422 protein-coding genes, 15 tRNA genes, 3 pseudogenes, 1 CRISPR repeat array and 1 riboswitch (2 of these 442 running past the window's edge) are annotated in these 461,373 nt (G+C 29.7%); of the genes and pseudogenes, 269 read left to right on the top strand and 171 right to left on the bottom strand.

The genetic code is table 11. The features are described from left to right. A protein-coding gene (gene pncB / locus BQ5344_RS03755) for a nicotinate phosphoribosyltransferase (RefSeq protein WP_071124205.1) crosses the window boundary here: on the bottom strand, positions 1-621 show its 5' portion. 765 nt of this gene lie to the left of the window's left edge; the window shows 621 of its 1,386 coding nt (coding positions 1-621); the start codon lies at positions 619-621; its stop codon lies beyond the left edge, outside the window. A gap of 327 nt (positions 622-948) precedes the next feature. Then, positions 949-1,052, top strand: a riboswitch (adenosylcobalamin-variant (AdoCbl-variant) riboswitch). A gap of 282 nt (positions 1,053-1,334) precedes the next feature. Here pncB and nikA point away from each other — a divergent pair. The 5 genes from nikA (at position 1,335) to BQ5344_RS03730 (ending at position 6,390) form a co-directional block, all read left to right on the top strand. Further along, complete coding sequence (gene nikA / locus BQ5344_RS03750; protein WP_071124204.1) at positions 1,335-2,957, top strand: nickel ABC transporter substrate-binding protein; 1,623 nt, start codon at positions 1,335-1,337, stop codon at positions 2,955-2,957. A gap of 128 nt (positions 2,958-3,085) precedes the next feature. Then, a complete protein-coding gene (locus BQ5344_RS03745) occupies positions 3,086-4,030 on the top strand; it encodes an ABC transporter permease (RefSeq protein WP_071124203.1) in 945 nt (314 codons plus the stop codon). A 2-nt stretch (positions 4,031-4,032) separates the two neighbouring features. Beyond that, positions 4,033-4,845 carry an ABC transporter permease gene (locus BQ5344_RS03740; protein ID WP_071124202.1) on the top strand — a complete coding sequence of 271 codons (813 nt, stop codon included), beginning with the start codon at positions 4,033-4,035 and terminating at the stop codon, positions 4,843-4,845. After that, positions 4,833-5,618, top strand: a complete 786-nt coding sequence (locus BQ5344_RS03735; RefSeq protein WP_071124201.1) for an ATP-binding cassette domain-containing protein — start codon at positions 4,833-4,835, stop codon at positions 5,616-5,618. Before BQ5344_RS03740 ends, BQ5344_RS03735 begins: the two co-directional genes overlap by 13 nt. 1 nt (position 5,619) lies before the next feature. Then, positions 5,620-6,390, top strand: coding sequence for an ABC transporter ATP-binding protein (locus BQ5344_RS03730; RefSeq protein WP_071124200.1), 771 nt, complete (start codon positions 5,620-5,622; stop codon positions 6,388-6,390). Positions 6,391-6,492: 102 nt separating this feature from the next. Here the strand turns inward: BQ5344_RS03730 and BQ5344_RS03725 are convergent, their stop codons facing one another. The 37 genes from BQ5344_RS03725 to rpmH all read right to left on the bottom strand — a co-directional run bounded on the left by BQ5344_RS03725 (position 6,493) and on the right by rpmH (position 38,666). Next, on the bottom strand, positions 6,493-6,954 hold the full coding sequence (locus tag BQ5344_RS03725; RefSeq protein ID WP_071124199.1) for a cupin domain-containing protein: 462 nt from the start codon (positions 6,952-6,954) through the stop codon (positions 6,493-6,495). 24 nt (positions 6,955-6,978) lie between these two features. Beyond that, the gene (locus BQ5344_RS03720; RefSeq protein ID WP_071124273.1) at positions 6,979-8,076 is read right to left on the bottom strand and encodes a haloacid dehalogenase-like hydrolase; all 1,098 of its coding nucleotides are present in this window, start codon (positions 8,074-8,076) and stop codon (positions 6,979-6,981) included. A 79-nt stretch (positions 8,077-8,155) separates the two neighbouring features. Beyond that, complete coding sequence (gene eutH, locus BQ5344_RS03715) at positions 8,156-9,247, bottom strand: ethanolamine utilization protein EutH (RefSeq protein WP_071124198.1); 1,092 nt, start codon at positions 9,245-9,247, stop codon at positions 8,156-8,158. A gap of 106 nt (positions 9,248-9,353) precedes the next feature. Beyond that, positions 9,354-10,007, bottom strand: a complete 654-nt coding sequence (gene eutL, locus BQ5344_RS03710) for an ethanolamine utilization microcompartment protein EutL (protein WP_006805299.1) — start codon at positions 10,005-10,007, stop codon at positions 9,354-9,356. Positions 10,008-10,051: 44 nt separating this feature from the next. Then, positions 10,052-10,978, bottom strand: a complete 927-nt coding sequence (eutC, locus tag BQ5344_RS03705) for an ethanolamine ammonia-lyase subunit EutC (RefSeq protein ID WP_071124197.1) — start codon at positions 10,976-10,978, stop codon at positions 10,052-10,054. Positions 10,979-10,991: 13 nt separating this feature from the next. After that, positions 10,992-12,356 carry an ethanolamine ammonia-lyase subunit EutB gene (locus tag BQ5344_RS03700; protein ID WP_071124196.1) on the bottom strand — a complete coding sequence of 455 codons (1,365 nt, stop codon included), beginning with the start codon at positions 12,354-12,356 and terminating at the stop codon, positions 10,992-10,994. Between the two features lie 30 nt (positions 12,357-12,386). Beyond that, positions 12,387-13,817 carry an ethanolamine ammonia-lyase reactivating factor EutA gene (gene eutA, locus BQ5344_RS03695; protein ID WP_071124195.1) on the bottom strand — a complete coding sequence of 477 codons (1,431 nt, stop codon included), beginning with the start codon at positions 13,815-13,817 and terminating at the stop codon, positions 12,387-12,389. A gap of 46 nt (positions 13,818-13,863) precedes the next feature. Beyond that, entirely contained in the window at positions 13,864-15,267 is a 1,404-nt protein-coding gene (locus BQ5344_RS03690; RefSeq protein ID WP_071124194.1) for a sensor histidine kinase, read from the bottom strand. Next, positions 15,260-15,838 (bottom strand): ANTAR domain-containing response regulator, encoded by a 579-nt coding sequence (locus BQ5344_RS03685; protein ID WP_021768567.1) that lies wholly within the window; start codon positions 15,836-15,838, stop codon positions 15,260-15,262. Before BQ5344_RS03685 ends, BQ5344_RS03690 begins: the two co-directional genes overlap by 8 nt. A 21-nt stretch (positions 15,839-15,859) precedes the next feature. Further along, entirely contained in the window at positions 15,860-16,978 is a 1,119-nt protein-coding gene (locus BQ5344_RS03680) for a 1-propanol dehydrogenase PduQ (RefSeq protein ID WP_071124193.1), read from the bottom strand. Positions 16,979-16,995: 17 nt separating this feature from the next. Beyond that, positions 16,996-17,304: a hypothetical protein gene (locus tag BQ5344_RS03675; RefSeq protein ID WP_006805306.1), complete on the bottom strand. Its 309-nt coding sequence runs from the start codon at positions 17,302-17,304 to the stop codon at positions 16,996-16,998. Between the two features lie 4 nt (positions 17,305-17,308). After that, positions 17,309-17,578, bottom strand: coding sequence for a EutN/CcmL family microcompartment protein (locus BQ5344_RS03670; protein WP_026745886.1), 270 nt, complete (start codon positions 17,576-17,578; stop codon positions 17,309-17,311). 1 nt (position 17,579) lies between these two features. Beyond that, complete coding sequence (locus BQ5344_RS03665; protein WP_071124192.1) at positions 17,580-18,224, bottom strand: ethanolamine utilization protein; 645 nt, start codon at positions 18,222-18,224, stop codon at positions 17,580-17,582. Between the two features lie 27 nt (positions 18,225-18,251). Further along, positions 18,252-18,887: an ethanolamine utilization phosphate acetyltransferase EutD gene (gene eutD, locus BQ5344_RS03660; protein ID WP_071124191.1), complete on the bottom strand. Its 636-nt coding sequence runs from the start codon at positions 18,885-18,887 to the stop codon at positions 18,252-18,254. 20 nt (positions 18,888-18,907) lie between these two features. After that, complete coding sequence (locus BQ5344_RS03655) at positions 18,908-19,693, bottom strand: ATP--cob(I)alamin adenosyltransferase (RefSeq protein WP_021768572.1); 786 nt, start codon at positions 19,691-19,693, stop codon at positions 18,908-18,910. Positions 19,694-19,710: 17 nt separating this feature from the next. Next, positions 19,711-21,174 carry an acetaldehyde dehydrogenase (acetylating) gene (locus tag BQ5344_RS03650; RefSeq protein WP_071124190.1) on the bottom strand — a complete coding sequence of 488 codons (1,464 nt, stop codon included), beginning with the start codon at positions 21,172-21,174 and terminating at the stop codon, positions 19,711-19,713. Between the two features lie 51 nt (positions 21,175-21,225). Then, on the bottom strand, positions 21,226-21,522 hold the full coding sequence (locus tag BQ5344_RS03645) for a BMC domain-containing protein (RefSeq protein ID WP_006805312.1): 297 nt from the start codon (positions 21,520-21,522) through the stop codon (positions 21,226-21,228). Positions 21,523-21,524: 2 nt separating this feature from the next. Further along, a complete protein-coding gene (locus BQ5344_RS12550; RefSeq protein ID WP_071124189.1) occupies positions 21,525-22,292 on the bottom strand; it encodes a BMC domain-containing protein in 768 nt (255 codons plus the stop codon). Positions 22,293-22,311: 19 nt separating this feature from the next. Then, positions 22,312-22,743, bottom strand: coding sequence for a EutP/PduV family microcompartment system protein (locus BQ5344_RS03635; protein WP_026745881.1), 432 nt, complete (start codon positions 22,741-22,743; stop codon positions 22,312-22,314). Between the two features lie 2 nt (positions 22,744-22,745). Continuing rightward, entirely contained in the window at positions 22,746-23,072 is a 327-nt protein-coding gene (locus tag BQ5344_RS03630; RefSeq protein ID WP_304412253.1) for a BMC domain-containing protein, read from the bottom strand. A gap of 50 nt (positions 23,073-23,122) precedes the next feature. After that, positions 23,123-23,398 carry an ethanolamine utilization microcompartment protein EutM gene (gene eutM, locus BQ5344_RS03625; RefSeq protein WP_071124188.1) on the bottom strand — a complete coding sequence of 92 codons (276 nt, stop codon included), beginning with the start codon at positions 23,396-23,398 and terminating at the stop codon, positions 23,123-23,125. Between the two features lie 59 nt (positions 23,399-23,457). Next, complete coding sequence (locus BQ5344_RS03620) at positions 23,458-23,742, bottom strand: BMC domain-containing protein (RefSeq protein ID WP_021770241.1); 285 nt, start codon at positions 23,740-23,742, stop codon at positions 23,458-23,460. Between the two features lie 451 nt (positions 23,743-24,193). Further along, positions 24,194-24,583, bottom strand: coding sequence for a hypothetical protein (locus BQ5344_RS03615; RefSeq protein ID WP_071124187.1), 390 nt, complete (start codon positions 24,581-24,583; stop codon positions 24,194-24,196). Beyond that, entirely contained in the window at positions 24,584-25,420 is an 837-nt protein-coding gene (manZ, locus tag BQ5344_RS03610; RefSeq protein ID WP_071124186.1) for a PTS mannose transporter subunit IID, read from the bottom strand. A gap of 12 nt (positions 25,421-25,432) precedes the next feature. Then, positions 25,433-26,245 carry a PTS mannose/fructose/sorbose transporter subunit IIC gene (locus BQ5344_RS03605; RefSeq protein WP_071124185.1) on the bottom strand — a complete coding sequence of 271 codons (813 nt, stop codon included), beginning with the start codon at positions 26,243-26,245 and terminating at the stop codon, positions 25,433-25,435. A gap of 44 nt (positions 26,246-26,289) precedes the next feature. Next, on the bottom strand, positions 26,290-26,781 hold the full coding sequence (locus BQ5344_RS03600) for a PTS sugar transporter subunit IIB (protein WP_071124184.1): 492 nt from the start codon (positions 26,779-26,781) through the stop codon (positions 26,290-26,292). Between the two features lie 120 nt (positions 26,782-26,901). Further along, positions 26,902-27,345, bottom strand: coding sequence for a PTS sugar transporter subunit IIA (locus BQ5344_RS03595; RefSeq protein ID WP_071124183.1), 444 nt, complete (start codon positions 27,343-27,345; stop codon positions 26,902-26,904). A 203-nt stretch (positions 27,346-27,548) separates the two neighbouring features. After that, positions 27,549-28,001, bottom strand: a complete 453-nt coding sequence (locus BQ5344_RS03590; protein ID WP_036071994.1) for a YfcE family phosphodiesterase — start codon at positions 27,999-28,001, stop codon at positions 27,549-27,551. 847 nt (positions 28,002-28,848) lie between these two features. Continuing rightward, positions 28,849-29,610, bottom strand: a complete 762-nt coding sequence (locus BQ5344_RS03585) for a GntR family transcriptional regulator (RefSeq protein WP_071124182.1) — start codon at positions 29,608-29,610, stop codon at positions 28,849-28,851. A 41-nt stretch (positions 29,611-29,651) separates the two neighbouring features. Continuing rightward, on the bottom strand, positions 29,652-32,216 hold the full coding sequence (gyrA, locus tag BQ5344_RS03580) for a DNA gyrase subunit A (RefSeq protein ID WP_235846103.1): 2,565 nt from the start codon (positions 32,214-32,216) through the stop codon (positions 29,652-29,654). A gap of 602 nt (positions 32,217-32,818) precedes the next feature. After that, positions 32,819-34,801, bottom strand: a complete 1,983-nt coding sequence (gene gyrB, locus BQ5344_RS03575; RefSeq protein WP_021769809.1) for a DNA topoisomerase (ATP-hydrolyzing) subunit B — start codon at positions 34,799-34,801, stop codon at positions 32,819-32,821. A 59-nt stretch (positions 34,802-34,860) separates the two neighbouring features. After that, positions 34,861-36,228: a tRNA uridine-5-carboxymethylaminomethyl(34) synthesis GTPase MnmE gene (mnmE, locus tag BQ5344_RS03570; RefSeq protein WP_071124181.1), complete on the bottom strand. Its 1,368-nt coding sequence runs from the start codon at positions 36,226-36,228 to the stop codon at positions 34,861-34,863. 94 nt (positions 36,229-36,322) lie between these two features. Further along, positions 36,323-37,120 carry a Jag family protein gene (locus tag BQ5344_RS03565; RefSeq protein ID WP_235846102.1) on the bottom strand — a complete coding sequence of 266 codons (798 nt, stop codon included), beginning with the start codon at positions 37,118-37,120 and terminating at the stop codon, positions 36,323-36,325. Further along, positions 37,086-37,772: a YidC/Oxa1 family membrane protein insertase gene (locus BQ5344_RS03560; RefSeq protein ID WP_021769812.1), complete on the bottom strand. Its 687-nt coding sequence runs from the start codon at positions 37,770-37,772 to the stop codon at positions 37,086-37,088. Before BQ5344_RS03560 ends, BQ5344_RS03565 begins: the two co-directional genes overlap by 35 nt. A gap of 20 nt (positions 37,773-37,792) precedes the next feature. Then, positions 37,793-38,002 carry a membrane protein insertion efficiency factor YidD gene (gene yidD / locus BQ5344_RS03555; RefSeq protein ID WP_021769813.1) on the bottom strand — a complete coding sequence of 70 codons (210 nt, stop codon included), beginning with the start codon at positions 38,000-38,002 and terminating at the stop codon, positions 37,793-37,795. Further along, positions 38,002-38,328, bottom strand: a complete 327-nt coding sequence (gene rnpA, locus BQ5344_RS03550) for a ribonuclease P protein component (protein WP_071124179.1) — start codon at positions 38,326-38,328, stop codon at positions 38,002-38,004. The genes yidD and rnpA overlap by 1 nt, the downstream gene beginning before the upstream one ends. 200 nt (positions 38,329-38,528) lie before the next feature. Further along, on the bottom strand, positions 38,529-38,666 hold the full coding sequence (gene rpmH / locus BQ5344_RS03545; protein ID WP_006805377.1) for a 50S ribosomal protein L34: 138 nt from the start codon (positions 38,664-38,666) through the stop codon (positions 38,529-38,531). A 645-nt stretch (positions 38,667-39,311) separates the two neighbouring features. Between rpmH and dnaA the strand changes: the two genes are divergently transcribed. From dnaA to BQ5344_RS03480, 14 genes and pseudogenes are all read left to right on the top strand, one after another. Beyond that, the gene (gene dnaA, locus BQ5344_RS03540; RefSeq protein ID WP_071124178.1) at positions 39,312-40,667 is read left to right on the top strand and encodes a chromosomal replication initiator protein DnaA; all 1,356 of its coding nucleotides are present in this window, start codon (positions 39,312-39,314) and stop codon (positions 40,665-40,667) included. A gap of 50 nt (positions 40,668-40,717) precedes the next feature. Continuing rightward, positions 40,718-41,077 (top strand): hypothetical protein, encoded by a 360-nt coding sequence (locus BQ5344_RS03535; RefSeq protein WP_071124177.1) that lies wholly within the window; start codon positions 40,718-40,720, stop codon positions 41,075-41,077. A gap of 657 nt (positions 41,078-41,734) precedes the next feature. Next, the gene (locus BQ5344_RS03530) at positions 41,735-42,688 is read left to right on the top strand and encodes a hypothetical protein (protein ID WP_071124176.1); all 954 of its coding nucleotides are present in this window, start codon (positions 41,735-41,737) and stop codon (positions 42,686-42,688) included. A 24-nt stretch (positions 42,689-42,712) separates the two neighbouring features. Further along, positions 42,713-42,949 carry a S4 domain-containing protein YaaA gene (gene yaaA, locus BQ5344_RS03525; protein ID WP_205407989.1) on the top strand — a complete coding sequence of 79 codons (237 nt, stop codon included), beginning with the start codon at positions 42,713-42,715 and terminating at the stop codon, positions 42,947-42,949. Between the two features lie 7 nt (positions 42,950-42,956). After that, positions 42,957-43,139 (top strand): annotated as a pseudogene (locus tag BQ5344_RS11975) (AAA family ATPase); the annotation flags it as partial. A 49-nt stretch (positions 43,140-43,188) separates the two neighbouring features. Then, positions 43,189-44,277: a DNA replication/repair protein RecF gene (gene recF, locus BQ5344_RS03520; RefSeq protein WP_071124175.1), complete on the top strand. Its 1,089-nt coding sequence runs from the start codon at positions 43,189-43,191 to the stop codon at positions 44,275-44,277. A gap of 14 nt (positions 44,278-44,291) precedes the next feature. After that, positions 44,292-45,335, top strand: coding sequence for a DciA family protein (locus BQ5344_RS03515; RefSeq protein WP_071124174.1), 1,044 nt, complete (start codon positions 44,292-44,294; stop codon positions 45,333-45,335). 233 nt (positions 45,336-45,568) lie between these two features. Beyond that, on the top strand, positions 45,569-46,606 hold the full coding sequence (locus BQ5344_RS03510; RefSeq protein WP_071124173.1) for a tetratricopeptide repeat protein: 1,038 nt from the start codon (positions 45,569-45,571) through the stop codon (positions 46,604-46,606). Between the two features lie 27 nt (positions 46,607-46,633). After that, positions 46,634-47,548 (top strand): hypothetical protein, encoded by a 915-nt coding sequence (locus tag BQ5344_RS03505; RefSeq protein ID WP_071124172.1) that lies wholly within the window; start codon positions 46,634-46,636, stop codon positions 47,546-47,548. Between the two features lie 709 nt (positions 47,549-48,257). Beyond that, positions 48,258-50,150 (top strand): tRNA uridine-5-carboxymethylaminomethyl(34) synthesis enzyme MnmG, encoded by a 1,893-nt coding sequence (gene mnmG, locus BQ5344_RS03500; RefSeq protein ID WP_071124171.1) that lies wholly within the window; start codon positions 48,258-48,260, stop codon positions 50,148-50,150. 102 nt (positions 50,151-50,252) lie between these two features. Then, the gene (locus BQ5344_RS03495) at positions 50,253-51,656 is read left to right on the top strand and encodes an MATE family efflux transporter (protein WP_071124170.1); all 1,404 of its coding nucleotides are present in this window, start codon (positions 50,253-50,255) and stop codon (positions 51,654-51,656) included. A gap of 28 nt (positions 51,657-51,684) precedes the next feature. Next, the gene (gene pth / locus BQ5344_RS03490) at positions 51,685-52,251 is read left to right on the top strand and encodes an aminoacyl-tRNA hydrolase (protein WP_071124270.1); all 567 of its coding nucleotides are present in this window, start codon (positions 51,685-51,687) and stop codon (positions 52,249-52,251) included. 20 nt (positions 52,252-52,271) lie between these two features. Further along, complete coding sequence (locus BQ5344_RS03485; RefSeq protein ID WP_036071518.1) at positions 52,272-52,973, top strand: ABC transporter ATP-binding protein; 702 nt, start codon at positions 52,272-52,274, stop codon at positions 52,971-52,973. Then, positions 52,970-53,812: a hypothetical protein gene (locus tag BQ5344_RS03480; protein ID WP_071124169.1), complete on the top strand. Its 843-nt coding sequence runs from the start codon at positions 52,970-52,972 to the stop codon at positions 53,810-53,812. The genes BQ5344_RS03485 and BQ5344_RS03480 overlap by 4 nt, the downstream gene beginning before the upstream one ends. Positions 53,813-53,927: 115 nt before the next feature. On the opposite strand, the gene BQ5344_RS03475 is transcribed toward BQ5344_RS03480, so the two are convergent. After that, positions 53,928-54,599 (bottom strand): hypothetical protein, encoded by a 672-nt coding sequence (locus BQ5344_RS03475; protein ID WP_071124269.1) that lies wholly within the window; start codon positions 54,597-54,599, stop codon positions 53,928-53,930. A 178-nt stretch (positions 54,600-54,777) separates the two neighbouring features. On the opposite strand from BQ5344_RS03475, the gene BQ5344_RS03470 reads away from it, so the two are divergent. Continuing rightward, complete coding sequence (locus tag BQ5344_RS03470; RefSeq protein WP_083378180.1) at positions 54,778-55,527, top strand: biotin--[acetyl-CoA-carboxylase] ligase; 750 nt, start codon at positions 54,778-54,780, stop codon at positions 55,525-55,527. A 105-nt stretch (positions 55,528-55,632) separates the two neighbouring features. Here BQ5344_RS03470 and BQ5344_RS03465 read toward each other — a convergent pair whose 3' ends face one another. Beyond that, entirely contained in the window at positions 55,633-57,171 is a 1,539-nt protein-coding gene (locus BQ5344_RS03465) for a VWA domain-containing protein (RefSeq protein WP_071124168.1), read from the bottom strand. A gap of 142 nt (positions 57,172-57,313) precedes the next feature. Between BQ5344_RS03465 and BQ5344_RS03460 the strand changes: the two genes are divergently transcribed. From BQ5344_RS03460 to spoVG, 3 genes are all read left to right on the top strand, one after another. Further along, the gene (locus tag BQ5344_RS03460; protein WP_071124167.1) at positions 57,314-58,306 is read left to right on the top strand and encodes a phosphate/phosphite/phosphonate ABC transporter substrate-binding protein; all 993 of its coding nucleotides are present in this window, start codon (positions 57,314-57,316) and stop codon (positions 58,304-58,306) included. Between the two features lie 18 nt (positions 58,307-58,324). Further along, entirely contained in the window at positions 58,325-58,570 is a 246-nt protein-coding gene (locus BQ5344_RS03455; RefSeq protein ID WP_071124166.1) for an RNA-binding S4 domain-containing protein, read from the top strand. Positions 58,571-58,829: 259 nt separating this feature from the next. Next, positions 58,830-59,114: a septation regulator SpoVG gene (spoVG, locus tag BQ5344_RS03450; protein ID WP_071124165.1), complete on the top strand. Its 285-nt coding sequence runs from the start codon at positions 58,830-58,832 to the stop codon at positions 59,112-59,114. Positions 59,115-59,250: 136 nt separating this feature from the next. Here spoVG and BQ5344_RS03445 read toward each other — a convergent pair whose 3' ends face one another. The 32 genes from BQ5344_RS03445 to BQ5344_RS03290 form a co-directional block, all read right to left on the bottom strand. Next, complete coding sequence (locus BQ5344_RS03445) at positions 59,251-59,922, bottom strand: YwaF family protein (RefSeq protein WP_071124164.1); 672 nt, start codon at positions 59,920-59,922, stop codon at positions 59,251-59,253. A gap of 37 nt (positions 59,923-59,959) precedes the next feature. Further along, the gene (locus BQ5344_RS03440) at positions 59,960-60,706 is read right to left on the bottom strand and encodes a hypothetical protein (protein ID WP_071124163.1); all 747 of its coding nucleotides are present in this window, start codon (positions 60,704-60,706) and stop codon (positions 59,960-59,962) included. A gap of 168 nt (positions 60,707-60,874) precedes the next feature. Continuing rightward, a complete protein-coding gene (locus BQ5344_RS03435) occupies positions 60,875-62,173 on the bottom strand; it encodes an alpha/beta hydrolase-fold protein (RefSeq protein WP_071124162.1) in 1,299 nt (432 codons plus the stop codon). Positions 62,174-62,293: 120 nt separating this feature from the next. Further along, positions 62,294-65,503, bottom strand: a complete 3,210-nt coding sequence (gene mfd / locus BQ5344_RS03430) for a transcription-repair coupling factor (protein WP_071124161.1) — start codon at positions 65,501-65,503, stop codon at positions 62,294-62,296. An 18-nt stretch (positions 65,504-65,521) separates the two neighbouring features. Beyond that, positions 65,522-66,559: an RnfABCDGE type electron transport complex subunit D gene (locus tag BQ5344_RS03425; protein WP_021769840.1), complete on the bottom strand. Its 1,038-nt coding sequence runs from the start codon at positions 66,557-66,559 to the stop codon at positions 65,522-65,524. Between the two features lie 107 nt (positions 66,560-66,666). Further along, positions 66,667-67,263, bottom strand: a complete 597-nt coding sequence (locus tag BQ5344_RS03420; protein WP_071124160.1) for a hypothetical protein — start codon at positions 67,261-67,263, stop codon at positions 66,667-66,669. Positions 67,264-67,331: 68 nt separating this feature from the next. Continuing rightward, on the bottom strand, positions 67,332-69,089 hold the full coding sequence (locus BQ5344_RS03415; protein WP_071124159.1) for an ABC transporter ATP-binding protein: 1,758 nt from the start codon (positions 69,087-69,089) through the stop codon (positions 67,332-67,334). 153 nt (positions 69,090-69,242) lie between these two features. Next, positions 69,243-70,319: a polysaccharide deacetylase family protein gene (locus BQ5344_RS03410; protein ID WP_071124158.1), complete on the bottom strand. Its 1,077-nt coding sequence runs from the start codon at positions 70,317-70,319 to the stop codon at positions 69,243-69,245. Positions 70,320-70,571: 252 nt separating this feature from the next. Continuing rightward, positions 70,572-71,306: a glycosyltransferase gene (locus BQ5344_RS03405; RefSeq protein WP_071124157.1), complete on the bottom strand. Its 735-nt coding sequence runs from the start codon at positions 71,304-71,306 to the stop codon at positions 70,572-70,574. After that, complete coding sequence (locus tag BQ5344_RS03400; RefSeq protein WP_071124156.1) at positions 71,278-72,834, bottom strand: glycosyltransferase family 2 protein; 1,557 nt, start codon at positions 72,832-72,834, stop codon at positions 71,278-71,280. Before BQ5344_RS03400 ends, BQ5344_RS03405 begins: the two co-directional genes overlap by 29 nt. Positions 72,835-72,866: 32 nt before the next feature. Next, on the bottom strand, positions 72,867-73,961 hold the full coding sequence (locus BQ5344_RS03395; protein WP_071124155.1) for a glycosyltransferase family 9 protein: 1,095 nt from the start codon (positions 73,959-73,961) through the stop codon (positions 72,867-72,869). Between the two features lie 72 nt (positions 73,962-74,033). After that, positions 74,034-75,134: a glycosyltransferase family 9 protein gene (locus BQ5344_RS03390; protein ID WP_071124154.1), complete on the bottom strand. Its 1,101-nt coding sequence runs from the start codon at positions 75,132-75,134 to the stop codon at positions 74,034-74,036. Positions 75,135-75,228: 94 nt separating this feature from the next. Next, on the bottom strand, positions 75,229-76,365 hold the full coding sequence (locus BQ5344_RS03385; RefSeq protein ID WP_071124153.1) for a glycosyltransferase: 1,137 nt from the start codon (positions 76,363-76,365) through the stop codon (positions 75,229-75,231). A gap of 143 nt (positions 76,366-76,508) precedes the next feature. Next, positions 76,509-77,519: a capsular polysaccharide synthesis protein gene (locus BQ5344_RS03380; RefSeq protein WP_071124152.1), complete on the bottom strand. Its 1,011-nt coding sequence runs from the start codon at positions 77,517-77,519 to the stop codon at positions 76,509-76,511. A 16-nt stretch (positions 77,520-77,535) separates the two neighbouring features. Next, positions 77,536-78,825, bottom strand: coding sequence for an O-antigen ligase family protein (locus BQ5344_RS03375; protein WP_021769850.1), 1,290 nt, complete (start codon positions 78,823-78,825; stop codon positions 77,536-77,538). A gap of 30 nt (positions 78,826-78,855) precedes the next feature. After that, positions 78,856-79,872 carry a glycosyltransferase family 9 protein gene (locus BQ5344_RS03370; RefSeq protein WP_071124151.1) on the bottom strand — a complete coding sequence of 339 codons (1,017 nt, stop codon included), beginning with the start codon at positions 79,870-79,872 and terminating at the stop codon, positions 78,856-78,858. Between the two features lie 359 nt (positions 79,873-80,231). Continuing rightward, entirely contained in the window at positions 80,232-81,350 is a 1,119-nt protein-coding gene (locus BQ5344_RS03365; protein ID WP_083378179.1) for a sodium ion-translocating decarboxylase subunit beta, read from the bottom strand. Between the two features lie 134 nt (positions 81,351-81,484). After that, the gene (locus BQ5344_RS03360) at positions 81,485-81,871 is read right to left on the bottom strand and encodes a biotin/lipoyl-containing protein (protein ID WP_071124150.1); all 387 of its coding nucleotides are present in this window, start codon (positions 81,869-81,871) and stop codon (positions 81,485-81,487) included. A gap of 28 nt (positions 81,872-81,899) precedes the next feature. Continuing rightward, positions 81,900-82,265 carry an OadG family protein gene (locus tag BQ5344_RS03355; protein ID WP_071124149.1) on the bottom strand — a complete coding sequence of 122 codons (366 nt, stop codon included), beginning with the start codon at positions 82,263-82,265 and terminating at the stop codon, positions 81,900-81,902. A gap of 159 nt (positions 82,266-82,424) precedes the next feature. After that, positions 82,425-82,691 carry a hypothetical protein gene (locus BQ5344_RS03350; RefSeq protein WP_021769855.1) on the bottom strand — a complete coding sequence of 89 codons (267 nt, stop codon included), beginning with the start codon at positions 82,689-82,691 and terminating at the stop codon, positions 82,425-82,427. Between the two features lie 122 nt (positions 82,692-82,813). Next, positions 82,814-84,226 carry an oxaloacetate decarboxylase subunit alpha gene (locus BQ5344_RS03345; protein ID WP_036071537.1) on the bottom strand — a complete coding sequence of 471 codons (1,413 nt, stop codon included), beginning with the start codon at positions 84,224-84,226 and terminating at the stop codon, positions 82,814-82,816. Positions 84,227-84,262: 36 nt separating this feature from the next. Beyond that, positions 84,263-85,858: a phosphoenolpyruvate carboxykinase (ATP) gene (gene pckA, locus BQ5344_RS03340; protein WP_071124148.1), complete on the bottom strand. Its 1,596-nt coding sequence runs from the start codon at positions 85,856-85,858 to the stop codon at positions 84,263-84,265. Positions 85,859-86,407: 549 nt separating this feature from the next. After that, positions 86,408-86,971, bottom strand: coding sequence for a D-glycero-alpha-D-manno-heptose-1,7-bisphosphate 7-phosphatase (locus BQ5344_RS03335; protein ID WP_071124147.1), 564 nt, complete (start codon positions 86,969-86,971; stop codon positions 86,408-86,410). A 429-nt stretch (positions 86,972-87,400) separates the two neighbouring features. Continuing rightward, positions 87,401-88,987 carry a peptide ABC transporter substrate-binding protein gene (locus tag BQ5344_RS03330; protein WP_071124146.1) on the bottom strand — a complete coding sequence of 529 codons (1,587 nt, stop codon included), beginning with the start codon at positions 88,985-88,987 and terminating at the stop codon, positions 87,401-87,403. A gap of 77 nt (positions 88,988-89,064) precedes the next feature. Further along, positions 89,065-90,654: a peptide ABC transporter substrate-binding protein gene (locus BQ5344_RS03325; protein WP_071124145.1), complete on the bottom strand. Its 1,590-nt coding sequence runs from the start codon at positions 90,652-90,654 to the stop codon at positions 89,065-89,067. Between the two features lie 109 nt (positions 90,655-90,763). Beyond that, positions 90,764-92,353: a peptide ABC transporter substrate-binding protein gene (locus BQ5344_RS03320; RefSeq protein WP_071124144.1), complete on the bottom strand. Its 1,590-nt coding sequence runs from the start codon at positions 92,351-92,353 to the stop codon at positions 90,764-90,766. Positions 92,354-92,461: 108 nt separating this feature from the next. Beyond that, positions 92,462-94,063, bottom strand: a complete 1,602-nt coding sequence (locus tag BQ5344_RS03315; protein ID WP_071124143.1) for a peptide ABC transporter substrate-binding protein — start codon at positions 94,061-94,063, stop codon at positions 92,462-92,464. Positions 94,064-94,114: 51 nt separating this feature from the next. Then, positions 94,115-95,065 (bottom strand): ABC transporter ATP-binding protein, encoded by a 951-nt coding sequence (locus tag BQ5344_RS03310; protein ID WP_071124142.1) that lies wholly within the window; start codon positions 95,063-95,065, stop codon positions 94,115-94,117. Next, positions 95,065-96,114, bottom strand: a complete 1,050-nt coding sequence (locus BQ5344_RS03305; protein ID WP_071124141.1) for an ABC transporter ATP-binding protein — start codon at positions 96,112-96,114, stop codon at positions 95,065-95,067. Before BQ5344_RS03305 ends, BQ5344_RS03310 begins: the two co-directional genes overlap by 1 nt. A gap of 349 nt (positions 96,115-96,463) precedes the next feature. Next, on the bottom strand, positions 96,464-97,429 hold the full coding sequence (locus BQ5344_RS03300; RefSeq protein ID WP_071124140.1) for an ABC transporter permease: 966 nt from the start codon (positions 97,427-97,429) through the stop codon (positions 96,464-96,466). Continuing rightward, positions 97,429-98,406 (bottom strand): ABC transporter permease, encoded by a 978-nt coding sequence (locus BQ5344_RS03295; protein ID WP_071124139.1) that lies wholly within the window; start codon positions 98,404-98,406, stop codon positions 97,429-97,431. Before BQ5344_RS03295 ends, BQ5344_RS03300 begins: the two co-directional genes overlap by 1 nt. A 308-nt stretch (positions 98,407-98,714) precedes the next feature. Continuing rightward, on the bottom strand, positions 98,715-99,572 hold the full coding sequence (locus BQ5344_RS03290; protein WP_021768217.1) for a hypothetical protein: 858 nt from the start codon (positions 99,570-99,572) through the stop codon (positions 98,715-98,717). A gap of 172 nt (positions 99,573-99,744) precedes the next feature. Between BQ5344_RS03290 and BQ5344_RS03285 the strand changes: the two genes are divergently transcribed. Together BQ5344_RS03285 and tpx are read left to right on the top strand one after the other, a co-directional pair. After that, positions 99,745-100,119, top strand: a complete 375-nt coding sequence (locus BQ5344_RS03285) for an ArsR/SmtB family transcription factor (RefSeq protein ID WP_021768218.1) — start codon at positions 99,745-99,747, stop codon at positions 100,117-100,119. 79 nt (positions 100,120-100,198) lie between these two features. Then, complete coding sequence (tpx, locus tag BQ5344_RS03280; protein WP_071124138.1) at positions 100,199-100,717, top strand: thiol peroxidase; 519 nt, start codon at positions 100,199-100,201, stop codon at positions 100,715-100,717. Positions 100,718-100,811: 94 nt separating this feature from the next. Here the strand turns inward: tpx and BQ5344_RS03275 are convergent, their stop codons facing one another. The 20 genes from BQ5344_RS03275 to BQ5344_RS03180 all read right to left on the bottom strand — a co-directional run bounded on the left by BQ5344_RS03275 (position 100,812) and on the right by BQ5344_RS03180 (position 124,690). Next, positions 100,812-101,474 carry a tRNA1(Val) (adenine(37)-N6)-methyltransferase gene (locus BQ5344_RS03275; RefSeq protein WP_071124137.1) on the bottom strand — a complete coding sequence of 221 codons (663 nt, stop codon included), beginning with the start codon at positions 101,472-101,474 and terminating at the stop codon, positions 100,812-100,814. Positions 101,475-101,561: 87 nt separating this feature from the next. Continuing rightward, the gene (locus tag BQ5344_RS03270; RefSeq protein ID WP_021768221.1) at positions 101,562-103,388 is read right to left on the bottom strand and encodes a peptidylprolyl isomerase; all 1,827 of its coding nucleotides are present in this window, start codon (positions 103,386-103,388) and stop codon (positions 101,562-101,564) included. A 215-nt stretch (positions 103,389-103,603) separates the two neighbouring features. Then, a complete protein-coding gene (locus tag BQ5344_RS03265; RefSeq protein ID WP_021768222.1) occupies positions 103,604-104,152 on the bottom strand; it encodes a GerMN domain-containing protein in 549 nt (182 codons plus the stop codon). Between the two features lie 123 nt (positions 104,153-104,275). Continuing rightward, complete coding sequence (locus tag BQ5344_RS03260; RefSeq protein ID WP_071124136.1) at positions 104,276-105,403, bottom strand: N-acetylmuramoyl-L-alanine amidase family protein; 1,128 nt, start codon at positions 105,401-105,403, stop codon at positions 104,276-104,278. Between the two features lie 47 nt (positions 105,404-105,450). Next, a complete protein-coding gene (gene yajC, locus BQ5344_RS03255; RefSeq protein ID WP_071124135.1) occupies positions 105,451-105,717 on the bottom strand; it encodes a preprotein translocase subunit YajC in 267 nt (88 codons plus the stop codon). Between the two features lie 298 nt (positions 105,718-106,015). Then, positions 106,016-107,218 carry a phosphoglycerate kinase gene (locus BQ5344_RS03250; RefSeq protein ID WP_071124134.1) on the bottom strand — a complete coding sequence of 401 codons (1,203 nt, stop codon included), beginning with the start codon at positions 107,216-107,218 and terminating at the stop codon, positions 106,016-106,018. Positions 107,219-107,457: 239 nt separating this feature from the next. Continuing rightward, positions 107,458-108,045: a GNAT family N-acetyltransferase gene (locus BQ5344_RS03245; RefSeq protein WP_071124133.1), complete on the bottom strand. Its 588-nt coding sequence runs from the start codon at positions 108,043-108,045 to the stop codon at positions 107,458-107,460. Positions 108,046-108,375: 330 nt separating this feature from the next. After that, positions 108,376-108,452: transfer RNA gene (locus BQ5344_RS03240), tRNA-Arg, on the bottom strand. A gap of 24 nt (positions 108,453-108,476) precedes the next feature. Beyond that, entirely contained in the window at positions 108,477-108,734 is a 258-nt protein-coding gene (rpmB, locus tag BQ5344_RS03235) for a 50S ribosomal protein L28 (RefSeq protein WP_026745386.1), read from the bottom strand. Between the two features lie 295 nt (positions 108,735-109,029). Beyond that, the gene (locus BQ5344_RS03230) at positions 109,030-109,416 is read right to left on the bottom strand and encodes a pyrophosphohydrolase domain-containing protein (RefSeq protein ID WP_071124132.1); all 387 of its coding nucleotides are present in this window, start codon (positions 109,414-109,416) and stop codon (positions 109,030-109,032) included. Positions 109,417-109,932: 516 nt separating this feature from the next. Then, positions 109,933-110,532, bottom strand: a complete 600-nt coding sequence (locus BQ5344_RS03225) for a hypothetical protein (protein WP_071124131.1) — start codon at positions 110,530-110,532, stop codon at positions 109,933-109,935. Between the two features lie 107 nt (positions 110,533-110,639). Beyond that, entirely contained in the window at positions 110,640-111,407 is a 768-nt protein-coding gene (locus tag BQ5344_RS03220) for a Bax inhibitor-1/YccA family protein (RefSeq protein WP_083378178.1), read from the bottom strand. A gap of 187 nt (positions 111,408-111,594) precedes the next feature. Continuing rightward, complete coding sequence (gene thrS, locus BQ5344_RS03215) at positions 111,595-113,505, bottom strand: threonine--tRNA ligase (RefSeq protein WP_071124130.1); 1,911 nt, start codon at positions 113,503-113,505, stop codon at positions 111,595-111,597. A 787-nt stretch (positions 113,506-114,292) separates the two neighbouring features. Beyond that, positions 114,293-114,646, bottom strand: a complete 354-nt coding sequence (locus BQ5344_RS12120; RefSeq protein WP_158662989.1) for a hypothetical protein — start codon at positions 114,644-114,646, stop codon at positions 114,293-114,295. A gap of 600 nt (positions 114,647-115,246) precedes the next feature. Beyond that, a CRISPR array of direct repeats spans positions 115,247-115,688; the repeat unit is 37 nt; unit sequence AGTTTTAGTCCCCTTCGATATTGGGGTGGTCTATATC. A gap of 139 nt (positions 115,689-115,827) precedes the next feature. Beyond that, positions 115,828-116,145 (bottom strand): CRISPR-associated endonuclease Cas2, encoded by a 318-nt coding sequence (gene cas2 / locus BQ5344_RS03205; protein ID WP_071124128.1) that lies wholly within the window; start codon positions 116,143-116,145, stop codon positions 115,828-115,830. Next, complete coding sequence (gene cas1 / locus BQ5344_RS03200; RefSeq protein ID WP_071124127.1) at positions 116,135-117,049, bottom strand: type II CRISPR-associated endonuclease Cas1; 915 nt, start codon at positions 117,047-117,049, stop codon at positions 116,135-116,137. Before cas1 ends, cas2 begins: the two co-directional genes overlap by 11 nt. A gap of 15 nt (positions 117,050-117,064) precedes the next feature. Beyond that, positions 117,065-120,472 carry a type VI-A CRISPR-associated RNA-guided ribonuclease Cas13a gene (gene cas13a / locus BQ5344_RS03195; protein WP_071124126.1) on the bottom strand — a complete coding sequence of 1,136 codons (3,408 nt, stop codon included), beginning with the start codon at positions 120,470-120,472 and terminating at the stop codon, positions 117,065-117,067. 361 nt (positions 120,473-120,833) lie between these two features. Then, positions 120,834-121,538 (bottom strand): biotin--[acetyl-CoA-carboxylase] ligase, encoded by a 705-nt coding sequence (locus BQ5344_RS03190; protein ID WP_071124125.1) that lies wholly within the window; start codon positions 121,536-121,538, stop codon positions 120,834-120,836. Between the two features lie 51 nt (positions 121,539-121,589). Next, positions 121,590-124,094: a DegV family protein gene (locus BQ5344_RS03185; protein ID WP_071124124.1), complete on the bottom strand. Its 2,505-nt coding sequence runs from the start codon at positions 124,092-124,094 to the stop codon at positions 121,590-121,592. Between the two features lie 101 nt (positions 124,095-124,195). Continuing rightward, entirely contained in the window at positions 124,196-124,690 is a 495-nt protein-coding gene (locus tag BQ5344_RS03180) for a KdsC family phosphatase (protein ID WP_021768246.1), read from the bottom strand. 250 nt (positions 124,691-124,940) lie between these two features. Here BQ5344_RS03180 and BQ5344_RS03175 point away from each other — a divergent pair, with 250 nt between their 5' ends. From BQ5344_RS03175 to BQ5344_RS03140, 8 genes are all read left to right on the top strand, one after another. Further along, on the top strand, positions 124,941-126,149 hold the full coding sequence (locus BQ5344_RS03175; protein WP_071124123.1) for a S1C family serine protease: 1,209 nt from the start codon (positions 124,941-124,943) through the stop codon (positions 126,147-126,149). Positions 126,150-126,359: 210 nt separating this feature from the next. Then, positions 126,360-127,091, top strand: a complete 732-nt coding sequence (locus tag BQ5344_RS03170; protein WP_071124122.1) for a hypothetical protein — start codon at positions 126,360-126,362, stop codon at positions 127,089-127,091. Between the two features lie 147 nt (positions 127,092-127,238). Further along, positions 127,239-128,567, top strand: a complete 1,329-nt coding sequence (locus BQ5344_RS03165; protein WP_021768249.1) for a B12-binding domain-containing radical SAM protein — start codon at positions 127,239-127,241, stop codon at positions 128,565-128,567. After that, positions 128,551-130,467: a GH3 auxin-responsive promoter family protein gene (locus tag BQ5344_RS03160; RefSeq protein WP_021768250.1), complete on the top strand. Its 1,917-nt coding sequence runs from the start codon at positions 128,551-128,553 to the stop codon at positions 130,465-130,467. Before BQ5344_RS03165 ends, BQ5344_RS03160 begins: the two co-directional genes overlap by 17 nt. Then, entirely contained in the window at positions 130,464-131,783 is a 1,320-nt protein-coding gene (locus tag BQ5344_RS03155; RefSeq protein WP_071124121.1) for a B12-binding domain-containing radical SAM protein, read from the top strand. Before BQ5344_RS03160 ends, BQ5344_RS03155 begins: the two co-directional genes overlap by 4 nt. A gap of 354 nt (positions 131,784-132,137) precedes the next feature. Next, complete coding sequence (locus BQ5344_RS03150) at positions 132,138-133,442, top strand: B12-binding domain-containing radical SAM protein (protein WP_071124120.1); 1,305 nt, start codon at positions 132,138-132,140, stop codon at positions 133,440-133,442. Then, positions 133,439-134,761, top strand: a complete 1,323-nt coding sequence (locus BQ5344_RS03145; RefSeq protein WP_071124119.1) for a B12-binding domain-containing radical SAM protein — start codon at positions 133,439-133,441, stop codon at positions 134,759-134,761. The genes BQ5344_RS03150 and BQ5344_RS03145 overlap by 4 nt, the downstream gene beginning before the upstream one ends. A gap of 25 nt (positions 134,762-134,786) precedes the next feature. After that, complete coding sequence (locus BQ5344_RS03140) at positions 134,787-136,121, top strand: B12-binding domain-containing radical SAM protein (RefSeq protein ID WP_071124118.1); 1,335 nt, start codon at positions 134,787-134,789, stop codon at positions 136,119-136,121. 172 nt (positions 136,122-136,293) lie between these two features. On the opposite strand, the gene BQ5344_RS03135 is transcribed toward BQ5344_RS03140, so the two are convergent. Next, complete coding sequence (locus BQ5344_RS03135; protein WP_021768255.1) at positions 136,294-137,157, bottom strand: lysophospholipid acyltransferase family protein; 864 nt, start codon at positions 137,155-137,157, stop codon at positions 136,294-136,296. A gap of 409 nt (positions 137,158-137,566) precedes the next feature. On the opposite strand from BQ5344_RS03135, the gene BQ5344_RS03130 reads away from it, so the two are divergent. After that, the gene (locus tag BQ5344_RS03130) at positions 137,567-138,307 is read left to right on the top strand and encodes an MBL fold metallo-hydrolase (protein WP_021768256.1); all 741 of its coding nucleotides are present in this window, start codon (positions 137,567-137,569) and stop codon (positions 138,305-138,307) included. Next, on the top strand, positions 138,288-139,232 hold the full coding sequence (locus tag BQ5344_RS03125; RefSeq protein WP_021768257.1) for a GNAT family N-acetyltransferase: 945 nt from the start codon (positions 138,288-138,290) through the stop codon (positions 139,230-139,232). Before BQ5344_RS03130 ends, BQ5344_RS03125 begins: the two co-directional genes overlap by 20 nt. A 543-nt stretch (positions 139,233-139,775) precedes the next feature. On the opposite strand, the gene BQ5344_RS03120 is transcribed toward BQ5344_RS03125, so the two are convergent. Continuing rightward, positions 139,776-140,252, bottom strand: coding sequence for a thioredoxin family protein (locus BQ5344_RS03120; RefSeq protein WP_071124117.1), 477 nt, complete (start codon positions 140,250-140,252; stop codon positions 139,776-139,778). Positions 140,253-140,384: 132 nt separating this feature from the next. Between BQ5344_RS03120 and BQ5344_RS03115 the strand changes: the two genes are divergently transcribed. From BQ5344_RS03115 to BQ5344_RS11955, 39 genes and pseudogenes are all read left to right on the top strand, one after another. Further along, positions 140,385-141,191, top strand: coding sequence for a Cof-type HAD-IIB family hydrolase (locus BQ5344_RS03115; protein WP_071124116.1), 807 nt, complete (start codon positions 140,385-140,387; stop codon positions 141,189-141,191). A gap of 42 nt (positions 141,192-141,233) precedes the next feature. Further along, positions 141,234-141,596 carry a response regulator gene (locus BQ5344_RS03110; RefSeq protein ID WP_071124115.1) on the top strand — a complete coding sequence of 121 codons (363 nt, stop codon included), beginning with the start codon at positions 141,234-141,236 and terminating at the stop codon, positions 141,594-141,596. A gap of 67 nt (positions 141,597-141,663) precedes the next feature. Continuing rightward, entirely contained in the window at positions 141,664-142,476 is an 813-nt protein-coding gene (locus BQ5344_RS03105) for an HAD family hydrolase (protein ID WP_021768262.1), read from the top strand. Positions 142,477-142,504: 28 nt separating this feature from the next. Further along, entirely contained in the window at positions 142,505-143,329 is an 825-nt protein-coding gene (locus BQ5344_RS03100) for a Cof-type HAD-IIB family hydrolase (protein WP_036069848.1), read from the top strand. A gap of 437 nt (positions 143,330-143,766) precedes the next feature. Then, positions 143,767-145,596, top strand: coding sequence for a glutamine--fructose-6-phosphate transaminase (isomerizing) (gene glmS, locus BQ5344_RS03095; protein WP_071124114.1), 1,830 nt, complete (start codon positions 143,767-143,769; stop codon positions 145,594-145,596). A gap of 49 nt (positions 145,597-145,645) precedes the next feature. Further along, the gene (locus BQ5344_RS03090; RefSeq protein ID WP_036069836.1) at positions 145,646-145,957 is read left to right on the top strand and encodes a hypothetical protein; all 312 of its coding nucleotides are present in this window, start codon (positions 145,646-145,648) and stop codon (positions 145,955-145,957) included. A gap of 620 nt (positions 145,958-146,577) precedes the next feature. Continuing rightward, entirely contained in the window at positions 146,578-147,342 is a 765-nt protein-coding gene (locus BQ5344_RS03085) for a site-2 protease family protein (RefSeq protein WP_021768268.1), read from the top strand. Positions 147,343-147,471: 129 nt separating this feature from the next. Then, entirely contained in the window at positions 147,472-148,353 is an 882-nt protein-coding gene (locus tag BQ5344_RS03080) for a hypothetical protein (RefSeq protein WP_021768269.1), read from the top strand. Positions 148,354-148,370: 17 nt separating this feature from the next. Continuing rightward, complete coding sequence (locus tag BQ5344_RS03075; protein ID WP_071124113.1) at positions 148,371-149,525, top strand: hypothetical protein; 1,155 nt, start codon at positions 148,371-148,373, stop codon at positions 149,523-149,525. A gap of 16 nt (positions 149,526-149,541) precedes the next feature. Beyond that, entirely contained in the window at positions 149,542-149,706 is a 165-nt protein-coding gene (locus BQ5344_RS03070; RefSeq protein WP_205407988.1) for a hypothetical protein, read from the top strand. A gap of 105 nt (positions 149,707-149,811) precedes the next feature. Beyond that, the gene (locus BQ5344_RS03065) at positions 149,812-150,402 is read left to right on the top strand and encodes an IMPACT family protein (RefSeq protein ID WP_071124112.1); all 591 of its coding nucleotides are present in this window, start codon (positions 149,812-149,814) and stop codon (positions 150,400-150,402) included. A gap of 120 nt (positions 150,403-150,522) precedes the next feature. Further along, positions 150,523-150,597: transfer RNA gene (locus tag BQ5344_RS03060), tRNA-Glu, on the top strand. A gap of 43 nt (positions 150,598-150,640) precedes the next feature. Beyond that, a tRNA-Val gene (locus BQ5344_RS03055) sits at positions 150,641-150,716 on the top strand. A 7-nt stretch (positions 150,717-150,723) separates the two neighbouring features. Beyond that, a tRNA-Asp gene (locus BQ5344_RS03050) sits at positions 150,724-150,800 on the top strand. Positions 150,801-150,806: 6 nt separating this feature from the next. Next, positions 150,807-150,882 (top strand) — tRNA-Thr (locus tag BQ5344_RS03045). Between the two features lie 23 nt (positions 150,883-150,905). Beyond that, a tRNA-Tyr gene (locus tag BQ5344_RS03040) sits at positions 150,906-150,990 on the top strand. A gap of 66 nt (positions 150,991-151,056) precedes the next feature. Further along, positions 151,057-151,416, top strand: a complete 360-nt coding sequence (locus BQ5344_RS03035) for a YbaB/EbfC family nucleoid-associated protein (protein WP_015770281.1) — start codon at positions 151,057-151,059, stop codon at positions 151,414-151,416. Between the two features lie 256 nt (positions 151,417-151,672). Beyond that, positions 151,673-152,842 carry an MFS transporter gene (locus tag BQ5344_RS03030; protein ID WP_071124111.1) on the top strand — a complete coding sequence of 390 codons (1,170 nt, stop codon included), beginning with the start codon at positions 151,673-151,675 and terminating at the stop codon, positions 152,840-152,842. Positions 152,843-152,989: 147 nt separating this feature from the next. Continuing rightward, positions 152,990-154,708: a phospho-sugar mutase gene (locus BQ5344_RS03025; protein WP_071124110.1), complete on the top strand. Its 1,719-nt coding sequence runs from the start codon at positions 152,990-152,992 to the stop codon at positions 154,706-154,708. Positions 154,709-154,864: 156 nt separating this feature from the next. After that, the gene (hemW, locus tag BQ5344_RS03020; protein ID WP_071124109.1) at positions 154,865-156,256 is read left to right on the top strand and encodes a radical SAM family heme chaperone HemW; all 1,392 of its coding nucleotides are present in this window, start codon (positions 154,865-154,867) and stop codon (positions 156,254-156,256) included. Positions 156,257-156,365: 109 nt separating this feature from the next. Then, a complete protein-coding gene (locus BQ5344_RS03015) occupies positions 156,366-157,049 on the top strand; it encodes a YggS family pyridoxal phosphate-dependent enzyme (protein WP_071124108.1) in 684 nt (227 codons plus the stop codon). A gap of 11 nt (positions 157,050-157,060) precedes the next feature. Next, positions 157,061-157,600: a cell division protein SepF gene (locus BQ5344_RS03010; protein ID WP_235846100.1), complete on the top strand. Its 540-nt coding sequence runs from the start codon at positions 157,061-157,063 to the stop codon at positions 157,598-157,600. 342 nt (positions 157,601-157,942) lie between these two features. Next, the gene (locus BQ5344_RS03005; protein ID WP_071124107.1) at positions 157,943-159,139 is read left to right on the top strand and encodes a M50 family metallopeptidase; all 1,197 of its coding nucleotides are present in this window, start codon (positions 157,943-157,945) and stop codon (positions 159,137-159,139) included. A gap of 205 nt (positions 159,140-159,344) precedes the next feature. Continuing rightward, positions 159,345-161,096, top strand: a complete 1,752-nt coding sequence (locus BQ5344_RS03000; protein ID WP_235846099.1) for an ABC-ATPase domain-containing protein — start codon at positions 159,345-159,347, stop codon at positions 161,094-161,096. Positions 161,097-161,177: 81 nt separating this feature from the next. Further along, positions 161,178-162,443 carry a prolyl oligopeptidase family serine peptidase gene (locus BQ5344_RS02995; protein ID WP_235846098.1) on the top strand — a complete coding sequence of 422 codons (1,266 nt, stop codon included), beginning with the start codon at positions 161,178-161,180 and terminating at the stop codon, positions 162,441-162,443. Positions 162,444-162,667: 224 nt separating this feature from the next. Then, entirely contained in the window at positions 162,668-163,561 is an 894-nt protein-coding gene (locus BQ5344_RS02990; RefSeq protein ID WP_071124105.1) for a tetratricopeptide repeat protein, read from the top strand. Positions 163,562-163,642: 81 nt separating this feature from the next. Continuing rightward, positions 163,643-163,966 carry a YlxM family DNA-binding protein gene (gene ylxM / locus BQ5344_RS02985; RefSeq protein ID WP_036070251.1) on the top strand — a complete coding sequence of 108 codons (324 nt, stop codon included), beginning with the start codon at positions 163,643-163,645 and terminating at the stop codon, positions 163,964-163,966. Positions 163,967-164,174: 208 nt separating this feature from the next. Beyond that, positions 164,175-165,035: a MurR/RpiR family transcriptional regulator gene (locus BQ5344_RS02980; RefSeq protein WP_071124104.1), complete on the top strand. Its 861-nt coding sequence runs from the start codon at positions 164,175-164,177 to the stop codon at positions 165,033-165,035. Positions 165,036-165,173: 138 nt separating this feature from the next. After that, positions 165,174-166,595 (top strand): 6-phospho-beta-glucosidase, encoded by a 1,422-nt coding sequence (locus BQ5344_RS02975; protein WP_071124103.1) that lies wholly within the window; start codon positions 165,174-165,176, stop codon positions 166,593-166,595. A 159-nt stretch (positions 166,596-166,754) separates the two neighbouring features. Continuing rightward, entirely contained in the window at positions 166,755-167,495 is a 741-nt protein-coding gene (locus BQ5344_RS02970) for a TraX family protein (RefSeq protein WP_071124102.1), read from the top strand. 20 nt (positions 167,496-167,515) lie between these two features. Further along, positions 167,516-168,199: a YczE/YyaS/YitT family protein gene (locus BQ5344_RS02965; protein WP_071124101.1), complete on the top strand. Its 684-nt coding sequence runs from the start codon at positions 167,516-167,518 to the stop codon at positions 168,197-168,199. Between the two features lie 38 nt (positions 168,200-168,237). Continuing rightward, a complete protein-coding gene (locus tag BQ5344_RS02960; protein ID WP_071124100.1) occupies positions 168,238-168,624 on the top strand; it encodes a VOC family protein in 387 nt (128 codons plus the stop codon). 242 nt (positions 168,625-168,866) lie between these two features. Further along, complete coding sequence (gene radC, locus BQ5344_RS02955) at positions 168,867-169,589, top strand: RadC family protein (protein ID WP_071124099.1); 723 nt, start codon at positions 168,867-168,869, stop codon at positions 169,587-169,589. Next, the gene (gene ricT, locus BQ5344_RS02950) at positions 169,586-170,092 is read left to right on the top strand and encodes a PSP1 family protein (RefSeq protein ID WP_071124098.1); all 507 of its coding nucleotides are present in this window, start codon (positions 169,586-169,588) and stop codon (positions 170,090-170,092) included. The genes radC and ricT overlap by 4 nt, the downstream gene beginning before the upstream one ends. Positions 170,093-170,208: 116 nt before the next feature. Continuing rightward, positions 170,209-170,284, top strand: a tRNA-Val gene (locus BQ5344_RS02945). 7 nt (positions 170,285-170,291) lie between these two features. After that, positions 170,292-170,368, top strand: a tRNA-Asp gene (locus tag BQ5344_RS02940). A gap of 3 nt (positions 170,369-170,371) precedes the next feature. Continuing rightward, a tRNA-Phe gene (locus tag BQ5344_RS02935) sits at positions 170,372-170,447 on the top strand. Between the two features lie 448 nt (positions 170,448-170,895). Continuing rightward, the gene (locus BQ5344_RS11960) at positions 170,896-171,597 is read left to right on the top strand and encodes an IS3 family transposase (protein ID WP_106394723.1); all 702 of its coding nucleotides are present in this window, start codon (positions 170,896-170,898) and stop codon (positions 171,595-171,597) included. A 15-nt stretch (positions 171,598-171,612) separates the two neighbouring features. Continuing rightward, a pseudogene (locus BQ5344_RS11955) lies at positions 171,613-171,789 on the top strand (IS3 family transposase); the annotation flags it as partial. Positions 171,790-172,155: 366 nt separating this feature from the next. Here BQ5344_RS11955 and BQ5344_RS02925 read toward each other — a convergent pair. From BQ5344_RS02925 to BQ5344_RS02915, 3 genes are all read right to left on the bottom strand, one after another. Beyond that, on the bottom strand, positions 172,156-173,850 hold the full coding sequence (locus BQ5344_RS02925) for a peptide ABC transporter substrate-binding protein (RefSeq protein ID WP_071124097.1): 1,695 nt from the start codon (positions 173,848-173,850) through the stop codon (positions 172,156-172,158). 1 nt (position 173,851) lies between these two features. Beyond that, a complete protein-coding gene (locus BQ5344_RS02920; RefSeq protein ID WP_071124096.1) occupies positions 173,852-174,670 on the bottom strand; it encodes a hypothetical protein in 819 nt (272 codons plus the stop codon). A gap of 669 nt (positions 174,671-175,339) precedes the next feature. After that, positions 175,340-176,233, bottom strand: coding sequence for a Fic family protein (locus BQ5344_RS02915; protein WP_021769572.1), 894 nt, complete (start codon positions 176,231-176,233; stop codon positions 175,340-175,342). A 75-nt stretch (positions 176,234-176,308) separates the two neighbouring features. On the opposite strand from BQ5344_RS02915, the gene BQ5344_RS02910 reads away from it, so the two are divergent. The 21 genes from BQ5344_RS02910 (at position 176,309) to tsaD (ending at position 199,929) form a co-directional block, all read left to right on the top strand. Next, positions 176,309-176,563: a recombinase family protein gene (locus BQ5344_RS02910; RefSeq protein ID WP_021769573.1), complete on the top strand. Its 255-nt coding sequence runs from the start codon at positions 176,309-176,311 to the stop codon at positions 176,561-176,563. A gap of 422 nt (positions 176,564-176,985) precedes the next feature. Next, positions 176,986-177,108: a hypothetical protein gene (locus BQ5344_RS12505; protein WP_268872962.1), complete on the top strand. Its 123-nt coding sequence runs from the start codon at positions 176,986-176,988 to the stop codon at positions 177,106-177,108. Next, positions 177,098-178,015, top strand: coding sequence for a PIN domain-containing protein (locus BQ5344_RS12115; protein WP_071124095.1), 918 nt, complete (start codon positions 177,098-177,100; stop codon positions 178,013-178,015). The genes BQ5344_RS12505 and BQ5344_RS12115 overlap by 11 nt, the downstream gene beginning before the upstream one ends. 446 nt (positions 178,016-178,461) lie before the next feature. After that, a complete protein-coding gene (locus BQ5344_RS02900) occupies positions 178,462-181,077 on the top strand; it encodes a DNA translocase FtsK (protein ID WP_021768198.1) in 2,616 nt (871 codons plus the stop codon). A gap of 263 nt (positions 181,078-181,340) precedes the next feature. Next, a complete protein-coding gene (gene mreB / locus BQ5344_RS02895) occupies positions 181,341-182,387 on the top strand; it encodes a rod shape-determining protein (protein ID WP_021768197.1) in 1,047 nt (348 codons plus the stop codon). A 121-nt stretch (positions 182,388-182,508) separates the two neighbouring features. After that, positions 182,509-183,213: an SMC-Scp complex subunit ScpB gene (gene scpB, locus BQ5344_RS02890; protein WP_071124094.1), complete on the top strand. Its 705-nt coding sequence runs from the start codon at positions 182,509-182,511 to the stop codon at positions 183,211-183,213. 18 nt (positions 183,214-183,231) lie between these two features. After that, positions 183,232-183,918 (top strand): pseudouridine synthase, encoded by a 687-nt coding sequence (locus tag BQ5344_RS02885; protein WP_071124093.1) that lies wholly within the window; start codon positions 183,232-183,234, stop codon positions 183,916-183,918. Between the two features lie 23 nt (positions 183,919-183,941). Next, positions 183,942-184,607, top strand: a complete 666-nt coding sequence (locus BQ5344_RS02880; RefSeq protein WP_071124092.1) for an HAD-IB family phosphatase — start codon at positions 183,942-183,944, stop codon at positions 184,605-184,607. 152 nt (positions 184,608-184,759) lie between these two features. Continuing rightward, positions 184,760-185,059 (top strand): Asp-tRNA(Asn)/Glu-tRNA(Gln) amidotransferase subunit GatC, encoded by a 300-nt coding sequence (gatC, locus tag BQ5344_RS02875; RefSeq protein ID WP_071124091.1) that lies wholly within the window; start codon positions 184,760-184,762, stop codon positions 185,057-185,059. A gap of 20 nt (positions 185,060-185,079) precedes the next feature. Then, a complete protein-coding gene (locus BQ5344_RS02870) occupies positions 185,080-185,826 on the top strand; it encodes a DUF4253 domain-containing protein (protein ID WP_071124090.1) in 747 nt (248 codons plus the stop codon). A 22-nt stretch (positions 185,827-185,848) separates the two neighbouring features. Further along, the gene (gatA, locus tag BQ5344_RS02865) at positions 185,849-187,312 is read left to right on the top strand and encodes an Asp-tRNA(Asn)/Glu-tRNA(Gln) amidotransferase subunit GatA (RefSeq protein ID WP_071124089.1); all 1,464 of its coding nucleotides are present in this window, start codon (positions 185,849-185,851) and stop codon (positions 187,310-187,312) included. A 15-nt stretch (positions 187,313-187,327) separates the two neighbouring features. After that, a complete protein-coding gene (locus tag BQ5344_RS02860) occupies positions 187,328-188,422 on the top strand; it encodes a DUF3829 domain-containing protein (protein WP_071124088.1) in 1,095 nt (364 codons plus the stop codon). A gap of 27 nt (positions 188,423-188,449) precedes the next feature. Continuing rightward, positions 188,450-188,827, top strand: coding sequence for a hypothetical protein (locus BQ5344_RS02855; protein WP_071124087.1), 378 nt, complete (start codon positions 188,450-188,452; stop codon positions 188,825-188,827). Positions 188,828-188,897: 70 nt separating this feature from the next. Further along, complete coding sequence (locus BQ5344_RS02850; protein ID WP_071124086.1) at positions 188,898-189,476, top strand: DUF3829 domain-containing protein; 579 nt, start codon at positions 188,898-188,900, stop codon at positions 189,474-189,476. A gap of 81 nt (positions 189,477-189,557) precedes the next feature. Beyond that, positions 189,558-190,994 carry an Asp-tRNA(Asn)/Glu-tRNA(Gln) amidotransferase subunit GatB gene (gene gatB, locus BQ5344_RS02845; protein ID WP_071124085.1) on the top strand — a complete coding sequence of 479 codons (1,437 nt, stop codon included), beginning with the start codon at positions 189,558-189,560 and terminating at the stop codon, positions 190,992-190,994. Between the two features lie 22 nt (positions 190,995-191,016). Then, on the top strand, positions 191,017-193,125 hold the full coding sequence (locus tag BQ5344_RS02840; protein ID WP_071124084.1) for a penicillin-binding transpeptidase domain-containing protein: 2,109 nt from the start codon (positions 191,017-191,019) through the stop codon (positions 193,123-193,125). A 49-nt stretch (positions 193,126-193,174) separates the two neighbouring features. Then, on the top strand, positions 193,175-195,457 hold the full coding sequence (gene priA / locus BQ5344_RS02835; RefSeq protein ID WP_071124083.1) for a replication restart helicase PriA: 2,283 nt from the start codon (positions 193,175-193,177) through the stop codon (positions 195,455-195,457). A 216-nt stretch (positions 195,458-195,673) separates the two neighbouring features. Then, a complete protein-coding gene (ffh, locus tag BQ5344_RS02830; protein WP_071124082.1) occupies positions 195,674-197,011 on the top strand; it encodes a signal recognition particle protein in 1,338 nt (445 codons plus the stop codon). Positions 197,012-197,055: 44 nt separating this feature from the next. Beyond that, positions 197,056-197,547 carry a hypothetical protein gene (locus tag BQ5344_RS02825; protein WP_071124081.1) on the top strand — a complete coding sequence of 164 codons (492 nt, stop codon included), beginning with the start codon at positions 197,056-197,058 and terminating at the stop codon, positions 197,545-197,547. Positions 197,548-197,815: 268 nt separating this feature from the next. Continuing rightward, positions 197,816-198,859: a glycosyltransferase family 9 protein gene (locus tag BQ5344_RS02820; RefSeq protein WP_071124080.1), complete on the top strand. Its 1,044-nt coding sequence runs from the start codon at positions 197,816-197,818 to the stop codon at positions 198,857-198,859. Positions 198,860-198,906: 47 nt separating this feature from the next. Next, positions 198,907-199,929, top strand: coding sequence for a tRNA (adenosine(37)-N6)-threonylcarbamoyltransferase complex transferase subunit TsaD (gene tsaD / locus BQ5344_RS02815; protein ID WP_071124079.1), 1,023 nt, complete (start codon positions 198,907-198,909; stop codon positions 199,927-199,929). Between the two features lie 153 nt (positions 199,930-200,082). Here the strand turns inward: tsaD and BQ5344_RS02810 are convergent, their stop codons facing one another. The 15 genes from BQ5344_RS02810 to BQ5344_RS02740 all read right to left on the bottom strand — a co-directional run bounded on the left by BQ5344_RS02810 (position 200,083) and on the right by BQ5344_RS02740 (position 215,492). After that, on the bottom strand, positions 200,083-201,615 hold the full coding sequence (locus tag BQ5344_RS02810) for a UDP-N-acetylmuramoyl-L-alanyl-D-glutamate--2,6-diaminopimelate ligase (RefSeq protein WP_071124078.1): 1,533 nt from the start codon (positions 201,613-201,615) through the stop codon (positions 200,083-200,085). A gap of 320 nt (positions 201,616-201,935) precedes the next feature. Next, positions 201,936-203,420 (bottom strand): lysine--tRNA ligase, encoded by a 1,485-nt coding sequence (lysS, locus tag BQ5344_RS02805; RefSeq protein WP_071124077.1) that lies wholly within the window; start codon positions 203,418-203,420, stop codon positions 201,936-201,938. Between the two features lie 200 nt (positions 203,421-203,620). Beyond that, the gene (locus BQ5344_RS02800; RefSeq protein ID WP_071124076.1) at positions 203,621-203,992 is read right to left on the bottom strand and encodes a DUF1934 family protein; all 372 of its coding nucleotides are present in this window, start codon (positions 203,990-203,992) and stop codon (positions 203,621-203,623) included. 21 nt (positions 203,993-204,013) lie between these two features. After that, the gene (locus BQ5344_RS02795) at positions 204,014-204,442 is read right to left on the bottom strand and encodes a hypothetical protein (RefSeq protein WP_071124075.1); all 429 of its coding nucleotides are present in this window, start codon (positions 204,440-204,442) and stop codon (positions 204,014-204,016) included. A gap of 12 nt (positions 204,443-204,454) precedes the next feature. After that, entirely contained in the window at positions 204,455-204,925 is a 471-nt protein-coding gene (locus BQ5344_RS02790) for a 23S rRNA (pseudouridine(1915)-N(3))-methyltransferase RlmH (RefSeq protein ID WP_071124074.1), read from the bottom strand. A gap of 61 nt (positions 204,926-204,986) precedes the next feature. Next, a complete protein-coding gene (mutL, locus tag BQ5344_RS02785) occupies positions 204,987-207,062 on the bottom strand; it encodes a DNA mismatch repair endonuclease MutL (RefSeq protein ID WP_071124073.1) in 2,076 nt (691 codons plus the stop codon). A gap of 72 nt (positions 207,063-207,134) precedes the next feature. Further along, entirely contained in the window at positions 207,135-207,725 is a 591-nt protein-coding gene (locus BQ5344_RS02780; RefSeq protein WP_071124072.1) for a hypothetical protein, read from the bottom strand. Then, entirely contained in the window at positions 207,725-208,282 is a 558-nt protein-coding gene (locus BQ5344_RS02775) for a hypothetical protein (protein WP_071124071.1), read from the bottom strand. The genes BQ5344_RS02780 and BQ5344_RS02775 overlap by 1 nt, the downstream gene beginning before the upstream one ends. A 220-nt stretch (positions 208,283-208,502) precedes the next feature. Beyond that, positions 208,503-209,486, bottom strand: a complete 984-nt coding sequence (gene mvaD, locus BQ5344_RS02770) for a diphosphomevalonate decarboxylase (RefSeq protein ID WP_071124070.1) — start codon at positions 209,484-209,486, stop codon at positions 208,503-208,505. A 21-nt stretch (positions 209,487-209,507) separates the two neighbouring features. Beyond that, positions 209,508-210,398 carry a mevalonate kinase gene (gene mvk / locus BQ5344_RS02765; protein WP_071124069.1) on the bottom strand — a complete coding sequence of 297 codons (891 nt, stop codon included), beginning with the start codon at positions 210,396-210,398 and terminating at the stop codon, positions 209,508-209,510. A gap of 226 nt (positions 210,399-210,624) precedes the next feature. Further along, complete coding sequence (locus BQ5344_RS02760) at positions 210,625-210,876, bottom strand: hypothetical protein (RefSeq protein ID WP_036070439.1); 252 nt, start codon at positions 210,874-210,876, stop codon at positions 210,625-210,627. 426 nt (positions 210,877-211,302) lie between these two features. After that, positions 211,303-211,797, bottom strand: a complete 495-nt coding sequence (locus tag BQ5344_RS02755; protein WP_021768870.1) for a flavodoxin — start codon at positions 211,795-211,797, stop codon at positions 211,303-211,305. A gap of 249 nt (positions 211,798-212,046) precedes the next feature. Continuing rightward, positions 212,047-212,595: a serine O-acetyltransferase EpsC gene (gene epsC, locus BQ5344_RS02750; RefSeq protein WP_071124068.1), complete on the bottom strand. Its 549-nt coding sequence runs from the start codon at positions 212,593-212,595 to the stop codon at positions 212,047-212,049. A 151-nt stretch (positions 212,596-212,746) separates the two neighbouring features. After that, positions 212,747-213,664 carry a cysteine synthase A gene (cysK, locus tag BQ5344_RS02745; RefSeq protein WP_021768868.1) on the bottom strand — a complete coding sequence of 306 codons (918 nt, stop codon included), beginning with the start codon at positions 213,662-213,664 and terminating at the stop codon, positions 212,747-212,749. A gap of 133 nt (positions 213,665-213,797) precedes the next feature. Continuing rightward, complete coding sequence (locus tag BQ5344_RS02740; protein ID WP_071124067.1) at positions 213,798-215,492, bottom strand: M3 family oligoendopeptidase; 1,695 nt, start codon at positions 215,490-215,492, stop codon at positions 213,798-213,800. Between the two features lie 464 nt (positions 215,493-215,956). On the opposite strand from BQ5344_RS02740, the gene BQ5344_RS02735 reads away from it, so the two are divergent. The 26 genes from BQ5344_RS02735 (at position 215,957) to BQ5344_RS02610 (ending at position 243,204) form a co-directional block, all read left to right on the top strand. Next, positions 215,957-217,252, top strand: a complete 1,296-nt coding sequence (locus BQ5344_RS02735) for an exopolysaccharide biosynthesis polyprenyl glycosylphosphotransferase (protein WP_071124066.1) — start codon at positions 215,957-215,959, stop codon at positions 217,250-217,252. Between the two features lie 54 nt (positions 217,253-217,306). Continuing rightward, the gene (gene rfbA, locus BQ5344_RS02730) at positions 217,307-218,203 is read left to right on the top strand and encodes a glucose-1-phosphate thymidylyltransferase RfbA (protein ID WP_071124065.1); all 897 of its coding nucleotides are present in this window, start codon (positions 217,307-217,309) and stop codon (positions 218,201-218,203) included. A 77-nt stretch (positions 218,204-218,280) separates the two neighbouring features. Continuing rightward, entirely contained in the window at positions 218,281-219,357 is a 1,077-nt protein-coding gene (locus tag BQ5344_RS02725) for a mannose-1-phosphate guanylyltransferase (RefSeq protein WP_205407987.1), read from the top strand. Positions 219,358-219,390: 33 nt separating this feature from the next. Then, positions 219,391-220,302 carry an NAD-dependent epimerase/dehydratase family protein gene (locus BQ5344_RS02720; RefSeq protein ID WP_071124064.1) on the top strand — a complete coding sequence of 304 codons (912 nt, stop codon included), beginning with the start codon at positions 219,391-219,393 and terminating at the stop codon, positions 220,300-220,302. A 15-nt stretch (positions 220,303-220,317) separates the two neighbouring features. After that, positions 220,318-221,352 (top strand): GDP-mannose 4,6-dehydratase, encoded by a 1,035-nt coding sequence (gene gmd / locus BQ5344_RS02715; RefSeq protein ID WP_071124063.1) that lies wholly within the window; start codon positions 220,318-220,320, stop codon positions 221,350-221,352. Between the two features lie 36 nt (positions 221,353-221,388). Further along, positions 221,389-224,145, top strand: coding sequence for a glycosyltransferase (locus tag BQ5344_RS02710; RefSeq protein ID WP_071124062.1), 2,757 nt, complete (start codon positions 221,389-221,391; stop codon positions 224,143-224,145). A gap of 35 nt (positions 224,146-224,180) precedes the next feature. After that, positions 224,181-225,230, top strand: coding sequence for an acyltransferase family protein (locus tag BQ5344_RS02705; RefSeq protein WP_071124061.1), 1,050 nt, complete (start codon positions 224,181-224,183; stop codon positions 225,228-225,230). A gap of 16 nt (positions 225,231-225,246) precedes the next feature. Further along, complete coding sequence (locus tag BQ5344_RS02700; protein WP_071124060.1) at positions 225,247-226,020, top strand: ABC transporter permease; 774 nt, start codon at positions 225,247-225,249, stop codon at positions 226,018-226,020. Further along, positions 226,020-226,760: an ABC transporter ATP-binding protein gene (locus BQ5344_RS02695; protein WP_071124059.1), complete on the top strand. Its 741-nt coding sequence runs from the start codon at positions 226,020-226,022 to the stop codon at positions 226,758-226,760. The genes BQ5344_RS02700 and BQ5344_RS02695 overlap by 1 nt, the downstream gene beginning before the upstream one ends. A 33-nt stretch (positions 226,761-226,793) precedes the next feature. Further along, a complete protein-coding gene (locus BQ5344_RS02690) occupies positions 226,794-229,106 on the top strand; it encodes a hypothetical protein (RefSeq protein ID WP_071124058.1) in 2,313 nt (770 codons plus the stop codon). 40 nt (positions 229,107-229,146) lie between these two features. Then, positions 229,147-229,527 carry a GtrA family protein gene (locus BQ5344_RS02685; RefSeq protein ID WP_071124057.1) on the top strand — a complete coding sequence of 127 codons (381 nt, stop codon included), beginning with the start codon at positions 229,147-229,149 and terminating at the stop codon, positions 229,525-229,527. Between the two features lie 52 nt (positions 229,528-229,579). Then, positions 229,580-230,284 carry a glycosyltransferase family 2 protein gene (locus BQ5344_RS02680; protein WP_071124056.1) on the top strand — a complete coding sequence of 235 codons (705 nt, stop codon included), beginning with the start codon at positions 229,580-229,582 and terminating at the stop codon, positions 230,282-230,284. After that, the gene (locus tag BQ5344_RS12585; protein WP_071124055.1) at positions 230,281-231,153 is read left to right on the top strand and encodes a lysylphosphatidylglycerol synthase domain-containing protein; all 873 of its coding nucleotides are present in this window, start codon (positions 230,281-230,283) and stop codon (positions 231,151-231,153) included. The genes BQ5344_RS02680 and BQ5344_RS12585 overlap by 4 nt, the downstream gene beginning before the upstream one ends. Before the next feature lie 15 nt (positions 231,154-231,168). Further along, a complete protein-coding gene (locus tag BQ5344_RS02670; RefSeq protein ID WP_071124054.1) occupies positions 231,169-232,641 on the top strand; it encodes a hypothetical protein in 1,473 nt (490 codons plus the stop codon). Beyond that, positions 232,631-233,029, top strand: coding sequence for an HAD family hydrolase (locus BQ5344_RS02665; protein ID WP_071124053.1), 399 nt, complete (start codon positions 232,631-232,633; stop codon positions 233,027-233,029). Before BQ5344_RS02670 ends, BQ5344_RS02665 begins: the two co-directional genes overlap by 11 nt. Positions 233,030-233,054: 25 nt before the next feature. After that, positions 233,055-233,789 (top strand): glycosyltransferase family 2 protein, encoded by a 735-nt coding sequence (locus BQ5344_RS02660; protein WP_071124052.1) that lies wholly within the window; start codon positions 233,055-233,057, stop codon positions 233,787-233,789. A 150-nt stretch (positions 233,790-233,939) separates the two neighbouring features. Continuing rightward, positions 233,940-235,043 (top strand): glycosyltransferase, encoded by a 1,104-nt coding sequence (locus BQ5344_RS02655; RefSeq protein ID WP_071124051.1) that lies wholly within the window; start codon positions 233,940-233,942, stop codon positions 235,041-235,043. 110 nt (positions 235,044-235,153) lie between these two features. Then, a complete protein-coding gene (locus BQ5344_RS02650) occupies positions 235,154-236,125 on the top strand; it encodes a glycosyltransferase family 4 protein (protein ID WP_158662988.1) in 972 nt (323 codons plus the stop codon). A gap of 26 nt (positions 236,126-236,151) precedes the next feature. After that, positions 236,152-237,267, top strand: a complete 1,116-nt coding sequence (locus BQ5344_RS02645; RefSeq protein ID WP_071124263.1) for a glycosyltransferase family 4 protein — start codon at positions 236,152-236,154, stop codon at positions 237,265-237,267. A 25-nt stretch (positions 237,268-237,292) separates the two neighbouring features. Further along, positions 237,293-237,898 (top strand): DapH/DapD/GlmU-related protein, encoded by a 606-nt coding sequence (locus BQ5344_RS12545; RefSeq protein WP_071124049.1) that lies wholly within the window; start codon positions 237,293-237,295, stop codon positions 237,896-237,898. Positions 237,899-237,979: 81 nt separating this feature from the next. Next, entirely contained in the window at positions 237,980-238,819 is an 840-nt protein-coding gene (locus tag BQ5344_RS02635; RefSeq protein ID WP_071124048.1) for a glycosyltransferase family 2 protein, read from the top strand. Between the two features lie 33 nt (positions 238,820-238,852). Beyond that, complete coding sequence (locus tag BQ5344_RS02630; RefSeq protein ID WP_071124047.1) at positions 238,853-239,710, top strand: NAD-dependent epimerase/dehydratase family protein; 858 nt, start codon at positions 238,853-238,855, stop codon at positions 239,708-239,710. A gap of 364 nt (positions 239,711-240,074) precedes the next feature. Next, complete coding sequence (locus BQ5344_RS02625) at positions 240,075-240,857, top strand: transporter substrate-binding domain-containing protein (RefSeq protein WP_071124046.1); 783 nt, start codon at positions 240,075-240,077, stop codon at positions 240,855-240,857. 60 nt (positions 240,858-240,917) lie between these two features. Next, positions 240,918-241,709, top strand: a complete 792-nt coding sequence (locus BQ5344_RS02620) for a transporter substrate-binding domain-containing protein (protein ID WP_071124045.1) — start codon at positions 240,918-240,920, stop codon at positions 241,707-241,709. Between the two features lie 21 nt (positions 241,710-241,730). Further along, complete coding sequence (locus BQ5344_RS02615) at positions 241,731-242,444, top strand: amino acid ABC transporter permease (protein ID WP_071124044.1); 714 nt, start codon at positions 241,731-241,733, stop codon at positions 242,442-242,444. Position 242,445: 1 nt separating this feature from the next. Next, positions 242,446-243,204, top strand: coding sequence for an amino acid ABC transporter ATP-binding protein (locus BQ5344_RS02610; RefSeq protein WP_071124043.1), 759 nt, complete (start codon positions 242,446-242,448; stop codon positions 243,202-243,204). A gap of 127 nt (positions 243,205-243,331) precedes the next feature. Here the strand turns inward: BQ5344_RS02610 and BQ5344_RS02605 are convergent, their stop codons facing one another. Continuing rightward, the gene (locus tag BQ5344_RS02605; RefSeq protein ID WP_071124042.1) at positions 243,332-244,534 is read right to left on the bottom strand and encodes a MalY/PatB family protein; all 1,203 of its coding nucleotides are present in this window, start codon (positions 244,532-244,534) and stop codon (positions 243,332-243,334) included. Between the two features lie 101 nt (positions 244,535-244,635). On the opposite strand from BQ5344_RS02605, the gene BQ5344_RS02600 reads away from it, so the two are divergent. Next, positions 244,636-245,541: a TetR/AcrR family transcriptional regulator gene (locus tag BQ5344_RS02600; RefSeq protein WP_071124041.1), complete on the top strand. Its 906-nt coding sequence runs from the start codon at positions 244,636-244,638 to the stop codon at positions 245,539-245,541. Between the two features lie 38 nt (positions 245,542-245,579). Here the strand turns inward: BQ5344_RS02600 and BQ5344_RS02595 are convergent, their stop codons facing one another. The 7 genes from BQ5344_RS02595 to BQ5344_RS02565 form a co-directional block, all read right to left on the bottom strand. Then, complete coding sequence (locus tag BQ5344_RS02595) at positions 245,580-245,882, bottom strand: hypothetical protein (RefSeq protein ID WP_071124040.1); 303 nt, start codon at positions 245,880-245,882, stop codon at positions 245,580-245,582. Then, the gene (locus tag BQ5344_RS02590) at positions 245,882-246,103 is read right to left on the bottom strand and encodes a hypothetical protein (RefSeq protein ID WP_071124039.1); all 222 of its coding nucleotides are present in this window, start codon (positions 246,101-246,103) and stop codon (positions 245,882-245,884) included. Before BQ5344_RS02590 ends, BQ5344_RS02595 begins: the two co-directional genes overlap by 1 nt. A 55-nt stretch (positions 246,104-246,158) precedes the next feature. Beyond that, positions 246,159-247,175 carry a DHH family phosphoesterase gene (locus BQ5344_RS02585; protein ID WP_071124038.1) on the bottom strand — a complete coding sequence of 339 codons (1,017 nt, stop codon included), beginning with the start codon at positions 247,173-247,175 and terminating at the stop codon, positions 246,159-246,161. Between the two features lie 29 nt (positions 247,176-247,204). After that, positions 247,205-248,056: a cell envelope integrity TolA family protein gene (locus tag BQ5344_RS02580; RefSeq protein ID WP_071124037.1), complete on the bottom strand. Its 852-nt coding sequence runs from the start codon at positions 248,054-248,056 to the stop codon at positions 247,205-247,207. An 85-nt stretch (positions 248,057-248,141) separates the two neighbouring features. Beyond that, positions 248,142-248,816, bottom strand: coding sequence for a 5'-methylthioadenosine/adenosylhomocysteine nucleosidase (locus tag BQ5344_RS02575; RefSeq protein ID WP_083378174.1), 675 nt, complete (start codon positions 248,814-248,816; stop codon positions 248,142-248,144). A 15-nt stretch (positions 248,817-248,831) separates the two neighbouring features. Next, entirely contained in the window at positions 248,832-249,371 is a 540-nt protein-coding gene (locus tag BQ5344_RS02570) for an FxLYD domain-containing protein (protein WP_071124036.1), read from the bottom strand. Positions 249,372-249,614: 243 nt separating this feature from the next. Continuing rightward, positions 249,615-250,592: a type I phosphomannose isomerase catalytic subunit gene (locus tag BQ5344_RS02565; protein WP_071124035.1), complete on the bottom strand. Its 978-nt coding sequence runs from the start codon at positions 250,590-250,592 to the stop codon at positions 249,615-249,617. A gap of 524 nt (positions 250,593-251,116) precedes the next feature. On the opposite strand from BQ5344_RS02565, the gene BQ5344_RS02560 reads away from it, so the two are divergent. The 17 genes and pseudogenes from BQ5344_RS02560 (at position 251,117) to BQ5344_RS02480 (ending at position 270,378) form a co-directional block, all read left to right on the top strand. Further along, positions 251,117-251,827 (top strand): hypothetical protein, encoded by a 711-nt coding sequence (locus BQ5344_RS02560; protein ID WP_071124034.1) that lies wholly within the window; start codon positions 251,117-251,119, stop codon positions 251,825-251,827. A gap of 75 nt (positions 251,828-251,902) precedes the next feature. After that, positions 251,903-252,838 (top strand): acyltransferase, encoded by a 936-nt coding sequence (locus BQ5344_RS02555; protein WP_071124033.1) that lies wholly within the window; start codon positions 251,903-251,905, stop codon positions 252,836-252,838. 300 nt (positions 252,839-253,138) lie between these two features. Continuing rightward, positions 253,139-253,639, top strand: a complete 501-nt coding sequence (gene msrA / locus BQ5344_RS02550) for a peptide-methionine (S)-S-oxide reductase MsrA (protein WP_071124032.1) — start codon at positions 253,139-253,141, stop codon at positions 253,637-253,639. A 167-nt stretch (positions 253,640-253,806) separates the two neighbouring features. After that, the gene (locus BQ5344_RS02545) at positions 253,807-254,727 is read left to right on the top strand and encodes a DDE-type integrase/transposase/recombinase (RefSeq protein ID WP_071124031.1); all 921 of its coding nucleotides are present in this window, start codon (positions 253,807-253,809) and stop codon (positions 254,725-254,727) included. 63 nt (positions 254,728-254,790) lie between these two features. Then, positions 254,791-255,141: pseudogene (locus BQ5344_RS02540) on the top strand (transketolase); the annotation flags it as partial. A gap of 12 nt (positions 255,142-255,153) precedes the next feature. Beyond that, complete coding sequence (locus BQ5344_RS02535) at positions 255,154-256,083, top strand: transketolase family protein (protein ID WP_071124030.1); 930 nt, start codon at positions 255,154-255,156, stop codon at positions 256,081-256,083. A gap of 59 nt (positions 256,084-256,142) precedes the next feature. After that, positions 256,143-257,666 (top strand): phosphohexomutase domain-containing protein, encoded by a 1,524-nt coding sequence (locus BQ5344_RS02530; RefSeq protein WP_235846096.1) that lies wholly within the window; start codon positions 256,143-256,145, stop codon positions 257,664-257,666. A 273-nt stretch (positions 257,667-257,939) separates the two neighbouring features. Next, positions 257,940-258,569, top strand: coding sequence for an adenylate kinase (locus tag BQ5344_RS02525; RefSeq protein WP_071124029.1), 630 nt, complete (start codon positions 257,940-257,942; stop codon positions 258,567-258,569). A gap of 211 nt (positions 258,570-258,780) precedes the next feature. Continuing rightward, the gene (gene map / locus BQ5344_RS02520; RefSeq protein WP_071124028.1) at positions 258,781-259,554 is read left to right on the top strand and encodes a type I methionyl aminopeptidase; all 774 of its coding nucleotides are present in this window, start codon (positions 258,781-258,783) and stop codon (positions 259,552-259,554) included. A 46-nt stretch (positions 259,555-259,600) separates the two neighbouring features. After that, complete coding sequence (locus BQ5344_RS02515; protein ID WP_071124027.1) at positions 259,601-259,978, top strand: DUF1304 domain-containing protein; 378 nt, start codon at positions 259,601-259,603, stop codon at positions 259,976-259,978. 622 nt (positions 259,979-260,600) lie between these two features. After that, entirely contained in the window at positions 260,601-261,926 is a 1,326-nt protein-coding gene (gene der, locus BQ5344_RS02510) for a ribosome biogenesis GTPase Der (protein ID WP_071124026.1), read from the top strand. Between the two features lie 38 nt (positions 261,927-261,964). Next, positions 261,965-263,155: an AI-2E family transporter gene (locus tag BQ5344_RS02505; RefSeq protein ID WP_021769483.1), complete on the top strand. Its 1,191-nt coding sequence runs from the start codon at positions 261,965-261,967 to the stop codon at positions 263,153-263,155. A 28-nt stretch (positions 263,156-263,183) separates the two neighbouring features. After that, positions 263,184-263,666 carry a MarR family winged helix-turn-helix transcriptional regulator gene (locus BQ5344_RS02500; RefSeq protein ID WP_021769482.1) on the top strand — a complete coding sequence of 161 codons (483 nt, stop codon included), beginning with the start codon at positions 263,184-263,186 and terminating at the stop codon, positions 263,664-263,666. 44 nt (positions 263,667-263,710) lie between these two features. Further along, positions 263,711-265,048 (top strand): TrkH family potassium uptake protein, encoded by a 1,338-nt coding sequence (locus tag BQ5344_RS02495; protein WP_071124025.1) that lies wholly within the window; start codon positions 263,711-263,713, stop codon positions 265,046-265,048. Between the two features lie 14 nt (positions 265,049-265,062). Next, entirely contained in the window at positions 265,063-265,725 is a 663-nt protein-coding gene (locus tag BQ5344_RS02490; RefSeq protein WP_071124024.1) for a potassium channel family protein, read from the top strand. A gap of 101 nt (positions 265,726-265,826) precedes the next feature. Beyond that, complete coding sequence (locus BQ5344_RS02485; protein ID WP_071124023.1) at positions 265,827-269,513, top strand: LPS-assembly protein LptD; 3,687 nt, start codon at positions 265,827-265,829, stop codon at positions 269,511-269,513. 106 nt (positions 269,514-269,619) lie between these two features. After that, positions 269,620-270,378 (top strand): copper homeostasis protein CutC, encoded by a 759-nt coding sequence (locus tag BQ5344_RS02480; protein ID WP_071124022.1) that lies wholly within the window; start codon positions 269,620-269,622, stop codon positions 270,376-270,378. Between the two features lie 49 nt (positions 270,379-270,427). On the opposite strand, the gene BQ5344_RS02475 is transcribed toward BQ5344_RS02480, so the two are convergent. The 7 genes from BQ5344_RS02475 to BQ5344_RS02445 all read right to left on the bottom strand — a co-directional run bounded on the left by BQ5344_RS02475 (position 270,428) and on the right by BQ5344_RS02445 (position 276,525). Further along, positions 270,428-270,958, bottom strand: coding sequence for an OmpA family protein (locus BQ5344_RS02475; RefSeq protein WP_071124021.1), 531 nt, complete (start codon positions 270,956-270,958; stop codon positions 270,428-270,430). A gap of 249 nt (positions 270,959-271,207) precedes the next feature. After that, positions 271,208-272,056: a cysteine ABC transporter substrate-binding protein gene (locus BQ5344_RS02470; RefSeq protein ID WP_071124020.1), complete on the bottom strand. Its 849-nt coding sequence runs from the start codon at positions 272,054-272,056 to the stop codon at positions 271,208-271,210. A gap of 37 nt (positions 272,057-272,093) precedes the next feature. Next, complete coding sequence (locus tag BQ5344_RS02465) at positions 272,094-273,041, bottom strand: ATP-grasp domain-containing protein (protein WP_071124019.1); 948 nt, start codon at positions 273,039-273,041, stop codon at positions 272,094-272,096. A gap of 32 nt (positions 273,042-273,073) precedes the next feature. Then, positions 273,074-274,339, bottom strand: a complete 1,266-nt coding sequence (locus tag BQ5344_RS02460; RefSeq protein WP_071124018.1) for a dicarboxylate/amino acid:cation symporter — start codon at positions 274,337-274,339, stop codon at positions 273,074-273,076. 58 nt (positions 274,340-274,397) lie between these two features. Continuing rightward, positions 274,398-275,180 carry an amino acid ABC transporter ATP-binding protein gene (locus BQ5344_RS02455; protein ID WP_071124017.1) on the bottom strand — a complete coding sequence of 261 codons (783 nt, stop codon included), beginning with the start codon at positions 275,178-275,180 and terminating at the stop codon, positions 274,398-274,400. A 27-nt stretch (positions 275,181-275,207) separates the two neighbouring features. Then, complete coding sequence (locus tag BQ5344_RS02450) at positions 275,208-275,885, bottom strand: amino acid ABC transporter permease (protein WP_071124016.1); 678 nt, start codon at positions 275,883-275,885, stop codon at positions 275,208-275,210. Next, entirely contained in the window at positions 275,866-276,525 is a 660-nt protein-coding gene (locus BQ5344_RS02445) for an amino acid ABC transporter permease (RefSeq protein ID WP_071124015.1), read from the bottom strand. Before BQ5344_RS02445 ends, BQ5344_RS02450 begins: the two co-directional genes overlap by 20 nt. A gap of 519 nt (positions 276,526-277,044) precedes the next feature. On the opposite strand from BQ5344_RS02445, the gene BQ5344_RS02440 reads away from it, so the two are divergent. The 11 genes from BQ5344_RS02440 (at position 277,045) to BQ5344_RS02395 (ending at position 285,290) form a co-directional block, all read left to right on the top strand. Further along, a complete protein-coding gene (locus BQ5344_RS02440; RefSeq protein ID WP_071124014.1) occupies positions 277,045-277,629 on the top strand; it encodes an ECF transporter S component in 585 nt (194 codons plus the stop codon). 65 nt (positions 277,630-277,694) lie between these two features. Then, positions 277,695-278,447: an energy-coupling factor transporter transmembrane component T gene (locus tag BQ5344_RS02435; protein ID WP_071124013.1), complete on the top strand. Its 753-nt coding sequence runs from the start codon at positions 277,695-277,697 to the stop codon at positions 278,445-278,447. Beyond that, complete coding sequence (locus BQ5344_RS02430) at positions 278,429-279,268, top strand: energy-coupling factor ABC transporter ATP-binding protein (protein WP_071124012.1); 840 nt, start codon at positions 278,429-278,431, stop codon at positions 279,266-279,268. The genes BQ5344_RS02435 and BQ5344_RS02430 overlap by 19 nt, the downstream gene beginning before the upstream one ends. Positions 279,269-279,329: 61 nt before the next feature. Beyond that, positions 279,330-279,893, top strand: coding sequence for a macro domain-containing protein (locus tag BQ5344_RS02425; protein WP_021769467.1), 564 nt, complete (start codon positions 279,330-279,332; stop codon positions 279,891-279,893). Further along, positions 279,890-280,702 (top strand): hypothetical protein, encoded by an 813-nt coding sequence (locus tag BQ5344_RS02420; RefSeq protein WP_021769466.1) that lies wholly within the window; start codon positions 279,890-279,892, stop codon positions 280,700-280,702. The genes BQ5344_RS02425 and BQ5344_RS02420 overlap by 4 nt, the downstream gene beginning before the upstream one ends. Positions 280,703-280,741: 39 nt before the next feature. Next, the gene (locus BQ5344_RS02415) at positions 280,742-281,269 is read left to right on the top strand and encodes a hypothetical protein (RefSeq protein ID WP_071124011.1); all 528 of its coding nucleotides are present in this window, start codon (positions 280,742-280,744) and stop codon (positions 281,267-281,269) included. A gap of 40 nt (positions 281,270-281,309) precedes the next feature. Continuing rightward, positions 281,310-282,113 (top strand): energy-coupling factor ABC transporter ATP-binding protein, encoded by an 804-nt coding sequence (locus BQ5344_RS02410; RefSeq protein ID WP_071124010.1) that lies wholly within the window; start codon positions 281,310-281,312, stop codon positions 282,111-282,113. 229 nt (positions 282,114-282,342) lie between these two features. Beyond that, the gene (locus BQ5344_RS02405) at positions 282,343-283,761 is read left to right on the top strand and encodes an NADP-dependent glyceraldehyde-3-phosphate dehydrogenase (protein ID WP_071124009.1); all 1,419 of its coding nucleotides are present in this window, start codon (positions 282,343-282,345) and stop codon (positions 283,759-283,761) included. Positions 283,762-283,855: 94 nt separating this feature from the next. After that, positions 283,856-284,014: a hypothetical protein gene (locus BQ5344_RS12270; RefSeq protein WP_021769462.1), complete on the top strand. Its 159-nt coding sequence runs from the start codon at positions 283,856-283,858 to the stop codon at positions 284,012-284,014. 43 nt (positions 284,015-284,057) lie between these two features. Continuing rightward, positions 284,058-284,780: an acid phosphatase AphA gene (gene aphA, locus BQ5344_RS02400; RefSeq protein ID WP_021769461.1), complete on the top strand. Its 723-nt coding sequence runs from the start codon at positions 284,058-284,060 to the stop codon at positions 284,778-284,780. Positions 284,781-284,981: 201 nt separating this feature from the next. Then, positions 284,982-285,290 (top strand): DUF898 family protein, encoded by a 309-nt coding sequence (locus BQ5344_RS02395; RefSeq protein ID WP_071124008.1) that lies wholly within the window; start codon positions 284,982-284,984, stop codon positions 285,288-285,290. Between the two features lie 237 nt (positions 285,291-285,527). Here the strand turns inward: BQ5344_RS02395 and BQ5344_RS02390 are convergent, their stop codons facing one another. After that, positions 285,528-285,797: a hypothetical protein gene (locus tag BQ5344_RS02390; RefSeq protein ID WP_071124007.1), complete on the bottom strand. Its 270-nt coding sequence runs from the start codon at positions 285,795-285,797 to the stop codon at positions 285,528-285,530. A 217-nt stretch (positions 285,798-286,014) separates the two neighbouring features. Between BQ5344_RS02390 and nadN (BQ5344_RS02385) the strand changes: the two genes are divergently transcribed. The 9 genes from nadN (BQ5344_RS02385) to BQ5344_RS02345 all read left to right on the top strand — a co-directional run bounded on the left by nadN (BQ5344_RS02385) (position 286,015) and on the right by BQ5344_RS02345 (position 295,261). Beyond that, a complete protein-coding gene (gene nadN / locus BQ5344_RS02385; protein WP_071124006.1) occupies positions 286,015-287,805 on the top strand; it encodes an NAD nucleotidase in 1,791 nt (596 codons plus the stop codon). A 600-nt stretch (positions 287,806-288,405) separates the two neighbouring features. Continuing rightward, entirely contained in the window at positions 288,406-288,804 is a 399-nt protein-coding gene (locus BQ5344_RS02380; RefSeq protein ID WP_036071145.1) for a MazG nucleotide pyrophosphohydrolase domain-containing protein, read from the top strand. A gap of 135 nt (positions 288,805-288,939) precedes the next feature. Beyond that, positions 288,940-290,595, top strand: coding sequence for a bifunctional metallophosphatase/5'-nucleotidase (locus tag BQ5344_RS02375; RefSeq protein ID WP_071124005.1), 1,656 nt, complete (start codon positions 288,940-288,942; stop codon positions 290,593-290,595). A 53-nt stretch (positions 290,596-290,648) separates the two neighbouring features. Beyond that, a complete protein-coding gene (locus BQ5344_RS02370) occupies positions 290,649-291,527 on the top strand; it encodes a hypothetical protein (RefSeq protein ID WP_071124004.1) in 879 nt (292 codons plus the stop codon). A gap of 15 nt (positions 291,528-291,542) precedes the next feature. After that, positions 291,543-292,013 carry a hypothetical protein gene (locus BQ5344_RS02365; RefSeq protein WP_071124003.1) on the top strand — a complete coding sequence of 157 codons (471 nt, stop codon included), beginning with the start codon at positions 291,543-291,545 and terminating at the stop codon, positions 292,011-292,013. A gap of 27 nt (positions 292,014-292,040) precedes the next feature. Further along, positions 292,041-292,556 carry a hypothetical protein gene (locus tag BQ5344_RS02360; protein ID WP_071124002.1) on the top strand — a complete coding sequence of 172 codons (516 nt, stop codon included), beginning with the start codon at positions 292,041-292,043 and terminating at the stop codon, positions 292,554-292,556. A gap of 322 nt (positions 292,557-292,878) precedes the next feature. After that, positions 292,879-294,189 (top strand): phosphopyruvate hydratase, encoded by a 1,311-nt coding sequence (gene eno, locus BQ5344_RS02355; RefSeq protein WP_006805724.1) that lies wholly within the window; start codon positions 292,879-292,881, stop codon positions 294,187-294,189. Between the two features lie 164 nt (positions 294,190-294,353). After that, complete coding sequence (locus BQ5344_RS02350; protein ID WP_021769450.1) at positions 294,354-294,782, top strand: adhesion protein FadA; 429 nt, start codon at positions 294,354-294,356, stop codon at positions 294,780-294,782. A gap of 80 nt (positions 294,783-294,862) precedes the next feature. Continuing rightward, positions 294,863-295,261, top strand: a complete 399-nt coding sequence (locus tag BQ5344_RS02345; protein ID WP_021769449.1) for an adhesion protein FadA — start codon at positions 294,863-294,865, stop codon at positions 295,259-295,261. 98 nt (positions 295,262-295,359) lie between these two features. Here the strand turns inward: BQ5344_RS02345 and BQ5344_RS12580 are convergent, their stop codons facing one another. Further along, the gene (locus tag BQ5344_RS12580; protein WP_369750586.1) at positions 295,360-295,404 is read right to left on the bottom strand and encodes a hypothetical protein; all 45 of its coding nucleotides are present in this window, start codon (positions 295,402-295,404) and stop codon (positions 295,360-295,362) included. Here BQ5344_RS12580 and BQ5344_RS02340 point away from each other — a divergent pair. Then, the gene (locus tag BQ5344_RS02340) at positions 295,395-296,285 is read left to right on the top strand and encodes a DMT family transporter (RefSeq protein WP_071124001.1); all 891 of its coding nucleotides are present in this window, start codon (positions 295,395-295,397) and stop codon (positions 296,283-296,285) included. The genes BQ5344_RS12580 and BQ5344_RS02340 overlap by 10 nt on opposite strands. A gap of 160 nt (positions 296,286-296,445) precedes the next feature. On the opposite strand, the gene BQ5344_RS02335 is transcribed toward BQ5344_RS02340, so the two are convergent. Next, on the bottom strand, positions 296,446-297,267 hold the full coding sequence (locus BQ5344_RS02335) for a PhzF family phenazine biosynthesis protein (protein WP_071124000.1): 822 nt from the start codon (positions 297,265-297,267) through the stop codon (positions 296,446-296,448). Between the two features lie 142 nt (positions 297,268-297,409). Here BQ5344_RS02335 and BQ5344_RS02330 point away from each other — a divergent pair, with 142 nt between their 5' ends. From BQ5344_RS02330 to BQ5344_RS02320, 3 genes are all read left to right on the top strand, one after another. Beyond that, a complete protein-coding gene (locus BQ5344_RS02330; RefSeq protein ID WP_071123999.1) occupies positions 297,410-298,198 on the top strand; it encodes an META domain-containing protein in 789 nt (262 codons plus the stop codon). 139 nt (positions 298,199-298,337) lie between these two features. Then, positions 298,338-298,985: a C40 family peptidase gene (locus BQ5344_RS02325; RefSeq protein WP_021769445.1), complete on the top strand. Its 648-nt coding sequence runs from the start codon at positions 298,338-298,340 to the stop codon at positions 298,983-298,985. Positions 298,986-299,002: 17 nt separating this feature from the next. Further along, the gene (locus BQ5344_RS02320) at positions 299,003-299,368 is read left to right on the top strand and encodes an MliC family protein (RefSeq protein WP_021769444.1); all 366 of its coding nucleotides are present in this window, start codon (positions 299,003-299,005) and stop codon (positions 299,366-299,368) included. A gap of 60 nt (positions 299,369-299,428) precedes the next feature. Here the strand turns inward: BQ5344_RS02320 and BQ5344_RS02315 are convergent, their stop codons facing one another. From BQ5344_RS02315 to BQ5344_RS02300, 4 genes are all read right to left on the bottom strand, one after another. After that, positions 299,429-302,530, bottom strand: coding sequence for an autotransporter domain-containing protein (locus BQ5344_RS02315; protein WP_071123998.1), 3,102 nt, complete (start codon positions 302,528-302,530; stop codon positions 299,429-299,431). A gap of 222 nt (positions 302,531-302,752) precedes the next feature. Continuing rightward, positions 302,753-303,211, bottom strand: coding sequence for a putative hemolysin (locus tag BQ5344_RS02310; RefSeq protein ID WP_071123997.1), 459 nt, complete (start codon positions 303,209-303,211; stop codon positions 302,753-302,755). 119 nt (positions 303,212-303,330) lie between these two features. After that, positions 303,331-303,819: a pantothenate kinase gene (locus BQ5344_RS02305; protein WP_232218381.1), complete on the bottom strand. Its 489-nt coding sequence runs from the start codon at positions 303,817-303,819 to the stop codon at positions 303,331-303,333. A gap of 331 nt (positions 303,820-304,150) precedes the next feature. Next, positions 304,151-304,621 (bottom strand): pantothenate kinase, encoded by a 471-nt coding sequence (locus BQ5344_RS02300; protein ID WP_071123996.1) that lies wholly within the window; start codon positions 304,619-304,621, stop codon positions 304,151-304,153. 242 nt (positions 304,622-304,863) lie between these two features. Here BQ5344_RS02300 and BQ5344_RS02295 point away from each other — a divergent pair, with 242 nt between their 5' ends. The 10 genes from BQ5344_RS02295 to BQ5344_RS02250 all read left to right on the top strand — a co-directional run bounded on the left by BQ5344_RS02295 (position 304,864) and on the right by BQ5344_RS02250 (position 321,095). After that, positions 304,864-307,029 (top strand): Tex family protein, encoded by a 2,166-nt coding sequence (locus BQ5344_RS02295; protein ID WP_071123995.1) that lies wholly within the window; start codon positions 304,864-304,866, stop codon positions 307,027-307,029. A gap of 126 nt (positions 307,030-307,155) precedes the next feature. Beyond that, the gene (locus BQ5344_RS02290; RefSeq protein WP_071123994.1) at positions 307,156-308,745 is read left to right on the top strand and encodes an L-lactate permease; all 1,590 of its coding nucleotides are present in this window, start codon (positions 307,156-307,158) and stop codon (positions 308,743-308,745) included. A 239-nt stretch (positions 308,746-308,984) separates the two neighbouring features. Further along, positions 308,985-311,777, top strand: coding sequence for an isoleucine--tRNA ligase (ileS, locus tag BQ5344_RS02285; RefSeq protein WP_205407986.1), 2,793 nt, complete (start codon positions 308,985-308,987; stop codon positions 311,775-311,777). Positions 311,778-311,823: 46 nt separating this feature from the next. Continuing rightward, positions 311,824-312,351: a signal peptidase II gene (gene lspA, locus BQ5344_RS02280; RefSeq protein WP_268872963.1), complete on the top strand. Its 528-nt coding sequence runs from the start codon at positions 311,824-311,826 to the stop codon at positions 312,349-312,351. Positions 312,352-313,024: 673 nt separating this feature from the next. Further along, complete coding sequence (glyQ, locus tag BQ5344_RS02275; RefSeq protein ID WP_071123992.1) at positions 313,025-313,897, top strand: glycine--tRNA ligase subunit alpha; 873 nt, start codon at positions 313,025-313,027, stop codon at positions 313,895-313,897. Positions 313,898-314,032: 135 nt separating this feature from the next. Beyond that, entirely contained in the window at positions 314,033-316,069 is a 2,037-nt protein-coding gene (gene glyS / locus BQ5344_RS02270) for a glycine--tRNA ligase subunit beta (RefSeq protein WP_071123991.1), read from the top strand. A gap of 444 nt (positions 316,070-316,513) precedes the next feature. Continuing rightward, entirely contained in the window at positions 316,514-317,611 is a 1,098-nt protein-coding gene (locus BQ5344_RS02265; protein WP_021769409.1) for an OmpA family protein, read from the top strand. Positions 317,612-317,825: 214 nt separating this feature from the next. After that, complete coding sequence (locus tag BQ5344_RS02260) at positions 317,826-318,119, top strand: HPr family phosphocarrier protein (protein ID WP_021769408.1); 294 nt, start codon at positions 317,826-317,828, stop codon at positions 318,117-318,119. A gap of 65 nt (positions 318,120-318,184) precedes the next feature. Continuing rightward, the gene (locus tag BQ5344_RS02255; RefSeq protein ID WP_071123990.1) at positions 318,185-319,987 is read left to right on the top strand and encodes a S1 RNA-binding domain-containing protein; all 1,803 of its coding nucleotides are present in this window, start codon (positions 318,185-318,187) and stop codon (positions 319,985-319,987) included. A gap of 169 nt (positions 319,988-320,156) precedes the next feature. Then, on the top strand, positions 320,157-321,095 hold the full coding sequence (locus BQ5344_RS02250; RefSeq protein WP_071123989.1) for a branched-chain amino acid transaminase: 939 nt from the start codon (positions 320,157-320,159) through the stop codon (positions 321,093-321,095). A gap of 638 nt (positions 321,096-321,733) precedes the next feature. Here the strand turns inward: BQ5344_RS02250 and BQ5344_RS02245 are convergent. The 4 genes from BQ5344_RS02245 to BQ5344_RS02230 form a co-directional block, all read right to left on the bottom strand. Continuing rightward, a complete protein-coding gene (locus BQ5344_RS02245) occupies positions 321,734-322,198 on the bottom strand; it encodes a low molecular weight protein-tyrosine-phosphatase (RefSeq protein WP_071123988.1) in 465 nt (154 codons plus the stop codon). A 32-nt stretch (positions 322,199-322,230) separates the two neighbouring features. Then, positions 322,231-322,965 carry an NAD-dependent protein deacylase gene (locus BQ5344_RS02240; RefSeq protein WP_071123987.1) on the bottom strand — a complete coding sequence of 245 codons (735 nt, stop codon included), beginning with the start codon at positions 322,963-322,965 and terminating at the stop codon, positions 322,231-322,233. An 86-nt stretch (positions 322,966-323,051) separates the two neighbouring features. After that, the gene (locus tag BQ5344_RS02235) at positions 323,052-323,984 is read right to left on the bottom strand and encodes a dihydroorotate oxidase (protein ID WP_021770127.1); all 933 of its coding nucleotides are present in this window, start codon (positions 323,982-323,984) and stop codon (positions 323,052-323,054) included. A 36-nt stretch (positions 323,985-324,020) separates the two neighbouring features. Next, positions 324,021-325,061, bottom strand: a complete 1,041-nt coding sequence (locus tag BQ5344_RS02230) for a tetratricopeptide repeat protein (protein ID WP_021770126.1) — start codon at positions 325,059-325,061, stop codon at positions 324,021-324,023. Between the two features lie 351 nt (positions 325,062-325,412). On the opposite strand from BQ5344_RS02230, the gene BQ5344_RS12575 reads away from it, so the two are divergent. Beyond that, positions 325,413-326,387, top strand: coding sequence for an acyltransferase family protein (locus tag BQ5344_RS12575; RefSeq protein ID WP_071123986.1), 975 nt, complete (start codon positions 325,413-325,415; stop codon positions 326,385-326,387). Between the two features lie 94 nt (positions 326,388-326,481). Here the strand turns inward: BQ5344_RS12575 and trxB are convergent, their stop codons facing one another. Continuing rightward, positions 326,482-327,426, bottom strand: a complete 945-nt coding sequence (trxB, locus tag BQ5344_RS02220; protein ID WP_235846095.1) for a thioredoxin-disulfide reductase — start codon at positions 327,424-327,426, stop codon at positions 326,482-326,484. 152 nt (positions 327,427-327,578) lie between these two features. After that, positions 327,579-327,890, bottom strand: coding sequence for a thioredoxin (gene trxA / locus BQ5344_RS02215; RefSeq protein WP_021769860.1), 312 nt, complete (start codon positions 327,888-327,890; stop codon positions 327,579-327,581). Positions 327,891-328,185: 295 nt separating this feature from the next. On the opposite strand from trxA, the gene BQ5344_RS02210 reads away from it, so the two are divergent. Then, positions 328,186-328,842, top strand: coding sequence for a metalloregulator ArsR/SmtB family transcription factor (locus BQ5344_RS02210; RefSeq protein WP_006805735.1), 657 nt, complete (start codon positions 328,186-328,188; stop codon positions 328,840-328,842). 63 nt (positions 328,843-328,905) lie between these two features. Here BQ5344_RS02210 and nadN (BQ5344_RS02205) read toward each other — a convergent pair whose 3' ends face one another. Then, positions 328,906-330,699 (bottom strand): NAD nucleotidase, encoded by a 1,794-nt coding sequence (gene nadN / locus BQ5344_RS02205; protein WP_071123984.1) that lies wholly within the window; start codon positions 330,697-330,699, stop codon positions 328,906-328,908. A gap of 187 nt (positions 330,700-330,886) precedes the next feature. Next, positions 330,887-331,297 carry a hypothetical protein gene (locus BQ5344_RS02200; RefSeq protein ID WP_071123983.1) on the bottom strand — a complete coding sequence of 137 codons (411 nt, stop codon included), beginning with the start codon at positions 331,295-331,297 and terminating at the stop codon, positions 330,887-330,889. A gap of 530 nt (positions 331,298-331,827) precedes the next feature. Between BQ5344_RS02200 and BQ5344_RS02195 the strand changes: the two genes are divergently transcribed. Then, positions 331,828-334,035 carry a PTS sugar transporter subunit IIABC gene (locus BQ5344_RS02195; RefSeq protein ID WP_071123982.1) on the top strand — a complete coding sequence of 736 codons (2,208 nt, stop codon included), beginning with the start codon at positions 331,828-331,830 and terminating at the stop codon, positions 334,033-334,035. A 167-nt stretch (positions 334,036-334,202) separates the two neighbouring features. After that, on the top strand, positions 334,203-334,952 hold the full coding sequence (locus BQ5344_RS02190) for a DeoR/GlpR family DNA-binding transcription regulator (RefSeq protein WP_071123981.1): 750 nt from the start codon (positions 334,203-334,205) through the stop codon (positions 334,950-334,952). Between the two features lie 167 nt (positions 334,953-335,119). Here BQ5344_RS02190 and BQ5344_RS02185 read toward each other — a convergent pair whose 3' ends face one another. Both BQ5344_RS02185 and BQ5344_RS02180 read right to left on the bottom strand, forming a co-directional pair. Continuing rightward, the gene (locus BQ5344_RS02185; RefSeq protein WP_071123980.1) at positions 335,120-337,522 is read right to left on the bottom strand and encodes a glycyl radical protein; all 2,403 of its coding nucleotides are present in this window, start codon (positions 337,520-337,522) and stop codon (positions 335,120-335,122) included. Between the two features lie 38 nt (positions 337,523-337,560). Next, a complete protein-coding gene (locus BQ5344_RS02180; RefSeq protein ID WP_021769866.1) occupies positions 337,561-338,463 on the bottom strand; it encodes a glycyl-radical enzyme activating protein in 903 nt (300 codons plus the stop codon). A 537-nt stretch (positions 338,464-339,000) separates the two neighbouring features. On the opposite strand from BQ5344_RS02180, the gene BQ5344_RS02175 reads away from it, so the two are divergent. The 3 genes from BQ5344_RS02175 (at position 339,001) to BQ5344_RS02165 (ending at position 341,089) form a co-directional block, all read left to right on the top strand. Continuing rightward, complete coding sequence (locus BQ5344_RS02175; RefSeq protein ID WP_071123979.1) at positions 339,001-339,729, top strand: transaldolase family protein; 729 nt, start codon at positions 339,001-339,003, stop codon at positions 339,727-339,729. Between the two features lie 171 nt (positions 339,730-339,900). Then, complete coding sequence (locus tag BQ5344_RS02170) at positions 339,901-340,185, top strand: hypothetical protein (RefSeq protein ID WP_235846094.1); 285 nt, start codon at positions 339,901-339,903, stop codon at positions 340,183-340,185. Between the two features lie 133 nt (positions 340,186-340,318). Next, the gene (locus BQ5344_RS02165) at positions 340,319-341,089 is read left to right on the top strand and encodes a DeoR/GlpR family DNA-binding transcription regulator (protein ID WP_021769868.1); all 771 of its coding nucleotides are present in this window, start codon (positions 340,319-340,321) and stop codon (positions 341,087-341,089) included. Positions 341,090-341,254: 165 nt separating this feature from the next. Here the strand turns inward: BQ5344_RS02165 and BQ5344_RS02160 are convergent, their stop codons facing one another. The 3 genes from BQ5344_RS02160 to BQ5344_RS02150 form a co-directional block, all read right to left on the bottom strand. Further along, positions 341,255-341,506, bottom strand: a complete 252-nt coding sequence (locus BQ5344_RS02160; RefSeq protein ID WP_071123978.1) for a hypothetical protein — start codon at positions 341,504-341,506, stop codon at positions 341,255-341,257. Between the two features lie 18 nt (positions 341,507-341,524). Beyond that, positions 341,525-341,887 carry a hypothetical protein gene (locus tag BQ5344_RS02155; RefSeq protein ID WP_071123977.1) on the bottom strand — a complete coding sequence of 121 codons (363 nt, stop codon included), beginning with the start codon at positions 341,885-341,887 and terminating at the stop codon, positions 341,525-341,527. Between the two features lie 128 nt (positions 341,888-342,015). Beyond that, a complete protein-coding gene (locus tag BQ5344_RS02150) occupies positions 342,016-342,339 on the bottom strand; it encodes a hypothetical protein (protein ID WP_071123976.1) in 324 nt (107 codons plus the stop codon). A gap of 499 nt (positions 342,340-342,838) precedes the next feature. Between BQ5344_RS02150 and BQ5344_RS02145 the strand changes: the two genes are divergently transcribed. Then, complete coding sequence (locus tag BQ5344_RS02145; protein WP_162840180.1) at positions 342,839-345,100, top strand: RelA/SpoT family protein; 2,262 nt, start codon at positions 342,839-342,841, stop codon at positions 345,098-345,100. 313 nt (positions 345,101-345,413) lie between these two features. Here BQ5344_RS02145 and BQ5344_RS02140 read toward each other — a convergent pair whose 3' ends face one another. The 4 genes from BQ5344_RS02140 to BQ5344_RS02125 form a co-directional block, all read right to left on the bottom strand. Further along, the gene (locus BQ5344_RS02140) at positions 345,414-346,649 is read right to left on the bottom strand and encodes an aminopeptidase (RefSeq protein ID WP_071123975.1); all 1,236 of its coding nucleotides are present in this window, start codon (positions 346,647-346,649) and stop codon (positions 345,414-345,416) included. Positions 346,650-346,860: 211 nt separating this feature from the next. Next, a complete protein-coding gene (locus BQ5344_RS02135; RefSeq protein ID WP_071123974.1) occupies positions 346,861-347,889 on the bottom strand; it encodes a YiiG family protein in 1,029 nt (342 codons plus the stop codon). Positions 347,890-347,907: 18 nt separating this feature from the next. Continuing rightward, complete coding sequence (galE, locus tag BQ5344_RS02130) at positions 347,908-348,933, bottom strand: UDP-glucose 4-epimerase GalE (protein ID WP_071123973.1); 1,026 nt, start codon at positions 348,931-348,933, stop codon at positions 347,908-347,910. A gap of 63 nt (positions 348,934-348,996) precedes the next feature. Further along, on the bottom strand, positions 348,997-349,314 hold the full coding sequence (locus tag BQ5344_RS02125) for a thioredoxin family protein (protein WP_071123972.1): 318 nt from the start codon (positions 349,312-349,314) through the stop codon (positions 348,997-348,999). Positions 349,315-349,807: 493 nt separating this feature from the next. Between BQ5344_RS02125 and BQ5344_RS02120 the strand changes: the two genes are divergently transcribed. The 4 genes from BQ5344_RS02120 (at position 349,808) to BQ5344_RS02105 (ending at position 354,535) form a co-directional block, all read left to right on the top strand. Continuing rightward, positions 349,808-350,269 (top strand): hypothetical protein, encoded by a 462-nt coding sequence (locus tag BQ5344_RS02120; RefSeq protein WP_021768985.1) that lies wholly within the window; start codon positions 349,808-349,810, stop codon positions 350,267-350,269. A gap of 111 nt (positions 350,270-350,380) precedes the next feature. Then, the gene (locus tag BQ5344_RS02115; protein ID WP_083378188.1) at positions 350,381-351,469 is read left to right on the top strand and encodes a nitronate monooxygenase; all 1,089 of its coding nucleotides are present in this window, start codon (positions 350,381-350,383) and stop codon (positions 351,467-351,469) included. Between the two features lie 208 nt (positions 351,470-351,677). Further along, the gene (gene rsxC, locus BQ5344_RS02110; RefSeq protein WP_021768987.1) at positions 351,678-353,051 is read left to right on the top strand and encodes an electron transport complex subunit RsxC; all 1,374 of its coding nucleotides are present in this window, start codon (positions 351,678-351,680) and stop codon (positions 353,049-353,051) included. Continuing rightward, on the top strand, positions 353,051-354,535 hold the full coding sequence (locus BQ5344_RS02105) for an RnfABCDGE type electron transport complex subunit D (RefSeq protein WP_235846093.1): 1,485 nt from the start codon (positions 353,051-353,053) through the stop codon (positions 354,533-354,535). Before rsxC ends, BQ5344_RS02105 begins: the two co-directional genes overlap by 1 nt. 92 nt (positions 354,536-354,627) lie before the next feature. On the opposite strand, the gene BQ5344_RS02100 is transcribed toward BQ5344_RS02105, so the two are convergent. From BQ5344_RS02100 to BQ5344_RS02070, 7 genes are all read right to left on the bottom strand, one after another. After that, positions 354,628-355,833, bottom strand: coding sequence for a GspE/PulE family protein (locus BQ5344_RS02100; RefSeq protein WP_071123971.1), 1,206 nt, complete (start codon positions 355,831-355,833; stop codon positions 354,628-354,630). A 43-nt stretch (positions 355,834-355,876) separates the two neighbouring features. Next, the gene (locus tag BQ5344_RS02095; RefSeq protein WP_021768990.1) at positions 355,877-356,350 is read right to left on the bottom strand and encodes a hypothetical protein; all 474 of its coding nucleotides are present in this window, start codon (positions 356,348-356,350) and stop codon (positions 355,877-355,879) included. 105 nt (positions 356,351-356,455) lie between these two features. After that, positions 356,456-357,058 (bottom strand): L-threonylcarbamoyladenylate synthase, encoded by a 603-nt coding sequence (locus BQ5344_RS02090; protein WP_235846092.1) that lies wholly within the window; start codon positions 357,056-357,058, stop codon positions 356,456-356,458. After that, positions 357,051-358,043: a ribose-phosphate diphosphokinase gene (locus BQ5344_RS02085; RefSeq protein ID WP_021768992.1), complete on the bottom strand. Its 993-nt coding sequence runs from the start codon at positions 358,041-358,043 to the stop codon at positions 357,051-357,053. Before BQ5344_RS02085 ends, BQ5344_RS02090 begins: the two co-directional genes overlap by 8 nt. A gap of 122 nt (positions 358,044-358,165) precedes the next feature. Next, positions 358,166-359,500 (bottom strand): bifunctional UDP-N-acetylglucosamine diphosphorylase/glucosamine-1-phosphate N-acetyltransferase GlmU, encoded by a 1,335-nt coding sequence (glmU, locus tag BQ5344_RS02080; protein WP_071123969.1) that lies wholly within the window; start codon positions 359,498-359,500, stop codon positions 358,166-358,168. Positions 359,501-359,721: 221 nt separating this feature from the next. Continuing rightward, a complete protein-coding gene (locus tag BQ5344_RS02075) occupies positions 359,722-360,669 on the bottom strand; it encodes a hypothetical protein (protein ID WP_071123968.1) in 948 nt (315 codons plus the stop codon). A 45-nt stretch (positions 360,670-360,714) separates the two neighbouring features. Next, a complete protein-coding gene (locus BQ5344_RS02070; RefSeq protein WP_021768995.1) occupies positions 360,715-361,122 on the bottom strand; it encodes a DUF2721 domain-containing protein in 408 nt (135 codons plus the stop codon). Positions 361,123-361,429: 307 nt separating this feature from the next. On the opposite strand from BQ5344_RS02070, the gene nifJ reads away from it, so the two are divergent. The 32 genes from nifJ to BQ5344_RS01915 all read left to right on the top strand — a co-directional run bounded on the left by nifJ (position 361,430) and on the right by BQ5344_RS01915 (position 397,595). Beyond that, complete coding sequence (nifJ, locus tag BQ5344_RS02065; protein WP_071123967.1) at positions 361,430-364,993, top strand: pyruvate:ferredoxin (flavodoxin) oxidoreductase; 3,564 nt, start codon at positions 361,430-361,432, stop codon at positions 364,991-364,993. A gap of 174 nt (positions 364,994-365,167) precedes the next feature. Continuing rightward, positions 365,168-368,161, top strand: coding sequence for a single-stranded-DNA-specific exonuclease RecJ (gene recJ, locus BQ5344_RS02060; RefSeq protein WP_071123966.1), 2,994 nt, complete (start codon positions 365,168-365,170; stop codon positions 368,159-368,161). Between the two features lie 120 nt (positions 368,162-368,281). Next, complete coding sequence (locus BQ5344_RS02055) at positions 368,282-369,181, top strand: diacylglycerol/lipid kinase family protein (protein ID WP_071123965.1); 900 nt, start codon at positions 368,282-368,284, stop codon at positions 369,179-369,181. A 597-nt stretch (positions 369,182-369,778) separates the two neighbouring features. After that, a complete protein-coding gene (locus BQ5344_RS02050) occupies positions 369,779-371,368 on the top strand; it encodes a glycoside hydrolase family 57 protein (RefSeq protein ID WP_071123964.1) in 1,590 nt (529 codons plus the stop codon). 726 nt (positions 371,369-372,094) lie between these two features. After that, positions 372,095-372,793, top strand: a complete 699-nt coding sequence (rlmB, locus tag BQ5344_RS02045) for a 23S rRNA (guanosine(2251)-2'-O)-methyltransferase RlmB (RefSeq protein ID WP_071123963.1) — start codon at positions 372,095-372,097, stop codon at positions 372,791-372,793. A gap of 214 nt (positions 372,794-373,007) precedes the next feature. Then, positions 373,008-373,589: a hypothetical protein gene (locus tag BQ5344_RS02040; RefSeq protein WP_071123962.1), complete on the top strand. Its 582-nt coding sequence runs from the start codon at positions 373,008-373,010 to the stop codon at positions 373,587-373,589. Between the two features lie 2 nt (positions 373,590-373,591). Continuing rightward, positions 373,592-373,897 (top strand): DUF1871 family protein, encoded by a 306-nt coding sequence (locus tag BQ5344_RS02035; protein WP_021769003.1) that lies wholly within the window; start codon positions 373,592-373,594, stop codon positions 373,895-373,897. Positions 373,898-374,044: 147 nt separating this feature from the next. Beyond that, positions 374,045-374,284, top strand: coding sequence for a type B 50S ribosomal protein L31 (locus BQ5344_RS02030; RefSeq protein WP_006806019.1), 240 nt, complete (start codon positions 374,045-374,047; stop codon positions 374,282-374,284). Positions 374,285-374,813: 529 nt separating this feature from the next. Further along, the gene (locus tag BQ5344_RS02025; RefSeq protein WP_071123961.1) at positions 374,814-375,134 is read left to right on the top strand and encodes a putative heavy metal-binding protein; all 321 of its coding nucleotides are present in this window, start codon (positions 374,814-374,816) and stop codon (positions 375,132-375,134) included. 65 nt (positions 375,135-375,199) lie between these two features. Further along, positions 375,200-376,219 carry a 3-deoxy-7-phosphoheptulonate synthase gene (aroF, locus tag BQ5344_RS02020; protein ID WP_071123960.1) on the top strand — a complete coding sequence of 340 codons (1,020 nt, stop codon included), beginning with the start codon at positions 375,200-375,202 and terminating at the stop codon, positions 376,217-376,219. Between the two features lie 22 nt (positions 376,220-376,241). Further along, on the top strand, positions 376,242-377,072 hold the full coding sequence (locus BQ5344_RS02015; protein ID WP_071123959.1) for a tetratricopeptide repeat protein: 831 nt from the start codon (positions 376,242-376,244) through the stop codon (positions 377,070-377,072). Positions 377,073-377,111: 39 nt separating this feature from the next. Beyond that, the gene (locus tag BQ5344_RS12500; RefSeq protein ID WP_268872958.1) at positions 377,112-377,243 is read left to right on the top strand and encodes a hypothetical protein; all 132 of its coding nucleotides are present in this window, start codon (positions 377,112-377,114) and stop codon (positions 377,241-377,243) included. Positions 377,244-377,302: 59 nt separating this feature from the next. Beyond that, positions 377,303-378,178 (top strand): prephenate dehydrogenase, encoded by an 876-nt coding sequence (locus BQ5344_RS02010; RefSeq protein ID WP_083378171.1) that lies wholly within the window; start codon positions 377,303-377,305, stop codon positions 378,176-378,178. A 25-nt stretch (positions 378,179-378,203) separates the two neighbouring features. After that, positions 378,204-378,800, top strand: coding sequence for a GNAT family N-acetyltransferase (locus BQ5344_RS02005; protein WP_071123958.1), 597 nt, complete (start codon positions 378,204-378,206; stop codon positions 378,798-378,800). A 37-nt stretch (positions 378,801-378,837) separates the two neighbouring features. Further along, complete coding sequence (locus tag BQ5344_RS02000; RefSeq protein ID WP_018499706.1) at positions 378,838-379,389, top strand: DUF2262 domain-containing protein; 552 nt, start codon at positions 378,838-378,840, stop codon at positions 379,387-379,389. A 104-nt stretch (positions 379,390-379,493) separates the two neighbouring features. Then, positions 379,494-380,585, top strand: a complete 1,092-nt coding sequence (gene aroB / locus BQ5344_RS01995; protein WP_071123957.1) for a 3-dehydroquinate synthase — start codon at positions 379,494-379,496, stop codon at positions 380,583-380,585. 95 nt (positions 380,586-380,680) lie between these two features. Then, the gene (locus tag BQ5344_RS01990; protein ID WP_071123956.1) at positions 380,681-381,457 is read left to right on the top strand and encodes a hypothetical protein; all 777 of its coding nucleotides are present in this window, start codon (positions 380,681-380,683) and stop codon (positions 381,455-381,457) included. Positions 381,458-381,473: 16 nt separating this feature from the next. Continuing rightward, on the top strand, positions 381,474-382,010 hold the full coding sequence (locus BQ5344_RS01985) for a hypothetical protein (RefSeq protein ID WP_071123955.1): 537 nt from the start codon (positions 381,474-381,476) through the stop codon (positions 382,008-382,010). 92 nt (positions 382,011-382,102) lie between these two features. Next, positions 382,103-383,104, top strand: coding sequence for a PDDEXK nuclease domain-containing protein (locus BQ5344_RS01980; protein WP_071124254.1), 1,002 nt, complete (start codon positions 382,103-382,105; stop codon positions 383,102-383,104). A 236-nt stretch (positions 383,105-383,340) separates the two neighbouring features. Continuing rightward, positions 383,341-384,090, top strand: coding sequence for a hypothetical protein (locus BQ5344_RS01975; protein WP_071123954.1), 750 nt, complete (start codon positions 383,341-383,343; stop codon positions 384,088-384,090). A 24-nt stretch (positions 384,091-384,114) separates the two neighbouring features. Beyond that, complete coding sequence (aroA, locus tag BQ5344_RS01970; RefSeq protein WP_071124253.1) at positions 384,115-385,410, top strand: 3-phosphoshikimate 1-carboxyvinyltransferase; 1,296 nt, start codon at positions 384,115-384,117, stop codon at positions 385,408-385,410. 38 nt (positions 385,411-385,448) lie between these two features. Beyond that, a complete protein-coding gene (locus BQ5344_RS01965) occupies positions 385,449-387,401 on the top strand; it encodes a peptidase (RefSeq protein WP_071123953.1) in 1,953 nt (650 codons plus the stop codon). 49 nt (positions 387,402-387,450) lie between these two features. Further along, complete coding sequence (gene aroC, locus BQ5344_RS01960) at positions 387,451-388,548, top strand: chorismate synthase (protein ID WP_071123952.1); 1,098 nt, start codon at positions 387,451-387,453, stop codon at positions 388,546-388,548. Positions 388,549-388,843: 295 nt separating this feature from the next. Continuing rightward, positions 388,844-390,568, top strand: a complete 1,725-nt coding sequence (gene argS / locus BQ5344_RS01955) for an arginine--tRNA ligase (protein WP_071123951.1) — start codon at positions 388,844-388,846, stop codon at positions 390,566-390,568. A gap of 276 nt (positions 390,569-390,844) precedes the next feature. Continuing rightward, positions 390,845-391,135: a hypothetical protein gene (locus tag BQ5344_RS01950; protein ID WP_021769018.1), complete on the top strand. Its 291-nt coding sequence runs from the start codon at positions 390,845-390,847 to the stop codon at positions 391,133-391,135. Positions 391,136-391,154: 19 nt separating this feature from the next. After that, positions 391,155-392,009: a polysaccharide deacetylase family protein gene (locus tag BQ5344_RS01945; protein WP_071123950.1), complete on the top strand. Its 855-nt coding sequence runs from the start codon at positions 391,155-391,157 to the stop codon at positions 392,007-392,009. A 130-nt stretch (positions 392,010-392,139) separates the two neighbouring features. Next, complete coding sequence (locus BQ5344_RS01940; protein WP_071123949.1) at positions 392,140-392,616, top strand: septal ring lytic transglycosylase RlpA family protein; 477 nt, start codon at positions 392,140-392,142, stop codon at positions 392,614-392,616. A gap of 69 nt (positions 392,617-392,685) precedes the next feature. Then, a complete protein-coding gene (gene fabG, locus BQ5344_RS01935; protein WP_036070614.1) occupies positions 392,686-393,396 on the top strand; it encodes a 3-oxoacyl-ACP reductase FabG in 711 nt (236 codons plus the stop codon). 21 nt (positions 393,397-393,417) lie between these two features. Continuing rightward, the gene (locus tag BQ5344_RS01930; RefSeq protein ID WP_071123948.1) at positions 393,418-394,050 is read left to right on the top strand and encodes an RNase H1/viroplasmin domain-containing protein; all 633 of its coding nucleotides are present in this window, start codon (positions 393,418-393,420) and stop codon (positions 394,048-394,050) included. A 24-nt stretch (positions 394,051-394,074) separates the two neighbouring features. Next, positions 394,075-394,536, top strand: coding sequence for a hypothetical protein (locus BQ5344_RS01925; protein ID WP_071123947.1), 462 nt, complete (start codon positions 394,075-394,077; stop codon positions 394,534-394,536). Between the two features lie 251 nt (positions 394,537-394,787). Further along, complete coding sequence (gene tuf, locus BQ5344_RS01920; RefSeq protein ID WP_071123693.1) at positions 394,788-395,972, top strand: elongation factor Tu; 1,185 nt, start codon at positions 394,788-394,790, stop codon at positions 395,970-395,972. A gap of 519 nt (positions 395,973-396,491) precedes the next feature. After that, complete coding sequence (locus BQ5344_RS01915; RefSeq protein ID WP_071123946.1) at positions 396,492-397,595, top strand: hypothetical protein; 1,104 nt, start codon at positions 396,492-396,494, stop codon at positions 397,593-397,595. A 78-nt stretch (positions 397,596-397,673) separates the two neighbouring features. Here the strand turns inward: BQ5344_RS01915 and BQ5344_RS01910 are convergent, their stop codons facing one another. From BQ5344_RS01910 to ppc, 6 genes are all read right to left on the bottom strand, one after another. Then, positions 397,674-399,008 (bottom strand): HAMP domain-containing sensor histidine kinase, encoded by a 1,335-nt coding sequence (locus tag BQ5344_RS01910; protein ID WP_071123945.1) that lies wholly within the window; start codon positions 399,006-399,008, stop codon positions 397,674-397,676. A 53-nt stretch (positions 399,009-399,061) separates the two neighbouring features. Beyond that, positions 399,062-399,733: a response regulator transcription factor gene (locus tag BQ5344_RS01905; RefSeq protein ID WP_071123944.1), complete on the bottom strand. Its 672-nt coding sequence runs from the start codon at positions 399,731-399,733 to the stop codon at positions 399,062-399,064. Between the two features lie 184 nt (positions 399,734-399,917). Then, positions 399,918-400,235, bottom strand: a complete 318-nt coding sequence (locus BQ5344_RS01900; RefSeq protein WP_071123943.1) for a PepSY domain-containing protein — start codon at positions 400,233-400,235, stop codon at positions 399,918-399,920. Positions 400,236-400,311: 76 nt separating this feature from the next. Further along, on the bottom strand, positions 400,312-400,887 hold the full coding sequence (locus BQ5344_RS01895; protein ID WP_071123942.1) for a PepSY domain-containing protein: 576 nt from the start codon (positions 400,885-400,887) through the stop codon (positions 400,312-400,314). Positions 400,888-400,963: 76 nt separating this feature from the next. Further along, the gene (locus BQ5344_RS01890) at positions 400,964-401,329 is read right to left on the bottom strand and encodes a PepSY domain-containing protein (protein ID WP_071123941.1); all 366 of its coding nucleotides are present in this window, start codon (positions 401,327-401,329) and stop codon (positions 400,964-400,966) included. 159 nt (positions 401,330-401,488) lie between these two features. Continuing rightward, on the bottom strand, positions 401,489-404,290 hold the full coding sequence (ppc, locus tag BQ5344_RS01885; RefSeq protein ID WP_083378170.1) for a phosphoenolpyruvate carboxylase: 2,802 nt from the start codon (positions 404,288-404,290) through the stop codon (positions 401,489-401,491). 730 nt (positions 404,291-405,020) lie between these two features. Between ppc and BQ5344_RS01880 the strand changes: the two genes are divergently transcribed. The 47 genes from BQ5344_RS01880 (at position 405,021) to BQ5344_RS01655 (ending at position 444,952) form a co-directional block, all read left to right on the top strand. Beyond that, positions 405,021-407,360: an endonuclease MutS2 gene (locus BQ5344_RS01880; RefSeq protein ID WP_071123940.1), complete on the top strand. Its 2,340-nt coding sequence runs from the start codon at positions 405,021-405,023 to the stop codon at positions 407,358-407,360. Between the two features lie 30 nt (positions 407,361-407,390). Continuing rightward, entirely contained in the window at positions 407,391-408,611 is a 1,221-nt protein-coding gene (locus BQ5344_RS01875; RefSeq protein ID WP_071123939.1) for an AAA family ATPase, read from the top strand. Continuing rightward, on the top strand, positions 408,595-409,224 hold the full coding sequence (locus BQ5344_RS01870) for a retron system putative HNH endonuclease (RefSeq protein ID WP_071123938.1): 630 nt from the start codon (positions 408,595-408,597) through the stop codon (positions 409,222-409,224). The genes BQ5344_RS01875 and BQ5344_RS01870 overlap by 17 nt, the downstream gene beginning before the upstream one ends. A gap of 35 nt (positions 409,225-409,259) precedes the next feature. Next, entirely contained in the window at positions 409,260-409,754 is a 495-nt protein-coding gene (locus BQ5344_RS01865) for a hypothetical protein (protein ID WP_071123937.1), read from the top strand. A 57-nt stretch (positions 409,755-409,811) separates the two neighbouring features. Beyond that, positions 409,812-411,401, top strand: a complete 1,590-nt coding sequence (gene cysS / locus BQ5344_RS01860; RefSeq protein ID WP_071123936.1) for a cysteine--tRNA ligase — start codon at positions 409,812-409,814, stop codon at positions 411,399-411,401. A 24-nt stretch (positions 411,402-411,425) separates the two neighbouring features. Next, the gene (gene coaBC / locus BQ5344_RS01855) at positions 411,426-412,631 is read left to right on the top strand and encodes a bifunctional phosphopantothenoylcysteine decarboxylase/phosphopantothenate--cysteine ligase CoaBC (RefSeq protein ID WP_071123935.1); all 1,206 of its coding nucleotides are present in this window, start codon (positions 411,426-411,428) and stop codon (positions 412,629-412,631) included. A 68-nt stretch (positions 412,632-412,699) separates the two neighbouring features. Beyond that, positions 412,700-412,933, top strand: coding sequence for a DUF7336 domain-containing protein (locus tag BQ5344_RS01850; RefSeq protein ID WP_071123934.1), 234 nt, complete (start codon positions 412,700-412,702; stop codon positions 412,931-412,933). 12 nt (positions 412,934-412,945) lie between these two features. Beyond that, a complete protein-coding gene (locus BQ5344_RS01845) occupies positions 412,946-413,416 on the top strand; it encodes a DUF7336 domain-containing protein (RefSeq protein WP_071123933.1) in 471 nt (156 codons plus the stop codon). Positions 413,417-413,455: 39 nt separating this feature from the next. Beyond that, positions 413,456-414,418 carry a M23 family metallopeptidase gene (locus BQ5344_RS01840; RefSeq protein WP_071123932.1) on the top strand — a complete coding sequence of 321 codons (963 nt, stop codon included), beginning with the start codon at positions 413,456-413,458 and terminating at the stop codon, positions 414,416-414,418. A 297-nt stretch (positions 414,419-414,715) separates the two neighbouring features. Beyond that, positions 414,716-414,801, top strand: a tRNA-Leu gene (locus BQ5344_RS01835). Between the two features lie 372 nt (positions 414,802-415,173). Next, positions 415,174-416,502, top strand: a complete 1,329-nt coding sequence (miaB, locus tag BQ5344_RS01830; protein ID WP_021769940.1) for a tRNA (N6-isopentenyl adenosine(37)-C2)-methylthiotransferase MiaB — start codon at positions 415,174-415,176, stop codon at positions 416,500-416,502. A gap of 213 nt (positions 416,503-416,715) precedes the next feature. Further along, complete coding sequence (gene rho, locus BQ5344_RS01825) at positions 416,716-417,960, top strand: transcription termination factor Rho (protein ID WP_036071652.1); 1,245 nt, start codon at positions 416,716-416,718, stop codon at positions 417,958-417,960. Positions 417,961-417,984: 24 nt separating this feature from the next. Next, positions 417,985-418,266, top strand: a complete 282-nt coding sequence (locus BQ5344_RS01820; protein WP_071123931.1) for a cupin domain-containing protein — start codon at positions 417,985-417,987, stop codon at positions 418,264-418,266. A 199-nt stretch (positions 418,267-418,465) separates the two neighbouring features. Continuing rightward, positions 418,466-418,542 (top strand) — tRNA-Pro (locus BQ5344_RS01815). Between the two features lie 13 nt (positions 418,543-418,555). Beyond that, a tRNA-Gly gene (locus BQ5344_RS01810) sits at positions 418,556-418,631 on the top strand. A 36-nt stretch (positions 418,632-418,667) separates the two neighbouring features. Beyond that, positions 418,668-418,743 (top strand) — tRNA-His (locus tag BQ5344_RS01805). 8 nt (positions 418,744-418,751) lie between these two features. Further along, positions 418,752-418,827, top strand: a tRNA-Lys gene (locus BQ5344_RS01800). A gap of 23 nt (positions 418,828-418,850) precedes the next feature. Then, positions 418,851-418,934, top strand: a tRNA-Leu gene (locus BQ5344_RS01795). A gap of 121 nt (positions 418,935-419,055) precedes the next feature. After that, the gene (truA, locus tag BQ5344_RS01790; protein ID WP_071123930.1) at positions 419,056-419,808 is read left to right on the top strand and encodes a tRNA pseudouridine(38-40) synthase TruA; all 753 of its coding nucleotides are present in this window, start codon (positions 419,056-419,058) and stop codon (positions 419,806-419,808) included. Between the two features lie 219 nt (positions 419,809-420,027). Beyond that, entirely contained in the window at positions 420,028-420,498 is a 471-nt protein-coding gene (locus tag BQ5344_RS01785; RefSeq protein WP_071123929.1) for a GNAT family N-acetyltransferase, read from the top strand. Positions 420,499-420,789: 291 nt separating this feature from the next. After that, positions 420,790-421,026, top strand: coding sequence for a hypothetical protein (locus BQ5344_RS01780; RefSeq protein ID WP_021769897.1), 237 nt, complete (start codon positions 420,790-420,792; stop codon positions 421,024-421,026). A 139-nt stretch (positions 421,027-421,165) separates the two neighbouring features. Then, positions 421,166-421,852: an N-acetylmuramoyl-L-alanine amidase gene (locus BQ5344_RS01775; protein WP_036071586.1), complete on the top strand. Its 687-nt coding sequence runs from the start codon at positions 421,166-421,168 to the stop codon at positions 421,850-421,852. 613 nt (positions 421,853-422,465) lie between these two features. After that, positions 422,466-422,660 (top strand): hypothetical protein, encoded by a 195-nt coding sequence (locus BQ5344_RS01770; RefSeq protein WP_021769894.1) that lies wholly within the window; start codon positions 422,466-422,468, stop codon positions 422,658-422,660. 69 nt (positions 422,661-422,729) lie between these two features. Then, positions 422,730-423,062 (top strand): hypothetical protein, encoded by a 333-nt coding sequence (locus BQ5344_RS01765; protein WP_036071583.1) that lies wholly within the window; start codon positions 422,730-422,732, stop codon positions 423,060-423,062. Positions 423,063-423,093: 31 nt separating this feature from the next. Next, entirely contained in the window at positions 423,094-423,702 is a 609-nt protein-coding gene (locus BQ5344_RS01760) for a lysozyme inhibitor LprI family protein (protein WP_071124251.1), read from the top strand. Positions 423,703-423,735: 33 nt separating this feature from the next. Next, positions 423,736-424,236: a hypothetical protein gene (locus BQ5344_RS01755; protein ID WP_071123928.1), complete on the top strand. Its 501-nt coding sequence runs from the start codon at positions 423,736-423,738 to the stop codon at positions 424,234-424,236. 250 nt (positions 424,237-424,486) lie between these two features. Next, positions 424,487-425,497, top strand: a complete 1,011-nt coding sequence (gene hrcA, locus BQ5344_RS01750) for a heat-inducible transcriptional repressor HrcA (RefSeq protein WP_071123927.1) — start codon at positions 424,487-424,489, stop codon at positions 425,495-425,497. Between the two features lie 24 nt (positions 425,498-425,521). Then, on the top strand, positions 425,522-426,100 hold the full coding sequence (gene grpE / locus BQ5344_RS01745; protein WP_071123926.1) for a nucleotide exchange factor GrpE: 579 nt from the start codon (positions 425,522-425,524) through the stop codon (positions 426,098-426,100). 61 nt (positions 426,101-426,161) lie between these two features. Next, a complete protein-coding gene (gene dnaK, locus BQ5344_RS01740; RefSeq protein ID WP_071123925.1) occupies positions 426,162-427,988 on the top strand; it encodes a molecular chaperone DnaK in 1,827 nt (608 codons plus the stop codon). Positions 427,989-428,122: 134 nt separating this feature from the next. Continuing rightward, the gene (locus tag BQ5344_RS01735; protein ID WP_021769887.1) at positions 428,123-428,374 is read left to right on the top strand and encodes an AbrB/MazE/SpoVT family DNA-binding domain-containing protein; all 252 of its coding nucleotides are present in this window, start codon (positions 428,123-428,125) and stop codon (positions 428,372-428,374) included. Continuing rightward, complete coding sequence (locus BQ5344_RS01730) at positions 428,368-428,697, top strand: type II toxin-antitoxin system PemK/MazF family toxin (RefSeq protein WP_071123924.1); 330 nt, start codon at positions 428,368-428,370, stop codon at positions 428,695-428,697. Before BQ5344_RS01735 ends, BQ5344_RS01730 begins: the two co-directional genes overlap by 7 nt. A 107-nt stretch (positions 428,698-428,804) precedes the next feature. Continuing rightward, positions 428,805-429,686 (top strand): aldose 1-epimerase family protein, encoded by an 882-nt coding sequence (locus tag BQ5344_RS01725; protein WP_071123923.1) that lies wholly within the window; start codon positions 428,805-428,807, stop codon positions 429,684-429,686. A 196-nt stretch (positions 429,687-429,882) separates the two neighbouring features. Then, positions 429,883-430,371: a hypothetical protein gene (locus BQ5344_RS01720; protein WP_071123922.1), complete on the top strand. Its 489-nt coding sequence runs from the start codon at positions 429,883-429,885 to the stop codon at positions 430,369-430,371. Positions 430,372-430,454: 83 nt separating this feature from the next. Beyond that, the gene (dnaJ, locus tag BQ5344_RS01715; protein WP_071123921.1) at positions 430,455-431,624 is read left to right on the top strand and encodes a molecular chaperone DnaJ; all 1,170 of its coding nucleotides are present in this window, start codon (positions 430,455-430,457) and stop codon (positions 431,622-431,624) included. Positions 431,625-431,895: 271 nt separating this feature from the next. After that, positions 431,896-432,468 (top strand): biotin transporter BioY, encoded by a 573-nt coding sequence (locus tag BQ5344_RS01710; protein WP_021769882.1) that lies wholly within the window; start codon positions 431,896-431,898, stop codon positions 432,466-432,468. 468 nt (positions 432,469-432,936) lie between these two features. Then, entirely contained in the window at positions 432,937-433,611 is a 675-nt protein-coding gene (locus tag BQ5344_RS01705; RefSeq protein ID WP_071123920.1) for a metal-dependent transcriptional regulator, read from the top strand. Then, entirely contained in the window at positions 433,604-434,539 is a 936-nt protein-coding gene (locus BQ5344_RS01700) for a metal ABC transporter solute-binding protein, Zn/Mn family (RefSeq protein ID WP_071123919.1), read from the top strand. The genes BQ5344_RS01705 and BQ5344_RS01700 overlap by 8 nt, the downstream gene beginning before the upstream one ends. Before the next feature lie 157 nt (positions 434,540-434,696). Continuing rightward, a complete protein-coding gene (locus tag BQ5344_RS01695; protein ID WP_071123918.1) occupies positions 434,697-435,473 on the top strand; it encodes a metal ABC transporter ATP-binding protein in 777 nt (258 codons plus the stop codon). Position 435,474: 1 nt separating this feature from the next. Continuing rightward, positions 435,475-436,431: a metal ABC transporter permease gene (locus BQ5344_RS01690; RefSeq protein WP_071123917.1), complete on the top strand. Its 957-nt coding sequence runs from the start codon at positions 435,475-435,477 to the stop codon at positions 436,429-436,431. A gap of 3 nt (positions 436,432-436,434) precedes the next feature. After that, positions 436,435-437,535, top strand: a complete 1,101-nt coding sequence (locus BQ5344_RS01685; RefSeq protein ID WP_071123916.1) for a metal ABC transporter permease — start codon at positions 436,435-436,437, stop codon at positions 437,533-437,535. A 259-nt stretch (positions 437,536-437,794) separates the two neighbouring features. Continuing rightward, positions 437,795-438,004: a hypothetical protein gene (locus BQ5344_RS01680; RefSeq protein WP_071123915.1), complete on the top strand. Its 210-nt coding sequence runs from the start codon at positions 437,795-437,797 to the stop codon at positions 438,002-438,004. A gap of 50 nt (positions 438,005-438,054) precedes the next feature. Then, a complete protein-coding gene (locus BQ5344_RS12495; RefSeq protein ID WP_268872957.1) occupies positions 438,055-438,189 on the top strand; it encodes a hypothetical protein in 135 nt (44 codons plus the stop codon). Then, positions 438,149-438,364 (top strand): hypothetical protein, encoded by a 216-nt coding sequence (locus tag BQ5344_RS01675; protein ID WP_158662987.1) that lies wholly within the window; start codon positions 438,149-438,151, stop codon positions 438,362-438,364. Before BQ5344_RS12495 ends, BQ5344_RS01675 begins: the two co-directional genes overlap by 41 nt. Next, the gene (locus tag BQ5344_RS01670) at positions 438,357-438,695 is read left to right on the top strand and encodes a DUF5713 family protein (protein WP_021769874.1); all 339 of its coding nucleotides are present in this window, start codon (positions 438,357-438,359) and stop codon (positions 438,693-438,695) included. The genes BQ5344_RS01675 and BQ5344_RS01670 overlap by 8 nt, the downstream gene beginning before the upstream one ends. 40 nt (positions 438,696-438,735) lie before the next feature. Continuing rightward, on the top strand, positions 438,736-439,155 hold the full coding sequence (locus BQ5344_RS01665) for a hypothetical protein (RefSeq protein ID WP_021769873.1): 420 nt from the start codon (positions 438,736-438,738) through the stop codon (positions 439,153-439,155). Positions 439,156-439,300: 145 nt separating this feature from the next. Next, complete coding sequence (locus BQ5344_RS01660) at positions 439,301-444,310, top strand: DUF4132 domain-containing protein (RefSeq protein ID WP_071123913.1); 5,010 nt, start codon at positions 439,301-439,303, stop codon at positions 444,308-444,310. A gap of 147 nt (positions 444,311-444,457) precedes the next feature. Further along, positions 444,458-444,952 carry a DUF441 domain-containing protein gene (locus BQ5344_RS01655; RefSeq protein ID WP_021769871.1) on the top strand — a complete coding sequence of 165 codons (495 nt, stop codon included), beginning with the start codon at positions 444,458-444,460 and terminating at the stop codon, positions 444,950-444,952. A 132-nt stretch (positions 444,953-445,084) separates the two neighbouring features. On the opposite strand, the gene BQ5344_RS01650 is transcribed toward BQ5344_RS01655, so the two are convergent. The 6 genes from BQ5344_RS01650 to BQ5344_RS01625 all read right to left on the bottom strand — a co-directional run bounded on the left by BQ5344_RS01650 (position 445,085) and on the right by BQ5344_RS01625 (position 453,188). Next, on the bottom strand, positions 445,085-448,027 hold the full coding sequence (locus BQ5344_RS01650; protein WP_071123912.1) for an autotransporter domain-containing protein: 2,943 nt from the start codon (positions 448,025-448,027) through the stop codon (positions 445,085-445,087). Positions 448,028-448,171: 144 nt separating this feature from the next. Then, positions 448,172-448,873: an N-glycosylase/DNA lyase gene (locus BQ5344_RS01645; RefSeq protein WP_021769070.1), complete on the bottom strand. Its 702-nt coding sequence runs from the start codon at positions 448,871-448,873 to the stop codon at positions 448,172-448,174. 32 nt (positions 448,874-448,905) lie between these two features. Then, positions 448,906-449,781, bottom strand: coding sequence for an alpha/beta hydrolase fold domain-containing protein (locus tag BQ5344_RS01640; RefSeq protein ID WP_071123911.1), 876 nt, complete (start codon positions 449,779-449,781; stop codon positions 448,906-448,908). Between the two features lie 96 nt (positions 449,782-449,877). Beyond that, positions 449,878-450,648, bottom strand: coding sequence for a LamB/YcsF family protein (locus BQ5344_RS01635; RefSeq protein WP_071123910.1), 771 nt, complete (start codon positions 450,646-450,648; stop codon positions 449,878-449,880). Between the two features lie 32 nt (positions 450,649-450,680). Further along, positions 450,681-452,024, bottom strand: a complete 1,344-nt coding sequence (accC, locus tag BQ5344_RS01630) for an acetyl-CoA carboxylase biotin carboxylase subunit (RefSeq protein WP_071123909.1) — start codon at positions 452,022-452,024, stop codon at positions 450,681-450,683. 582 nt (positions 452,025-452,606) lie between these two features. Continuing rightward, a complete protein-coding gene (locus BQ5344_RS01625; RefSeq protein ID WP_071123908.1) occupies positions 452,607-453,188 on the bottom strand; it encodes a helix-hairpin-helix domain-containing protein in 582 nt (193 codons plus the stop codon). Between the two features lie 919 nt (positions 453,189-454,107). On the opposite strand from BQ5344_RS01625, the gene BQ5344_RS01620 reads away from it, so the two are divergent. Both BQ5344_RS01620 and BQ5344_RS01615 read left to right on the top strand, forming a co-directional pair. Further along, a complete protein-coding gene (locus BQ5344_RS01620; protein ID WP_071123907.1) occupies positions 454,108-455,934 on the top strand; it encodes a DUF4153 domain-containing protein in 1,827 nt (608 codons plus the stop codon). 102 nt (positions 455,935-456,036) lie between these two features. After that, positions 456,037-456,822, top strand: a complete 786-nt coding sequence (locus BQ5344_RS01615; protein ID WP_235846091.1) for a hypothetical protein — start codon at positions 456,037-456,039, stop codon at positions 456,820-456,822. A 102-nt stretch (positions 456,823-456,924) separates the two neighbouring features. Here the strand turns inward: BQ5344_RS01615 and sfsA are convergent, their stop codons facing one another. After that, positions 456,925-457,665 (bottom strand): DNA/RNA nuclease SfsA, encoded by a 741-nt coding sequence (sfsA, locus tag BQ5344_RS01610; RefSeq protein WP_071123906.1) that lies wholly within the window; start codon positions 457,663-457,665, stop codon positions 456,925-456,927. A 152-nt stretch (positions 457,666-457,817) separates the two neighbouring features. Here sfsA and BQ5344_RS01605 point away from each other — a divergent pair, with 152 nt between their 5' ends. From BQ5344_RS01605 to BQ5344_RS01595, 3 genes are all read left to right on the top strand, one after another. Continuing rightward, positions 457,818-458,642, top strand: coding sequence for an undecaprenyl-diphosphate phosphatase (locus BQ5344_RS01605; protein WP_071123905.1), 825 nt, complete (start codon positions 457,818-457,820; stop codon positions 458,640-458,642). Then, entirely contained in the window at positions 458,643-460,166 is a 1,524-nt protein-coding gene (locus BQ5344_RS01600) for a coproporphyrinogen III oxidase (RefSeq protein WP_071123904.1), read from the top strand. Between the two features lie 335 nt (positions 460,167-460,501). Beyond that, positions 460,502-461,373, top strand: partial view of a hypothetical protein gene (locus BQ5344_RS01595; protein WP_071123903.1) — the 5' portion only. 568 nt of this gene lie beyond the right edge of the window; the window shows 872 of its 1,440 coding nt (coding positions 1-872); its start codon is at positions 460,502-460,504; the stop codon falls past the right edge of the window.

Below are 461,373 nucleotides of genomic sequence, written 5' to 3'. Positions count from 1 at the left end.
AAAACTTTGAATAAACCCATGTGTCATAGTTCCTACACTTTTCAAATCATAAAGATATTCCCCCATTAAATTAGAATGAGCTACACACCCACCTAAATAAGCCGCTTTCGTTATTGACATTACTGCTTCAAAGCCTGCTGTTCTCCTGCTTCCAAAAAATAAGACATCCTTATCCTTTGCTGCCTGCACAATTTTAGAAGTGACAGTTGCTGCAAGTGTCTGATAATGCAAAATATTTAAAATAGGAGTTTCAAGAATTTTTCCTTGTATAAGTGGGGCTGTAATTGTAAGAACTGGTTCATTTGAAAAAACGATTTCTCCATCTCTTAATCCCTTTATTGAGCCTGTAAATTTCATATTGGCAATATATTCAATCAAATCTAAATTATCCAAAATTTTTGACAAATATTTTTTCTTTTTCTCATAAGAAGTATTAGAAAGAGCATCTATCAATTCCAGCACATCCGCTATCCCATATATAATCGCATAATCATTTTCCTTTTCTGTACGTAAAAATACATCAAAAGTCGCTATTTGATTTTCCATATTATTTTTTAAATACACTTCGCTTTCCGCATACTGATACCTGTCTGAATTTAAAAATTTAAAAAATTTCTCCATAATGAACCTCTTCTTTTCTATATATCAACTAATTTCTAATTTATTTTACAATAAAATCGCTTTAAAATCAAATTTATAATTATTCAAATCCTCATATTTAATTTTATTAGTTAAAATTTAAACATATTTGAGTATATTATTCAATTCAATAAACACAAATACATTATCTCATATTTTTAATTTATTTAAAAGAATTTATTATATAAATTTTTAAAAATAAAAATAAATATGTTGAAAAAATATATGAAATATGTTAAAATTACAATAAATTTATAATTATTATTTTTACAATAAAATATAAATATTAAAATTAATTTATTATGACTGATTTTAAAAATCGAAAGATAGGAAAGTTAGTGAAATTCTTACACTGTCCCGCAACCGTGAAAAAACTGTATTTTTATGTTTTAAGTCGGATAACTATCCATAATAATTATTCATTAATTAACTACGGCAGATGGTTAGATGAATTTTAAAACCCTGAAATTTTTTAAGTTAATCGTATTCTTTCAAAATTGAACTAAAAACTTTAAACATAATTAGAAGACTAACAAAGTAGTCTTGACTTTTAATTTCAGTTTAAAATACATTACTGTGATTAGAATTTTAACCGTTTGCTTTATAAATGGTTTTTTTTATGAGAAAAAGTTTAATTTGTTATTTTAAACATTTTGTAAAATAATAAAATTCAAATAAAATCAAGGAGAGAAAAAATGAGAAATTCATTCAAAACGATTATCATCATGTTGATGATGGGACTTATTTTTGCTTGCCAGCCAAAGCAAAAAGATGCAGCAAAAGGAAAAACAGAAAAATCTGGTAAAATTACATTGGCATTTAATCAGGATCCTACTGGGAACTTAAATCCTCACGAATACTTACCAAGCCAGTTTATTACACAGGATATGGTTTACGACGGACTTGTATCTTACGGGGAAAATGGAGAAATTAAACCAATGCTGGCAGAATCTTGGGATATTTCCAAAGATGGAAAAACTTACACTTTTAAATTGAGAAAAAATGTAAAATTTTCAGACGGTTCAGACTTTAATGCAAAAAATGTTGTAAAAAACTTTGACACTATCTTTTCTAAGCAAAACAAATCAAATCACTCATGGTTTGCATTTACTAATCATTTGAAATCATACAGAGCAGTTGACGACTATACATTTGAAATAGTTTTAGATACAGCTTATACTGCAACATTATATGACTTGGCAATGATCCGTCCTATACGTTTTCTTGGAGATGCTGGATTTCCTGAAAACGGAGATACTTCCAAAGGGATTAAAAAACCTATAGGAACAGGTGCCTGGGTATTAAAGGAGCATAAAAACAATGAATATGCAGTTTTTGTAAGAAATGAATATTACTGGGGAGAAAAACCTGCCGCTTCAGAAGTTGTAATTAAAAATATTCCAGATAGCGAAACACTTGCTCTTCAATTTGAAGCTGGAGATATTGATTTGATTTATGGAAACGGTTTAATTAGCCTAGACAGATTTGAAACATACAGACAAGATAAAAAATATACTACTGCCACTTCTGAACCAATGTCTACAAGAATGATACTTTTAAATACTACAAGCCCTATTTTAAAAGATCTTAAAGTAAGACATGCGTTAAGTCACGCTGTAGACAAGCAAAGTATCGCAAAAAATATATTTGGTGGTATCGAAAAACCTGCTGATACAATTTTTGCACCAAATGTACCTCACACAAATATAGAACTTACAAAATATAACTTTGACTTGGCAAAAGCAGAGGCATTGCTTGATGAAGCAGGATGGAAAAAAGGTGCTGACGGTATGAGAGAAAAAGATGGTAAAAAAATGATTCTATCTTTCCCTTACATCAGTTCTAAAGTTACAGATAAAAATGTAGGAGAATACATTCAAGGAGAATGGAAAAAAATTGGTATACAAGTTGACTTAAAGGCAATGGAAGAAAAAGCATACTGGGAAAATGCAACTGCAAAAAATTATGACTTAATGTCTGACTATTCATGGGGAGCTCCTTGGGATCCACATGCTTACCTGACTGCAATGGCTGATGATTCAGTTAAAGGAACAAACCCTGCCTACGCTGCACAACTAGGTTTACCAATGAAATCTGAACTAGATAAAACTATTAAAGCTTTATTAATTGAACCTGATGAAACTAAATTAAATGAAATGTATAAATATGTATTAACTACTTTGCAAGAGCAAGCTGTATATATTCCAATCAGCTATCAAGCTTTACTAAGTGTTTATAGAACTGGAGAACTGAAAGGCGTGAAATTTATGCCAGAAGAAAATAGAATTCCTGTATGGACAACTGTAAAAGTAAAGTAAATTAAAAATACCAAAATAGTGAAGCCTCTTTAAAATTGAATCTAAAAATTACGGATAATTTATTCAAATAATTTTTAGAAGTTTGGTTTTGGAGAGGTTTAAAATATTCAATTTTAAGGGATGATTTTGTGATAAAAAAATTAATATCATTATTTTCAATCTTTCTGGCAATATCAGTTATTACATTTTTCCTTGTAAAACTGTCGCCAGGAGATCCTGCCCAAAATTATTTAAGGGCATCTCATGTAAGCATAACTGCTGAAACATTAACAGCAGCTAGAAAAAATTTAGGATTAGACAAACCTTTATATATTCAATATTTTAACTGGCTCACAGATATATTTAAAGGCGATTTTGGAATATCATATACAAAAAAAGCTCCTGTTATAGAACTTGTAAACGAAGCTATTGTTCCGACTTTTCAGCTTGGGATTTTCTCATTTGTAATTTTGATTATATTATCTCCTTTATTGGGAATCCTAAGTGCAATCAAAAAAAATACAGTTTTTGACTATATAGTTCAAGTTTTATCATACACAGGAGTATCTCTTCCTACCTTCTGGCTAGGATACATACTAATTATTTTCTTTTCAGTTTCATTAAAAATCCTGCCTGTTTCGGGAAGAGGCGACTGGAAAAATTTTATACTTCCCTGCATAACACTTGTACTGCCCTTAATTGCACAGACAACTTTTTTTATAAGAAAAAATATACTTGAAGAAATGGATAAAGCTCATGTTGAAAATGCAATTATTCGAGGTGTTTCAAAAAAAAGAATAATTCTTAACCATTTACTGAGAAATACATCTATTCCAATTATTACAGTTCTAAGTTCAAATATTATGTATTTACTGACAGGAAGTGTGTTAATTGAAGAAATTTTTGCTTGGCCTGGTATTGGAAAATTATTTACTACAGCTGTAAAAACTGGAGATTTTCCATTAATTCAAATTTGTCTTTTGTTTTTTGGAATAATGTCTATTATTGTAAATGAATTTACTCAAGCACTTGTGAAATATATGGATCCAAGATTAAGAATAAAAGAAAAATCCAAAGCTGGAGGTGTATTATAATTATGAAAAAAAGAAAATTATTTTATTTTTCAGTATCATTACTTGGTATATTGATTTTCATTGCTATTTTTGCACCTTTACTTGCTCCCTATGATCCACAGTTTACTGATATTTCACAAAAACTTCAGCTTCCAAGTAAAATCCATAAACTGGGAACAGATCATATGGGAAGGGATGTTCTTTCAAGGTTAATCTACGGAACAAGGCTGTCACTTATGATTTCAAGTCTAATTACAGTTGTTACATTATGTATAAGCTTTCCTGTAGGAATTTTGGCAGGCTGGTTTGGAGGCAAACTGGATAAAATATTTTTATGGATTGTAAATGTCTTTATGGCTTTTCCGAGTTTTCTTTTATCAATGGCATTTGTCGGTATTTTAGGACAAGGAATAGGAAATATTGTAATTGCTGTAAGTGCTATTGAATGGATTTACTATGCAAGAATTTTAAGAAATACAGTTTCTAGTGTCAAACAGCAGGAGTATGTTCAGGCAGCACGGGCAATCGGAGCTTCACCTTTTTTTATAATAAGAAGACATATTCTTCCTTTTGTTTTCAAGCCTGTTCTAATAGCAGCCCTAATGAATATTGGAAATATAATTTTAATGATTTCAGGATTTTCCTTTTTAGGAATAGGAGTACAGCCAAACATATCCGAATGGGGAATGATGCTAAATGACGCAAAACCTTACTTTAGACGAATTCCAGGGCTGGTGCTGTATCCAGGACTTGCTATCTTCATAACAGTTTTAACATTTAACCTGTTAGGTGAAACTTTTGACAATAAAGGAATTAAAAAATTATGGAAAAATTAAATATAAATGCACTAAAAGTCAGTATTGATAACAAAACGATACTAAATGACATTTCATTTACATTACCAAAAGGGGAAACTCTCATTATCATTGGTGAAAGCGGTTCAGGAAAAACAATGCTTTCCAGATTATTAATAGGAATAAAGCCTGATAATGCCAATATAAACGGGAATATATTTTTTGATAAAAAAGATTTATTAAAAATATCAGAAAAGGAATGGAATAAATACAGAGGTAAAAAAATTTCATACATTTCCCAAAATCCTATGGCTGTCTTTAATCCTTTTCAAAATGTCGAATCTCACGCTGTGGAGCTGTTTCAAAGCAGGCTTGGTTTATCAAAAAAAGAATGTATAAATAAAATGATTGAAGAAATGAAAAAATTAAATCTTCCAAATCCAGAAGCACTAATGAAAAAATATCCATTCCAATTAAGTGGTGGAATGTTACAAAGAATAATGTTTTCCATGATGATTCAGCTGGAACCTGAACTGCTGATAGCCGATGAACCTACTTCAGCCCTTGATTACTATAATACCGAAAAAGTTACTGAATTACTGAAAAATCTGCAATCTCAAAATACTTCACTTATAGTAATTACTCATGATTACAATCTCGCAAAAGAACTTGACGGAAAAATAATTATTATGAAAAATGGAAATTTGATTGAAAAAGGTAATACTTTTGATATGTTAAAAAATCCTCAAAGCGACTACGGCAAATCATTAATATTAAGAAAACGCTACACAAGATACAAAAAAGAAGGAATTTAATATGAAAAAATTAGTAATTGAAAATGTAAGCAAATACTATGATAAAAAAGCCATTTTGTCCAAAATAAATTTATCTGTTTCACAAAATGAATGTCTTGGTATTATGGGAGAAAGCGGATCAGGAAAAAGTACATTAGCAAAACTGCTTGTAGGATTGGAATCTTTTGATGAAGGAAATATCATATTTAATGAAATATCATACAAAAATATCAATAAAAAGCAACTATCCTTAATTCATCGTAAAATTCAGTTAGTTTTTCAAAATGCTTTTGGTGCAGTAAATCCAAAATATACAGTCGAGGAAGTCTTGACTGAACCTCTAAAAATACACTATAAAAAAGAAATTTTATACGAGGAAATGAAAAAACGTGCAGAAAATTTTTTAGAAAAAGTAGGACTTAACCCTGAATTTATGTCACAAAAAGCCATTCAACTAAGCGGAGGACAGCTACAAAGGGTCTGTATTGCAAGAGCATTAATACTAGAACCTGAAATAATCATATTTGATGAATCTGTGAGCGGTCTTGATCCTATCATTCAGGAGCAAATACTTGAACTGCTCGGCTCACTAAAAGAAACTATGAATTTAACATACATTTTTATTTCTCATGATTTTGAAGCCTGCTATTACCTATGCGACAAAATAGCTATAATAGAAAATGGAGAGATAGCCGATATTATTGAAAATCTTGATTCTCCTATCATAGTAAAAAATGAACGAATAAAACGTATTTTGGGAAAGGCTGTAAATTTTATTGAAACTACTCAATAAACTTATCTTTATTTCCCTTTTAAATAACACAAAAGGCTGTTATCACTTTTGCACAATGTAGTTGATTAACAGCCTCTATTTTATTTAGGGGTATTTATTATCTTATTTACAAGTATCTTGCCAATTTGCAGGATAAATTACATATAAAAATCTTGCAAAGTTAGGAGCACTAAATTTTATTTTTGAACCTTTAGGGATTAAAATGGCATCTCCCCTGTTTCCTGTAACTTTACGTCCATCAACTATGATTTCTAATGTTCCATCTATTACATAATCTATCTCATCATAGTTCAGTTCCCAATCAAATGCAGATTCTTCCATTTCCATAACTCCGCAACTCAATCTTCCACTTTCTTCTATTGTAAATACATCAGTTAAGAACACTTTGTCGTTAGGATTTCCAGTATCAAATTTTTCAGGTTTTACTGAAGGAATTTTAACAACTCCTACTCCACTTTTATCAATATGTTTTTCAAATCCTCCGACTTTTCTCTTTAGTTCTTCTTGTACTACTTTTCTAAGTATTTTTTCTAATGTTTCTCTGTCTAAATTTTTTAAATCCATTGTTCTTCCTCCCAAATTACTATATTAATTTTCAGGAACGAATAATCCTGTTTGTTCGCTTCTTATTTGAATTAATGCTCTTGGATCTTTTGCTAAGTCGTCAAGTTTTCCTTTTCTTTTCATAAGAAGTAAAATTTTTGTACCTTTATATTCAGAAAGCATATTAGCATCTCCTATACTGTCACCTGCAACTAAAATAGGATCTTTTCCACCATGTTTTGCTTTTATGTATTTATTTATTACTTCAACTTTTCCTTTAGTTTGTGTTTGTGGATAACCATGTTTGTACTCAGCTCTATATTTATTTCCATTCATCTCAAGACGCATTCCGTAAACACTGTCAGCACTCAAATTATACCCATAAGATTTATCATTTGCGAAAACTTTTACTATATCTTCAAGAGACGCTGAAACTATATACACTTTTATACCATTTTTCTCAAATTCATGAAATAAGTTAGCTGTTTCAGGCTGAGTTCTTAATCCACTCTTATATTCATATCTAACTTTTCCAGCTTCACCTGTTAACTTATCACTTGATTCAAGAACATATTTTCCAAGTTTATTTCCTATTCCAAAATCATTAGCTTCTTTTGCCAATTTTTGCACTTCTTCTACAGTCATATTGTCAAACAGGTAAAGAACCCATGGATAAGCAATATCATGAGAGAAACTTCCACCTATTGCTTCGTAAAGAAATGCCAATTTCCCTCTAAAGTCTTTAAATTCTTCTGTCGCTTTTATTTTTTCCAAAGACATTTTTTTATCTTTTATATAATTATTATAAAGGAAAGTATATCTTTTATCTAAATCATTTGCTATTTTTGTAATATTAATAGCTTGCCCCTTCACATTTGAATATTCCTTGTCAAAATTATCTAATGGAATATCTTTTCTAATTGCCTTTGAAAAGGCAGCAGGTGTCATTTCAAATTTCAAATTATCTATTTGGTATCTAAACAGATTTTCTTGAGTATCTTGATAAATTGATGTATAATCCCAGTCAAAAACTACATAATTTCCTTGATTTTTATTTTCATCAATAAGTTTTGATAAGGCTGCCCTATTTTTGGGAACCCATCTTAATTCATCTAAATTGGCAGCTGATAACGCCAATGCCATAACTAAAAATGCCAATAATCCAATTAATTTTTTCACATTAAATTTCATCTTTCATCTCCTCGGGTATATTTTTTATTTTTTATTTTGCAGTTTCTTTTTTGCAGAATAATACTTTTGCTACAAATATCGCTGTTACTCCTGCTACTAATTTTCCAACTATCATTGGGAATACCATTGTTTTATTATATCCAGCAGTAAATCCTAAATGATCTCCAAATACAAATGCAGCACTTACTGCAAAGGCAACATTCATAACTTTTCCATTTGCATCCATATCTTTTAAAATTCCAAACATTGGAATATTATTAGCCAAAGTTGCAACGAAACCAGCTGCTCCAGCCTCATTCATTCCTAAACTTTTTCCTATAGCAGTCAATGGTTTTTTAAACACTTGTGTTATAAAATGTACCAGCGGGAATGCTCCTGCAAGAACTATTGCAATTCCACCTACTACTTTAAATCCTTCATCTATCGGATCCATTCCTGGAATTAGAATTACTTTTTTGTCTGTCAATTTTTCAATAATTGCCGCAATTAAACCTATTGTAATAACTGTCACTACAATTTGTCCAAAAATTGAAAATCCTTTTGTCATTTTTTCAGGTATTTTCCATAATCCTATACAAATTAATACTGCAAATATTATAATCGGAACTAAGTTTCTAAGTACCATTCCAATTGGAAATCCTGCTGCAAGCCCTCCAGCTAGACATCCCAAAGGAATAGTTGTTATTCCTGATAATATCCCTTTTGCAAGAAATGGCTTATCTTCTTTCTCAATAATTCCCAAAGCAACAGGAATTGTAAACACAATAGTTGGTCCCATCATTGAACCTAATATAAATGCTGCAAATAATCCTGATTGAGGATCTTTTGCCATACTTAATGCAAGCGGTGCTCCTCCCATATCATTTGCAAGCAATGTTGTTGCAAACATTGAAGGGTCTGCTCCTAATGCTGAATATATAGGTCCAACAATAGGTGTTAACAATTTCCCTAGAACAGGAGCTAATGAAATAATCCCAACCATTGCAACTGCAAGAGAACCCATTGCCATAATTCCTTCTTCAAATTTTTCACCATAACCAAATTTATTTCCAATACATTTATCTATTCCACCTATTACCATGAATAAAACCATAATATAGATGATAATTTCATTAATACTCATTTTGTCCTCCAAAATCTATTTTTTATGAAGTTTATTTTAATGTACTCAAACTTCATTAAAATATGACCAAAAAATCAAATTATTTTGAAGTTTGAGTAAAATTGAATTAATAATTTAATGGATTATCTGCCACAGATTTTACTGCTTCAGCGAAAGCATCGCACGCAGCTTTACATGCTGACTGACTTCCTGTTAAAAGTGCTCCACCAAAGTTTGTTTCTGAAGGTGGTCCAAAGAATGCAACTAAACTTACATCTGCTGCTTTTAATGCAACATCTAAAGCGTACATTGCTTCAAGCGGAGGTGCTATTAGGTATGCTAATGATTCCCCTTCTGCAATTCCTGCTGTTTTTGATAAATAACTTCCTGTTCTTGATACACAATGTGCATAATATGCAATGCTATCATCATCATTTGCACTTATGAATGCTCCTTCATTTTCAATAAAGTCAACTGCTGCAGCTAGTCCACTTTTTACTTCCGCAGGAGTAGGCCCTGACAATATTCCTATTACTTCTCCTGCAAGTTTTGTATTCGCATTTGCAGCTCCACCATAGAATGATTTTCCGTAAACTACATCAACTACAGCTTTTTTTGTAGCTTCATCAAGTGCAGTATATGTAACATCATCACAATCTGCTGTTATAATTCCTATACTTCTATGTCCTTCAGGTAATTCCAGCTCTTTAGCCATATCATTATCTACATTTGGAATTAATCTTACAGCTAGTACATTTGCTTTTAATCTATCGCCTTTCATTGTTCCTCCTAAAGTTTTTAATTTTTATTTTTTATTAAGTTAATTTATAATTTTAAATCTTGTCCACTTGCTTTTGCATCAATTACTTTCTTAATTAATGTAGCAACGTGAGCTCCTGCTTCTGAAGATGGAGTTCCATCCTTATGAATATTTGAAACAACTGTTCTTTTTGCTTCAGAAATTCCAGGACGAGCCTTGTAAGTAATGTAGGCACTCATACTTTCTGCAGTTGTAAGTCCAGGACGTTCTCCTATTAATATACAAACTACATCAGCATTTAAAATTTCTCCAACGTGATCTCCTGCTCCAACTCTTCCATATTTGATAAAAAATGGTGTTCCTGTCTCAATTCCATATCCTTTAAGCCCATTTAACAATGCAGGAATTATGTTTTTTGCATTTGCTTCAACTGCAGTTGAACTTAATCCATCTGACAATAATATTTGAACTGTTGGATTTTTTTTACATTTTTCTTCTATTGTCTTTATTCCTTCTTCAGAAATTCTTCTTCCTAAATCAGGACGTGTGATATATTGGTCTCTGCTTTCACATTCAGTAGTAACTTCAAACAATCCAAGCTCATCAAGAAATTCTGTAGGCACATCATTGAACACGGCATCTTGCGCTGCAGCGTGGTCTGCTCTTAATCTTAAAAGAACTTCTGTTCTCATTCTTGTTCCAGCTCTTCCAATTCCAAGTCTTGCAGATGTTTTTTGTTTTAATTTCATGTATTCTTCTCTGTCTTCAGGATTATCCACAAGCATTTGATCTTTGATATTTATTTGTCCAACATCTCTTACTTCTCCATTTACAATATGCGGATTTTCACGTGGCTCATCTCCACTTTCAATATAAGTTGAACTTGTACTCACAACTGGCGCTTTTTCTTCCACAGCTGTTACTGGTTCATTTACTTTTATTTCACCTATTATTTTTTCGATTACATCTTTTAGTTCTCTTTCTGATAACATTGATTTTTCCTCCCTATTTTAAGAAAATTGAAGCGTCTCCGGCTCTATCTGTAAGTTTTCCATCTTTCATTATTCCCATTTTTTCTAACCATTGTTCAAAAGGTTTTATAGGTCTTCTGTTACATAAATCTCTTAATGTAGCATCATCGTGATAAGAAGATGTTTGATAGTTAAGCATGATGTCGTCTCCCGCAGGAATAGCCATAAAGTAGTTACATCCAGCAACTGTTAATAATACTTTCAAGTTTTCAATATCGTTTTGATCCGCTTTCATGTGGTTAGTGTAGCAAGCGTCAACTCCCATTGAGATTCCAGTAAGTTTACCCATGAAATGATCTTCAAGTCCAGCTCTTATTACTTGTTTACTGTTATACAAATATTCTGGTCCGATAAATCCAACAACCGTATTTACAATAAATGGATCAAATTTTTTCGCAAATCCGTAACATCTTGCTTCCATTGTAACCTGATCGCAACCATGGTGAGCATCTGATGACAATTCTGAACCTTGTCCTGTTTCAAAGTACATTACGTTAGGTCCTGTCGCTGTTCCATGTTTTAATGCCAAATCTCTTGCTTCCTGAATCATATCTCCAGTTATACCAAATGCTTCATTTCCTTTTTCAGATCCTGCAATACTTTGAAAAATCAAGTCTGTAGGCGCTCCTCTTCTAACTGCTTCCATTTGTGTAGTTACGTGAGCCAATACGCATATTTGTGTAGGAATTTCCCATTTAGTTTTTATTTCATGGAATCTGTGCAATACTCTCATAACACTGTCAACACTGTCATCAACTGGGTTTAATCCTAGCAATGCATCTCCTTGCCCAAAGCTAAGCCCTTCATAAGTTGAAAGCATAATTCCATCTGGATCATCAGTAGTGTGGTTAGGCTGTAATCTTGTGGCAAGTATTCCTTCTCCACCTATTTCAGTATTACAGAATTTTTTAATTCTTATTTTGCTTGCTCCTTGAATAAGATCCATATTACTCATAAGTTTGGCAACTGCTGCTACCATTTCACTTGTAAGACCTTTACTGATTCTCTTTATGTCGTCACCACTTGTATGAGAATCTAAAATCCATTCTCTTAATTCACTTACAGTCCAGTTTTTTATTTCTCCATAAATTTTTTCATTTACAGCATCCTGTATGATTCTTGTAACTTCATCTTCTTCATAAGGTACTGCAGGATTGTTTCTTAAATCTGCCAATGTCAATTCAGCCAATACAGCTTTAGCAGCCACTCTTTCTTCTGCTGTGCTTGCACTTACTCCTGCAAGTTCGTCTCCTGATCTAAATTCGCTCGCTTTATTTTGTACATCTTTTACAGATTTAAATTCATAAGTATGTCCAAATAATTTAGTTTTTAATACCATTGTTACATGCCACCTCTCTAAATTTTTTATTTAATAACTGAATACCAATGTTTTTATTACAACAGGTAATACATTTCCATTTCCTAGTGGCGCTCCTATATCAATATAATCTCCATCTCTCACTTTTACACTGTCTATGCAAATTATATCGTAATCATCAAGCTCCAATTTCATACATTGTCCCAATACTTTTGCCATATCATTTTCAACTATAACGATTACAGGGTGAGTCTTGTCATGTTTCCTTTTTATAACATCTGAAATCACTGAAGATAGCTCCATTATGTCAGTATATGCCATATTGTGTTTACCTTTAAAGGCAAGTGCCACATTTTCAATTTCACTTTCAGAGTTAAACCAGTTTAGTTTACTTTCAATAATATTTCCTAGTTCATTAATTGGCAACTGCTCATCTGCCTCAGACATTTTCAGTACAGGAATATTTTTTATTGGAAAAATTCCTTCAGTATAAGTTATTGTACTTCCACTTATCTCTGTCGTATGGCTTCCTGCACCAACTACTGTCGCTCCAATTGTTTCACTTAATTTCAGAGGCTCTATATTTAACTCTTTCAGTACTTTTACCAGTTCCTCTCCAAGTACTACCCCTATATCATTATATTTGTACAAGTCCTTTTCAGTTTTTCCATAAACGAAATCTGCAACTCCTCCAGTAAATGAATAATGTTCAATGCTGCCATTACGTTTTCTGAAATCTTTATATGTTACTATTTTATGGTACAAATCTGTTTTTGGCAAAAGTTCAATACTTTCAAGAATAAGCTGTGCCATTCTTCTCGTTATTTTTCTCAAATCCTGTTCGTTTATTTTTCTGCCTAATTCCAATTTTACATTTACATCAGCAGCAATATCGTACATTTTTTTGAAAATATAACGTGTATTCCCATTTTCATCAAATTTTACAAGCCGTCCCCCAATGTCAAGACAGGTTGTATCTTCCACTTCTCCTCTGTTGAAAACTACAATGTTTGTAGTTCCTCCTCCAATATCAAAGTTTACGATACTTGTATTTTTCTCATCAGAATATCCGTAAGCTCCCGAACCTTTTCCAGCAATAATGCTCTCCAAATCAGGTCCTGCTGTCGCAACAACGAAATCTCCTGCCATTCCACTAAGAATTTGCAGTACTTCCTTGGCATTTTCCTTTCTTGCCGTATCTCCTGTTATTATTACAGCCCCTGTCGAAACATCTTTGTATTGAATATTGGCTTTTTTGTATTCAGATTCTATTATTTCCTTAACCTTTTTTGCATCTATTTTTGTTTCAGTTTCCAGCGGAGTAATATAAATGTCACTTCTATATATAACTTCTTTTCCTATTATTTTAAGCTGAGGCGCTGTAAATGCAGTTCCTCTGTTTTCTATATAAATTTTTGAGAAAATAAGCTGAGTAGTAGAAGTTCCAATGTCTATTCCTACACTTAATATTTCTTCTATCATTATACAAGACTCCTTTGTCTTCATTAATATTTAATATAAAGATAAATCAATTTTCAAACCCAAAACTGATTTCAGTTCCCTTATTACCAGTCTTTATATCCAGATTCCCATAAAGTTTTTCCTTTACAAGACTTTTCACTATCTGCAATCCGATACTCCCTTTTTCAAAGTTCTTTTCGTCCATTCCAATCCCATCATCACTTATGAAAATACGGGATTTCATCTCTCCACTTTTTACTTTAATTGTTATATGTCCTCTGCTACGCCCCTTAAAAGCGTGCTTTATACAATTTTCCACAAGTTCATTTACTATAAGTGCAATTGTTGTTGCCTTGTCTGAATTGATTTCAAAATTATCTCCGATTACATCTATTTTTAGTTTTAAATGTCCTTCCAAATTTTCTCTTACCGAATTTTTCAGAATTTTATTTATAACTTCCTTTATTTCCAATTCATCTAGTCCATTCTGAGCAAGTAATTCATGAGTAACTGATATGCTTAATATTCTGTTTATACTATCACTAAATGCCGCTTTTACAGCTTTATCATCTGTTTTTCTTGCCTGTATCCGAAGCAAACTTGCAATGGTTTGTAAATTATTTTTTACTCTGTGATGAATTTCTTTAATTGCAACTGATTTTAAAATCAGTTCCTTTTCCTTGATTTTAATTTCTGTAATATCTTTTATAAATAAAACGACATTTTTAACATCTTTTGTTTCCTTTACCAATATATATTCCAAACTCAAAACCATATTTGATATGTTTACATCTGATTTTTCACTTACTTTTCCACTTAGCACATCCTCAAATTCAACATCATCAATTACTATATTATCAAATTTTTCTCCAAGGAAAAAATCCTTATAGCCAATCTTCCTGTATACATATTTAGCTCTGGAATTAGCGTATATGCACAGACCTTCTTCATTAAAAATTATAATTCCATCATTGATGTAGTCGATTATTTTACGTTCCCGCAACATTCCAACAGAGCTCATAAGAATATCATCAGTCGCATTATTAAGAAAACTCAGTTCCTTGTTAATATTTTCCTCATTCATGCCCTCTTCGACTATAAGAACAGCTATTATTTCTCCAGATTCCTCATCACTTCTTATAGGCACTACATTCTGTGTTACGCTTTTATTTTCCTGTGTCAATGCCTTATAATCTCGTGATGGATGTCCAGTTTCCAGCGTTCTTAATACCGCAGGCTCATTTTTTCTATAGGCAAATTTCCCTACAACGCTCTGAGTGTAGCTCGAACCTCGCCTTGGATTTGCCTCGGCAACTACAATCGCTGTATCTCTATTTTCCGTCATACAATCAATAAATACGTCTGCTTTTAATAACTTGCTCATAACTGGAAGCCCTTCACATATTTTCTCCAGCTTTTCAATATCTTTATTTGAAAGCTCCGTATATTGTTTACATATCGTTCTAAGCATCTTCATCTCCAGATAAAATTATAATATCGGCTATTTTTCCCATATCGCACCTTTTGTTCATACTAAGTGTTCTTATGTACTCATATGCTTCATTTTCAGTAAAATTCCTTGTTTTCATCAAAATACTTTTGGCTATATCAATTTTTTTTCTATCCTCCAGCTTTTGACTTGTTTTCAAATATTTTTTCTCCAGTTTTTCAAATTCTTCCTGTTTGTTAAATATAATCTCCAGGTTAGGAATAAAGGACTTTTCGTCGATGGGTTTCACTATATATCCTATTATTCCTATATTTTTTGCTTCCTCTATAAATTCTTTATTGGAATATGCTGTAAGTAAAACAATACCTCTAGACAATTTTTGTTCTCTTATTACTTTCGCTGCCTTTAATCCGTCCAGTATTGGCATCTTGACATCCATTATTACAAAATCAGGATTATATTTTTTGCTCTGTTCTATTGCATCAAATCCATCACCTGCCTCCGCAACTACATCATAATTGGCTTCTCTAAGTATTTCACAAATATCCATCCTTGTTATCGGCTCATCATCTACAACTATTATTTTTCTCATTTTTTTTCCTTTTCCTCGAATTTAATATAAATCTTTCAATAACTGCTTCATTTCAATTCTGTTAAATCGTCTAGGATTTTCCCCTGTACACAGATCATTTTCTATCTGATCAATGATACTTTCCATTTCAGAAAAATATTGTTCCTCTGGGATTCCTAGTTCTCTTAAATTATTTGGTATTCCCATTTTAGCCGCTCTCATTTTGATTGCTTTTGCTAGCATTTCTACACCTTCTGCATCTTCTTTAGGTGTAAATCCCAACGCTTCAGCAATTTCACGGTAATATCTTGCCGCATTCTTATTTTGTGCATTAAACTTTATAACTTTTGGCATTATTACTGCATTAAGCCGTCCATGCGGCTTATGAAATCTTGCTCCTAGTGAATGTGCTATGCTGTGATTTATTCCTAATCCTGCATTGCTGAATGCTACTCCTGCCATGCACGAAGCAATCTGTAAATCAATTCTTTCTCTTTCAAGCTGAGGATTTTCAAAATTGCTTACCAAATCAGCAAAAACAGTTTTTATTGCTCCTAGTGCAAGTGTATTTGTAAACAGATTTCTAGATCTTGAAACATATGCTTCTATGGCGTGTGTCAAAACATCCATTCCAGTGTCTGCAATTATTGATGGTGGAAGAGTTTTTATAAATTCTGGATTTAAGATTGCTATATCTGGCAGCATTTCACTGTCACTTAGTGGTATTTTTTTATCTTTTGTTGTAACAACTGCATAAGACGTTACTTCTGACCCTGTTCCGCTCGTTGTAGGGATTGCAATAAATTTTGGCTTTTTATTTTGTCCAATTGCCTTTTTTATCTGATTTGTAAAATAAATCATTGATTTGCAGGCATCTATTGGGGAACCTCCTCCAAGTGCTATTATGCAGTCAGGATTATATGCACTTAATTCCAGCATTCCGTTTATAATTTCCTCATCAGTGGGATCAGGCTTTACATCCGAATATATTTTAGTTTCTATTTCTCGTGATTTTAAAATATTAACAACTTTATTTGTAACTTTTAGTTTTACCATATTTTCATCTGTAACTAAAAATACTTTTTCCATTTCCAGCGTTCTTAATATATCCAAAGAATTAGCACCATAATGAATATCCGGTTTTATTTGAAATAACCCCATTGAATCCACTTCCTTTCTTATCGTAATTCTTTTAATTTGGATAATATTTTTTGGACTGTTTCAAAATCTGTTATTTTATAATCTTTTACAAGTATTTCAATAACTTTTCTTTCTAAATCCCCACAGTCTTTTTTTATTTCATTTTTTACTTTGTTTTCTGATTCACAGTTTGATTCACAGAAAGATTTTTCATATCTTACTTCGACTCCCTGTTCCCTAATTATGTCCTTTGCCCCGGGAGTAATAATCATATCAGCCTGAACCACTAATTCCTTGTTTTGAACAAATTCAGAAAGATTTTTTACCGTAATCAATCTTTTTTTCATTTTTTTACTCCTTTTCCGACTCCAAACTGTCTATTATTCCTACAATAGTTGCATCCACAGGAGTTTCAGCGTCAAATATATGTCTTGCAGAACTTCCTGTAACAATTATTACCTTGTCACCTTGTCCAGATCCAATGTAATCTGCCGCTACCATTTTTCTGCTTCCATGCCCTTCGCCAGTTCCTTCTACTTCAACTACCATAAGTTTTAATCCTTTTAGTTTTTCATCCTTCCTTGTTGCCCAGACATTATCCACAACTTTTCCAATTAACATACTATTGTCCTCTTTCATAGTATAATTCAATACTATTTTCTTTTATATAATCCATTGCAAGGGAAGTTACTTTAGATTTTGCATCAACTTCAAGCATCTGATTTTTTAATCCTAGCTTTCTAAGTCTGCTTTCTGTTATCAATCCCTTCAAATAAACCTTTTCTTTTGCACAAAAAATATTTTTAACTTCTGTTCTTTTCACAACCTTTATTCCAAATTCCTTTACTTTCTCAAGATATTCGTCGTAAAGATTAATTAACGCAGCAGGCTTAGTATATTTTTTATATTCCAAACCTTCTTCTACAAGAATAACTTGTGAATCATTAAAAAGAAACTCTGTCATAATACTTTTTCTACCTTGTGAAAGATCTATTAAATCATTTATTCCAAGAGTTGATACTACAAGTACTTTTTTATTTTCATTTTGTCTAACGTCTTCCCATGTGCTGTCTAGCTTTACATTATCCATAAATGATGTTTCATTTTTAAGTTCATCCTTCAAAATCTCATCATTTCCCAAAAAAGCTGTTACTACAGATTTTTTAGAAATTACCTCATGATTTTTAGATGATTTTTCATTTTCCCTTTTTGCAATTTCCTTTAACACTTCCCTTGCAAGCACTTCTATCAAATTTTGAGTATCCATTTCATCTCCTCACAATATTTTTTAGAGCTACTTTTCAATACTTCCAGTCACTCCTGAAATATATCCGCAAGAATTGGCTTCATCAAAGTCTATATGCATGCTCAGTCTAAAGCTGTCCCTTACTCTTATCAAAACATCATCAAATATTAACGGTCTGTCGCTGTGAATTTTTACTTTTACAGTTTCACCGTCTTTTACAGAAAATCTTTCTGCATCTTCTCTTGTCATATGAATATGTCTTTTGGCAACAATAACACCTTTATCCAGATGCACATATTTATCTCCTACACCTAGTAATATTCCGGGTGTTCCTTCGATTTTTCCACTTTCTCTTATTACTCCCTTGACTCCAATTTCACGGCAGTCAGTAAGTGATAATTCCACTTGAGAAAAATTTCTGCATGGTCCTAATATTGCAACATTGGAAAATTCGCCTTTTGGTCCGATTACCCTAACTCTTTCCTTAGCTGCAAATTGTCCTGGCTGTGATAAATCCTTTACAGGAGTCAATTCATAACCTTCTCCAAAAAGTGCTTCTACGTGTTCCTTTGTAAGATGTACATGTCGTCCCGAAGCCTCAACCATAAAGGTATCATCTTTTTCTGCACCCATTATTTCCTGTAATTTTTCTCTTATTATTCTCTCCAATTCATTTCTATACATAATATCTCCCAATTCGGAGCTTATGATTTATAATCTCCGTTATTCGCTTTTAACATCATCAAGTACAATATACTGCTCAAACGATTTAATGCTTTTAGCATATCCAGCCTTTCCACTTTTCCTTCCTTGTAAAAAGCGTCTACTGCGGAAAGCTCACATTCCCTTGACAAAGCTCTCAAATAATTTATATCAATAACCGATTCATCAAAATCTATATTTATTTCAAACAAATGTCCTGTTTTATAATATTTTATTGTATTGTGAGTTATATCCTTTAATGTGTCAATATCGTATCCAAGAACATCTCTTTCCTGAAATGGTGTATCGGTCATTTCGCTTATAAATAAGTCCCGTACAAATCTATATGTCTGTGCAAAGTCGCTTTCCAGCTTCTTGTTTTTTTCATACTTTTTCCAATATTTTATTATTTCAGCTTGTAAAATATCAAATTTCCCTCTTAAAATGATTCTTTTATGATTTTTTACAACTAAATTGTCCCCAAAAAGCTGAGTCATGAATTCAGGCTTTTTATCATAAATAGCCCCTGTCACATAATCTCTGTATTCTCTCTTTTTGACAACTTTTTCTTCGGAAGTATTAGCGGGAGAGTCTTTAACTTTGTTTACATCATCTGATCCATTATTTACAACTTGCTCCTGTGATTTTTTGATTCTAAAATCAATTTTTTTTACATTTAAAAACTCTCTTGCTGATGGTGTGAGAATGTCTTTTTCAGTTATTTGTACTTTTTCAAGCTGCCCTTCCTTATCTAATTTTCTAAGCATTCCTTCTGTTATAACAGGCATTTTTTATCACACCCTATCTATTTTTTATAAATTCCTTCCAATACTTGTCTTATGATATTTTCTATATCATTTTCATTATTATTTAGTCCACATGAATCTGTACAAGCACAAGCATCTTCATTTTTCAATGCTTCCAGTTCTTTTGTACCATAAGCTACTCTTCTAATATTTATTAGATTTAAAGGTCCTATATTGTCAGAAGTTGCACTTCCTCCAACTGTTCCACATCCTAATGTGAATGCAGGTATAAGGTTAGTTGTTGCTCCAACTCCTCCAAGTGCCGCAGGTGTATTTACAAGTAATCTTGAAACTGGTTTTTTCAATGAAAATTCTCTTACGATATTTTCGTTGTTTGTATGCATTGACATTGTGTGCCCAATTCCTTCATTTTGAAGAATTTCTATACATTTTTCACATGCTTTTTCCCAAGTTTCTTCTGTATAAAATCCTAATACAGGACATAATTTTTCTCTTGAATAAGGATTCAAGTGAGAAACTTCTGTTTCTTCCGAAATTAGAACTTTTGTAGTTGTTGGAACTGTTATTCCAGCCATTGCAGCTATATACAAAGCTGTTTTCCCTACTATTTTCGGATTCATTGTGTTGTTAGCTCTCATTAGAATTTTTCCAACTTTTTCTCTTTCATCTTTATTCAAGAAATATGCACCTTGTCGTTTCAATTCATCAACAACTTGATGTTTTATTACTTCTTCTGTAACAATTGACTGTTCTGACGCACAGATTACCCCATTGTCAAAAGTCTTACTGTCTATTATTCGTTTAACTGCTTTTCTAATGTCTGCACTTCTTTCAATAAATGAAGGTCCATTTCCAGGTCCTACTCCTATAGCAGGCGTTCCAGAACTGTAAGCAGCTCTTACCATAGCTTCTCCACCTGTCGCCAAAATCAATGAAGTCTTTTTATGTTTCATAAGCTCTTGCGTTGCTTGTAATGTAGGAGTCTTTATAACTCCAATTAATCCTTTTGGAGCTCCTTTTCTTTCTGCAGCTCTTATTAAGTATTCCGCAGTTTTTATTATACAGTCCTTCGCATTTGGGTGTGGGCTTACAATTACTGCGTTTCCTGCTTTTAATGAAATCATTATTTTATATATTGTTGTTGAAGTTGGGTTTGTTGATGGAATTAAAGCCGCGATTATACCCATTGGAACTCCTATTTCAGTTATTCCATTTTCTTTGTCTTCACAAATTATTCCTTTTGTCTTCTGATCTTTCAAAGTTTCATATACACCAACTGATGCCAATCTATTTTTTAGTACCTTATCTTCCCAACGTCCAAATCCTGTTTCTTCGTTAGCTAATTTTGCCAGTTCCACTTCATGCTTTTGAGCTTCTTCAGCTATTTCCTTTACTATTTCATCAATTTGAGCTTGTGAGAACTGACTGTATTCTTCAAATGCTTTACTTGCACTATTTAATAAATCTCTTACTTCCTGTATTGATTGTAAATCTTTGTCCATAGTTTGTCCTTTCTATAAATAATCACTGTTGTCTGATTACTTTAAGTTCTCTTATTCACCCTCAACTATTCTTGCTTTTGGCAATATAGCCTCAATTTCAGTATGAGGACGTGGGATCACATGAATTGAAATTAATTCTCCAACTCTTTCTGCTGCTGCAGCTCCTGCATCTGTTGCAGCCTTAACAGCTCCTACATCTCCTCTTACCAATACTGTTACTAATCCTCCACCTACGTGTTCTTTTCCAATTAATGTAACATTTGCAGCTTTTACCATTGCATCTGCAGCTTCTACTGCCGCTACTAATCCTTTAGTTTCAATCATTCCTAATGCATTTAATGTTGCCATCTCTATTCCTCCTGATTATTTTTTATCAAAATTTCTATTAATTTTTTCTTTGGCATTGTCTTTATCTGGTTCCAAGTGTACCCAAGTTTAAGACTGTTTACTTTTGTCTTTAAATCTGCCACCTTCATGTCCTGATAATGTTTTTTTGCCTTTTTTATCTCTTCTTTTGTTTCTTCATCTTTTTTTTTTAAAGTTTCTGTTACTGAAACTTCTTCATTTTCCTGAATAATATCGTTTTGTTGTTGGGCTTCTTCATTTTCTGTTATTTCCTGAATTACTTCTTCTGGTTTTTCTTCTGTTTCAATTTTTTCCGTAATATCTTCAGATTGCTCTTCAGTCACTTGATTTTCATTTTGAATATCTGAATTTTCATCTACTGCCTGCTCAACCACTTCTTCTGGAACTATTTCAACTTCGATTTTTTCATTTTCATTGTCTAATTCTTCAATAATTTTTTCATCATTTTGCACAGTTTCAGTTTGTTTATCAGATTTTTTCCCAATATCACTTATCAGAATTTTCTTTGTTTCAGAAGCCACTCTTGCAATAACGTTACTGCTCAGGAAATTTCCAAGCCTTTTGGCACTTTCACTTGCGGCATCCACAGCGGCATTTACAGCAGCTACATCTCCCATAACCTCAATGGTTACAATTCCACCTTTTACATAATAGCAGTTTGTAAGTGTTACATTAGCTGCCTTCAAGGCGGCATCTGCAGCTTCTATTGCCGTTACAAGCCCCCGTGTCTCCACATATCCGTATGAATCCATCTATCTATCACCTTCTTGTCTACTCGGAAGCATCTTCCAAATATTTTACAAGCTCCTCAATTCCTTCGTTTTCATAAGAACTTACAACAAAAACTTGTTCAGCTCCTGCATTTTCCAATATTTCACAAGCCTTTTTCACATCTCCGCCCAAATCAGATTTAGTTACAATTCCAATTACAGGCTTTGTAAAAGCTGTTGAAAATCCTGGCGGAAACACATTATGCTCTTCGTCACACGCTTGTACCATCCCTATAACATCACAATCATACGAGCTTACAATTAGTGCTTTGTAAAGCATTCTATTTTCCATATATTCGCCTGGAGTGTCAAGTATGTCGTTAGAATACGTTAACATCTGTGTTTTTTCATATTTTATATCCAGTCCATGTATTCTCTGAGTTAATGTTGTTTTACCGCACATGGATTTCCCTATTAAAAGTATTCTTTTCAATTTTATGACCTCGTTATTTGAGTTATGCTAAATTTTAATATATTTGCAAAGTAGGAAACTACCTCATTTACAGCAGCATCTACGCTACCTACATCTCCGCTTATTACAACGGATCCTGTAAATCTGTCAACAAATCCTATTTCAACTCCAGCACTTTTCGTAGCTAGATCTGCGGCAATTATTGCTGCTTCTCCTGGAGTTATTGTCAAAATTCCGATAGCATTTACCTTGTTTTCATGAAGTCCTATTTTTTTTGATAAATCTCTTTGGGGATTTGCAATTATATGAGCCAATGTTAGTTGCCTACCAGGCACATATTCCTGTATCATTCTCTGTTTTTTTTCTTCTTCCATTTAACAAATCCTTTCTAAAACTTATTTTATCTAGGCAAAATAGTTTCTACTTCCCCATGTGGACGTGGAATTACATGAATTGAAATCAATTCTCCAACTCTTTCTGCAGCAGCAGCTCCTGCATCTGTCGCAGCCTTAACAGCTCCCACATCTCCTCTTACAAGAACTGTTACTAATCCTCCACCTACATGTTCTTTACCAATTAATGTTACGTTTGCTGCTTTTACCATTGCATCCGCAGCTTCTATCGCAGCCACTAATCCTTTTGTTTCTATCATTCCTAGTGCATTTAATGTTGCCATAGTTATTACCTCCTAAATTTTTTTATAAATAGTTTTATTTTTTTATAAAATTATTTATACTATTCTCTTCCTTTTGGCAAAATAGTTTCTACTTCCGCATGTGGACGTGGAATTACATGAATTGAAATCAATTCTCCAACTCTCTCTGCAGCAGCAGCTCCTGCATCTGTAGCAGCCTTAACAGCTCCTACATCTCCTCTTACAAGCACTGTCACTAATCCTCCACCTACATGCTCTTTACCGATCAATGTAACATTTGCTGCTTTTACCATTGCATCTGCAGCTTCTATTGCAGCTACTAATCCTTTTGTTTCTATCATTCCTAATGCATTTAATGTTGCCATATCTTTCCTCCTAAAATTATTTTTTATTTGACAAATAATTTAATTTTGATTTCACCTCCTTCTCTAAAATTATATAATAAATTATTAAATTAGCAAAAATAAAAAAGGAACTAAAAAATCAAATAATTTTTCAAGCTCCTTTGCTCCAAAATATTATTGTACTCCATATTTTAATTTATAATTGCAATTTTGTTATTGTTACTATTTTGTTTATATTACTTCGTTGTAATATAAGCTCTATATTGAGTATACTATGATTTTTCATTTTGTCAATACTTTATAACAAAAAAAAATTTAAAATTATATTTAAGTTTATATAAGCATATTTAAAAAAGGCTTTTAATACAAGGTTAAGACATTGCAAAATAAAATTATAAACAAAAAAGAATACCCTTAATTTTAGGTGTTCTTTTCATATTTTAATTATTTATATTACAAAAAACTATAAAATTTATTTTTTATAATTTTCAGCAAACTGCTGAAGTTCAGCTATTTCCCTTTTTGCTCTATCAGATAGAACTTTTACATCGTTAATCATCTGTTTTGAACGTGCCATAATAAAATGCAGATATTCTGTATTTTTAGTCTTTAAATACATTTCCTTGGCATAATACATATCCTTAAAATCATTTTTAGCTTGTTTTATTAATAGTTTTTGCCCGACCATAACTATTAATGCCGCTGACAATGCTATTATCGTTCCGTATCCTTTAGTAAGTGGATATAAAATCATTCCAATAATCATAAGTGCTGTAACTAAAATAGAACTGTTTTTTATATACCCTTCTTTTGGTGGAACTTTCACATATTTTTCCATTTTTTCAATCATTTTTTTAAACATCTATGCCAAAATTCCTAACCAGTATCCTAATATTCCTATTACAAAGAATCCAAAAATTATCCAGATTGCATTTACTTTTCTCTTTAATAAGTGCATACATGCAAATGTAAGCAATAAAGCTAATAATCCAGGTAACAGTGAATCTAGTATACTTTGAACTGTAGTTACGACTTCTTTTCCTGTTTGATCAGTATATTTAGATAATACTAATGGTACGTTTATTGAAGTCCATTTCGAAACTAATGCTCCCATTACAAAGAGCCCTAATATAGAAGCTCCCTGAGTTAATTTTTGAATTACTCCACCTTCCATATCTCCAACTATTTCAGTTCCTTTTTCGTATCCATATTTTAAACCATACCATCTAGTAAGCACTCTTGCCAAATTTATTCCAAAAAAGAAAATAAATGGTCCTAATAGATTTCCTCCAGCTATTGCAAGTGAAGCTCCAAGCGCTGCTAATACTGGACGTAAAGTTCCCCAGAAAATAGGATCTCCTACTCCTGCAAGTGGTCCCATAAGTCCTACTTTTATTCCACTTATAGTTGCATCGTCAATATCTACACCATTTGCTTTTTCTTGTTCCATCGCAGCTGTAACTCCCATTATAGTTGAACCTATCCATGGTTGAGTATTAAAAAATTCTAAATGTCTTTTAAGAGCTGCTGCTTGATCTTCCTTTTTAGAATAAAGCCTTTTTATTGCAGGAATCATTGTTACGCAGAATCCCATTGACTGCATTCTTTCAAAGTTGAAAGACCCTAGTAAAGTTGTAGATCTCCAGTACATGCTTTTCAAATCTTTATCAGTTAATTTTTTTTCTATATTTTCTGCCATTTTTCCTACCTCCTATAGTCCTTCCAGTTCATCATCCGCTTCTTCTATAACCGTGGCTCCACCATTTCCACCACTTGGTAAAGCAATAGATGCGTGATATTTGGGATTTAATTGAATATACAGTATTGCAAGACATAATCCTAATATTCCTAAACCAACCAAGTTAAATTCTGTAAACGCGGCTATTACAAATCCTAGAAAGAAGAATGGCATCAATGCTTTGGCTTCCATCATATTTATTACCATCGCATATCCAACAACTACTATAAATCCTCCAGCAATTTGAAGTCCTCTTGTAATTACTTCAGGAATTGCATTCAAAGCTCCTTCTACAGCACTTGTTCCCGCAATCATACCTACTAATACAGCTGGAATTGCTACTCTTAATGCTTGTAAAGCCAATCCTGCTAAGTGACACATTTCAATACCTCTAAAATTAGCTTGTTCTGCATACTCATCTGCTTTATGCTGAAAGAACACTGTAATTGTTCTAACGAAAATTGTAAGAACTTGTCCTGCTGCTGCAATTGGTACTGCAACTGCTATTCCTTCTGCAATTGACTGTTTACCTACAATTACTAAAATTGCTGAAATTACACTTGCTAACGCTGCATCTGGTGCCATTGCAGCTCCAACATTCATCCACCCAAGGGCAATCATCTCAAGTGAACCACCCAATATAATTCCCGTTTTTAAATCTCCTAATACAAATCCTACCAAAGTACATGCCACCAATGGTCTATGAGTCTGTCTTTCATCAAGTACGCTTCCCATACCAGCTATAGCTGCCACAAGTGCTAACAAAATTAACTGAATAACATTCATACTTCTGTCCTCCTAAATATTTAATTGTTCTATGTTTTTATTTTTTAGTCAAATGATATAGAATCTAATTTAGAGTTAATATCTTCTTTTGCAGAAGTTACTAATTGTCTCATATCAAGCTCCACACCCATGGCTCTTAATTTGTTAAATGCTTCTAAATCCTCTTTATTAATCGCAACCGCTTTTGAAATTAATTTGTCCCCTTCTTTAAAAGTCATTCCTCCAACGTTCACAGTTTTAATATCTACTCCACCTTCAATTAATCTAACAACATCTCTAGGACAAGTAACAAGTAACATTACTTTTGTTTTATCATATTTTGGGTTTTTATAAACAGCTATTGCTTTTTCAACAGGTATTACAAATGATTTTACTCCCTCTGGTGCCACTTGTAATAAAAGAGATTTTCTTATCTTATCCTCTGCTACATCATCATTAACAGCAAAAATTGCTTCTGGTTTAGTCGCTTTTACCCATGAAGTCGCAACTTGTCCGTGTATTAATCTTGAATCTATTCTTGTTAAAACTAATTCCATAATTTTATTTTGTTACTGAAAATATTGTAAGTAAGTTTGTATATAATATTAAACATAAAGAACTTTTCAGTAACTCTCCTTTCGATTTTATTTTTTGTTTTTTAGATTTTCTACTATATTCTATAAATCTAGCTCATCTAAATCATCATTGTCATCAACAAACTCTGCACTAAATAATTCACTAAAAATTTTAATCCCGTTAATTCCTGAATTTTTTGCCACTTGAACTAATTCAGAAACATCGCTGATTTCTTCTCTTGCATCTAAAACTTCCAATAACATCGGTACATTAACACCTGTTATTACATCTGTGTTTTTTGTTTCAGCAACTACTCTGCAAGCTGCATTATAAGGACTTCCACCAAATAAATCTACTAAAAACAAAGTACCTTCACTATCATATTTTGAGATAATATTATTATATTTCTCAATCAAATCTTCAGGTCCTTCTCCTGGTACAAATGTTACAAAATCAAGCAGTTCACTTTCACCTAAAACCATTTTTGTCAAGTTAACGGTTTCTTCTGACATTTTTCCATGTGTTGCAACGATTAAATTAATCATTCCCGCTTCTCCTTTCAAGTTTATAAATTTTATACCTTATATTTCGAGTATACTTTATTATAACATAATATTAGTATTATTTAATTAAAAAATTAGATTAAATTCCATTAGATTTTTTTATAAACAAAAAAAGACATAACGTTGATTTTTAATCAATAATTATGTCTTTTTTGCATTCCATTTAAAGCCAATAACAACTCGTATTATTTTAATATTTTTTGCTCAAACTTTTTACCACCATAATAAACCATATATTTTTTATCTTGTAATGCTCCTGGATTTACAAATATTATTCCACCTTTTTCTGCCATAAATTCTTTATGTGTATGTCCAAAAACGCAAATCTCAGCTTTTTCTAAATGAGCTTTTTTTTCTAATTCTTCAAGTGTCGTTTTTACACTGTATAGATGTCCGTGTGTTAATAGCACCTTTTTTCCCATCAAATCAAATATTTTAGTTTCTCTAGACTCATAATCATCCATATCAGTATTACCTTTTACAATGGCAAAAAGTACATCTCTGTAGACCAACGACATATCAATTGCATCTGTACTGTGATCTCCTCCAAAAATTACAATTTCTGGTTGCTCCAGATCGATTACTTGTTGAAAATAATCAAGCCTTCCGTGACTATCGGAACAAATCAATACTTTCATTAAATCTCCTCTCTCCATATTCCTTTTTTGTTTATTTCTCCATTGAAAAAAACTTTTACATACTTAATTTTAAAATCAAACTTCGATAAACATACTCTAAAACGATAATATAAATATTTTAACATTACATTTTTGTCCTAAAGTTTATTCATCTTTAGTCTAATTTAAAGGAGTTTTTAGTATACAAATTTAGCAAAATATCCTAAACTCCAAATATTTTTAGTAATTAATTTATTATTTATTATAACACACTTTTTAATTTATTCCTAATTTTCTATATTATATATAAGAAACAACATTTACGTTAATGCCAGTTCTATTATAATCCAAAAGATTTTATAAAGTATATTATTTTTATTATAATTTTCTTTATTTTTAAGAATTTCTAAAAAATCTAAATTATAATTACTACATAAAAATACTATTTTACCTTTTATTTAGGCGTGTTTTGCTTGTGAAATATAGCACAATTAATTATATTAATTTTATAACTATTTTAAATTACAACTTATTTTGTTCTAAAAATGAAATGATTATAGAAAATTTTTTGTTTAAAAAAATAATATACTCAAATATTTTTTTTATATGATTTTTTATCCCAAAATTTTTAACCAATATAGCTTTTTATATATTCTAACTATATTTTTATAATTAAAAAATAAGTTATGATGTTTTTGGTATAGTTTTTTAAAAAAAAATTGCAAAAACAAATGCTTTACAAAGAAAATCACAAAAATATATTAGTATAACTAATATATATTTACTCAAACAGAAATTATATTTGTATTTATAAAAACTGTTTGAGTAATATAATCATAACTTTGAGTTTGGGTCTAAAATGGTTTTACTATACTATAAAAATCGGTTTTTGAAGATTTTCTAGTATTCTAACTCCTAGCTTACCAGTAATTCTTTCCACCATTACTGTGTATCTCAAATCACCCATTAAGACTAGGTCATAGTTTTGAGCTTCATTCATAATTGTCTTGAATGTATCTCCTTTTTTGTGAATAAGATTATAATTGTCCCCAAAACGTTCAACTAGGCTATTTTCATCTTCTTCCTCCACATTTACACGTAATACATCCACTTTTTGCTCTCCAAATATATGGAAGAAAGTAAATAATGTTTTATTTGCATTATAAGCTCCATCATCAAGCAGCATTAAATTGTCCAATTTGAAATCTTCCACATTTGGTAAAATAATTAGTGGTTTGAAAATACTTCTTAAAATTTCCTTTAGCACTGAAGTTACTTTTTCATTTTTTACAAGAACGAGCAAATCATATTTTTTTAACTCTTCCAGTACAATTTCAGATGTCTCACCATCTTTTGTATAAAAATTTGAAATATCAGAAGTCATTTTTTCTTTTAATTTTTTTACAGTTTTTTCCTCAAGTTCCCTGTATTCCTTAAAAGCGTAATTTGCTCCAATATTTAGTCCCATTCCTTCTATGCTAACAGGAAATACCTCATATTTCAGGACATCCTTAATGTAAATAACGTCAACATCAGCGTTATATTTTTGCTTGAAAACTTTTGCAAAATTAACCAATGGCTGTATTTCGTTTTCCGCCGTAACTAAAAATAATGCTTTTTTTTGTAACATTTTAACCACTTCCTTCTATATGATAATTTTTTTTATCCTATTTATTGTTCATCTTCAATCAATTCAGGCTCTTCTGTAATTTTTACCACTGAAGCAATTTTTTCATTATTTCTAACTTTCATTATTCGTACACCAGATGCCGAACGCCCTATTACCGACACGTTATTAACGCTCGTTCTAATCAATGTTCCTTCTGACGTAATAAGCATAATTTCATCATTTTCTGTAACAATTTTTACATCTACGATTTTCCCAGTTTTATCATTAAGTTTTGCATTGATAATTCCTTTTCCGCCTCTAGATGTAAGTCTATATTCTGATAACTTAGTACGTTTTCCATATCCTTCCTCAGTAATTGTAAGAATTCTCATTTCATCATTATTCATTTCTGAATTAATAATTGCGGCTCCTACAATTTTGTCCTTATCCCTAAGAGTTATACCTTTTACTCCTGCTGCTCCAGTTCCCATGCTTCTTACATCTTTTTCAGAGAATCTAATCGCAATACCGTTTCTTGTAGCGGCAAATACTTCGTCCTCACCAGTTCCGCTTGTAAGCCCAATATACATAACTTCATCATCATCATTTAACTTAATTGCACGTTTTCCAGCTTTTTTAATGTTGTCAAACAATGTCAGTTCAGATTTTTTAACAACTCCGTTTCGTGTTACAAAGAATAAGTTTTTATTTTTTTCAAATTCCCGAACTCTTATTATTGTGCTAACTTTTTCATCAGTATCTAGATTTATAATGTTTCCAATCAGTTTTCCACGTGCTTGTTTTCCAGTTTCAGGGATTTCGTACACTTTTATGCTGAATACTTTTCCTTTTGTTGTGAAAATAAGTAATGTATCAAGAGTTTTTGCTATGTACATATCTTTTACTACATCGTCTTCTATTGTATTTGTAGCATTTACACCGATTCCACCACGTTTTTGAGAACGGTAAGTGTCGATTGTTACACGTTTTACGTAACCTTTTTCTGTAAGTGTTACAACAACTTCTTCGTCCTTAATTAAGTCTTCTATACTAATTTCGGCTCTTGCATTTCTGATTTCAGTTCTACGTTCATCACCAAAATCTTCTTTTAACTTAAGTACCTCCTCTTTAATTATACCATATATTTTTGAATCGTCAGATAAAATTCCAGTTAATTCTTCAATTAATAGCATAAGTTCGTTATATTCCTGATTAATTTTATCTCTTTCAAGTCCAGTAAGCCTTTGTAATCTCATATCCAGAATAGCTTTTGCTTGAATTTCTGAGAATCCAAATTTTGCAATTAATTCAGTTCGTGCAACATTTGCATCCTTTGAAGCACGTATAATTCTAATTACTTCCTCAATATTATCAAGTGCAATTTTGAATCCTTCCAAAATATGAGCCCTATTTTTAGCCTTTTTCAGCTCAAATTCAGTTCTTCTTGTAATTACTTCAAACCTATGTTCCAGATATTTCTGAAGAACCTGCTTTAAATTCAACACTCTTGGTGCATTATCCACAAGTGCAAGCATAATTACACCAAATGTATTTTGTAAATCAGTAAATTTATAAAGGCTGTTCAGAATCAATTCACTTTCTTCACCTTTTTTCAGCTCAATTACAATTCTGATACCATCCCTGTCAGTTTCATCCCGCAAGTCAGATATTCCAGTAATTTTCTTCTGTCTTACCAAATCAGCAATTTTTTCAATAAGTCTGGCTTTATTTACCTGATATGGTAATTCTGTAACAATAATCGACTCTTTCCCAGTTTTTGAAGTTTCAACTTCCACACGTCCTGCAACTCTTAGCTTTCCACGTCCAGTTCTATATGCATCATAAATTCCTTGTTTTCCGTTAATTATACCTCCAGTTGGAAAATCTGGACCTTTTATATACGTAATCAGTTCATCAATCGAAATTTCAGGATTATCAATCAACGCAATAATTCCATCAACTACTTCCCCTAGATTATGTGGCGGAATATTTGTAGCCATTCCAACGGCAATACCGTTTGCTCCATTTAGCAATAAATTTGGAAGTTTAGCAGGCAATACAACCGGCTCATCCAAACTTTCATCAAAGTTCTTTCTGTAATCAATCGTATCTTTTCCAATATCCGCAAGTAATTCTTCAGTAATTTTAGCCATTCTAGCTTCTGTATACCGCATTGCCGCCGCTTCATCCCCATCAATCGAACCAAAGTTTCCATGTCCGTCGATAAGTTCATATCTCATATTAAAGTCCTGTGCCATTCTAACCATTGCACCATAAACTGATGAATCCCCGTGTGGATGGTATTTCCCCAATACATCCCCGACAATTCTTGCCGATTTTTTAAATGGAGTTTTATGGCTCATTCCCATTTCACTCATGGAAAACAAAATTCTTCTATGCACAGGCTTTAATCCATCACGTACATCAGGCAACGCACGGCTAACAATTACACTCATCGAATAATCCAAATAAGCCGCCTTTATCTCATCCTCAATATAAACATTAGATTCATTTGATAAATCCGTAGCCTTAGGCAATCCTTCCACAATGATTTCCCTATCATCGTTCTCATCCATTTCCGTTATCTCTTCTTCTCTTTCATCGTCATCTCTAAAATCGTCTGACATCCTGCACCTCTTTTCTTTTCTTTTACTTTATAATCCACCTTCTCAAAATTCCACAACCTAACTTGTATATTTATCTATTAAACATCTTTTATAAAATAAATTTTTGCTAACAAATGTTATTCCTATAATTTCTATATCTTCTTCTTTTTTTAAGCAAGGGAAATCAATCGCCATTTCCCTTGCATCCCTGGCTCATCTAAGCATTTTTTGAAAATAAAAATTAAACTCGCTTTGCTCAAACAGAAATTTTTATTTCCAAAAAATCACGACAATTTTAATCTAATTACAACAGTTGATTTAACTAAATCAAAATCAAACAAAATTTCGTTAGAAGAAAAATAGCTAAACACGAATGTGTTTCTTTCACCATAATTTTTACATTAAATACCATTTATTTGAATCATTTTAACTTTTTATTGTGAAAGTGAGCTTTTGGAATCTATTTATGAGTTAAGTAACTTCTATTTTTCTTTTATAAGAAAGTTTTGCGTCAAGCGGGTGTGCAGAGGTATGGCGTCTGATACCTCTGTGTTAAAAAAATTAATATAAATAAAATAAGAAAAAATAATCATTAACCAAAATATCTTAAAATAAAAAATAAATTATATATCCAGATTTCTTACGTAGTTTGCATTATCCTCAATAAACTTCCTTCTCGGCTCAACCTTATCCCCCATCAGAATATTAAACATCTTATCGGCATAGGAAGCGTCTTCCATTGATACTTTTAACAATGTTCTTACTTCTGGGTCAAGCGTTGTTTCCCAAAGCTGTTCTGGGTTCATTTCTCCAAGCCCTTTGTAACGCTGGATTGTATATTTTCGTCCTTCTCCTTCCAGTACTCTTGTCACTTGTTTCATCTGATCGTCTGAATAGGCGTATCTGATTGCTTTTCCAGCCTGAATTTTATATAAAGGCGGCTGTGCGATATAGATGTAGCCTTCATTTATTAATTCTCTTAGATGTCTGTAGAAGAAAGTTAGCATTAATGTTCTGATGTGAGCTCCGTCAACATCAGCATCTGTCATAATTACGATTTTATGGTATCTTAGTTTTTTTAAGTCCATTTCTTCGCCAAATCCAGCTCCAAAGGCTGTAATCATTGCTCTAATTTCTGCATTTTCAAGAGCCTTGTGCACTCCTGATTTTTCTACATTCAAGATTTTTCCACGAAGAGGCAATATTGCCTGAAATCTTCTATCTCTTCCTTGTTTTGCAGAACCTCCTGCTGAGTTTCCTTCGACTATGAAAATTTCTGATTCAGCTGGATCTTTTGAAGAGCAGTCTGCCAACTTTCCAGGCAATGATCCTACTTCCAACGTATTTTTTCTAAGTACAAGTTCTCTTGCTTTTTTCGCAGCTTCTCTTGCCCTTTTTGACATTGCCATTTTCTCAATAACTCTTTCAGCATCTTTGGGATGATCTTCCAAATAAAATTTCAGGTTGCTTCCAACAATATTTGAGACAATTCCTGTAACTTCACTGTTTCCAAGTTTTGTTTTTGTCTGCCCTTCAAATTGAGGCTCAGGTATCTTTACACTTATTACACAGACAAGCCCTTCTCTTACATCTGTTCCCTGAAATGTCCCATTTTTATCCTTGATTAAGTTCATCTGTTTTGCAATATCATTAATTGTTCTTGTAAGTGCAGTTCTAAATCCGCTGACATGAGTTCCACCTTCATGAGTATTTATATTATTTACAAACGAATAAACAGTTTCTCTTTGTGAAGTCGTGTAGTTCATCGCAATTTCCACTTCCACAAATTTTGCACTTCGCTGTTTTATCACTGGGTTTCCGTTTTCATCCTCAGCTTCCACTTCCTTCGCTTCCTCAATTTGCATCGTATCAGCCATATAAATTACATCATCAATTATTTTTTCCTCATCTATAATTTCATTTAAAAAATCCTTTATTCCACCCTCAAATAAAAATTCTTCAGCTTTTACATTTTCAGCATTTCTTTCATCAGCCAGTTCAATTTTTAAGCCTTTATTCAAATATGCCAATTCTTTTAGACGTGATTCCAATACAGAATAATCGTAAACTGTTGTTTCAAATATTTCATCATCAGCTTTAAATCTTACTACAGTCCCATGTGCACCATCGTCTGCCACGCCAATTTCCTCCACAGGCGAAGTTGGAACACCACGCTGATATGTCTGTCTAAAAATCTTTCCATCACGTGTTACAGTTGCCTCAAGCCATTCTGACAAAGCATTTACGACAGATACCCCAACTCCGTGAAGTCCACCTGACACTTTATAATTATCATTGTCAAATTTCCCTCCGGCGTGAAGTACAGTAAGTACAACTTCTAAAGTTGATTTTCCAGTTTTGTGCATTCCTACAGGGATTCCACGTCCATTATCAGATACTTCGATAATATTTCCTTCAAGTATCTTTACAGTAATTTTATCACAAATTCCAGCAAGTGCCTCATCCACACTGTTATCTACAATTTCCCATACTAGATGGTGAAGCCCACGTGCTGAAGTTGATCCAATATACATTCCTGGACGTTTTCTAACTGCTTCCAGCCCTTCCAGAACAGTAATCGCCTCTGCTCCATAATTATTATCCATTATTTATTTCCTCCATTTTATCCAAAACTTTTCATATTTTTTATAAAATATGATAAAATCTATTTTCCAACACAAAAATTCCCAAATACATGATCTAAAATATCCTCAGACGATATTTCCCCAGTAATTTCCGAAAGCGAGTCTAACGCTTCTTTCAAATCCACAGAAATCAAGTCCATCGGAAGACCCATATCTATTGTTTCAAAAATATTTCTTATTGCGTCTTTTGTTTTTTCAAGTGCTGTTTTGTGACGAATATTTGTAATTATTAGTTTTTCTGATGAGTTTTCCACATCTTCTTCCACAATGTATGAATAGATTTTTTCCTGCATATCTTCAATTCCAATATTGTCTTTTGCAGAAATTTCAACAATATTTTCCAAGTTATGCCCTTCAAGATTAATTTTTTTATTTAAATCAATCTTATTTAATAATACTATAATTTTCTTTTTATTTTCTTTTATCTGATTTATAACTTCTATATCCTCATTTTCCAGCTCCTTTGAAGCATCCAGTACAAGAAGCACCAAATCAGCCTTTTCAATAAACTGTTTAGATTTTTCCACACCAATATTTTCAACAATGTCATCAGTTTTTCTAATTCCTGCTGTATCCACCAGAACTAATGGAATTCCTTTTATATTGATTATTTCCTCAATAACATCTCTTGTAGTTCCAGCAATATGCGTTACAATAGCACGTTCTTCACGAAGCAAAGCATTTAGCAATGTAGATTTTCCGACATTTGGTTTTCCCACAATAACAGTCTTTATTCCCTCTTTTATTTTTTTTCCTGTGTCATACGAGTCAATTAACCGATTTGCTTCTTCATATACTTTTTCCAGATTATCTCTAAGTTCTACTGGCAACGGATCGTCAATTCCTTCTTCAGGATAATCCAGCACTACATTTACATGTGCTGTAATATCTAGCAAAGCCTTCTTAAATTCATTAACTTTATCACGCAAGTCCCCTCTTAACTGATCGAGCGACAGTGATACGCTCTTTTCTGTTTTTCCCTGAATAATATCCATAACCGCCTCAGCCTGTGACAAGTCTATACGTCCATTCATAAATGCTCGCTTTGTAAATTCACCACTTTCAGCATGTCTTGCTCCATTTCTTAACACAAGTTCAAGCACTTTTTCCGAAACAAGCGTTCCACCGTGGCAATTTATTTCCACAATATCTTCACAAGTATAGCTTTTGGGAGCTTTTAGCCTTACAGCCATTACTTCATCTACTATTTTTTCTCCATCCTTGATAAATCCATAATTTAATTTATAAAAACCCAAATCAGCATTTGGGTTTTTTTTAATAAATATTTTGTCCAGTATTTCAAATGATTTATCGCCGGATATTCTTATTATGGCAATCCCGCCTTCACCTTTTGGAGTGGAAATCGCCGCAATTGTATCAAACAACATTTTATCCCTCTATTTTCTAAAATCATTTTATTTTTATTTTATATTACACTAAACTGTTTAAAAAATCTTTTTTCAAACAATCTAACTCAATTTTTTAAAATTTTTCATCTAATTTTTTAATAACCAAATATCTTTTTGGCTCTTCCCCAACACTTTCAGTTTGTAATCCCTTCATAAAGGAAACTTCCTCATGAATGATTTTACGTTCACGTGCTGACATTGGATTTAATTTTATGGCGTTTCCTGTTGAAAGAACTGTTTTTCCTTTTTTTCTTGCCAAATCTCTTAATGATTTTTCACGTTTTTCCTTATAGTTATTAGAATCCACAACTATTTTTATATTTTTAAACTGTCTTGTTGTGCTTAACAAGTATTCAAAGCTGTTTAATGTGTTTCCTTTTTCGCCAATTAAAAATCTCATATCTTTTCCATCAAGAATAACCAAGTATTTGTTGTTGTTTTCTTTTTTTATATTAAAAATTCGTATATCCATTTTTATATTTACGATAAACTCTTTAAAAAATGCCCTGATTTTGTCTATATTTGTATCAGGTTGATTTGTAACAGATTTTTCTTTACTTTCTGAATTTTCGTTTTTGTAATTTTTTTTATTGTTATTTTTTGGATAATTATTTCCATTTTCTTTTTTTGTCTCTTTTTTTACATTATTATTTTCACTTTGTGTTTTTGTTTTATTTTCATTGGTTTTTAGTTCTGATTTTTTAATAATCTTAACTTCATATTCCCCTTTTATATTGATAAACAATATTTTTTTTGGATGTTTTAAAACTTTTACCTGATAAGTCTCATCTTCCTTTAGTGTCAAGGAACGGCTTACCATATTCTTAAGTTCTTCCTCATTTTGTGCCTTTAATACTATCTTTTCCATCATCACTTCTTCCTTTCAAAATGAAATACTGCTGAACCAGTGACAAAGCTCCTGAAACTAAGTAATACAATGTTACCCCAGATGGCATATTGTAAAATATGAATAACATCATAATTGGCATCATGTATAACATCGTCTGCATCTGCTGATTACTTTCTTGTCCACTAGTTGCACTTGCCATGATTTTTTGCTGAATATATGTAACTCCCACATTTAAAATAGGTAGTAAATTAAATGCGAAATTTCCCATCATAAATAATCTGTCAGGCTGTTTTAGTGTAAACCATAAAAATTTAGCATCTGCTGGAATTGCATTTCCGCTAAAAGCCCAATATAGTGCCACAAATATTGGCATTTGAATTAATAGTGGCAAACATCCTCCTAATGGATTTACCCCATTTTCTCTGTACAGTTCAGCCGTTTTTTGTTGATATTCTTGTGGACTATCTTTGTATTTTTCTTTTATTTTATCAAGTTCTGGTTGTAAATCTCTCATTTTTTTCATTGACTTTTCTTGCTTTAATGTCAATGGAAACACAATTATTCTCATTAAAATTGTAACAATAATTATTGCTACACCATAATTTCCTACAACACCATATATTGCGTTTAGTACATGTACGACAAAATCAACAAGTGCCTGTATTTTAAACATATATTATTTCCTCCACTTTTTTATTTTAACGGATCATATCCTCCCTTATGAAAAGGATGACATTTTAATATTCTTTTGATTGCCAGATAACTCCCTTTTACTGCTCCATATTTTATTATTGCCTGTTTTGAGTATTCTGAGCATGTTGGGTAAAATCTGCATCGTCTTCCTAAATATGGAGAAATACCCTTTTGATAAATTTTTATTAAAAATAATAATATTTTTTTCATTATTTTATTACCTTGTTTATATCTTTTTCAATATCTTTATATTTTAATTTTTTTATTTTTTCTTTTAAGACAGATTTGCCTACAAATATATAATCTGTATTTTTTTTAAATTTATCTTTATGTATTTTTACAAATTCTTTAAATATTCTTTTGATTCTATTTCTTTGAACTGCATTTCCAGTTTTTTTACTTGCTACAAAGCCAAATCGTTGTTCGTTATTTACATTTTCCTTTATAAAAATAATAGCATACTTTGTATGCATTTTTTGTGATTTGTTATATATTAATGAAAAATCCTTTGATTTTTTTATTTTGTTAATAGACATATTTCTCTTCTTTTTGTTAAAATGAGTGAGAGCTTAATATATTAAACTTCTTTAAAATTAGACAAAAAAATCAACTAAACATGTATTTATGGATAGTTTTAACTTTTGTGTCCAGTTTTAAAGAGGTTTTAGGTATAAGAAAGCTCTCTTAATATTTAGATTAATGCTTTTAAAAACCCAGTGTTGAATTTAACACCGGGTTATGCTGATAATTTAGCTCTTCCTTTAGCTCTTCTTCTTTTCAAAACATTTCTTCCGCTTTTATTTTGCATTCTTTTTCTAAATCCATGATCTTTTTTTCTTTTTCTTTTATTTGGTTGATATGTTCTTTTTGTCATTCTTTTTCCTTTCTATCTTAGTTTTAAAAAATTATTGTCTTTTGTAGACATTATATACAATATTCAAAAAAAAGTCAAGTTCAATGCTTTATTCAAAAAGTAAATTTTATTTAATTTATTTGTTATAAAATTTTATACAGAATTTTTTATCCACAACTCTATAATATATAATAGTATATATATAATTAAATATATTATTATTATACATTGTGGAAATATGGGAACATTGATAAATAAAGGGATTGACAGATAAAAGTCTGTGGAAAACTTTTGCTAAATTTGTGGAAAAATATTATCAACAAAATTGTAAACATAATTACCAACAGAATTTGTGGATAAATTAAAAGTATGTGGATAATGTGTGGAAAGATACTGAAAATGGATGTAATTAATTTTTGTGGATAAAAATTTAAAAAGTAAAATTTTTTGATAAACAGCAGAAAAATATTATATTTTTTATGTGGAAAAGTCTGTGGAAAACTTTTGTTTAAAATCTTGATTATTTATTTTATTTATGTTATAGTAAAATTAAATAAAAGTACAAATTTAAAGGGAAAATTAATAAACGAGTTTACTAGGCAAAATGCGAGAAAATTAAAAATTTTTATTCATAATTAAAATTAACTAAAAAGGAGAGAAAAGTAAATGGATATTGAGAAATTGTGGGAAAAAATAAAAAAAATAATGAAAAAAAGGGTAAACGAGGCAGAATTTGAGGCATTTTTTAACAATGTGGAAGTAGGAAAGCTGGAAGATGGAAAACTTACACTTGTATGCAATTCAAAGCTGATACAGCAGAATATGGAAAAGCATAAAAGCCAGATGGAAGATATTGTGGAAATTGTAACAGATGAGGAAGTTACTATAAACTTTGAAGTAAAACAGCAGGATGTAATGACATATAAGCCTGAAACACATAGTTTTTCAAAAGATACAAAGGAAAAAATCCAAGTTTTCCACACAGGTTTAAACCCGAAACATAGACTAGACAACTTTGTTGTAGGGGAAAATAGTAAACTTGCATATAACGCCTGTCTTGCAGTTGTCAACAATCCAACGCCAGTTTATAACCCGCTTTTTATCTATGGAAGTTCAGGACTTGGTAAAACCCATTTGATGCAAGCTGTGGGAAATGCAATATTGGAAAATAATCCAAGCAAGCGTGTATATTACTCAACTTCAGAAGAATTCGCAAATGAATTTTTTAAAGTTTTAAACAGCGGACGTATTCAGAATTTTCGTGATACTTTCCGTGCTTTGGATGTGCTTCTTTTAGATGATATACAGTTTTTTGAGAAGGTGTTTGGACGTGGTGAAGGAACTGTGGAAGAAGAGTTTTTTCACACATTCAATAAACTTCAGGAACTGGGGAAACAGATAATAATGATAAGTGACAAATCGCCAAAGGAAATAAAAAATCTGTCAAAACGTCTGGAATCAAGATTCTTGTCAGGCTTAACGGTGGAAATTCAAAGCCCAGGCTACGAAACTCGTATGATGATTTTGAAAAATATGGCAAAGACACAAGGGATTGAAATAGATGACAGCATTCTTGAATACATATCAGATTCTCTTGATACAAATGTAAGGGAATTGGAAGGAACATTAACAAACTTAAACGCACGTGCAAAACTTTTAAACGAACAAATAACAATGCAGTTGGTACAGGAAATGCTTATGCACAATGTAAAACGTGAACAGTCTAAAGTAACAGCCAAAAAAGTAATAGAAATGATTTCTACACAATATGGTATCAGCGTAACTGACATGAAATCCAAAAAACGTCAGAAAAAAATAGTAGAAACAAGACAAATCGCTATGTATTTGTTAAAGAATAATGATGAGCTGGATCTAAGCCTAACAGCAATTGGAGGACTTTTTGGCGGAAAAGATCACAGTACAGTTATAAGCAGTATCAGAAAAATTGATAAGAAGACGAAGGAAGATGTTGTGTTCAAAAAAGAAATTGAAGCTTTGAACAAGAAGATTTTTAGAGCTTAGATGTTTTTTTAAACAAAAACTCTTATTTTAATTTTAGGAAGTGAAATTAAGTGTGTGATAAATGTTCAGAAATAATTCTAGTTTTTGAAAAATATAAAGCAAAAAAAGAATATGGAAATATGATTAAGGAAGTTTGTAAACTCATTGTGTCGAAAATAGAACAAAATGAAATGGAAATATATGCCGCTGATTGTCCGATAGAAAAAATAATGGAAACTGTGGAAAAAGAAGAACATTATACTATTTGCACATATCTGAAATGTTTAAAGTGTAAAAATTATTACTTTTTTGGTATTTGTATAAGAGGAGAGCCAGTTTATAAAAAGATAGAAAATATTAATAGGGAAAAAATAGATAGTCTGATATGGGGAAAATACGGAAGTTATTTTGAAAAAAATGTAAATTTTTAGGATTATGGAAAGTGTTGAAAAGATGTGGAAAATTTTGTGGAAAAATAAAGGAGTCGCTTTAAAAGTTATCCACAGTGGAAAAAGTTTTCTACATAATTAATTTTCATAAAAAAATTTTAATAAAATAATTAAATTTTGTTTAATAAAATAAATTAGAAAATATTAATGTGGAAAAATAAAACTTAATTTCCACTATATGTTGAAAATTTCTCCACAAAAATTGTGGAAAAAAATAATTAAAAATATTGTATTAAAAGAAATTTTGTGGAAAAATAAAATATTAATGTGGAAAATTAAAATCATAATATCCACAAACATAAACAAAATTTTCCACATTTATTGATAACTCAAAAATTTTTAATTTTAAATTAAAGAATAACTGTGATAAAATAATAAAAATAAAAACATATAAATTTTCTCCACATAATTAAAAATTAACTCCACAATTCAATGTGGAAAAAAATTTACAAAAAAATTGCTAAAAATAGGAATATATTGAAATTGTGGAAAAGATGTGGGAATATTTGTGGGAAAAGTTTTACACGGATAAATGGAATTTTCCACAATAAAATTAAACATTAATTTGGTTAATGGTTGAATTAGTAATAGATAGATTTTAAGCTATAATAATATTAGGTATGAAGGTGTTGAAGTAAGATGAAAAAAATGATGATGATGTTATTAATTATACTTTCTATGTTATGTCTTCATTCCTGCAGAGACTCTGAAGAAGTAACGGCTATAAATGAAGAAAAAATGCTAGATGACTATATGGAAATGCTCAAAAAAGAATTTAACTTGAGAATGAACAAGGGAGCATATTATGTGAAAGAAGAACAGCTTGTAGCTGGAAATCTGATACATAATCCGTACTCCTATGTCCTGTACAGCTATAACATTCCTAGGTATAAATCAGAATTCTTTTATAACAGAGATGTAATACATGTAGAATATCCTCCAACAAAATCTCCGTTTGAAGACGGAGATAGATTAATATGGCCTCTTGAATACGAAGCTTTAAAAGATATTCCATTTTTTAATAAAACAACAAAATCAAGATTATTAATTGAAATTATTGATTACTATGGAGTAAGGCCGTATTTATGGAGCAGTCTCATATACGATAAATCCAAAGGAAATGATTTTGAAAAGATAGAAAAAATATTAAAAAAACATGGAATAAAATATGATGAAAAAATACCAGTTGGAGTTCCTAGAAGAACATGGGTATGCGGCACAATGCTCAAAGAATCAAATGATGAAAGTTTTGAAAAAAATTTAATAAGTAAAAATACAGTACTAACAGTAATAGATGAAGAATGTGGAAACCAAATAGTCGAAGGGAAAGTAGAAAGGCTGAAAATGTATGGCAAAAAATTAGAGGAATATTTTTCAAAGCCTAGAAATTTTGAGGAGATAGACTGGTATGAGTTTATGAAATTTAATAATATTCATCCTATTATAACAATTTATGTAGGTTATTTTTCAAAAGAAAAAATTGAAAAAATCAGAGATGAAATAAAGCCATATTATAATCAAAAAGATTTCACAATTTTGTTTTACTATTGGGTAGATAATGGTAATGGCTATGATAAAAAATATGTTTGGTAAAAAATAAGTTACGGAGGGAAATTAATGAAAAATATAAATAATGAAATTGAAGAAGTTGTTATAAATACTGAATTTATAAAATTGGATCAGCTTTTGAAGTGGGCAAATTTTACAGGTTCTGGAGTGGAAGCGAAAATGTTTATTTTGAATGGAGAAGTGAAAGTAAATGATGCTGTGGAAACTAGACGTGGAAAAAAAATTTATGATGGGGATGTTGTGGAGTTTGCTGGAGAAAAAGTTGTTGTGAGGGTAACGCATTAAATAGTTTGCTGATTTATTCAGTTTATTGGGGCAAGAGGAAATTTTGGAACTTCTTTTATTTCGTGGATATTTAACTATTGATGAAAAAATTGGGGAAGATTATGAGGATGTGTATTCCTTGAGACGGTCTAATAGGGAGGTAAGGGAGTTTTTTAGGAAGAAATTTATTGATGTAAATTTTGGGGAAAGTGGTAAAAGTTAGTTACAGATAGTTACAGTGTGAAAGGGAAGAAATAGCGATGTATTTGGATCAGATTAGTTTTAATAACTTTCGGTGTCTTGTGGATGGGAAGTTGAAGTTTGATAGGTATTTTAATTTAATATATGGGAAGAATGGACAGGGAAAAACATCACTTATTGAGGCTGTCCATTTTTTGGCTACGGGGAAGAGTTTTAGGACTAAGAAAGTGAAAGAGATTCGCAAATATAACTTGAACAGGCTGATTGTGTTTGGGAAGTACAGACATAAGGATTTGTCGGAAAATACTATTGCTATTGATGTTAATGAGGATAAGAAGGACTTTTATATTGACAGGGAAAAGAATAAATATATAAATTATGTGGGGCTACTTAACATTATTTCATTTATTCCTGAGGATATTGAGCTGATTATTGGGAATCCTGGCGTTAGGAGAAATTTTTTTAATTATGAGATTTCGCAGGCAAAAAAGGAGTATTTACAGTCGATTGTGAATTTTGAGAAAATATTGAAGGTGCGGAACAAACTTATAAAGGAAAAAAAGACTGGCGAGGAAATTTATAAAATCTATAATGAAAAATTTATTGAAGAAGGCCTGAATATCGTTTTAAACAGGCGGGAATTTATAAAAAAACTTTCAATTCTTCTAAACTTGAATTATCGTAAATTATTTGATGAAAATTCGGAGCTGAAATTAAAATATGACTGTTTTCTTGGGGATGTGGAAAAGAAGACTAGGGAAGAACTGAAGGGGAAATTTGAAATGTTATGCAAAAGGAAAAGCGAGAGGGAAAAGTTTCTTGGATACAGCCTGCTTGGCCCTCAAAAAGACGATTTTGTCTTTGAGTTGAATGGGAAAAATGCAAAGGCGTATTCTTCACAAGGGGAGAAAAAATCTATAATATTTTCGCTAAAAATTTCAGAAATTGATATTTTAATAAAGGAAAAAAAGGAGTATCCAATATTTATAATGGACGACATCGCTTCGTATTTTGATGAAGTCAGAAAAAAAAGCATTTTAAGCTATTTTGTAAATAAAAAAATCCAATGTTTTATAACTTCGACAGAAGATTTAGGTATAGAAGGGAAAAAATTTATTGTGGAAAAGGGGAAGATTATTAATGAGTAAAAAGGGGTTGAAAAATGGACGGAATTAAGGATTTAAAAAACTTGGCACTAAAAGCGATTGAGAAAAGAAGCTCACTTTTAAAGAATGAAAAATATATCTTGTGGAAAATTAAGAAAAACTGGACACAGATTGTGAACGGTCCTATTGGCGAAAAAACTTATCCAAAGAGCTTGTTTAACGGAAATCTAGTTGTAGTGATTAATGATGGAATTATTTATCATACGACGATAATGTATGCGGAAAATATAAAGGATAAAATAAATACATTTTTGAATGGTAATTTTTTGGAAAGTATTGAATTTGTAAAGGTAAATTATAAAATAAAGCGTGATTTGCTGGATGAACTTATTGAAAATGAGGAAAAGAGAGGGACAATTCGGGTTGGGGAAATTCCTAGAGGAAATGTTAGGGAAAGTAGGATAGATGTTGAGTCTGAAAATAAAATCACAGAAAAAGTGAAGGATATTGTACTTTCTACGGAAGAAATTAAAGAAATTCACGAGAATATTGATAAAATTGATAAAAAGTATGAAGATATTGCCAGAAGGCTGGAAAAAATTGCGATAAAGCTGAAAAAGAGGGAAAAATACTTAAAAAATAATGGATATATTGAATGTGAAAACTGTAAAATTTTATTCTTGCAGGAAAGTAACGAGAAAATGTGCTTTGAATGCAGAATGAATGAAAAAAATCGGAAATTTCAGAAAATGACTGATTTGATAAGGAATAAGCCGTATATATCTGAAAAACAAGCAGTTAGAATAACGAATACTGACAAAGCTACCTATTACAAAGCACGGGACATTTTAGCACAGCAGACTTACAACGATATGCTTTATTATTGTCTTGAAAAAACTAGAGAAATTTCTTTAAATGAAGATTATGAATTTGAAATTCGGAGTGAGTCAAGGGAAGATGTGGAAAAATTTATAAAAAATTATGTGGATTATAAAATTGGAAGCGATAATGAAGAGGTTTTTAAGGTTGAGAGAAAGTGGGCTTTGAGAAGGTTAAGAAAGGATATGAAATTTAGGCTTGAGAATAATAGGAGATATTGAAAGTAGCAGAGTTTATATCTCATAATTTTAAGTAAAAAATTTTATTTATGGTTTTGGTTCAAAATATGGTAAAATAATATTTATAAAATTTGAGATAAACTTCAAATATCTCTAATATATAGTAATTTTGTAAATAATTTAAACTTAAAAAGTATAATTATTTTATTTAGATTAAAAATTTTGATAGTTTTATGAGTTGATTTAAAAAGAGTTGGAATATAAATGGAGAAAAGATGTATATAGAAGAATTATTAAAAGAAGCGGATAAATCAATGGAAAATTACAAGTACGAGGATGCACTTGTGTATTTGAAGTCAGTACTTGAAATCGATGAGAACAATTATTCGGCACTTATGACACTTTCTAAGATTTATTCAGACTTTGGAATGTTTGAACAAGCGAAGGAATATGCAGAAAAATTGCAGAAAAAGTATCCTGACAGCAAGGATACGCTTTTTACATTGGGATTTGTCTATCAGTCGCTTGGAAGATTGAAAAAGGCCATTTCGCTTTATAAAAAATTTTTGGAAATGGAAAAAAATTATTTTGTATATTTGAATATGGGAATGTCTTATGCTTTGTTAAAGTATTATAGAAAGGCGATAGAAAATATTGACAAGGCGATAGAGATGGAACCTGAAAGTTCAGAAGCGTATGTTGAGAAAGGCGATTGCCTTACAATGATGGGGAAATATGATGAGGCAATTTGTGAATATACAAGACTTTTAAATGCAAAATTTAACGAGGTGGAGGAATTTTCACTTTACGCACGGATGGGCGATACAATGGCTTATTCAAGCAATATAAAAGAAGTTGTGAAATATTATAATATCGCCATAAATTGTGAAAATGTGGAAGATTATGTATTTGAGGATTATTTTGAAATATTGTTCAGAGCAGAGGAGTTTGAGGAAATAAAACTTCTGCTTTTAAATTATGAAAATGCAACGAATGAGAATAAAAGACTTTCGAGAATAAAAATGTTGAATTTGCAAGGAAGGTTTTTTGTGAAAACCAAAGATTATGAAAATGCACAGAAGGTTTGCGATAAAATGATTATTTTAGAACCTGAAAATATTCGCCATTATGTGAATTTGGTATACGTGCTGGAATTACAGCATAAATATGACAAAGCGCTTGAATATGTGGCTAAAATGGCTAAATTTACAGAAGATAAGGATTTTTTGAAGGAACTGAAAAAGAGATTGAGAAAAAATAAGAGAAAATTTGAAAAGGAAAATGAAAAAAGTTTAGAAAATAAAGAAAAGTAAAAAATTTAGAAATTATGAGGATTTTAAATGAAAGAAAAAAATTATGAAGTTAATAAGAAATATGATGAAAAAATATTGATAAATGTACTGAAAAATTTTGATAAAACTGGAGAATATGTTGTAGAACCGGGAAGAAATGAAATAAAAAAGTTTGAGATATATATTGAAAATAATTTGAAAAAAGGGAATGAAAAAAAGAAAAAAAATAATAACATTGAAAATACTGAAAGAAAAAAAATGGTAAATATAAAAAAATTTAAACAAAAAGATTTCATTACAAACTTTTTCTATAAATTTAAAGGCTCAAAAGCAAAACGTTCTTATGAATATGCAAAAAAATTGCTGGAATGTAAAATAAAAACTCCAGAACCAATTGCATATTTTGATGATTTTGTAAACGAAAATAATAAAAAAAACAGTTATTATATAAGCGAAGAATTAAAATATGATTTTACCTGCCGGGAAGTTTTCTGGCCTGAGGATATCGAGCGGGACAAGGCTGAACAGGGGGAAAATTACAAGATAAGTGAAGAAACGGAAAGAATGCTTGCAAAAGTAGAAAAAAATCGTGAAAAAATCATAAGACAGTTTGCAAAATTTTCTTTTGACTTGCACGAAAGTGGTGTAGAATTTGAAGATTATTCGCCGGGTAATGTGTTGATTAAGGACAAAAGCGGGAATTATGAATTTTATCTGGTTGATTTAAATAGAATGAAATTCGGAGTGAAATTGAATCTGGATAAAAGAATGAAAAATGTTTCAAGAATGATGGAAGATGAAAAACTAGCGAGAATTTTTGCTAATGAATATGCGAAGTACTGCAAACAGAGGGAAGAATTGGTTTTTAGATATTTGAGGTATTATATTAGAAAACACAAAAGTTATGTGTATTTTAAGGATATTACTCGTCCAGTAAGGAATGTTTTTAAAAAGAAGAAGTAAATTTGTTTAATAATTTTAAAATTTATCTAAAATATCTCTTTTGAAAATTTTTTATGAGTTAATTTTTATTAATTTAATAATGACTAATAATAGTTTTTTTATTCTTTTTTTATTTATTTTTTTGTAACGTAAGGGCATCAGACGCCATGCCCTTACAACCCCGCTTACGCAAAACTTTCTTATAAAGAAAAAATAAAACTCGATTTTGAATTAAGGTTATTTCAAAACAAATAATTGAATATAGTTTAAAATTTACTTCAAAATCTCAAACAGTTATTTTTTCTTTAACGAAATTTTGCTTAATATTTGTTTTTGTTAAATAATTTATTATTAATTAAATTAAAATTGTCGTGATTTTTTTGGAATGAAATTGACTGTTTGAGTTTTTTCAGACTTTTTAAATTTTGATTAGTTTAAAGAGTTGACAATAACTTTTTTTAAAAAGCGAGTTTCAATTTTATTTCAAAAAAATACTTAGACAAGCGGGGATTAGTGCGTAGCACTTTCGCCAAAATCTTCAGATGTTATAATTTGAAGAAATTGAAATAACTAATATTGCGAAATAAAAGGGGATGGCGACTGATCCTCTTTACGTTAAAAAAATACAATTATTAAGATAAATATTTAGAGTTAAAATTAAATTTTTTGATAAGGTTATCAAATAAGAATAGTAAAAAAAAAATAATAAGTTGAAAGGAAAATTTAAAAAATGAAAAATTATGACATAATTGTTGTTGGAGCGGGACATGCTGGGGTGGAATCTGCTCTTGCGGTGGCAAGACATGGACTAAAAACAGCGTTGTTTACGATATATCTTGACAATATTGCAATGATGTCGTGCAATCCGTCGGTTGGAGGTCCTGGAAAAAGCCATCTGGTGTCGGAACTTGGAATGCTTGGCGGAGAAATGGCAAGGCATATTGACAATTACAATTTGCAGTTAAAGAACTTGAATCATACAAAGGGACTAGCCTCTCGGATTACACGGGCTCAAGCTGATAAATACTGGTACAGGGTTAAAATGAGGGAAATTATCGAAAAGCAGGAAAATCTGGATTTGGTGCAGGGAATTGTTGTAGATTTGATTGTGGAAAATAAGAAAGTTATGGGAGTTGAAGACAATCTTGGAATAAAATATGGGGCAAAGGCTGTTGTTTTATGTACAGGAACGTTCTTAGGTGGAGAATATGTTATGGGGGATGTAAAATATTCGTCAGGACGGCAAGGAGAGCCTGCAAGTGTAGATTTGCCTGATAAACTAGTGGAATATGGCTTTGAGCTGGATAGATACCAGACTGCGACTCCTCCGAGAATTGCTAAATCTTCAATTGATTTTTCTAAAATGGAAGAATTAAAGGGAGAAGATAAGCCACGATATTTTTCTTACGAAACAAAAAAAGAATATAATTCAACTTTACCAACTTGGCTTACATTCACAACACCTGAAACAATACGAGTGGGACAGGAAATGTTAAAATATTCGCCAATTGTTACAGGAATTGTAAGTACAAAAGGTCCACGGCATTGCCCTTCTCTTGACAGAAAGATTATGAATTTTCCAGAAAAGACAAATCATCAGATATTTCTGGAGCAGGAATCTGTAGAATCAGATGAAATCTACATAAACGGATTTACTACAGCAATGCCTCCATTTGCACAGGAAGCAATGTTAAAAACGATTAGTGGGCTAGAAAATGCTAAAATTGTACGTTACGGTTATGCTGTGGAATATAACTTTGTACCTGCTTATCAGTTAAAATTGACTCTTGAAACAAAAGTTATAGATGGACTTTACACAGCGGGAACGATTAATGGAACGAGTGGATATGAAGAAGCAGCCTGTCAAGGATTTATGGCGGGAGTGAATGCTGCGAGAAAAATTTTAGGGAAAAAGGAAATTGTGATTGACAGAAGTGAAGGATATATTGGGGTTTTGATAGACGATATAATAAATAAAAAAACGCCAGAGCCTTATCGTGTACTGCCTTCAAGAGCTGAATACAGACTGACTTTGCGTCAAGACAACATTTTTATAAGACTTTTGGAAAAATCGAAGGAAATTGGGTTATTAAATGCTGAAAAATTAGCCGAACTTGAAAATACGTGTCAGGAAATTGAAAATGAAGTTGAAAGATTGAAAGGAATTACGGTTTATCCGACTAAGGAAAATAATGAAAAATTACTTAAAATTGTAGAAAAACAAAATCAATCTGAAAGTGCGGAAATTGAAAAAACTATTAAAAATAGCATGAACAGCCCTGTTTCAGCTTTTGAATTTCTTGCGAGAAAAGAAATTAACTATGATAATTTAAGTGAATTTGTGGAAACTGTGAAATTGTCGGATTTAGCGAAGGAGCAAGTGGAAATAAATGCGAAATATAATGTATTTATTGAAAGAGAAAAGGCACAGATTGAGAAGTTTAAGAAACTTGAAAAAATGGTAATTCCAAAAGGATTTGACTATGAAAGCGTAAAAGGGCTTAGCAATATCGCTATTTCTGGGCTTATGTATGGACAGCCTGAAACGATTGGGCAGGCTAGCAGAATTAGTGGAGTTACTTATAATGATATTTCGCTTTTAATTGCGATTTTGAAGAATTGATAAAATTAAATAATACTGGAGTCTAGAAAGTGTAGTTATAGTTTTTGAGTTCAGTTTTAATAAATTTTATTGAAATGTTTGAAAATTTAGGAAGGAAAAAGAATGGAAGAAAGTATAAAGATAAAAAACAGCTTGGTAGATAACAAAAAAATGAGATTTGGCACAGAATCAATTCCAAAATTGCTAGTTTCACTTGCAGTACCAGCAATTATTGCTAATCTTGTAAATGCACTTTATAATATTGTGGATCAGATTTTTATTGGACAGAAAATTGGATTTCTAGGAAATGCAGCTACGAATGTGGCTTTTCCACTTACGACAATTTGTCTTGCGATTGGACTTATGACGGGAGTGGGGGCTGCGACGAACTTTAATCTGGAATTAGGTAGAAAGCGTCCAAAAAGAGCAAAAAGTGTGGCTGGAACGGCAGTAACGATGCTTCTTTTAGGTGGAATTATATTATGCATATTGATTAATATATTTTTAAAGCCTATGTTAACAGCATTCGGTGCGACAAATCAGATTTTTGACTATGCTATTGAATATACTCGGATTACATCTTTAGGGATACCATTTTTATTATTTTCAATAGGGGCAAACCCTTTGGTAAGAGCTGATGGAAATGCGTTTTATTCGATGCTTGCGATAGTTGTTGGATCACTTGTAAATACTATATTAGATCCGTTATTTATGTTTGGATTTGATATGGGAATGGATGGAGCGGCTTGGGCAACTGTAATTGGGCAGTTTGTATCAGCAGTTATGCTAGCTTTGTATTTTTTCAGGTTTAAAAGCGTGAAATTTGAGTTAAGGGATTTTAAGATAAGAATACGAGAAATAGGGATTTTATTTGCATTTGGAACATCGCCTTTTATTTTTCAATGTTCTGCTTTAATTATACAAATTGTAACAAATAATCTGCTAAAGATATACGGGGCAAAATCCATTTATGGAAGTGAAATTCCAATTGCTGTTGCTGGAATTGTTATGAAAATAAATGTTATATTTATAGCGATTGTATTGGGACTGACACAGGGGGCACAGCCTATTGCAGGATACAACTATGGAGCAAGGAAATATACGAGAGTCCGTGAAATATTAAAATTGACATTAAAAGCCGCTTTTGTTATTTCAATAGTAGCATTTGCAATATTCCAAATTTTCCCGGTACAGATAATTTCTGTATTTGGAAGTGGAAGCGAACTTTACTTTAAATACGGAACAAAATATATGAGAATATTTTTATTTTTCATATTTTTAAATGGTATTCAAGGTGCAATTACATTGTTCTTAACATCAATTGGAAGGGCATTCCAAGGGGCTGTTCTATCGCTTGTAAGACAGATTATATCATTATTGCCGCTACTTATAATTTTACCGTACTTTATGGGAGTTGATGGAATTATGTTCGCTTTTCCAATAGCGGATCTGGTAGCATTTATTGTATCGGTAATCATTTTGAAAAAGGAAATGAAAAAAATTCCTAAATTGGATGAAGACAATTAAAAAGATTGAAAAAAGGAGAAAAAATTTAATGAAATTAATAGTGGGACTGGGAAATCCTGGAGAACAGTATAAATTGACAAGGCATAATATCGGTTTTATATTTATTGACGAATATTTGAAGGAAAATAATATAAATGATGTAAGAGAAAAGTTTAAGTCATTGTTTGTACAGACTACTTACAATGGGGACAAGGTTTTTTATCAGAAGCCAACTACGTTTATGAATTTGAGTGGAGAAGCAATTGGAGAAGCTGTCAGATTTTTTAAGATTGATCCGAAAACGGAACTTTTTGTAATTTACGACGATATGGATATGCAGTTTGGAAAGCTGAAAATTAAGCAAAATGGAAGTGCAGGCGGACACAATGGAATAAAATCCATTATTTCCCATATTGGAAATGAATTTGTGCGAATAAAATTTGGAATTGGAAAACCAAAGACGAAGGAAGAGACATTGGGATTTGTATTAGGAAAATTTTCGCCTGAGGAAAAGGAAGTTGTGAAAGATTCAAGAGAGAAAATATTTAACTTGATTGACGATATAAAAGACGATATGACGATTTCAAAATTAATGAATAAATATAACACTAAATAAAAATGGAAAGGAATGGTTTAATGGGTAACGTTATTTTAAAATGTACTAATCTATCCAAAACTTATGATTTTGATAATGCATTAAATAATGTAAATTTATCAATAGAAACTGGTAAAATTATTGGATTATTAGGACCAAATGGAAGTGGGAAAACAACTTTTATAAAGCTGTTAAATGGACTATTAAAGCCAACAGAAGGTGAAATTCTTATAAATGGACAAAATCCAGGTGTTGAAACAAAAAAAATTGTCTCATATTTGCCTGATAAGAATTATTTGGATAATTCTAAGACTGTAAACGCAATTTTGCAATTATTTGCTGATTTTTATGATGATTTTGACCGTGAAAAAGCACAAAATATGTTAAAGGATTTGGGAATTGATACAACAAGAAGATTTAAGCTGCTTTCAAAGGGAATGAAGGAAAAAGTTCAATTAATACTTGTTATGTGCAGACGTGCTAAGTTATATTTGTTGGACGAGCCGATAGCAGGAGTTGATCCTGCCGCAAGAGATTATATTTTAAATACTGTTATAAAAAATTATAACAGAGAAGCAACAGTTATAATTTCTACACATTTAATAGCGGATGTGGAAAAGGTGCTGGATGAGGCAATTTTCATAAGTAAAGGTGAAATTTTACTTTATCAGGATGTGAAAAGTATAATAAATGAAAATAATAAAACAGTTGATGAATACTTTAGGGAGGTGTTTAAATATTGAAAAATTTAGGGAAATTAATTAAATATGATTTTATGGATGTAAGTAAATTGATGCTTCCATTTTATATTGGAATGGGAGTAATGGGAATCGTAATAAGATTATTCTGGTTTGTTTTATTAAATGAAAAACTTGACGAAAGTGTAAGAATTTCTACGGGTATTTTTCAGTTTATGTCGTATTTTGGTTATGTAATCGCAATTATTGGACTAATTTTGATGACTTATTATGCGGTAATAATCCGTTATTATCGTTCTATTTATGCGAATGAGGGATATTTGACAAATACTTTGCCTATTGAAACATATGAAATAATTTTAGCAAAATTAATAACATTTTTTGGCTGGTTTGTTGTAAATGGGATTATAGTATTTTTTACTTTTTGGTTTGTTATTCCTTTGGAAGAAGTAATTAAAGCAAATATATTTAGACCTGAAGTTTTTCGTGAAATAGAGATATTTTTACGGCATTCTATAAGTACTACTTTAATAATCAGTATTATTTCTATGTTAGTTATGACGATTGAAAAAATATTATTTTTATTTTTGTGCATAAGTATTGCAAATATGGTAAAATCTTACAGAGTTTTGACTGGAGTCGGTACATATATGATTCTTGGGGCAGTTATAAACTTGATAAAAAGGTTTATATTAACTATGACGTATTTTTTGGACTTTAAGAATTACAGTAATAGCTATAATGATTCAGATGTGGAAGCCTTGAAAACATTTGAGTACCTTTTTAATACCAATTTGGGACTACTTTTTACAAGTATAATATTTTCGGTTATAATATTTTTTGTAGTAAATTATTTATTAAAAAATAAATTGAATTTGGAATAATTTAATTAAGATAGATTTTATAATAAAATGCAACAAATTTAAAATAAAACTCTAAAGAAAACTAATGTGTAGTTCAATTTAGAGTTTTTTCTATTTTTTATAGTGTACTCAGAAATTATCTGTTTAAAATTTTTTCAGTCTGTCTTAAATCTTTTTCTCTTGAAATAACGCCGTATTTTTTCTTAATTTCTTCTAATCTATCAATAACCTTTTGATTTTCTTCCTTTGAAAAGTTTTTTACCGATAAAAAGAATTTCATTGACCCCTCAAAACTTCTGATAGATTTTGTTAAAAAAAGACGTTTTCTAAAAAAAGGAGGTTTTCTTACAATGTCATCAAAATCAATAAAAGCAATTTTTTCACTATTTTTATCTATAAAAAAGTTTCCAAGACTGAAATCCATATGATAATATTCTTTTTCAAAAAATTTTGTTTCAAAATCAAGCCACAAATGAACTGTTTTATAAGTAAGCTCGAAATCATTTTTTTCAACTAAATAATTATAATATGATATAAAATTTCCAGTAAATGTTTGGTTTATATTTTCTGAAACAGTTTCTATTTTTATATGAAAAGGAGTATATTTTATAACCTTGTATTCTATAATTTTCATGAAATTTAGTTCTGGAAAATCTTTTTCCAGATGTTTCGCAATCTCAAAAGAATTTTTTCCCTTTTCCCTTGTAAACCCCAAAAATATTTTTAGTGCTTTCAAATTTCGATATTCATAAGTTTTATAAAAAAGTTTTTTTTCTTTATCTATATTCAAATTTTTATTTTCTTGCATTTTTATCATTTTTCCTTTATTTTCATTCTTGTTAAATTTTAACATATTCTATTTTTTATTTCAATAAATAAAAATTAAAGCAGCAGAGTAAAAAAAATTCTATCCAAAATCTATTGACTTTTTACACTTAATAGGCGTAAAATATTAAAATAAAGGGATAAGAATGGAGAAAACTAAAATGAAGAAAAATATAAAATTATATAAATTTAACGAAATTGATTCAACGAATGAATATTTGCGAAAAAATCATAAAAGCTATGAGGAATTTGATGTTATTTCTGCTAGAGTTCAGACGCATGGAAAGGCACGTAGGCAGAATGACTGGATTTCGTTGGATGGGATGGCACTTTTTAGTTTCTTTTTAAAGGAAAGAGATAACTGGGAAATTGAGGATTATTTGAAATTGCCATTGATTGCTGGAATTGCAGTTATAAAGGGACTTAGAAAAATTGAAAATTTAGAATATAAATTCAAATGGACTAATGATGTTTATGTGGAAAATATGAAATTATGTGGTATTCTAATAGAAAAAACTGAAGATGTTTATATTACGGGAATTGGGATAAATGTAAATAATATGTTGCCAGAAAACTTAAAAAGTAAAGCCATTTCATTGACTCAAATAAGAAATAAAAAATATGAAATTGATGAAGTTATAAAAAATATTGTTTTAGAATTTCAAACATTGTGTGAAAATTTAGAAAATGGATTCTGGAAGGATATTTTAAAGGAAATTAATCAGATAAATTATTTGAAAGGTAAAAAAATTGAATTAAAATTTGGCAATGAAGTTATTTCAGGAGTTGCTCAGAATATTGATGAAAATGGGGAGCTTCAGATTTTGATTGAAAAAACAGATAATCGAAATCCTGAAGTTAGGAGTTTTTCAGTTGGGGAAGTTTTTGAAAAGATAGTTTATTCTTCATAATTTTTTTTAGATTTTTGTTAAAAAATTGTAAAATCAATATAGTTTAAAAGTAGTCTAAATTTTGGGATATTTAGTAAATTAAAAAAGAGGCATAGGCCTCTTTTATTATTGTTTTTTTCTTAACTCTTCATTATCTTTTTTAGCATCTTTAATCGTACCGCCTTTTCCACCATGTCCGTTCCAATATTTGCTCATAGGATTTTTTCTGCTTGTTGTTGGAATATATGCCACTGTTGCTCCTTTTCTAGCTTTAATCTGTGCTATATAGTCTTGCGACTGTTTTTCAATTTTTTCAAATTCAGTTTTATACAGTGCCTTTATTTTCTCTCTTCTCTCTTCGCTGAGCGCTTTAAGTTTTTTAGATATTTTTCCGTTAAATTCATATAATCCTGCAAATTTAGAATCATTTGAATAACTTTTTGACCCATACATTATAAGAGAGCTCATATTATTTTTTTCTCCCAGAGATCTTTCTATAAGAAATTTGTTCATTGTCAGTGTCAAATTATGAGATGCTATTATTCTATTTATCATAGAATCATTTAAAGGTTCCCATTTATAGTCAGAGAAAGCTATTTCATGTATTCTCTGCAGTTCTTCTGTCAATTTAGCGGCATCATTTGCTGAAGAATAATAACTATTTGCGGCATTTGCAATTTCTTTCAGCACTTTATTCTGATTGGCATCCACATTAAACCCTATTATTCCTAAAACTATATCTGTATTTTCATTTTTAAATTTTTTCGCTGTTTCAACAGGATTACCGTCGCATGTTTCGATACCGTCCGTAATGATATACAGGATATTCAATGTTTTTTCACCTTTTAATGCTTTTAAGTCATTTGCTCCGTTTTCAATCGATTTTGCTATGGAAGTCCATCCTGTAGGCTGAATTAGAGCTAAAGAGCTTTTTAGCTTATCCTTATTTAAAGTTTCAATCGGTGAAATCAGTTCGTTGGCGGAACATGATTCCTGTTTTTTACTTGCCGTATTGTCGCCCTTATGGCCGAAAACCCTCAGTCCTACTTTTGTGTTTGCGGGCATTTCAGAAATAACTTTCTCTATAGATTCCTTTGCGATTTCCATCATTGTTTTATCTCCTATTTTCTGTTTCATTGAACCGCTGGCATCTAAAATGATTTCTAGATTGACATTCATATTTTCTTCAATTTTTTGTTTTGTAAAAGGATTTACCATGTCGTCCTTGAAGATTACATATGAAAATCTGTCAAGAGTTTCAATCGGCTCATAATCATAGCCTGCTATGTATAAAAATTTCTTGAAGAGACGTTCAACTTCTTCATCAGAAGCATCTTCACCTAAGGCAGGTTTAATTTTTTTCAGTTCATTCTGAACATTTTCTCTCCAGATATCTGATTTTTTTACTATATTTTCTTCATAAGTATCAGGAAACTGGTAGATTCCAGGTGCCGCATCTACTATTCCCTCATATGTGTACACAATATCAGGCAAATCCCCGTTAACGCCTTTCCCTTTTTGGAGTTCCTCTTCTGAAAGCTGTTTTTCTGATTCTTTTTTCTTGTCTTCCTTTTTGTCTATATCTTCTTTTTTATTGAAGCAGGCTGTCAAGACTAAAAGTGCAATACTTAAAATTAATAATTTTTTCCATTTATTTTTTTTCATGAAAACCTCCTAAAAATTGTAGTTCTTTATTTAGTTTTTTTAATTTATCTAATATAAGTATACCACAAAAAATATAGAATTGACTATGCAAATAACAAATGCTATAATAAGGCAGATTTATTTATATTATTTAGGAGGTATTATGAGAAAAAATATTTTAAGAAGTTTGTTATTGCTGGCAATTTTGTTATTTGCAATTAGTTGTGGTAAAAAGAATGATACAATTAAAATTGTATTTTTACCTAATGAAACTAATGATTCGTTGAAAAAGTCAAGAGAAGAATTTGCACGGGTTGTACAAGAAGCGACTGGGAAAAAGGTTGAAATTGTAACAACTACAGATTACAATATTACGGTTGAAAATATTATTTCTGGTCAGTCACAAATAGCTTATATTGGAGCTGAAGCGTATTTGAATGCTAGACAGAGAACTAAGGATATTGAGGCAGTGCTTACAAATGCAGGAGAAAGTGGAACATTGGAAGATGCACGTTATTACAGCTTTATTGCAGTAAGAGAAGAAGATGCTAATCAATACCGTTCTGGAGATGGATTTGACTTGAAAAAATTAAAAGGTAAATCTATGGGATTTGTTACAAACAGCTCTACATCAGGATTTAAAATACCTGCTAATTACATTGTAAAAGAGTTTGGGCTAAAAAATACAGATGAAGTGCTTGGAAATAAAGTATTTTCAAAAGTTATGTTTGGAAATTCACATCCAGGAGCACAAGTTTTATTATTTAAAGGAGATGTTGACGTTGCAACATTTGCTATTCCAAAATCATTTACAATTTATGAGCTAACTGCTGGAAAAGACTTTAATTCAGGAGCTACATATAAAGTGAAAAAAGGAGCAGTTGCACCATTTGGGGATTATGCTGGAAAAAGCTTTACAGTTATAAAATCAATACCTGTTTACAATGGGCCAATCGTATTTAATACAAAAACTTTAGCAAAAGAAGATCAGGAAAAAATCAAAAAGGCACTTTTAGCTAAATCAACAACTGACAATCCACACATTTTCAGTGATAAGAAAAGTAAAATAAGAGGACTTTTCTTAAAAGAAAACCCAAATGTTGGATTTGTGGAAACAAATACAGCTTGGTATGAAGGAATGAAAGATATAAAATAATAAAAATCGAGGGAAAAAATGCGTTTAGATAAATTTTTAAAAGTAACAAGAATTATAAAAAGAAGAACAGTGGCAAAAGAATTGGCAGATAATGGAAACATTGCTGTAAACGGAGAGCAGAAAAAATCTTCTTATGATGTAAAAAAAGGCGATATTTTTGACATAAAGTATTTTAACAAGAATATAAAGGTAAAAGTACTGGATCTACCGCCTGAAAGCCTAAAAAAGGAATTTATTGATGAATATATCCAAATAATTGACTAATTATTTTTCTTGTTTGGAATAAAATAATAGTAATTTTTGCATTAGATATTTAAATTAAACTTAAAGATTTTAATTATTTTACTTAAATTTTAAACAATTTTATTGTCAAAAAGTTTGATTATGAATTAGCTTTATAAGCTACATAAAAATACAGTAAATATTGTATTTTTATTGAGGTTTTCACTTGTTTTTTTTAACAAATGAGGTATAATTATAATGGAAAATATAAAATATAAATTACAAAACAAGGAGAAGACTTATGAAAGTTACTGATATTCGTATTAGAATTGGAAAACAAACGGAAAACAATGAAAGGTTACGGGCGTATGCTGACATCACATTTGATGAAAGTTTTGTCATTCATGGATTAAAGATAATTGAAGGTCAAAATGGGCTTTTTGTAGCAATGCCTTCAAGAAGAATGCCAAATGGAGAATTTAAGGATATTGTTCATCCTATAAAACCTGAATTAAGAGCCGAAATAACACAAGTTATTTTAGAAAAATTTGAAGAGGAAAGTGCTGCTCAACCTGACGCAGAATAAAAAATTGAAAAAATTAAAAGTACACCTAAAAATACTAAAATTATATATACATTAATACTAATATCAGTGGTGTACTTTTTTCTTGTCTATTTATTTTTTTAAAACGATTCTATTATTTAACATTTCTACCGCAATTTTATCTTTTATTTCTTTGCATAACTGGCAAATACAGCAAAAATTGTAAAAATATCATTGTAAGAATAAGAACAATATCATATAGCCAAATTGGATTTATAAACTTTACTTGTGGGATAATGTGGCTTTTTAAAAACATTGCATTTATCTCTTTAAATATCCAGTTATAAATGAATGCGTAAAGGAATATTAGCAGCAGTGTAATTACTGACTGAAAAAATCCTTTTTTTGTAGGCTTATCATTTAGATATCTATAACCAAAAAAAGCTGTAAAAACAATAAGAGCGTGCATTATCATAAAAAGATAAACATAATAATTATCGTGATAGTATATTATTCCTGGTAAAATTAATGCTAATATTGGTCCAAAAGTTAAATAGTATACGGCATTATACAAAAATTTTGTTTTAAAAATCAAATATAGCCCTGCAAAAATTGCTGCAAAATTACAAAGATGTACAGGTGTTACATTAGTTATCGGCTCATTTTGATATATTAACCTGTAAATCGAGTCAACTAACTTAAATATTAATAAGAAATATCCTAAAAAAGTTGAGTACTTATTTATATCCAAATTTTTGAAAAATTTAGGAATGTAAAATAAAAATATACAAAATAAAATAGACACAATAAAAGTTTCTATATGAATAGGGCTAAAATAACTAAAAGTCAAAAGTTTCTCCTTTCTAAATTTCCATTTGTGAAATTAATTATTGGTTATTTTCTACATTTAAGAAAATTATACTTGCCAGAATTTTTTTATAAATTTCAAATATTCCAACTAAAATTCTAGAGATAATAAGAATAATTATTACTGTCATAGTTGCATTTGGTGATTTTAATACAGTTACTGAAGCAGATGCCATCAAAAAAGATGATATGATAGCTGAAATTATATTTATTAAAAATAAAGGAAGAATAATACTAACTCTATTGTTTTCTAGCAGTTTTAGATTTCTTTCAAATGCAGTTGTCAGGTTTATATTTCTTGATAAATATATTTGTCTAAAAAATGCTGCAAAGTATGCAATTAAAAATATAACTGCTATACCTATCGGTCCTAAAGATTTTGTAAGATTACCTATAAATGTCATTGCTATAGCTAAAATTATAGACCTTAGTAATATATCCTTTCTTGTCAATTCATTTTTTTTGTCAATTCTATTAATAACGTCATTTTGGAATAAATTCAAAGCATATTCTATTATTATTAGAATTAAAAGGTTCATCAACACCTCCATTGTTGGTAATTTTGGAACTTGTTGAGTATGTACAGCTTTTATCGTAGTAACAAATGAATTATGCATTATATAACCGTTAAGTGTAAATAATGCTATAATTGAAGGTAGATATTTTTTATCTGTACTTAACAATTTCTTAAAAACTTCAAAAGATTTAATATAATAATCTTTTTGCGTTAAATCTTTATTTTTTAATGATTCATTTATTTCTTTCATTTTAACCTCATTTCTATTTTTATAATGATTTTTTAACTAAACTTAACTATGTAAGTGCCTTTACCAATTATTAGGTTAATAAAATTAGTTATTTTTTAATATATCTCTTAACTAGTTCACTTTTTATTTCCTACGTTCAAAGTTTTATTTAAAACCTTGTAATGTTGATTATTGCTTTGCTTGTGAAAATATCCAGTCTTTTATCCCAGAAATACTGTAAGCAATTTTCCAAGTTCCTGAATGTTCTGATCCAGAATTAGCATCTTTTGACAAATATGGGTTTGTTCCTTTTTCAAGTGTTGTATATTTGATATTTGATTTTTGAGCTATAACTTTTCTTGTACCTTCTAAAAATTGTTCATTTGTGTAGTCGGCTTTCCAAGTATCTCTTGTCACAGTTGCTCCTCTTTTAATAAGTTCACTTGTAATAGTATTCATACCTGGATAAGCTTTTTCATCTCCAGTTGAAATCATTATCCAAAGATTATTTTTTGCCATAGGAGTTACTTCCTTTTCATTCCATTGGCAAGCTACTAAATATGAAGCAGCAAATAGATCAGGGTATTTAAAGTTCATAACAATTGCCATCATTCCACCCATTGATTGCCCTGTTGCGTATAATTTTTTTTCATCAATACTATATTTTGAAAGCAAGTGATCTTTTACAAGATTTACAGTTGCGTCTAAATCGCTTGTAATATCGCCATTATCATTTACAACTTGTCTTGAATATTGTGGAGCCAGTACAAATGCCTCGTGTTTTGCTTGTTCCTCAGGAGTAGCAAATGAAATAGCACCATTTCCCTGTAATAAAGTAGCTTTTGTATCTTCACTTAGAACACCCATATCATGCATAAACAGTACAAGTGGATATTTTTTATTTTTGTCATAATTTTTTGGAATGTACAAATTATATTTTACTAATGTTCCTGTTTTTGGATCTTTATATTCAAATTGTTTAAAATTTTCGACAACTAAATTTTTTGTTTTATTATTTTCAAGTATTGCAATGCTTTTTTCCAATTTTTTACTATTTGTAAATAAAATATCTTCCTTTTGTGTAATACTCGATGTAGCTTTTTTCATTTGAAACCCAGTTCCTGGTCCTCCTTCAATACGAAGAGAAGCTCCTGCATCCTTAGGATTTAATTCAATAATTACATATTTTCCGTCTTTTACGATATTAGTTCTTTCAGGACGTGTGTTTGAATATACATTTTCCACATTTCGTCCAGCTACTGTAAAAGTATTTTTAGTCAATTGAGAATTTACAACTTTTTCGTTAAATTCCACAATAATATGTGTAACTTGTTGTCCTGTTCCAAATACTTCTGTTACAGATGTTACATTTCTAATACCTTTAGGATATTTTATTTTTTCCATTTTAAATGTTGTAGTTTCTGCCGAAAAGCTCACCATAGATAGTAACATCCCAAATATTGTCAAAAATAATAATATTCTTTTCATAGATACTCTCCTTTTCTGTTTTTTATTATTTTATGCTGCTTAAAAATTAAAACCTTTTATAAATTTTACCACACTTTTTTGTATTTTTCTACTGTCCGAAATGTTGCTTTTTAAATAATGCTATTTCACAATATTTAAAAAATCTTTCTTGTTTACTTTCATTACAACAAGATTATCAGCAGTATCTTTCTCGTTATTTTTCCCTTTCGGACTTACTGTATCAATAGTTCTTACTACTTTTTTCATTTCAATTCTTTCATTTAATTCATTTTGCTCTGCTTGTGCATTTTCTAAAAAATACAGTTCAAAATGATTTCTTGTTTCGAGAATTCTCTGAATTTTATATTTTTCAGCAAATAATTTTAATTTAATGCTTAAAATAAATTTTTTCATCTGCTCTGGAATTTTTCCAAACCTATCTCTAATTTCATCAAGCAAATCAGTTAATTCGCTGTCTGTTTCCAGCATTGCAAAACGTTTATAGATATTTAGCCTTTCGTCTTTTTGAATATATGTTTCTGGAATAAATCCTCTTTCATCCAGAATAATTTCCACATTTTCAATTTTTTCGACAAACTCGCCCTTTTGCTTGCGAATTTCCTCATTTAGCATTTTTATATATAAATCATATCCAAAAGTTTCAATTGTTCCGTGCTGCTTATCTCCCAAAATTTCCCCAGCACCACGTATTTTCAAGTCTTCCATCGAAATTTGAAAACCTCCTGATTTTATCCCTTCCACTTTTAGCATGCTTTCTTCCTTTTGCTTCCCCTGCTTTGTAATATTTCTCGTTTTTAATAAATAACAGTAACCTTGCCTGTTGCTACGCCCTACACGTCCTTTCAGCTGGTACACCTGAGATAATCCTAGACCAGTAAAGTTTTCAATCAAAATGGTATTGGCATTTCCCACATCAATTCCATTTTCAATAATTGTTGAAGCAATCAGAATGTCAAACTGCCCATTTTCAAAACGCAATAACTTATCTTTAATTTCCTTTGGCGGAAGCTGTCCATTTATAAATTCGATTTTTACAAAGTCTGGAAGCATTTCCTTCAGTTCCTTCAATTTTTCCTTCATATTTTTTACATCGTTATAAATATAGAAAACTTGCCCATCACGTGACAGTTCACGCAGTATCGCCATTTTTATTGTTTCTTCATCCCAATCGAGAATTTCTGTTATAATGGGAAGCCTGTTTGTTGGAGGTGTATCAATTATGGAAATCTCTCTGATTCCAAGCATCGCAAGATTTAATGTACGTGGAATCGGAGTCGCAGTTAATGTCAGCACATCCAGTTTTTCCCTTTGAGATTTTAACTTTTCTTTAGCCTTAACGCCAAATTTTTGCTCCTCATCAATAATTAAAAGCCCTAGGTTCTTAAACTGCACGTCATCGCTTAGAAGCCTGTGAGTTCCAATAACTAAGTCAATAATTCCGTTTTTTAGATTTTTTAAAATGTCCTTGGATTTACTTTTCGTAAGCCGTGATAAATTCTCAATCGTAATCGGATAATTTTCAAATCTTCTTTTAAACCGTTCAAAATGCTGTTCCGCAAGCACCGTAGTCGGAGCCACCATAACAACCTGCTTCCCATTGTCAATCGCTTTGAATGCCGCTCTCATCGCGACTTCCGTTTTCCCATATCCAACATCTCCACACACAATTCTGTCCATTATTTGAGGACTTTCCATATCCTTTTTCACATCATTTATGGCATTTCTCTGATCTTCTGTTTCTTCAAATGGAAAATTCGCCTCAAATTCCTCCTGCCACACAGTATCCTTTTGATACACAAAACCATTCTGGCTTTGTCGTCGTGCCTGTATTTTGATAAGTTCCGCCGCAAATTTCTGAATATCTTCTTCGAGTTTTTTCCTTTTTCGTTTAAATCCACGTGTTCCCAGCCTAAATAACTGCGGTTCTGTATCATTTGACACATATTTTTCCAATCTATCCAGTTTTTCCACAGGAATATACAAAATGTCCTCATCAGCATACTTGATTTTCAAATAATCCTGCTCTTCCATTGTCTGAATACCTTTATAAATTCCAACACCATATTGAACATGAATTACATAATCGCCTTCGATTATCTGATTAACCTTTTTATATTTTATAGCTTTTGCCGTTTTTTTCTTTCGCTCGTAAATATATCCGTCAAGCTCCCTGTCTGTAAGCACAATAAAATTATTTTTTCTATTTTTATTATCTGGATTTTCTGAATTATCATTAAAGATAAATCCTTCAAACAGCTCATATTTTTCAATTTCCAGATTGTTTTCTTTTTCAGTCAGAATTTGTCCAAATTCAGCCATTTTCTTCTCATAGTTATTCGTAAAAATATAAATATCTTCAATTTTTGACAATTTTTCAAGCCTATTTTTATCCCTAAAAGTCTCAATCTGCTCCTGTGAGAAATTTTTAGTCTGAACAAAAATGCTTTTTTTCTTCAGATTTTCATACCTTTTTCGATAAGTTTCCTCACGGCTTCTGTCAAGCAAAATAAACTCTTCCATTTTATAGTCCAGCAATTCTTCATTTTCAATAACAATCGTTACATCTTCCGCCCTCAATTCATCGATAAACTCAATCAATTCATAATTATTTCCAGAAAGCAAATTTCCAAAAATCTTTATTTCTTCCATCTTTTCCACAGAAATCTGGCTATCAATATCAAAAACTCTTATACTTTCCAGTTCATCACCAAAAAACTCGAGTCTAACAGGATGTTCCAAGTCTGGTGGGAAAATATCAAGAATATCTCCACGTCTGCTGTACTGCCCCTTTTTCTGAATCAAATATGAATTTTCATATCCATTTTCCACAAGAAATTCCACAATTTTTGAAAAAATATATTCTTTCCCAATTTCAAAAGAAAAAAACTTAACTTTTTCAAAAAATATATCCAAAGTAATCTGTAAATTTACAAATAAAATAAATTTTTCCTGATTTTTTAAAATATCCAGCAGTCTTATATTTATTCCTGTAATATCTTCCTTGTTTTGTGAGATATTTTCAAAAATATCAATTATTTTTTCATCTTCCAGTTTCTTTTTACTTTCTTTAATATTTTTTTTACCAGTTTTAGATTTTTTCATTAAAATATCTTGTTGTTTTTCTGACATTTCATAATAATTTTCAAGCATTGCATGATAATTTTCCAAATTTCTGTTGGATGTGGAAATATAAATTATTTTTTTCTTTTCCGAACATAATAAAAACCACGGAATTGCACCGCGGTAAAAATTATTTTCAGATTGTAAAATATCCATTTTTTTATTTTTTAATTTTTCTATTTTATTTAAAAAACTTAAATTAAAGTTCATAAAAAGCCTTTCCTATTTTTATCTGTTGTTGTACAATCGCCATATTCCATAAACTACATAAATATAAACAATATATGGCACAAATCCAAACTTATGTAAATATGAAACAGCGAAAGCAAGTAAAACTATAATAATCGCAAAACCAAGCCCCTGTATAATTTCTGCAAACGAAACTGCTTCATCACCAAAAACATTTGGTTTAAATATCGTGTTTATTGGTCTTGTGAAAGGATTTAAAATTAATACGGAATAAATAATTGCTTCAGTTTGAATTCCTAAAAACCAGAATATGATTGTAGAAAGCCCAGCTAAAAATCCAAAAAATACTTTTCCAAGTCCATGTCTAGGAGTAGTGAAAGTATCTGTCAGAACGAAAATACCCATAAAGATAATTTCTCCCAAAGTAGTTACAACATTAACATTATTGCTTGAAGTAATATAATATCCAAAGAAAATAGTAACAAAAAACGATACTGGTATATGCCAAGTCATTTTTGTTCGATAGATTAAATAAATAGCTCCAATAACCATTGCAGCTATTGAAAGTTCTCCTATTATTCCTCTATTTATCAATACTAATGAAGCTAATCCTGAAACATTATCGCTGGCGATTCTCATACCTTCTGCATCAGTCCAGGCTGGGGAATTTGGTGCAAGAACAGCTGGAAAGAATGTAAATACAAATAATTTTCCTAAAATCACCGGATTAAAAATCTTTTTATCAGTTCCTCTATATATAATTTTTCCAAATATTGTTGCCATTGCTCCTGCAAATGCTGCCACATAAAGTGGTGTAAATGGTGCAAGCACAAACCCTGTCAAGGCTCCTATTGTAATTCCAGAAAGTTCTTTCAAAGAATCTCTATTTTTTTGTATGAAAAATGAAAATATTATTTCTGCTAGTTCAGCTGTAATCACAGATGATAAAATCACTAAAATAGGGGTTATTTCATAGACAAAAAATGCTACAAGTAACATTGGAATTAGAGATATTAAAATATCTATATTTATTTTTGTCATATTTTCTTGTAACTCTTTTTTCTTACTTCTAAACATATTAAATTTTCACTACCTTTCTTATCTGTATTATATGTTTTACCTAGTTTTGTAAATGTATACTTAACTTTTTAGATTAATTATTAATTCAAATTATATTGAGATACTTATTCCGATGAACTTGAATCTCCTCCACCTGACGAAGATGATCCTGAACTGCTGCTTCCACTACTACTTCCATTAGAACTTCCACTTCCTGATGATTTTGGAGCAGAATCTTGAGATTTAGATGTTTTTTCTTGTCCAGCAGATGAAGAAGAAGTATCTTTTAGACGGCTGTGTTTTGGTGCTTTAGCTATATTTTTGTTATTTCTTCTGTTTTTTCTATTTTCTTTTTTACCATTTTCTTTACCACCATCATTAAGTGCAAATGCTGGATTTGTTGTATCCGAAGAAGCTACTTGTGTAGGTTGTGTTGGTGTATTAGGTGTAGGTTGTACAACAGTTGGCTGAGTTTGAGTCGGATTTGCTGCAACTGGTGGTTGTTGTGAAGTTGGTTGCTGTACTGCTTGTTTTTGTTCACTCTTTTTAGTTTCAATTTTTGCAGTTTTTTCTTCTTTTATGTCTTTTATTCTATCGCCAACTTTTTTTGTTTCGTCTTCAAGCTGTTTTACCAAATTTTTAGAATTTTTTGAATCTTGGCTTCCAAATGCTACTAATACTATTGACATTAAAAATAAAATAATTCCTTTTATCTGTTTCATTTTTCTTCTCCTTCTTTTTAATTTTTTTAGCAAAATATAATTTTAAATCTAATAATAACCAATTTTTATTAATTTTTTTTAGATATATCAAAATTTTTATTATATAATGCTTTGTAAATTCCGTTTTTGCTTAATAATTCATTATGGTTTCCTATTTCTTTTATTTCACCTTTCTGTATCACTACTATTTTATTACTATTTTCGATTGTTGTCAACCTATGAGCTATAACAAATGTAGTTTTTCCTTTCATAAGTTTTTCGAGTGCGTCCTGAACAAGCTTTTCAGATTCATTATCAAGCGCTGATGTAGCTTCATCTAAAATTAAGATTTGAGGATTTTCTAAAATTGCACGTGCAATTGCAATTCTTTGTTTTTGTCCACCAGATAATTTGACACCACGTTCCCCAATTTCGGTATCATATCCCTCAGAGAGATTTTGAATAAATTCATGTGCATTGGCTTGTTTAGCAGCCTCCACAACTTCCTCTAAAGTAGCATCCTGACGGCTGTATTTTATATTACTAAGTATTGTTCCTGAAAATAAAAATGTTTCCTGTGGTACAATTCCTATTGCCTTTCGTAAACTTTTAACATCATAGTCTCTAATATCAGTCCCATCAATTTTCAAAGAACCACGAGATACATCAAAAAATCTTGGAATCAAATTTACGAGTGTAGATTTTCCGCCACCGGAATTTCCCACAAATGCAACAGTTTCACCTTTCTTGACGGTTAAGTTGATATCCTTTAATATTTTTTCAGGATTGTCTTTATATTTAAAATCAACATTTTCAAAATTTATATCATTTGAAAAATTTTCAAATTTTACGCAATTTGGATTATTTACAATAGATGGCATTTCTTCAAGAATTTCTGAAACTCTTGTAATTGAAGACAAGTTTACGCTTATTGCGTTAAATCGAGTTATAGCACGTCTTGCAGGTGTGTACATTGATGAAATTGCACCTACTATTGTGATAAAATCTCCTGCAGTAAAGTTATGAGCCCTTAAAACACGATAACCTCCAAATAATAACAGCAATGCTACAATTATATAATTCAAGGCTTCCATTATTGAATTGGCTTTTGCATTATATCGGGCAGTTCTGATAGCAATTCTCTTTAGATTTATATTTTTTTTGTTAAAATCCTTTATTTCAGACTTTTCTGTTGCAAATGCCCTTATAATCCGTATTCCAGCCAATGTTTCCTGTAATTTTGAATTTAAGCTGTCGATTGCTTCCTGTCTGTCCTTACCGGAACGTTTCAGTTTTTTTGCATATCTTCTGACGGTTACTATTAAAATGGGAGTTACAATCATTACCCCAAGTGTCAAGTCAAAATCTACGTAAAATGCTATACCCATACAGACTATTACTTTTATAACTTCGGGTATCATATTGAAAACTTCCAGTATAATGGAATTTATATTACTGGGATCTGTCATTACCCGTGTCATCATATCCCCTATTTTTTTCCCTGCAAAATATTCCATATCCAAAGTTTGTATTTTATTGTAAATATCAGTAACAATATCTTTATAAATAGATGACGATATTACCGTTGAGAAAATAGTATTCCAGTACATCAGTATCGCACCAATTATAGCGAGCATTATCATTGCTCCAGCCGCATAAAGAATATCCTTTTCATTTTTTCCTGCAATCCCCTTGTCAAACAGCCTTTGTATAAGCATTATTGGAGCGGATGAAACAAGAGATGACATTGTTGCCAACAGAATATTCAGTATAATTAATATATAGTATTTTTTTATATATTTTTTCAGTTTTTGAATTCCTCCAAAATCTAATTTTATATTTTTCATATGTTTAATTTGCCTTTCGTTCTTTACTTGTATGTAAAATTATTTTAAAAGTGAACTTACATTTTACGTCAAGCTATGATTTATTATTCTTTAAGTTAGTTCAATCTTTTTAGACTTGAATAAATTTTAAATCATTTTTTATTTATTTTCAGATTAATGTTTTTTTACAAAAATATTTCGTAATTTTCTGTAATATGCACCGCTACCATCAGTCAATTCCCTTTTAAACTCATCAAAACTCTCAAAGTCATCTCCGCTTACACGGTAAATCCAATTTTTATTAAGTTTTAAGGAATTTACGCCTTTTCTAGTAGTAATAAACACATCGACACCTAGTTTTCTTATATCTTCACGGTTTCCTTTGTATCGGTGTCCCCAAGGATAAGCCAAACAATCTGGAGTTTTTCCAAGTTTTTCTTGAATAATCCTTTTATTTTCCAGAATTTCAAATTCTACATTTTTTCTAAATTCTTCTTCACTAATTTTGTCAAAAAATTCATTTTGCTTTTCTTTAAACAATTTATTCAAAAATTCCTTTTTTTCGTTTTCAGATTTATTATTTTCCTGAAGTTGTGCAATATTTCGATATTTTTGTACAAAATCCTTCTTTGGTCTGTATCCAGGAATTGAAATTTTACTTCTTAATTTGAATACAGGAAGTCCATTTAACTTTTCCATATCTTTTTTTTGATCATAATTTCCTTCAAAAAATAAACTATGACTTTCTCTTTTAAAATATGGTGAACTTTCATTGCTGTAAAAAGCAAGTACTTCAATATCCTTTATTGTTAATTGATGCGAATGTGTATGAAGCTGAAAATCAATCAATCCGCTTTGATACATTTCCTTAATCTCGTCCCAATTGAGATAAGCCTCATCTTCTCCAATAAATTTTGTATTCAAAAATATTGTTGCTTTCATATTGTATTTTTTTAAAATTGGAAAAGCCAAAGTATAATTATTTTTATAGCCATCATCAAAAGTTATCAATATTGAATTTTGTGGCAATGTATAATTTAAATTCTTTAATTCTTCCATTTTAAAAGTTTTTTTATCTTTTATCCATTTTATATGTTCTTGAAATTCATCTAAAAAAATTCCACCTTTCCCTTTTTCACTGTCAACACTGTGATACATAAGGCACAAAACGAAATTTTTTCTAGTTTTGTTGTAAATAATAAATACTAAAAATATTAGACCTATTATTAAAAATAAATATATATATAACATTTTTTCCTTCCTTTTCTATTAGGAATTATGATTATTTTACTAAAAATTATCTTGATTTAACAAAAATTATAAAAAAACCATTTGATTTAACCATTATAAAAATTAAATTATAAATAAAACTAAAATGTTAGAAGTTTAAATAAAATAATCTTAACTTTATATTTAATTTATTACAATTTTTTTCACCTATATTTTATACGAAATATAAAAAAATAACAACTAAAAATTGAAAAAATATTTGTTGAAAAATGATTAAATTTTTCCTTTGAATTTCAAAATTTTAGCTCGTATTTTTTTTATTAGCCTATCAATTTTAAAGCTAAGTACAGTATTTTTTCTATTTTTACTAAAATGGACATGTCTTTTATTTCCAATATGAGTTACATATGGCTCTTTAAAAAATATTGCCTTAAATCCATGCTCCTTATAAAAATTTGATAAAACTTCTTCGTATCTCTGGTTTTCTAATTTTTCATGTAGTCCAAATAAATCCATATCTTTTTTTCTTCTCAAAGCTGGATTATAAGTAAAAATTTCTCCTTTTACATTGTAATATGTTTCACCAGTTTTTGAAATATAATCTTCATCATAGAAAAAATCCTTTGCGAAATCTGCTTTATCCCGTAATCCTATAACTAAAATTTTTTCATCTTCTTCCAAAAGATCGATTGATTTTTCAATAAATCCCTTTTTTAAGAATCTCCAGTCATCTTCACAGTGAAAGATGTATTCAGTATCAATTTCACGGTAAGCTTTGTCAATGGACTTTAACTGTCCTAGTCGTGCTTCATTTACTATTAACTTAAAATTTTGATTTTTATTATTGTATTTGGAAATTAGCTTTTCTAGCTTTTTACCTTCTGTGCTGTCCTCAGTTATTATAATTTTTTTGATTGGATAAGTATTGTATTCAAAAAAACTATCAAGTGTTTCCTCCAGCAAGTCGAATCTTCCGCAGCTAGTTATTACCAGCGTTACTTCCTTCATATCTATCAAGCCCTTTCTTAGCTTTCGTTTTTTTACTTTCTATTGCATTTGCCAAGTATTCGTCATTTTTTTTGAGTCTACTTCTATCATTTTCATTATGATATAAATGGCAAGTCAAAGCCTCAAATTTTAGCTTTTTCTTTTTACATCCTATATTAAATAGCCTTACAGCAAGTTCACTATCCTCTCTTCCCCATCCTTCGATTTCTTCTTCAAAGCCATTTACTCGAATTAAGTCTTCTTTAAAGAAAGACATATTGCAAGAACGGATTCCTCGTAAGTTATTATCTACCTTTGTAAAAATTTTAGAAAGAAATTTGCTTCTCACCATATTCATATTGTTTTTTAGACCTTTAGTAAAAAGGTTTATTTTTTTGCCTTCCATCATTTGTTTTGCAACAGTTGGCGAAGTTATAACTCTTGAACCTTGAATAAAGCATTCTTTTTGCATATTTTTTATATGATCTTCAACAAAATGTCTATTCAATACCAAGTCTCCATCTATTATTATTATATAATTTCCTGTTGCCTTGTTTATTGCTCTATTTCTTGACATTCCAGCTCGGAATCCCCTATCTTCTTGCCAAGAATGAATAATATTATTTTTCGGATAGCTTTGCTGAAATCTTTTTACCAAATCGATAGTTTCCTGTTTTGAACCATCATCGGCAATGATTATTTCTTTCGGAGAAACAGTTTGGTTTAATGCACTGTTTAGGCACATTTCTAGAGCCTTTGGCCAGTTGTATGTAGTAATAACAAGGGATGTGTCATTTCCTAAATGATTATAATATTCTTCGCGTAATTTAGTATATTTTGTCATTGTATAAATCGAACTGTATTTAGCGAGTAAATACCCTTCATAACCATCTAGAAAGCCCAGTTGTAAAATATACATCTTTATAAATCTAAAGAGCATTTTAGAATATATTTTTATAAAACTTGGATTTTTTCCTTTTTTTATATATTCTTTTGCACTTTGTGAAGTATACCGGTTCAATTTTTCCAAAAATTCTTCGATGCTGTCGTATGTATAATGTATTATCATTTCGTGTATTTTTCCTACTTTACTGTCAGTTTGGTACTGTTCATGAACTTCTCTATCACTTATTTTAACTTTACCATTTTTCCACAACCTGATTACATAATCATCCCAACCTCCAAATCTTATTTCTTTCTTGAATGCAATGTTTCGTAATTTTATTTTGTAAACTTCATTTGATGGATTGTCACTATTTATAATAGATTTTATTTTTTCTTTTAATTGTTGCGAAATTACTTCATCAGCGTCTATTAACAAAATCCATTCGCCTTTACATTTTTCAAGTACAGAATTTTTTTGAGATCCGTAACCTTTCCATTTTTCAGAAAATACTTTCGCACCTTTTGAAAGAGCAATTTCTACGGTTTTATCAGTACTTTCACTATCAACAACTATTATTTCATCAGCTATTTCCCTTACCGAATCTAGAGTTTTTCCAATTCTATTTTCTTCATTAAAAGTTATTATTCCTACCGATAATTTCATCAGCATTTCTCCTATTTCGTATTTTTTATTCTTTAAATAACAGGCAAGCTAATCTGATTATATAAATCATCAAACAGTTTTTCAAAATTCACATCATTAATTCGATTTTCAGGATAATCAATTAATACATTATTTTCTTCTTTTATACGCCATTTATTTTTATTGATTTTAGGTCCGTAAAAAGCCATTATTTTTTTATCTAGCCCTTCAGCAATATGTAAAATTGAAGTATCTAGTGAAACTACCCAATCACATTTTTTTATTATTGATATTGAGTCAAGAATTGTTTTTGATTTTTCAAAAAATAATACATTTTTATTATCAGTTCTTGCAAGTATATTATAAATTGTTTCTCTGTCGTTTGGAGAGTCGAGTATTATAATTTTATACCCTTTGTACATTTCAGTTAATCTTTTTATTATAATGAGAGCATTTTCAGCGTTTATTTTTCTGCCTCTTGAAGCTCCAAAAAAGTTTAAAGCAATTAATTTTTCCTTTGAATCATTTTCTTTTAAAAAGGTTTCGACATTTTTTTCAGATTCTTCAGAAATCGGTATATCATAGTTTGTATTTTTTATCTCAATATTTATACTTTTTACCATTTGTTTATAGATTTCTATCATTTTTAAAGTATTGTTTTGCTTTATGTTTTTGTTGTATATTTTATAGCCATTCTTATTGTACCCGACATTAACAGTTGCGTTTACCCTATTCAAAAGATAAACTTGCTTATATTTAAGTCCCTCTGTTGAATCAAATAGAACATCATATTTGTTTTTTCTTAATATTTTTACAACATCTCTCCATTCGTGCATTTTTTTTCTATCAAGAATGTAATATTTGTCTATATTTTTACTTAATTTCAACAAATTTTCCAAAGATTTATCAGCAACAACATCAATTTTTATATTAGGATACTGCTTTTTAAATTCTCTAAAAATAAACGAACTTATTATATAATCACCAATTTTTCCATCTGTTCTTAAAAATAAAATTCGATTTATTTTTTCAGGCACTAAATTGATATCTTTTTTGTTTTTATCAAATATATGACTTAACATTTCATTTTTTTTATCAATCAGTTTATCTCTATAAGGCCTATAAAATTTCCAGTTTATTTTTTTCATTATATTATTATTCCTTGTATTGATACGTTTATTTACGTTAGTTTGAGGATAACGTATAATCCTTTGTTATAGTTAGTTTTTTAATATTTCTTCTATTTTATTATTTAACCATTTTATTGGTTCAGACAGTGAAAAATTATATGTCTGATTGTGGTTTCCACTGGTTTTTGAGATTACTTGTAGGCTATCAGTCGTTGTTTTAGGAGACCATCTGCATAAATTGTATTTATTGTTTGCGTAAAAGCTCAAAAGAGGTTTATTTAGTGAAGAAGCTATGTGAACTGCCCCTCCATCGACTCCGATTACTAAGTCAGCTGTCGCCATAAACAAAACATATTCTTTAATGTTAAATTTGTTGGATAAGGAAATGTCCAAATCTTTATTTATATAACTGATTAGTTTTTTATAATATTCTTTGCTTCCATCAGTTTTACCCATAATAATTTTCACATTTTTTATTTTATCATTTTCAATATTATTTAATAGCTCAGCAATTTCTTCTGGCTTCATTTCTCTGTCGCTTCCTTGCGGTACCAATAAAATTTTTACTTTTTTATTATTATCTTCAACTTTTTGAGAATCATATTTCCAAAATTTTTCCATTTTTACAATATATTTTTCCAAAAGTTTAATATGCGGTTTTTGTTTTTCTATTTCAAAATATTTAGAAAATTCAGAATTTATCAAATAATCTATAATATGTGTTTCAACAGGCGGAGTACAGTCAAAATCATAATTTTTTACATTTTTTCTGTTATAATAATGTCCTTCGTCACTTTCTCCAAAAATCATTGTAATTTTAGGACTTAACATCTTTTTCCAAATCATCCGCTTGGTATTTTCCTTACTCAAAAAATCCAAGAACAGATCCCACTTCTTACGATTTTTAATTACATCTTTACGTTTTACAATCCTGTCTATTATTTTTTCATTTTCATTGCATAATTTTGTAAATTCCATATTCCTATCGGTCACTACCATTCCTAATTTTGCATTAGGATACATTTTTTTCAATTGCCTTGCATAAGAAAAAGACATTAAAGTATCTCCAATGGAATCCTTTGGATTAAGTAATATCGTATTTATATTCTTTAAATCAATATCTTTATACTTTTTTTTCGTACCAAACAGCCATATTATTATTTTAGATTTTATACTGTTTACTATATCCATATATAACCTTTCCTTATATTAGAATCAATCACTTAAATTTTAATTTTTTAAAGCATTTTAACTGTGCCATTTAAATTGTAGAATATTAAAAGTTTTATTTAATATTTTCTATTAATGCTTGTAATTTTGCTTTGTTATTCTGTAATGAAAAGTCATCAGCTCTAACTAATGATATTTTTCTATAATTTTCATATTTTTCATCATTTTTCATTAATTCGTAAACCTCTTTCACGAATGTATCTTTATCGTTTAATGGAATCAATTTTCCATATTCACTATTTTGTCCCAATATATCCTTTGGTCCTGTAGGGCAGTCATACGCCACAACAGGTGTTCCCAAAGTAAGGCTTTCCAGCAGTACAGTTGGCAAACCTTCATATTTTGCAGTATGAACAAATAATTTTGCGTTTTTAAAAAAAGGATATGGATTTTCAATTTGTCCCAATAATACAACATCATTTTCTAAATGATATTCTCTAATTTTTTGTTTAATTAATTCGATTTTTTCGCCATTTCCAATGAAATAAAGTTTTTCTTTTATGCCTTGCTGCTTTAACTTATAATAAATGTCAACAAGATGTTCAGGCTGCTTTTGTTCTGTCAGACGTGAAACTTGCAAGAAATAGTCCTGCTTTAAATAATTTTCATACTTTTTATCAATAGTTTCAGCTTTTTTACGAATAGCTTCTAAATCTATTGGATTGTAGACAAGTTCTACTTTATTTTTTTCCATTCCTAAAATTTCTACAAATTCATCTCTCATTGTATCACAGATTGCCAGTATCTTATCATATTTTTTATATTGTTTTCTATATTTTTCTATTTTGTCTGCACTTAGTTTCTCTCCAAAAGTAAGTGAGAAATGAATCCAGGCAAATACAGGCACTTTTATATCAAGATTATTATATTTCAGTAAATTTGAAGAATAATCTATAACAATATCATATTTTTTTTCTTTTATTATTTTTTCGACCTTTTTCAAATAAGTTGCCTTTGCCCTTATTCGATAAATTTCTTTAATAAGTTTATTTTTACCATTATAGTTATCAAATAAGAATTTATAATTTACCTTTTCAGGAATTTCATTTTCAAATAAGTTATTTTCCCCATGATTCCAAGTTATAAGTAAATCAACATCGTAATTCAGTTCCACCAGATTTTTTAAAACGCTAAGTAAAACTCTTTCTTCGCCACCCATACTAAGATGTCCGTGCAATACCAATACTTTCATTTTTTCCCCATTCTTAATTACTATAAAAATCTTCTTTTTTATATTAATCTACAATACTCTAAAAATTTAAAATTTATATTATTATAAATTTTTCAAAAGAAATATTGTAAAAAACATTATTTTAATCACTTTATACAGCTATTTTAGTCTATTTCATACATTTTTTTAAAATGTTCTAGAAAACTTCCTGCTGTATCCCGTTTTCCAGCGTCAATTTTATATGTAAGTTTGTGAATATTGATTCTTTTAGTTATTTCATCCAGCTTTTGCTGTGAAAATTTATCAAACCAGACCCTTATCATTTCGTGTGTCAATGTATCTGAAACAACTTTACATTTTTTATCCTTGTAATAATTTTCAATTAACTCAGTATACAGCACTTGAAAGAAAAAGTAGTTTGGAGCTAAATCGTTATATTTCCAAAAGATTAGAAGCATATCTAGTAACACCTTCAGCACTTCATTATTTTTCTTTGCAAAAATTACGCTATTTAATACTCTGACTTTCATTTCATCATTCCACGAAAAATAAAAATCATCATATTCTTCCCAGTCTTTTTTCTCTTCTAAACTAAGGCTGTCATCTCTTTGGAACATAAAATAGTCCATTTCAAAATATTCCTGCGGCAAATAGTCTGTAAGCAAAATTGTCGCATCAATCCATACACCACCATAGTTAATTAGTAAAGCCAGTCTTATTATATCTGTAAAATGTGCAAAATTTATTTTTTTAGCTTCTAGCTTTTGTAAAATATATTCTGGTATTTCAAGATAATCGTTTATATTATTCATATCCAAGTGTATTACTGTGTAGTCCTTTTTATATTTTTGTACAGATTTATAGCTTATCTTCACTACATCAGGCAATTTTTCAAAATCCCATCCTTGTCCCCAGAACTGCCATATAATTTTTTCATTCTCAAATGATTTTTTAGGCTTAATTTGCTCTGCTTTGATACCTTTTGTAAAATATTCATTTAAAAGCTCATTCCAGTCTTCTCCAACCATTTTTTGAGTTATAAAGTAAACTCTGTTTTGGATTTTATTAAATAATTTTTTTGGCATTATTTCCTTGTATATATATTTATATGGTTTTTGCCTTAATTTTTTGTTAAGTCTATCAAGTTTTGAAATATTAAATTTATAATTATTCATCTTCTATTTTCCTTTTCTAAATATCTTTTTCTAGTCTTATTTTTTTCATCCATAAATGATTTAGTACAAATATCAATATCGCTGCAGTAATAACCATATATTTGTTATTCAGGTTAATATCAGTAATTCCTTGTATTGCCCAAGCTGCTAAGGCAGTTTTTGTTCCAATTTCAAGTGCAATTAGTCTAGAATCGTAATTTTCACTATCTTTTGAAAAACTTATGCCGATTGCTTTTATAAGTATACTTATAAAGAAGATTACTAAAAAAGTAAATCCTATAATTCCAAAATCTAAAATGAATTGTAAATATGTACTATGGGTATGAACATAATAAATTTCCCATTCACTTAAATTATCAAGAAAATTTTTATACACATAATCTTTAACACCTATTTTTTCATAATATTCAAGGTTAAATACTTTTCTATCTTCTGCTTGCCAGCCAAATATGGGTTTTTGCTTAAATGCTTCTGCTCCAGTCTTCCAAAAAATGACTCTTAAATTACTGGATGGATCATTTTTATAGTTTACTATGTATTGTAATCTGTTTGAGATTGAACTTGGTAATACAAAATAACCTCCAAAACATATTAAAATTCCTATTAAAATATATCTTTTTCTTATTTTGTACAAAATGTAAAAAATTGTTGGTATTAGGCAAATATAAACCATTTTAGATCTATTTACAATAACCAAAAATAGCAACAGTACTGATAAAATACCTAGGGAAATTTTAATTATTATATTCTTCTTATTATCATTGTTTTTATAAAAAAATAAGAATGAAAGCAAAAATAAAAGTACCAAACACATAATGTTAGCAAAATCCTGAACAGTTAAAATAGCAGTAACTCTTGGATAAGAAAATCCTACTGGGTGAGCCCATTCATCATAGTTTTTTATAAAATTAATGGTAGCTAAAATTGAAATTATTGTTCCACCAAATAAACATGCCTTCAAAAGATTCAAAACTTTTTTGGTGCTGCTTAAAAAATAAGCAAATGGAAAAAATAATAAAAATCTTAAAATATAATTATCCAATCGAGTGTTGATTCCACCATCAAAATGTGCTATTACAAATGGCATGAACACAAATAATAATAATATTATTGAAAATTTTATATCTATATTTTCCAAAAGTTTTTTTCTATTTTCTTTTAGAAACATACTAATAATAAATACTACTAGCAACGAAGGAATTAAAACATTATTTTCAAATTTTTCTGATAAAAACAGAGATATTCCAACTAATAAACTCAAGATATATCCTATTATATTTATAGTTACGTTAAATTTATTTTTCATATTTAATTATTTTCATCCTTTTTATATTTTTTAAATTCGTTTTATAATTTCATTATAAACTCTATCTACACTAATTAAAGGAATCCCTTTATAATAGTCTTTTTTATATTTATGCTGATTTTTAGGAATTATTACAATATTATTTTCATAAAATTCATTGTCTTCAATAACATTGCTTTTTTCAGTCCAAGGAAAAAATCCTAAAGCTCGTTTTCCTGGTCCAAAAATCCCAATTACAAATGGCTTTTCAAATCCGCTGGCAATATGAACTGGAGAGCTGTCATTTCCTACAACAATATCAGCTTTTGAAATCAATGCTCCAAATTCCACAAGATTAATTTCGCCACGAAAATCAATAACATTTTTATCGTTTGGAAAATCTAAAAGCAACTCTTTTTCAGATTTTGATCCAGTTATCCCAATAAAATAATTTTTATTTTTTTTCAATTTTTCAATAACTTCACGATATTTTTCTATCGGCCATATTTTTTCAGGTCTTTGACTTCCTGGTGCAATTAATATTAATTTTTGTTCTTGATTTTCAAAATATCCATGATTTTTCAAAATTTTATCAATTTTAACAAAATTTTCTTTTGAAGGATAAATTCTAATTGGAATTTTTTCCCCTTTGTATTCAACCAAATCAAGCAATCTTTCCACTTCATGTTTTTTCATATCATAATGAACCTTCTTATTTAGAAGAAATGAGCCTGTTGCTACATCAAATCCAACAATATCGGGAATTTTTGCTAATTTTGCAAGCAATATAGATTTTATAAATCTATGTGGTATCACAGCATAATCATATTTTTTTTGTTTCAATATTTTTAATACTCTCAAAAAACCTTTTATTCCTTTATCTTTTCCCTTTTTATCATAAAGCAAGATTTCGTGTAAGTTAGGATTATTGCTTAGCACGCTCTGATTTGTCGGCAATGTTAAATAATCAATTTCTGATTCAGGATACATGTCCTTTAATCTTTGTATCAAAGGTGTCGATAGTACAATGTCCCCTATAAATGCAGTATGTATTATCAATATTTTCATTTATTCTCCCTTTTATAAGTACCAATTTATTTACAAAACTCCTCATAAGAAAGGATTTTTTATACACAAATTACTCAAATTCTCAAAAGATAGATTGTCAACGAATCAATATATTTAAGATTTGAGTAAGAATAGTTATAATTTTTGAATTTCTATATACAGAGTTATTATATCATATTTTAAATAATTTTATATCATAATTTTTAAAAAAATATGTTTTTTATCGTTTATTTATTATGGGAAAAACTTTATTTAAAAAAGATATATAAAAATTAAATAAAAATAAAAAACTCTCATTAAATATAATTAAATAATTTTTAGTTATTCTAATTATACTAATAAATGAGAGTAATAATTTTTTATTTGAATATGATTAAAAGAACTCCTGCAGCAACTGCTGATCCAATTACTCCAGCGATATTTGGTCCCATGGCGTGCATTAACAGAAAATTTTTGGGATTTTCTTCTTGTCCGAGTTTTTGTACAACTCTTGCTGCCATTGGTACTGCAGAAACTCCTGCTGATCCAATCATTGGATTTACTTTTCCGTTTGAGAGTTTATACATTATTTTTCCAAATATTACACCACCAACTGTTCCAAACGAAAATGCGATTAACCCTAAAATAATAATATTTATTGTCTTAAAACTTAAAAAAGTTTCTGCATTGGCTGTTGCTCCAACTGTCATTCCTAATACAATAGTAATACAGTAAAGCAGTGCCCCTCGTACGTGTTCAACTAAATTTGAGACAATTCCAGCTTCTTTTATAAGATTTCCAAGCATTAACATTCCAATTAACGGTGCTGATGATGGAACTAAAAGAATCACGATAATTGTTACTGCTATTGGGAAAATAATTTTTTCACGTTGGCTTACAAATCTTAGTTGTGTCATTTCTACCATTCTTTCTTTTTTTGTTGTCAAAAGTTTTATAATTGGTGGCTGAATAACAGGAACCAAAGCCATGTAGGAATAGGCTGCAATAGCAATTGAACCTAGTAAATGTGGGGCTAATTTGGTTGTGGTATAAATTGCGGTTGGTCCGTCAGCTCCACCGATAATTCCAATTGAGCCAGCTTCTTTTCCTGTAAATCCAAGTAAAATTGCTCCTATAAATGTTACAAAAATTCCAAATTGTGCAGCAGCTCCTAGTAATAAACTTTTTGGATTTGCAATAAGTGGTCCAAAGTCTGTACTTGCTCCAATTGCTAAAAATATCAACGGTGGATAAATACCTAATTTTACTCCTTGATAAAGATAGTACAAAAGTCCGCCTTTTTCCATAAGTCCCTCATTTGCTACAGCAGGCAGGTTTGCCAATAGCATTCCAAAAGAAATTGGAAGTAGTAAATATGGTTCATATTGCTTTTTTATTGCTAGATATAATAAACTTAAAGCTATTATTATCATAATAATCTGTTTTACAGTTATCATTGATAATCCTGTTGTTCCGTAAAGAATTTTTAGTAGTTCCATTTCAAAACCATTCCTTTCCATAAGGTTTTATAGTGATACGGTATCACATTTCTATGTCTAATTTTAAGATAGATAGATATACTATAAAATTGATTTTTATTGAGTATATCAAAGAATAAATTTTAAAAATATTTTTATGATAATATTACTAAAGTATCGCCAGTGTTTACAGTACTTCCTTTTGATACTTTAATTTCAAGAATAGTTCCGTCTTTTGGTGCAACAATAGGATTTTCCATTTTCATAGCTTCTAGTATCACGACTTCATCTCCAGCTTTTACCTTTTGTCCAGTTTCTACTTTTACATCAACAATAAGACCCTGCATAGGTGCATTTATCATTTCACCGTTTTCAATGGAATTACTAACTTCATTTAGAGGTGAATTATCTTCGATTTTTTTTTCTCTTGGTTCATTATTTATGTTGTTTGAAGTATTAATAGAGCCTTCTTTTTCTGAAACAGCTTCAACTTCTACTTCATAAACTTTTTCTCCAATTCTAATTTTGTACAATTTAATCATATTTGTCATACTCCTCATTTATTAAAGTTTACTTGATCTCTCTTATATTTTTTACTCTTATGTAGCAGTTTTCATTATCTCCAGCCGCTTCAATTAGAGCTGCCATCATCGCTGCCATCATAGTTTCGTCCTTTATTTTTTCCATACTAAATTTTTTTTCATTATCAATGGTTTTTAAATCAGATTTCTTTGAGTTTTGTACAATTTGATTATCATTTCTTTTTTTATTTATAATATCCTGTTTCAATTCTTCAGAATTTGAAAAATATTTAAAAAATGATAATACAAATGAAATCAAAAATAATATAAAAAAAACAATACTCATACTTATAATGGTAATGTAAATGGCATCCCCAATTGACACAGCTGAATTTCCAAATAAAATACTTTTCATATTTTAATTTTTCCTTTCAAATTTTTAAAATTAATTTTACAATTTTTCTAAATTTTTAATAAAATTATTCTAAAATCAAATGTAAAAGTTTTAAATATTTTACTCAAACTCTGAGCTGTATGAATTTATAAGTTAAATTTTACAGAGTTTGAGCATTATTCATTTTATTTTATAATAACTGTCAAATCTTTCCTTGTGGGAAATTTTCATCTTGTTTCTTAAATGAACCATATCAGATATGATTTTTTCCTCTATATGTGTTAATTTATCCCAGTCTATTAAATGTTCTTCATCACGTGTCTTATTAATTTCTATGTCCAGTTCTGATATTTTTTCAAGTAAAGCTTTTTTGTTCCATCTGGTATTTTCGTACCATTCTGATATTTCCTTTAATTTATTTTTGAAATAATCTATATCTAAATTCATCGTTTCACCTCTCTTTATAACGGCTCAAACACCAGATTTGAGCTACATAGCCTAAACCAATACTTTAGTTTTTGCTATCTCAATAAACAACTAACAAAAAATTTACTGTACCCCAAAATGTCTTAAAAAATTACATTAATATTTTGAATTTTCACCTCCTCTTTATTATCTATTCTAGTCTCTTTATCTTTTTTTTCAGAATATTTTTCTTTTAAATAACCTTTGGCAATTTGTGGAAAACACGCATAAGTCAATACATCTTCATCAGATTTCGCCAAATCTCCAATTTCAGATTTCATCGTATCATATTCATCCTTTAGTAAATCAGCAGGTCGTCCAGTAAATACCTCTTCATCTCCAACTATAGTTTTTTTAATGTTTTCATCAATTGGGACAGGTGATTTTCCATACATTCCTTTCACATAATCTTTTATTTCCTTAGGAATCATATGATATTTTTTTCCAGTTAAAATATTCATAACAGATTGTGTTCCAACCATTTGGCTCATTGGAGTTACAAGTGGTGGGTAACCTAAATCCTTTCGAACTTTTGGAATTTCACGGAGAACATCTTCATATTTATCTTCCGCCCCTTGAGATTTTAGTTGCGACAATAAGTTTGAAAGCATTCCTCCTGGTAATTGATATTCTACAATATTTGGCTCAACTCCCAAAGCCTTTGGATTTAATGTTCCGTTATCAATGTATTTTTTTCTTATTGGTTTAAAATATTCAGCTACTTCTTTCAAAAGTTCTAAATTCAGTTCAGTGTCATATTCTGTTCCTTGCAAAGTCCTTACAAGTGGTTCTGTACATGGCTGTGAAGTTCCTCCGCCAAATGGAGAAATAGCAGTATCCACAATATCTACTCCTGCATCAATAGCTTCAATTATGCTCATTTCTGCAAGTCCTGCTGTAGAATGTGTATGCAATTCAAGTGGAATATTTAAAACGCTCTTTAATTCGGTTACTAGAATAGAAGCCACATTTGGTAATAAAATTCCTGACATATCCTTTATTGCAATAGAATCTGCACCCATACTCTGCATTTCAAGTGCTAATTTTTTATAATATTCTATCGTATGAACAGGACTTATTGTGTAACAAATTGCAAGTTGGCTATGTCCACCGTATTTTTTTGTACTTTCCGAAGCTTTTCTAATATTTCTTGTATCATTTAAAGCATCAAATGTCCTAATAATATCAATTCCATTTTTTATCGAAAGTTCAACAAATCTATCTACAATATCATCTGCATAATGTCTATATCCCAGTACATTCTGTCCTCTTAATAACATTTGTAATTTTGTATTTTTAGCTCTTTTCCTAATTTCTCTCAATCTTTCCCAAGGATCTTCATGTAAAAATCTGATTGCCGCATCGTACGTTGCACCACCCCAGACTTCCATTGCATGATATCCGATTTTATCCATAGTTTCTATTATTGGAAGCATTTCGGCAGTAGTCATTCTTGTTGCCATAAGTGACTGATGTCCGTCTCTTAGTGATGTTTCCGTTATTTTTACTTTCCCCATAAATTCCTCCATTGTTTAGTAAACATTTAAAAATTGCTATTCAAAAAATAATGGTCCTGCATTTACAATATGTTCTGGCATATTTGGATATTTTGTGGCAAAATTTTCTCTAAACATTTTAGCTAGTTTTCTTGCTGCTGCACCATATGCTTCCTTATTTGCCCAAGTGTCTATAGGGTTTAACAATTCACTTGGAACATTTGGACAATATTGTGGAATTTCCACATTGAAAATCTCATCATGTCTGTATTCTACTTCGTCTAATTCACCGTTCAATGCAGCAGTAACCATCGCTCGTGTGTATTTTAAGTTCATACGGTTTCCGACACCGTAAGGACCACCAGACCATCCTGTATTTATCAAAAATACCCTTGTGTTGTGAAGTTCTATTTTTTTACCTAGCATTTCTGCATAAACTAATGGATCTAAAGGCATAAATGGTTCTCCAAAGCAAGTTGAGAATGTAGGTTGTGGCTCTGTAATTCCACGTTCTGTTCCAGCCAGTTTAGATGTAAATCCTGTTACAAAGTGGTAGATTGCAGCATCTTTTGACAGTCTGGAAATAGGAGGTAAAACTCCGAATGCATCTGCCGTCAGAAATATTACAACACTAGGAATTCCACCAATTCCTGGAATTTGTGCATTTTTTATATGATTAATTGGGTAACCAACCCTTGTATTTTCTGTCAAACTTTTATCATAAAAGTCAAATTCACGTGTTTTAGGATTCATTACAACATTTTCCACAAGACTTCCGAATTTTATTGCATTATAAATATCAGGTTCGTGCTCTGGATCAAGATTTATACATTTTGCATAGCATCCTCCTTCAAAGTTGAAAATACTATGATCAGACCATCCGTGTTCATCATCACCAATTAACTTACGATTAGGATCTGTTGAAAGAGTAGTTTTCCCTGTTCCTGAAAGTCCAAAAAATACAGCAGTTTGACCAGTTCGTGGATCCATATTGGCAGAACAGTGCATAGGAAGCACATCAATTTCAGGCATTATAAAATTCATTATTGAAAATACACTTTTTTTAATTTCTCCTGAATATTCTGTTCCACAAATAATACCGACTCTTGCTTCGTAATCAATAATTATTGCAGCAGACGAATTTATCCCATCAATTTTAGCATTGCATTTAAAACCAGGTGCTGCAATTATTGTAAAGTCAGCATGTCCATAATCGTTTAATTCTTCTTCTGTTGGACGTATTAACAATTGATGGATAAACAAGTTTTGGCTTGCTCGTTCATTTATTATTCTAAATTTTCGTCTGCAAGTTGGATCTGCTCCTGCCATTCCATCAAATATGAAAATTTCACGATTTTGTAAATATGCAATTAATTTATTATAAATAGAATCAAATTTTTCTTTTTCAATAGGTTTATTTACATTTCCCCAGGCAATTTTATTATGAATACCAGCGGTATCAACAATATATTTGTCTTTAGGTGAACGCCCTGTATATTTCCCTGTTGTTACAACTAAAGCACCTGTATCCGATAAGGTTCCTTCCGCTCTTTTTAAGGCATGTTCAATCAATTCAGACGGTGTCAAGTTTCTGTAAATTTTTGCCACATTTACAATTCCTAGTTTTTCCAAGTCTTTTGTCACTTTTTTCATAATACTTCCTCCACATGTTTGAAAATTTTAATAATATTTATATATTTTCATTAATTAGTTTTTTGTAATTTTAGATAAGAAAAATCCCTACACTATAGTAGGGAAAGACAAAACAATATTAATTTTTAAAACTTTAATTTTAAATATTTTGATTTTGAATTTTTTGGGTAATGTTAAATTTGTAATAATGTTCTTTTAAAAATTAAGTTAAAAGAGTTTCAATAATTTACTTTAAAAAAATTATGTTTTATTGTGAGTCTGTATCAAAAAAATACAATTTTATAGTGAACATTTTTTTAAAATGTATTTTAAAAGACTATTTAACAGCACTTTTAAGATCCATATCTACTATATAATTGTTTATATTTATATTCAACATTATTTTCTCCCTACATTAATATTATCCCATATTTTTTCCAAAAGTCAATGATTTTTATAAACTTTTAATTAAAAGATTATTCTATGAAAGATTAAATTTATTATAAAGATATTATATAAAAATTTTTTTAAGAAAAAAGGACAATGTGTTTAATCAATGTCCTTTTTTGTTTATTTTTTATTCTTTAAAATTTCTGCAAAATCTAGAATATCATCTACAACAATTGAATGTAAATTAGTATTTCTCAATTTTTCAAGGCTTTTCAGTCCATAGCCTGTTTTTATTAAAACGGGAGTAATCCCCAATTTTTCTGCTGGAATCAAATCAGTTGGCCTATCGCCTATCATAAAGGAATTTTTAGTATCAATATTAAATTCATTTATCGCCAGTTCAAAATTACCAGTATTCGGCTTTCGGCAATTACATTCAATACCATATTTTCCAGTTCCATTTGGATGGTGTGGGCAAAAATATGATTTTTCAATCTTTATCCCATGTTTTAACAAATCTTTTTCAATAAAATCCTGTAATTTTAAATAGTCTTCTTCTGTGTAATATCCTCTCGCAATTCCAGATTGATTTGTTATAATCGCAAATTTATACCCTAAATCACGTAATTCATGAAGTCCTTTAATTACATTTTTTTCGTATTCAAAATCTTCGATTTTATATAAATATGATTTCTCTACATTTATTACACCATCTCTATCCAGCAGGATAAATTTATTTTTCATAAAATTATATTCCTTTTTATTAAAATATTCACTAATTTACTTTATATTAACCTCTATTTAAATAACGAATTTATTACAAATTTTTCTAATAAAGGGTATAAATCTAATATTTTTAAATGATTAAATTTTTAAATCAAATTCTAGTATAAATAACCCGTCGGAGAATTTTTCTGTGCTGGCAAAACTGTTTGAGCATAGCGAGTTTTTTGTCAGTACAGAAAAATGTCGTAGACTGGTCATAGGTTGTAGGATTTGCGACAATGAGCAATCCTACGAAAATAAAAAAGTTGAATGATTATGAATTAGCTGTTGAACCCCCCTATTATAAAAATTTATTTTCATTTTTAAACGAGGTTTAGTATTAATTTAATTAAAATAATTACTCAATCAAAATTATAAAGGCATGGCATGTGATACCCTTACATTAAGTTAATTCATTACAACATCTCTTATAAAGAACTCTCCACCAATTGATACAAATCCTAGATTTTTAACTTTTGGATTTACTAAGTAAAGTTTTTGTTTTTGGAACAAGATTGTAACTGGCTGCTCTTCAGAGATAAGTTTTTCCATTTCCAACATTGCTGGAACTCTTACTTTTGGATCAGCAGAGCCTTTTACAATTTTTGTTAGTTCATCATATCTTGCATTTTTGAAATCTCCACGATTATTTGCGTTTTTGCTCTCAAATAAATCTAAATATGTAATTGGATCTAGGAAATCTCCAGTCCAGTTCATAAGTGCAATCTGGTAATCACGTTTTTTAGTTCTTTCAATACGTTCTTTACCAGTTACAACGTCTAATTCAACATTTGCACCTAAGTTATTTCTCAAGTTTTCTTGAATATATTCAGCAATAGCTTTTCTGCTTCCTGTGTCGTTAAATAAAATTTCAAATCTTGGAAGTTCTGATAATCCTTCTTCTCTAAGTCCTTCTGCCAATAATTTTTTAGCTTCTTCTGCATTAAATTTAGGTTGGTCAGTTGTAACTTCAGAAGCGAAATCTTTTTCAAGTCCATTTAATCCAATTCCACTTGGAGTAAATGCTTTAGTAATTTTTTCAGAACCTTCAAGGACTTTATTGATAAGCTCTTCTCTGTTTATCGCCATAGTTAATGCTCGTCTTACTTTTGCGTTTTTAAATACATTTTCTCCTGTGTTGAATAACAAATAGTAAATTCCACCATCATCTGCTTTTACAAGTTCTTTTTTTCCAGCAAATTCTTTTGCTTGTTCAAATGTAACTGCTGTTACGTCAACTTCTTTATTTTTAAAGGCATTAACAGCTGAATCTGTAGCTATTATTTTTAATACAACATTATCTGTATTTACATTTTTAGCATCCCAGTAATTAGGATTTTTCTTAAATTTTAGTTCTGAATCATGAGTCCAGCTTTCTAATGTATAAGGACCGTTTGAAATCGTAAATTCAGCTTCTGTAAAGTATTTATCTTTTACTTCAGCATAGTATTTTTGATTTAACGGCATAAATGATTTAAATGTAACTAAATCATCAAAATATGGAGTAGGTGCTTCCAAAGTTACTTGTAAAGTCTTATTGTCAATAACTTTTATTCCAACTTCATTTTCTGAAACTTTTTTAGAATTATAGTTTTCTCCATTTTTTATTACGAATAGCATACTTGCGTTACCCGCTGCTGTGTCAGGATTTAACCCACGAAGCCATCCTGCTCTAAAGTCATTTGCAGTAACAGGATCTCCATTGCTCCATTTTACTCCATCTCTTAAATGAAATGTCCATACAAGACCATCTTCTGATTTTTCCCATTTTTCAGCAATTCCAGCTACTGATTTTCCAGTTTTATCTTTTCTCAAAAGTCCTTCCAAAATCAATTCATCAACAGTTCCACCTGGAACATCTGTAGTTATTTGTGGATCAATTGAAGTTGGTTCTGTAACAATATTTAATGTAAATGTGCTGCCATTACCTCCATTTTTATTTCCACATGAAAGTGCAAACATTAGTAACGTTAATATTAAAAGCAGTTTTTTCATTAATATATTACCTCCTATTTTTAAATATTTCTTGAAAATAAATAAGGGGGTATAACATGATACCCCCATAATTTAAGTTATTTTAATGATAGATTTCCAAAATAGTATTCTCCACTAACTGCAACAAATCCAAGTCCTTGAACTCTTTCACTAACCAGATATTGTTTTTGTCTATGGAAAAGCACACCAACCGGTACATCTTCTGCGATTATTCCTTCAATTTTAACAAGTGCAGGAATTCTGACATTTTGATCGGCTGTTCCTCTGACAGTTTTAACTAAAGCATCATATTGAGGGTTTTTATATGAACCATAGTTAGTTCCACCTGTTGATTCAAATAAATCTAAGTATGTAATTGCATCAGGATAATCTCCAGACCATCCTGCAAGAACTAAGTCAAAGTTTTTTTGCTTCATTCTTGAGAATCTTTCTTGAGCAGTCATTATTTCCAGATTTAATTCAATACCTAAATTTTTTCTTAACTGTTCTTGAATATATTCTGCAATAACCTTATTGTTTCCACTTTCATTAATTAACATAGACATATCAGGGAATTTTGTAGCTCCTGTTTCTTTAAGTCCTTCTTCAAGTAATTTTTTAGCTTCTTGAGGATTATATCCTAATATTGAAGTAGGAACTTCCTCTGTGAAATCTTTGTCATTTAATCCTTTTATTCCAATTCCTTTTGGAACAAGAGTTTTTGCAGCAGTTCCATATCCATTTAATATGTTATTTACTAAACCTTCTCTGTCAACTGCCATAAGAAGAGCTTTTCTAATTTTTACATTTGCTAGTGTCTTATTATTAAAGTTAAATAATAGATACCACACTGACCCATCGTTATTTGAAATTAGTCTTGGATTGTCTTTAAATCCTTTGGCTTGTTCAGCTGTAATTGAAGTTACATCTACTTCCTTGTTATTAAACGCATTTAATGCTGAATTATTATCAGGAATTATTTTATATACAACATTTTCTATTTTTACATTATCCGCATCCCAGTAATTAGGATTTTTTTTGAATACTATTTCTGAGCCATGTGTCCAGCTTTCCATAGTATAGGGACCTGAAGACATAGTTTTATCAGATTCTGTAAAATACGCCTCCTTTGTTTCATCAAAGAATTTTTGATTTAACGGCATATAAGTTTTAAATGCTACAAGACTGTCAAAATATGGAACTGGAGCTCCAAGTTCTACTTCTAGAGTCTTGTCGTCAATAACTTTTATCCCAACTTCTTCGGCAGTTCCTTCTTTTTTATTATATTTTTCTGCATTTTTTATTGGATAAAGCATGTATGCATATTCAGAAGCTGTTTCAGGTTTTAATGCACGAAGCCACCCATTTTTAAAGTCTTGGGCAGTAATTGGATCACCGTTGCTCCATTTTAGATTATCCCTCAAATGAAATGTCCATTTTAACCCATCTTCTGATTTTTCCCAATTTTTAGCAAGTCCTGGCTCAAATGTTCCATTTTTCCCTTTTCTAGTCAATCCTTCCATTAAAAGATCGTTGACAGTCCCTCCTCCAATATCTGTTGATATTTGCGGATCAATAGATTTTGGTTCATCCGTCAGATTTAAAGTAAACGTCTTGGCGCTTCCTCCACTTTTTCCGCAAGACATGATGAAAACTAACATCATCAATAAAAATAACATCTTTTTCATAAAAATTCTCCTTCTATATTATATATTTTTTTACAAATAAAATTATAATAAACAGCTTTAGAAACATACATTTAAGCAGTATCCTAAATTTGTATTTATCTTTAATTAACTATTTTATGTAAGTATTATCAAGTACAAAATCTTTTCCTATTGGACTGAATACAATATTATGAACTCTTGGATTCAGTAATTTTGTATTTTGTCTGTAGTAAAGTAATCCCACAGGCATATCTTCTGCAATTATTCTTTCCATTTCAATCATATCTTTTACTCTTTCTTCCTGATTTCCGGAGCTTTTAACTTTTTTCACAAGTTCATCGTAACGAGAGTTCGAGTAATCTGAATAGTTGTTTCCATCTTTTGTCAGGAATCTGTCCAAGTAGGTAATTGCATCGTTATAATCTCCATTGTAGCCTGCAAGGGCGATTTCATAATCTCTTTGCTCCATTTTATCCAGTCTTGACTGGAATGTCATTCCTTCGATTTTAAGGTTTACTCCTAAATTTGTTCTCAAACTTTCCTGGATATATTCAGAAATAACCTTATTATTTCCAGAATCATTGAAAATCATTGTTAAATCAGGTAATTTTGATAATCCTAGCTCTTTTAATCCTTCAGCTAGCAGTTGTTTTGCCTTTTGTGGATTATAAGCTGGGAAAATTTTTCCTGCTTCTTCAGAGAAATCTTTTGAAACGCCTGTAATTCCTACTCCTTTTGTAGTATAAGTATAAGCTGCTTCTCCTGTATTGTCAAGAACATCGGTAATTAATTTTTCCCTGTCTACTGCAAGTGACAACGCTTGCCTAATTTTTTTGTTTGCAAGAACTTTATTTTTCATATTATACGTCATATACCATACAGAACCGTCTTTTGTAAGTAATTTACGTTTATCATTTTTAAACTCTTTAGCCTGCTCGATAGAGATGTTTGTTGAGTCAATTTCTCCATTTTTAAAGGCATTTACACTGGCATTTGCGTCATTTATGAATAACATTTTTACAAATTTTAATTTGATATTGTCCTTATTCCAATAATTTTCATTTTTTTCAAATACAATTTCTGAATCTCTTGTCCAGGATTTTATTGTGTAGACACCTGATGAAATTGACGTTTCAGGAGATGTCATATACTTTTCTCCGACTTTATCGTAGAATTTTTTATTAAGAGGAGCATAAGTCTGTATTCTTACAATTGAATCAAAGTATGTAAGCGGATTGTTCAATGTAACTTCCAATGTGTAATCATCAACAACCTTTATACCAAGCTGATTTTCATCTTTAATTTTTCCTGCATTAAATTGTTCGGCATTTTTTATGTAAAATAATTTATCTGCATATTCTCCTGCCGTTTCAGGCTTTAATGCTCTAATCCATCCATCTCTAAAGTCTTTAGCAGTAATAGGGTCTCCGTTGCTCCATTTTGCATTTTTTCTCAAGTGGAATGTCCACACTGTTGAATTCTCGTTGTGTTCCCACTTTTCTGCCACACCAGGAAGAGATTTTCCATCTTCTGACTGTCTTGTCAATGTTTCAGCGATAAGTGAATCCACAAATTCTCCTGTTGAATCATTTGCAAGCTGCGGATCATAAGATTTCCCCTCTTCCTTTAAGTTGAGTTTCAAGGTTTCTGAATCTCCGCTTCTTCCACACGAAATTACGAAAGCCAGTAATATTGTAAAGATTAGTAATATTTTCTTCATATCCGCACTCACCCTTTCTTTTTGTTCAAATAAATTTAGTAAATTTTTTTCGTTATTAATTTTAGTTATCCACTCAGATAATTTTTATTTGAATGGAAAATATGGATACTATTTTGTTATAGATGCGTTATAAAAATCAATAGAATCTCCAACTGAACGTATTACAACGCCTTTTAACTTAGGATTTATCAAATAAACCCCCACTTCGTAATAAAGCGTTGAATATGTAAAGTTATTTGCTAACAATTTTTCCGCTTTTTTCATCGCATCCATTCTAGTTTTATTGTCTTGATTAACTTTAGCCAAGTCAATTAATTTGTCATATTCAGGATTTGAATATTTAGCAAAGTTAATATCCTTTGCCTTTGAGTGGAAAATTTCCAAATAAGTCATAGGATCTGCATAATCAGGTCCCCAGGCATATCTTACAATTTCAAATTCTCCAGCTTTTGCACGTGCAATTCTTTCTTTTTTAGTAAGAACTTCCACATCTACATCAATTCCCAATTTATCCTTCCATTGAGATTGATAAAATTCAGCTTCCTTTTTACCAGTTCCATTTTCATCTACCAATAAATGTAATTTAACTTGTGCAGGAGTCATATTCAGCTCTTTTAGCCCTTCTTCAAACAGCTGTTTTACATTAATCTTTGCATACTCTGCAAATAAATCTCCAGATTCTTCCCTAAAGTCGCCTTTTTCACCAGCTGTTCCGTTTGAAACAATTCCAGAACCTAGAATTCCAGCTCCATTTAAGATACTATTTACAAGTTCTTTTCTATCAATTGCAAGAGATAACGCCTCTCTTACCTTTTGATTTTTCAGTACAGGATTTGACGTATTAAATCCTAAGTAATAAACTCTTCCATCAGGAAATTTATGTAACTCAGGTTTCCCCTCATAGTTTGCCATTTTTTCAACTGAAATTTTTGTCAAGTCTAATTCTTTATTTTCAAAAAGATTTGTAGCGGCTTCAAAGTCAGTTACAATTAAACCTGTAAGTGTATCAACCTTTATATTTTTAGCATTCCAGTAGTTAGGATTTTTTTTCATAACAACTTTATTGTCGTGTACCCATGTTTCCATTATAAACGGTCCATTGTAAATAGACTTGTTAGCTTCAGTTGCATATCCATCTCCATTGGAAGCCAACGCCTTTTCATTAACCGGGAAATAGATTGGCATAATTAATGTCTTTAAAAAGAATGGTGCAGGTTGTGACAATGTAAATTCAAGCGTGTAGTCGTCCTTTGCCTTTATCCCAACTTTTTCAAAATCCTTTAATTTTCCAGTATTGTAATCTTCCGCATTTTCAATATAATAAGCAAGAAATGCATACTCAGAGGCTATTTTTGGTTCTATTCCTCTTTTTATACCATTGTAGTAGTCTTTAGCTGTAACTGGATCTCCATTGCTCCATTTCATCCCTTGCCGAATTTTAAATGTCCATACTTTCCCATCATCTGACTTAGTCCAGCTTTCAGCTCCAGCAGGAACAATGTCATTTTTATCATTCAATCTTACAAGGCTTTCATAAGTCATGCTTGTAATAAAAAGTCCGCTCATATCAGTCAAAATTTGTGGATCTAATGAAGTCGGTTCAGCTTCCATATTGAATGATACGGAATTTCCAGCAGCTTTGCTTCCTTTCCCGCAAGAAACAATAAACATTGATACAATTAAGCAAAATACTAAAAAAGTTTTTTTCATAGAATACTTCCTTTCCAAATTGTTTATTATATTTTTTGTTACTTTATTTTATTAAATAAGCCCTTTTTCCTTTAAAAAAGAAGTTTCCACAAAGTGTCCTGGCTTATATTCAGTTAATTCAGGAGTTTCAGGGATAATACCTATTTCAGAAGCATCTCCCATTGGACTTCTTAAATATGATTCATCCATATCAATTTTTGATGTTTTCTTGAAATCAGGATCTGCTATTGGTACAGCGGAAATAAGAGACTTTGTATAGCTATGAACAGGGTCGCTGTAAACAACTTCTGGAGTTCCCAGTTCTACTACTTTTCCACGATACATAACTGCTACTCTGTCTGAAATATATTTTACCATTGACAAATCATGTGCGATAAATAGTAAAGTCAAATTTCTTTCTTTTTGCAAGTCCTTTAATAAATTTACAACTTGTGCCTGAATTGACACATCCAGAGCTGAAATTGGCTCATCACACACTAACACTTCTGGATCAACGGCTAATGCTCTTGCAATCCCAATTCTCTGTCTTTGTCCTCCAGAAAATTCGTGCGGAAAACGGCTCGCATGCTCCCTGTTTAGTCCAACAATTTCCAAAAGGCTGTAAACTCTTTCCATTCTTTCCTGTTTTGAAGTTGCTAGCTTGTGAATATCAATTCCTTCAGCAATAATATCTCCGACAGTCATTCTTGGATTAAGCGAGGCTTGTGGATCTTGAAATATCATCTGCACTTTTTTTGTAAATTCTTTTCTTCCATAAGATTCTACTGGTTTTCCGTTAAATAAAATATCTCCATTTGTCTTTGTATAAAGTCTACTGACAGTTCTTCCAAGTGTAGTTTTTCCAGAACCTGATTCTCCTACAAGACTTAGAATTTCACCTTTGTAAATGTCCATTGTAACATTTTCCACAGCCTTTAAGACTTGTCTTTTTTTCATTGGAAAATATTTTTTTAAGTTTTTCATTTCTATTAGTTTTTCTTTTTTATTTTCGTTAACTGACATTATTTCCCCTCCATTCCTTCATTTTTTAATTCATCAGATTCCTCTGATTCAAAAGGAGATTTTATTTTTGGAGCACCGTCAACATAAAGCCACGATTTTACAAAATGTCCATTTCCTAAATCAATCATTGGAGGTTTTCTTTCATAGTCAATTTTCATTGCATATTCAGAACGTGGTGCAAATGGATCTCCTACAGGTGGTTTTAATAAATCTGGAGGAGTTCCCGGAATAGAAGCTAATTTTTCTCCAATTTTCATATCCAGTCTTGGTAAAGATTTCAAAAGTCCCCAAGTGTAAGGATGTTTTGGATTTTTGAAAAGTTCCCTAACAGGAGCTTCTTCCAATTTTTCTCCAGCATACATAACAATTACTCTGTCGGCAGTTTCAGCGACCACTCCCAAATCATGTGTTATAAGTATTACGGCAATATTTAATTCTTTTTTCAGTTCATTTATCAAATCTAGTATTTGTGCTTGAATTGTAACGTCTAAAGCCGTTGTTGGTTCATCACAAATCAATAAGTCTGGTTCACACGAAAGAGCAATGGCTATAACTGCTCTTTGTCGCATTCCTCCAGAAAATTCATGCGGATATTGATGGAATCTTTCTTCAGGTTTAGGAATACCAACTTTTCTAAGCATTTCAATGGCTTGCTGCTTTGCTTCTTCCTTTGTTACATTTTTATGAATCAAAATTCCTTCCATAATTTGTTTTCCAACTTTAATCGTTGGATTAAGTGATGTCATAGGATCTTGAAATATCATCCCGATTTTTCCACCACGAAGTTCTCTCATTCTTTCAATGGAAGCCTTTACTAAATCTTCGCCTTCAAAAAGTATTTCCCCATTTTTTATTTCTCCTGGAGGCATTGGTATTAATCTCATAATTGTCTGTACGGTAACTGATTTCCCCGAACCAGACTCTCCAACGATTGCAAGTGTTTCTCCTCGATCTACAGAAAAGCTAATACCTCTAAGAGCTTGAACTTCTCCAGCATAAGTATTAAAAGAAACACTCAAGTCTTTTACTTCTAATAATTTTTTTCCCATTCTCTAATCCTCTCTGTATTAATATGGATTGTTATATATTTTAAAATATTAAAAAAACTTAGATAAAAACCTTTTTGATTAATAAATATTTTTTCTTTATTGAATTTATTAATTTAATTTATTTAAGCAAGGGTATCAATCGCCATTTCCCTTTATTTCGCAATAATAGTTATTTTAACATATTTAAATAACAGCATATTAAAAAGAATGGCGAAAGTGCTACGCACTATCCCTGGCTTGTCTAAGCATTTTTTGAAAACAAAATTGAAACTCGCTACGTAAAACTTCGCTCAAACAGTCAATTTTATTTCCAAAAAATCACGACGTTTTTTATAAAATTTTTAAATTTTTAATCTCTTAATTTTGGATTCAATGCATCATTTAAAGCATCTCCAACTATATTAAATGCCAATGTAATTAATGAAATTACAACTGATGGAATAATGAATAAATATGGATATGAAGTCATATTTACGAAACCATCAAATACCAAGTTTCCAAGTGAAGCCTGTGGAATTGGTACTCCAAGTCCAATGAAACTTAAAAATGCTTCTGTAAAGATAATGTTTGGTATATCTGTTGTAAGTCTTATTATTATTACACTTAATGTATTTGGAATTAAGTGTTTTAGAGTTATCCATAAAAAGTTTCCACCAAGTGATTTTGAAGCTAATACAAATTCATTTTCCTTTATTTTTAGGACTTCTCCACGAACTAATAGTGAATAATTTAACCATCTTGTAAGAGACATTGCGATAATTATTGTTTTTACACTATTTCCCATTACAACCATTAATAAAATTATATAAATCATTGATGGAATAATTAGTAAGATTTCTACAATTCTAGTCATTATTGTATCGATAATTTCGCCAAAATATGCTGATACAGCCCCATAAATTGTTCCGAAAACAACACAGATTGCAGCTGTAATCAACGATAATTCCATTGAAATTCTTATTCCTTGTGAAAGTCTTGCAAACAAGTCACGTCCAAGGTTATCAGTTCCCAAATAATGTCCTTTTCCAAGCCCTTTTGTTGGACTTAAAAATTTAGCTGATAAGTCTTGAGCTCGATAAGAATATTTTGTCAAACTTTGTCCAAATATTGCTAAAAATAAGAAAACAAGAGTTATTCCCAAAAATGACAAAGCCAATTTATTTTTCTTGAATCTTCTCCATCCATCCTGCCAGAATGTTAAACTTGGTTTGTAAATTACTTCACTTTGAGTAGTGTTTGCACCCACGATTTCAAAATCTTCAGGTGTCGGGATATAATTATTTTCAGTTATAATTTTTTTTGTATTTTCTGCCACTATATCTCATCTCCTTTTCCAAGTTTAATTTTAGGATCAACTAAAACATACACAATATCAACAAGTATCATCATTATGATAAGGAATATCGCATAAAACACTGTAACTCCAAGTACCATCGTATAATCTCTGTCGTTGATACTGTCTACGAAATATTTTCCCAATCCTGGAATTGAAAACATTTTTTCAATTACAAATGAACCAGTCAAAACTGCTGCAATTGTTGGACCCATTATTGTAATAATTGGTAAAATTGCATTTCTTAAAGCATGCCTAAATACAATATTTTTTGGTTTAACTCCTTTTGCAATAGCCAGTCTTATATAATCCTGTCCCATTACTTCGATCATTTTATTTCTTAATAAACGTGCAATCAATGCCACTGTATAAAGTCCCAGTGCAACAACTGGCAATATTTTTTTCTCAGGTCTATCCCATCCAGACAGTAAAATTCTTATAAGTGGTAAATTATACTGATCTATTAAAATCCCATTATGTACATCCACAAAATATTTCTGCATTAACCCAGCCAATACAAAACTTGGTACAGATATTCCAATTATAGCTACAATCATCGCTAACCTATCCTGATATTTTCCTCTTTTCAGAGCAGCAACAATTCCAAGTGGAATTCCTAAAGCCAATGCAAAGATAATAGATCTGGTTCCCAAATCTGCTGATGTCAAGAAACTTTTCTTAATAACATCATTAACAGTTCTTCCACGAACTTTCATGGATGCTCCCAAATCTCCTTTTGCTATGTTTTTTAGATATTCAACATATTGTTCTCCCAATGGACGGTCCAAATGGTATTTTGCCATTAGATTTTCCTTTACTTTAGGTGGAATCGCTTTTTCACTTTGAAACGGATCACCAGGTAACATATGTATTAGAAAAAATGTAATAGTAATAACTAGCCACAACGTTACAAGCCCCATTGCGATTCTTTTAATTAAAAACTTTAAAATATTTTTCATACTCGCTTCCTTTCGCAAAAATTTTTATATACCTATATTATATCTTATACCTAGTCATATTTGCAAGCAATTTTGTTTATAATGTGATTTTTTTTACTATTAATTTTTTTTATGCTTAAATAATGGTTCTCTAAATATAATATATTTAACAATTTTCACAAAAAAATAGTCCAAATAAAAATTTAGACTATTTCAAAATAACATTGTAGTAACAATATCTAACTTAAAAATTATAGTTATCCTATTAAAATTTTAAAATGGTTTAATGTTAAAAAATTAAACAAAAAATTGTTTTTATTATTTTAAACTCAATTTTTATATGTATTACAACGATTTAACCATCCTGCTAGCCATTTTCTTTCATTTTTTGAAGGGTCAGAATTTTTTACCCGTCTTTCAAGCACAAATTTTGCAGAGTTACTAAATTCTTCAAGTGCTGCTTTTCCACTACCAGTACCTTTCATATTTTCTAAAACTTGAAGAAGTCCCCAGCCATCTCCCTTATAAGTTTCAGTTCGAGAAGTCCCTTCGCCTTTGAAATTCACATAATCAATCAACGGATATAACCCATTTGGAGATTGTGCAACACGGTAAAATTGTTTTTTTACATTTTCTGGATTATTAGCTACTTCCAGCATTTTTTCTAAAGAATTTTCAAGCCGCTCAAAAATAAATGAGACTTGAATAGCCCTTGTATTGTAAAGAAAATTTGTTAATTCAACAATATCAGTATTTCCAACACTTCTAAGTTTAAAAAGCTCTTCTTGGCTTTCCCACGGTGAATAGCTATTTTCTTCAATAATCTTAGGTAATCTTATATCATGTTTTCTATAATAATCTACAAGTTGCGGAAAGCTCTCTGCAAACCTTCCTCTTTGCCCTTGTTTATACCAAATAAAATGTCCAATCCCAAGTGATGGAAAATCTTCTCCAGTATTCCAGTAAACAAGATCTTCTTTTTTTCCTCCAGCTTCATTTTTAAAAATTTTCTCAGCCACAATATCAAGTTCAGCTTTTGAAATTGTAAGTCCTGCTTTTTTATTTGTATCCACAACCTCAGGTTTTTGGGTAGTTTTTGTCATATTTTTTTTAGAAAGCCCAAATGAAGAAATCGAAATTGCTATAACAAACGCTAAAATTAATAATTTAGATTTATTTCTTTTCATAAATATACTCCTTTTTTATTAAAAATACTAAAGTAATTTTACTACATTATAGTAATTTTTTAATAGATTTTCACTTTTTTTTATCTTAGATAATAAAAGAAAAAATCTAATTTTGAAGTTATCTCAATACGTGATATAATAATAACATATATTCCAAACATTGGGAGGGAAAATGGCTAAAATAATGGAAGAAGAAATTACAAGTTATGAAACAAAGACTATTCACAAAGAAATTGTGGAAAAAGTAGAAAAATTGATGCCTAAAGAGGAAGTTATCTATGATTTGGCGGATTTTTTTAAGATATTAGGAGATACGACTAGAATGAGGATATTAAGTGCCTTGTTTCATGAGGAAATGTGCGTTTATGATATTGCAAATCTCTTGAAAATGACACAGTCTGCTATCTCACATCAGCTTCGGGTATTAAAACAGGGGAGGTTTGTAAAACATAGGAAAGAAGGTAAAGTTGTTTATTACTCGCTTGAAGACGAGCATATAAAGCATATTGTGGAGCAAGGAATGACACATATTTTAGAAAAAAGATGATACTTTATTTATTTTTATAATTTTATATACAAATAATATAAAATATGTTATAATTACAAAAAATAAAGGAGGTAATAAAATGGCAGAGATTAAAGATAAAGTAACATTTAAAGGAAATCCAATAACTCTTGTTGGAAATGAGGTAAAAACAGGAGATACAGCACCTGACTTTACAGTTTTATCGCCAGAACTAAAGGAAGTAAAATTAAGCGACTATAAAGGAAAAGTTGTTGTAATAGCTGTGTTTCCATCAGTTGACACAGGAGTATGTGCGTTACAGTTAGCAAGATTTAATCAGGAAGCTGCAAGTTTTGGAGATGATGTCCAACTATTAACGATTTCAGCAGATTTACCATTTGCACTTGGAAGATACTGTGCGGATAAAGGTATTGCAAATGCTTTAACAGCTTCAGATCACAGAGAATTAGACTTTGGAACAAAATATGGTTTTGTAATAAAAGAATTAAGATTATTATCACGAGGAACTATTATTGTTGACAAAGATGGTGTTATAAGATATCTAGAATATGTATCAGAAGTTGGAGAACATCCTGATTATGAAAAAGCGTTGGAAGTAATAAAAGAATTAACTAAATAGATTTTTAAAATGGAACAAATATAAAAATCTAAATAATAAATTTTATTTAAGGAATTAGGACTAATTTAAACTAGAAATAATTCCTTTTTATTTTTTATACATTAATTTCAATTCCAGAATTTATCTTTCCTCCTTTTCTACCGTGTACAACTACTAAATCTGTTTTTTTATATTTATTAACTTCTATCGTCAAAATATTCATGTTATTCTTGTAGATATATCTAAAAACATCATTTAACCTATTATTTGGCACAATTACAAAAAATTCTCCATAGTTTTTTAAAAGTCTTTTTATTTCTTGAAAAAGTTCTTCCAACGTAAGTAAAATTTCATATTTACTAATTTTTTCTGATTTATCTTCTGGCATTTTTCCAGAATTAGTCTTTTTATATGGGGGATTTGAGAAAATAAAATCATATTCTTTTTGAATATTTTTTATATTTTTATTAATTGGTATAATTTTTTCGTTTAAACTATTTATTTCTACATTTTTTTTTAATATTTTAAATATTTCTTCTTGAATTTCTACTGCAAAAATTTTTGAAACAGCATTCATTTCAGAAAGCAATAGAGAAATTATTCCTTGTCCTGCTCCAACTTCTAGAAATTTTTTTTTCTCTTTTATATTTTTGTAGTTTGCCTCAAAGTATTTTTTTATAAATTCTGAAAGTAAAATAGCATCCTGTGTTATTTTTAAACCTTTTTCTTTCACAATCATTTTTTTATTGACACTCTCCAAATATTCAATATATTTCATTTCAGCTCCTAATTTTAATTAAAAATTTTAAAAATAAAAACTGTCCCAAACATTTTAGTATTGAAACAGTTTTCAAAAGTTTATATTTTACATAATTTCTAATTGTTTATCTGCATATTCATGTGCAAGTTCCAATCTTACACGCTCTTTTGAATTTTCAAATGTAGCTTGTGTAAATGGTATTTCAGATGTTTTAGTTATCAAGTAATACCCTGTTGCATCATTTCTATCAAGAATTCCGTTTATTTGTAGTGCAAATATTTGATTCATTAATTCGTCATTTTTACCAATTCCAGGAATTGCATCCGACTTAACCATTTTTTTGAATCTTTCCTTAATGCTGAATTTGTATTTATCTTGTTTTTCTACATTTTCAAAAGTAGTTTTTTTACTTTCAATTTCGGCTTTTAAAGCTTGAACTTTTTTAATAACTTCTTGTTTTGATGCTTCAGAAATAGTTGGTGTTATCAAAATATGACTAACTTTTGCAACATTTTCATTTTTTGCATCCTTACTTTGAATATAAATAATATGGTAACCAAATTGAGTTTTGATAGGACCTACAATATCTCCAGCCTTACTTTTTTTAACTGCATTTGCAAATTCTGGAACAAGTTGTGATAAATCAGCTGTTTCTCCTAGACTTCCACCATTATTCGCTGAACCAGGATCTTTTGAAAATTCTTTAGCTTTAGCTGCGAAATTATCTTTAGTTGTTGTCTTCATAATATCTTCAGCTTGTTTTTTAGCTGCTTGAAAATCATTTTCTCCAGCCTGATATTCTTCTCCGATTACATAACCTCCAATACTATTTGGAATATTGTAACTGTCTTTTTTAGCATTAAATTTAGCTTGTAATGCTGCATCATCAGGTTTATAAGTATCGATTAAATGATTATAATATTTTTGTGAATAATCTCTTAACTGATCTACTCCTACTAAATCTGGATCAGCTTTTATTCCCGCAGCTTTAGCTTTGTTAGCAATTTTTACAAATTTATCTAAGTTTACTTTTAATGTAGCTTTCAAGTCATTTACAAGTTTATCAGAATAACCTTGTTGTGTTTGTGAAACTGTATTTATAATTTGTTCATTTAATGATTCATTTGTATATTTGTATTCTCCATTTTGTGCTACAGTAGTTGTCATATTAGCGTACATTTTTTCAAAATCTTTGTTTTTAAATACAATTTTAGCTTTTTCTTTAGCTTTGGCAAGATACGAATTTAAAATCATAATATCTTTATCTTGTGTCATATTTTCTTTAATTTGTTCTTTCACATCTTCAAAATCTTGATTTAAAAATGCTTGAGTATATTTATTTCTTTCATATGCTTTTTTTATTTCTTCATCTGTAATTTTATCGTTTGCAAATAATTTTTCTCTCATTTTTTCAATTGTTTTTTGATCTTTTATCATTTTTTTAAATGAAGTAACATTATATCCAACAGATCTTAAATATTGAGCGAACTCTTGTTTTCCTAGTTTTGATTGTTTTTGATAACTATTAAAGTCTTGTTCAACAGTTGCTCCACTTATTTTTATTCCTAAATTTTTTGCTGATGAAAGCAAAATTTCCTTATGAATCATAAGTTGTAAAACATATTCGTTGATAATATTATCAGGAACATTTTTTAGATTTTCAGTGGGTATTCCTGCTTGTGATAATTGCTGCATTTTTTGTTGATTTAAGTCACTTAATTGATTTTTTAACCCCAAACTTTCTCTTTCAAAATCATCACGATAAATTTTTGTTCCATTGACTGTTGCAATTACTTCTCTATTACCACCTGCTTCACCAAAAACATTATTTTTTAAAAATAATATTCCAGTAACAAGCATAGATATAGCAAATATTCCTATCATAATTGCAGAACCAATCTGAATTGCCTTTTTGTGCTGTCTAAGTCCCATTATTTATCTTCCTTTCTCTTTTCTTTAATCATTTAAACATTATAGCATATAAAATACTATTTTTCTATTATTTTTTGAATAAAAATTAGGTAATTCAAAAATAAAAGCTGTCGTAATATTAACAAATTTTCCATTAATATCAAAACAGCTCAAAAATTACTTATTTTTTTAATTTTATAAATCTAACTGTCACTTTACTAATATTTTTTTATTTATTATCTTGTATTTGTTTCCCCGTCTATTTGAATTACAACACTTTGAATATTGGGGAAATTCTTTAATATAGTATTTGTTACAGCCAAAGAAAATCCATTAAACAGTTCAGGCTCTCTTTTTAGATTTGCAAATTGTGCATTTAGTTTAACAACTGTAGTGTTTACGTTATCAATTCTAAGATTGTATGCACTTCTAAATTTCATATCTTCTGAGATATAATCTGAATTTCGGATAATTCCGTTTATAAAGTCTCCTTCTATTAGGTTCATTTGTCGAGGAACTACGATTTCTCGCTCATTTACTGTTTTTGTAGAGGGATTATATACGAATATGGAAATTTTATTCTGAGCTTCTTCTTCTTGCGTCGTTTCCTGCACCAAGTTCTTATCCACCTCTACATGAATCTTACTTCTATGCTTTCTATCATAACGATTTACAAGAACAACTGCGACTGTTCCAAAAAAAAGTAATGTTACGAAAAGATTCTTTCGGAAGTTACTTTTTTTCTTTTTAGTTTTTTCCTCATTTAAATTTTCTTGTTTTTGCATAAATTTCTCCTAATTTGGATAATATACTTTAATCCGCTACATTTTAATTAATAAAATTAAATAATACTTGAGATTAAGTAAAATAATCAAAACTTTTTAGTTTAATTTAAAGTGTTTTATAAATTATTTGAAAAATTTTCTTATTGCATTACCAATAGTACTTGCTGCACTTTCTTGACCTTCTGGTGTCAAGTAGTGGGATAAGTCAGAATAGTTATTCATAAATCCTAATTCTACAAGTATTGATGGCGAGTTACTTCCACGAAGTACTGCAAAGTTTGCTCCAAAAACTCCTCTTCTTCTAAGACCTGTTAAATTTATAAGTCCATCCAATACAGATTCTGCTATAGCTTGACTTGTTTTTTGATTTTTTCTATAAAAAATGTCATTTAAGATAAAGTCTGAAAATGGTACATCTCCATAGCTTCCATCAACTTTATTTTCAAATTTTGCCACTTGTGCAGCATAACTTCCTTGATCTTTTTTGCTAAAATAGAATACTTCTGTTCCGTTCGCTGATGAGCTTGAGCTTGAGTTCAAATGGATACTTATAAAAAAGTCTGCATTTGCATCATTTCCAATTTTTGCTCTTGTATCTAATGGTACAAAAAAGTCTGAATTTCTTGTCATAATAACATTGTAATCCTGTCTCAAATTATTAGCTAGTTTTGTTGCCACCTGTAACGCTATATCTTTTTCATTGTAACCATTTCCTCTTGCTCCCGAATCATGTCCACCATGTCCTGCATCGACAACAATTGTATATTTTTTATTTCCAGTAGAAGTATTTGGCTGTGTTTGAGTTTGTGCTGTTTGTGTATTAGTAGTTGATTGTTTTTGTGTTGTTGTGTATCTTGATGTTTGAGAAGAGTTATTTCTTGACGCTGTTTGTCCGCCACCTAATGTTACCTGAAACTCTCCAGTTCTACTTACAACTTGGTAGGTTACAGATGGTTTTAAGTACACATAAACAACAACCATTCCGTTACTTTGAGTTGTATAAACTTTACTTATATACTGGTCATTTTGATTAATAAATGCCTGAACACTGCTTTCCATTTCACTGTTTGGAAAACTTAGCATTAAAATATCTTCATTTCCTAGTTTTGTAACTGATGCATTTGGCTTGATTTGATTATTTTCTCTAAATGTTCCGATGACTTTTCCATTACTGTATGATATATTTTTCAAAGTATCAGAAAATGTAATAGCACTTACGAAAAATAATAAAAATAATAATACTTTTTTCATTTTGTCCTCCTAATTTTTTAATTAAAATTAATATCTAACCATACATTTTATTTTTTTTCTAATCTATCGATTGCAGATTTCATAACTTCCATTCTCGCACTTTTATCTATTTTCATTTCCACCGATTGATCATAGATATTTGTAATGCTTCCTTTGATACCTCCAACCGTTATTATTTTATCTCCAACCTTCAAACTTTCCAGCAATGCTGTTTTTTGTTGCTTTTTTTTCTTATTTGAAAAATATGTTGGCAAAATTAACACTGCCATAAACGCTACATAAATTAATATTACACCTATTGAATTTTTGTCCATTTCTATTTTGTATAATGAAATTTATAATTTTTAAAATTACAAATTTAACTTTATACTTTCCTCCTTCTTTAATTTTAAAATCATTTTTAATTATAACATAATTTAAGCTATGTTTCAATTTTTTAAAAAATTATTTTATAGTTTTTTTAAAGTTATAGTAAAACCTTTATAAAATTTAATCCAAAAAAATGACTATCTCAAAAAATTAATTTCAAGACAGCCATTTCGTGATTAAAATGAAAAAATTATTTTTAGTCAACTAAATTAATTTAGTCAATTAAGTTAGTTATCATTGTTATTATTTTTCTGAAATTGCAGCTACTCCCGGTAATACTTTTCCTTCTAAGTATTCCATTGAAGCTCCTCCACCTGTTGAAATATGAGAGAATTTATCAGCAAATCCTAATTGAATTGCAGCAGCTGCAGAATCTCCTCCACCGATGATTGTTTTAGCATCTTTTAATTCAGCGATTGCTTTACATACACCGATTGTTCCGTTAGCGTAATTAGACATTTCGAATACACCCATTGGTCCATTCCATACTACTGTTTTTGCACCTTCTAACGCTTTTTTAAATAATGCAACAGATTCTGCACCTATATCTAATCCCATTACATCGTCAGAAATTTCATCTACTGAAACTGTTTTGAATTCTACATCATTACTAAATTCTTTTGCTACAACAGCATCTACAGGTAAGATTAATTCTACCCCTTTGTCTTTTGCTTTGGCAATTAATGAAGCTGCTAATTCAACTTTATCTTCTTCTAATAAAGATTTTCCAGTGTTTTTACCTTGAGCTTTTAAGAATGTAAACATCATTCCACCACCGATGATTACTTTATCAGCTTTATCTAATAAGTTTTCGATTACACCAATTTTATCAGAAACTTTTGCCCCTCCTAAAATTGCTACTAATGGTCTTTCAGGATTATCAACAGCTCCACCAATGAAGTTAATTTCTTTTTCAATTAAGAATCCAACAGCTGATTCAGCAATATTTGAAGCAACTCCTACATTTGAAGCATGTGCTCTATGAGCAGTTCCAAATGCATCATTTACAAATACATCTCCAAGTGATGCCCAGTATTTTCCTAATTCAGGATCATTTTTAGATTCTTTTTTACCATCTAAATCTTCAAATCTAGTGTTTTCAAACATTAAAATTTCTCCAGCTTTTAACTCAGCAACTGCATTTTCTAATTCTGCTCCTCTTGTTACTGGTACAAATTTAACAGGTTTTCCTAATTTTTCAGCCAATGCTTTAGCAACTGGTTCCAAAGTTTTAGAAGCTTTGTCTTCTTCAGCTTTAACTTTTCCTAAGTGAGAAAATGCTATAATTGATCCACCATTTTCTAAAATATAGTTTAAAGTAGGCAATGCAGCTGTAATTCTGTTATCATCTCCAATAACACCATCTTTTATTGGTACATTGAAATCAACTCTTACTAACACTTTTTTACCTTTTACATCTAAATCTTTTAATGTTTTTTTAGCCATTCTGTTATATCCTCCTAAATTTATTAATTAAAATCAATTCTATCTACTTGAATTATACCACTCTTTACACTGATTTTCAAGTAGTTTAACACACAAACTTAAAATCTCGTCAAGCTCCTTTAAAACAAGACAATCAAAAGCTAATCAATTCCATATTACAAGCAAAATACATTTTAATTTTATATATGCTAAAATTTTTTGAAAAATTATTTTTATAATTAAGTTTTACATTTAATTTTTTATAATTCCAAAATTTTCTTTATCTTATTCTTATCAATTTCTGATATTTTCTTTACTAACACAGGATTTTCAAAATGGAAATTTATTGCCTTTTCAAACCAAGTAACACCAATCCATTGTCCAAATTTATATCCAGTTTTCTCAAAAAAGGCAACCTTTTTAAACTCAAAATACTCATGAAGCTTTTCACTATTTTCGTTAGGATAAGTTACAAGCCCATAAACATTCACAATATTCTGTAATTGTAATATTTCAATTAAAATTTTATACAGTTTTTTTCCAATTCCATTTCCAGCAAACTTTTTATCGGTATAGACCGAAAGCTCAGCATCCCACTGATAAGCAGCTCTAGTCCAAATTTTATGTGCATAAGCATATCCAGCAATCTCATTTCCACATTCACATACAATATACGGATATTCATCCAAAGTTTCCCTAATTCTTTCTCTAAATTCCTCAATAGTCGGTACTTCATACTCAAAAGTAATTGTGGTATTTTCAATATACGGTTTATAAATTTTCAAAATTTTTTCTGCATCGTCTTCAGTTGCAAATCTAAAAACTAAATTCTCTTTTTTTAATTCCATCTTTTCACCTTCACATATCTGTTTTTCGTTATTATCGTAAATCTATTTAAAATTTGGTAAAATGTTACAATTAATATTGCAATTTATGATATATAAAAAACAATGGATTAGCTAGATACAACCTAACTTTCCACTCTTATTTTAAACTAGAACTGCTATAATAGAAATATTATTACTTTTTTCAATACACGCTTTAAATTTGTAAAAACTTTTTAATTAAAAACAGCTTTAGCCCTATTTTAAAGGTTAAAACTGTTCAAAAAAATATTTAGATAGGGACGTTAAAGTCCTTATATCTGTTTATTCTGTTAAATAATTCTTCACATAAAATGGCGTACCCGTGAGGAATCGAACCCCAAGCCTTCTGATCCGAAGTCAGACGCTCTATCCAGTTGAGCTACGGGTACACAAAAAAGTAAGTTATAAAAAACTTACTTTGCTAATACTTTTAAAATTTTAGGGCTTAATGTTTCTTTGTTTTTTAACAAGATTTTTTTAACTTGATCAGCATTTTTCCCTTTTAATGTTTTCATTGCTTTTGTACAAACTCTTACTCTAACTTCTTCATTGTTAATAGTTAAAAGCATTGTTTGCAAATTAGGTCTCCAAATTCTTTTTGTAGCTCTGTGAGAGTGACTTACTCTATTTCCGTGGCTTACTGTTTTTCCAAAAACTTCGCATCTTTGCATTTTATTCACCTCTACTAAATATTTTAGTAGTTCTCCTTTCATCTTTATTTTTTAAAACAGTTATTTACTGTTTTTTATTATAATATATTAACTTAACTATTTTAGAAAAAATCGTTATTCAGTTAAAATTATTTTTACATATCGGAACCTATTTTATCATATTTTGCAAATTTTTACAAGTTATTATCAGTATTTTTTCATTTCAGAAAAAAAACTTTAAAACTAAACTCAAAAATTATGCTCAATTTTCTTAAATTTTAAATTTATATAGTTATTAAATTAAGTATTATAAATTTTATTTTTCAAAAAATTGTTTTAAGTTTGGAGGGAAATAATTTGGTCCTTTTATCACTTTCCCGTCTTCACGGTAAATTGGCTTTCCATTTTCATCTAGCTTGCTAAGGTTACTTCGATGTATTTCTTCAAACACTTCTTCAATAACGTCTTGCATCCCATGCTCAATTATCGTTCCACAAAGGATATAGAGCATATCCCCAAGAGCGTCTGCAACTTCCACAACATCCCCTCTTTTAGCCGCTTCCAAATATTCATCGTTTTCTTCCTTCATTAAGTCAAATCTCAATTTTTCCAGTCCATTTTCCAATTTTCCAATTGGTTTATCAGAATTTCCAAGTTTATAAATTCTGTGAAATTCTTCAACACATTCTATTTTTCTTTTCATTACTATCTTTCCTTTCTAAATTTTTTATTTATTTTTTAATAATAATCATTTTATTTTATTTATTTTGCAGGATTGCTAATTTTGACAAATCCTCATCTTGCAGTAAAGGTTTATCTTGATAATTAAAATTGTGGCAAGATTACTATGTAATACTTATGGCTAGACTCTGACTTTTATTTGCACAATTCCAAAAAGTCGTTAGACAGTCGTAGTTGAACAAATAAAAGCTCCATTGGTTTATTAACTATATTGTAATTATTCACAAATACTAGGTTTTCATATTTTGTTAGAAAAGTTTGTAATAAATTCTTTATCTAAAACAGGATTTAGTATAGACAATTTTACTTAATTTAAAAATCTAGTCCAAAATTTCAAACAGTTATTTTTTCTTTAATGAAATTTTACTTGATAATTTATTATAAAATTCATTTATGAAATAAAGGGATAGTGACTGACCTCCTTTACGTGTAGAAAAGAAAAAATATAAAACATAGAAAAATATCTATTCATAAATAATTATTTTATTATTAACATCAGTAAAAGATACAAAGTCAAAACTTTTGCAATATCAGAATACAGTACAACTGCTGAAAAGAATCTTATTTTTTCCAAAATTTCAGTATCGTTTTCTTCTACTTTTTTTAATATCCTAGTTTGCATATCTTTTATGTCTTTTTTTATTAATAAAACTGCCAATATAAGTGCTAATAAAATCATTATTCCAGCGACAACAGTTTTGTGTGTGAAAAAAAATAAAAGTTTACTGTAAAAAATTGCTAGGATTAGCCCCATTATTAGTGATAGGACTGTTAAAGCAGACTTTATATTCTTTTTTTGTTTATTTAATAGTGTTATTGGTAAGGTAAATAAAAACAGAATTTCTAATACAAATAAGAGTATAAGAAATATTCCTTTTACATCTGGCAGTTCTAATTTTCTTATAGCGTAAATTATATTATCCAGTTCAAAAATCATGTAGCTTTTTAATAGCATACACAATAAAATTGAAATTGTTATTCCTGAAAATACCCATATTCTGCTTGCTAAAATTTCTTCGGTTATAAAAATTTGTATTTCTTTTGATGTTTTATTGTCAACTTTTTTGTTTTTTTTCAAAATTTTCCCCTTTAATAAATAGAATAAGAGTTATTTCAGGATTGTGTAAACAGTTTTAATGTCAATAATCCCAAAATAACCCTTTATATTTTTATTAAATTACAAGTTTATCTTCTTCTTCCTAAAAGTCTTAAGATGTATAGGAATAAGTTTATAAAGTCTAAGTATAAGTTTAACGCACCGACGATTTCAATTTTATTCAAAATATCAGAATCTTCGTGAACTGCGTATCCAATAATATTATTTTTTATTCTATTTACGTCAACCGCAATAAAAATTGTAAAAATAATTACACCTATTACAGATATAAATATATCCAATCCACTACTTTGTAAGAAAATATTTATAATACTAACTAAAATTAATGCTATTAATCCAGCAAATAATATTGGTGTCAATCTTGTTAAATTTTCTTTAGTGAAATATCCATAAATTGCTAAAACTACGAATATTGATAATGTTCCTAAAAATGCTGAAAATATAATTTCTGGAGCATATATAAGACCAATAACTGAAAGTGTCAGCCCATTTAATATTGAGTATGTAAGGAACATTATTCTTAATGTACTTGAGTTAGCTCTATAAATTAATGCTGTAAAGCCAAATACCATAGCTACTTCTATAATAGCAAATACCCAATACATATTCAAAATTCCATAAGCAATTGGACTTCCTGCTGCCAGTCCACGGTAAACAAAAAATCCTGACGCTCCTGTCAGAAGGAGTCCTAGCACCATCCACATCATACTTCCACGTACTTTTGAACTTACAAGTTTATTCAAATCATCGTAAGTCATTGCCATTTGTCCGTTATATTCGCTGTAATCATCGTTATTATGATTGTAAGTTTCCAATTCATCATAATCATTTCTCATAAAAATCACCTCATTAGTTTAGTCTTTTTTATTTTTAAAAATAATTTATTTTAGTAACTTGAATAATTTACTATTAATTTTTATAGAATTTTAACTTAAAATTTTATACCCAAGCCACCATAATATTATAACTGCTATTTTTTAAAAAAGACTTTTATTTATCAGTTAAATTACTTAATCTTATTTTTTATTTTGAAAACGGAACAAAAGATTCCTGTTTTAAAGTTTGGATAATTTCATCAACTGATACGTTTTTACTGTCTTGTGAACCAAATCTTCTTACATTTACTTCGTTGTTTGCAACTTCATTTTTACCAATTATTAGTTGAACTGGTATTTTTTGGTCTCCGTTTGCTTCTCTGATTTTGTATCCAATTTTTTCTACTCTTGTGTCAAGCTCTACTCTGATTCCTGCATCTTGAAGTTTTGTAAACAATTCTTTTGCGAAAGGCACCTGTTCGTCAGAAATTGTCAGGATTCTTGCTTGTACTGGCGCTAGCCAAGTTGGGAACGCTCCTGCGTAATGTTCAATCAAGATTCCAATAAATCTTTCCAAACTTCCGTACATTGCCCTGTGAATCATTACTGGCTCGTGTTTTTCACCATCTGCACCTATATAGCTCATTTCAAATCTTGCTGGAAGGTTAAAGTCTAACTGGATTGTTCCACATTGCCAGATTCTTCCGATTGAATCTTTCATCTTAAAGTCGATTTTTGGTCCGTAGAATGCTCCATCTCCAGGATTTAACTTGTAATTAATTCCTTTATGTTCCAAAGCTGATTTCAAGTTTGCTTCAGCCATTTCCCATATTTCGTCTGAACCTATTGCTTTTTCAGGTTTTGTTGACAATTCAATGTGGTATTCAAATCCGAATACAGTGTAAAATTTATCATATAAATCAATAATTTCGATAATTTGTTCCTCAATTTGCTCTTTAGTACAGAAAACGTGGGCATCATCCTGTGTAAATGCTCTAACTCTCATAAGTCCGTGTAAAGCTCCACTAAATTCGTGTCTGTGAACAAGCCCCATTTCTCCATATTTCAATGGCAAATCCTTGTATGAATGCAAGTTATTCTTGTAGGCAATTATTGAACCCGGACAGTTCATAGGCTTTATTGCATATTCTTTTTCATCAATTGTTGATGTATACATATTTTCACGGTAATTGAACCAGTGTCCAGAAATTTCCCACAATTCCTTATCTAGCATAATTGGAGTTTTTATTTCCTGATAACCTCTTTTTTTATGCTCAACTCTCCAGATTTCTTGCAATTTATTAAATAATTCCACACCTTTTGGCATAAAGAAAGGGAATCCAGGTCCATGCTCATCTACAAAGAACAAGTCAAGCTGTTTTCCTAATTTTCTGTGATCTCTCTTTTCAGCCTCTTCCATCATTGTCAAATAGTCATCCAGCTCTTTTTTTGTCGCAAAAGCCACTCCGTAAATTCTTTGAAGCATTTTATTGTTTGAATCTCCACGCCAGTAAGCTCCTGCTGTTGACATTAGCTTAAATGCTTTTAGGTAGCTAGTCGATGGAATGTGTGTTCCACGGCATAAGTCTATAAATTCACCTTGCTGATAAATGCTAACTTTATCTGCACCCAAGTCTTCAATTATCTCAACTTTATAAGTTTCACCTTTTTCAGCAAAGAATTTTTTTGCTTCTTCGGCAGTCATTTCACTTCTTTTAAATTCATAATTCTCTTTTACAATTTTTGCCATTTCCTCTTCAATTTTTGCTAAATCTTCTTCAGTAAACGGTTTTTCAGGGTCAAAATCATAAAAAAATCCATTTTCAATAACAGGCCCTATCGTAACCTTTGTATTCGGGAAAAGTCTTTGCACAGCCTGAGCCATAATATGTGCCGCACTATGTCTTATAATTTCTATCCCTTTTTCACTTGTATTAGTAATTATTTCAATTGTTCCAGATTTGTCAATAATATGAGATGGATCAACTTGCACACCGTCAATTATCGCCCCAACGGTTGCCTTCCCAAGACTGCTCCCAATACTTTTTGCAAATTCCACAACAGTCATCGGATTTTCCAACTGTCTTTTACTACCATCAGGCAAAATCATTTCTATCATTTCGATTCCTTCTTTCTCTCTTTTGTCAAATAAAATTAGGCTCTAGTTAGCCTAATCGCATAATTATTTATTATAGTATAATTCTTATTTTTTTTCAACCTAAAAATTTAAAACGTCTCCAAAAATTTGCATTTCAGAACAACCAAGCAACTATATTCAAAAAACAATAAAAAATGAGCAAGAATTGAAATTTTATTCTCACTCAAAAGTTATTTTTATTAAATATCACTTTTCGATATTGGGGTGATCTATATCAAAAGTAAAAAGCATAGAGCAATTTAACTGGGGTTTTAGTCCCCTTCGATATTGGGGTGGTCTATATCAATATAATTATCTTAATTGATGCACATTACAGTTTTAGTCCCCTTCGATATTGGGGTAGTCTATATCTTGTTACTGATATTGACAGACTTTGAAGAAATTTTACAGAAGTTACAGAACTTTATACAAAACTTAAAGATATGAAAGTTAATATAATTGTAATTAATCAGTAGCTTTTAAATCATAAAATCGGTGATTAAGAAAAATGAAATTGTAAATGTAGTTGTTATTCCATTTTTAAATATATTTAGCAGAACGAGAAAAAACTATATTTATTGAAAGAATTAATGACGGTATAAGAAATATGCCCGTTAATGGATCAGGTAGGAAATTTAGAAGAAAAACGGGCAATAGTGTAGGACGACCTATCAAGGTTATTAATTTATCTAAAGAGGATTCTGAAATGTTGGAGCAAGTCAGAAATAAGGAAATATCTGTAAATATATTTTGTTTAACAATTAAAATGTTATTTCTCCACGTATTCGCCTGTATGATAATCCCATTCAATATTACTAGTGTATGAACTTTCGAGTTTCTCTTTTAGTTCCCTCTCTCGCTCGTCGTCTTTATATAATTCAGCCTCATTATTAAGGCTCAGCAGATTGTCAACTCTTGTAATTTCATCAAATGATTGATATTCACGACGTTCTAGAAACTCATCATAAGTTATCGCTTGAAAAAAATAACTAGAATATTCAGCATATAATCCTTGACCCGATGATATGTCAGAATTATATGACCTATTTCGAGAAATTTCTGTAGGTTCATCATTTGACATATCGAGAACCAGATAGCTAACCATAAGAAATGTCATAGTCAAAATCACACAACCTATTTCAGTAAAAGGTATACTATACCAGGAATGAAAGTTAGCACCATATGCAATAAACATTAATATGTTATATATAACTTTGTATATTGAACCTACAATTAATACTGATAATAATCCAACTATACCTCCTATAAAAGCATATACAATTTCAATAAACTTAAATTTAAGAATTTTAATGATTGAACGTACATATAAGATAATAAAAACTAGTATTATTATCTTTGTTATTATGGAAAAATCCATAATAGAAAAATATGTTGAAAATATAGATGAAATAAAATTCATAATAAAAACCTCCTTCATAAATTATTTATTTTAAAGACTCAAGCTCTTCTTTTATCGTAACAATTTCTTTTTTTGTCTTTTCAACAAGATGTAACTTTTTTGTTCATTCTCTAAGTAAATAAACCTTTCTTTTTTCTACATCAGACATTTTTTCAATATCCTTATTTTCATATTCTAAATATAAGGAATATTTACAAATTACTACGTTTGTATTGTCCTTATGAATTTCCATCTTTTCAATCCATTTACCAAATGTACCATTTTTATTCTTAGAAAATATTCTATTTTTCTCATAAATAGCTTTAGTTTTAGTCCCCTTCGATATTGGGGTGGTCTATATCATAAAAGTGGAATTTTTAAAATTCATTTTAAAGTTTTAGTCCCCTTCGATATTGGGGTGGTCTATATCATTTTGTTTGACTGGAACTTCAGACAATATGTTTTAGTCCCCTTCGATATTGGGGTGGTCTATATCACAAATCTGGATCGTCCTCGATATTAGAAAAGTTTTAGTCCCCTTCGATATTGGGGTGGTCTATATCAATTTACCACATCTATATCTTTATCTATATAGTTTTAGTCCCCTTCGATATTGGGGTGGTCTATATCTTTATGATCTGATATCTCGGTTTTAAACCGAGTTTTAGTCCCCTTCGATATTGGGGTGGTCTATATCAAAAAATGGAAGGTATGACAGATTTACAATTTAGTTTTAGTCCCCTTCGATATTGGGGTGGTCTATATCCCATCATTTGTTTTTAGTGATAGGATATTTTGATTATTATTTTTGCTATTTATCTGTGTTTTCCATATTTTCATCTTGATATTACTCCTTAATAAATGATATAAACTACCATTTATATTATACCATATTTTATGATTTTTCAAAATTCTAATATTTTATTTTGTGAAATTTTTTCTCCCATTGTCACTTCTCCTGCGAGCACCTTCATTTTTTGAAACTGCTCTTCTGTCAGTATAATGGAACGAATTGAGGAATTTTCTGGAGCGAGCATTGATAACTGTTTTTCTGTCAGTTCGATTTTTTCTTTTGTTTTCGACCTCATTATATATACCGATTTTTGAAGCTGATAATATCCTTTTTCTATCAATTTTTTTCTAAAAGTCCTATATTCAAATATCTCAACATCTGTCTGCATAGGAAAATCATACATAAGCAGACCAAAATACTCAATACTCATAGTCCATCACGCTCAATGTCGGAATTATCACTTCTTCATCTTTTACAAAATAATTTCGTATACTATCCAAATAATAGTCTACCGCTTGGAAAAAATCATATTTCTTATTGTTAAATAATACCTTCTGCTGTGCTACAAGAAGTATTTTTTGTCTTATCTCCTTACTTAATTTCACTTCATTCAAAATATCTTTGTACATATAAACAAGATAATCCACCATAGGACGAAAAACTTCTATTATATCATCAGAAAAATTATAAGCATTAAACTGTGACTTATGATGTAATCCCAAACTTGGATGAAACCCTTTGGCTACAATCTTTGATGATATTATAGCTCTTAAAATCATATATCCATAATTAAGTGCAGAATTCACACCATCTTCATCAAATCTTTTAAAACTATTGCTATACAATTCCTGAAAATATATCCTTGAAGCTATTGCTTCCTGATGTTCTGCACTCACATCATCTTTTTTCAAGTTTTCCTTATATGTTTTCAGTCTTTCAATCGAAACATCACTTTTTTCAAGATACTCTAACAATGCTCTTTGATTTTCAATCTTATTCTCCACTATCCTGCTCCACAACTTTTCCTTTTTCTCCTTGTCCCACTCAATCTGCTCATTTATCCGTAAAGTCACTTGAAAATGATTAAATAATCCCAGCGAATGAATTTCAGGCTGATGTTTCTCATTGCAAATAATAATCGGAATATTATTTTCAATCAGCCTCAACTGCAAAATCGCACTAATCTTACAATGGCAATTTTCAATAACTATCGCAGATATATCATTCAAAGAAATCTTATTTTTCTCATCATTATTATCTTCATCAATCATTACAAGCTGATTATTCGATATTGATAAATCATCAGCCTTTGTTATGTGAATTATATTGGGCATTTCTCTTCATACTCCTTATTTTGAATATTCTAACATTGCTATTACCAATTTACATAAATCTTCTGAATTTCTATGAGATTTTAAATCATTTTTCTTTAGATGTATAATTTCAGCAGACTTGATTGAATTTAAAATTATTTCTTTATTAGGATTTATAATAAATTCAGCTTCAAACCCATATTCTTCCAAAATACCTTTTATTGATTTCATTACAGCATTCTTTAATTTTCTGTCATAATCCAATAATTCTCTTAATTTTTCTAACATTTTCAATATCGAATATTTAGGAGTTGGTAAATAATTAAAGTGTGCAATATAATTTCGAATAGGATTATTATCATCAAATTTTATATTTTTCATTTTGTTATTATTTTGATATTCAATATGTACACTAATAAATTGGTCATATTTTTTACAAATTTGACCTTTATTTCCTCTGTATCTTTTTCTATGGTCAAATATATCCTCTACATCTAATTCATTTGGAAATTCTCCTGTTAATCTAAATCTCAAATCTCTTTCCCAAATTGAAGTAAATCCTACTAATCTATGAAGTGTTTTTAATAATAAGCTTTGAAGTAAATTCAGCTCATTAAACTCAATCTTATTTTTTAAATGTACATATTTTTCTATATTTTCTATAGATTTTTTATATTTTTTATAATCTTCTATATTATTCTTTTCTGAAAAATTTTTATATTTTTTTTGATATTTATAATGCAAATCTTTCTGGATTTTATAGAAATCTGTTTTTTCATCTTCTAATTGCTTTTTTAACTCATTATATTCTTCTAAATTTTTTTTCTTAATACAATAATTCGCTTTCTCTGAAATTTTTTCAAGCAAATCTAACATACCGTATTTCTTAATATTGTATAAATTTCTTATATTCTTTATATTTTTATCATCAGAATAAACATTATAATATTCAACACTATTTCCTATTTTTTCAAAATTTCTCAGTTCTTCAAAAGTTTCAATTTTCCTATTTCCGCTTATTTTTTCTATAAATTTACCAATTTCTTTAACTGAAATTTCAAAATTCTCAATTTTTACTTTGTTATTATCAAGATTAACTATATTTAAAAGTGTCAATTCTTTTTCATATATATTAGTATTGCTAAGGATTTGATATTTTTCGAGATTTCCTTTTAATTCAGTAATTTCTTTATAATTAAGTAATTTTAGAAGTAAGTAAAAACAATTAATTTTATCTGTTTGATTTAATATTTTATCAATTTCTGTTATTTTTATCTTTTGTGTAATCTCGTTTATTTCTTCCATATCTTCTAAAGTTTTTTCCCCTGTTGTATATTCTGACATCTCTCTATCAAATATATTTTTCTTATCTTGAACTTTCTTTAATTCCAATAAATAATTATAATTATTTTTTATAAATTCAAAAAATCCTTTTAAAAATATTTTTTGAATAAAATCTAAAAATATATTTTTTTCTTCATTATCTATTTCCTCTATATTTATCATGTATAAACTTTGAATAATCTCTAAATACTTCTTAGGATTTTTTTCTTCAATTTTTTCAAATTTTTCTAATTTATAGAAACCTGTTCTTTTATTTTGGTTTCTATTTAATTCTATTATTTTATTTTTTATACTAATAAATATTCCATTTTCTTCATTTAAAAATTTGTCTAAAAATTCTCCATAATAAATATTTTTTAATAAATATATTTGAGCATCCTTTTTTTCGCTTCCCTCTGGAATTTTCCATTCTTCTATTTTTAGACTATTAGCTAAATCTTGTACTCTATTGTATATTTTTGTAAAAGAAGGTACAAAAGGAATATTTCTATTAGTAAATGAAAAGACAGCTTTGCCCATATATTCTGTTATATCTTCATTACTCAAATAGTCAAAAACATTTGCACTATTTAACTGTTTAAAAATTTTTAATTTTATTTTTTCTTTATTAATCTCTTCATTGAGTATCTTTTTTGCTTTATTTCCTAAAGTAACATTATTAAAATCAAATATACTATATGCATTTGCTTCCATTTTAAAATGAATAATTTCATTTCTTATACTACTAATAATTTTATCAATATTCATTAGAAAATCTTCTATTTCTTGTTGATTATTTATATCAAAATAATTACCAAAAAATAACTTTAATCTTTCTTCTAACTCAATTTTTTTATTTTCTTGATATAATTTATCTACTTCTTTATCTACTTTATTCGTTATATCTTGTGTATTATCAGTATTTAAAATATTTCTCAAAGAAAAATATGCAGAAGAAGACACTCCTATAATACTTCTTAAAAAGGCTTCTTTTGTTCTTATTTCAGAAATTTTTTCACTGTTTACTACATCATTATTACTTATATAGCCATTATATTTCCCACAATTTCTTATATAACTATTCAACTTGTTTACTAATTTATTTTTTACTAAATTCCTTAATTTACAATATTCAAAGATGTTTTCTAGTTTTTCTTTATTAGTACTTCTTTTAGAATACACATAATTTTTCAATAGTTGGTTTACTTCAATCTCTACCAAATGAGAAAAACAATGCTTTATATTTGTTCCATCTAAACTTACTTTATCTATATAGTATTTATAAAATATCTGAGATTTTGTTAATTCTTTTATTTCAGGTTCTATTTCTAATAATTTATCGAAATTATTTATATTGTCTTGTATTTTTTTATATAATTCTTCTCCAAATTCAGTCTTATTTTTATTCAATATTTCATGATATGTTTCTCTAATTTTTCTTATATTCCTATCATTAGAATCTTTTGTTATTTCCAAAAATAGATTATTTATATCTTCATGACTATTACTATATAATTTGTCAAATGCCTCAAAAATATTATTCACATACTCCTGATGTTTTGAAGAATTTCTATAATATTCATAAAATAAACTTTTTTTATTATTCCCTTTAACTCTATCAGTAGTATTATTTATGCTTTCTTTTTTAAAATGTGCCTTGTTTTCTTCCAATGAATTTTTTATTGATTGTATTTGATTTAGTTTTTTTTGCAAATCATTTTCAAAAACTTCTAAATCTTCTTCAGTATAATTTTCTCCATTTAATATTTTATTCAAAACATTAAAGTATTTTCTATTTCTAACATCATATTCATTGAAATCTTCTATTTCTATTTTTTCAGTGTTTTCATTACATATTGTTATTTTCTCATTGTCAATTATTAGTTTTACTTTGGAAAAATAATTTTTAGCTTTTTCTCTTCTTTCTTTATTTTGCTCTTCACACTTCTCATAATTTTTTACATAAGAATCTAATGTTTTTAGAAATAATTCTGTCGTTTTTGCTTCTATATCATTAAATCTTTCTTCAGTAACATCTTTTTCTATCTCATTACTTTTTATTAACTTCCCTTTTTCCTTATATTTTTTATGAGAGATACCATCAATTTTAGTAATTTTCATACACATCCTCCTCAATAATTTTTTATTAATCTATGTTAACATTTAATTCATTATTTTAATTTTAATCAAATGTGTTTAACTTAAATTTACATCTTTCTAACTCAAAATACAACTTTCTATTTTTAGTATACCACACCAATATCAATTTTCAAAAAATTGAAAATTAATTTATTTTATTTAAAGTTTATAAGAGTTTTAGGGTATAATTAAAATATATGATAAGCAAGTTGTAGAAATAAAATCGTCAAAAAATTAAAATTAAAAAATATTGTATTAATGAAATTTTATAAATTATATATAAAAATCAAATAAAAAAGACTAGGTTTATAATTTTTAACCTAGCCTTGTTTGTGATAGATGTTTATATAACTTTAAACTCTAGAGAAGTAAATTTCATTTCATCATTATCACCTTTACTAATTAATGAAATTTTACCTCTTCTATCTACACGTAAGAATCTGTATTCTTTTTCCAAAAATTTACCATTTCGTTTTATTAGTATTTTTTTATCTTTTAAGTAGCTGTTTTCATTTACAATTTGTAAAATATTTTCCCAATTTTTGTTTAAATTGTGAAATTGATTTTCAAAAGTTGATACCACTTCTTCTATAATTTGCTGGACAGGATGAATTTTTCCAGTAATTTCCACAAGAGAAATGGCTTTTTCACGAAACATTCCAAAGTCAGTATTGTTAATATTTATTCCAATTCCTATTATTATATTATTTCTTACCTTTTCACATAAAATTCCACATATTTTTTTATTTTCGTAATAAATATCGTTTGGCCATTTGAAAGTTAGTTTGTCATGGCTGTCTATATAGTTCTTTAATACATTATAGACGATATAGCCTGCAAAAATTGTTATTTTTTCATCTAGTTCGGTATTGTCTTTGACGGCAAAGGAAAACAGTGCTGCTCCTTCATTTGAAATCCATACACTATCCCTTTTACCTTTTCCATCTGTTTGTTTTTTTGCAATTATAACTTCAAATTCTTCTATTTGCAGCTGCCTTCTTAAATATGTATTTGTCGAATTTATTTCATCAAAAAATTTAAATTTCAAAGGTGTACCTCTTTCTGTTTTATTACTTTAAAATTTTAATTTATTAATACATTAACTTAATCTAGGGAATATGAAAATTCCGTAAACAGGCCCTGCATGAGCACCAATTACTGCTCCAATTTCTCTGTTTAATATTAATGAGTTTATTTTCGGATTATTTTCTACTTCTGAATGAATTCTCACTACATTTTCAAGCTCTGTCGGAGTCCCGCCCCAACCAGTCATAAGAACGATGCTCTGTTTCTTGCTTTCACGTTCAATGTATTTTTCGATGTATTTTTGTGCATTACGTTCACCTAGAACTTTTTTCTCAACTGTAACTTCTCCTTGATTTACAGTTAAAATAGGTTTCATATTTAATGCTCCTGCTATTGTTGAACTTGCTTTTCCAATTCTTCCGCCTTTTTCAAGATATTTCAAGTCTGGAATAATCATAAGAAGTTTTCCTTTTGTTCTAAAGTTGTTTACCCAGTTGATAATTTCTGTAAAGCTTTCTCCTCTTATTGATTTTCCAGCGGCTCCTAAGGCAAGGAATCCTTGCAGCAATGAAGCTCCCATACTATCAATTAATTCAATATCATTTTCTCTATTTGTCAAACTTCGTCCAACTTTTGCGGCTTGTATAGTTCCGCTCAATTTTGAAGATGGATGAATTGAAATTATCTTTTTATAGCCTTTTTCAAATAGTTTATTGTAGGCATTTAAAAAGTCTTGCGGTGATGGCTGAGATGTCTTTATTGCTGCATCATTGTCAAGCATTTCATGCCAAAATTCAGGTTTTGTAATTTCTATTCCGTCTCTATAAAGTTCTCCATTTATATCGATTTTCAAAGGTACAATTTTTATTGGAAGTCCTTCAATATCTTCGTATGTCAAATCTGATACAGAGTCTGTCAAAATAGCTATTTCAGGCATATTTGGATCTTTATTTTCAATATACAGGTAATAGTAGTAATTTTCCTGATTTCCATCAATAATTGAAGTTTTTATTCCAGATAATTTTTCTTCAATATTTTTTTGTGAATTTTCATCTTTTTCATTTCCACTTACTATAATGGCTGTTATTGTATTTTTAGTTACTAAATCAGCTAATATAGCATCCGTAATATCTTTTAACGATTTTTTTGCATATTTTATTTTTCCATTTACAAGCCCTATAAAGTCATTTTTTGCTATTGTCAGTTCGTCTACTTTTGTATCTCTTACAGCTTTTGTAATTTCGACAGAATAGTTTCTTGCAGCAGCTTCTTTTACTTCATCAATATCATTTTCTTTGTGTTTTAAGAAATAATATCCATCAAGCATTGTTTTAGTATCTAGAACCATTACTGTTTTTTGAGATTTTTCTGCAGCCATTTTAGCTGTTGTGATAACATTTTTGTTGTTTGGCAAGACATAAACATTTTCTTTTTCAGTTTTGTCAATTGCATTTAATATTTCCTGAACGCTTGGATTTTTACTTTGTCCTCCAAGAATTACAACATCTGCACCGATTTTCAAAAATTCATCTTTTAAATTTTCAGAATCAGCTAGAATTACAAATGCAGATTTTGTTTTATCAATTTTTGGATTTACAAAGATTTTAGCTTCATCCCGTTCACTGAAGATTTGCAGATTATCATGCTGCAATTTCATATTTTCTATCTTCATTTTTTCAAGAGGGCCATATTCAAGTGCTATTTCCATTGCTTTTCCAGGATGGTTTGTATGAATATGAGTCTTGAATTTTTTAGAAGTTTGTGCAAATACGGCAGAATCTCCTAGTTCAAGCACACGCTTTTTATATTCTTCTGTGTCAAAGTCTCCATTTAGAATAATGTATTCTGTACAGTATTGAAAATGTATGCTTTCAGGATCGTGATCAATATTTGCTATTGTTTTATCAAATTCATTTTCCTTTACTTGAGCCTTTTGTAATTCAACTAATAAATTTAATTCCGTTGTAACTTTATAGAATCCTTCAAAAAAGAAAAATAGCCCTTTTCCACCAGCATCAACTACTCCAGCCTCTTTTAGTTTTGGTAATAATTCAGGCGTTTCTTCCACAGCTTGTTCTCCAGCTTTAACGATTTCTCTCAAAAATTCCACTAAATCTTCAAATTTATCTGCACATTCTGTAGCTTTTTCAGAAATCTTTCTGATAACTGTCAAAATTGTTCCTTCTATCGGTTCGCTTACAGCGCTGTAAGCAGTTTCCTTGGCACTTGAGAGAGCTTCAGCAACATCTTTTGGAAGCAATTTAACTTTATCTCCAATACCTTTTAAAAACCCTGTAATTACTTGTGATAAAATTGTACCAGAATTTCCTCTAGCTCCCATTAATACAGCTTCTTCAACTACTTCTACAAGTTGTGGCATTTTTATTTTATCATCTGTTTTTTCTTCCAAATCATTTATCATTGAATTTAATGTCATAGACATATTACTTCCTGTATCTCCATCAGGTACTGGGTAAACATTTAATTCATTTAATAAGTCTTCGTGTTTTGTAACCCACTTTCCACCACCAATGAACACTAATTTTAGCCTCTTGGCGTCCAAATATTTTATTGCCATTATTTCCTCCTAAAAATAATTTTTATCTTAAAATCTGTTTTTTAACTTGTTTTCGAATACTTCTTTAAGCATTCAGATAAATCATTTTTTTAAAGTTTTTATTATTTTACATTTATTAGAAATTTTTGAAATAATTTATCTTTTTTCAAAATAGTTTCAATAAATTCCCGCACTGCTCCTTCTCCGCCATTTTTTGTTGAAACGAAGTCTGCTATTATTTTTGCTTCATTTACTCCATCTAGTGGAGTTCCAGAAAATCCTACTTTTTTCATAATTTTTATATCATTTAAATCATCACCCATATAGGCAATTTCTTCTTTTTGAAGTCCTGTGATTTGCATTATTTCATCAAGAATAAGAGTCTTTTCAGAAATTCCTTGATATAAATATTTTATGTTTAGCTCGTTTGCACGAGTTCTTACAAGCTCGGATTCCTTTCCTGTAATTATTCCAAATTCAATGCCTAGTTCTTGCGCATTTACAATGGCATAGCCATCTTTTACATTAAATTTTTTTAATTCCTCACCGTTATTCCCATGATAGATTCCACTATCGGTAAGTGTTCCGTCTACATCTAGTAAAATTAATTTAATCATTTTCTCTCCATTTTTTTATATATAGCTTGCTAATATTATACCATAATATATACTTATTGTTCAAATTTATTTTATAAGGAAATTTTGAAAAAACTTAAAAATATGATATATTTTGATAATGCTACTTAAAATAATAGTAATAAAAATAATTAATTAAATGAAATTCAAATAAAACTCATAAGGATAATAAATTTTTATTCACTAAAATAAGTACAATCAAAAAATAGATAGAAAGAATCGAGGTATAGATATGAAAAAAATAAATTTAAAAAAGGGAAACAAAAAATTTGCTTTATTTTCAATGTTATTTTTGCTTTTAAGCTGTTCAAATAAAACTGAAAATAATCCAAGCAATACCAATAATACTCCAAATGTTGAACAACAGAAAAATATTTCGCAGGAAGATTTGCAAAAATATACAAAAAATGCAGTACAAACACAGGATGCTTTTGTAAGTGTGCATAACAGTGTTAAGGATTCAATTGTAAATATCAGAACTAAAAAAACTGTTACAGTTAATACTTATAATCCACTAGAAGAAATGCTTTTTGGGCGTTCTGGAGGGCAGGAAAAACGTGAATCGGGGTCACTAGGTTCAGGATTTGTTGTTTCAAAAGACGGATATATTGTTACAAATAATCACGTTATTGATGGTGCAGATGAGATTTATGTAAAATTTTCGAATGGACGTGAATATCGTACAAAACTTGTGGGAACTTCACCTGAAGTTGACATCGCTGTATTGAAAATTGATTCAAATGGAACTTTTAAACCATTAGAATTTGCAAATTCGGATCAAGTCCAAATTGGACAGTGGTCAATCGCCTTTGGAAATCCATTAGGATTAAATGATTCAATGACAGTTGGAATTGTAAGTGCCGCAGGGCGTAGTTCGTTAGGAATCGAAGAAATAGAAAACTTTATCCAAACGGATGCCGCTATCAACCAAGGAAATAGTGGAGGTCCGTTAATTGACATAACAGGAAAAGTTATCGGAGTAAACACTGCTATTTATTCACAAAGTGGAGGAAGTGTAGGAATTGGATTTGCTATTCCAGCAAACTTGGCAATGACAGTAAAAGACTCAATTATCGCAAATGGTAAATTTGAAAAACCATACATTGGTGTCTATTTAGGAAACTTAGATTCAAACAAAGTAAAAGCTCTTAATCTAAAATCTTCAAATGGAGTATTCATAGCTGATGTTGTGCCAAATGGTCCAGCCGCTGTAGCAGGAATAACTAAAAATGATGTTATCACAGCGGTTGACGGAAAAGAAGTAAATTCTGCTGGAGCATTTGTTGGAGAAATAGCCGCTAAAAAAGTTGGACAAACTATAAAATTAACTGTATACAGAAATGGACAGGCAACAGAGGTAGCAGTAACGCTTGTAAAAACTCCTAGTGCGATTGAACAGCAGCGTGTTATACAGCAAAGACAGCAACAACTTGGAAGATAGGCTCTCATTAATTTGTTATAGATTTTGAACCTAATTAAAATAACTTAAAAAATACTCTAAACACAAAATAGGGTATTTTTTATTTTTATTTTTTTTGTAAAAAATATGAGGTATAATTTATATTATTTATGTAAAAAATTTAAAATTAGTTTTTTTGTTTGCTTTTGAAATATTTTTTATAAATTTGAAAAAAAAGGAGTTTGTGTGGTTATGGAATGCAAGGTTTTTGCTGTAAAAGATATAAGAGAGAATAGTAAAATTGTGGAAAGTATGTTTTTACTTATGAAAAAATATTATGAAAATATGAAAAAAGATAAGTTTTTGGCAGATTTATATGATAAAAATGATATTTTTTTAATATTTGAAAATGAGGAGTTAAAAGGGTTTTCTACAATAAAAAAAATGGAATTAAATATTGAAAATGGTAAAGATTTTGAGAAAAAAAGAATAGCTGGATTTTTTTCTGGGGACACTATTATTGAAAAGGGATTTTCGTGGGGAATTGAATTTCAGAAGGAATGGATAAAATACTGCCTTCTGGAAAGTGAAAAAAATATAAAAAATGGGGTGAAAACTTATTGGTTCTTGATTTCTAAAGGTATAAAGACATACATGTATCTTCCGACGTACTTTAAAAATTTTTGTCCAAAGGTGGGTTATACGGAAAGTGAGATGGAGAAAAAAATAAAAGATATTTATGCTGAAAAAATATACGGCAGCAGATACTGCAAGGAAAGCGGAATTGTAAAAAATGATGGAACAAATGACTTTTTGCGGGAAAATGTCGTTGTACTTTCGGAAAAGCAGCTGAAAAATAAAAATATACAGTTTTTTTTAGAAAAAAATCCCAACTATCAGAAAGGCGATGAGCTGGTATGCCTTGCCGAAATTTCTTTTGATAATTTAACAAATTTGGGAAAACGGGTTTTGAAGGAAATTTGATTGCTTTAACGAAATAAATACTTAATAATAAATTTTCAAAACTAAATAGTTTGATTCAAAAAGTAAAATTTGCTTTGAAAAAAAATAAAATTCAATGATTTGCGTGTTAAAATATTGTAAGCGAAATAAATAAAAAAGGTGAATTTTATGAAAATGTTGTTTATTTATCCTGGATTTGGAAAGAAAAAGGGACAGAAATATATTTTTCAGCTGAGGACGTTTGAGCCGCTTACGTTTGCTTACTTGCGGGCATTGACTCCTTATGATATTGAGTGTGAGCTGATTGATGAGAGGATTGAGGCAATTGACTATGATAATGATGCAGATGTTGTTGTGATTACTTTGGAAACTTATACGGCAAGGCATGGATATGAGATTGCTAAAAGATTTAGGGAAAAAGGAAAGAAGGTTATTGTTGGGGGGACACATGCTTCGCTTGTGCCAGATGAGGCTATGAAGCATGCAGATTCTGTAGTTACGGGATATGCTGATGATATTTGGGAGAAAATTATTGAGGATTATAGGAATGGAACGGAAAAGAAACTTTATATTGGGGGGCTTAGCAATAAATTTTTAATACCGGACAGAAGTATTTTTAAGAAAAAATATTTAATTTCAGTTGTGGAAACTGGGCGTGGGTGTCCTCATCACTGTGAATTTTGCGCAATTTCGGCAGTTAATAAGAAACGGTATGCTAAAAGACCTGTTGATAGTGTAATTGAGGAATTGAAGCATATAAAGTCAAAATATATATTTTTTGCTGATGATAACTTTGTTGCAGATCCAAAATATGCGTTGGAGCTTTGTGAGAAGATAAAGCCGTTAAAGAAAAAATGGATTTCGCAAGGGGCGATAACGATGGCAAAAAACGAGAAACTGCTTGCAGCTATGCGAGATAGCGGATGCCTTTTCATTTTAATAGGATATGAGTCAATAAATAAAGAGGCTCTTGATAATATGAAAAAGGAATGGAGCTACAAGCTGGGAGATATTGAGGAATCAACACGGATTATACATAAATACAACATTGGAATTTATGCCACATTCGTTTTTGGATTTGAGGAAAAAATTGGCACTACGTTTGAAGATACTGTAAAATTTGCACAGAAAAACCATCTGGAATTTGTCCAGTTTAACTATCTCGTACCTTTCCCAAATACCGAACTTTATTTTAAAATGGAAAAGGAAGGAAGGCTTTTGTACAAAAAGTGGTGGCTGGAGCCGCAAAAATATTCATATTTATTTTTTGAACCTTATGATATTTCTACAAATGAGTTTCGTGACAGGTGTATTGCAGTAAGATATGCATATCATTCTGTAAAAAATATTTTGGGAAGAACTTTTGATGTTTTAAAAAGGACAAAAAATATACCATTTTCCATTATGTATCTGTTTTTGAGCTTTGGGCAGAAGGCTGTTATAAAGAAATTTCAGGATTTGCCAATTGGAGATAATTTAGATGAAAAAATTCGGTAAAAAAAGTAAATTTTATGAAGTAAAAAATTTAAAATATGTGATTTTAAACAGATTATTCATATTTTTTTGTAAAAAATCCTACAAAAATTTTGTTTCCAATATAAAAAGTAAAAGTAAAATTCGGGAAACGCAAGTAAAAATACTTTTGGAAATATTGAAAACTAATAAAAATACAGAATATTTAAAAACTTTTGAAACAGGAAGCCAAATTTTAAATACAGAAAATGAAAAAGAATTAATAGAAAAGTTTCAGAATAAAATTCCGATTGTGAATTATGAGGATATTAAGGAGTTTGTGGAAAAGGAGAAAGTTGGGAAAAGTAATGTTCTTTTGAGTGATAAGATTAAGCTATTTGAACTTACGAGCGGGAGTACATCCGATGTGAAATATATCCCATACACAGAGAAATTTTTGAAAAACTATATGAATGGCGTTTTTGCATGGATTTACAATTTATATCAAAATAATAAAAGACTTTTTTTTGGAAGTTCCTACTGGTCTGTTTCACCCATTTTAAAGCGAGAAGCTGTAACTAGCGGAGGAATTCGTGTGGGAATCGAAGATGATACTTCATATTTTGATAAAGTTTCTGCATTTTTTTTAAATAAACTGTTTACAGTTCCAAAAGAAATAAAAAATATCCAGAATATGGAGGATTTTTTGCTGATTACAGCGGTGTTTCTGCTTTTGTCAGAGAATCTTGCGATGATTTCTGTCTGGAGTCCATCGTTTCTTATTATTTTGCTTGATTTTATTGAAAAAAATCATAAAGTGATTTGTCAAATTGTAAAAAGTGAGGATTTAGGTGCTGAGTTTTTTGCCGATAAAAATTTGGGAAATAAAAAGTATTTTCAGATTATCAAGAAAAAGTATAGGAAATTGTGGAAAAAAAATAGAAGTAAATTTTTGATAAATTATTTTGATGAACATGAAAAAAATATTTTGAGTAAAGATGACAAAACTCAGAATTTGGAAATTACGGAAAAAAATAACGAGAATGAAATCATGGCTGAAAATAAGAATTTGGAAACTAAATCAGGAAATAAAATTGTGGAAAACTTTGTGGATTACTCTGTGATTTGGGAAAAGCTTTCGCTTGTGAGCTGCTGGGCGGATAGTGATTCCTATAAAATTTTTATAAAATTGAAGGAAAAATTGAATCCCAATAAAAAAAACATAAATTTGAAATTTCAGGGAAAAGGGCTTATGTCAACGGAATGCATCGTAAGTTTTCCGCTGGAAAATGTGAAAAATGGGAGCGCTATTGCCTATAACTCGTTTTTTTATGAATTTATTCAGGTTTCTGAAGATAAGTTGGAAAACAGGAGTCCAAAACTTTTGGATGAATTGGAGCTGGGAGTTCGATATTGCGTTGTTGTTACGACAAATGCAGGGCTTTACAGATATAATACGAATGATATTGTGGAAGTTACAGGATTTTATCATAAAATTCCGATTGTAAAATTTGTTGGGAGAATAAACAATTTTTCTGACATTGTGGGGGAAAAATTGAAAAATTCGTTTGTGGAAAAGCAGGTTTTAACAACATTGGAAGAAAATAATATAAAGGGCGAATTTTTACTGTTTGCACCAGTAAGAAATGAAACAGGGGAAATTTTTTATACTTTATTTTTAGAAATAAAAAAAGATGGCAGAAAATTTAATTGGAAACAAATTGAAAATGAAATTAATAGCAGTTTATGCAAGGCATTTCATTATGAATATGCATATAAATTGGGGCAGTTGAGAAAAGTAAGAGTATTTTTAATAGAAAAGGATGGATTAAAGACTTATACGGCTGAAAAATCGAAAAAGCAGAAAATAGGCGATATAAAATATCGGCTGCTAGATAAAAATTTTGGCTGGGAAAATAAATTTGCAGGAGGATTTGGAGAATGAAAGTGGCATTACTGGCACCAGCAGGAGCAATGTACAGATTTAATGGAACATTTAAGAAGGCGATTCACTATGCACCGCTCACATTATCGACACTTGCGGCGTATATTCCAGAAGACATTGAAGTTGTAATTCATGATGAAACGATTGAAAAAATACCGCTTGAACTGGATGCGGATATTGTGGTTATGACTTCTATTACAGGAACATCAGAAAGAGTGTATAAATACGCAAGATACTTTAAAAGCAAAGGGAAAAAGGTTATTTTAGGTGGACCACATCCGACACTTTGCCCAGAAGAAGCGATACAGCATTGTGATTCTGTTGTAATTGGACGTTCTGAATGGCTTTTTACGGAAATAATGGAAGATGCGAGAAATAACAGTTTGAAGAAATTTTATGTCCAGAAGGAAAATAGTCTTGAAAATTTGAAATTACCAAAAAGGGAACTTCTGAAAAAGGAAAGATATGTTTCCATAAACAGCATTGAAGCTACAAAAGGCTGTTCTTTTGACTGTTCTTTCTGCGTTGGAAAGGCTTTATACCCCAAATTACTGAAAAGGCCAATTAATGAAATTATTGCAGAAATTGAAACTTTTAAGAAAAAAGAAGTTTTGTTTATAGATTTAAATTTGATTGCTGACAGAAATTATGCTAAAAAACTGTTTATTGAATTGACACCCCTCAAAAAATGGTGGTTTGGGCTGGCAACTTCCAACCTTGTTCACGATGATGAAATGATAAGGCTAATGGCAAAAAGTGGCTGTAAAGGCTTGCTTATTGGATTTGAAGCTGTCTCGAAGGAATCATTGCGGGCTATGAATAAAGGGGTAAATGTTATGGCTGATTACCATTTGCTAATGAAAAAGCTGCATCATTATGATATTGCTGTAAACGGAACTTTTACATTCGGAGCAGATGGCGATGACAAGGATATATTCAAGCGAACTGTGGAGGAAGTAATAAAAATGAAAGTTGATTTGCCAAGATACTCGATATTAACGCCATTTCCTAAAACAAAACTTTATAATGATTTGGAAAAGCAAGGCAGAATTTTTGAAAAAAACTGGACAATGTACGATGTTCAGCACGCTGTATTCCATCCAAAAAAAATGACAGCACAGGAACTTCAGGAAGGTGGAATTTACGCTTGGAGGGAAACTTATAAAGTAAGCTCGATTTTTAAAAGAATCGCAAGATTCAGCGTTATTGCACCAATTATGCTTAATACTAACTTGGGGTATAGGCATTATGCCGATAAATTGGAGGAATTTACTTTTGAAAAAATGACAGATAATTCTGATATTCCAAATATCTAGTAGTATAGTTATTTTTAAAATCTATATTAATTAGATAAGTGATTTTTGATTAAAATATTTTGATTAATAATTGTTTTTTCTTTTATATTTATGTTTTTTCTTTTTTATAAAGCAAAGGGGAACAGTCGCCATCCCCTTTGCAAACCCGGCTTGTCTAAGCATTTTTTGAAAACAAAAATTAAACTCGCTTCGCTCAGACAGTAATTTTTATTTCCAAAAAATCACGACATTTTAATTCAATATATACCAATTATGATACTAAAAAAATAGTTAAAAAACTTTATATAAATAAGATTTTAAGTTTAATTATAATGTTTAAGACAATAAATTAAATTATTGATAAGGAGAAGAAAAATGAAAATAGCTTTTTTACGTCCAAATATGGGGGGAAAACGTTCCAATGATGCGATAGAGCCACTTGCTTTTGCGGTGCTTTCAAGGCTTACGGATAAGACTAAACATGAGCTTATGCTTTTTGATGATAGGATTGAGGATATTCCGATGGATCTTGAGGTTGATTTAATTGTGATTTCTACGTTTACGATGACGGCTAGGCGGGCTTATGAACTAGCAAAAAATTATAGGGAACGTGGAGTTTATGTGATGATTGGAGGGTATCACGCCTCGCTTATGCCTGATGAAGTGCAGGAACATGCAGATACGGTTTGTGTGGGAAGTGGAGAAGTTACTTGGAATGAATTTTTGAACGATTTGGAAAACGGGGTGCCGAAAAAGAGGTATGAATGTAGAAAATTACCAGATATTAATAATGTTGTTTATGATAGGAGCATTTACAAGGGAAAAAAATATTCTTTTGTCGTGCCAGTTCAGTTTGGGCGAGGCTGTATGCATCAATGTGAATTTTGCACGATTGGGGCAGTTCATAAAGGAGATTTTCAACATAGAGATGTTGAGAATGTAATAAATGAGGTAAAGGAAATTTTTAGAACGAATAAAAGAGCGAAAATTGTTTATTTTGTGGATGATAATATTTTTGCTAATAAGAAAAAAGCTCTAAAACTGTTTGAAGAATTGAAAAAACTGAAAATAAAATGGGCTTGTCAAGGCAGCATCGATATTGCAAGAGATGAGAAATTGATAAAATTGATGTCAGAAGCGGGGTGCATTGAAATGCTTCTGGGATTTGAGAATATAAATATAAAAAATATTAAGAAAATGAAAAAGGTTGCAAATTATGAGTTTGACTATGAAAAAATTATTAATATTTATAAAAAAAACAAGATTCTTGTACACGCAAGCTATGTAATTGGGTATGATTATGATGATAAAAACTGCTTTGATGAAATTTTGGAATTTTCTAAAAAGCATAAATTTTTCCTTGCAGGCTTTAACCCAGCATTGCCGATACCAGGAACTCCTTTTTATGAAAGATTAAAAAAAGAAGGGCGATTGCTTTATGAACAATGGTGGCTGGATGAGAACTTTCGTTATGGGAAAGCGTGCTTTGAGCCATATAATATGACGATTGAGGAATTTGAGGCGGGAATTTTGAAGTGCAAGGTGGAATATAACAGACATTCGAGTATCTGGAAAAGGCTGTTTGACGGAGCTGCTAATTTTAAACATGCGCTTGTATTTCTTGCTGTAAATTATATCAATCGAAAAGAAGTTTATAACAAAAAAGGAATAAAATTATGAGAATAATGCTTGTTTTAGCAAAGGATAACATTTACAAATATAACTCGATTCACAAAAGAAAATATTATCCGCAAATTACGTTAATAACGCTGGAATCACTAATTGACAGAAAGTATAACGCTGATGTTGTTATTGTGGATGAAGGTGTGGAAAAATGGGATGCTACTTCTAAAAAATATGAAAATGAAAAATTTGACTTAATTTGTATTTCTTCGGTAATTTCAGGATCGAAAAGGGCAAAAGAGATTGCCAAGTTTTGGAAAAGTAAAGGAGCGTATACGTTAATTGGCGGGCATTATGCAACAGCTTTGAAGGAAGAGGCATTACAATATTTTGATACAGTAATTACGGGAGCTGCTGAAATTTCATTTCCGATGTTTCTTGAAGATTTTACAAATGGAACTCCAAAAAGAGAATATTTTAACCTCGTTGGAAATGATTATGAACCGAAGCCATTAAACCGAAAACTTTTGAAAAATAAAAAATATTTCAAAAATTATGGCACAATTGTCGCAAACAACGGCTGTTCCAATAAATGCTCCTACTGTTCCATCACAAAGATGTATTCTGGAAAAAACCAGATAAAAAGCATAGAGTACGTGATAAGTGAAATAAAAGCGAATAAGCCCAAAAAATGGATATTTCTTGATCCAAACTTTTTAGGCAACAGAAATTATGCCATTCAGCTAATGGAAGAATTGAAGAAATTAAAAATAAAATGGACTGCTTCTGCAACAATAAATATCGGCAATGATAAAAAAATTCTTCAGTTAATGAAAGAATCTGGCTGTATAGGCTTGGTTATTGGCTTGGAAAGTTTTGTTCAGGAAAATCTTGATGGAGTAAATAAAAAATTTAACAATGTCACAGAATACAAAAAACTCGTAAAAACGATTCAATCTTATGGAATATCAGTCCTTTCCACACTTATGATAGGAATGGAAACTGACACAGTGGAGTCAATTCGCCAAATTCCTGATATTATAGAGGAAATTGGGGTAGATGTGCCAAGATATAACATAATTACTCCGTATCCAGGAACACCTTTTTTTAATCAGTTAAAAGAAGAAGGCAGATTGCTTACAGAAGACTGGTATTACTACGACACTGAAACAGTAGTATTCAAGCCTAAAAATATGAGTTACGACACATTGCAGAAGGAATTTTATAAATTGTGGCTTGACACTTTCACTTTCAAGCGAATTATAAGAAGAGTGAAAACTTCTAGGAATAAGGGACTGAAATTCATTCTGGAAGTATTTTCAAGACAGCATGCACGGAAATTTAGGAAGTATGGGAAGATAAAATTTGATAAATAGAAGTTGAGAAAAAAGGAGGAAAATAGTGAAAATAACATTTATACTGCCTGCCATTGGAAAGAAAAAAGGGCAGAAATATATAAAAACATGGAAAAATATGGAGCCGCTTATGATTGCGGTTTTAAACTCTTTAACTCCTGGGGATGTTGAAACGAATTTTATGGATGACAGGAATGAGTTTATAAATTATGAGGAAAATACAGATCTGGTTGTGATTTCTGTGGAAACTTATACTGCCAAAAGGGCTTACGAAATAGCAAAAAAATTTCAGAAAAGAGGGATAAAAGTACTTGCAGGGGGCTATCATCCAACTGTAGAGCCTGACGAGTGTCTGGAACATTTTGATTCGATTATTTTGGGAAATGCGGAAAGTGTGTGGACAAAGATGTTGAACGATTTGAAGGAGAATAAGCTGGAAAAACGGTATTATGGGATAACTACGTCTTTTGCAATGCCTGACAGGAGTATTTACAAGGATAGGAAATATTCGCCACTTGCACTGATTGAAACAGGTCGTGGGTGCAATTTTGCGTGTGATTTCTGTGCGATTCATTCTTATTATGAGAAAAAGTATTTCAGGCGTCCTATTGAAGAAATTGTGCAGGATATAAAAAATTCTGGGAAGAAGTATGTTTTTTTTATTGATGATAATTTTGTGGCGGATCATAAGCATGCAATTGAGATTTGCAAGGCGATTGAACCATTAAATATAAAATGGGTAACGCAAGGGGCTATTACCATTGCGAAAAATGATGAACTGCTTTACTGGATGAAAAAAAGTGGATGTAAAATGATTTTGATTGGATATGAGTCAATGAATCCAAATATTTTAAAGGATATGGGGAAAGGCTGGAGAAGTGGCGTTGGGGAAATAAATGAACTGACGGAAAAAATTCATAGTTATGGAATCGGAATTTATGCTACTTTTGTATTCGGTTATGGAAATGACACGAAGGAAACTTTTGATGAAACGGTAAAATTTGCCAAAAAACATGGATTTTATTTTGCAGCATTTAACCATCTTGTACCATTCCCAAAAACAGGCGTTTATAGAAAATTAAGAGAAGAAAAACGGCTTCTTAGTGAAAAATGGTGGCTGGATGAAAATTATCCTTATGGACGGATTTCCTTTCTTCCAACTGATCAAACTCCCGATGAGCTTTCCAAAAAATGTGCCAATGCAAGAAAAAGTTTTTTTGGATGGCGTTCAATACTTAAAAGAGGATTTATGCAGTTAAAACGAAGCCATGATTTGGGAATGTTTGCAATATTTTTTGCACAAAACTTTAATTTGAAAAAAGAAGTTACGGGGAAATATGATTTACCGTATGCACAAAACTTGGATGAAGCTCCAAAATAATTTTTAATAGTTCTATTTTAAATGGTTCGACTATATTTAGAATTTGATAAAAAAAATGTTCTAAAGCAAGGGGTATTGACCCCTTGTGAAAATAAAAAAACCTTATATTATTGAACAGATTCAGTAAGTTTTTAAAAGATATATTGAAACTCAAGGACAGGAAAAATAAAAGTTAGATTCCATCCCGCCATCTGTCCTGAAACCAGAACCATTGCTCTGGCAGTTTTAAGATAATTTTTTCGTATTCAGTTAAAATAGATTTCATTATTTCGTGTCTATTTTTGTAATTTTCAGGATGGATAACTTTGTCTATAAAAATGTGGCAAATATTGTTTTCATCAACTTCATTGTGAATAATAACAATCGGAATATTCTCTTTCTTGGAAAAATAGGCAGGAAAGCCTGAATTAGTGGTAGGTAAGCCAAAAAATGTGATTTTATCCCCATCTGGTTTTCGTACGTCACTTAAAAGCACAAAAACGCCCTTTGAATTTTTATTTTTCAAAAAAGATTTGTAATTTTGTTCTGGAAAATAAGTCATGTTATTCTTAAAACGGATTTTATCCATATAAGATTCAATAAATTTGTTTGAGATAATTCTAATTGGAATAAACATTGTATCGTTTCTCGTTGGAAAAAGGCTGGCGTGAAAAAATCCAAAATGTGAAGTAACAAGAATAATCCGTTCATTTTCACTCTTTAATTTTTCCAGTAATTCAGAATTATATATTTTTGGCGAAAAATTTTCAAAATATTCATAAATCCAGAAGGGCAGTAAAAACGACTTTGCTGTATTTTTATAAGATTTTATCGCAATTTCCTTGATTTTTTTCTTTGAATAATTAAAACTATTTTGTTCATTTAAAATCAAATTTAAGTTACGATACGACAATTTTCTTCCTTTTGGAATGAGATAAAAAAGCAAAACACCAATAAATTCAGATATTTTTAGACGAATTTTGGGTGAAAGAAAATTAAAGATTTTTATAAAAATATAAAAAATTGAGAATATTATAAAATCTATGGTTGTTTTCATAAAATGCTCCTTTAAATATAATCTATTCAATAAATTATACCACAGAAAATAAAAAAAATTAATTTTTTAGTATTGAAATTTATCTTTAGAAGTGTTACAATACTTATGAATAAAAACCTAACGGTTATAATATGGCAAATTGTGAAAAAAAGTCTTGTTCATTATTGAATGGGACTTTTTTTTATGTTATAATCACTTGTCAAGGCTTCACAAACCTTGATGCCATGTTATAAAGTTAGGAGGTGGAACTGGGATTTGACTGTTTTAGCAGTTATAATCGCTGATTTTTTGTTTTTTAGTAGTCAAAAATAATTAAGTAAATTCCCATTGTTCTTCCCACCTTATGCCTGTCAGTTCTATTTACTGGACTGGCAGGTTTTTCATTAAAATATCAAGGAGCTTTCTAAAAATGATAGAAAAAATAAAAATAGGTCTAAATAATTTGTATTTATTTAAAAATAAAAATGATGAATATTTATTGCTGGATACGGGAATAAATGTGAAAAATAAAGAAATTTTGAAAAAGCTGATTCAAAAAATTGGAGATATAAAAAAGATAAAAGTGATAGTTCTAAGCCATTCCCATTCTGATCATGTGGGAAATCTGAAAATGCTCATTGATGAAATTGGAGATGTTAAAGTTATTGCACATAGAAATTCTGAAAATGTATTAGAAACAGGAAAAAGTGTTATTCCAAATGGATTTTATTGGTTTACAGAAAAAATTTCTAAAAAATTGAAAAGTAAAAAGAATTTTAGTAAAAATATTTTTTCAAAATTAGAGAAAAATGATATAGAAAAAGTTATTTTTATTGATTTTTTACAACAGGAAAAGATTTTACTTTCAGAATACGGTTTTGGAAATATGGAAATTATTGAAACAAAAGGACATTCAAATGATTCGGTTTCGGTTGCAGTTTTCGATGAAAAAAATAATGAGAAATATTTGTTTTGTGGAGATCTGGTTCAGAATTTGTGTTTTAAATTTCCGTTAATTCCCTTATTTGGGGAGAATAAGGAAGAATTGATTGAAAATTGGAAAAAGATTATTCTGAATGGTTATGATAAATTTTTTCCTGCGACTGGGAAAGAAGTTATGGCACGGGATTTAATCAGAAGATTGGGGAAAGATGAAAAAAATAGAATTTAAAATTATTCAAAATAGTGATTATAGCGATGAAATAAGAAATATTCTAGATGAAGAGGAAATGGAATCGCTTGTACAGGTAAAATATGAGAAAGTGCCGAATTTGTTTGAATCATTGCATAAGGATAGCGAAAAAACTCCGATTATCGTGGTAGGAATTGATACTGAAAATGACAATCTTGTTGGTGTTGGGGCTTGTTCTATTTTTAAAAATAATATCGGGTATTTAAATTCATTTAGAATAAAAAAAGAATATAGAAATAAAGTCAATTTTGGCAAGGCTTATGAAATGCTGATAACAGAAGCAAAAAAACTTGGGGTAAAAAACATAATTACAACTATTTTGGAAGAAAATAAAATAGCACAAAAAATTTTGACAAAAAGGCGAAAAAGTATGCCAATTTATGAATTTTATAAAAACATTGTATTTTTTAGCTTAAAAAATTTGAAAAAAGGCGATTTAATAGTGAAGTATGAAGAAATTTTGAACTATGGAAATTTTGAAATTTATCTGAAAAATAAGACAAATAAAAAATACATTGTGACAGATTACAAAAAAATTTATAAACTTTTGTATAAATTTAGAAAAGTGATAGCGTTTTTTGGATATCCAGAAATGCCTGAAATCAATAAAATTTCAAATTTTTTGTATGTGGATTTTGTTTTAAAGGATAAAAATGCAGATGAGAAAAAAAATAAAAATGAATTTATAAAAGCTGTAAAATTTATTCAAAATAAAGGCTATAATTGTGATTTTTTTATGATCGGAAGTTATGAGAACTCGTTTTTGGAAAAGAATTTAGATAAAATGAAGACTTTTAAGTATAAAAGCAAGATGTATAAAGTTTTTTATGAAGAAATTGAAAATACTGAAATAGATAATAATTTTAAAAGTGAAGATATTGAGATTTCGTTTTGGGATTTGTAGTATAGTAAAATTATTTTAAAAGCAAATTTAAAAATTGATGCTTATTCAGTTTGGCTTTGAAATAATTTGAGAGAATTTTATATATTTTTAATAATAAAGGTTATTTTATTTACAATGATTAGCTTTTGGGCATTTTATGTAAATAGAAAAAAAACAGGTAATAACATTTTTAATTTTAAATATGCTATATATTTCATTATTCCTGCCACTAAGTTCATCTGAATATCCTAGCTTGGCATTATGGTTTGATGATTTTTGCTACAACAACGATGGTTTAACATTTTTATTTTTACCATTTATATTTTTATACAATGGAAAAAAAGGGAGCGAAGTGCCTATTCACAAATGGTTTTTCTATATTTTCTACCCTTTGCAATTCTGGATTTTAAACGTTCTTACATTTTTTTTGAAAATTAAAGGTTAAAGTCAAGCTATAATGTTTCTGATGTGTTTAATTTTATCAGTTTGATTAAAAAAGGGCTGATTATAAATAAAGCAAGGAAAGAAAATGTAAATATTTTTATTCCCTGCTTTTTATTTTTTTTATAAAGAAGTCAAGTAATCAACCAGTTCTTTTTCAATTTCTGCATTAAACTTTCCAATTCTAAAATTATACTTAATGTCTTCAAAATTTTCTGGATTTTTATCCATTTCCTTTCTTACTACATCTGGAAATTCATTCCAAAAAGTATTATATTTTCCATCAACATACGAAATTAATGTAGGTATTTTTATTCTTTCATCTGTATCTGAAAAAAATTCTTTGGCAGTTTCTCTTGAACGGTAGTCAATTTTTATTTTATTGTTCAAGTCGCTGAATTTTTTTAGGAAAGGGACAGTTGCACGGCAATCTGGACAGTAAACTTGTGCTACGGCGATAATTGTAATATCCTTGTCTATACCTTTTATAGCCTTTTCAGTTTCTTCTGATAAAGAAATTTTTTCTATAATTCTTAGTTGCTTTTCATCTTCCTGAGCTTCAGTAACTTCAAATTTTAAATAATCTTCAAATGTTCCCATTATTTTCACCTCACAAATTTTATTTTCTCAAAATATTGTATCACTAATAGGCAAGTTTTGGCAAGTTTAAAAAAATTTTAATTCAAATTTTTTAGGGAATGTGTTAAAATCAATGTAGGAGGAAATTTTATTATGTATAAAGCTGTTGTAAGTGATCTGGATGGGACGCTTTTAAATGAAGAGCATAAAGTTAGTCCATTTACGAAAGAAACAATTGAATTATTACTGAAAAAAGGAATAAAATTTTATATTGCGACTGGACGGGGTTATGTTGGAGCAAAGGAAATAATGGATGAAATTGGATTGAAGATTCCTTTGATTACATCAAACGGTGCCAGAATTGTAGATGAAAATGGAGCAGAAATTTACGTCAACAATATTGAGCAGAAATATGTGGATAAAATTTTTTCAATTAATTACAAATCATTCGATAAAGGAATAATTTTAAATGGATTCTCAGGCAATCATTGGTACGTAACAGAAGATGCCAGAGATTATTTTTATATACAAAAGCCAAATAGAAAGCAATATCCAGAGCAGATTGAGTGGAAAGAGTTTAAAAAACTTGCTTTTACAAAAATATTTTTTCTAGGTGAACATGAAAAATTGCTGGAAATTGAAAAGGAAGTCAGAAAAGTTACGAATGGAGAAGTCAATATCGTATTTGTAAATGAAAAAAGTCTGGAAATTTTTTCAAAAGACTGCGATAAGGCTGTAGCTGCAGGTTTTTTACTATTAAGAGATGGACTTGCATTAAAAGATGCTGTTTCATTTGGAGATGGATTTAACGATTATGATTTAATAACTCAGACTGGACTTGGATTTGCAATGAAAAACTCAATTTACAGATTGCTTGAAAAATTAACAGATACTGAAATTATCGAAAGTAATGCTGAAGATGGAATGGCTAAAAAAGTAAGGGAATTATTTAATATTTAATAAAATTATTTAAAGAAATAAAATAGAAAGTGAAGGGAAATAATGACTAAAATTGCATTGGTTGTAGATGATACGCCATTTATTAGAGAGGATATAAGGGACATTCTAGAAGATCAAGGGTACGAAGTATACGAGGCAAATGATGGCTTGGAAGCTGTGGAAATGTATAAAAAGATAAATCCTGCAATTGTAACAATGGATATAAATATGCCAAGAATGCATGGATTAAAAGCCACACAAGTAATTACAGACTTTGACAAGGAAGCCAAAATTATGATTTGCAGTACAATGGTTATGTTTCCAAATTATATGAAAATGGGAAAAGAAGCTGGAGCAAAGGCATTCTTATCAAAACCTTTTGATGAACAGGAATTTATGAATGAATTTTCAAAATTATTTTTATAAAAAATTTTTCATCTAAAGAATATAAATAAAAAAATTATTTAACATAAAAAGAAGGAGAAAAAATAAAATGTTTAAGGCTATTGTAAGTGACTTGGATGGTACGCTTTTAAATGCAGAACACAAAGTAAGTGAATTTACTAGGGAAACAGTGAAATTGTTATTACAAAAGGGGATTAAGTTTTATATTGCAACTGGGAGGAATTATTTGGGAGCAAAAGAGGCTATGGATGAGCTTGGGGTAAAAATTCCGTTGATTACTTCACATGGCTCTGCTGCTTTTGATGAAAATGGAAATGAGATTTTTTCAAATAGGCTGAAAAGAGAATATTTGGACAAGGTTCTTAATATTGATTATAAAGCGTTTGGGAAAGATATTATTATAACTGGGTATTCTGGACCAAACTGGTTTGTTACTGAAGATTTGAGAGAATATTTTTATAATAAAAAACCGGATAGAACTAGATACCCAAAACAGATTACTCCTAGCGAATTTAAAAAACGTGATTTTGCAAAAATATTTTTTCTTGGGGAAGATCACGATGAACTTCTGGAATTAGAAAATGAGATAAAAAGAGTGGTCGGAGAGGAAAACATAAGCCTTTTATTTGCAAATGAAGGAAGTCTGGAAGTTTTTCCTGCAGATTGTAACAAAGCGAAAGCAGCAGAAGTGGTGCTGGAAAGAGATGGACTTACATTAAAAGATGCTGTTTCATTTGGGGATGGGCTGAATGACTATGACTTGATAACAGAAACAGGGCTTGGATTTGCAATGGGAAATTCGATTTATTTGTTGCTTGAAAAATTGACAGATACGGAAGTTATTGGCAGTAATGCAAATGATGGGATGGCAAAAAAAGTAAGAGAATTATTTGATTTATAAAAATAAAGTGACAAGAAAGGAAAAGTTTATGTATAAAGCAGTTATAAGTGATTTAGACGGAACTTTATTAAGTAGAGGTCATCATGTTACTAAATTTACTAAAAATGTAATAAAGGAAATAATAAAAAAAGGAGTAAATTTTTATATTGCGTCAGGAAGAAGTTATGATCAAATCGGATATGTAACTGAACAGCTTGAAGTAAAAATTCCAATTATAGCAGCAAATGGGGCAAGGATTTTTGATGAAGATGGAAATATGATTTATGAAAAGGGCTTGTCAAGCAAATCAGCAAAAGCAATATTGGGGTTGGATTACGAAAATATTGCTGAAGGTTCACATTTAAACATTTTTTCAGGGAATGACTGGATTATCACAAAGGGAACCGCTCAAAAAGTGTATGATAGGATTTCAAGAGATGTAAAAGTTGACTTTAAGGAACTTCCAAAAAATGAATTAGAAAACTTGGATATATTAAAAATATTTTATATTGGAGACCATGAGCAACTTATCAACTTGGAAAAAGCTATCTTGAAAATAACAGACGATGTAAATGTTATTTTTGTCAGTGATTATTGTATGGAAGTTATGGCAAAAGGAGCAAACAAGGGAGCTGCAGCAAAATTTCTGCTAGAAAGGGAAGGCTTGGAATTAAAGGATGCGGTAGCTTTTGGAGATGGAGAAAATGACTTTGAAATGCTTACAATGGTTGGAAAAGGTTATGCAATGGGAAATTCCATCGATAGATTAAGAAAATTATTGCCAAAAGATTTTGAATATGTTGGAGCGAATACCGAAGATGGGGAAGCTGTGAAATTGCAAGAGTTATTTTTGGAAAGAGTAAAGAATATTTAGTGTAAAATAATAAAATCCCTTTAAATATTAGATTATAAAATGTATGAAAAATAGTTTAATTTTAAAGGTTTTTTATTCTGTTTTGAATATTTGTAATTCATTCACATGGAGCAATTGTAGAAAGTAATATTGAATATTAAGTTAACACTAAAATAATAATATTTATTTAATGAAAAAAGTTTGCATATTGAAAAAATATAAAAAATTTGGTATAATCATTTGACTAGGAAATAAAAATTAAAAAGCGCCAGTCCTTTAAAAATAATTAGGATAAAATTATGGATAAAGGAGACGAGGGAAAGAGTTATCGAAATAATCGGCGGATGCTCTTTAGGTGGTTACAACCTTAATAATATACAAAAATTCTGAGTAATTGGAGTTACAAAGGTATTATAGTAACATTTTCTAGTAATTTTATATTATGAAGGAGAAAAATTATGTGTGGAATTGTAGGTTACATTGGAGCGAAAAATGCTCAGGAATTTGTTATTGACGGGTTGGAAAAATTAGAGTACAGAGGTTATGATTCGGCTGGGATTGCTGTTAATACTGGAAATGAGAAATTTGAGATTGTGAAAAAAGTTGGGAAATTGCAAAATTTGGCTGATGAGCTGAAAAAAAATCCACTTTCAGGGACAGTTGCGATAGGGCATACAAGATGGGCAACTCATGGTAAGCCATCTGATGAAAATTCACACCCTCATTTTAACAAGGATAAAACATTAGTTGTTGTTCACAATGGAATCATTGAAAATTATCTGGAATTAAAAAAAGATTTAGTTGCAAAAGGGTATGAGTTTAAGTCAGAAACTGATACGGAAATTGTGGCACATTTATTGGATGAGCTTTATACTGGGGACTTGCTTGAAACAGTAAAGAAATTGTTAAAAGTTATAAAAGGAGCCTATGCACTAGGGATTATGTCTGTGAACGAGCCTGACAGAATTATTGCGGCAAGAAAGGAAAGTCCGCTTATTATAGGGCTTGGAGATGGAGAAAACTTTATTGCGTCAGATATTCCTGCAATTTTAAAATATACTAGGGATGTATACTTGATTGAAAATAATGAAATTGTGGAAATAAAAAAAGATTCTGTAAAAATTATGGATGTAGAAGGAAACGAGATAAAAAGAGACATAACTCATATTGAGTGGGATTTGGAAGCTGCTTCTAAAGGTGGTTATGAGTATTTTATGGAAAAAGAAATTTTTGAACAGCCAGAAGTGCTTGTAAAAACTTTAAACAGCAGAGTTGATGAAAATTATAACATTAATTTTGATGATGCGGGGCTTACAAGGGAATATTTGAATGGAATCAATGATATTTATATTGTGGCTTGCGGAACTGCTTACCACGCTGGGCTTGCTGGAAAGCATATTATTGAGAAAAAAACAAGAATACGTGTAGATGTTGACATTGCGTCAGAATTTAGATATAGAAACCCTGTGATTGACGATAAGGCATTGGTTATTGTATTAAGTCAGTCTGGAGAAACTTTAGACACGCTTGAGGCTATGAAAGAGGCAAAAAGACATGGAGCAAGGGTAGTCGCAATTACAAATGTAGTTGGCTCTTCGATAGCAAGGGAAGCGGATCACGTTATTTACACTTGGGCAGGACCTGAAATTGCCGTTGCTTCTACAAAGGCATACACTACTCAAATGGTAATTTTAAACTTGATGGCAATAGACTTTGCATATAAATTTGGAAAAATTACAAAGGATGAAGCTGATAGAGACATTAAAAAACTGTATGAAGTGGAACAAAGTATTCAAAAAATGCTAGAATACGATGAAAAAATAAAAGATGTTGCAAACAAGATTAAAGATAGCGAAAGCATGTTTTATCTTGGACGTGGACTTGATTATGTAATCGCTGTGGAAGGTGCATTAAAATCTAAGGAAATTTCATATATTCATTCAGAGGCTTTTGCTTCAGGAGAATTGAAACACGGTACAATTGCACTAATTACAGATGGAGTCCCAGTTGTTGTAAATGTTACACAGTCTGACTTGTTTGAAAAATCTGTATCAAATATAAAAGAAGTTACATCAAGAGGAGCTTACGTTATCGCAATTGCAAAAGAAGGAAACACAATTGTAGAAGAAGTGGCTGATGAAGTATTCTATATTCCAAATGTGGAAGATGATTATGCAGGATTCCCTACAATTGTAATTCATCAGTTATTGGCGTATTATTTATCAAAATTAAAGGGAAATGATGTGGATAAGCCAAGAAACTTGGCAAAATCGGTAACTGTAGAATAAGATAATTATTTAATAATTATAAATAATAATAAAAATGGAGGAAAAGATTATGAATTTTGATGATTTGAAAAAAGGAGCAGAAGATGCTCTTAAAAAAACAGTAGATGGAGCAAAAGACTTAGCTGACAAGGCTGCTGACAAAACAAAGGAAATTGCAGGAAGTGAAGTTGCTCAGAATATTAAAAAAGGAACTGAAGATGTTCTAGAAAAAACAGTTGAAGGAGCAAAAGATTTAGCAGAAAAAGCTGCAAATAATAAAGTCGTTCAAGATGTTAAAAAAGGTGCTGAAGAAGCATTAGACAAGACAGTAGAAGGAGCTAAGGGATTAGCAGACAAAGTTACTGGAATGTTCAAAAAATAGTAAAAACAAAATGTAATAAAAAAAGGTTAGTTGGAGTATCAGTTTTGATACTCCTTTTTTAAAAAAAACTTTGAAAAATCAAAAAAATGTGGTAAAATAAATTTGTGGTAAAAATTCCTACCACTACCAAAAATAATAAAACTAGAGAAAAATCTATTTAAAGCCACTAAAAATGCAGGCTAGGAGTTATGGAAAATGCTAAAAAAACATCAAAAAATAACAAAAATTAAGCAAAAAAATGCGATTTTACTGTCTGAAAAAATTTCTGTAATACCGATAAATAAAGGGTTTTCTCAAAAGTACGGGTTAAAATAGAGTATCCATTAAAATAAGGATTGAAACTGGTGGCATGCTAATAAATAATCGTGGACTTTTGCCACTCGTTAAAATAGAGTATCCATTAAAATAAGGATTAAATTATTCGTTAAAAACAACAACTTTTATATAAGGGTTGTTTTTTTATTTGTGAAAAAAGATTTAAATACTTTACTACATCAAATTTTTAAAATATTTTGTTATTTTTAGGAAAATTTGATATAATTTATTCAAAAGGAACTAAATTTTGGGGTGATGAATTTTAGAGATGAATTAGAAACATACGATTTTGGAAAGGAAGTTTTGTGAAAATAGTAAAAAATTATTATAACAGATTTAAGGTCTTAAATCCTGAATATTCAGAAATAAAACTGGGGATTATTGTTGCAATTATTATTTATTTTATTGGAAGGATTTTTTTTGCAGCAGAAATCTCAAGAGACATGATAATTTCACTTGTGGTTTTTGTAATATCAATGACTCTTCATGAGGTGGCACATGGCTATGTGGCTTACAAATTTGGTGACGACACCGCAAAAAGAAAAGGAAGAATAACGCTAAATCCTTTAAAACATATTGATTTTACAGGAATAATTCTGCCTATTCTCATACTTTTGAGCGGATTTAAATTTTTGGTGGGTTGGGCAAAGCCTGTTCCAGTTAATTTTTATAATTTAAGACCACATCGGCTTGGGTTATTTTGTGTTGCAATCGCTGGAATAGTAGTAAATTTTATTCTTGCGGGAACTTCACTTGTATTACTAAAATTTGGAAATAAATATCTGGATATTGAGAATATTTTTATGACAATCCTGCTTTATACTTATTTAATAAATCTTTTACTTGGATTGTTTAACTTAATACCGATAACACCGTTAGATGGGGGTAGAATAGTGTATTCACTTTCAGGGTATAGAATTAGGGAATTTTACAATAAAATTGAAAGATACGGAATTTTGATTATTTTTGTAATTGTTTATTTGGGAAGTACAGTTTTAACACAGGGATTTTTAACAATTGTAGAGTTTTTTTTACGGCTTGCAGGCATAAATATAAGTTTAACTTTTTAAAAAAGTGAAAGAAAATACAATAAAAGTGTTTGAAAATTGAAAATATGGGATATAATATAGTGTTATAGCTGTAAAGATAAATATTAAATACACAAATATTTTTATCAAAATTTTAAGGATGTGGTAAATATGAGAAAATTATTTTTGATTTTTGGAATATTTTTAATGATAAATTTTGGGATATATGGTTTTACTCAGAAAGAGAAAATTCAAGAAACATTATCAAAACTTGGATTAAAGCAGGCATTAATTGATGAAACGGTGGCATTGGACTACGAAATTAGGGATACACAGTATTTTGAAAATGATGAGATAATTATTCGTGAGAGAGTGCAAAAGCTGGAAAAATTGCTTCAAAAAGACGAAAGAAATTATATAGCGTCACAGGCTTTGATTACAATTTTTGAATCAAAAATAAGTGGAGATTATAAAAAATACCTTGATTTATTTGTAAAATATACACCATATGAATATGAAAAAACTTTTTCAAAAATGATGTATGCCCTGGATCAGGGAGATATATCAAGTTTTGAAAAATATATGTATGAAATTCCTAAAAAATATAACGACACAGTTGTGGTAACTCTAGCAAAAATTTTTGTGGCAAAAAATTTTGATGAAAAGCAGATGCTTACCGAAAAAGTGCTAAAATTACTTAAAAATGAAAATGAGCGTCGAAAAGTGGGAGTTTCTGATGAAGAATATTATTTTATGAAGTTGACTTACTATTTGAATAAAATACGTAATTTATTTGATAAAGGGGAAGTGAAACAGGCTGTTGCAGAATATTTGGATAATATTGTAAATGAAAGTGTAAATGAGGAAATACAAAATTATAATTTGCGTGCTGAAGTTATACTTTACTTTAATGTTGTAATAATGAATGAAGAAATAAAAGAAGATTTACTAAAAATAAGTAATGGAGCAAAATTGGAAGATACTTGGATTGCTAAAAAAATTCAGAAAGAAACTGAAAAAGACAAGGATTTTCTGTCAAAAATGGTAAATTAGGAAAGAGGAGAAAGTTTATGAAAAGAATGTTTGTAACGTTATCATTACCACTTCTTTTAACATTGGGAGGTGAACTATCAGCATATACTAGAGCTGAACTTATACAGGATAGACTTTCAAAAATTGGTATAAAGCAAGATGTAATTGATGAAACGATAAAGTTTGAATATGACATTAGAGACGAAAAAAATTTTTTTACGGAAGATGGGAAAGAAAAAGATAATCTTTTAAAACTAAAAGAAATATATGGAAAAGATGAAAGAAACGAAACACTGGGATCAGTTCTAGTAGGGGCATATATGGTTGGTGGAAAGAAAGACTTTAGGAAAGCAAGAGAATATATGGATAAAATCGCTCCATATTCACCACAATTTGATAAACTTTCAAACGAATTTACCTATTATAAACTAAAAGGAGATGAAAAAAAAGCAAAATTTTACTACAATCTTATAAAACGTCGTTACAAGAATTCTGTTGCATTAGAACTTGTCGATACATTAAGTGAAAATCTGGATATGGTAATGTTTATTGAAACATTGGGTGATTATTTTGTTGAAGAGGGAGAAGAAACTAATAGTGAAGCAAATGATTTGCCAGATGGATTTTCTTATGATGATAAAAAGGGGATTATACAAAATAAAGATGATGGTGGAAGTCCAAATGAAGAAGAGATTTTAGGAGATACAGCGACCTATGGTGAAAGTGTGAAAGAAATTTTAGATAATGGAAAAGAAACTTTGGATAGTCAAAAGAAAGAAATTAATAAATATCAAAGAATAATTGATTATTTCAAAATTCAAAAAAATCAAAAGGAATTTGGAATACCTGATGACTACGTGCGAGGATTTAAGCTAAAAATTGCTGAGGTAAAAATAGCAAAAAATATGATGAATTATGGAATAGAAAGTGCAGTTAAATATTATTTAGAAAATGTTTCAACAAAGGATGTAACTTATGAAGATGTTTATTTTAATGAACAATCAGAGTTGGCACTTTATCTTGCGGTTGCACAAATGCTATCCGTTGCTGATGATAATGTGGTATCAAAATATCGAAAAGAATTTGAAAACACAAGAGTAATTAAGCTGCTGGATGAAGTTTTGAAAAATGAGAGAAAAAAGGAAAAAGAAAGGGATGGGAAGACTCAAGATAAAAATCATATAAAAAGCTGATATGGAAGTATTTAGCATGGTTGAAGTAGCAATATTTATGAAAAGCATGTATTCTGATAGAGGAGCAGAAGCTAAAAATCTGACAGATGCCGATTACAAGAGAATACAAAAGAAATTCACAAGTACAAATAAATTTAAGCAGTTGGAAGGATATGTACAGATACAGCCAGTAACTCAATAAGAAATTATAGAAACTCAGATAGACTTAATTAGAAAAATAGTTGTCTGAGTTTTGTTTTTATGATAACATAATAATATCATTTTAAATTTATGAAAGGAGGAAAAGTTGAAAACTGTAGCAAAAGAAACAATAATCGAATTTGAAGAAAAAAAATCAAAATTTATTGGCTATATTAAACCAGTTTCAACAGTAATTGAAGCTGAAAAGTTTATTAATTCAATAAAAAAAATGCACCCAAATGCAACCCACAATGTACCACTTTACAGAGTAATGGAAAATGGTCAGGAATATTTTAAGTACAATGATGATGGAGAGCCAAGCAATACAGCAGGAAAACCAATGGCGGAAATACTTAACATTTTAGATGTGTACAATGTAGTAATAGTTGCAACAAGGTATTTTGGAGGAATAAAGCTGGGAGCAGGCGGACTTATAAGAAATTATGCAAAAACTGCAAAACTGGCCGTTAATGAAGCAAAAATTGTGGAATATGTGGAAAAATCAATTTTTATTTTGGATTATGATTATGAAAATACTTTAGAAATAGAGGCTTTTTTAAGTACAAATAGTGAAAAATTTAGGATAGAAATATTAGAAAAAAATTACTCAAACAGAGTTACTATGAAAATATCAGCAAATGATGAAATCGAAAATGAATTAAACGGATTACAGAAAATAATAGTGATAAAAATGTAAAAAATAATAAATTTTAAAGAAATTCAATTTTTTTATAAAAAAGTGTTGACAAATCAAATTAAGTATGATATTATATTTCTTGTCTGTTAGTATTGTAAATACAGATATGGGAATGAATGTGCGGCCTTCGTCTAGTGGTTAGGACCTCGGGTTTTCATCCCGGTAACAGGGGTTCGATCCCCCTAGGCCGTACCAATTTTAAAATTGAATATTTAATGTTAAATGGTGATTGTTTTATGGTCGCATAGCTCAGCTGGGAGAGCACCTGCCTTACAAGCAGGGGGTCATTGGTTCGAACCCAATTGTGACCACCATTTTTATGGAGGTGTAGCTCAGTTGGTTAGAGTGCTTGCCTGTCACGCAAGATGTCGCGAGTTCGAGTCTCGTCACTTCCGCCATTTAATGCCGCTTTAGCTCATCTGGTAGAGCAACTGACTTGTAATCAGTAGGTGGTTGGTTCGAGTCCGACAAGCGGCACCACTATTTAAAATTTAGAATGTTGTGGAGAGGTTCCCGAGTGGCCAAAGGGATCAGACTGTAAATCTGCCGGCTCAGCCTTCGAAGGTTCGAATCCTTCTCTCTCCACCATTTTTTTTTATAAAAATAAAAAATGTTATAAATATTAAATCATAATTCGTAGGAGGATTATTAACTATGGTTAGAAAAATAAAAGGAGCAGGAAATAAATCTGGTGGAAATCAACAGGATATAATCAAACAAGCTCAAGTAATGCAACAAGAAATGTTAAAAATTCAAGAAGGATTAAAAGATAAATTTGTAGAAACATCTGTTGCTGGTGGAGGAATTACTGTAAAAGCAAACGGACAGAAAAAAATTGTAGATTTATCAATTTCATTGGATGTATTAAAAGATGCAATTGAAGAAAATGATGCAACAATTGTTTCAGACTTAATTGTAAACGCAGTAAATGAAATCTTGGATAAAGCTGAAGAAATGGCTGAAAAAGAAATGGAAGTAGTTACTGGTGGAGTAAGTATTCCAGGATTATTCTAAAATTAGAGATTTTGAATAAATATTTTTATAAAAACCAGAGTAATGTCTGGTTTTTTGTTTTTTCAGAATTAATTTTATAACTGTATTCTGAATTATTTATACTAAATCCCATTATAAAATAGAAACTATGTTAAGGACAAAAGTTTTAATTTCTTACCAAATAGTATGTAATTCAAAATTTATTAAACATTTGCTATTTAAACAGGAAATAGTATTAGAATTAACATAAATATTTAAAAGGAAAGGAGATGGAAAAATGAAAAAAAACATAAATAGGATGATAGTATTGATGTTTTTATGTATTATTGTTTATAATTTAGGGCATCCTGCTACGCCTGCACTAATTGAACTGAGAGGATGGAAAAAAAGTATTTCGGGAGAACTGCTGGCGTTCATGAGTACGGCTATGTTTATTTCTTCGCCTTATTTGGGAGCTTTGGCGGATAGAGTTGGGATGAAGAGGATATTTGTGTTTATGCCATTTTGTTATGGAATGTCACAGCTTATATTTGGATTTGGAACGAATTTGCCACTTATATTTTTAGCACGGATGATTTCGGGATTTGCTTCGGGGGGAACATTTGCTGTGGCATTTGGATATGTGAGTCAGCTGTCTGAAAAAGAAGAAAAGGCTAAGAATATTGCCAAAGTAAGTTCTGCTACTGTAATTGGCGGAGCAATTGGACAGAAAATAGGGGGATATGTCGCAACTGCTATGAATGATCCACGATTTTCATTTGCATTACAGTTTATTGGTGGAAGTATTGTTTCAATAATTATTTTGTTGGTTATGAAGGAAATAGTGAAAAAAGATAATAAATTAGAAGAAAAAAAAAATAAAAAGGACTTAAACCCATTTGCAACTTTTAGATATATTAAGGAATTAGATGGATATTCCAAATTTTTCTGTCTTATAATACTGCTTTCAGGAATAGGAATTTATTCTTATGGAAGTGCTTTAAACTATTTTTTGAAATTTTATAAAAAAGTTTCTTCTGATACAATTGGAACTTTTGTTATGTGTTCCTCATTATTTGCATTTTTTGGAACTGCATTTTTGCTGGGGAAATTATTAAAAAAGTTTAAAGAAAAAAGTATTTATAAATTTTTGATTTTTGTTGGGATAATATTAATGGCAGTGATTTTGTTTAGAGTTAAATTTGGTGTAACTCCATATCTTTTGATGGCTCTTTATACAATGACTTATGAGATTGTACGTTCGCTTGGAAATACGATTATTGCTCAGAGATATAAGGAAAATCAGGGGAAGATACTGGGAGTGGCATCTGCAGTGGGTTCGCTTGGAACTGCTATAGGTTCGCTGTTATCAGGACATTTATTAAATTTTAACCCTTTTTTGCCGTTTATTGTGAATATTATTGTAATGTTTTTTGTATTAGTTTTAATTTTAGTAAAAAAATTGTAATTTTTTTCGTTTAAGTATTTGTTAAATTAAATTAATATGGTAAAATTAATATAGAATAGAAAAATTTTTGGCAATATTTAATTCAAAATAAACTGTCAAAATAAAAGAAATTAAAATTATTTAAATAAAAATTTTAGGAGGCGTACCATGGAATATATGAAAAAATACGAATATTGGTTAAATTCAGAAGCTGTTGATGAAAAGGATAAGGAAGAGCTGAGAAGTCTGGCTGGAAATGATAAAGAAATTGAAGACAGATTTTTTAAGGATTTAAGCTTTGGAACTGGTGGAATTAGAGGTGTTCGTGGGATTGGAACTAACAGAATTAATAAATACGTAATTAGAAAAGCGACTCAAGGTCTTGCAAATTACATGTTAAGTTTTGATGAAAAATTGGCAAAAGAAAAAGGGATTATTATTGCTCATGACTGTAGAATTGGCTCAAGGGAATATGCTTTGAATACAGCGAGAGTTATGGCTGCCAATGGAATTAAGGCATATATTTATGAAGATTTACGTTCTACTCCTGAATTGTCATTTGGAGTAAGATATAAAGGAACTATGGCTGGAATCGTTGTAACTGCTTCGCATAACCCTGTGGAATACAATGGATACAAGGTTTACTGGGATGATGGAGCACAAGTAGTAGATCCGCATGCACCTGCTATTGTTGCTGAAGTTAATAAAATTCAGACTCTTGAAGAAATTAAAGTAATTTCTGAAGCAGAAGGAAGAGAAAAAGGATTAATTATTCAATTGGATGGAAAAATTGATGACGATTATTTAGATGCAATAAAAACACAAACTTTAAAAACAGATATTCCAGGGAAAGAAAATTTCAAAATAGTTTACACTCCACTTCATGGAACTGGTGGACGTCCAATGAAACGTATTTTATCTGATTTTGGGTACAATTTTGAAGTCGTGAAGGAACAAATTGAGCCAGATGGAAACTTTCCAACTGTAACTTATGCAAATCCTGAAGAAAAAGCTGCATTTAAACTTGGAGTAAAATTAGCTGATGAAATTGGAGCAAAAATAGTTATGGCAAATGATCCTGATGCAGATAGAATCGGGATTGCTGTAAAAGATGATAAAAATGAATGGTATTATCCAAATGGAAACCAAGTTGGATTATTGTTACTGCAGTATCTTTTAAATAATAAGAAAGACATTCCTACAAATGCAAAAGTTATTACAACAGTTGTTTCTACACCAATGATTGACGTTATTGCACCTTCAAAAAATGTTGGAGTTATGAAAACATTGACAGGATTTAAATATATTGGAGAAAAAATTAGACAATTTGAAAACAAAGAACTGGATGGAACATATTTATTTGGATTTGAGGAAAGCTATGGATATTTGATCGGAACACATGCAAGGGATAAAGATGCATTGGTAACTTCAATGGTAATCGCTGAAATGGCTGCTTACTATGATTCAATTGGAAGTTCAATTTATGAAGAATTGCAAAAATTATATAAAGAATTTGGATATTACCTAGAAGGAATAAAATCTGTCACTCTTAAAGGAAAAGATGGAATTGAACAAATGGCTGCTCTTATGAGTAACTTGAGAGAAAATGTAAAAGACGAACTGCTTGGTAAAAAGATAAAAATTAAACGTGATTTCTTATCACACAAAGAATACAACTTGGAAACAGGAGCAGAAACTGAAATAAAATTACCAAAAGAAAACGTTTTACAATTTGTTCTTGAAGACAATACTTACATTACAGCTCGTCCATCTGGAACAGAGCCAAAAATTAAATTCTACTTTAGTGTGAATGCAGATTCAAATGAAAATGTAAAAGCAAAACTTGATAAAACAATGGAAGAATTTTCAAAATTTTTAGGATTATAATTTTTTAAAGAGATCAGAAGATTACTTAAACTAAATGTCCAATTTTTGGCGGAAGTTCAGTTTTTTCTGATCTTTTTTGTTTCAGACTTGCTTAATTCTAATTTTTAAAGCAGATTGACTGTAATTATAAAAACTTTTAGAGAGAACTTGTGAAAAATGATAGAAATAAAAGAAAAAGATGTTGATGCAATATATATTCATATTCCGTTTTGTGATAAGAAATGTGAGTACTGTGATTTTTGCACGTTTGTGAGAATGGAGAAGGAATATAGAAAATATGTAGATTATTTAATTAGAGAAATTAGGATGTACCCAAAGTTTAAGTATGATACGATTTATTTTGGTGGGGGAACGCCTTCGGTATTGCCAGTTGGGATGATAAAGGAAATAATGGATGAATTGAACTGGACTGGGAATGCGGAGATTACTTTGGAATTAAATCCGACTGACATGACTTTGGAAAAATTGAAGGAAATTCGGGAAATTGGGATAAACAGGCTGAGTATTGGGATACAGAGCTTTCAGAATCACGTTCTGAAATTTATTGGAAGACAGCATAGTTCAGATGATGCGGTAAATGTGTACAAAATGGCTAGAAAAGCTGGATTTAAGAATATTACTGTGGATTTGATGTTTGGAATTCCTAATCAAAGCATTGAAGATTTACAGCGGGATTTGAACATTTTGAGAGAATTAAAGCCTGAAAATGTTTCGATTTATTCGCTTATATGGGAAGAAGGGACTGTTTTCTGGAGTAAGTTGCAAAAGGGTATTCTGTCAGAAATTGATCAGGATGTGGAAGCTCAGATGTATGAGATGATTATTGAATTTTTTAATGAAAATGGGTATTGCCATTATGAAATATCAAATTTTGCACGAATTGACAAAAATTTTGAGGAAAATAGAAATATTAATAAAAATTATAATTTAGAAAAGAGAATAGATTTTCAAAATTTTTCAGAAATTAAGAAGAATGAAGAAACATTGAAAAATGAAATATTTCAAAATATAGAAAGCTTTGAGATGATTAAGGAAAGACAAAAAAATAGTGGAAGACATAATTTGAAATATTGGAGAAATAAAAAGTTTATTGGTGTTGGAATGAGTGCAGCGGCTTATTATGGAGAAAATCGCCATAGCAATGTTCGTACATTTAATAGATATTATAAATTTCTGGATAATGAAAAATTACCGATCGATGAGAATACGGTGGAAATTGTGGATGAAATTGAAAGTGAAAAGTTGATCAGAATGCTGGGGTTAAGGCTGATTCAGGAGGGAATTGGGTATTTTGAGGATAAGAGAGTTGAAAAACTTATAAAAAATGGATTATTGGAAAAATTTATTGTGAAAAAAGTGGATTTTTCAGAAAAAAGAGAACAAAAAATTGAAAAATTTATTGATACAAAAGAAAAAGAAATAAAAAATAAAGTCAAAAATAATGAATCTTTTGATGAAAAAATGGCAGAAAAGACTTATGAAATAAGGCTTCGTTTAACAAAAAGAGGAATGTTGCTGGCAAATAATGTATTTGTTGAATTTATTTGAAAAAAAGGTTATAATAGTGTAACTGTGAAAAATATCATATTTGTACTTATAGAAAATAAATAGGAATTAATCAATTACAAAGCAAGTCAAAAAATAATAAGGAGCAAAAATGAAACTTGATAGTGTAAAAATTCAACAGAACTATGAAAAAATTTTGGAAGATATAAAAAAATATTCTCCATATCCTGAAAAAGTTAAAATTTTATTTGTAAGTAAGTATTTTGATGTCGAAGAACACAAGGCTCTGATTGAGATGGGGTATGATTACTTTGGCGAAAATAGGGCTCAGCTTTATCGGGACAAGCTAAATGAATTTTCAGATGAGAAATATAAAAATATCAAATGGGATTTTATTGGAAGGTTGCAAAAAAATAAAATAAAGTATATAATTAATAGTGTGAATTTAATACATTCGATTGATTCTTATGAACTTTTAGATGAAATAAATAAAAAAGCTATTGAAAATGACAGAATTATAAATGGATTGATTCAAGTTAATGTTTCAAAAGAAGAGTCCAAAACAGGAGTTTACATTGAAGATTTTAAAAAAGATAGCGAAAAGTATTTTTCTATGAGTAATGTAAAAATAATAGGTTTTATGACCATGGCACCATTTGAGGCAAGTGAGTCTGAAATAAATGATTATTTTTTAAATATGAGAAAACTAAAAGAAGAATACCAAAAGCAGCATGATTATATTACTGAGATTTCTATGGGAATGTCGAATGATTATGTAGAAGCCTTGAAAAATGGGGCTACTATAATTAGAATAGGAAGTAAGTTATTTGAATAGGAGGTTATACTTTGGGACTTAAAAGAAAAATAATGGAATTTTTTGGCGATGATATTGAAGATGATGATGATGAGTTATCTGAAGAATTGTCAAATGATGAAAGAAAAGAAGTGGCAGTAGAACAGCCGTCACAAACTCAACAGGCAAAAGTTCAACCAAAACCAGCAGTAAATCGAGTTGAACAAGAAAAACAACCAGAAGAGAAAAAAGGCATTGGAAGTCTTTTTGGAGTAGGAAAAAAGGAGGAAATTACAAAAATGGCGTCGTCAAAAGTGAGCTATGTTTCGATTATCAGACCAAAAGTTTTTGAAGATTCGAGATTAATTGCTGATGCAATAAAAGAAAATAAAGTTGTAACATTCAGTTTGGAATTTTTAGAATATGAAGTGGGACAAAGAGTAATAGATTTTGTGAGTGGAGCTGCTTATGCAATGAATGCACACCTTTCAAAGGTTACTGATAAAGTTTTGACTTCTATTCCAGTTGGAATCGACTATGAAGACATTGATGCTTCATTAGGAGAAGAATCAAGAGACAGTAACTTATTATAATACAAATAAGTTAATTTTGGAATTTAGCTGCTTTTTATGGGTTTTTCTCATTTAAAGCAGTATTTTTTAATAATTTATTTTAATACTAAGTCCATTAAAAAAATAGAAATAAAATTTTATAATAATTAATTTGATAGCTTTGCAAAAAAAATGAAATTTAATTCTTAAGTATTTATCCTAATGATTAAATTTAATTAAAGGATATTTTAATAGTTACACAGGTCGTATAATAACATAATCATGTAAAAAAAATGATTTTAATTTCATGAATGTTTGATTTTTGATCTTTAAATAGGAAATAATATAAATATGAAAATAAAAGAAAATGGAGAGAATAGATAAATGGGAATAATTTTTACAATAGTAATTTTAGGGGTAATAGTATTTTTGCACGAATTGGGGCATTTTGCGACAGCTAAATATTTTGGAATGCCTGTTTCAGAGTTTGCAATTGGGATGGGACCTAAGATTTTTTCAGTGAGAAAAGGGGAAACGGTTTATTCGATTAGGGTTCTTCCTCTTGGAGGATTTGTTAATATAGAAGGGATGCAGCCTGAAAATTTTGATTTAGAAAGGTTTAAAAAGGAAAAAACTGACGAGATTATTGAGGAACTGAGAAATGAAAAAGGATTAAGTGAAAAATCTGATGAAATTGAAAGCGAAGAATTTGTCAATGAAGTGTCGAAAAGGCTGGATGAGAATGTGGAAAAGGAATTGAAAAAGCAGGAAAATATTCAAAAAAATGGATTTTTTGCCAAGTCGCCGTTTAGCCGTTTTGTTGTACTTATTGCAGGAGTTATGATGAACTTTATTTCTGCCTTGATTGCCTTATTTGTGATGCTTTCAATAACAGGAGTGATGCCTATAAAATATACAGCGCCAGTTGTTGGAGAAATTCAGGTAGATTCCAGAGCAAAGGAGAAATTGAGAGTAAACGATAGAATCTTGGCAGTTAATGGAGAAAATGTGTCAAACTGGGTGGAAATGTCGGAAAAAGTTTTGAAAATTAGTCAAAATTATAAAGATGAAGATGTAAGTTTGAAAATTTTGAGAAATGATAAGGAAATTACAGAAAATGTGAAATTGACGTATAATAAAGAAGCGAAGGCAAATTTACTTGGAATACAGGTTTTATCGCAAAAGACGAATATTAATGAAAGAATAAAAATGAGTTTTGTATTATTTCGGGACTATTTTAAACTGACACTTGATGGTGTGAGAATGCTTGTAACTGGAAAAGTGGCAATGAAGGAAATGACAGGACCTGTTGGCCTGCCAAAGATTGTTGGGCAAGCTTACGGACAAGGCGGATTTTTTGCATTGCTTGTAATATTTATTCTTATTTCAATAAATATTGGAATTATGAATTTGCTACCTATTCCAGCACTTGATGGAGGAAGAATAATATTTGTTATTCCTGAATTTTTTGGAATAAAAGTTAATAAAAAAATAGAGGAAAAAATACATGTAATTGGAATGATATTTTTGCTTGTATTGATGTTGGTTATTGTATTTTTTGATGTTACTAAATATTTTTAAAAAAATTTGAACATACCCGTGTTGTGTAATAAAAAATGGTAATTTAATAGTTAAAATAAATGTGTTATATTTTCAGTTTAATAAAACTAAAAAAGTTGTTAATTTTACCTTGTTATATTTCAGCCTCACAGATTTTAATATACCTGTGGGGTTTTTGTATTGTAGTAAAAAAAGAATTTGGGAAATAAAAGAGAAGTGTGTTAAAATGAGAATAGAAAGATATGTGGCGGCTGGGAAAGGAGTGTTTACAGAAATGAAAAATTATAAAGAATTAGAAAAAATATTATTTTCAATGGATGGAAAAAGTTATTTGGCGTATAAGTCACTTAAAGGGGAATATAAATTTGAAAAGTATATTCTTGCGATTGATCATGTGCAGTCAGATCCTTATGCTCCGCCTTCAAAAATGAGAGTTATAATGGATAGAAAAATTTGTGGGATTCCTTATGAGCTCACGGATACGAAGGATAAGAATATTGCAGTTTCGGATTTTCTTACGAGAAATTTTTATAGGGAAATTCAGAAAAGTGGGAATGACAGTACAGGAACTGGGGGAAGTGGAAGAATTTTTATTGACAGGTGCAGACAGGAAATTTTGGAAAGAACTTCAGTTCTGATAAAGGGAGATAAAGTTGAAGTGAGGTTTGAAATGGGTATGCCTGCGAGAGGCAGACGGATAATGGGAAAAGCTGCACAGAAAATTATTTTTGAGCAGCTGCCTGAAATTGTGGAAAAATCCATTATTTATGATAATTTGAATAAAAAAGCGTTAAATGAGCAGGTAATTCTAGTGCTGGATCAGGAATATGCGAGAAAAATGTTGAAGGAAAAAGGGCTTGTTGCATTTGTGGCTAATGATTCTGTGCTTCCACGTGAAAGTGGAGTTTCGGATAGACCTATGAAAAATGCAGTTAAGTTTAAAAGTCCAGAAAAATTTGAGATTACATTAAAACTTCCAAGTGGGAAAGAAATAAGCGGAATGGGAATTCCAAAAGGAATTACGCTAATTGTGGGTGGAGGTTACCACGGAAAATCCACGTTGCTTGCAGCACTTGAAAGAGGGGTTTACAATCACATTGCTCAAGATGGGCGTGAATTTATAATTTCTGAATCGGATGCGGTAAAAATACGTGCGGAAGATGGAAGAAATGTGGAAAAGGTGAATATAAGCGGATTTATCAATAACTTGCCACAAAATAAGGATACAAGGGCTTTTTCAACTGAAAATGCGAGCGGAAGCACGTCGCAAGCGGCAAATGTGGCAGAAGCACTGGAATATGGGACTTCTTTACTTCTAATAGATGAGGATACTTCGGCTACTAATTTTATGATTCGTGACGGAAGAATGCAAAAACTTGTGGTAAAGGAGAAAGAGCCGATAACACCGTTTATTGACAGGGTAAAGGAACTTTATGACAATTTTGGAGTTTCTACGATATTGATTGTCGGTGGTTCTGGAGATTATTTTGATGTGGCAAATCACGTTATAATGATGGATGAATATGTGCCAAAAGATGTAACGGAAAAGGCGAAGGAAATTGCAAAATTGGATGAAAACAAGAGAGAATTTTCTTCAAATGATAAATTTCAAGGAATTACACAGCGTATTCCACTTAAAAAAAGTTTTTCGCAGTCAGGAAAACTGGATAAAACAAGAGCCAAAGGGAAATACAGCATTCTATATGGAAAAGAATTAATTGATATTTCAGGGCTGGAGCAGCTTGTGGATGACAGCCAGACAAACTGCATTGCCGTAATGATTGACTATTTTAAAAATAAGGTGCTGGATGAAAAACTGACACTTTTGCAAGCGGCTGACAGGATTTATGAAAGAATTGAAAAAGAAGGGCTTGATTCAATTTCTTCGTACACAGGGCATCCAGGAAATTTGGCATTACCGAGAAAGCAAGAATTTTGTGCGGCGGTGAATAGGTATAGGAAATTAAAGATAAAATAGTTTACTTTTAAATTTTTACTTTATTTAATAATTTTATCAATTAAATTTGAAATAAAAAATATTGTAGAGGAAGTGATGGCTATGAGAACGAAGGTATTGGTGTTTGTAGGTTTGCTTTTGGTAAGTGTATTGGGAATTTCTAGTGAAGTATTCTTAAGTAATCGTTCCCCATTTTATAATTATTTGATACATGCAAAAGTATTTGATTATGGGCAAAATATTGTTTCTATTGAGATTGATACAAAAGGGCAAGGGAAAAATATTCAAAATAAGCAAATTGAAAAAGATACATTTAAAGTTTTTGCTAAAGGAACTTTGCCAAAAGACGCTGGAATTGTGCTAGACGATAAGACTAAATCCTCGGGGACATTTGAAGTTGAGAGGGAAATTGAGAATATTTATGTGAATGACAAGGGAAATATTGTTATTAACTTGAAATATGGGAAAGATGTGGCTGGAGCAAACACTTTGAGTTATGTTACTGGGGATGTTTCTCGAAATGTATTGATGGACTTGGAGTATAGGGTGGAGCAAAAAAAGGAAATAAAGGGTTATAAAGCAGGATTTTATAGACAAGGGAAAATTGTTGATGAGGAAGCTGATAAGTTTGTAGCAGCGAAGTCTAAAAGTGGAATGAATTATCGATATTTTAAACCTGTTAATAAAGATGATGGGAAGAAACATCCGCTTATAATATGGTTTCATGGGAATGGTGAAGGCGGATACAAGGATTATCGGAATAATGTTTCACAAAAATTGGCAAATCGTGGGGCAGTGGCTTTTGTAGAAGATAAAACACAAAAGATATTTGGCGGAGCTTATGTTGTGGCACCGCAAGTTGACGGTACTTGGTACAATAATTATAGTAAAGGGTACATAAAATCAGTGAAGGCTATGATTGATGAATTTGCTTCTGAAAATAATGTTGATAAAAATAGAATTTATGTTTTTGGAGCTTCTGCTGGTGGATATATGTCGTTTAGAATGATGATTGAATATCCAAATTATTTTGCGGCATTTAGTACAAGTGCAGCTGCTGTTGATAAAGCGGCTACTTCTGGCGTAGTTGCAACTACTACACAGGATTTGATGAAAATAAGAAATAAACCGCTTTGGATGATTCACGCACAAAATGATCCGACTATTTCCTACGAAAATACAAGTAAAAGAGTTTATGATGTTCTTTCAAAATATGGAGCAATACTTTCCTCTTATCCAAATGTAAAAATTGGTGAAACTGAGTACAATGGACACTGGAGCTGGATTTATAGTCTTAGAAATATGCCTGTGAATAATAAAGGGGAACATTTGTTTGAGTGGATGGCAAAGCAACGTTTGAAAAAATAAAAATTTTAGTTTACTAGAGATGTTAAAATGAAATTGGAAAAGACTTGCTTGGAATAGTAAATTCTGAGTTTAGTCTTTTTTGTTTATAACTTTATTTTTAATTATTTAGATAAACGAGAGTTTTTAATTAATTTTCTTGAAAAAAATTAGATTTATTGGTGAATTTGTGGTATTATAAACAATAATAGATTAAGAATAAATTTTTTAAAAGAGGAAACTTATAGATGACTGAGAAAGAGAAGGAAGTAAAAGAGAATAGAATACAAGACTTGCTTGTAAAGAGGGAAGAATATGTGAATAATGGAGAAATTGAAAAGGAAATTATTGTTTTACGGGAATTGAAGGTGTTGTTTAGACGGCTGTATGGTGAGGAAAGTGATGAGAGCGTAAAAGTGTTGACTGAATTGGGGAATGTTTTAAAATATGTTGGGAAATTTGAGGAGGCAATAAGACATTTATCTAAAGTTGAAAAAATTGTGTTAAAAAATTATGGAGAAAATACTATGGCTTTTGTGACTTGTAATGCGAATCTGGCTGAAGTTTACAGAACTATGAAAAAGTATGAAGAGGTTGAGGAAAAATATTTTAAGGCGATAAAGACTTATAAAAAGAATGATTTTAGGAATGAATATGTATTTGCAGGAATATGTAATAATCTTGGACTTTTTTTTGAAGAAACGGATAGATATAAGGATTCGGTAAAATGGCAAAAAAAAAGTTTGGAAATATTGGAAGATGCGGAAAATAGTCAAGTACAAAGTGCGATTATTCGAAGCAATATGGTAAATTCCTATCTGAAAATTGGAGAAAAAAAGTTAGCAGAAAATTGTATGAATGTAGCTCTTGAAGTTCTAGAAAAAGAAGTAGGAGAAAATAGTAATTTGTATTTTAATATTTTACATAATTTGGCAAATGTTTATTTTGAAAACAAAAGTTATAAAAAATCAGTTATATTACTGGAAAAATGTGAAAAATTGCATAAAACCATTTTTGGAAATGAAAATGAAATGTATCAAAGTATTTTGGATAAAATTTTAATTGCAAAGCAGAAAATCGCTAAAAATAAAATGGAACAGTATGTATGGAAAAACCAGAGTGTAAAAAAATTGAAAAACTAAAAAATATATAAATTTTGTTTAATAAATAATTTTGATTTGAGAAATGAAATTACAAGTAAAAATAAAGAGGAAGTTGAATATATGGATAAATTGGAAGATTTTTTGAAATATTCAGTTTTGTTTTCATATTATGGAGAACTTTTCCCCAAAAAGAAAAGGCAATATTTGGAACTTTATCTGGAGGAAAACAGCTCACTTTCGGAAATTGCTGAACAATGTGGGGTTACAAGGCAGGCTGTTTTTGATAATATAAAAAAAGGTGTTCAGAAGCTGGATGAATATGAGAATAAACTTGGAATATTTGAAAAAGAAAAGGAATTGAAGTGTAAATTGGAGCATTTGAGAAAAAATTTTACGAAGGAAAATTTGGAAAAGATAATAGAAGATTTTGAATATACAGAATAAAATTAAATTTGAAAAAGCAAAAATAAAAAATAAATTGCTATTGACAAATAGGAAAGTCAAGGTATAATGGTTATGTAAAGAATATGTGAAGTTTATAAATTTGAGTTATTACTATTTGGATTAGACAAAACTGAAATGGCGGGAAATGCTTCTAATAAATGTTTTCCCCCTTTGGTTTTGCCTTTTTTATTTAATAAGAAGGTGAAGGATGATTATTAGTAAACTGGAAAAAAAGGAGAATTTTACAAATAATGAAAATGAAATAGCAGATTACATTTTAAAACACTTGGATGAGGTACATTTGCTGTCAGCGGAGAGTCTGGCTAAAAAGGCGTTTGTGAGCAAGGCTACTGTTGTGAGATTTTGCAGAAAACTAGGGGTTAAAGGGTATAGGGACTTTCAGAGAAGTCTGGATAAGGAAGTCGAGGAAATGATGAAAATTAAAGGACTGCTTAGCGAAGAGCCTGTAAACAGTGAAACAAAATACGATGAAATTATCTCAATTATTCCATCGCTTTATGAAAGAGTTATTGGGGCTACAAAACTTAATTTGGATACACCTGTTATGGAAAAAATTATTGAAAAACTTAAAAATGTTAAGAAAATTGAGATTTATGGAACTGGAATTTCATATATATTAGCAAAATTGGCTTCATTTAAATTTATGACGCTTGGAATAGAGAGTGCGGCTTATGATGGTCTTAATGAGCATTATGTAATTTCTGCGGAAAAAGGGGAAAAAGACATGGCTCTTATTATCTCGCTTTCAGGGAATAATCCCTATATGATTAGAATTGCGGAATATTTGAAAAAAAGGAATGTATTTGTCGTAGGAATTGGGAATGGATCATCTGAAGAAATAAAAAAAGCATGTTCGGAATATATTGAAATACATGCTCCAAATTATATTTTGAGTTTTGAGATGGTGTCGCTATTTACTGGGATTAATTATGTGCTGGACATATTTTTCACTTCGCTTTTAGTGTTGAATTACTACAAAAATATAAATACTTCACTGAAAGTCAGTAAAAATTATGAGACAAATGAACCGAAAGTATCAAAAAAATAATTACAATAGACATAATTTTGAAACAATGGGGAAAATTGATAAATGCTCTTGTTTTTGTAAGATTTTAGTGTTATATTTTTAATGTAAAGAAAATTATTAAAAATATTAAATACGAAAATTTTTTAGGAGGAGATAGAAATGGGATTTAGAAAAGACTTTTTATGGGGCGGAGCTACTGCCGCAAATCAGCTTGAAGGAGCTTATAATGTGGATGGAAGAGGGCTTGCCAATGTGGATTTGTCGCCAGTTGGGGAAGACAGGCTTGCTGTGATTACTGGCGAGCGAAAAATGCTGGAATTTGACGATGAGCATTTTTATCCTGCTAAAGGGGCGATTGATTTTTATCATAGATACAAGGAAGATATTGCATTATTTGCAGAAATAGGATTTAAGACCTATAGAATGTCGATAGCATGGACTCGTATTTTCCCAAATGGAGATGAAGAAACTCCAAATGAAAAAGGGCTTGAATTTTATGAAAATGTATTTAAGGAATGTAGAAAATACGGTATTGAGCCATTAGTTACAATAACGCACTTTGATTTTCCTATTCACTTAATCAAAGAATATGGCGGATGGAGAAACAGAAAAGTTATTGATTTTTACAAAAGATTGTGTACTGTAATTTTTACTAGATATAAAGGACTTGTAAAATACTGGCTTACATTTAATGAAATTAATATTTTGTTACATGCACCGTTTATGGGAGCAGGAATTGTTTTTGAAGAAGGGGAGAATAAAAATCAGGTTTTATATACTGCGGCACACAACGAATTGGTGGCAAGCGCTTGGGCTACAAAAATTGGGCATGAAATTGATCCGGAAAATAAAATTGGATGTATGCTTGCAGCCGGGAAATTTTATGCACTTACTTCTAAGCCTGAAGATGTATGGACTGCACTTGAAAAAGACAGAGAAAATTATTTTTTCATAGATGTGCAGGCTCGTGGATATTATCCTGCCTATGCTAAGAAATTTTTTGAAAGAGAAAATATAAACATTGGAATTACAGATGAAGATGAGAAAATTTTGAGGGAAAATCCAGTTGATTTTGTTAGTTTTTCTTACTATACAACTCGTTGTATCTCTGCTGAAGCTGATAGACTTGGAGAAGGAAACTTATTAAAAACAATGAGAAATCCGTATATTGAAGTGACAGACTGGGGATGGGGGCTAGATCCGTTAGGATTTAGAACTACAATAAACGAAATTTATGACAGATATCAAAAACCGTTGTTTGTTGTGGAAAATGGACTTGGAGCTGTTGATGTTCCAGATGCAGATGGATATGTGGAAGATGATTATAGAATTGACTATTTGAGAGATCATATAAAGGCAATGAAGGAAGCGGTTGAACTGGATGGAGTAGAACTTCTAGGGTATACAACTTGGGGACCTATTGACTTAGTGAGTGCGGGAACTGGAGAAATGAAAAAACGTTACGGATTTATCTATGTAGATAGAGATAACGATGGAAATGGAACATTGAAGAGAAGCAAGAAAAAATCATTTGACTGGTATAAAAAAGTTATCGCAAGCAATGGGGAAGATTTGGATTAGCATTTGAAATTATTTATTGAAAAATTAGTAAAAAATAAGGGGATTTTTAAAATAGTGAATCCCCTTTGCTTTTGTGTGTGAAACTTTTTAAAATGAAATTGAGAAACTTAAATAAAATTCGAATTATAGAAAAAATAAAAATGTAAAGGGAGAATTGTTATGAGTACAGCTTATGGGAATAATAGATTTAGCAAGATAAGAATCTTTTCAGGAGCACAATTAAAATATATCGCTTTTTTATCAATGTTGATTGATCATGTGAATAAGGCTTTGATATATCCTTTGCTAACAGAAAATGGATTTTTAAGATATGTGAGCGATGTATTTGATATTTTGGGAAGAGTTGCATTTCCGATTTTTATGTTTTTTCTTGTGGAAGGTTTTTTTAAAACAGGAAATAGATTCAAATATCTTTTAAATCTGATTGCTTTTGGAATTGTTTCTGAAATTCCATTTGACTTGTTCCAGTCGGCAGTACTTTTTCAGCCAAATTCAAATAACGTAATGTTTACATTGGCTTTAGCATTAGTTATGATTTGGGTTATTGATGAATTGAAAGTGCCAAAATCATATATAATTAGCCCAGTATTATGGTTTCCTGTTTCAATAATAATTGTTATAACAACTTGCCTGTTGTCCATGATTTGGGGATTGGACTATGAATACCACGGAATTTTGATTGCATATTTTTTCTATATATTTCGTAATAATCAAATATTATCAATTATAGGAGGATATCTTTCGATTGTTAAGACTCCGTGGGCTTTGTTAGGATTTGGCTTGACACTTGCTTATAACGGGGAGAGAGGAAAACAGAATAAAATTTTGAATTATTTGTTTTATCCTGTACATTTATTAATTTTGGGGTTATTGAGGCTGTGTTTTAAAATAGGAATTTAGAATGGAGAAATGGAGAAAAAATGAATAGAATGATAAGAGCGTATGGATTGTTAATATTACTTACGATATTGGCAGGTATGGAATTAGCACTTTTGGTAAAGATGAATGTAGGAGTTGGACCTTGGGATGCGATGGCACTATCTTTTTCGTTTTTGACAGGAATAAAAATGGGAACAATAGCGATAATATGTAATTATTTATGTGTATTGGGACAACTTATTTTACTAAAAAAGGAATTTAAAAAGATAAATTTTTTACAAATACCTATTTCTATGTTGCTGGGATATTCAATTAATTTTTTTGTATATGTAGTTTTTAAAAATATGGCATTTAATAATTATATTTTCAGAATAACAACTAATATTATAGTACTTGTATCAGTTGCCTTTACAATGGGAGCAATAGTAGTTTTGGGATTGCCGACATTTGCTTTGGAAGGTTTTTGCAGTGCGATTCATGCAAAAACTGGTATTCCGTTTGCAAAGTTTAGGCAATGGGTAGATTTTTTCTGTGTTGGGCTTGTAGTTATTTTGACACTTATATTTCCTATAGAATGGAGTTTGCGTGAAGGTACGATAATTAGCATGATTCTTTTTGGACCTTTACTTGGAATATTTATGCCAAGAATTGAAAAACTCTATGAAAAATGGGATTTAGTTGATGGAAAAAGTCAGATTGAGAAGGAAATAGAAGGATTGGAATAAAAGATAAATTTTATAAAAAATATTGAAGGAGATTAGTTATGAAAATAAATCATGTAGCAATTTATGTAAAAGATTTGCAAAAAACAAGGGAATTTTATGAGAAATATTTTGAAGCAAAGGCAAATGAGAAATATCATAATAAAAATACTGGATTACAGACTTACTTCCTAACTTTTCCAGATAGTAAAGCACGGCTTGAAATAATGTCACGTCCTGAACTTTCGGAAAGAAATGATAAAATAATGAATGAAGGCTTTATCCATCTTGCTTTTAGCGTTGGAAACAAAGAAAATGTCGATAAATTGACAGAAAGACTTGTAAATGATGGATTTAGATGTTTAAGTGGGCCTAGGACGACTGGAGATGGATATTATGAAAGTGTTGTTGAGGATTGTGAAGGAAATTTGATTGAAATAACAGAATAATATTAATTTATAAAGTTAGGGGAATATGCTTCAATAAAGGACAGATGAGATTGAATTTTAATTTTCAGGAGACTTTGGAAGTAAACTTTGATGTTCTGTCCTTTGTTTTTCTTAATATTGTTATTTTTTTCATTTTATGATAAACTATACTCAAACTTTTTAAAATTAAATAAGTAAAATTAAATAATTTTGGAGTTTGATTTTAAATTTGTAAATTTTAAGAAACATTTTTTGGGGGAAAAATGATGGGGGATAATAGAGAAATATTGACTTTTAGACAAAAGTTATCTGAAGAGCAGGAAAAGGGGCATAGAGAAAGGCTAAGACAGAGATTTTTGTCTGCAGGAATTAAAGGCTTCTTAGATTATGAACTTTTGGAACTTTTGTTAACATACACGGTTATTAGAAGAAATTGTAGAGGAATTGCAAAAAAATTGTTAGAAAAATACGGAGATTTGTATACGATTTTACGTCAATCTGAGGAGGAATTACAGAAAAATAAGTATATGACACAAAGAACTGTTGTATTTTTAAAACTTTTGTTTGAAATTATAGAAAATGAACTTTATAAAAAAATACATAATAAAAAAATTAATATATCAAGTAATGTAAAATTATTGAATTATCTAGAATATTCCCTTTTAAAAAGGGATGTAGAAGTATTTAAAGTATTGTTTTTGAATACACAAAATGAACTTGTTAAGGAAGAAGAGCTGTTTTATGGAACTATTGATAAAAGTACAGTTTATATTCGTGAATTAATAAAAAAAATATTAGAATACAATGCAAAAGGTGTAATTTTGGTACATAATCATCCAGCAGGTTCATTAAAACCGTCAGAATCAGATATAATATTGACAAAAAAAGTAAAAGAAGTATTTGAAAATATGGAAATACGCTTGGTTGACCATTTAATAATAAGTGAAAAGGGATATTTTAGTTTTTTAGAAGGTGGAATTTTATGAAAATAATAAATATTAAATTTAGAAAAACAAAAAAAGTTTATCCATTTATGATAAACGATAAAGAAGATTATAAAAAAGGTGATCACGTACTTGTAGACACAATTCGTGGTGAACAGATTGGAATAGTTTTGGGACTTGCTTTAAATAAGGAACAAAGTGAACAAGATGATTTAAAAATTAGAGAAGTAAAAAGAAAATTATCAAATAAAGAGATTGAAAAGTTAAAGGAACTTGATAAAAAAGCAGACGAAGCCTATTTTAAATGTAAAAAAATAGTAAAATATCTGTTGCCAGAAATGAACCTTGTCATCGGAGAATACACATTTGATGAAAGCAAACTGATATTTTATTTTACAGCGAACAATAGACTTGATTTTAGGGAACTTGTGAAGGAAGTAAACAGGACATTTAAAAAAAGAGTGGAATTTTATCAAATTAAGACAAATGATGAAGGTAGAATATTGTCAGCATTTGGGAAGTATGGACGGGAAATTTACTGGTAAACTTAGAAAAAAATTATATTTTAAAGAGAAATATCAGTTAAGGAAAATTTTTTGAAAAAAGTAGTTGAAATATTGAATAAAATGTGCTATACTAATTGAGTAATAAAAAAATTTGTGGTCGCATAGCTCAGTTGGGAGAGCACCTGCCTTACAAGCAGGGGGTCATTGGTTCGAGCCCAATTGTGACCACCATTTTTATGGAGGTGTAGCTCAGTTGGTTAGAGTGCTTGCCTGTCACGCAAGATGTCGCGAGTTCGAGTCTCGTCACTTCCGCCATTTGCCCAGATAGCTCAGTCGGTAGAGCAAGGGACTGAAAATCCCTGTGTCCGTGGTTCGATTCCGCGTCTGGGCACCATTAAAACAATTAAATTTGAAATATATAGTGCAAATCAGTGTTTATGCTGAAATGCACTTTTTTCTTTTATTTATGGTACTTTGCAGTTGGAGTGTACCCAAAATCTTGGACAAATAATTTGAAAACTAGTTTCCTATTTGTTAAAATATAGTTAAGGAGAGGAATTTGATTATGAACAAGAGAAGTAAAAGGTACACAGATGAATTTAAAATGTTAATTTTAGAATTGCTGGAAGATGGAAGAAAAAATCATTAGGAAATGAATATGGGGTAGCAACGGCAACAATCAGAAAATGGGAAAAAGAATTTAAAGGAATCATAGATAAAAAATACAATGCTAACGAAGCTTTAAATGAAATCATGGACTTAAAAAGGAAACTGCAACAAGAAATGGATAAAAATAAAAAATTAGAAAAAGACCTGGAACAAAAGGAATTAGATATTGACATATTAAAAAAGGCATCAACCATATTGATGAAAAAATAAGGACTGTTGACAAGTACGTATTAGTAAAGACTTTATTCAATGAGTTTAATGTTTCAAAATCAATAATAATTAATTTAATAGGCATTAAAAAAAGCAGCTATTACTACTGGGTTAAAGAGGTCAAGACACAAAGGGATATAGAAAATAAAATTTTGTACGATATAATAAAATCAATATGGCAAGACAGCAGAAAAACTTACGGAGCAGTAAGAATTCATAAAAAACTAAGAAAGTTAGGATTAGAAGTAAATATAAAACGAGTCAGAAGATTGATGAAGAAAAATCAGATAAAGTCAATAATTCATAAAAAATTTAGAAATTATAACAAATCAGACGACATGAAAGAAACAGCAAGAAATATTTTAAAAAGAAATTTTGATACAGAAAAATTAAATGAAAAATGGGTAAGTGATATAACATATATTTGGACAAGAAAGGACGGGTGGTGCTACTTATCAAGTATAATGGATTTGCACAGCAGAAGAATAATATCACATAAGGTTGGAAAATTTATGGATATAAAATTAGTTATAGATACCTTAAAAATGGCGATATATAAAAGAGGGGATACAACCAATCTCATAATACATACAGATAGAGGAAGCCAGTATATGAGTAAAGAATATCGTAAATTTTGTGCAAAAAAAGGTATAAGCATATCTTAGAGCAGAAAAGGAAATCCTTATGATAATGCCTGTATAGAATCATTCCATGCAACATTGAAAAAAGAATATGTACATAATGAAAACTTTGAAAGTCTAGAAAGTTTAAGAAGTAGAATGTACGAGTATATAGAAATATGGTATAATAACAGCAGAATACACAGTAAAATAGGATTTACAAGTCCGAATGAATAAGAAGAAAGCATAAAGAAAGGAAACAAAGAAATTGCTTAAAAATAGTCTAAATTTTGGGGGACACTCCAGTATAAGTTTCACTATAATATTAATTTCAGAAGAATTACTTTTGTGAAAAAATTTTCCACAGCCTGTTAGAAAACAAAAAAATAGTAATAATAAAAATACCCCTTTTATATTTTTCACAAAATACCCCACCTTTTATTTTATTTATTAATACAAGTCTTACTATTTTTCAAAACATTAAAATTTCAAAAAATATATCTAAATTTATTATAACAAAAAAGACTGGAGTATACCAGTCGAATTTTATTAAATTATATTTTTACTTTTTGTTACACTTGACAAAGAGCTTTTTTTAAACTTCTATTTATCTTTATTAACATTTCTTAAATATAAAATCCCGCCATAAGGAACTAATTTCAGTTCTTTTATTCCCGGTCTTTCAAGAATAATATGAGTAATTTCACCGTAGCCCATTTTTGCTGCAGGATTTTCTTTCTCATATATATTTTCAGCTTTGATTAGAGCATCCGTTCTGATGTTAATATCTTTTGTTTCAGAGGCAATTTTTATAAGTTTGTCATATTCAGAATTAGAATAAGAACCGTAATTATAAGGATTGTCTGATACAAATCTTTCAAGATAAAGTATCGGATCACTAAATCCTAACAAAATTTCGTTTTCAATAATATCAAAATCTTTTTTTCTTGATTTTAAAATTAAATCCTTATGAGACACTCTTGTAACTTTGACATCTATTCCAAGATGTTTTTTTAAATTTTCTGAGAACCTGTCAATGGAATTTTCTTTAATAGCAATATTTAAAACAGGCATTTTACTTATTCCTAATTCTTTTAATCCCTCATCTAATAATTCTTTTATATTTTTGTAATGATAACTCCCACTTTCAGCTTTTCCATTTTTTGCAGCTAAAGCAGAGAAATTTTTGCCATTAATACTGATGTATCCTGGAACAAATCCGTATTCTCTCCTTGTTTCTCCTACCATTACAGCATCTATAGCCTTTCTGACCTTAGGATTACTTAATGCTTTTACTTTAGTATTGAAAACATAATAATGAGAAGAACCTGTAGATAATCTCTGTGTTTCTTTCATGTCATTTTTGAGCTTGGTTCTTGAAAAGAATTGAGAATATACAACAGTTGCATCTATTCCTTTACTTTCAGCAATTCTTTTATGGTCGTCTCCGTCCCATAAACCGCCATAAACATTGATTTTATTCATTTTTATATTACTGCTGTTCCAGTAATTTTTATTTTTTTCCAATAATAATTTTCTTTTTCCTATACTTTTTATGATATAAGGTCCTGAATATAAAATATTTTCAGGTATTTTTCCGTATTTTTCTCCCAATTTCCCGAAAAATTCCTGATTTAAAGGTGAAAATTCTACTTTTGTCATTAACATATCAAAATATCCTATCGGCTTGGTTAGTTCCAGTTCAATAGTTTCATTATTATCCAATATTTTTATCCCTACATTTTCGGCTTTTACCTTTCCTTCATAAAATTCTCTCCCGTTCTTTATAAGAAAAAGAACATCCGTATTCGGAGATATTATTTCAGGATTCAGCATTCTCAACAATGCAGTTTTAAAATCTTCAGCTTTTATAGGAGTTCCGTCAGAATATTTCAATCCTTTTCTCAGATGAAAAGTCCACTTGGTTTTATCCTTGCCTGTTTCCCATTTTTCTGCCAGTCCGGGAACTATTTTCCCATTTTCATCAATTCTGACGAGTCCTTCAAATAAAAGGTCAAAAATATCAGCAGCTTCATAATTTCTGATATTTTCAGGGTGTTTATCATTAAGCAGCTGAGCATCGTAAGATTCAGGAAGAAACAGATGTACTAAATTAAAAGTATCAGGAGTACTTTCAGCAACATTATATTCAAATTTAGCCCCACTAATTGTGTCCACAATTGTATTAAATATATTTTTTTCTGTCTTATTTTCAGAATATGTTCCTGTCTTACTTTCAGAACATGATAAATTGAATACTCCTAATAATAATATAAAAATTGTATACATTTTTTTCATTTTATTCACCCTCTCTATTTTTTTTAGCAAAAATCAGCAAAATTCCTAAAAATATTATTACAAATAAATTTACACAGAAATACATATTAAATATCTCAATGTATAAATTTTTATACCTCAACACAAATTTTAAGAAATGAATAAAAAGCTTAAATTCATGCCCCACTTTAAAAGAGTAATTTTTATACAAGTTAGAAAGTTCCATTATAAAATTGATTCCTAATAATCCTATTATTGAAACAATGGCAGTATAAATTATTCCTATTATTCTGTGTTCATACAATTTCTTTTCGTATGTTTTTACTGAAAATAAAAAGACTACTGAAAAAAATGCAGTTGCTGATGTTGCTATTACTCCTGAAGGAATTCCGGAAAATAAAAACAGCATTATTTTCTGAATGAAAGTAAAGTTGAGTTTCATCTGTTTAAGAACTTCAGATGTTCCAATAATCGAATTTATAATAATTAAAACTCCTATGAAAATTATTACATAATACTTTATTTTATGAGATAATTCCATACTATTTTCATTAAAATATTCTTTTGTTATTTTTATAGAAATAATAGCTGATACAATTATTACAATAAGAGAAAATAATGTAAATATTGCAGCTAGCATTGTTATTTTTTCTTTTACATCTGTACCACTAAATTTCATTATAAAAGAAAGGTAATATTGCATATATATCATTCTCTTAAATAATACAAGAAAAACTGCTAAAACGACTATACCTGTTATTTTCATCAATCCTTGAAATAGACTGCTGATATTCTCTTTTTCAAAATCTTCAAATTTTTCATTTAAATCATTTATTTTCATATATTCTTTTACCTCCGGAAATATATATTTTTTTATTTATTTTCTATTCTTATGTAATATTAGCAGTAAAAGATTAAAATAAAATGAGATTTTTGATTTTTAAACTTAGCAAGGATCCTTTTCTCTTAAAATAGAAAACCTGTCTTTTCTATTTTGTATAGAAAAGAAACTTATAAAGATAAAAGGAGAAAAACATATAAAGATGGAAAAATAAAATAAATATACAGAGCCACTGATTAACTTCCCCAAAAAGTTGGACAAATTTAATTTAACTTACTAACAAGAATTGATTTTTGCTTTATACAGAAATCAATTTTTTTATTTATAAGAAAATTAAATTCATATTTTTTAGGTATTTACTGATATATTTGATAATTTTAAAAGAGGCGTCAGCCTCTTTTCCTCTTCTTTTATCAAAATAACTATATAAATGTCTACGACAAAATATCCAACCTAGTTGGATTAATAAAATATTAATAGTATTTTTTGAGGGGCGGATATCTGTAATGATAAAATTCCCATACAATCATTTTAACCTTGCTGACTTTTGTTCTTATAAATCATATCTAAAAATAGAAAATGTATATTATATTTGGAATTTACGTTAAAGAAAACTAATTTCCTGTTTAATTGTTCACAGTTTTGGGAACACTCTAATTTTTAAAATTTTTACTTATCTAAAATAGATAAATATAAATCTAGTTTCTGATTTAAATACCTAGCAAACATATCTGACATTGCTGATATATTGTGCTTTACATGATATTCATCAAAAGCTTCATAATATCTCAGTCGATCAGTAAACTTGATATCTATAGGTGGATATTCCTCCTTCATAAGTTCTAAATTTATTAATAATCTTCCAGTCCTTCCATTTCCATCAATAAAAGGATGAATACTTTCAAATTCTATATGAAAACGAGCAAGTTTAGTTACAATGTCTTCCTTGCTGTTTTTATAACGTTCCAATAATTCTTCCATTTTCGGAATAATTAGATACGGTTGTACGGGTTCATGAGCTGCTCCCATAATTCTAACAGGAACTCTACGGTATATTCCTCTATCCTCTTTCTTATCAGCCAATATCAAATAATGAATATCCTTAATTACTTTTTCGGATATTTCAACATTTTCACTAACAAGTTTTCTTACATACTCAAAAGCTTCCTTGTGTCCAATTACTTCCAAATGCTCCTTTAATGATTTTTGGTTAATGGTAAGCCCTTTAAGAATCATGTCTGTTTCACGTAAAGTTAAAGTGTTCCCTTCAATTGCATTTGAGTTATAGGTATATTCTGTTAAAAATTCTTCATTTAATCTTTCCAGTTCCCCTTCTGTTAAAGGTCTCCTTGCTTTAAGATTGCTTAATTTTTCTTCTAATATTTGAATGAGCGTTCCTGTAATTTTATATCTTCCATCAGTTGGTTTTATTGCATCATATGGTATTTTCCAAGTTCTTCCTTCTTGATATGCACCAGGTATTTTCCCTTCAGAGCATAAAACTCTTACTCTTCTATCAGATATTCTCCATTTTTCAGAAGCTTGTTTAACTGTAATATACATAAAATCCCTCCAATCTTTTCATAGTATACTATTTTATCGGAATAATATCAATACTATTGGAATGAAATATATTGATTGTCGGAACAGTATTTTTTTGAAAAATTTGAAACAAAAGTTAAAATTATTTCTGATGGTATAAAAGAAAGATCAATTCAGGAAGAATTAGCAGAAGATATTATTTCCATAATTCATTTATTTAGTGAAAAACTTTACGGATTGAGATCTGCTTTTATTTTGATTATGTGCAGCAGTTCTCTCCCTAACCGTATTTTCCAGCTCAATATCCAGATTAATCTTAAAATCATTCCACCAGCCAGTCGTTTGCTTTAAAATTTTGGAGTGTACCCAAATCTTGGACAAATAATTTTTGGTACACTAAAATAGTATTCAAAATGGGACTTTTTCATAATCTATGCTTTCCAAAGAAAAAATATACATTGTTTAGTTTAATTTCAGATAATCCTTGTTGTAAAAAATAGAGCTTTTTTATTAGGAAAATAAATTTATTTTTAACATAGGAGTAAAATTATGAAAAGAAATTTTAAAAAAGTAACTGAAATTTTACTGGCAACTTACTGACAACTTTTATATTTCAAATACCCATTTTTAGCGAAATAATTATGCGTGGGCACCATTATTATTGATTTTAAACAAATTTTTCATAATATTGCAAAATACAATTCATTAGAAATAGTGAATTGTATTTTTTTTGAAATATTGTTTATATAATTATTAAGAATAGGAGTATTATTATGTGTAAAAAAGTTTTTATAGATACAAATATATTTATTGGTGAAAAATTTATGTTATCAAATGATAAATTTGAAAAGTTAAAAACATATATTGAAAACGATAAAAATAATATTGTTAAATAATGAAATAACAGAAAGAGAATTAGAAGTTCATATAATCAAAGATGTAAAAGAAGTAATAAACAGTTATAATAAAGTATTAAGCAAAAGTCCTTTTTTAGAAATATTAAGCGAAACTCCGATTAAATTATCTGCTGAAGATGAAACATACATAATTTCTTTTCTTAAAACAGAATTGATAAAATTTTTTGATGATTCTATAAAATTATCTTTAGAAGATGTAGATATAAAATTAATATTAGAAGATCATTTTAACTTAAACTTACCATTTGAGAAGACAAAGCAAAATGAATTTAAGGATGCTTTTGTTGCACAAATAATAAAAAAATATCAAAAAAAGAATAACGAAAAAATTTATATTATTTCAAAAGACGACGGATTTAGGAAAACGTTTGACAATAATGATCAAAACTTTATAATTTTTGAAAATTTATCAAAATTTATAGAAGAAAAATGGCAAAAAATAACAGATATAAAAAACGGATATGGAGATCTGCTGTTTGCAACGGATAAAGTGACTAAAAATGTAGCTGCACCGTTGATAAAATATATTTATAATGACATAAATTCTTCAAATCATAAAGTAACAGTGCTTGTTGGACACGATTCGAATGTAACTGCTATGCTTTCTGCGTTAGGTTTTAAAGATTATAAATTGGAAGAACAAGTTGAAAAAACTCCAATTGGTGGAAAAATATTTTTTGAAATTTGGAAAGATAAAAAAACAAATGAAAGAAAAGTAAAAATTGAGTATGTGTATCAAACATTAAGCCAGATAAGGGAAACAAAGAGACTAACAAAGGAAAATCCGCCAAAACATACAATTTTAGAAATGAAAAACTGTAAAATCGATAAGGAAGGATATTGTCCATATTCTAGATTTATGACAGAATTAAAAAAATTTAATTAAATATTTAAATCAAAGAAAAAAATTATTTGAACTACATCTAAACTATTATAACAGGATAGGAGGTGTAGTTTTTTTATTTTTTTGCTCTTCAGTATCGTAGAGTAATTGCATATTAAATTTTTCTCTTTATGAAATCCTTTATTTATGGAATAAAATGAATAAATTGACTTTTTTATAAAAGAAAAATTAAATATTGAGTCAACCCCTTTAAAAATAAATCATTCGGACTTATGAATTTTTTTTCTTGCGATTGCCTTGCAGTATCGTATAAAAAAATGACAAAATTGAAAAAATATAGTATAATGTATGATATTATGTAAAAGTTTTGTGAATTTATAGATATATACTAAATTTTTTCAAATATTGAACTAATGAAATGTGATAGCTATTTAGGTTCATTGGATAAAAAAATTTAAGAAAATAAAATTTTTAGAAAGGAAGACGAAATGAATAAAAGAAAAATCGAGGGTATAATTTGGTTTGTTGTGGGGTTTATATTGGTTTTATTGATGGCGAATAAATCCAGTATGTTAAGTGATAATGTTGGAGAAAATATTTTTGCACTGATACTAAGTGGAATTACGTTGTTTTTTGGAAAAATGACATGGTTTATAGCGATAGGTTCAATGATATATGGAATAATAATATTTTTTTATGAAAAAATTGAATTTCATATAACACAAGGAAAAATAGTTGCACTTATCGGATTATTTTTAAGCTGGTCGATGATTTTAATAAGAGGTTCTGTTGTCAAAGGGAATCCACTGGCAAATACTTTTACTGAGGCTGGAAGAAAATTGCTGGAGATAGGGTTTAATCGTGAGAGTGGAGGTATTCCAGGAGCGTTACTTTCAATGCCGTTTTATAGTGTTTTACATTTAAAAATTATGTTAATTGGTTTAATAGTTTTAGTGATAGCTTTCTTAGGTTGGTTAGTTAAGGATATGATTGAGCTGGGGTATGAACTTTTGAAAGAAGTTATGAAATATTATAAAAGTGACGATTATAAAGAGAAAAAGAGAAAGTTGGCTGCGAAAAAATATGCTGAAAATTTGAAAAAGACAGATTATAAGCGTTATCAGCGAGAAATGTTAAAAGCAAAAATTATACAATCAAGAAACGAAAAATTAAGTTTTGAAATTGCCAAAAAGCCAAAGGATAATTTTTTACAAAAGACGGAAGTTTATTCAAAAGAAGAACTTGCTGAAAAAGAAAAAGAATGGATTGAACTTTTTGAAGAGAAAGAAAAAGAAAAACAAAGTAATTTACAAAATATGAAAAAAAATTCAAATGAACAGAAAAATGATGTAAAAGAGTCTGAACTTAAATTGGAAAATATTGTAAAACCATCGGAAAATGTGAAAAGTTCTGAAACAGTAGAGGAACAAAATGAAAAAACAGCAGATTCTGAAAAATTTGAAGATAAAAAAGAAGAAACAGAAGAAAATAAAAAAATAGAGAAAAAGGTAGAAATAAAAGAAAAAGCTGAGAAAGAAGATAAGAGAGAACCTAAATTGGAAATTGTAACACCATTAAGGCGAGAAATGATAAATTCCGCACAAATGGATCCAAATTTTCAGGAGTTTCCCAAACTTGAGGCATTTGAGAATCCAGAGGTTGTAGAAAAAGGGTTTGAAGAAGAATTAAAAAAAGTGAATGCGATGTTTGACAATAACAAAGGATATGATGATGTTGTGAAAAAATCAATTTCTGAAATTTTTAAATCAAAACCTATGGATTTGAAAAAGAAAGAACAAATAGAAAAAAGCATAAGAGAAAATGTGAGTCATTTAGAAAATGTTTTAAAGGAATTCGGTGTAGAAGCAAAAGTTGTGAATTATGAATACGGACCTACTATTACAAGATATGAAATTATTATTCCGAAAGGCGTGAAAGTAAGTAAAGTTACTGGGCTTTCAGATGATATAGCAATGAATCTAGCTGCTGAAAGCATTCGTATAGAAGCACCAATTCCAGGGAAAAATACTATTGGTATTGAAACTCCAAATAAAATAAAGGAACCTGTTCATTTTTCAAATATTATAAAGAATAAAGAGCTGGACAGTGGAGAATTAAAGGTAATATTAGGAAAAGATATTGTTGGGCGAGATAAATTTATAGATATTGCTAAAATGCCACATTTGCTAATAGCAGGACAAACTGGATCAGGAAAGTCTGTTGCTGTAAATACATTAATTTCTACATTGATTTCTAAAAAATCTGAAAATGAAGTGAAGTTTATAATGGTGGATCCAAAAATGGTAGAACTGATGCCGTATAACGATATTCCACATTTACTAGTACCTGTAATTATAGATCCTCATCAGGCTGCAATAGCTTTAAAATGGGCAGTTAACGAGATGGAAAACAGATACAAGAAACTTATGGAAAATGGCGTTAGAAATATAAAAAGTTATAATGGACTTAGTTATGTTGAAAAAATGCCATATATTGTAATAATAATTGATGAGCTTGCTGATTTGATGATGGTTGCATCTGGAAGTGTGGAGGAATCTATAGCGAGAATCGCACAAAAAGCTAGAGCTGTAGGAATACATCTAGTTGTAGCTACACAGCGTCCGTCTACAGATGTTATTACAGGGATGATAAAGGCTAATTTACCAAGTAGAATTTCTTTTGCATTAAGATCACAAGTTGATTCGAGAACAATACTGGATAGTGCAGGTGCTGAAAAACTTCTAGGACAGGGAGATATGTTGCTTCTTGCCAATGGAACTTCAAAATTACAAAGAATACAAGGTGCATATATTTCAGATGAGGAAGTTAGAAATTTAACAGATACCCTAAAATCTGCTAAAAAGGTAAAATATAGGAATGAAATTTTAGAAGAAATTGAAGATGAAACAATTGATATTGATCCATTTTTTGAAAATGCAGTAAATATAGCAAAACAAGAGGAAAAAATATCAATTTCAATGTTACAACGTAAACTAAAAATAGGATTTAACAGAGCTTCACGAATTTATGATCAGTTGAAGGAACATGGAATTATCAATTATGATAACCAATTAATAGGAGATAATATTGATGAAATTGATTAAAAAATGAATAAATTTTCAAATATTATTTGTAATTATGAAAATTCAGTATTAAAGTTGCTTGAGTATATTTGAAAAAAATGGTAAAATAGTTAATAATGAAAATAACATATAGCAATTCTAATTTAAAATGGAAGTAGAAGATTAGGCTATATCTATAGTCAATCTATTGTTTTTAAATATTTTTACTCTAATTTTAAAGTGGATTGACTATAATTAAATAAAGATACTTTAAAGTAAAAAATAAAATGAAGGAGATAGAATAGATGAAATTTTTTGATATTTTTAAGACAAATATAGCACCAAAAACTACACGAGATATAGCTATTGATTTGGGAACTGCGAATACAGTTGTATATGTAAAAGGTGAAGGAATTCAAGTAGATGAACCAACTTATGTTGCAATTAACAAAAAAACAGAAGAATTGGAACATATTGGTGAAAAAGCTAAGGAAATTATTGGAAGAACTGCAAAACATACTGAAATTATCCGTCCATTAAAAAATGGAGTAATTTCAAATTATGAAGTTACTGAAAGAATGCTTGAAGAATTTTTACATAGAATAAAAAAAGATAAATTTCAAAGTTCAAGAGTTATAATATGTGTACCAAGTGGGGTTACACAAGTAGAAAGAAGAGCTGTAATTGAAGTTGTAAAAGATGCAGGAGCAAAAGAGGTTTATTTGATTGAAGAGCCAATAGCAGCTGCAATTGGTGTTGGAATTGACTTATTTGAACCAAAAGGACATTTGATTGTTGATATAGGTGGAGGAACTACAGAAATTGCATTTATTGTATCTGGTGGAGCAGCATTATCAAGATCAGTTAAAATCGCAGGTGATCATTTAAATGAAGATATTATGGAATATGTAAAGGATGCACATAATTTATTAATTGGTGAAAGAACAGCTGAAGAATTAAAAATGAATACAATAAGTCAACAAGATCCTGAGTTTGAGTACGAAATTAGAGGTCGTGAATTAGGGGTTGGATTGCCGAAAAGTATGAAAATAAAAGCAGCTGAAATTGATGGAGCAATCAGAAAACATATTGATGCGATTATTGATGAAGTAAGACTTACAATAGAAGAAATTGAGCCTGAGGTTGCAGCAGATATTTATGAAACAGGAATTTTCCTATCTGGTGGTGGAGCAGGAATCAGAATTTTGAAAGAAAGAATTGAAAAAGAATTGTTGTTGAAAGTGACAGTTGGTGAAGATGCGATTCATGCTGTAGTAACGGGAATTGCAGAAGTGCTTACAGACTTTAATAAATACAAGAATATAATTATTTCACCAACATACGAATATTAATTGAATAATATAGAAATTTAGGGGAATTTTCTGAACTTACAGTTAAAGGAGAATTCCCCTATTAACGCAAAATAACAAGTTTATTTGGCAAAAATAAAATAATGAAGATAAATGGTAGAATATGGAAAATTTTGAAAGCAAAAAAATTGAAATAAAAGAAAATAAAGATAGAGAAGAAACTATAAAAAATAAAATTAATGATATTGAAGAAAAAATTGAAACGATTATTTTTTTATCAAAAGAAATGATTACTGTGAAAGAACTTGCACAGTTTTATGGAATGGAATCTTTTGAAATAGAGGAAATATTGCGTAATTTAAAGGAAAAGCGGAAAAATACAGGAATAAATGTAAAAATTGAAAATGGAATCGTATGTCTTGTATCAAATCCACTTTTTGGCTCTGATGTGAAACGATTTTTTAATCCAGAAATGAAATTAAAGAAACTATCCCGTTCAGCAATGGAAACATTGGCAATCATCGCATATAAAGGACCTATAACTAAAGCAGAAATAGAGCAGATCAGAAGTGTCGGTGTAGACAAAACTATGTCAAACCTGTTGGAAAGAAAACTAATTTATATTTCTGGACGGAAAAAAACAGCTGGAACACCAAATTTGTACGAAGTAACAGATGATTTTTACAGTTATCTGAATATCCATGGAAAACAGGAACTGCCAGGAAATGAGCAGTTTCAAAAAATTGAGCTGCTTTACAAAGAAGATGAGAAGGAAGAAAATGAAGACACAAAAGAGGGAGAAAAATTAAATTCAGAAGAAGATTCGGAATCAAAAGCAAAAGAAGAAATTGAAAAAATAAAAGAGTAGAAAAACGAGGTAAATAAAATGAGATTAAATAAATTTATAGCTGAAACGGGATTTTGTTCACGTAGGAAGGCTGATGAACTGATAAATGAAGGAAGGGTTACAGTAAATAAGCACGAGGCGATTATTGGAATGGATGTGAAACCTGAAGATGTGGTTAGAATTGATGGAGAAAGAGTAAAACTTAATACAAGATACGAATATTATATTTTAAACAAGCCAAAAAGAGTGCTTTGTTCAAATGAAGACAAGTTTGGGCGTAGACTTGCAGTAGACTTTATAAAATCACGTGCTAGACTTTTCACTTATGGAAGATTGGACTTTATGACAGAAGGGTTAATTATAATCAGTAATGATGGGGAAGTTTATAATCACGTGATGCATCCAAGAAAGAAATTGTACAAAAGCTACATTGCAAAAGTTAGCCGTGAAATTGAAGACAAGGATATTGAGGCATTGCAATATGGAGTTGTAATTGATGGGAAAAGAACGGCACCAGCGAGAGTTAAGAAAATTGACAAAAAGGAACTTAGAATTGCAATTTTTGAAGGAAGAAACAGACAGATAAGAAAAATGCTGGAAACATTAGGATATAATGTTAATTCATTAAAACGTATTAAAGTGGGAGAACTTACGCTTGGTAATTTACAAGTGGGAGAATACCGTGCTTTGAATGAAGATGAAATTGAATATCTGAAAAATTTATAAAATTTTCTGACAGGAGGAAAATATTGGGAAATAATAAAAAATCAATCTTTTTAATAGATTTTGATATAACAATAAGTAACAAAGATTCGACAGATGTTTTGCTTGAAACGCATCAGCCTGAATTTAAACAGGAACTGCGAAAAAGATATAGAGCTGGAGAATATTCTATAAGAGAGTTTATAAAATATGGACTAGGCTCTCTAAATATCACAAAAGAGCAATATATTCAGACTTTACAGGAAAATGTGATAATTGATGAAACTTTTATAGATTTTGTAAAAAGCGGAGCAGAATTTAAAATTGTTAGTGCTGGCTCACGATTGAATGTACAAGGAACACTTTTGAAATACCGAATAAACTTGCCAGATAGCGAAGTCATCTCGAACGATTTAAAATTTGACGGAGCAGATAAAAACCAAATTACTGTGGAAAATCCATTTTTGGACAAGGAAGGATATTATGGCGTTGATAAAAAGGAAGCAGTAGAAAATTATAAGAAACAAGGCTACACAACTTATTTTGTAGGCGATGGTCCATCTGATTACAAGGCATTGGAAGTGGCTGATTTTGCTTTTGTGAGAAAAGGGACTAGGGCGGTTAAGTTTTGTCAAGAAAATGGAATTGAGTTTTTTGAGTTTGGGGATTTTAATGAGATTTTGGAGTGGGTAGAAAATAATAAGAAATTTTAATTTAAGAAAAGAGTGCTTTTAAAATGAAAAAATTTAAAATAATAATAGAAGAACATGTTTCAGAAGAATTTGAAGTTGAAGCAGAAAATATGGAAGAAGCGTTTAATATTGCAAAAAAATAAGGATAAATTCGGAATGGAGGAAAAAAGTAAATGTTAAGCAAAGAAGATGTTTTAAAAATAGCAGCACTTTCTAAATTGGAATTTTCGGAAAGTGAAATTGAGAAATTTAGGGTGGATTTGAATAAAATATTTGAGCATATGGAAGAGTTGAATGGGGTTGATACTACTGATGTGGAGCCACTTTTTAATGTGCTGGACTTAAAAGATAAATTGAGAGAAGATAAAGTTAGGGATGCTGGAATTAAGAAAGAAATTTTAGAAAATTCGACTAATAAGGATGAGGAATTTATAATTGTGCCGAAAGTTGTTGGAGAAAATGCGGATAATTAGATTCTTTTAAGGAGAGAAAAATGTTGGGAAATGTAGATTTATTTGCAGATAAAATAAAATGTGATTATGAAAAAGTTAATGAAGATAGTGGAATAACAGAAGTTGTAGAAAGATACTTTCAGCTATTGGAAGAAGGTAAAGAACAAGGTTTTATTCCTGTTTTTGTTGAGGTAAAAGATTATTTCAATGAAGAATTTCCTGAATTCGAGGAATATAAAAGAATAAGAGATGAAATTTTAGAAAATTATAAAAAAGTAGACTGTACTCAGTGGTTTAAAGAAAGAAAACAGGAGTATACAGAAAATGAGTATCTGGATGAGGAATATGAATTTTCTGATGATGGTGACTACTTAGATTATTTTAAAAATTTCAATGAAGATAAAACTTTATATTTAAATTCAATATTTGATATAGAAACTGGAAAAATAAGAGAAAATGTAGGCTTATTTAAAGTTCCGGCAGATAAAGCTTATGAAATTTCGGCATGGTTTTTATTCGGCGGATTTAATGAATGTCCTTTGCCAGAAGAAATCATAGCTATCAGTAAATATTGGTATGAAAAATATGATGCAAGAGTTGTTGCCATAACTGATTCTGAAATGGAATTTTATTTGAAAAAATTTCCAGAAACACAAAAAGAGGCTGAAGAATTGGCAATAGAGCAGTTTTTAGTTAGCGAGGATTTAGTTTTTCAAATTTATGATGAACTGGAGGAACTTTCAAAAGAATTATACAAAGCTAAAAATTGGTATTTTTGGTGGGATTAGAAAAGAAGAAAGGTGAAAAAAAATGAATTTATACAAAAAAACGGCTAGCGAACTGGCTGAAATGATAAAGAATAAAGAGATTACTTCAGAAGAAGTTACAAGAAATTTTTTAGATAGGATAAAATCTGTTGAAGATAAGGTTGGGGCTTTTTCTAATATTTTTGAGGAGAAGGCATTGGAACAGGCTCGAAAAATTGATGAAGAAAATAACGAAGAAGGAAGAAAAAAATATGAAAATACAGGACTTTTTGGAGTGCCTGTGGCGTTGAAGGATAATATTGTTTCAAAGGGAGATTTGACAACGGCGGCTTCACAAATTTTGAAAAATTATGTGGGAGTTTATGATGCTACTGTTGTGAAAAAGTTGAAGGAAGCTGGAGCAGTGCTTGTTGGGAAGGCTAATATGGATGAGTTTGCGATGGGGTCTTCAAATGAAAATTCTTCGATAAAATTGGCTTCTAATCCTTGGGATTTGGAAAGAGTGCCAGGAGGAAGCAGTGGGGGATCGGCTGCTGCGGTTGCGGCTAGTGAAATACCTGTTGCTTTGGGAACGGATACTGGCGGAAGTATTAGACAGCCTGCGAGCTTGACTGGAACTGTGGGAATAAAGCCAACTTATGGAAGAGTTTCGAGATACGGGCTTATGGCATTTGGTTCTTCGTTGGATCAGATCGGGGCTTTGGCAAAAAGTTCACAAGATTTGGCAAGAGTTATGCAGATAATTTCAGGATACGATGAAAATGATCCGACAACTGCGGATGTGGAAGTGCCAGATTATTTATCTTTGCTTGAAAATGATATAACAGGATTAAAAATTGGGCTTCCAAAAGAATATTTTTCAGATGAACTGGATAAATCAATAAAGGAAGTTGTGGATAAAACTGTGGAAACATTGAAAAAACTTGGAGCGGAAGTGAAGGAAGTATCGTTGCCTTACACAAAATACGCAATTTCCACTTATTATATAATTTCATCGGCTGAAGCGGCTTCAAACTTGTCAAGATATGACGGAGTGAGATATGGGGTTAGAAAAAGTGATGAAAATATTGAGGAAATGTATGTAAAATCACGAACAGAAGGTTTTGGAGATGAAGTTAAGCGTAGAATTATGATTGGAAACTATGTGTTAAGTTCTGGATTTTATGATGCTTATTATAAAAAGGCTTCACAAGTTAGAAGATTAATAAGAGATGATTTTTCGCGAGTTCTTTCAGAAGTCGACTTGATTTTGACACCAGTTTCTCCAACAACAGCGTTTAAAAAAGGTGAAAAAGTTACTGATCCAGTTCAAATGTATTTGGGAGATATTTTTACTGTATCAACAAATATGGCTGGATTGCCTGCAATTTCAGTTCCAGCAGGATTTGTAAATGGACTTCCTGTAGGAATACAGCTGATTGGAAATTATTTTAGGGAAGATTTGCTGTTTAATGTGGCGAATAAATTCGAGAAGGAACGTGGAGAGATAGAATATCCAGAACTTTAAAAAATTGGAGGAAATATGAAGAAGATAAAAGTAACACTATTTTTGATGTTGAGTATCTGTATTTTATCAAGCTGTAGAAATGATAAAAATACAACTGAAGAAAATAAAAAAAGTGAAAAATCAGATTACAATGGGATAAAAGAAATAGATTTTTCAAATAAGGATAATGAAAAATTAAAGAAATTTTTAGCTTTTTATACGAGTAATAAAGATAAATACAAGTATTATTCTTCTGCCTTGGAAGAGTATACACTAATGTTTGGATATGATTATTTGTATGAAGTATATTTGATTGCATTTATAAATGGAGAAAATGAATTTCAGGCTGATGAAGAAAAAGTTAGTTCATTTAAAAGTTCTCTTGTAAAATTTGATGAAAGATTTGGCAATGTTTATGAACAGTTTAAAAGTCTTATTCCGCTAATTAAAGAGGAACTTAATAAAGGAATTGACAAAAATGGAAATGGAATTGATGAAAAATATAAAGAATTTATAGAATTGGCAGAAGAAAAGACAACAATTATTGATGAAATAAAACAGTATTATAATTCAAATAAATATAAAACTGACAATTTTTCAAAAGGAAGAGAACTAAATGATAAATATTTAGCTAATTACAAAAAAACAAGAGAAAAATACAGGGAACTTTATAATTTGTTTTTTGAGATAGATGAAGAGCTTTCAAATAACGATATTAAATCTTTCAAAGATAAGGGATTACCAGCTAAAATAGAAATGGCAAAGGCAAGACTGCTTTTGAAAATGTTTACGAAAGAGCTTTATGCTTCAAGTTTTCAGTTTGAATTTATTAAAGCAGGTACAACTATTAATATAAATAATAGAAATTATATTGATAATTTAAAAAATATTCATCAGGTATTGGATAAAACTGTTCAAGACATGGAAAAACTTGATGAAAAAACAATTGAAAAGGAAGATTTAAATTCAGAAAAATATAAAGAAATAGTAGAAGAAATGAAAAATATGTCTACTTATTTAAATGAAATAATTACTAGATTTGAAAAAACTGATTATAAAGAAATTATGCACTTAATTACAGATTTTACAGTAAGAAATTATCTTGTTGAGAGAGCAATAGGAACGCTGTAATTAGAAATTATAAAAGGTGATCTGAATATGAAGCTTAGAAAAAAATATATTGTTTTATCATTATTATTAGTATTAATGTTGGGATGCGGTAAGCAGAAAAAAGTAATTAATTCAAAAGATTACAGTGAAATTTCAGAAGTTGATATGGTTAATAAAAATATAAAAACAGAAGAGTTACAAAATATAATGTATCCGTTAATTGAAAATCCCAACTTATTAAATAAATATGGGAATATAATTTCTTCTTATCGGCTAGAAAATTTTCCAGATATTTTTTACAATAACTATTCACAGAATTTTTTGGATGAAAATAACAACTTTGTTATGCCAAATGAAGAAAAAATTAATTCATTTCTTTTAGATTACGATGAAAATCAATACAAGCTGCATCTTGAAAAAATATGAATGATATGAAAAATGAATTATCAAAAAAACCGAAGAATTTATTAATTCCATTGAAGAAAAACTTGCCAGTATGGATGAAATAAGAAATTATTATAAAAATAAGGAATATCAAAAAGATAATTTTGAAAAAGGGAAAGTTTTATCTGAAAAATACGTAAAGAGTTATAGAAATTCCCTTGAAAAATATGATAAATTTTTTCATGAATTTAGAAAGACAATGTATGTTGTTATGAAAAATTCAATTAGTGTTTTAAATGATCAAACTGGTAAGAGTATATTGTACAATAAGTTAAAAGTAAATTTGCTTTGTGAAATGTTTAGAGATAAGTTCTACGGTTCAAAATTATCTATTGATACTTCTAAACCTTTTGTCATAGAAAATAATGATAAGGAAAAATATGTAAATGAATTAAAAAGTATTCAAAAAACATTGGATCATACTATTTCTGGTATGAGAAAATTAGATGCTTCAAAATTGTCGCAAGAAAATACAAGTAATGAAGAATTTAAAAACATGCTACAAAAGTTAGAAGATATTTCTAAAAATACAAAAGTTATAATAACAAAAATTGAAACTGGAAAAAATAATGAAGTAAATGAAATGATAAATGAATATTCAGAAAAAGTTGAGAAGTTGAAAAGAGAATAAAATTTCTCACAAATATTAAAAATTTTAAATGAAAGCAGGAATAGGAAAAATACAAAATTTGAAGAAGGGAATAAATAAAAAATGAGTATGGAATATGAAACAGTCATTGGACTGGAAGTGCATTGTCAATTGAAAACGAATACGAAAGTATGGTGTTCTTGTGATGCGGATTATGATAATAAAGAGCCTAATACTGCGGTATGTCCTATTTGTACAGGGCAGCCTGGGGCTTTGCCGAAGTTGAATGAAAAGGTGCTGGATTATGCGATAAAGGCGGCACTTGCACTTGGGTGTGAGATAAACAGGGAGAGTTATTTTGATAGAAAAAATTATTTTTATCCTGATTCGCCAAAAAATTATCAAATAACACAGTTTTTTAAGCCTTATGCTGAAAATGGAGTTTTGGAAATTACGACGAATAGTGGAAAAGAGGCAAGTGTCGGGATTGAAAGAATACAGATTGAGGAAGATACGGCGAAAAGTATTCATACGGCTTCTGAAACTTTGCTAAATTATAATAGGGCCTCTGTACCGTTAATCGAGATTATTTCAAAGCCTGAGATAAAAAATGCTGAGGAAGCATATGCTTATTTGAATACATTGAAGGATAGGCTGAAATATACAAAAGTCAGTGATGTAAGTATGGAACTTGGATCACTTAGATGCGATGCTAATGTTTCTGTTAGAAAAAAAGGTGAAACAAAACTTGGGACTAGAACGGAAACTAAGAACTTAAACTCGTTTAAGGCGGTTGTGAAGGCGATTGAGTATGAAACAAACAGACAAATTGAAGTGCTTGAAAGTGGAGGGCGTGTAGTTCAGGAAACAAGGCTTTGGGATGAGGAAAACGCAGTTACAAAGCCGATGAGAAGCAAAGAGGAAGCGATGGACTACAGATATTTTCCAGAGCCTGACTTGCCAGCGATTATCATTACTGAGTCAAGACTTTCAAATGTGAAGGATGAAATGCCTGAATTTGCAGATGAGAAGGCAAAAAGATTTATTAATGAGTATAAATTGAATGAAATGGAAGCAGCTACTCTTTCATCAGAGCAGGAACTGGCTGGATATTATGAGGAAGTTGTAAAAGTTTCGGATGATGCAAGACTTGCGGCAAACTGGGTATTGACAGAAATTTTACGTGTGCTAAAAGAAAAAAATATTTCTATTGAGGAGTTTTCTGTTGAGCCTGAAAATATTGGAAAATTAATTAAATTGATAAAAGCTAATACGATTAGTTCAAAAATTGCAAAAGATGTGTTTGAAATATTGCTTTCAGAAAATAAAGATCCTGAAATTATCGTAAAGGAAAAAGGGCTTGTGCAAATTACAGATAATAGCGAAATTGAAAAGATTGTAGAGCAGGTACTGGCTGAAAATCCTCAGTCTGTGGAAGATTACAAGGCTGGAAAGAGCAATGCGTTAAAATATCTTGTGGGACAGTCAATGAGATTGTCTAAAGGCAAGGCTAATCCGCAAATGATTAATGAAATGATTTTAGCAAGACTGGAAGGTTAATATTGGTTAAAGTAGGAGAAAAATGAAAAAGGGTAATAAAAAAAGTAGTATTATTGACAGAGCAAAGTCAAATATGGAAGAAAATAGGAGAAAACAGAAGTTACAAAAAATTTGTAAAAAACTGTTTAAATATTTTAACACATTTAACGGACGATTTGTATTGATATTTCTTTTTACAATTATAGGATTTGCAGCCTTAATTGCAAGAGTTTATTATCTTCAAACAAAAGGTGGACAAAAGATAAGAGAAGATTCAGAAAAAAAATATTCTTACAAAACATATAGAAAAGCTAAAAGAGGTAAAATATCCACGAGTGATGGGCAAATTTTGGCATATGATAATGAGGATTATTTTGTTATACTAGATCCAACTTTGATTGATGAGGAAAGTATTGATACATTGCTAGATATGTTAAAAAGATATATTGAATCTTTGGATATTCAAAAATATAAACTTGAGTATTTGGAGAAAAAAAAGGCAGGTAGGCAATATTTAAAAATAGATGATAAAATTTCATATAGAACAAAAATAGAAATTGAGTCAGAAATTGATAATGATAAAAATGAGGCTATTAAACAAAAAAAAGAAAAGTATAAAAGACGGTTTAAAGGAATAGTATTTGAAACGGTTTTTACAAGAAATTATGTGCAGAGTGAGGCTTTTCAGGAAACACTTGGATTTGTAAACAATGAGAATAAAGGTGTTTATGGGATTGAAAAATACTATGATGAACAACTTGCTGGAGAAATGGGAGTTGAGCCAAGACTTAGAATACCAAAGCCATTTTTAGAAATTGTAAAAGTAAAAAATAAAAATGAAGCAAAACCAGCTGTTGAAGGACAAAATCTTGTGCTTACGCTTGACAGTGTTATGCAGTATAATCTTGATGACGAGCTTCAAAAGGCATATATAGAACATAGTGCAACTTCAACAATGGGAATTTTAATAGAAGTAGAAACAGGAAAAATATTGGCAATGTCTTCGTATCCAAAGGCTGAAGATAAGTCAACTATAAAAAATAGGACAATTGTTGATTTTTTTGAGCCAGGTTCAATATTTAAGCCTATAACTGTTGCAATAGGACTGGATACAAAAGTGATTAATGAAAATACAAAAATTTATTCACCTGGTTTTATTCGAGTATATGATAGAATAATAAGAGATCACGATAGTTCAACGATTGGAAATTTAGGTTTAGCAGATATAATTGCACATTCTGGAAACGTAGCAATGGTAAAAATACAGGAAAAGATTGATAAAAATACTTTTTATCGTTATTTAATAGACATTGGACTAGGTGGAAAAACAAATGTAGATACATATTTTGAAGCAACACAAAAACTTCGTGAATTTAAAACTTTAAAAGATGAAGTAAGAAGAGCTAATATATCTTTTGGACAAGGAATTGCAGTAACACAAATTCAAATGATAACAGCATTAAATACAGTTATAAACAATGGTAAATTAATAAAGCCTTATTTAGTGGACAGAATAGAAGACAATAAGGGAAATATAATAAAGCAAAATAATCCTGTTATGATAAGAAAAGTATTTAGTGATGAAGCATCAAGATTAAATAGAAGATACATGGAAGCGAGTGTAAATCGTGGAACTAGTGGAGGAGCATATATACCTGGCTATCGTGTTGGTGGAAAAACAGGAACTGCTCAAAAAGCAGAAAAAGGTGGATATGGAAATAGACATATTAGTTCGTTTTTTGCATTTTTTCCAGCAGATAAGCCTAAATATGCTATATTGATAACAATTAGTGAACCTAAAGGTGGAAAATATTATGGAGCTCAAGTTGCCTTACCTTCAGTAAGAAGAGTATTGGAAAAATTAATTGAGTATAAGAGAATAAAACCAAATGGGAAGGTAAAAACTCCAGAAAAAATTACTGAAGTTGTTCAGCAGGAAAAGAAAAAGGACTTAGGAAAGATAAAGCAGGATTTTGATAAAAATATTATGCCTGATTTAACTGGAATTAGTTTGAGAGAGTTTTTATCAATTTATCCGCAAGGGAAGTTTGCTCAGTACGAAATTACTGGAAGTGGAGCGGTTGTATCACAATTTCCTGAAAAAGGGACTAAACTCGATAAGCATACGAAGATACAGATAATGCTGGAATAAAAGTATTTTTTATAAAAATTAATTGAGGAAGAAATGTTAAGGGGTAAAAATGTATTATTATGAAATTTATGTGGAGAATAATCAGGGAATATACACATATAAATCGGAAGAGAAGTATGAAATTGGGCAATGGTGCATTGTCAATTTTATAAATAAGGATAAAATGGGGCTTATTGTAGCAATTGTTAATGAAAATCAGATTCAGTTTGATATTTCAAAAGTGAAAAAAATTAAGGATGCCGCCCCAGTTTTATCCATTCCATCCGATATTATGCAGCTTATAAGGTGGATAAAAAATTATTACATAAGTGATTATTACAACGTAATAAAGGCAGTTTATCCAGGAGCGTTGAAATTAAGTTATTCCAAAAAAGCCATTTTCCAAAAGGAATTTTCGGAAAATAATGAAACTTTGGAAGTGGAAAAAATTGAGGAAATAAAAAAATTTAATAAATATATGAAAAAACGTCAGGAAGTTACCATCGCAACTTTGAAAAAGAATTTTTCCAGTGAAATTGTGGAACAGGCGGTAAATGAAAAGGTTATTTCCATTGAAAAGAAAGTTATTTTAAATTCTAAAATTTCAAAAAGAGAAAAAGAAAAAAGTGAAATTGTAGAAAAGGAAATTATTTTGAATGATGAGCAGCAAAAGGCTGTGGATACGATAAAAAATAGTGAAAATCAGATTTTTCTGTTAAAGGGGATAACTGGCTCAGGGAAGACGGAAATTTATATTAACTTGATAAAGGAAGCCTTGAAACAAGGGTTTGGCAGTATTTTCCTAGTGCCTGAAATTTCACTTACGGTTCAGATGATACAAAGGCTTGAGGAGGAATTTCACAATGAAGTGGCTATTCTTCACAGTAAACTTACAGACAAGGAAAAGCGGGAAGAATGGACTTTTATACGAAATGGAGAAAAGAAAATTGTGATTGGAGCAAGATCGGCGGTTTTTGCACCTGTTCAGAACTTGAAATATATTATTGTGGATGAGGAGCATGAAAATACCTATAAGCAGGAGAATAATCCACGGTATCACGTAAAAAATGTGGCGATAAAAAGGGTATTTTTGCAAAACGAAAATTTGAAAAAAGATGAAAAACTTGAAAAAAATAATGAATTAGAGAAAAATGTTAATTTGGAAGAAGCTGAAATTGTAAAAAGTGAAAAGATAAAAGTGATTTTAGGTTCAGCAACTCCATCTTTTGAAACTTATTATCAGGCACAGCAGGGTGATATTGAATTAATTGAGCTGACAAAAAGGTATAAGAATGCTAAACTGCCAAAATTTAAAATTGTGGATTTGAATGAAACAACAGAAAATTTTTCAGAAGAATTGCTAGATAGGATTTCTCAGACTTTACAAAAAAATGAGCAGGTTATCTTGATTTTGAACAGAAAGGCGTTTTCAAATTTGCTTAAATGCAAGGATTGTGGAAATATTCCAACTTGTCCGAACTGTAGTATTTCTTTAAACTATTATAAATATGATAATCGTCTCAAATGCCATTACTGTGGATATGAAAAACGCTTTGACAACACGTGTGATGAATGTGGCGGACATAAAATGAGACAAATTGGGGCTGGAACTGAAAAAATTGAAGAGGAACTGGCGACGGCGTTTCCATCGGCAAGAATTGTGAGAGTAGACTCTGAAAGCATAAAAACAAAGCAAAATTATGAAAAAGCCTACAACGACTTTAAAAATCACAAATACGACATAATGCTCGGAACGCAGATTATCGCAAAGGGACTGCATTTTTCAAACGTAACATTAGTCGGAGTAATTAATGCGGACATAATCCTGAATTTTCCAGACTTTCGGGCCTCAGAAAAGACTTTTCAGCTGCTGACACAGGCTTCAGGGCGTGCCGGACGTGGAGAAAAGGATGGGGAAGTGATTATTCAGACTTTTAATGGCGAAAATGATGTAATAAAGAAAACTATTGAAAGTGATTATGAAGGCTATTACAAAAACGAGATGATTATGCGAAAAATGCTGAATTATCCGCCTTTTGGAAGAATTGTAATTTTGGTAATTTCGGCAACGGAGGAAAATCTGGTAACGGAAAAAGCCAAAATTTTGCGTGAAGAAATTATAAGAAATGTAAATGCAGCAATGAACTTGACTTCAAATGATTTTATCTCAGACGCTTTCAAATCCCCAATTTACAAAATAAACGGCAGATACAGATACCAGATATTTTTTAAATTTGAAAGAGAAAATATCTTAAAAATTAAAAAAATCATAAAAAAATGTGTAGGCAAATTTCGAGAAAGAGAAAAGAAAGTTAGGGTAACAATTGATGTAGATCCTATAAATATGATGTAATTTTTTTGAAACTTAATGTATTTTGAAGTGGGATTTTTAAGATTCTGCTTCTTTTTTTGTTTTAAAAGGGGAATTGTACTCTAGAACTAGAATTAGTATTAAAAAATTTACTATGTATAATCATCTTGTTTTTTCCCCCATAATATGTTATCCTATAATCACGAAAATTAAAAAAATATATAGTAAAAAATATATAAATAAGGAGAAAAATTAATAATGTTTAATAATTTAGGAGATAGATTTAAAGATATATTTAAAAAAGTCAGTGGACAAGGGAAATTGACTGAAAATAATATGAAAGAAGCTTTGAGGGAAGTAAGACTGGCATTGCTTGAAGCAGATGTAAATTACAGCGTGGCTAAAAACTTTGTAGCAAAGATTCGAGAAAAGGCATTGGGAGAACAGGTTATTAGCGGAGTTAATCCTACGCAGCAATTTGTAAAAATTGTAAATGATGAACTTGTGGAAGTGCTTGGAGGTTCAAATGTTTCGATTGCTAAAGCTGATAAAAATCCAACGATTGTAATGCTTTCTGGACTTCAAGGAGCTGGAAAAACTACATTTTCTGGAAAATTGGCAAAGCATTTGAAATCGAAAGGGGAAAAGCCATTTTTGATAGGAGCAGATGTTTATAGACCTGCTGCGAAAAAGCAATTGAAAGTGTTAGGAGAGCAAGTGAAAGTTCCTGTATTTACAATTGATGAAAGTACAGATGCATTGGAGATTGTAAAACAAGGGATTGAGGCTTCAAAAACTGAGCATGCTACTTATGTGATTATTGATACTGCTGGAAGATTGCACATTGATGAGCAGCTTATGAGTGAATTGCAAGACATAAAGGATAGTTTTAATCCAAATGAAATTTTGCTTGTTGTTGATGGAATGACAGGACAGGATGCGGTTAATGTAGCAAAGGAATTTAATGAACAGCTTGATATTACTGGAGTCGTGCTTACAAAACTGGACGGAGATACTCGGGGAGGAGCTGCTCTTTCAGTAAAGGAAGTTGCAGGAAAACCAATTAAATTTATAAGTGAAGGTGAAAAACTGGATGACATCGCACCATTTCACCCAGATAGGCTTGCTTCGCGTATTCTTGGAATGGGAGATGTTGTTTCGCTCGTAGAAAAGGCACAGGAAGCTATTGATGAAAAAGAAGCCAAGAAAATGGAAGAAAAATTTAGAAAAAATCAATTTGATTTTGAAGATTTTTTAAAGCAGTTTAAGATGATAAGAAAAATGGGATCAATTGCTGGAATTATGAAAATGATACCTGGAGTTGACACTAGCATGATTGACATGGGAATGGCTGAAAAGGAAATGAAAAAGGTTGAAGCAATCATTTTTTCAATGACAGTTCAGGAAAGACGTGATCCAAAACTTCTAAAAAACGGAAGCCGTAAAATGAGAATTGCCAAAGGAAGCGGAGTTCAGGTAAATGACGTAAATAAATTAATAAAACAGTTTGAGCAAATGAAACAGATGATGAAAATGTTTAATAGTGGGGGTATTCCAGGACTTGGTGGAGGATTTATGAAGGGCAGAAGAAGATAAAAAATAGATTTAGAAATAAAAAAATAAAAAAGGAGAAAATTAGAATGAAAAAATTAATTTTGATGTTATTTATTATTTTTGGAACACTATCGTTTTCAGCTTTAGATAAAGTTGTAATTGGAGTTATTAATGACAATTATGAAAACCCAGTGATAAGTGGAACAGTAAATCGTGGAGGGCTTGCAAATCTTCTTTTTAAGCTGAAAAAGGATGGAGATTTTGCAAAACAGATGTACAAAAATCTTTCAGGCACAAATAAAGTCGAATTTATTATAGAAAAACACGATGAATCTGCACTTTTGAGCCTTTTAAAAGTATTTGAAAAAAATAAATACAAAGGGCAATTGGAAGTTACAGAAGTGGCTGCTTCAGAAAATAAGAACATCCGTGAAATTACTAGAAAAAACGGCTGGACTTATAACATCTACCCTTATACAAGTGGAATACCAGGAACTGTGACAATTTCAGGAATTGATACTGATAAGGGAGAATTTGTACAAGATTTATTTCAAAAGGCAAAAGCAGCATTAAAATAAGTTAGTTAGGATAAAGAGGGCAGGATTTTTATGAATGCTCTTTTTTATTCGTAAATAAAAATACTTGACTTATAATGGTTATAAATTATAAAATATATTCAAACCTATTTAAAATTAAACTACTAAAAATTATATAAATTTAAGGTTTGAGTAGAATAATCATAACTTTTGAGTTCAGTTTTAAATCGGTTTTACTATATATTTGAACACTTGTAAAATTGAATGAAGAAAAATAAAAAAAGAAAATTTATTTTAGAAAAGGGAAAATATGAAAATATTAATAATAAGATTTAGTTCATTTGGAGATGTGGTGCTTACAACTCCGATAATAAGAACAATTAAGGAGAAATATCCAGAAGCTGTAATAGATTTTATAGTTTACAATACTTTTTTTGAGGCAATTTCCTTAAATCCTGAAATTAGAAATTTGGTAATTTTTGATAAAAAGAAAAGTAAGGATAGAAATTATATAAAAGATATGATAGGCAAGCTGAAAAAAGAGAATTATGACTATGTTATTGATTTACATTCAAAATTTCTTTCCAGAATTATTGGAAAAAGCCTTCAAAGTAAGAATACTAAGTATTGCCGATATAAAAAGAGGAAATGGTGGAAAACTATACTTGTAAAAGCAAAACTTATTACATATAATGCAGATTGTACAATTGTTGAGAGTTATTTTACGGCGTTAAAAAAACTGGGAATAAGTTTTTCTAATAAAAATATGAAAAATGGATTTGGAGATAATCTGGAATTTTATATTGATAAAAAAATAGAAGAAGAGTTTGTAAAAAAATATAATTTGAAAGACGGAAGTTATTTTGTATTAGCTCCAGGAGCTTCTAAATTTACGAAAAAGTGGCCTTATTATGATGAACTGGCAAAAATGATTCTTGAAAATGAAAGTAAATTTGTAAAAAATAATGAAAAGTTGAGAATTTTTGTGATTGGTGGAAAAGAAGATGCAAATGTTGTAAAAGCTGATGAAGACGGACGAGTGATTGATTTGTGCGGGAAAATTTCTTTTAAGGAAAGTGGAATATTATTAAAATATTCAAAAATCGCTGTTGTAAATGATTCAGGTCCTTTTCATATAGCAAGAGCTGTAAAAGCCAAAACTTTTGTATTTTTTGGACCAACTGATCCAAAATTATTTTCCTTTGAAAAAAGTACATTTTTGCTAAATAATCCAAACTGTCCGTCGCATTCACTTTATGGAGATGACAAATTTCCTAAGAAATATGCAGATTGTATGACGGGAATTTCAGTAAAAACTGTATTTGACAAAATTGTTAAGGAATATGACAATTAAAAATTGAAGAAAAAAATGAAAAACAAAAAGAAGAAAGAGAGAAAATCATGAAAATACTTGCATTTGAAACATCCTGCGATGAAACTTCTGTTGCAGTTGTAGAGGATGGAAAAAAGATTTTAAGCAATATTATTTCCACTCAAATTGATATTCATAAGGAATTTGGAGGGGTAGTTCCTGAAATTGCCTCACGGCATCACATTGAGAATATTTTACCAGTATTTACTGAAGCTCTGGAAAAAGCAAATTGTCAATTAAGCGATATTGATTACATCGCTGTAACAAACACTCCTGGACTTATCGGTTCCTTGCTCGTAGGCTTAATGTTTGCAAAATCCTTGAGTTATGGCAACAATATTCCACTACTTCCAGTAAATCACATTAATGGGCATATTTTCTCAAGTTTTATTGATAACGATGTAAAATTACCTGCAATATCACTAGTTGTATCAGGCGGACATACAAACTTGTATTATATTTACGAAGAAAATGAAAAAATAATTACTGATTTGCTTGGCGAAACATTAGACGATGCTGTTGGAGAAACTTATGACAAAATTGCAAGAATATTGGGATTAGAATATCCAGGAGGACCGCATATAGATAAATTGTCAATAAATGGAGAAGATATTTTAAAAATAAAAAAACCAAAAGTTGACGGCTACAACTTCAGTTTTAGTGGAATAAAAACTTTTATAACTAATTATGTAAATAATCAAAAGATGAAGGGTAATGCTATTTCAAAAGAAGATATTGCAAAATCTCTTCAGGAAATTATTGTAAATGTTTTGTATGATAAAATATTGATGGCTGTAAAGGAAAAAGATGTGAAAACTATACTCGTTGCAGGTGGCGTTTCTGCCAACAAAAGGCTTCGTGAGAAATTTTCAGAATTTACAAATATTAAAACTGACAAAAACGAACAAATCGCAGTTCATTTTCCCAAAATGGAATATTGTACTGATAATGCGGCTATGATAGGAGTTGCGGCTTATTATGACTTGAAGAATAATTCTCAAGTTGAGCTAGGAAAACAGTATGATGTGGATGCGATTTCTACTAAAAATTAGATATATAATGAAAACACCCCTTGTAACCTGTAATATTATTTATAATAGAAATATAGGTTTTAAGGGGTTTTTATTAATTATAATTTTTTATTACTTTGATTTTAAATAATTTCAAGAATAAGTTAAAAATTAAGAGTAACTTATTATGTTAAATTATTTCATTTCGTCCAAAATATTTCTCACAACTTCCCTATCATCAAAATGTGTTTTTTCAGTTCCGATGATTTGATAAGTTTCGTGTCCTTTTCCTGCAATTAATAGACTATCGCCTTTTTGAAGTAGTTTCATTCCATGTTTTATTGCTCTTTTTCTATCAGCTATAATTAAGTATTTACCAAATGGGTATTTTTCTTCAATAAGTCCTTTTTCTATGTCTGCTAAAATATTGACAGGATTTTCTGTACGTGGATTGTCTGAAGTTAAAATAATAAAATCACTGAATTTCGCAGCAGCTTTTGCCATTTTTGGACGTTTTTCGTGATCTCTATCACCGCCTGCACCAAATATTGTTATTACACGATTATCTGTGATTTGTTTCAAAGTTTTTCCAACATTTAAAAGACCATCATCTGTATGTGCAAAATCAACTACTATTCTTACTTCCAAATCGTTTTTTATTGTTTCAAATCTTCCTGATACTGAAGACATTTTTTCTAATTTTTTTACGATACAGTCCATTTCAATGCCAAGTGATAAAGCAGAAGCAACACAACCAAGAATATTGGATAAATTATATTCTCCAACTAAATCAACTTCAAATTTAAATTCTTCTTTACACTCTTCGTTTATGTTTTTAAGAAAAGGATTAGTTTTTTCAAAATAATTTTTCAAATTTATTTTTACTTTCATTCCATTATTTGTATAGTTTAGAATATCTCCCCAAATATCAGCTTTTTCGTTTCTTACACTTATTGAAATAGAATTGTTGCCTTTCATTTCAGAATAAATTTTTTCCCCGTGTTCATCATCAATATTAATTACCCCTGTACCATTATTTTTTTTATCTTTTCTTAACATAGAAAATATTTTTTTCTTTGCATTAAAATAATTTTCCATTGTTTTGTGGAAATCCAAGTGATCTTGTGTCAAATTCGTAAATATTGCAGAATCAAATTGAAGCATATCTACACGCCCAATTTCCAAAGCATGTGAACTAACTTCCATTATAAAGTAATCAGCACCTTTTTTTACGCTTTTATCAATCAACTTGATTAATTCTAGTGATTCAGGAGTCGTATTCACTGCGTCAAATTCTTCATCTAAAATACGGTTTCCATTTGTCCCTATTCTAGCTGTCTTTTCCAAAATATTTTCTAAAATAAAACTTGATGTAGTTTTTCCATTTGTTCCTGTAATTCCTATGATTTTTATTTTATTTTGTGGATAGTCATAATAATTTGAAGCAATTATTCCTAGTTTTTTTCGTATATCTTCTACTAAAATAAAAGTTACATCGTCAGCATTTTTGTATGTTGCTATATTTATATTTTTTTCTGCAATAATCATTTTTGCACCATTGTCGATTGCCTTTTGAATAAAATTATGCCCATCTGTTTCACTTCCAGACATTGCCACAAACACAAAATCTTTTTTTATTTTTCGTGAATCATACTCAATACCTTTTATTTCAAATTTTTTTGAATCTTTGAGTATTTTATACTCTACATCTTTGAATATTTTATACATTTTACACACTCTCTCTCTTGTTAAAGAATCTTAGGATTCTAAAATTTGTTTTTATAATATATTTTATCATTTTAGCCAAAAAAAATCTAGAAAAGACAGAATAAAAAATTTATAAGCAAATAAATTTAATCAGATTTTATATATATACTCAAACCTATTTAAAATTAAACTACTAAAAATTATATAAATTTAGGGTTTAAGTGAAATAGTCCTAACTTTTGAGTTTGGTTTTAAAATAGTTTTACTATAAGATAGTATTAGATGTTATAAAAAAAGACTCAAACTCCAAAATTATAAAGGAGTTCGAGTGTATTTAAAAATTATAATTCAATGTCTTCTTTTCTTAAAGTTGGGAATAAAATAACATCTCTAATTGAAGCAGAATTTGTCTGCAGCATAACTAATCTGTCGATTCCTATTCCAAGTCCTCCAGCTGGCGGCATTCCATATTCTAAGGCACGGATATAGTCTAAATCCATCCCTTGTGCTTCATCATCTCCAGCTTCTTTTAATTTTACCTGTTCTTCAAATCTTTCCTTCTGATCTCTCGGATCATTTAATTCTGAATAAGCATTGGCAAATTCTCTTCCTGAAATGAATAACTCAAATCTATCTACCCATTCAGTTTCACCTTTTTGGTTTTTTGAAAGTGGAGAAATTTCTTTTGGATATTCAGTAATAAAAGTCGGATTTAATAAAGTTCCCTCCACTTTTTCCTCAAATATCAAGTTTAAAATTCCATATTTTGTATAAGTTCTGTCCTTTTCTAGTGGAATATTCATTTCTTTTGCTTTATTTATCGCATCTTCATCGCTGCTAACAGTATCAAAATCAAATCCAGTTGTTTCTTTTACAATGTCCTTCATTGTAATACGTCTCCAAGGTTTTGCAATATTAATAGTCTTATCTTCATATTCAATCTCATATTTACCATGAAGCTCAAATGTTAAGCTTGAAATCAAATCTTCTGTCAAGTCCATCATATCATTAAAATCAGCATAAGCTTGATATAGTTCCATCATTGTAAATTCTGGATTATGTTTTATTGAAATTCCTTCATTTCTAAAACTTCTGTTTATTTCAAATACTTTTTCAAATCCACCTACAAGAAGTCTTTTTAAGTATAATTCAGGTGCTATTCTCAAAAACAGCTCCATATCAAGTGCATTATGGTGTGTTACAAATGGTCTTGCTGTAGCTCCTCCAGCAACTGGGTGCATCATTGGCGTTTCCACTTCTGTAAATCCTTGTTTTTCAAGATAGCTTCTAAAAAATCTTATAATTTGGAATCTTTTTTTCATAGTATCCATAACTTCCCTGTTCATTACAAGATCCACGTATCTTTGTCTATAACGAGTTTCAATGTTAGTTAACCCATGAAATTTTTCTGGAAGTGGACGTACATTTTTAGATAATACTTCAAAAGAATCTACTCTTAAAGTCAATTCTCCAGTATTAGTTCTAAAAAGTTTCCCTTCAAGTCCAATAAAATCTCCAAGTCCCATTTTTTTATAAATTTCGTATTGTTCTTCTCCAACTTCATCTTTTTTTACATAATACTGAATTTTCCCAGTTGGATCCTGAATTTGTCCAAATCCATTTTTTCCCATTCTTCTAAAGGCAACGATTCTTCCAGCTGTTTTAAATACTTTATCACAAGTTTCATCGTATTGATTTATTTCTGCAATATCATTTAATTTTTCATATTTTCGTCCATACGGCTCAATGCCTATTTCTTTTAGTTCTTCTACTTTTTTTAATTTTTCTTTTATAATACCATTATCATTGTGGTTTTGATTACTCATTCATTTTTCCTTTCTGCTTTTTTATTATGAAATAAATGTATTTATATCTTTATCTTTCTACTATTTAGATTTAAAAAATAAAATCTAAATAATAGATTTCATTCCCCAAAAATCAAAATATTTCTAATTTAAAGTAATATTTTTATAAGAAAGTTTTGTGTAGATTGGGGATGTAAGGGCATGGCGATTGATGCTCCTGCTTAAATATCTATAAATTGTACTTCTAAATTTATACTGTTTATTATTTCATTACTATGTATTATATCATATTCCAGTGTTATTTTTCCATTTTCTTTTTCAAATTTTTTTGTAAAAATCTCATATTTTCCATGAAATTGCTTTGTAATATAGGTAAATAAAGTATTTTTATTATTTTTAAATATTTGCTTGGAATTGATTTGCCCATAGCGAAAAATCTCTATAAAATCACCTTTATCAATAATTTTACAGTTTCCATATTCGTCTTTATAATGATATTCTTTTTTTTCTTCAAGATTTATCATTTTTTCCAGTTTAAATAATTTTTCATAATTTTGTTCAAAGCTATCCGAACTTTTTATTCTTATTTTCATTTCATTCCTTTAGTTTATTTTTTATTCATCATCATCATCAAAGAAATCATCTAAGAACTCAGATAAATCCTCGTCATCTTCGTCTTCATTGCCAAAAAAATCATTTTCATCATCTTCGTCTTCTAATGCGTCAAAGTTTCTTTCATCATATTCTCCATCCACATTTTCATCTTTATCATATTCCCCAAAATCTTCATTCCAATACATATAATCCTTGTCAGAGCCGTAATATTCATCATTCCATATTTCCAACACCTGATCTTCTTCATCCTCATCTAAATCATACAGTTCCTCTTCAATACTGTCATAATAAAACACTTTCTTTTCCCCAGTTTCATCATCACAAACTAAATATTCCTTATCTCCTACCGTAACATTGGAAAGGCAAGTATAACCTTCTACATCTCCTTCGTTGTTAATTCTTTCAAATTCTTCCCCAGCAGAATACATATTTTTCCTCCATTATTTATGATATTTTATATTATTATTAATTGAAATCCATCTGTATATTTGCTCTGTCAAAATTAATCGCATAAGCTGATGTGGAAATGTCATTGGTGAAAAACATAGTCTAAAGTCTACAATTTTTCGCAAGTTGTCATTTACTCCGTTAGATCCGCCTATTATAAAATTAATTTCACTGTTTGTTATGGAAATTTTTTCGATTTTATCTGCCATTTCTTCAGAAGACAGCATTTTTCCATTTAAATCGAGCAAAATATTGTATGAATAAGTTTTTTTTGAAATAGCAGTTATTATTCTTTCAGTTTCTGAATTTATTGCATTTTCAATCCCCTTGTTATCATCTTCTTCAGCCAGTTCAGTAATATCGAGTTTTATGTATTTTGACAACCTTTTTGAAAACTCAGCTATTCCCTCTTTTATGTATCTATCTTTTATTTTTCCAATACACACTACATTAATTCTTATCATATTTTTTCCTTATTGTCAAAAGTTTTTTCAATTTTTTACTAAATTTTCTCAATTTTTACCCTTATTTTCTTCTGCCAAACATTTTATCTAGATCGTTTCTGGAAAGTTTTACAATAATTGGACGCCCATGTGGACATGTATACTTCCCAACTTCATGAATTCTTCGAACCATATTCTGCATTTCAAATATATCAAGTTTCTGTCCAGCCTTCACGGCTCCTTTGCACGACATCGAAATAATAATATTTTCTCGTAAATCCTTAATTTCAACTTCATTTTTCAAATCCATAATCAGCTGTAAAAACACATTTTCAATGCTATCCCGAAAGTCAAAGGCAGGCACTGCACGAATCACAATTTCATCTTCTGAAAATTCGTCAATATCAAATCCAAAATCTCTAAAAATTTCAATATTTTCAAAAATAATATTTTTTTCAATTCCTGTAATCTCCATTTTCAGAGGCAATAATAAATGCTGTGACTCTAGTTTCTTATTATAGAACTTGTCTTTTAGCTCTTCATACAAAATTCTTTCGTGAATAATATGCTGATCATAAATTTCCAGTTCATCATCTCTGCGAACAAGAATATATGTATCAAAAATCTGCCCCAGAATATCATAATGAAACTGCTTTCCAACATGCTTTTCAAACGTTCCAACTTTATAATGGGATTCATCTGCAGTATTTTCATTTATAATATCAAAATTTCTGTATTTACCAGAATTTTTGTAATTTTCAAAATTGCTACTATGTTCCGATTTTTTTGTCTGAAATTTATCTTCAATTTCAAAGTTTTCCACATTATTTTCCACAATTTTATTTGAATTTTCATTCATTTTATTCCATATTTCATCAAGTTTTGAGCTATTTTCATTTTTATTATTTACAAAATTTTCATCACTTGAAAAAGTATTGTATGTAATATTTTCGGAATTATCAGAAAACTCAGAATTTCTATCATTTTTATTAAAATCATCCGCTGAAAAATTATCTTTCTCATTTGAATTTTTAGTATTTTCTAAAATCTTTCCATCAAAAGTTTCCAAACTTATAACTTTTTGATTTTCCCCTTTTAAAATATCGTCAGAAAACAAGTCATCGTTTTCCACAGCAACATTCTCGTTAATGTTAATATTTTTCTTTATCAGGTCAATATTAGGTTGCCAGTTTTCCCTGTCGTTATAATAAAAAAAGTCATCAATTGCTGATTTTATTTCATTATAAACAATTTTATCATTTGAGAATTTTATTATTTTTTTGGATGGGTGAACATTTACATCTATTTCCTTTGGATCAGTATTGTAAAAAATAATTGCAAATGGATATTTTCCCTTCATTAATTTAGTGTAATAGCCATCTATAACAGCACGTTCAATAGTTGCTGACTTTACATATCGGTTATTTACAAAAGTAAACATAAAATCCTTTGAACTTCGTAAAATTTCTACGTTACCTAAATATCCATATTCAAATTTTTTCAAATTTCTCAAAACAGACTTTCCAAATAATTCAAGAATTGCGTTTTCAATACCTTTTCCACTTGTTTTTATTGTGCTTTTTCCATCTAGTTCCAGAGAAAATGCCACATTACTGTTTGAAAGTGCTTCCTTTAGTACAATATCTCTAATTTTACCATATTCTGTTGACATTTTGCGTAAAAATTTCCGTCTGGCAGGCGTATTGTAAAATAAATCCCTGACTTCCATTTCTGTACCGATATTTCTCGAAACTTCCTCAAACTTTCTCACAACTCCGCCATAACAGCCAATTTTGTATCCTACAGGACTATTTTCAGAACGTGTAGTAATCGTAAGTTTAGACACCGCCGCAATAGACGACAAAGCCTCTCCTCGAAACCCATAAGTATTTAAGTTAAAAACATCTTCCTTTTCCTTAATTTTAGAAGTAGCATGCCGCTCCACCGACAAAAGTGTGTCGTCCTTATCCATCCCAATTCCATTATCACTTACTTTAACATCCGTTCCAGATTTGAAAACTTCAATTTTTATCATTGTAGCCTTCGCATCCAGCGAGTTCTCAATCATCTCCTTAATCATCGAAGCTGGATTTTCCACAACTTCCCCAGCGGCAATAATATTTGATACTTTTTCATCAAGTATTTTTATATATCCCACAATTTCTCCTCCTTTTTCTATGTTATTTTTTTATTTTTATTGTAAAATTTTAAGTTTTTACCTTAAAAACCTTTAATTTTGAGTAAGTGAGTTAAACTGCAAATTAAAGAACATTGCTTTGCTGAATTGTGGACTTTCTTGCATTTCCCAATTATTGTTATGTTTTAAATAAACAATATCAAAAGTTTCTTCAAAATATCTTAGATTAGGATCATCCAATTTTTCATTTACAGATTCTTTTAAAAATTGCGTAGTCAATTTTATCACTTCATCTTCTGACCTCACAGTAGGGTTTGGTGATTGCAAAAGTCTTTGTCTTTCTTCTAATATTTTCTTTTTAAATATTTCTATTGCTTCTGATAAATCAGGATATTTTATAGTAATATTTACAATAATTTTATTTTTATTTTCTTTTTTTGTTTTATTAATTTTATAGGACATTTTTTTATATCCTTCATCAATTGCTTCAAATGTTATAGTAGCCATTTTATCATTATTTAATGATTTATAACCTCCGTTTCGAGTGAATTCTATTAAATTTTTTAAATCATTTTCAATAATTTTTTTATCATTTTGACAACTTGTTATTGTAGATATTAAGATTAATCCTACAATAATTGAGAATATTTTTTTCATATTTGCTTCTTCTTCCCCCTTTTTCATTAGTTTTTCTTTTTTAAGACAAATACAGCTATCACACAGACAATTAATCCAGCAATTGCAGGCTTTAACATTGACAATGCACTCTTGCCAGTTAAAAGATAGCTGTTAAATATTTTAAGAATTGCAGTTGCTATTAAAATTAATAAAAGTAATTTCCAGTTTTTTGTCCAAGTTGAAACTATTATAAAAACCAAAAAAATTATAACAATAAAAAGCAGGGCAATTTTATCTATTGTCCATCCACTTTTCAAATAATTTGCTTCAAAATTTAAAAATTTTACAATTTCAGGATTAGTTATATTTGGCTTTGGAAACCAGAACATACTCGTAAATAGAAGAAAAATAGAAATTGAAATTCCTGAAAACATCTTTTTGTATGCACTCCAGATTATTGGAATAATAAATAGTGGTCTAATATACCAGCTTAGTATATTATGATGCCGCTGAAATGCCCACATAAAAAATATGTTATTACTAAAAAATAAATGAATTAAAATTATTGTCATAATTCCAAATAATATGCCTATAACTATGTCAAATTTTCTTGATTTATCCATTATTCAAAATCCTTTCCAAAATATATCTTAACTCTTTCAATATTAAACTGATAAAATCAAACAATTTTAGGAATTATCATAATTTTTTATTTTCAATTTCAAATTATACTCAAACCTACTTAAAATTAAACTACTAAAAATTATATAAATTTAGGGTTTGAGTAAAATAGTCATAACTTTTGAGTTTTGTTTTAAAGCAGTTTTACTATAATTTTCACAATTATAATTTCACAGTCCTGCTCACAATAATTTTATACTTTTCTTCAAAAATTTCTGCTAATTTTTCCAAATCCTCTTCCAGACAAAGTACCTTCACATTAGGCCCCGCATCCATTGTAAAATAACATTTCTCCCCATTATTTCTCAAATTTTTTACAAAATCCATTGCTTCATAAGTTTTTTCATTAAAATATGTAAACGGAGGATTTGCAGTTTCAGTTGTCTTGTGCATTCTAAGAGCATTCTCTTCTGTCAAAGTTCCTACTTTTTCAAAATCATTTTCAGCAAGATATTTTTTCATATTTATAAAGTCAATTTCCGACTGTTTTACCCACTCGTCAAAATATGTCGAAGTTTTTGCACAAAGTTCCATTCCATTTCGGCTTGAAATTTCCTTTTTATTTTCATTCAGCACAAGCACAATCATCGCCAGTTTCAAATCTGTCCTTACCTCATAAATTTCTCCAGTATCCTTGTCCCAAGCAGCAATAGGTCCAAAAAAGCTTCTCGAAGAAGATCCTGAACCAAATTTTGAAATTTGTGCAAGTTCAGATTGTGTATAGTTTTTTCCAAAAAGTTCATTACAAGCCTTTATTACAGCCGATAAACCACTCGAACTGGAAGAAAGTCCCGCAGCTGTTGGCATATTATTGGTTGTAGAAATTTTTACCTTCTGACTTCTATTTTCCCTAAACAAATCCACAACTTTGCTAATCTTTTCTGTATGTACACTATCCTGCAATTCTCCATTCAAATAAAATAAATCTGCCATGTCTGAATATTTATCTTTACAATTTTCGCTTTTTATCTCTTTTTCAACTGCAATTTTAATATCTTCATTATTTATAAATTCCATCTCTGTTTCTGTGAACATATCGTTAAGGGTAAGAGAAATGCTGCTTGTGGAAGGTATCATTTTTGCTGCATCTTTTTTTCCCCAGTATTTTACAATCGCAATATTAGCATAAGATTTGACTTTTACCATTTTTACTCCTTTATTTTCTTATTAAATTTTCTCCACCCAAATATTCTCTGCTCCACATTTTAACAATTCATCTTTTATTTTTTCTACAATTTCCAGATTCTTAGCAAGTGCGATTACACATCCTCCTAATCCTCCGCCAGAAATTTTTGCCCCACTTGCTCCGTTTTCGATTGCTGTTTTTACAAATAAGTCTGTTTTTTCAATGGTTATATTCAAGTTTCCGAGTTCTGTATTTGCTTTTGTCATAATTTTTCCTATTTTATCAACTTTTTCTTCTTTGGATTCAATATTTTCAGTCAAGATTTTAGCCATTTCATCTGTCAATTCTCCTAATTTGTTTAAAGAACTGTCAGCGTTACTTCCTAAATTTTTAACCTTTTGAATTGCTTCGCCAGTATTTCCATAAATGCCTGTATCTGCAATTACAAGATATGCATCGAGATTTAAGTCAATGTATGAAAATCCCTTGTTCTTTATAAATTTTATGGCTTTGTTGCTAAGGCAAGTTTTGGCATCCAGCCCGCTTGGTGTACTATGAGCTACAATTTCTGCCGTGTGAACCAACTTTTCCAGCAATGTATCTTCCAAATATTCTCCAAAATAATCAAATACAGCACGAATGGCGGCAATACTAACAGCTGCTGAAGAGCCCATTCCACGTTTTGTCGGTATTTGAGAAGTTACTTTATATTTTATTTTTGCATTTTCTTTTTTTAAATATTTTAACGCAGTAAAAAGAGCAACTGAAATAGTATCAGTCTTATTAGGGAAATAGCTGCTTTTGGCTTCTTCCACAATACATTCAATTTCAATTTCTTTTAGTGGAATAGCGATGGCAGGATAACCGTAAACAACAGAATGTTCTCCAATTAATATTATTTTACTGTGTGATTTTCCGATACCTTTTTTCATTGAATTTTCCTTTTTTATACTAAAATTATATAAATTTATTATACTAGAAAAGTTATAATAATCCAATACCTTTTTATATATTTTCAAATTTTTTCAAAATCGAAAAAAAATTAATAAAATCTAGTGTTTGGATATAAAAACATTTTTTTATTTGTTAAAAAAAACTCTAAGTTTTTTATAAACCTAGAGTTTCTAATAATTTTATTGTTGGTAAAGGTTTTTAGTTTTAACCTGCAAGAAGTTTTGCTCTAGTTAAACGCAATCCTCTGTACCCAGTACCTTCAAAATAAATTTTATAAGAATATCCTTTTGAAACAGAAGATAATCTACCACTTGTAAATTGGAATGTTCTTCCTGATTCTGCACTTTCACAAGTTACAGATCTCCCTGTTTTACCAGTAACATAACACTCCTCTACATATCTTGAAAATCCTAATGCTCCAAATGCTAAAAATCCTACTAGAATTAATTTTTTCATGCTAATCAGCTCCTTTTTACATTTTTTTAAATACTGTTTTCTATTATAGTATACCATATAATTTAAAAAAATCAAGTATTTTTTTTTGATTTTTATTCAAAAATTTTAAAAATTAAATCTAAAATATTGATTATTAGAGATATTGTATAACTTTGAAACGTAATGTTACTTTCTTTGACTTAGTCTATATTTTTAACAAGTTAGAATCTAAGATGCCACTGTTTGATTAAGTTTTTAATTTATATTAAAGAAAGAAAAGAATAACAAATAAAAAAAAGACGTCCTTGTGAACGTCTTCTTTATTTTTGGAGAGAAAATCAACTTGTGAAAATTGATTTATCTTAGTTATATATAAAATATAGCTAAAATCATATTTAATTTGTCTTTTGTGAAATTATTTTTATTATTCACAGACATAGTTTATTATTAAAATTCTTTTTTGATTTGTTCAACCCATGCATCAATTCTTTCATCTGTTAATTCAGACTGATTAACTTCATCTAAAGCAAGTCCCAAAAATTGACCATTTTTTACAGCTCTTGATTCATTAAATTCATATCCTTCAACTGAAGTTTTTCCAATAATTGTTGCACCAGTTTTTTGGATTTCTTCATCAAGAATGCCAATTCCATCCATAAATGTATCAGAGAATGTTCCTTGATCTCCACTACCGAAATATCCTACTTTTTTACCACTGAAATCTTTGTTTGCCAAGTCATCGACAACTGCAGCCCAGTCATCTTGCAAGTCTCCAAACCCCCATGTAGAAGCTCCCAAAAGCAGCACATCAAAGTCTTCTAACTTATCTTCATTCCCATCAATATTGAAAACTTCTGCTCCATCAATTTTTTCTGCAATTTTATGAGCTATATCTTCAGTTACGCCTGTTGTTGATCCGAAAAAAATTCCTACTTTTGCCATTTTAAGCCTCCGTTATTAGTTTTATTTATTTTGGATATCATGTATCCATCTGTTTGTTGTATTTTTAAATCAAAGAATTGAAATAAATTATTTTACTCAATTTTCATATAAAAAATATATCATATTTTATTTTGATTGTCAAATTTTTTTGATTTTTATATTAGTTTTTTAGATTATATTCAAAATTTTTAAAATTAAGTCCTAAAACTTAATAGAAAAGGACTTATTTTCTAAAATAACAAAAATAAATTAAATATACCACATATAGTAATCTTCTTCTGTTTTTGGGATAATTCTGGCAGGAATGCCTACAGCGACAGCCTCGTCAGGTACATCTCGTAAAACAACTGAATTTGCTCCAATTCTTGCATTTTTACCAATTATTATATTTCCTAAAAGTTTTGCTCCAGTTCCAACTGTTACATTTTCTTTTAATGTCGGATGTCTTTTAGTTTTTGAGGTACTTACCCCTCCGAGAGTTACTCCATGATAAATAACGCAGTTATTGCCAATTTCGGCTGTTTCTCCGATTACAATTCCCATTCCATGATCAAAAAATATTTTATTTCCCAGCTTTGCTCCAGGATGAATTTCTATTCCTGTAAAAAAACGGGAAAATTGTGAAATAAGCCTTGCAAAAAAATATAATTTATGATTTTGAAAAAAATGTGCAATTCTATGATTAATAACCGCATGCAAGGATGGGTAGAGAAAGACTTCTATTTTGGATCTTACTGCTGGATCCTTTTCTGCGATATTATTTATTTCATTTTGTAACCATTTAAAAATAGTAATCACACTCCTTAAAAATTATATCTTATTATATACTAAAACTATTTTAAACACAACTTTTTTATACAAATGTAATAAAATTTTTTTAAGGATTGTAAAAAAGGCAATTAATCTTAGATATATCTGCAATATCAAAGAATTCTTGCCTTATTATTTTCTATAAATTATTTCTAAATACTTCAACTGATAAGTATTTTTCACCACCATCAGGTAAAATTGCTAAAACTTTTTTTCCTTTTCCTAATTTTTTAGCCACCTTGTAAGCAGCTGCAATTGCAGTTCCAGAAGAGATTCCTATAAATAGTCCATTTTCTTTTGAAGCTCTTGTTGCAAACTCAATAGCTTCTTCATTTGTTATTTTTATAACTTCATCAACAAGTTCAGGATTATAATTTCCAGGAATGAATCCAGCTCCAAGACCTTGCTGAGAATGTTTTCCAGGTTGTTCTCCTGATAATACTGCAGAAGTTGTAGGTTCTACAGCGAACACTTGCACTCCAGGTCTTTCTTCTTTCAATCTTTTTCCAACTCCTGATAAAGTTCCAGCTGTTCCAACTCCTGAAATAAAGGCATCAATTTGTGGGAAGTCATTCAAAATTTCTTTTGCCGTAGTTTCATAGTGTTTAGCAGGATTTGCAGGGTTTTCAAATTGCTGAGGTAGGAAGTATCCGTTTTCAGCCGCTAATTTTTCAGCTTCAGCGATTGCTCCTTTCATTCCTTTTGCCCCTTCAGTCAATATTAGCTCAGCTCCGTAAGCTGCCAAGATGCTTCTTCTTTCCACACTCATCGAATCAGGCATGATGATGATTACTTTATATCCTTTTGCTTTTCCGATTAAAGCTAATGCAATTCCAGTATTTCCAGACGTTGGCTCTACAATTGTTCCTCCTGGTTTTAATTTTCCTTCTTTTTCAGCTGCTTCTATCATTCCAAGAGCCGCTCTATCCTTTACACTTCCACCAATATTATATTTTTCCAGTTTCACATAAATATCAGCAATATTTTCTTCATTTAAAAATTTTAGTTTTACTACAGGTGTATTTCCAATTAAGTCTAAGATATTTTCATAAATCATTATACATTACCTCCATATAATTAATATATTATTCTTTTAAATTTGTATCTACAATTATTATATCACTAAATTTTTTTTAAATCAATAGAAAAACAGAAATATTTTAAAATTTTATTTTTAATAATGATTTAAATTACAAATTCATATCATCGACACTATCCAGATATTCTTTAATTTTTGGAATTACAGCCGCTAATATTCCTTCCTCAAACGGATTTTTCAGATTGGCAGATTTCATAAGTTCAAAGAACGATTTACTTCCTCCAAGTTTACATAGATTCAAATAATCCTGCCATGCTTTTTCCCTGTCTTCCCTTGATTTTATCCAGAATTGGAAAGCACAGACTTGGGCTAAAGTGTAGTCGATGTAGTAAAATGGCGAGCTGAAAATATGCCCTTGTCTAAACCAAAAAATTCCATTTTTCAATTCATTGGCTTCCCCATAATCTCTAGTTGGTAAATATTTTTTCTCAATTTCAAGCCATTTTTCACGACGCTCTTGTGGAGTAACTTCTGAATTTTCATAAACCCAGTGCTGAAATTCATCGACTGTTACCCCATAAGGAATGAATAAAAGAGCTTCTGACAAATGAATAAATTTATATTTTTCTGTATCATTTTGAAAGAACAAGTCCATCCACGGCCAAGTCAAAAATTCCATACTCATTGAATGAATTTCACAAGCTTCGTAAGTTGGCCATAAATATTCAGGCACCTCAAAACCTCGGCTTTGGTAAACTTGAAAAGCATGCCCTGCTTCGTGCGTCAAAACATCAATATCATGTGCAGTCCCATTAAAATTGGCAAAAATAAATGGAGCCTTATATTTTGGAATGTAAGTGCAGTATCCACCACTCATTTTCCCCTTTTTAGAAAGCAAGTCAAGCAAATTATTTTCAGTCATAAATGTAAAAAATTCATCAGTTTCCTTCGACAATTCCTTATACATTGTTTTACCGTGATTTAAAATCCATTCAGGTGAACCATGTGGATCAGCATTTCCAGAATTAAATTTTATAGCCTCGTCATAAAATCTAAGTTTTTCCACTCCCAGTCTTTTTTCCTGTCTTTTACGAAGCTCAGTATGTAGCGGTACAATGTTTTCAAGTACTTGCTTTCTGTAACCTTCCACCATTTTTGCATCGTATTCAAGTCTTGAAAGCTGTTTATATCCAAATTCTACATAATTTTTATATCCCATTTTCTGTGCCATTTTAGTTCTCACTTTTACAAGCGAATCATAAATATTGTCAAATTCTTCTTGATTTTCAGAAAAAAACTGAGCCACTTTCTTTGCGGCTTCAATTCTCACATTTCTGTCCTTTGATTGCGTATAGGGAACCATTTGCGATAAATTAAGCTCTTTCCCATCAAAATCAATTTTTGCACTGGCAATCAATTTTGAATATTTGCTGGATAATCTATTTTCTTCCTGTGCATCTGGAATAATCTCGTTCGAGAAAACTTTCAATGTATTTTCTGCCAAATCAAACAATAATTTTCCATATTTCTCAACAAGTTCGTTTTTAAATTTTGAATTCACAAGAACGCTATAAAAATCATTAGTAAATCCAAACAAAATTGGACTAATTTCATCCATATACTCATTTTCCTTATTATAAAACTCATCGTTAGTATCAATGCTATGCCGAATTGAAACAAGCGTCTGCATAGTTTCAATATGATTTCTCAGCTTTATAATTTTATCAAACGCCTCAATTTGTCCCTCTACATTTTCTGCCTTTTCAAAACTATCTATTAGCTCTGAAAATTCTCCTTTTATTTTTTCCAAGTCCAAATGCTCATATTTGTAATCATTAAAATTCATAATTTTTTTCCTCCATATTTTTTATTTTTATAAATTTAGTATATCAAATTTTAAGTAAAATAACAATTTCAAAGATTTAGATTGCTGGATTTAAATTTCAGAGTTGTATAACTTATTGATTAAATTTTTAAAAAATATAAAAAACAAACACATACCATTATAATGTTTAAAATTACTTCCAAGCCATATTTTTATTGAATTGCCAGTACTTGAATTTCCTAATAAAATATGTTATACTCATACTGTAATTATGTATAAAAAATAGAGAATAAAACTTCTATTTACACAAAAATTCAAATAAATTTTTTCATCTTTTTTCTCATTTGGAATTATTTAATACAAATTATAATTTTTTGTCTTAGAAAATGTTATTCTTTTAGTAAAAAAAATTAAGATAAAATCTTCAATGAATGCTTCTTAAATGGAGTTTATATAAATGATTTGTTAAGTGAGGATGAATAATTATGAAACTAAATAAAGATATACGCATACGTATATTATATATTTTTATTTTATATATGATTTATAGTCTTTTATTAGATAAATATGACTATGTAGTAAAATATTTAACAAATTTTATATTTATTTTATTTATATTTGTAAAGTTTGTATTTGGACAACTGGATTTTTATGCAGAACGTTTTAGGCTTAAAGATGTTTTTATAAATTTAGGAATTGATAGTATCTTTTCTGTAATGTTATATGCCTTTTGGAAGCGTTTTGATGTATTTTATATGTTTGGATTAATATTTGTGTTTCAAGTAATTTTTAGAAAAATTATATGCTCAATTTATATGAAAAAACAAAATGTATTAATATTTGGGTCAAATCATATAGACAATAACATCCAAGAAGATATTATAAATACCCTTGACTATAATTATATTGGATATATTTCAAATAATAAAACTAGAGCAACAAAATATTTAATTGGAAAATATGATGAAATGGAATCAATTATTGTAAAAAATAATGTGGATATTCTAGTAATTGTAAAAGATATAAAAAGTCCTGATTTTAAAAAATATTCAAAACGTATTTTTGATTTGAAAATTAATGGATTAAAAATAATGAATTATGAAGAATTCAATGAAGATATCCAAAAGAAAATTGATATAAATCAAATAAATGAAGAATGGATTTTACAATCAAATGGATTTGATATTTTGAACAATGAAATGCAAAGAAATATAAAAAGAGGAATGGATTTAATACTAGCATTAATTTTAATGGTCGTTCTTTCTCCTCTCGCATTAATTACTGCAATAATTATTAAATGCGAATCTAAAGGGCCAGTTATATTTAAACAAACAAGAATAGGCGAAAATATGAAACCTTTCAAAGTTTATAAATTTAGAAGTATGAAACTGCATGATCCTAAAAAATATTCAAAGTATACTTTGGATTGTGACACAAGAGTTACAAAATTTGGAAAATTTATTAGAAAAACAAGAATCGATGAATTACCACAACTTTGGAATATTTTGAAAGGGACAATGAGTTTTATTGGACCACGTCCAGAATGGGATATACTAGCCAAAGATTACGCAGAACAGATAAACTACTACAATCTAAGGCATCTTATAAAACCTGGAATAACAGGTTGGGCTCAAGTAATGTTTCCATACGGCGAAAGTTTAGATGATGCAAAGAGAAAACTTGAATATGACTTATACTATTTAAAACATCAGGACTTAATACTTGATGTGCTTATTGTTGCAAAAACGGCTAAGGCTGTTTTATTTGGAAAAGGGAAATAATATTGAAATTGAAAAAATTCTTTTTATTAAATGGTTTATTTAAGGAGGAGACTTATGAAGGGAATTGTTTTAGCTGGAGGTTCTGGCACAAGACTTTATCCATTGACAAAATCTATTTCCAAACAAATATTGCCAGTTTATGATAAGCCTATGATTTATTATCCTTTATCTGTACTTATGCTTGCAAATATAAAGAATATTTTAATAATTTCCACACCAAGAGATATCTTGTTATTCGAAAATCTTCTTGGAGATGGAAAGCAATTAGGAATAAATATTGAATATAAAATTCAAAATGAGCCAAATGGAATTGCGGAATGTTTTTTGATAGGAGAAGACTTTATTGATTGTGATAATGTTACATTGATTTTGGGAGATAACATATTTTATGGAAATGGATTTTCAAAAATTCTTGAAGAAGCGATTGATTACTTTGAAAATTCTAAAAAAACAGAATTAAATAATAATGGTGCAATGATATTTGGTTATCCAGTGAAAAATCCCAGTGATTATGGTGTTGTTGAATTTGATAAACACGGAAATGTCATTTCTTTACAAGAAAAACCGCAAATAGCTAAATCAAATTTTGCAATCCCAGGACTGTATTTTTATGATAATACAGTTATAAAAAAAGCTAAGACATTAAAGCCATCAAAACGTAAAGAGCTAGAAATAACATCAATTAATGAACTTTATTTGATTGAAGAAAAATTAAAAGTAAAAACTCTCGGACGTGGGATGAGTTGGTTTGACACAGGTACACCAAAAGGTTTGTTAGAGGCTTCAAATTTTGTAGAAGCAATTCAAAATAGACAAGGCTTTTATATTGCCTGTCTTGAAGAAATTGCCTATACAAAAGGCTGGATAGACAAAGAAATGCTTGTTAAAATAATAAATAAGTTAAAAAATTGTAATTATAAAAAATATTTAGAAAGTTTATTAAAAAAATAATTTATAATAATAGTTGTTGTTTTATGTAATTCTGAAAACACACTAATAAAATTTCAAATAAAAAAGGAGGAGCTACATTGACTTCAGTAGTAATAATGGCTGGTGGAAAAGGTGAAAGGTTTTGGCCTAAAAGCCGAATAAATTTACCAAAGCAATTTTTATCTTTAACAGATGATGGGAAATCTATGATACAACATACAGTCGAAAGGGTAAAAAGTTTAGTAGATATTGAAAATGTTTACGTGGTAACAAATGAAATGTATAAAAATTTGGTTTTAGAGAATATCCCAGATATACCAAAAGAGAATATAATCATTGAACCAGTTGCTAAAAATACAGCACCTTGTATTGGACTTGCTGCAATGCATATTGCGAAAAAGGATATAAATTCAAAAATGATAATTTTACCTTCAGATCATTTAATTAAATTTAATGAAATTTTCATCGACACATTAAAAACGACATTAAATGTAGTTGAGAAAGGAGATAATCTGGTAACAATAGGAATTACTCCAAATTATCCTGAAACAGGATATGGGTATATTAACTTTACAAAAGGTGAAAATTTTAAAGATAGTGCAAACGTTTATGAAGTTTTACGTTTTGTGGAAAAACCAAATTTAGAAAAAGCTAAAGAATACTTAACAAGTGGACAATATTTATGGAATAGTGGAATGTTTGTATGGAAAGCATCAACTATTTTGAAAAATTTTAAAGAATATTTGCCAGAAATTTATGAAGGACTGCAAAAAATAGGAGAGTCAATAAATACAGAAGAATATGAAGAAGTGTTAAGAAAAGAATTTCCAAATCTTCCGTCAGAATCTATAGATTATGGGATAATGGAAAAAGCTAAAAACATTTATGTGATTCCAGGAAACTTTGGGTGGGATGATGTAGGAAGTTGGCTTTCACTTGAAAGAATTAATAAGACAAATCAAGATGGAAATGTTATAAGTGGAAATGTTATAAGTATAAAAACAAAAAATTCAATAATACAAGGTAATGAAAAACTTATCGCAACTATTGGTTTAGAGGATATAGTAATTGTAGATACTGAAGATGTAACACTGATTTGTCATAAAAACAATTCACAAGAAGTTAAGGAAATTATCAATAATCTAAGAATTTGCAATAGGAATGAATATTTATAAATTTTAGAGATTAATAGAAATAAAGGAAGAGATATGAAAGAAAAAAAAATTTTAATAACAGGAGCCTCTGGATTTATAGGCAAGTATGTACTTAAAAAAATTAAAGATAATGATTTAGACTTTTTAGCTATTGATGCCCAAAAAGTTCTAGATGTTTCATCAGAAAATCAAAGAGTTATTTCTCTTTTAGATAAAGAAAATTTGGGTGAAGTTATAAAATCGTATAAACCTAATGTTATAGTACATTTAGCAGCAATTGCATTGGTTACTCATAAAAATACTGGAGAAATTTATAATGTAAATGTTCAAGGGACAGAAAATTTATTAGAATCAGCACAAAATTATTGTGACAAAAATACTAGAGTAATTTTGGCAAGTACAGCAGGAGTTTATGGAAATCAAAATGTAGATAAATACGGAGAAAATCTTACTTATAATCCAGCGAATCATTATTCATATAGTAAGATGATTACAGAATATATAAGTAAACAGTATAAAGAGGATTTAGATATTGTAACAATAAGACCGTTTAACATTATAGGAGTTGGTCAAAGTGAAAAATTTTTAGTTCCTAAGTTGGTAGAACATTTTGCAGATAGAAAAGAAAAACTTTCTGTTGGAAATATATCATCTTTTAGAGATTATGTCGATGTTGAATATTGTGCAGAAGTTATAATGGAATTAATATCAAGAAAAAAATTAGATTTTGATATTCTTAATATCTGTTCAGGAATTCCAACAAATGGTGAAATGATAATACAATTACTTCAGGAAATAACAGATTTTAAACCTGAAATTGAGATTTCGTCAGATTTTGTTAGAAAAAATGAAGTTTGGAGAATGATTGGAGATACAACAAGACTATGGGAATTTATGAATGGTAAGAAATCTCAAAGTGTAAAAGATATATTAGTAAAAATGTTAGATTATTATAAAAATAGATAAATTTAGGAGGAAAATATGAAAAAAAGAGCTTTAATAACAGGAATAACAGGACAGGATGGTTCGTATTTAGCGGAGTTACTATTGGAAAAAGGATATGAAGTATATGGATTAATTAGAAGAAAAAGTGTAATTACTTTTGGAAATATAGAGCATAGAAAAGATGAAATAAATTTTATATATGCTGATATGACAGACTTGGTTTCATTAGTCAATGCAATGAGAATATCTCAAGCTGATGAAGTGTATAATCTGGCAGCTCAATCGTTTGTTGGAACATCATGGGAACAACCTGTAGCAACTGTTGATATTGATGGAATTGGAGCTTTAAATATGTTGGAAGCTATAAAAGCGGTAAAACCTGAAGCAAGATTCTACCAAGCATCTACAAGTGAAATGTTTGGATTAGTCCAAGCAATTCCTCAAAATGAAGATACACCTTTTTATCCTAGAAGTCCATATGGAGTAGCAAAACTTTATGGGCATTGGATTACTAAAAATTACAGAGAGAGTTATGATATGTATGCATGTTCAGGGATATTGTTTAATCATGAATCTGAAAGAAGAGGAAAAGAGTTTGTTACTAGAAAAATCACAGATGCAGTAGCTAGAATAAAATTAGGAGTACAAGATGTTTTAGAATTAGGGAATTTAGATGCAAAACGTGATTGGGGACATGCAAAGGATTATGTAAAAGCAATGTGGTTAATGTTACAACAAGATAAAGCAGATGATTATGTGATTGCAACAAATGAAACTAGAACTGTTAGAGAGTTTGTAGAGAGAGCATTTAAGTATGTAGATATTGATATTGTTTGGGAAGGAAAAGATGAAAAAGAAATAGGGAAAGATGCTAAAACTGGAAAAACAGTAGTAAGAGTAAATCCTAAATTTTTTAGACCTGCAGAAGTTGATATCTTAATTGGAAATCCTGCAAAAGGTGAAGCAGCACTAGGTTGGAAAAGAGAAATTTCATTTACTGAATTAGTTGAAAGAATGGTAAAAAATGATTTAGAATTAGTTGGAAAAGAAATTAAATTAAATAGTTATTAATTTTTATAATAAAGTAAAATAGGAGGAGTATAAAAAGTGTCAATTTGGATGGATTTAACAAATACAATGCGTATCTGGGATGGTGGATGTGTTGGAATTGTCAGAGCGGAACTAGAGATAGCTAAAAATTTAAAAAAAGAAAATCCAGAGATTCGTTTTTGTGTAAGTGAAGAAATAGGATTTTCTGAAATAAAATCGGAAGAATTAGAGTGGCTTTGGAAGTCAGATAGTGTTTCAGATGCATATATTAAACATTTCAATAGAAATAATAAAAGTAATGAATTTGAAATGCCAGAAGGTCTAAAAAAAGCAATAAATACATCAACAGCTAGAATAGAACGAGCTAAAATATTAAAAAAAATAATACATTCTAAATTACATGGAATAAAAAAAATACTAGCAATAATTATTACAAATTTAATTTATATACCATTAAAAATAATTTCTAAATTCAATAATGGATTTCGAAATAAATTAATTAATAAAAAAGACAATTATGAATTCACTCACCCTTTTAAAGAGGGTGATATAATTTTTTCTTGTGGTTGGTATACAAGTAATAAAGAATATCAATACTCAAGATTAAAATCATCATTGCAGAATATAAAGTTAATTTATTTAGTTTATGATTTAGTATTAGTAAAAAAAGGCTTAAAACATCTTTATGACGGTCAAAAAATCTTTTCAAAATACCTGACATGGATTTCCACAAACTGTGATTACATTTTTTATGGCGGAGAAACTGCTAAAAAAGATGCGGAAGAGTTCTTTAAAGAAAATAAATTACCAATAAAAAAAGGTTTTCCTGTAAAATTTGGTTCTAACATAATAAGAAGTACTGGTAGTTGTTCAAAAGAAGATGTTTTAAAGAAATATAGTATATCGGATGATTATATTTTAGCAGTAGGTTCAATAGATCCGAAAAAAAATTATATGACAATATATAGGGCGTACAAACTAATGTTACAATCATTGCCTGAAGAAAAAATACCGCAACTGGTAATTGTTGGAGGTCATCCAACTGGACTGACAGGAGAGTTTATAGAAAATGATACAGAGCTATCTAAAAAAATAACATTAATAACACCTTCAGATGAAGAATTAGATGTTATCTATAGAAATTGTAAATTTACTATATTACCAACTGTTTATGAAGGATGGAGCCTGACATTACCTGAGTCTTTAAGTTATGGTAAATTTTGTTTATGTTCAGATGTTGCACCTCTAAGAGAAATAGCAGGTGAATTGTCAGATTATGTTGAAACAATGGATTCAGTAGAGTGGATGAATAAAATATTGTATTATAATGAGAATAATGAGATATTAAAATCCTATTCTGAAAAAATAGAAAAAAATTGGAAATCAATAACTTGGAAAGATTGCGGTCAAAAAGTAAATGAATATTTATTGCAAATAGCTGATGAAAATTTAAAATATAATGGAAAAATTTATTATGACTTGACTTTGATATGGCATTCAATTTTTTCAAAATCTAATGTAAGCGGAATATTAAGAACGCAGTTACAATTAGCTAAAAATTTAATCAGTGAAATAAATAATATAGAGTACATTGTACTATTGGATGATAAGTACATAATTTTAGATAAATACTCAATAAATCAATTATTTTCCAGTAAATCTATAGAAGAAGGTTTTAAGGAATTGAGTCATCAGATTAAATGGTTAACAACTCAAAAATCATCAGCAATTTATGAAAAGAAAAAAATGTTATCACGAAACGAAAAATTCGGAGAAGCAATATGGCTGATGGTTAGTTTATTTCCTTCAAAAATTCAAAAAATGATGGTAAAGCATATAAATAAAATAAAAGAAAAAAAAGGAATACAAATAAAGAAAACAAGCTATTTACTTCCCTTTAAGGAAAAAGACATATTTTTTTCAGTAGGAGTAGGATATAATGAACATGTTTATGATGTAATAGAAGAATCTAAAAAGAAAAATCAATTTAAATTTTTCCAATTGATTTATGATTTTACTCCAACTATTGTTCCGCAAACACATAAGGAAGAAACTAAGATATTTTACAAAGTATTTTTAGATAGAACTTACAAACTTAGTGATGCAGTATTTTATGGCGGAAAAACAGCTATGTTAGATGGATTAAAATATGCTAAGGACAACAGTCTTCCAGAAAGAGAAGGGATACCGGTAAAATTTGGAAGTGATGTTACAGTAAAATTGAATTTAGATGATAAAAAATTAAGAGAAAAAGTATTTGAAAAGTATAATATTGATAAATCTTATATTATGGCAGTTGGTTCTATAGAAGCCAGAAAAAATCATGATATACTATATCAGGCGTATTTGGAATTAATGAAAATGGCTGAAGACTTACCTCAAATGATTTTCTGCGGATATCCTGGATGGAAAACTGAAGAACTGCTAGAGAGATTAGAAAGAGACGAAAGAATAAAAAATAAAATAATTATAATAACTCCAAATGACATAGAATTAGAAATCTTATATAAAAATAGTTTATTTACAGTGTTAGCTAGTTTATATGAAGGATGGAGTCTGACTTTGCCAGAAAGTTTAAATTATGGGAAGTTTTGTATTGCTTCAGATGTTGCACCTCTTAAAGAGATAGGTGGAGATTTTATTGATTATGCAAACCCTTATAATGCAAAAGAATGGGCAGAGAAAATATTATATTATTATAAAAATTTAGATAAATTAGAAGAAAAAAATAGAAATATAGAAGAAAATTGGAAGTCTATTACATGGGAAGAATGTGCTAAAAATGTAGCAAAGGAATTGAAAAATTTCTATTAATTAAAAAATAATTATTTAGAAGGAAGGTGTAATTTTTGAAAAAAGAATTGAACGCAATAAATTCTTTAAGATTTATATTTATATTTTTGATATTTATTCATCATTTTGATGTATTCAAATTATATAATGATAAACTTTTTTTGGAAAATTGGATTTTTGAAGCTTTTATAGGTGTTCAGTTTTTCTTTATTTTATCTGGCTTTGTTTGTTCATATGGGTATAAAAGTAAGATAATAACAAATAAAGTTTTAAAGGAAGAGTTTTTGATAAAAAGAGTAAAAAAAATTTATCCTATATATATGATTACGATGCTATTGTCAATAATTATTTATAAAATATCATTACAGGATGTTCTATCATCAGTAATTCCATTTCTATTTTTAGTACAGAGTTTTGTTCCTTTAGATGGTTTTGCTTTTAAGTTTAATGGTGTGGCATGGTGTATTTCAAATTTATTTTTTTTCTATATTATATTTCTATATTTTCTAAAACTTCCTCTAAGAAAATTGTTATGGAGTTATGCAATATTCATGCTATCTATAATAACAATAATTATAAAGTTTAACATAACAGAAGAATTAGGAACATGGTTTTATTATGTAAATCCTGTTTTTCGTTTTATAGATTTTTTTAGTGGTGTATTGCTTTATGAAATTTATTTAAGAATACAACAATATATAACAAGAAAAAAAGCAACTATTTTAGAATTTATTAGTATACTAATGTTACTTATTTTTATGTATATCGGAATTAGTAAAATTCCATTAATTTATAGATGGGATATATACTATATATTTCCAATCTCCTTTTTAATTTTAGTTTTTAGTTTTGATAAAGGTTTTATTTCAAAAATTTTAAATAATTCTTTATTAAAAAAATTAGGGAAAATTAGTATGGAATTTTATTTAATTCATCAAATAGTATTAGTCTTTTTAGTTCAAAGATTTTATTTTTCAATAGGTTCTTTTCCTGAATTAAAAATAATATTAATGGCTATGTGTATAAGTGTACTATTTTCATATTTATTAAATAAATATATTAATAAAGATTCTATTTTTCTAAAATTAAAAAAGAGAATAAAGTAATGATTAAGGAGAAAAAATGAAAATATTGAAAGAAATATATAATTATAGGCAGATGATTTATAGTTTAGTTAATAAAGAGCTCAAAGTAAGATATAAAGGATCTATTTTAGGTTTCTTCTGGACATTTTTAAATCCGTTACTACAATTGATAATTTATACAATTGTATTTTCTGTTATTTTAAAATCTAATATAAAAAATTTTCATATTTATCTATTTGTAGGACTTGTTCCATGGATTTTTTTTACAACATGTATTCAAGCGGGATCTGTTAGTATAGTAGCTAATAAGGATTTAGTAAAAAAAATTTATTTTCCTCGAATAGTATTGCCAATAGCTACTGTAAATGCAGCATTTATGAATATGGTTTACACAATGATAGTAGTTATCCTAACAGTATCTTTTAGTGAAGTTGGATTAAGCTGGTATGTTTTATTGTTACCAGTTATCATGATTTTACAATATATAATGGTATTAGGTATTACCTTTATATTTGCTGCATTAGATGTATTCTTTAGAGATTTGGAGTATATTTTGAATATAGTTATAATGGCCTGGTTTTATGCAACACCAATTGTTTATTCAATGGATATGGTTCCTTCAGAATATAGAGGAATATTTTTAATGAATCCGATGACAAGTATTATAATATTTTATAGAGAAATATTGTATTATAAAAAAATACCAGATTTTTCATTTTTTGGAAGTGCTGTATTATATAGTGTAATTATGATATTTGTTGGATATTTTGTGTTTGAAAAATTGCAAAAAAGCTTTGCGGAGGAACTATAATGAAGGAAATAGCTATAAGTGTAGAGAATGTAGAAAAGAGTTTTAAGATTTATAAGGATAAAGGATTTACATTAAAAGAAAGAATATTATTTTTTAAGAGTAGAAATGCATATGTTAAAAATAATATTCTTAGAGGAATATCTTTTGATATAGAAAAAGGAGATATTTTAGGTATAGTTGGAAAAAATGGTTCTGGAAAAAGTACTCTATTAAAATTAATTACAAAAATTATATATCCAGATTCAGGAAATATAAAAATAAATGGAAAAGTATCCAGTTTAATAGAACTTGGAGCAGGATTTCATCCAGATATGACCGGTAGAGAAAATATTTATATAAATGCTTCTATATATGGATTAACCAAAAAGGAGATTGATTCTAAGTTAGATACAATCATTAAATTTTCAGAATTAGAAGAATTTATAGATAGTCCAATTAGGACATATTCTTCCGGAATGTATATGAGGCTAGCTTTTTCAGTTGCAATTAATGTAGAAGCGGAGATACTTTTAATAGACGAGATATTATCAGTTGGAGATGCCAATTTTCAAGCAAAATGTTTTAGGAAAATGCAGGAATTAAAGGATAGTGGAATTACTATAGTTATAGTATCCCATGATTTACATACAATGGAAAAGTTATGTAATAAAGTAATCTGGATAGAATCAGGTAAAATAAAAAGAAGTGGAATTCCCAATGAAGTATTGAAAGAATATATAGAACATACTACAGAAAACTAAATAAATTATTTTAATTTGAAGGGTGAATAGTAAGTGAAGAATTTTTATAATATAAAAAAACAAAAAATAAAATTTTCAAAATCTCTAATTATTTGGATGTTTTTTTTACTTGTTGGGATAGTTATTCCGTCAATAGTGGCAATAAAAAATGAATCACAAAAAGAAGAAGCTTCTAAATTATACAACTGGGAATTGTCGAAGGAATTATCAAAAGGAACAGTTTTTGAACAAAAAGTTTATATTCCAGGGTATATAACAAGATATGGGGTCTTATTTACAACATATGGAAGAAGTAATAAAGGAAAAATAAAAGTTGAATTAACACAAGGAAGTAAGAAAAAAGTAGAAATAATAGATATGTCCAAAATAAAAGATAATGATTTTCATTTTTTCAATCTTAAGTTTTTTCAATTTAAAAAGGGAGAAGCTACCTTAAAAATAGAAGGAATTGATGGAGAAACAGGAAATTCAGTATCTATGCATAAAACAGAAGATATTATGTATGGAGAATTACTTCAAAATGGAGAAAAAACAGAAAAATCATTAGTTCAGAGAGTAGAGTTTTATGAAATAAATACTATAGTAATAGGACAGATTATATTTTTATTTTTAGCAATATCGAGTTATTTTTATTTTTTAAAATTGATAAAAAAACAGAAAAAAAATAATATTAAAATATACATAGTAACAGCATTAATAGCGTTTTTTTTAATAAATATAAAAGCTCCGGTACTATCATTTAAAGCAGAACCTTATGCAGAAGAATTTTATGATTTTTTTTATTATGCCCGTAAAGGAATTACAGGAAATATTTTTAGAATGGAAGGTGGCTATTTTCCTCTATTTCATAGGTTAATAGCAATTTTAATAGCAAAATTAGGATTTAATGCCAGATGGACAATTTTTTTAATGTCAAATGTAGCTATTTTAATTATAAGTTTTGGCTCTTCCATTTTTGTATTACATAGATTTAGAAAATATGGGAATATATTTTTTAGATTTACAGTAAGTATACTGTTTGCGGTTTTTAATATATTTCCATATGCAGAAACTCATACATTTATAGCATTTGCATATATGAATATAATAATGATTTTTTATATAAGTCTGATAGACTTTAATGAATTAAAGAAAAAAAATTATATATTATTAGTGATATTAACAGTATTATTATGTATTTCAAAATTACATTATATTACATTATTACCTGTAGCAATGGGAATTTTAATATTGTTATGGAAAAAATTGAAAATAAGAGATAAAATTTTTCTAGTTTCTATAGCATTATCAACAATGATTCAGTTAGTTTATACATATAGACATACAAAAAATTGGATAAGATTTGATAATGAACCGGCATATAGAATAGTTGGAAGGCATACCACAGTCTGGTTTAGACCAATAGGGAAAATAAAGATTATGGAAATAATAAATATAGGAACACATCAAATTGTACAACAATTTATAAATATATTTAACTTTGGGACAGAACAAAATCAAAATATTCTTAATTTAAATATGGTATATTTAATAATTTTTATAATAATAGCAGGAATTTTAGTATATATCAGTATTAAAAATAAAAATAGAGAAAGTATTATACTGTTGAGTCTACTGTCCCTGATTTTCATTAATTCATATTTGAATGTCATATCTAAGGTATGGAGCGGTTCAAATTTGTGGTCAACGGCATTTGGAGCAATAAATACCAGACATGCACTATTAACAAGGATACCAATGCTTCTTATACTAGTATTAATTCCTTTTATTGTAAAAAGAAATATGGGAGAAAGCAAAAATAATATAAAAATTTTATATAATATTTTAATAATATTTATCATATTAAGGTATTCTCCAATAATAAATAATAATGTTTTTAGATATGATGAAGTTCATTCGGATTGGAAAAAATATTCAAAGTTTTATAAAACCAATAGCTGGACTCTTCCGATTTATCCATTTTTTATAATGGAAAACCAAAAAGGTTATTATATTGGAAAGGAAACTGGGAAAATAGAATACACATATTTTTTAGGTGAAAAATACTATTTAGATGATTTAAATTCAAAAGAGGAAATAACAGAAATGGTATTACCGAAACCGCTTAAATTAGAATATCTGTATACAAAAAGAGTAAGAAATTATAATTTTGATAAAATAAAACTTATAGGATATGATATACAAGGAAATAAAGTATTAGAACTATTACAGCTTAATGATAAGGAAAGAAGTTATATCGGGTTTAAAAACGATTTTCCAAATAAAGAAATATCAAAAATTCAATTTATAAATGAAAATAATAAGAAAGCATATATAGTTCCTGAAATTGTAATAGGAACACCGTAAAAGAAGAATAAAATTTTAGAAAGGAAATATAGAGGAATAAATGATAGAAATTTTTAAATACGGTATAATTGGAGCATTAACTACTTTTTTGAATATCTTTATTTATTTTATTTTAAGAAGTGTTTCGAATCTGAATTATATTTTGTCAAGTATAATTGCATGGATTTTAGCCTTGATATTTTCTTTCTTTGCAAATAGAAACTTTGTTTTTGAAAAAAAAGAAAAATTGAAAAACAAAATCTTAAAAGAATTTTTATTTTTTGCTTTTACAAGATATATAACAGGGGTTTTAGATGTCGGAATTATGGTTATAGGTGTTGAAATTTTTAAACAGGATGATAAATTGTTAAAAATAATTTCCAATATAATAGGAATAATATTAAATTATATAACTTCAAAATTTTTGATTTTTAAAAAATAAGTTGTAAATTGCTATATTTCTGAATTAAGTCCATAAAAGGAGAATAATAATAATGAAAATGTCTATAGTTATACCATGTTATAATGAAGAAGAGAATATACCGATAATTCTTGATAAATTTGATAGTATTTTGGAAAACGAAGATATAGAAATAATATTAGTTAATAACGGTTCCACTGATAATTCAGACGAAGTTTTAAAAAGATTACTTCCTAAATATTTATTTGCAAGAACTGTGCTAGTTCCTATAAATAAAGGATATGGTTATGGTATTCTTCAAGGTTTAAAAGAAGCAAAGGGGGATTTTTTAGGGTGGATGCATGCAGATATGCAGACAGATCCTCAAGATATTATAAGAGCTTATAAAATATTGGAAAAAAATAATTGGAATAAAAATATGTATGTGAAAGGAAAAAGAAAAAAAAGGTCTTTTGTTGAAAATTTTTTTACAATAGGCATGTCAATTTTTGAAACAATTTATCTTAGAGAATTTCTTTGGGATATAAATGGACAACCGAATGTATTTTCAAGAAAATTTTATAGGACATGGATAGAACCTCCAAAAGATTTTTCGTTTGATTTATACGTATTATATATGGGAAAAAAGCAAAAATTAGATTTTAAAAGAATAAATGTACTTTTTCCAAATAGAATTAATGGAGTTTCGAGTTGGAATACTGGATTATTATCTAAATGGAAATTAATAAAAAGAATAATAAAATATAGTATAGAATTAAAGAAAAAAGGTATAAGATGATGATATTGAAAAGTTTAAAAAGAATAAATTTAAGAAAAACTATTTTGAATTACATATTTTTAATATTTATATGTATAGCAACAATATTTTTTATAAATAATGTTACAAAATATGGCAATAATTTTGAATATAATTTAAAATACTTGATATTATTTATTTTATTATATATAGTATCACATATTTTTAGATTTATTAGATTTTTTATAATTTATATCGAAGAAAAAAGAAATTTAAAAGAACTAATAAATGTTTATCTTTCATATACATACGTAAATTATTTTATACCTTTTAAATTAGGAGATTTATTTAAAATTTTGGAAATATCGTATATGCTTGATAATTCTGGAAAGGGTTTTATTGGAACCTGGATAGATAGATTTTTTGATACTTTAATATTAACATTTATTTTAATATCTGGAATAGGATTAAAACAATTTGTAAGCTATAAATTACTTTTCTATTTATCTTCGTTTTTATTTTTTTCTGTTTTTTGTTATCTTTGTTTTAGATATACATATCTGTATACAAATAGAATAATTTTAACAAAAAGTGAAACCAGAAAAGGAATTTATATTTTAAAAGTTATTGAACAAATAAATGAACTATATAATTATGCAAAATATTTGTTAAAAGGGAGAATTCCAATATTATTTTTTATAAGTATATTAGTTTGGATATTTGAAATATCATCTTATGATTTATTTGCTAGAGCTTTTAATTTTGAATTTAATTTTTTAATGATTCCTGAGATATTGACCTTTAAATTATTTGATTCAGTAGAAATAATAAAAATATCTTATATCATATTTGTTATAGGGATTTCTTCTGTTATATTTAGAATAAATATCAGATATTTTAGTAAAAAATAAAAAAGGGGAGAAAAAATGGAAAAAAAAATATGTTTTGTTTATGATGATATAGAAAAACCCTCAAGAATAATTTCTGGAATTATAGGAAACAAAAGATATAGTGAGATTATTTACAAAAAAGTTAAATTTATAGAAAGATTGAAACAAACTTTGGAGAAATTTCATAATGTTCAGATTAGATTTGAATATTTAAAAAACTGGACAGAAATTGAAAATTTAAAAGAAAATTTATTATTTGAAGATAAAGAAGATTCAGAAAAAATATACATTCATTTTTTATCAAGTAATGTCGTAGTAAATGAAGAAAAATTTTTTATATTTTTAGAAAAATGCAAGTATATTAATCAGACAATGGTAGATAATAAATATAACTCTAGTATAATAGTATTTCCAAATATACAAAGTTATTCTGAATATCTAACAAAAAGAATATTAGATAATAATAAAAATCAATTTTTTTTGGATACAGATGAAATTTTACCAAATGATTTTAAAATAAATTTGTCAGAATTAAGAGATTTTTTACTCTTTTTTTCAGGAAGTTTTGAAGCACGGTATTTTAATTCTTTATCAAGTGATAAATATACAATAACAAAGAGTTCTGTTGACAAAACAAAGATGAAAAAGGAGCATGATTTTTATTATATGCTTCCACATCATATGCAAAAATGGATGGTAATGCCATATGATTATAAAGAAAATGAAGAAAGAGCTTCGTATACAATGGAAAGACTAAATATTCCTGATGTTGCATTACAATGGATTCATAATTCATTTAATGAAGAGAGTTTTGAAAATTATTTAAATAAAATATTTGAATTTATAATAAGAAGAGAAAAAAGAGATATATCAAAGGAAAAATTTAATAAAGTTTTTAATGAGCTGTATTATAAAAAAGTTGAAGAACGAATACAAAAATTAAAAGAAATGGAAATTTATGGAGAAATAGACCTATTTATAAAATTTTCAACTGATTATAACTCGATAGATGAAATATTTGCAGAATATAAAAAATATTATAATGAAATTTTTAATAAAAAATTTAAATATATTGAAGTTATTGGACATGGAGACCCCTGTTTCTCAAATACTTTGTATGATAAATCATCTGAAATGCTAAAATTAATAGATCCAAAAGGGGCAGTAAGTGAAGATGAAATGTATACTAATGAATATTATGATTTAGCAAAATTATCTCATTCAATATTGGGAAATTATGATTTTATGAATAATGGTTTATTTACAATAGAATTGAATAATAATTTAAAAATGGACTTAAAAATTGAGAGTGCTAATTTAAAATTATTACAGGATATGTTTATTAAAAAAGTAAAAGAGTATGGATATGATATGGAAGTAATAAGAGTATGTGAGACTTCTTTATTCTTATCAATGCTTCCATTACATATTGATATACCAAGTAAAGTTTTTGCTTTTATACTGAATGCTATAAATATGATGAAGGAGTTGAATAAATATGAAAAATAAAGGCACTTTAGTGGTAGATTTAGATGGAACAATTTGTCCTATAAAAAAAGCAGATGAAAGATATGAAGATTTGAAACCTTATGATAATATTGTAAAAAAATTAAAAGAATACAAAAAAGAAGGATTTAAAATATTAATATTTACAGCAAGACAAATGAGAACTCATGGAGGAAATTTAGGATTAATCAATGTTCATACGTCAAGAATGACAATGGACTGGCTAGATAAATGGGATATTCCTTATGATGAAATAATTTTTGGAAAACCATGGCCAGGAAAAGGTGGTTTTTACATTGATGATAGAGCAATAAGACCTGATGAATTTTTGAAATATAATGAAGAAGAATTGAATAAAATGTTAGATAACGCAAGAGAAAGAATAGATTAAAAAAATATATTATCAGGAGTTATTTATGGGAAATATAAATTTAATAATGCCCATGGCTGGTGGGGGAACAAGATTTAAAAAAGAAGGGATTGAGATTCCTAAACCTTTAATTGAATTGAATGGGAAACCTTTCTTTTTTTGGGCGACTCAGTCAATTGTAAAGTTTGCTAAAATTGACGACCTTATCTTTATTGTGTTAAAAGAGCATGTTGAGAAATATAAAATAGATAGGGAAATTTTAAAATATTATCCAAATGCTAAGTTGAAAATTATTGATCAAGTTTTAAATGGAGCAGTCTTAACATGTCTTAGAGGAATAGAATTGATTAATAATGAAAATCCAGTTTTATTTAATGATTGTGATCACAGTTTTTTGTGTGAAACTTTTTATGATTTTATTTTAAAAAGTAAGGATGATGCTGATGGAGCAATTTTAACATTTACATCTAATGATCCAAGATTCAGCTATATTGAGATAAATGATTTAGGAAATGTCACTAAAACAATGGAAAAAAAAGTTATAAGCAATAAAGCGATTTGTGGAGCATATTATTTTAAAAATAAAAATATATTTAAAAAATCTGCACAAAAATATTTGGATGATTGTAATTATAATGAATATTTCATTAGTGGAGTATATAATATTATGATTAAAGAAAATATGAAAATAAAATATTTTTTGACAGATTTACATATATCTTTTGGAACACCTGAAGAATATAAAGAAGTACAAAATTATAATCTTAAAGAATTTATGTAATAAAGAATATAACTAAAATATCAAATTTATGAAAAATGTATTATATTTCAGATTATCTGAAGGGAGAGCAATTTACTATTAAAATAAAATGAGACAGCTTTGATAGAAGAAACACAAATAATTTTAAATAATAAAAGTGAGAATTAAAACATGGATAAAAAAACAATAATAATTTCCGCTATCAATTTCAGTGAAGGCGGACCCTTAACAATTTACAAAGAATGCTTAAAATATCTTGAAGAAAACTTCCTGGAAGAATATAGAATAATAGCATTAGTTCACGACAGAAATTTATTTTCAGAGTATGAATCAAAAATAGAATTTATAGAATTTAAAGACTCTAAAAAAAGTTACTTAAAAAGAATGTATTATGAGTATTTTTATTTTAAGAAACTTTCGGAAAAATTGAAGCCTTATTTATGGCTTTCATTACATGACATGACACCGAATGTAACAGCTGATAAAAGAGTTGTTTACTGTCACAATCCGATGATGTTTTATAAAATGACAAAAGAAGAAAGAAAAAAATCATTTAAATTATTTCTTTTTTCAAAATTTTATAAATACATTTATAAAATAAATATAAAGAAAAATAATTATGTTATTGTTCAGCAGGACTGGATAAGAAAAGAATTTAAGAAAGCTTTTGGAATAGAAAATGTTATTGTTGCACATCCTGAGGTTAATCTGGAAGATTTAAAGCTAGACACAGATCTGGAAGTAGAAAAAAATAGTTTCATTTATCCCAGCTTTCCAAGAGTTTTTAAAAATTTTGAGGTGATTTGTAAAGCTGCTGAAATTCTGGAGAGTAAAAATATTAAAAATTTCAAGGCTTATTTGACAATAGATGGCAGTGAAAATATTTATTCAAAAGAAATAACTGAAAAATATAGTAAACTGGAATGTATTAAATTTATTGGACTTCAGTCAAGAGAAAATTTAATGAAGTATTACAATAAGATAGAAACAGTTATATTTCCTTCTAAAATTGAGACGTGGGGATTACCGATTACTGAGGCAAAAGAGTTCAAGAAAAAGCTGATTTTGGCTGATTTGCCCTATGCACATGAAACATTGGGAAATTATCAAAATGTTTTTTTCTTTAATCCTGATTCAGCTGAAGAACTAGCTGCAAAAATGGAATCAGTTATTACAGAAAAAAATATTAATTTTGATGGGAATATCTGTAAAAATATAGAACAGCCTTACTGTAATAACTGGAAAAAACTTTTTGAGATAGTTTTAAAAAAGTAATACAGAAAAAATATAAATAATTTTTGAAAGGATAAAAAATAAAAATGAGGAAATGTGTGATATATTTCGGATTTAATAATCCTTTGAAATTTAAAAGAGGAGTCGAAAATGTGATTTTATTTCAGGCTCAATCCTTAGGAGAAAATATAGAAAAATATTATATTTTTTTTGATGATGAAAATGTCGAATTTAACTGGAATGGAATAAATTGCATTGGAATAAAGAAAAATAAATTCAGATTTATCAGTTTGAATAAATTAATAAATAGAAAGTTTAAAAATAAAAAATATATTATACATTCTCATAATTATCTTATGAGCTTTTTTCTTTTAAAAAAAACAGATATTTTCACAGTACATGATGGACTTTATTACCAATCTAATGCAGTAAATCATAAATTACAAAATTTATTTAAATATATCGAGAAGAAAGTTTATAAAAAATCGAAACTAGTACATTTTATTTCAAAATTTTCAAAAGAAAAATCTTTATATGAAGGAAAAAATTTTAAAATTATATATAATACGACTCCTTTTGAACAGGTTATTAAAAAAGATATACCAGAAGATAACTGGAAAACAGATAAAATTAAAATTTTTACTGTCCGAAGCATTGAAGAGAGAGCAGATATTGATTTATTAATAGAATTAGCAAAAAGAAATTATGATATTAAAATAGCCGGTAAAGGGCCGTTATTAGAAAAATACAGGGAAGAAATAAAACAGAATCGCCTGGAAAATATCGAATTGCTGGGATATGTTCCAGATGAAGAAGTTGGAAAATATTATGAAAGCACTGATTTGGTGACAGTTTTAGCAAAATATGGTGAAGGGTTTGGATTACCAATAATAGAAGGATATCTTTATAATAAACCGGTTTTTGCTTCAGATGTCTGTGCTATTCCGGAAATTATAATAAATAAGGATTTTTTAGTAAAAAATAATGTTGAAGATTTAGAAAGTAAAATAGAAAAGTATTATGAAGCAATTCCAGGTTATAATTTTAAAAAATATTATGAAGAAAACTTTTCTTATGATAAAATATTAAAAAAATATAGACAAATGTATGATAAATTTTGTTAAAATTTAAAAAGAAAGTTGGGAATAAAATGAAAAAAATATCGTTAGAATTACAATGGGCTGTCGGGAAAAAAACAGGAGTAGGATGGTATATTTTTAACATTGTAAAAGGATTGGTTCAAAATAATAAAAATGACTATACAGCTGAATTTATAAATTTTATGAATAGACATAATGTAAAAGAGCAAATAAATTATGATGTTAAAATAAAACAAAATAAATTTATTCCATACAAAGTTTATGATATTTTAACTCAAAAGTTAAAAATAAGTCATAATTTTTTGTTGGGAACAAAGTCAGATATATATCATTTTTTTAATTTTACTATTCCAAAAAATATAAAAGGTAAGGTAATAATTACAATTTATGATACTGTATTTTTTTCAGCTCCAGAAACTATGGGTGATATGAAAGCTATTAGTGAATATAAATATGCTGCTGAGAGATCAGATTTGATTATAACTATTTCAGAAAGTGCAAAATCGGACATTATTAAACACTTTAATGTAGATGAGAAAAAAATACAGATTGTAACACCAGGGATTGACTTACAGAAATATTCATATAATTATACTGATATAGAACTTGAAAATGTCAGAAAAAAATACGATTTACCTCAAAATTACATTTTATATTTAGGAACAATAGAACCACGAAAAAATATCGAAAGAATTGTCAAAGCTTTTAAAAACTATAAAAAAGAAGTTAAAGATGATTTAAAACTTGTAATTGTAGGAAACAAAGGATGGAAATATGAGAATATTATGAAATTAATAGAGTCAATGGGGACAGATATTATAATTACAGGATATATTGATGAAGAGGATAAAATACCTATTTATAAACTTGCACAGTTTTTTGCATTCCCTTCATTGTATGAAGGGTTTGGAATGCCAGTTCTGGAAGCTATGGCGGCAGGAGTGCCTGTGGTCACTTCCAATGTGTCGTCTTTACCTGAAGTTGCAGGAGATGCCGCAATTTTAGTTGATCCTTTAAGTGAAGATGAAATTTTTGAAGCATATAAAAAAATACGGAATGACAGTAATTATAGAGAAGAAATGATACTAAAAGGATATGAACAGGCTAAAAAATATCAGTGGAAAAATTCTGTAGAAGTTCTCGAAAAAGTTTATGAAAAAATGTAATCAAATAAATATAGAAAGGTAAAACATGGAAAAATCATTTTATGAGTTGTGGAAATTGGGAATTAATTTGATTAAAACAAAAATATTTTTTCCAAAAGCTAGACTAATTCGTTTCCCATTCGATATAAGGGGAAAAAAGTATATAAAATATGGAAAAAATTTTACTACTGGTGTTGGATGTCGAATAGAGGCTTATAATTTTAATAATAGAATTTCAGATGGAAAAAATCCTCAATTAATTATTGGAAATAATGTTCAAATTAATGACTATGTTCACTTATCTTGTGCAGAGTCAGTTATTATAGAAGATAACGTATTAATTGCTAGTAAAGTTTATGTTTCTGATTTGAATCATGGAAATTATTCTTCGTTAAAGAACCCTGAACATTCATGTCCTGATGAAATTGTAAAAGAGAGAAAAATTTTTACAAAACCAGTAAAAATTTGTCAAAATGCTTGGTTGGGAGAAAATGTTGCAGTTTTATCGGGAGTAACTATTGGAAAAAATTCTATAATTGGTGCAAATTCTGTTGTTTCTAAAAATATCCCAGAAAATTGTATTGCTGTTGGAAATCCTGCAAAAGTAATAAAAAAATATAATTTTGAAACAAAAAAATGGGAAAAAATATAAAATTTTTTTAAAATATTTGACTTGTTTGATTAAACTTAAGATGTTATAATCTTACTAAGTAAAAAAAGTGGAGGATTTCGTATGTATGACTTTACAGCTTGTATAGTTACTTATAATACTGATCAAAAAGAATTAGCTCAAATCATAAGTTGTTTTCAAAAAACAAAATTGAAATTTAAATTATGGATTTCAGATAATTCTGAAGAGGATAGTTTGAGAAATTTTATAAACAAACTTTCAGATGATCGAATCGAATATATTTTTAATAATTCAAATAATGGATTTGGATCAGGACATAATGTTATATTAGAAAAATTAATGGGTAAAAATTGCAAAGAAAAAGCAGAATTTCATTTAATATTAAATGCTGATATAATTTTTGAAGAAAATACAATTGAGAAAATAGTTGATTATATGAGAAAAAATTCTGATATTGGGCAGATAGGGCCTAAAATATATGAATCTAATGGAGAGGTAAACAAATCTTGCAGACTATTACCCACACCTTTAAATTTAATATTTAGAAGATTTTGTCCAATAAAATCGGTTGTAGATAAAATGGATTATGATTATGAAATGAGATGGTGTGATTATAATACAATAATGGAAGTTCCAATTTTATCTGGATGTTTTATGTTCATAAGAACAGATGTTTTGAAAACTGTTGGAATGTTTGATACTAGATATTTTATGTATATGGAAGACTATGATTTATGCAGAAGAATTGGTCAAAAATATAAAGTTATATTTTATCCTGAAGTAACAATAGTTCATGAACATGGAAAAGCATCTTATAAAACACGAAAAATGATGATGGCACATATAAATTCAGCTATAAATTATTTTAATAAATGGGGCTGGTTTTTTGATAAGGAAAGAAAAACAAGAAATAAAGAATGCATGAAAAAATATAAAAAATAATCTAGTTTGGTAAATATTCAATTAGGAGAATAAATGAAACAAAAGGTTTTAGTAACAGGTGCTAATGGTTACATAGGAAGAAATGTTATAAATTATTTATTAGATAGTAATATCGATGTAGTAGCTGTTGATATTTCTTTAAATAAAATAATAAGTGAGAAAGTAAAAAAAATAGAAATCAATATATTTGAAAATACAGACTATCTTTTTTCTAATTTGCAAAATGTAGGGACTTGTATTCATTTAGCGTGGCGTAATGGATTTGTACACAATTCTATTACTCATCTTGAAGATATTTCATTACATTATAAATTTTTAAAGAAAATACATGAATTTGGTATAAAAAATATAAATGTTATAGGAACTATGCACGAAATTGGATATTGGGAAGGAGAAGTTGATAATGATACTACAACTAATCCTATTTCATTTTACGGTATAGCAAAAAATAGTTTGAGACAGTCTTTGAAAATATTAGAAGATAGTGATAAGGAATTGTTTATAAAATGGCTTAGAGTATTTTATATACAGGGTGACGATAGAAATAATAATTCTATTTTTTCTAAAATATTACAAAAAGAAGAAGAGGGTGCTAAGACTTTTCCGTTTACTACGGGAAAAAACAAATATGATTTCATCAATATAAGTATATTAGCTGAAATGATTTCAAAAGCAGCTTTACAAACTGAAGTAACTGGAATTATAAATTGTTGTTCTGGTAAACCTGTAAGTTTAAAGGAAAAAGTCGAATTATTCTTAAAAGAAAATAACCTAAAAATAAAATTAGAATACGGTGTATTTCCAGACCGTTCTTATGATTCTCCTGCCTTATGGGGGAATAATAGTATAATATCTAAAATAATAAATAACAACCCAAAAAAAGACTTCTGAGAATTTGTTTTTCTCAAAAGTTTTTTTTTATTAACAAGTTATTTTATTTTTTGTAAGAAAATACATGTATATACAAAAATAAAACTTTACAAATAAATTTTTTTATAGTATAATACTTTCATGTACAAATGTTATCAGGAAAGTGAGACATAAAAATGAAAAGTATTATGAAAAAAGACAAAAAATTATATATGATAATGTGTATGAATTTGTAGAGTTTATTTTAAAATTAATTGAAAAATAATTTTAGATGTAAACTCATTTTAAAGTGAATAAATTTAAAAAATGAGATTGCATCCTAGAAAGCTGAATAATCTTATTCGGCTTTTTTCTTTAAAAAATATTTATTTTTGGAGGTCTTAGAATGAAAAAAATTAAATTATTGCTAGGAGTCTTATTAGTGCTGATTTTAGCGGTATCTTGCGGAAATAAAGCGAATGCTGGGAAAAAAAGGGTTATAAAAGTAGGGACAGATGGAGTTTATGCACCATTTTCGTTTAAGGATGAAAGCAGCGGGAAATTGACAGGATATGATGTTGAGGTTATTCAGGAAGTCGGAAAAAGAATAAACGCAGATATTGAATTTACAACTGTTCCTTGGGATAGCATATTTCTAGGGCTAGAGTCAAAAAGATATGATATTATTGCCAATGAAATTGAAAAAACTAAGGAAAGAGAAGAAAAATATATTTTTTCTGATAAATATTTAGTTTCAGCTGCTCAGATTATTGTAAAAGAGGGAGAGAATAATATAAAGACTTTGAAGGATCTGGAAGGTAAAAGAGTAATTTCAGCAGTTGGAAGCAATTATTCAAAAACTGTTGAGGAATATAATAAAACAGCTGCTAAAAAAATAGATCTTAATTATTTTGACGGCGGAATTACATTGACATTGGTAGAAATAGCACAAGGAAAGGCGGATGCAACATTGAGCGACAGACTTGTGGTAAGTTATTATAAAAAACAGCAAGGGGATAAAGTTCAGCTGGTAGGGGAGCCTTTGAGTACAACTCCGACATTTTTCCTATTTAGAAAAGATAGCGAAGAATTAAGAAATGAAGTGAACAAAGCACTTGCTGAAATGAGGGCTGACGGAACGCTTGCTAAAATATCAGAAAAATGGTTTGGCGGAGATTATACGAAATAGTGGAAAATTTAATTTTACGATAATATAAATAAAAAATATAAAAATTTTGGGAGGAAAATCATGAAAAATATTTTGAAAATAACAGGAATTTTATTGATAGGACTATTTCTTATCAGTTGTGGCGGGAAACAGGAAAATGGTAAAAGTGGGAGTAGTGAAGGAAAACAAAAAGTTAAAGTTGGAACAGAAGGAGTTTATGCACCATTTACGTTTACTGATGGAAGTGGGAAATTAACTGGATATGATGTGGAAGTTGTTGAAGAAATTGGTAAAAGGGCAAATTTAGATATAGAATTTGTGCCTACGCCTTGGGATAGCATGTTTTTAGGGCTGGAATCGAAAAAATTTGACTTTATTGCAAATGAGATTGCTAAAAATCCTGAAAGAGAGAAAAAATATGATTTCTCTGATGATTATTTAGTATCAGCCGCTCAAATTATCGTTAAAAAAGGAAGAACTGATATTAAGACACTTGAGGACTTAAAAGGTAAAAGGGTTATGACAGGAGTAGGAAGCAATTATAACAAGACTTTGACTGATTTTGACAAAAATAAGGAAATAAATTATGCTTATTTTGACGGAAATGTTTCAATTGCACTTGAAGAAATTGCACAAGGAAAGGCAGATGCTACTTTAAATGACAGATTGACAGTAGGATATTTCACAAAGCAAAGAGGAAATCTTGTAGAAATCGTAGGAGAACCCGTAACGAAAACGCCTGTATATTTCACATTTAGAAAAGATAGCGAAGAATTGAAAAATAAAGTAAATAAAGCACTAGCTGAAATGAAAGCCGATGGAACGCTTGCCAAAATATCAGAAAAATGGTTTGGTGGAGATTATACGAAATAATTTATAAACAGGAGAAAAGTAATGAATAATAATGTACCTTTTTTAAACTGGGGCTTTATGGTAAGAGCGATTCCAGAAATACTGAAAGCATTGCCAATGACTCTGAATATTGCGATTGTTACGATGATATTTTCGCTGATACTTAGTTTTTTTATCGCACTTGTGAGAATAAATAAAATTCCTGTGCTGACAAGACTTGCTACAATTTATGTGTCCTTTATAAGAGGGACACCTCTTTTAGTTCAGATTTACCTTGCCTATTATGGATTGCCTAAAATATTGGATTATATACATCTGAAATATGGATTTAATATAGATGTGACTAATATTCCTGCGATTGTGTTTGTGTATGTGGCATTTATTTTAAATGTGTCAGGGTATCTCTCGGAAACGTTCAGGGCGGCAATTCAGTCGGTGGATAAAGGGCAAGTTGAAGCTGCATTGTCTATTGGAATGACAAAATGGCAGGCAATGAGAAGAATTGTACTTCCACAGGCGATTATAATAACTTTTCCTAATTTTGGAAATACTTTTATAAGTCTGATAAAGGATTCCTCACTTGCTTTTACAGTTTCAATTGTGGAAATGATGGGAAAAGCAAAAATAATATCGGCTTCGGGGTTGGATATTTTTGAGGCATATATTGTTGTTGCTGGAATTTACTGGGTTGTTTGCATAATTGTGGAAAAAGTCATGGGAATTGTGGAAAAGAAATTGAGAGTAGGTGGACTGTAGAATGGTAAAGGTTGAAAATCTAAAATTGTCTTTTGGAAAAAATGAAGTTTTGAAAGGAATAAACTTTAAAATAGAAAAAGGGCAGGTAATAAGCATCATAGGACCAAGTGGATCGGGAAAATCGACATTTTTACGAAGCCTTAATTTTCTTGAAACAGCTTCATCGGGAACAATAACTTTTGGAAATGAAACTTTTGACTTGAGTAAAATAAATAAAAAAGATATAAACATGCTTAGAAAAAATACGACAATGGTTTTTCAGAATTATAATTTATTCAAAAACAAAACTGCTTTGGAAAATGTAATTGAAGGTCTTTTGATTGTAAAAAAAATGAATAGGAACGAAGCAACAGAAATCGGATTGAAAATGCTTGAAAAAGTGGGGTTAAAAGATAAAGCCGAATTTTACCCAAATCAGCTTTCTGGAGGGCAGCAGCAAAGAGTGGGAATCGCAAGGGCGGTTGCAATGAGTCCAGAGGTAATTTTGCTTGATGAGCCAACTTCGGCACTTGATCCTGAACTTATTGGAGAAGTTCTAAAAGTTATAAAGGATATGGTAAAAGAAAATATGACAATGATAATTGTTACCCATGAAATGCAGTTTGCAAGGGAGGTTTCAGATTATATAGTATTTATTGATGGTGGAACAATTATAGCAGAAGGTAAGCCAGAAGAAATTTTTGTTAATTCAAAAAATCAACGGTTGCAAAATTTTCTTAAAAGATATTCGGAAAGTGAAACAGATATTTACTCAATATAGAAAGTAAAAAAAATTATAAAAAAAGCCTCTAAATAAGAATATTTGGAGGTTTTCATTTTTTACATATAAAAAATAGACATGAGCTTTCTCTTTACATTTGTAACAATTGATTCATTTAGCTCTAATATCAGACTAATTCGTTACAAGCAGTTTCTAATTGTTTTAATGCTCTTTCTAACACACTTCTAGGACAAGCAGTGTTAATACGCATAAATCCGCTCGATCCATGATTAAATGCACGACACGAATTCAATCCTATTTTTGCTTTTTGATAAATAAATTTTTCTAGTTCATCTTGATTAAAATTATATTTTTTCATTAATTCGCGGCAATCTAGCCAAACTAAATAAGTCGCTTGTGGAACATTTGGTTTAATTAACGGAATATTTTCTTTCATAAAAGTATTTAAGAAAAGGATATTTTGTTCTAAGTAATCGATTAACTGAGTCAAATATTCTTCCCCTTCTGTATAAGCAGCAATAGTTGCAACTAAATTGAAAGGATTGTTTCTATGAACCTCTAAATCTTTCCAAAATCTATCAAATTTAGTTTTGTTTTCAATATTATTGAATACAATTGTCGCACATTGTAAACCAGCTAAATTAAAGGCTTTCCCAGTAGCAGTACAAGTTATTGTGTTTTGTCTGATTTCTTCTGAAACACTTGCCATTGGAATGTGTTTATTACCCCAAAGTGTTAAATCAGCGTGAATTTCATCAGAAATAATAGGCACATTATATTTTACACATAAATCTCCGATTGTTTTTAATTCCTCATAAGTCCAAACATGTCCCAAAGGGTTATGTGGATTACAAAAGATGAATAATTTAGGCTGTTGTTTTAATTTTTCTTCCAAGTCTTCCAAATCGATAGTGAAAGTACCATCTTTTTCTTTGAATTTGTTTTCTAAAACAATTCTTTTGTTATCAGTATTAATATCATAAAATTCTGAATAGACAGGAGGTTGAATCAAAACAGTTTCCCCTTCTTCAGAAAATAATTTTATCAATGTTCCAAGAGTAGGCACAACACCGATACTAAAACTCAAAAGCTCTTTTTTTGGTTCCCAGCCAAATCTTTTCTTTTGCCAGTTAATAAAAGATTCAAAATATTCTTCAGGTCGATAAACGTACCCAAAAACCCCATGTTGAACTTTTTTTTCAAGAGCATCAATAATTGGTTGGGCAGTTTTAAAATCCATATCTGCAATCCATAATGGAATAAAGTCTTTAGGCTCCTTTCCATGCTCAAATCCAAATCTAGTCAATTCATTGTATTTAACAGAATGATTATTTTTTCTGTCGATAATTTCATCAAAATTATATTTCATAGAATCACATCCTTTTATTTATGTTTTTTAATTAATTTAGTTGACAATCTTCGAATTAAATTATAAAATATACTCAAAATACTTTTAAAGAGGTAAATTTAATGACTAAAGAATATAATAAAAACTTTATAATCCAACAAAGTGCAAAACTTTTTTATTATAAAGGCTATAAAAATACAGAATTAACGGATATTTTTAAAGCATGCGACATGCCAAATGATATTTTTTACAAATTTTTTTCGAGTAAAGAAGAGTTACTTAGTTCTGTAATCAAATATCATACTGAAAATCTGATAAATTTCTTCAATAATAATGTAGATGATTTATCAATTGATAAATTTCACTACTTTTTTGAAAAATATTTTGAAAACATTGTAAATAATAAATTTCATGGTGGGAGTCCACTTGGAAATCTGGCATTGGAGCTATCTGACTTAAATAATAGCATACGTGAAGAACTTGTAAAATCATATAAAAAAATAGAACTTAGATTTTCTTTTTTTATAACAACTTTAAAATATGCTTTTCCTAAAAAATACGATGATATTGTTCCTGAAACAACAGCAAGACTTTTAATTGCTTTACTCGAAGGAACGATTCTTATGTTAAAGACCGAAAAGGAAAGTTTTGCAATTAATGATTTTTTTGTTTTCTTTGATAGCCTTTTCAAACTAGGTGAAGATAAAAAAATAGAAGAAGAATCAAATAAAGAAAGTCAAGAAACATCAGATACAGAAAAAATATATATTCCAGATTCCATTAAAAGTGAAATCATAGACTTCAAAGACCATGAGTCAAATATACAAACTGATATTAAAAGTTCTCAAGATTTCTTAAATAATGGGATAGAGGAAACTAATCAGGAAAATACAGAAATTGAAGTTTCAGAACATGAAAATAGCAGTCTTGATGATAATATGTATTATGAACTTGATTCAGACAGTTTAATTAATGTTTTTGACGATTTGGAAAATTATCAAAAAAGTGAAACTGAAGATGATGAATAAAAAATTTAGGGAGAATGAAAAAAACTCCCTTTTTTATTTTATTTATATTCAAGTCTTTCACTTGAAACAATTTTACCATCTTCTGTCACAATTACCTGATAATACGCCTGTGCTCCATACAAAATAACTTTCCAGTTTCTAAAGCCCTTTTTGTATAATCCAACGTGCTGAGTTCCTACTGTTTCACTAAATTTTTTTTTCACTTCTTCAATACTGTTATTCATAACAACATCTCGTGACACCACTGCTGAGTTTGGGACAACCCTTTTTCCAACAGATGAACAACTTATTATCATTCCAAAGCATAAAATTATTATTATTTTTTGTATTTTCTTTTCCACTAATTATTCACTACCTCTATTTTAATATCAAATTGTAAATGTTTTTTTTCCTTATCTGAATATGCATATTTTATTTTTCGTAAAACAGCGTTTGGATTACTACCTAAAATTTCATTAATATTCTGGTTAGCTTTTTCAATGCACTGAAAATTATTTGCAAGTTCAGTATTTGAAAGGCCCATCATTTTCAAATAATTGAACATATTAAAAGTTTCAAACATAAAATTCCCCTTTCCATATCAGATTCCAATCCTTCTTAATATCGAATTAATAAAATTATTTTTCCAATACTTCATAAGTTTTTTCCAAAATTTCCTCAAAAGATAAATCTGTCTTGAATCCAGCAGCTTTTATGTGTCCGCCACCACCAAAAATTGAAGCTATCTTATTTACATTGTACTTATCATTTGCTCGAAAACTTCCTTTTAATAAACCGTCTTCCTGTTCCCTTACAAAAAGTGAAATCTCCATCCCTTCGATTTTTAAAAGCATTTCTGATGTACTGTTTGTATCATCCTTTTCAATGCCTAGTTCTTTCATTTTTTCTTGTGTCAGATAATAGCTGACAAATTTATATTTTTCATCAACTTTTTTATTTTTATAAACTTCACCAATAAAATCAACTTGTTTTTCACTTACTGCAAAAATAATATTAGCAATTTTGTGATTATTCATACCTGCCTCAATTAATTTGGAACATACCAGAAAAGTATGCGATGTAACGTTATCATGTCTAAAATTTCCAGTATCATTAATTATTCCAAGATACATATATTCAGCAATTTTCTTTGTCAGTTCAATGTCAAAAATTTTCAAAAACTGATATAAAAGCTCTCCTGTACTGCAAATATCTTCTACATAGTTAAAATCCGCATGTTCAGTATTGCTAACATGATGATCAATATTTATTGATTTTTTACTCAATTTTTTGATTTCTACAGCTCTTTCATATCTTTCCTGATTCGCACAGTCCAGACTTATAAACAAATCAAATTTTTCATTATTTTGAAAATTTTTCTTAAATTTTTCACAAAATTTTTCATAATCCCAAATAAGCCCTGTATCTTCAAAATGCCTCATATATTTAGGCAATTTATCATCGACCATGATTTTTATCATTTTTTCCATATTATTTTTTTTACAATATTCATCTATCATAAAATAAAATGCCAAAAGTGAGCCAAGAGCATCTCCATCTGGATTAATATGTGCTGTTAAAATAATGCTTTTAGACAATTTTATTTCATTTACGATTTCTTTTGGAAGAATATTTCCTCTGTAATTTTTATTCATAAATTTTATTCTCACTTCTATTCTAAATTTTAATTAGTAGAACGTATCATATACCCGCTACCAGCTTTTTTAGCTTGATTTTCCATTGTTTTTAAAGTATTTGGATTATCAGTCATATTTGACATCACCACATAGACTGTTCTACCATTTACAGATGTTTTTTTGTAGTAAAAATTTCCACCTAATTTTTTTGTTATTTCTCTAGCTGAGGCTTCTGAGGCTACGGATGCAACTTGGATGTATTTTTTATGACCTTTAGCTTGACGATTCTTAGCATCTTCTCTAGCTTTCTTGGTTGCTTCTTCTTTAGCTTTTCTAGTTGCCTCTTCTTTTGCACGTTGTCTAGCTGCTTCTGCCCTTGCTTGTGCTGCTGCCTGTTCTTTTCTAGCTGCTGCTTCTTGTTGCTGTTTTTTTAGTTCAGCGTGTCTTGCTTCAGCTCTTTCCTCTTCCTGACGTCTTTGTTCAGCCAATTTTTTCTGTTCTTTTTGTCTTTTCTGTTCCAGTTTTTGAGCTTCTAATTTTTTCTGCTCTTCTTTTTTCTTATCTTCCTTAGCTGCCTTTGGATTATTTTGAGGCTGTGTCTGCTGGTTATTTACTGTAGGGTTTTGTAAGTCTACTGTTTCAGCAGATTTCGTCTGTTCAAGCTCCTTTTCAACTGTTTCATTATTATTTTCAATAACCTGATTTGGCAAAGTTAGATTATTTTTATAGTCCTTGGAATTGTAAAAGTCCTTATTTCGAACTTTCATTTCCTTTGTAACACTTTCGGTCGTAGTTACCTTTGATTTCTTGTAGCCTGTTGCAAGTACCACGCCATAAGTAATAATAGCAACAATTCCAACTGCTCTCATTACTTTAAATGGATTTAATCGAAAACTCATTTTTTCTCCCTTCTTTTCCCTATTTTATTTTTGTTGAAAAATCTTTTGTTTATTAGCTAATTGTCCAATAATTATAACTATTTCATTAAATAATTTGTTTTAATATTTTTTTAGAATTTTCTGCTGCCAGTTTCACAAAAGTTTCATATTCCATATCAGATTCGTCTGTAATTGAATCTGAAATCGAACGGATTATCAAAAATTTTACACCTAATCTTGTACAGACTTGAGCCACAGCTCCACTTTCCATATCCACACAAAGTGCTTCAAAATCTTTTCCAAGTTGAATTTTCACATCTTTTTTACTTACAAACTGATCTCCAGTCAGAATTCTTCCAAGCAAAATCTGATGCTCAAAATTAGTTATATTTCCAGTTTTTTCAATTAGATTTTTATCTGATTCAAATGCCCATTCCTTCATTTGAGGGATTTGCCCCATTTTATAGCCAAAGGCTGTAGCATCAACATCATGTTGAACAATGTCCCGCCCAACAACAACATCTCCAACTTTCAGCCTTTCATCCAGCGATCCAGCTACTCCTGAAAAAATTACCTCACTTACACCAAATTTTTCAATTAGTAAAGTTGCAGTAATCGCAGCATTTACCTTCCCAATTCCAGATTGCACAAAAACAACATCTTTATCATTAAATTTTCCAGTAAAAAACGATATACCGTTTATTGTGTTTTCCTTAATATCATTAATTTCCTTTTTTATTGCTTCAGCCTCTTCAATTACTGCTCCAATGATTCCTATCATTATTTCCTCCAATTTTTATTTTTCATTTTCAATATTATTAGTGTTTTCATTATTAACATTTTCAGTATTACTATCTTTATTTTCAATAGTTGTATTTATATTTCCTTCATAAATATATGTATCTTTAAGTTTACAAGTTTTTGTTTCATTTGTATTAAGAATTGCCTGAAATTCCCATTTTTCATTTTTTCCAAGCGAACTTATGTTGTCAACAGCATCTCCAATTTTTGCTCCATTTTCATCAAAGCAAGGAATTTCTATTGTCAAATTTCTCTTAGTTACTCCATTATGAGTCAAAATTCCTGTAACAATAGTTTTTCCACCAGTTATTTCTACTTCCGCATTTGCAAATTTGTATTTTGTATTTTTGGCCTTTATTTCGCCATCTTTTCCACCAATAATACCTCCTATCAATTTACCAGTTGTCCCAATAACCGCTCCAGTAATTCCACCTGCAGCTTTTATAGTTCCTCCGACGACACTTCCAACGCCGCCAACAATTCCACAAGATGAAACTCCAAACATTATTCCAATCAATAAAATCCTTTTTTTCACTGTTCTTAATCCCTATTCCTTTTTTATTTTTTATAAAATTATCTTTCGTTATGTCTATTTAATAATCTAACTTTTTATATATTTATTAAAAATAATACATTTTTCGAAAATTTGATATATTATACAATATATGATTATAAAACGATATTAGTATAACATTAGAATATCATATTCCAACTAAAAAAACAAGGCAAATCATCTAATTTGCCTAAAAAATAAACTAGAATCATTGCCCACATTTATTTAAATTACAGTTCTTAAAATTTCAAAGTTTCCAATAGTTTTTGTGTTGATGCCAACAGGGATTAAAATTGTTTCGCCTTTTTTTATTGCAAGCTCTTCATTTTTTTCCCATGTAATTTTTCCTTCTCCTTCCAGTATCGAATAAATTGTCATACTTTCATTATTTACATCTTCAAAGGAATCAGCGAATTTTACTTTATCAATTGAGTAGTATTCTTTTTTTATAATATGTTTTCTCAAAATATCTTTCCCATTTTCAGAATCATCAAAATCAGTATTTTTAATTTCCACTTCTTTTCCAAAATCAATTACATCAGCAGAATCCTGTAAGTGCAGTTCTCTTTTTTTCCCATTTTCATCAATTCTGTCAAAATCATAAATTCTATAAGTTACATCTGAGTTTTGCTGAACTTCTGCAAAAAGTACGCTTCCTTTTAATGAGGCATGGACTGTTCCTGGTGTGATGTCAATAAAATCACCTTTTTTAACAGTTTTTTCTTCAAATAATCCATCAAAATCATTTTTTTCTACTTTTTCCAAAAATTTTTCCTTTGTAATACCAGGCTTCATTCCCATAATTAAAGTCGCATCATCACTTGCTTCCATTATATACCAAGATTCACTTTTTCCAAATTCATTGTGTTTTTTTAAGGCAACTTCATCACTTGGATGTACTTGAATAGAAAGTCTATCATTTACGTCCAGATATTTTATAAGAAGCGGAAATTTGTTAGGATATTTTTCATAAACCTTTTTTCCAGTAAGCTCTCCTTTATATTCCTTGTAAATATCATCCAGTCTTTGTCCAGCTAAAGCACCATTTTCCACAATACCCATTCCATGCGGATGTGCCGACACTTCCCAAGATTCTCCAATTTTTTTGCCTTCAGGCAGTTTCATTCCTAATTTTGTTTCAAATTCACGTCCACCCCACACTTTTTCCACAAAAAATTTTTTAAACTTCATTGGATATAACATAAAAAATCTCTCCTTTATTTATATAATTAATTTTCAATAATTTCTTTATTTTATGATAACATTTTGAATTAAATTTTACAATAACATAATCAAGAAATTTTACAAAAAAACCTGCAAATAATGTCTGCAGGGGAAAAATATTTTTCATTTTTGGGGTGTTATCCTCTACTTAAAAAATAGTAGGCAACTACAATTTGAATTATGATATAAATTATATCACGCTCCACTGGTATCACCCCCAGACTTGTGTAAAATATGAGGTTCGGTTTTCCTCAAAAATATTATATCATACTATTACAAAATATTATACTTTTTTATTTAATTATTTTTTAAAATTTTTTTATAATTATATAAAAACTGCCCCAAATTTTAAGGCAGTTTAACCGATTTTTTATTTACACATGTCTGTTTTTTACAAAATAATTATACCATAAAAAAAGTTTTTTATCAATTAATTTGAAAAAATTTTGTTAATATTGTAAAATGTTTAAAAGGCGGTTTTTAATGTTAAGAGGTTAAAAAATATGTATGTTTACAATGAGCAGAAAATTGAAAAAGAAAAGAGAAAAAGACGACTATTTATTTTGATGAATAGCTTAATGTATGTGATTATTCCGATTATAATAGGATTTTTGAAAATTAATAAAAATATTATATCTATTTGGTTAATAATTATTTTTGGAATTTTGAAGTTTTATTTGGAAACAAAAAAGGATGTTGTAAATGATTATGAAAAAGAAGATGAAGAAACTGGAGATTTTGAGGAAACTTTGCGAAAAGAGAAGTTAAAAAAGAAAATTTTTTATTTAAAGATGGGCTGTATATCAGTTTGTCTAATTGTGATAACTGAAATTAGCATAAATATATTTCAGTTGCCAAGTTATGTTAGGGATTTAAAAGAAATTAGGAAAATTATTTCAAATAGCAAAGAACTTTACGTAAATGGAAAAAAACTTGAAAATACAGAAGATGTGAAAAAATGGATTTGGGACTCTACAAATTATTTTGAGATTTTGTGGGATTACAAGAGGACAGATAATATAGAAGAGCCCAAAATAAAGGCAACTTTATCCAATGAAAAAGGACAGTATCTAGTAATTGAGAAAAAAAATTACGGATGGAGTTTTTTGAAAATGAAAGAAAATCACTACTATAAGTTAGGTATTACTTACAAAAAAGATGTTGACAGAACAATTGAAATGGAAAAATCTTTGGGACTTATTCCTCAAGATTAAATGTTTTATTTATAACAATTTTTATTTTTAGACAAAATTTTATGATTATTACAAAGGTTAGGAGTTTTAAAATTAATGGCTATTGATATTATAAGAATTTTTGCATTTATTTTTATTGTGCTTTTGCACACATTGAACAGACAGTATGGGATAAATGTTTGGATGGGAGGATATGCGTTTATTTCAATCGGAGTTAATCTTTTTGTGATGATTAGCGGATATTTACTGTTGTATAAATCAGAAAATACAGCATTATTTTTTAAAAAGAGAATTTTAAACATTTTACCACTTTTTATTGTTTTTAATGTGATTTATATTTATTTTTTCAAAGTTCCGATTGTACCAATTTTAAAGGGGAAAGCATTTGCAGCTCCACATTTTTGGTATATTTATATGATTCTGGGGCTGTATTTTCTTACACCTTGGCTTCAAAAGGTTCTTAAATATGCTGAAAAAGAAACATTTTTTGTGATTTTTCTATGGTTTTTATGTAATATTTTAAATCCCTATTTACGTTATTTCAACTTTGTCGAAATTCCATTTTCAAATTTTCCAATAACAGGTTTTATTGGTTATTATATTTTAGGATATTTTATAAAAAAATACGAAGAAAAAATAAAAGATTTTTCATTTGTTTGGATAATAATTATTTATTTTATAGGGTTTTTCGTAAGTTTTTTTTCTACAAAATATGTTTTAATTACAACAGATAACCGTGTATCCAATTTTTTTGATAAAAATTCACTTGGAACTTTCATAATGACGATTTCCTTTTTTTTATTCTGGTGTAAATTTAATTTCGTCAACAGAAATAATTTTATAAAAATAATTGCAAACTCTACATATTTTGCATTTTTAATTCATCTAATTGTTCTTCACTTTGTAATAAAAATAAGTGATGAAATGGTTTTCAAATCGGTTCTGACTATTGTAATAAGTATAAGTTTAGGGATTTTGTATAATTTTTTGAAAGAGGGGAAATTAATACGGAAATATACTATTCACAGATGAATAATAATAGTTTTTGTATATAAAAAACTCACAAAAAAATAATCTAATTAAAAGAAATTGTTAAATAATTTCTATTCATAAACTTGTATAATGAGATTATAATAATATGATTTAAAATTATACTAAAAATAATTACAAAATAAATTATATTAGTAGATATTTTCTATAAAAATATTGAATAATTGGGGTTTTGATATACAAGTAATATAATCATAATTACCTATTAAATTTTGTTTTAAGTAAATTTTTGGTGACAGTATAATTTTAGTGTTATTTAAAAATTTAAAGGAGGTGTGAGTTATGACTGATATTAGAGAAATTTATCTAGCCGGAGGATGTTTTTGGGGCGTAGAGAAATTCTTTAAAATGGCTCCTGGTGTTATTGAAACAACCGTTGGCTACGCTAATGGGCAAACTCTTGATACAAGCTATGATATTTTGAAAATGACAGATCACGCTGAAACAGTGCATATAAAATATGATAATGAAATAGTTTCATTAGATAAACTTTTGGATTACTATTTTTCAATAATTGATCCTACAAGTATTAATAGACAGGGGCTTGATGAAGGACGACAATATCGGACAGGGATCTATTATGTAGATAGTGATGAAGTTCATACAATAAAATCAAAAATTGATAGTGAACAAAATAAATATTCAAGAGAAATTCAAGTGGAAGTAAGACCATTAAAGCATTATATTATGGCTGAGGATTATCATCAAAATTATTTGGAGAAAAATCCAAATGGTTATTGTCATATTGATTTGGATAATGCAACAAAAATATTTCAACAATAATATAAAATAATAATTCATTATTAAGTCGGTTTTATCCGGCTTTTTTTTGTAAATTTTTTAAAAAAATTATTGTGAGATAATACATATGTGACAAGAATATACAAAAAAAGAAAGGTTTCTGATATAATGTAAGCCTACCAAAACCACATTAAGGAGAAACCTTTCATATGAGTAGTATATCAGAAATATACCGTGTTCGTCAACGGGCAATTGAGTATGCAATAAAACATAATAATAATTCAAAGGCAGCAGTGAAGTATAAGACATCACGTCAGCAGATAAAACGTTGGAGATACAGATACGACGGCACAGTCCAATCTCTTCTGCCAAAAAGCAGAAGACCTAAAAGCCATCCAAACCAGCACACGCAAGAAGAAATAGAACTGGTTATGAAAAAATACAGGAAATTTGGCTATGAAGGGCTGGCAGAAGTTTATGTCAAAGCAAGAAAGGAAGGCTACAGCCGTACATACGATTCAATGTGCAGGATAATAAGGAAAATGAAGGGCAATGCCAAAGAAAAGCCTAAAAAGCCGCATAAAAGAAAAAATAAGGTTGAACAGGCGAATTACCCTGGGGAAAGAGTACAGATAGACATAAAATATGTTCCGGAAGAATGCATACAGTTTGGTACACGTGACCAAAAGTATTATCAAATAACGGCATTAGATGAATATACAAGAAAAAGAGTGTTAAGAATAGTGGATGAAAAAAGCACCTATCAGACCGCAAAGTTTCTAGAGAACTTGGAAAAAGAGCTGGGATTTGACATAAAGAAAGTTCAGACAGACAACGGGAAAGAGTTCACAAATTCTGAAAGTGATAAGAAAACACTGTTTGAGGTGAAACTAGAGGAGAAGGGGATAGAGTACGGGACAACTCGTCCATATTCGCCATGGGAGAATGGAAAAGTGGAAAGAAGCCACAGGCTTGACAGCAAGTACTATGGAGACAAGAAATTTAAAAGCAAGGAAGAACTGTTAAGGGCAATAAGGAAATACAATACAAGATACAACAACATATCAAGAAAAGTACTAGGCTTTAAGAGTCCAAATGAAGTATTAAAAGAGTACAAGCAAAATCATTAGGTTAAAGATACATTAGGAAAGAAATATTTTTTTTAATATATTTTTGTAACAAATGTTTGACATCTATACAAAGCGGTTATGACTGCTGCACATTACAAGCTTGACAATTTAGTTGCGATAGTTGACTATAACAACTTGCAGATTGACGGAAAAGTTTCGGATGTAATGGATGTCGCTCCAGTTGGGGAAAAATTCAAGGCATTCAAATGGAATGTAATAGAGATTGACGGACATAATTATGAAGAAATCATAAATACTTTTGACACAGCAATAACAGTTAAAGGACAGCTGACAGTAATAGTTGCAAACACTGTAAAAGGAAAAGGAGTTTCGTTTATGGAAAATAACGCTGGATTCCACGGGGCTGCTCCAAATGATGAAGAGTATGAACAAGCTATGAAGGAATTACAGTAGGAGGTTAAAAAGATGGAAAAGAAATCGACAAGACAGGCTTATGGAGAAGCGTTAGTTAAATTGGGAAAAGTAAATAAAGATGTGGTAGTGCTGGAAGCAGACTTGTCAAAATCAACAATGACTGCGTATTTTAAAAAAGAGTTTCCAGAAAGACATATAAATGTGGGGATTGCAGAAGCTGATATGATTGGAACAGCGGCAGGAATTGCAACGACTGGGAAAATACCGTTTGCTTCAACTTTTGCGCATTTTGCGGCGGGACGTGCCTTTGACCAGGTTAGAAACTCTGTGGCTTATCCACAGTTAAATGTCAAGATTTGTCCAACTCACGCAGGAGTTTCGTTAGGAGAAGATGGAGGTTCACACCAGTCAGTTGAGGATGTGGCTTTAATGCGTGCAATTCCAGGAATGGTAGTGCTATCGCCAGCAGATGCAGTAGAAACGGAAAAAATGGTCTTTGCAGTGGCTGAATATGAAGGGCCTGTATATGTAAGACTTGGAAGACTGAATATACAAGTATTATTTGATGAAAACTATAAATTTGAAATAGGGAAAGCTGCAACTTTGAGAGAAGGAAATAATGTAGCAATATTAGCAACTGGTCTTATGGTATCAGAAGCTCTTGAAGCAGCAAAATTACTAGAAGAAAAAGGAGTAAAAGCAAGAGTGGTAAATGTTTCTACGATAAAGCCTTTAGACACAGAAACAGTTTTAAAAGCGGCAAAAGAATGTAAATTTATTGTAACAAGTGAAGAACATTCTGTAATTGGGGGACTTGGAAGTGCAGTTTCAGAATATTTATCAGAAGTTCATCCAACAAAAGTTGTAAAACATGGAATACAGGATGTTTTTGGACAAAGTGCAGATGGGGAGACTATGCTTACGAATTATGGGCTTAGAGCGAAGGATATTGTGGAAACAGTGCTGAATAATTTAAAATAGTAAATTAAGTGAACAATAATAGAAAAGCCATACCAATTTTCAAAATGAGGAGAATAGGTATGGCTTTACTTAAAAAGAGAGGTATTTTTATGGATTTAAAAAATATGGTAAGCGGGACTGATATTCGGGGAATAGTTTCCAAATATGAGGACAAAGACATCAATTTATCTGAAAAGGAAGTTGAGTTCATAGCAAAAGGCTTTAGGCTTTGGATAACTGAAAAATGCGATGAAATCGCAAAGGCTGAAAACAGAAAGGTTAAAGTGGCAGTTGGATACGATGCAAGGCATACAGGACCTAAATTTTCAGAAGTTATAAGAAAGACCTTGTTGGAAATGGGAATTGATGTATATGACTGCCGAATGTCAATAACACCGTCGCTTTTTATGGCTACGATATTTGAGGATTATAAAGCTGATGGCGCAATGATGATAACTGCCAGCCATTTACCGAGCTACTACAACGGAATTAAATTTTTTACGAAAAACGGAGGGCTTCAAAAAAGTGATGTTAATGAATTTCTAGAAATGGCTGAAAAACAAGAAGAAAATTTGATTAAAGAAGAAAAAGGTGTAGAAATTGTAAAAAATCTGGCAGATGACTATGCTTCATATATATGCGAACTAATAAAAAATAAAATTGGAAAAGGAGACAAGCCTCTAAAAAACTTACGGATAGTGATAGATGCAGGAAATGGAGCCGCGGGATTTTTTGCTGAAAAGGTAATAGAAGTTTTAGGTGGAGATACTGCTGGAAGCCAATTTTTAAATCCTGATGGTAACTTTCCAAATCATATTCCAAATCCTGAAGCAAAAGAAGCGATAGAATCAATAAAAAAAGCAGTTCTTGATAATAATGCAGATTTTGGAATAATATTTGATGCAGATGGAGATAGAAGTGCCTTTATAGATAAAAATGGACGTGAAATTAACAGAAATAATCTTATTGCATTGCTTAGTGAAATATTGTTAAAAGAGCATTCTGGCGGAATAATTGTAACAGATTCGGTTACATCGGCAGGGCTAAAAGAGTTTATAGAAAACCGTGGCGGGATTCATCACAGATTCCAGCGAGGATATAAGAACGTAATAAATGAATCTATAAGACTGAATAACGAAGGGAAGTATTCTCCTCTTGCGATAGAAACGTCTGGACATGCAGCATTTAAAGAAAACTATTTTCTTGATGACGGTGCATACATGGCTGCAAGGCTTCTGATTCAGCTTGTAGAGAGCAGGGAAAAAGGCATTGAATTTACAGATGTTCTAAATGAGCTGTCTGAGCCTACTGAGGAAATAGAAATAAGAATTCCTATAAAAGATAAAGATTTTCGAGCTCGTGGAGAAAAAATCGTGGAAAACTTTAGGGAATATGCTGAAAAAAAAGAAGGTTGGAGCCTAGAAATGCCTAACTACGAAGGTGTAAGAATAAATGCCGGTCAAAAAAGCTGGTTTTTAATCAGATTGTCACTGCATGAACCACTTTTGTGCGTTAATATAGAAACGGAAAAAGAAGGAATGGGGAATGAGATTTTAGAAGAATTGAAGGATTATTTTAAAAAATATGAAAAAATGGAAATTTAAGAAAAAATAAAAAATAAAAATTTAAAAAAAGGTATTGATAAAATTTATAAATGTGGTAAAATATAGAAGGGTTTATTACCCACTCTAACTTAAATTAGCTAAAATTCTTTAGCAGAAAAAACTGATTAAATTCAGTTTTTTTTTCTTTTTTGTTATTTTTTTGAAAATTTAAAAAAGAAAATTGAAAAATGGCTTTTAAAATGTTAAAATTAGATGTGAAAAAATAAATTTGGAAAGGAGCGGTATTTAATTTTAAATATCGGATAAATAATTATGAATATAGTGTTATTTGGAGCACCAGGAGCAGGAAAAGGAACTCAGGCAAAGGAATTAATTCAAAAATATGAAATTCCTCAAATTTCAACAGGAGATATTTTGAGAGCCGCAATTGCGAATAAGACTCCGTTAGGACTGGAAGCAAAAAAATTGATGGATGAAGGGAAATTGGTTTCTGATGACATTGTAAATGGACTTGTGGAAGCAAGACTTCAGGAAGAAGACTGTAAAAAAGGATTTATTTTGGATGGGTTTCCAAGAACAGTGGCTCAAGCTGAAGAACTTGACAAAATTTTGGAAAAATCAAACAGAGAAATTGAAAAAGTAATCGCACTTGAAGTTAGTGATGAAGAAATTATCGAAAGAATCACAGGAAGAAGGGTATCGAAAAAAACTGGTAAAATTTATCACATAAAATACAATCCGCCAGTTGACGAAAATCCAGAAGATTTGGAACAAAGGGCAGACGATAATGAAGAAACAGTAAAAAAACGTTTGGCAGTTTATAACGAGCAGACAGCACCAGTATTGGACTTTTATAAAAAGCAAAATAAAGTTTACAGCGTAGATGGTGCAAAAAAACTGGAAGAAATTACAAAAGATATAATTGATATTTTGGAAAAATAGTAAATATTTTCAAAATTATCTAAAGTTAAATTGGTAAAAATTAAGAAAATTTAGAACTTGAATTTGATTTTAAAGTAATATTACTAAATTTATTTGATGATTAATAAAATTTTATTTTTAAAAGGACAAGGCTTTTTGTAAAAAAGTATTGAACTGTTAAATATGTCTACTAAAAAATAAAAAAAGAATTTAGAAAGAAGAAGTACAAAAAATGATAATTTATAAAACATTGGATGAAATAAAAAAAATAAAAAAAGCTAATGAAATAATCGCAAGACTTTTTGAAGATATATTGCCAAAACACGTAAAAGCTGGAATCAGCACATACGAACTGGACCAGATCGCTGAAGACTACATTAGAAGCCAAGGAGCAATTCCAGGAACTAAGGGTTACGATGTAGGTCGTCCATACCCTCCTTATCCAGCCGCAACTTGTATTTCTGTAAACGAAGTTGTCGTACACGGTATTCCAAGTAAAAAGCAGATACTGAAGGAAGGGGATATTCTGACAGTTGACACAGTTACAGTGCTTGACGGCTATTTTGGCGATGCAGCAATTACTTATGCTGTAGGAGAAATTGATGAAACTTCTAAAAAACTTATGGAAGTTACTGAAAAAGCAAGAGATATTGGGATTGAAGTGGCACGTGCCGGAAATAGAATTGGAGATATTGGGCATGCTATTCAGGAATATGTGGAAAGTTTTGGATTCTCACTTGTAAGAGATTTTGCAGGGCATGGAGTAGGAAAGGAAATGCACGAAGATCCAATTATTCCAAATTATGGAAAGGCTGGAACAGGGGCTAAAATTGAAGATGGAATGGTTATTACAGTTGAGCCGATGGTAAATGTCGGTACTTATAAAGTAAAAGTTCTATCGGATATGTGGACTGCAGTTACCAAAGATGGAAAACGTTCAGCCCAATATGAACACAGCCTTGCTATTATTGATGGAAAGCCTGTAATTTTAAGTGTAAGAGATTAAACTAAAAATAAAGAACATGAAAATATAAAGAAGGGAGAGAATTATTTTGAGCATACTGGCACTCATATTAATATTATTTGTGGCAATTGAGCATTACTACATATTAATTCTTGAAATGTATTTCAATGAAAGTGAAACTATACAACGAAATTTTGGACTTGATTTAAAATTCTTAAAAGATGAGCGCGTAAAAAAAATGATGGCAAATCAAGGATTATACAACAGTTTTCTTGCCTCAGGATTAATATGGAGTTTAACTGAAACTGGAGAATTTCAAATTCAAATTGCAGTTTTCTTCCTGATTTGTATTATTTGTGCATCTGTTTATGGTTCTGTCACAGTTTCCAAAAAAATATTTTTATTGCAGGGACTTCCTGCTTTAATGGCTATTATTGCAGTATTGTTGCCACTAATAGTTTCATAATTTTGATTAGATTTTTAAAAATACGCCTAAACTGGAAAATTGGAGTTTGGGTGTTTTTTTGTGTGAATAAAAAGAGAAATGGAAAATTAATTTTCTTCATTACAAAGTTTGTTTTTATTTTAAGAAGTATTTAGAAATGTATTTATTATGTAGTATAATAAATAAAAAGTACAGAAAATTAGATAATTCCATAAAGTTTTGAATATTGAAATATTTAAAAAAATTAGAATCAGTTGAAAATCCAAAATCATTTGAAAAATCGTTGTATAATAATTTTAAAAATTTATGGAGACATAGAATTGATAATTTTAGAATAATAGCAGAAATAAAAATGAAGAACTTGTAATATTAGTAATTGAAATAGGAAAAGGAAGTAATGTATATAAAAATTAAAAATATTTACAAAAAGGTTGAAGAAATAATCTCTCAGTGTTTATTTTATTTACATTTTTTCTATAATATCATTAAAAAAGACTAATAAAAATACAAAAAATGTGATAAAATATATTATAATGTTGTATGGTAAAATAATAAATCACATAATTTTGAAATACAAGCAATAAATAATTACAGATAGTTTGAAAAAGTGATGATAATTTAATAAATAAAAATGGAGGAAAATATGAAACATACAGTAGCGATTGTTGGTAGACCTAATGTGGGGAAATCAACGTTATTTAATAAGCTGGTGGGGGACAGGCTGTCGATTGTAAAGGATGAGCCAGGAGTTACAAGAGATAGACTTTACCGTGAGATGGAGTGGAGCGGAAAAGAATTTATTTTAGTTGATACAGGAGGGCTTGAGCCACGTACAGAAGACTTTATGATGGGGAAAATTAAGCAGCAGGCACAGGTTGCGATTGACGAGGCGGACGTAATTATATTTCTGGTGGACGGAAAAGCTGGGATTACTGGGCTTGATGAGGATGTGGCAACAGTACTTAGAAGACAGGATAAAAAAGTTGTTGTGGCTGTAAATAAGATTGACAATTATATGCGTGATCAGGAAAATATTTTTGAATTTTATGGACTAGGATTTGAAGAAGTTATTGGAATTTCTGGAGAGCATAAGACGAATCTTGGGGATTTGCTGGATGCTGTAATTAACAAATTTGAAGATAAAAAGATAAGACAAACTGAAAATGGAATTAATATTGCAATTCTTGGAAGACCAAATGCAGGAAAATCTTCACTTGTAAACAAACTCTTGAATGAAGAACGTTCTATTGTGAGTGATATTGCTGGAACAACAAGAGATACAATTGATTCTAGTTTGAGATATGATGGAGAAAATTATACATTGATTGATACTGCTGGAATTCGTAGAAAGTCAAAAGTAGAAGACGATGTTGAATATTATAGTGTACTGCGTGCTATAAAAGCGATAAAAAGAGCTGATGTGTGTGTGTTAATGCTCGATGCGACAGAGCTTTTGACAGATCAGGATAAAAGGATTGCTGGAATGATTTATGAGGAAAGAAAGCCAATTATTATTGCAGTAAATAAATGGGATTTAATTGAAAAAAATAATAATAGTGTGAAGGAATTTACAGAATTGGTAAAAGCTGATTTGGCCTTTCTAGATTATGCACCAATTGTAACGATTTCAGCAATGACAGGAAAGAGAACACTGAATATTTTAGAGCAAGCTAAATTTATTAATGAAGAATATCATAAAAAGATAACGACAGGGCTTCTGAATCAGATTTTGGCAGAAATGATAGCACAAAATCCAGTGCCTACAAGAAAAGGAAGAGCAGTGAAAATAAATTATGCAACACAAGTAAGCCAAGCACCACCAAAATTCGCATTTTTTGCCAACAATCCAGAACTAATACATTTCTCTTACCAAAGATATATTGAAAATAAGCTAAGGGAATATTTTGGATTTGAAGGATGCCCAATTGATATTGTATTTAACAAGAAAAGTGAAAAAACCTTTGGATAGATAAAAAATTGATAGATAGAAAAAGGGAGATTAATCAAATGAAATTTTATGATGAGGAAAAACTGTTAAAAATAAGAAATATTCTGATTGTAGCAGTGTTGATGCTTTTGACAATTTTGTTGTTTTTTAGAGTTTATGACAATTTTGCAAAACCAATAAGACTTGTGACAAGCACTATTTTTCCATTTATTCTCTCATTTGTAATTGTGTACTGCCTTATGCCTTTTATTGATATGATAAGTGAAAAGGATAGAATTAAGAACAGTAAACTTGATGAGCTTGAAAAAGTGGAAAAAATGAATATAAGCAATTCAGAACGAAGAAAAAGAATGGAATTATTTAATAAAATTTCTTATGAAAATAAGAAAAAAAAAATTCAGTTAAACCGTACATTTGCAATTTTACTTGTATTAACTATGTTTTTTATAATTTTTCTTTATATAGTTTTAACAATTGTTCCGATATTTACAAAGCAAGTATCAAGCCTTATTGACTTTTTACTAAAAAATCAAGAAAAGCTGCAAAATAATTTTTTTGGATTTCTTGAAAGTAATAACATCGATTTAAGAACGTCTATAATGAACTCTAAAGATATAATTGTAACAAATATAATAAAAGTGCTAGGTTCAAGTTTTTCATTAATGAGCAGCACATTCAGTTTATTATTTATGACACCTATTTTTACAATAATGTTAATTTTTAGCTATGATAACATTGAAAATGGAGTTAAGCGAATTTTACGAAATATGGGAAGAGAAGACTTAATAGTACTTATAAAGAATATGGATGAAACTATTGGGAAATATATTCTTGTGACAGCTTTGGACAGTATGATAGTAGGCGTAGTATCGTTTGTGATTTTTTATTTTTTGAAAATGGATTACAGTCTTCTTTTTTCAGTAATTATAGGATTTGGAAACGTTATTCCATTTATAGGACCTTTTATTGGTCTAATTCCAGCGATATTGTATGCTTTTACAAAATCATTTAAACTTGTGATTTTGATAATTGTTTTAATTACAATTGTCCAAACAATCGAAGCCAATATTGTGAAACCATGGCTTACAGGGAAATCAGTGGAAATGCATCCAATTACAACTCTTCTAGTAGTTCTTGTGGGAGGAGCTTTGTTCGGAATTGGAGGAGCTTTTGTCGCTATTCCTGTGTACATTATTATCAAACTTACGTGGTTATTCTGCTGGGAAAAATATGTAGTAAAGAATAAATAGCAAACGAAGAAAGGAAGGAAGTGAAAATATGACTAAAGGAAAAATGGAAATTCAGAAATGTATTTATTTTACGATTTCAAAAATGTTTAGAATGATTAATAAAATGGCGGAGGAATCATTTGAAAAGCTGGATATTTATCCAACGCACGGATTTCTTATGATTATATTAAAAGAAGAAGCAGAAGGATTGACTGTAAATCAAATATCAGAAACTTTGGCAATAGCTCCCTCAACAGTTACGAGATTTGTTGATAAGCTAATTTCTAAAGGGTATGTAGCAAGGGAAAAAGCTGGAAAAAACTCCTTTACAAAAATAACAGAGGAAGGCTTAAAAATTATGCCTGAGATTTATAAGGCATGGCATGGAATTTCAGAAAAAGTCGAAGAAGTTGTGGGAAATGAGGAATACTTGAGAAAAGCAGGAGAAGATTTAAGAGAGTTTGCAGATAAAATAGGAAAAGATAAGAAATATGATCAGGTTTGTGAAGATTTTGACTTTTGGATCATTTAAAAATTAAAAATAATTTTATATAAACAGAAAGTTAGGCGATTCTGATGTTAGTAAAACGAAAGAAAATTTCCCCTTATACCATAATCTTAGTATCATTTATAATAATTATATTAATAGGCGGCTTTTTGCTTTCTTCGCCAATTGCAATAGAAAATGGACAAAGGACAAATTTACTTGAAGGCATGTTTACAGCGACATCGGCTGTCTGTGTAACAGGACTTACAGTAAATGATGTAAGCAAGGTTTATAATTTATTTGGCAAAACAGTTATTATGGTATTAATTCAGCTTGGTGGAATTGGAATTATCACATTCTCAACAGTAGTTGTAACAATGATTTCAAAAAAAGTTGGATATTTTACTAAAAAATTGATACAGGAAGATATAAACACAAATACAACATTTGAAATACAAAAATTTGTAAAAAAAGTTTTGACTACGGTTTTTATAATAGAAATTATCGGGGCTGCAATATTATTTTTAAAATTTATAAAAATATTTGATTATAAGACAGCGGCTTATTATGCTATATTTCATTCTATTTCCGCATTTTGTAATGCCGGGTTTGCATTATTTTCAAATAATTTAAGTGATTTTAAAAACAGTATAATAATAAACACTGTAATTCCTGTCTTAATTTTTTTAGGTGGAATAGGTTTTGCAGCAATTCTTAATATTTATCAATATTTTCTAAAAAAAGATAAAAGGCTTACTACTACTACAAGAATAGCTATAAAAATGTCAATTTTTCTAATAATATTTGGGACAATTATAACATTTATCCTAGAATATTCAAACAATAAAACATTAGGAACATTGCCATTTTTTGAAAAGATAGGAGCCGCCTTTTTTCAAAGTGTAACAACAAGAACGGCTGGATTTAATACAATTTCCATAGCTGAACTGCGGGAACCTACAGTTTTTCTGTTTGTAGTATTAATGTTTATCGGAGCCTCACCTGGCTCAACAGGTGGTGGAATAAAAACTACTACAGCTGGATTGATACTTTTTGGAATAGTTACAACTATAAAAAATAAGGAACATCTGGAATACAACAAGAGAAGAATCAGCTGGAAAATATATAATAAAGCTATGGTTATTGTTTTTATATCAATTATGTATGTTGCTGTAGTATTATTTTTATTAATTTGGCTGGAGGATATAAGAGTTATAGAATTAGGATTTGAACTGGTATCTGCTTTTGGAACGGTGGGATTATCACGTGATTTAACGCCGCAATTATCGAGCATTTCTAAACTGTTAATTATGATTACGATGTTTGTTGGACGAGTCGGGCCACTAACAATAACATTGGCCTTGTCCAGAATGAAAAATCCAAAAGGAAGATATGTTTATCCAAAGGAAGACATTTTGATAGGATAAGGAAGAGGTGAAAAATGGCAGGATATTTAGTAATTGGGCTTGGAATATTTGGTAGAAGTGTAACTCAGACATTATATGAAAATGGTAAAATGGTACTGGCAATAGATCAAAGGGAGGATCGTGTACAAAAGGTAATTGATGATGAAATCGCAAGTGATGCAATTACATTGGATGTGACAGACGAAAATTCAATCAGGAAAGTAATAAATGATGACTTTGACACTGCTTTTGTCTGTATTGGAGACAATACCCAGTCCAGTGTATTTGTTACGGTAATTTTAAAGGAAATGGGAATAAAAACTATCATTTGTAAGGCAAAAAATGAATTACAGGGGAAAATTTTAAAAAAGATTGGTGCAACTTCCGTTGTTTATCCAGAAGAAACGATGGCCAAGGAAACAGCACTTGGGGTAATAAGGCCCAATATAACGGAACATTTTAAATTTTCAGAAAAATATAGAGTGTTTGAAATAAAAGCACCAAAGGATTTTGATGGAAAAAATCTTATAGAATTAAATTTGAGAAATAAATATGAAATGAATATTATCGGGATAAAAGATGAAAAAGAACTAAATATTATGCCACTTCCAAATACTATAATAAGAGAAAATAATGTACTATTAGTTATCGCAAATATAGAAAAAATGATGTTATTTGGGAAAAAATACGTTTTGTAGTAAAAAACTTAATTAAAGCCTTTCAAATGTAAAATAAATTGTTATAGGTATAAAAGTATGGTATAATTTAGCAAAAATCTAATGTATAAAAGGTTGAAAAAATGAAAAGAATGAGATATAAAATATTGTTTATTTTACTGTTTTATATTATACTTTTTGGCAAGTTAAATGCTGCTGGAGAAGTTATAGAGCTGGAAACAGAAAAATCTACAATTAATCTGGAAACAGAAGAAATAAATACCGAAGGTAATGTTACTGTAAAATATGGAGATTTTACAATAAATGCAGATAAATTAAAAAAGATTGCCAATAAAAACATTCTTTCAGGATCTGGAAATGTTGAATTTATTCAAGGTTCTCAAATTATAAAAGCTGATAACCTTATTTTTGATATGGATACAAAATTAGCAAAAATATTTAATTCAGAAAGTTATGATTCAAATGTGAAATTGCGTTATGGTGGAGAAGAAACGCTAGCTCAAGGAAATAAGCTGATTTTTATAAAAAATGGTTGGTTTACAACGAGCCCTTATGAAAATCCAAGCTACAAAATAAATGCAGATGAGCTGGAAATTTACCCAAATAGAAAAGCCATTGCAAGAAACATAGGTTTTTTTGCAGGAGGAAAAACTTGGTTTAAATTACCATATTATGTAACTTCACTAAAACCTGCTTCGCAACGGGCAACATTATTTCCGTATGTTGGGATGGATAGCGACAGAGGGCTTTTTGGAATTATGGGGTTTGATTATGATTTAGGACTTCTTGCACAGGGATTTGTAGATTTTGAGTTAAGTACAAAGCAAAAGTTAGCTTTAAAATTTTCAAATGATTATGCTTTCTGGGGGAATAATTCAGGAAATATATTTGTAAATAGAGTTGTTGTTCCTATCGGAAATCATAAAAAAGAATGGGATTTTAAATGGAATCACAAGGTTAAAAATACTCCTAAAAAAGCTAAGGAAGATAGACAATTTTATGACGCAGGTTATGGAATCTGGAATTTGAATTATCAAAATATTACAACAAATTTAATGTATGCTATTAATGGAAATGAGTTAAAAGATGATTATACAGATTTTGTTGATAAGTATAGTCATATTGGATTTTGGGATTTCAATATTAATCAGGAACTTGGACAAAATGGTGAGTTTAATGCGAAATATTACTGGACACAGAATAAACATGCTCTTAAAGCATTGACAGAGATAAATGACAAAATTGTAGAAGCAGATAATTTAGATCCACGTAAAACTGACGTTGATTTATATAAAAGCATAAAGTATACGAATGGAAATTCAAATGTTTCAATAACAATTGACAATGAGGATTTTCGTGACATTAATCCAGGATATATAGGAGATTTGAATTCCTATAGAAAAAAGAGAAGCTATGGAATTGATTTTAGAGGACCTAAATTAAAATTGGATTATTTAGACTCTGACAAGGATGAATATGGAGAGCTTCTTGGTATGCGTGATAGAGGTGAAGACAGTACAGTTCATTGGGTTCAGAATGTTGCGTATGACAAAAGAAAAGAATGGGGATTAACTTTTGGAAATTATTATCCATTTAGAGAGAGTGATTTTTTTGGATACCAGCCTAAAACAGGTTATCAAAATTTGACAAATACTCTTTATTTTGGTGCACAAGTAAAACAAGTTGATATAAGAAAAAAAGAATATGAGTATGATTATACACGTGATAATGAAAATTATAATTCGTTATTTTTAAATTCTGCAACAACTGACGAAAGTCGGATTTATAAAATATATCAGGATAATGAAATAATTCGCCGTCCTAAAAAAATTCTTTATGAAAAATATAGATCGCAAAGATTCAATACAGGTAATGATAGAATTGATATTCCACTAAAAAATTCATTTATTGGTTATAATTTGGCATTTGAGAATCGTGATTACAGCAGTTTACCAGTGCCTGAATTTAGAAATGGACGAAAAGTGGAAGATTTAGATTCACAAACTGGTTATAAAGTTGCAAGAGATGCAAGTGGAAAAAGTATAAAACAAAGTCCATCAATGAGAATTTTTACTCTTGATACAAGATTATTTACAACACTTTTTGATAATACATCGAAAAAAAATAATAAATATGATGTGAAAGTTACAAACGATGCAACAGTTACCTTCCAAAAAACTACAGCTGGAGGAGCAATGTATGATGGTTTTGACATTGTAGAAATTCCGACAAATGCATTGGGACTTAGAGATGATTTTAAATATCAAATTGGAAATGTAACATTTAATTATAACTTGACAATGAGGGATGACAGACATTTTAAAGATAATTGGCTAAAAAATAGATATATTAGAAATTATTTTAAGGCTGATATTGCAAATAAAAGGTTTGTAAGTCTTGATTTTTCAAATAATGAGCAGTATGAGTTTGAGAATTTTAAATCTGAAAGAGATTTTAACAGAGAAGTTCAATATGGTTATCTATCTGATGCTGGAGATAATTTTTTATACAGATTTAATGAAAAAAATAAACAACTATTTCCCTACAACACAAGTCTTGGTTGGAATCAAAAAGTTTATAAGGAATCTTTAAAGGAAAGAACTTTTGGAGTAAACTTTAATGAATGGGGATTTGAATACACTAATTCAGTAAATAAAGCAAACGATATTTATGGAAATACAGCAACTTTTGGTTTACCAGCATTAAAATTAAAAACGAATTATCATAGATTAGGATTTGTTTATGATACTTCAAAAATGAAAAATAAGAAATTTGAATCAGACCATTATTTTAAAATAAACTTTGGATTTGGTAAAAAGGTATATAGAGATTTAAATAATACTCCGATTATTACTTCGGATGATAGATATATTCGTGGGAATGATTACACAACAATAGGGTTTCTATATAAATATGAAAATAATGCCAAACCTAGATATGCAGCTGATTTAGATAAAAAAGAAAAAGAAAAAAATAGAGAAGCTGATATTGATACAACTGAGAATCAAATAAAAAATACAAGTATGGTAAGGAATTCAAATACTCAAGAATTTTCTATTAGTAATGCCAATAAAAATTCAATTGATAAAATTTTGGTAGATAGTAACGATAGATTATTTTTGAGCAGTGAGGAAGAAGAAGCATACAAGAGTTATGTAGAAGAAGAAAATTATCGTCAAAATAAATTTAGTCTAAATGATTTTAATTCAAAACTTCAAAATTTAAGAAGCCGGAAAAAATATTTCCAAATTGGGATGGATATGCAAATAGATGGTTCTGATGCAGCTAATCCAAGTGGAATGAAAGGATTTGACAAAATCAATGATTTAACATTTAAGGTTGAAGCAGGATATTTGGAAAAGATGTTTGTTAGATATGCTTTCATAATGGAACGACCTGATCGAATTTATAGAAATAATGCAACTCGTAATAGTACATTTGATTTTAGAAAACATGAATTTGAAGGAAAATACATGTTTTCAAATGATCCTGATAAGCCTTGGTGGGTTGGAGGAAAAATTCAATATGTACAAAATGGAGCACCAAAATCTTCTGATCCAGAGATTTATGAAAGTTCATGGTATGCAACAAAAGTTAATAAATTAACTTTAGGAATGGTAACTTTAAGTCATAGATTTGAAAATATTGAATGGGAAATTGGAGCAGGAATGAAATGGGATAAACCAAGCAATAAAAAGTTAGGATACTATCCAGTAGTTTCATTAAAATTTGGAGTAACACCATTCCCAGAAAAAAATGCACAGTTTAAATATTCTGGAAAAGGATTTGAATTTGGAGCCGGATTATAAAATATACAATACTGAAATAAGCATTAGAAATATTAGGAAACCGATATTTTCTAATGTTTTTTCGTATTTAAATATTCTAAAATCAAATTATTATAGGAGATAAAAAATGAAAAAATATACTCTTGAAATATGTGTAGATAGTGTGAAATCAGCAATAAATGCTGAACGAGGTAAAGCTACAAGGTTAGAATTATGCAGTAATTTAATAATTGGAGGAACTACACCTACAAAAAGTTTATTTGAAGAAGTAAAAAAGAATGTGAATATTCCAATAAACGTATTAATACGTCCTCGGTTTGGAGATTTTTTGTATTCAGATTATGAAGTGAATATTATAAAAAATGAAATAAAAATGTTTAAAAAACTGGGAGTTGATGGAATAGTTGTAGGAATTTTGACTAAAAATGGAGAAATTGATTTGGATAATATGAAAAAATTTATAGAGGTAGCTCAAGATATTCCAATTACATTCCATAGAGCTTTTGATGTGTGTAGAGAACCATTAAAGGCATTTTATCAGTTACAAGAATTGGGAGTTCAGAATATATTAACATCTGGACAATCACAAGATTGCCTAAGAGGAAAAAAGTTATTGAAAGAATTAGTAAAAATTTCAACTAAAAATAGTAAAAATAAAACTGAAATACTTGTTGGAGCCGGATTAAATATTGAAAATATTGACGAAATAGTAAATTTTACAGGTGCGACTAATTTCCATTTTTCTGGAAAAAGAATAAAGCAAAGCAGTATGGAGTATAGAAAAGAAAATGTAAATATGGGATTAAAGGAATTTAGTGAATTTGAAATTTTAGAAACAGACGAAAATCTTGTAAAAGAAGTAGCTGATTATTTAAGTAAATTATAGTAAACAAAAAAAGCCAGATCTATTAAATTTGGCTTTTTTGCTTATCTTATTAATGAACAAATTGAACTTCAATACGTCTATTGGCTGCTCTTCCTTCTTCTGTATCATTTGAAGCAATCGGATTGTTGTCACCATTTCCTTTTGTTTCAATAATCTTTTCAGGAGATAGTCCTAATTCGATTAATTTTTCTTCAAGACTTTCAGCTCTTCGTAGGGATAATTCTTTATTATATTCTTTAGTACCTTTAGAATCAGTGTATCCAGTAATTGAAATTTTTTCATTCTTAGCTTCTATATAGTTTTTTAATTTTTCTAATATTGGAGTATATTCTTCTTTAATTGTAGCACTGTTAAAATCAAATTTTAATTGATTTGTGTCTAGCACTATAACGTTATTATTATTAGCATCCTTTTCTTCTTTTGCTATCTCTAATTGTTCTATTTCTGTTCCATCAACTTCAACAGCAGTAGTTCTCATCGCATTATCACGTAAATTTGATGTTGTAAGTTTTTTAGCTGTAGTCGGAGCAGAAACTAATAATACAGATAGCATTGCTGTAATTTTTGATTTTTTCTCCATATTTTAACCTCTTTTCCTTTTTTATTTATATTTTTTATTATATTTAAATTATACTTTCCTTTATTGCATTTAATTGTAACATATTTTTTTTAATTTTCATAGTGTTTTTTTAAAATTTTATAAATAATTTTTGAAAATATAGAAGTTTTTTATCATGGTAGATAATTTATTAAAAATTCAATCAAAATAATAAAATACTCTAAAGTAATATTTAGAGCATTTTAAATAAGAAAATTTATATAATTTAGACTATTTATTTTCGATAATTACTGTTTTTGGATCAACTTTATTTCCGTAAACAGGCTCAAGAGTTGCTTTATACGCTTTTTCAAAGAACCCTTCCTTAGTAAGAGTATCTATTTCGGTATTTAGCCAGTCTAATAATTCCTTGTTCCCTTTTCTTACAGCTGGAGCAATGTAGTCCTGTTCCCCTAACTGTTTAATATCCACAACAAATCCTGGATTTTCTGTTGCCCATGCAAATACTAGAGTATTATCGTGTGCAAGCGCAGCTCCCCTTTTATCTAATAATGCGTTAAATGTCTCTGTGTTTTGGTCATATTTCAATAATTCTATATCTGGATGATTTTTTGTAAAGTAAATTTCTGCTGTTGTTCCTTTGTTAACTATTAATTTTTTACCTTTCAGCTCTTTCACATCTTTTATTGGAGCACCTTCTGGCGAAACAATCCCTAATGATACCTTCATATAAGGTTTTGCAAAATCAACTTTTTGTTTTCTTTCGTCTGTTACTGTAAAGTTTGCTAGAATAATGTCAACTTTATTTGATAATAAATATTCCACTCTATTTGCAGCTTCCAATGTGATAAATTCTATTTTATTTTCGTCACCTAATAAATCTTTTGCAAGTCTTTTTGCCAAATAAATATCATAACCTTGATTTTTCCCATTTTCATCAACAAATCCAAATGGCGGCTTATCTCCAAATACTCCTATTCTTATTTTTCCTGCTTTTTTTATTGCCTCAATTGATCCTGGTTCAGCACTTCCCTTTCCACCTTTTCCACAGCTTATTGCAAATACCCCTAAAACTAAGATTGCAATAATTTTTACAAACCTTTCAAAATTCTTTTTCATAATTACCTCCAAGTTTATTTAATATTTTTGTTGTTTCTTATCCTAATTTTTCCAATTCATCTTTTAAATATTTTGCTAGTTCCAACATAGCATATTTCCCAGCTATTTTTTCAGCATCGGCATTGTAGTTGGTATTTGTATTTATGTCATAAACAAAAACTTCGTTGTTTTCATTTATGATAAACTCTATTGCCGCCACATCTATGTGGTTTTCTTTCAAAAATTTCTCATATTTTTCAATTTGATTTTCTGGCAATCTTTCGATAATTCTAAATTTTGTTTTTTCTGCTGCTTCTTCTCCTACAGGGCAGAATTTATCATTTATCTGGCACGAATCTGCTGGACATAGTTCAAATCCATCGCTTGAATCAACTTTTACGGCATAAAGATATTTTCCACCTATAAATTCAGCTCTTATGATATGTCCATCTACAGGCTTCACATATTCCTGAATCAAGCTTATTCCATCGACAGAATCTTCAAAATCATTTCCATTTACATAATTGTCAAGTTCTTCATAACTTCTTATAAGCCTTACTCCAAGTCCTTTTCCAGCTCTGTTGTGCTTTATGATAAAAGGATATGTGTCAAGTTCTTTTGCAGCATTTAAGATTTGCCCTTTTCCCACAACTCCTAATGTTTTTGGAGTATTTATCCCTGCCTTTTGCAGTAAGATGTATTGTTTCAGCTTGCTCACTTCAAGATTTATTGCAGATGTCCCATTAATTACACGGACTGCTTCTGTTCCTTTGTTTTCGAGCCATGTTAAGACTTGCTCCGTTAATTCTGGTGCATATCTGTGCCCTCTTGTGTGTGAAGAAGCGCTCATTCTATTATAATACACGCCTTTTTCAGGCTCTTTTCCTATATTTAATATTCCTTCTGACAAATTCAGTTCTTCATAAAGAACTGACAATTCATCCAGCCTTGCAGTTAGATGTCTTGTCCAATCCATATTTTCATGAATTATATATACTTTTGACATATTTTCATCCTTTCTATTTTTATTTTTAAAGTTTATTCAGCTACAGCTGCATTTTCTCGAAGTCCAGCATACACTTCCTCTGTTTCCGCAACTTCATATTCTCCAGTTTTTTCAATAATCGCAGGAACAAGCGTGTTTCCAACTACATTTACCGCTGTACGTCCAGCATTTGCCAAAAAGTCAACTGATACAATCAAGGCAATGCCTTCTGCAGGTAAATTAAGTTGTGTTGCAGTCGCAAGCAGTACAACCAATGCTCCAGATGGAACTGCTGCAATTCCTTTTGTAATTATTGTCAAAAACAATATTAACGGTATTAATTGACCCCATGTAAGCGGAGTTGAGTACAAGTTTGTTATAAATGTTACTGATAAACTTATATAAATGCAGGCTCCAATGAGATTAAATGAATATCCAAGCGGTGTAGCAAAAGCTGAAACTGATTCAGATATTCCATTTTCTTCACTACGTTCAAGAAGCGTAGGTAAAACTACCGCAGAACCTCCTGTTGTAAAGGCTATTAGCACCAAATCCTTAATATTTGATAATAATTTTAAATAAGGAACTTTGAATATGTATGCAATAATCGGAAATACGATTAATAAAGCCGCCAAATATCCAACATAAAGAAGCAGTACAAACTGTCCTAGCAAGTATAAATCTCCAAGTCCAGTTTTTGCGACATTGCTTGCAATCAGCCCAAACACTCCCACAGGTGCAAATGCAATGGCATAATCTACAATCTTATACATAGCCTTTATCCACGATTCAAAGAATGTTATAACAGGCTTATTGTCATCTCCAACAGCAATTAAGGCAATTCCCAAAAATACTGCAAAAAATATAACTGGTAAAAGATTTCCATCTGCAAATGCTGTAAATACATTTTTAGGTACAATTGATGTTAAGAAATCGCTCAAATTAATGTTAGAAGCAACATCTTTAATAGCTTCTGTGGAAATGCTTCCAGCTTTTATATTTGAACCAATTCCTGTTACTTTCCCTAAAATAAGGCTAAGCGTGATTACTAACGTTGTAATTGAGAAAAAGTGTAAAAATGTCTTAAATGCAAGATTTCCAAACTTTTTAGTATTTTTCATTGTAACTATTGATAAAACAACCAGCGGGAATAGAAGCGGCACAATAACCATCTGAACTAAACTTGTAAACAGCACTCCCAGTATTTTTAACTCTTTAGCAAACGACGGAAATAACTGCCCAACCAAAATACCTAATAACGCACCAATCAATATCTGTGCCAATAAATTCAATTTTCTAAATCCTAATAATTTTTTCATACTTTCATTCTCCCTTCAACAATTAGCATTCACTAAATTGTTTTATTAAATTTTTTATTTATATCAACAAAGCTGATTCCACCTTATCTTTCTTTTCAAAATTAAATATATTTAAGAATTTCTTAGCCCTTTCAGTTTTTGGATTTCTAAAAAATTCCAGCGGATAATTTGTTTCAACGATTTCTCCAGAATCCATAAATACTATCCTATCCGCAACTGCTTTAGCAAATTCCATTTCATGAGTAACGATTATCATTGTCATTCCTTCCTTTGCCAATTCCAGTATTACATCCAGCACTTCTCTTACCATTTCAGGATCAAGTGCCGCTGTAACTTCATCAAACAGCATTATTTCTGGATTCATACATAGTGATCTTATAATTGCTATTCTTTGTTTTTGTCCTCCTGACAGTTCTCTTGGATATGAGTTCTTTTTATCCAGAAGCCCTACTCTTTCCATCAATTTTTCTGCTTGTTCTGTAACTTCCTTTTTATCCCTTTTCTGTACTTTAAGCGGTCCTAGCAGAAGATTTTGCATAACTGTCATATGGTCAAATAATTCGTAACTTTGAAACACCATTCCTATTCTCTGGCGTATTAAATGCCATTTTGTCTTGTCTTTATTAATAACATTTCCTTGTAATTTTATTTCTCCAGACTGAATTTCTTCAAGTCCGTTTACACACCTTAAAAGTGTACTTTTTCCACATCCAGAAGGCCCCAGTATTACTACAACCTCACTTTTATTTACTGAAAGCGAAACTCCTTTTAGTGCGGGTACGCCTTTTTTATATTCTTTTTTTATATCAGAAAGTTCCAATAAAACTTCCGAATCTGCCATTTTGCTTACCTCCGTTTCCTTTATTTTTTAAACAGTCCATTTTTTCTCCATTTTTTTTGATAATAATGTAATTGGATAACAAATTATGAAATATAGAAAAAATATGAACAGATACACCCAAAATGGTGCCATCGGATTTTTCCTGCTTGAAAACTCTATAATTTGCCGTCCTATTTTTAGAACTTCTGCAACTTCTATAAAAATCGCAAGTGAAGTTGTCTTAATCATTCTTGTTATAAGGTTTACCGCTACAGGTGCAATTCTTCTTACTGCCTGCGGAAGCAGCACATATCTATAAACCTGAATTGTATCAAGCCCCAAAGCCTTTGCACTTTCTCCTTGAATTTTTGGAAGAGAAATAATTGCTCCTCTCACAATATCCATCATTTCAGCCGTTCCCCATATCACAAACACTATTATTGTTGTAGTTTCTGAATCAATATGCAAATCAAAGCCTTTTGCAACTCCAAAATAAATTATGAACAACCACACAAGCAAGGGAATGATTCTCATACTTTCCAGATAAAACTTCAATACTCCATAAATAATCTTATTTTTTGAAGTCATAACTATGCCCAGGCTTAATCCAAATAATATTGAAAATACTATGGAAACAAGGGCAATTTGTCCTGTTACAATAAGTCCACCCATAAGCCTTTGCAAATTGACTCCTTTAAAAATAACATCAATTCCCGACAGCTGCATATCTTATTCTCCTTTCAATTACTGTTAAAATAAACGAAACTGGTAAAATAATAATCAAATATGCCACAACAAGCATAAACAGACTTTCATTCGTTTTATAATAAAGCCCTATCAAGTCCCGTGTCAAGTACATCAGTTCCATTAAAGCCAAAATCCCTATTACTGAAGTTTCTTTCAAAAGAAATATTATATTTGCCGCTATCGCTGGAAACGAAACCGTAAATGCCTGTGGCAATATCACATTAGTTATAAGCTGTGATTCTGTAAGTCCAATGCTTAACCCGGATTCCCGCTGCCCTTTCGTAACCGACTCCAATCCGCTCCGAAATGCCTCACACATGTAACTTCCGCCAAGGAAAGATAATCCAATCACAGCACAAATATGCGAATTAAACGTAATTCCAATTTTTGGAAGCCCAAAATACAGAAAGAACAGCTGTATTACAAGTGGCGTATTTCTCGAAAGCTCAATATAAATTCCCACAATCTGCCTAGCAGCTGGAACTCTATAATAAAGAACCAATGCACAAACTATTCCAATCAATATTGAAAATATAATCCCAAAAATTCCTATAAACAAAGTCAATTTCATTGCTTCTAAATATTTAGGAATATTTTCTATTATAAAATTAAAGTCCATTTTTGTCTTTCCTTTCTAAGAATGTTGTTGTATATTTTACTTTTTTATCTCTTATATTTGTATATGAAAATATTATACTACAAAAAATTTTATTTGTAAAGATTTATTTTTGTATATACACATATTATTAATTTAACAAAGTAAGAAACCTTTCCTAAGTCTAAAATATTTAAGTCGTTTAATTTTTTATTTGATTGCTACCATAATTTTCAAAATACGTTTCAAAGTTCATAAGGATATTTTTGAATAGAAAATTTTAAACAAGCTATTTTTTAGTGAAAAATTAAAATTCAAGAAGTCAGAGTATAGGGAGATAGCGTTTAATTTAACTGCTTAAAATGAACTTGAATATATAAAATAAGAAAAAATATCTTTTAATCTGAATAACTGAAATAAAAATTAATATAAACATTATTTAATAGAGATAGTAAAAAAAATAACAAAACTTTCCTCCAAAGGTTGAAATATTGAAAAATATGTTTTAAAATATAGTAAATAAAATTTTAAGGAGGCAGAAAAATGAAAAGTTTAAAAGAGGATTTTTCTTTAATGTCAAGTTTGCTGATACCAGTAGCGGTGGCTATTAATTTTACAGGTTCATTAATTGTAAGTTCTCTAAAATTACCATTATTTTTAGATGCTATTGGGACAGTATTTATAAGTCTTGTTGCAGGACCATGGGTAGGATCAGTGACTGCAATAATTACAAGTATTGCAACAGGTGGATTTAATCCAGTAAATTTAGCATTTTTACCAGTTGGGATACTTATTGCTATTGTTGTTGGAAATCTGACAAAGTTAAAGATAAAAAACATCGTTATAAAAATTGTGCTGTTAATATTGTCACTAACTATAACGACTGTTATTGCAAATACAGTAATTACAATTTTAGTTTACAAAGGAATTACACCAGATGGAACTGGGTTTGTTGCATCATCTTTAATAAAATTAGGATTTGGAGAAGTTTTTTCTGTAATAATGGCGACTTTTGTGTCAGAAATCATAGACAAATCATTGACAATAATTATTGCTGTTATAATTGTAAAAAGTATGTCAGATAGATACTTGATAAAATTCAAATATGGAGAAAATTATATAAAATAAAAAATTTTATTTTAAAATAGAGAATTTTATCTCTTTAAAAAATTAATGAGAAAAATGGAGAAAATATGAATAATTTTTTAAAAAATTTATATCCTTTGACAAAGTTTTATTTAGTGTTGACACTCATTATATCAGGATTTATCATTCCTTATAATATTTATGGATATTTACTTTTTATAATTTGTGGAATATTTGCCTTTTTATATGGGAAATTAGGGAGTTATGTTAAAAGAGCCTTCTTAAGCTTATTTTTATTAACTTTAGTAATATTTTTAGCTCAGAGTTTATTATTTGTTTCAGAAGAAATATTTGCAAAAATATGGATTTTTATAATTTACAAAAAAGGTTTATTTAAAGCAATTGCTGTCACATCAAAATTATGGGCTATTGTAACACCGATTACACTGCTAATTTTAATTACACCAGTAAAAGATTTTATAACTGCATTAGAAAAAAAAGGAATTAATCCTAAAATGGCATTCATTTTACTTTTAACTTTACAAATGATACCAGAAATGGGAAAACAGGCTGGTGTAATTTTGGATTCACAGCGTTCAAGAGGAGTGGAAACGGAAGGAAATATTTTTGTAAGAGCAAAGGCGTTATTACCAGTATTTGTTCCATTGGTATTATCATCCATTTTGAATACTGAAGAACGTGCCATTACACTTGAAGCACGTGGGTTTTCCATTGGAGAAAAGCGGACAATATTACATGATATAGAAGAAACAAAAAATGATAAAATTATGAAAATTATGCTGGCTATTTTTATAGTGCTGTGTATTGTGTGGAGGGTTTTATGGGTTATTTCAAAATAGAAAATGTGAACTACAAATATCCGCTTGAAGAAAAACAAGCCCTGAAAAATATTAATATCGAGATAAAAAAAGGCGAATTTTGGGCTGTAATCGGAAAAAATGGGAGCGGAAAAACGACATTTTGTAATATGTTAAGACGATTTGCGCCTGATTTTTATAAAGGGGAACTGACAGGGAAAATAATGCTGGAAGATAAAGAACTGAAAGATTATTCTCAAAAGGAACTTGTGCAGAAAATAGGGTTTGTATTTCAGAATCCATTTACACAGATTAGCGGGGTTAAAGATACTGTTTTTGAAGAAATTGCTTATGGACTTGAAAATTTAGGTTTAGACAAAGAAGAAATAATTTCTAGAGTTGAAAAAATATTGAAATTGCTTGAAATTGAAAAGCTGCGTGACAGAAATCCGTACGATTTATCTGGCGGACAAAAGCAAAGAGTGGCACTTGCCTCAATTATCGCAATGAATCCTGATATTCTAGTTATTGACGAGCCAACTTCACAGCTTGATCCAAAAGGGACGGAAGATATTTTCAAAATTATAAATTTAATGGCAAATGAAGGAAAAACAATAATTTTGGTTGAGCATAAACTTGAACTTATTGCAGAATATGCTCAAAATATACTTGTCCTTGATGAAGGGGAAATAATTTTGAGTGGAAAAGCGGAAGAAGTTTTAAATAATAAAATTTTGCTGGAAAAGGAAATTGGTATGACACAATATTCTATACTTGCCTATGAACTTGAAAAAGCGAGAAAAGTCGAGTTTGAAGAAATTCCTATAACCAAGGAAAAGACAGTGGAATTATTGAAAAAATAAAGTAATAAAAAATAAAAATTGTTAAGCAAATCTTGAAAATATTTATTAAAAAGGAAAAATTATGAAACCAAAAGATTTGAAAAATAGAATCGTACTTGTAAAAGGCGATATTACTGAATATCCTGCTGATGTGATTGTCAATGCCGCAAATTCTTCCTTGCTTGGAGGCAGCGGCGTTGATGGTGCAATTCATAGAAAAGGTGGAAAAGAAATAACAGAAGATTGTATGAAAATACGTGATTCTCAAGGGAAATGCAACGTTGGGGAAGCTGTTATTACAAGAGCAGGAAATATGCCATTTAAAAATGTAATTCATACAGTTGGGCCTGTCTGGCAGTCAGAAAAAAATAATGAAGCAAAATTGTTTGCAGAAAAATTGTTAAAAAATGCCTATATTTCAAGTTTAGAATTGGCTGAAAAAAATAAACTGAAAAATATTTCCTTTCCAAATATCTCGACAGGAGTGTACAGATTTCCAAAAGATTTAGCTGCAAAAACGGCTATTAATGCTGTGATAGAATATTTGGAGAAAAGCGATTTTATAGAAAAAGTAAATTTTGTATGTTTTGAAAATGAAAATTTTGAGATTTATAGAAAGTTATTGGAAGAGAAAGGGATTTTATGAAAGAAGGAAAACTGAAAAAAATTATAAAAATAGACTGGACTATATTTTATTCCAAACCAAGAATACAAATTTTAGGAATTTTGATATTTTTGGATATAATATTGCTTTTCTCAGTAACAAAAGAAATGGAAAAAGGCTTTAACGTATCTTCTGTTTCAACTTCAATAGTTTTATTTATACTATTTATCTTATTAAATGGATTGTTTATTTTTTATTATAAAAATAAATTTCCTAATATAGAATTTTATGATGATTATTTTATTTTCAAAAAAGAGAAAGTGTATTATGAAAATTTAAAATATTTTTTCTTTAAAGATAATAGATTATTTCAAATGAAGAAGTTTTCTAAAATTTTGTATAGACCTGATGGCGGTAATTGGAAAAAGATAGACGGAAGCGGATATGATTATGACTTATTTTCAGTATTTCAAAAATGTTTTTTAGAAAAAAATTTTTCAAAAGCAGTAAAAAATATTGAAAGTGGCGGAGTTGAGATTTTTCCATTTCAAAATCAAGGTTTTGTGAAAAACAAATTTTTATTTTCAAGCCAAGAAGGATTGCAGGAATTGACTCAGATTTTTGAAAGTTCACCTAAAATACAAGTATCGAATAAGTCTGTAACATTTGATAATGAGATTTATGATTGGGAAAATTATAATATTGAATTTGAAATCGGCACAATTACAGTAAGTGATTTGAAAAAGAATACGATTCTTGAAATTGAAACTAAAAATACAGTAATTTGTCAGGAAATTTTATTAAAAAACTTGATAGAAAATTTTGATAAAAAATATCCTAAATTTTATTAGAAAATAAGAAAATTTGGAAAGTGAGAAAGGGAAATTTTGATGAAAAGATGTTTGTCAGGCTTATTAGGAATTATTTTGTTATTTTTTGTGATGACAATTGTTTATTGTCTATACTGTCTTTTTAAAATATTTGTTAATAAATATATACCTTTTTTTGAAGCACTGATTTTTCTAGGGATATGTAGTGGCTGGACATACGGATTAAATAGATATGATAAAAAAAATTTTGAAAATGAAAAGGATAAGAATAGAAGCAGATTTGCACCAAAAGAAAAGACAGAGCCGTCAAATAAAGAATTGCTGTCAGCCCTTTTTCTCGCATATATTCCAGCAATTATAACAATTTATCTTGGAAATGTGACTGAACTGGCATATTTCATAAGTTCCACTGAGAAAACAAAATTTACAGCAGAGTTTTTTTATTCGGTAAATGAAGTTTTTAATCAACGATTTTTTTATAAAAATTTATTAATAGTATCAGTAACTTTTATAATATTTGGGGCTTTTTTTAGTTTTAGAACAGTCACAGAATACATGAAGAGGAAAAAAGAGGAGCTGGAACAATAAAATAATTGTTGTTGAATAAAATTTTTAAAGGAGATTAACTATGAGTTTTATTACTGTCAAAAATTTGAGTTTTAAATATCCGAGCGGAACTGAAAATGTGCTTAATGATGTTTCTCTTGAAGTTAAAAAAGGAGAGAAAGTTGCGATTATCGGGCAAAATGGTGCTGGGAAAACAACGATGGTAAAAATGCTGAATGGGTTGTTAAAGCCAGTAGGCGGAGATGTTGTTGTAGATGACTGGAATACAAAGAAATATACCGTTGCCAAAATGAGCCAGAAAGTCGGATATGTCTTTCAAAATCCAATGGATCAGATATTTCATAACAATGTTTACGATGAAATAGCCTTTGGAGCAAAAAAATTAAAATATTCTCCTGATGAAACAAAAACAATGGTGGAAAACGCCATAAAATTAACGGAACTTGAAAAATATCAAAAGGAAAATCCGTACAATTTACCGTATTCCTTGAGAAAATTTGTTACAATTGCAGCAGTAATTGCGATGGGTTCAGACGTTATTGTAATGGATGAGCCGACAGCAGGGCAGGATTTCAGAGGAATGAGAGTTTTACATAACCTGATTGATGAACTTCAAAAGCAAGGGAAGACAATTATTACAATAACTCATGATATGGAATTTGTAGTAAAAAATTTTGACAGGGTAATTGTAATGACAAATGGAAAAGTTATCGCTGATGGAGATAAACGTGATATTTTCTGGCAATTTGATACATTGGAGAAAAGCATGGTGAAACAGCCATATATTAGTGATCTGTCTAAGGAAATAGAAATGAATGGAAAGGTTTTGTCTGTGGAGGAATTTGTGGACAATTATAGAAAGTAAATTTTGGTGAATAAATTATTTTTTGAACTAAAATAGAGGATTTTTTCCACCTATTTATTAATATTTTCTTGTAATTAGCATATAGTATTTTATTTTAATAATCGGTTAGGTTTTTTTAATTTTTTTAAGAAAGTTTAAAATGTAAAATATATGAAAAAAACTATATTAATTATGAAAAATATATGCTAAAATATAAAATATAGAAAAACAAAATAAGGAGGTATATTTGATGAATTATAAAAATTTAGTAAATGGAGAGTGGAAAGATTCTAAAAATACAATAACTATTTATTCGCCTATCAATGGTGAAGAGCTTGGAACTGTGCCGGCTATGTCAAGAGAAGAAGTTGATTTTGCTATGGAATCTGCTAGAAAGGCTTTGCCTGCTTGGAGAGCATTGTCGGCTGTGGAAAGAGCAGCTTATTTGAATAAGGCTGCGGATATTCTTGAAAGAGATAAAGATAAAATTGGGGAAAATTTGGCAAAAGAAGTTGCAAAAGGAATTAAGGCTGCTATTTCAGAAGTAGTAAGAACAGCGGATTTGATTAGATATGCTGCAGAAGAAGGACTTAGAATCACAGGTGAATTTGTAAACGGCGGTGGATTTGAAGCTGGAAGCAAGAGAAAATATGGGGCAGTAAAAAGAGAGCCAGTTGGTGTTGTACTTGCAATCGCACCATTTAATTATCCAGTAAATTTATCAGCATCTAAAATTGCACCAGCATTAATAGGAGGAAATGTAGTAATTTTCAAGCCGCCTACACAAGGTTCGATTAGCGGATTGCTGTTAACTCAAGTATTTGCAGAAGCTGGAATTCCAGCAGGAGTATTTAACTCTGTAACTGGAAAAGGTTCTGAAATAGGAGATTATTTGATAGAACATAAAGAAGTGAACTTTATAAACTTTACAGGAAGTACGCCAATTGGGGAAAAAATTGGAAAACTTGCTGGAATGCGTCCAATTATGCTTGAATTAGGTGGAAAAGATGCTGGAATCGTATTGGAAGACGCTGATTTGGAAAAAGCTGCAAAAGATATAGTGGCAGGGGCATTCAGCTATTCTGGACAAAGATGTACTGCAATTAAAAGAGTGCTTGTAATGGATTCTGTTGCAGATAAATTGGCTAGCTTGATAAAAGCAGAAGTTGAAAAATTAACTGTGGGAGACCCTTTTGACAATGCTGATATTACAACAGTAATCGACACTCCATCAGCAGACTTTATCGAAGGATTAATAAAAGATGCACAGGAAAAAGGTGCAAAAGCATTGACAACAGTAAAAAGAGAAAAAAACTTAATATGGCCAGTAGTTTTTGACAATGTAACAACTGATATGAGAATTGCCTGGGAAGAGCCATTTGGACCAGTATTGCCAATTATCAGAATAAATTCTGTAGATGAAGCAATAGAAATTGCAAATAAATCAGAATACGGACTGCAATCAGCAGTATTTACAAAAAATTTCCCATTGGCATTTGAAATTGCTGAAAAACTAGAAGTAGGAACAGTACATATAAATAACAAGACTCAAAGAGGGCCTGACAGTTTCCCATTCTTAGGAATCAAAGGTTCGGGAGCAGGAATTCAAGGAATAAAATACAGCATAGAAAGCATGACAAGAGTTAAATCTATTGTATTTGACATGTAAATTTGTAAGAGATGTTTTCTTTAAGGAAACATCTTTTTTTTGGCTTTTTATTTTAAAATTTTAAATAACAGACTATTTTTCAGGAGGTTTTCCTATGAAAAAGTTAAAAATATTTATAATATTGGTTTTATCTACATTAACATCTGTAAGTTGTTCCTATTTTAAAATTCCCAAAAAAACAGGGAAAAAAACAGGAAATATATGTACTTATACAGCCAAAGGAGAGTTTATAGGTTGTGAACCTATGCGATAGTAAATTTTATTAGTAAAATAAAAAATATATAGGAGGAAATGTTATGAAAAAAGCATTATTATTTTTGTTTGCTGCATCTGTAGTATTTGCAGCAGGACCAAAGGTTCCTTATACTCATGAGGGATTTTATTCAACAGATAAAGTTCAAAAGGCTGTGCATTTTGTGTCTGTTGATGATATTAAAAAAAGTTTGGAGGGTAAAGGTCCGATTAATGTAAGTTTTGACATTGATGATACATTACTTCATTCAAGCGGGTACTTTATCTATGGGCAACATTATTTTCAAATTCCAGGAGATAAAAGAGGAGCTGTAAGCTATTTGTACAATCAAAAATTCTGGGATTATGTATCTGAAAATGGTGATGAACATTCAATTCCAAAACAATCTGCAAAAGATTTAATCAAAATGCATTTGGAAAGAGGAGATAACGTATTTTTCATTACAGGAAGAACTGGGCACTCAAAAGGTAAAAACTACACTTCAACAAAATTATCAAAAACATTGCAAAGATACTTTGAACTACCAAAAGAAGTTTACGTAGAATATACAGCTGACACACCAACAGGTGGTTACAAATACGACAAATCATTCTACATCAAAAAACACAATGTTTCAATCCACTACGGTGACAGTGACGATGATATTCTAGCCGCAAGAGAGTTAGGAATCAGAGGAATAAGAGTTCAAAGAGCTTATAACTCTACAAATCCACAAAAAATGAACGGTGGATATGGAGAAGAAGTTCTAATAAATTCTGCATGGTAAAATAAAAAAGTTTATAACAAACATTTTCAGAAGTATAAAAAGATACTTCTGATTTTTATTTTGGAAAAAATATACAAACGTATGGCTATAATATACACCAAATATATGAATACTGTATCTTTCCTGCTGTTTTTATTTGAATACAAATTTGATAAATTAATATTTTGTGTTATAATTAATTTAAAATTATAAGGAGGAATTATGGAAAATAAAAGTTATTTTGACGGTGGGCTGCTTAGTTACATTGGGTGGATTATTTTAGGCTCTTTTATAACAACATGTACATTTGGGATTTGTTTTCCTTGGGCATTGTGTATGATTTATGCTTGGAAAATAAATCATACTGTTGTTGAAGGTAGAAGATTAAAATTTAATGGTAGTGCAGCAGGTTTGTTTGGTAATTGGATAAAATGGTTATTGCTAATAATAGTAACATTAGGAATATACGGATTTTGGGTTCATATTAAATTAGAACAGTGGAAAGTAAAAAATACAACTTTTTTAAATTAATTTATTAACTTAAGGCGGATTATTTTAGTCTTTTTTCTTGATTTTACTCGAAATTTATTACAAAATATAAACTATATTAAGGACAAAAAGTTTTAATGCTTTACTAGAGTATGTAATTCAAAATTTATTAAACATTCGCTATTTAAAGGCGGAATAGTATTAAAAAAAATAATTATAAAAAAACAAGAGGTATAGTTATGGATTGCCTCTTGTTTTATTTTATTAAAAGTTAAAAAATTATCTTCTTCTAGCTGATCTTCTTCTTCCAGCAGCTATTCTCACTTGTCTTTGACGACGAGAAGGTTCTTTTTTTACGTATACAGTTTTGTTAGTTCTTCTTTTTGGTACTCTTATAAAGATGTATCTTCTTCTTATTACTCTTCTTCTTGGTTCTCTTTTTACATACACAACTTTATTGTTTCTCCTAGTTACTGCAAATGAAGTAACTGAAATACCAAGTATTCCCAGGATTAAAATTAGTTTTTTCATAAAATTTTTGATATTCATTATATCATCTCCTTCTTTTTGATTTGATAAAGTTTATTTCAATGATAATTTTTCCCAAAAATTATATTATAGATTATAACATTATTTTATTTTAAAATGTTGTAAAATTTATTTGAAATCCATGTTTTTATAAAAATTTATTTTTTTAGTGATTTTTTTAGGAAATCAAGTTATAATTATACTGAGAAATACAAATTTTTTTCAAGGAGGAAAAGTTATGAAAAAATTAATGTTATTGGGACTGGCAGTCTCATTATTTTCTACAGCAGGTTTGGAGGCAAAAACAATTCAAGGGGCAAAAAAACAAAGTCCATCAACTTCATTTGAGCTGAATGTAGCTCACATTAACGATCACCATTCACATCTGGAAGAGGAAAAAATGCCTCTTAAACTCAATGGAAAAACTGTTACGGTACATATTGGAGGATTGCCAAGAGTGGCACAGGCAATCAAAAATTTTAGACAAGGCAATAAGAATACTCTTGTACTCCACGCAGGAGACGCGCTGACAGGGACGCTTTATTACACATTATTTGAAGGAAAAGCTGATGCCGAGCTTATGAATGCAATAAATTTTGATGTTTTTACATTGGGAAATCATGAATTTGACGATGGAAACAAACTTTTAAGATCATTTTTAGATGTCTTGAAAATACCAGTAGTTTCTGCAAATGTTGTGCCTGATAAAGGAAGCATTCTGGAAGGAAAATGGAAACCATATATGATAAAAAATGTTGGTGGGCAAAATATCGGAATTATTGGACTGGATGTCGTGAAAAAAACTAAGGAATCTTCTAGTCCGGGAGATGACATTAAATTCCTTGATGAAGTTGAAACAGCGAGAAAATATGTAAATGAGCTGCAAGGCAAAGGAATAAATAAAATAATAATTGTATCCCATTCAGGATACGAAAAAAATGTGGAAATTGGGGAGAAGGTTGACGGAGTTGATTTGATCATAACTGGGGACACTCATTATTTATTAGGGAAAGAATTTGAACAATTTGGATTAGTTCCTGAAAAAGAGGATTACCCTAAAAAAGTAAATTCACCTAACGGAAATCCAGTTTATATTGCAGAAGCATGGAATTATTCGTATTTATTAGGGCAAATGAAAGCAAAATTTGACAAGAATGGCGTAATTACCGAATTAATCCCAACGCCGAAAGTTCTAATTGGAGATGATTTTTTTGAAGTGAAAAATGCTGAAGGGAAGGCAGTTCAGTTAGATGCAAAAGAAAAAAATGAAATTTTAAATTCAATAAAAAACAATAAAAATATAGCTGCCATCAAAAATGACCCAACTTTAGCAAAACTTCTTGAAAGATACCAAAAAGAAAAAACAGAACTTGGAAAACGTACAGTTGGTAAAATTACAGAAGAAATTCTGGGAGGATCGGATAACAGAGTTCCAGGGCCTCACAATAAAGACGGTTCTTTTGCAACAACACTTGTAGCTGAATCAGTTTTACATAAATTAAGAAATACAGGAACTGGAAATGTTGATTTTGTAATCGTAAATGCGGGAAATGTAAGAATTACACTAAATCCTGGTGTATTTACTTATGATTTGGCATATTCATTACTGCCATTTACTTCAAACACAGTATTTATAACAGACATTACAGGTGCAGAAGTGAAACAGACACTAGAAGATGCAATTGACTATGTCCTAAATGGAGGTTCAAGCGGTGCATTCCCTTATGGTGCAGGAATTAGATACGAAGCTACAAAAGAAGGAACACTTGGTACAAGAGTCAAAAAAATAGAAGTATTCGACTTTAAAGCAAACAAATGGGTGCCAATTGACGCTAAAAAAACATATATGTTAGCTGTAAACTCTTACATCGCCAAAGGAAAAGACGGCTACACAACATTAGGGAAAATCACTGCTCAAAAACGTGGAACAGACACTCATTTAAGTGATACAAAAATATTTATAGATTATTTGAAAGAGAAAAAAGAAATAGGAAAACCAAAATCTACAAACGTAATCTTCAAATACTAATTTTTTAAAAAATTTAAAAACAAATGATACTTTGATTAAAAATTATTTTGATTAATAAATATTTTTTGTTTTATTTAATATTAGTTTTTTTAACGCAGAGGTATCAGACGCCATACCTCTGCACTCCCGCTTTACGCAAAACTTTCTTATAAAGAAAAAATAAAACTCGATTTTGAACCAAGATTATTTTAACTGAAATAACTGTGTATAATTTAAAACATATTTCAAAATCTCAAACAGTTATTTTTTCTTTAACAAAATTTTGCTTGAAATAAAACTATCTTGTTGTAAATAAACTAAAAACGTCGTGATTTTTTTGGAATAAAAACTACTGTCTGAGCTTTTTCAAAATATTGAAATTAAGATTATTTGAAGAAACGAGAACAGCCTTTATTAAAAAGCAAGTTTAGTTTTTATTTCAAAAAAATACTTAGACAAGCCGGGATTGTAAAGGGGATGGCGACTGATCCCCTTTACGTAAAAAAAATAAAAACATAAAAATTATAAAAAAAATTCATTAATAACAGTATATTGTGTAAAATAAAAACATTAATTTTAAGTATTTATACCAAAGAATTTAGAAAAGAAGGAAGTAGTTTTATGGATAAAAAAAATAATAACAGTGATGATATGACACTTAAAGAAGTGCAGTATTTGATAAAAAGAATAGAAAAAGGAACTCTGGATGAAACAAAGGATGATAAAATTAAGCAGAATAAAAAGGAAAATGGACAAAGACTTGTTTTAAAATTAATTGAGGAATTTGGAGAATTAGCTGAAAATATTAGAAAAAATGTGAGATATAATGGAGAAAATATAAAAGGTACTATTGAAGAAGAAGTGTTTGATGTTTTTTATTATATTATTGCGATTGCGAATGACTATGAGATTGATTTGGAAAAGATTTTTTATATTAAAGATGAATTGAATGAAGTAAAATATGGTAGGGAGTTTTCGATTTACGAAGCTAGAGAAAAATGGAAAAATATGAAAAAATAAATGTAAAATGTAGTTCACAAAATCTATAAATAGTTTATTTAACTCTAAAATTTATTTAATTTTACGAGGATTTAGTATGTTTTTTAAAAAATTTAAGTATAGAAAATAAAAAACTGAAAAGGAAATATAGATATTATGACAACAGAAAATACAGATACTGCTTTAATAAAACGAGAAGCAAGTATAAAAATACTAGGGACAAGCGATGTTCATGGAAGGGTGCTTGCTTGGAACTATGCGGCTGATGAAGAGGATAAGTCGGGTTCTTATGCACAAATTTCAACGTTAGTCAAAAAAATTAGAGAAAAAAATAAAAATGTGATTTTGGTTGAAGTTGGGGATGCGATTCAGGATAATTGGATAGAAAAATTTTCAATGACGCCAAAACATCCTATTCCTAAAATATTAAATTATATGGGATATGATATTTTTGTGCCAGGAAATCACGAATTTAATTTTGGAATGCCAATACTATCAAATATTTTACGAGATATGAAATGTAAAAAATTAACTGCCAACTTGTATTACAATGAAAATGCTGAAAATGACACTAATTTCTCAAAAGATAAGCATAGGTATTTAGATGCAACGACAATTATTGAAAAAGATGGTGTGAAAATAGGAATTATTGGATTATCAACTCCAATGTCGGCACAATTTGAAGAAGATACTGGCTATTTGAAGGATTTTTATTTTGTTTCACCTATAAAGGAAACTCAAAAACAAATAAAAAAACTGAAAGAGGAAGGTGCAAATGCCATTGTTGTTGTGGCTCATATGGGCATTGAAAATGAAAATGGAATTCCTGAAACTGGGGTAAGGGACTTGGCAAATGCTGTTCCTGAAATTGATGTAATTATAGCTGGACATATGCATCAGAATATACCAAAGGAAATAATTAACGGTGTTCTTATTACAGAGCCTCACAGATACGGAACTTTTGTTTCTGAAGTGGATTTGAAATTTGAAATTACTGGTAAAAATGTTTGCTTGATAGGTAAAAATTCTACAACTGTTTCTGTAAAAAATGAAGAATCTGACAAAAGAATTGAAGAAATTTACAAGCCGTTTCATAATAGGCTTTGCAGAATTGCAGATGAAGAAATTGGCGAAACATTGAATGATATGATTCCGCAGGAAAAACATCACGGCATATCGTCTGCCTTTAGTAAAGACACAGGGATGTCCTCGTTTATAACGGATGTGGAGCTTTATTACAGTGGAGCAGATGTTGTTTCATTTGCATATAATTATGAAAATGTAAAACTGGATAAAGGAGAAATTAAGAGAAAAGACATAGTTTACAACTACCGTTACACAGGCGGAGATGTTACAATTTATGAAATGACAGGGAAACAGTTAAAAGATTATATGGAATGGGCTGCTGATTATTTTGATACAATTCGGCCTGGAGATACTGAGTATCATTATAATCCAGAACGTGCCAACGGAAAATATGTAACATTTGATATTTTTGGCGGAGTGAAATACAAAATTGATCTAAGAAACGAAAAAGGCAATAAAATTACCAACCTGATGTTAGTCAATGGAACTAAAATAACGCCTGAAATGAAATTAAAAGTTGGAATGAATGCCTATAGATTTGAACAGCTGGCTAGAAAAGGCGGTATTTTTGATGGTCAGAAAATCCCAGTCTTATGGGCCTCAAAAGAAATAATTGGAAATATAAAGGGAACCATTCAGAATATGATGATTGACTATATTCGAGATGTAAAAAAAGGTGTAATTGATGGAAAGAGCCATAATAATTGGGAAATAATTGGATTATAATTTAGAATTGCTGAAGGAATAAAAATAAAAAATACAAAAATGGAGAACAATTTATGAGAAAATTAACAATAGCATTTTTACTGTTAAGCAGTTTGAGCTTTGCTTACACAAGAAAGGAGCAAATTCAGGAAAATCTTTCAAAAATGGGAATAAAGCAGGCAATAATTGATGAAACAAAAAAAATTGATTATGAAATAAGAGATATTGTGGCTTTTGAAAATGATGAAACTGTAATCGGAGAAAAATTGAATAAACTGCTTGCCATCTTGAAAAAAGATGAGCGAAATTACATTGTGTCAGAAGATATTATCACAATTTATGAGTCCAAAATCGGAAAAGATTATGAAAAATATTTAGATTTATTCACAAAATATACTCCTTATGAGTATGAAAAATTATTTGCAAATATGGTATATTATCGTGGAATTGGGAAAAAGGATAAAAGCGATGGTTATTATAAAGAAATAGAAAAAAAGTATAATAATACTCCTATTATGGAAATTGTAAAAATATTTAACATTGCAAATGAAGATAATAGACAGATTCAAATAAAGAAAGTTTTAAATTTATTAAAAAGCGAAGATGTAAAAAGACAGGTTGGAATGGCAGATGAAGAAGTACATTCGATGAACTTGACTTACACATTGTCTGAAGTAAGAAAATATTACAATGACAGTAAAATCGAAAAAGCAGTTTCAGAATATATAAACAATGTCGTAAATGCCAATGTATCAAATGAAGTTCACGAATATAACCGCCTAAAAGAAACATTGCTATTATTAAATGTTTTGATGATAAATGAAGAAATTACAAATAAAAAGTTGCGTGAACAAAATAAGCAGAAGTTGGAAAGCACCTATATTTCTAAGGAAATAAAGAAAGCAACTGCAAAAGATGCAGATTATCTTGATAAATATTTGAATGAGATGTAGTGAGGAAAACTGAATATGAAAAAAATATTTTTATTTATATGCTTAATCTTGATATTTATTTCTTGTGGAAAATTTGATAGAAAGAAATACAGCAATAAAGATTTAAAAAAATTGGATTTTAATAAAAATTATGATTTTAAGCATAAAGAAGCTGTTACAGGAAATTCAGACTATTTTGAGTGGAATCTTGAATGTGAGAAGTTAAATTGTAATATTTCCTATTTAAATGGAGTCAAAAAATATTCAAGAAAAATTGTTTTAAAAGATTTTAAACAAAAAAATAATATAATTAAGAAAATAATAAATGGGCTGAAAAATCCAAACGAAAATGTAGTAATTGATGATCATTATCCAGAAAGCAAGATTATAATTTATGATAAAAATGAACATTATTCTTTTGATTCAAATGTTGAAAATAAGGAGTTTTATAAAATATTAGATAATTTGCTTGAAGAAAATCATGAGAGATTATTGGAAAAATTATAAACAAATTTAAGAAAGGAAATTAAATTTATGAAAAAAATTTTGTTAGTAATGATGCTGGTGTTTTCAACGTTTATGTTTGGAAATTCAGAATTTGAAAAAAGTTATGGAGAAAGTATTACAAGCACTTTAAAATTTGGAATGACAAAACAGGAATTTGCTAAAATTATTCAGAAAAAAGCTCTGTCAAATTCACATGATGAAGATAATTATGCGGTTTATTACTATGCTAATGTAAAAGATCCGCTGGGAATTGAAAGGCAGCTGAATAGTTTTAACTTTGTCGATGGGAGGCTAGTTTCTTCAGTTTTTGACTCACAAACTACCGATGCTGAACATGAACAAATAATAAAAATGTACATAAAAAACCAAAACAGGCTTTCTAAGGAAAAAATGACAAAACTGGAAGCAAAAGGAAGGCTGCTGCTTTATAACAGTAAAAAAACAATAGAAATTGCAAGAATGATGGACCACACTTTTATTACAGTACAAACTGCAGCGCCAAGGGTATTGGAATATAAAATTAGGTCAATAAAACAAAATTAAAGTAAAAACAGAAAAAAGTCTTTTGCCAGACAAGGACAAAAATAAATGGGAATATATCAAAATATGGATTTATCTGTTAACAGTCCAGCTATCAGCAGATAGGAAATTTAAGGATAAAACTCTTATTTTCAAATTTCTATACTAAAATATAAATAATTAAAAATGAAAAGAACATAAAAATATTTTTATATTATTGAATTTTAATAAATTTTATTAAATTTTTTTGAAAAAATTGAAATTTTGTTTTGAAAATAAGGACACATTGTGATATAATTATAGTTGAGAAATATTATAATAAATAAATTTACGGAGGTAATTAGAAATGACTAGAATTGAAGATATCTATGCAAGAGAGATACTTGATTCAAGAGGAAATCCAACTGTGGAAGTTGAAGTGTACTTAGAAGGTGGAGCAATGGGAAGAGCTTCTGTACCGTCTGGAGCATCAACTGGAGAACATGAAGCAGTTGAATTAAGAGATGGTGACAAATCTAGATATTTAGGACAAGGTGTGTTACAAGCAGTAGAAAATGTAAACAAAGTTATTGCTGAACACTTAATCGGATTTGACGCTTTAGACCAAGTAGCTATTGATAAAGCCATGATCGAGTTAGACGGAACACCTAACAAAGGTAAATTAGGAGCTAACGCAATTTTAGGTGTATCATTAGCAGTGGCAAAAGCAGCAGCTAATCAATTAGGTATACCTTTATACAGATATTTAGGTGGAGTAAACGCTAAAGAATTACCAGTACCAATGATGAATATCTTAAATGGTGGATCACATGCTGATTCAGCAGTAGACGTTCAAGAATTCATGGTACAACCTGTAGGAGCTAAAACATACAAAGAAGCATTAAGAATGGGTTCTGAAATTTTCCATCACTTAGGAAAAATCTTAAAAGCAAACGGAGATTCTACTAACGTAGGAAATGAAGGTGGATATGCACCATCTAACATTAATGGAACTGAAGGAGCTTTAGATGTAATTTCTCAAGCTGTAGAAGCTGCTGGATACAAATTAGGAGAAGATATTACATTTGCAATGGATGCTGCTTCATCAGAATTTGCAACTAAAAATGCAGACGGATCTTATACTTACACATTCAAAAGAGAAGGTGGAGTTGTAAGAAACTCAGACGAAATGGTTGAATGGTATAAACATCTAACTTCTAAATACCCAATCGTATCAATTGAAGACGGACTTGCTGAAGATGACTGGGATGGATTCAAAAAATTAACTGATGCAATCGGAAAAGACGTTCAATTAGTAGGAGATGACTTGTTCGTTACTAACACAGTAAGATTAGAAGAAGGAATCAAAAAAGGAATTGCTAATTCAATCTTAATTAAAGTAAACCAAATTGGTACTTTAACAGAAACATTAGATGCAATTGAAATGGCTAAAAAAGCTGGATATACTGCAGTAGTATCTCACAGATCAGGAGAAACTGAAGATGATACAATTGCTGACATCGCAGTTGCTACAAATGCAGGACAAATTAAAACAGGATCTGCATCAAGAACAGACAGAATGGCTAAATATAACCAATTATTAAGAATCGAAGATGACTTGGCAGAAGAAGCTGTTTACGAAGGTAAAAAAGCATTCTACAACATCAACATTAAATAATAATACATAAAATTAATAAAAGTTAAAAGTTAAAAATGTCTCTTTTGAAGGTAATAAAATACATTTAAAAGAGATGTTTTTAAATAAGAATTGACAATTATTAATAAATGATATATAATATAAAAGATAATTAAAACCGATAACTAATTTAGGAGGCAAAAATAATGAAAAAAGTTGGAATTTTATTTGTACTTTTGAGTGCTTTATCATTCTCAGCTGCTTCTGCAAAATCTACAAAACAAGCAAAACAACCATCAAAACAAGTGGCAAATCAAACAGTAACTGGTAGATTTAATCAGCTTGAAGCAGAATATGAAAGACTAGTAAATATGGAGAACCAAGAGTACAGCAAATTAAAAGCAAATGCTGAGGCAGCTGCTAATAGATTAGCTGAAAAACAAGCTCAAAAAGCTCAAATTGAAGAAAGAATCGCTAAAATTGAAGCAGCAGCAGACTCAAAAGCATTTAAAGCTCAATATTCTGAGTTAGCAAAACAATACAAAACTGTAGTTAAAGCATTAGATTCAGAAATCAAATCTTTAAACACAACAGTTGAAAATTTTGCAGCTATAGAAGCATTAAAAGGTAATTAATCAAAATTAAATTAATGAAAGGAGATACGAGAAATTAAAATAAAATTTAAAGAAGTTTTATTTACTCTCGTGTATGGAAAATGAAAAAAAAATTAGCAGTATTATTAGGAGTATTAGTATTAAGTAGTGTTTCATTTGCAGCTCCAAAACCAGCAGCAGGTGGATCATCAATCGAAAACAGCTTAAATAGCTTAGAAAATCAATTAATCAAATTACAACAAATGGAAGATGCAAAATTCAGAGAACAAGAAGCTCAAGCAAATGCAGCATCTCAAAGATTAGCAAACTACACTGCAATGCAAGCTAAAATAGACGAAAGACTTGCTGAAATTGAAGCAAATACAGATACAAGTATTTTCGGAAAAGAATTCAAAGCTAAAGCTACTGAATACAAAAACTTAAGAAATCAATTAGACAAAGAAATCGCTAGAGAACAACAAATTATCGATAACTTTGAATTAATTAAATCTTTAAGATAATAACTAAGTTAATATAAAAAAGGTGCTTTTACAAGTTATTTGCAAAGGCATTTTTTTTATATTTACTAGTTTAGTAACTAAAAATAAGAATAATACTTTTATTTATGAATTAAATCAAAAGGAGAAATGAAATATGCAAACACAAAAAAAATTACGCGGAATGTTATTAGCTAGCTTAGCTTCTAGTTTATGGGCTATTTCAGGAATTTCTGGGGAAATTCTTTTTAAAAAGTTTAATTTTTCATCAGATTGGTTAGTTTCAATTAGAACATTAATTTCTGGAATTTTACTGTTTTTAATTGTTATTTTTATTGAAAAAAAATCTGTTTTAAAGCCATTAAAAAATAAGAGAGATTGTGCTGGAATAATTTTATTTGGAACAGCGGGAATGTATTTAGTTCAGTATACATATTTTAAAACAATTGAGCTCAGCAATGTTTCTTTTGCTACAATTTTACAGTTTACCGCACCATTTTTTATATTTATTTATGAATCTATAAAAAATAAAAAAATTCCAGCTGTTTCAACTATTATTCTATTGTTTATGACAATTTTAGGAGTTGTATTTATTGCCACTAAAGGAAACTTTTCAAATTTATTAATTTCACTAGAAGCGTTACTGCTAGGAGTAATTTCAGCAATTATGATAGCTTTTTATTCAACATATCCAAAAAAACTTTTGAAAAAATATGGAAGTATTACAGTAGTTGGATGGGGAATGATAATAGGTAGCATAATTTCAAATGTTATTCACCCTATTTGGAAAATTGAAGGAAATGTAAATGCAAAATCAATGATTCAGGTAATAATCGTTGTAATTTTAGGAACTTCCATAGCCTATTTAATTTACATTACAAGCCTAAATTATATTTCCTCTTCCCTTGCAGGAATTTTAACTGCTTTTGAGCCTGTACTTGCAGCGATATTATCAGTTGCTATTTTTGGTTTAAAATTTTCTTTTATTGAAATAGTTGGTTTTATATTAGTGTTTGTATCAATTTTTATTTTGGAAAAGAGATTGTAGAAATTATTGAATTCTGATAAAAAAATGCTTTGAGGGGAGAATTTTTCCCCTCTTTTATTTTATAAGTAAAATTTGATTTAAATAGAATAGTAAAAAATTATAAAACTTGAGGTTTGAGTAGTCTATCGTAATTTGTGAGTAAAGTTTTAAAAACATTTTGCTATATGAAAATTTCTGAAATTGCAAATAAAGCTGCTTTTCCCCTCATTTTTATTCTTCCGTTATCTGCTGGAGTGCAATAAAGTGTTCCGCTTCGTTCTGAAGCCTGATAAGCGATTAAATTTTCCTTTTGCAGTTTTGCCATCCAGTAAGGAGCAATATGGCAGTGCCCAGAGCCGCAGACAGGATCTTCGGAAACATTTAATTTTGGAGCAAAGGAACGGGAAATACAGTCTATTTTATCAGTTGTATTTTTTATTTTAGAATTTAAAGAATAATTACTATGTTGAGCAGTAATATGGAGTAATAATCCATCAAGTTTTTTAATTTTTTCCGAATCTAAATCAGCACTTAAAATAAACTCTTCATCGTCAAAGACGCACATTAAATCTCTTCCTAAATATGCTTCAGCTGGTTTTTTCCCAATCAATTCAATCATTTTATCAGTTATTTCAACTTTTTTCAAATCATAAGCAGGAAAATCAAGCTCGTATAAATCTCCATTTTTTCTATTTACAGTCAATTTTCCGCTCAATGTATCAAAAATTACAGTTTTTAAATTTTTTTCATAATAATTCATAATTACAAAAGCACAAGCAAGTGTGGCATGTCCACATAAGTCAATTTCTCCGCCTGGCGTAAACCAGCGTAATTTATAATGATTTCCTTCTCCTTTTACTGCAAAGGCTGTTTCGGACAAATTGTTCTCCCTTGCTATTAAAAGCATAGTGTCGTCAGAAAGCCATTCGTCTAGAATACAGATTGCGGCTGGATTCCCTGAAAAAACTTTGTCTGTAAAAGCATCAACTATATATTGTTTCATAATACTGGTTTCCTTTCAAGTTTTTCTAAATTAATTTTATCAAAATTCTTTAAAAGTGTATATAAATTTTTAAATTTTCTCATTTTTCTTTAATAAAAGTGTGATACTATTCAATTAACAAAAATGAAAAGAGGTATTTAAAATGAAAAAAATATTTATTTTAATTGGAATTTTTTCGATGTTTTTGGTTAATTGTTTTATATTAAGTGCAGCTCAGACTGTCAATTTAAATGGTTCTTCGTGGCAATTATCAAGAATTAGACAAAACGGAGTAAATTTAGAGATTCCAAGAAATACTAAAATCACAGTTAGTTTTTCAGGAAATAAGATAAGTGGATTTTCAGGAATAAACAGATACAATGGAACTTATCGAGTTAGAAACAACACTACTTTATCAACTGATATAAGTACAACATTAATGGGTGGTTCTGAAGAATTAATGAATTTTGAAATGGCATTTTTGGATATTTTACAATCTTCTCCAAAAATAGATTATAATAAAGGAACATTAACTCTGAGAAATAGTAACGGAGATACTTTGAATTTTAATAAAAGCTCAAATTCAAATAATCAGTCAGATGAAAATTCTTTATCACGTTTGACTAAGGAACTATCTGGAACAGATTGGAAACTTATTAATATGAATGGAAAAGAAGTAAGAAATGTTGGAATTACAATCTCGTTTTCAGGAAATAAAATAAATGGTAATTCAGGAATTAACAGTTATTTTTCTGATTATATAATAACAGCCGGAAATATCACAATAGGAACTGTTGGAAGTACAGAAATGGCTGGCTCTGACAGTCTAATGAAAACTGAAAGACAATATATAGAACTTCTACAAAATGCTAAAAAAATTGAATTAGTAAATAAAACAACTTTAGTATTAACAACAAATAGAGGCAAGACCTTGACTTTTGAAAAATTATAATTTATAAAAATTTTCTTGTTTTTTCAAAATTAAATTATATTTTATTTTTAGTTAATTTACTTTTCTTAAAATTAATGTTACAATTGATACACAGAAAATATTACAATTGAAAATTAATTTTGAAAGGAATAAAAAATATATGAGAAAAAACAAGTTTTTAACAGCAGTATGTATGTTATCAGCTTTTGTAGGTTCAAATCTACATGCAAAAACATCAAAAACTAAAAAAGTTGACAAATCAAAAACTTCTCACAAACCTGTAAAGAATAGAAAAAGTCACAGTGGAAGCAATACTGGAATTTATGGTATTTCTTCAAATAATAAAAGCGAACTTATTGAAATAAAAATGACAGAATTAAGACAAAGACATGCTAAGGCCATGGCTTCAGGTTCAACTCAAGAGAGAAAAAAAGCGGCTGTAGAAAGAAAACTTTTGACTTCATACAGCAAATGGAGAGGGACAAAATATGCTTTAGGAGGAGATTCGAAAAGTGGAATTGACTGTTCAGCCTTAACACGTAGAGTTTACCGTGAAGCTTTTAATAAGGAACTTCCTAGAGTTTCGCAACAGCAGATAAAGCAAGGGACAAGAGTTTCAGCTAAAAATTTAAAATCAGGAGATATTGTTTATTTTACACCAGATAACAGAACGAGCCATACAGCTGTTTACGTTGGGAATTCATTATTTATAAATGCTTCATCTTCAAAAGGAGTTGTAATGTCTTCATTAAAAAGTCCTTATTGGAGAAAATATTTTAAATATGGTGTGAGAGTTCATAATGCATAAGGAGAAAGTAGGAATTTATGAAATTGACTAAAAAATTAACAATAATAGCTATAGGAATACTATTGTTGGGGTGTTCACTAAATGGAATTGCGGCAAATAAACATAAACGGATAAAAAGAAAAAATCCAGTAATAAGCTATAGAAAAAAAGCTATTGTTTCACAAAAATTTAATTGTGGTAAGAAGCAATATGTTGTAAACTATATTACAAATGATAAAGTTCAGCTGGTAGATGTTGTATCAAATACTAAATTTCAATTAGATCAAGTTATATCTGCGAGTGGTTCGAGATATAGTAATGGGGAAATTGAAATTCATATAAAAGGAAATGAAGCATTACTTAATCGAGATGGTAAAGATATTTCTTGTAATCTTGTAAAATAGTAATAAAATAAGGACTGTACCTATTTCTAAGTCAGTCCTTTTTATTTTGCTTAAATTAATTTAAAAATTAAATCTAAGTCCTGTTGTAAACACATTGTTATTTCCTTTACCTTTTCCACTATCAATTGAATCATCATAGTTTACATACCATCCAAATTTAGAATTTACTTCAGTCAATGCTCCAACTCCCACCCAAGTTCTATTTTTAGCAAGTCCTATTCCTTTTACCTTGAATGTTGCTCCTGGTAGTCCTGTATATCTTGCATCAAAACTTAAATCCTGATCATTAAAAGCTCTTTGATGTGTTACATAACCTTGGAATGTAGTCTTGCTTTCACTATTCCAGTTTACAGCTTTTCCAATTCTAACTCCAAGTAATGCAGCTGTCTGGTTATAATTTTTCTTGTCAGCAGTCAATCCAAATTGACTCTTTTCTTCTGAGAATGATCCTCTTACAACTGTATCGTGAGTTAGTCCCACAAATGGTGTTACAACAAAGTCTCCATTACCATTTTTAATATCATATCCTGTTTCTAAATATCCAGAATAAACTTTATCATTATGGTTAATTTTAGCTCTTGTGTAGTCATTAGTGCTTAAAATAATATCTCTTTCAACATCACTATCAACAAATCCAATTCCAAAACGTCCTTGCAGGTAGAATGGAATATTTTTGTTTCCTAATCTTCCATATAGTGAAACTCCAAAGTTATTAGCATCAGATTTACCACCATATCTGTTAAATTTAACGTTAGCTTTTGAATAAGACAATGCAGTACCTAAAATCAAGTTTTCACCAAATTGCTTATCAACTCCAACTTGTCCACCAACGACTTTAGTATCTCCTTTACCGTATCCATCTTGTTTTAATGTACCATTAGCTCCCAATCCAGAAATCCATAGTCCAAAATTATCTCCAACATTGTCAAGAGTACCAAGCATAACTAATCTATTTGACAAGTCCTTATTTACAGTTTGTGAATGTTGGAAAGTAAGAGCTTGTGCAGAAGCATAAATTTGTCCAGATAAGCTATCTAAAACAGCAGCTCTGTTAGAAGAAGTAAGAGCTTGTAGAGTAGCAGCTTTTCTTTCAAACTGAGCGACATTTCCAGCAGTACCATTTTCTATATTTTGATCTAATTTTTGGAAGGCAGTTTCCATGTTTTGTGCAGTGTTTTTTTGCATTTCATCAGATTCTGATATTTTTTCTACATAGTCTAATACATTTTTTCTACTTAAATTAACATTCAATTGGTTTCCTTTAACTTCAGTTGAACCATTTACCAATTCAGTTGTTTCAACATTTGCAAAATTTCCTTCAATTCCTTTTCCTGCTTCAATTACAGTCGTTGATAATGGTTTTGCTGTAATGTATCTTCCGTTGCTTAAAGTTTGTAATGTAGCACTTTCTCCATTTAAATTCACTGTTCCATTAACTATAAGTTTAGAACCAATTTCTGCTTTTGTTACAGAACCAGCAGTTGCAGTGTAATCTCCAGTTATGACAGCTCCTGAACCTCTATTTTCCAAAGTTCCACCATTATTATAAACATTTTTCTGTTCATTTATTATAGCTGTTGGATAAGTTACCAATGTTCCTTGCTGGTTTATTGTTATATTAGAGGCATTATTTCCATATATTTCTAATTTTCCTTCATCTATAGTAGTATTTCCAGCATAGCTATTATTCCCTGTTAATATCAATGTTCCATTACCAGATTTTTTTAATCCTGCATCACCTGTAATATCATTTTCAAAAATTGATGTCCTGGAATTTCCGATATTAGCATTAAATTGTCCTTTTAATCCTGCAGCTGAAGCTCTTTCGCCAACAATAAGTATGTTATTAAACTCAGAAGGCCCTTTTAAAGCTTTTGTTTCATTAAGTAATCCCCAACCAAAATTTAAACTAAGTTTACCATCTTCAGTCATTAAATCGTATATTCTATCTGCAGTAGTAAGGATTGTTTGCTGTATTTCATGCCCTGTCATCCAAGGAAATTTTTCTTTTAATTTTGCTGCAGTTGCTGTTACTTTAGGTGCAGCAAAAGAGGAACCATGTTTACGGCATTCAGAAAGTTCGCAATCACCATTTGCTGCAATAGACCAGTAAGCAGCTCCTCCTGCGTGTGCCAACCTGTTAGGGTAGTCAGTTATTGTTCCATCTGGTTTAACTTTTACTCCTACTACTGCTATCCATCCTTTTTGAAGTTTTCTGTTATAATATGGTAATCCTGCCTCAAAATCTACACCATAAAGTGGCTTATTACCTGCAGCCCATACAAATAATGATCCATTTTCTATTGCTTCTTCATAAAATTTTATAATTTCATCTGCTTTATTTTTTAGTTGTTCCTCAGAGTAATTTCCATCAGGAATATAAACTGTTTGCTGAAATTGTTTTTTATAGTCAAATTCATGAGCTCTATGGGGTTCTATATAAATTCCTTGAGGTTTATCAAATTGAACATTTTCGTGGCCCAATGACTGATTGTATATCCTTACACCATTATTATACATTTGTCTATAATATTCTATATCAACTTGGTATGCTGGACCGTTTGAAATACTTGCTCCATATACTTCTGATTTTTTTGCTCCTTTTCCGTTATTTCCAGCTAAAATAGTTGCTACAATAAGACCGTGATCACTTTTATCAGTGGATTTTGTATTATTTTTTGGAAGTGTAGTCATTCTGTCACCAAATTCATCTTCGATTACCGTATTGAAAGTATCTCCTATTTCAAAACTATTAATTATCTTTGAATGGAAATTTTTTGTTTGTGCATTATTACCACTCAAAAAATCACTATCCAAAACACCTACCTTAACTCCTTGTCCTGTAATTTCTCTTGAATCAACAGGTTTAGTAAAACGATTGTCTACTGATGGTATCTGAGGCATTGTATTAGAACCAGCATTTTGTGGTTGCACTGACTGTGTATTATTGTTTGCATTGTTTATTCCGCCTGTATTTCCAGAGCCAATATTTACATTCCCAGCATTGGCATTTATATTTCCAGAACCAGTATTTGTATTTTCTGAAGTAGGTGCTATTGGAGTAGTTCCTGATGTTTGAGAAGAACCGCCTCCACCTCCTCCGCCCCCACCACAGCTTGATAATACTGTGATAAGACTAATTAATAATAAGGTTTTCTTCATATTTATAGCTCCTTTGTATTTTATTTGTTTAAAATTAATTTTTCATTCGTGATAATTATAGCATATAAAATTAGAAAAAACTTTTAAATATAATTATTTTTTATATCAATTTTTTCATATTTATTTTAAATTTTGATATTTTTTTAAAAATAATAGGTAATAAAAAATGACAAATTAAAAAATTTGCCATCTTTATAAATAGTATTATAGAGTTTAAGGTTATTAGTTATTTTGTCTGTAATAATCCCATTCGTCAATTTGTGTACCATTTTTAAATTTACACACATTTTTTTGTTTACCTTTTCTGTCTTTAATAGTAACAGAACTTCCGCCTTTATCTACACAAAATTTTGAAGCAGGATTTGGTGATCCTGTTATTATTTCAGCTTCAAAGCTTTGTGGAGTATTATTTTGTCTGTAATATTCCCATTCTTCAATAGTTGTTCCATCTTTTAATTGACAAACTCCATATTCACCTTTGCTACCTTTTACAATAATAGATTTTCCACCTTGTTTTTCACAATAAACGGAAGCAGGGTTTGCCATTCCTACAGTTGGTGCAGGTTTTGAAGTATTAGTTTTATTTTTATTTTTATTTTTTCTGAAACTAAAACTTGCACTCATTCCTATAACAGATATACCAATCATAAGAGTAGTTACAATTACTTTTAAATTTTTCATCTTTATTCTCCTTTTTATTCTTCTTTCTATAGTAATATAACACAGAAAAATTTGATTTTCGTGTATTTATTATTATTTTATGTTTAAAAATTGAAAAATTCAAAAAAGTTAAATTGTAATTAATTAACAGGATATACTATTTTATAATTGTTGTATGGATTTATAATTACCACTTTTTTAAGTTTTGTATCATAGGCATAGGCGTAATCATTATTATTATCACCAAGGGCTCTAAGAAATACATTCTTTTCCAATTTTAATCTGATTTTTTCCTCTTTTACTATCGTTTTATCGTCAGGTATATCAGAATATTTGTAGTCTTTCTGAGTGTTGAAATTATCAGAATAGAGACCTTCAGTAACATAGTGTATTAAAAAATATCCTTTGCTGTCTTTCTGAATTTTAAAACCGTCTGATGAATCTGGATAGCCAAATCTCTTGTTCAAAAGCTTTTCTGGATGCAATTTTCCATCTGTAGTAAATTGCTGATCGAATCCTTTTGCTAATCCGCCTAGAGATTCTTCGTCTTGCTGAATGCTTTGTGTATTATTTTCAGTAATAACACTTTCATTTGCATAAGATACAGCACTTATTGCCAACATTGCCATTAGAACACATAATTTTTTTAAATTCTTTTTCATGATAAATTCTCCTTCTTGATTTATTTTTATAGTAAATAATTTTCTGTTTTATTTTAATATAATTATATACTAACTTTTTTAAAATGTCAAGTAATTTTTTATCATTTTTAATAACGGTAAAATTTATACTGTTAAAAATATATTTCAAATAACTCTAAAATTTATAGATAATCAAAGGAATAAAAAAAGAGAAAACTAACCGCAATAGACAAATAAATTTGCGAAAAGGTTAATTTTCTCACTATTTTTTAATAAACATAAGTTATAAAGTTCTAAATAAAATCTTAAAATCAGATTTTTAATCAACTATGAACATTATTCTGTAGTTGTTGGCTGGATTTATAAGCACTACCTTTTTAAGTTTTGTATCATAAGCATAAGTTAAACCATCACCATCTACTTCTGTCAGAAAAACATTTTTTACTAATTTTAGCCTAATTTTTTCCTCTTTTGTTGGTCCAGAACCATCTTTTTCTTCTGATTCATCAATGTACTGTGTTACAAAGTATCCTTTACTATCTTTTTGAATTTTGAAATTGTCTGATGTATCTGTATAATTAAATAATTTATTCAAAAATTTTTCTGCATGCAACTTTCCATCTGTAGTAAATTTTTGATCTATTCCTTTTGCTAATCCACCTGGAAATTCTTCGTCTTGCTGAATGCTTTGTGTATTATTTTCAGCAATAATACTTTCATTTGCATAAGTTACTGCTCCCATTGTTAATACTGCTATCAACAAACATAATTTTTTTAAATTTTTCTTCATGACAAATTCTCCTTTTTATTTGTTTTCAAAATAGCAAATTTTTTATTCTACTTCTTGATTAATAAAATTATATAATAGAATTTACAGTAAGTCAATACTGTTTTTTTTTTGCGATTTTTTTGAAATTTTTTTAGAAAATAGATTGAATAAAATTATTCAACTGGTTATTTTTTATAAATTATGCTAAAATAGATTTTGATAAATTCAAATAAAAAAATCAAACTGTAAATGGAGGAAAGACATTGGATATTGTAGCTAGTGTGGCAAAAGAACTGAACTTTAAAGTGCCGCAAGTGGAAAATACGATAAAACTTTTTGATGAAGGCGCGACTGTACCGTTTATTGCTAGGTATCGGAAGGAAGTTACGGGGAATCTGGATGAGGAGCAGATTCGGGATGTAATTGAGAAAATTACGTATTACAGGAACCTGGAAAAGAGGAAAGAGGAAGTTATAAGGCTGATTGAGGAGCAAGGAAAACTAACTGAGGAATTGCATAAAAGTATTGTAAATGCCATGAAACTGCAGGAAGTGGAAGATCTGTACCTGCCTTATAAGAAAAAGAAGAAAACAAAAGCGGATATTGCAAAAGAGCAAGGATTAGAGCCTCTTTCAGAGTTTGCATTAGCCAAAGGGACTACGATGGAGCAGCTGGAGAAAGAAGCTAAGAAGTATGTTACGGAAGAAGTGGCAGATGTTAAGGCTGCAATTGAAGGAGTGCATTTGATAATTGCTCAGGATATTTCGGAAAATATTAAAATCAGAGAATTTTTAAGGGATAAAATTGCAAAATTTGGTATTTTGACTTCTAAAGTTATTGAGAAAAATAAAGAAAATGATGAAAAAGGTGTTTATCAGGATTATTATGAATATTCGGAGCAAATTGGGAGAAGTGCTTCAAATAGGATTCTTGCGTTAAATCGTGGAGAAAAGGAAAAAATATTAAAAGTTGATATTGATATTGACGAAAAAACAGAAGAAGTTATAACAAACTTTATTCTGAATACTTTTGAAAATAAAAATTTAACTGAATTTTTTAAGGAAGTTATAAAAGATTCGATGGACAGACTGGCTTATCCGTCTATAAAAAATGAAGTGAGAAATATCTATACGGAAAAAGCTGAAGAAGAAGCAATCAATATTTTTTCTGAAAATCTGGAAAAACTACTATTACAACCGCCTTTATCGAAAAAAACGCTTATGGGATTAGATCCAGGATATAGAACAGGCTGCAAGATGGTAATTATTAATAAAGATGGATTTTATGAAACAAATGATGTACTTTTTCTTGTAGATGGAGTACATAACGAAAGACAGCTTGCTATTGCAAAGAAAAAAATATTAGATTATATCGCAAAATATGACGTAGATATTATTGCAATTGGAAATGGAACAGCTTCGAGGGAAACGGAGGCTTTTGTTGCCGATGTAATAAAGGATTCTAAGAAAAAAGTTTCATATCTGATTGCAAATGAGGCTGGGGCTTCAATTTATTCTGCTTCCAAAATTGCTATTGAGGAGTTTCCTGATTTGGATGTTACGGCAAGAGGAGCCATTTCTATTGCAAGAAGAATTCAGGATCCAATGGCAGAACTTGTAAAAATTGATCCAAAATCAATTGGAGTGGGAATGTATCAGCATGATGTAAATCAGAAAAAGTTAAATGAAACTTTGGAACAGACAATTGAGCATGTAGTAAATAACGTAGGAGTCAATATAAATACAGCTTCATGGGCATTATTAAGTTTTGTTTCTGGAATTAAGAAGAATGTGGCAAAAAATCTTGTGGATTATAGACACGAAAATGGTGATTTTAAGGACAGAAAACAGCTTAAAAAAGTAAAAGGGCTGGGAGATAAGGCATTTGAGCAGATGGCAGGATTTGTGGTTGTGCCTGATAGTAAAAATCCGCTTGATAATACGATTATCCATCCAGAATCATATCACATCGCAGAAATTATCTTGAAGGAAGCTGGTTGTAAAGTTGAGGATTTAAAAGAAGATTTGGATGTTGTAAGACAAAAATTGCAGAAAATAGATTTGGAAAAAATTATTAAAGAAAATGATTTTGGAAGGGAAACTGCGAAGGATGTATATGAAGCGCTGTTAAAGGATAGACGTGATCCCCGTGATGAATTTGAAAAACCGCTTTTACGTTCGGATATTTTGAACATGGATGACTTGACAGAAGGAATGGTTCTGGAAGGAACTGTGAGAAATGTGGCAAAATTTGGAGCATTTGTTGACATAGGGTTAAAAAACGATGCATTGATTCATATTTCTGAAATAGCAGAAAAATTTGTTTCAGACGCTACAAAGGAACTTTCTGTGGGACAAATTATAAAAGTTAAAATATTGTCGTTGGATAAGGAAAGAGGAAGAGTGGGACTTACGAGAAAAGGACTGTAAAATATAAAAATCTGGGTAAAAATAGCTTGTTTAGAAAAAAATTTGTACTTTTTTAAAAAATTTGATAAGATATAGTATAAGATGTTAATTGTTTTAAGAAAATTATAGAAAGAAGGTTAGGAAGAAATGGAATTTTTAGCAGGTTTAATACCATTTTTTGTGGGATTGATACCAATAATTTTATTTTTGGTATTGTTGGCTGTATTGAAAAAATCGGCTATGTTTAGTGCTTATACAAGTTTAGTGGTGGCTATTATTTTAACATTTGTTGTAAAGAAATGGAATATGCCAATACCGGGAATTATTGCTTCAATATTTGAAGGATTTTCGGTGGCGTGGATGCCAATTGGATTTGTAGTAATAGCTGCGTTATTTGCTTATGATTTATCTGTGAAAACTGGAAAGATTGAAACAGTTAAGAAAATGTTAGGAAACATTTCATCAGATAAAAGAGCACAGGCATTAATACTTGCTTGGGGATTTGGTGGATTTATAGAAGGTATTGCAGGATATGGAACAGCAGTTGCAATTCCAGCAGCAATAATGGTTTCACTTGGATTTAATCCATTAAATGCGGCATTAATTTGTCTGATTGCTAACTCTACACCGACAGCATTTGGTACAGTTGGACTGCCAGTTACAACAATGGTTTCAAAATTAGGTCTAAATCCTACTCAGACAGCATTGTTCACATCATTGTTACTGTTACTATTAACATGTATTATACCATTTATCATTGTTCAAATGGCTAACAAGGAAATAGAAGAAGGGAAAAATCCAGCTTTTGGAAAAGGAATTTTGGCAGTAATCATAGCTTCAGTTTTGGGATATTTGATTCAACCGATTATAGCTGGAACAATGGGAGCTGAATTAACAACAATCTTATCAAGTTTGCTTGCAATGGTTTTAATGATTCTTGCAATTAAATTCTTTATTAAGGAAGAAGAAGGGTTTGAAAAAGAGCCAGTTACAGGTAAGGAAGCATTTTTGGCATGGTTACCATACATATTAATGATAATATTAATAATCGGAACAAGTCCAGTTGTGGAACACATTCATTCTTTACTAGAACCTACAACAACTAAATTTAACTTTGCTTTAGGAAATCAGGCTAAATGGTTCAACGAAAATGGAGCAGATCCGTCAGTAACATTCAAATGGATTTTAGCACCAGCGGCACCATTATTTGTAGCAACAGTTATCGCAGGATTTATCCAAAGAGCTAAAATTAAAGATATGGGAGAAGTTCTATGGCACACAACAGTTCATAAAATACCATCACTTGTGGTAATTATGGGAATTGTTGCGTTATCAGTAGTTATGAAACATAGTGGAATGATTCAAAGCATTGCAGATGGATTCGTAAGCCTTACTGGTAAAGGATTTCCTTTAATCTCGCCATTCTTAGGAACAATTGGAACATTTGTTACAGGAAGTGATTTGTCGTCTAACTTGTTATTCGGAGATTTGCAGGCAAGTGTTGCTAATGGACTAAAACCAGGTAGTGATGTATTAAAAGAATTATTTATCGCTGCAAATACTGCGGGAGCTACAGGTGGTAAGATGATTTCACCTCAAAATATAGCGATTGCAGCTTCGACAGTTGGATTAGTTGGAAAAGAAGGAGATATGTTGAAATTCACTATTAAATATTCTGTAGTGTATGCGATAATTTTAGGGGTTTTAACTTTCGTTGGAAGTGGAATGATACATTAAATAAAAATATAAAAAATTTGAATTAAAATTTAGAATTGAAAATATAAAATTTCGGAACAGGTGAAATGAATAAGTCTATCATTCCTTGTTTCGATTTTTAAATATATACTTGAGCATAGCAAAATTATTTTGAAATCAACCTTAAAAACTATGTATATTTTATTAAAATCTTAGTAATATTTAGTATTTTAGGTTAGATATTAAAAAGTTCGAGTATACTTTAAAATATAGGAGGAGAAATGTCAGAAAACAATAACATGGAAGAAAAAGTTGATTATGCAAAAACGCTGAATTTACCAAAGACGAGCTTTAAAATGAAAGCTAATCTGGCTCAAAAAGAACCTTTAACATTAAGGGACTGGAAAAAAGCTGAAATTTATGAAAAATCATTGAATGAAGGGGCACCATTTTTTGTGCTGCACGATGGTCCTCCGTATGCAAATGGAGATATTCACATTGGGCATGCATTAAATAAAATATTAAAGGATATTATCTTAAAATACAAAAGATTAAGAGGTTATAATGCACCATATATTCCAGGATGGGATACGCATGGTCTTCCTATCGAGTGGAAAATAATGGAAGAACTTGGAGAAAAAGCAAAAAATATGACTCCATTGCAAATTAGACAGGAATGTAAAAAATATGCTTTGAAATGGGTAGAAAAACAAAAAGAAGGATTTAAAAGGCTTGGAATTTTAGGAAACTGGGACAATCCTTATATTACTTTAAATTCTGAGTATGAAGCGGAACAGTTAAAAGTATTTAAGGAAATTTACGAAAATGGTTATGTTTATAAAGGGCTAAAACCAGTTTACTGGTCGCCTACTACTGAAACAGCTTTGGCTGAAGCGGAAATTGAGTACAAGGATGTAGAATCTCATTCAATTTATGTGAAATTTGAAGGGACACAGGATTTATTGGATAAATTAGGAGTGGAAGAGGCAAGTATTCTTATTTGGACAACAACGCCTTGGACATTGCCTGCAAACTTGGGAGTATTTTTACATCCTAAATTTGACTACGGATTATACAAAACAGAAAAAGGGAATTTAGTTTTAGCAAAAGAACTAGCTGAAACTGTATTTAACACACTTGGAATTTCTTATGAATTATTGAAGGAATTTAAAGGAACTGAACTTGAGAAAACTCATTATAGACATCCGTTCTTGGATAGAGAAGGGTTGGTAATGCTTGGAGATTACGTTACGGCTGATGCAGGGACTGGAGCAGTACACTCGGCACCTGGGCATGGGGCGGACGATTACAATTATTCACGAAAATACGAACTTGGAGTATTGTCGCCAGTTGATGACAGAGGGCATATGACAAAGGAAGCTGGAAAATACGAAGGAATGTTTTATGCAAAAGCAAGCAATGTAATTGTGCAGGACTTGACAGAAAGTGGACATTTACTGCATCACAGCAAATTTGTTCACTCGTATCCGCATGACTGGAGAAGTAAAAAACCTGTAATTTTCAGAGCGACTGAGCAATGGTTCATTAGTGTTGATGAAAGCGATATTAGGGAAAATGCTATAAAAGCACTAGATGATGTGGAATTTGTACCATCTTGGGGTAAAAATAGAATTGGTTCAATGTTAGAAACTCGTCCTGACTGGACTATTTCAAGACAAAGAGTCTGGGGTGTACCAATACCATTGTTCTACAATAGAGCGACTGATGAAGTTATCTATGAGCCAGAAATTATGGACAGAGTAATTGAAATGGTAAAAAAAGAAGGAACTGACATTTGGTGGAAATATGAAGCCAAAGAAATTATCGGAGATGAACTTTTAGAAAAATATAACTTGAAAGATGTGGATATTAGAAAAGAAAGAAGTATAATGGATGTCTGGTTTGATTCAGGAGTTTCCCATAGAAGCGTGCTAGTCCCAAGAAACTTGCCAAGACCAGCAGACTTGTACCTTGAAGGAAGTGACCAGCATAGAGGGTGGTTCCAATCTTCATTGTTGACATCGATTGCAAGTACAAAAGATGCACCTTACAAGAGAATCCTAACTCACGGATTCACAATGGATGGGCAAGGAAGAAAAATGTCTAAATCTTTAGGAAACACAATACTTCCAAAAGATATTACAGAAAAATATGGAGCAGATATTTTAAGACTGTGGGTATCTTCAGTAGATTACAGAGAAGATGTTAGAATTTCAGAAAATATTTTACAGCAAATGTCTGACGCTTATAGAAGAATCAGAAATACAGCCAGATTTTTGATGGGTAACTTAAATGATTTTGATTATGCAAATGATAAAGTTGACTACAATGATATGTTTGAAATTGACAAGTGGGCAATGCACAAACTGGAAGAATTAAAGGCTAAAACAACAGAATTTTACGATAAATACGAATTTTACAGTCTATTCCAGGAAATTACATATTTCTGCTCAATGGAAATGTCTTCATTCTATCTGGACATAGTAAAAGACAGACTTTACTGCGAAGGGACAACTTCAATTGAAAGAAGAAGCACACAGACTGTATTGACAGAAGTTCTGAAAGTGCTAGTAAGAATAATTGCCCCAGTATTGTCGTTTACGGCTGATGAAATTTGGGAAAGAATTCCAGAATCACTAAAAGAAGAAGAAAGTGTGCATTTATCAAAATGGATTGAAGCAAGACCTGAATACTTAAATAAAGAATTAGCACAAAAATGGGATAAAATTGCACGATTAAGAAGAGAAGTGAACAAAAAGCTGGAAGCAGAAAGACAAAATGGATTAATAGGGCATTCTCTTGATGCGAGAGTTCTTTTAAACATTGCCAATGATGAATATTCATTTATAAAAGATTATACAGAAAATGAAGTTTCTGACTTGTTTATCGTCTCTCAAGTTAAATTTGTAAATGATAATTTAGCAGAAAGCGAAATCGAAGGAATTAACATCGCTGTGGAAAAAGCATCTGGAGAAAAATGTGAAAGATGCTGGAAATACGATGAGGAAGTTGGACATAATCACAATCATCCAGATGTATGCCCAAGATGTGCAAGCGTTTTGGAAAAAATGTAACATAAAATTTATTTTGTAAAATAGGACTAAATACAGCTAAATAAAAATAACTTATTTAGTTCGTTTTTTACAAACATGTGTTAATAAAAAATGTGAGGAGAAAAGAATGCCTTATATAATTATTATTTTGGTTTTAGTTGCACTGGATCAAGTTACAAAGCAGTTGATGTTCAATGTGTCAGGTGGAGTACAAGGTTTTTCTATACCAATAATAGATAAATTCTTTCATTTGACTTATGTTGAAAATCACGGCGGAGTTTTCGGTCTATTGCAAGGAAAAATCAATTTATTTACAATAGCAAGTGCAGTTCTAATTATATACGTAATCGCTGTAGAGTACAAAAATTTTAAAAATTACAGCAAATGGACAAAAATAGGAGTAGCAGTAATTGCCGCTGGAGCTGCAGGAAATATGATTGACAGAATTCTTCGTGGATACGTAATTGACATGATAGATTTTCGAGGAATCTGGGCTTTCGTATTCAATGTAGCAGATATGTATGTGCATATTGGAATTTATATTATTATAATTGATTATTTGGTGAGAAAATATTTGAAAAATAGTAAAAAGTAGTTACGAATATCTAAATTAAACTTTATTGATTAACAATACTTTTTTATGTAATTTATATATTTTTTCTTTTTTATAAAGCAAAGGGGAACAGTCGCCATCCCCTTTGCAAAACCGGCTTGTCTAAGCATTTTTTTGAAATGAAATTGAAACTCGCTTTTTAATAAAAATTATTATCAACTCTTAAATTAATTATGATTTAAAAGTTTTGAAAAAGCTCGGACAGTCAATTTCATTCCAAAAAAATCACGACAGTTTTAGTTTAGTTACACAAGATAATTTAATTAAATATGAATTAAGCAAAATTTCGTTAAGGAAAAAATAACTGTCTGAGATTTTGAAATATGTTTTGAATTATATACAGTTATTTGAATTAAAATAACCTTGGTTCAAAATCGAGTTTTATTTTTTCTTTATAAGAAAGTTTTGCGTAAAGCGGGGTAGTTCGTAGAACATTTCGCCATTATTTCTAAATAGTAGTCAGTTAAATATGTTAAAATAATTATTATTGCGAAAGAGGGCATGGCGTTTGATGCCCTTACGTTAAAATAAATATAAAAAAGAAAAATATTTAATAAATTTGATAAATATAAAGTTGTTATGTTATTTATAGATTTAATTTAGTAAAGATATTTTAGATAGAAAAATAGGAAAAATAGAGAAAGGATAGAGAAAAATGACTTTTCAGGAAATTATATTAACTCTTCAAAAGTTCTGGGGAGATAAAGGGTGTATAATATCAAATCCGTACGATATTGAAACAGGTGCGGGAACGTTTAATCCAGACACTTTTTTAATGTCGTTAGGTCCTGAGCCTTGGAATGTTGCCTATGTTGAGCCATCACGTCGTCCAAAAGATGGAAGATACGGTGAAAATCCCAACAGAGTGTATCAGCATCATCAGTTTCAGGTAATTATGAAACCATCGCCAGAAAATATTCAGGAACTTTACTTAGAAAGTTTAGTGGCATTAGGAATTAATCCTAAGGAACACGATATAAGATTTGTGGAAGATAACTGGGAAAGTCCTACGCTTGGAGCGTGGGGATTAGGATGGGAAGTTTGGCTAGATGGAATGGAAATTACACAGTTTACGTACTTCCAGCAAGTTGGAGGACTTGAAGTTGACATTGTTCCATCTGAAATAACTTACGGACTTGAAAGAATTGCACTTTATTTGCAAAATAAGGACGATGTAAAAGATTTAGAATGGACAAAAGGCGTAAAATATGGAGAAAGAAGATTCCAGTTTGAGTATGAATTATCAAAATACAGCTTTGAAGTGGCAGACGTTCCAATGCACTTCCAGCTTTTTGATATGTACGAAAAGGAAGCTCAAAACTGCCTAAATAACGACTTAGTATTCCCAGCCTACGAATACGTTCTAAAATGCTCACACACATTCAACAACCTTGATGCAAGAGGTGCAATCAGTACAACAGAAAGAATGTCCTACATTTTAAGAATCAGGGATTTGGCTAAGAAATGTGCTGAGAAATTTGTGGAGGCAAGGGAGAGATTAGGATTCCCATTGTTGAATAAAAAATAAATGGGGAATATTTTTTCAGTAAAACAAATATTTAATTACTAAAGAAAAATTTCTTAAAAAATGTAATATTATAGATATTATTTAGAGAAAAAATAATTAAAAGAAAATGTAAATTTGTAAAGGAGAGAATTAATTATGAATTTTCTTTTTGAAATAGGATTGGAAGAATTGCCAGCACAATATGTGGATAAGGCGGAGAAAGATCTGAAAAAAATAATAGAAAATGAGTTAAAGGCTGAAAGAATCAAGTTTTCAGAGATAGAATCATTTAGTACGCCGAGAAGAGTTACTGCGATTATAAAGGATTTGGCTGAAAAACAAGATGATTTGGATAAAAAAAGCGTAGGGCCTTCGGTAGAAATTGCTTATAAGGATGGGCAGCTTACGAAAGCTGGAGAAGGGTTTGTGAAGTCGCAAGGTGCTACGGTTGATGATATAAAGATTATTGAAAATGAAAAAGGGAAATATATTTCGATTGAAAAATTTATTGCAGGAAAAAATACTAGGGAAATTTTGCCTGAAATATTGAAAAATGCGATAAAGAAAATAGAGTTTGAAAAGTCAATGAAGTGGGCGGACAGAACATTTAGGTTTGTAAGGCCAATTAAATGGTTTGTAACTTTGTTTGATAATGGAGAAATTTTACCTTTTGAGTTTGAAGGGCTAAAAGGTGGGAATAAAACTCGTGGAATGAGATATTTTGCTTCTCAGGACATTGAGATTAATAATCCGCTTGACTATGAAAAAATAATGCTTGAAAATTTTGTTATTGTAAATGGTGAAAAAAGAAGAGAAGAAATTTTGAAAAGCATAAGGGAAAATGGTGAAAAGGATGGAGATACTGCGATAATCAATAAATATTTATTAGATGAAGTAGTTAACGTGGTAGAATATCCATTTGCAATAAAAGGTGAATTTAGCAAGGATTATTTGCAGCTTCCTAAAGATATTATCACGATTACATTGGAAACTCATCAAAGATATTTTCCAGTAAAAGATAAAGACGGTAAATTATCTAATAAATTTATTGTTATAAGAAATGCACCCGAATATTCGGAAACTGTGAAAAAAGGAAATGAAAAGGTTGTAGAGCCAAGGCTTGCTGATGCGAAATTCTTCTTTGATGAGGATTTGAAAAATAAATTTGCAGACAATGTGGAAAAACTAAAGGAAGTTACTTTCCAAAAGGATATGGGAACAATTTTTGAAAAAGTTAAAAGAAGTGAGAAAATTGCTGAATATCTGATTTCAGAATTGAACTTGAATGACAAGAAGGAAAATATTATAAGAACTGTGGATTTAGCAAAAGCCGATCTTGTTTCAAATGTAATTGGAGAAAAAGAATTTACAAAATTACAAGGGTTTATGGGTTCAGTTTATGCTGAAAAGCAGGGAGAACATAAAGATGTGGCACTTGGAATTTTTGAGCATTACTTGCCACGTTATCAAGGAGATGAACTACCTACAACTGTGGAAGGCGCTATCGCTGGAATAGCTGATAAGATGGATACAGTAATTGGATGTTTTTCAGTTGGATTAAAACCAACAAGTTCTAAAGACCCTTATGCATTAAGACGTGCGACACAAGGAATTATCCAAGTTGTATTAAATTCAAAATTATCCTTTGACTACAAAGAATTAATTGAAAAGGCTTATGAAATTTTTTCGGCTGATAAAAAAGTGCTGGAAAAAGATGTTGTGAAGGATGTAACAGAGTTCTTTAAACAAAGAATAATTAACGTACTTTCTGAAAAATATAAAAAAGATCTTATAAACTATGAGATAAATCTTGAAAGTAATATTGTGGAACTTGATAAAAAATTATCTGAACTTCTGAAATTATCACAGACTGAAAATTTTGAAATTTTGATAAATCTTTTGAAACGTGTAAAAAATATTGTGAAAGATGAAAAAAATGAAAATCTAAATATTGACAGTACTTTATTTGAATTGGAAGAAGAAAAGACATTGTATAATTTAGCAAATCAATTGGAAAGTATTGAAAATACAGAATTTTCAAATTATATTGAAACATTGTTAAATAATGCATCTACGATTAATCAATTTTTTGATAATGTAATAATTAATGTTGATAACAAAAAATTGAAAGAAAATCGTATTGCATTATTGAAAAAATTAGAAATTTCTATTGATAAAACGATAAATATATAAAAACTAAAAATAAAATAATAATAGAAAATCTATAGTTTGTTCAGTAAAATAGGCTTAGAAAAGAACTTACAATTTGTTAAAAATTTAGATGTATTTAGTTTTTTTGAGCTTGATTTTAAAGTAATTTTTGCTCAAAAAATCAAAAAAAAATAAATTTTTAAAAATGACTTGTAAGTCAAGAAAACTAAGAGTTTTACATAGTAAAAAGTGCTAAACATATAGCTTAAATCAAAGAATTGAATGATTTTTTTATTGACTTTTTATTAAAAAAATGTTATCATATATATGTAAAACAAAAAGTTTTAGCTAAAGAATGTTTTTAATGTAAAAGCTAAAGTATTGATTTTTTACCTAAAATGTTGTATAATTTATTAAGAGGATTAGGAGAAAACAGTACTAATTTAAAAGTTAGAGAAAACAAAATGAAATTCAGGAGGAATTGAAATGAAAAAATTAGTTATTTTAGGAACAGCTTTATTAGCTTTAAATGCTGTAGCATCTGAAGTCCAAGTTAAAGGTGGATATGATTTCTACAGAAAATTTAAAGCAGGTTCAAGTGAATTTAGTGAAGACTATAGATTTAAAAATGGACCAACACTTGGTTTAGAATATATCGTTGATAACCAAGGTGAATTTGAGTGGGGATTAGGAGCAGAATACAAATTATCAGCTAACTCTGGTAAAATCAAAAGAAGAGATGATAATGCTAAATTGATGAGAAATGTTCCAGTTTATGCTTTAGGTAAATTTAATTTAATCACAACTAACAATGGAAATGACGCATTATACGTATTAGGAAGAGCAGGATATAATTTTGCTAAAGAAACTAAAAATGTAAATAATGATGTTAAGGGTGGATTATATGTAGCTGCAGGATTAGGAACTGAATTTGGACCAGTTTCATTAGAAGCTATTTATGAAAGAGCAAACGTTAAAGTTAAAGGAACTAATACTGTAGGAGATGCATATAGAACAAGAAATTATACTGATTCAGTAGGAGTTAGAGTAGGATATAGATTTGGACAATTGAAAAATGACAGATCACCTAAAATTATAACTCAAACTGTGCAAGTACCTGTACCAACTCCAGTACCTGCACCAGCTCCAGAACCAGCACCAATTGTTAATAATACTGCAACATTACCATTTAGCTGTTCAGTAGAAGATAAAAAATGTGTAATTAGAGGATTTAAAGTTGACGGTAGAGTACCTAATGAAAACGAAGCTGCTGACTTGAGAACTATCGCAGGTGTAATTAACCAATTCGCTGATGGTGGATCAATTGATTTTGTTGGACATACAGATTCAACTGGATCAGATGCTTATAACCAAAAATTATCAGTAGCAAGAGCACAAAATGTTGCTAGATTGTTAAGAGACTATGGATTGAAAAACTCAATATCTTATGGAACAATCACTGGACAAGGAGAAAAAAATCCAGCTGATACTAACGATACTGTTGATGGAAGATACAACAACAGAAGAGTTGAATTATTCTTCCAAAACGTTGACTTTAGTAACGTAAGATTTATTAACCAATAATCTTTTAAATTAAAATAGAAATTTATAAGTATTCAGAGGGACATTTAATTATGTCTCTCTTTTTTTGTTTATATTGATTTTATAAAAAATTTATATAAATATTGATTTTTAATGCAATAAATGATATTATTTACATAGGTTTATATTCGTATTGTTTAAATTTTGATATTAAATATCGTAAAACAAAGCATTTGAACAATCAGGAAGGAAAGTTATGAAGGAAATTGTTGTGGAAATAAAAAATGAGCAGGGAGTTCATGCACGTCCTGCAGGGCAAATTGTAAATATTGCAAAACGATACAAAGTAACTTTGGAAATAGAAAAAATTGGAGAAAATGAAATTATTGATGGAAAAAATGTATTTGGAGTGATGACTCTTGGAGCAGCAAAAGGAGAACAATTAAAACTTAGGGCTGTTTCAGAAAATGGAGAGAACCTTGATGAAGAAAGTAAACTATTGGAAGAATTAAGACAAATAATTGAAATTGATAAATTTTTTGAAAAATAATTTTATAAACAAAATATAAAGAAGGGAGAAAGAACTAGCTAATATAAGTAGTTCTAGAGTACAAAATGAACGAAAAAGAATTTGAAGTATTGTTGGAAGATTATTTGCCAGAAGAAAAAAAATCTGGAGATGTAGTGGAAGGAGTAATAACTAGAAAAGAGCTTGATTTCGGATTTCTTGATTTGAATGCAAAAAAAGAAGGAAGAATTTATGCTAGTGAAGTTAAAGATTTTGAAATAGGAGATAAAATTGAAGTAAAAGTTTTAAGAGAAGATGAAGACAATATCATTGTTTCAAAATTTTTATTGGATAAGGCCAAAGAACTAGCCTCATTTAATGTAGACGACATTGTAACAGGAGAAATTATTAAGAAAATTAAAGGTGGATACACTGTAAGAATAGGAAAAAATGAAGCATTTCTACCATTTTCACTTGCCAGATTTGACAAAAATAAAGATTATACAGGACAAAAATTTAAATTTTTAATAAAGGAAAAAAATAAGAGTAATATAACTATTTCAAGAAGTGACTTAATAAAAATTGAAGAAGAAAAATATTTTGAAAAAGTAAATATTGGAGATGTAGTTACTGGTAAAATTAAGGAAGTATTCGATTTTGGTATTATTTTGGACTTGGAAGCAACTAGTGGATTTATTCATATATCTGAAATTTCTTGGGATCAAGTGGATAATTTGACTGAAAAATATGAAATTGGTAATGAAATAAGTGCTAAAATTATTGAGAAAGATGCTGAAAAAAATAGATTGAAATTAAGCATAAAACAATTATCAGAAGACCCTTGGGTTACATTTGCGGCAAGCCATAATGTAGGAGATGTAGTTGAGGCAGTTGTGAAGGATGTGCTTGATTTTGGGTTAGTTGTAACTGTTGATGGAAATTCTGGATTTGTACATGTGTCAGAGTTGGCTTGGCACAATGGAGCTAAAGAGCTTAAAAACTATAAGGAAGGAAACAAATTTTCTGCAAAAATTATTCAAATTGAAGATGAAAAGAAAAATGTTAAGTTAAGTGTAAAACAATTGTCAGAAAACCCTTGGGATACAGTTAAGGAAAAATACCACATCGGAGATATTATCGAAAAACCAATAACAGAAGTATTTGACTTTGGATTGTTAATTTCATTGGAAAAAGATATTGACGGACTTTTACATGTATCTGACTTGTCGTATAAGAGAGAAACTAACTTGTCTTCAAAATATAAGGCAGGAGACGTAATCAAATTTAAAATAGTTGACTTTAATGATGAAAAAAATAGAATTACTTTGAGTGCTAAAGCATTGCTTGATGACAGATGGGAAGTTCTTGAGGAAACTTATGACTTTGATAATGAGTTTAAAGGAAAAGTTATGAATGTTCAAGATTACGGAATTTTTGTAGAACTTGAAAAAGGAATCGAAGTGTTTATTCATAAAAATGAATTTTCATGGGACAGAAAAGAACATAAAGAATATAAAGTTGGCGATGAAGTAAAATTTAAAGTAATAGTAGTTGATAAACTTGATAAAAAACTTTCTGGAAGTATCAAGCAACTTGAAAAATCGCCTTGGAAGGAAGTTACAGAGCAATATAAGAAAGGGAATATTGTAAATACTGAGATTGTGGAAATCCAAGAAAACTTTGTACTTGTTAAATTGACAGACAGATTTAACGGAATTATACCAAAACGGGAATTGGCAGAGGAAGTTTTGAAGGATATTTCTGAAAAATTCTCTGTTGGAGATAAAGTTGAGGCTGTAATTACGGATATTAATGATAAGAGAAAATCAATTGCATTATCTGTAAAAAAAGTTCAGGAAATGGAAGAGAAAAAAGAGCTGGATGAACTTATGAAAGTTTATGGAGTCTAATTTTACAAATTCAAAATATGATAAAATTAAGAAAAAATTATAATTTTAGCATTTAAATATATATAATATATATAGTTAATTATAAAAAATAAATTTTACATAATTTTAAAAAAGTGCTAAAATATAAAAGTAAATATTAGAATACTGAAATACATGGAGGTAAAATTAGATGGCAAAGACAGAATTTATGAAATTTGCATATTTCGATAAAGAAATAGTGGAATTTGAAAAAGCAACAGTTAGTATTGCTACACACAGTTTACAATATGGAACAACTTGCTTTGGTGGAATCAGAGGATATTACAGAAATGGGAAAGTAGCGATTTTTAGACTGAAAGATCACTATATAAGATTAATGAATGCGTCAAAAATGTTAGGATTTGAATATTTTATAACTTGGGATGAATTTAAGGATATTGTTACAGATTTAGTTAAGAAAAACGATGTAAAAGAAGATTTTTATATGCGTCCATTTGTATTTTGTAAAGAGCCTAGATTGTCACCTAAAAAAGCAGGATTAGACTTTGATTTGGCAATTTACATGCTGCCGCTTGCAGATTATGTAAGTACAGAAGGCGGACTGAACTTAATGAGTTCGACTTATAGAAAGTATAATGATTCGGCAATTCCTACGAAAGCGAAAGCAGGAGGTTCATACATTAACTCGTTCCTTGCGACAAGTGACGCTCAAAGAAACGGTTATGATGATGCATTAATGTTTGATGATGCTGGAAACGTGGTAGAAGTGTCAGTTGCAAATATAATACTGGTTTACAGAGGGCAAATAATAATCCCTGATACTGGAAATGCAGCTCTTGAAGGAATTACAGTAAGATCAGCATTGGAATTATTAGAACACAATGGATATAAAATAAATCGTGGAAAAATTGACAGATCAATGGTATTCACAGCAGACGAACTGCTAGTAACAGGAACAGCAATGAAAATTACTTATGCAGAATCATTGGACAAACGTCCTATTGGGCAGTTAGACTTTAATGCAAAACCACAAGCAGGTAAATTTCATAAATTGTTAAAATCAGAATATGAAAAAGTAATCAATGGAGAACATGAATTGTCTTCTGAATGGTTATTTATTGTAGAATAAAGGTAAGTACACTGGAAATGTTTGAAAAAGGCATTGAAGGTGTACTTTTTTATTATCAATAATTTTTTTATTATTTTGAAAAAAACTTGTATTTAAGATAAATTGAGAGTAAAATGGAGGTGAAAGGGAAGTGATGATAAGAGAAAATTATTGAAAAATTATAAAAAACTGAAATTTAGATATAATTTTTTACGTTAATTAATTTAATTGTGAGAGAATTAAGGCATGCCAAAAGATTGAAATTTCTTGGGAAATTAAATAGTAATGTAAAATTTGGGAAGAGAGATGGTTATTTAAAAACGTCTCTCTTTTTGTTATTATAAAAAAATCTGATAAAAAAATTTGGATACAAAACTATAATTTTTTTGTTTTAATTATCAGGATAAACCTTTAATACAAGATAAGGGGTTGTGACAATGAGCAATCTTGCCAAAAAAAGAAAAAAACTAATATTAAATTCCATTATAAAATAGAAACTATATAAAAGTTTTAATTCTTTACTCATTCGTTATTTAAACGGGGAATAGTATTAGAACCTATTAAAAAAAATTATAATAAATTAGTTATTTAAATATTGTTTAGATTAAATCAAAAAAACTTTTAAGAAAATTATTTTCTCAAAAGTCTTATTTATAAATTTAAATATTCAAATCATTTTTTTTAATAAATTCTAACAACGCTTTACAACCTTTTACTACATCATCATAAGTTGTATCAAAATCGCCAGTAAACCACGGATCTTTTATTTCCCGTTTTTCTCCTGCGTATTCTAACAGCATTCTTATTTCGCCTTTATTTTTTCCATTTGTAAAAAGTTTGATATTTTCTATATTGCTTTCGTCCATCCCAATAATATAATCGGCATCCAAATCATCGTTATTTAAAATTCTGGAATACATTCCTTTTACACTTATTCCTTCTTTGGCGAGCCTAGTTTTAGTACCGTGATGAACTGGATTTCCGTGTTCCCATGAACTTGTCGCTGCTGAATCAATAATGATTTTGTCAGAAAGTTTTTCCTTTTTTACTATTTCCCGAAAGACTGCTTCTGCCATTGGGGAACGGCATATATTTCCTAGACAGACAAATAATACTTTTACCATTTTCACCTCTTTATTTTTTTATTTTAATCTAATTATTTTAATTTTTTAAAAACTTCTCCTATGCTTTCGTGTATAACTAAATTTGCAAAATTGTCCTGCTCAGTCTTGGATTTATTTATTAACACAAGATTTTTTCCTTGAAAATAATGTATAAGGGAAGCGGCTGGATACACGATAAGCGAAGTTCCGCCTATAATTAGTGTATCAGTTTTGGATATTTCGTTTATTGCTTTTCTAAAAGTATCTGGATTAGGAACTTCTTCATACAAAGTAACATCTGGTTTTATAATTCCGTCACATTTTAAACAATGAGGGATATTTTCAGTTTCACAGATTTCTAAAAATTCTTCCATATTGTATTTTTTACCGCAAATAACACAAGTATTGCTGTCAACAGTTCCATGCAGTTTCAAGACGTTTTTGCTTCCAGCCATTTCATGCAGGCAGTCGATATTTTGAGTAATAACAGCCGTCAATTTTCCATCTTGTTCCAGCCTTGCCAAATATTTATGAGCAAAATTCGGTTTTGCATTTGGATAAACAAGATGTTTTTTATAAAAATCATAAAATTCTTCTGGATATTTTTCATACATTGTGTGAGAAACAAGCTCTTCTGGAGAAAAATTCCTATCAAGTTTTAAATTGTAGACTCCATTTGCACTTCTAAAATCAGGAATGCCTGATTCTGTAGAAACGCCTGCACCTCCAAAAAAGACAACTCTTTTACTTTCATCAATTGTTTTTTGAAGCAAACTTATTTTATCCATTTTTATCACCTTGCTTTTTTACTTTGTTTTTCTATTATTAAATTCACTATTGAAATAGAGGGATCAAAAAAATTTATTGTAAAAAATTATAAATATTTCAATTTTCCTCTAAAATCTTCAATAGTTTTGTATCCTTTTTTATCCATAATATCTTTTAATTCGTTAGTTATTCTCTCAAAAGCAACAGGACCTTCCTTGTGTAAAGTTGTACCAATTTGAACCATGCTCGCCCCACATAAAATATGCTCAAAAGCATCTTGTCCTGTAAGAACACCGCCTGTTCCAATAATTTTAATAGAAGGATTCAATCTTTGATAAAAGGCGTGAACATTAGCAAGGGCAGTTGGTTTTATATATTCTCCACCAATTCCTCCAAATCCATTTTTAGGCTTTATTACAACACTTTCATCTTCAATTACAAGTCCATTTCCAACGCTGTTTATACAATTTATGAATGTCAATGGAAATTTATTGAATACTGCGGCTGCCTGATCGAAGTGAACAATATCAAAGTAGGGAGGCAATTTTATTCCAAGCGGCTTTTTGAAATATGAAAAAATATCTGCCAACAACTTTTCAGTAGTTTCCAAATCATAGGCAATTTGTGGTTTTCCTGGCACATTTGGACAAGACAGGTTAAGTTCTGTTATTCCCTTAAAATCACTTTCCTGAACTTTTTTTAGTAATGCGTGAGTGTCTTCTGTCGACATTCCTACAAGCGAGAAAAAGAAAGTTCTGTCAGGATGTGTTTTCTGTAATTCCAGTAAATAATCTAAATAGTAATCAAATCCCAAATTTGGAAGTCCCATTGAATTTATGCTTCCCAGAGCTGTGTCATGATACCTAGGCTCTGGATTTCCAGGACGGGACTGTAATGTGGCAGTTTTCGTGACAAATGTTCCAGCCTGTGAATTTATAAGTTGTTCCAATTCATTTCTGTCGTAGCAGTAAACTCCCGCTGCATTCATAAAGCAGTTTTCAAAATCAAAATTACCGATGGATGTTTTTGTAGTTGCCATTTTTCCTCCTAAGATTAATTATTTTATTTTTTTAAATTATAGATGTAAAGCTGATTTGTAGTATTGGATAGCCAATTTCAACTGTTCTGCTTCTTCGTAAAGTTTTGCAACTTCAATTACATTATCAGAAATTTTTAGATATTCGCTACCTTTCAAGTTTTGCTCAGCCACATCGAATTTTCCAAGTTTTATACAACATTTTCCAAAATTGAATTTAAGTTTTGCTTCGTCAATTTTTCTCATGTCAACTTTTGCATTTTCTCGTTTTTTTCCTTCAAAAAAATGTCCGTAGTTTGTGTAGGCAAGATTATAGTTCTTTTCATCAGCAAATATATTTCCAAGCAGTGCAAAGGCTTCCAAATGGTTTTCATCTGCAAGCAATGTTAAATAGTGTTTTGCAAGAGTCATATTATTTTTGTCGGTATAAAGTTTTGAAAGTACTTCCTGTGCTTTTTTATTATCAAAATCGTCTGCTGCTGTTTTAAGATGTCTTTCAGCAGTTTCGATATCCTGTTTTTCTCCATAAAGCTTTCCAAGTAAATAATATGATTCCCCATTATCTTTAGCTTTGTGTAAATATTCTTCAGCCAAATCAACTTGTCCATTATCATAATAAATTTTGGAAAGTAATACTTGAGCCTCCTGATCTCTTTCATCAGCAATAGGTTTTAAATAATCTATTGCTAGATTTTTCTTCTTATATAAATAATATAAATTTCCCAAATTGTATTGAGCTCTCTGATTTCCATTATTTATTGCCAATTTGTAATAATATTCTGCCAATTCAAAGTTCGATTTTCTTTTATAAACAGTCCCAAGTTTATCTTGAAGTTCAAAATCTCCACCATCAGCAATTTTTTTTAAATATTTTTCTGCCAAATTTAATTTATCATATTTCAGATAAATGTCAGCAAGCATAAGAAAGGCCTTTCTATTTCCACCTTTAGCTGCTTCTTTTAAATATTTTTCAGCTAAAATATCAGAGCCACTGTCGTAGTAGCTTTTACCCATTTCATATAATCGACCAGAATCATCATTTTCGATATTATCAAAACCTTCAAATTCCATATTTTCCATAAAACAAACCTCCTATTTTTTATTATTTATTTTTTATTGTTTCCAAATTTGAAATTTTACTATTCAAAGTTTGGATATTAAACTTAAACTTATTATATCTAGTAAAATCACTTTAAGTTGAATTTAAAAGTGATAACTATTCTAACCAATCCCTAAGTTTGGTTAATTTTTATTAGTGTAATTTTAAATAAGTTTGAACATACTATATTATACTATATTTTTTTATATTTGTCATACTATTTCAGAACAAAAAAAATTATTTTTGAAAATCCTTTGAATTGTTAGGAAAGTGTGATATAATCAAAATAAAATTTTTTAAATACAATTTTTGAAAACAGGAAGGAGAAAATTATGAAAAAATACAGTCAATTTGAGATTTTTAGATTTATTGGAGCATTGTCAGTTCTATATTATCACTTAGGGATACACAGTTCATTTTCTCTACCCAAATTGCCTTTTTTAATGGAATATGGAATTGTTTGGGTATTTTTCTTTTTTTTGCTTTTAGGATTTTTTTTAACATACGTTTATTCAACTAAGTTTTTTGATGCAAAAGTATTTTATAAGACAAGATTTTTTAAATTTTATCCAGTTTATTTTTTGTCACTTTTATTAACTTTAAAATTTCGTGGAACAATTATCTACAATCTTCTTTTAGTACAGTCTTGGATATTTAATAGATCCCTAAGTTATAATTCATCAGCTTGGTATTTGTCTGTTTTGACCTTCTTACTGCTTTTGTTTCCTGTATTACTAAAATTTCGTGGAAATAAGTATTTTGTATGGTTTGTAATAATTATTAATTTTTATGTTTATTATTTTTATAATTATCTTTTTCAACAAAATTCCAATAGTGGAACAGTACTTGAATTTATAAAATATAATCCGTTAATGTATATTAGTACTTTTTCTCTTGGTATGTTACTTTATGATAAAATAAAAAATATAAAAAAGCGAAATATTTATTCATTTTTTACAATAATTTATATTTTGTTTTTATTATTTATACCATATAATAAATTAATACCTTATAATTCTACTGTTATTGCTTTATTTTTTGTTCCTTTGATTGTATTTTTATATTTAGATAATTATTTTTTCAGTAAATTTTTAAGAAATAAATTTTTTATTTATCTTGGTGGACTAAGTTATTCAATATATGTACTTCATAGACCCTTGTATATTGTATTTGAAAAATTTGTAGGTGAGATTAAAAATTATACTGATTTTACAATTTACCTTTTTATGGTGTTTTTCATGGCAAATTTAACAAAATATCTAATAGAAAATAAATTTTATAAATATTTGTGTGAAAAATATATATAATAAAAAATGTACCTATAAACTTTGTAATATTTATTATTCAGTTTATCGGTACATATTCTTTTTTATTTAATATTTATTTTCTAGAGTTTAAAAATTATAAATCATTTTCTCTTAAATATTCTTCTATATCAAGTCCTGCAATTGCTCCACTTCCTGCCGCAATAATTGCTTGCTGGTATCTGCCATCTTGAACATCTCCTGCTGCAAAGATTCCAGAAGTACTTGTTTTTGAAGATTTTCCTTTTGTTACAATATAGCCTCTTTCGTCAATTTCTACTTTACCTTCAAGAAATTTTGTATTTGGAGTTCTTCCGATTGCTACAAAAATTCCATCTGCTGTTAAAGTTTCAGTTTCGCCTGTTTTGTTATTTATAAGCTCTATTCCTGTAACTTTTTCATCAGCCAGTACTTTTTTTGGAGTGTAGTCTAGTTTCCATTCAATTTTGTTGTTATCTTTTGCTCTTTTTTGCATAATTGCTGAGGCACGTAACATATCTCTTCTGTGAATAACTGTAACTTTGTTGGCAAATTTTGTTAAAAAGACAGCTTCTTCCATCGCAGTATCTCCACCGCCAATTACAACAACATCTTTTCCACGATAGAAAAATCCATCACAAGTGGCACATGCACTAACTCCTCTTCCAATATTTTCCTTTTCGTTTTCAATTCCAAGATACTTTGCACTCGCTCCTGTTGATAAAATTATTGTTTTTGCTTCTATGATATTTCCGTTATCCAAATGTAATTTAAATGTTTTCTTACCATTATTTTCTACATTTTCAATATCTTTTACAACTGCCTGTAGAAATTCAGTTCCAAAATTTTTTGATTGAGCCTTTATGTCTTCTATTAGCTGCGGACCTGAAATTCCTTGTGGAAATCCAGGAAAATTTTCAACTTCTGTTGTGGTTGTCAATTGTCCACCTGGTTCCATTCCATTTATTATTATATTTTTTAATCCTGCACGGCTTAAATAAATTGCGGCTGTCAGTCCTGCTGGACCTGAACCTATAATTACTGAATCATACATATTTTTCATCATTCCTTTTTTAGTGATTTTTTTATAAATTATGATTAAGAGATCATAATCACAAAGTTTCTTTTTTAATATTAAAGTCTAGCAAAATTGAAAAAACAATCGCTAGACTTCTTCTATAAATAAATATATCTTTAAATAACGTATTTTTGGTTTTATAATACTTGGTTTACTTCTTCATAAAGTGATTCTTTTGAGTGTAATCCAACTAATTTTTTAACAGGTTTTCCATCTTTGAATAAGATTAATGTAGGAATACTTTGGATTCCAAAAGATTGTGCTAATTCCAATTCTTCATCTACATTTACTTTTCCAATTGTAGCTTTTCCTTCCATTTCGTTTGAAAATTCTTCAATAATAGGAAGTTGCATTTTACAAGGTCCACACCATTCTGCCCAGAAATCTACTAGAGCTACTCCACTTGAAATACTTTGATCAAAATTATCTTTATTTAAATTTAATGCCATTTTACATCAACCTCTTTCTTAAAATCATTTTGTTAAGTTTTATAATTTATAGTTTATTTTTTAAAAAAATTGTGTTATACTGTTTTTAGAAAATCAACTATTCAATCAAGTAATTGAATAGTATCATATTTAAAATAAATTGTCAATACTTTTATTATAAAATTTTGAAAATATATCAAAATTTAATATCTATCTAGTCAAGGTTAAGTGAATTTGTAGATCAAAATAATAATTTTTAAGTTTGGTTTTAAAGAGATTTAGTATAAATAAAGAAAGCAAAAAGGAGCTGAATTAAATGGATAAAATATGTCAAAATTATAAAAATAGCCTATATTCAGGATTGTCAAAAATAGGAAAATGCCTGTCCAGTGAAAAAAGAATCGAAATATTGGATTTGCTAGTTCAAGGAGCAAAAACTGTGGAAAGTATTTCAAATGAAACGGGAATGAGCATTGCAAACACTTCAAGACATTTACAAATTTTAAAGGATGGAAACTTAGTTATTAGTGAAAAAAAGGGGAATTATGTTGTTTATGAAATCGCAAATACACAAATAATTGACTTGGTGTATCTTCTGATTGGGGTAGGAGAGCAGCAACTGGCAGATATTCAGCGGATACACAATGAATTTAATGATAGTTGTATGAAAATCCGTCCAATTACTTTGGAGCAGGCTTACGAAATGGTAAAAAATAAAGAAACTTTAATAATAGATTTACGTCCAGAAGATGAATTTAATTCAAGCCATATAGAAAACGCAATAAATATTCCAATGAAAAACCTTGAGGAAAATCTGAAAAAATTACCTAAAAACAAGGAAATAATTGTTTACTGTAGAGGGCGAAACTGTGCTTATGCAAATCTTGCTTCCAAATTTTTGAATGATAATGGATTTCATGCTTACAGCTTGAATCAAAGTTATTATGATTGGAAAAAATATGATAATTTTTGAGTTTGATTTTAAAAAATAAGAAAGAGACTATTTCAAAAAAATTTTGAGACAGTCTCTATTTTTTTAATATTTAAATTTTACATTTGAAGATTCAGGTCTTCCAACTGATTTTTTCTCTTTAACATAGTTTATAAATGCTGTTTCAACACCTAAATGTGTATTTACACCTTCTCTTCCAGGAGTTGAAGTAATTTTACCAAAAGTTGCATATCCGTCTTTTCCTGCCGCAACATATGAATTTGTTCCTACAGTATAAGTTTTTCCTGCATCAATTGGAATCCATTTATTTGTTTTCGCATCAAGTACTTCCACTTTTTTAACTCTTGTTCCTAGAGTTCCCGCCTTAGTTGCCTCAAATCTTATTGCAGCTCCATAAGGGAATGCTCCTGAAGATCCTCCATCAAGTGCAAAATTCAATGCATCTTCGATTACTTGTTTTATTTCTGCACCATTCATTTTCAGAATATAGATAGTGTTAGAAGTAAATGGAAGCAGTGTATATGCATCGTCATATGAAATTTTTCCTGGAGTTAAAGATATTCTTGTTCCTCCTGAATTCATTATTACCATATCAATATTCCCTGTTCCCATATTTTTAAGCATATGTAGAACTGTTTCAGATACAAGTGTTGTAGCTAAAGATCCCTCAGGATTTTTATCATTAGGAATTCTGTTTGCTGATCCACCAGGGATTTCCTGTGTTATATTTCCTATTTCCTTTTTACCAAGCTCGTTCTTTTCCTTTTTATATCTTTCAAGAACTTTCTGTGCAGTTGGATCTTCTTTTACAAATTTTATATCTTTACGGCTGTTTACATATTTGATAATATCTTCTCTTTCTTTTCCTTGAAGTTCGCTTTTTTCGCCTTTATCATTTTTAACTTCAAATGAGCTATCACCAATAACTATTGTAGGCTCTGCTTTTAGTTCAGTTATTACACCTTTATCATTAAATTTAACCTTCATATTTCCTACCAGATGAGAGTAGCTCCATGCTTCTGCAACATATACAGGTTCTCCTGCTGGAGACATTATTTTTTTAGGATATTCTGCAACAGGTTTTAATCCATATTCTGTATAACTTTCTCCCAATAGATAGTGAGTGTCTCCCGTAATAATAACATCTATTCCAGAAACTTTTTCAGCGATTTCAAGATTTTTTTCGTATCCTGCATGTGATAAGAAAATTATCTTATTAAGTCCTTTGGCTTGGAGTTCTGCTACCATTTTTTTAGCTGTTTCAACTTCATCATGGAATTTTATATCTTTTCCTGGACTTGAAGATTCGACGGTTTTTCCTACTACGTCTAATCCTACAATGGCAACATCTTGTCCATCTATTTTTCTAATTACATAAGGAGTCCATTTTCCCTCCAATATGCTTCCCTTATCAGGAACAACATTCGCTGAAACTACTGGTATTTTCAATTCATCAAGGAAGTTTTTTAAAACAGTGTTACCATCATCAAATTCATGATTTCCCAAAGCAAATAAATCAAAATGTCCTACATTCATAAGTGCCGCATCAGCTTTTCCTTTAAACAAAGTATAATACAATGTTCCAGAAAGAGCATCTCCTGCGTGCAATACTAGGCTATTTTTACTAGATTTTTTTAAATCTGCGATTCTTTGAATCATTCTTGGCATTCCACCAACATTGACAGTAACTTTTTTCCCATTAAGAACTAAGTCCATTTTTTCTTCTTCAAGATGTGAATGGTGATCATTAATGTGTATTAAATTCAGCTCCAATGTTTTAGCAGAAAGTTTGCTTTTTGAAGCAGTTTTTTTTCTAGTTGCTCCCATAGCTGATATGCTTATAGCTGCAGCGAGTCCTAATAAAATTAATTTTTTCATATTTCCTCCTTAAAATTTTTTATTTTTCAATATGATTATATCCTGACTTTTAAAAAAATCAAGAATAATTTAATATTTTTAAGTATATTCAAACTTCTTGAAAATTGAATCGGTAAAAATTAAACAAACTTAGGGATTGAGTAAATGATAACTTTTAAATTCAGTTTTAAAGTAGTTTTATTATAATTTATTTATCTAAATAATTTTCTCTTATTAAATCAAAATATTTATTTAATGATGGAGATCCAAAATCATTTAGCCATTCTTGCTTTGGAATCGTGCAGTATTTTGAATAATATTTTGTCGTAACGTCTATAGGATTTTTTTCATTCACGAATAATCCCTCTTCCTGTATTATTCTTCCGTAAGTACTTAATGAAGAATTAAATGTATCTATCATTTTTGTATGTTTATTGTCTTCGTGAAATGAACGAAGTAATACCTGTTTTATAATAAACCTGCACCGAAAGTCTCCTGGAAATATTTCTGGAACATTTTTAAAAGTGTAGTCAAATTTCTTATCTGTAAACGGATCTTTTATATTTCCAAACGAAACTATACTCACCATTAAAAATAAATACACTGCCACTTTTTTCATAAATAACCATCCTTTCTTTTTTATTCAAAAAACTATATTCAACTCATTAAAATAGAATTTTGTATGATGTGTTCATAACTTTTGAATTTAGTTTTAAAATGATATCATTATATTATAACCTGATTTTAAAAAAATGCACATAAATTTTTTGAAATTTAAAAAAATATACTAAAAATATATATTCCTAAAATAAAGGTGTTTATTTTTTAGGCAATTAGAAAAAAGGCAAAAAACAGCATAAATTAATAAAAAAATAAAAAAACTTTGAGATTTTCATAAATTATATGCGAAAAAATGCAAAAAAATGCTTGACTTTGTGAAAATTAAAGTTATAATATTAAAAAGGAATTATGTGAAACTAATTGAAACTAAAAATAATGTTTAGTTAGAAAATAAAAATAGTTGAAAATAATAGATAACTGCTTTAAAATAGATAAAAAATTTTAATAGTGTGGCACAAAATATAGAAGTTATATAAATTTTAGAGCAGTTTGAAAAATTTAATATTATAATTTTATTTGGAGGATGTTATGAACAAGAACAAGAAAGAAAATCAGATTTTTCTTACGTTGCAGACAATAGGAAGAGCGTTCTTCCTGCCAGTTTCGATTTTACCAGTTGCTGGATTATTGTTGGGTTTAGGTGCCTCATTTACAAATCCTAAGACAATAGCATTTTATCATTTAGATGGATTGCTTGCACAAGGGACACCTATGAATTATGTTCTTACTGTAATGAATAACGTTGGACTTGCAGTATTTGCTAATTTGCCTTTGATATTTGCGATGGCAGTGGCATTGGGAATGGCGAAAAAGGAGAAAGGGGTTGCAGTCCTCTCTTCTGGACTTTCGTTTATAATAATGCACACAACGATTAAAACATTATTGGTATTTAGCGGAAAAATTTTACCTGATGGGACTGTTTCGGAAAAAGTGTTGGATGGTGCGATAAGTTCCGTGCTTGGTATACAAACGCTTGAGATGGGAGTATTTGGGGGAATTGTAGTAGGACTTGGAGTTGCATTTTTGCATAATAGATTTTATAAGACAAAACTTCCTGCGGCAATATCATTTTTTTCAGGAGTTAGATTTGTGCCGATTATATGTACGTTTGCTTATATTGTTGTAGGATTTATTTCCTTTGCGATTTGGCCAGTTATTCAACAGGGAATATTCTCAATTGGAAGAGTTGTAACAGGTTCGGGGGACATTGGAATATTTATTTTTGGATTTATGGAAAGAATATTGATACCTTTTGGACTTCATCACATCTGGTACATTCCATTCTGGCAAACAGGACTGGGTGGAAGTGCAATGATAGACGGAGCAATGGTTTCAGGAGCACAGAACATATTCTTTGCAGAATTAGTATCGCCAAATACTACACGTTTTAGTATAGATGCGGCTAAATTTATGACAGGAAAATATTCATTTATGATGGGTGGACTTCCAGGAGCAGCTCTTGCAATGTACCATTGTGCAAAACCAAATAAAAAGAAAATAGTTGGAGGATTGTTACTTTCAGCAGCTTTAACAAGTTTTCTTACAGGGATTACGGAGCCTATTGAATTTACATTTTTATTCGTAGCACCTTTTGTATTTGTTGTTCATTGTATTTTTGCGGGAATTTCATTTGCACTTATGAGAATACTTGATATAGCGATAGGAACAACCTTTTCATGCGGATTAATAGACTTCACATTATATGGAATTTTGCCGGGAAGTTCAAAAACACACTGGGTTAGATTATTGCCGATATTTGTAATATATTTTGTACTTTATTATTTTTTCTTTAAATTTGTTATACAAAAATGGAACTTGAAAACTCCAGGAAGAGAAGACGATGATGAAGATACAAAATTATATACAAAAGATGATTACAATACTATGAGAGACAGCCGAAAACAAGGGGCAGTAGCAGAAGATACAGTTTCACAGGCAATTATAGATGGGCTTGGAGGACTCGATAATTTTGGTGATGTTACGTGCTGTGCAACTAGACTGAGAATGCGTGTAAATAATATGGATTTAGTAAATGAAGCGGCATTAAAGCGTACAGGAGCAATGGGAGTTATCAAAAAAGGCAGTGGAATTCAAGTTGTATATGGACCAACTGTGTCAGTTATTAAAAGTAATTTGACAGAATATATTGAAAAAATAAAAGAACACGGTATGGAAGCTTCATTTGCAGAAGAAAAATCAGGAAGAAATATAGATTTGAATGTTTTGAACTTGAGTGAAGACAGTGTGAATGAAAATTATGAATCGTTAGAGGCAATAAATCAGATAATTGCTCCATATAAAGGTAAAATCTATGATATTGAAAACATTAGTGACAAAATTTTTAATACAAAAGTTCTTGGAGATGGTTTTGCGATAGAAATTGAAGGCGATGAAATAATCGCTCCAACTGACGGAACAGTAGTAAATGTTTATACAACAGAACATGCCTTTATTATACAGGATAAATTTGGACATAATATTTTGATACATGTTGGACTTGGAACATCTGGATTAAATGGCGAGGGTATAAAATTATTTAAGAAAATAGGAGATACAGTTAAAAAAGGCGAAAAAATTGGTACATTAGATAGAAATGCGATAATAAAAGCAGGAATTTCATTAATTTCACCTGTAACTTTCTTAAATGTAGACAAGGCAAAATATGGTATAAAAGTTGAAAAAGCTGGAAATGTGGAAGCTGGAGAAGAAACTGTTATATTTATAACTAAAAAATAATCAGTATAATAAACCTCTATAATAATATAGAGGTTTTTTATACATTATTGAATTGTAGTCCGTAATAATTTTAGTGGATATTAATTAAAATTTATAAAAAGTTTTTCTTGAAAAATTTTCTAATATTCGATAGAATAAAAAATAACATAAAGATTGGATATGATAAAATGCTGAAAAATGAAAGACAAGATATAATTTTAATGAAACTTAATAACAAAGGTAAAGTTGTAGTTGGAGAACTTGCGATTGATTTGTCAGTTTCTGAAGATACGATAAGAAGAGATCTCGCTGAAATGGATTCGAAGGGACTGTTAAAAAGAGTTTTTGGAGGAGCATTGCCTTTAAACAGATATGCTTTGAACTACACAGAAAGGGAAAATTTTGAGCCCGAATTAAAATATGAACTGGCATTGAAAGGAGTAAAACTTCTAAAAGATGGCCAATTAGTGGCAATAGACGGAAGTACTACAAATTTGCAGCTTGCAAGGGCAATTCCTGTTAATTTGTCACTAACGGTAATTACAAACAGCCTTACTATAGCAAGTGAACTTTCTAATCATAAAAATATAGAAATAATAATGGTTGGAGGGAATTTGTTTCAAAAAATTATGACCAATGTGGGAGATTTGGCGGTGGAGCAGATAAAGGAATATTATCCAGATATTTGTTTTATGGGAGCCTATGCAATTCATCCAGTTATGGGAATAACAAGCCCTTATGAAAAGGAAGTCAGTGTAAAACGTCAGTTTATAAAGTCTTCAAGTAGAGTTGTGACGTTAATTATACCAAATAAATTTAATGTAATAATGCCTTATAAAGTATGTGATATGGAAGATGTTACGACAATTATAACAGATAAGAGCGTATCAGAAGAGATTCTGAAAGAATATGAAAAAATAGGAATAGAATGTATTTAATTGAGAGGCTGATGCCTCTTTTAAAATTATCAAATATATCAGTAAATACCTAAAAAATATGAATTTAATTTCCTTATAAAAAATAAAAAAATACAAGAAGCCAAAATTGCTAGCTTCTTGTATAAAGAGAAAACTTATCTATAAAAATTATCTAAAAAGATACATATTTATATTCTTTGTTCAGTTCTCGAAATAATATCATTTTGTGTAGTTCTGTCAAGTGTAACAAATTGAGCGCAGTATCCAGCAACTCTTACTATTATATCTCTATGTTTTTCAGGTTCAACTTGTGCTTGCTTTAATGTTTTTCCTGAAATAATGTTAAATTGAATATGCCATCCTTTTGAACTTATAAATGATTTTATTACATTTACAAATTTTTCAAACTGTTCTGCAGTATTTACCAATTCTGGTGAATATTTTTGATTTAATAACTGTCCACCTGTAATCATCAGAGTTGGCAATTTATTTACAGAATTTAATACTGCTGTTGGACCGTTTGTGTCAGTTCCCTGAGTTGGAGAACCTCCTTCTGCTGCAGGAGTATAAGCGTATCTTCCGTCTGGAGTGGCACCGCTCACTGTTCCCATTGGCACATTTGAAGAAATTCCAGATGTTGAAACTCCATAACCACCGTTTATTGGTCCTCTTCCGTATCTTGTATTATGGTATTTTTGAATTTCATCAATGTATGTCCAGTAGATGTTTGTAGCAAATTCATCCACTTCATCAATATCATTACCGTATTTAGGCACTTCTAATAATATTTTTCTGATTCTTTCCCCATTTTCACCTTCATAGTTTGTTTGTAGAGCATTGTAAACTTCTTCTTTTGTTAGGATTTGATTATCAAAAACAGTAGTTTTTAGTGCATAAAGAGAATTTGCGGCATTTGCAATTCCAACTTGAAGTCCTGAAATAATGTCGTAAACAGCTCCACCCTCTTTTGCTGAAAGTCCTCTTCCAATACAGTCATCAACAAGGCTTGATAATAAAATATCAGGAAAATCTTCTAAATGTGTATCAGACAATGCATCAAGTGCAACAGATAGTTTTGTATAGTGTTTCATATATTTTTTCCATGCTTCCCATAAATCCTCATAAGTTTCATAGTCAGTCAATTTTCCAGCTTTTAGCAATTGAAGTCCAGTTCTAGCGTCATAACCGTCATTTAATACAAGTTCAGTTGCTTTTACAAAGTTTAAGAAAGTCATTCCTGTACATCTATATCCCCATTTTCCAGGAACAGCCACTTCTACACATCCAACCATTGAATAATTGTAGGCATCTTCAATTTTTACGCCTTTGTTTAACAATGCGGGAACTATTATTTCATCTGTATGCATTGCAGGCATTCCATAACCTGTTGCAGCCACTTCTGCACATTTTCTGATGAATTTTTCTGGAGAATTTATATGAAATCTTGCAGATAGATTTGGTTGTGTAAGCTTGTTTTCTCCAACACTTTCCAGTATTAAATAGCTTAATTCATTTGTAGAATCTTTTCCGCTTGGAGTCGATCCTCCTATTGTAACATTTTGATAAGTTGGATAACCTGCACCGTAACCAGAATGGGAAGTTGAACGGACTTTTATTACAGAGTAAAGTTTTACCCATAGACATTGCAGCATTTCTTTTGCAAATTCTCTGTCTAAATCGCCTTCCAGTACATCTTTTTTGTAAAGTGGATACAAATATTGATCCACTCTTCCAAGAGAAGCTGAATGTCCATTACTTTCAATCTGAATTACTAAATGAATAAACCAGATTGCCTGTACTCCTTCCCAAAATGTCTGAGCAGGATTTTCAGGTACGTTTAGACAGTTTTTCTGAATCTGAAGTAATTCTTCTTTTCTTTGTGGATCAGTTTCCTTTTCAGCAAGTTCCTTTGCCAAATTTGCAAATCTATGAGCAAAATCAATAGTTGCCTGTGCTACAATTTCTACAGCTTTTAAGAAATCAATTTTATTGTACCCTCCATAAACTGTAATGTCTACTTTTTCCATAGAAGCCTTAGCTTCTTCAATTACACCTTTTAGTCCTTTTGTCAAAACCTTTTTAAAATCAGGTACAATATGTCCGTCACCAGAAGTCATATTTCCTTCACCGTGAATAATTTTTGCGATTCCAGCTTCTTTTATTTCCTGTGGCATCTGAGCGTGCGCTCTATCTTTTAATGTTTTTCCACGCCACCATTCACATATTTCCAAAAGTTCAGTAATTTCTTCTTCAGGAATTCTGAATTTATCTCCATCTCTATGGTCAAAGTTTCCTTTTTCCTTAATTTCATCAACAATCCAATCCACTGCATATTCTGGAAAAAGAGGTGCCGTTCTTTCATCAACAGATTGATTTCCCACAATAAGTTCTCCATCTTTTATGTATATTGTCATGTTTTCTAAAATTTCTTTAACTGCATAAGCACGAACAATGTATTTTGATTTTCCTTCATGTTCTTTGTATGCTTTTGTCAAAAGTCTTCCTCTTTCGACACTGACACCAGGAAATTTTGATAAAGCCGATTCTCTTAATTTTTTTACTCTTTCACTTTTTAAAACAAATTCTCTCATTATCTTATCCTCCAAATTTTATTATTTATTTAAATTTTTTATCCATTCAGTTTTGCCTTTAATCCATAACTTTTCATTATTTGTAAAGCATTATCGAGTTCTTCCTGTGTATGTTTTTCAAGTGTTTTCATCGGATATGGCATTCTCAATTTTCTATATTTTTCAAGTCCCATTGTATGATAAGGCAGTATATTTACTTCCAGTAAATTTAATTTTTTCAAAAATTTTGCTGTTTCGTGAATATTCTTCTCATCATCGTTTATTCCTTTTATAAAGGGAAATCTCATAATAATCTTTTTATGCCATTTTGAAAGTTTTGTAAGATTTTCCAAAATTAGCCCATTTGTAACAGAAGTATACTGTTTATGCTTTTCACTGTCCATATGTTTAATGTCAAATAATACTGTATCAGTTAATTTTGCAAGAGTTTCAAGTTCCCTGTAACTTCCAAAACCAGTTGTTTCAATAGCAGTATCTATATATTCTTCTTTTAATCTTTCAAATAATTTTGTTGCAAATGCTGCATTTACAAGTATTTCTCCACCACTTAATGTAACTCCTCCTCCAGAGTTTCTATAAAATTTTTCATCCTTCATCACAATTTTAAATACATCTTCAACTGTCATATCCTGTGCAACTTTTTTTAATGCACCAGCAACTGGACATACACGGCAGGGAGTATCAAAATCTTCACATAAAAAACGGTTATAATTCCAGAAGTTATCTTTATTTATAGTGATGGAACTGTTTTCTACCTTTGTACAATCTCCACATTTTGTACATTTTCTTGAATCCCAGTAAAATTGGTTTTCAATTTTTTGGGTTTCAGGGTTAGAACACCACAGGCATCTAAGCGGACACCCTTTAAAATAAACAACAGTTCTAATTCCTGGTCCGTCAAATGTAGCTCCTCTTTCAATATCTGTGACCAAAGCTTTCACATCCTCTACACCTCTTTTCTTTTAAAAATTGTTTCTGAAGTTTCATTTTGTTTCTTTATATTTCGATTTTACCCTATTTTTGAAAATTTGTCAATAGTTTTATAAAAAAATTTATATAAAATGTGAAAGTTAATTTAATTTATAAATAAGAAATAGATTTGTTAGTTTTGAAGTTGTTTTTAATTTGAAATATTTAGAAGAGAATATAAATTGAAATAAGATAAAAATTATATTATATACGATTTTGATATAGTATTAATTGTGTAGAATAATTTAGTAAAATAAACTAAAATATATGTAAATAAAAATAGAAAAAGCCAGTTCAAATTCAACTAGCTCTTGTCGTTGTTTTTTTCATATTATGATTGTTTCTTTACGTAATAAATACAACATAAAGAAAGTAATTATTCAATCAAAATTTTTAGAAAAGTTGAAAAAAAGCATTGACTTTTCTTAAATTATGTATTAAAATAATATCGAAATAAAACGAAACTAATTAAAATGTTAAATTGTTATTTCAATAAAAAAAGAGAGAGGATGATGAGAGTGCAATATTTTATTGATACAGCAAATTTGGAGAGTATAAAAAAAATCAGTGATATTTTTCCAATAGCAGGTGTAACTACAAATCCTACTATTATTGCCAAGGAAAAAAGAGATTTTAAAGAGATTATAAACGATATTTTTGATATTATTGGAAAAGATAAGATTGTGCATGCACAGGCTGTGGGAAGTACAGCTGAAATAATAGTAAAAGAAGTACAGCTTTTGCGTGATACTTTTGGAGAAAATTTTTATACAAAAATTCCTGTAACGCCTGAAGGAATAAAAGCTATGAAGATTTTATCAAAAGATGGTCATAAAATAACTGCAACAGGTATTTTATCACCACAGCAGATAATTATGGCAGCAGAAGCAGGGGCAGAATATATGGCACCGTATATTAACCGTTCTGACAACATTGGTGAAAATGGAATTGAAATTGTAAAAGATGCCTATAAAATTCTTGAAATGACTAAAAAGACTGATGAGGAAAAACTGGCACGGTACAAAAGAATCTTTGAACCTAAAATATTAGGAGCTTCGTTTAAGAATGTAAGACAAGTTCACGAAACTATTCTGGCTGGGTCAAAATCTGTAACAGTAGCTCCAGACGTTTTTGAAAAATTAATTTATCATCCTTACACAGACTGGAGTATGGATACATTTAATTCAGACTGGGAAAAAGTTTATGGAGAAAAAACATTGCTTGATTTGTTGAAGTAAATATTTAGAAGTCTTTAGTTCTAAAAAATTGCAAAGAAAAAAGAGAATAAAAGTTTAAATTGAATTTAAAATTTTAATATTAAAAAAAAATACAAATACTTGACAAAATAAAATGTATAAGTTATAAATTATTAAAAAGATATTTTATAGCATATAATTGGAGGTTTTTTAATGAATGAAGAATTGTTGATAAAAGGATTTGTAGAACTTATAAAAAATGCACCAGATGTGGTTGATAAATTAAATGAGTTAGATGTGTCTTTTCCAAATATTCCATTTCAAACGATGGGTGGAAAAGTTTTTTGGTTAACTCTAAAAGAATTTAATGGGTGGAAATTACAAAGAAATTCATTTACACAACATTACAGAATTTTAGATTCAAATGATATAAGGCAGGCATGGGGTAATGAAAAAGCTATGTTAAGATTATTTAGTCAGTTTAATAATATAAAATAATATTCCTTATAAATAACATATGTTATAAATTTTAATTTTTCATATTTTCTATAAATTAAAATTATAAACTTTGAAATATTAAATGAATTTTGGTATAATTTAGGTAACTATAAAAAAGTATTGGAGAACTTATATGTTTTTGGATGAAAGACTAGAAAAAATACTTGAAATTTTAAAAAATGAAAAAAAAGTAAAAGTTACTGATTTGGCAGAAAAATTTGATGTTTCGGAAGTTATTATAAGAAAAAATTTAAAAAGGCTGGAGCAGGAAGGGAAACTCAAAAGGACCCATGGAGGTGCAATCTTGCTAAAAGAACTTGCACATTCAAGTACTCTTGAAGAAAGAGTTATAAATAGAACAAAGCCAAAGGAAATTATAGCAAGAAAAATAATAGAAAATATTCAAAGCGGGGAAACAGTATTTTTTGATATTACAAGCATAAACTATATTGCAGCAGAATATCTTGCAAACTCTCAAAAAGAGATAACCCTTATCACAAATATGCCTAGCATAACAACACATTTTAATAAAAATTCAAAAATCAGCATAATTATGATAGGTGGTGAATACAACAAGGAAATTGGTGGAAATGTTGGAATAGAAGCAATTAATTACATAAAAAAATACAACGTGGATAAAGCCTTTGTTGGAAGTGCAGGAATAGATTTAGAAGCTGGAAAAGTGATGAATTTTGAAGCAAACGACGGAAATACAAAAAAAGAAATAATGAATATTTCAAAAAAGATATTTTTAGCAACTGAATACAGAAAATTGGGGATTTTAGGAAATTATAAATTTAGTAATTTATCTGATTTTGATACATTTATTTGTGAAAAAGATAAAAAAGATTTTTTGGAAAGTTATAAAAAAATATTCGATAAATCTGAAGTGGAAATTTTCTAATTTATTAGAAAGTTTTTAACATATTATCTAGTTTTAAGTAGTTTTTTATAAATCATAAATTTTTATATATTTGAAAAAAAGCCAGATGTAAAAATTTGGCTTTTTGTTATGTTATAAAATTTATCAATTATAAGTCAGCCTAAAAAGTTGACAAAACGCTAATAATTATAATCCTTCCCATTCTTCATCGGTTATTCTATATTCTGGATGTCTTCTTACATATTCTTCTTCAGACATTTCTCCTTCATACCATTTAGAGAAATCGGGTGCTTCAATTTGTACTTCAGTGCAGTCATATCTGCTTGCACATACAGTTCTGTAAACACTTCCGCTTGCTGTTTTGTATACTCTTCCATTAGTGCTTGTGCAAGAAACTGCTCCAATTAAAATTCCTAACATAATCATTATTTTTTTCATAATTTATCACTCCTTTTTTTATTTGAATGTAAGGTCGCCACTATATTGCCAAAACTCTATACCTATTCCAGCTGCTTTAGTCAATTCATCATTAATATAAATGGTATTATTATCTTTAAAATAAAGATACTGGCTTTCCATATACTGTACTGCATAATAAGTTGCTGGATCAAGATATTCAAAAAATATTACCCTTGGGCCAAGTGCTTGCCCTCTATGATAACATTGAGCATAGGCAATTAGCCTCCCGCCATCATCTGAGACTAATTCATCATTGAATCCGTTAGGCTTAACACAATAGGTATTATTGGTTGTAAAATTTCCGGATGCAAATACAAAACTTGAAATTAATAGAAGACTTACAAAAATAAGTTTTTTCACGTTGATACCTCCTAAAATTATAATTTTTATTTTATAAAAGAGTGTGTTTGAAAGCTATAAATCAATAAAATTTAAAAAGCTGAAATTACAAAAATGTTAATTTTACCAAGATTTTAAGTAAATTGTTATTAAGATCTACTAAAAGGTTCTCGAATATTTACTTTTTCATGTAAATAGTAATAGTATTTAGAATCTACTTTTTTATATAGTCTTTCATTGTTGTAGTTATATTTTCTAAAAATTATGTTTAGTTGGCTAAATAGATAATCTGACTCTTTGTTTTCATCTAGTTTTTCAATTTTATCGACAATTTCTTTATAGTCACCTTCATTTGTATTTGCTTTTAATTTCTTTACATAACAAATTTTTTCTTCAGAATCAAATTGAAAAATACAATAAATAGAGCTTTTAAGTTTTTCATTTGGCATATCAATTAGGTTTTTTATTTCCATTTAATTTTCCTCCTATTGTGAGTATAGATATTGATTTATAACTTTTAGACACACTCTTTTGTTCCTGTTTAAATAGTAGATTTTTTATAAATTTATTTATAAATGGAACATTTCTTTCATTGTTAAAATAAATAGTCGTTGTTAGATATTATTGAATTGTTAATTTTGCTCCTAATCCTATTTAGTAGAAACAATACCAGAAACAGCTATAGCAATACTAATAATTTTTTCATTATTTTTTCCTCCTTAAAATTAATTTTTTTTTTATTTTATCATTTTTTTTTTTTTTTTTTTTTTTGATTAGATAAAACTTAGAATAATCTTTTTGAAATAATTTGTTTTAAATAATTTAGAATCCCAAAACAAAAATAATTAACAATATTCACACTTTATAATAGATTTTTTTTAAAATGTATAGTAAAATAATTTTAAGAAAAAGTGATTGAATAAAACAATTTAAAAGAGTTTTTTATTTGATACTGAGAGGATGGGATACGAGATGGATGAAAAGAAAGTGCCGAAAAATGAATGGAAGATGACGGATGATGATATAGTGGATACCAAAGTACCTGCAATTGTGAATAAGAGCTATGACGAATTGCTTAAACAGCTGACTGACAGGATTAAAGAGAATAGGCTGGATGTGGACATGAATAAAATTGAAAATGCTTATATACTTGCGTATGAGTCACATATAGGACAAAGGAGAAAAAGCGGGGAGGATTATATTTTACATCCTGTCGAAGTTGCGGAAATACTGGCTGATATGAAAATGGATACAGATACTATTGTAGCTGGGCTTTTGCACGATGTGGTTGAGGATACTCTTATAGTTTTGGAGGATATTGAGGATAATTTTGGAAAAGATGTGAAAAAGTTGGTGGATGGGGTTACAAAACTTAGGAATTTACCGAGAACTGACAGCAAAAAATTGGAAAATAAAAGAAAAATGGTAATTGCAATGTCAGAGGACATTCGGGTTGTAATTATAAAACTGGCAGACAGGCTTCACAATATGCGAACGTTAAAGTACATGAAACCTGAAAAGCAGCAGGAAAAATCAAAGGAAACAATCGAAATTTATGCACCAATTGCTCATAGAATAGGGATGGCTAGGATAAAATGGGAATTGGAGGACATAAGTTTTAGGTTTTTATATCCAAATGATTATTACGAAATTAAGGAACTTGTAAATACAAAAAGACGCGAGAGGGAAGAATATACAGCAAAATTTATTGAAAAAATAAAAATAGAACTCAAAAAAAATAATATAAAGGGTGAAGTTACAGGGCGTCCAAAGCATTTGTACAGCATTTATCGGAAAATGAATGAGAAGCAAAAAAGATTTATGGATTTGTATGATTTAATCGCAATAAGAATTATTGTTGAGAAAAAGAATGAATGTTACAATGTGCTGGGAATAATTCACGATTTATTTATACCTGTTTTTGATAGATTCAAAGATTATGTTGCACAGCCAAAGCCAAATGGCTATCAGTCAATTCACACAACAGTGAAAGGGCCTAATAAACAGAATGTGGAAATTCAAATTAGAACTCAAGAAATGCACGAAATAGCAGAAGAAGGGGTTGCAGCACACTGGAAATATAAAGAAAAAAAATCGAAATCCAAAAATGAAAAATTTTATGCAGATGTAAAAAAATTGAAAGATTCTGTTCAAAATAAAAAGGAAAATGAAAAAAAAATCGAATTTGCACAGGAAGTTACAGGAGATGTTTTAAAACAAACGATATTTGTATTTACACCAAAGGACGATATTGTGGAAATGCCACGAAATTCCACTGCACTTGATTTTGCATTTCAAGTACATACGCAAATTGGATACAGAACGATTGGAGCAAAATTGGATGGAAAGATTGTTCAGCTTAATCACGTATTAAAAACTGGAGATAAAGTTGAAGTTATAACTTCTAAAAATATGAAAGGACCCGGAAAAGACTGGATTGAAATGGTAAACAACCACAGTTCCCGTGTGAAAATCCGAAAATGGTTCAAGGACAAGGAATTTGAAGAAAAATCAAAGGAAGGGGAACAGATTTTAGAAAAAGAATTTGATCGACTTGGACTTAAATTAAAGGATATGCTGGAAGACGAGCGTGTTTTTCTTTATATGAAAAAATATAACATTGGAGATAATAAAACTTTATTTTACAGATTTGGAACTGGAGATTTATCACTTGATGGCTTTATGAATAAATTTGAGGTAAAAGAGGAAAAAGCATTAGAAAAGGTGCTTGAGGAGGAAACTGAAAAAGGGCATCGTCAGAAGGAACGAAATCAAGGCGGAGTAAAAATTTCTGGGACAGAAAATACAATGTACCGTTTTGCAAAATGCTGCAGTCCTCTTCCTGGCGATGAAATACGTGGTTATGTGACACGTGGACGTGGAATCGCGATCCATCGTGTTGACTGCGATAATTTTATTTCTCTTATGAAAAAAGAGCCAGAAAGAGAAGTTGATGTTTATTGGGATGAATCTGCAATTTCATCCAACAGTACATACGAATTTAATTTCACGATAAAAGCCTCAGATAGAAATGGATTATTGTTGGATATTATCCGAATTTTAAATGAATACAAAATGAATCTAATAACTGTAAATACGAATAACTTTAAAGAAAATGGGAACAAACGAATTTTTATACATCTAAGAATAACCATTAGAAGCCGAGATGATTTTGATAGATTGGCAAATAACTTAAAATCAATGCCAGAAATAATAGATGTAATAAAGAAATAAAAAGATTAATTTTATAAAAAGGGGAGTCGAAAATGGAATTGAAAATAATAATAGGAATAATTATATTGTTTTTTTTATTGAAGTTTTTTATAAATATTACTAAAAAAGTATTGTTTTTCTTTTTTATAATTATTATTTTTATGATTGTTATAAATTATTTAAAATTGTAAAGTAGCTTAACATGAAAAGAATGCGATAGAAATTTGTTAAACAGTAAATCAAAAAGTTTTACTGTTTTTCTTTTTTACTTATTTTTTTAATTAAAAAACTGCCTTAATTTAAGACAGTTAATTTCATTAATTTTAAATTATTTCTAAAATGCCCAATTTCCTTTTCTAAATACAGGAACTCTTGTCCCATCTTCCAAAATTCCATCAATATCCATTTCCGCATCACCAATCATAAAGTCAACGTGGGAAATAGACTGATTAATGTGAGCTTTTTCTAGTTCCTCTTCAGTCATTTTTGTACCATCTTTTAGGGTAGTTGGATATGCAGCACCCAATGCCAGATGGTTTGAGGCGTTTTCATCAAACAATGTCTGGTAATAAAGAAGCCCAGAGTTAGAAATAGGGGAATCATTTGGCACAAGGGCAACTTCTCCAATTCTTCTCGAACCTTCATCAGTATCAAGCAGCTGCTTCAAAATCTCATATCCTTGCTCCGCTTCAAAATCCACAACTTTTCCATCCTTAAAAGTCAATTTAAAGTTATCGATGATATTTCCTTGATAAGAAAGCGGTTTTTTATTTGAAACATAACCATCTACACGGTCTCTATCTCCAGCTGTAAATACTTCTTCTGTCGGCATATTTGGCAAGAAATCCGCCCCTTTCGCATTTTTACTTCCAGCCGCTACCCAAATGTGATTTTTAGGAAGTCCTACTGTCAAGTCAGTACCTTTTGAAGTATAATGAAGTGCTACAAAGTTTTTATTGTTTAAAAATTCAGCTTTTTCAGTCAAATTTTGTCTATGTTCTTCCCAAGCCTTAACTGGATCAGTTTTATCAACTCTTACAGTCTTTAATATTGCATCAAGCAGTTTTTCCTGTGCAATGTCAGTATTTGCTTCATCTGGGAATACAAGTCTTGCCCAATCTGCCGAAGGATAGCTTGCAATTGTCCAAGAATTTACATCTGTCATAATGCAAGTTCGGTAATGTTTATAGGCTTCTCCTGCATTTTTTGTCAATGCTCCCAGTTTTTCAGCATCAATTCCAGCAAATAAATTTGGAGAACTGCTTAAAATGTGGATAAATACGACATTATTGTCAAGATAATCATTTCTTTCGTCAATTGCCCATTGTGGGATGTGTGAATAGACTTCTTTCGATTGATATTCAGCATGAAGTCTTGATAATTTATCATCTGTCAATTTTACGTGAACATCACTTGCTCCCGCTTGATAAGCTAATTCTGTAACCTTGTAAACTAATGGCAAAGCATCAGTTGTACAGTTTACCCAAACTTTTTGTCCTTTTTGTACATTTGCTCCAATTTTTACAATTACTTCTGCATATTTATTTAATTTTTCTTCAAAGTTGTTCATTTTTATTTTTTTCCTTTCAAAATTTGTTATTATTCATGTTTAAGAGCATACCCAAAATCTAACGATACTGTTGTGCCACTTAACATAATGTTATCTCTATAATGTCTAGTAGGACTGGAATATGTTCTTTTTGCTTTTTGTATAGATGTCAAACATTTGTTACAAAAATGTATTAAAAAAAATGGTAAAGAGTATAATATTTTTTAATTTACTATTGATAAAATATTTTCATTTTCTCATTTTCCTCATTATCTTTATAAAACTGTAAATTATTATATTTTTCATCTTCAAAAATAATAAATTCATCCTCCTCTGAATTTGGATTGCTATTTTTTAAGTTTTTTAATCCTTTATAAAAATTTTTTATGGATTTTTTTGCTTCTTTTACATAACTTTTATATTTATCAATATCCATATTTTCATCTTTAATTTCTGAATCTTTTATTTTCTCGGCTTGAGATACTGCTAATTTAAAATCTTTTCCTAGTATTTCCAGTTGATTTATTAAGTTATCATTTTTTTCATCTGCAAACTCATCATCATAAAGTTTTTTATTAATTAGAGAAATAATGAATTTTATTCGGAAAATATTATATGCGGCAGTTTGTCCGTTATTTTTTAAATTATTTAGTAAATATTTTGCTGATAAGGACTCTAAATTTTGAAATTTTGATTCAATGTCATAAGAATCGTATGATATACGGATTTCTTCGTATTCTTTATCTAAAATTCTGCCTTTTTGAAAATTATCTTTCTTATATTCGTTATTTTTATAATAATTCTCAATTTCTTTCATTTTTGAAATTTTCTTTTCAGCATATTCAAAATATTCATTTAATGGTTTTTCAAAATCTTTTAAAACACTATTATTTTGAATCATATTTTTGAAATATTTTTTTGTTTTTAAATATTCTTTTTCTATTGGATTTACTGGATATTTTGCTACAAATTCCCGTATGTTTATTTCTGAAGGAATAAAAAATTCTTCTTTTTTCCCTTTTTTTATCCTAAAATACATGTCATATCTTAATTCATATTCAAAAAATAGATCTTCAAATTGCCTAACATCTTTTAATGAACTTAAAGTTCTTAATTCATTTAACGGCATATTTTGAAATTTTTCAAATTTTATTTTTTCTTCTTCAGTCATTTTATCAGATTGCGTTTCTTTTAAATTAGAACCATTATTACAGCTAAAAATAAAAATAAATGTAAAAATTAACAAAAAAAATTTTTTCATAACACCTCCGTAAAAAAATTAATCTTCAAATCCATTTGGATTTTTTTTCTGCCAGTTCCAAGAATCTCTGCACATATCCTCGATAGTGTATTTTGCTTCCCAGTTTAATAATTTTTTGGCTTTTGAGGCATCAGCATAACAAACAGCAATATCTCCTGCTCTTCGTCCATCAATTACATAAGGAATTTCTTTTCCAACAGCTTTTTCAAAATTATGTAGGATTTCAAGAACGCTGTACCCTTTTTCACTTCCTAAATTTATTGCATCAAAACCAAGATTTTCATTATTAAATAAATAATTTAATGCTGCTGAATGTCCTGCCGCCAAATCATTTACATGAATGAAATCTCTTATACAAGTTCCGTCTAGAGTGTCATAATCGTTTCCAAAAATATGTAATTTATCGAGTTTTCCTACTGCAACTTGAGTTATGTAAGGGGAAAGATTATTTGGAATTCCATTTGGATCTTCTCCAATTCTTCCACTTTCATGGGCACCTAATGGATTAAAGTATCTAAGTGCAATAATGTTCCAAGTCTTGTCAGATTTTGCTAAATCCATTAAAATATTCTCGATAATTACTTTTGTACGTCCATAAGGATTTGTAGCTTCTCCCATTGGATCAGTTTCTACGAAAGGGACTTTATCAGAAGTTCCGTAAACCGTAGCCGAAGAACTGAATACAATATTTTTTACATCAAATTCTTTCATTACTTCAAGTAAAGTAACCATACCAAATAAATTATTTTCATAGTACATAAGTGGTTTTTCCACAGATTCTCCAACAGCCTTAAATCCAGCAAAATTAATTACAGCATCAATTTTGTTTTCATTAAATATTTTTCTCAAGCCTTCCTTATTTTTTATATCAAGTTCATAAAAAGATATTTTTGTTCCAGAAAGTTCTTCTAAAATTGAAATAACCTTTTTGCTTGAATTGCTAAAATCATCAACTATAATAGGATGAAATCCTTTCTTTATCAAGTCTAAAACCGTGTGAGAGCCGATATATCCTGCTCCTCCTGGAACCAAAATTGTTTTCATAAAAACATCCTTTCTTTCTAAAATTTCTATTTTTGTATGTAAGAAAATTTTAAAATTATTAAATTAACTATGCAAATTAATTTTTTTCATGATTTCATCAAAAGTTTGAAACCCATTTAATGTTTCTACAATTTCTCCATCCTTAAAAAGAATAAGCATAGGAAGTCCTCTTATCTTAAATTTAGTTCCAAACTCAGGATAATCATCAACATCAACTCTGGCAATCCTGCACTCGGAATTATTAGCCACTTCAGAGAGAACCTTTTCAAGCATTTGGCAAGGTCCACACCAGATAGCATAAAAATCGACAAGTGTAAGTCCAGTATGCGAAATTATTTCATTTTCAAAGTCTTCTCCAGCATAATTGATGATATTATTCATATAACTTCACCTCTATATTTTAAATTTATATTTTCTATTATTATATCAATTTTAGTTAATTTCTGCAATTTTATTTTTTTCAATTTAGAGTTGTAAAGTGAGTTATCACTAATAAATATTTGTTTTAATCCTTTTTTATTTCAAAAAAATTTCATATTTTTTATTTTAACAGTTAATTTGGTTAAAAATCGGAGACTTATATAAGATATATAAAAAATTTAACAAGAAGAATTGGATTAACTAAGAAAAAAAGAAGAAGAGAGGGGAAGAAATAAAAATTAGGAAAAAATTTTTCAAAAAATATTTTGATTATCAAAATAAAAATATTTAATTGTAAAAAGTCCAAAAACATTATATAATTAAAAAATAACGTGTGTTATAAGTTTTTTGAATACATATTAAAATATAAAAAAATCAAGCTAGTTTAAATTAAATAGATACAATTTTTGGGTTTGGTTTTACAGGATTTATCACAAGCAATAAAGGAGGTTTTATGTTTGAAAAATTTCGGTTGAAAAAGTTATCTAAAGTTGTGCAAACAGTTGTTACACAGTTTTTTGAACAGGTTACAAAAAAAGATTATTTGGCAACTTTTTCTAAAATAAATTTTTTAAATATTGAAAACGTTGCATTATTATATGAGAAAAATAAAAAAATTGTGATAAATAAAAGTGATGAATTTTTGAAAATGCTGGATAAACATATTTCAAATTCAGGGATTGATTTATCGTTTTTGGAAAATGTTGATTTAAAAAGGCTGGTAGAAAATTTTGAACGGCTTTGTGCCAATGGGTATATAAATTTTATTGAAAATGATATTAGAAAAAAAATAATTGAAAAAATAACGAAATTAATATATATTTTGCCTAAACTGCATTTTTGTAATGTAATTTTAAATTACACTTCAGTAAGTGAAAAAAAGAAGATTAGTAGGGCTCCACCATATAATTTTTAAAAATAATCAATGTTAATAATTTAGAAAATTATAAAATTGGAGGAAATCAAAGTGAACGAAGTAACGGAAATTAAAGAAGAAAATTCTGAAATTTTAAATGAAAATAAAAAAATCGAATTAAAAGGAATAAAAATTGGGAAATATTTTATTGAAAAGCCGATAGTTCAAGGTGGAATGGGTGTTGGGATCAGCTGGGATCAGCTTGCTGGAAATGTAGCTAAAAATGGATGCCTTGGAACAATAAGTGCTATTTGTACTGGATACTACCAAAATATGAGATTTGTGAAAAAAGCCGTAAATGGTCGTCCTCTTGGGACAGAAAATGCATATAATCGTGAAGCACTTTTTGAAATATTTAAAAATGCAAGAAAAATTTGTGGAGATAAACCGCTTGCGTGCAATATTCTTCATGCAATAAATGATTATGAGAGAGTGGTAAAGGATGCTCTTGAGGCTGGGGCAAATATTATTGTTACAGGAGCAGGGCTTCCATTGGAACTTCCAAGGCTTGTAAAGGATTATCCGGATGTGGAAATCGTGCCGATAGTTTCATCAGCCAGAGCTTTGAAAATAATCTGCAAAAAATGGAAAGCTGCTGGGAGAATGCCGGGAGCAGTAATTGTGGAAGGACCGAAAAGTGGAGGACATCAAGGTGCAAAATATGAAGAATTATTTGCTCCTGAACATCAGCTGGAAGCGATTTTGCCGCCGATTAAGGAGGAACGTGATAAATGGGGAGATTTTCCTATTATAGCGGCAGGTGGAATATGGGACAATAATGATATAAAAAATATTATGGCACTTGGAGCTGATGCCGTTCAAATGGGTACAAGATTTATCGGTACTTACGAATGTGATGCAAGCGATGTTCTAAAACAGGTTTTGCTCGATGCAAAAGAAGAGGACATAGTAATTGTAAGTTCGCCAGTTGGCTATCCAGGACGTGCTGTAAAAACGAACTTAGTTCAAACATTAGAGCCTAATACAAAAAAAATAAAATGTATAAGCAACTGTGTATTCCCATGTGAACGTGGAAAAGGTGCAAATAGAGTGGGATACTGTATTGCAGATAGCTTAGGAGATGCCTATTTAGGTAGGCTTCAAAGTGGATTGTTCTTCTCGGGAGCTAACGGATGGAGATTAAAGGAAATTGTCCATGTGAAGGATTTAATAGACGAACTTATGATAGAAAGTAATTAGGATTATAGTAAATAATCAAGAACAAGGGGGATGAAATAATCGAATCCCCTTGTTTTCCGCTTAGTATTTATGTTGATTAATTTAGGTAAAAAAATAATTAAAATTTGAATTTTTTAGTAAAAGTCAAGGATTGTTAAATTTAGAGTATGTCTTTTATTAAAGAATTGAAATATAATTTAAAAAGTTAAAAAATAAATTGGAGAGAGAAATGGCTAGAAATAGAAGTATAAAGAGGATAATCAATATTCTTTTAAACAAAAATGTTGAAGAAACAGAAGAAAAAAAGAAAAAAACTATAAAAAAACATCATCCGATGAAACCAATGACAAAAAACACCGAATTAAAGGAACTTAAAGATGCTGCTCTTTTATATGTGCCACTTTCGCAACATATAGGAAGCCCTTCCATTCCAGTAGTAGAAATTGGAGATTATGTAAAAAAATATGAGAAAATAGGTGAAATTTCAGGTAATATATCTGCTAATATACATTCACCAGTTTCAGGCGATGTTGTTGACGTTGTTGAGCATTTTATTGCTAATGGAAATAAAGTGAAAACTATTATTATTGCAAATGATTTTAAAAATAAGGAAGAAAATCTTGTAAAAAGGGAACTTCGAGATTTAAAATTAATAAAAAAAGATGAAATTTTTAAGATAATAAAAGAGGCAGGAATAGTGGGGCTTGGAGGAGCACAGTTTCCGACTCATATAAAATATGATATAAAATTTAGAAAAGTAGAAACATTTATAATAAATGGAGCTGAATGCGAGCCATATTTGACTTCTGATTATTCTGTTATGAAAAATTACACAAGTGAACTTTTCCGTGGATTGAAAGTTATTCAAAAATTACTAAATCCAAAAGAAATGATAATTGGAATAGAAGAGGAAAATAGCGAACTGATTGAAATTTTTGAAAAAATAGGAAAAGAAGAAGAATTTGATTTAAAAATTCAGTTGTTGCCAACGATTTATCCACAAGGAAGTGAATTGCAGCTAATAAATACTGTTACAGGTAAAAAAGTACGAAAAGGTGAATTACCATTAGAACAAGGTGTAGTTGTAAGTAATGTAAGTACAGTAAAGGCAATTTATGATGCATTTTTTGAAGGGAAACCACTTATAGAAAGAGTTGTTACAGTATCTGGTGAAGAAGCAAGAAATATAGGAAATTATAAAATAAAATTTGGAACTCCACTTTATCATATTGTAAAAGAATTGGATATTCGGAATGAAGAAAAGGTTATTTTTGGTGGTCCTATGATGGGAATGGAAATTTTTGATTCTCGAGTGCCTGTGATTAAAGGGACTTCTGGGATACTATTTTTAAGTCCAGAAGAAATTGAAAGGAAAAATTGTATTTCGTGTGGATATTGTGTAGAAGCCTGTCCTATGAATCTTATGCCTTTTGAATTTGCTGATTATTATGAAAAAGGGAAATACGAACAGATGGTTACAGCGAATATTCAAAATTGCATAGAATGTGGAGCATGTGAGTTTGTATGTCCATCAAGAGTTCCATTAATAGAAAGCATAAAAACAGGAAAAGCAATTTTGTCGGAAATGGAGGCGAATAAATAATGACAGATGAAAAAACGCTGTTAGAAGAAATACTAGATGTAAGAAAAAAAATTAAAAATGGACTTTTGGATAATGATGATACAGTTCACCATTCAGAAACCGAAAATTTGCCTAAAAAAAGGAATATTAATCAGCAAAATTTGCATAATAATGGTAAAATAATAAAGCTGGAAAAAACACGAAATGAAAAAACTAAAAGAGAAACAATTAAAAAAGAAGTAAATGAAAAAGCAGAAAATGAGGAAAAGAAAAATATAAAAAAAATAAAAAATACAAATTTAAGTAAACCAAAAGTATATGAAAAATCAAATATTTTAAATGAAAAAAATTTAGGGAAACAAGATGAAAAAATTAAACGAAGAAAAATAATAAGAACCTTTTTTAAAAAAAGAGAAATGAAAAAAATGTCATTTAATCCATTTGTACGAACAGATGTTGAAGTGAGAGATGTTATGAAAGATGTTATTATATCTTTATTCCCTGCTTTAATTGCAGCTGGACTTGTTTATGGGTTAACAGCTTTATTAGTAATAGTAACTTCTATTTTTTCAGCAGTAATAACTGAAAAATTGTTTTCAAGAATATTTTTGAATGACAAGGATTCTGCACATGATTTATCAGCAGTAATCACAGGGATTTTGATGGCTTTGACTTTGGCACCGTTAACTTCATTACCAGTTGTTGCTTTTGGAGCCAGCATGGCTATAATTTTTGGAAAACTGATGTATGGAGGGATTGGGAAAAATGTACTTAATCCAGCGGTAGTAGGACGTGAATTTATGACAGTTTTCTTTCCAGCAACAATGTCTTCTGGAACTATTTGGTTTAGTCAAGAAGCACTAAGATTATCAAAAATAAATTTCTTTGTAAATTTTCAGAAAACACCTATTATGAGCTATTTAGACGAACTATTGTTAACTTCTTCAGGTTCATTGGGGTCATATTCTGCATTTGCATTAATTCTGGGAGGGCTGTATTTATTATTAAAAAACCGTATTTCATGGCATATCCCTGTAACTTTATTTGCTACATCATTTATAGCCACAATGATTTTAAAAGATGGAATTTCTGTTTCAATGGGAGGACTTTTATTAACAGGAATATTTATGGCAACTGATATGCCGACAAGTCCATCATTTGCAGCCGGGAAGATTTATTATGGAATAATACTGGGTGTTGTGATTGTGCTTCTGTCAATGCTTGGAGTAAAAAATGAAACATTATCGTATGTATTGTTAATTTTGAATCCGTTTACGAGATATATAAATAAAGTGTTCCGTCCTGTTGTATTCGGTTACGAGGTGAAGGAAGAAGTGGTAAAACAAGTTGGAAAAGGAATATTACTGACACTTGTAATTATTGTTTTTGCATTAATTTTTATAGGGTTACATAAGATAGGGGCTATTCCATATTTAGTTTATTTATATATTTTAGTGTTAACATTGCAATTAATAAGAAGTGATAGAAATAAAAAATTTAAGTAAATAAAAAAGGAAATTAGCTAAATAATTAACTTAATTTCCTAAAAAACAAATTTGTGCAAGGATAATGGAAATAAAAATCCTTGCATTTTTTGTTAAAAAATAATACTTGCTTTTTCCCTTTCAAAAATTAAATTTTTATCAATTTTTTCATTCGCATCTTCCATAAAATCAATAAAGTGCTTTTGATTTTTAGATTTTTGATTCAGCATTTTCAGTTTATTTTTAGTTTCAGAACCGAGATGGTTGTCTTCTTTTAAAATATTTCGCACATCCTGATTCAGCACAAGTACTTCATTTATCGAAATTCTGCCGCTGTATCCATTGGAGCATTCACTACAACCTTCTCCCATACATTTCTGGCATTTTTTTCCAACCAGTCGTTGTCCAATCACGCCAATTAACGAATCTAATATCAAATATTTTGGAATACCCATATCCACTAGCCTGATTAATGTGGAAACAGCGTCATTTGTGTGAATTGTGGATATAACAAGATGTCCTGTTAATGCAGCTCTTACAGCAATTTCTGCAGTAACTTCATCACGAATTTCTGAAATCACTATAATATCAGGATCGTTTCTTAACGTGGCTTTTAAAACTTCAGCAAATGTTACTCCAATATTCTGATTTACCTGTATCTGAACAATTCCTTCAATTTTACTTTCAACAGGATCTTCTACAGTTATGATTTTTTTTCTTCCGTCATTTAACATAGTTATTAGAGATTTTAAAGTTGTGGATTTTCCAGATCCTGTCGGACCACTCACCAAAATCATTCCATATTTTCTAGTTAAAATTTCTTTTAACATTACTATGCTTTGATTTGAAAAACCAAGTGTTTCAAGATTTATATCTTCTAGATAATTTTCAAGAATACGTAAAACCATAGTTTCTCCACCGATTGTTGGCATGTAGGCAGCTCTTATGTCGTAGCGTTTATTAAGATTTTTTATATTAAATAAAAAAGAAAAGCTGCCATCTTGTGGCTTTCTTTTCTCTGCAACATTCATTCCTGCCAAAATTTTTATTCTGGCAATAATTTCGGTGATATTTTTTTCCAGCACTTTTTTATTCACAGTTTCATATAAGTTTTGGCTTTCCATAAGGTATCCATCAACTCGATACTTTATTTCCATTCCTTCAAGCAAATCAAATTTTATGTGAATATCACTGGCACGTTCCTTAAATCCAGCTTTTACAATTTCATTTAGATAAGAAACCGTATCATTTGATAATATACTGTTTTTATTATCTGCAAAGTCTTTAAGTTTTACTTTTTCGTTTATTTTTTTATTCATTGTCCTCAATTTTCCTTCCCGCTTTTATATTTTTACCTTTTATTTATTTCTTTTTAACACTTCCAGAATTAAATTCTTCCAGCACTACTTCTGTTTGTTTTGTCAATGTTTTAAATAATGCTTTTTTTATCAAATTGTACCATTTTAAAGTAGCACGTTGAGCGTCAATCCCCTTTAATGTTTCTTTTAGCTGCAATTTAAAAAAGTCAACTTCTTCGTAAGAAAGTTTTACATTTTTAGTTTTTTCTTTTTTATTTGCCTTTGTTATTTTTACTTCATTTTCTAAATATTTGAAAAAAGCAAATACATTTGGAAGCTGTTTTTCGTATTGCCCCATCATTTTTCTCATTTCCTCGATCATTCTTGTCAGATAACTTCTTGACATTTTAGAAAACGTAACATTAACTTTTCTTTTTCCTTTTCCAACTTTCTGCACAATCTGCTGCATTTTCGCTTGTGATTTTGCATTTATTAAATCCATATTGCTAACAGTATTTGGATTTACCATTTTTGCCATAAAAGACTCCTTTCCATTTATTATTTTTATATTTATAAAAATTTATTAAAATTATAATTATTCTACTCAAATATTTAACTTTTGTCAATTTAATCTTAAATATTATCATCTAAAATTATTGATTATTTCGTCAAATGCAATATTTCCTTCTCTTAATAATGTCAATTTTCCATCTTCATATTTCACAATTGTGGAAGGTTTTCCTGTTAGTTTCACTTTTTCATTTGAAATAATTATATCTACATTTTTTATTAGTTCTTGACTTAGATTTTCTACTTTAGTGACAGCATTTTCACCTGAAATATTTGCACTTGTGGTTAATAAAACGCCTCCAGATTTTTTTATTATTTCAAGGGTAGTTTCATTTTTTGGAATACGAATTCCAATTGTTTCCATATTTTTATCAAAATGTTTTGTAAAATTCTGATTTGCGCGAAAGATAACAGTCAACTCTCCCGGCCAATATTTTTTGAGGATATTTTCAATTTTTTTTATATTTTCATCAGTTTCGTTTATTAATTCTGCTAATTTATTTTTATCACTGATTAAAGCGATTATTTTTTTTGAGAAATCCCTTTTTTTTATTTTATAAATTTTTTCCATGTATTCTTTTTTGGGAAGAGTGCCTATTCCATAAACAGTGTCTGTTGGAAATATGGCAACCCCCCCATTTTTCAAAATACGTACTGCATTTTCAATTTTATTCATCATTATCATCGTCAACTGGCATTTCAAATAAGTCACTTATTGGACTATTTTTCGAAATTCTTTTTATTATTTCTGCAAACATTTTACTTGTTGATAAAATTTTTAATTTATCAAATTTTCTGTCTTCAGGTAATTGGATTGTGTCAGTTACTACAACTTCTGTAAAAGCTGAGTTTTTTAACCTTTCAATCGCAGGGTCTGAGAATACAGCGTGTGTAGCACATGCGTAAACTTCTGTTGCTCCTTTGTCAATTAGAGCCTGTGCCGCATTACATATTGTTCCAGCTGTATCAATCATGTCATCAATTAAAATAGCTTTTTTCCCTTTTATATCTCCAATAATGTGCATAACTTCCGAAACATTTGCTTTGGCACGTCTTTTATCAATTATCGCAAGTGGCGTATGTAGCCAATTTGCAAGTCCTCTCGCTCTTTTTACACCACCAACATCAGGTGAAACAACAACAGTGTCTTCTGGGTGAAATCCATATTTTATAAAGTGTTTAGCCAAAATTGGCAATGCTTCCATGTGATCCACTGGAATGTCAAAAAATCCTTGAATTTGTCTTGCATGTAAATCCATTGTGATTACTCTTGTAGCTCCTGCGACAGTAAGTAGGTTTGCAACAAGTTTTGATGTGATTGGCTCACGTGGACTTGCTTTTCTGTCCTGCCTTGCATATCCGTAATAAGGAATTATCGCAATAATTTCTCTGGCTGATGACCTTTTAATCGCATCAATAAAAACTAAAAGCTCCATAATACTTTCATTTACAGGTTTTGAAGTAGATTGGATGATAAACACCTTGCACCCACGTACACTTTCATTTGACTTTGCAAAAGTTTCTCCATCGGCAAATCTTACAATTTCAGCAGATGATAAATCCATATCCAAATATTTTACAATTTTTTGTGCTAGAACTTCACTAGATGATCCTGCAAAAATTTTTATTCTGCTTTTGTCCTCTTTGGTTAATGTTATCATTTTATTTCCCTTTCTCTCTTTATATTTTGAATTTTTATTAAAATGTTTTTATTATTAATTAACATTAAAATATACATTATAATTTTTGATTTTTTGACATTTTTATTTTTTAAAATATTTGTTTATTTTTTTTCTTTGTTAACCTGTTTTGCTCTTCCAAATGCCAATGCTTCATCTGGAATATCTTTTGTAATAACCGATCCAGCCGCTGTTAGAACTTTGCTTCCTATTTCAACTGGAGCTACAATTATTGAATTGCTTCCAATAAAGGCATTTTTTCCAATTTTTGTCTTATGTTTATTTTTCCCGTCATAATTGCAAGTGATTGTACCTGCACCGATATTCGTATTTTCCCCAACTTCAGCATCTCCAATATAAGTCAAATGCCCTGTTTTCACACCTTTTTGAAGCGTAGCATTTTTTATTTCCACAAAGTTTCCAACATGTACAGTTTCTTTCAAATGTGCCTTTGGACGTAAATGTGCAAAAGGTCCCACAGTTACCCCTTCCTCAAGAGTAGATTGCTCAACAACAGAAGCCTCTATTTTCACGTTATCAGCAATCACAGAATTTTCAATTCTTGTATTTCCCAAGATTTCGCAGTTTTTTCCAATTGTCGTATTACCTTGAATTGTAACATTTGGATAAATTACAGTATCTTGTCCAATTTCAACATTATCTTCAATATAAGTTGTATCTGGGTCAATCAGAATTACTCCGTTATCCATAAGTTCAGTATTTTTTCTGTTTCTTGAAATTTTACTTGCCTGTGCTAACTGAGATTTTGAGTTTACTCCTAAGATTTCATCTTCATCTTCAATTTGAAAGCTGTCAACTTTATAGCCTTCTGTCGATAAAATTTTTATAGCATCGGTTAAATAATATTCACCTTTTGAATTGTTGTTGTCAATTTTTTCTATCGCATAAAGCAGACTTTGATTTTTGAAAATATAGACTCCTGTATTAATTTCATCTATTTTTTTCTCATTTTCATTTGCTTCCTTTTCTTCAATAATGTTTGAAATTTTACCATTTTCCTTAACAATCCGTCCATATCCAAATGGATTTTTAACTTTACATGAAAGCACGATACAATCAAGATTTTTCTCTTTAAACACTCTTTTTAATTCTTCCAATGTTTTTTCTTTTAACAACGGTGTATCTCCATAAGTGATAAGAACATTTTCACCGTATTCCTTGATTTTATCCTTTGCAATTAGAATAGCGTGTCCTGTTCCAAGCTGTTCTTTTTGTGTGACATAAACGACATTTCCCATTTCAGCTAAAACATCTTCCTTTTTGTGTCCTAGAATAAAAATATTTTTTTCATTCCCGATATTTTCCAGCACATTGACAACTCTTCTAATCATAGGAACACCATTCACCTTGTGTAAAACCTTCGATTGATCGGACTTCATACGAGTCCCTTTCCCTGCCGCCAAAATTAACGAAATCATCATTCCTCCTTCAATTTAATTATTAACAATAAAATATTTGTTTTCATTTTACTCAAGCTATAAAAAATCTAGTGTTTAAAAAAACTCAAATTTTTGAGTTTAACAAAATTACTTTACTTTCTAATTATATCAATTTTTTCCGATTTATTCAAATGTTATGAAAAAGTTTTTTATTTGTTAAAATATATTGCAAAAAACTTTAACTTTAATGAGATGTAACCTTATATATAGCAATAATTTGTTATATAAAAAATATGAATATCTAAATAATTTATATTCAAAATTTCAATAAATTGAAAATTTTTATCCAATATTTTTAATTGTAATCTTTTATTTTCCAATTTTGTTACTATCCCAACTTTACTATCTTCAAAATCTTCATTGTCAATAAAAACAAATAAATTATTTTCCTGACAAATTTTTAAAATTGAAAGATAATCTAGACTGTTAATGTTTTCAAAATATTTATTTAAGTTTATTTTGTCAATATATTTAACTTCAGTAAATGGTTTAGATATTTCTTCAATAAATTCTTTTCGGATAACTGTTACAAATTTTTCAGTTGCAAAATCGAAAATTTCTTTTAAAACTAAAAACTTTTCATTTTCCATAACAATATTTCCAATATAGGTTTTTCCAACAAATAATTTAATTTTATGAATCTCAAAATCTTTATTTATTTTTTTCCTGTCAAAAAATTTTATTAAACGGATATAATTTTTAGAAATAATTTCTGTAGAAGTTATATTTAGATTATAATCCAGTATTTCCAAAAAATAGTTTTCTCCAATTTTTTTGGTAATATAGCAAATTTCTGTTGTTTCGTCCTTTAAATGTAAAAAAACTAAAGTTCTAGTCTTTATAATATTTTCTAAAATATCATCAATGGAATTTAAGTTTTTTGTATACAGCCATTCGTAACTGCTTTCCGTTTTATCTAATAAGTTGTTTCCTAAATTTTTTATATAATCTGAATCCAAAATAATTCTTTGAATTTTATCAATTTGATAAATTTTCATTCCATCTTCATTATTTTGAGTATCATAAGACTTTAAAAGCAAGTAATTGTCCCAAATTTTTAGAATATTTCCAACAGAAAATCCATCAGTATCAAATCTGTAAATTCCAATTTTATCTTTATTTTTTAAATTTAATAAAAATTTTTTCATTTTTTCTCCATCAAATAATTTATGTATGTACAATGATTCTAGTTTTTATTTATTTTTTTCCTCAATTTCAGTATCATTTTCATTATAATTCAAATGAATTCTTAAAGCTTCGAGTGAAATCTGAATTTCTAACAATGAAAATATTAACGAAATTATGAGCGATACCAAACTTATTGCAAAACTGATTTTTCCAATAAAATCTATCTGAAAAAACAGGAATAACATCGAAACCGCACACATTAACAAACTAAAAACCCCAAAATATTGCATTCTTTTAATGTACTTCAATCTTTTCCTCAGGTTTTTAACCTGATAAAATTCATGTTCTATTTCCCCGCTCGAATCCATCTGTCTAACAATCGCTGTAAGTGCCAAAAATCTGTTAGTATATGCAAGTAAAAGTAGAGATACAGTAGGAAAAAGAACGGCAGGTGTAGTAATTTCTAAAGTCATATTTTTTAGTCTCCTTAATTCATTTTTTTAGTGTTTTTTATTTAATATTATACATAATTTTTTCCAAATTTTAAACCCATTTCATTTTTTAGTTTAGTTACTCTGTAATTTACTTAAAAAATTACAAAAAATATAAAAACAATATTTTGGAACAACGGTTTATTTTATAAAAATAAAAAAGAATAGAAAGAAAAGTTAAAAAGTAATTGCAAATTTGGACTAGAAAATATATAATTATATATAGCTAGAATTTTATAAATGTAAGTTAAGTAAAGAAATTATAAAATTCTTTAATTTGGAGGGAAAAATGACAAAAAATATGAAAACAATGGATGGTAACCAAGCTGCAGCTCATATAGCATACGCATTTACGGAAGTTGCTGGAATTTATCCAATTACTCCGTCGTCAACTATGTCAGAGCTTGTAGATCAATGGGCATCATACGGAAAGGAAAATTTATTTGGAATGCCGGTAAAGGTTGTGGAAATGCAATCAGAGGCTGGAGCTGCGGGGATTGTACACGGATCGCTTCAGACTGGGGCTTTGACTACGACATTTACTGCTTCTCAAGGATTGTTATTAAAAATACCTAATATGTATAAAATATCTGGGGAATTGCTGCCAGGGGTAATGCATGTTGCGGCAAGGGCAATTTCTACACAGGCGTTGTCAATATTTGGAGATCATCAGGATATTTATGCGGCTAGAATGACAGGCTGGGCTATGCTTGCGACAAGTTCGGTTCAGGAAGTTATGGATCTGGCTGGAATTGCACATTTGGCGGCAATTAAGTCGAGAGTGCCTTTTATGCACTTTTTTGATGGATTTAGGACTTCGCATGAGATAAATAAGATAGAAGTTATGGATTATGAATTTTTGGAGAGTCTGCTTGATAAAAAAGCTGTGCAGGAATTTAGAGAAAGAGCATTAAATCCAGAAAATCCTGTAACAAGAGGAACAGCTCAAAATGATGATATTTATTTTCAGGCAAGGGAGGCTCAAAATAGATTTTATGAAGCTGTGCCTGATATTGTAAATGACTATATGAAAAAAATTAGCGAAAAAACAGGACGGAACTATGCACCTTTTGTTTACTACGGTTCAGAAAATGCTGAAAGAGTTATTATTGCAATGGGATCTGTAAATGAAACAATCAAGGAAGTTGTAGATTATCTTAATAAAAATGGCGAAAATGTGGGAGCATTGAATGTTCATTTATATCGTCCATTTTCTAGCAAGTATTTTTTTGATGTGATGCCGAAAAGCGTGAAAAAAATAGCTGTGCTTGACAGGACAAAAGAGCCTGGAGCATTGGGAGAGCCATTGTATATGGATGTAAAGGCACTTTACTATGGACGTGAAAATGCACCGGAAATTGTTGGCGGAAGATACGGACTTTCATCAAAGGATACAACGCCTGAACAAATTGTGGCAGTATTCAAGAATCTTGCACAAAAGGAACCTAAAAACAACTTTACAATCGGAATTATTGACGATGTTACATTTACATCCCTAGCACTGGAAGATGAAGTGTTTACTGGAAATGAGGATGTGAAAGGCTGTCTATTTTATGGTCTTGGTTCAGATGGAACAGTTGGGGCAAATAAAAATTCGATAAAAATTATTGGAGATAAGACAGACTTATATGCACAGGGTTATTTTGCTTATGATTCAAAAAAATCTGGTGGAGTAACACGTTCGCACTTACGATTTAGTAAATATCCAATCCGTTCTACTTACTTAGTTACAAAGCCCAGCTTTGTTGCCTGCTCTGCACCTGCCTATCTGGGAAAATACGACATGATTTCAGGGCTACGTGAAGGTGGAATATTTTTATTAAATACAATTTGGGATAAGGAAAAACTGTTAAAATATGTTCCAAATGAGATAAAAAGGGAACTTGCACGTAAAAAGGCTAAATTTTACTTGATAAATGCAACGGAAATCGCAAAGGAAATTGGGCTTGGAAATAGGACGAATACTATTATGCAGTCGGCATTTTTCTATCTTTCGGAAGTAATTCCTCACGATGAGGCGAAGCAATACATGAAGGAATATGCTGAAAAAAGTTATGGAAGAAAAGGACAGGATATTGTTCAAAAAAACTGGGATGCCATTGACAGAGGGATTGATGGGCTGGATGAAGTTGAAGTATTGCCTGAATGGGCAGATCTTGAAGTCGATGAAAAAATCATTGACGATGCAAAACCTGAATTTGTAAAAAAGGTGGCTGATCCGATTAACAATCTGAAAGGTGAAGAATTGCCAGTTTCTGCATTTTTAGGACGTGAAGACGGAACATTTGAGCATGGAACGGCAAATTATGAAAAAAGGGGAATAGCAGATGAAGTGCCAGAATGGCAGCCTGATATGTGTATTCAGTGTAACCAATGTGCTTATGTGTGTCCACATGCTGTAATTCGTCCTTTCCTGATTGATGAGGAAGAAATGGCAAAAGCTCCAGAAGGAATGCCGACAATAAAGGCACTGGGACGTGGAATGAACGACTTGAACTATAAAATTCAAGTATCGCCGCTGGACTGTACAGGATGCAGTGCGTGTGTAGACGTGTGTCCTGCTCCTCGTGGAAAAGCCATTGTTATGAAACCAATTCAATCCCAAATTGAAAGAAATGAAGTTGAATATACAGATTACTTATTTAACAATGTTTCATACAAGGACAAAATTTTAGGAAAAAATACTGTAAAAGGCTCACAATTTGCAAAACCGCTGTTTGAATTTTCGGGAGCGTGTGCAGGCTGTGGAGAAACACCTTATATTAAATTGGTAACACAGTTATTCGGAGAACGTATGATTGTAGCAAATGCGACAGGATGCTCTTCAATTTATGGAGCGTCTGCACCGTCAACGCCTTATACAACGGCAGAAAGCGGCTGTGGACCTGCATGGGCCTCTTCGCTGTTTGAGGACAATGCTGAATATGGATACGGAATGTTTCAGGCTGTAAACACAATTCGGCACAGAATTTTAAAAAGAATAAATGAAATAAAAGACGATGTTTCAACAGAACTTTCTGATTTGTTTACTTCATTTGCAGAAAACTTTAATAGTGGAGATAAAACTGCAGAAATGCGTGATGAACTGGTAGCTTTAATGGAAAAGGAAAAATTGGAAAATACAAATGAAATAGTAAAGAGCAATATAGATGAAATATTGGAATTGAAACAGTATTTAATCAAAAAATCCATCTGGATGTTTGGTGGAGATGGATGGGCTTACGATATTGGGTTTGGTGGGCTTGATCACGTTTTGGCTTCTGGAGACGATGTAAATATGCTTGTGCTTGACACTGAAGTTTACTCAAATACAGGAGGACAGGCTTCAAAAGCTTCAAAAGCAGGAGCAGTGGCAAAATTTTCTGCTTCTGGAAAGCCAACTAAGAAAAAGGACTTGGCAGCAATACTTATGACTTATGGGAATATTTATGTAGCGAAAGTGTCAATGGGAGCAAATCAAAATCAGACATTAAAAGCAATACGAGAAGCCGAAGAATATCCAGGACCATCAATAATCATTGCCTATTCACCTTGTATTGAGCATGGTATAAAGGCAGGAATGGGTAAATTCCAGACAGAAGAAAAACTTGCAACAGAAGTAGGATACTGGCCAATTTTCAGATATGATCCAAGACTTGCTGAAAAAGGGAAAAATCCACTGCAGTTAGATACACGAAATCCCGCTTGGGATAAATATGAAGATTTCCTATTAGGAGAACGAAGATATGCAACCCTAGCCTCAGAATTTCCTGAAAAAGCCAAAGAATTGCTTGAAGCAAACTTAAAAAATGCCAAAGACAACTGGAACTACTATAAACGAATGGCAGCAATGGATTATTCAACAGAAGAATAAAATTAAATTAAAATAAAATTTATTTTTTATAAAAAGAAATTCCCCTTTATTTTAGGGGTTTTTCTTATTTTTTAGAAAAAAATTAGAATAGCTGGCATTTATTTTGATGAGAAAATGTGGTAAAATTATTAAGTATAAAAATAAAAGGGGAAAATATAAAAGAGGAGATAAAATATGAGAAATACGAAATGGGCTGTAAAAATAATTCCTAATCCACGACAGGAGAGGGAATATATTGAAAGAGACAACAAGCAGAAAAATGATGAAAAAACAAAAAAATTGAAAAAAAGTAAGACTGAAAAACAGAATTTTGAAAATATAAATTTGAGTTCAGTAATTGATAATGATATTTTGAAAATACTTTATTCACGTGGGATAACTACAGAGAAGGAAATAAGAGAATTTTTAAATCCAAAACTTGAAAATATCCAGAATCCTTATGGACTGCAGGATATGGAAAAGACGGTTTTGGAAATTGAAAAGGCGATAAAGGAACAGAAGAATATTTGGATATATGGGGATTATGATGTGGATGGAATTACTTCGACATCTATTTTGTATATGGCGTTAAAAGAGCTTGGGGCAGAAAATGTGAATTATTATATTCCAATTCGGGATGAAGGGTATGGATTGAATAATGAAGCATTGAAAAAAATAAAAGAATCTGGGGCAGATTTGGTAATTACTGTGGATTGTGGAATTACAGCGTTTCCTGAAGTGGAGTTTGCAAATTCTATAAATTTGCCGATAATTATTACGGATCACCATAATTTACATGGGGATAAAGTTCCAGACGCTATTACAGTTGTGAATCCAAAACGTCCTGAAAATGAATTTTCCTTTGAATTTCTAGCGGGAGTTGGGACTATTTTTATGGTAATTCTTTGTCTTTATGAAAGAATTGGGAAAAAGGCAAAAGCATATAAATATCTAGATTTAGTAGCAATTGGTACAGTTGCGGATATTGTGCCGCTGGTGGAAGAAAACAGGATTTTGACTAAGTTTGGGCTGGAGCAGCTTAGCCGTTCTAAAAATAAGGGGCTTAGATTTTTACTGTATAAATTATTTAGTACGCAAAATTCAGATTTTAATGAGAAAATGGAATATAATTCGTATGATGTGGGCTTTATCATAGCACCTGTCTTTAATGCGGCTGGAAGGCTTAAAGATGCAAAAATGGTGGTAAAATTGCTAATTTCGGATAATGAAAGGGAAATTGAGATAATTGTAAAGGAATTGATTAATAAAAATTTTGAACGTAAAGAATTACAGAATGAAATCGTAGAAAAAGTGGAAAAACACATTGAAGAAAGCGATTTAAAGGAAGATTATGTGATTGTAGACTATTCGCCTGAATATCATCACGGTGTAATTGGAATAGCGGCTTCCAAGATTGTGGATAAATATTACAAGCCTGCGATTATCATTGAAGTGAAGGAAGATGAAGGAATAGCGGTTGGATCGTGCCGAAGCATTGGGAACTTTAATATTTTGGAGGCGTTACAGTCGATGCCTGAGCTTTTTGTAAAGTTTGGGGGGCATTCTGGAGCGGCTGGATTTACGATTGGAATAAAAAATTTGGAATTATTTAGGAAAAAAATAAATAAATTTGCAAAAACAAAACTAAAGGAAGAGGATTTTGTAAAAATAATAGAAATTGATAAGCAAATCCCGATTCAAAAGGTTTCTTACGAATTTTTCCAAATAATAGAACTGTTAAAGCCATTTGGATTTGGAAATCCAATGCCAACGTTCAGGACAAATAACGTACTTTTTGAAAATATAAAGTTCATTGGAGAAAATAAAAATCATATAATGTTTGATATAAAGCAAAAGGGATTTTTTAATAAAAATGCTGTCTGGTTTAATTCTGGCGAGTATTTTAAAGAGCTGAACGAAAATTTATTTTACGACATTGTTTATAAATTAAAGACGGAAATGTTTCAAGATAGATATTATACGAAAGTGTATGTTGAGGATGTGAAGGTGTCGCAGTTGAAGGACGATACTTTATCTTATTATCATTCACTTTTTAACACATCTTTTCCAATGAAGTCGGTATTTTATACAAATATTGAGCTGGAAATGGAAAAGAAAATTACAATGAAAATGGAATTTGACCAGGTTTCGCTTTTTCAAGGAAGAAAGTTCATTGGACGGCTTGATTACAGCATTTCCAACTTGTTAATACTTTTAAATAGGTATTATAACTGGAATTTTACTGTGAAAATGGAGGATGTAAAGCAGGCTTCAAATCATAATATTGTAAATATACTGATAAAAAGAGATTATAATTTCAAGTGTTATGATCACACGCAAATTGGCATTTTTAAGAAGATAAAAGAATTTTTGATTGGAAAAATGGAGTATAATTCACAGACTAAGGAATTGCTGGCACAGTTTTTTAAGCAAAATAAAAACTTGATTATAAAAAATATTTTTGATGAAAATGAAAAATATAAATACAAGATGTCAAATTTTGAAAACTTTTTACTAACAGTTGGAATTTATTATAAAAAAATGACTGATAAAAAAAGTCAGATTGTGATAAGTTCAGATAAAAATCCAGCTTTTAACAATTTTATAAAATCGTATTTTGATATAAATGAAGAATATTCGGAAAACAGTTATCCATTTACATTATTTTATAACTACAAGGATACAGAAAAGCTTGAAAATATTATAAAAACAGATTTTTCAATGCAAAATGAAATTTTTTATAAGACAGAAGATAAAAACGCTGTGAAAAGTGAAATTAACGAAGAGCCAAAACAACTGGAGTATAAAAAAGTTGAAAAAATAGAGTTTAAAAATAATGTGAATGTGGAAAATTCTGAAAATATTGTGGAAAAACAGCAGGAAAATACTGAAAAGTTAAGTGAAGCTGGAAAACAGGAAGTGGAGAAAAGATTTTGCATAATAATAAATTCTGAAGATTTTATGGTAAAAATAGATGATTTGGACAAAAATAATATTGAAGAGATAAATACGAAAATTGAAGTGCCAGAAAATATAGCATTTTTAGAAAACTCAACCAAGAAGGAGAGAAAAAATGCAAAAAATATTTTTGTAGAATATTTACCAATTGAAGAAAAAATAAAATTGAAAAAGTTGCTTACTGATGGAGAAAAGATTTATTCTGATTATTCGGTTAATGAGATTTTGTAAAAGTAAATGATGATACAAATATTTGAGTAGCAGAAATCTTAATTTGTTGTAAAAAATTATAAAAAAAGTGATGTGAAATAATATATCTATGTGACAAGAATATAAAAAATAGGAGGAAATATGGAAAAACTAAAAAAGGCTATTTTGGTTTACAATCCAAAATCTGGAAATGCCAATATAATTTTAAGCAATTTTGATTTAATCACTACAAAACTGCTGGAAAAAGGGATTACATTGACACTTTATAGTATAAATAAGGATTATGACCTGTTTACAGAAATTTTAAAAAATGAAAAATATGACATTTTAATTTTATCTGGCGGAGATGGAACTTTGAGCCGTTGCTTGAGTGAACTTTATTCTAAAAATATTGAATTTCCAGAAGTTGCAATATTTCCGACAGGAACATCAAACGACTTTGCAAAAGCATTGAAAATTGAAGAAAATATTGAAAACTGGATAGAGAAAATTACACATAAAACTGTTAAAGATATTGATTTTGGGTTAATTAATGGAAAAACGGTATTCTTATCTTCGTATGCTGGCGGACTATTTACCAAAATTTCCTACAATACAGACAAAACGTTGAAAAAAACATTTGGAAAAATTGCCTATTACATAAATGGACTTGGAGAACTTACAAATATAAAGACTTTTGACTTGGATATTGTGCTGGATGGGAATGAGACTATTAAGGAAAAGGCTATTTTATATGCAATTTTGAATGGGAAAAGTGTTGGAGGATTTGAAAATGTAATTGATGAAGCAAGTATGAATGACGGATTTATGGATATTCTAATCGTAAAAAACATTGACAACCCGCTGGATATTCCAAAAATCCTAATTGACTTAATGAACAGCAACCTGACAAATAACGATTACATCCGAACTTTACAAGCTAAAAAATGTGAAATAAAAAAAGTTACAGAAGAAATTGACGTGAGCATTGATGGAGAAGAAGGGGAAAATATAGATGTAACAATTGAGTTTATAAGTGGGAAATTAAAAGTTTTTTGTTAAAAAAATTTATAATATAAGAAAACTTTAATTAAAGAAGTTTTTTGTTTTTCAGAAATTTAGGGATTGAGTTTTTTGGAAAAAAATGATATAATAATCTTAAATAAAAAACCTGTTTAGGTTAGTGTAAAATTAAAAATGCGAGAAAAAGGCTTTATTCTTTGTTGAATAGGTCTTTTTTTTTGTGATATAATTGTCTGTCAAGGAACGCAACCTTGATTACACTTTCTTGAACAGGGGGTGGTAATAATGGCAAATTGGGATTTGACTGTTTTGACAGTTATAATCATATTGTTTTTGATTTTTAGCAGTCAAAAATAGCAGTTGAATTCTTGTCTTATTGTCCTCACCTTTTGCCTGCCAGTTGAATTTAGCTGGCAGTTTTTTTGTAATTTTAAAATTATGTTGCTAATGAAATAAAATAGATTGATATGAGAAAATTCTGTTACAAGGTTAAAAATTAAAATGTGAAATGTCAGGTTATAATAAAAAAAGAAAGTTTAAAATTTCAGTAAACTTTCTATAAAAAAATTTTGAATTTCTGCGAAAATATGGTATAAATATAATATATAAAAATTTATAAAGTATGGAGGAAAAATTATGAATGGATATTTGAGTCTTGTTTTGCATGCACATTTACCTTATGTAAGACACCCGGAATATAAAGAATTTTTAGAAGAAGATTGGTTATACGAAGCAATTACAGAAACATATGTTCCTCTACTAGAAATGTTTGAAAATTTGACAAGGGATAATATTCCTTGGAATATGACCATTACAATGTCTGGGACACTTGTTAATATGATGAACGACAGTTTATTAAGGGAAAGATACGTTCGTCACATAGACAAATTGATTGAATTTTGCGAGAAAGAAGTGGAAAGACTTAGTCCATATCCTGATATGCTAAATGTTGCAAAACATAATTTATGGTTTAATACAAGGGCAAAACGAGTATTTGAAGAAAAATACAATAGAGATTTGGTTGGGGCCTTCAGAAAATTCCAAGATCAAGGTAATTTGGAAATCATCCCAGTTACTGCGACACACGGATTTTTACCAGTTATGAAAGATTATCCAGAAGCAGTTAATGCTCAAGTTTTTATGGCTAAAAAAGATTACATCAAAAATTTTGGAAGAGAGCCAAAAGGAATCTGGCTAGCAGAGTGCGCTTATTATCCAGGACAGGATAAATTTTTGGAAAAACATGGAATAAGATATTTCCTAGTTGATGCACATGGGATTATGCACAGTGACCCACGTCCAGTTTACGGTATCTACTCGCCAGTTTATACAAAAAACTATGTAGCTGCGTTTGCTAGAGATTTGGAATCATCTGAGCAAGTTTGGAGTTCTGAGTCTGGTTATCCAGGAGATGGAGTTTATAGAGAATTTCACAAGGATGCCGGGTATGAACTTGACTATGAACTTGTAGAGCCATATTTACACAGTGACGGAGTACGAAGAAATATTGGAGTAAAATACCATGCAATAACTGATAAAAAAGGAACTTATAAAGCAGTTTACAATCCAGAAGCGGCAGCGGCCAGAGCCAAAGAGCACGCCTACAACTTTGTATTCAACCGTTCAAAACAAATTGAGTTTCTGGCTTCAAAAATGAAATATAGAAAACCAATTGTAGTATCGCCTTATGATGCCGAATTATACGGACACTGGTGGTATGAAGGGCCAATATTCCTAGAATGGGTATTCAGAGCCACAGCAGAATCTAATTTTTCTACAATAACACCATACAAATATTTAGAGCAATATCCGACAAATCAAATAGTTGATGTAAGCATGTCAAGCTGGGGAGCAAACGGTTATTATGATGTTTGGATAGACGGCTCAAATGATTATGCCTACAGACATTTACATAAAGCCGCACAAAAAATGATAGAACTGGCAAACGGAAGAGAACCGTACAACGAATTAGAATACAGAGCATTAAATCAGGCCGCAAGAGAATTATTAATGGCACAGACTTCCTGCTGGGAATTTATAATGTATACTGGAACAATGGTTGGTTATGCTCACAAAAAAATAAGCGATCACGTTCACAGATTATTTAAAATTTATGAAGACTTCAAAAACGGAAGATTGGATGAAGGCTGGATAAATGAAATTGAAAGCAGAGATAATATCTTCCCTGAAATTGAATACAGAATGTATAGAAGTGACTGGCTATAATTTAAATAATAAAAATTAATATAATTTAAGGAGTGTTTTTTATAATTTTTTATAAGAACATTCCTTTTTAATATTAATTAAATTGATAAATATTTTTTGTTTGTTGCTTTTAAATGAAAATTATTATAAAATATATTCAAAAGTTTAAATATTTATCTAAATTATTTTATTTAAATTTACTTGGGTTATTTTAGTTAATAATTGTTTTTTATTTATTTTAAATGTTTTTTCTTTTTTTTAACGTAAAGGGGATCAGTTACCATCCCCTTTACAATCCCGGCTCGTCTAAGCATTTTTTTGAAATATTCCCAAATTTTATTTGGGAAAGTAGTCAAAACATTTATTATTTGGATAAACCTGAATTACTACGAAAACGAAACTCGCTGACGCTCACTTTCGCAAACGAAGATTAGAAAAACTTTACAAAATTTATTTGCTATGAAGGTTCTAGCGAAAGAAACACATAAATGTGTTTAGTCGTTTTCATTCCAAAAAAATCACGACAAATTTTTTAAGTTTTATAATTTACAGCAGTTTTATGAAATTAGAATGTATTTTAAAAAGTACAAAAAATCAAGTAAAATTTCGTTAAAGAAAAAACATATAAATACAAATTAAGAAAAATAATTGTTAATCAAAATAATTTTGAAATAAAAAAAGTAATAAATAAAAATCAATATTAGAAAAATTTTTAATAGATAATAATAGAAAGAGAGAGAAAAAAGAATGGAGAAAATAATAGGAATAAATCCAGTGATTGAAGTATTGAAATCGGATAAAAATATTGAGAAGCTGGAGGTTTATAAGAAGATAAAGAAGGAAACAATTAAGGAAATATTGAATTTGGCAAGTAGAAGAAATATAAAGATTTTTTATACAGATAGACGGACTGAAAATTCACAGGGGGTAGTGGCACTTGTTTCGGAATTTGATTATTATGTTGATTTTACTGCATTTTTAGAAAAGCTTTTGAGAAAAGAAAAGTCAAGAGTAGTTGTGCTGGATCAGGTTCAGGATCCAAGAAACTTTGGAGCGATTATAAGAAGTGCGGAGTGCTTTGGAGTAGATGGGATTATTATTCAGGATAGAAATAGTGTGAAAGTTACGGAAACAGTTGTAAAATCATCGACAGGAGCAATTGAGCATGTGGATATTGTAAAAGTTACCAATATTTCTGATACGATTGACAAATTAAAAAAATATGGATATACAGTTTACGGTGCAGAAGCTGATGGGCAGAATTATTATTATGAAGAAAATTATCCAGAAAAAGCATGTCTTGTGCTTGGAAGTGAAGGAAACGGAATGCGAAAAAAAGTGAAGGAGCATTGCGACAAAATTGTAAAAATACACTTAAAAGGGGAAATAAACTCGCTGAATGTATCTGTGGCTGGAGGGATAATATTGGCGGAGATGTCGAAATAGTAAGATTTGGAATTTTCTTATTCATAAAAAATATTTAGGTGATTGTAAAAGTGATAAAGATCGAGTAACAGCAGTATTTATAGTCACAAAGAGTCAAGACTGCTTGTTAGTGAGTGAAGCAAAACAAAAAACTCAAGCATAAAAGAGACAGTATTTATCGGATTTTTAGATTTTTGAAAATAGTTAAAGAAATATTTTATGGGAAGGAAATTAAATGGGAAAACAAAAGTATATTTTAAATAATACTTATGGAATTAATGGGATAGAAAAAATATCTTTAAAGGAGATAATGAAGATTTTTTCTGTTCCTGAAGAAATAGAAATGAAATTGAGTGATGATAAAATAACAATATCAATAGATTTAATATACAAAGGTTTGAAAATATACTATTCATTAAATTACTTTGTTGAAAATCTTACAAAACCAGAAACTCAATTTTTAACTTTTTGTATGGAAAAGTTGTATTTAAACAATAGAGAAAGTATAAAAGTAGGAGATGAAATAAAGACAGTTCTTCCTAAAATAAGAAAATATCTTAAGAGAAACAATAAAAATGTTAAATTTGAATATGAGGAAGATAAGTATACAGGGAGATATTTATTTGATAATGGAGAGATTGATATATTTTTTGAAAAATTTGGGAGTAAAAAAGTAAAGGATGGTATAATGATAAGTTTGCCTTATGAAGATATATTGCCAGAAAATAAGGAAGTTTTGGCAGAAATTAGTAAAATAATGGAGATAAAGACTAAAATAGATGAGTTATTTTGGGAAAAATACAAGAGAGTTGATTAATTGTGAAATTCAAAAAGTATAATAAAAAAGAGGAAATATATAAAATAAAAAAACTTGAAAATAATATAAAAGAGATTATTGATTTTTGGGATCCAATCAAGTTATTGTCTTTTGCTCCACAGGATGAATACGATTTTGAAATTAAGCAAATTAGGAATAAAATGCTTATAAATAAAGATATTAAAACTGACGAATTGGCTCTTGTGATACAGACTGTATTTAAAAATGCTTTTGGAGAAGATGTATATTATTCTGATGAAAATATAGAGTTTGATATTGCAAAGAAAATTTTGAAGAAATGTATTTAAATATTTTCAAAATACAAAAAAATAGAATCTTATATATTTCCTCTAAATTTTTACAATATCGAGACTTGAAAATTAAAGAAAAATATGGTATTATTATATGAAATATTGAAAATAATCATAGTTATAAATAGAAAGGAGCATAGATACATGAAAAAAGATTTACATCCATCATACGGATTTGTAGTATTTGAAGATACAAGTAACGGAGAAAAATTCTTAGGAAAATCAACTAAAACTTCTAAAGAAACAACAACTTTTGAAGGGCAAGAATATCCAGTAATAAAAGTTGCAACAAGTTCAACTTCTCACCCATTCTATACTGGAAAATCTAAATTTGTTGATGAAACTGGAAGAGTTGACAAATTTAAGAAAAAATATAACTTATAATTTTGAAAATATTGGAAACAGGGATGGTTTATTCTCTGTTTTTTATTTAGCTTAATTTTTCTGTTAATATAATTTTAATGGTTGACAATATATTTAATATTTGTTATGATATATGAAATAATTAGTAGGATAGCAGGATAGTAGGAAATTAAATTTATTGAAAAATGAAGATACAAAAGGTAGTTTAGCAGTTTAGAAAATTAGTAGTGTTGAAGATTTGCAGGATTTACAAAAGAATAGAGACTTATAGTTAATTAATTTTGAATAATTTTGGAAAAATGAGAGATTTGAGGTTAATTAAGTGTAATTACTGGATGTAGAGGTTTGAAGTATAATAGTTGCTTATAATGATTAAAAGTATCTTTGATTCGTTTAGGCAAATTTTATAAATTTTGGCTTAAGTAAATAAACTATTAAAGTATCGTAAAATATAGAAATAAATGTTATGTATAAATATTTATATTTATCCTCTCCTAAAGTTATTTTAAGAGAGTTTTTTTTTACAAAAATTTAGAAAAGAGGTAAAAATATGATTATTACAACTACAAATGAAATTCAGGATAAAAAAGTTATGGAATATAAAGGGATTGTTTTTGGAGAGGTTATTTCAGGAATTAATATGTTTAAAGATATGGGGGCAAGCTTGAGAAATATTTTTGGAGGAAGATCTAAAGGCTATGAAGACGAGCTTTTGACGGCAAGAGAGAATGCTCTGGAGGAAATGAAAACTAGGGCTGCAAATCTTGGTGCAAATGCCATTATTGGTGTAAAAATGGATTACGAAGTATTAGGAGCAGACAATGGAATGCTTATGGTAACTTGCAGCGGAACAGCTGTAGTTGTAGGTTAATTTAATATTGTACAGTGAAATCGTTTTATAATTTACGTAATGAAAATGGAATAGGAGAAAAAATGATGATTATTAAAGTAGATGGCGGAATAAGTGAAAAAATCTTGGAAAAATTGATAAACAGATTGGAAACGGAAAATAATGTAAGCGTTAAATTAATTGCTGGCAAAGAATATTCAATTTTAGGATTGGTTGGGGATATTAGCACAATTGATATAAAGCATATTCAGGCGCTAGATTATGTGCTGGATGTACAAAGAGTGCAAGAGCCTTATAAGAGAGCAAGCCGAAAATTTAAGCCAGAAGATACTATTGTAAAAGTGGGAAATGTAGAAATTGGCGGAAATAAGCTTGTAATGATGGCAGGACCTTGTTCTGTCGAAAATGAGAAGCAGATAATTGATACGGCAAAAGCTGTAAAAATGGCTGGAGCAAATATCTTAAGAGGTGGAGTTGTAAAACCTAGAACATCGCCTTATGCTTTTCAAGGATTAGGGATGGAAGGTATTGAATTGATGAAAAAAGCAAAAGAAGAAACAGGACTTCCAATAATATGCGAAGTTATGTCAATTGCTCAATTGCATGAATTTGGTCCACATCTTGATATGATTCAGTTAGGTGCGAGAAATATGCAAAATTTTGATTTGCTGAAAGAAGTTGGGAAAACAAATATTCCAGTATTGTTAAAAAGAGGATTGAGTGCAACAATTGAAGAATGGTTAATGTCGGCAGAATACATTTTGGCTGGCGGAAATGAAAATGTAGTTCTTTGTGAAAGAGGAATCAGAACTTATGAAACAGCATACAGAAATGTACTAGATTTGAATGCAGTGCCGATGATTAAAAAATTAACACACTTGCCGATAATCGTAGATTCAGCTCACGCAACTGGAAAATACTGGATGGTAAAACCTCTTGCAATGGCAGGGATTGCCGCTGGAGCAGACGGATTAATGGTAGAAGTACATCCTGAGCCAGACAAGGCATTGTCAGATGGGCCTCAATCATTGAAATTTGAAGTGTTTGATGACTTGATGCAGGATGTGGAGAAGATTGCGAATGTGTTGGGGAAAAGTTTTAAATAAATTTATTAGAAAGTTGTAAAAAATGAAAAGAAAATGGCTATTATTACTAATTTTAATTTCTTCAATTAATTCTTTTTCTAAAGAAACTTATACTAAAGAGGAAAAGCAGTATTTAAAGCAAATTGAAAAAGGAGATAAGGATTCACTATTAAAATTAAGTGATTATTATTTTCGAAATAGAAAATTTGAAGAATCTGAGAAATTATTATTAAAATATGAAAAAGAAAATAATAACTTAGGAAATAGTAGAGAAACAAAAGAAAAAATTATTTCATTCTATAGATACTGGAGAGATTCAATAGTGCGTTCAGTTTTAAAAGTAAATATAGAGAAAACTAAAGAATTAGAAGAAAAAATTATTGAACGGTATAATGAATTAATAAAATCTGGTGATGTAAAAGCGTTAAATGATTTGGGAGAATTTTATATTTGGATAAAACAGGATGAAAAAGGAAATAAATTGTTGAAAGAAGCTGCTGATAAAGAATATAAACCAGCTCAAGAAACTTTGGAAAGACAGAAGAAGGATAAAAGTTTTGGTGAACAAAAATTACAAGAATATGAAAATAATTATAAGGAAACAGGTGATGTTAGAGATTTAAGAATATTAGCGTATTCTTATGTAAGTTTAAAAAAATATGATTTAGCAGAAAAAACTTATTTACAGTTAATTGAATTAGAAGACTATCAACCTGATTATGCTTCATTAGCCCAAATGTATGATTATAAAACTCAAAATTATGAAAATGCCATAAAGTATTATAAATTGGCAATACAAAAAATATCTAATAAAAAACAAAAGTTTGATGCACGGGATTATTGGATTAGAATAGGAGATATGTATTTTTTATAAGGTAATTTTATTGAAGCTGAAAAGGCGTATAAAAATTCTATGGAGTTTAAGCATCCAAATGATGGTAAAACATACGAGCGAAATATGTTAATAGAAATTTATAAGTCGCAAGGAAGAACAGAGGAAATGAAAAAATTAGAAAAGCAAAATAAAAGTTGGTGGAATAATTAAAATTTTGATAGTGGTATTTAGATTGAAATAGCTGTTTATAAGAAAATTTGTAAAAAGGGGTGTTTACAATTTTAAAAAAAATAGAAAATTTGACAGTAACAATAGTTGGACTCGGAGTAATTGGAGCAGCTTTTGCACAGAGTTTTAAGGAAATGGGCATTAAGACTGTTTATGGGATTGATATTGATGAGGAAACGATAAAGAAGGCAGAAGAAAAAAATATTATAAATAAAGGTTTTTTGGAAACAAGAGAGCCTTTGGAAAAGTCGGATTTTGTGATAATTACTCTTTATCCGAATTTGATGAAGTCGTTTTTTGTAAATAATATTAATTATTTTAAGGAAAACTCTATAATTACTGATGTTGTTGGAATTAAAGAGAAAATTATTAAGGATATTGATCCAATTATTGAGAAGAGTGGAAGAAATATTGACTTTATTTTTGGACATCCTATGGCGGGACGTGAGAAACGCGGGATTGATTTTGCAGACAATAGAGTATTTAAAGATGCAAATTATATAATTATTAAGGATGAAAAAAATAAAAAAGAAAATCTAGAATTGCTGTCGGAAATTGTGAAGCTGATGGGATTTAAGAAAGTCAGTTTTCTTACGGCAAAGGAACATGATGAGATTATTGCGTTTACGAGCCAGCTTACCCACGCAATTGCAGTTTCGCTTGTAAACAGTGATAGTGAAAAGTACGATACAAATCGATTTATTGGGGATTCTTATCGGGATTTGACGAGAATTGCGAAAATAAATGAAGATTTGTGGGCAGAACTTTTTATGGGAAATAAAAAGAATCTTTTAAAAATGATACAGCAGTTTGAAAGAGAACTAGATATAATAAAAGAAACCTTAAACAGCAATGATTTAGGAACTTTAAAAGAAAAATTTATAATTTCAACAAAACGGCGGGAAAAAATTGATTAAGAGAGATTAATTTGGGAGGAATAAAATGGAGAATAATTCTGAGAAAAAGTATTTGAAAAAATTGATAGGAGATAACATTTATCTTTCGCCAATTTCTGTTGATGATGTTGAGGAATATGCTGAAATGGTTAATGATATAAAAGTTTCGGTTGGTTTGGGTTATCTTTCCTATACAAATATTATAGATTTTGAAAGTGAAAAGGAATTTTTAATTTCAGTAAAAAAAGAAAAAATGTTTGCTGTTAGACTACTTGAAAATGACGAGCTTCTGGGAAATATTGGATTTAATTCGTTAGATATTATAAACAGAAATGGTGCGTTGGGAGTTCTCATCGGAAATCCCAAATATCAGAGAAAAGGTTACGGAACTGAAGCTCTAAAGTTAATACTCGATTATGGTTTTTCATTTTTAAATCTGAGAAATATATCGCTAAGTGTATTTGAGTATAATGAACCAGCTTACAATCTATACAAAAAAGTTGGTTTTAAGGAAGTTGGGCGATTGCGAAAAGCCTTAGAAATTATGGGAAAAACTTATGATGTAATTATATTGGATATGTTAAAAGAAGAGTTTCAGTCAGTTTATATAAAAAGGGAACTTGAAAAAAGATATAATTTGTAAAACATTTTTGACAAACAAAAACTTAATGGAGGGTAAAATGGCAGAAGTTATAAAAGATGAATTATTAGGTGAAATTGAATGTGTCGATGGATTTGAAACAGAGGTTAACTGGGTAAATAATAAAAAAATAGATGTGTATTTTGATATATCTGATTATCAGCTGTTAAATGAGAAGGATGAGGAAAAGACTGATAAGGAAAAGATGGAAGACAGAATTAAAACTTTAAAGGAAATTCTGTCAGATGTGAATGGCTGGAATGAAAAAATTATAAAAAATTCGGCAGAAGTAATGCTGGAATTAGCAAACGACTGGTTTGATGTCGAAGATTATTATGAAGACGATGAAATTGATGAATTTGTTGAAGATATGAAACAAGTGTTATCAGAAGAAAGTGCTGAAAAATTGAGAGATAGTGAAATAACGCAAGAAACAATGGAAAAAATAATGTCTGTGGAAAGACTGACTATTTATGGGGATGGAAATTTCAGTATTTATCTTTCAGATAACGATATGATATTTTCAGGACATATAATAAATGTTCTTGCAAATATTAATGGGGAATTTTCTGAAGGGGATATAATGGGATAGTTTTAAATAAAATTTTATTTATAGTAAAATCATTTTAAATGACAGAATTTAATGGTTTTGCTATATTTTAATATACACATAAAGAAGAGGAAATGGAGAAAATTATGGAAATATTGAATGTTGGACTGGAGGAAAATTCTTATGATATTGTAATTGGAAAGAATTTTTTTGAGAAATTTACTAAGTATATTAAAAAGATTTATAATGGAAAAAAATTATTTGTGATTACGGATTCTAATGTGGATAAAATTTACAGGAATCAGTATGAGGAGATGTTTAAAGGCTTTGATTATACAATTTATGTGCTGGAAGCTGGAGAGAAAAATAAGCATATTGGTATAATGCCAGGAATTTATTCTGCAATGGTAAATTCAGGGCTTACGAGAAAGGATATGGTTGTTGCATTTGGTGGTGGAGTTGTTGGAGATATTGCCGGATTTGCGGCTGCCAGTTATATGCGTGGGATTGGATTTATGCAGATACCCACGACGATAGTTTCACAAGTTGACAGCAGTGTTGGTGGAAAAGTCGGAGTTGACTTGCCGGAGGGAAAAAATCTTGTTGGGGCATTTCATCAGCCGAAACTTGTCTTAATTGATAATTATTTTTTGAATACATTGACGGACAGATATTTTTATGATGGATTTGCAGAAATTGTGAAATATGGATGTATTTATGATAAGAAATTTTTTGATAGACTTGTGGAAATAGTGGAAACAGTTGAAGTTTCTTATGATGATGAAAATTATAAACAGAAATTGCGTGAACATTTGATGAAATATGTAAATGAGTTTGTTTACCGTTCATGTGAGATAAAAAAGGAAGTTGTGGAAAAAGATGAGAAGGAAAGTAATTTGAGAATGATATTGAATTTTGGACATACTATCGGACATGCAATAGAGCAGTTTACAAATTATGAGAAATATTCACATGGGGAAGCAATTTCTGCTGGAATGGTGAACATTACAAAAATTGGAGAGGAAAAAGGGTTTACAAAAAAGGATGAATCTGTAAAAATTGAGAAACTATTGAAGGCATTGAATTTACCAACTGAGATCGAATATCCGAAAGATAAGATTTCGGATATTATGAAAAGGGATAAGAAAAGTACGAGTGATGGAATTAATTTTGTAATTCTGAAGGAAATTGGGGAAGTTGAAATTATGAAGATTGGGGAAAAGGAGATTTTTGAGTAAATTTTAGGTTGTAAAAATGAAAATAGTTAAGCAAAGGAACTGAAAAGGTCAGACGCTGTCTGACTTAATTTGAAATATTAAAGGAGTGAAAAAATATGTTGCAGGAAAATTTCAAAAAAGTGGAAAAGGCGAACTGGTTAAAAATAATTTTTAATTCGGCAAAATTTTTAATTTCTTTGCTGGTATTAAATATAGGAGTAGTTTTATTATTTACAGTTGAAATTAGCAGAAATTTTTATATTTCTACTATTATGATTTTTATAGTTTTATTAATTATATTGGGTATAGTAGATTTCTTTGTGTTTTCGTATTATAAAAAGAAATATCCAAACATTTATTTTTATGATGATGGTTTCAGTATAGGAAAAAATGAAAAAAATTATTATAAAAATTTGCAATATTTTCTTTCAAAGGAAGTATACGTGGTGGGAAATACATTTACAGCCATTTTTTTCAAATCTAATGAAGGAAAGTGGGAAAAAATTAATGCAGGGGGGTATAAAAAAGATGCTTTTGATTTATTTCAGGAAGATTTTGTAAAACAGAATTATCCAAGTGCATTAGAAAAGATTGAAAATGGGGGAAGTGAGGAGTTTCCATTTAGAAAATCACATAAATTAAGTTTCAGTCTTTTCTCAGACAAGAAGCAAATTGAGAATTTTGATAATTTAAAGAAAATAAAAGTTTCAAAAGAAAATATTACATTTGATGATGAAGTTTATGAATGGGAAAATTATAAGGTTGGAGTGACAGATGGCGTAATTTATGTGAAAGATTTAAAAGACGTTATTATTTTAGCTTTTGGAAATGAAATGGAGATTTTCTGTGAAAATCTGTTAGTCTTTTTAATAGAAAAACTGAATAAAAATTAGATGAAAGGGATTATTTATGAAGAGATATTTAAATGGAATTTTATTTGCAGGGTTAAGTTCTATTGTTGCAGCTATGATTTATTTAGGGTTTTCGATGATTTTTTTAGGATATAAAATAATTTCTATAATTATATTTTTTATAGTTTTTTTTGGCTGGATATTTGGAATAAAAATTAAAAAGACAGAGACAGAAAGAAAAAATATTGTCAAACCTATGCGTCAAAGTAAATTTGGAGCAAATGCTAAAAATGAAAATTTACTAAATCCAAAATATGAGGCTTTGCCAATGAGGGATATTACAAAAGGAATTCCTGTAATTACAATTTTTTCTATGATTGCAGTATACTTTGTTGATGTAGTTTTGGTAGCTTATTATTTGAAAAAAGAGCAAAAATTACCATTTTTAGAAGGTTTATCTTATTCGTGGATGGGAGTTTTTAAAATAAGTAGTGAAATATATAAAGATTGGGTTTGGATAATTTTAGTTGCGATTGTATCTGTAGTTGCTTTTATAAAAGCTGAGAAAAAGGAACGGATGAGTAAGGGGAATTAACTAGAAAACGAGATTTTTGAGACAGTATCTCGGAAATTTAGCAGATAGTGTCTGATGAATTTAAAAAGGAATTTATAAAAGGGGGAGAAATAATGAAAAAGAGAGAAATTGAAAATATGGAAATAGTGAAAAATGTAATTGATTTGTTGGAAAATGCAAGAAAAAAAGTTGTTACAACTGTTAATCAGACGATGGTTTTGACGTATTTTGAGATAGGAAGAATGATAGTCGAGGAAGAACAGAAAGGTGAAAATAGAGCAGAATATGGAAAGAAAATTTTGAAAATATTATCTAAAAAGTTGACTGAAAAATACAAAAAAGGATTTTCATTAACAAATTTGAAGCAAATAAGAAGTTTTTATTTAGTTTATTCTGAAAAAGGTCAGACAGTGTCTGACCAATTCAAACTAAGTTGGTCGCATTACGTGAAATTAAGTAGAATTTCAAATCCTGATGAAAGGAAATTTTATGAAATTGAGGCTGTTAAAAATAATTGGAGTTTAAGAGAACTAGAAAGACAGTTTGATAGTGCGTTGTATACGAGGTTAAGTTTAAGTAGAGATAAGAAGAAAGTTTTGGAACTTTCGCAAAAAGGACAGATTATAGAAAAGCCACAGGATTTGATAAAGGATCCTTATATACTTGAATTTATAGGATTGCCAGAACAGTCTAGCTATTCAGAAAGTGAACTGGAAGAAAAATTAATAAGCAAATTAGAAAATTTTTTATTGGAACTTGGGAATGGCTTTACATTTGTAGGTAGACAGAAACGAATATCTTTTGATGAACAGCATTTTTACATTGATTTAGTTTTTTATAACAGACTTTTGAAATGCTTTGTCTTAATTGACTTGAAAATTGGGAAATTAAAACATCAGGATATAGGCCAAATGCAGATGTATGTAAATTATTATGACAGAGAAATGAAATTAGATGATGAAAATAAAACAATTGGAATAGTACTGTGTCAGGAAAAAAATCAGTCTTTGGTGGAATACACGTTGCCAGAAGATAATGAGCAAATTTTTGCAAGTACATATAAAACAGTTTTGCCAAGTAAAGAGGAATTTATCAAAATTCTTGAGGAAGATTAGTATTTTTATGTAGGAAAATCATGAAATATAATTAGTAAAATTTTTGTAAAAAAATTATATATACAAAAAATAAAGAATGGGAGTGATGAAAATGAATTATACAGGAATATTAGAAAATAAAAAAAGAAAAAATTTAAAATTACAGAAGGAATTAGGAGATAAAGTAAAATAAAAATTGAAATATTTTAAAAATAGAAATTTCATACTGAAATCTCCTAAAAAATTGAAGGAGAAATATGAAAATAATTAGCAAATTTAAAGATTTTTATGATTATAAAATGACAAAATATGGTGTAGATGAAAAATTAGTCTATACTAGAAAAACTTATTATGAATACAGTAAAAGGTTCAGTATAAATATAAATACAGAATTTACTGAGAGACTTTCAGAAGAAAATTTTAATAAATATTTTAAGGAATACACTGAGTATTTTACGGATAATAATTGCCATAAAGTACTTTTTATCGGGAAAAAATTAATACATTTATTTTTTACTGAAAATGGAATATACACTCATTTGGATATAAAAGATTCTAAAGATTTAAAGAAAAAGGATGGACAATGGTATCATTATTATGAAATTACTTTTAATGATGGAAAAAGATACAGGATTTATACACCTTTTAGATATGACTGGAATGAATTAAATTCTTATGACAGGGAAAAAGTTTTATCTCATATTGATGCTTCTAAAGATGATATTCTTTTTAATGAACCAATGCTTTTACTGGAATATCTAGGTAAATTTAATAAGAAAAAAGTAAGATATCCTGATTCAATTTATAGATTTACATATAATCCAAATTTATCAAAATTAGGAATATATATTGATGAAGATTTTGTATGGCAAAGTCTGGTTGAATTTTTATCAAATAAGAGAAGTGAAAAAGAAATTATTCCAGAAGTTTCAGATAAAAATAAAATTTTGAGTAAAGGTTTTGATTTGAAATCTTCATTCAGACCAAATATGAAAAAGACAAAATAAATGCTAAAGGAAGAAGAGGAATTTATGAAAATAGCGATAAAACCAAGCATATTAAACGGTACAATAGAAATTCCGCCATCTAAAAGTTATTCACACAGAGCAGTGATTGCGGCTGCATTAGCTGAAGGCGGGAAGAAGTCAAAGATTGATAATTTGAAGTTCTCGGTGGATATTACAACAACAACGGATATTATGGAAAACTGGGGAGCGAAAATCAATCGAGAGGAAAGTTCTCTTGAAATTATTGGAAATGGCGGAAAAGTCGTTCCAAAGGATAAGCATGTGCAATGTAATGAATCGGGATCTACAATCAGGTTTTTGATACCGATTGGGATTACAGATGAAAATGAGCTGATTTTCGATGGAAAGGGAAAGCTAGTGGACAGACCGCTTGACTCGTATTATAGGATTTTTGATAAACAGGGAATTTTTTATAAAAATGAGAATGGTAAATTGCCACTTACAGTGAATGGAAAATTGAAGGCAGGAAATTATGAAATTGACGGGAATATAAGTTCACAGTTTATTACGGGACTTTTGTATGCCCTGCCGCTCTTGGACGGAGATTCAAAGCTGACTATTAATAAGAATCTGGAGTCAAAGGGATATATTGATTTGACATTGGAAATATTGAAACTGGCAGGAATTGAGATTGTGAACAATGACTATAAGAGTTTTGATATAAAGGGAAATCAGATTTATAGGCCGTTTGATTATACTGTTGAGGGGGATTATTCACAAGTGGCGTTTTGGATTGTGGCTGGAATAATTTCTGCAAATAAGGATAATGAAGTGAAATGTCTGCATGTGAATAAGAATTCGCTACAAGGCGACAGGGAAATAATAGAAATTGTTGAAAGAATGGGAGCAGATATCGAGATTTTCGATAATTATGTACTTGTGAGACCTTCTAAAACTAAAGGAACAGTAATTGATATTTCGCAATGTCCTGATATTGGGCCAATTTTGACAGTATTAGGAGCCTTGAGTGAAGGGGAAACTAGGATTATTAATGGAGAAAGACTTAGAATAAAGGAGTCGGATAGAATAACTTCGATAAAGACTGAACTGAATAAACTTGGAGCGAATGTAGCTGAGGAAGGGGACAGTTTAATAATTCAAGGTGTAGAAGGATTTAAAGGTGGAGTTACAGTAAATGCATGGAATGATCATAGAATTGCAATGTCGCTTGCGATTGCTTCAACAAGATGTGAAAAGGAAATAATTCTGGAAGAGGCTGAAAGTGTCAGAAAATCTTATCCGCATTTCTGGGATGATTTTGTAAAAATGGGTGGAGAAATTGAGATTATTGAGAAGTAAAATTGGGAATAAAAAAATAAAAAATGGAGGAAAACTTTATGAAATTAAATTGTAAAAAGAAACTATATTTTGGAATGATGGCTTTATTTTTAGCAGGAATGGCATTTAGTACAATTTCTGTTGCAAAAACTACAAGTAAAAGTAAAATAGTAAAATCAATTTCAGCTGATAATGCTATTATGGATGTAAAATCTTATGGGTTTGTTGATTTGGAAGGTGCGAAAACTTCAGCAATTATTGTTGAATACAATCAAGATATTAAGGCGAGTTCTGTGGACAAAAATGACTATGAAATTATAGACTATGTAATTTATAATGAAAAAAAGGATGGTTTTGAGAAAACTATAGAAATTGATAAAGACAGTATAAAAGGAAATGAAGGACAAATTATGAAAGTTTATGTCAATAACAAGCCGGAAATCTCTAAAAATGGAGGTATTAAAGAAGGAAAATATGTTATTATTGAAGTGAATACAGCATATATGCTTATGGGACAGAATTTATCCTATACGAGTACAATGATGGCCGGTGTAAAACAGATAGGGGAAATTACTGGGAAAAATGGAAAAATTACTGCAGGAACAAAAGAAGTTTCAAATTATACTTTATCAGAAGAAACACAGACAAGACCAACAGGAGAAACTGTTACAAAAACAATAATTACAGCAGATAAAAACAAAATTATCTTGCCGGAATTTGACAAAAATAGCGGATGGAAAATACATTATATTGGAAATGGAGGATTTAAAGCTACTAAGGCATATAGTGAATATACTGGAAAATATGAGGATTTTGAAATGCCTTATGCAATTTATGTTCCAAATAAAGAAGTTTTAGAAAAAAATAAAGGAAATATTTCGGTTGTTCTGCATATGGAACATGCAGGAGCAAATGATACTGATCCAATGGCTTCACTTACTTCTTCAAAAGCGGCGGTAAAAGCGGCAAGTAAAGAGATACAGGAGAAAAATCCTGCAATAATTATTGTTCCACAAGTTGAGGAAAGTCGACGTTCTACAAATGATGTTGTTTCTTCAAGTGAAGCGAATACAGCAATTTGGGAGTTATTAGATTCGGTTTTAACAGAATACAGGGGATATATTAATGAAAGCCGTATTTACGGAACAGGTCAATCTATGGGAGGAATGCTTCTTTTAGATATGGCGGCACAAAGAGATAATTTTTTTGCAGGTATAGCAATTTTAGGCTCTCAATGGTCTAATAACTATAATAAAGAATTTCAGAATAATGGTGCACCAGCACGTTCTCCAGAAAATGACCCAATCAGTTTTAATGGATTTGGACTCGATAAAAAGAACTATCAGAACTGGTATTATATGATTTCAGATGATAATGTCCTTGTTCATACGGCTGCAGATGATTTGATGGCAACAAGTTTATGGAAAGCAATTCAGGAATATTTCAAGGCTGCAGGAATTGAAATTGCTCATGATGAATGGGATCCTTATCTTTCTGTTGAAGAGCAAAATAAAATTGATAGAAAAATGACAGCCCATGATAATACAAAACCAGGTACTGGAATAAATTGGGGAGAATTTAGCAAAGGGTCGCACATGTCGACTTGGAAATATGGTTATCAAGTGGACTACCCTTTTGAGTGGCTATTTGAACAAAGACGTGAAACAGCAAAGGCACGTGGAAAAGTGGAACAGTTAAAAAATAAATGGCTTGGTCGTGATAAAAATGGAAATATCAAAAAAGGGTCAGGAACTGCTGGATTGAATACCGCTCAGTATACTCCTACCGGAAAAAGTGATACTTACACAGAGAATTGGAAACCATATGATGTTGTAAACAAATTAATAAACGATATTCCAAATGCTGAAAAAATAGTACTGAATAAACGTACAGGTGAAACATATACTAAAAAATCATATGTGGGAATGGTTCGTAAATTATATAATTTACTTTTGAAAGAAGATAAAAAGAAGGTTAAAAATTATAATGAGTTAGTAAAGGCTGAAAAATAGGATACTTCTATTTAAACGATGTTTTTTATAAAATCGAAGGAGCGAAAAAATGGGAGCAAATTTTGGAAAAAATTATAAAATATCAATTTTTGGTGAATCACATGGTAGTGCATTGGGAGTGAATATTGATGGAATTCCGGCAGGAACGGAGCTGGATATAGAATTTATCTCGCAGGAAATGAGAAGAAGAGCACCTGGAAGATCAAAATTGACAACACCTAGAGTGGAAAAGGATGAATTTGAGATTTTGAGTGGATTTTTTGAAGGAAAGACGACTGGAACGCCACTTGCGATGATTATTAGAAATTCAAATCAGCGTTCAAAGGATTACAGCGAATTAAAAAGAAAGCCAAGACCAGGACATGCAGACTGGAGCGGATTTAACAGATATAACGGATTTAATGATATTCGTGGAAGCGGGCATTTTTCTGGTAGAATAACGGCTTCATTGGTATTTGCTGGAGCAATTGCAAAGCAGGTTTTAAAGAATCAGGGAATTTTAATTGCAGCTCATATCAAATTCGTAAAGGATATTGAAGATAGGGACTTTATGGAAAGTGATATTACAGAGGAAAATATTGATAAACTCAGAAATATGACTTTACCTGTCTTGAATGAGGAAATTGTGGAAAAAATCGAGAAGGCTGTGGAAAAAACTAGGGAAGAAAAGAATTCACTTGGTGGAATTGTAGAACTTATGGTTACAGGACTTCCTGCGGGAATAGGAGACCCATATTTTGAATCTATGGAAAGTGAACTTTCAAGAATGATTTTCTCAGTGCCAGCCACAAAGGGAATAGAATTTGGAGCAGGCTTTGGAATTACAGAAATGACAGGATATGAAGCAAATGATGAAATGTTTTATGATGAAAAAGGTAATATAAAATCATTTTCAAATAATAACGGTGGAATCATAGGTGGAATAACGACTGGAATGCCAATATCATTTAAAGTGGCGATAAAACCGACGGCTTCAATTGAAAAAGCACAAAAAACTGTAAATATTGAAACAAAGCAAAATGATATTTTAGAAGTGAGAGGAAGACATGATCCAATAATAGTGCCAAGAGTAGTTCCTGTATTGGAAGCGGCTACGGCAATTGTGATTTTGGATAGGGTTTTGGAAAGTAAAAAAAGAGTATTGTAAAAATAATTATTTGATTTCAAAAGAACATTTTAAAATAGAGCTACTAAAAATTATATAAATCTAGTATTGAGTAAAATGGTAATAGCTTTTGAATTGAGTTTTAAGGCAGTTTTACTATACGAAAAAAGAAAAATAAATAGTAGTTACAATTTATATATAAATATTAAATAAACACTTCAAATTTTATTAAATTTATTATATAATAAGCAAGGAAATGTTTTTTATAAAAAAAGGATTATGCGTTATCCGTTAATTAACGTAAATTTGTGAAAGGAAAGGATAAAATGTTTAAATAATGGAATTATTAACAATAAAATTAAAAAAATTGTTTTCAGAAAATATAAATAATATTTTTGGTGCTGATTATGCAGAAAAAGTCGATATTCAGAATTCTACAAAAAAAGAATTTGGGGATTTTCAAACAAATTTTGCGATGGTTAGTTCAAAATTAATTGGTAAAAATCCACGAGAAATTGCAAATATGCTTGTAGATAATTTTAAAGAAAATGATATTATTGAAAAGTTGGAAATTGCAGGACCAGGGTTTATTAATATTTATTTGAAAAATAGCTTTTTAAATGAAGAGATTAAAAAAGTGGAAAATGAGAAATATGATTTTTCCTTCTTAAATACAGATAAAACTGTTATTATTGATTATTCTTCTCCCAATATTGCTAAAAGAATGCACATTGGACATTTGAGAAGTACGATTATTGGGGATTCTATAAAAAGAATTTTACAATTTTTGGGATTTCATACACTTGCTGACAATCATATAGGTGATTGGGGAACACAGTTTGGAAAACTTATTGTAGCTTATAAAAATTGGCTGAACAAAAAGGCTTATGAAGAAGATCCGATTGGTGAACTCGAAAGAATTTATGTGCAGTTTTCTGATGAAGCTAAAAAAAATCCTGCTTTGGAAGATGAGGCTCGTGAAGAACTGAAAAAATTACAGCTTGGAGATGAAGATAATCAGGAACTGTGGAAGGAATTTATAGATATTTCACTAAAGGAATACAATAAAATTTATGATAGACTCGATGTAAACTTTGATTATTACTATGGTGAATCATTTTACAATGATATGATGCCATCTGTATTAGAAAAATTAAAGGAAAAAGGCATTGCACGTGAAGATCAGGGAGCATTGGTTGTATTTTTTGAAAATGATAAGTTGCCACCTGCAATTGTGCAGAAAAAAGATGGTAGTTTCTTGTACACAACTTCTGATTTGGCTACAATGAAATTTAGAAAAGATGAACTAAATGTGGATGAGGCAGTTTACTTGACAGATGATAGACAGCAAAATCACTTTAAACAGGTTTTTGAGATTGGAGAAATGCTAGGAAAACCTTATAATTATAAAAAGACTCACGTTGTATTTGGAATTATGAGATTTGGAGATGGAATGATTTTTTCTTCTAGAAGTGGAAATATAATAAGGCTTGTTGATTTGCTGGATGAAGCAAAAACTCAAGTTAAAAAGGTAATTGATGAAAAAAATCCGAATATTCCTAAAGATGAGAAAGAAAATATTGCTGAAATTGTTGGAAGTGGAGCTATAAAATATTTTGATTTAAGCCAAAATAGAACTTCTGATATAACATTTACTTGGGACAAGGTTCTTAGTTTTGAAGGAAATACAGGTCCTTACCTGCAATATACTTATGTTCGGATTATGTCGATTTTTAGAAAATTGAAGGAAGAAAATATTAATGTAGAAAATGAAAACATTATTTTAGAGGACATGACTGGTATTGAACGAGAATTAGCTACAGAGCTTTTAAGATTCCCACAGGCAGTAGTAAAATCCTATGAAAGTTATCGTCCAAACATAATAGCTGACTACTTATTTGATATGGCAAAATTATTTAATAATTTCTATAATTCAAGTTCTATTTTGAAGGAAAAAAATAAAAAAGTTATGGACGCACGAATTTTATTATCAGAAAAAACTGCATTTGTTTTAAAGGAAGGTCTTAGTCTTCTTGGAATTAAGACGGTAGATAGAATGTAAATTCATAAAAATTTTAGTTAAAAAAAGAAATAATATAAATTTTACTAAAAAAGAGAAATAAATTAATCAAAAAACAATTTTGATTTAATCGGGATTTAATAGTTATAGTGTATACTATATTTAGATCGATTAAAAGATCTGAAACCTCAATTAACCCCCCCTTTTATGGCCCTCTTTTTTAAGAGGGCTTTTTACTTTTTATACATCTGATGATTTTAGCATAAGAATCAACTGATTAATTAAATAAAAAAATTAAATATAGAAAAGAGGAGAACAATGGCAAAACAACAACAATTTCTTTATGATTATAGAAATGATCATAGTGGGGAAAGTAGTAGTAAATTAGTAAAAATTGCATTTATTTTGTTTATTATTTCAGCATTGCTGGTGGCATTTTCACATTTTATTTTAATTGGAAAAAAAGCAAAATTTGAAAAAGATATCCCTGTACTTAAGGAAAATAAACAAAAACTGGAAAAGGAAGTGGAAGCTATTAATAATAGTATCAAACATAGTGAAGACACTTACAAAAAAACGGAAGCATTAGTAAATAAATACAAAAAATAATAAATGAGAGGTAAAAAAAATGAAAAAAGTATTATCAATTATTGGTATATTACTTGCTACGGCAGGATTTTTATACTCAGGAATACAAATTTTTGGAACAACTGGAAAATTTATGGAACATAATGGTTTACAATCAAATATAAAAAAATTAACTGAAGAAAAAAATAAAAAAACAGAACAACTTGCTGAGCTTACGAAAAAAAATACAGATATGAAAGCTCAATATGAAAAACTTAAGGCTGATAAAAAAATAAAAACAGTTTATTTAACATTTGATGATGGGCCTTCAGCACATACTGATCAAATACTTGAAATTTTGAAAAAAAATAATATAAAGGCAACATTCTTTATAATTGGAATTGGAAAAAATTACAATGATTACAAAAAAATAATTGACCACGGGCATGTACTTGGATTGCATACTTATTCGCACGAATATAAAGAAGTTTATGCAAACGAAGAAAGTTTCTTTAAAGATCTTTATAAAATAAGAGATGCTGTAAAATCAACGACTGGGCTAGATGTAAAAATTACAAGATTTCCTGGTGGTTCAAGTAATGCAAAAGCATCAAAAGCTTTAAAAACAGCGATAATTAATAGAATGACAAAAGAAGGATATGTATATTTTGATTGGAACTGTGATTCAACAGATGCTTCTGGAAATAATGTTCCTGTAGAAAAATTGGTTAAATATGGTGTTTGTACAACTCATCCTGATATAAATGTCCTAATGCATGATACAAATGCTAAGAAAACTACTGTTCAAGCATTACAGCAAATTATTGATGGATATAGAAAAGCAGGATATACATTTGAAACTTTAGATGTAAATAGTCCAAAAATTCAGCATATGAAACAGCCTGAACTGAAATAACTAAGTAAAAAATAAGTAATTAAACATTAAAAATATGATATAATGTAGAAGTTGTTTAAATTTGGGAAAATTAATTTTTTAAATATTAGACATCATAAAAAAATTTTATTGTATTAAAGGAGAAAAATTAATGAAAAAAATAGTTACTATAATTGCAGGTATGGCAATATCACTATCACTAATGGCAGAAACAAATACAAATAGTAATATAATTTACATAAAAAATGAAATGATAAAAGCTGTTGATAGTGGAACGGACTTATATGTTGCAAAAGCAAAGACAACTTCTACGAAAGAAAAAACATCTAATTCAGGAAGCTCACAAAGTGGAATAGCTTCATATTATGGTAAAGGGCTGCACGGAAGTAAAACAGCAAATGGAGAAAGACATAATAGAAATGAAATGGTAGCGGCACACAGATCTCTTCCATTTGGTACAAAGGTAAAAGTTACAAATTTGAGTAATGGAAAAGAAGTTGTTGTAAGAATTAATGATAGAGGTCCTTTTATTAAGGGACGTGTGATTGATTTGAGTTATGGAGCTTTTTCAAAAATAGAAAATCCTGGAAAAGGGATTACAAAAGTAAAACTTGATGTTTTAAAATAATTACTTATTATTTAAAGTTTTTTATAAAATTCTAAATTAAAAAGAAAAGAAGGAAAGGTGGAAAATACAGTGTTAAGCGGTAAAATTGCATTAATTACAGGTGGTTCAAGAGGAATTGGAAAGGAAATCGCACTAAAATTTGCTGAAAATGGAGCAACTGTTATTTCTGGAGATTTAATTGATCCTGATTACAGCCATGAAAATGTTTCACACGTTAAATTAAATGTTACTGATAGAGAAAATATAAAAGAAATTGCAAATGAAATCAAAGAAAAATATGGAAGATTGGATATTCTTGTAAATAATGCAGGAATTACAAGAGATTCACTACTTCAAAGAATGAAGGAAGCAGACTGGGATTTAGTAATTGATATTAACTTAAAAGGTGTCTACAATGTGATGCAAGGTTTTGTTTCTTTATTATTAAAGAGCAAAGCTTCAAGTGTAATTAATATGGCTTCTGTAGTAGGAGTAGATGGAAATGCAGGACAAACTAACTATGCAGCTACAAAAGGTGGAGTAATCGCTATGGCAAAAACTTGGGCAAAAGAATTTGGTAGAAAAAATCTTAGATCAAACGCAATTGCACCAGGATTTATCGAAACAAATATGACTCACGTATTACCTGAAAAAGTTGTAGAAACTGTACTTGCAAATACTCCGCTTAGAAAGATGGGAGATGCTGAAGATGTTGCAAATGCTGCATTGTATTTAGCAAGTGATATGTCTAAATTTGTTACAGGACAAGTTTTGAGAGTTGATGGAGGATTAAATTTATAATTCAAATAAATTTATTTAAAAATGACAAAAAATAAAAAATTCTATGCTTATTTCATTATAGATACAAATGAAAATGGAATACTTGAAAACTGGGCAGATTGTCAAAAAAAAGTAAGCGGTAAAAAAGTTCGTTATAAATCATTTAAAAATTTTTCTGAAGCACAAGAATGGCTAAATTCCGGAGCAAATTATGAAAAAAAAGAGAAAAGTAATTTGACGAAACTGTATTCTGAGCTAGAGCGTGACGCAATTTATTTTGATGCAGGAACAGGGCGTGGTAACGGTGTGGAAGTTAGATTAACTGATTTTGATGGTAATTCACTGCTTTACAAAATTATGAATGAAAAAAATATTAATGAATTTGGAAATTATTATGTTGCTAATACCAGAACAAATAACTTTGGTGAATTAGTTGGAATTTATACTGCTTTTGTCTATGCTAAGAAATACGATATAAAGGTAATTTGTGGGGATAGTTCACTAATTATTGAATATTGGTCAAAGGGACGATATAATAGTTCTAATTTGGAAAATGACACAATTGAACTTATAAAAAAAGTAACTTTAATGAGAAATGAATTTGAAAAAAAAGGTGGAACTGTAAAAAAAATCTCTGGAGATGTTAATCCTGCTGATTTAGGTTTTCACAAATAATACTAAAATAGAAGGAGGATTTTTATGAAAAAAATATTATTAGTAGTAATAATGTTGATAACGTCTGTTATTGGATTGTCTAAAACTAAAATTACAGACAAAACTCTTAAAGGCGAATATACAAGAGGAACAAATACATTTACGTATATAAAAGATAATCTGGTTTTTCCCAATAAAGTTCTTACTTTCACAGTAAAAGATAACTCTGGGTTATTGGATAAAATTTACGAGTTTATGATGAAAAATTACGGTGTAGATGATTCAGATCTTGTTACTTTAGATGTTAAAGGCACAGTGTCTAAAGATGGTGTTTTGACAATAAAAAAAATAGTTAATTATCAAATCCCTGAATATAAATTACATGCAGCAGATTTTGGTATTACACCATCAAGTACAAACACGTCTCAAGAAGATTCAGGAATAACTAATGATTCTTCAAATTTAAATACCCCTGGTTCTTTCTTTAATCAAGAAACTGGAAATTAATTTCTCAAGAATTACAAATAATTTTAAAAACAAGGGACGTTTTGTCTCTTGTTTATTTCTTTAGTTATTAAAAAACAAAATCTTGGAAAATATAAATAAAGTATTTGGATTTAATAAAGAATATGAATTAAATTTTTATCTGTTTACATAATTTTCTGTACTTGCAATTATTATTAAAATATGCTATAATCAAAATGATAAAAATTTATATAAAAAAATAAAAAAATAAAAATAATGGAGGAAAAATTAAAATGGCAAAAGCTAAATTCGAGAGAAGCAAACCACACGTAAACGTAGGGACAATAGGTCACGTTGACCACGGGAAAACAACAACAACAGCAGCAATATCAAAAGTATTGGCTGAAAAAGGACTAGCAGAAAAAGTTGATTTTGAAAATATCGACCAAGCTCCTGAAGAAAGAGAAAGAGGGATTACAATCAACACAGCTCACATTGAGTACGAAACAGAAAACAGACACTATGCTCACGTTGACTGTCCAGGTCATGCCGATTATGTAAAAAACATGATTACAGGAGCAGCTCAAATGGATGGAGCAATCCTAGTAGTATCAGCAGCTGATGGTCCAATGCCTCAAACAAGAGAGCACATCCTTCTTGCAAGACAAGTTGGAGTTCCTTATATCGTAGTTTACTTGAACAAAGTTGACATGGTAGACGATGAAGAATTATTAGAATTAGTAGAAATGGAAGTAAGAGAATTACTTACAGAATACGGATTCCCAGGAGATGATGTACCAGTAATTAAAGGATCTTCATTAGGAGCATTAAATGGAGAAGCTCAATGGGTAGACAGAATCATGGAATTAATGGATGCAGTTGATGACTACATTCCAACACCAGAAAGACCAGTAGACCAAGCATTCCTAATGCCAATTGAAGACGTGTTCACAATCACAGGAAGAGGAACAGTTGTAACAGGAAGAGTAGAAAGAGGAGTAATCAACGTTGGTGAAGAAGTAGAAATCGTAGGGATCAAGCCAACAACAAAAACTACTGTAACAGGAGTAGAAATGTTCAGAAAATTATTGGATTCAGGACAAGCTGGAGACAACATTGGAGCATTGTTAAGAGGAACTAAGAAAGAAGAAGTGGAAAGAGGACAAGTACTTGCTAAACCAGGAACAATCAATCCACATACAGGATTCAAGTCAGAAGTATACGTATTGACAAAAGATGAAGGAGGAAGACATACACCATTCTTCACAGGATACAAACCGCAATTCTACTTCAGAACGACAGACATTACAGGAGAAGTAAACTTGCCAGAAGGTGTAGAAATGGTAATGCCTGGAGATAACATAGAAATGACAGTAGAATTAATTCACCCAATCGCAATGGAAGAAGGATTAAGATTTGCGATAAGAGAAGGTGGAAGAACAGTAGCTTCAGGAGTAGTAGCAACTATTACTAAATAGTTTTCTGTAAAGGACTTTCGTTAAGAGATAAAATAAAAATAAATATTTTATGTTGTAGGATAAATTTTTTAATAAAATAAGATATTTATAAGTAAAATATAATTAATGATAGCACTTAATTAAATTATTAAAAAATTTTTTTGAATTTATTTATAGTGCTATTGTTTTTTTGAAAATTATAAGGTATACTAGTTATGAGATTTGTAGTATCTATATATACTAAATATTGTACATTTGTATGTCTTAGACTTTAAAGTAAATTTTTAAAAAGGTATTTTTAAATGATAAATTTGTAAAGTTATATTTAATTTTCATCAAAAAATATAATATTTTTTATTAATTTTGAAGTTGAGTTGCTGTAATCCAAATTATTTAGCTTAAGTTTGAAAATTATTTTAACTTTATTATTAATAAAATTGCTTTTTTTAAAAAAAACTTTACAAATTCATATTATTATGCTAAAATTAGCTGTGAATTGTTAAGATATATTTGTTAAAATTATTTTTAGGAGGAAAAACAATGAAAAAAGTATTAGGAGTATTAGCATTAGTATTAAGCGTATCTAGTCTAGCTTTAGCTGATCAAGATCAAGATACATTAAAAGAAATTCATTTCTCTACTGAATTTAGACAAAGTTATACAGACAAAAAGGCGAACACTGGAAATGGATTAGGAATCGCAGGATTCAAAGGTGAAAACAAAGAAAAAGCTAGATGGAGAAACATCTTTGGTGGAGATTTACATTTAGTAGATGAAGGAAACTTAGGATTGAGATTTGAATTCCAAAATGACCAAGATAGAAAAACAAATAAATTCAATTATCAGACTAAAACAGGAACAAAAGGAACTGTTGATAAATCTCAGACTTGGGAATCTGATATTGCATTGTATAGAGACATTACTTTAGGTTCTTGGACTTCTAAATGGGATTTAGGATGGACTTATAAATCTTCAAAAGGAACAGGAAGATATTCTGGACATAGAGGAACATCAAATGAAATTTATGTAGGACCTACATTTGCAATTAACTTCTTTGGACAAGAGTTCAGTGCAAAAACTCAAGCAGTTTATTTTGATCAATCAGGTGGAAAAAGTGCAGATAACGTTTGGGAAGGAAACGACTTCCAAAAAGGAAAAGTATCTGGATGGGGACTTAATGTTGCTTTAGAAAACGGTGGAAAAATCTTTGATAATGGAATTGGAAGCTTAGATTATAACGTAGGATTAACTCATAAATTAAGAGATGCAAAAGGTAAATTAGTTGCAACTGGAAAAGATGCTAAATCTAATGTATATTTAGACTATGTAGTAGGAACTACTTATAAAACACCTAGTTTCGGTGGATTCTATGGATTAATCAATGCTGAAAACGAATGGGAAAAACATACTTCTAGACATGGATTCTCAAATAACTTCTCAGTATGGACTGGATTAGGATATAAGACAGGAATTGATTTACCAGTAGGAACATTAACATTAAACCCTATGGTTAAATATAGAGTTGTTAACAAAGAAACTGTTAAAGGATATGCTAATGATGGACGTTACACAAGTTCAGATAAATATACAAGAGAATACAATGAATTAAGAGCAGGATTAAAAGTTGGATTAGAAGTTAAATAATAACAACTTAATATAATTTGATTCATAAAAAGAAAAGAGATGAAATATTTCATCTCTTTTTTTAATATTATTTAATTTTTATAAATTAAATTTTGTAACAAATTTTGTCCCTTTATTCAATTCACTTTCAACCTCAATACTTGCATTATGCTGCTCAATGATTTTTGCAACTAATGAAAGTCCTAGTCCAAAGCCCTTGTTTACTTTTTTGTTTCGGGAATCATTTACTTGGTAAAATCTTCCCCAAATAAGTTTTTTATCTTCATCAGATATTCCAATTCCATTATCTTCAATCTCCATAATACAGTTTTCATTTTCTGAATACAATTTTACACTTATTTCATCCTTTGTAAATTTCATTGCATTATTAAGCAAATTGTCAAGCAATCTTTCTATCATTACTTTATCACCGTTTATAAATATATTTTGTTCAATATCTTTTAAAATTTTTATATTTTTTTCACTCAGTAAATTTTTGTAGTCCTCCAATATTTTTTGTACTGTTTCTGAAAAATTTATTTTTTGTAAATCGATGTTTGTTTGCTTTTCTATTTTGGAAAGTTCCATTATTTGATTTATTAGCTCTGACATTCTTTTGGCTTGACGCTGAATCACAGAAAATGAGTCCTTTGCTTCCTCTAAAGTATCTGCATATTCCAGCGAATATTGGCTTTCTGTAAGTATAACGCTTACAGGTGTCCGAAGTTCATGTGAAACGTCTGAACTAAACTGTTTTTCGCGTATATAAGAATTTTCAAGGGAGTTTAACATTTGGTTAAAGGCATTTGCCATCTTGTGTATTTCATCTTTTCCTTCATCAATTTCAATCCTTTTTGAAAAATCGCCGTTTTTTTGAATTTCTGAGGCTGTATTGGAAATTTTTGATACAGGATTTAGCGCTTTTTTAATGATTTTATATCCTCCATAAATTATTATTAATAATAATAACGGACTTGAAATTAAAATTATTAAAAGCATTCTATTGACTTCATTTGTTAACTTATTTACTGGTATAATTCCCCTAATCCATTCATCTTCAGGGGTATCTATTTTTTTATCAAAATAATAGTATTTTCCTCCATTTTTTTCATAAGTTCTAACTGTGTTTTCTACAAGATTTAATGTCAAATCAAATCCCCTCGGCGACATTCCAGCCATTTCTATTCCAGCATTATTATATTTTACAAAATAAATCCCGTCATCAAAATCATCAAAATCGTTAGGATCAGAAGCCATCTCAACTACTGATTCCATAAGTTCCTTCTGGTTTAAGTCCCCTGTTATCTTGTCTGCAACAGTAAAAGATCCAGCTAGCATAATCGCTATCAAAATAACTATAAAAGCAGTATACCAAAGGGTTATCTTTACAGTTACAGGAAAATTTTCCCAGATTTTATTTACTTTGTCTTTCAAAATTCAATTATTCCTTTCTTTGCGCAAAAATACCTAATAATTACTTCTTTGGACTAATCCTCCTTTATAACATATCCAAGTCCTCTTTTTGTGTAAATTATTTGCTTTCCATCTTCTATGTCTATTTTTTTTCTAATGTTTTTTATCAAAACGTCAATTATATTGGAATCTCCTTCATAATCAAAATCCCACACATGCTCCTTAATCTGCTCTCTGCTTAAAATCCGATTTTTGCTTTGCATAAGGTATTCCAGAACTTCATATTCCTTTCCAGTTAATTCTATCTGTTTTCCAGCTCTTGTTACTGATTTTTCTGAAGTATCTAAAATCAAATCTCCTATCACAAGCTTATTTGAACTATTTCCATATTTTCTTCTCACAACTGCCCTAATTCTTGCCAAAAGCTCATTAAAGTCAAATGGTTTTACAATATAGTCATCAGCCCCCAAGTCAAGCCCTTTTACCTTATCATCTGCATTATCTCTTGCAGTAAGCATAAGAATCGAAGTATGATTTCCCTTATTCCTAAGTTTTTTGATAACTTCAAATCCATCTACTTTTGGCATCATAATATCCAGAATTACTAAATCATATTCGCCATATTCCAAATAATCAAGCGCTTCTTCCCCATCAAGCACACTGTCTACACTATATCCATTTTTTTTTAGATACCTTGTTACAACATTATTCAAATCTACTTCATCTTCTGCCAATAAAATTTTCATATTTAATTCTCTCCTGCATTATTTTTTAGCAAATGCTAAAATCCTAATTTTTTATTATTCTAATGTAAAAACTATAGCAATTTTACTATAATATATCATGAATTTAAAAAAATAAAAAGAGAGTAAACTGAAAATAGTAAATTTTCAATCAACCCTCTGTAAGAATATTTTTTAATTTATTTTATTAATCTCTGTCTGCTTTCCATTTTACAATTGCACCAGTTACTGCGTCAATATCAAATTCATATTCCCATCCGTTATAATAAATTTCTCCTTCATAAACCATTCTTCCATTTTCTCTGTCCAAGTGAATTTCTTTCACGTGGGAACTGTTCGCTCCTGGCACTTTTTTCAATGCAATATTCATTGCCCTGTTTACTCCAATATAACTGTTTGAAGCAATGTTTCTGTTGTATTTGTGCTTGCTTTTTGCGTTTGCAGTTACTGATACTCCTAATACCATTATTCCTAATAATGCGATACTTAAAATTTTCTTTTTCATAATTTTTCTCCTTCTTTTTCATTTAAATTTTTTTTGATTTAAAAATTTTTGCAAGATTTTTTATTTATATTATATTTTAATAATTTCTATTGTAATGATTTACTTTAGTTCCAATAATTTCGCCTGTTGAAGCGTCTATATCAAATTCGTATTTTGAATTATTGTAAAAAATTTCGATTTCATAAACTGCTCTTCCGTGATCATAATCTAAGTCTATCTTTCCAAAATGGCTTTGATTCGCTCCTGGAACTTGTGCAAGTGCAATTGATTTTGCTTTTTCCATTGTTATAGTTTGCGAATTGTTCACATTTCTATTAATGTGAGCAGAATTATTTGAAACTCCGTCTATTTTCCATTTTACAATATCACCAGTTACAGCATCAATATCAAATTCATACTCCTGTCCGTTATAATAAATTTTTCCTTCATAAACCATTCTTCCATTTTCTCTGTCCAAGTGGATTTCTTTCACGTGGGAACTATTCGCTCCTGGCACTTTTTTCAATGCAATATTCATTGCCCTGTTTATTCCGACGTAACTGCCTGAAACAACATCTCTATTATATTTGCTTCTACTCTTTGCGTTTGCAGTTACTGATACTCCTAATACCATGATTCCTAATAATGCGATACTTAAAATTTTCTTTTTCATAATTTTTCTCCTTCTTTTTCATTTAATTTTGTTTTGATTTAAAAATTTTTGCAAGATTTTTTATTTATATTATATTTTAATAATTTCTATTGTAATGCTTTACTTCAGTTCCGACAATTTCTCCCGTTGAAGCGTCTATGTTAAACTCATATTTTGAGTTATTGTAGAAAATCTCGATTTCATAAACTGTTCTTCCATGATCGTGATCCAAATCTATTTCTCCAAAATGGCTTTCATTTGCTCCTGGCACTTGTGCAAGTGCAATTGATTTTGCTTTTTCCATCGTTACATTTTGTGAACTGCCTACATTGTTGTTAATATAAACTGCATCGTTTGGAACTCTGTTTCTATTTCTATATTTTCTGCTTGCTCCATAAGCAATACCAAGTATTCCTAATAATGCCATTCCAAAAATTACAACTTTTACAGCTTTATTTTTCATTTCTCTCTCTCCTTCAGTATTCAGTTGTTTTCTGCCTTTCTCTCTTATCTTGAATACATTATAGAACAGTTTTATGAATATAAAATGAATGGAAAAAAATTTTTACAAAAAAAAAGGAACAGCCCTAATTTTTAATTAGAATTATTCCTTTTATTTGTATTATCCGCTGTTACGAAGTCCTGTTGCAAGTCCGTTTATTGAAATATGAATGGCTTTTCTCAGTTCTTCTGAATCATCTCCAGCTCTTGAACGTTTTATTAATTCAATTTGTAAATAATTCATTGAGTCAAAATACGGCAGACGATTTCGTAGACTGCTCGCCAGTTCTGGGTTATCTGCCAGCAAGAAATCATTTCCTGTAATTTTTTTCAAGATATCAATTGTTAAAATCCACTCTTTTTCTATTTCCTTAAAGATTTTTTGTGCTGTTTCCTGATCACTTGCCAGTTTTACATATTCTGCGAAAATTGATAAATCTGTTTTTGATAGAACCATGTCAACATTTGAAATTGTTGAACGGAAGAATGGCCATTGCTTGTACATATTTTGCAGAATTTCCAGTTTTTTATCATCATTGTCAATCCACTTTGTAAACGCTGTTCCAACACCGTACCATCCCGGGAGCATTATTCTTGCTTGCGACCATGAGAATACCCATGGGATTGCTCTTAGGCTGTCTAGTGATTGTGTTTTTTTACGTGAAGACGGTCTTGAGCCAATATTTAACCCTGCAATAAAGTTTATTGGCGTAACTTCAAAGAAAAAGTCTGAAAACCCATCAGTATTGTAAACTAAGTCACGGTAGGCATAATAACTTAATTCTGAGACATTTTCTATTATTTTTTCATATTCTTCCCAGTCTGCATCTTCCTCTGTCAATGCACTTGATTCAAGAGCGGCCGAAACCAATGCTTCCAGATTTTTTAATCCTAAATCAGGATTTCCGTATTTTGCACCGATTACTTCTCCCTGTTCTGTAAGTCTTATTGTTCCGTCTGTACTTCCTTCAGGCTGTGCTAAAATGGCTTCATAACTTGGACCACCACCACGTCCTACTGTTCCTCCACGTCCATGAAAGAATGAAATTTCTACATCAAATTCCCGTCCGATTGCAGTCAGCTCTTTTTGCGCCTTGTATAAAGACCAGCTTGAACTTAAATATCCACCATCTTTGTTGCTGTCTGAATATCCTAGCATAACTTCCTGTTTTCGCCCTTTTTTATCCATCCATTTTTTCACTAACGGCAAATTAAACCATTTTCTCAAAATATCAGGAGCCGCAATTAAATCTTCCACTGTTTCAAAAAGCGGAACAATCTGTAAATCGCAAAATTCATTTCCTTCATTTCCTTTTGCAAGATTGGCTTCTTTTAGTAAAATAGCTATCTCTAGCATATCTGAAACGCTTGTTGCATGAGAAATCAGATTTTTTTCAATAATTTTACTTCCGAAACGTTCCCTCAAAGATTTTGCCTTTCTGTAAATTGCAAGTTCTGAGGCTAGTGTTTCACTTTGTGGAATTGTTGGATCGCTTAAAATTCTAGGGTCATGTTCCAGTTCCCGCATCAAAATTTCACATCTTGCGTCTTCTGACAGGCTCAAGTAATCTCCTAGAATGTTTGCATTTTTCAAAAGTTCTGCAACACATACTTCATGAACGCTGGAATCCTGTCTTAAATCAATTGTCGCAAGGTGGAATCCAAATATTTTTGTGGCACTGATTAGATTGTTTAATTTTCCTTGTGTTAAAAATTCGCTGTTGTTCTTTTTAAGAGATTCTGCCACGATTATCAAATCGTTTGTAAATTCATTAGCTGACTTGTAGGGAAGGTCAATTCCATTTTTTCTTTTTGGCGGTAATAAATCACGGTTATAATCACACAATTTATAAGCTGTTGCAAGCAGTCTGTCTGTTATTGTTGTCAATGCACGACGGTATGGCTCACGTGTTCGATGTGGCGAAACTTCTCCAGAAGCATCAGCCAGTTTTTGCAGTTCCTCAGTCACATTTGTCATTGAAATAGACATTGATAAATCTCTGTAAATTTCACGAACTACATCAAGATAATGCTGGAATAATTTTATAGCCTGTTCCTGTGCCGACTGTTCCAATGTATTTACTGTAACATAAGGATTTCCGTCCCGATCTCCACCAATCCACATTCCCATAGTAAGTGGAAGCAGAGCTTGAGATTTTACTTCAGAATTTCCCAATGTTTTTGAAATTTCCTGAAATTTATTCATAAGTCTTGGGATTTCATTGAAAAATGTAATGTTGTAATAACTTAGAGCATTACTTATTTCATCTGTTACACGCAATTTGGTAGCCCGTAACATTGCAGTTTGCCACCAGATCTGAATACCACGGCTTAGGTCGTTAAGCCATTCATTTTCATCAATTTGATGAGATTTTACATTTTCATATTTATCAAGAATATCAGTTAATTTTTTTGTCAAATCCAGAATACTTTTTCTTTGAACTTGTGTCGGATGTGCTGTTAAGACTGGCACAATTGAGACTTTTTCCATAGCCTTCAATATTTTATCCTGACTAATTCCCTTTTTCTTCAAATTTTTTAGTGATTTTTCAAGAGATCCAATCTGCAGTTTGTTGGAAATCTTTGCATATCGCTGTTCATGAGTCTGATACACATCTTCAGCAATATTTGCAAGTGCCGAAAAAATCGAAAAACCTCTTATCACACGCAAAATTTCCGCATCAGTAAGATCTGAACAAAAAGACGACAAATTTTTTCTAGCTTCCTGTTTTTGCGTCTTATAGTATTTTCTTGAAGCTTCTTTCAATTTTTCAGTAACTTCATAAATATGTAAACCCGCATATCTAAAAATCGTTTCACCTAGAAGAGTTGCAAAAAGTTCATTATGAACAAGCAAATCCTCCTGATGCTTATCAAGTTTCACTAACGGTAAAGGAGTTATCGGTAAATTTTTTAAATCCATTTATTTCACACTCTCTTTCTTTATATAAAATTCTACTTATTATCTAAATTTTATTATTTTAAGTATTTCACCTTTTAAATTATATCACAAAAACGTTTCGTATTAAATAGCGATTTTAAATTATTGCAAAATGTGATATAATTTTAACAAAATATGAAAAATTTATAAAAAATATTTTTTAAAAATAATTTTGTTATTTTAGTTAATTTAAGTAGACTTTTTTATATAGTGAATTTATTATTTAAATTATTTTAAGCAGGGAGATCAGACGCCATCTCCCTGCACCCACGCTTTACGCAAAACTTTCTTATAAAGAAAAAATAAAACTCGATTTTGAATAAAGGTTATTTTTACATGATTAACTAAATATTATTTAAAATTTATTCCAAAATCTCAAACAGTTATTTTTTCTTTAACGAAATTTTGCTTACTTTTCTAGTATCACAATTATGTGATTAAATTAAAACTGTCGTGATTTTTTTGGAATGAAAATGATTGTTTGAGCGAAGTTTTACGTAGCGAGTTTCATTTTTATTTCAAAAAAATACTTAGACAAGCAGGGATTGCAAAGGGGATGGCGACTGTTCCCCTTTGCTTTATAAAAAAGAAAAAGTATAAAATTATCAAGAAAAATCTTTATTAATAATAATTTGTTTCATATAATTTAAATAAGAATATAGGATTTTTAAAATATTAAATAAAAGAAAAAAAGAATGTTGAGGAAAATAAAATGAAAAAAAATTATGATGTATTGGAATTTTATAAGATAATTAACGAACTTATTGATTTATCAAGATTGGAGAAGACGAAAGAAAAGTTTCTGGATATTGATATTATAAAGGAAAAATCGGTTTTGGATAAAGAACTTATGCTTATGATGGAGATGATTGACTTTTATAAGTATGATGATGGTTTGGAACTTGCAGGGCTTGCAGATATTACTAGAATGATGAATTCTATTGATATTATTGGTTCTTATTTGAGTGCTGAGGATTTGGCAGTTCTGAAGAAAAATTTGACAATTTTTAGAATTTCTAAAAGCAGGGCTAAGAATGTCAGGGATAAATATAGAACGATTTGGAATCTGTTTAGTGATGTTGAGGAAGTTAAGGATATTGAGAACTTTATTTCAGAAGCAATTAATGATGAAGGAGTGTTAAAAGATGAGGCTTCGATTGGACTTCGTGATGTGAGAAGGCAGAAGCAGAATATTAATGCAAATATAAAAGAGAAATTTGACGAGCTGATTTCCAATAAAAGTACGCAAAATGCTATTCAGGAAAGAATAATAACTCAAAGAAATGATAGATACGTAATTGCTGTAAAGACAGATTTTAAAGGGCTTATTAAAGGAATAGAACATGATAGGTCTGCAACAGGAAGCACAGTTTACATTGAGCCTTTAAATGTTGTTTCATTAAATAATAAATTGCGTGAATATGAGGCTCGTGAACGTGAGGAAATTAGAAAAATACTGCTTAGAATTACAGAACTTGTAAAAACGAAAAAGGAAGAAATTCTGGAAATTAAGGAAATTTTGGAAAGACTGGACTTTATTGATGCGAAAACGAATTATTCGGTTAATAGGAAATGTATTGTTCCAAAAATTATTAATAAGGAATATTTGAAACTGGTTGAAGCAAGACATCCGTTAATTGATGAAAATACAGTTGTGCCGATTAATTTTGAACTTGGGAATCCTGAAAATATAATGCTTATTACAGGGCCTAATACTGGAGGGAAGACAGTAACATTGAAAGTGGCTGGACTTCTTACAATTATGGCATTATCTGGTATTCCAATTCCTGCAAATGAAAAAACTGAAATTGGATATTTTCACAATGTACTGGCTGACATTGGGGATGAACAAAGTCTTGAGCAAAACTTATCCTCATTTTCAGGGCATGTTAGCAAAATAAAAGATATAATTGAAAATGCAAACAGTAAATCACTTGTATTGATGGATGAATTGGGAAGTGGAACTGATCCAATGGAAGGGGCTGCTTTTGCAATGGCAATCATTGATTACTTGAACAAAAAACACGTAACTTCAATAATCACAACCCATTACAGCGAAGTAAAAGCCTATGCCTTTAATACAACAGGAATTAAAAGTGCCTCAATGGAATTTGACGTGGAAACATTATCTCCAACGTACAAACTGCTGGAAGGAATACCGGGAGAAAGTAACGCTCTTATAATTGCAAGAAAATACGGAATTAGTGAAGAAGTGATTGAAAATGCAAAAAGCTACATAAGTGAAGATAATCAGCGTGTCGAAGAAATGTTAAAATCAATTAAGGAAAAAAATGATGAGCTGGAAACAATGCAGGCACAATTGGAAGCAACAAGAACGGAACTTGACAAGCAAAAAAGCATTTATGAGCAAAATATGATAAAACTTGAAAATGAAAAAAATGAAATTATAAAACGTGCCTACGAGGAAGCTGACAATTACTTGAAAAACATGCAGGCAAAAGCTAAAAACCTCATTGACAAAATTAACAGCGAGGAATCTAAAAAAGAAGATGCGAAAAATGCTCAAAGAAGCCTGAATATGCTACGTGAATCATTTATTACGGATAAAAAGAAAAATGTAAAGGAAAAGAAAGTCGTTACTCAAAATGTAGATTTTTCGGTTGGGGAAGAAGTGCTTGTAAAAACAATGAACCAAAACGGAAAAATTTTGAAAATAATGCCAAACAACCGTATTCAAGTACAAACTGGAATATTAAAGCTGGTTGTATCAACTGACGACATTGTAAAAATTCAAAAGAAAAAAACAAACAAATTCAAAAACTTCGCCTCACTAAAACGAACTTCCCAAGTACGAGGAGAAATTGACTTACGTGGAATGAATGCCGACGAAGCAATCGCAGAATTAGAAACATACATGGACAGAGCAATGCTAACAGGTTACCACGAAATCTATATAATTCACGGAAAAGGAACAATGGTACTAAGAAAAAAAATCCACGAATACCTAAGAACTTCAAAATATGTAACAGAATTTAAGGATGCCAATCAGAATGAAGGTGGAATTGGGTGTACGGTGGTTACTTTGAAGTAGGACATTTGATTTAAAGGAGAATGAAAATTTATGAAAATCAAAAATCTTCATATAAAAGAATTTAAAGGATTGAGAGATATATCTATAAATTTTGAAAAAAATGATGAGCCGTTAGATTTAGTAGTTTTAGCAGGTTCAAATGGAAGTGGTAAAACAAGAGTATTAGAAAGTATTAAAGACTATTTCGAAAGTCACATTGATATTCAAGAAATAAAAATTATTAATAATTTGCAAATATTTTTTGAAAAAGAAGAAAAAGAATGTATAGATAAAATAGGAAGTGAAAAATATTTTTATAGTACTTTGAAATATTTTTCTTTAAATGATAAAAAAGAGAATCTGAATGATTCTTCATATTTAGTTATTAAAAAAAATTTATTAATTCTTCCTAAAATAATTTATGTTCCAACGGAAATAAATTTTCAGAAAATAGATATAGCTATTACTAATTTAGTACAGAAATATGAATTTTTAAATATTGTAGATACGAATTTAATAAAAGATATTCCGTCTTACATAGCTACAAAAATGATTTCAGCAATGCTTAAAAATAAAGATGAAAAAGTTGGAGATGTACAAAAAAAAGTTTTTAATGAAATAAATGAAATATTTGAAAATTTAAGTATAGATGTAAAAGTTGAAGATATCTCACAAGATGGTAGAAATATTACACTTTTCACAAATTCTTCAGGAGATGAGTTTGATATAAACGAGTTATCTTCTGGGGAAAAGCAGTTATTTTTACGGACTTTGGCTATAAAAATGCTAAATCCTGAAAATTCTATTATTCTGATTGATGAGCCTGAACTTTCATTGCATCCTAAATGGCAACAGAAAATTGTTGATGTTTATAGAAAAATTGGGGAAAATAATCAGATAATTATTGCGACACATTCACCGCATATTTTGGGGAGTGTGAGAAAAGAAAATATTATGTTGCTGGATAAGGATGATGAAGGGCAAATTGTGGTTAGGACTGGGGATGAATTGTATGATTCTTATGGACAGCCGACGGATAGAGTGTTGAAGGATATTATGGGCTTGGAAACTACTAGAAATCCTAAAGTGTTTAAGTTGTTGGAAGAAGTAAGAAAAATTGTTGATAGGGATGAATACAATAGTGATAAATTTAAAGAAAAATATCGTGAATTAAAGGGAATATTGGGTTCTAAAGATGAAGATATATTTTTAATAGATATGGATATTAAAATCAGGAAAAAAAGAGGTTTGAAGAATGCTGAAAGTAAATAAGAGTAATAGTGAACCAGAATTTTTTACAAAATTTAAGAGAAAAAAAGAACCTAAAAATTGGGATAACTTTGATTTTGAAATAAAACGACAATTGAAAATTTACATGCTTGAAAATGAACAAAAAATAGAAAATGAATATTACTGCCCTTATTGTGAACTTGAATTGGATTTAGACGAAAGTCAAATAGAACATATAAAACCTAAAGATAAATTTCCAAAACAATTTTCTGATTATAAAAATTTTATAGTTGGATGTATATATGAGAAAACTTGTGGACAAGCAAAAGGTAATAAATGGGACGAATCGTTTATAAATCCAGTTATAGAAAATCCTAATGAATATTTTTCTTACGATATTAAAACTGGAAAGATTGTTCCACTAAAAGAAAGTGGATCAGAAAATAAAAAAGCAGTAAAAACAATTGAGATTTTAAATTTAAATGAAGATAAATTATGTATTTTAAGGAAAAAATATATAATAGAAATCAAGAATACTATTGAAAATCTAGCAGATAGTGAGATAGTGGATTTTATTAAAAATGATTATTTTAGATTTCCAAGTTTAAATGATTTTTTACTAGAAAATATTGAAATTTTAGAAGAAATGATTTGAAAATAATACAAATTATTAAAAATCGAGGTTTAATTATGGGAAAAGTAACTATAATATTTTTATTATTTGGAACATTGCTTTTTTCAGCAAATTATCCAAAAGAAAAAATAATACAAATTATCGAAAAAAATGAAAAATATGAATGTATTCCTGATAAAAAAGTAAGAAAAATTGGATGGGAATTAAATGGACAGTCTTTTATTGGGCATTTAGATGAAAAGAAGGAACAATATGGTGAGTTTAGGGAAGCAGATGATGATACTCTTAGAGAATGCCATTTAGAAGATGAATATATTAATTATTATAAAAATCGATATTTTTATAAGGAAAATAAAAAAATATCGTTAATTGTCAGTTATGGTGAGAAAAAAGATAACATTCAGTTAATATTAAAAAATGCAAAAGATATAAGGAAAGTATATTTTTTTGAGCGAAAAGGCAAGAAATATAAAAGGAAAAATTTGATAATGACATTTGATCCCGCTATTATTTTTTATCCTAGTGGTTTAATAAAAGAAAAATTGGAATAACTAAAATTAAATGAACCAAAATAAATTAAAAGTTTTCAAAAGTAGGGAGAATAAAAAATGAAACTTTACAACACAATGACAAATAAAATTGAAGAATTTAAGACAATAGAAGAAAATAAGGTAAAAATGTATGTTTGTGGGCCTACTGTCTATAATTATATACATTTGGGAAATGCACGACCGATTGTGGTGTTTGATACGTTGGCACGGTATTTTAAACATAAGGGGATGGAAGTTGAGTTTGTGCAGAATTTTACGGATGTGGATGATAAAATTATAAATAAGTCTATGGAAGAAGGGACTTCTGCGAGTGAGGTTTCGGAAAAATATATAAAATATTTTTTTGAGGATATTAGCAAGCTGAATATTCTTGATAGTGTTAAAAGACCTAAGGTTACTGAGAATATGGCGGAAATTATTGAGATTATTCAAAAATTAATTGATAATGGATTTGCTTACGAGAAAGATGGGGATGTCTATTTTGAAGTAAAAAAATATAAGGATTATGGGAAATTGTCAAATCAGAAAATTGAGGAACTGGAACTTGGGGCTAGGATTGATGTTTCGGAAATCAAGAAAAATCCAGTAGACTTTGCACTTTGGAAGAAAAAGAAGGATGGAGAGCCGTTTTGGAAATCGCCTTGGGGAGAAGGGCGTCCTGGCTGGCACATTGAATGTAGTGCGATGGCAAAAAAATATCTTGGGGATACATTTGATATTCATGGTGGCGGACAAGATTTAGTTTTTCCGCATCACGAAAATGAGATTGCCCAAAGCAAGTGTGCTTATCACGGAAACTTTGCAAATTACTGGCTTCACAACGGATTTATTCAGATAAATGGCGACAAGATGTCAAAATCGCTAGGAAATTTCTTTTTACTTCGTGAAATACTTGAAAAATTTTCTGGGAATGTAGTAAGACTTTTTATTCTTAGCACTCATTACAGAAAGCCAATTAACTTTTCATTCGAGAATATGGAGGATACGAAAAAAGCGTTGCAAAATATTGTAAAATCAATGAATAAATTTGAAAATATTGTTGAAAAATATAAGAAGGAAAAAATAGAAGAGAAAAATAATTCTGAAAAATCTGAAACTACGATGAAAGAGTATGCGAACGTAACTTTTGACAAGGATAAGGGTGTACTGCAGACATTAAATAATCTTTTTGATAAAATTATTGAAAACGAATTAAATCCTGAATATTTTGAATTTTATAAAAAGATTGATGAATTTGATAAAAAATTCAGAGATGCAATGGATGATGACATGAACACACCACAAGCTCTTGCAACGATTTTCGAACAAATTCGAGAAACAAATAAATTTATTCCCATTCTTAAAAATGAAAATAAGTATTCTAAAAATTATTTGGTAATAAAAGAATCGTACGCTTCTTTGAAATTGAAATTAGAAAATGTTTTTGGAATAATAATTAATAGAAAGGAGGAAAACGAGAAAATTATGGAGTTTTTTGAAAAATCACAAAGAGAGCAGAGATTAATTGCCTTTTTGATAAAATTACGAAGTAAGGCAAGAAGCGAGAAAAATTTCAAATTATCTGATGAAATTCGGGATGAATTGAAGGCACTTGGGGTAGAAATTAAGGATAATAAGGATGGAAGTACAGATTATAATTTATTGTAATTTTTGATTTAAAAAGAGGGAAAAATGAAAAATATTTTAGTAGGAGTTACAGGGGGAATTGCAGCATATAAATCGGCTGGAATTGTATCGCTTTTGAAAAAGAAAGGATATAATGTGAAAGTTGTGATGACTGAAAATGCTACAAAAATCATTGGCCCTTTGACTCTTGAAACTTTATCAAGAAATAGGATTTATGTGGATATGTGGGACGGTAATCCACACTATGAGGTGGAACATATTTCACTTGCGGATTGGGCAGATATGGTTTTGATTGCACCTGCGACTTATAATATAATTGGAAAAGTTGCAAATGGGATTGCAGATGATATGCTTACGACAATCCTTTCCGCTGTTTCGATAAGAAAGCCAGTATTTTTTACCTTGGCAATGAATGTGAATATGTATGAAAATCCCATTTTAAAAGAAAATATTGATAAGCTGAAATCCTTTGGATATAGGTTTATTGATGCAGAAGAAGGCTTGCTTGCCTGCAATTACAGTGCGAAGGGTAGAATGAGCGATCCAGAAGATATTGTCGAAGAAATAGAAAGATACAGTATTTTTTCAAAAATAGAAAATTTTGATACTGCGTTAAAAGGCAAAAAAATTCTTATAACAAGTGGAAGAACAAAGGAAAATATTGATCCAATCAGATATTTGTCAAATAATTCAAGCGGGAAAATGGGATATTCACTTGCTCAGGCGGCGGCTGATTTGGGAGCAGAAGTAACTTTAATTAGCGGGCCTACGGACTTGAAAATTCCAAATGGGCTTAAAAATTTTATTTCTGTGGAATCAGCGTTGGAAATGTATGAGAAAGTGGATGAATATTTTAAAGATACTGATATTTTCATAGCTTGTGCCGCAGTTGCTGATTACAGACCAAAGGAGTACAAAAACGAAAAAATAAAGAAATCTGATTCAGATTTTGTTATAGAATTGGTTAGAAATCCTGATATTTTGCTAGAGATGAGCAGGAAAAAAGAAAAACAGCTATTAGTTGGATTTGCGGCAGAAACTAACAATATAAAGGAAAATGCCTTGAAAAAGCTGGAAAAGAAAAATTTGGATATTATAGTGGCAAATAATGCGTCTGTAATGGGCAGCGATGAAAATGTGATTGAGATTATTAGAAAAGATAGGACTTCGGTGGAAATTAGTCAGAAAAGTAAGATGGAGCTGGCTTATGATATTTTGAGTGAGGTTATTTGTGAATTGGAAAGAAGATAAAGTTTTTTGAAATTATTAATGTGTTGATTTTTATAAGTTTATTGATTTTGTAAAAGGGAGAATAAATTATGAAATCTGAAAAACAAAAGATAAAAAAAGTGTACATGCTGTATCATAGAGATGAAAAGGATGATGATAAATTAATAGGATTTTTTTCAACAAAGGAAAAGGCATTGGAAATTGTTGATAAATGGAAAGAAATGAAAGGTTTTATGGATTGTCCTGAAGGATTTAAAATTAGAACCATGATAATTGGGAAAGATTACTACACAAAAGGGTTTAAATCTAAAAGCCTTAAATAATTAGGAGAAACTATGAAAATATGGATTTTATCACATGGATATGATTATGGAGATGTCTATGATAAGTATAAGTGGAATGAGGAAGCAAGGTTTTTAGGTGCCTATTATACAAGGGAAGAAGGATTGAAGGCACTGGAAAAATATAAAAAAATTAAAGGATTTTGTTCACATTTGGATGGGTTCTGGCTAGAAAAATGTCATTTGGATAAATATGCTGGATGGGAAGGTGGTTATGTTACTTATTATGGAGAAGATGATGTAGAAATTGACAATTCCAAAAACCAAAAATTATACGTACTTTCTCATTTTTATTATATTGGTAAAGATAAAGCAAAGGAAAAACATCGAATTTTATCAGTATGTTTATCAAAATTAGAGGCTAGGAAAAAAATAAAGGAATATCAGAAAATAGAAGGATTTTCTTCACATATTTCTAATTTTTATATTGAAGAATACATTCTGGATGAAGAAAAAAATAAATAAAAGAAGGAGAGGCTATTCAAATTTAGCAAATTGATTATTATGGAAAATGAAAATAAAAATGTAGATGAGGTTTTGGATGAAAAAAAAGAAGAAAAAGTAGAAAAGGAAAATTCAAAATCTGGCAGGAAAACAGGGATAATTATAGGTGTAATAACTTTATTAATTTTAGGAATTATAATTGTTGGAATGATGTTTATTAGGAAAAATATTGATTCTGGAAATAATGGTGTGAATGGAGATGAAGAAGATAAGATTTTTAGAATCGATCCGATAAAAAATCCGCAAGTTACGTATTACAATTTTCGTGGGGAAGTTTATCCTGACTGGGCTAAATTTGGGCTAACTAGAAGTAATGGAGCGAGAGGACATCAAGGAATTGATATTTTTGCATTGCCAGGAACAGATGTTTATGCTGTGCTGGATGGTAAAATTGTGGATATGTATGTTGATAAAACAGGTTATGGATTGAATTTCTATTTAGAAGTTGATCCAAAAGAATTAGAGAAAATAAAAAGAAAAAACTATCAGCCAAAATTAAGTGCAAGGGAAATGGACTATAGCAGCAACTATGATCCAAACACAATGCAGATAAAGTACATTAGATATTGCCATTTAAGCGAAGTAAATGTAAAAGTTGGAGATATTGTAAAGGCTGGACAAGTGATAGCTAAATCAGGGGTAACAGGAAATGCAAGCGGAACACGTGCTCCACATCTACATTTTGAAATAGCCTTTGAAATGCGTGGAAAAGGTCTTGTAAATAGGGTAGATCCAGAAATGTATTTTGAGATAAAAAATGGAGATCAAATGACAAAACAAGAAATAAATGCTCAAACTGAAGCAGCTAAAACAGAATGGTTTGAAACAAAAGGATATGATGCTGCTTTTAGAGATGCAAGTGTATTTACTGAAGAAAAGGTGAATCCAGATGGTAGTAAAATGAACCAAAATTCAAATAAAGTTAAAAATCTGAGAAGAAGAATTAGGAAAAAGAGGATGTAAATAATAAATTTAGTTTATAGTAAAAATAATCGAGAATAAAGTTTAAAGCTATGATTAGAATAAATGAATTTCAGTTATATTAATTTGATTTTATAAAGATCTAAATATATACTCAAACCCATTTAAAATAGAACTATTAAAAATTATATAAATTTAGGATTTGAGTAAAATAGTCATAGCTTTTGAATTCGATTTTAAGTATACTATAAACTTTGTAAAAAATATCAAAAAAAATTTTAAAATTAGTTGACAAAATTTAAAAAATATATTATACTAAGTAGGTAATTTATAAAATATGCCCGAGTGGTGAAATTGGTAGACGCAACGGACTCAAAATCCGTCGATTTTATATCGTGCCGGTTCGACTCCGGCCTCGGGCACCAATAATAAATTAAATTTTTTCATAATAAATTGCACTCTACACTCCTAGAGTGTTTTTTATTTTAGAATAAAGTAAGTGATAATAAAGTGACTGTTATTGTGAAATAGGAGAAATGATATTTGGTATTATTTTTTTAAATTAAGTGTTAAGAAATAAAAATTATTAATTAAAAAAAAGAATAAAAATTTCTTGAAATTCTAAAATAAAAATGATACCATTAGGGCAAGAAAAAACAAACTTGAAAATAAAGATTTATACTTGGATAGTTAGAGCTATTTAAGTGGTAAAAATTTATCATATTTAAGCAATTCAAAAACTGTTCAGGAAAAAATCATAGACTTTTAAGAAATAGAACAAAATTTGGAGGGAAAAAGTGGAAAAGAGAGCAACAATAATAACTTATGGTTGTCAGATGAATGTAAATGAAAGTGCAAAAATGAAACAAATGTTACAAACAATGGGGTACCATATGACAGAAGATATTGAAAATACGGATTTGGTATTTTTGAATACTTGTACAGTAAGAGAAGGGGCGGCTGTTAAGGTGTATGGAAAACTTGGGGATTTGAAAAGAATAAAGGAAGAAAAAGATGGGAAAATGATTATTGGTGTTACAGGATGCCTTGCTCAGGAAGTAAGGGATGAATTTATTAAAAAGACTCCTTATGTGGACTTGGTACTTGGAAATCAGAATATAGGAAGAATTCCTGATATTTTAGAAAGAATTGAATCTGGGGAAGAAACACATATTGTTATGGTGGATGATGAGGATGAATTGCCGACAAGGGTTGATGCTGACTTTGGGGATGATATCGTAGCTTCAATTTCCATAACTTATGGATGCAATAATTATTGTACATTTTGTATAGTTCCTTATGTACGTGGAATGGAGCGTTCTGTACCGCTTAACGAAATAGTTAGTGATGTTGAACAATATACAAAAAAAGGATACAAAGAGATATTATTTTTAGGACAGAATGTAAATTCGTATGGAAGCGATTTTGCAAATGGGCAGGATAATTTTGCAGAATTATTGGAGGAAAGTGCAAATGTAGAAGGAGATTTCTGGATAAAATATGTGTCGCCACATCCAAAGGACTTTAGTGATGAAGTAATTGATACAATCGCAAGAAACCCGAAAATAGCAAGAATGCTGCATCTGCCGCTGCAATCCGGTTCTACAAAAATTTTGGATGCAATGAACAGAGGATACACAAAAGAGGAATTTATTGCACTTGCTAAAAAAATTAAGGAGAAAGTACCTGATATTGGGCTTACAACAGATATTATCGTAGGTTTTCCAGGGGAAACAGATGAAGATTTTCAAGACACGATGGATGTTGTGAATGAAGTTGGATTTGAAAATGCGTTTATGTTCATGTATTCAAAGAGAACAGGGACTCCTGCGGCTACTATGGGCAAACAAGTCGATGAGCAAATAAAAAATGAGAGACTGCAGCAGCTTATGAGATTACAGAATATGAAGGCAAAAGAAGAAAGCCAGAAATATCTTGGAAAAATTGTTAAAGTGCTTGTGGAAGGACCGAGCAGAAAAAATCCTGAAATGTTGACAGGAAGAAGTTCTACGCATAAAATAGTTTTATTTAAGAGCGATAGAAAGGATTTGAAAGGGAAATTTGTGAATACAAGAATTTATGATGCAAAAACATGGACATTATATGGAGAGTTGGTGGAGGAGTAAATGAAGAAAAAAGAGACAGAGAGAGAAGTCGAGATGGGAAAAAATCAGCAAGAGCAGATTGAACCTGTAAAAAAGAAAAGAGGACGTCCGAAAGCGTCGGAAACAAAGGAGATTTCAGAACTTAGCGAAAATTTAGAAGAAAAAAAACAAATTGAAAAAGAAGAAGAAACAGAGAAAAAAAATAGTTCAGAAAATTTGAATCTTGAAGAGGAAATGATAAAGGATATTCTTTCACAAAATGTGACTAAGTTAAAGAAAATGGCAAAAGAATATAAAATTGAAAATTTTTCAGGAATGTCAAAACTTGAACTTATAAATGCTATTTTGATTAAAAAAGGAGAAGAAAGAGGAAAAACTTATGGATTTGGGAAGCTGGATGTAATTGGAGATGGAAATTATGGATTTTTGAGAAATACTTCAATTGGTCCTGATGTTTATGTTTCAATGTCACAAATAAAAAGATTTTTCCTAAGAAATGAAGATATTGTATTTGGAGAATTAAGAATACCAATTGGTACAGAGAAGAATTATGGAATTTTAAAAGTATTGCTAGTAAATGGAGATTTGCCTGAAAAATCACTCGAACGTCCATATTTTGACGATTTAGTGCCATCATATCCAGATGAGAAGTTAAATTTGGGAAGCGGAGAAATTTCTTCAAGAATTATTGACTTAATTTCACCAATTGGAAAGGGTCAGAGAGGGCTTATAGTTGCACCGCCAAAAGCTGGGAAAACTGTACTCCTTTCTACAATTGCAAATGATATTATAAAATATAATCCAGAAATTGATGTGTGGATTTTACTAATTGATGAAAGGCCGGAAGAAGTTACAGATATTAAGGAAAATGTGAAGGAGGCGGAAGTGTATGCCGCAACTTTTGATGAAGATCCAAGAGTACATACAGAAGTTACAGAAAATGTGCTTCGAATGGCAAAAAGGCAAGTGGAACGTGGAAAGGACATTTTAATTTTAATGGACAGTTTAACAAGATTGGCACGTTCGTATAACATAACAATCCCATCAAGTGGAAAATTGATTTCAGGAGGAATTGATCCGAATGCCCTTTATTATCCAAAAAGATTTTTAGGTGCCGCAAGAAATATAAAAAATGGTGGAAGCCTTACGATTATTGCAACTGCACTTGTTGAAACTGGAAGCAGAATGGATGAAGTAATTTTTGAAGAATTTAAAGGGACAGGAAATATGGAAATTATTTTAAGCCGAACACTTGAACAGTTAAGAATATTTCCAGCAATTGATGCATTAAAGAGTGGCACAAGACGTGAAGAATTATTAATTCCAAGAGAAAATCTGGAAAAAATCTGGAAGTTGCGAAGAGAACTAAGTGAAATGTCAGAAGTTGAAGGGATGAGAAACTTAATTGAACTAATAAAGAAATACAAGAATAATGATGAATTGTTAGAAGATTTATATAAAACAAAAAAAGGAAAATAAAAATAAATTATTAAGGAGATAAAGATGTTTGGAAATGTAAAAAATGAAGCAGGATTGCTATTCAACAAGGGAAATTTTAAATTGGTAAAGAAAATTTTGAAAAAAGATGAAGAAATTGCTAAGCACAACCATGAAGATGAGGAAATTATTTTCACAGTTTTGAAAGGGAAAATGGAAATGTTTTTGAATGAAACTGAAAAACATATTTTAGTACCAGGAGATATTTTACATTTTGACGGAATAAACTTTATTAATGGAAGTGCTTTGGAAGATTCTGAAGTTAGTGTAACATTAATAAAAAAATAATAAACTTACAATAAGGGTATGTCTAATATACCCTTATTTCAATTAAAAATATGGATAAAATAAAACAAAAAATGAGATTTATAAAGAAAATTGAAGAAAAATTGAAAATATTTGAAAAAAAGAGTTGACATTTATTTTCATTTATGATATTATATTTCTTGTCTGAGAGTATTTGAGGAATCAAAATTATTCTTTAGAACGGTGTATAGCGCAGCTCGGTAGCGCACCTGCCTTGGGAGCAGGGGGTCGTAGGTTCAAATCCTACTACACCGACCATTTTATAAATTTTGCGGGAGTAGCTCAGTTGGTAGAGCGTCAGCCTTCCAAGCTGAATGTCGCGAGTTCGACCCTCGTCTCCCGCTCCATTTTATTTATAAGAGTAAATTTTTTATAGATATATGGTGACCGTAGTTCAGTTGGTAGAGCGCCAGTTTGTGGCACTGGTTGTCGCGGGTTCAAGTCCCGTCGGTCACCCCATTAATTATGAGCCATTAGCTCAGTCGGTAGAGCACTTGACTTTTAATCAAGGTGTCACTGGTTCGATCCCAGTATGGCTCACCATTTAAAAATTAAATAGTAAATTTGCGAGAGTGGCGAAATTGGTATACGCACTAGACTTAGGATCTAGCGTCTTCGACATGTGGGTTCGAGTCCCACCTTTCGCACCATTTGAAACTTAAAATTACCGATACATATAAGAGCAGAAATTGCTCTTTTTTTTATAATTAAATCATAAAATATAAATTCAAAAATAATATAAGTTTTTAAAGAAAGAAAAAAGAGGAAAAAATGGGAAAAAGAAATTTAAAAATGATTTATCAGTATGATGGAAGTAAATTTTGCGGATTTCAGCGACAAAAAAAAATGAAAACTGTACAAGGCGAAATTGAGAAAGCTATTTTTAAAACTTTTAATCAAAAAATAAATATGATTTCATCAGGAAGAACTGATAAAGGAGTTCATGCTATGGAGCAGGTTTCTAATTTTATTATTGATGAAAATATCCCGATAGAAGCGATAAAAAGACAAATTAATAAATGTCTAAAGGGAGAAGTTAAGGTCTTGGAAGTTGAGGAAGTTGAAAAAGATTTTAATGCACGATTTGATGCAAAAAATAGGACTTATCTCTATATTATGAGGAATGAGGAAGATATTACGCCGTTTGAAGCAAATTATATGACTGGATTGAAGACAAGTGTAAATGTGGAAAAATTTCAGGAAATAATGAATGATTTTGTTGGAAAATATGATTTTAGTAGCTTTATGAAAAAGGACAAGGCTTATAGGAACCCTGTGAGAGAAATTGTCTATATAAAATGCTATTATGATGCAAAAAATGGTAAAAAGCAGTTAAATGTCGAGATTTGTGGAAATGGATTTTTGAAAACGATGGTTAGAATTATGATTGGTTCAGCACTTGCGGTTTATTTTGGGAATGTAGAAGAAGATTATATAAAAAAAAGGTTAGAGAATCCTAATGCTGATGATAAGAAAATTTTGGCAGCTTCGGAAGGATTATATCTGTATAAAGTAAATTATTGATAAATTAAAAAATAAGAAATATATATTTTAAAATAATGTTTGTTTTTGCAAATTGATAAGTATAGTAAAACTACTTTAAAACAGGTCTCAGAGGCTATGATAATTTACTCAAACCTTGAGTTTGCATAATTTTTTATAGTTTATTTTTAAATAAGTTCGAGTATAATTTGATAAAATTGTAAAATTGGCTAAAAAAATAAAATAGAAAGGAAAATTTTTATGGAAAGAAATTACAAAATAAAAATATTAGATGCGAAAAAGGATTCAGATTTATTATTTAGAATTGTGGAGCATGAAAATGAGGTTTTTGGAGAGGCGACTGTCGGAAATTGGAACATTAAACCGTTTAGCAAATATGGGAAAGTTTTTGCGATGCTTAGTAATGATGAGAATGAGGAACTGATGTCGGTTATTGAAGTTTTGAGCAGCTTTGATAGAGAAGTGGCTTATGTATATGGAGTTTCCACTGTTCCAAAATTTGAAAGAAACGGATATGCAAGAATTTTGCTTGAGTATGTAATGAAAAATTTAAAGGAAATTGGTATAAAAAAAATAGAGCTTACTGTTGATATGGATAATTTTACAGCGAAAAAAATTTATGAAAATTTAGGATTTAAAATAGTGGGAAATTTGGATAATGAATATGGAGATAATATTGAGCGATATTTAATGAGATATTTGGTGAAGTAATTGTAAAATATAAAATAAATTCTAAGAAATTTTTTTAAAGAATTTGAATATACTAATAATTAGTTTAAAAAATATTTGTATATTAAAATCTTATGTATATTTAATTATTTGTTAATAATAAATACAACATAATCAAATATACTTAGGGTATAATTTAGGATAACATAGTTTTCGTTTATCGAAAATTTTGATAAAAATTTGTGATTTAAGTGTCTGGAAATTCAACCATAAAATGAAACATTAAACATCTCAATTTTGCATTTTGGAAAACTTATAAAGGAGTGATTAATTATGAAAAAACTAATATTAGGAATATTTTTATTATTTGGTGTACTTGGCTTTTCAAGATATGTAGAACGTTGCAGAATAGTATCGGGTAATACTTGTGTGAGTCTTGAATCTGGAAAAAGATTTAATTTTAGAGGATACCCATTCTCAGGACTTGGAATTGGGGATGTTTATAGAGTGTACTTTGAAGGAAGTGGATACAGAAATTTATACTTCACAGGATCATCTTACCTTTATTAAATAAGTTCTATAATTTAATTGTATAAAAATTGAATAATTTTTAATTATTTTTCCAGACATGAAAATTAAATTATTATGATAAATTGAGATGTTTAAAAAATAAAAAAACGAATAAAATGTTGGAAAAGAGGAAATGATAATGAAACTGTTATTTAAATTGGCTATTTTGCTAAGTAGTCTAACAGGATTAATGAGTGCGGCTGAAAAAGTGTGTATTGATCCAGGGCATCAAGCTAAAGGGAATATGCAAACAGAAGAAATAGCACCAGGCTCAAGCAAAAGAAAACCGAAAGTAGCTTATGGAACAAAAGGTGTTTCTAGTAAAAAAACCGAGTATCAATTAACATTAGAAGTGGGATTAAAATTAAGAGATGCTTTGAAGGCTAAAGGATATTCAGTATTTATGGTAAGAGAGACAAATAATGTAAATATAAGTAATAAGGAAAGAGCCTTGATGACAAATAAGGCAGGTTGCTCAGTATACTTGAGATTGCACGCAGATGCAGGGGGAAGCAGTGCTAGAGGTGCAACTGTGCTTACATCATCAGCTAAAAATCCACATACAAGAAGTGTACAAAAGTCAAGCGATAGATTTTCAAGAGCTATTTTGTCAGAATATACAAAAGCAACTGGATTTAAAAGTCGAGGAGTTGCCTATAGAGATGATTTAACAGGAACAAATTGGTCAACAGTTACAAATACATTACTAGAAATGGGATTTATGACAAATCCTGAAGAAGATAGAAAAATGGCTTCTCCAGATTTTCAAAATGTAATGGTAAAAGGAATTGTGAATGGAATTGATAAATATTTCAGAGAAAGATAGAATAAAAAAATTCTAAATTTCATAAGACAAAAAAATTAAAGTTAATAATATGTAGATATAAGGACTGTTTTAGTGATTAGGCTAAAATAGTCTTTTTTTTGAGAAAAATAATTAGAAAATATAAGATTTGATTTTAGATTTAAGGTATTTTTATTCTAAAACATACTTAAAGTTATTATAAAATGTGATTTTATTTAGAATTTTGTTTTAAAATATATGAAAAAGTGTAAAAAAAATATTAATTTTCTTTTTAAATTAATTTTTATTTAATTTTATCGAAACCAAAATCAAACGGGGGGGGTATAATATAAAAGGCTTAGTTTTTTATGTAAAAACATTTGAGAAATATTTGTATTTTTTATTGTTTGGTAGAAATTAAGAGTAAAATTAAGTTTAATAAATATTTTATTTTGATAGTTTTATGATGTTTATAAAGGAATAATTAATTATGAAAAAAACTAATATTAGGAATGTTATTATTAACAGGAATTTTGTTGTTTTCAGAAAGGAGGATAGTGATAAAATCTGGAAGTTACTGTACAGGATATTTGGGAGAAACTGGATATGATAATGGTTCTCAAGCAACGGAAGGTGGATACTTTGGGAATATTATATGTTTAAAAAATGTGTAATTAACGGAAAAACATATTATGGAACAGATTCACAAGACGGTAGCTCACGAGCCGCTCTAAGAGTATATTTTAATGACTTTTCACAAAGAAGTTATATAACAGGCTTAATGGAAGATAATAGAAGAGTTAATTTAAAAGGTGGAGTTACAGCAGTTGACAAAGGGGAAGGAAACTGAGGGATAAATGTTAATAAAATTGAAATAAAATAAAACGAAATATATCATTAAGTAAAGAAGGTATTAATATTGAAAAATAAAGTAATAATTTTAATAATCATGATTTTATGCTGCATGAATTTATTGTCAGAATGGACTGATTTTCAAGATGGAATATCATATTTTATTGAAAATGAAAGTGAAAGTGATATAGATGATGAAATTAAAGATTTGTTGTGCTATCAAAATAAAATTATTATGGACGATGATTATGTCTACATTTGTAAAAATGGTAAAATAAGTCGATATGAATCAGAAAGTCATGATGAGGATGATCCTTGGCAATTAGATGAAGTGGATGGAGTTAGTTTGTTTGATACAGATAATCCAAGATTAATTTGGATAAATGGAAATTTATTTTAAAGATTGTGAAAAAACAGAAAGGAAAATAATTATGAATAAAAAGACGACTTTAATTATTGTATGTACTGCAATATTTACATTTTTTCTAGGAGGGGCGTTTTTAATATATAGTTCGTATATTAAAACACAGGAATTACAGGCAAAAGTTAAATTAGAACAGGAAAAGACAAAACAGGAAATGATAAAAAATCAGAATGAACAGCAGCAAATGGCACAAGTAACAACTTCACAAGAAACATCTACATCAGTAGTTGCTAAGAAAAGTAGAAATTATGAGGCTGAATTGATGAGTAGAATGAGTTCAGTTCAAGATACAGGATTCGATGGTTCTGATAGTCAAATGTATTATCAAGCTGAAGCGGCGTATCAAGCATGGGATAAAGAATTGAATAAAGTTTATAAACTTCTTATGTCAGAGTTGCCAGACAGTCAAAAAACAAAATTACGAAATGAGGAAAGAGCTTGGTTAAAAGGAATGGTTAATAAAACAAAAAAAATAATATATGAAGAATGTGGAGAAGAAGGGGAAAATGGATGTGGAAGTATAGTTCAGTTAAGAAAAATTGGAACAAAAATGGATATGGTAAAAGCTCGAACAATAGAACTTGCTAGAATGTATGATGAATTACATGGTAATTAAAATATAAATAAAATGTGAAGGAGATATGTATAAATGAAAAAATTGATTTTAATGTTAGTTGTCTTTATTTCAACACTAAATACGATAAGTTATGGTGCTACAAAAAAGAAAGTGGCAAGTAACAGTAATACACCACAAAAAGTGGCAGAAAACTTTGTTAATGGCTATTCTATCAGAATTAGAAATGGTAATAGTGATAATTGGGTCTTGAAAAATTCAAATATTACCGAAAATTTTAGAAACATTTATGAAGAGTTAGTTGAATATCGCAATAGTTTTGATTGGGATGGAGAAACAATGCCAATAGAGTATTTAGGGGTTCCTATGGATGGAGAGTGGATATTAACTGGACAAGATCCAGATACAAATGGAGGGTATAAAGCAATATATTACGATGAAGATACAGGATATGTGATATTAAAATCTCGAAACGTTCACAGGACTTATGTAAAAATCGTAAATATAAATGGTAATTGGTATGTAGATGGAGCAGGTTATGTTAATACTTATGATTTTCCAGATGAATATAAATAAAAGATTATATAATTAAAATTAAAAAAGGTTGTTTTTTTAACAGCCTTATTTTTTTTTAACAAGAATTTAGAAATATAAACTTGATAAACCCCTGTATTTATAATACTTATTTCAATATTATAAAAATTTTCTGAAAAAATGAAAAAATTTTTAAAAAAAGTGTTGACAAATTTAAAAAAATGTAATATTATATATCTATAGTTAGCAACCTAACTTAGAGAGTGCTAACAACAAAAAGGAAGGTGCCAAGATGAATGATAGGGAGCAATTGATTTTAAAGGCTATTATCAAGCATTATCTGGAATTTGGTGAAAGTGTAGGATCACGGACGCTGGAGAAAAAGTATAACATTGGAGTGTCGTCAGCGACTATCCGAAATACAATGGCAGATTTGGAAGATAAGGGCCTAATTGTAAAAACACATACATCTTCTGGACGTATTCCGACAAGTGAAGGATATAAGCTGTATGTCGATGAGCTTTTGAAAATTAGAGATATTTCTCAGGAAGAAAAGACGAAAGTCATGCAGGCGTACAATAAGAGGATGAATCAGATTGACATGATATTTGAGGAAACATCTAGATTATTGTCAAAAATTAGTCAATATGCCGGGGTTGTATTAGAGCCGGCGTTTACGCAGGAAGGTGTAAAAAAGGTAAAATTGGTACATATTAATGAAACGACTGTACTTGCTGTAGTTATAATGAATTCTTCCCTTACAAAAAATTTAAATATCTTTCTGGAAAATCCTGTAACTGAAAATGAAGTGGAAGCAATAAATAGTTTTTTAAATGAAAAAATTGCGAACAGTGAGTATTTTACATTATCTGACTTAAAGGATTTTTTCACGAATACAAATTTATTTATGCAAAGCGATTTTCAGGATAATATGATTTCCGATGAAGGAAAATTATTTTTTGAAGGTGGAACGAATCTTATTGAAAATAACGCATCTGATGTAATGAACCTTATAAATCGAGTAAAACTGTTTAATAATCCAAATGATTTACGAAATGTATTTGCCCAGTTTTTACAGATGGAGGAATTTAAGGATAGGGAAGTTAATGTAATTTTCGGAGAAGATTTGAACATTGCAGGGCTTGAGGATTTCTCGTTTGTATTCTCAGTTTATACGCTTAATAACGCGAAGGGGATTATTGGTGTGATTGGACCAAAACGGATGGAATACTCAAAAACGGTTGGACTCGTTGAATATGTAGCAGAAGAAGTGAATCAGTTATTAAATCAAAAAAATAAATAATAAGAAGGAGAGTGGGTTTTTTAAATGGCGGAAAAAGATTTGGAAAAGGAAAATTTTGAAGGTGAAGCTGTACAGAATGAAGCAGTTGAGGAGCAAAATGAAAATGTAGAAAGTCAAGAAGCTGAAAAGAGTGCAGAAGAAACTTCTGAAGATAAAATACAAAAATTGGAAGCTGAACTTCAGGAATGGAAAAATTCCTATACAAGAAAGTTAGCTGAATTTCAAAACTTTACAAAAAGAAAAGAAAATGAAGTTGCTGAAATGAGAAAATACGCTTCTGAAGGGATTATTGTTAAATTGCTTGACAATGTAGATAATCTGGAAAGAGCGGTTGACGCATCGAAGGAAAGTCAAAACTTTGATTCATTAATCGAAGGAGTTAATATGATTTTGAATAATTTGAAACATTTATTGGCTGAAGAAGATGTGGAAGAAATTGAAGCGGCTGGAAAAGAGTATGATCCTTACGAACATAAAGCAATGATTACTGAAAACAAAGAGGAACTGGATGACAACGTGGTTGTGCAAGTTTTCCAAAAAGGTTACAAAATGAAAGGGAAAGTTGTAAGACCTGCGATGGTTACTGTAAATAAGAAACAATAAAAATTGAAATAAAAAATAAATTAAATTTATAAAAAATTGATAATAAAGGAGAATGATAGATATGAGTAAAATAATAGGAATAGATTTAGGGACAACAAACAGCTGCGTGGCAGTTATGGAAGGTGGAAACTTTTCGATTATACCAAATTCTGATGGTGGAAGAACTACTCCGTCAGTAGTAAATATTAAGGATAATGGAGAAATTATTGTAGGGGAAATTGCAAAAAGACAGGCTATTACAAATCCTGATTCAACTGTAATTTCAATTAAAACTCACATGGGAAGCGACTATAAAGTTGATATTAACGGAAAAAGCTATACACCACAAGAAATTTCAGCAATGATTCTTAAAAAATTGAAAAAAGATGCTGAGGCTTACTTAGGTGAAGAAGTAACAGAAGCTGTAATTACAGTACCTGCATACTTTACTGATGCACAAAGACAAGCAACAAAAGATGCTGGGGAAATAGCAGGACTTAAAGTTCAAAGAATTATAAATGAGCCAACAGCGGCTGCATTATCTTATGGAATGGATAAGAAAAAAGAAGAAAAAGTATTAGTGTTTGATTTGGGTGGAGGTACATTTGACGTATCTGTGCTTGAAATTGGAGATGGAGTTGTGGAAGTTATTTCAACTTCTGGAAATAACCACTTAGGTGGAGATAATTTTGACCAAAAAATTATTGACTGGTTAGCTGACGAATTTAAAAAAGAAACTGGAATTGACTTGAGAAATGATAAAATGGCAATTCAAAGATTGAAAGATGCGGCAGAAGATGCTAAGAAAAAATTATCAACTACACTAGAAACACAAATTTCATTACCATTTATCACAATGGATGCAACAGGGCCTAAACATTTGGAGAAAAAATTGACTCGTGCGGCATTTGATGAATTGACAAAAGACTTGGTTGAAGCAACTAAAGGACCAGTAAAACAAGCATTGGAAGATGCAGACTTAAGTCCTAGCGATATTGATGAAGTATTATTAGTTGGAGGTTCTACAAGAATTCCAGCGGTTCAAGAATGGGTAAAATCTTTCTTAGGAAAAGAACCTAACAAATCAATCAACCCTGATGAAGTAGTTGCGGCAGGAGCGGCAATTCAAGGTGGAGTGTTAATGGGAGACGTTAAAGACGTATTATTATTAGACGTAACTCCATTATCATTAGGAATTGAAACAATGGGAGGAGTATTTACTAAAATTATCGAAAGAAATACTACAGTTCCTGTTAAAAAATCGCAAGTGTTCTCAACAGCGGCTGATAATCAGCCGGCAGTATCAATAGTTGTATTGCAAGGGGAAAGAGCAAGAGCGGCTGACAACCATAAATTAGGAGAATTTAACTTAAATGATATTCCACCTGCACCAAGAGGAGTACCTCAAATCGAAGTAACATTCGACATTGACGCAAATGGAATTGTACACGTTTCTGCAAAAGACTTGGGAACTGGAAAAGAAAACACAGTAACAATTTCTGGAAGTTCTAACTTATCTAAAGACGACATCGAAAAAATGAAAAAAGATGCCGAAGCACACGAAGCTGAAGATAAGAAATTCCAAGAATTAGTAGAAGCAAGAAACCAAGCTGACCAATTAGTAATCGCAACAGAAAAAACTATAAAAGAAAATGAAGATAAACTTCAAGGAACAGAAAAAGAAGACATCGAAAAAGCAATCGAAGAATTGAAAAAAGTAAAAGATGGCGACGATGTAGAAGCAATCAGAAAATCAATTGAAGAATTATCAAAAGTTTCTCAAGGTTTCGCAACAAGAATGTATCAAGAAGCAGCTCAAGCGCAACAAGCAGCACAAGGCGGAGAAACAGCTGGAGAAAGTAACAATTCTGGTGCTAATGATGTGGAAGATGCAGAAGTTGTGGACTAATTAAGAAATAGAAATTTAAAGTGAAAAATAGGATTGAGAAGGGGAATTAGTTCTCCTTCTTTTATAAAAAATAATTGATTTTTTCATAAAAAAAGTATATACTATGTATATACTTGGTAGAAAGAGAGATTATTATGGCAGAGGTTTTAAAAATACAAAAATGGGGAAACAGTCAAGGAATAAGACTTCCTAAAAAAATATTGGAAATACTTGATTTAAAGGTAAATGACACTATTTTAATAGAAGAGGGAGATGATTGCCTTAAATTAAAAAAAATAAAAAAAGAAAAAAGAAAGACAATAAAGGAATTATTTGCAAATTATAATGAGGATTATGAAAAACAGGAAATAGATTGGGGAGAACCAGTAGGTAAAGAGGTATGGTAAAACAAGGGGATATAATAAAGATAAATTTTAATCCGCAGGTAAGACATGAACAAGCTGGATATCGTCCTGCGGTTATAGTAAGTAATGATACTTTCAATAAGGTAACAAATTTAGTTTTAGTTTGTCCAATTACAAATTCAATAGATAAATTTCCGCTTCATATAAAATTAGACAATCGGACTGCTACTACGGGTATAATTTTATGTGAACACCTTAAATCTTTGGATATTACTACAAGAAACTATAAAATTATTGAAAAATTACCAGAGGATATTTTAGAAAAAGTCGTAGACATTATTTTTTCTGAAGTAGAAATTGAATAAAAAATAAATTTGAAATTGAGATAATAAGATTGAAAAATAAATTTGGTACAAAGATGAAAGTGAAAAATCAAAATAAATAAAAATCTTTAAAAAAGGATGTGCTAAAGATGGAAAGTACAATAAACACTCTAAAATATGGAAATGTTGAAATTTCAGTTGCGGATAGAGGAGCGGAATTACAAAGTTATAAAGTGGATGGAGAAGAGTTTATGTGGGATAGGAAGCCTGAGTTTTGGGCTGCCAGCTCGCCTGTGCTGTTTCCATTTGTTGGAAGTATAAAAAATGGGGCTTATAGTTACAACGGAAAAGAATATAAAATTTCTACACGGCATGGATTTGCTCGGACTGAGGATTTTGAACTGGTTGAGAAAACTGAAAATTCTTTGAAGTTTAGATTTTCTTCAAATAAGGAAACTTTGGAGAAGTATCCGTTTGAGTTTGAACTGTTTATAACTTATACAATTGCTGGAAATACTTTGGAAATTGGGTATAATGTTGTAAATAAGAATGATTCTGATATGTATTTTTCACTTGGGACACATCCTGCATTTGCACTTGATGTAAATGATGATATAAAATTGAGTGATTATTATTTGGAATTTGAAAAAAACGAAACTTCTCAGAAATATAAACTTACTGATAATGGGTTAGTTTTTGATGAAAAAGATGATTGCTTGAATAATGAGAATAAATTGCAGATTACTGAAACTGTATTTGATGATGATGCAATAGTATTTGATGATTTAAAATCAGAGAAAGTTACGATAAAAAATAGTAAAAATTCTAAAGAGCTTAGTGTTGAGTATAAAGGATTTCCTTATATTGCATTTTGGAGCAAGCCGAAAGCACCTTATGTGTGTATAGAGCCTTGGTATGGAATTTCAGATTTTGAGAATGCAAGCGGGAAACTGGAAGAAAAAACAGGAATTTTAAAATTGGAAAAAGATGGAGAATTTTTTGCAAAATTAATTGTAAAAGGTAAAAAATAACGAAAAATTCAAAAAACTCAAATTTAGTGTTGGATTTCTTGGGAAATTAGGTTATAATATGTTTAATTAGCTTTAAAACCAATTATTAAATGATTATAATTTTTAGAGGTATTTAAGGTTTAATATAAACTTAAAAATTATAAATTCCTAATAATTAGAGAATATTTGTGGAATGTTATAATAGAAGGATGTGAAAATGACAGGTACACTTAAGGAAAGAATGAGTAGAATTGCAAATTTGATAGGTGCAATTTCTTTTGGAATATTAGTTTCTAGATATGCATCAAATTTTCCACGAATTCATATATTTATATTTTTTTATTTCATGAGTGTCTTAATAATGTGTTTTCTTATGTATAAGGCAGTGAAGCCAGGATTTGAGAATGGCGTTGCAGATGTGGCATTTTTTGCAATAATTCATTTGTTAAGAGTAGGTTTTGGATTAAAATCATTTTTATTCGGAGCTTATATATTTGTTTCAATAAGTTCAATTTTTCATAAAGCAAAGGAAATGGAAAAGGGAAAGGATCCTTTAAGAGGAGTTTTATATGTACTTATTGTGATAGTTGTAGTAATGATATTTTTAGAACGACCAACAATATGGTGGGAATTAACAAGTTTTGAAGCTATTAGTGATAGAATGTGGTTGTTCTTTGGATTAGTAGGTCTTGCAATGAGTATTTGATAGTTTATATTTTTGTATAATTTAAAATAAAAATAATAGATAAAAATAAAATTTGCAGAAGTGGAAAGGATAAAAGATAAAAAATGGCAAAAAGAGATTATTATGAAGTGCTTGGCGTACCCAAAAACGCTTCGGAACAGGATATAAAAAAAGCGTATAGGAGTATGGCAAAAAAATATCATCCAGATAGAAATAAGGATAATCCTGAAGCTGAAGCCAAATTTAAGGAAGTACAGGAAGCAAATGAAGTGTTAAGCGATCCGCAAAAAAGAGCGGCGTATGATCAATATGGACATGCAGCATTTGAAAATGGTGGAGCTGGAGCAGGTGGCTTTGGAGGACAAGGCTTCGGAGGCTTTGGCGGTGCTGGTGGCTTTGAGTTTGAAGGTTTTGGAGATATTTTTGATAGTTTTTTTGGTGGAAGAAGTCGAAGTCAAGGACCAAGAGTGCATCAAGGGGATGATTTAAGATATAATTTAACATTGACTCTTGAAGAAGTGGCTTTTGGTACAGAAAAAGAATTAAAATATAAAAGAAACGGGCAATGTAAAACTTGTCACGGAAGTGGTGCTGAACCAGGACACAATATGAAAACATGTGATAAATGTAATGGTTCAGGACATGTAAGAGTGCAACAGAGAACATTGTTTGGTATGACAAGTGGAATACAGGAATGTGACAAGTGTCACGGAACTGGAAAAATTCCTGAAAAAGAATGTCATACTTGTCATGGAACAGGATTGGAAAGAGAAATATTTACAAAAAAGGTAAGATTTCCATCAGGACTTCAGACTGGACAAAGATTAGTAGTAAGAGAGTGTGGAGACGCAGGGGCAAATGGTGGAGTCTTTGGGGATTTGCGAGTGCATATAACTGTTGCAAAGCATGATATTTTTGAAAGAATAAGTGAATATGATATTCATTGTGAAGTGCCTTTAAAAATGACAACGGCTATTTTAGGTGGAGAAGTGGAAGTGCCTACACTTAGTGGTAAGAAAAAAATAGTAATTCCTGAAGGGACTCAAAATGGAAAAACATTTAGATTGAGAAATGAAGGAATTAAATATGCTCGAAGTGAAAATAGAGGAGATGAAATTGTCGAAATAAAAGTGGAAACTCCAACAAATCTTAGTGATAAACAAAAGGAAATTTTACGTGAATTTGATGGTTCGCTTGACAATAAGAAAAATTACAAAAAGGCACATTCGTTTAAAGATAAAATAAAAAGATTTTTTAGTAAATTTGAAAATTAAAAAATTTTTTTTAGATTAAAATTTGAGTTGAAAAAAATAATAATTTGTATATTACACATGTTGTATAAAAAACGAAATACTGAAATTAAATGAAAAAATTCAAAAAAGTACTCTAATCTTAATTGATTAGGGTATTTTTTATGACATAATAATTAATAAACTTCACAACTTTAGTTTAACTTTATTTAAAATTATAAAAAATCAGTTTATTGACTTTTTATATTACAAGTGTTACAATAATAATATAAACAAAAAAGATGGAGGTTTTCTTATGAAACAGAATGCATTGATTAACAACATTGTTAAAATTGAAACAAAAGAAAAGGAAATTTTTAGAAATGTTCTTTTAGTATTAGGTGGAGTAGTATTTTTGAGTTTAATGGCTCAAGTTATGATTCCATTACCTTATACTCCAGTACCAATTACACTTGGAACATTTGGAGTCACATTAATGGCGTTGCTATATGGTAGAAAATTAGGAACTGCTACTATACTTTCCTATGTTGCGGCAGGTAGTTTAGGTGCCCCAGTTTTTGCTGGCGCTAAGGCAGGATCTTTATTTTCACCAACAGGAGGGTATATTTTAGGATATATTGTTTCTACAATGCTTTTAGGATATTTAGCTGATAAAGGAGTTACAAAATCTTACGTAAAAACAATTCTTTCATTAATGCTTTCTAGTACAATTATTTTGACATTAGGTGCATTGCAATTATCATTATTTGTAACTGGTAAAAATGTATTCATGATTGGTGTGTTACCTTTCCTTCCAGGAGATGCATTAAAATCAACAGCTGTAACCTTGCTTGTACCAACATTATGGAAATTTATTCCAAGAAAATAGTATAATAAAAAGAATTAATTAAATGAGTTATTTAAGAAGTTAAAATTAAAGTAAGAATACTTGATACAAAAAATTCCCGTTTTTAAAAAATTTAAATGGGAGTTTTTTTTGTAACCAAAGTTACACTATATTTTTGAAAAATGTTATACAATATGAATGGAGAAAAATTAATTTGAATTGATTTAGACGAGTTGGATATAAATAGTTTATTATAGCAGCTCCTATCAAACCTTTCAAACAAAGTACATTTTTTAATATTCAGATGAAAATCCTGATACTATTAAATGTACTTTTTATTTTTATGTTTAAATTAATTATAATTAGTGTGATATTAAATCATCCGGGTATATTATCTAAAAAAATTATTAAAGAAGTCTTGACAATCAAAGTATTTAGTGGTAATATAATAACGTTATTAGGCAAACCTAATTTATAGATTAGGTCAAACTAAAAAAGGAAGGAGTTGGAATGAGCAGAAGTATAGAAGATTATTTAAAAGGAATATATACTTTGAAAAAAAAGAAGGAATATTCTAATAAAAAACTTGCAGAATATTTAAATATATCTCCAGCTTCAGTCAGTGAAATGATAAAAAAGCTGGTAAATGATGATTATTTAACTATTGACAAAAAAACAGTAAAACTTACTGAAAAGGGGAATAAATTTGCACTTGACATTATACGTAAACATAGGGTTTGGGAAGTTTTTTTATTTGAAAGGCTAGGATATGATAAAGAGGAAGTACATAAGGAAGCAGAAATTTTGGAGCATGTAACAAGCAATAAGTTACTTCAAAAACTGGAAAAATTCTTATTTTACCCTAAAGAATGTCCACATGGCAGTCCAATTTTTTATGATGTAAAAAACTTCAATGAGGAAAATATTATAAAATTGTCTGAAGCTGAGGAAGATGACGAAGTTGTTATATTAAGTGTCGAAGATAATATCGAATTATATGATTATCTACGAGATTTGAATATAAATTTAAAGGAAGAATATATTGTCGACAAAAAGGATCCATTTGATGGGCCAATATATTTAAAAAGTAAAGCAAATCATGAAAAAGCAGTAGCTTTTAATGCGGCAACTATGATTAAAGTTTACAAAAAAAATGAAGACACGGAGGAAATAGATTATGAGTAAAAATAATATACTTAGAAAATTAAATTTAGTAATTGCAGTATGTGTAGCAATGATGCTACTAATATCTTGCGGTAAAAGTGGAGCTTCGTCAGGTAAAAAAATAAAAGTTACCACAACGACGACAATGCTTACTGACCTTGTAAAAACGATTGGTGGAGATAAAGTCGAAGTTACAGGACTTATGGGAGAAGGAGTAGATCCGCATTTGTATAGTGCCAGTGCAGGTGATATTGAAAAACTTGGAAATGCTGACATTATAGTGTATGGTGGATTGCACTTGGAAGGTAAAATGACAGAAATTTTTGAAAAATTAACTTCTCAAAACAAAAATATATTAAATGTTGGGGACAAACTGGATAAAAGCAAAATTCATCTAGTTGACCAAAATACTCCTGACCCGCATGTATGGTTTAATACAGAATTATGGGAAAAGGAAGCTGAGGCAGTAGAAGCCGAATTAAGTAAATATGATCCTAAAAATAGTGACTACTACAAAGAAAACCTGAAAAAATATAAAGCTGAACTAAATGAACTTACAACTTATGTAAAAACAAGAATTAATGAAATTCCTGAAAAAAGTAGAGTTCTTGTAACAGCTCATGATGCATTTAACTACTTTGGAGAACAATTTGGACTAGAAGTAAAAGCAATACAAGGTGTTTCTACAGATTCTGAAACTGGTACAAAAAATATAAGCGATTTGGCTAATTTCATAGTTGAAAGAAATATAAAAGCAATATTTGTAGAATCTTCTGTTCCGAAAAAAAGTATAGAAGCACTTCAGGAAGCTGTAAAGGCTAAAGGAAAAGAAGTTAAAATAGGTGGAGAATTGTACTCAGACTCACTGGGAGATGAAGCACACAACTCTGAAACTTATATTAAAACAGTTAAGGCAAACGCCGATACTATTGTAAATGCATTAAAATAAAATCGGTAATTATTTTTATTAATTATATATAAAATAATTCAAAAAAACATAGCAGAATAACTTTAATTATCACTCCCCTTTTATTATGTAAAACATAAAAAAATTCCTTAAAGTTGTTTTGCTATGTTATAATTTTTAAATTTAGGAGAGAAGTAAAATGAATCAAAATGTTTCTGATGATGTTATTATAAAAGTTGAAGATTTAACAATAGCATATGAAGATAAACCTGTTTTATGGGATGTTGAGCTGGGTATCAAAAAAGGTATTCTTATGGCGATAGTGGGGCCGAATGGAGCTGGGAAATCTACTTTGATTAAGGCGATGCTTGATTTGATAAATCCTGTCACTGGCGAGGTGAAATTTTATAATGAAAAATACGGTAAAGTAAGGGATAAGATTGCTTATGTACCTCAGAGAGGAAGTGTTGACTGGGATTTTCCGACTACTGTGTTTGATGTTGTGGAAATGGGACGTTATGGAAAAGTTGGATGGTTAAAGAAAGTTAGAAAAATTGATAAGGAAAAAACAAAGGAAGCTATTCACAAAGTGGAAATGGATGAGTTCTCAGATAGACAGATAAGCCAGTTATCTGGTGGGCAGCAGCAGAGGGTGTTTTTGGCACGGGCATTGGTTCAGGATGCTGAGATATACTTTATGGATGAGCCTTTTCAAGGTGTTGACAGCAAAACTGAAAAATCTATTGTAAATATTCTAAAAAAATTACGGGATGAGAAAAAGACTGTAATCGTTGTTCATCATGATTTACAAACGGTAAAAGATTATTTTGACTATGTGACGTTTATAAATGTTTCTGTTATAGCTTCCGGCCCTGTAGAGGAAATTTTTACTCCTGAAAATATTGAAAAAACATATAAAAGTAAAAAATTAACTCAAGATAATAAAAATCATCTTGAAATCGAAAAGGAGGATTAAAATGAATATATTAAATCTTCTTATTTCTGATCATACTTTTAGGACAGTTGCACTTGGCTGTTCATTACTTGGAATGGTTTCTGGAATACTTGGATGTTTTGCCGTTTTACGAAAGCAAAGTTTATTGGGAGATGCAGTTTCTCATGCTTCACTTCCTGGAGTTTGCCTGGCTTTTTTATTTACGAATGTGAAAAATACAGAAGTTTTGCTGCTAGGTGCGTTAATTACAGGAATTGTATGTATTGGTTTGATTCAATTAATTCAAAATTATACAAAAATAAAATTTGATAGTGCTTTGGCATTGATTTTATCTGTATTTTTTGGATTGGGATTAGTTTTACTTTCTTACTTGAATAAATTGCCGGGCGCGAATAAATCGGGATTAAATAAATTTATTTTTGGGCAGGCGTCAACATTTATTAAAAGAGATGTAAATATTATCCTGATTACCGGGATCGTTCTTCTAATTATAATTATTCTTTTCTGGAAGGAATTTAAAATTGTTTCATTTGACTCTGATTTTGCCAAGACATTGGGATTTCCAAGCAAGAAAATCGAAATATTAATTTCCATATTGATTGTAACTACTGTAATAATAGGTATTCAGGCGGCAGGAGTAATATTAATAAGTGCAATGCTTATTTCTCCAGCAGTTGCAGCACGGCAATGGACAGACAAACTTTCAATTATGGTAATTTTGGCAGCTTTTTTTGGAGGAATATCAGGTTTACTTGGAACTTTGATAAGTATAAGTGAAAGCAATTTGCCAACTGGACCTGTTATCGTTATAATTATAAGTATAATAGTGGTTATTAGTATTCTTTTTTCAAATAAAAGAGGTATTGTATTTAAAATTATAAGAAATCAAAAAAGAAAAAAAGAATTTAAAGAAAAACTTGAAAAGAAAAAAACTGAATTAAGTAGTTTAAAAATAAATAATCTGGAAAGGGGGAAATAAATTATGGGTTTTTCATTGGAAATACAGCTTATCGCAATAATGGTTGCAAGTGCCTGCTCTATTTTGGGAACATTTCTAGTTTTAAAAAGTATGGCGATGGTTTCAGATGCGATAACACACACTATCTTACTTGGAATTGTAGTTGCATTTTTTGCAGTTCATGATTTGAATTCCCCGTTGTTAATAGTAGGTGCAGGAATAGTTGGCGTTTTAACTGTTTACCTTGTGGAACTTCTTAATTCGACAAGGCTTGTCAAGGAAGATTCTGCAATTGGAGTGGTTTTTCCATTGTTATTCAGTATCGCTGTAATTTTAATCTCAAGGTATGCTGGAAATGTACATTTAGATGTTGATTCAGTATTATTGGGAGAATTGGCATTTGCTCCATTTAATAGGGTAGAAATATTTGGTTTTAGTGTTGCTAAAGGATTGGTTACGACTTTTGTTATATTTTTAATAAATTTATCTTTTGTAGTTATTTTTTTCAAGGAATTAAAAATTTCGGTATTTGATAAAGCTCTTGCAATAACTCTTGGAATGAAGCCAATATTAATTCATTACATTCTAATGTCACTTGTGTCAATGACAGCAGTATCCTCATTTGAGGCAGTAGGTTCAATATTGGTAGTTGCATTTATGATTGGTCCTCCAATTACAGCGTATTTATTAACAGATAAGCTAAAAGTAATGATAGGGTTAAGCCTTGTTCTAGGGGCTGTGGCAAGTGTGGCTGGATTTCATTTCGCAAGATTTTTTGATATTTCAATTGCAGGAAGTATCGCAGTTGTAATTGGTATAATTTTCCTTTTAACATTGATATTTTCTCCAAAGAAAGGATTAATTTTCACAATAAGTCGAAAAAAATCTCAAAAAATGGCATTTTCTGTTAGAATATTGCTAATCCATTTATCAAACCATGTAAATACAAAACAGGAAAAAGATGAATGCGGAATTGACACCATTGATAATCATTTGCGTTGGAATAAGGGATTTTTGAATAAAGTTATTGGAAAAGCTAAAAAGGAAAAATATATTTATGTTGATGGCACAGTTTACAAACTTTCTGAAAAGGGAGAGAAGTATTTGCAGTTAAATAATAAATAATAATAATTAATTTTCAGTCTTTGTATGGAGGCTGATTTTTTTGTTTTTATTTTTTAAGAATAAAAAGTTGTAGTTATTCTATAAATGAGAAAAATATTTGACTATAATAGTGTTAAATTATTGGATTTGAAGGATATAATGAATTTCTAATCTAAAAAAAAAAAAATAAGGTGATTAAAACAGAAATATTAAAAACATAGGATATACTAGAATAAAAGAAAGAAATGTAAAAATTTTATAAAATTTAGGAGAAGTTGCTATGAGAAATTTATTCAGAGTATTGATTTTGATTTCATTTGTAATGAGTTTGAGCAGTTGTGAATTATTTGATGTAAATGAATGGAGAGAAGCACGAGAACAGATGGATGCGGCAGGATTTATGTGTGATGGACATGGAAATTGTGGATATACACGTCCTTATTGTACTGATGATGGAGAAAGATATGAATGCAGCAGTAGTCCTTATTAATTGGGTACTGTATTCAAAACAAATAATGATTTAGGACAGGAGGAGCTTTTATGAAAAGGTTTGTTAAATTTTTAATTATTTCAATTGTAACAATATTGTTTGTTACTAGCTGCATAACTACAGCAGGTTATACAAGAGATTGCGATGATGATGGAAAATGTAGTTATCATAGATATTCTTATTAAAAAAAATATTTTAAGATTGTTAGGAAAGACTGGCTTGGAAAGTAAATTTTCAGATCCAGTCTTTTTTATTTTGTTAAAAATTTGGATATATTTTAAAAGCCTTCACAATGTAAAAAAACAGGAATGTATGATAAAATATAAAAAAATTGTTTTAGGTGGTGCAGAATATGAATAAAAATATTAAAAAATTTGATGAAAATTATGTTTTACTGGAAGAAATGTTTGAAGATGATTATTATCCAAAATTTCTTGTAGAAAAAGTGGAAAAATTGATTAGAAATGTTATTGAATTTTTGGAAACTGGGGAGAATGATGTTGAAATTGTTCAGAAAAAGTTGGATGAAATGACAATTGGGATTAATGATTTGGAAGATGAGTTTTATGAAAATGAAAGCGAGATTGAAACTGTTGCGAGAGATAGCATTGGTGTAACTGTGGAATATGTGTTGAAGTGGTTTGGGATAGATATTGACATTGAAGAGGCGATTCGGGAAAGAGAATGGTAAAAAAGTTAAATGAAAAAATTAATGAAAGTGGATAAAAAAGATGAAAATATTTGTAAATGTAAAGCAAATTGGGAAAAGAAAAAATAAAATTGATAAGAAGAAATATGAAATTAGCGAGAAAATAACGACTGTAAAGGAGCTTTTGACAGAATTTGTTACGATAAATGTAAATGAATTTAATAATGGATTTACTGAAAATGATATTGTTCCATATTTGACTGATAAGAAAATTAATGATTTGTCTGATGCTGGGAAAATTTCGTTTGGGGTGGATTATAATGAGCAAAAGCAAGATTTAGAAAAGGCGATTGAAAATGCATTACAAAGTTATGAAGATGGAATTTACAGGGTCTTTGTAAATGATGAAGAAATGGGAGAGATTGATTGTGAGATAAATTTGAAAGAGAATGATGAGTTGACATTTGTTAGGCTTACGATGTTGGCGGGGAGAATGTGGTAAGTAATATTTGAAAATTACTAAAATAAAAAATACTATAAAAGCCGTTACTAAATAAAGTAACACAAAACGTAAAAATTAAAAAACATACTTTAAGGTAAATATATAATTAATAAATTAAAAAAATAATTTACAAGGAGAATTTATTATGGTAATAGATTACAACATTCCTGACAAATTGAAAAACAGTTACAGAACGAAATTGTCAAAGGAAAAGGAAAAATTAAACCCAGAAAGTAGAAAATTTATTGAAAATGCGTTGAAAGGAACTGTTAAAACTGGAGAATATGAGTATGAAATTTTTGCAATTGCAGAAATAAAAAAGAAAATTAAAAATATTGAAAATGTTACTCTTCAAGATATTTTTCCAAAAGAAATTTATCCTGCTTTGGATGCTATGATTGGAAAGAATTTTAGAGAATTTTTTATTGAAATTTGTGAACAAACTGTACTAACTCCTTATACAAAAGGATATTATAGAAAAATGATACTAAGTTCGAATTATAGAGATCATTTGCGGGATATGTGGGATATTTTGACACGTTTTGTGAAATTCCATATTTTGGAATTGGATATTATGAAAATTTTGAAAAAGGAGTATGATACGAAACAGTATGGGAATATTGACGCAGAATCTTATCTTTTAGCTGAAATTAATAGAGGCAATAAAGAAGTTATTGAGTTTTTGAAAGAAATGATTTTGAGTGATAACAATACATTTGTATTAGATTATACAACTTTTAGGGCAATTTTTTCGTCAAATAATCGCGAGCTTGTGGAATTAGTTGGGAAATTACTATTGGCTGCAAAGCTTCAGGAAGGGCTACGACAGGCTATTTGTGAAACGATGGATGGCGGAACGGTGGAAAACTTTAATTATATGTTTAAAATTGTTTATGATAATGATTTATTACGTTTTTCATCAGTAAAAAGAGCTTTGGCAACATGGACTGGAATTGGCGAAATGTATGCAGACAGGGTTAGCAAAAAGGAAATCGAGATTATCAATAAACTCATGGAAAATCCGAAATATGCTAATGAGCTTTTGAAAAGTGAGGACAATGTAGAAGTTTTGCTAGGGCTTTGGCAAAAGGGAAGAGAAGATGTTTCGGTGGCTGTAAAAGCGATTGAAAAACTTATAAATACTGGAAAACGTCACACTGTTTTGCTTGCTTCCTACTACCTTGATATTATTCAAAATCCAGACTTATCTCAAAAAATTTCAAAAAAAGTTATTCAAAAAAATCCTGATGATTTGGAAATTTATGCATGCTATTCAAGTAATCTTGTGGGAAATGTAAACACTTATCAGATCTTTCAGAGAATAAATAATGGAAAAGTTAAATTGAGTGATTTTTTTGACAATGAAGGTGAGGCAAAAGAATTTTTTGAAATACTTGAAAATTTAGTTAAACAAATGACAAAAGTTAGAAAAGATTTTTCTCCTTGTATTTTCCCATGGTATTCGGTTACGCTTTATAAAGTAGCAATTGTTGATAAAATGGCACTAATATCACTCTTTTTGAAAGGTGAGTATATTGATAAAATTTTAGATTATGCGAAATTTCTTAATTATTATACAAAAGAGGATATTCTACAGCTTGTTGCTCAAAAATTTGAGAATGAAAATCATGAAAAATTTGTGATTGGTAGTTTAAAAGATGGTGCAGTAACTAATAAAGCCTTTGAAATAGCTAAAAAACATAATTTAGTCCAAAAATATTGTAAAGAAATGGAAGAAATGCTAAAGTTAAAAACTCCAGAAGTTCGTAAAAATCTGATTAATTTACTTTATTTGCAGAAAAAAACGGCATTTTATGAAAGTGTTGAAAATCTTATAAAGACAAAGGATGTAAATAAACGGCTCGCTGCATTTGACTTGATTTTGAAGGCTAAAAATGAGAAAAAAGACGATATGAAAACATTGAAGAAGTACGTAAAACTTGTTAAAGAACCTACTTCAAGTGAAATTGTTTTAATTAGTGAAATTAATAGGGAAGAGAAAAAAGCTGTTAATGAGGAACTTAAATATAACATTAATTATGAACCAAGTTTTGAAAATAAAGAATTTTTAGAGAAAAAATTAGATATAAAACAAATATTTACAAAGTCTATTGATGAACTTTTGGAAATTGTAAAAAAATTAAACGATTTGTATGTGAAATACGAAAATTATGAGTACAAAACTGCTTATGGCGAAGAAGTTTTGCTTTCTAATACATTTTCTCCTATTTTTTCTTCGGATAGAAAATACGATTATGGAAATCAGAAATTGGAGGATTATCCACTGGAGGAAGTATGGCGGGAATTTTACAAAACAGAAATTAAGGATTTTGAAACACTGTACCAAGTCTATTTATTTACAAAGGAAAGATTTTCAGCAAAGGAATATTTAAACTATACGAATGAAATGCTTGGATTTGGTGCAAATAACCTAATTGAAAAAATAATATTTGAACAAAGAAAAAATAATGATTTAAAACATTTTGAGGTAAATAAAGGATATTATTATTCAGTTGGAAAAATATCTCAAATTATATATTTGCTTATAAATGAATACAAAAATGAAGAAAAAAATAAAAAATATTGTTATAAATTTGGAAAAACTGTATTTTCTTATGTTTACAATCACTTGGATGAAAGCAAGATTTTGACAAAGCAGGGGAAAAATCATTGGGGAAGAGATGAGACCAAAGAAATGTATTCAAGCATTTTTGACAATAATCTAATTTTTCGAGAGGCTAAAAATAATATGGGATATTATCCAAATGAGAAGGAATTTGGTGAGCAGTTTATCCTAAAATATGAAATTTATAAAAAAATGTACAATTATATACAAAAGAAAAATGGAGAATTAAATGGCGAGCTCATTTCACTTTATGAATTTGCTTTTGCTGTAACAAAAGGAATTATTACAAAAGACGAGTTTTATATTGAAGTACTTAATCGCGGAAACGTAAAGGATAATATAAGAACTTTGTGCAATTTTATTTATAATAATGAAGATTCTAAAAAAAATCAAGATGAACAGAAAGTTATGGAATTTTTTAGAACAGAAGGACAAAAAATAATAGACTATATTTTGGATTTGGAGTTTAAAAGAGGGGAAAATCCCGTGGAATACTCAAATACGATTCATCAGATACCTCTTGTAAAAGGTATTGACAATCTTATCAAGATTTTGATGGCACTGGGGAATGAAAAGCTGAAAAGAGGTGGTTATTATTCCTACTATTACAGTGATGATTCCAAAAAATCAAATTTGAGCCATCTTCTGAAAAATAGCCAGCCTAATAAAAATGACACCAGTGAACTTTTTGCAAAAAAAATAAAAGGAAGCAAAATCAGTCAGCAGCGGCTTATAGAAGTTGCAATGTATGCACCACATTGGATATCACTTATTCAGGGATATTTAGGCTGGAAAGGAATGGAAAGTGCCTGTTACTATTTTCATGCTCATATAAGTGATGTGTCTAAAAATATGGAAAGTCTATTTGCCAAATATACTCCTATTTCAGTTGAAGATTTGGCTGTGGGAGCTTTTGACATTGACTGGTTCAAGTCTGCTTATAAGGAGCTGGGGAAAAAACGCTTTGAGATGCTTTATGAGGCGGCAAAATATGTATCAGATGGAGCAAAGCATTCACGGGCAAGAATGTTTGCAGACGCTGTACAAGGAAAGTTAAAATTAAAGGAAACTGAAACAAAGATTCAAGACAAGAGAAATAAAGACTTGGTTGCTAGCTATTCATTAATTCCATTAAAAAAGGCTCGTGACAAAGATTTACTTCATAGGTACAAATTTTTGCAGAAATTTCTAAAAGAAAGTAAGCAGTTTGGAGCTCAGCGTCGGGCAAGCGAGGCAAAGGCTTTTGAAATATCGCTTGAAAATTTATCAAGAAATGCTGGATATTCAGATGTAATTCGTTTAATTTGGAGTATGGAAACAGCTTTAATTAATGAAATGCAAAAATATTTTGAGCCAAAAATAATTGACGAAATATCGGTGTTTATAAAAATTGATGAATTTGGACAAACTAAAACAGTTTTTGAAAAAAATGGAAAAACTTTGAAAACAATGCCAGTAAAACTAAAGAAAAATAAATATATTGAAGAAATTAAGGAAGTTAATAAAAATTTGAAGGAACAATATAGACGTTCTAAAAAAATGCTAGAAGAGGCAATGGAAGACGGTACAGAATTCTACAATTATGAAATAAAAAATCTAATGGAAAATCCTGTAATTTCACCATTGCTGGACACTCTCGTTTTCAAATCTGAAAACAATCTTGGTTACTACAGTGATGGTACTCTTGTAACTGTAAATGGAGAAATTCTCGAACTTGAAGAAAGTCAAGTGTTAAAAATTGCTCATGCTCTTGATTTGTATAACAGTGGAAAATGGAGCGAGTACCAGCAAGACTTATTCACAAAACAGATAAAACAGCCGTTTAAACAGATATTTAGAGAAATTTATATAAAAACTCAGGATGAAAAAGGCAAGGAAAATTCATTAAGATATGCTGGACATCAAATTCAGCCAAATAAAACTGTTGCTGTACTAAAAAATAGAAGATGGGTTGCTGATTATGAAGAAGGGCTGCAAAAAATTTATTATAAAAATAATATTATAGCAAAAATTTATGCAATGGCAGACTGGTTTTCTCCATCTGATATTGAAGCTCCAACACTTGAATGGGTTTGTTTTTACGACAGAAAGACCTTTAAACCGATGCTTATAGATGATATTCCTGATTTAATCTTTACAGAAGTAATGAGAGATGTGGATCTGGCTGTAAGTGTAGCTCATGTTGGCGGTGTTGATCCTGAAGCTAGTCATTCGACTGTTGAAATGAGAAAAGCTATTGTTGAGTTTAATCTTAAATTATTTAAACTTAAAAATATTACATTTACTGAAAAACATGCTATAATAAAAGGTGAACGTGCAGAATACACAGTTCATTTGGGAAGTGGAGTAGTTCATCAGAGAGCAGGAGCTGAAATAAATGTACTTCCAATACATTCTCAGCATAGAGGAAGGATATTTCTACCATTTGTTGATGAAGATCCCAAAACAGCTGAAATTATGAGTAAAATCATTTTATTTGCAGAAGACACTAAAATAAAGGATCCGTTTATTTTAGAACAAATTAAGTAATACTATTTTTCCATTTAAATAATGAATTTATTAAAAATTTTTATTTAGCAAATAATTCTTGGTCTTTCATTACTAACTAACTAAAATATAATGTTTATTGTTTAAATGGAATTTAGTATAAAATGACAAAAATAGAAAGGAAAAATTTTGGAAAGTTTTATTTTTTTAGGGCTAATTTTATTAGTTGGTGCAATTACACAGAATAAATCCATAGTTTATGCAACAATTTTCGTGTTAATTTTAAAAGTTTTATTTAATATTACAGAAAGTTATAAATTAAAAGGAATTGATATTCAAAATTTTATGACTCAATTTAGAAAAGAAGGTATAAATTGGGGTGTTTTAGTAATCACAGTTGCTATTTTAATTCCTATTGCTACAGGAGAAATTGGTTTTTCTCATTTATTAAATGCTTTTAAATCTCCAATTGGATGGATTGCGATTATAAGTGGAATTACCGTTTCTATTCTTTCTTCAAAAGGAATAGGATTACTCTCGGGGCAGCCTGAAATTACAGTCGCTCTAGTAATTGGAACAATAATGGGAGTTGTATTTTTTAAAGGGATTGCGGCAGGGCCTGTTATTGCTAGTGGAATTACTTTTTGTATTTTGAGAGTTGTTGAATTGTTTTTTAAAAAATGATTTTAAAGAAGTATTGTTGTTATGTCCAATAATGATTTAATTTATAATAAGAAAAGTTGTAACTGAAATTAAAAGCTACAACTCTTCTTATTTTTTTATTTTTTAAATAATTATTTTTATAACAAACCTATATTAGAAGTTAAATCTAAGCCCTGTTGTAAACACATTGTTATTTCCTTTACCTTTTCCACTATCAATTGAACCATCATAGTTTACATACCATCCAAATTTAGAATTTACTTCAGTCAATGCTCCAACTCCTATCCAAGTTCTATTTTTAGCAAGTCCTATTCCTTTTACCTTGAATGTTGCTCCTGGTAGTCCTGTATATCTTGCATTAAAACTTAAATCTTGATCATTGAAGGCTCTTTGATGTGTTACATAACCTTGGAATGTAGTCTTGCTTTCACTATTCCAGTTTACAGCTTTTCCAATTCTAACTCCAAGTAATGCAGCTGTCTGGTTATAATTTTTCTTGTCAGCAGTCAATCCAAATTGACTCTTTTCTTCTGAGAATGATCCTCTTACAACTGTATCGTGAGTTAGTCCCACAAATGGTGTTACAACAAAGTCTCCATTACCATTTTTAATATCATATCCTGTTTCTAAATATCCAGAATAAACTTTATCATTATGGTTAATTTTAGCTCTTGTGTAATCATTAGTACTTAAAATAATATCTCTTTCAACATCACTGTCAACAAATCCAACTCCAAAACGTCCTTGCAAGTAGAATGGAATATTTTTGTTTCCTAATCTTCCATATAGTGAAACTCCAAAGTTATTAGCATCAGATTTACCACCATATCTGTTAAATTTAACGTTAGCTTTTGAATAAGACAATGCAGTACCTAAAATCAAGTTTTCACCAAATTGCTTATCAACTCCAACTTGCCCACCAACGACTTTAGTATCTCCTTTACCGTATCCATCTTGTTTTAATGTACCATTAGCTCCCAATCCAGAAATCCATAGTCCAAAATTATCTCCAACATTGTCAAGAGTACCAAGCATAACTAATCTATTTGACAAGTCCTTATTTACAGTTTGTGAATGTTGGAAAGTAAGAGCTTGTGCAGAAGCATAAATTTGTCCAGATAAGCTATCTAAAACAGCAGCTCTGTTAGAAGAAGTAAGAGCTTGTAAAGTAGCAGCTTTTCTTTCAAACTGAGCGACATTTCCAGCAGTACCATTTTCTATATTTTGATCTAATTTTTGGAAGGCAGTTTCCAAGTTTTGTGCAGTGTTTTTTTGCATTTCGTCAGATCCTGCAATTTTTTCCACATAGTCTAATACATTTTTTCTGTTTACATTTGCAGAAACAGTATTTTCATTTTGATTAATTTTAGCATTTAACATTTCATCAGTGTTTACATTTTCAAAATTTCCTTCGATTTTGTGGTCTGATGTAATTACATTTTGTGTAGTCCCATTAGCTGTCACATATTTTCTTTCTCCATGTTCTTCTGGTTTAATTTCAAGTCTTGAATTATTTAAATTAACTTTTCCTTGTACATGTAAGTTAGAATTTAAATCTGTTACAACTCTTGAATTTTCCAAAGCCTCATAATTTCCAGAAACTTGTGTTGAACCAGAATTTTCTATAATACCATTATTTGTAATATCATTTTTTATTACAGCATTATTTGTAGAAAGAATAGCTTGTTTTTTGACATTTATTGATGAAGCATAAACACCATTTACTTGTAATCTTCCTGCATTTACTGTTGTTGGACCTGTAAATGTAGAGTTTCCAGATAAAATTAAATCTCCAGAACCATCTTTAATTACACCAGCATCTCCTGAAATATCATTTGAAAAAGTATAACTTCCATTTGGAATATTAATAGTTACATTATCTTCAAGTGCAAGCTGTTTACTAAATAATGCAGGTCCTTTAAGAGCTTTATCAATATTTAAAAGTCCCCATCCATAAATATCATCAACTCCAGTTGCTCCTATGTCAGTTGCAGTTGATAAAATTGTTTGACGAATTAGACTAGCATCCATCCAAGGATATTTTTCTTTAATCAATGCCGCTGTTCCTGTTACAAGTGGTGCGGCAAACGAAGAACCACCACCCACATAATTTTTTCCTTTTATTGAGAATACTTGATCTCCAACTGCTGTCACAGTCCAATTTTTTGCAACTCCTGCAGGTGAAAGCGGTGTCAAGTTATCCCAGCTTGTATCTCCTAATTTTGATTCTTCTTTTGAAGTTAATGCAACTACATTTATCCATCCTTTTTCAAGTCCACTTTCAAAATAAGGCAATCCTCCTTCAAGTGTAGATTGTGTATCAGATGAATCATTTCCTGCAGCCCATACAAATAACGAACCGTTATTTACTTCATCTCTATAGAATTCAAGTATATTGCTTCCTATTTGATGCCCATAATAATGGCTAGAAGTTGAAGTATTGTTAAAATCTGTTACTACTCCGTCAATTCCAAATGATTGGTTATAAATAGTAACCCCTTGATTTTTTAAGGCTTGATACATTTCCAGTGTTATTTTAGGATATACTCCTTTCTCACCTTGTTTACTAGAATCAATGGCATAAACAGTTGCATTTTTTGCAATTCCAGCAGAAGAACCTGCTGCAAGATCAGCTACAACTATACCATGATCATCATTCGCAGTAGATTCAGCTGTGAATCCAGGAACTGTAAGTTTTGACAAACGACTTCCAAATTTTGCTGATAAATCTGCATCAAATGATGAATTTTGGAATCCTACATCAATAATTCCGATTTTAACATTGGAACCTGTAAATGTCGAATTCGAATTGTTATGTGGGTTATCTTTGTTGTATGAAAAAGTGGAGTCGTTCCATGCAATTGAACTAGCTGATTTAGTTACAGTTGGCTTAGTTTTTACTGGTGCTGTAGGTAGAGAACCAGTATCAGACGTTGGAGTGCTTGATGATGTGGAACCACCACCGCCACCTCCTCCACCGCCACCACAACTTACTAATAATGCAGTTAACGCAATAAGAATTGATTTTTTTCTGAAGTTATGTTTTTTAGAATACTTTTTTATATCTTCATTAAATTTTTCTAAATTAGCAGTCATAACTATCTATCTCCCTTCAATATATATTTTCAAATTATTTTATTTATTTTTCTTTGTTAACGTTAATATCACATTAATAAAAATGATATTTTCCAATAGTATTTTACCACATTTTTTAAAGAATTTCACTATGAATTAAAAATTTTATTTAAAAATTTCTCCAGCTTCTTTGTACCATAAAACCAAGTCTAGCTCGTCCATTTTTATTTTAGAGAATTTTGAATATTCTTTCATTTTTTCTTCAATTTCATAGTATTTTTTTTCAGTTATTGTTTTAGGAATTTCGCTAATTACATTAAGTGCTTTGAGATTTCTTAGAATATGTCTATCCAAAATGGCAATATTTTCTCCAAACCCAAGATTTCTGAGCACATGGTTTGCTTCTTTTAATCCCATTCCTTTAATATTTTTCAAAATCCATTTTCTTTTTTCAAAAGTATCACCAATTTCTGATAATATTTTTTTTGGCTGTAATTTTCCATCTTTTGTCATCAGTTCTCGCAATTCTGCTAAATAACGTGATTTATTATTCTTAAATCTGACAATATTTAGAAATTCTACTATTTCTTCAGGATTCCCATTGTAAAGCAGTCCATTTTCCACCAAAGTTGTAATGGCTTGCCAAGCATTTTTTGCTTTTGACTGAGGTGTCAGAATACAAAATGCCATTTCTGCAAACACTTCTTTTTCTGTACCTTTCCAAGCCTTTTTATAGCCTTTTATAGCTTTTTCAATCCCTTCTTTTATTTCTTTATAAATTTTAAGAATTTCTTCGTGCTTTTCCTTATCAATTTTTTTACTAATTTCATTGTTTTCTATATTCTTTTTTTGTTTTTTTTCAGGCATAATTAAAATTCCTCGTTTTATTATTTTTTATTTTATTTCAGAAAAAAATTTCCAATTTCATCAATAGTTTCTTCTGATTCCTTGAGAGGTGCCAAAATCCAGTCGTGGCACAAATTTTCCCCAATTTTTATTTCCACACTTGTTCCAATCGCAACTTCAAGCATATCGCTTAATTTTAGGCAATCAGGATACAAAATTTCATTTGTTCCAAAAATTAGAAAAATTTCTCCAAGATTGTCCATATTTCCATAAATTGGCGAAATCATAGGATTTTTCACATCCAGTTCTCCTGCAAACTGCTTTCCTGTTATAATCAGTCCATTTAGTGGCAAGAGAGGATCTTTTTCTGCAAATTCCTCTATTTCCTCATTTGTCATTGAAACATCGACCCAAGGTGACATTAATGCAGTTTTCTTTGGAAATGGCAAATCTTCCTTATTTTTCAATATTTGTAAAAATGCAAGTGCCAAGCCACCGCCAGAAGAATCACCAAATAAGTAAAATTCATCATCTTTATATTTATTAGTTATATGTCTATAAGCCTCCATTAATACTCGATGAGCTTTGTCAACAGTATTTTCTGGAGCAAGCGGATAGTCAATGAATGTAACTTTTAAATGAAATTTTTTAACTAATTTTTCAATAATATTTTTGTGAGCTTTGACAGCGCGCATTACATAAGCCCCGCCATGTAGAAAAACAACATGCTTGTTATAGCTTTCTTCTGAAAAAACTGTCAAAACTTGGTATTCATCAATAAACTGTTCATCAAGAATAAGCGTTTTGTCAAAATTTTTTTTATTCAAAAAATCTGTATCCCTTCTTGGATTTAAAAAGTCTTTTTCCTTATATTTTTTCATATTCACCAATTTTGCGATTGGCACTGCAATATCTGATAATAAACTCATTTTTTCATTTTATTTTTTAAGAAAAATAATCAAACTCCTTTCTTAATTTTTTAAATTTGCTTAATTTGATCAATCAATTAACAAATTTTAAATTTATTATATGATTTCTGATAATTTTTGAACTATGATTCCTTCATTTTCTAATTTTTCACGTATTCTTCTTACAAAAAGCAAAGCTTTTTCACCATCACCGTGAACACAAATAGAATCAGCCTTTATTGGAATTTCTTTTCTTGTTATTGAAATTACCTTTTGTTCCTTTATCATTTTTATTACACGTTCTATTGCTTCGTTTTCATCGTGAATCATTGCTCCTTCCTTTGAACGTGCCACAAGGCTTCCATCTTCCTCATAAGCCCTATCTGCAAAAACTTCGCTCGCATATTTTAAATTTAAGTCTTTTGCAGCTTTTAAAGTTTCACTTCCAGAAAGTCCAAGAATGATAAGAGAATTGTCAAATTCAGCGACAGCTTCACAAATAGCCCTTGATAATTTATAATCTTTTGCAGCCATATTATACAAAGCTCCATGAGGTTTTACATGTTGCAGCTTTACACCTTCACTTTTGCAAAAAGCTCCTAAAGCTCCTAATTGATACAGCACATAAGCTTTCGCTTCGTCTATTGAAATTTTCATTTCACGTCGTCCAAATCCCATTAAGTCCAGAAATCCAGGATGAGCTCCTATTCCAATGTTATTTTTTTTAGCAGTTTCTATCGTTTTTTTCATAACGACAGGATCTCCTGCATGAAATCCGCAAGCCACATTAGTACTAGAAATAAGCGGAATAATCTTATCATCTCCTCCAATTTTATAATTACCGAAACTTTCTCCCAAATCACAGTTCAAATCCACTTTAAAAGCCATATTTTACCTCTTTTCATTTTTTATTTAAATTTTTAATAAAGCAATACATTTTCAATAAAACTTGTAGTTGCCTTTCCTTGACAGAAAACCTCGTTTCTCATAATTTGATATTGAAAATCTAAGTTAGTTTCTACACCCAAAATAACAGTTTCATTTAGTGCTGAACGCATTTTTTGGAGTGCCATTTCACGAGTTGGAGCGTGAACTATAATTTTAGCAATCATTGAATCATATTCAGTTGGTATTGTATAGCCTGTGTAAATGGCAGTGTCAACTCTTATTCCATTACCATCTGGTAAATGTATGTTTGTTATTTTTCCTGGACTTGGCATAAAGTTTTTTTCAGGAATTTCTGCATTTATACGGCATTCTATTGCATGCCCTCGTAATTGTATATCTTCCTGTGTGAAACTTAATTTTTCATTCATTGCTACTCTAATCTGTTCAATTATCAAATCCGTTCCTGTCACCATTTCAGTAACTCCGTGTTCTACTTGAATTCGTGTATTCATTTCCATAAAGTAATATGAACCATCTGCTCCCATTATAAATTCTATGGTTCCAGCATTTGTGTAATTTACTGCTTTTGCTGCTAGAATAGCATATTTATTTAGTGCTTCCCGAGTTTCTGGAGAAATTGCAGGAGATGGTGATTCTTCTACTAATTTTTGATGATTTCTCTGAACAGAGCAGTCCCTTTCCCCAAGAGCCACTACATTCCCAAAATTATCAGCAATTACTTGAATTTCTATATGTCTTGGATCTTCTATAAATTTTTCAATGTACATAGTATCGTCACCAAACGCATTTATGGATTCCCGCTGAGCTACATTAAATAAAAATTCAAAACCGTTTCTATCCTTTACAACACGCATCCCTTTTCCGCCACCACCAGAAGAAGCCTTTACCATAACAGGGTAGCCGATGTTTTCAGCAGCTTTCATTCCAGATTCTACATCATAAATAGGTTCTTTTGTTCCTGGTACAACTGGGACTCCAGCATCCATCATTGTTTTTCTAGCCTGAGATTTATTCCCCATTCTATCAATAACTTTAGCCGTTGGACCAATAAAATTTATTCCATTTTCTTCACACATTTTTACAAACTCTGAATTTTCCGATAAAAAGCCGTATCCAGGATGAATTGCATCTGCTCCCACATTCAAGGCAGCCGTAATGATACTTTCCTTATTCAAATAACTATTTCTTGCAGGTCCTTCTCCAATGCAAATACTTTGATCAGCCAATTTTATATGAAGACTATCCTTATCTTCCTTTGAGTAAATTGCAACACTCAAAATTCCCATGTTTCTACAGGCTCTAATAATTCTAACCGCAATTTCCCCACGATTTGCAATTAATACTTTTTTTATCATAAATATATCCCCTTTCTCTTTTTTTATTTTAAAATGATTTTGTTATAGTTGATTCTGTTCAATATTATAATTTTATATGACATTAATACTTAAATATTAAGATTAATGATTTTTAATTAAAATTGATAAAAGTTATTTTTGGTAGTAAATATTTTTTCTGCTTTTTTATGTTTTATCTTTTTTATAAAGCAAAGGGGAACAGTCGCCATCCCCTTTGCAAACCCGGCTTGTCTAAGAATTTTTCTGAAATAAAAACGAAACTCGCTACGTAAAACTTCGCTCAAACAATCGTTTTTATTCCAAAAAAATCACGACAATTTTAGTTTAATTAATTCAAATGATAAGTAAAATTTCGTTAAAGAAAAAATAACAATTTGAGCTTTTTTGAGTAAAATTGAAACTATATTTAGTTAATGGTATCAAAATAATCTAAAAATAAGAAACTGATAAATAAAAATCAAGATTAAAAAAATTATTAATCTGAATAATTAAGGATAAAATTTAGTAATTTAATAAAAATAAAAGTAGTAATAAATTAGATTCTTTAAGCAGCAGATTTTTTTGAATATAATACATTATATTTTATTCAATAAATTTTATTTTATCTTCAATTTCTGCATAACGCTCTTTTCCAATAATCTTTTCTAAATCGACATTCGATCTTATGTTATTTTTTTCAATTTCAGGAAGTAATTTTTTTATTTCCTTATTTGTAAATCCTATTTTTTTTAATTCTTTTTCATTTAACTTGTTAATGTTGTATTTTGTAATTTCACGTCCATAATTTTTGGTTGAATCCTGAATTTTTTCATTATCTACAAACAAAAATTTTTGTGCGATTTCCAAGCCAGACTTTCCAAATCCTGAAATATTTTTTACTTCATTAATATCTTTAATAATACCAACTTCATCTCTATATTTTATAAATCTTTCAGCTTTATTTTTATTAATTCCTAATTTTAGCAAATCTTTGTATTCAATATTATTAATATCAAATTTCACATTACTTTTTGTTAAATCGGTATCTTTTTTAGCCTTTTCCTTTTTATAATTTTTTTCCTTACTAATTTCAATTTTAGGAATATTTTTGTCTTCAATTAAAAGTCTTAAAAAATTTCCCGCAATTAACAGCATTATAAAAATAATGACATATTTTATTTTCATAATAACCCCCCTTTTGATTATATTCTACTTAATATTTTCCCCCAAATCTGCCACTTAAATAAAATAACTTATATTTTATGACAAATTATATCACATTGACTTGTTATTTAATAGATAAAAAAATTAAAATTTGAATTTTATCATTCTGTAATCATTAAACAAAATTTTTACTTATTTAATTAAGTTATTTTCTTAATTACTTATTTTTTAGAATATTTTAATTAATTATTATTTTTTTATTTATAATTCTAAATCTTTTTTGACGTAAGGGCATCAAACGCCATGCCCTTACAACCCCCGCTTTACGCAAAACTTTCTTATATAAGAAAAATAGAACTCGCTTTTGAATATAAATAATTTTAATTCAAACAATCTTATCTAATTTAAAATTTGTTCCAAAAGCTCAAACAGCTATTTTTCTTCTAACGAAATTTTGCTTGGAATTTATTTTAATAAGATTATCTTTTGTAATTATACTAAAATAAATTCCAAGTATTAGTTATATTAAACTCTATTTAAATAACGGATTTACTATAAATTTTTCTAATGATGAATAAAAACCTAGTATTTTCAAATAATCAAAATATAATTTTTTAGTTTTAATAAACCGACGGAGCTTTTATTTGCTCAACTACGATTGTTTGACGACAGGAAGGAGGAGTTTCGGAGTTGAGCAAATAAAAGTCGTAGTCTAGCCATAGGTCCAGGATTTGCGGCAATGAGCAATCCTGCGAAAATAAAAAAGAAATAATATATAAAAAATTTAGAAAATAACTTTATTGAGTTTTTTGAAGTAGAAAACAAGAAAATAAAATAATTTTCTCATTTTTTTTTAATAAAAATATGGTATCATTATTATGAAATAAATGATTTATTGAATTTTAAAGAAGAAATTGAAATATGATAAGAGGTGATTTTTATGAAAAAGATTAAAGAAAATGTAAAGAAACTTCTTTTGCATTTTAAAAGTGGGGTTGAGAGATTTCCAATAACGATTATTTTAGCTTTTCTGCACTTTATTACAGGAATATACATAGCTGAAGTTAGGAGTTTTCAGTCTGATGAATTTGTTGAAGTTAATCTTCTTTTGTTTGGAAGTATTTTTATTACAGCAATGTGTGAGATGCTTTATGAAAAATATTTTTATAAGCAAAATAGATGGTTAGTTAGAGGTATTTATTCGGTTATAACATTTGCTGTATCAATTATTGTTTTTGTAGAGTATTTACGAACTAGTGATTATTACAATATTTATTATTTTACATTGATTCCGATTTCAATAGTTCTGTTTTTATTAATTCCTATTTTGAAAAAAAAGGAGAATAAAGAAAAATATTTACAGTCAGTATTTTCAAATTTCGTTATAACTGGTATTTTTGCGGGAGTTCTTTGGATTGGTGTTGAAATAATACTGACAACAGTAAATTATTTGTTTTTTTATTCTGGCGATAGTTTATTTTTTAGACTGACTACGTATTCTTTTTGGTTTATAACTGAAGTATTTGGAGCATCATTGTTTTTATCTTTATTGAAAAAACCAGATGATAATCTTGAAAATTATGAATTTCCATTTATTTTTAATTTATTGATTAAATTTGTAATTATTCCATTAATTATTATTTATACAGGTGTTTTATATATTTATATGATGAAGGTTCTTATATCCATGCATTTGCCAAAAGGATTAATTTCTCACCTTGTACTTTGGTACACAGCATTTAGTGTCGCTGTTATGATTTTAATAACGCCATTTACACAGAAAGATAAATTTTTTGAGAACTTTAAGAAGTATTTTCCATATTTTTCGATACCCTTAATTTTTGCTTCACTATTTGCAGTTTTTCAAAGAACGTATCAATATGGAATTACAGAGAATCGGTATTATGTACTAATTTCAATATTCTGGCTACTTTTCTGCATGATTTTATATATTAGAAAAATGAATATTACAGGAATTTTCATAAGCTTAATTACCTGTTTAGTCATTTCGGTTTATACTCCGCTTAGTGCCAAAAATATAAGTAATTTTAGTCAAAGTCAAAGATTAAAAAGAATGCTTGTAAAATACGGAGCTTTAAAAGATGGAAAAATTTCTAAAATTACACAAAAATTGAATAATAGTGAAGGAAGTCAAATTTATACAACGCTTCAATATATATCTGACAACAGCACTATTGCAAAATTAAATTTCAAAAATGAAAAAGGTGAAGTTTATTCGACTCTTGGAGATTTGGAAAAAGGGCTGGATGTGAAAGAGTCATGGAAAGATTATTATTACAGAAGTGATGATGAAGGAAATTATGAAGAACGGAAAGTTGTCACATATAAAGTAAAAAATAGTGAAAATGCTGAAATTATATCTGATATAGCAGGTTACGATAATTTTATATCTTACAAGAATGTTTATAATGAAGATCCGATAAATCAGGAAAATGAATCTGAAAAATATAAAATTATTTTAAAAAATAAAACAATCACAATAAACAGTAAAGATGGAGCAGAACTTGCTAAAATAAACTACGAAGATGCAGTAAAACAAATAGCATCCAAATTAAGAACTTCAAAATTACCAGTTACAAATGATACAGTATACGAAGTTCCACAAAAGGATTTGGAATATATTGGAACAATAGGAAAAATTAATTATAAGATTTCTTTAAGAAGTATTAATGAGGAAATAATAAATGGAAAACCAAAAGATTTGTATTATGAAGAATTTGATTTTATGTTTTCTGAGAAAAAATAATTACTAAAGAATGAAAGTAGAAAATCAGAATCCTATTGAAAATAAAGCCAAAGTTGATTTAAAAGTTATAAGTTTGATTTCGGTTTTTGTGAAAGGAGAAAAATGACACTGAGAAAAAAGTTTATATTAATAAATTTTTCTGTTACAATATTTGTATTATTAATTGTATTTATTTTGTGGTTACGAATGCAACACTCAATTTTTAACTATTTATTGATTATTTCATTAATCTTGGTATTTGAATTTCTGAAAATAGACAAAAGAATGTATATGTACTTTTATCAAAAATATATGAATATATTAAATGAAGAACTTGATCCTGAAAAATTTATAGAAATTACGCAAAATGAATATGACAGAAATAAAAATAGACGGTATAGAAATTATATGAAACTGAATCTTTGTGCTGGATATTCTTCACTAGGAAAAGTAGAAGAAGCGTATCAAAATTTAAAAGATATAGATTTATCTAAAAAATCATTATTCAGGGAACAGGATAAAATCCTGTATTACTATAACGAAGCGCTGTTATTGCATGGACTCGAAAGAAAAGAAGAGGCAATAGTGATTTACAAAGAAAAAGTTTTAAAAATGATGGAGAAATTTAAAACTAAAAAAGGACTTGATGAAACAAATGCTATGATTGAATTCTTAAATGGAATTTTATTTTATGAAAATGATACCACAAAAATGATAGAAATTTTATCAGAAACATTAAAAAAATTAAGTGTTAAACGTCAGGTTTTAGTAATTAAACATTTATTGGCAAATCATAAGTCAAAAGCAGGAGAGATAGAAGAAGCAAGAAAATTATATGAAGAAGTTATCAAAAATGGGAATAAGTTATATATTGTAGAAGAGGCAAAAGAAAAGTTGAATAAAATGTAAGTATAAAAAAATAAATCGGAATATATTCAAAATATTGATTAATTCCGATTTTTTGTTGATTTAAATATTTTTAACTATGTTATGATTTTTTTTATTTGAATATTAAAACAGTTTTTCTGCCACTTCTATATTTTTTACAAAACACACCTTCCCATCTTCTTTATATTCCAAAAGCATTGGATAAATTTCCACTCCATTTTTTATCGCTTCGTAAAAAGTTTCTGAGAAGTCACTATCGATGATATGTTCAGGTGCAAAAATTTCTGATTTTCTAAAAATTAAAATAAAGACAGCCGTCCTAAATCCCTCTTTTTTAAGTTCTATGAGTTCCTTCAGATGTTTTAAGGCACGCACAGAAGGAGAGCCAGGAAATTGAGCAGTTTTTACATTTACCAAAGTACAGCCTTTTACTTCGACATAAATTTTATCCTTTTCAGTTTCCAGATAAAAATCCAGCTTGCTGTTATTATGCTTAATTTCGGGCTTTATATACAAAAGCTTTCCAAATGGGGAAATTTGTGCATTGTTAAATATAGATTCTGTAATATAGCGATGAAAGGCTGTATTAATAAGTATAATTTCTCCATGAACCTTTACTGCGATAACATCCCATCTAGTTTTTCGATTCTCATTATTAGCCTTTTTTATAAGCAGTTCAGCCCTGTCAATCAATAATTCTGTTAGCCTGCCTGTATCATGCAGATGTGCAAAATCTTCCCCAGAATAGTCTTCATTTTTACAGTTGCTTTTAAATTCAAATCTGACTGTAAATCGGGTAACCCTTTCTTTAAAATTTACAATTTTATCATAATTTATTGTATAAAGAATTTTATTTTTTTTCATTTATCTTTCCTCTTTAAGTAGTTATGATTTTAGAATATCACATTTAAAATAAATAAACAAGAAAATTTTATGACTATTAATAAAGTAAAAAATATGTGATATAATAAATGATAATTTAAAAAATAGGTTTAATAAAAAGAAAGGAAAATATTATGTTTGCAGATATTATTAAAGTATTTATTTTAAGCCTTGTGGAAGGGCTTACAGAATTTATACCTGTCAGCAGCACAGGGCATATGATTATTGTGGATCAGTTTTTGCAGCTTTCACAAAATGAGGAGTTTGCCAATGCATTTAAGATAATTATACAGCTGGGGGCGATTTTATCGGTAGTTGTATATTATTGGAAAAGAATTGTTCCATTTGCAAAAGGGCTTAGCAAGAGTCAGAGGGCTGATATTATTCAGATGTGGATAAAAATAGTAATTGCAGTGCTTCCTGCAGTTGTGCTGGGACTTTTGTTTGACGATATTATTGATAAAGTGCTGTTTAATTCGGTAGTTGTGGCAATAATGCTGGTTATTTATGGAGTTATACTTATTTGGCTTGAATCTAGGGAGAAAAAGAAAGGCGGAATTACTTCAATTACTCAGATGTCAGTAAAAACTGCAATTGGAGTAGGGCTGTTTCAATGTCTTGCGATGATTCCTGGAACTTCGAGATCGGCTGCTACAATTATTGGTGGAGTTTTGCTTGGATTAAATAGAGTTTTAGCAACGGAATTTTCATTTTTTCTTGCGATTCCGACAATGCTTGGGGCGACACTTTTGAAACTAGTGAAACTTGGTACAGCTTTAAGCGGATATGAATGGTTTTTAATTGCATTAGGTTTTGTGCTGTCGTTTGTATTTGCGTATGCTGTGATAAAAGTATTTATGAATTACATTAAAAAGCACGATTTCAAGATATTTGGATATTATCGGATTGTTCTTGGGATAGTTGTGCTGTTATTATACTTTATGGGAGTTATAAAATAGATGATAAGAGCGAATATTGAGATTAATCAGAACAAACTTGAGGAATTTATGCGTGTGCTTTTACCTAAGCACTATGATATTCTTTTTGAAAATAGTGAAAATGATGTGGAAATTAGTGTTAATTTTAGAAAAAATCAAGATGTGGAAAACTTTGACAATGATTGTGGAAAACTAAAAGATTCAGAAAGGGATAATACAGAAACAATTACTGTAAATACAGCATTAATTGATAATAAAAATGGAAAAATTTTAAAAGAAGTAACATTTTCACATAAGAAAGTCAATGAAGAATATTTTGATCAGGCAGAAGTTATGGCAAAAAGTTCCTTAATGAAACTTTTTGATAAAAAAAATGAATATAAATGGGGTATTTTAATAGGAGTACGTCCTACAAAGATTGTAGGGCGTTTTTTAAAGATGGGATTATCTTATAATGAAATTAACGAAATATTGGAAAAAATATATCTTGTAAGCAATGAAAAAAGAAAACTTCTGCTAGACATTGTAAAACGTCAAGAGCCATATCTGGACAAAGAAACAATAGGAATTTATATCGGAATCGCTTTTTGCCCTACAAAATGTTCATACTGTTCATTCCCAGCCTATCTGCTACGTGGAAAATATGCAGAGCGATATGATGAATACATAGGGTCTATTTATCACGAAATCCGTGAAATTGGTCAATTAACACAGGAATTAGGCTTAAAAATTAATACGATTTATATTGGTGGAGGAACGCCTTCAATTTTAACGGCGAAAGAAATTGACAAATTGCTAAAAACAGTAAAAGAAAACTATAATTTAGATTATTTAAAGGAATTTACATTTGAAGCTGGAAGAATTGATACGCTGGATGAAGAAAAATTAGCTATTATCAAAAGCTATGGAATAAATAAAATTAGTATAAATCCGCAGTCTTTTAATGAAAAAACTTTAAAACTTGTAAATCGTTATCACGATAGGGAGCAATTTGATAATGTTTACAAATTTGCTAAAAATTTTGGATTGGAAATAAATATGGACTTGATTTTAGGCTTGCCACGTGAAACTACAGAAGATATTTTGTACACAATGGAAGAAATTTCCAAATACGATATGGAAAATCTGACAATTCACAATTTGGCAATAAAAAATTCCAGCCGTCTTAACAAAGAAAATTATGCTCATGAAGACATACTGAATTATGAAAAAATTTACGAGAAAATTGAAAATATAACTCAAAATAAAGGGCTTTTTCCATATTATATGTATCGTCAGAAAAATAGCTTTCAATGGGGAGAAAATCTAGGTTATTCTTTAAATGGAAGTGAATCAATTTACAACATCGAAATGATTGAGGAAAATAAGACGATTATTGGAATTGGGGCGGGAGCGATTACAAAACTTATCTGGTTTGACAAAGAAAAAAATCGAGATAATATAAAAAGACTTGTAAATCCCAAAGATCCACTCGTGTGGATGAATGAACTGGAAGATCGGCTGGAACATAAAAAATCTGAAATTCAGAAGTTATTTGAAAAATAAATATTTTTTAAAGAGAGAACGATAACAGTTTTCTCTTTTTTTATTTTGAAATATTATAAGATACAAAAATAATTGAACATTTTGAAATTTATTAGTATCTATTTTTCTTTAAATAATAGGGGTTTATAGATAATATTTCATAATATATTTTAAATTCATTTAATTTTAAATTAATATATATGAAATTAATAAAAGTCAATGTTTACGGGTTACTTTTGAAAAGTAAAAAAACAAAAAATGTCGTCTAAAAAAATGAACTCATAATTGTTATTATGGAAATGTTTGTAGTTATTATTATTGCTACAAAGTTAAGAATTATGGGGTGAAAGTAGGCAGTGGAAATTGACTTTAATGAGAGTGATTTGTTAAAAGAAGTTTTAAATTTTAAAATTGCAAGTAGAAAGTATTTGGAAGAAAAATATGGATTTAAAAGATTGGATTATACTATTGAAAATATAAATGATTTTTTAAGAAACAACAATAATGGAATAATACACAAAACTAAACACTATTTATATTATTTTGGAAAATATGATGAAAAAATATTTAAAATAGAAGATAGAAACATAAACATGAAAATGTTGTTTAGAAGGGAACTTATTTCAATTATTGTATTATTTAAAAAAGAAAAATTAAATATTTATCAATTTAATAAACAAATAAATCGAACACAGGAAAATACAAAAAATATACAAAATGATTTGAAGCAGATATTAAAAAATTTTAATATCAAATATTCAGAATATATGAAATGCGAAAGTATTGAAAAATTATTTAAAGAAAAAAATTATAATATAAAAGAAATAGGTGAAGGTTATTTGAAGGAAATTTTATCTAAAAGATTAGAAAAAATTTATCTTGGAAAAAGTACGTATCAAGAAAATTTTTATTTTAAATTACTTAATGACATTTTGGGTCTTAAAAATATCAAGTACATCAAAAAAGTACTTTTTTCATACATAGAAACATATACCAATATAATTTCAACAGATGAAAAATACAGTATGTTAACATATTTAATTTCTAATATAAAAAATGATAATCTAAAAAGTAGATTCAATATAAAAAGAAATAAGGAAAATGAAGAATATTTTTTTATACTAAATAAAATTTTTAAAAAAGAAAAAATAGAAATGAATCTAAAATTTGCAACAATGTTTTATAAAAAGTTACATAAAAAAAGAGAAAATTATAAAAAAGTGATGTA

It is taken from the genome of Leptotrichia massiliensis, from assembly GCF_900104625.1.
Taxonomy (GTDB): Bacteria; Fusobacteriota; Fusobacteriia; order Fusobacteriales; family Leptotrichiaceae; genus Leptotrichia; species Leptotrichia massiliensis.
The sequence above is the reverse complement of the archived record's forward strand: the minus strand, read 5'-3'. Positions and strand labels throughout refer to the sequence as shown.

What these genes read in the sequence shown, in the direction of transcription:
- BQ5344_RS03120 (WP_071124117.1), bottom strand. Translation starts at nt 140,252, where the DNA reads ATGGGAACATTTGAAGATTATTTAAAATTTGAAGTTACTGAAGCTCAG.
- aroF (WP_071123960.1), top strand. Translation starts at nt 375,200, where the DNA reads ATGATTATTAAAGTAGATGGCGGAATAAGTGAAAAAATCTTGGAAAAA.
- eutM (WP_071124188.1), bottom strand. Translation starts at nt 23,398, where the DNA reads ATGGCAACATTAAATGCACTAGGAATGATAGAAACAAAAGGATTAGTG.
- tsaD (WP_071124079.1), top strand. Translation starts at nt 198,907, where the DNA reads ATGAAAATACTTGCATTTGAAACATCCTGCGATGAAACTTCTGTTGCA.
- BQ5344_RS02200 (WP_071123983.1), bottom strand. Translation starts at nt 331,297, where the DNA reads ATGAAAAAAGTGGCAGTGTATTTATTTTTAATGGTGAGTATAGTTTCG.
- BQ5344_RS12550 (WP_071124189.1), bottom strand. Translation starts at nt 22,292, where the DNA reads ATGGATTCATACGGATATGTGGAGACACGGGGGCTTGTAACGGCAATA.
- BQ5344_RS02975 (WP_071124103.1), top strand. Translation starts at nt 165,174, where the DNA reads ATGGGATTTAGAAAAGACTTTTTATGGGGCGGAGCTACTGCCGCAAAT.
- BQ5344_RS02240 (WP_071123987.1), bottom strand. Translation starts at nt 322,965, where the DNA reads ATGGATAAAATAAGTTTGCTTCAAAAAACAATTGATGAAAGTAAAAGA.
- BQ5344_RS02735 (WP_071124066.1), top strand. Translation starts at nt 215,957, where the DNA reads ATGAAACTAAATAAAGATATACGCATACGTATATTATATATTTTTATT.
- BQ5344_RS03395 (WP_071124155.1), bottom strand. Translation starts at nt 73,961, where the DNA reads ATGAAAAAAATAAACTGGAAATTTTATAGGCCTTATAGAGATAAACTG.
- BQ5344_RS01880 (WP_071123940.1), top strand. Translation starts at nt 405,021, where the DNA reads ATGAAAAAAAATTATGATGTATTGGAATTTTATAAGATAATTAACGAA.
- BQ5344_RS01645 (WP_021769070.1), bottom strand. Translation starts at nt 448,873, where the DNA reads ATGCCTGAAAAAAAACAAAAAAAGAATATAGAAAACAATGAAATTAGT.
- BQ5344_RS03565 (WP_235846102.1), bottom strand. Translation starts at nt 37,120, where the DNA reads ATGATGGAAAAGATAGTATTAAAGGCACAAAATGAGGAAGAACTTAAG.
- BQ5344_RS02410 (WP_071124010.1), top strand. Translation starts at nt 281,310, where the DNA reads ATGAGTTTTATTACTGTCAAAAATTTGAGTTTTAAATATCCGAGCGGA.
- BQ5344_RS01840 (WP_071123932.1), top strand. Translation starts at nt 413,456, where the DNA reads ATGGAAAATGAAAATAAAAATGTAGATGAGGTTTTGGATGAAAAAAAA.
- aroA (WP_071124253.1), top strand. Translation starts at nt 384,115, where the DNA reads ATGAAAATAGCGATAAAACCAAGCATATTAAACGGTACAATAGAAATT.
- BQ5344_RS03390 (WP_071124154.1), bottom strand. Translation starts at nt 75,134, where the DNA reads ATGGATATAGTAAACAGTATAAAATCTAAAATAATAATATGGCTGTTT.
- BQ5344_RS03175 (WP_071124123.1), top strand. Translation starts at nt 124,941, where the DNA reads ATGAAAAAAATAAATTTAAAAAAGGGAAACAAAAAATTTGCTTTATTT.
- BQ5344_RS02185 (WP_071123980.1), bottom strand. Translation starts at nt 337,522, where the DNA reads ATGAGAGAATTTGTTTTAAAAAGTGAAAGAGTAAAAAAATTAAGAGAA.
- BQ5344_RS02025 (WP_071123961.1), top strand. Translation starts at nt 374,814, where the DNA reads ATGATTATTACAACTACAAATGAAATTCAGGATAAAAAAGTTATGGAA.
- BQ5344_RS02660 (WP_071124052.1), top strand. Translation starts at nt 233,055, where the DNA reads ATGGGAAATATAAATTTAATAATGCCCATGGCTGGTGGGGGAACAAGA.
- recF (WP_071124175.1), top strand. Translation starts at nt 43,189, where the DNA reads ATGTATTTGGATCAGATTAGTTTTAATAACTTTCGGTGTCTTGTGGAT.
- BQ5344_RS01915 (WP_071123946.1), top strand. Translation starts at nt 396,492, where the DNA reads ATGAAAAAAGTATTAGGAGTATTAGCATTAGTATTAAGCGTATCTAGT.
- BQ5344_RS03250 (WP_071124134.1), bottom strand. Translation starts at nt 107,218, where the DNA reads ATGGCTAAAAAAACATTAAAAGATTTAGATGTAAAAGGTAAAAAAGTG.
- rsxC (WP_021768987.1), top strand. Translation starts at nt 351,678, where the DNA reads ATGGCTAGAAATAGAAGTATAAAGAGGATAATCAATATTCTTTTAAAC.
- glmU (WP_071123969.1), bottom strand. Translation starts at nt 359,500, where the DNA reads ATGATTTCGTTAATTTTGGCGGCAGGGAAAGGGACTCGTATGAAGTCC.
- BQ5344_RS01930 (WP_071123948.1), top strand. Translation starts at nt 393,418, where the DNA reads ATGACAAAAAATAAAAAATTCTATGCTTATTTCATTATAGATACAAAT.
- gmd (WP_071124063.1), top strand. Translation starts at nt 220,318, where the DNA reads ATGAAAAAAAGAGCTTTAATAACAGGAATAACAGGACAGGATGGTTCG.
- BQ5344_RS03080 (WP_021768269.1), top strand. Translation starts at nt 147,472, where the DNA reads ATGAGAAAATTATTTTTGATTTTTGGAATATTTTTAATGATAAATTTT.
- BQ5344_RS03350 (WP_021769855.1), bottom strand. Translation starts at nt 82,691, where the DNA reads ATGAATTTAGATATAGATTATTTCAAAAATAAATTAAAGGAAATATCA.
- tuf (WP_071123693.1), top strand. Translation starts at nt 394,788, where the DNA reads ATGGCAAAAGCTAAATTCGAGAGAAGCAAACCACACGTAAACGTAGGG.
- BQ5344_RS02840 (WP_071124084.1), top strand. Translation starts at nt 191,017, where the DNA reads ATGAAAAAGGGTAATAAAAAAAGTAGTATTATTGACAGAGCAAAGTCA.
- cas1 (WP_071124127.1), bottom strand. Translation starts at nt 117,049, where the DNA reads ATGCCCAATATAATTCACATAACAAAGGCTGATGATTTATCAATATCG.
- BQ5344_RS02995 (WP_235846098.1), top strand. Translation starts at nt 161,178, where the DNA reads ATGAGAACGAAGGTATTGGTGTTTGTAGGTTTGCTTTTGGTAAGTGTA.
- glmS (WP_071124114.1), top strand. Translation starts at nt 143,767, where the DNA reads ATGTGTGGAATTGTAGGTTACATTGGAGCGAAAAATGCTCAGGAATTT.
- BQ5344_RS03560 (WP_021769812.1), bottom strand. Translation starts at nt 37,772, where the DNA reads ATGTTTAAAATACAGGCACTTGTTGATTTTGTCGTACATGTACTAAAC.
- BQ5344_RS03005 (WP_071124107.1), top strand. Translation starts at nt 157,943, where the DNA reads ATGGGAATAATTTTTACAATAGTAATTTTAGGGGTAATAGTATTTTTG.
- BQ5344_RS12575 (WP_071123986.1), top strand. Translation starts at nt 325,413, where the DNA reads ATGAAAAAATACAGTCAATTTGAGATTTTTAGATTTATTGGAGCATTG.
- BQ5344_RS03330 (WP_071124146.1), bottom strand. Translation starts at nt 88,987, where the DNA reads ATGAAAAAACTGCTTTTAATATTAACGTTACTAATGTTTGCACTTTCA.
- BQ5344_RS03510 (WP_071124173.1), top strand. Translation starts at nt 45,569, where the DNA reads ATGTATATAGAAGAATTATTAAAAGAAGCGGATAAATCAATGGAAAAT.
- BQ5344_RS03115 (WP_071124116.1), top strand. Translation starts at nt 140,385, where the DNA reads ATGTATAAAGCTGTTGTAAGTGATCTGGATGGGACGCTTTTAAATGAA.
- BQ5344_RS02005 (WP_071123958.1), top strand. Translation starts at nt 378,204, where the DNA reads ATGGAGAATAATTCTGAGAAAAAGTATTTGAAAAAATTGATAGGAGAT.
- BQ5344_RS01720 (WP_071123922.1), top strand. Translation starts at nt 429,883, where the DNA reads ATGACAGGTACACTTAAGGAAAGAATGAGTAGAATTGCAAATTTGATA.
- BQ5344_RS01950 (WP_021769018.1), top strand. Translation starts at nt 390,845, where the DNA reads ATGGCAAAACAACAACAATTTCTTTATGATTATAGAAATGATCATAGT.
- BQ5344_RS03590 (WP_036071994.1), bottom strand. Translation starts at nt 28,001, where the DNA reads ATGAAAGTATTGATTTGTTCCGATAGTCACGGAAGGCTTGATTATTTT.
- BQ5344_RS02480 (WP_071124022.1), top strand. Translation starts at nt 269,620, where the DNA reads ATGAAAAAATATACTCTTGAAATATGTGTAGATAGTGTGAAATCAGCA.
- BQ5344_RS03260 (WP_071124136.1), bottom strand. Translation starts at nt 105,403, where the DNA reads ATGAAAAAAGTATTATTATTTTTATTATTTTTCGTAAGTGCTATTACA.
- BQ5344_RS02150 (WP_071123976.1), bottom strand. Translation starts at nt 342,339, where the DNA reads ATGGAAATAAAAAACCTAATTGATATGCCAAATGAAAAACTTAAAAGC.
- BQ5344_RS03320 (WP_071124144.1), bottom strand. Translation starts at nt 92,353, where the DNA reads ATGAAGAAAATATTACTAATCTTTACAATATTACTGGCTTTCGTAATT.
- BQ5344_RS02500 (WP_021769482.1), top strand. Translation starts at nt 263,184, where the DNA reads ATGACTAAAGGAAAAATGGAAATTCAGAAATGTATTTATTTTACGATT.
- BQ5344_RS03420 (WP_071124160.1), bottom strand. Translation starts at nt 67,263, where the DNA reads ATGAAACAGATAAAAGGAATTATTTTATTTTTAATGTCAATAGTATTA.
- BQ5344_RS03595 (WP_071124183.1), bottom strand. Translation starts at nt 27,345, where the DNA reads ATGATTAATTTAATCGTTGCAACACATGGAAAAATGTCAGAAGAAACC.
- BQ5344_RS02850 (WP_071124086.1), top strand. Translation starts at nt 188,898, where the DNA reads ATGGATGAAATAAGAAATTATTATAAAAATAAGGAATATCAAAAAGAT.
- BQ5344_RS03410 (WP_071124158.1), bottom strand. Translation starts at nt 70,319, where the DNA reads ATGTTATATATATATTTATTTTTAATAATAGGTCTAATATTTTTAGTA.
- BQ5344_RS01675 (WP_158662987.1), top strand. Translation starts at nt 438,149, where the DNA reads ATGATGATGGAAAATGTAGTTATCATAGATATTCTTATTAAAAAAAAT.
- map (WP_071124028.1), top strand. Translation starts at nt 258,781, where the DNA reads ATGATAATTTATAAAACATTGGATGAAATAAAAAAAATAAAAAAAGCT.
- BQ5344_RS01625 (WP_071123908.1), bottom strand. Translation starts at nt 453,188, where the DNA reads ATGAAAATAAAATATGTCATTATTTTTATAATGCTGTTAATTGCGGGA.
- BQ5344_RS03665 (WP_071124192.1), bottom strand. Translation starts at nt 18,224, where the DNA reads ATGGATACTCAAAATTTGATAGAAGTGCTTGCAAGGGAAGTGTTAAAG.
- yaaA (WP_205407989.1), top strand. Translation starts at nt 42,713, where the DNA reads ATGAAAAATATAAATAATGAAATTGAAGAAGTTGTTATAAATACTGAA.
- eutA (WP_071124195.1), bottom strand. Translation starts at nt 13,817, where the DNA reads ATGATAGAAGAAATATTAAGTGTAGGAATAGACATTGGAACTTCTACT.
- BQ5344_RS03170 (WP_071124122.1), top strand. Translation starts at nt 126,360, where the DNA reads ATGGAATGCAAGGTTTTTGCTGTAAAAGATATAAGAGAGAATAGTAAA.
- BQ5344_RS02455 (WP_071124017.1), bottom strand. Translation starts at nt 275,180, where the DNA reads ATGGCAGATTCGGAAGTTTTATTGGAACTTTCTGATATAAAAAAAGAA.
- BQ5344_RS02090 (WP_235846092.1), bottom strand. Translation starts at nt 357,058, where the DNA reads ATGAATAAAATTGAAAATGCAGTACGTATTTTGAAAAATGGGGGGGTT.
- gatC (WP_071124091.1), top strand. Translation starts at nt 184,760, where the DNA reads ATGTTAAGCAAAGAAGATGTTTTAAAAATAGCAGCACTTTCTAAATTG.
- BQ5344_RS02565 (WP_071124035.1), bottom strand. Translation starts at nt 250,592, where the DNA reads ATGTTATATCCAATGAAGTTTAAAAAATTTTTTGTGGAAAAAGTGTGG.
- BQ5344_RS03650 (WP_071124190.1), bottom strand. Translation starts at nt 21,174, where the DNA reads ATGGACAAAGATTTACAATCAATACAGGAAGTAAGAGATTTATTAAAT.
- rho (WP_036071652.1), top strand. Translation starts at nt 416,716, where the DNA reads ATGATAAAGGATATTCTTTCACAAAATGTGACTAAGTTAAAGAAAATG.
- BQ5344_RS01890 (WP_071123941.1), bottom strand. Translation starts at nt 401,329, where the DNA reads ATGAAAAATAAAGCTGTAAAAGTTGTAATTTTTGGAATGGCATTATTA.
- BQ5344_RS01670 (WP_021769874.1), top strand. Translation starts at nt 438,357, where the DNA reads ATGAATAAAAATATTAAAAAATTTGATGAAAATTATGTTTTACTGGAA.
- BQ5344_RS01865 (WP_071123937.1), top strand. Translation starts at nt 409,260, where the DNA reads ATGGGAAAAGTAACTATAATATTTTTATTATTTGGAACATTGCTTTTT.
- mnmG (WP_071124171.1), top strand. Translation starts at nt 48,258, where the DNA reads ATGAAAAATTATGACATAATTGTTGTTGGAGCGGGACATGCTGGGGTG.
- BQ5344_RS03425 (WP_021769840.1), bottom strand. Translation starts at nt 66,559, where the DNA reads ATGTTTAGAAGTAAGAAAAAAGAGTTACAAGAAAATATGACAAAAATA.
- lysS (WP_071124077.1), bottom strand. Translation starts at nt 203,420, where the DNA reads ATGAGTAATCAAAACCACAATGATAATGGTATTATAAAAGAAAAATTA.
- BQ5344_RS03720 (WP_071124273.1), bottom strand. Translation starts at nt 8,076, where the DNA reads ATGGCATTGGCGTTATCAGCTGCCAATTTAGATGAATTAAGATGGGTT.
- BQ5344_RS01785 (WP_071123929.1), top strand. Translation starts at nt 420,028, where the DNA reads ATGGAAAGAAATTACAAAATAAAAATATTAGATGCGAAAAAGGATTCA.
- BQ5344_RS02450 (WP_071124016.1), bottom strand. Translation starts at nt 275,885, where the DNA reads ATGCAGCTGTCGGGAATTGATGTTATTTTTAAAGGAGTCAATTTGCAA.
- BQ5344_RS02170 (WP_235846094.1), top strand. Translation starts at nt 339,901, where the DNA reads ATGAATGAAGAATTGTTGATAAAAGGATTTGTAGAACTTATAAAAAAT.
- BQ5344_RS01615 (WP_235846091.1), top strand. Translation starts at nt 456,037, where the DNA reads ATGACACTGAGAAAAAAGTTTATATTAATAAATTTTTCTGTTACAATA.
- glyS (WP_071123991.1), top strand. Translation starts at nt 314,033, where the DNA reads ATGAATTTTCTTTTTGAAATAGGATTGGAAGAATTGCCAGCACAATAT.
- BQ5344_RS02375 (WP_071124005.1), top strand. Translation starts at nt 288,940, where the DNA reads ATGACAACAGAAAATACAGATACTGCTTTAATAAAACGAGAAGCAAGT.
- BQ5344_RS02885 (WP_071124093.1), top strand. Translation starts at nt 183,232, where the DNA reads ATGAGATTAAATAAATTTATAGCTGAAACGGGATTTTGTTCACGTAGG.
- BQ5344_RS02335 (WP_071124000.1), bottom strand. Translation starts at nt 297,267, where the DNA reads ATGAAACAATATATAGTTGATGCTTTTACAGACAAAGTTTTTTCAGGG.
- BQ5344_RS03355 (WP_071124149.1), bottom strand. Translation starts at nt 82,265, where the DNA reads ATGAAAAGTATTTTATTTGGAAATTCAGCTGTGTCAATTGGGGATGCC.
- BQ5344_RS02165 (WP_021769868.1), top strand. Translation starts at nt 340,319, where the DNA reads ATGTTTTTGGATGAAAGACTAGAAAAAATACTTGAAATTTTAAAAAAT.
- BQ5344_RS03375 (WP_021769850.1), bottom strand. Translation starts at nt 78,825, where the DNA reads ATGAAAAATAAATTTAACGTAACTATAAATATAATAGGATATATCTTG.
- BQ5344_RS03385 (WP_071124153.1), bottom strand. Translation starts at nt 76,365, where the DNA reads ATGAAAGTATTGGTATTGCACGGACATCTTAGTATGGGTGGCGAAGAA.
- BQ5344_RS02320 (WP_021769444.1), top strand. Translation starts at nt 299,003, where the DNA reads ATGAAATTGACTAAAAAATTAACAATAATAGCTATAGGAATACTATTG.
- BQ5344_RS02795 (WP_071124075.1), bottom strand. Translation starts at nt 204,442, where the DNA reads ATGTATTCTGCTGGGGAAGAATTTGAAAGAATTAACAACGAAGGAGAT.
- BQ5344_RS03265 (WP_021768222.1), bottom strand. Translation starts at nt 104,152, where the DNA reads ATGCAAAAACAAGAAAATTTAAATGAGGAAAAAACTAAAAAGAAAAAA.
- cysS (WP_071123936.1), top strand. Translation starts at nt 409,812, where the DNA reads ATGAAACTTTACAACACAATGACAAATAAAATTGAAGAATTTAAGACA.
- eutH (WP_071124198.1), bottom strand. Translation starts at nt 9,247, where the DNA reads ATGAGTATTAATGAAATTATCATCTATATTATGGTTTTATTCATGGTA.
- BQ5344_RS02475 (WP_071124021.1), bottom strand. Translation starts at nt 270,958, where the DNA reads ATGGAGAAAAAATCAAAAATTACAGCAATGCTATCTGTATTATTAGTT.
- BQ5344_RS02160 (WP_071123978.1), bottom strand. Translation starts at nt 341,506, where the DNA reads ATGAAAAAAATAATGATTATGTTAGGAATTTTAATTGGAGCAGTTTCT.
- BQ5344_RS02615 (WP_071124044.1), top strand. Translation starts at nt 241,731, where the DNA reads ATGAATAATAATGTACCTTTTTTAAACTGGGGCTTTATGGTAAGAGCG.
- rlmB (WP_071123963.1), top strand. Translation starts at nt 372,095, where the DNA reads ATGGAGAAAATAATAGGAATAAATCCAGTGATTGAAGTATTGAAATCG.
- BQ5344_RS01640 (WP_071123911.1), bottom strand. Translation starts at nt 449,781, where the DNA reads ATGAGTTTATTATCAGATATTGCAGTGCCAATCGCAAAATTGGTGAAT.
- BQ5344_RS03435 (WP_071124162.1), bottom strand. Translation starts at nt 62,173, where the DNA reads ATGAAAAGAATATTATTATTTTTGACAATATTTGGGATGTTACTATCT.
- eno (WP_006805724.1), top strand. Translation starts at nt 292,879, where the DNA reads ATGACTAGAATTGAAGATATCTATGCAAGAGAGATACTTGATTCAAGA.
- BQ5344_RS03370 (WP_071124151.1), bottom strand. Translation starts at nt 79,872, where the DNA reads ATGAAAATATTGATAATACATACTGCATTTATAGGGGACATTGTACTA.
- BQ5344_RS03185 (WP_071124124.1), bottom strand. Translation starts at nt 124,094, where the DNA reads ATGGCAATAAAATATTTGGACGCCAAGAGGCTAAAATTAGTGTTCATT.
- BQ5344_RS02525 (WP_071124029.1), top strand. Translation starts at nt 257,940, where the DNA reads ATGAATATAGTGTTATTTGGAGCACCAGGAGCAGGAAAAGGAACTCAG.
- BQ5344_RS01980 (WP_071124254.1), top strand. Translation starts at nt 382,103, where the DNA reads ATGAAAAAGAGAGAAATTGAAAATATGGAAATAGTGAAAAATGTAATT.
- BQ5344_RS03585 (WP_071124182.1), bottom strand. Translation starts at nt 29,610, where the DNA reads ATGTTACAAAAAAAAGCATTATTTTTAGTTACGGCGGAAAACGAAATA.
- BQ5344_RS03000 (WP_235846099.1), top strand. Translation starts at nt 159,345, where the DNA reads ATGAGAATAGAAAGATATGTGGCGGCTGGGAAAGGAGTGTTTACAGAA.
- BQ5344_RS03455 (WP_071124166.1), top strand. Translation starts at nt 58,325, where the DNA reads ATGCGTTTAGATAAATTTTTAAAAGTAACAAGAATTATAAAAAGAAGA.
- eutC (WP_071124197.1), bottom strand. Translation starts at nt 10,978, where the DNA reads ATGTTATCAGAAAGAGAACTAAAAGATGTAATCGAAAAAATAATAGGT.
- galE (WP_071123973.1), bottom strand. Translation starts at nt 348,933, where the DNA reads ATGAAAACAATTTTGGTTCCAGGAGGAGCAGGATATATCGGCTCTCAC.
- BQ5344_RS02560 (WP_071124034.1), top strand. Translation starts at nt 251,117, where the DNA reads ATGTATGTTTACAATGAGCAGAAAATTGAAAAAGAAAAGAGAAAAAGA.
- BQ5344_RS02290 (WP_071123994.1), top strand. Translation starts at nt 307,156, where the DNA reads ATGGAATTTTTAGCAGGTTTAATACCATTTTTTGTGGGATTGATACCA.
- BQ5344_RS02310 (WP_071123997.1), bottom strand. Translation starts at nt 303,211, where the DNA reads ATGAAAAATTTAAAAGTAATTGTAACTACTCTTATGATTGGTATATCT.
- BQ5344_RS02535 (WP_071124030.1), top strand. Translation starts at nt 255,154, where the DNA reads ATGGAAAAGAAATCGACAAGACAGGCTTATGGAGAAGCGTTAGTTAAA.
- BQ5344_RS03315 (WP_071124143.1), bottom strand. Translation starts at nt 94,063, where the DNA reads ATGAAAAAAACTTTTTTAGTATTTTGCTTAATTGTATCAATGTTTATT.
- BQ5344_RS02300 (WP_071123996.1), bottom strand. Translation starts at nt 304,621, where the DNA reads ATGAAGAAAAATTTAAAAAAATTATGTTTGTTGATAGCAGTATTAACA.
- BQ5344_RS02810 (WP_071124078.1), bottom strand. Translation starts at nt 201,615, where the DNA reads ATGTATAAAATATTCAAAGATGTAGAGTATAAAATACTCAAAGATTCA.
- BQ5344_RS03440 (WP_071124163.1), bottom strand. Translation starts at nt 60,706, where the DNA reads ATGAAAGAAATAAATGAATCATTAAAAAATAAAGATTTAACGCAAAAA.
- BQ5344_RS02140 (WP_071123975.1), bottom strand. Translation starts at nt 346,649, where the DNA reads ATGAACAACTTTGAAGAAAAATTAAATAAATATGCAGAAGTAATTGTA.
- BQ5344_RS02740 (WP_071124067.1), bottom strand. Translation starts at nt 215,492, where the DNA reads ATGAATTTTAATGATTACAAATATGAGCATTTGGACTTGGAAAAAATA.
- mvk (WP_071124069.1), bottom strand. Translation starts at nt 210,398, where the DNA reads ATGAAAAAAGGTATCGGAAAATCACACAGTAAAATAATATTAATTGGA.
- BQ5344_RS01845 (WP_071123933.1), top strand. Translation starts at nt 412,946, where the DNA reads ATGAAAATATGGATTTTATCACATGGATATGATTATGGAGATGTCTAT.
- aroB (WP_071123957.1), top strand. Translation starts at nt 379,494, where the DNA reads ATGGAAATATTGAATGTTGGACTGGAGGAAAATTCTTATGATATTGTA.
- BQ5344_RS03495 (WP_071124170.1), top strand. Translation starts at nt 50,253, where the DNA reads ATGGAAGAAAGTATAAAGATAAAAAACAGCTTGGTAGATAACAAAAAA.
- BQ5344_RS02780 (WP_071124072.1), bottom strand. Translation starts at nt 207,725, where the DNA reads ATGAAAAAGGGGGAAGAAGAAGCAAATATGAAAAAAATATTCTCAATT.
- BQ5344_RS02445 (WP_071124015.1), bottom strand. Translation starts at nt 276,525, where the DNA reads ATGGACTTTAATTTTATAATAGAAAATATTCCTAAATATTTAGAAGCA.
- BQ5344_RS03070 (WP_205407988.1), top strand. Translation starts at nt 149,542, where the DNA reads ATGGTTGAAGTAGCAATATTTATGAAAAGCATGTATTCTGATAGAGGA.
- BQ5344_RS01690 (WP_071123917.1), top strand. Translation starts at nt 435,475, where the DNA reads ATGAATATATTAAATCTTCTTATTTCTGATCATACTTTTAGGACAGTT.
- BQ5344_RS02680 (WP_071124056.1), top strand. Translation starts at nt 229,580, where the DNA reads ATGAAAATGTCTATAGTTATACCATGTTATAATGAAGAAGAGAATATA.
- BQ5344_RS02545 (WP_071124031.1), top strand. Translation starts at nt 253,807, where the DNA reads ATGAGTAGTATATCAGAAATATACCGTGTTCGTCAACGGGCAATTGAG.
- yidD (WP_021769813.1), bottom strand. Translation starts at nt 38,002, where the DNA reads ATGAAAAAAATATTATTATTTTTAATAAAAATTTATCAAAAGGGTATT.
- truA (WP_071123930.1), top strand. Translation starts at nt 419,056, where the DNA reads ATGGGAAAAAGAAATTTAAAAATGATTTATCAGTATGATGGAAGTAAA.
- BQ5344_RS12505 (WP_268872962.1), top strand. Translation starts at nt 176,986, where the DNA reads ATGTGTAAAAAAGTTTTTATAGATACAAATATATTTATTGGTGAAAAA.
- BQ5344_RS03110 (WP_071124115.1), top strand. Translation starts at nt 141,234, where the DNA reads ATGACTAAAATTGCATTGGTTGTAGATGATACGCCATTTATTAGAGAG.
- BQ5344_RS03475 (WP_071124269.1), bottom strand. Translation starts at nt 54,599, where the DNA reads ATGCAAGAAAATAAAAATTTGAATATAGATAAAGAAAAAAAACTTTTT.
- trxA (WP_021769860.1), bottom strand. Translation starts at nt 327,890, where the DNA reads ATGGCATTAAATTTAAATAAAGATAATTTTGATCAAAGTATTTCAAGT.
- BQ5344_RS02720 (WP_071124064.1), top strand. Translation starts at nt 219,391, where the DNA reads ATGAAAGAAAAAAAAATTTTAATAACAGGAGCCTCTGGATTTATAGGC.
- BQ5344_RS02630 (WP_071124047.1), top strand. Translation starts at nt 238,853, where the DNA reads ATGAAACAAAAGGTTTTAGTAACAGGTGCTAATGGTTACATAGGAAGA.
- pth (WP_071124270.1), top strand. Translation starts at nt 51,685, where the DNA reads ATGAAATTAATAGTGGGACTGGGAAATCCTGGAGAACAGTATAAATTG.
- cas13a (WP_071124126.1), bottom strand. Translation starts at nt 120,472, where the DNA reads ATGAAAATTACTAAAATTGATGGTATCTCTCATAAAAAATATAAGGAA.
- priA (WP_071124083.1), top strand. Translation starts at nt 193,175, where the DNA reads ATGTATTATTATGAAATTTATGTGGAGAATAATCAGGGAATATACACA.
- mvaD (WP_071124070.1), bottom strand. Translation starts at nt 209,486, where the DNA reads ATGGTAAAAGTCAAATCTTATGCTAATATTGCGATTGTAAAATACTGG.
- BQ5344_RS03600 (WP_071124184.1), bottom strand. Translation starts at nt 26,781, where the DNA reads ATGGAATTAGTTTTAACAAGAATAGATTCAAGATTAATACACGGACAA.
- BQ5344_RS02490 (WP_071124024.1), top strand. Translation starts at nt 265,063, where the DNA reads ATGGCAGGATATTTAGTAATTGGGCTTGGAATATTTGGTAGAAGTGTA.
- BQ5344_RS03165 (WP_021768249.1), top strand. Translation starts at nt 127,239, where the DNA reads ATGAAAATGTTGTTTATTTATCCTGGATTTGGAAAGAAAAAGGGACAG.
- BQ5344_RS01965 (WP_071123953.1), top strand. Translation starts at nt 385,449, where the DNA reads ATGAAATTAAATTGTAAAAAGAAACTATATTTTGGAATGATGGCTTTA.
- glyQ (WP_071123992.1), top strand. Translation starts at nt 313,025, where the DNA reads ATGACTTTTCAGGAAATTATATTAACTCTTCAAAAGTTCTGGGGAGAT.
- BQ5344_RS02085 (WP_021768992.1), bottom strand. Translation starts at nt 358,043, where the DNA reads ATGATAACATTAACCAAAGAGGACAAAAGCAGAATAAAAATTTTTGCA.
- BQ5344_RS03645 (WP_006805312.1), bottom strand. Translation starts at nt 21,522, where the DNA reads ATGGCAACATTAAATGCATTAGGAATGATTGAAACTAAAGGATTAGTA.
- BQ5344_RS02645 (WP_071124263.1), top strand. Translation starts at nt 236,152, where the DNA reads ATGAAAAAAATATCGTTAGAATTACAATGGGCTGTCGGGAAAAAAACA.
- dnaJ (WP_071123921.1), top strand. Translation starts at nt 430,455, where the DNA reads ATGGCAAAAAGAGATTATTATGAAGTGCTTGGCGTACCCAAAAACGCT.
- BQ5344_RS03630 (WP_304412253.1), bottom strand. Translation starts at nt 23,072, where the DNA reads ATGATACAGGAATATGTGCCTGGTAGGCAACTAACATTGGCTCATATA.
- BQ5344_RS02380 (WP_036071145.1), top strand. Translation starts at nt 288,406, where the DNA reads ATGGATAAAAAAAATAATAACAGTGATGATATGACACTTAAAGAAGTG.
- BQ5344_RS01650 (WP_071123912.1), bottom strand. Translation starts at nt 448,027, where the DNA reads ATGACTGCTAATTTAGAAAAATTTAATGAAGATATAAAAAAGTATTCT.
- cas2 (WP_071124128.1), bottom strand. Translation starts at nt 116,145, where the DNA reads ATGAGTATTGAGTATTTTGGTCTGCTTATGTATGATTTTCCTATGCAG.
- BQ5344_RS01975 (WP_071123954.1), top strand. Translation starts at nt 383,341, where the DNA reads ATGAAAATAATTAGCAAATTTAAAGATTTTTATGATTATAAAATGACA.
- BQ5344_RS03725 (WP_071124199.1), bottom strand. Translation starts at nt 6,954, where the DNA reads ATGGATTTAAAAAATTTAGACAGAGAAACATTAGAAAAAATACTTAGA.
- BQ5344_RS03365 (WP_083378179.1), bottom strand. Translation starts at nt 81,350, where the DNA reads ATGGAACTACTAAAAATTCTTTACGGAACAACAGGATTATCAATGATA.
- BQ5344_RS03155 (WP_071124121.1), top strand. Translation starts at nt 130,464, where the DNA reads ATGAAAGTGGCATTACTGGCACCAGCAGGAGCAATGTACAGATTTAAT.
- aroC (WP_071123952.1), top strand. Translation starts at nt 387,451, where the DNA reads ATGGGAGCAAATTTTGGAAAAAATTATAAAATATCAATTTTTGGTGAA.
- BQ5344_RS02495 (WP_071124025.1), top strand. Translation starts at nt 263,711, where the DNA reads ATGTTAGTAAAACGAAAGAAAATTTCCCCTTATACCATAATCTTAGTA.
- BQ5344_RS03415 (WP_071124159.1), bottom strand. Translation starts at nt 69,089, where the DNA reads ATGAAAAATATAAAATTAGATTTTGGAGGAATTCAAAAACTGAAAAAA.
- BQ5344_RS03380 (WP_071124152.1), bottom strand. Translation starts at nt 77,519, where the DNA reads ATGAATAATTATAAATTTAATATTTCAAAACTTGATAGACTTAACAAA.
- BQ5344_RS01905 (WP_071123944.1), bottom strand. Translation starts at nt 399,733, where the DNA reads ATGAAAATTTTATTGGCAGAAGATGAAGTAGATTTGAATAATGTTGTA.
- BQ5344_RS02050 (WP_071123964.1), top strand. Translation starts at nt 369,779, where the DNA reads ATGAATGGATATTTGAGTCTTGTTTTGCATGCACATTTACCTTATGTA.
- BQ5344_RS02345 (WP_021769449.1), top strand. Translation starts at nt 294,863, where the DNA reads ATGAAAAAAAAATTAGCAGTATTATTAGGAGTATTAGTATTAAGTAGT.
- BQ5344_RS03735 (WP_071124201.1), top strand. Translation starts at nt 4,833, where the DNA reads ATGGAAAAATTAAATATAAATGCACTAAAAGTCAGTATTGATAACAAA.
- BQ5344_RS02635 (WP_071124048.1), top strand. Translation starts at nt 237,980, where the DNA reads ATGTATGACTTTACAGCTTGTATAGTTACTTATAATACTGATCAAAAA.
- BQ5344_RS01940 (WP_071123949.1), top strand. Translation starts at nt 392,140, where the DNA reads ATGAAAAAAATAGTTACTATAATTGCAGGTATGGCAATATCACTATCA.
- BQ5344_RS02695 (WP_071124059.1), top strand. Translation starts at nt 226,020, where the DNA reads ATGAAGGAAATAGCTATAAGTGTAGAGAATGTAGAAAAGAGTTTTAAG.
- BQ5344_RS02305 (WP_232218381.1), bottom strand. Translation starts at nt 303,819, where the DNA reads ATGGCAATGTTGGCAATAAGTGCTGTATCTTATGCAAATGAAAGTGTT.
- BQ5344_RS01695 (WP_071123918.1), top strand. Translation starts at nt 434,697, where the DNA reads ATGAATCAAAATGTTTCTGATGATGTTATTATAAAAGTTGAAGATTTA.
- BQ5344_RS03700 (WP_071124196.1), bottom strand. Translation starts at nt 12,356, where the DNA reads ATGGTATTAAAAACTAAATTATTTGGACATACTTATGAATTTAAATCT.
- BQ5344_RS03160 (WP_021768250.1), top strand. Translation starts at nt 128,551, where the DNA reads ATGAAAAAATTCGGTAAAAAAAGTAAATTTTATGAAGTAAAAAATTTA.
- BQ5344_RS01780 (WP_021769897.1), top strand. Translation starts at nt 420,790, where the DNA reads ATGAAAAAACTAATATTAGGAATATTTTTATTATTTGGTGTACTTGGC.
- BQ5344_RS03245 (WP_071124133.1), bottom strand. Translation starts at nt 108,045, where the DNA reads ATGGAATTAAAAAAAGAGAATTTAGTTTTTAGATTTGCAACTGAAGAC.
- BQ5344_RS03290 (WP_021768217.1), bottom strand. Translation starts at nt 99,572, where the DNA reads ATGAAAAGAAATAAATCTAAATTATTAATTTTAGCGTTTGTTATAGCA.
- BQ5344_RS03230 (WP_071124132.1), bottom strand. Translation starts at nt 109,416, where the DNA reads ATGAAAAGAAAAATAGAATGTGTTGAAGAATTTCACAGAATTTATAAA.
- BQ5344_RS03325 (WP_071124145.1), bottom strand. Translation starts at nt 90,654, where the DNA reads ATGAAAAAGATGTTATTTTTATTGATGATGTTAGTTTTCATCATGTCT.
- BQ5344_RS03220 (WP_083378178.1), bottom strand. Translation starts at nt 111,407, where the DNA reads ATGAGAAATGATTATGATGAATTGGAAACTTACAATCATAATAACGAT.
- BQ5344_RS01725 (WP_071123923.1), top strand. Translation starts at nt 428,805, where the DNA reads ATGGAAAGTACAATAAACACTCTAAAATATGGAAATGTTGAAATTTCA.
- BQ5344_RS02405 (WP_071124009.1), top strand. Translation starts at nt 282,343, where the DNA reads ATGAATTATAAAAATTTAGTAAATGGAGAGTGGAAAGATTCTAAAAAT.
- BQ5344_RS02340 (WP_071124001.1), top strand. Translation starts at nt 295,395, where the DNA reads ATGCAAACACAAAAAAAATTACGCGGAATGTTATTAGCTAGCTTAGCT.
- BQ5344_RS02575 (WP_083378174.1), bottom strand. Translation starts at nt 248,816, where the DNA reads ATGATAGGAATCATTGGAGCAGTAATTGAAGAGGCTGAAGCAATAAAA.
- BQ5344_RS03345 (WP_036071537.1), bottom strand. Translation starts at nt 84,226, where the DNA reads ATGGGGAAAGTAAAAATAACGGAAACATCACTAAGAGACGGACATCAG.
- hrcA (WP_071123927.1), top strand. Translation starts at nt 424,487, where the DNA reads ATGAATGATAGGGAGCAATTGATTTTAAAGGCTATTATCAAGCATTAT.
- spoVG (WP_071124165.1), top strand. Translation starts at nt 58,830, where the DNA reads ATGAAAGTTACTGATATTCGTATTAGAATTGGAAAACAAACGGAAAAC.
- dnaK (WP_071123925.1), top strand. Translation starts at nt 426,162, where the DNA reads ATGAGTAAAATAATAGGAATAGATTTAGGGACAACAAACAGCTGCGTG.
- nadN (WP_071124006.1), top strand. Translation starts at nt 286,015, where the DNA reads ATGAAAAAATTAATGTTATTGGGACTGGCAGTCTCATTATTTTCTACA.
- nifJ (WP_071123967.1), top strand. Translation starts at nt 361,430, where the DNA reads ATGACAAAAAATATGAAAACAATGGATGGTAACCAAGCTGCAGCTCAT.
- BQ5344_RS12500 (WP_268872958.1), top strand. Translation starts at nt 377,112, where the DNA reads ATGGAGTTTAAGCATCCAAATGATGGTAAAACATACGAGCGAAATATG.
- BQ5344_RS02055 (WP_071123965.1), top strand. Translation starts at nt 368,282, where the DNA reads ATGGAAAAACTAAAAAAGGCTATTTTGGTTTACAATCCAAAATCTGGA.
- BQ5344_RS02465 (WP_071124019.1), bottom strand. Translation starts at nt 273,041, where the DNA reads ATGTCAAAAGTATATATAATTCATGAAAATATGGATTGGACAAGACAT.
- BQ5344_RS12495 (WP_268872957.1), top strand. Translation starts at nt 438,055, where the DNA reads ATGAAAAGGTTTGTTAAATTTTTAATTATTTCAATTGTAACAATATTG.
- BQ5344_RS02620 (WP_071124045.1), top strand. Translation starts at nt 240,918, where the DNA reads ATGAAAAATATTTTGAAAATAACAGGAATTTTATTGATAGGACTATTT.
- BQ5344_RS02915 (WP_021769572.1), bottom strand. Translation starts at nt 176,233, where the DNA reads ATGTATATTACAGTTAAACAAGCTTCTGAAAAATGGAGAATATCTGAT.
- BQ5344_RS01735 (WP_021769887.1), top strand. Translation starts at nt 428,123, where the DNA reads ATGGCAGAGGTTTTAAAAATACAAAAATGGGGAAACAGTCAAGGAATA.
- BQ5344_RS02800 (WP_071124076.1), bottom strand. Translation starts at nt 203,992, where the DNA reads ATGAAAATAAGAATAAAAAGTTCGGATAGCTTTGAACAAAATTATGAA.
- BQ5344_RS02125 (WP_071123972.1), bottom strand. Translation starts at nt 349,314, where the DNA reads ATGAATAATATCATCAATTATGCTGGAGAAGACTTTGAAAATGAAATA.
- BQ5344_RS01875 (WP_071123939.1), top strand. Translation starts at nt 407,391, where the DNA reads ATGAAAATCAAAAATCTTCATATAAAAGAATTTAAAGGATTGAGAGAT.
- BQ5344_RS02365 (WP_071124003.1), top strand. Translation starts at nt 291,543, where the DNA reads ATGAAAAAAATATTTTTATTTATATGCTTAATCTTGATATTTATTTCT.
- gatA (WP_071124089.1), top strand. Translation starts at nt 185,849, where the DNA reads ATGAATTTATACAAAAAAACGGCTAGCGAACTGGCTGAAATGATAAAG.
- BQ5344_RS01700 (WP_071123919.1), top strand. Translation starts at nt 433,604, where the DNA reads ATGAGTAAAAATAATATACTTAGAAAATTAAATTTAGTAATTGCAGTA.
- eutL (WP_006805299.1), bottom strand. Translation starts at nt 10,007, where the DNA reads ATGAAAGGCGATAGATTAAAAGCAAATGTACTAGCTGTAAGATTAATT.
- BQ5344_RS01760 (WP_071124251.1), top strand. Translation starts at nt 423,094, where the DNA reads ATGAATAAAAAGACGACTTTAATTATTGTATGTACTGCAATATTTACA.
- BQ5344_RS02105 (WP_235846093.1), top strand. Translation starts at nt 353,051, where the DNA reads ATGACAGATGAAAAAACGCTGTTAGAAGAAATACTAGATGTAAGAAAA.
- BQ5344_RS01605 (WP_071123905.1), top strand. Translation starts at nt 457,818, where the DNA reads ATGTTTGCAGATATTATTAAAGTATTTATTTTAAGCCTTGTGGAAGGG.
- BQ5344_RS02530 (WP_235846096.1), top strand. Translation starts at nt 256,143, where the DNA reads ATGGCTTTACTTAAAAAGAGAGGTATTTTTATGGATTTAAAAAATATG.
- ricT (WP_071124098.1), top strand. Translation starts at nt 169,586, where the DNA reads ATGAAAATAATAAATATTAAATTTAGAAAAACAAAAAAAGTTTATCCA.
- BQ5344_RS03275 (WP_071124137.1), bottom strand. Translation starts at nt 101,474, where the DNA reads ATGAAATATATTGAATATTTGGAGAGTGTCAATAAAAAAATGATTGTG.
- BQ5344_RS03740 (WP_071124202.1), top strand. Translation starts at nt 4,033, where the DNA reads ATGAAAAAAAGAAAATTATTTTATTTTTCAGTATCATTACTTGGTATA.
- ileS (WP_205407986.1), top strand. Translation starts at nt 308,985, where the DNA reads ATGTCAGAAAACAATAACATGGAAGAAAAAGTTGATTATGCAAAAACG.
- BQ5344_RS02655 (WP_071124051.1), top strand. Translation starts at nt 233,940, where the DNA reads ATGGATAAAAAAACAATAATAATTTCCGCTATCAATTTCAGTGAAGGC.
- BQ5344_RS02685 (WP_071124057.1), top strand. Translation starts at nt 229,147, where the DNA reads ATGATAGAAATTTTTAAATACGGTATAATTGGAGCATTAACTACTTTT.
- BQ5344_RS02425 (WP_021769467.1), top strand. Translation starts at nt 279,330, where the DNA reads ATGAAACCAAAAGATTTGAAAAATAGAATCGTACTTGTAAAAGGCGAT.
- BQ5344_RS03485 (WP_036071518.1), top strand. Translation starts at nt 52,272, where the DNA reads ATGGGTAACGTTATTTTAAAATGTACTAATCTATCCAAAACTTATGAT.
- BQ5344_RS02030 (WP_006806019.1), top strand. Translation starts at nt 374,045, where the DNA reads ATGAAAAAAGATTTACATCCATCATACGGATTTGTAGTATTTGAAGAT.
- rpmH (WP_006805377.1), bottom strand. Translation starts at nt 38,666, where the DNA reads ATGACAAAAAGAACATATCAACCAAATAAAAGAAAAAGAAAAAAAGAT.
- BQ5344_RS02190 (WP_071123981.1), top strand. Translation starts at nt 334,203, where the DNA reads ATGCTGAAAAATGAAAGACAAGATATAATTTTAATGAAACTTAATAAC.
- BQ5344_RS02665 (WP_071124053.1), top strand. Translation starts at nt 232,631, where the DNA reads ATGAAAAATAAAGGCACTTTAGTGGTAGATTTAGATGGAACAATTTGT.
- rpmB (WP_026745386.1), bottom strand. Translation starts at nt 108,734, where the DNA reads ATGCAAAGATGCGAAGTTTTTGGAAAAACAGTAAGCCACGGAAATAGA.
- BQ5344_RS03405 (WP_071124157.1), bottom strand. Translation starts at nt 71,306, where the DNA reads ATGAAGGAAGTAACGCTGGTAATAACTAGCTGCGGAAGATTCGACTTG.
- BQ5344_RS02855 (WP_071124087.1), top strand. Translation starts at nt 188,450, where the DNA reads ATGAAGCTTAGAAAAAAATATATTGTTTTATCATTATTATTAGTATTA.
- BQ5344_RS02925 (WP_071124097.1), bottom strand. Translation starts at nt 173,850, where the DNA reads ATGAAAAAAATGTATACAATTTTTATATTATTATTAGGAGTATTCAAT.
- BQ5344_RS01730 (WP_071123924.1), top strand. Translation starts at nt 428,368, where the DNA reads ATGGTAAAACAAGGGGATATAATAAAGATAAATTTTAATCCGCAGGTA.
- BQ5344_RS03675 (WP_006805306.1), bottom strand. Translation starts at nt 17,304, where the DNA reads ATGAAAAAAAGATTGATTACGGTAAAAAATCTTTCTGAATTTGTTCAA.
- BQ5344_RS01710 (WP_021769882.1), top strand. Translation starts at nt 431,896, where the DNA reads ATGAAACAGAATGCATTGATTAACAACATTGTTAAAATTGAAACAAAA.
- BQ5344_RS02415 (WP_071124011.1), top strand. Translation starts at nt 280,742, where the DNA reads ATGAAAAGATGTTTGTCAGGCTTATTAGGAATTATTTTGTTATTTTTT.
- BQ5344_RS02265 (WP_021769409.1), top strand. Translation starts at nt 316,514, where the DNA reads ATGAAAAAATTAGTTATTTTAGGAACAGCTTTATTAGCTTTAAATGCT.
- BQ5344_RS02790 (WP_071124074.1), bottom strand. Translation starts at nt 204,925, where the DNA reads ATGATAAGAATTAATGTAGTGTGTATTGGAAAAATAAAAGATAGATAC.
- BQ5344_RS02235 (WP_021770127.1), bottom strand. Translation starts at nt 323,984, where the DNA reads ATGGCAACTACAAAAACATCCATCGGTAATTTTGATTTTGAAAACTGC.
- BQ5344_RS12585 (WP_071124055.1), top strand. Translation starts at nt 230,281, where the DNA reads ATGATGATATTGAAAAGTTTAAAAAGAATAAATTTAAGAAAAACTATT.
- mfd (WP_071124161.1), bottom strand. Translation starts at nt 65,503, where the DNA reads ATGAACTTTAATTTAAGTTTTTTAAATAAAATAGAAAAATTAAAAAAT.
- BQ5344_RS01775 (WP_036071586.1), top strand. Translation starts at nt 421,166, where the DNA reads ATGAAACTGTTATTTAAATTGGCTATTTTGCTAAGTAGTCTAACAGGA.
- BQ5344_RS01755 (WP_071123928.1), top strand. Translation starts at nt 423,736, where the DNA reads ATGAAAAAATTGATTTTAATGTTAGTTGTCTTTATTTCAACACTAAAT.
- BQ5344_RS03130 (WP_021768256.1), top strand. Translation starts at nt 137,567, where the DNA reads ATGATAGAAAAAATAAAAATAGGTCTAAATAATTTGTATTTATTTAAA.
- grpE (WP_071123926.1), top strand. Translation starts at nt 425,522, where the DNA reads ATGGCGGAAAAAGATTTGGAAAAGGAAAATTTTGAAGGTGAAGCTGTA.
- BQ5344_RS01685 (WP_071123916.1), top strand. Translation starts at nt 436,435, where the DNA reads ATGGGTTTTTCATTGGAAATACAGCTTATCGCAATAATGGTTGCAAGT.
- BQ5344_RS02610 (WP_071124043.1), top strand. Translation starts at nt 242,446, where the DNA reads ATGGTAAAGGTTGAAAATCTAAAATTGTCTTTTGGAAAAAATGAAGTT.
- BQ5344_RS02860 (WP_071124088.1), top strand. Translation starts at nt 187,328, where the DNA reads ATGAAGAAGATAAAAGTAACACTATTTTTGATGTTGAGTATCTGTATT.
- BQ5344_RS02920 (WP_071124096.1), bottom strand. Translation starts at nt 174,670, where the DNA reads ATGAAAATAAATGATTTAAATGAAAAATTTGAAGATTTTGAAAAAGAG.
- gatB (WP_071124085.1), top strand. Translation starts at nt 189,558, where the DNA reads ATGAGTATGGAATATGAAACAGTCATTGGACTGGAAGTGCATTGTCAA.
- BQ5344_RS02470 (WP_071124020.1), bottom strand. Translation starts at nt 272,056, where the DNA reads ATGAAAAAGAATTTTGAAAGGTTTGTAAAAATTATTGCAATCTTAGTT.
- nikA (WP_071124204.1), top strand. Translation starts at nt 1,335, where the DNA reads ATGAGAAATTCATTCAAAACGATTATCATCATGTTGATGATGGGACTT.
- hemW (WP_071124109.1), top strand. Translation starts at nt 154,865, where the DNA reads ATGATAGAAATAAAAGAAAAAGATGTTGATGCAATATATATTCATATT.
- BQ5344_RS01850 (WP_071123934.1), top strand. Translation starts at nt 412,700, where the DNA reads ATGAAATCTGAAAAACAAAAGATAAAAAAAGTGTACATGCTGTATCAT.
- BQ5344_RS02990 (WP_071124105.1), top strand. Translation starts at nt 162,668, where the DNA reads ATGACTGAGAAAGAGAAGGAAGTAAAAGAGAATAGAATACAAGACTTG.
- BQ5344_RS01600 (WP_071123904.1), top strand. Translation starts at nt 458,643, where the DNA reads ATGATAAGAGCGAATATTGAGATTAATCAGAACAAACTTGAGGAATTT.
- BQ5344_RS02700 (WP_071124060.1), top strand. Translation starts at nt 225,247, where the DNA reads ATGAAAATATTGAAAGAAATATATAATTATAGGCAGATGATTTATAGT.
- BQ5344_RS03310 (WP_071124142.1), bottom strand. Translation starts at nt 95,065, where the DNA reads ATGTCAGTTAACGAAAATAAAAAAGAAAAACTAATAGAAATGAAAAAC.
- BQ5344_RS02825 (WP_071124081.1), top strand. Translation starts at nt 197,056, where the DNA reads ATGAAAAAATTAATTTTGATGTTATTTATTATTTTTGGAACACTATCG.
- BQ5344_RS02970 (WP_071124102.1), top strand. Translation starts at nt 166,755, where the DNA reads ATGAGTACAGCTTATGGGAATAATAGATTTAGCAAGATAAGAATCTTT.
- BQ5344_RS02420 (WP_021769466.1), top strand. Translation starts at nt 279,890, where the DNA reads ATGAAAGAAGGAAAACTGAAAAAAATTATAAAAATAGACTGGACTATA.
- BQ5344_RS02145 (WP_162840180.1), top strand. Translation starts at nt 342,839, where the DNA reads ATGGATGAAAAGAAAGTGCCGAAAAATGAATGGAAGATGACGGATGAT.
- BQ5344_RS02395 (WP_071124008.1), top strand. Translation starts at nt 284,982, where the DNA reads ATGGAAAATAAAAGTTATTTTGACGGTGGGCTGCTTAGTTACATTGGG.
- recJ (WP_071123966.1), top strand. Translation starts at nt 365,168, where the DNA reads ATGAGAAATACGAAATGGGCTGTAAAAATAATTCCTAATCCACGACAG.
- BQ5344_RS03145 (WP_071124119.1), top strand. Translation starts at nt 133,439, where the DNA reads ATGAGAATAATGCTTGTTTTAGCAAAGGATAACATTTACAAATATAAC.
- BQ5344_RS03035 (WP_015770281.1), top strand. Translation starts at nt 151,057, where the DNA reads ATGGTTAGAAAAATAAAAGGAGCAGGAAATAAATCTGGTGGAAATCAA.
- BQ5344_RS03030 (WP_071124111.1), top strand. Translation starts at nt 151,673, where the DNA reads ATGAAAAAAAACATAAATAGGATGATAGTATTGATGTTTTTATGTATT.
- BQ5344_RS02015 (WP_071123959.1), top strand. Translation starts at nt 376,242, where the DNA reads ATGAAAAGAAAATGGCTATTATTACTAATTTTAATTTCTTCAATTAAT.
- BQ5344_RS01985 (WP_071123955.1), top strand. Translation starts at nt 381,474, where the DNA reads ATGAAGAGATATTTAAATGGAATTTTATTTGCAGGGTTAAGTTCTATT.
- BQ5344_RS01665 (WP_021769873.1), top strand. Translation starts at nt 438,736, where the DNA reads ATGAAAATATTTGTAAATGTAAAGCAAATTGGGAAAAGAAAAAATAAA.
- BQ5344_RS01900 (WP_071123943.1), bottom strand. Translation starts at nt 400,235, where the DNA reads ATGAAAAAGAAAATTTTAAGTATCGCATTATTAGGAATAATGGTATTA.
- BQ5344_RS03360 (WP_071124150.1), bottom strand. Translation starts at nt 81,871, where the DNA reads ATGATTAAATTGTACAAAATTAGAATTGGAGAAAAAGTTTATGAAGTA.
- BQ5344_RS03615 (WP_071124187.1), bottom strand. Translation starts at nt 24,583, where the DNA reads ATGTTTAAAAAAATGATTGAAAAAATGGAAAAATATGTGAAAGTTCCA.
- BQ5344_RS02820 (WP_071124080.1), top strand. Translation starts at nt 197,816, where the DNA reads ATGAAAATATTAATAATAAGATTTAGTTCATTTGGAGATGTGGTGCTT.
- BQ5344_RS02435 (WP_071124013.1), top strand. Translation starts at nt 277,695, where the DNA reads ATGAATAATTTTTTAAAAAATTTATATCCTTTGACAAAGTTTTATTTA.
- BQ5344_RS03470 (WP_083378180.1), top strand. Translation starts at nt 54,778, where the DNA reads ATGAAGAAAAATATAAAATTATATAAATTTAACGAAATTGATTCAACG.
- BQ5344_RS02370 (WP_071124004.1), top strand. Translation starts at nt 290,649, where the DNA reads ATGAGAAAATTAACAATAGCATTTTTACTGTTAAGCAGTTTGAGCTTT.
- BQ5344_RS01680 (WP_071123915.1), top strand. Translation starts at nt 437,795, where the DNA reads ATGAGAAATTTATTCAGAGTATTGATTTTGATTTCATTTGTAATGAGT.
- BQ5344_RS01620 (WP_071123907.1), top strand. Translation starts at nt 454,108, where the DNA reads ATGAAAAAGATTAAAGAAAATGTAAAGAAACTTCTTTTGCATTTTAAA.
- BQ5344_RS03505 (WP_071124172.1), top strand. Translation starts at nt 46,634, where the DNA reads ATGAAAGAAAAAAATTATGAAGTTAATAAGAAATATGATGAAAAAATA.
- BQ5344_RS02965 (WP_071124101.1), top strand. Translation starts at nt 167,516, where the DNA reads ATGAATAGAATGATAAGAGCGTATGGATTGTTAATATTACTTACGATA.
- BQ5344_RS03305 (WP_071124141.1), bottom strand. Translation starts at nt 96,114, where the DNA reads ATGGGAAAAAAATTATTAGAAGTAAAAGACTTGAGTGTTTCTTTTAAT.
- gyrA (WP_235846103.1), bottom strand. Translation starts at nt 32,216, where the DNA reads ATGTCAGACGATTTTAGAGATGACGATGAAAGAGAAGAAGAGATAACG.
- sfsA (WP_071123906.1), bottom strand. Translation starts at nt 457,665, where the DNA reads ATGAAAAAAAATAAAATTCTTTATACAATAAATTATGATAAAATTGTA.
- accC (WP_071123909.1), bottom strand. Translation starts at nt 452,024, where the DNA reads ATGATAAAAAAAGTATTAATTGCAAATCGTGGGGAAATTGCGGTTAGA.
- nadN (WP_071123984.1), bottom strand. Translation starts at nt 330,699, where the DNA reads ATGAAAAAATTAATTTTATTAGGACTCGCTGCAGCTATAAGCATATCA.
- BQ5344_RS02980 (WP_071124104.1), top strand. Translation starts at nt 164,175, where the DNA reads ATGATTATTAGTAAACTGGAAAAAAAGGAGAATTTTACAAATAATGAA.
- BQ5344_RS01895 (WP_071123942.1), bottom strand. Translation starts at nt 400,887, where the DNA reads ATGAAAAAGAAAATTTTAAGTATCGCATTATTAGGAATCATGGTATTA.
- BQ5344_RS02485 (WP_071124023.1), top strand. Translation starts at nt 265,827, where the DNA reads ATGAAAAGAATGAGATATAAAATATTGTTTATTTTACTGTTTTATATT.
- BQ5344_RS01990 (WP_071123956.1), top strand. Translation starts at nt 380,681, where the DNA reads ATGTTGCAGGAAAATTTCAAAAAAGTGGAAAAGGCGAACTGGTTAAAA.
- cysK (WP_021768868.1), bottom strand. Translation starts at nt 213,664, where the DNA reads ATGATTTATGAAAATATCTTAGACTTAATTGGAAATACACCTGTAGTA.
- BQ5344_RS02100 (WP_071123971.1), bottom strand. Translation starts at nt 355,833, where the DNA reads ATGAATAAAAAAATAAACGAAAAAGTAAAACTTAAAGACTTTGCAGAT.
- aphA (WP_021769461.1), top strand. Translation starts at nt 284,058, where the DNA reads ATGAAAAAAGCATTATTATTTTTGTTTGCTGCATCTGTAGTATTTGCA.
- BQ5344_RS03075 (WP_071124113.1), top strand. Translation starts at nt 148,371, where the DNA reads ATGAAAAGAATGTTTGTAACGTTATCATTACCACTTCTTTTAACATTG.
- BQ5344_RS02605 (WP_071124042.1), bottom strand. Translation starts at nt 244,534, where the DNA reads ATGAAATATAATTTTGATGAAATTATCGACAGAAAAAATAATCATTCT.
- BQ5344_RS03690 (WP_071124194.1), bottom strand. Translation starts at nt 15,267, where the DNA reads ATGCTTAGAACGATATGTAAACAATATACGGAGCTTTCAAATAAAGAT.
- BQ5344_RS02175 (WP_071123979.1), top strand. Translation starts at nt 339,001, where the DNA reads ATGATGAGAGTGCAATATTTTATTGATACAGCAAATTTGGAGAGTATA.
- BQ5344_RS12270 (WP_021769462.1), top strand. Translation starts at nt 283,856, where the DNA reads ATGAAAAAGTTAAAAATATTTATAATATTGGTTTTATCTACATTAACA.
- BQ5344_RS02670 (WP_071124054.1), top strand. Translation starts at nt 231,169, where the DNA reads ATGGAAAAAAAAATATGTTTTGTTTATGATGATATAGAAAAACCCTCA.
- BQ5344_RS02390 (WP_071124007.1), bottom strand. Translation starts at nt 285,797, where the DNA reads ATGAATATCAAAAATTTTATGAAAAAACTAATTTTAATCCTGGGAATA.
- rnpA (WP_071124179.1), bottom strand. Translation starts at nt 38,328, where the DNA reads ATGTCTATTAACAAAATAAAAAAATCAAAGGATTTTTCATTAATATAT.
- BQ5344_RS02460 (WP_071124018.1), bottom strand. Translation starts at nt 274,339, where the DNA reads ATGAAAAAATTATTAGGATTTAGAAAATTGAATTTATTGGCACAGATA.
- BQ5344_RS03680 (WP_071124193.1), bottom strand. Translation starts at nt 16,978, where the DNA reads ATGGGGTTATTTCAAATAAAACCGGATATTCATTATGGTGCTAATTCT.
- BQ5344_RS02255 (WP_071123990.1), top strand. Translation starts at nt 318,185, where the DNA reads ATGAACGAAAAAGAATTTGAAGTATTGTTGGAAGATTATTTGCCAGAA.
- BQ5344_RS02505 (WP_021769483.1), top strand. Translation starts at nt 261,965, where the DNA reads ATGAAATTTTATGATGAGGAAAAACTGTTAAAAATAAGAAATATTCTG.
- BQ5344_RS01870 (WP_071123938.1), top strand. Translation starts at nt 408,595, where the DNA reads ATGCTGAAAGTAAATAAGAGTAATAGTGAACCAGAATTTTTTACAAAA.
- BQ5344_RS02210 (WP_006805735.1), top strand. Translation starts at nt 328,186, where the DNA reads ATGGATAAAATATGTCAAAATTATAAAAATAGCCTATATTCAGGATTG.
- BQ5344_RS02900 (WP_021768198.1), top strand. Translation starts at nt 178,462, where the DNA reads ATGAATAAAAGAAAAATCGAGGGTATAATTTGGTTTGTTGTGGGGTTT.
- rfbA (WP_071124065.1), top strand. Translation starts at nt 217,307, where the DNA reads ATGAAGGGAATTGTTTTAGCTGGAGGTTCTGGCACAAGACTTTATCCA.
- BQ5344_RS03125 (WP_021768257.1), top strand. Translation starts at nt 138,288, where the DNA reads ATGAAAAAAATAGAATTTAAAATTATTCAAAATAGTGATTATAGCGAT.
- BQ5344_RS03025 (WP_071124110.1), top strand. Translation starts at nt 152,990, where the DNA reads ATGGAATATATGAAAAAATACGAATATTGGTTAAATTCAGAAGCTGTT.
- BQ5344_RS03515 (WP_071124174.1), top strand. Translation starts at nt 44,292, where the DNA reads ATGGACGGAATTAAGGATTTAAAAAACTTGGCACTAAAAGCGATTGAG.
- BQ5344_RS02230 (WP_021770126.1), bottom strand. Translation starts at nt 325,061, where the DNA reads ATGGAAAATATGGAATTTGAAGGTTTTGATAATATCGAAAATGATGAT.
- scpB (WP_071124094.1), top strand. Translation starts at nt 182,509, where the DNA reads ATGGAAAATTTTGAAAGCAAAAAAATTGAAATAAAAGAAAATAAAGAT.
- eutD (WP_071124191.1), bottom strand. Translation starts at nt 18,887, where the DNA reads ATGTATAGAAATGAATTGGAGAGAATAATAAGAGAAAAATTACAGGAA.
- BQ5344_RS02195 (WP_071123982.1), top strand. Translation starts at nt 331,828, where the DNA reads ATGAACAAGAACAAGAAAGAAAATCAGATTTTTCTTACGTTGCAGACA.
- BQ5344_RS02260 (WP_021769408.1), top strand. Translation starts at nt 317,826, where the DNA reads ATGAAGGAAATTGTTGTGGAAATAAAAAATGAGCAGGGAGTTCATGCA.
- BQ5344_RS02870 (WP_071124090.1), top strand. Translation starts at nt 185,080, where the DNA reads ATGTTGGGAAATGTAGATTTATTTGCAGATAAAATAAAATGTGATTAT.
- BQ5344_RS02585 (WP_071124038.1), bottom strand. Translation starts at nt 247,175, where the DNA reads ATGAATAAAAATTACAGAGGAAATATTCTTCCAAAAGAAATCGTAAAT.
- BQ5344_RS02625 (WP_071124046.1), top strand. Translation starts at nt 240,075, where the DNA reads ATGAAAAAAATTAAATTATTGCTAGGAGTCTTATTAGTGCTGATTTTA.
- argS (WP_071123951.1), top strand. Translation starts at nt 388,844, where the DNA reads ATGGAATTATTAACAATAAAATTAAAAAAATTGTTTTCAGAAAATATA.
- yajC (WP_071124135.1), bottom strand. Translation starts at nt 105,717, where the DNA reads ATGGACAAAAATTCAATAGGTGTAATATTAATTTATGTAGCGTTTATG.
- radC (WP_071124099.1), top strand. Translation starts at nt 168,867, where the DNA reads ATGATGGGGGATAATAGAGAAATATTGACTTTTAGACAAAAGTTATCT.
- BQ5344_RS03400 (WP_071124156.1), bottom strand. Translation starts at nt 72,834, where the DNA reads ATGAAATTATCGGTAGGAATAATAACTTTTAATGAAGAAAATAGAATT.
- BQ5344_RS02555 (WP_071124033.1), top strand. Translation starts at nt 251,903, where the DNA reads ATGGCTATTGATATTATAAGAATTTTTGCATTTATTTTTATTGTGCTT.
- BQ5344_RS02315 (WP_071123998.1), bottom strand. Translation starts at nt 302,530, where the DNA reads ATGAAGAAAACCTTATTATTAATTAGTCTTATCACAGTATTATCAAGC.
- BQ5344_RS03460 (WP_071124167.1), top strand. Translation starts at nt 57,314, where the DNA reads ATGAGAAAAAATATTTTAAGAAGTTTGTTATTGCTGGCAATTTTGTTA.
- BQ5344_RS02360 (WP_071124002.1), top strand. Translation starts at nt 292,041, where the DNA reads ATGAAAAAAATTTTGTTAGTAATGATGCTGGTGTTTTCAACGTTTATG.
- BQ5344_RS02350 (WP_021769450.1), top strand. Translation starts at nt 294,354, where the DNA reads ATGAAAAAAGTTGGAATTTTATTTGTACTTTTGAGTGCTTTATCATTC.
- manZ (WP_071124186.1), bottom strand. Translation starts at nt 25,420, where the DNA reads ATGGCAGAAAATATAGAAAAAAAATTAACTGATAAAGATTTGAAAAGC.
- BQ5344_RS01660 (WP_071123913.1), top strand. Translation starts at nt 439,301, where the DNA reads ATGGTAATAGATTACAACATTCCTGACAAATTGAAAAACAGTTACAGA.
- BQ5344_RS03270 (WP_021768221.1), bottom strand. Translation starts at nt 103,388, where the DNA reads ATGGGACTTAGACAGCACAAAAAGGCAATTCAGATTGGTTCTGCAATT.
- BQ5344_RS02960 (WP_071124100.1), top strand. Translation starts at nt 168,238, where the DNA reads ATGAAAATAAATCATGTAGCAATTTATGTAAAAGATTTGCAAAAAACA.
- BQ5344_RS03530 (WP_071124176.1), top strand. Translation starts at nt 41,735, where the DNA reads ATGAAAAAAATGATGATGATGTTATTAATTATACTTTCTATGTTATGT.
- BQ5344_RS02000 (WP_018499706.1), top strand. Translation starts at nt 378,838, where the DNA reads ATGGCAGAAGTTATAAAAGATGAATTATTAGGTGAAATTGAATGTGTC.
- der (WP_071124026.1), top strand. Translation starts at nt 260,601, where the DNA reads ATGAAACATACAGTAGCGATTGTTGGTAGACCTAATGTGGGGAAATCA.
- thrS (WP_071124130.1), bottom strand. Translation starts at nt 113,505, where the DNA reads ATGATAGAAATGATTTTGCCTGATGGTAGTAAAAGACAGTTGGAAAAT.
- BQ5344_RS02440 (WP_071124014.1), top strand. Translation starts at nt 277,045, where the DNA reads ATGAAAAGTTTAAAAGAGGATTTTTCTTTAATGTCAAGTTTGCTGATA.
- BQ5344_RS02600 (WP_071124041.1), top strand. Translation starts at nt 244,636, where the DNA reads ATGACTAAAGAATATAATAAAAACTTTATAATCCAACAAAGTGCAAAA.
- BQ5344_RS02755 (WP_021768870.1), bottom strand. Translation starts at nt 211,797, where the DNA reads ATGGCAAAAGTAGGAATTTTTTTCGGATCAACAACAGGCGTAACTGAA.
- ylxM (WP_036070251.1), top strand. Translation starts at nt 163,643, where the DNA reads ATGGATAAATTGGAAGATTTTTTGAAATATTCAGTTTTGTTTTCATAT.
- BQ5344_RS03670 (WP_026745886.1), bottom strand. Translation starts at nt 17,578, where the DNA reads ATGTTAATTGGAAAAGTTGTGGATAATGTCTGGGCAACAAGGAAGGAT.
- BQ5344_RS01820 (WP_071123931.1), top strand. Translation starts at nt 417,985, where the DNA reads ATGTTTGGAAATGTAAAAAATGAAGCAGGATTGCTATTCAACAAGGGA.
- BQ5344_RS02330 (WP_071123999.1), top strand. Translation starts at nt 297,410, where the DNA reads ATGAAAAAAATATTTATTTTAATTGGAATTTTTTCGATGTTTTTGGTT.
- BQ5344_RS02250 (WP_071123989.1), top strand. Translation starts at nt 320,157, where the DNA reads ATGGCAAAGACAGAATTTATGAAATTTGCATATTTCGATAAAGAAATA.
- BQ5344_RS02040 (WP_071123962.1), top strand. Translation starts at nt 373,008, where the DNA reads ATGGGAAAACAAAAGTATATTTTAAATAATACTTATGGAATTAATGGG.
- BQ5344_RS03335 (WP_071124147.1), bottom strand. Translation starts at nt 86,971, where the DNA reads ATGAAAAATAAATTTATCCTGCTGGATAGAGATGGTGTAATAAATGTA.
- mreB (WP_021768197.1), top strand. Translation starts at nt 181,341, where the DNA reads ATGAAATTTTTTGATATTTTTAAGACAAATATAGCACCAAAAACTACA.
- gyrB (WP_021769809.1), bottom strand. Translation starts at nt 34,801, where the DNA reads ATGGATAATAATTATGGAGCAGAGGCGATTACTGTTCTGGAAGGGCTG.
- BQ5344_RS03465 (WP_071124168.1), bottom strand. Translation starts at nt 57,171, where the DNA reads ATGAAAAAAAATAAATGGAAAAAATTATTAATTTTAAGTATTGCACTT.
- BQ5344_RS01635 (WP_071123910.1), bottom strand. Translation starts at nt 450,648, where the DNA reads ATGGCTTTTAAAGTGGATTTGAACTGTGATTTGGGAGAAAGTTTCGGT.
- BQ5344_RS03685 (WP_021768567.1), bottom strand. Translation starts at nt 15,838, where the DNA reads ATGAGAAAAATAATAGTTGTAGATGATGAGCCGATAACAAGGATGGAT.
- BQ5344_RS03605 (WP_071124185.1), bottom strand. Translation starts at nt 26,245, where the DNA reads ATGAATGTTATTCAGTTAATTTTGTTAGCACTTGTGGCAGCTATAGCT.
- trxB (WP_235846095.1), bottom strand. Translation starts at nt 327,426, where the DNA reads ATGAAAAATATGTATGATTCAGTAATTATAGGTTCAGGTCCAGCAGGA.
- BQ5344_RS02120 (WP_021768985.1), top strand. Translation starts at nt 349,808, where the DNA reads ATGTTTGAAAAATTTCGGTTGAAAAAGTTATCTAAAGTTGTGCAAACA.
- BQ5344_RS02135 (WP_071123974.1), bottom strand. Translation starts at nt 347,889, where the DNA reads ATGAAAAAATTTTTTTTGTTAATTTTTACATTTATTTTTATTTTTAGC.
- BQ5344_RS03655 (WP_021768572.1), bottom strand. Translation starts at nt 19,693, where the DNA reads ATGCCTGTTATAACAGAAGGAATGCTTAGAAAATTAGATAAGGAAGGG.
- BQ5344_RS02070 (WP_021768995.1), bottom strand. Translation starts at nt 361,122, where the DNA reads ATGACTTTAGAAATTACTACACCTGCCGTTCTTTTTCCTACTGTATCT.
- mnmE (WP_071124181.1), bottom strand. Translation starts at nt 36,228, where the DNA reads ATGTTGTTTGATACAATTGCGGCGATTTCCACTCCAAAAGGTGAAGGC.
- BQ5344_RS12545 (WP_071124049.1), top strand. Translation starts at nt 237,293, where the DNA reads ATGGAAAAATCATTTTATGAGTTGTGGAAATTGGGAATTAATTTGATT.
- BQ5344_RS03180 (WP_021768246.1), bottom strand. Translation starts at nt 124,690, where the DNA reads ATGATTAAATTAATTTTACTAGATGTAGACGGAACACTTACCGATAGT.
- BQ5344_RS01925 (WP_071123947.1), top strand. Translation starts at nt 394,075, where the DNA reads ATGAAAAAAATATTATTAGTAGTAATAATGTTGATAACGTCTGTTATT.
- BQ5344_RS01945 (WP_071123950.1), top strand. Translation starts at nt 391,155, where the DNA reads ATGAAAAAAGTATTATCAATTATTGGTATATTACTTGCTACGGCAGGA.
- BQ5344_RS03090 (WP_036069836.1), top strand. Translation starts at nt 145,646, where the DNA reads ATGAATTTTGATGATTTGAAAAAAGGAGCAGAAGATGCTCTTAAAAAA.
- BQ5344_RS03730 (WP_071124200.1), top strand. Translation starts at nt 5,620, where the DNA reads ATGAAAAAATTAGTAATTGAAAATGTAAGCAAATACTATGATAAAAAA.
- BQ5344_RS02075 (WP_071123968.1), bottom strand. Translation starts at nt 360,669, where the DNA reads ATGAAAAAATTTTTATTAAATTTAAAAAATAAAGATAAAATTGGAATT.
- ffh (WP_071124082.1), top strand. Translation starts at nt 195,674, where the DNA reads ATGTTTAATAATTTAGGAGATAGATTTAAAGATATATTTAAAAAAGTC.
- coaBC (WP_071123935.1), top strand. Translation starts at nt 411,426, where the DNA reads ATGAAAAATATTTTAGTAGGAGTTACAGGGGGAATTGCAGCATATAAA.
- pckA (WP_071124148.1), bottom strand. Translation starts at nt 85,858, where the DNA reads ATGAAAAAAGTGACAAAAGACTTGGAAAAACTAGGAATTGTAAATGTG.
- BQ5344_RS02245 (WP_071123988.1), bottom strand. Translation starts at nt 322,198, where the DNA reads ATGGTAAAAGTATTATTTGTCTGTCTAGGAAATATATGCCGTTCCCCA.
- BQ5344_RS03150 (WP_071124120.1), top strand. Translation starts at nt 132,138, where the DNA reads ATGAAAATAGCTTTTTTACGTCCAAATATGGGGGGAAAACGTTCCAAT.
- BQ5344_RS02325 (WP_021769445.1), top strand. Translation starts at nt 298,338, where the DNA reads ATGAGAAAAAACAAGTTTTTAACAGCAGTATGTATGTTATCAGCTTTT.
- BQ5344_RS03100 (WP_036069848.1), top strand. Translation starts at nt 142,505, where the DNA reads ATGTATAAAGCAGTTATAAGTGATTTAGACGGAACTTTATTAAGTAGA.
- msrA (WP_071124032.1), top strand. Translation starts at nt 253,139, where the DNA reads ATGACTGATATTAGAGAAATTTATCTAGCCGGAGGATGTTTTTGGGGC.
- BQ5344_RS02095 (WP_021768990.1), bottom strand. Translation starts at nt 356,350, where the DNA reads ATGGCAAAAATGGTAAATCCAAATACTGTTAGCAATATGGATTTAATA.
- BQ5344_RS01705 (WP_071123920.1), top strand. Translation starts at nt 432,937, where the DNA reads ATGAGCAGAAGTATAGAAGATTATTTAAAAGGAATATATACTTTGAAA.
- BQ5344_RS03135 (WP_021768255.1), bottom strand. Translation starts at nt 137,157, where the DNA reads ATGAAAACAACCATAGATTTTATAATATTCTCAATTTTTTATATTTTT.
- BQ5344_RS01770 (WP_021769894.1), top strand. Translation starts at nt 422,466, where the DNA reads ATGTTTAAAAAATGTGTAATTAACGGAAAAACATATTATGGAACAGAT.
- BQ5344_RS03015 (WP_071124108.1), top strand. Translation starts at nt 156,366, where the DNA reads ATGAAACTTGATAGTGTAAAAATTCAACAGAACTATGAAAAAATTTTG.
- BQ5344_RS02760 (WP_036070439.1), bottom strand. Translation starts at nt 210,876, where the DNA reads ATGAAAAAATTAATTCTAGTAGGATTTTTAGCATTTGGAGCATTAGGA.
- dnaA (WP_071124178.1), top strand. Translation starts at nt 39,312, where the DNA reads ATGGATATTGAGAAATTGTGGGAAAAAATAAAAAAAATAATGAAAAAA.
- BQ5344_RS03620 (WP_021770241.1), bottom strand. Translation starts at nt 23,742, where the DNA reads ATGGCAACATTAAATGCATTAGGAATGATAGAAACAAAAGGATTAGTA.
- tpx (WP_071124138.1), top strand. Translation starts at nt 100,199, where the DNA reads ATGGCAGAGATTAAAGATAAAGTAACATTTAAAGGAAATCCAATAACT.
- BQ5344_RS03105 (WP_021768262.1), top strand. Translation starts at nt 141,664, where the DNA reads ATGTTTAAGGCTATTGTAAGTGACTTGGATGGTACGCTTTTAAATGCA.
- BQ5344_RS03285 (WP_021768218.1), top strand. Translation starts at nt 99,745, where the DNA reads ATGGCTAAAATAATGGAAGAAGAAATTACAAGTTATGAAACAAAGACT.
- BQ5344_RS02775 (WP_071124071.1), bottom strand. Translation starts at nt 208,282, where the DNA reads ATGGATAAATCAAGAAAATTTGACATAGTTATAGGCATATTATTTGGA.
- BQ5344_RS02590 (WP_071124039.1), bottom strand. Translation starts at nt 246,103, where the DNA reads ATGTTTGAAACTTTTAATATGTTCAATTATTTGAAAATGATGGGCCTT.
- ppc (WP_083378170.1), bottom strand. Translation starts at nt 404,290, where the DNA reads ATGGATTTAAAAAATTTACCGATAACTCCTTTACCGTTAGTGAAACTT.
- BQ5344_RS02430 (WP_071124012.1), top strand. Translation starts at nt 278,429, where the DNA reads ATGGGTTATTTCAAAATAGAAAATGTGAACTACAAATATCCGCTTGAA.
- BQ5344_RS03295 (WP_071124139.1), bottom strand. Translation starts at nt 98,406, where the DNA reads ATGAAAAATATTTTAAAGTTTTTAATTAAAAGAATCGCAATGGGGCTT.
- BQ5344_RS02580 (WP_071124037.1), bottom strand. Translation starts at nt 248,056, where the DNA reads ATGAGTTTTCGATTAAATCCATTTAAAGTAATGAGAGCAGTTGGAATT.